At 70.9% G+C, this 456,415-nt stretch carries 388 protein-coding genes and 1 pseudogene (2 of these 389 running past the window's edge); 210 read left to right on the top strand and 179 right to left on the bottom strand.

What is annotated here, in order from left to right:
• On the top strand, positions 1 to 330 hold the final stretch of the coding sequence (locus tag ACIBG8_RS12595) for a maleylpyruvate isomerase family mycothiol-dependent enzyme (protein ID WP_397342799.1). Its footprint begins 369 nt before the window's first position; only the last 330 of its 699 coding nucleotides appear in the window; the start codon falls outside the window, past its left edge; it ends in the stop codon at positions 328 to 330.
• Between the two features lie 73 nt (positions 331 to 403).
• Here ACIBG8_RS12595 and ACIBG8_RS12590 read toward each other — a convergent pair whose 3' ends face one another.
• Both ACIBG8_RS12590 and ACIBG8_RS12585 read right to left on the bottom strand, forming a co-directional pair.
• A complete protein-coding gene (locus ACIBG8_RS12590; protein WP_397342798.1) occupies positions 404 to 1,927 on the bottom strand; it encodes an LCP family protein in 1,524 nt (507 codons plus the stop codon).
• A gap of 134 nt (positions 1,928 to 2,061) precedes the next feature.
• Positions 2,062 to 3,105, bottom strand: a complete 1,044-nt coding sequence (locus ACIBG8_RS12585; protein ID WP_397342797.1) for a neutral zinc metallopeptidase — start codon at positions 3,103 to 3,105, stop codon at positions 2,062 to 2,064.
• Between the two features lie 518 nt (positions 3,106 to 3,623).
• Here ACIBG8_RS12585 and ACIBG8_RS12580 point away from each other — a divergent pair.
• Together ACIBG8_RS12580 and folP are read left to right on the top strand one after the other, a co-directional pair.
• A complete protein-coding gene (locus ACIBG8_RS12580; RefSeq protein WP_397342796.1) occupies positions 3,624 to 4,493 on the top strand; it encodes a LysR family transcriptional regulator in 870 nt (289 codons plus the stop codon).
• A gap of 257 nt (positions 4,494 to 4,750) precedes the next feature.
• Positions 4,751 to 5,587, top strand: coding sequence for a dihydropteroate synthase (folP, locus tag ACIBG8_RS12575; protein WP_397342795.1), 837 nt, complete (start codon positions 4,751 to 4,753; stop codon positions 5,585 to 5,587).
• A gap of 105 nt (positions 5,588 to 5,692) precedes the next feature.
• Here folP and ACIBG8_RS12570 read toward each other — a convergent pair whose 3' ends face one another.
• From ACIBG8_RS12570 to ACIBG8_RS12555, 4 genes are read right to left on the bottom strand one after another with little or no spacing between them, the layout of a single operon-like run.
• On the bottom strand, positions 5,693 to 7,096 hold the full coding sequence (locus tag ACIBG8_RS12570) for a pyridoxal phosphate-dependent decarboxylase family protein (protein WP_397342794.1): 1,404 nt from the start codon (positions 7,094 to 7,096) through the stop codon (positions 5,693 to 5,695).
• Positions 7,093 to 7,707, bottom strand: coding sequence for a TetR/AcrR family transcriptional regulator (locus tag ACIBG8_RS12565; protein WP_397342793.1), 615 nt, complete (start codon positions 7,705 to 7,707; stop codon positions 7,093 to 7,095). The genes ACIBG8_RS12570 and ACIBG8_RS12565 overlap by 4 nt, the downstream gene beginning before the upstream one ends.
• A 45-nt stretch (positions 7,708 to 7,752) precedes the next feature.
• Positions 7,753 to 9,102 carry a sensor histidine kinase gene (locus tag ACIBG8_RS12560; protein ID WP_397342792.1) on the bottom strand — a complete coding sequence of 450 codons (1,350 nt, stop codon included), beginning with the start codon at positions 9,100 to 9,102 and terminating at the stop codon, positions 7,753 to 7,755.
• Positions 9,095 to 9,769, bottom strand: a complete 675-nt coding sequence (locus ACIBG8_RS12555; protein ID WP_397342791.1) for a response regulator transcription factor — start codon at positions 9,767 to 9,769, stop codon at positions 9,095 to 9,097. The genes ACIBG8_RS12560 and ACIBG8_RS12555 overlap by 8 nt, the downstream gene beginning before the upstream one ends.
• Before the next feature lie 118 nt (positions 9,770 to 9,887).
• Between ACIBG8_RS12555 and ACIBG8_RS12550 the strand changes: the two genes are divergently transcribed.
• From ACIBG8_RS12550 to ACIBG8_RS12540, 3 genes are read left to right on the top strand one after another with little or no spacing between them, the layout of a single operon-like run.
• Positions 9,888 to 10,979 carry an outer membrane lipoprotein carrier protein LolA gene (locus tag ACIBG8_RS12550; RefSeq protein ID WP_397342790.1) on the top strand — a complete coding sequence of 364 codons (1,092 nt, stop codon included), beginning with the start codon at positions 9,888 to 9,890 and terminating at the stop codon, positions 10,977 to 10,979.
• Positions 10,976 to 11,926, top strand: a complete 951-nt coding sequence (locus tag ACIBG8_RS12545) for an ATP-binding cassette domain-containing protein (RefSeq protein WP_397342789.1) — start codon at positions 10,976 to 10,978, stop codon at positions 11,924 to 11,926. The genes ACIBG8_RS12550 and ACIBG8_RS12545 overlap by 4 nt, the downstream gene beginning before the upstream one ends.
• On the top strand, positions 11,913 to 12,851 hold the full coding sequence (locus ACIBG8_RS12540; RefSeq protein ID WP_397342788.1) for an ABC transporter permease: 939 nt from the start codon (positions 11,913 to 11,915) through the stop codon (positions 12,849 to 12,851). The genes ACIBG8_RS12545 and ACIBG8_RS12540 overlap by 14 nt, the downstream gene beginning before the upstream one ends.
• A 42-nt stretch (positions 12,852 to 12,893) precedes the next feature.
• Here the strand turns inward: ACIBG8_RS12540 and ACIBG8_RS12535 are convergent, their stop codons facing one another.
• Entirely contained in the window at positions 12,894 to 13,610 is a 717-nt protein-coding gene (locus tag ACIBG8_RS12535; RefSeq protein WP_397342787.1) for a YcnI family protein, read from the bottom strand.
• A gap of 45 nt (positions 13,611 to 13,655) precedes the next feature.
• On the bottom strand, positions 13,656 to 14,186 hold the full coding sequence (locus tag ACIBG8_RS12530) for an MFS transporter (RefSeq protein WP_397342786.1): 531 nt from the start codon (positions 14,184 to 14,186) through the stop codon (positions 13,656 to 13,658).
• Between the two features lie 127 nt (positions 14,187 to 14,313).
• Here ACIBG8_RS12530 and ACIBG8_RS12525 point away from each other — a divergent pair, with 127 nt between their 5' ends.
• The gene (locus tag ACIBG8_RS12525) at positions 14,314 to 14,790 is read left to right on the top strand and encodes a hypothetical protein (RefSeq protein WP_397342785.1); all 477 of its coding nucleotides are present in this window, start codon (positions 14,314 to 14,316) and stop codon (positions 14,788 to 14,790) included.
• Here the strand turns inward: ACIBG8_RS12525 and ACIBG8_RS12520 are convergent.
• The 4 genes from ACIBG8_RS12520 to ACIBG8_RS12505 are packed head-to-tail and all read right to left on the bottom strand — an operon-like array spanning position 14,784 to position 17,517.
• Positions 14,784 to 15,530, bottom strand: a complete 747-nt coding sequence (locus tag ACIBG8_RS12520) for an ATP-binding cassette domain-containing protein (protein WP_397342784.1) — start codon at positions 15,528 to 15,530, stop codon at positions 14,784 to 14,786. The two genes, ACIBG8_RS12525 and ACIBG8_RS12520, sit on opposite strands and share 7 nt — an antisense overlap.
• Positions 15,531 to 15,532: 2 nt before the next feature.
• A complete protein-coding gene (locus ACIBG8_RS12515; RefSeq protein WP_397342783.1) occupies positions 15,533 to 16,321 on the bottom strand; it encodes an ABC transporter permease in 789 nt (262 codons plus the stop codon).
• A complete protein-coding gene (locus tag ACIBG8_RS12510) occupies positions 16,314 to 17,159 on the bottom strand; it encodes an ABC transporter permease (protein ID WP_397342782.1) in 846 nt (281 codons plus the stop codon). Before ACIBG8_RS12510 ends, ACIBG8_RS12515 begins: the two co-directional genes overlap by 8 nt.
• Positions 17,146 to 17,517, bottom strand: coding sequence for a hypothetical protein (locus ACIBG8_RS12505; protein WP_397342781.1), 372 nt, complete (start codon positions 17,515 to 17,517; stop codon positions 17,146 to 17,148). The genes ACIBG8_RS12510 and ACIBG8_RS12505 overlap by 14 nt, the downstream gene beginning before the upstream one ends.
• A gap of 52 nt (positions 17,518 to 17,569) precedes the next feature.
• Here ACIBG8_RS12505 and ACIBG8_RS12500 point away from each other — a divergent pair, with 52 nt between their 5' ends.
• Complete coding sequence (locus ACIBG8_RS12500) at positions 17,570 to 18,529, top strand: alpha/beta hydrolase (RefSeq protein ID WP_397342780.1); 960 nt, start codon at positions 17,570 to 17,572, stop codon at positions 18,527 to 18,529.
• 53 nt (positions 18,530 to 18,582) lie between these two features.
• A complete protein-coding gene (locus tag ACIBG8_RS12495; protein ID WP_397342779.1) occupies positions 18,583 to 19,404 on the top strand; it encodes a siderophore-interacting protein in 822 nt (273 codons plus the stop codon).
• Between the two features lie 70 nt (positions 19,405 to 19,474).
• On the opposite strand, the gene ACIBG8_RS12490 is transcribed toward ACIBG8_RS12495, so the two are convergent.
• On the bottom strand, positions 19,475 to 19,933 hold the full coding sequence (locus tag ACIBG8_RS12490; RefSeq protein ID WP_397342778.1) for a hypothetical protein: 459 nt from the start codon (positions 19,931 to 19,933) through the stop codon (positions 19,475 to 19,477).
• A gap of 82 nt (positions 19,934 to 20,015) precedes the next feature.
• On the opposite strand from ACIBG8_RS12490, the gene ACIBG8_RS12485 reads away from it, so the two are divergent.
• The gene (locus tag ACIBG8_RS12485) at positions 20,016 to 20,567 is read left to right on the top strand and encodes a TetR/AcrR family transcriptional regulator (RefSeq protein WP_397342777.1); all 552 of its coding nucleotides are present in this window, start codon (positions 20,016 to 20,018) and stop codon (positions 20,565 to 20,567) included.
• Here the strand turns inward: ACIBG8_RS12485 and ACIBG8_RS12480 are convergent.
• Both ACIBG8_RS12480 and ACIBG8_RS12475 read right to left on the bottom strand, forming a co-directional pair.
• Positions 20,557 to 21,729 carry a hypothetical protein gene (locus tag ACIBG8_RS12480; RefSeq protein WP_397342776.1) on the bottom strand — a complete coding sequence of 391 codons (1,173 nt, stop codon included), beginning with the start codon at positions 21,727 to 21,729 and terminating at the stop codon, positions 20,557 to 20,559. The two genes, ACIBG8_RS12485 and ACIBG8_RS12480, sit on opposite strands and share 11 nt — an antisense overlap.
• Positions 21,730 to 22,359, bottom strand: a complete 630-nt coding sequence (locus ACIBG8_RS12475; RefSeq protein WP_397342775.1) for a nitroreductase family protein — start codon at positions 22,357 to 22,359, stop codon at positions 21,730 to 21,732.
• 56 nt (positions 22,360 to 22,415) lie between these two features.
• Here ACIBG8_RS12475 and ACIBG8_RS12470 point away from each other — a divergent pair, with 56 nt between their 5' ends.
• A complete protein-coding gene (locus tag ACIBG8_RS12470) occupies positions 22,416 to 22,943 on the top strand; it encodes a dihydrofolate reductase family protein (RefSeq protein ID WP_397342774.1) in 528 nt (175 codons plus the stop codon).
• Between the two features lie 330 nt (positions 22,944 to 23,273).
• On the top strand, positions 23,274 to 24,812 hold the full coding sequence (locus tag ACIBG8_RS12465) for a protein kinase (RefSeq protein ID WP_397342773.1): 1,539 nt from the start codon (positions 23,274 to 23,276) through the stop codon (positions 24,810 to 24,812).
• 82 nt (positions 24,813 to 24,894) lie between these two features.
• Here the strand turns inward: ACIBG8_RS12465 and aceA are convergent, their stop codons facing one another.
• Positions 24,895 to 26,181 carry an isocitrate lyase gene (gene aceA, locus ACIBG8_RS12460; protein WP_397342772.1) on the bottom strand — a complete coding sequence of 429 codons (1,287 nt, stop codon included), beginning with the start codon at positions 26,179 to 26,181 and terminating at the stop codon, positions 24,895 to 24,897.
• 222 nt (positions 26,182 to 26,403) lie between these two features.
• Here aceA and ACIBG8_RS12455 point away from each other — a divergent pair, with 222 nt between their 5' ends.
• A complete protein-coding gene (locus tag ACIBG8_RS12455; RefSeq protein WP_397342771.1) occupies positions 26,404 to 27,651 on the top strand; it encodes a hypothetical protein in 1,248 nt (415 codons plus the stop codon).
• Here the strand turns inward: ACIBG8_RS12455 and ACIBG8_RS12450 are convergent.
• On the bottom strand, positions 27,638 to 30,514 hold the full coding sequence (locus ACIBG8_RS12450; RefSeq protein ID WP_397342770.1) for an ATP-binding protein: 2,877 nt from the start codon (positions 30,512 to 30,514) through the stop codon (positions 27,638 to 27,640). The genes ACIBG8_RS12455 and ACIBG8_RS12450 overlap by 14 nt on opposite strands.
• Positions 30,515 to 30,589: 75 nt before the next feature.
• Between ACIBG8_RS12450 and ACIBG8_RS12445 the strand changes: the two genes are divergently transcribed.
• The 3 genes from ACIBG8_RS12445 (at position 30,590) to ACIBG8_RS12435 (ending at position 34,491) form a co-directional block, all read left to right on the top strand.
• Complete coding sequence (locus ACIBG8_RS12445; RefSeq protein ID WP_397342769.1) at positions 30,590 to 31,858, top strand: FAD-binding oxidoreductase; 1,269 nt, start codon at positions 30,590 to 30,592, stop codon at positions 31,856 to 31,858.
• Between the two features lie 36 nt (positions 31,859 to 31,894).
• Entirely contained in the window at positions 31,895 to 33,367 is a 1,473-nt protein-coding gene (locus ACIBG8_RS12440; RefSeq protein WP_397342768.1) for a helix-turn-helix domain-containing protein, read from the top strand.
• Positions 33,368 to 33,567: 200 nt separating this feature from the next.
• Positions 33,568 to 34,491 (top strand): glucosyl-3-phosphoglycerate synthase, encoded by a 924-nt coding sequence (locus ACIBG8_RS12435; protein WP_397342767.1) that lies wholly within the window; start codon positions 33,568 to 33,570, stop codon positions 34,489 to 34,491.
• A gap of 66 nt (positions 34,492 to 34,557) precedes the next feature.
• On the opposite strand, the gene ACIBG8_RS12430 is transcribed toward ACIBG8_RS12435, so the two are convergent.
• The gene (locus ACIBG8_RS12430) at positions 34,558 to 35,112 is read right to left on the bottom strand and encodes a TetR/AcrR family transcriptional regulator (RefSeq protein WP_397342766.1); all 555 of its coding nucleotides are present in this window, start codon (positions 35,110 to 35,112) and stop codon (positions 34,558 to 34,560) included.
• Between the two features lie 67 nt (positions 35,113 to 35,179).
• On the opposite strand from ACIBG8_RS12430, the gene ACIBG8_RS12425 reads away from it, so the two are divergent.
• Complete coding sequence (locus ACIBG8_RS12425; RefSeq protein ID WP_397342765.1) at positions 35,180 to 36,349, top strand: MFS transporter; 1,170 nt, start codon at positions 35,180 to 35,182, stop codon at positions 36,347 to 36,349.
• 289 nt (positions 36,350 to 36,638) lie between these two features.
• Here the strand turns inward: ACIBG8_RS12425 and ACIBG8_RS12420 are convergent, their stop codons facing one another.
• Positions 36,639 to 37,733, bottom strand: a complete 1,095-nt coding sequence (locus tag ACIBG8_RS12420) for an MCE family protein (protein WP_397342764.1) — start codon at positions 37,731 to 37,733, stop codon at positions 36,639 to 36,641.
• 124 nt (positions 37,734 to 37,857) lie between these two features.
• Here ACIBG8_RS12420 and ACIBG8_RS12415 point away from each other — a divergent pair, with 124 nt between their 5' ends.
• Positions 37,858 to 39,060: an acyl-CoA dehydrogenase family protein gene (locus tag ACIBG8_RS12415; protein ID WP_397342762.1), complete on the top strand. Its 1,203-nt coding sequence runs from the start codon at positions 37,858 to 37,860 to the stop codon at positions 39,058 to 39,060.
• 190 nt (positions 39,061 to 39,250) lie between these two features.
• Here the strand turns inward: ACIBG8_RS12415 and ACIBG8_RS12410 are convergent, their stop codons facing one another.
• Both ACIBG8_RS12410 and ACIBG8_RS12405 read right to left on the bottom strand, forming a co-directional pair.
• Positions 39,251 to 39,925 (bottom strand): hypothetical protein, encoded by a 675-nt coding sequence (locus tag ACIBG8_RS12410; protein ID WP_397342761.1) that lies wholly within the window; start codon positions 39,923 to 39,925, stop codon positions 39,251 to 39,253.
• A 546-nt stretch (positions 39,926 to 40,471) separates the two neighbouring features.
• Complete coding sequence (locus ACIBG8_RS12405) at positions 40,472 to 41,284, bottom strand: cyclase family protein (RefSeq protein WP_397342760.1); 813 nt, start codon at positions 41,282 to 41,284, stop codon at positions 40,472 to 40,474.
• A 399-nt stretch (positions 41,285 to 41,683) separates the two neighbouring features.
• On the opposite strand from ACIBG8_RS12405, the gene ACIBG8_RS12400 reads away from it, so the two are divergent.
• Positions 41,684 to 42,157, top strand: a complete 474-nt coding sequence (locus tag ACIBG8_RS12400) for a hypothetical protein (RefSeq protein WP_397342759.1) — start codon at positions 41,684 to 41,686, stop codon at positions 42,155 to 42,157.
• A gap of 127 nt (positions 42,158 to 42,284) precedes the next feature.
• Here the strand turns inward: ACIBG8_RS12400 and ACIBG8_RS12395 are convergent, their stop codons facing one another.
• Positions 42,285 to 43,079, bottom strand: a complete 795-nt coding sequence (locus ACIBG8_RS12395) for a hypothetical protein (protein WP_397342757.1) — start codon at positions 43,077 to 43,079, stop codon at positions 42,285 to 42,287.
• Between the two features lie 300 nt (positions 43,080 to 43,379).
• Between ACIBG8_RS12395 and ACIBG8_RS12390 the strand changes: the two genes are divergently transcribed.
• The 5 genes from ACIBG8_RS12390 to ACIBG8_RS12370 all read left to right on the top strand — a co-directional run bounded on the left by ACIBG8_RS12390 (position 43,380) and on the right by ACIBG8_RS12370 (position 49,465).
• Positions 43,380 to 44,069: a ferritin-like domain-containing protein gene (locus tag ACIBG8_RS12390; RefSeq protein WP_397342756.1), complete on the top strand. Its 690-nt coding sequence runs from the start codon at positions 43,380 to 43,382 to the stop codon at positions 44,067 to 44,069.
• Positions 44,070 to 45,077: 1,008 nt separating this feature from the next.
• A complete protein-coding gene (locus tag ACIBG8_RS12385) occupies positions 45,078 to 45,992 on the top strand; it encodes a ParB N-terminal domain-containing protein (protein ID WP_397342755.1) in 915 nt (304 codons plus the stop codon).
• The gene (locus ACIBG8_RS12380; RefSeq protein WP_397342754.1) at positions 45,989 to 47,728 is read left to right on the top strand and encodes a non-ribosomal peptide synthetase; all 1,740 of its coding nucleotides are present in this window, start codon (positions 45,989 to 45,991) and stop codon (positions 47,726 to 47,728) included. Before ACIBG8_RS12385 ends, ACIBG8_RS12380 begins: the two co-directional genes overlap by 4 nt.
• Before the next feature lie 142 nt (positions 47,729 to 47,870).
• Positions 47,871 to 48,608 (top strand): ABC transporter permease, encoded by a 738-nt coding sequence (locus tag ACIBG8_RS12375; RefSeq protein WP_397342753.1) that lies wholly within the window; start codon positions 47,871 to 47,873, stop codon positions 48,606 to 48,608.
• 26 nt (positions 48,609 to 48,634) lie between these two features.
• Complete coding sequence (locus ACIBG8_RS12370; protein WP_397342752.1) at positions 48,635 to 49,465, top strand: thioesterase family protein; 831 nt, start codon at positions 48,635 to 48,637, stop codon at positions 49,463 to 49,465.
• Here the strand turns inward: ACIBG8_RS12370 and ACIBG8_RS12365 are convergent.
• From ACIBG8_RS12365 to ACIBG8_RS12355, 3 genes are read right to left on the bottom strand one after another with little or no spacing between them, the layout of a single operon-like run.
• Positions 49,431 to 49,952, bottom strand: coding sequence for a flavoprotein (locus ACIBG8_RS12365; protein WP_397342751.1), 522 nt, complete (start codon positions 49,950 to 49,952; stop codon positions 49,431 to 49,433). The genes ACIBG8_RS12370 and ACIBG8_RS12365 overlap by 35 nt on opposite strands.
• 7 nt (positions 49,953 to 49,959) lie before the next feature.
• Positions 49,960 to 51,414 (bottom strand): 4-hydroxyphenylacetate 3-hydroxylase family protein, encoded by a 1,455-nt coding sequence (locus tag ACIBG8_RS12360; RefSeq protein WP_397342750.1) that lies wholly within the window; start codon positions 51,412 to 51,414, stop codon positions 49,960 to 49,962.
• A 24-nt stretch (positions 51,415 to 51,438) separates the two neighbouring features.
• On the bottom strand, positions 51,439 to 52,371 hold the full coding sequence (locus ACIBG8_RS12355) for a thioesterase family protein (protein ID WP_397342749.1): 933 nt from the start codon (positions 52,369 to 52,371) through the stop codon (positions 51,439 to 51,441).
• 165 nt (positions 52,372 to 52,536) lie between these two features.
• On the opposite strand from ACIBG8_RS12355, the gene ACIBG8_RS12350 reads away from it, so the two are divergent.
• The 7 genes from ACIBG8_RS12350 (at position 52,537) to ACIBG8_RS12320 (ending at position 63,933) form a co-directional block, all read left to right on the top strand.
• Entirely contained in the window at positions 52,537 to 53,427 is an 891-nt protein-coding gene (locus ACIBG8_RS12350) for an ABC transporter ATP-binding protein (protein WP_397342748.1), read from the top strand.
• Positions 53,428 to 53,429: 2 nt separating this feature from the next.
• Entirely contained in the window at positions 53,430 to 54,152 is a 723-nt protein-coding gene (locus ACIBG8_RS12345; protein ID WP_397342747.1) for a tryptophan 2,3-dioxygenase family protein, read from the top strand.
• Positions 54,153 to 54,169: 17 nt separating this feature from the next.
• Positions 54,170 to 54,799, top strand: coding sequence for an O-methyltransferase (locus ACIBG8_RS12340; protein WP_397342746.1), 630 nt, complete (start codon positions 54,170 to 54,172; stop codon positions 54,797 to 54,799).
• A 31-nt stretch (positions 54,800 to 54,830) separates the two neighbouring features.
• Positions 54,831 to 57,158: a lantibiotic dehydratase gene (locus ACIBG8_RS12335; protein WP_397342745.1), complete on the top strand. Its 2,328-nt coding sequence runs from the start codon at positions 54,831 to 54,833 to the stop codon at positions 57,156 to 57,158.
• A gap of 72 nt (positions 57,159 to 57,230) precedes the next feature.
• Positions 57,231 to 61,727: an amino acid adenylation domain-containing protein gene (locus ACIBG8_RS12330; RefSeq protein WP_397342744.1), complete on the top strand. Its 4,497-nt coding sequence runs from the start codon at positions 57,231 to 57,233 to the stop codon at positions 61,725 to 61,727.
• Positions 61,724 to 62,737, top strand: a complete 1,014-nt coding sequence (locus ACIBG8_RS12325; protein WP_397342743.1) for a saccharopine dehydrogenase NADP-binding domain-containing protein — start codon at positions 61,724 to 61,726, stop codon at positions 62,735 to 62,737. The genes ACIBG8_RS12330 and ACIBG8_RS12325 overlap by 4 nt, the downstream gene beginning before the upstream one ends.
• On the top strand, positions 62,734 to 63,933 hold the full coding sequence (locus tag ACIBG8_RS12320) for a cytochrome P450 (RefSeq protein ID WP_397342742.1): 1,200 nt from the start codon (positions 62,734 to 62,736) through the stop codon (positions 63,931 to 63,933). Before ACIBG8_RS12325 ends, ACIBG8_RS12320 begins: the two co-directional genes overlap by 4 nt.
• Here the strand turns inward: ACIBG8_RS12320 and ACIBG8_RS12315 are convergent.
• Positions 63,902 to 65,560, bottom strand: coding sequence for an AMP-binding protein (locus ACIBG8_RS12315; protein WP_397342741.1), 1,659 nt, complete (start codon positions 65,558 to 65,560; stop codon positions 63,902 to 63,904). The genes ACIBG8_RS12320 and ACIBG8_RS12315 overlap by 32 nt on opposite strands.
• Positions 65,561 to 65,695: 135 nt before the next feature.
• Between ACIBG8_RS12315 and ACIBG8_RS12310 the strand changes: the two genes are divergently transcribed.
• Complete coding sequence (locus tag ACIBG8_RS12310) at positions 65,696 to 65,971, top strand: acyl carrier protein (protein WP_397342740.1); 276 nt, start codon at positions 65,696 to 65,698, stop codon at positions 65,969 to 65,971.
• 10 nt (positions 65,972 to 65,981) lie between these two features.
• Here ACIBG8_RS12310 and ACIBG8_RS12305 read toward each other — a convergent pair whose 3' ends face one another.
• Positions 65,982 to 67,019, bottom strand: a complete 1,038-nt coding sequence (locus tag ACIBG8_RS12305) for a phosphotransferase family protein (protein ID WP_397342739.1) — start codon at positions 67,017 to 67,019, stop codon at positions 65,982 to 65,984.
• Complete coding sequence (locus ACIBG8_RS12300) at positions 67,016 to 68,278, bottom strand: cytochrome P450 (protein ID WP_397342738.1); 1,263 nt, start codon at positions 68,276 to 68,278, stop codon at positions 67,016 to 67,018. Before ACIBG8_RS12300 ends, ACIBG8_RS12305 begins: the two co-directional genes overlap by 4 nt.
• Before the next feature lie 131 nt (positions 68,279 to 68,409).
• On the opposite strand from ACIBG8_RS12300, the gene ACIBG8_RS12295 reads away from it, so the two are divergent.
• Together ACIBG8_RS12295 and ACIBG8_RS12290 are read left to right on the top strand one after the other, a co-directional pair.
• Entirely contained in the window at positions 68,410 to 69,195 is a 786-nt protein-coding gene (locus tag ACIBG8_RS12295; RefSeq protein ID WP_397342737.1) for an FAD binding domain-containing protein, read from the top strand.
• Positions 69,188 to 71,992 carry a molybdopterin-dependent oxidoreductase gene (locus ACIBG8_RS12290; RefSeq protein WP_397342736.1) on the top strand — a complete coding sequence of 935 codons (2,805 nt, stop codon included), beginning with the start codon at positions 69,188 to 69,190 and terminating at the stop codon, positions 71,990 to 71,992. Before ACIBG8_RS12295 ends, ACIBG8_RS12290 begins: the two co-directional genes overlap by 8 nt.
• On the opposite strand, the gene ACIBG8_RS12285 is transcribed toward ACIBG8_RS12290, so the two are convergent.
• Positions 71,925 to 73,397, bottom strand: a complete 1,473-nt coding sequence (locus tag ACIBG8_RS12285) for a GMC family oxidoreductase (RefSeq protein WP_397342735.1) — start codon at positions 73,395 to 73,397, stop codon at positions 71,925 to 71,927. The two genes, ACIBG8_RS12290 and ACIBG8_RS12285, sit on opposite strands and share 68 nt — an antisense overlap.
• Positions 73,398 to 73,477: 80 nt before the next feature.
• On the opposite strand from ACIBG8_RS12285, the gene ACIBG8_RS12280 reads away from it, so the two are divergent.
• The 3 genes from ACIBG8_RS12280 (at position 73,478) to ACIBG8_RS12270 (ending at position 76,593) form a co-directional block, all read left to right on the top strand.
• The gene (locus ACIBG8_RS12280; RefSeq protein ID WP_397342734.1) at positions 73,478 to 74,587 is read left to right on the top strand and encodes an XdhC family protein; all 1,110 of its coding nucleotides are present in this window, start codon (positions 73,478 to 73,480) and stop codon (positions 74,585 to 74,587) included.
• Positions 74,588 to 74,660: 73 nt separating this feature from the next.
• Positions 74,661 to 75,392 (top strand): thioesterase II family protein, encoded by a 732-nt coding sequence (locus ACIBG8_RS12275; protein ID WP_397342733.1) that lies wholly within the window; start codon positions 74,661 to 74,663, stop codon positions 75,390 to 75,392.
• Positions 75,385 to 76,593 (top strand): cytochrome P450, encoded by a 1,209-nt coding sequence (locus tag ACIBG8_RS12270; protein ID WP_397342732.1) that lies wholly within the window; start codon positions 75,385 to 75,387, stop codon positions 76,591 to 76,593. Before ACIBG8_RS12275 ends, ACIBG8_RS12270 begins: the two co-directional genes overlap by 8 nt.
• Here the strand turns inward: ACIBG8_RS12270 and ACIBG8_RS12265 are convergent.
• From ACIBG8_RS12265 to ACIBG8_RS12250, 4 genes are read right to left on the bottom strand one after another with little or no spacing between them, the layout of a single operon-like run.
• Positions 76,563 to 77,405, bottom strand: coding sequence for an alpha/beta fold hydrolase (locus ACIBG8_RS12265; RefSeq protein ID WP_397342731.1), 843 nt, complete (start codon positions 77,403 to 77,405; stop codon positions 76,563 to 76,565). The genes ACIBG8_RS12270 and ACIBG8_RS12265 overlap by 31 nt on opposite strands.
• Complete coding sequence (locus ACIBG8_RS12260; RefSeq protein WP_397342730.1) at positions 77,406 to 77,663, bottom strand: acyl carrier protein; 258 nt, start codon at positions 77,661 to 77,663, stop codon at positions 77,406 to 77,408.
• Positions 77,645 to 79,147 (bottom strand): amino acid adenylation domain-containing protein, encoded by a 1,503-nt coding sequence (locus tag ACIBG8_RS12255; RefSeq protein WP_397342729.1) that lies wholly within the window; start codon positions 79,145 to 79,147, stop codon positions 77,645 to 77,647. The genes ACIBG8_RS12260 and ACIBG8_RS12255 overlap by 19 nt, the downstream gene beginning before the upstream one ends.
• Positions 79,144 to 80,280 (bottom strand): acyl-CoA dehydrogenase family protein, encoded by a 1,137-nt coding sequence (locus ACIBG8_RS12250; RefSeq protein ID WP_397342728.1) that lies wholly within the window; start codon positions 80,278 to 80,280, stop codon positions 79,144 to 79,146. Before ACIBG8_RS12250 ends, ACIBG8_RS12255 begins: the two co-directional genes overlap by 4 nt.
• A gap of 150 nt (positions 80,281 to 80,430) precedes the next feature.
• Between ACIBG8_RS12250 and ACIBG8_RS12245 the strand changes: the two genes are divergently transcribed.
• Complete coding sequence (locus tag ACIBG8_RS12245) at positions 80,431 to 81,093, top strand: class I SAM-dependent methyltransferase (RefSeq protein ID WP_397342727.1); 663 nt, start codon at positions 80,431 to 80,433, stop codon at positions 81,091 to 81,093.
• A 13-nt stretch (positions 81,094 to 81,106) separates the two neighbouring features.
• On the top strand, positions 81,107 to 81,466 hold the full coding sequence (locus ACIBG8_RS12240) for a VOC family protein (protein ID WP_397342726.1): 360 nt from the start codon (positions 81,107 to 81,109) through the stop codon (positions 81,464 to 81,466).
• A gap of 176 nt (positions 81,467 to 81,642) precedes the next feature.
• On the opposite strand, the gene ACIBG8_RS12235 is transcribed toward ACIBG8_RS12240, so the two are convergent.
• Genes ACIBG8_RS12235 through ACIBG8_RS12225 form a run of 3 tightly spaced genes read right to left on the bottom strand, consistent with a single transcriptional unit; the run spans position 81,643 to position 85,319 of the window.
• Entirely contained in the window at positions 81,643 to 82,803 is a 1,161-nt protein-coding gene (locus ACIBG8_RS12235; RefSeq protein ID WP_397342725.1) for a cytochrome P450, read from the bottom strand.
• Between the two features lie 24 nt (positions 82,804 to 82,827).
• Positions 82,828 to 84,009 carry a cytochrome P450 gene (locus ACIBG8_RS12230; protein ID WP_397342724.1) on the bottom strand — a complete coding sequence of 394 codons (1,182 nt, stop codon included), beginning with the start codon at positions 84,007 to 84,009 and terminating at the stop codon, positions 82,828 to 82,830.
• Complete coding sequence (locus ACIBG8_RS12225) at positions 84,006 to 85,319, bottom strand: tetratricopeptide repeat protein (RefSeq protein WP_397342723.1); 1,314 nt, start codon at positions 85,317 to 85,319, stop codon at positions 84,006 to 84,008. The genes ACIBG8_RS12230 and ACIBG8_RS12225 overlap by 4 nt, the downstream gene beginning before the upstream one ends.
• A gap of 140 nt (positions 85,320 to 85,459) precedes the next feature.
• Between ACIBG8_RS12225 and ACIBG8_RS12220 the strand changes: the two genes are divergently transcribed.
• The gene (locus tag ACIBG8_RS12220; protein ID WP_397342722.1) at positions 85,460 to 86,536 is read left to right on the top strand and encodes a methyltransferase; all 1,077 of its coding nucleotides are present in this window, start codon (positions 85,460 to 85,462) and stop codon (positions 86,534 to 86,536) included.
• Here the strand turns inward: ACIBG8_RS12220 and ACIBG8_RS12215 are convergent.
• The 7 genes from ACIBG8_RS12215 to ACIBG8_RS12185 form a co-directional block, all read right to left on the bottom strand.
• Positions 86,529 to 88,121: a (2,3-dihydroxybenzoyl)adenylate synthase gene (locus tag ACIBG8_RS12215; protein WP_397342721.1), complete on the bottom strand. Its 1,593-nt coding sequence runs from the start codon at positions 88,119 to 88,121 to the stop codon at positions 86,529 to 86,531. The genes ACIBG8_RS12220 and ACIBG8_RS12215 overlap by 8 nt on opposite strands.
• A 24-nt stretch (positions 88,122 to 88,145) precedes the next feature.
• On the bottom strand, positions 88,146 to 89,297 hold the full coding sequence (locus tag ACIBG8_RS12210; RefSeq protein WP_397342720.1) for a pyridoxal phosphate-dependent aminotransferase: 1,152 nt from the start codon (positions 89,295 to 89,297) through the stop codon (positions 88,146 to 88,148).
• On the bottom strand, positions 89,291 to 90,043 hold the full coding sequence (locus ACIBG8_RS12205; RefSeq protein WP_397342719.1) for an SDR family NAD(P)-dependent oxidoreductase: 753 nt from the start codon (positions 90,041 to 90,043) through the stop codon (positions 89,291 to 89,293). The genes ACIBG8_RS12210 and ACIBG8_RS12205 overlap by 7 nt, the downstream gene beginning before the upstream one ends.
• Positions 90,044 to 90,045: 2 nt before the next feature.
• Positions 90,046 to 93,453: an amino acid adenylation domain-containing protein gene (locus ACIBG8_RS12200; RefSeq protein ID WP_397342718.1), complete on the bottom strand. Its 3,408-nt coding sequence runs from the start codon at positions 93,451 to 93,453 to the stop codon at positions 90,046 to 90,048.
• A gap of 119 nt (positions 93,454 to 93,572) precedes the next feature.
• Complete coding sequence (locus ACIBG8_RS12195; RefSeq protein ID WP_397342717.1) at positions 93,573 to 94,823, bottom strand: condensation domain-containing protein; 1,251 nt, start codon at positions 94,821 to 94,823, stop codon at positions 93,573 to 93,575.
• Positions 94,811 to 96,013, bottom strand: coding sequence for a cytochrome P450 (locus tag ACIBG8_RS12190; protein ID WP_397342716.1), 1,203 nt, complete (start codon positions 96,011 to 96,013; stop codon positions 94,811 to 94,813). Before ACIBG8_RS12190 ends, ACIBG8_RS12195 begins: the two co-directional genes overlap by 13 nt.
• Positions 96,014 to 96,088: 75 nt before the next feature.
• Positions 96,089 to 97,324 (bottom strand): MFS transporter, encoded by a 1,236-nt coding sequence (locus ACIBG8_RS12185; protein ID WP_397342715.1) that lies wholly within the window; start codon positions 97,322 to 97,324, stop codon positions 96,089 to 96,091.
• Between the two features lie 117 nt (positions 97,325 to 97,441).
• Here ACIBG8_RS12185 and ACIBG8_RS12180 point away from each other — a divergent pair, with 117 nt between their 5' ends.
• The 3 genes from ACIBG8_RS12180 to ACIBG8_RS12170 all read left to right on the top strand — a co-directional run bounded on the left by ACIBG8_RS12180 (position 97,442) and on the right by ACIBG8_RS12170 (position 101,899).
• On the top strand, positions 97,442 to 98,776 hold the full coding sequence (locus ACIBG8_RS12180; protein ID WP_397342714.1) for an MFS transporter: 1,335 nt from the start codon (positions 97,442 to 97,444) through the stop codon (positions 98,774 to 98,776).
• A complete protein-coding gene (locus ACIBG8_RS12175) occupies positions 98,773 to 99,594 on the top strand; it encodes a carbohydrate deacetylase (protein ID WP_397342713.1) in 822 nt (273 codons plus the stop codon). The genes ACIBG8_RS12180 and ACIBG8_RS12175 overlap by 4 nt, the downstream gene beginning before the upstream one ends.
• 64 nt (positions 99,595 to 99,658) lie before the next feature.
• Positions 99,659 to 101,899 (top strand): polysaccharide lyase 8 family protein, encoded by a 2,241-nt coding sequence (locus tag ACIBG8_RS12170; protein WP_397342712.1) that lies wholly within the window; start codon positions 99,659 to 99,661, stop codon positions 101,897 to 101,899.
• Positions 101,900 to 101,906: 7 nt separating this feature from the next.
• Here the strand turns inward: ACIBG8_RS12170 and ACIBG8_RS12165 are convergent, their stop codons facing one another.
• From ACIBG8_RS12165 to ACIBG8_RS12155, 3 genes are all read right to left on the bottom strand, one after another.
• Complete coding sequence (locus ACIBG8_RS12165; RefSeq protein WP_397342711.1) at positions 101,907 to 103,649, bottom strand: cellulase family glycosylhydrolase; 1,743 nt, start codon at positions 103,647 to 103,649, stop codon at positions 101,907 to 101,909.
• Positions 103,650 to 103,791: 142 nt separating this feature from the next.
• A complete protein-coding gene (locus tag ACIBG8_RS12160; protein ID WP_397342710.1) occupies positions 103,792 to 105,738 on the bottom strand; it encodes a PKD domain-containing protein in 1,947 nt (648 codons plus the stop codon).
• A 100-nt stretch (positions 105,739 to 105,838) separates the two neighbouring features.
• The gene (locus ACIBG8_RS12155) at positions 105,839 to 106,177 is read right to left on the bottom strand and encodes a cupin domain-containing protein (protein ID WP_397342709.1); all 339 of its coding nucleotides are present in this window, start codon (positions 106,175 to 106,177) and stop codon (positions 105,839 to 105,841) included.
• A gap of 41 nt (positions 106,178 to 106,218) precedes the next feature.
• On the opposite strand from ACIBG8_RS12155, the gene ACIBG8_RS12150 reads away from it, so the two are divergent.
• On the top strand, positions 106,219 to 106,791 hold the full coding sequence (locus ACIBG8_RS12150; RefSeq protein WP_397342708.1) for a TetR/AcrR family transcriptional regulator: 573 nt from the start codon (positions 106,219 to 106,221) through the stop codon (positions 106,789 to 106,791).
• On the opposite strand, the gene ACIBG8_RS12145 is transcribed toward ACIBG8_RS12150, so the two are convergent.
• Genes ACIBG8_RS12145 through ACIBG8_RS12135 form a run of 3 tightly spaced genes read right to left on the bottom strand, consistent with a single transcriptional unit; the run spans position 106,784 to position 109,428 of the window.
• Complete coding sequence (locus ACIBG8_RS12145) at positions 106,784 to 107,494, bottom strand: sulfite exporter TauE/SafE family protein (protein WP_397342707.1); 711 nt, start codon at positions 107,492 to 107,494, stop codon at positions 106,784 to 106,786. The genes ACIBG8_RS12150 and ACIBG8_RS12145 overlap by 8 nt on opposite strands.
• A gap of 12 nt (positions 107,495 to 107,506) precedes the next feature.
• Complete coding sequence (locus ACIBG8_RS12140; RefSeq protein WP_397342706.1) at positions 107,507 to 108,736, bottom strand: hypothetical protein; 1,230 nt, start codon at positions 108,734 to 108,736, stop codon at positions 107,507 to 107,509.
• On the bottom strand, positions 108,733 to 109,428 hold the full coding sequence (locus tag ACIBG8_RS12135; protein ID WP_397342705.1) for an ArsR family transcriptional regulator: 696 nt from the start codon (positions 109,426 to 109,428) through the stop codon (positions 108,733 to 108,735). The genes ACIBG8_RS12140 and ACIBG8_RS12135 overlap by 4 nt, the downstream gene beginning before the upstream one ends.
• A gap of 39 nt (positions 109,429 to 109,467) precedes the next feature.
• Here ACIBG8_RS12135 and ACIBG8_RS12130 point away from each other — a divergent pair, with 39 nt between their 5' ends.
• Both ACIBG8_RS12130 and ACIBG8_RS12125 read left to right on the top strand, forming a co-directional pair.
• A complete protein-coding gene (locus ACIBG8_RS12130; protein ID WP_397342704.1) occupies positions 109,468 to 109,842 on the top strand; it encodes a VOC family protein in 375 nt (124 codons plus the stop codon).
• Between the two features lie 11 nt (positions 109,843 to 109,853).
• Positions 109,854 to 110,222, top strand: a complete 369-nt coding sequence (locus ACIBG8_RS12125; RefSeq protein WP_397342703.1) for a nucleotide pyrophosphohydrolase — start codon at positions 109,854 to 109,856, stop codon at positions 110,220 to 110,222.
• On the opposite strand, the gene ACIBG8_RS12120 is transcribed toward ACIBG8_RS12125, so the two are convergent.
• From ACIBG8_RS12120 to argG, 3 genes are all read right to left on the bottom strand, one after another.
• Complete coding sequence (locus ACIBG8_RS12120; protein WP_397342702.1) at positions 110,219 to 110,698, bottom strand: signal peptidase II; 480 nt, start codon at positions 110,696 to 110,698, stop codon at positions 110,219 to 110,221. The two genes, ACIBG8_RS12125 and ACIBG8_RS12120, sit on opposite strands and share 4 nt — an antisense overlap.
• A 23-nt stretch (positions 110,699 to 110,721) precedes the next feature.
• On the bottom strand, positions 110,722 to 111,975 hold the full coding sequence (locus ACIBG8_RS12115; RefSeq protein WP_397342701.1) for an alpha/beta hydrolase family protein: 1,254 nt from the start codon (positions 111,973 to 111,975) through the stop codon (positions 110,722 to 110,724).
• 72 nt (positions 111,976 to 112,047) lie between these two features.
• Entirely contained in the window at positions 112,048 to 113,496 is a 1,449-nt protein-coding gene (gene argG / locus ACIBG8_RS12110) for an argininosuccinate synthase (protein ID WP_397342700.1), read from the bottom strand.
• 93 nt (positions 113,497 to 113,589) lie between these two features.
• Between argG and ACIBG8_RS12105 the strand changes: the two genes are divergently transcribed.
• From ACIBG8_RS12105 to ACIBG8_RS12095, 3 genes are read left to right on the top strand one after another with little or no spacing between them, the layout of a single operon-like run.
• A complete protein-coding gene (locus ACIBG8_RS12105) occupies positions 113,590 to 113,883 on the top strand; it encodes a hypothetical protein (protein ID WP_397342699.1) in 294 nt (97 codons plus the stop codon).
• 55 nt (positions 113,884 to 113,938) lie between these two features.
• Entirely contained in the window at positions 113,939 to 114,964 is a 1,026-nt protein-coding gene (locus ACIBG8_RS12100; RefSeq protein ID WP_397342698.1) for a PLP-dependent cysteine synthase family protein, read from the top strand.
• Entirely contained in the window at positions 114,961 to 116,151 is a 1,191-nt protein-coding gene (locus ACIBG8_RS12095; RefSeq protein ID WP_397342697.1) for an MDR family MFS transporter, read from the top strand. Before ACIBG8_RS12100 ends, ACIBG8_RS12095 begins: the two co-directional genes overlap by 4 nt.
• Here the strand turns inward: ACIBG8_RS12095 and ACIBG8_RS12090 are convergent.
• Positions 116,080 to 116,835: a methyltransferase domain-containing protein gene (locus ACIBG8_RS12090; RefSeq protein WP_397342696.1), complete on the bottom strand. Its 756-nt coding sequence runs from the start codon at positions 116,833 to 116,835 to the stop codon at positions 116,080 to 116,082. The genes ACIBG8_RS12095 and ACIBG8_RS12090 overlap by 72 nt on opposite strands.
• Positions 116,836 to 116,853: 18 nt before the next feature.
• Positions 116,854 to 117,294 carry a hypothetical protein gene (locus ACIBG8_RS12085; protein WP_397342694.1) on the bottom strand — a complete coding sequence of 147 codons (441 nt, stop codon included), beginning with the start codon at positions 117,292 to 117,294 and terminating at the stop codon, positions 116,854 to 116,856.
• A 130-nt stretch (positions 117,295 to 117,424) separates the two neighbouring features.
• Between ACIBG8_RS12085 and ACIBG8_RS12080 the strand changes: the two genes are divergently transcribed.
• Positions 117,425 to 118,744 (top strand): hypothetical protein, encoded by a 1,320-nt coding sequence (locus ACIBG8_RS12080; RefSeq protein WP_397342693.1) that lies wholly within the window; start codon positions 117,425 to 117,427, stop codon positions 118,742 to 118,744.
• A 42-nt stretch (positions 118,745 to 118,786) separates the two neighbouring features.
• On the top strand, positions 118,787 to 119,794 hold the full coding sequence (locus ACIBG8_RS12075) for an LLM class flavin-dependent oxidoreductase (protein ID WP_397342692.1): 1,008 nt from the start codon (positions 118,787 to 118,789) through the stop codon (positions 119,792 to 119,794).
• A 15-nt stretch (positions 119,795 to 119,809) separates the two neighbouring features.
• Here ACIBG8_RS12075 and ACIBG8_RS12070 read toward each other — a convergent pair whose 3' ends face one another.
• Positions 119,810 to 120,382: a TetR/AcrR family transcriptional regulator gene (locus ACIBG8_RS12070; protein ID WP_397342691.1), complete on the bottom strand. Its 573-nt coding sequence runs from the start codon at positions 120,380 to 120,382 to the stop codon at positions 119,810 to 119,812.
• Between the two features lie 91 nt (positions 120,383 to 120,473).
• On the opposite strand from ACIBG8_RS12070, the gene ACIBG8_RS12065 reads away from it, so the two are divergent.
• Positions 120,474 to 120,827 (top strand): DUF4267 domain-containing protein, encoded by a 354-nt coding sequence (locus tag ACIBG8_RS12065; protein WP_397342690.1) that lies wholly within the window; start codon positions 120,474 to 120,476, stop codon positions 120,825 to 120,827.
• A gap of 95 nt (positions 120,828 to 120,922) precedes the next feature.
• Positions 120,923 to 121,504: a YdeI family protein gene (locus ACIBG8_RS12060; RefSeq protein ID WP_397342689.1), complete on the top strand. Its 582-nt coding sequence runs from the start codon at positions 120,923 to 120,925 to the stop codon at positions 121,502 to 121,504.
• On the opposite strand, the gene ACIBG8_RS12055 is transcribed toward ACIBG8_RS12060, so the two are convergent.
• Positions 121,475 to 123,856, bottom strand: a complete 2,382-nt coding sequence (locus ACIBG8_RS12055) for an RICIN domain-containing protein (protein ID WP_397342688.1) — start codon at positions 123,854 to 123,856, stop codon at positions 121,475 to 121,477. The genes ACIBG8_RS12060 and ACIBG8_RS12055 overlap by 30 nt on opposite strands.
• Before the next feature lie 102 nt (positions 123,857 to 123,958).
• On the opposite strand from ACIBG8_RS12055, the gene ACIBG8_RS12050 reads away from it, so the two are divergent.
• Entirely contained in the window at positions 123,959 to 124,939 is a 981-nt protein-coding gene (locus ACIBG8_RS12050; protein ID WP_397343929.1) for a LacI family DNA-binding transcriptional regulator, read from the top strand.
• Here ACIBG8_RS12050 and ACIBG8_RS12045 read toward each other — a convergent pair.
• A complete protein-coding gene (locus tag ACIBG8_RS12045) occupies positions 124,899 to 125,168 on the bottom strand; it encodes a TetR/AcrR family transcriptional regulator C-terminal domain-containing protein (protein ID WP_397342687.1) in 270 nt (89 codons plus the stop codon). The genes ACIBG8_RS12050 and ACIBG8_RS12045 overlap by 41 nt on opposite strands.
• Positions 125,169 to 125,323: 155 nt before the next feature.
• Here ACIBG8_RS12045 and ACIBG8_RS12040 point away from each other — a divergent pair, with 155 nt between their 5' ends.
• The 9 genes from ACIBG8_RS12040 (at position 125,324) to ACIBG8_RS12000 (ending at position 134,750) form a co-directional block, all read left to right on the top strand.
• Positions 125,324 to 125,650 carry a hypothetical protein gene (locus ACIBG8_RS12040; RefSeq protein ID WP_397342686.1) on the top strand — a complete coding sequence of 109 codons (327 nt, stop codon included), beginning with the start codon at positions 125,324 to 125,326 and terminating at the stop codon, positions 125,648 to 125,650.
• Between the two features lie 337 nt (positions 125,651 to 125,987).
• A complete protein-coding gene (gene glf, locus ACIBG8_RS12035; protein WP_397342685.1) occupies positions 125,988 to 127,103 on the top strand; it encodes a UDP-galactopyranose mutase in 1,116 nt (371 codons plus the stop codon).
• On the top strand, positions 127,100 to 127,990 hold the full coding sequence (locus ACIBG8_RS12030; RefSeq protein ID WP_397342684.1) for a glycosyltransferase family 2 protein: 891 nt from the start codon (positions 127,100 to 127,102) through the stop codon (positions 127,988 to 127,990). Before glf ends, ACIBG8_RS12030 begins: the two co-directional genes overlap by 4 nt.
• Positions 127,987 to 129,183 (top strand): hypothetical protein, encoded by a 1,197-nt coding sequence (locus ACIBG8_RS12025; RefSeq protein ID WP_397342683.1) that lies wholly within the window; start codon positions 127,987 to 127,989, stop codon positions 129,181 to 129,183. The genes ACIBG8_RS12030 and ACIBG8_RS12025 overlap by 4 nt, the downstream gene beginning before the upstream one ends.
• Before the next feature lie 4 nt (positions 129,184 to 129,187).
• Positions 129,188 to 130,963: a carbamoyltransferase gene (locus ACIBG8_RS12020; protein WP_397342682.1), complete on the top strand. Its 1,776-nt coding sequence runs from the start codon at positions 129,188 to 129,190 to the stop codon at positions 130,961 to 130,963.
• On the top strand, positions 130,960 to 131,562 hold the full coding sequence (locus tag ACIBG8_RS12015) for a hypothetical protein (RefSeq protein ID WP_397342681.1): 603 nt from the start codon (positions 130,960 to 130,962) through the stop codon (positions 131,560 to 131,562). The genes ACIBG8_RS12020 and ACIBG8_RS12015 overlap by 4 nt, the downstream gene beginning before the upstream one ends.
• Positions 131,559 to 132,746, top strand: coding sequence for an ATP-grasp domain-containing protein (locus ACIBG8_RS12010; protein ID WP_397342680.1), 1,188 nt, complete (start codon positions 131,559 to 131,561; stop codon positions 132,744 to 132,746). Before ACIBG8_RS12015 ends, ACIBG8_RS12010 begins: the two co-directional genes overlap by 4 nt.
• Positions 132,733 to 133,767, top strand: a complete 1,035-nt coding sequence (locus ACIBG8_RS12005) for a GNAT family N-acetyltransferase (protein WP_397342679.1) — start codon at positions 132,733 to 132,735, stop codon at positions 133,765 to 133,767. Before ACIBG8_RS12010 ends, ACIBG8_RS12005 begins: the two co-directional genes overlap by 14 nt.
• Positions 133,749 to 134,750 carry a class I SAM-dependent methyltransferase gene (locus ACIBG8_RS12000; protein WP_397342678.1) on the top strand — a complete coding sequence of 334 codons (1,002 nt, stop codon included), beginning with the start codon at positions 133,749 to 133,751 and terminating at the stop codon, positions 134,748 to 134,750. Before ACIBG8_RS12005 ends, ACIBG8_RS12000 begins: the two co-directional genes overlap by 19 nt.
• Here the strand turns inward: ACIBG8_RS12000 and ACIBG8_RS11995 are convergent.
• A complete protein-coding gene (locus ACIBG8_RS11995) occupies positions 134,687 to 135,580 on the bottom strand; it encodes a lytic transglycosylase domain-containing protein (RefSeq protein ID WP_397342677.1) in 894 nt (297 codons plus the stop codon). The two genes, ACIBG8_RS12000 and ACIBG8_RS11995, sit on opposite strands and share 64 nt — an antisense overlap.
• A 6-nt stretch (positions 135,581 to 135,586) precedes the next feature.
• Positions 135,587 to 136,153, bottom strand: coding sequence for a carboxymuconolactone decarboxylase family protein (locus ACIBG8_RS11990; RefSeq protein WP_397342676.1), 567 nt, complete (start codon positions 136,151 to 136,153; stop codon positions 135,587 to 135,589).
• Between the two features lie 42 nt (positions 136,154 to 136,195).
• Here ACIBG8_RS11990 and ACIBG8_RS11985 point away from each other — a divergent pair, with 42 nt between their 5' ends.
• From ACIBG8_RS11985 to araA, 19 genes are all read left to right on the top strand, one after another.
• Positions 136,196 to 136,540, top strand: a complete 345-nt coding sequence (locus ACIBG8_RS11985) for a winged helix-turn-helix transcriptional regulator (protein ID WP_397342675.1) — start codon at positions 136,196 to 136,198, stop codon at positions 136,538 to 136,540.
• Positions 136,541 to 136,553: 13 nt separating this feature from the next.
• On the top strand, positions 136,554 to 136,895 hold the full coding sequence (locus ACIBG8_RS11980) for an iron chaperone (protein WP_397342674.1): 342 nt from the start codon (positions 136,554 to 136,556) through the stop codon (positions 136,893 to 136,895).
• 94 nt (positions 136,896 to 136,989) lie between these two features.
• Positions 136,990 to 137,952 (top strand): alpha/beta hydrolase, encoded by a 963-nt coding sequence (locus tag ACIBG8_RS11975; RefSeq protein ID WP_397342673.1) that lies wholly within the window; start codon positions 136,990 to 136,992, stop codon positions 137,950 to 137,952.
• A 41-nt stretch (positions 137,953 to 137,993) separates the two neighbouring features.
• Positions 137,994 to 138,968: a helix-turn-helix domain-containing protein gene (locus ACIBG8_RS11970; RefSeq protein WP_397342672.1), complete on the top strand. Its 975-nt coding sequence runs from the start codon at positions 137,994 to 137,996 to the stop codon at positions 138,966 to 138,968.
• A 316-nt stretch (positions 138,969 to 139,284) separates the two neighbouring features.
• Positions 139,285 to 140,019 (top strand): SAM-dependent methyltransferase, encoded by a 735-nt coding sequence (locus ACIBG8_RS11965; protein ID WP_397342671.1) that lies wholly within the window; start codon positions 139,285 to 139,287, stop codon positions 140,017 to 140,019.
• On the top strand, positions 140,016 to 141,629 hold the full coding sequence (locus ACIBG8_RS11960; protein ID WP_397342670.1) for a DUF885 domain-containing protein: 1,614 nt from the start codon (positions 140,016 to 140,018) through the stop codon (positions 141,627 to 141,629). Before ACIBG8_RS11965 ends, ACIBG8_RS11960 begins: the two co-directional genes overlap by 4 nt.
• 55 nt (positions 141,630 to 141,684) lie before the next feature.
• Positions 141,685 to 143,427, top strand: coding sequence for an ATP-binding cassette domain-containing protein (locus ACIBG8_RS11955; protein WP_397342669.1), 1,743 nt, complete (start codon positions 141,685 to 141,687; stop codon positions 143,425 to 143,427).
• Between the two features lie 10 nt (positions 143,428 to 143,437).
• Entirely contained in the window at positions 143,438 to 143,962 is a 525-nt protein-coding gene (locus ACIBG8_RS11950; protein ID WP_397342668.1) for a hypothetical protein, read from the top strand.
• Positions 143,963 to 144,161: 199 nt separating this feature from the next.
• Positions 144,162 to 145,124, top strand: coding sequence for an ABC transporter substrate-binding protein (locus ACIBG8_RS11945; protein WP_397342667.1), 963 nt, complete (start codon positions 144,162 to 144,164; stop codon positions 145,122 to 145,124).
• 149 nt (positions 145,125 to 145,273) lie between these two features.
• Positions 145,274 to 146,767 carry a sugar ABC transporter ATP-binding protein gene (locus tag ACIBG8_RS11940; protein WP_397342666.1) on the top strand — a complete coding sequence of 498 codons (1,494 nt, stop codon included), beginning with the start codon at positions 145,274 to 145,276 and terminating at the stop codon, positions 146,765 to 146,767.
• Positions 146,764 to 147,729: an ABC transporter permease gene (locus ACIBG8_RS11935; protein ID WP_397342665.1), complete on the top strand. Its 966-nt coding sequence runs from the start codon at positions 146,764 to 146,766 to the stop codon at positions 147,727 to 147,729. Before ACIBG8_RS11940 ends, ACIBG8_RS11935 begins: the two co-directional genes overlap by 4 nt.
• Entirely contained in the window at positions 147,726 to 148,682 is a 957-nt protein-coding gene (gene yjfF, locus ACIBG8_RS11930) for a galactofuranose ABC transporter, permease protein YjfF (RefSeq protein ID WP_397342664.1), read from the top strand. Before ACIBG8_RS11935 ends, yjfF begins: the two co-directional genes overlap by 4 nt.
• A gap of 67 nt (positions 148,683 to 148,749) precedes the next feature.
• Positions 148,750 to 149,850 (top strand): multiple monosaccharide ABC transporter substrate-binding protein, encoded by a 1,101-nt coding sequence (chvE, locus tag ACIBG8_RS11925; RefSeq protein WP_397342662.1) that lies wholly within the window; start codon positions 148,750 to 148,752, stop codon positions 149,848 to 149,850.
• 8 nt (positions 149,851 to 149,858) lie between these two features.
• Positions 149,859 to 151,340, top strand: a complete 1,482-nt coding sequence (gene mmsA, locus ACIBG8_RS11920; protein ID WP_397342661.1) for a multiple monosaccharide ABC transporter ATP-binding protein — start codon at positions 149,859 to 149,861, stop codon at positions 151,338 to 151,340.
• On the top strand, positions 151,337 to 152,554 hold the full coding sequence (gene mmsB, locus ACIBG8_RS11915) for a multiple monosaccharide ABC transporter permease (RefSeq protein ID WP_397342660.1): 1,218 nt from the start codon (positions 151,337 to 151,339) through the stop codon (positions 152,552 to 152,554). The genes mmsA and mmsB overlap by 4 nt, the downstream gene beginning before the upstream one ends.
• 47 nt (positions 152,555 to 152,601) lie before the next feature.
• The gene (locus ACIBG8_RS11910; protein WP_397343928.1) at positions 152,602 to 153,588 is read left to right on the top strand and encodes a LacI family DNA-binding transcriptional regulator; all 987 of its coding nucleotides are present in this window, start codon (positions 152,602 to 152,604) and stop codon (positions 153,586 to 153,588) included.
• A 52-nt stretch (positions 153,589 to 153,640) separates the two neighbouring features.
• Complete coding sequence (locus ACIBG8_RS11905) at positions 153,641 to 155,350, top strand: ribulokinase (protein WP_397343927.1); 1,710 nt, start codon at positions 153,641 to 153,643, stop codon at positions 155,348 to 155,350.
• Positions 155,347 to 155,994: an L-ribulose-5-phosphate 4-epimerase gene (locus ACIBG8_RS11900; protein WP_397342659.1), complete on the top strand. Its 648-nt coding sequence runs from the start codon at positions 155,347 to 155,349 to the stop codon at positions 155,992 to 155,994. The genes ACIBG8_RS11905 and ACIBG8_RS11900 overlap by 4 nt, the downstream gene beginning before the upstream one ends.
• The gene (gene araA, locus ACIBG8_RS11895) at positions 155,991 to 157,445 is read left to right on the top strand and encodes an L-arabinose isomerase (protein ID WP_397342658.1); all 1,455 of its coding nucleotides are present in this window, start codon (positions 155,991 to 155,993) and stop codon (positions 157,443 to 157,445) included. The genes ACIBG8_RS11900 and araA overlap by 4 nt, the downstream gene beginning before the upstream one ends.
• Here araA and ACIBG8_RS11890 read toward each other — a convergent pair.
• The gene (locus ACIBG8_RS11890) at positions 157,440 to 159,773 is read right to left on the bottom strand and encodes a glycoside hydrolase family 6 protein (RefSeq protein ID WP_397342657.1); all 2,334 of its coding nucleotides are present in this window, start codon (positions 159,771 to 159,773) and stop codon (positions 157,440 to 157,442) included. The genes araA and ACIBG8_RS11890 overlap by 6 nt on opposite strands.
• A 258-nt stretch (positions 159,774 to 160,031) precedes the next feature.
• Between ACIBG8_RS11890 and ACIBG8_RS11885 the strand changes: the two genes are divergently transcribed.
• Both ACIBG8_RS11885 and ACIBG8_RS11880 read left to right on the top strand, forming a co-directional pair.
• Complete coding sequence (locus ACIBG8_RS11885) at positions 160,032 to 162,986, top strand: glycoside hydrolase family 48 protein (RefSeq protein ID WP_397342656.1); 2,955 nt, start codon at positions 160,032 to 160,034, stop codon at positions 162,984 to 162,986.
• On the top strand, positions 162,983 to 164,329 hold the full coding sequence (locus ACIBG8_RS11880) for a cellulose binding domain-containing protein (RefSeq protein WP_397342655.1): 1,347 nt from the start codon (positions 162,983 to 162,985) through the stop codon (positions 164,327 to 164,329). Before ACIBG8_RS11885 ends, ACIBG8_RS11880 begins: the two co-directional genes overlap by 4 nt.
• Here ACIBG8_RS11880 and ACIBG8_RS11875 read toward each other — a convergent pair.
• Both ACIBG8_RS11875 and ACIBG8_RS11870 read right to left on the bottom strand, forming a co-directional pair.
• On the bottom strand, positions 164,324 to 165,559 hold the full coding sequence (locus ACIBG8_RS11875; RefSeq protein WP_397342654.1) for a serine/threonine-protein kinase: 1,236 nt from the start codon (positions 165,557 to 165,559) through the stop codon (positions 164,324 to 164,326). The two genes, ACIBG8_RS11880 and ACIBG8_RS11875, sit on opposite strands and share 6 nt — an antisense overlap.
• Positions 165,546 to 166,502, bottom strand: coding sequence for a LacI family DNA-binding transcriptional regulator (locus ACIBG8_RS11870; protein WP_397342653.1), 957 nt, complete (start codon positions 166,500 to 166,502; stop codon positions 165,546 to 165,548). Before ACIBG8_RS11870 ends, ACIBG8_RS11875 begins: the two co-directional genes overlap by 14 nt.
• A gap of 92 nt (positions 166,503 to 166,594) precedes the next feature.
• Here ACIBG8_RS11870 and ACIBG8_RS11865 point away from each other — a divergent pair, with 92 nt between their 5' ends.
• Entirely contained in the window at positions 166,595 to 167,437 is an 843-nt protein-coding gene (locus ACIBG8_RS11865; RefSeq protein WP_397342652.1) for a PHP domain-containing protein, read from the top strand.
• Positions 167,428 to 168,291, top strand: coding sequence for an exodeoxyribonuclease III (locus tag ACIBG8_RS11860; RefSeq protein ID WP_397342651.1), 864 nt, complete (start codon positions 167,428 to 167,430; stop codon positions 168,289 to 168,291). Before ACIBG8_RS11865 ends, ACIBG8_RS11860 begins: the two co-directional genes overlap by 10 nt.
• 33 nt (positions 168,292 to 168,324) lie before the next feature.
• Here ACIBG8_RS11860 and ACIBG8_RS11855 read toward each other — a convergent pair whose 3' ends face one another.
• The 5 genes from ACIBG8_RS11855 to ACIBG8_RS11835 are packed head-to-tail and all read right to left on the bottom strand — an operon-like array spanning position 168,325 to position 171,758.
• Positions 168,325 to 168,504: a hypothetical protein gene (locus ACIBG8_RS11855; RefSeq protein ID WP_397342650.1), complete on the bottom strand. Its 180-nt coding sequence runs from the start codon at positions 168,502 to 168,504 to the stop codon at positions 168,325 to 168,327.
• Between the two features lie 50 nt (positions 168,505 to 168,554).
• On the bottom strand, positions 168,555 to 168,995 hold the full coding sequence (gene lepB, locus ACIBG8_RS11850) for a signal peptidase I (protein ID WP_397342649.1): 441 nt from the start codon (positions 168,993 to 168,995) through the stop codon (positions 168,555 to 168,557).
• Entirely contained in the window at positions 168,992 to 170,782 is a 1,791-nt protein-coding gene (locus tag ACIBG8_RS11845; RefSeq protein ID WP_397342648.1) for an ABC transporter ATP-binding protein, read from the bottom strand. The genes lepB and ACIBG8_RS11845 overlap by 4 nt, the downstream gene beginning before the upstream one ends.
• A complete protein-coding gene (locus tag ACIBG8_RS11840) occupies positions 170,779 to 171,285 on the bottom strand; it encodes a TlpA disulfide reductase family protein (protein WP_397342647.1) in 507 nt (168 codons plus the stop codon). Before ACIBG8_RS11840 ends, ACIBG8_RS11845 begins: the two co-directional genes overlap by 4 nt.
• Positions 171,282 to 171,758, bottom strand: a complete 477-nt coding sequence (locus ACIBG8_RS11835; protein ID WP_397342646.1) for a MauE/DoxX family redox-associated membrane protein — start codon at positions 171,756 to 171,758, stop codon at positions 171,282 to 171,284. Before ACIBG8_RS11835 ends, ACIBG8_RS11840 begins: the two co-directional genes overlap by 4 nt.
• Before the next feature lie 141 nt (positions 171,759 to 171,899).
• On the opposite strand from ACIBG8_RS11835, the gene ACIBG8_RS11830 reads away from it, so the two are divergent.
• Positions 171,900 to 175,106, top strand: coding sequence for a tetratricopeptide repeat protein (locus ACIBG8_RS11830; protein WP_397342644.1), 3,207 nt, complete (start codon positions 171,900 to 171,902; stop codon positions 175,104 to 175,106).
• Entirely contained in the window at positions 175,106 to 175,918 is an 813-nt protein-coding gene (locus ACIBG8_RS11825; protein WP_397342643.1) for a GNAT family N-acetyltransferase, read from the top strand. The genes ACIBG8_RS11830 and ACIBG8_RS11825 overlap by 1 nt, the downstream gene beginning before the upstream one ends.
• Here the strand turns inward: ACIBG8_RS11825 and ACIBG8_RS11820 are convergent.
• From ACIBG8_RS11820 to ACIBG8_RS11800, 5 genes are read right to left on the bottom strand one after another with little or no spacing between them, the layout of a single operon-like run.
• A complete protein-coding gene (locus ACIBG8_RS11820) occupies positions 175,902 to 178,460 on the bottom strand; it encodes a sugar-binding protein (RefSeq protein ID WP_397342642.1) in 2,559 nt (852 codons plus the stop codon). The two genes, ACIBG8_RS11825 and ACIBG8_RS11820, sit on opposite strands and share 17 nt — an antisense overlap.
• A gap of 17 nt (positions 178,461 to 178,477) precedes the next feature.
• Positions 178,478 to 179,251 (bottom strand): carbohydrate ABC transporter permease, encoded by a 774-nt coding sequence (locus ACIBG8_RS11815; protein ID WP_397342641.1) that lies wholly within the window; start codon positions 179,249 to 179,251, stop codon positions 178,478 to 178,480.
• A complete protein-coding gene (locus ACIBG8_RS11810; RefSeq protein ID WP_397342640.1) occupies positions 179,248 to 180,132 on the bottom strand; it encodes a carbohydrate ABC transporter permease in 885 nt (294 codons plus the stop codon). The genes ACIBG8_RS11815 and ACIBG8_RS11810 overlap by 4 nt, the downstream gene beginning before the upstream one ends.
• A complete protein-coding gene (locus tag ACIBG8_RS11805; RefSeq protein WP_397342639.1) occupies positions 180,129 to 181,451 on the bottom strand; it encodes an ABC transporter substrate-binding protein in 1,323 nt (440 codons plus the stop codon). The genes ACIBG8_RS11810 and ACIBG8_RS11805 overlap by 4 nt, the downstream gene beginning before the upstream one ends.
• Complete coding sequence (locus ACIBG8_RS11800; RefSeq protein WP_397342638.1) at positions 181,448 to 182,551, bottom strand: PfkB family carbohydrate kinase; 1,104 nt, start codon at positions 182,549 to 182,551, stop codon at positions 181,448 to 181,450. Before ACIBG8_RS11800 ends, ACIBG8_RS11805 begins: the two co-directional genes overlap by 4 nt.
• 82 nt (positions 182,552 to 182,633) lie before the next feature.
• Here ACIBG8_RS11800 and ACIBG8_RS11795 point away from each other — a divergent pair, with 82 nt between their 5' ends.
• Both ACIBG8_RS11795 and ACIBG8_RS11790 read left to right on the top strand, forming a co-directional pair.
• Positions 182,634 to 183,374, top strand: coding sequence for a DeoR/GlpR family DNA-binding transcription regulator (locus ACIBG8_RS11795; protein ID WP_397342637.1), 741 nt, complete (start codon positions 182,634 to 182,636; stop codon positions 183,372 to 183,374).
• On the top strand, positions 183,371 to 184,720 hold the full coding sequence (locus tag ACIBG8_RS11790; RefSeq protein ID WP_397342636.1) for a 6-phospho-beta-glucosidase: 1,350 nt from the start codon (positions 183,371 to 183,373) through the stop codon (positions 184,718 to 184,720). The genes ACIBG8_RS11795 and ACIBG8_RS11790 overlap by 4 nt, the downstream gene beginning before the upstream one ends.
• On the opposite strand, the gene ACIBG8_RS11785 is transcribed toward ACIBG8_RS11790, so the two are convergent.
• Complete coding sequence (locus tag ACIBG8_RS11785) at positions 184,680 to 185,891, bottom strand: cytochrome P450 (RefSeq protein ID WP_397342635.1); 1,212 nt, start codon at positions 185,889 to 185,891, stop codon at positions 184,680 to 184,682. The two genes, ACIBG8_RS11790 and ACIBG8_RS11785, sit on opposite strands and share 41 nt — an antisense overlap.
• Entirely contained in the window at positions 185,888 to 186,331 is a 444-nt protein-coding gene (locus ACIBG8_RS11780; protein ID WP_397342633.1) for a hypothetical protein, read from the bottom strand. The genes ACIBG8_RS11785 and ACIBG8_RS11780 overlap by 4 nt, the downstream gene beginning before the upstream one ends.
• A 54-nt stretch (positions 186,332 to 186,385) precedes the next feature.
• Between ACIBG8_RS11780 and ACIBG8_RS11775 the strand changes: the two genes are divergently transcribed.
• Positions 186,386 to 187,000 carry a TetR family transcriptional regulator gene (locus ACIBG8_RS11775; protein WP_397342632.1) on the top strand — a complete coding sequence of 205 codons (615 nt, stop codon included), beginning with the start codon at positions 186,386 to 186,388 and terminating at the stop codon, positions 186,998 to 187,000.
• Here ACIBG8_RS11775 and ACIBG8_RS11770 read toward each other — a convergent pair.
• The 7 genes from ACIBG8_RS11770 to ACIBG8_RS11740 all read right to left on the bottom strand — a co-directional run bounded on the left by ACIBG8_RS11770 (position 186,969) and on the right by ACIBG8_RS11740 (position 196,186).
• Positions 186,969 to 189,329, bottom strand: coding sequence for a GH116 family glycosyl-hydrolase (locus ACIBG8_RS11770; protein WP_397342631.1), 2,361 nt, complete (start codon positions 189,327 to 189,329; stop codon positions 186,969 to 186,971). The two genes, ACIBG8_RS11775 and ACIBG8_RS11770, sit on opposite strands and share 32 nt — an antisense overlap.
• Entirely contained in the window at positions 189,326 to 190,135 is an 810-nt protein-coding gene (locus tag ACIBG8_RS11765) for a carbohydrate ABC transporter permease (RefSeq protein WP_397342630.1), read from the bottom strand. The genes ACIBG8_RS11770 and ACIBG8_RS11765 overlap by 4 nt, the downstream gene beginning before the upstream one ends.
• Positions 190,132 to 191,007, bottom strand: coding sequence for a carbohydrate ABC transporter permease (locus tag ACIBG8_RS11760; RefSeq protein WP_397342629.1), 876 nt, complete (start codon positions 191,005 to 191,007; stop codon positions 190,132 to 190,134). Before ACIBG8_RS11760 ends, ACIBG8_RS11765 begins: the two co-directional genes overlap by 4 nt.
• A complete protein-coding gene (locus ACIBG8_RS11755; protein WP_397342628.1) occupies positions 191,004 to 192,311 on the bottom strand; it encodes an ABC transporter substrate-binding protein in 1,308 nt (435 codons plus the stop codon). Before ACIBG8_RS11755 ends, ACIBG8_RS11760 begins: the two co-directional genes overlap by 4 nt.
• 14 nt (positions 192,312 to 192,325) lie before the next feature.
• Positions 192,326 to 193,399: a glycoside hydrolase family 172 protein gene (locus ACIBG8_RS11750; protein WP_397342627.1), complete on the bottom strand. Its 1,074-nt coding sequence runs from the start codon at positions 193,397 to 193,399 to the stop codon at positions 192,326 to 192,328.
• A 147-nt stretch (positions 193,400 to 193,546) separates the two neighbouring features.
• Complete coding sequence (locus tag ACIBG8_RS11745) at positions 193,547 to 195,130, bottom strand: DUF4185 domain-containing protein (protein WP_397342626.1); 1,584 nt, start codon at positions 195,128 to 195,130, stop codon at positions 193,547 to 193,549.
• 75 nt (positions 195,131 to 195,205) lie between these two features.
• Positions 195,206 to 196,186, bottom strand: coding sequence for a LacI family DNA-binding transcriptional regulator (locus ACIBG8_RS11740; protein ID WP_397342625.1), 981 nt, complete (start codon positions 196,184 to 196,186; stop codon positions 195,206 to 195,208).
• A 76-nt stretch (positions 196,187 to 196,262) separates the two neighbouring features.
• On the opposite strand from ACIBG8_RS11740, the gene ACIBG8_RS11735 reads away from it, so the two are divergent.
• Entirely contained in the window at positions 196,263 to 196,865 is a 603-nt protein-coding gene (locus ACIBG8_RS11735) for a phosphotransferase (protein WP_397342624.1), read from the top strand.
• Here the strand turns inward: ACIBG8_RS11735 and ACIBG8_RS11730 are convergent.
• The 10 genes from ACIBG8_RS11730 to ACIBG8_RS11685 all read right to left on the bottom strand — a co-directional run bounded on the left by ACIBG8_RS11730 (position 196,859) and on the right by ACIBG8_RS11685 (position 209,368).
• Positions 196,859 to 197,416, bottom strand: a complete 558-nt coding sequence (locus ACIBG8_RS11730; protein WP_397342623.1) for a DUF4291 domain-containing protein — start codon at positions 197,414 to 197,416, stop codon at positions 196,859 to 196,861. The two genes, ACIBG8_RS11735 and ACIBG8_RS11730, sit on opposite strands and share 7 nt — an antisense overlap.
• 299 nt (positions 197,417 to 197,715) lie before the next feature.
• Positions 197,716 to 199,641 (bottom strand): glycosyl hydrolase family 28-related protein, encoded by a 1,926-nt coding sequence (locus ACIBG8_RS11725; RefSeq protein ID WP_397342622.1) that lies wholly within the window; start codon positions 199,639 to 199,641, stop codon positions 197,716 to 197,718.
• A 112-nt stretch (positions 199,642 to 199,753) separates the two neighbouring features.
• The gene (locus ACIBG8_RS11720; RefSeq protein ID WP_397342621.1) at positions 199,754 to 200,530 is read right to left on the bottom strand and encodes an IclR family transcriptional regulator; all 777 of its coding nucleotides are present in this window, start codon (positions 200,528 to 200,530) and stop codon (positions 199,754 to 199,756) included.
• A gap of 42 nt (positions 200,531 to 200,572) precedes the next feature.
• On the bottom strand, positions 200,573 to 201,871 hold the full coding sequence (locus tag ACIBG8_RS11715) for a family 2B encapsulin nanocompartment shell protein (RefSeq protein ID WP_397342620.1): 1,299 nt from the start codon (positions 201,869 to 201,871) through the stop codon (positions 200,573 to 200,575).
• On the bottom strand, positions 201,868 to 203,919 hold the full coding sequence (locus ACIBG8_RS11710; protein WP_397342619.1) for a germacradienol/geosmin synthase: 2,052 nt from the start codon (positions 203,917 to 203,919) through the stop codon (positions 201,868 to 201,870). Before ACIBG8_RS11710 ends, ACIBG8_RS11715 begins: the two co-directional genes overlap by 4 nt.
• The gene (locus tag ACIBG8_RS11705; protein ID WP_397342618.1) at positions 203,919 to 205,286 is read right to left on the bottom strand and encodes a family 2B encapsulin nanocompartment shell protein; all 1,368 of its coding nucleotides are present in this window, start codon (positions 205,284 to 205,286) and stop codon (positions 203,919 to 203,921) included. The genes ACIBG8_RS11710 and ACIBG8_RS11705 overlap by 1 nt, the downstream gene beginning before the upstream one ends.
• Positions 205,283 to 206,215: a 4-hydroxy-3-methylbut-2-enyl diphosphate reductase gene (locus ACIBG8_RS11700; protein ID WP_397343926.1), complete on the bottom strand. Its 933-nt coding sequence runs from the start codon at positions 206,213 to 206,215 to the stop codon at positions 205,283 to 205,285. The genes ACIBG8_RS11705 and ACIBG8_RS11700 overlap by 4 nt, the downstream gene beginning before the upstream one ends.
• A gap of 8 nt (positions 206,216 to 206,223) precedes the next feature.
• Positions 206,224 to 207,237 carry a polyprenyl synthetase family protein gene (locus ACIBG8_RS11695; protein WP_397342617.1) on the bottom strand — a complete coding sequence of 338 codons (1,014 nt, stop codon included), beginning with the start codon at positions 207,235 to 207,237 and terminating at the stop codon, positions 206,224 to 206,226.
• A 65-nt stretch (positions 207,238 to 207,302) separates the two neighbouring features.
• On the bottom strand, positions 207,303 to 208,751 hold the full coding sequence (locus ACIBG8_RS11690) for an AMP-binding protein (RefSeq protein ID WP_397342616.1): 1,449 nt from the start codon (positions 208,749 to 208,751) through the stop codon (positions 207,303 to 207,305).
• Positions 208,748 to 209,368 carry a TetR/AcrR family transcriptional regulator gene (locus ACIBG8_RS11685; RefSeq protein ID WP_397342615.1) on the bottom strand — a complete coding sequence of 207 codons (621 nt, stop codon included), beginning with the start codon at positions 209,366 to 209,368 and terminating at the stop codon, positions 208,748 to 208,750. The genes ACIBG8_RS11690 and ACIBG8_RS11685 overlap by 4 nt, the downstream gene beginning before the upstream one ends.
• Before the next feature lie 98 nt (positions 209,369 to 209,466).
• Here ACIBG8_RS11685 and ACIBG8_RS11680 point away from each other — a divergent pair, with 98 nt between their 5' ends.
• The 5 genes and pseudogenes from ACIBG8_RS11680 (at position 209,467) to ACIBG8_RS11660 (ending at position 215,781) form a co-directional block, all read left to right on the top strand.
• Positions 209,467 to 211,590 (top strand): DEAD/DEAH box helicase, encoded by a 2,124-nt coding sequence (locus ACIBG8_RS11680; RefSeq protein WP_397342613.1) that lies wholly within the window; start codon positions 209,467 to 209,469, stop codon positions 211,588 to 211,590.
• Between the two features lie 47 nt (positions 211,591 to 211,637).
• Positions 211,638 to 212,141 (top strand): hypothetical protein, encoded by a 504-nt coding sequence (locus ACIBG8_RS11675; protein WP_397342612.1) that lies wholly within the window; start codon positions 211,638 to 211,640, stop codon positions 212,139 to 212,141.
• 18 nt (positions 212,142 to 212,159) lie between these two features.
• Positions 212,160 to 213,020, top strand: coding sequence for a DUF4097 family beta strand repeat-containing protein (locus ACIBG8_RS11670; protein WP_397342611.1), 861 nt, complete (start codon positions 212,160 to 212,162; stop codon positions 213,018 to 213,020).
• Positions 213,021 to 213,608: 588 nt separating this feature from the next.
• A pseudogene (locus ACIBG8_RS11665) lies at positions 213,609 to 214,319 on the top strand (ATP-binding cassette domain-containing protein); the annotation flags it as partial.
• Between the two features lie 661 nt (positions 214,320 to 214,980).
• Positions 214,981 to 215,781: an ABC transporter permease gene (locus ACIBG8_RS11660; RefSeq protein WP_397342610.1), complete on the top strand. Its 801-nt coding sequence runs from the start codon at positions 214,981 to 214,983 to the stop codon at positions 215,779 to 215,781.
• Between the two features lie 226 nt (positions 215,782 to 216,007).
• Here the strand turns inward: ACIBG8_RS11660 and ACIBG8_RS11655 are convergent, their stop codons facing one another.
• Entirely contained in the window at positions 216,008 to 216,829 is an 822-nt protein-coding gene (locus ACIBG8_RS11655; RefSeq protein WP_397342609.1) for an oxidoreductase, read from the bottom strand.
• 35 nt (positions 216,830 to 216,864) lie between these two features.
• A complete protein-coding gene (locus ACIBG8_RS11650; RefSeq protein WP_397342608.1) occupies positions 216,865 to 218,355 on the bottom strand; it encodes a benzoate-CoA ligase family protein in 1,491 nt (496 codons plus the stop codon).
• Positions 218,356 to 218,409: 54 nt separating this feature from the next.
• Here ACIBG8_RS11650 and ACIBG8_RS11645 point away from each other — a divergent pair, with 54 nt between their 5' ends.
• Positions 218,410 to 219,183 carry a PaaX family transcriptional regulator C-terminal domain-containing protein gene (locus ACIBG8_RS11645; protein WP_397342607.1) on the top strand — a complete coding sequence of 258 codons (774 nt, stop codon included), beginning with the start codon at positions 218,410 to 218,412 and terminating at the stop codon, positions 219,181 to 219,183.
• On the opposite strand, the gene boxB is transcribed toward ACIBG8_RS11645, so the two are convergent.
• Genes boxB through ACIBG8_RS11620 form a run of 5 tightly spaced genes read right to left on the bottom strand, consistent with a single transcriptional unit; the run spans position 219,159 to position 226,083 of the window.
• Positions 219,159 to 220,544 (bottom strand): benzoyl-CoA 2,3-epoxidase subunit BoxB, encoded by a 1,386-nt coding sequence (gene boxB / locus ACIBG8_RS11640; protein ID WP_397342606.1) that lies wholly within the window; start codon positions 220,542 to 220,544, stop codon positions 219,159 to 219,161. The two genes, ACIBG8_RS11645 and boxB, sit on opposite strands and share 25 nt — an antisense overlap.
• Positions 220,541 to 222,046: an enoyl-CoA hydratase-related protein gene (locus ACIBG8_RS11635; RefSeq protein WP_397342605.1), complete on the bottom strand. Its 1,506-nt coding sequence runs from the start codon at positions 222,044 to 222,046 to the stop codon at positions 220,541 to 220,543. The genes boxB and ACIBG8_RS11635 overlap by 4 nt, the downstream gene beginning before the upstream one ends.
• A 31-nt stretch (positions 222,047 to 222,077) precedes the next feature.
• Positions 222,078 to 222,332 carry a diol dehydratase small subunit gene (locus ACIBG8_RS11630; RefSeq protein ID WP_397342604.1) on the bottom strand — a complete coding sequence of 85 codons (255 nt, stop codon included), beginning with the start codon at positions 222,330 to 222,332 and terminating at the stop codon, positions 222,078 to 222,080.
• Positions 222,329 to 224,548, bottom strand: a complete 2,220-nt coding sequence (locus ACIBG8_RS11625; protein WP_397342603.1) for a propanediol/glycerol family dehydratase large subunit — start codon at positions 224,546 to 224,548, stop codon at positions 222,329 to 222,331. The genes ACIBG8_RS11630 and ACIBG8_RS11625 overlap by 4 nt, the downstream gene beginning before the upstream one ends.
• Positions 224,545 to 226,083 carry an APC family permease gene (locus ACIBG8_RS11620; protein ID WP_397342602.1) on the bottom strand — a complete coding sequence of 513 codons (1,539 nt, stop codon included), beginning with the start codon at positions 226,081 to 226,083 and terminating at the stop codon, positions 224,545 to 224,547. Before ACIBG8_RS11620 ends, ACIBG8_RS11625 begins: the two co-directional genes overlap by 4 nt.
• A 169-nt stretch (positions 226,084 to 226,252) precedes the next feature.
• Between ACIBG8_RS11620 and ACIBG8_RS11615 the strand changes: the two genes are divergently transcribed.
• The 10 genes from ACIBG8_RS11615 to ACIBG8_RS11570 are packed head-to-tail and all read left to right on the top strand — an operon-like array spanning position 226,253 to position 233,302.
• Complete coding sequence (locus ACIBG8_RS11615) at positions 226,253 to 227,500, top strand: aspartate aminotransferase family protein (protein WP_397342601.1); 1,248 nt, start codon at positions 226,253 to 226,255, stop codon at positions 227,498 to 227,500.
• Entirely contained in the window at positions 227,500 to 228,924 is a 1,425-nt protein-coding gene (locus ACIBG8_RS11610; protein ID WP_397343925.1) for an aldehyde dehydrogenase family protein, read from the top strand. The genes ACIBG8_RS11615 and ACIBG8_RS11610 overlap by 1 nt, the downstream gene beginning before the upstream one ends.
• Complete coding sequence (locus ACIBG8_RS11605) at positions 228,924 to 229,517, top strand: BMC domain-containing protein (RefSeq protein WP_397342600.1); 594 nt, start codon at positions 228,924 to 228,926, stop codon at positions 229,515 to 229,517. The genes ACIBG8_RS11610 and ACIBG8_RS11605 overlap by 1 nt, the downstream gene beginning before the upstream one ends.
• Positions 229,514 to 229,744 carry a hypothetical protein gene (locus ACIBG8_RS11600; protein ID WP_397342599.1) on the top strand — a complete coding sequence of 77 codons (231 nt, stop codon included), beginning with the start codon at positions 229,514 to 229,516 and terminating at the stop codon, positions 229,742 to 229,744. The genes ACIBG8_RS11605 and ACIBG8_RS11600 overlap by 4 nt, the downstream gene beginning before the upstream one ends.
• Positions 229,741 to 229,962, top strand: coding sequence for a EutN/CcmL family microcompartment protein (locus tag ACIBG8_RS11595; RefSeq protein WP_397342598.1), 222 nt, complete (start codon positions 229,741 to 229,743; stop codon positions 229,960 to 229,962). The genes ACIBG8_RS11600 and ACIBG8_RS11595 overlap by 4 nt, the downstream gene beginning before the upstream one ends.
• A gap of 11 nt (positions 229,963 to 229,973) precedes the next feature.
• Complete coding sequence (locus tag ACIBG8_RS11590; protein WP_397342597.1) at positions 229,974 to 230,261, top strand: BMC domain-containing protein; 288 nt, start codon at positions 229,974 to 229,976, stop codon at positions 230,259 to 230,261.
• Positions 230,254 to 230,838, top strand: a complete 585-nt coding sequence (locus ACIBG8_RS11585; protein ID WP_397342596.1) for a microcompartment protein — start codon at positions 230,254 to 230,256, stop codon at positions 230,836 to 230,838. Before ACIBG8_RS11590 ends, ACIBG8_RS11585 begins: the two co-directional genes overlap by 8 nt.
• Positions 230,835 to 231,770, top strand: a complete 936-nt coding sequence (locus tag ACIBG8_RS11580) for a phosphotransferase enzyme family protein (protein ID WP_397342595.1) — start codon at positions 230,835 to 230,837, stop codon at positions 231,768 to 231,770. The genes ACIBG8_RS11585 and ACIBG8_RS11580 overlap by 4 nt, the downstream gene beginning before the upstream one ends.
• Positions 231,771 to 232,523 (top strand): 3-oxoacyl-ACP reductase FabG, encoded by a 753-nt coding sequence (gene fabG, locus ACIBG8_RS11575; protein ID WP_397342594.1) that lies wholly within the window; start codon positions 231,771 to 231,773, stop codon positions 232,521 to 232,523.
• Positions 232,523 to 233,302: a GntR family transcriptional regulator gene (locus tag ACIBG8_RS11570; protein ID WP_397342593.1), complete on the top strand. Its 780-nt coding sequence runs from the start codon at positions 232,523 to 232,525 to the stop codon at positions 233,300 to 233,302. The genes fabG and ACIBG8_RS11570 overlap by 1 nt, the downstream gene beginning before the upstream one ends.
• On the opposite strand, the gene ACIBG8_RS11565 is transcribed toward ACIBG8_RS11570, so the two are convergent.
• The 3 genes from ACIBG8_RS11565 to ACIBG8_RS11555 form a co-directional block, all read right to left on the bottom strand.
• The gene (locus tag ACIBG8_RS11565; RefSeq protein ID WP_397342592.1) at positions 233,283 to 234,428 is read right to left on the bottom strand and encodes an ROK family transcriptional regulator; all 1,146 of its coding nucleotides are present in this window, start codon (positions 234,426 to 234,428) and stop codon (positions 233,283 to 233,285) included. The two genes, ACIBG8_RS11570 and ACIBG8_RS11565, sit on opposite strands and share 20 nt — an antisense overlap.
• Positions 234,429 to 234,498: 70 nt before the next feature.
• On the bottom strand, positions 234,499 to 235,680 hold the full coding sequence (locus ACIBG8_RS11560) for a CHRD domain-containing protein (protein ID WP_397342591.1): 1,182 nt from the start codon (positions 235,678 to 235,680) through the stop codon (positions 234,499 to 234,501).
• Between the two features lie 98 nt (positions 235,681 to 235,778).
• The gene (locus ACIBG8_RS11555) at positions 235,779 to 238,541 is read right to left on the bottom strand and encodes a BTAD domain-containing putative transcriptional regulator (protein WP_397342590.1); all 2,763 of its coding nucleotides are present in this window, start codon (positions 238,539 to 238,541) and stop codon (positions 235,779 to 235,781) included.
• Positions 238,542 to 238,598: 57 nt separating this feature from the next.
• Between ACIBG8_RS11555 and ACIBG8_RS11550 the strand changes: the two genes are divergently transcribed.
• Both ACIBG8_RS11550 and ACIBG8_RS11545 read left to right on the top strand, forming a co-directional pair.
• The gene (locus ACIBG8_RS11550) at positions 238,599 to 239,816 is read left to right on the top strand and encodes an MFS transporter (RefSeq protein ID WP_397342589.1); all 1,218 of its coding nucleotides are present in this window, start codon (positions 238,599 to 238,601) and stop codon (positions 239,814 to 239,816) included.
• Positions 239,813 to 240,463, top strand: coding sequence for a B3/4 domain-containing protein (locus ACIBG8_RS11545; RefSeq protein ID WP_397342588.1), 651 nt, complete (start codon positions 239,813 to 239,815; stop codon positions 240,461 to 240,463). The genes ACIBG8_RS11550 and ACIBG8_RS11545 overlap by 4 nt, the downstream gene beginning before the upstream one ends.
• Before the next feature lie 13 nt (positions 240,464 to 240,476).
• On the opposite strand, the gene ACIBG8_RS11540 is transcribed toward ACIBG8_RS11545, so the two are convergent.
• Together ACIBG8_RS11540 and ACIBG8_RS11535 are read right to left on the bottom strand one after the other, a co-directional pair.
• A complete protein-coding gene (locus ACIBG8_RS11540; protein ID WP_397342587.1) occupies positions 240,477 to 242,660 on the bottom strand; it encodes an ATP-dependent RecD-like DNA helicase in 2,184 nt (727 codons plus the stop codon).
• A 13-nt stretch (positions 242,661 to 242,673) separates the two neighbouring features.
• A complete protein-coding gene (locus ACIBG8_RS11535; RefSeq protein ID WP_397342586.1) occupies positions 242,674 to 243,846 on the bottom strand; it encodes a LacI family DNA-binding transcriptional regulator in 1,173 nt (390 codons plus the stop codon).
• Between the two features lie 230 nt (positions 243,847 to 244,076).
• Here ACIBG8_RS11535 and ACIBG8_RS11530 point away from each other — a divergent pair, with 230 nt between their 5' ends.
• The 8 genes from ACIBG8_RS11530 to ACIBG8_RS11495 are packed head-to-tail and all read left to right on the top strand — an operon-like array spanning position 244,077 to position 254,527.
• Complete coding sequence (locus tag ACIBG8_RS11530; RefSeq protein ID WP_397342585.1) at positions 244,077 to 245,696, top strand: glycoside hydrolase family 13 protein; 1,620 nt, start codon at positions 244,077 to 244,079, stop codon at positions 245,694 to 245,696.
• Positions 245,697 to 245,722: 26 nt separating this feature from the next.
• A complete protein-coding gene (locus tag ACIBG8_RS11525) occupies positions 245,723 to 247,027 on the top strand; it encodes an alpha/beta hydrolase (RefSeq protein ID WP_397342584.1) in 1,305 nt (434 codons plus the stop codon).
• Positions 247,028 to 247,038: 11 nt separating this feature from the next.
• Positions 247,039 to 248,193, top strand: a complete 1,155-nt coding sequence (locus tag ACIBG8_RS11520) for an extracellular solute-binding protein (protein ID WP_397342583.1) — start codon at positions 247,039 to 247,041, stop codon at positions 248,191 to 248,193.
• Entirely contained in the window at positions 248,193 to 249,608 is a 1,416-nt protein-coding gene (locus ACIBG8_RS11515) for an ABC transporter permease subunit (RefSeq protein ID WP_397342582.1), read from the top strand. Before ACIBG8_RS11520 ends, ACIBG8_RS11515 begins: the two co-directional genes overlap by 1 nt.
• Positions 249,608 to 250,432 carry a sugar ABC transporter permease gene (locus tag ACIBG8_RS11510; RefSeq protein ID WP_397342581.1) on the top strand — a complete coding sequence of 275 codons (825 nt, stop codon included), beginning with the start codon at positions 249,608 to 249,610 and terminating at the stop codon, positions 250,430 to 250,432. The genes ACIBG8_RS11515 and ACIBG8_RS11510 overlap by 1 nt, the downstream gene beginning before the upstream one ends.
• Positions 250,433 to 250,443: 11 nt before the next feature.
• Positions 250,444 to 252,285 (top strand): glycoside hydrolase family 15 protein, encoded by a 1,842-nt coding sequence (locus tag ACIBG8_RS11505; RefSeq protein WP_397342580.1) that lies wholly within the window; start codon positions 250,444 to 250,446, stop codon positions 252,283 to 252,285.
• Positions 252,286 to 252,315: 30 nt separating this feature from the next.
• Entirely contained in the window at positions 252,316 to 253,404 is a 1,089-nt protein-coding gene (locus tag ACIBG8_RS11500; protein WP_397342579.1) for an acetamidase/formamidase family protein, read from the top strand.
• A gap of 13 nt (positions 253,405 to 253,417) precedes the next feature.
• Positions 253,418 to 254,527, top strand: a complete 1,110-nt coding sequence (locus ACIBG8_RS11495; protein WP_397342578.1) for a methyltransferase — start codon at positions 253,418 to 253,420, stop codon at positions 254,525 to 254,527.
• Here the strand turns inward: ACIBG8_RS11495 and ACIBG8_RS11490 are convergent.
• The 6 genes from ACIBG8_RS11490 to ACIBG8_RS11465 form a co-directional block, all read right to left on the bottom strand.
• Positions 254,517 to 254,978 carry a hypothetical protein gene (locus tag ACIBG8_RS11490; protein WP_397342577.1) on the bottom strand — a complete coding sequence of 154 codons (462 nt, stop codon included), beginning with the start codon at positions 254,976 to 254,978 and terminating at the stop codon, positions 254,517 to 254,519. The genes ACIBG8_RS11495 and ACIBG8_RS11490 overlap by 11 nt on opposite strands.
• Positions 254,979 to 255,184: 206 nt before the next feature.
• Positions 255,185 to 257,029 (bottom strand): hypothetical protein, encoded by a 1,845-nt coding sequence (locus ACIBG8_RS11485; RefSeq protein WP_397342576.1) that lies wholly within the window; start codon positions 257,027 to 257,029, stop codon positions 255,185 to 255,187.
• Between the two features lie 63 nt (positions 257,030 to 257,092).
• Positions 257,093 to 259,453, bottom strand: coding sequence for an excinuclease ABC subunit UvrA (gene uvrA, locus ACIBG8_RS11480; protein WP_397342575.1), 2,361 nt, complete (start codon positions 259,451 to 259,453; stop codon positions 257,093 to 257,095).
• 5 nt (positions 259,454 to 259,458) lie between these two features.
• Positions 259,459 to 260,925, bottom strand: a complete 1,467-nt coding sequence (locus ACIBG8_RS11475) for an alpha/beta hydrolase (protein WP_397342574.1) — start codon at positions 260,923 to 260,925, stop codon at positions 259,459 to 259,461.
• Between the two features lie 45 nt (positions 260,926 to 260,970).
• Positions 260,971 to 262,611, bottom strand: coding sequence for a cation acetate symporter (locus tag ACIBG8_RS11470; RefSeq protein WP_397342573.1), 1,641 nt, complete (start codon positions 262,609 to 262,611; stop codon positions 260,971 to 260,973).
• On the bottom strand, positions 262,608 to 263,048 hold the full coding sequence (locus tag ACIBG8_RS11465) for a DUF485 domain-containing protein (protein ID WP_397342572.1): 441 nt from the start codon (positions 263,046 to 263,048) through the stop codon (positions 262,608 to 262,610). The genes ACIBG8_RS11470 and ACIBG8_RS11465 overlap by 4 nt, the downstream gene beginning before the upstream one ends.
• A gap of 224 nt (positions 263,049 to 263,272) precedes the next feature.
• Here ACIBG8_RS11465 and ACIBG8_RS11460 point away from each other — a divergent pair, with 224 nt between their 5' ends.
• Complete coding sequence (locus ACIBG8_RS11460; protein ID WP_397342571.1) at positions 263,273 to 263,725, top strand: YdeI/OmpD-associated family protein; 453 nt, start codon at positions 263,273 to 263,275, stop codon at positions 263,723 to 263,725.
• Positions 263,722 to 264,135: a RidA family protein gene (locus tag ACIBG8_RS11455; RefSeq protein ID WP_397342570.1), complete on the top strand. Its 414-nt coding sequence runs from the start codon at positions 263,722 to 263,724 to the stop codon at positions 264,133 to 264,135. The genes ACIBG8_RS11460 and ACIBG8_RS11455 overlap by 4 nt, the downstream gene beginning before the upstream one ends.
• Here the strand turns inward: ACIBG8_RS11455 and ACIBG8_RS11450 are convergent.
• The 3 genes from ACIBG8_RS11450 to ACIBG8_RS11440 all read right to left on the bottom strand — a co-directional run bounded on the left by ACIBG8_RS11450 (position 264,095) and on the right by ACIBG8_RS11440 (position 266,837).
• Complete coding sequence (locus tag ACIBG8_RS11450) at positions 264,095 to 264,619, bottom strand: GNAT family N-acetyltransferase (protein WP_397342569.1); 525 nt, start codon at positions 264,617 to 264,619, stop codon at positions 264,095 to 264,097. The genes ACIBG8_RS11455 and ACIBG8_RS11450 overlap by 41 nt on opposite strands.
• A gap of 98 nt (positions 264,620 to 264,717) precedes the next feature.
• On the bottom strand, positions 264,718 to 265,782 hold the full coding sequence (locus ACIBG8_RS11445; RefSeq protein WP_397342568.1) for a hypothetical protein: 1,065 nt from the start codon (positions 265,780 to 265,782) through the stop codon (positions 264,718 to 264,720).
• The gene (locus ACIBG8_RS11440) at positions 265,779 to 266,837 is read right to left on the bottom strand and encodes a helix-turn-helix domain-containing protein (RefSeq protein WP_397342567.1); all 1,059 of its coding nucleotides are present in this window, start codon (positions 266,835 to 266,837) and stop codon (positions 265,779 to 265,781) included. The genes ACIBG8_RS11445 and ACIBG8_RS11440 overlap by 4 nt, the downstream gene beginning before the upstream one ends.
• 379 nt (positions 266,838 to 267,216) lie before the next feature.
• Between ACIBG8_RS11440 and ACIBG8_RS11435 the strand changes: the two genes are divergently transcribed.
• Complete coding sequence (locus tag ACIBG8_RS11435) at positions 267,217 to 267,450, top strand: hypothetical protein (protein WP_397342566.1); 234 nt, start codon at positions 267,217 to 267,219, stop codon at positions 267,448 to 267,450.
• Between the two features lie 159 nt (positions 267,451 to 267,609).
• Here the strand turns inward: ACIBG8_RS11435 and ACIBG8_RS11430 are convergent, their stop codons facing one another.
• Positions 267,610 to 269,757: a choice-of-anchor J domain-containing protein gene (locus tag ACIBG8_RS11430; RefSeq protein ID WP_397342565.1), complete on the bottom strand. Its 2,148-nt coding sequence runs from the start codon at positions 269,755 to 269,757 to the stop codon at positions 267,610 to 267,612.
• Positions 269,758 to 269,823: 66 nt separating this feature from the next.
• Positions 269,824 to 270,783, bottom strand: a complete 960-nt coding sequence (locus ACIBG8_RS11425) for an MsnO8 family LLM class oxidoreductase (RefSeq protein WP_397342564.1) — start codon at positions 270,781 to 270,783, stop codon at positions 269,824 to 269,826.
• A 25-nt stretch (positions 270,784 to 270,808) separates the two neighbouring features.
• Between ACIBG8_RS11425 and ACIBG8_RS11420 the strand changes: the two genes are divergently transcribed.
• Positions 270,809 to 271,270: an SAM-dependent methyltransferase gene (locus tag ACIBG8_RS11420; RefSeq protein WP_397342563.1), complete on the top strand. Its 462-nt coding sequence runs from the start codon at positions 270,809 to 270,811 to the stop codon at positions 271,268 to 271,270.
• On the opposite strand, the gene ACIBG8_RS11415 is transcribed toward ACIBG8_RS11420, so the two are convergent.
• From ACIBG8_RS11415 to ACIBG8_RS11400, 4 genes are read right to left on the bottom strand one after another with little or no spacing between them, the layout of a single operon-like run.
• Positions 271,254 to 272,906: a DUF885 domain-containing protein gene (locus ACIBG8_RS11415; protein WP_397342562.1), complete on the bottom strand. Its 1,653-nt coding sequence runs from the start codon at positions 272,904 to 272,906 to the stop codon at positions 271,254 to 271,256. The genes ACIBG8_RS11420 and ACIBG8_RS11415 overlap by 17 nt on opposite strands.
• A gap of 37 nt (positions 272,907 to 272,943) precedes the next feature.
• Positions 272,944 to 273,894: an adenylate/guanylate cyclase domain-containing protein gene (locus ACIBG8_RS11410; RefSeq protein WP_397342561.1), complete on the bottom strand. Its 951-nt coding sequence runs from the start codon at positions 273,892 to 273,894 to the stop codon at positions 272,944 to 272,946.
• A 26-nt stretch (positions 273,895 to 273,920) separates the two neighbouring features.
• Positions 273,921 to 274,475 carry a GNAT family N-acetyltransferase gene (locus tag ACIBG8_RS11405; RefSeq protein ID WP_397342560.1) on the bottom strand — a complete coding sequence of 185 codons (555 nt, stop codon included), beginning with the start codon at positions 274,473 to 274,475 and terminating at the stop codon, positions 273,921 to 273,923.
• Positions 274,476 to 274,493: 18 nt separating this feature from the next.
• Positions 274,494 to 275,456, bottom strand: coding sequence for an Lrp/AsnC family transcriptional regulator (locus ACIBG8_RS11400; protein WP_397342559.1), 963 nt, complete (start codon positions 275,454 to 275,456; stop codon positions 274,494 to 274,496).
• Positions 275,457 to 275,543: 87 nt separating this feature from the next.
• On the opposite strand from ACIBG8_RS11400, the gene ACIBG8_RS11395 reads away from it, so the two are divergent.
• Genes ACIBG8_RS11395 through ACIBG8_RS11380 form a run of 4 tightly spaced genes read left to right on the top strand, consistent with a single transcriptional unit; the run spans position 275,544 to position 279,520 of the window.
• Complete coding sequence (locus ACIBG8_RS11395; protein WP_397342558.1) at positions 275,544 to 276,962, top strand: FAD-dependent monooxygenase; 1,419 nt, start codon at positions 275,544 to 275,546, stop codon at positions 276,960 to 276,962.
• A gap of 9 nt (positions 276,963 to 276,971) precedes the next feature.
• Positions 276,972 to 278,225: a serine hydrolase domain-containing protein gene (locus tag ACIBG8_RS11390; RefSeq protein ID WP_397342557.1), complete on the top strand. Its 1,254-nt coding sequence runs from the start codon at positions 276,972 to 276,974 to the stop codon at positions 278,223 to 278,225.
• Positions 278,222 to 278,947, top strand: a complete 726-nt coding sequence (locus ACIBG8_RS11385) for a GNAT family N-acetyltransferase (RefSeq protein ID WP_397342556.1) — start codon at positions 278,222 to 278,224, stop codon at positions 278,945 to 278,947. The genes ACIBG8_RS11390 and ACIBG8_RS11385 overlap by 4 nt, the downstream gene beginning before the upstream one ends.
• A 45-nt stretch (positions 278,948 to 278,992) precedes the next feature.
• Complete coding sequence (locus tag ACIBG8_RS11380; RefSeq protein ID WP_397343924.1) at positions 278,993 to 279,520, top strand: Pycsar system effector family protein; 528 nt, start codon at positions 278,993 to 278,995, stop codon at positions 279,518 to 279,520.
• On the opposite strand, the gene ACIBG8_RS11375 is transcribed toward ACIBG8_RS11380, so the two are convergent.
• The gene (locus ACIBG8_RS11375; RefSeq protein ID WP_397342555.1) at positions 279,510 to 280,889 is read right to left on the bottom strand and encodes a tetratricopeptide repeat protein; all 1,380 of its coding nucleotides are present in this window, start codon (positions 280,887 to 280,889) and stop codon (positions 279,510 to 279,512) included. The genes ACIBG8_RS11380 and ACIBG8_RS11375 overlap by 11 nt on opposite strands.
• A gap of 65 nt (positions 280,890 to 280,954) precedes the next feature.
• On the opposite strand from ACIBG8_RS11375, the gene ACIBG8_RS11370 reads away from it, so the two are divergent.
• The 5 genes from ACIBG8_RS11370 (at position 280,955) to ACIBG8_RS11350 (ending at position 290,168) form a co-directional block, all read left to right on the top strand.
• Positions 280,955 to 281,674, top strand: a complete 720-nt coding sequence (locus ACIBG8_RS11370) for a sugar phosphate isomerase/epimerase family protein (protein ID WP_397342554.1) — start codon at positions 280,955 to 280,957, stop codon at positions 281,672 to 281,674.
• A complete protein-coding gene (locus ACIBG8_RS11365; RefSeq protein WP_397342553.1) occupies positions 281,671 to 282,762 on the top strand; it encodes a Gfo/Idh/MocA family protein in 1,092 nt (363 codons plus the stop codon). Before ACIBG8_RS11370 ends, ACIBG8_RS11365 begins: the two co-directional genes overlap by 4 nt.
• Before the next feature lie 77 nt (positions 282,763 to 282,839).
• On the top strand, positions 282,840 to 286,547 hold the full coding sequence (locus ACIBG8_RS11360; RefSeq protein ID WP_397342552.1) for a hypothetical protein: 3,708 nt from the start codon (positions 282,840 to 282,842) through the stop codon (positions 286,545 to 286,547).
• A gap of 17 nt (positions 286,548 to 286,564) precedes the next feature.
• Positions 286,565 to 288,328 (top strand): pentapeptide repeat-containing protein, encoded by a 1,764-nt coding sequence (locus ACIBG8_RS11355; RefSeq protein ID WP_397342551.1) that lies wholly within the window; start codon positions 286,565 to 286,567, stop codon positions 288,326 to 288,328.
• 154 nt (positions 288,329 to 288,482) lie between these two features.
• Entirely contained in the window at positions 288,483 to 290,168 is a 1,686-nt protein-coding gene (locus ACIBG8_RS11350) for a discoidin domain-containing protein (protein ID WP_397342550.1), read from the top strand.
• A gap of 101 nt (positions 290,169 to 290,269) precedes the next feature.
• Here ACIBG8_RS11350 and ACIBG8_RS11345 read toward each other — a convergent pair whose 3' ends face one another.
• On the bottom strand, positions 290,270 to 291,010 hold the full coding sequence (locus ACIBG8_RS11345; protein ID WP_397342549.1) for an SDR family oxidoreductase: 741 nt from the start codon (positions 291,008 to 291,010) through the stop codon (positions 290,270 to 290,272).
• Positions 291,011 to 291,059: 49 nt separating this feature from the next.
• On the opposite strand from ACIBG8_RS11345, the gene ACIBG8_RS11340 reads away from it, so the two are divergent.
• Positions 291,060 to 291,653, top strand: coding sequence for a TetR/AcrR family transcriptional regulator (locus ACIBG8_RS11340; RefSeq protein ID WP_397342548.1), 594 nt, complete (start codon positions 291,060 to 291,062; stop codon positions 291,651 to 291,653).
• Here ACIBG8_RS11340 and ACIBG8_RS11335 read toward each other — a convergent pair.
• From ACIBG8_RS11335 to ACIBG8_RS11300, 8 genes are all read right to left on the bottom strand, one after another.
• Positions 291,635 to 292,888: an alpha/beta hydrolase gene (locus ACIBG8_RS11335; protein ID WP_397342547.1), complete on the bottom strand. Its 1,254-nt coding sequence runs from the start codon at positions 292,886 to 292,888 to the stop codon at positions 291,635 to 291,637. The two genes, ACIBG8_RS11340 and ACIBG8_RS11335, sit on opposite strands and share 19 nt — an antisense overlap.
• 9 nt (positions 292,889 to 292,897) lie before the next feature.
• The gene (locus ACIBG8_RS11330) at positions 292,898 to 293,734 is read right to left on the bottom strand and encodes an NAD-dependent epimerase/dehydratase family protein (RefSeq protein WP_397342546.1); all 837 of its coding nucleotides are present in this window, start codon (positions 293,732 to 293,734) and stop codon (positions 292,898 to 292,900) included.
• 46 nt (positions 293,735 to 293,780) lie between these two features.
• Entirely contained in the window at positions 293,781 to 295,961 is a 2,181-nt protein-coding gene (locus ACIBG8_RS11325) for an FAD-dependent oxidoreductase (RefSeq protein WP_397342545.1), read from the bottom strand.
• The gene (locus ACIBG8_RS11320) at positions 295,961 to 298,168 is read right to left on the bottom strand and encodes a hypothetical protein (RefSeq protein WP_397342544.1); all 2,208 of its coding nucleotides are present in this window, start codon (positions 298,166 to 298,168) and stop codon (positions 295,961 to 295,963) included. Before ACIBG8_RS11320 ends, ACIBG8_RS11325 begins: the two co-directional genes overlap by 1 nt.
• Positions 298,169 to 298,180: 12 nt before the next feature.
• Positions 298,181 to 299,026 carry a carbohydrate ABC transporter permease gene (locus ACIBG8_RS11315; protein WP_397342543.1) on the bottom strand — a complete coding sequence of 282 codons (846 nt, stop codon included), beginning with the start codon at positions 299,024 to 299,026 and terminating at the stop codon, positions 298,181 to 298,183.
• The gene (locus tag ACIBG8_RS11310; protein WP_397342542.1) at positions 299,023 to 299,859 is read right to left on the bottom strand and encodes a carbohydrate ABC transporter permease; all 837 of its coding nucleotides are present in this window, start codon (positions 299,857 to 299,859) and stop codon (positions 299,023 to 299,025) included. Before ACIBG8_RS11310 ends, ACIBG8_RS11315 begins: the two co-directional genes overlap by 4 nt.
• Before the next feature lie 155 nt (positions 299,860 to 300,014).
• Entirely contained in the window at positions 300,015 to 301,355 is a 1,341-nt protein-coding gene (locus tag ACIBG8_RS11305) for an ABC transporter substrate-binding protein (protein ID WP_397342541.1), read from the bottom strand.
• Positions 301,356 to 301,419: 64 nt separating this feature from the next.
• Positions 301,420 to 302,391, bottom strand: coding sequence for a LacI family DNA-binding transcriptional regulator (locus ACIBG8_RS11300; RefSeq protein WP_397342539.1), 972 nt, complete (start codon positions 302,389 to 302,391; stop codon positions 301,420 to 301,422).
• A gap of 122 nt (positions 302,392 to 302,513) precedes the next feature.
• On the opposite strand from ACIBG8_RS11300, the gene ACIBG8_RS11295 reads away from it, so the two are divergent.
• Entirely contained in the window at positions 302,514 to 303,668 is a 1,155-nt protein-coding gene (locus tag ACIBG8_RS11295) for a mandelate racemase/muconate lactonizing enzyme family protein (protein WP_397342538.1), read from the top strand.
• A gap of 38 nt (positions 303,669 to 303,706) precedes the next feature.
• Positions 303,707 to 304,684, top strand: a complete 978-nt coding sequence (locus tag ACIBG8_RS11290; protein WP_397342537.1) for an acetylxylan esterase — start codon at positions 303,707 to 303,709, stop codon at positions 304,682 to 304,684.
• A gap of 39 nt (positions 304,685 to 304,723) precedes the next feature.
• On the opposite strand, the gene ACIBG8_RS11285 is transcribed toward ACIBG8_RS11290, so the two are convergent.
• The gene (locus ACIBG8_RS11285) at positions 304,724 to 305,005 is read right to left on the bottom strand and encodes a Fe-S cluster assembly protein HesB (RefSeq protein WP_397342536.1); all 282 of its coding nucleotides are present in this window, start codon (positions 305,003 to 305,005) and stop codon (positions 304,724 to 304,726) included.
• A gap of 80 nt (positions 305,006 to 305,085) precedes the next feature.
• On the opposite strand from ACIBG8_RS11285, the gene fxlM reads away from it, so the two are divergent.
• The gene (gene fxlM, locus ACIBG8_RS11280; RefSeq protein WP_397342535.1) at positions 305,086 to 306,231 is read left to right on the top strand and encodes a methyltransferase, FxLD system; all 1,146 of its coding nucleotides are present in this window, start codon (positions 305,086 to 305,088) and stop codon (positions 306,229 to 306,231) included.
• Here fxlM and ACIBG8_RS11275 read toward each other — a convergent pair.
• From ACIBG8_RS11275 to kduI, 3 genes are read right to left on the bottom strand one after another with little or no spacing between them, the layout of a single operon-like run.
• Positions 306,221 to 306,994, bottom strand: coding sequence for an IclR family transcriptional regulator (locus tag ACIBG8_RS11275; protein WP_397342534.1), 774 nt, complete (start codon positions 306,992 to 306,994; stop codon positions 306,221 to 306,223). The two genes, fxlM and ACIBG8_RS11275, sit on opposite strands and share 11 nt — an antisense overlap.
• Before the next feature lie 13 nt (positions 306,995 to 307,007).
• Positions 307,008 to 307,721, bottom strand: a complete 714-nt coding sequence (locus ACIBG8_RS11270) for an SDR family oxidoreductase (RefSeq protein ID WP_397342533.1) — start codon at positions 307,719 to 307,721, stop codon at positions 307,008 to 307,010.
• A gap of 3 nt (positions 307,722 to 307,724) precedes the next feature.
• A complete protein-coding gene (gene kduI, locus ACIBG8_RS11265; protein WP_397342531.1) occupies positions 307,725 to 308,519 on the bottom strand; it encodes a 5-dehydro-4-deoxy-D-glucuronate isomerase in 795 nt (264 codons plus the stop codon).
• A gap of 84 nt (positions 308,520 to 308,603) precedes the next feature.
• Between kduI and ACIBG8_RS11260 the strand changes: the two genes are divergently transcribed.
• The 4 genes from ACIBG8_RS11260 (at position 308,604) to ACIBG8_RS11245 (ending at position 314,509) form a co-directional block, all read left to right on the top strand.
• Entirely contained in the window at positions 308,604 to 310,238 is a 1,635-nt protein-coding gene (locus ACIBG8_RS11260; RefSeq protein ID WP_397342530.1) for an L-lactate permease, read from the top strand.
• Positions 310,239 to 310,889: 651 nt separating this feature from the next.
• Positions 310,890 to 312,410 (top strand): asparagine synthase-related protein, encoded by a 1,521-nt coding sequence (locus ACIBG8_RS11255; RefSeq protein ID WP_397342529.1) that lies wholly within the window; start codon positions 310,890 to 310,892, stop codon positions 312,408 to 312,410.
• 533 nt (positions 312,411 to 312,943) lie between these two features.
• On the top strand, positions 312,944 to 313,591 hold the full coding sequence (locus tag ACIBG8_RS11250; RefSeq protein WP_397342528.1) for a response regulator: 648 nt from the start codon (positions 312,944 to 312,946) through the stop codon (positions 313,589 to 313,591).
• A 447-nt stretch (positions 313,592 to 314,038) separates the two neighbouring features.
• Positions 314,039 to 314,509: a pyridoxamine 5'-phosphate oxidase family protein gene (locus ACIBG8_RS11245; RefSeq protein ID WP_397342527.1), complete on the top strand. Its 471-nt coding sequence runs from the start codon at positions 314,039 to 314,041 to the stop codon at positions 314,507 to 314,509.
• A gap of 573 nt (positions 314,510 to 315,082) precedes the next feature.
• Here ACIBG8_RS11245 and ACIBG8_RS11240 read toward each other — a convergent pair.
• Positions 315,083 to 316,255 (bottom strand): MFS transporter, encoded by a 1,173-nt coding sequence (locus ACIBG8_RS11240; RefSeq protein WP_397342526.1) that lies wholly within the window; start codon positions 316,253 to 316,255, stop codon positions 315,083 to 315,085.
• Positions 316,256 to 316,305: 50 nt separating this feature from the next.
• Here ACIBG8_RS11240 and ACIBG8_RS11235 point away from each other — a divergent pair, with 50 nt between their 5' ends.
• Positions 316,306 to 316,686 carry a MerR family transcriptional regulator gene (locus ACIBG8_RS11235; protein ID WP_397342525.1) on the top strand — a complete coding sequence of 127 codons (381 nt, stop codon included), beginning with the start codon at positions 316,306 to 316,308 and terminating at the stop codon, positions 316,684 to 316,686.
• Between the two features lie 116 nt (positions 316,687 to 316,802).
• On the opposite strand, the gene ACIBG8_RS11230 is transcribed toward ACIBG8_RS11235, so the two are convergent.
• Positions 316,803 to 317,099: an SH3 domain-containing protein gene (locus ACIBG8_RS11230; protein WP_397342524.1), complete on the bottom strand. Its 297-nt coding sequence runs from the start codon at positions 317,097 to 317,099 to the stop codon at positions 316,803 to 316,805.
• Between the two features lie 148 nt (positions 317,100 to 317,247).
• Here ACIBG8_RS11230 and pgi point away from each other — a divergent pair, with 148 nt between their 5' ends.
• From pgi to ACIBG8_RS11200, 6 genes are all read left to right on the top strand, one after another.
• On the top strand, positions 317,248 to 318,864 hold the full coding sequence (gene pgi / locus ACIBG8_RS11225; protein WP_397342523.1) for a glucose-6-phosphate isomerase: 1,617 nt from the start codon (positions 317,248 to 317,250) through the stop codon (positions 318,862 to 318,864).
• Between the two features lie 153 nt (positions 318,865 to 319,017).
• Positions 319,018 to 320,367 carry a hypothetical protein gene (locus ACIBG8_RS11220; RefSeq protein ID WP_397342522.1) on the top strand — a complete coding sequence of 450 codons (1,350 nt, stop codon included), beginning with the start codon at positions 319,018 to 319,020 and terminating at the stop codon, positions 320,365 to 320,367.
• Positions 320,368 to 320,385: 18 nt separating this feature from the next.
• A complete protein-coding gene (locus ACIBG8_RS11215; RefSeq protein ID WP_397342521.1) occupies positions 320,386 to 321,540 on the top strand; it encodes an MFS transporter in 1,155 nt (384 codons plus the stop codon).
• A complete protein-coding gene (locus ACIBG8_RS11210; RefSeq protein ID WP_397342520.1) occupies positions 321,537 to 322,445 on the top strand; it encodes a hypothetical protein in 909 nt (302 codons plus the stop codon). The genes ACIBG8_RS11215 and ACIBG8_RS11210 overlap by 4 nt, the downstream gene beginning before the upstream one ends.
• A 10-nt stretch (positions 322,446 to 322,455) precedes the next feature.
• Complete coding sequence (locus ACIBG8_RS11205; protein WP_397342519.1) at positions 322,456 to 322,863, top strand: DUF1801 domain-containing protein; 408 nt, start codon at positions 322,456 to 322,458, stop codon at positions 322,861 to 322,863.
• 69 nt (positions 322,864 to 322,932) lie between these two features.
• The gene (locus ACIBG8_RS11200; RefSeq protein ID WP_397342518.1) at positions 322,933 to 323,469 is read left to right on the top strand and encodes a hypothetical protein; all 537 of its coding nucleotides are present in this window, start codon (positions 322,933 to 322,935) and stop codon (positions 323,467 to 323,469) included.
• Here the strand turns inward: ACIBG8_RS11200 and ACIBG8_RS11195 are convergent.
• The gene (locus ACIBG8_RS11195) at positions 323,417 to 324,643 is read right to left on the bottom strand and encodes a cytochrome P450 (protein ID WP_397342517.1); all 1,227 of its coding nucleotides are present in this window, start codon (positions 324,641 to 324,643) and stop codon (positions 323,417 to 323,419) included. The genes ACIBG8_RS11200 and ACIBG8_RS11195 overlap by 53 nt on opposite strands.
• Positions 324,640 to 325,329, bottom strand: coding sequence for a TetR/AcrR family transcriptional regulator (locus ACIBG8_RS11190; protein ID WP_397342516.1), 690 nt, complete (start codon positions 325,327 to 325,329; stop codon positions 324,640 to 324,642). Before ACIBG8_RS11190 ends, ACIBG8_RS11195 begins: the two co-directional genes overlap by 4 nt.
• A gap of 377 nt (positions 325,330 to 325,706) precedes the next feature.
• Between ACIBG8_RS11190 and rpoB the strand changes: the two genes are divergently transcribed.
• Complete coding sequence (gene rpoB / locus ACIBG8_RS11185; protein WP_397342515.1) at positions 325,707 to 329,159, top strand: DNA-directed RNA polymerase subunit beta; 3,453 nt, start codon at positions 325,707 to 325,709, stop codon at positions 329,157 to 329,159.
• Between the two features lie 4 nt (positions 329,160 to 329,163).
• Here rpoB and ACIBG8_RS11180 read toward each other — a convergent pair whose 3' ends face one another.
• From ACIBG8_RS11180 to ACIBG8_RS11170, 3 genes are all read right to left on the bottom strand, one after another.
• On the bottom strand, positions 329,164 to 329,769 hold the full coding sequence (locus ACIBG8_RS11180) for an NAD(P)H-binding protein (RefSeq protein ID WP_397342514.1): 606 nt from the start codon (positions 329,767 to 329,769) through the stop codon (positions 329,164 to 329,166).
• 10 nt (positions 329,770 to 329,779) lie between these two features.
• Positions 329,780 to 330,172 (bottom strand): RidA family protein, encoded by a 393-nt coding sequence (locus tag ACIBG8_RS11175; protein ID WP_397342513.1) that lies wholly within the window; start codon positions 330,170 to 330,172, stop codon positions 329,780 to 329,782.
• A 132-nt stretch (positions 330,173 to 330,304) separates the two neighbouring features.
• A complete protein-coding gene (locus tag ACIBG8_RS11170; RefSeq protein WP_397342512.1) occupies positions 330,305 to 330,634 on the bottom strand; it encodes a winged helix-turn-helix transcriptional regulator in 330 nt (109 codons plus the stop codon).
• 96 nt (positions 330,635 to 330,730) lie between these two features.
• Here ACIBG8_RS11170 and ACIBG8_RS11165 point away from each other — a divergent pair, with 96 nt between their 5' ends.
• From ACIBG8_RS11165 to ACIBG8_RS11155, 3 genes are read left to right on the top strand one after another with little or no spacing between them, the layout of a single operon-like run.
• Positions 330,731 to 331,588: an NAD(P)-dependent oxidoreductase gene (locus ACIBG8_RS11165; RefSeq protein ID WP_397342511.1), complete on the top strand. Its 858-nt coding sequence runs from the start codon at positions 330,731 to 330,733 to the stop codon at positions 331,586 to 331,588.
• A 26-nt stretch (positions 331,589 to 331,614) separates the two neighbouring features.
• The gene (locus ACIBG8_RS11160; protein WP_397342510.1) at positions 331,615 to 333,669 is read left to right on the top strand and encodes an alpha-galactosidase; all 2,055 of its coding nucleotides are present in this window, start codon (positions 331,615 to 331,617) and stop codon (positions 333,667 to 333,669) included.
• Positions 333,670 to 333,679: 10 nt separating this feature from the next.
• Positions 333,680 to 334,039, top strand: coding sequence for a spore germination protein GerW family protein (locus ACIBG8_RS11155; RefSeq protein ID WP_397342509.1), 360 nt, complete (start codon positions 333,680 to 333,682; stop codon positions 334,037 to 334,039).
• Here ACIBG8_RS11155 and ACIBG8_RS11150 read toward each other — a convergent pair whose 3' ends face one another.
• Positions 334,040 to 335,167 carry a site-2 protease family protein gene (locus ACIBG8_RS11150; protein WP_397342508.1) on the bottom strand — a complete coding sequence of 376 codons (1,128 nt, stop codon included), beginning with the start codon at positions 335,165 to 335,167 and terminating at the stop codon, positions 334,040 to 334,042.
• A gap of 53 nt (positions 335,168 to 335,220) precedes the next feature.
• On the opposite strand from ACIBG8_RS11150, the gene ACIBG8_RS11145 reads away from it, so the two are divergent.
• Positions 335,221 to 335,844: a LysE family translocator gene (locus tag ACIBG8_RS11145; protein WP_397342507.1), complete on the top strand. Its 624-nt coding sequence runs from the start codon at positions 335,221 to 335,223 to the stop codon at positions 335,842 to 335,844.
• A 457-nt stretch (positions 335,845 to 336,301) separates the two neighbouring features.
• Here the strand turns inward: ACIBG8_RS11145 and ACIBG8_RS11140 are convergent, their stop codons facing one another.
• Positions 336,302 to 337,024 (bottom strand): VIT1/CCC1 transporter family protein, encoded by a 723-nt coding sequence (locus ACIBG8_RS11140; protein ID WP_397342506.1) that lies wholly within the window; start codon positions 337,022 to 337,024, stop codon positions 336,302 to 336,304.
• Positions 337,025 to 337,579: 555 nt separating this feature from the next.
• Between ACIBG8_RS11140 and ACIBG8_RS11135 the strand changes: the two genes are divergently transcribed.
• Both ACIBG8_RS11135 and ACIBG8_RS11130 read left to right on the top strand, forming a co-directional pair.
• Complete coding sequence (locus ACIBG8_RS11135) at positions 337,580 to 337,933, top strand: hypothetical protein (RefSeq protein WP_397342504.1); 354 nt, start codon at positions 337,580 to 337,582, stop codon at positions 337,931 to 337,933.
• Positions 337,934 to 338,195: 262 nt separating this feature from the next.
• Positions 338,196 to 338,888 carry a winged helix-turn-helix domain-containing protein gene (locus ACIBG8_RS11130; RefSeq protein WP_397342503.1) on the top strand — a complete coding sequence of 231 codons (693 nt, stop codon included), beginning with the start codon at positions 338,196 to 338,198 and terminating at the stop codon, positions 338,886 to 338,888.
• 237 nt (positions 338,889 to 339,125) lie between these two features.
• Here ACIBG8_RS11130 and ACIBG8_RS11125 read toward each other — a convergent pair whose 3' ends face one another.
• Positions 339,126 to 339,761, bottom strand: coding sequence for a hypothetical protein (locus ACIBG8_RS11125; RefSeq protein ID WP_397342501.1), 636 nt, complete (start codon positions 339,759 to 339,761; stop codon positions 339,126 to 339,128).
• Positions 339,762 to 339,962: 201 nt separating this feature from the next.
• On the opposite strand from ACIBG8_RS11125, the gene ACIBG8_RS11120 reads away from it, so the two are divergent.
• From ACIBG8_RS11120 to ACIBG8_RS11085, 8 genes are all read left to right on the top strand, one after another.
• Positions 339,963 to 342,854, top strand: a complete 2,892-nt coding sequence (locus ACIBG8_RS11120; protein WP_397342500.1) for a YbhB/YbcL family Raf kinase inhibitor-like protein — start codon at positions 339,963 to 339,965, stop codon at positions 342,852 to 342,854.
• A 119-nt stretch (positions 342,855 to 342,973) separates the two neighbouring features.
• Positions 342,974 to 345,070 (top strand): hypothetical protein, encoded by a 2,097-nt coding sequence (locus ACIBG8_RS11115; protein ID WP_397342498.1) that lies wholly within the window; start codon positions 342,974 to 342,976, stop codon positions 345,068 to 345,070.
• Positions 345,071 to 345,217: 147 nt separating this feature from the next.
• Positions 345,218 to 348,565, top strand: coding sequence for a phosphodiester glycosidase family protein (locus ACIBG8_RS11110; protein WP_397342497.1), 3,348 nt, complete (start codon positions 345,218 to 345,220; stop codon positions 348,563 to 348,565).
• 72 nt (positions 348,566 to 348,637) lie between these two features.
• On the top strand, positions 348,638 to 350,647 hold the full coding sequence (locus ACIBG8_RS11105) for a serine/threonine protein kinase (RefSeq protein WP_397342495.1): 2,010 nt from the start codon (positions 348,638 to 348,640) through the stop codon (positions 350,645 to 350,647).
• 226 nt (positions 350,648 to 350,873) lie between these two features.
• Entirely contained in the window at positions 350,874 to 353,654 is a 2,781-nt protein-coding gene (locus ACIBG8_RS11100) for a glycoside hydrolase family 2 TIM barrel-domain containing protein (protein WP_397342494.1), read from the top strand.
• 41 nt (positions 353,655 to 353,695) lie between these two features.
• Positions 353,696 to 354,433 carry a GNAT family N-acetyltransferase gene (locus ACIBG8_RS11095; RefSeq protein WP_397342493.1) on the top strand — a complete coding sequence of 246 codons (738 nt, stop codon included), beginning with the start codon at positions 353,696 to 353,698 and terminating at the stop codon, positions 354,431 to 354,433.
• A 9-nt stretch (positions 354,434 to 354,442) separates the two neighbouring features.
• Positions 354,443 to 355,645, top strand: coding sequence for a PucR family transcriptional regulator (locus ACIBG8_RS11090; protein ID WP_397342492.1), 1,203 nt, complete (start codon positions 354,443 to 354,445; stop codon positions 355,643 to 355,645).
• 12 nt (positions 355,646 to 355,657) lie between these two features.
• Positions 355,658 to 356,482: a DUF72 domain-containing protein gene (locus ACIBG8_RS11085; protein ID WP_397342491.1), complete on the top strand. Its 825-nt coding sequence runs from the start codon at positions 355,658 to 355,660 to the stop codon at positions 356,480 to 356,482.
• Here the strand turns inward: ACIBG8_RS11085 and ACIBG8_RS11080 are convergent.
• Genes ACIBG8_RS11080 through ACIBG8_RS11070 form a run of 3 tightly spaced genes read right to left on the bottom strand, consistent with a single transcriptional unit; the run spans position 356,479 to position 359,318 of the window.
• Positions 356,479 to 357,324, bottom strand: coding sequence for an SGNH/GDSL hydrolase family protein (locus tag ACIBG8_RS11080; protein ID WP_397342490.1), 846 nt, complete (start codon positions 357,322 to 357,324; stop codon positions 356,479 to 356,481). The genes ACIBG8_RS11085 and ACIBG8_RS11080 overlap by 4 nt on opposite strands.
• Entirely contained in the window at positions 357,321 to 358,187 is an 867-nt protein-coding gene (locus tag ACIBG8_RS11075; protein WP_397342489.1) for a bile acid:sodium symporter family protein, read from the bottom strand. The genes ACIBG8_RS11080 and ACIBG8_RS11075 overlap by 4 nt, the downstream gene beginning before the upstream one ends.
• Before the next feature lie 18 nt (positions 358,188 to 358,205).
• On the bottom strand, positions 358,206 to 359,318 hold the full coding sequence (locus ACIBG8_RS11070) for an alkaline phosphatase PhoX (RefSeq protein WP_397342488.1): 1,113 nt from the start codon (positions 359,316 to 359,318) through the stop codon (positions 358,206 to 358,208).
• Between the two features lie 134 nt (positions 359,319 to 359,452).
• Between ACIBG8_RS11070 and ACIBG8_RS11065 the strand changes: the two genes are divergently transcribed.
• Complete coding sequence (locus ACIBG8_RS11065; RefSeq protein ID WP_397342487.1) at positions 359,453 to 361,231, top strand: hypothetical protein; 1,779 nt, start codon at positions 359,453 to 359,455, stop codon at positions 361,229 to 361,231.
• Between the two features lie 43 nt (positions 361,232 to 361,274).
• On the opposite strand, the gene tuf is transcribed toward ACIBG8_RS11065, so the two are convergent.
• Positions 361,275 to 362,441 (bottom strand): elongation factor Tu, encoded by a 1,167-nt coding sequence (gene tuf, locus ACIBG8_RS11060; RefSeq protein WP_397342486.1) that lies wholly within the window; start codon positions 362,439 to 362,441, stop codon positions 361,275 to 361,277.
• A gap of 307 nt (positions 362,442 to 362,748) precedes the next feature.
• On the opposite strand from tuf, the gene ACIBG8_RS11055 reads away from it, so the two are divergent.
• The 9 genes from ACIBG8_RS11055 (at position 362,749) to ACIBG8_RS11015 (ending at position 374,731) form a co-directional block, all read left to right on the top strand.
• The gene (locus ACIBG8_RS11055; RefSeq protein WP_397342485.1) at positions 362,749 to 364,596 is read left to right on the top strand and encodes a S9 family peptidase; all 1,848 of its coding nucleotides are present in this window, start codon (positions 362,749 to 362,751) and stop codon (positions 364,594 to 364,596) included.
• Positions 364,560 to 365,879, top strand: a complete 1,320-nt coding sequence (locus ACIBG8_RS11050) for a serine hydrolase domain-containing protein (protein WP_397342484.1) — start codon at positions 364,560 to 364,562, stop codon at positions 365,877 to 365,879. Before ACIBG8_RS11055 ends, ACIBG8_RS11050 begins: the two co-directional genes overlap by 37 nt.
• Positions 365,880 to 365,888: 9 nt before the next feature.
• Positions 365,889 to 367,208: a serine hydrolase domain-containing protein gene (locus ACIBG8_RS11045; protein WP_397342483.1), complete on the top strand. Its 1,320-nt coding sequence runs from the start codon at positions 365,889 to 365,891 to the stop codon at positions 367,206 to 367,208.
• Positions 367,201 to 368,040 carry a serine hydrolase gene (locus ACIBG8_RS11040; RefSeq protein WP_397342482.1) on the top strand — a complete coding sequence of 280 codons (840 nt, stop codon included), beginning with the start codon at positions 367,201 to 367,203 and terminating at the stop codon, positions 368,038 to 368,040. Before ACIBG8_RS11045 ends, ACIBG8_RS11040 begins: the two co-directional genes overlap by 8 nt.
• A 29-nt stretch (positions 368,041 to 368,069) precedes the next feature.
• A complete protein-coding gene (locus tag ACIBG8_RS11035) occupies positions 368,070 to 369,653 on the top strand; it encodes a PucR family transcriptional regulator (protein ID WP_397342481.1) in 1,584 nt (527 codons plus the stop codon).
• Between the two features lie 97 nt (positions 369,654 to 369,750).
• Positions 369,751 to 371,328: an ABC transporter substrate-binding protein gene (locus tag ACIBG8_RS11030; protein WP_397342480.1), complete on the top strand. Its 1,578-nt coding sequence runs from the start codon at positions 369,751 to 369,753 to the stop codon at positions 371,326 to 371,328.
• Positions 371,329 to 372,258 (top strand): ABC transporter permease, encoded by a 930-nt coding sequence (locus ACIBG8_RS11025; RefSeq protein ID WP_397342479.1) that lies wholly within the window; start codon positions 371,329 to 371,331, stop codon positions 372,256 to 372,258. It abuts the gene before it with no gap.
• Positions 372,258 to 374,057, top strand: coding sequence for a dipeptide/oligopeptide/nickel ABC transporter permease/ATP-binding protein (locus tag ACIBG8_RS11020; RefSeq protein WP_397342478.1), 1,800 nt, complete (start codon positions 372,258 to 372,260; stop codon positions 374,055 to 374,057). Before ACIBG8_RS11025 ends, ACIBG8_RS11020 begins: the two co-directional genes overlap by 1 nt.
• Entirely contained in the window at positions 374,057 to 374,731 is a 675-nt protein-coding gene (locus tag ACIBG8_RS11015; protein WP_397342477.1) for an ABC transporter ATP-binding protein, read from the top strand. The genes ACIBG8_RS11020 and ACIBG8_RS11015 overlap by 1 nt, the downstream gene beginning before the upstream one ends.
• Here ACIBG8_RS11015 and ACIBG8_RS11010 read toward each other — a convergent pair.
• The 3 genes from ACIBG8_RS11010 to ACIBG8_RS11000 all read right to left on the bottom strand — a co-directional run bounded on the left by ACIBG8_RS11010 (position 374,677) and on the right by ACIBG8_RS11000 (position 377,747).
• Positions 374,677 to 375,477 carry a GNAT family N-acetyltransferase gene (locus ACIBG8_RS11010; RefSeq protein WP_397342476.1) on the bottom strand — a complete coding sequence of 267 codons (801 nt, stop codon included), beginning with the start codon at positions 375,475 to 375,477 and terminating at the stop codon, positions 374,677 to 374,679. The genes ACIBG8_RS11015 and ACIBG8_RS11010 overlap by 55 nt on opposite strands.
• Before the next feature lie 103 nt (positions 375,478 to 375,580).
• Positions 375,581 to 376,681 (bottom strand): o-succinylbenzoate synthase, encoded by a 1,101-nt coding sequence (menC, locus tag ACIBG8_RS11005; RefSeq protein WP_397342475.1) that lies wholly within the window; start codon positions 376,679 to 376,681, stop codon positions 375,581 to 375,583.
• A 616-nt stretch (positions 376,682 to 377,297) separates the two neighbouring features.
• Positions 377,298 to 377,747, bottom strand: a complete 450-nt coding sequence (locus ACIBG8_RS11000) for a Scr1 family TA system antitoxin-like transcriptional regulator (protein WP_397343923.1) — start codon at positions 377,745 to 377,747, stop codon at positions 377,298 to 377,300.
• A gap of 108 nt (positions 377,748 to 377,855) precedes the next feature.
• Here ACIBG8_RS11000 and ACIBG8_RS10995 point away from each other — a divergent pair, with 108 nt between their 5' ends.
• Entirely contained in the window at positions 377,856 to 378,407 is a 552-nt protein-coding gene (locus tag ACIBG8_RS10995) for a dihydrofolate reductase family protein (RefSeq protein ID WP_397342474.1), read from the top strand.
• 38 nt (positions 378,408 to 378,445) lie between these two features.
• On the opposite strand, the gene ACIBG8_RS10990 is transcribed toward ACIBG8_RS10995, so the two are convergent.
• Positions 378,446 to 379,345, bottom strand: a complete 900-nt coding sequence (locus ACIBG8_RS10990) for a LysR family transcriptional regulator (protein WP_397342473.1) — start codon at positions 379,343 to 379,345, stop codon at positions 378,446 to 378,448.
• Positions 379,346 to 379,426: 81 nt separating this feature from the next.
• On the opposite strand from ACIBG8_RS10990, the gene ACIBG8_RS10985 reads away from it, so the two are divergent.
• Both ACIBG8_RS10985 and ACIBG8_RS10980 read left to right on the top strand, forming a co-directional pair.
• Positions 379,427 to 380,239: an LLM class flavin-dependent oxidoreductase gene (locus tag ACIBG8_RS10985; protein ID WP_397342472.1), complete on the top strand. Its 813-nt coding sequence runs from the start codon at positions 379,427 to 379,429 to the stop codon at positions 380,237 to 380,239.
• A 94-nt stretch (positions 380,240 to 380,333) separates the two neighbouring features.
• Positions 380,334 to 380,981: a class I SAM-dependent methyltransferase gene (locus ACIBG8_RS10980; RefSeq protein WP_397342471.1), complete on the top strand. Its 648-nt coding sequence runs from the start codon at positions 380,334 to 380,336 to the stop codon at positions 380,979 to 380,981.
• On the opposite strand, the gene ACIBG8_RS10975 is transcribed toward ACIBG8_RS10980, so the two are convergent.
• Entirely contained in the window at positions 380,978 to 381,964 is a 987-nt protein-coding gene (locus tag ACIBG8_RS10975; protein WP_397342470.1) for a cation diffusion facilitator family transporter, read from the bottom strand. The two genes, ACIBG8_RS10980 and ACIBG8_RS10975, sit on opposite strands and share 4 nt — an antisense overlap.
• Positions 381,965 to 382,001: 37 nt before the next feature.
• Between ACIBG8_RS10975 and ACIBG8_RS10970 the strand changes: the two genes are divergently transcribed.
• On the top strand, positions 382,002 to 382,346 hold the full coding sequence (locus tag ACIBG8_RS10970; RefSeq protein WP_397342469.1) for an ArsR/SmtB family transcription factor: 345 nt from the start codon (positions 382,002 to 382,004) through the stop codon (positions 382,344 to 382,346).
• Here ACIBG8_RS10970 and ACIBG8_RS10965 read toward each other — a convergent pair.
• The 6 genes from ACIBG8_RS10965 to ACIBG8_RS10940 form a co-directional block, all read right to left on the bottom strand.
• Positions 382,343 to 383,296 (bottom strand): M24 family metallopeptidase, encoded by a 954-nt coding sequence (locus ACIBG8_RS10965; RefSeq protein WP_397342468.1) that lies wholly within the window; start codon positions 383,294 to 383,296, stop codon positions 382,343 to 382,345. The two genes, ACIBG8_RS10970 and ACIBG8_RS10965, sit on opposite strands and share 4 nt — an antisense overlap.
• On the bottom strand, positions 383,293 to 384,201 hold the full coding sequence (locus ACIBG8_RS10960) for an ABC transporter ATP-binding protein (protein ID WP_397342467.1): 909 nt from the start codon (positions 384,199 to 384,201) through the stop codon (positions 383,293 to 383,295). Before ACIBG8_RS10960 ends, ACIBG8_RS10965 begins: the two co-directional genes overlap by 4 nt.
• Positions 384,198 to 384,950 carry an ABC transporter ATP-binding protein gene (locus tag ACIBG8_RS10955; RefSeq protein ID WP_397342466.1) on the bottom strand — a complete coding sequence of 251 codons (753 nt, stop codon included), beginning with the start codon at positions 384,948 to 384,950 and terminating at the stop codon, positions 384,198 to 384,200. Before ACIBG8_RS10955 ends, ACIBG8_RS10960 begins: the two co-directional genes overlap by 4 nt.
• A complete protein-coding gene (locus ACIBG8_RS10950) occupies positions 384,947 to 385,810 on the bottom strand; it encodes an ABC transporter permease (protein ID WP_397342465.1) in 864 nt (287 codons plus the stop codon). Before ACIBG8_RS10950 ends, ACIBG8_RS10955 begins: the two co-directional genes overlap by 4 nt.
• On the bottom strand, positions 385,807 to 386,895 hold the full coding sequence (locus ACIBG8_RS10945) for an ABC transporter permease (protein ID WP_397342464.1): 1,089 nt from the start codon (positions 386,893 to 386,895) through the stop codon (positions 385,807 to 385,809). The genes ACIBG8_RS10950 and ACIBG8_RS10945 overlap by 4 nt, the downstream gene beginning before the upstream one ends.
• A 92-nt stretch (positions 386,896 to 386,987) precedes the next feature.
• Positions 386,988 to 388,565: an ABC transporter substrate-binding protein gene (locus tag ACIBG8_RS10940; protein ID WP_397342463.1), complete on the bottom strand. Its 1,578-nt coding sequence runs from the start codon at positions 388,563 to 388,565 to the stop codon at positions 386,988 to 386,990.
• Between the two features lie 109 nt (positions 388,566 to 388,674).
• Here ACIBG8_RS10940 and ACIBG8_RS10935 point away from each other — a divergent pair, with 109 nt between their 5' ends.
• Positions 388,675 to 389,298, top strand: coding sequence for an Lrp/AsnC family transcriptional regulator (locus ACIBG8_RS10935; RefSeq protein ID WP_397342462.1), 624 nt, complete (start codon positions 388,675 to 388,677; stop codon positions 389,296 to 389,298).
• Between the two features lie 4 nt (positions 389,299 to 389,302).
• Here the strand turns inward: ACIBG8_RS10935 and ACIBG8_RS10930 are convergent, their stop codons facing one another.
• From ACIBG8_RS10930 to ACIBG8_RS10920, 3 genes are all read right to left on the bottom strand, one after another.
• Positions 389,303 to 389,776 (bottom strand): hypothetical protein, encoded by a 474-nt coding sequence (locus tag ACIBG8_RS10930; protein WP_397342461.1) that lies wholly within the window; start codon positions 389,774 to 389,776, stop codon positions 389,303 to 389,305.
• 10 nt (positions 389,777 to 389,786) lie between these two features.
• Positions 389,787 to 390,131 carry a hypothetical protein gene (locus tag ACIBG8_RS10925; protein WP_397342460.1) on the bottom strand — a complete coding sequence of 115 codons (345 nt, stop codon included), beginning with the start codon at positions 390,129 to 390,131 and terminating at the stop codon, positions 389,787 to 389,789.
• 86 nt (positions 390,132 to 390,217) lie between these two features.
• Positions 390,218 to 391,723: a glycoside hydrolase family 88 protein gene (locus ACIBG8_RS10920; protein ID WP_397342459.1), complete on the bottom strand. Its 1,506-nt coding sequence runs from the start codon at positions 391,721 to 391,723 to the stop codon at positions 390,218 to 390,220.
• Positions 391,724 to 392,028: 305 nt separating this feature from the next.
• On the opposite strand from ACIBG8_RS10920, the gene ACIBG8_RS10915 reads away from it, so the two are divergent.
• From ACIBG8_RS10915 to ACIBG8_RS10870, 10 genes are all read left to right on the top strand, one after another.
• Entirely contained in the window at positions 392,029 to 394,425 is a 2,397-nt protein-coding gene (locus tag ACIBG8_RS10915) for a PQQ-dependent sugar dehydrogenase (RefSeq protein WP_397342458.1), read from the top strand.
• Positions 394,426 to 394,499: 74 nt separating this feature from the next.
• Positions 394,500 to 396,296 (top strand): glycosyl hydrolase family 28 protein, encoded by a 1,797-nt coding sequence (locus tag ACIBG8_RS10910; protein ID WP_397342457.1) that lies wholly within the window; start codon positions 394,500 to 394,502, stop codon positions 396,294 to 396,296.
• On the top strand, positions 396,293 to 398,920 hold the full coding sequence (locus ACIBG8_RS10905) for a glycosyl hydrolase family 95 catalytic domain-containing protein (RefSeq protein WP_397342456.1): 2,628 nt from the start codon (positions 396,293 to 396,295) through the stop codon (positions 398,918 to 398,920). Before ACIBG8_RS10910 ends, ACIBG8_RS10905 begins: the two co-directional genes overlap by 4 nt.
• A gap of 5 nt (positions 398,921 to 398,925) precedes the next feature.
• Complete coding sequence (locus tag ACIBG8_RS10900) at positions 398,926 to 400,098, top strand: hypothetical protein (protein WP_397342455.1); 1,173 nt, start codon at positions 398,926 to 398,928, stop codon at positions 400,096 to 400,098.
• A complete protein-coding gene (locus ACIBG8_RS10895; RefSeq protein ID WP_397342454.1) occupies positions 400,095 to 401,810 on the top strand; it encodes a glycosyl hydrolase family 28 protein in 1,716 nt (571 codons plus the stop codon). Before ACIBG8_RS10900 ends, ACIBG8_RS10895 begins: the two co-directional genes overlap by 4 nt.
• On the top strand, positions 401,807 to 403,705 hold the full coding sequence (locus ACIBG8_RS10890) for a glycosyl hydrolase family 28 protein (RefSeq protein ID WP_397342453.1): 1,899 nt from the start codon (positions 401,807 to 401,809) through the stop codon (positions 403,703 to 403,705). Before ACIBG8_RS10895 ends, ACIBG8_RS10890 begins: the two co-directional genes overlap by 4 nt.
• A gap of 12 nt (positions 403,706 to 403,717) precedes the next feature.
• Positions 403,718 to 406,180 carry a carbohydrate-binding protein gene (locus tag ACIBG8_RS10885; RefSeq protein WP_397342452.1) on the top strand — a complete coding sequence of 821 codons (2,463 nt, stop codon included), beginning with the start codon at positions 403,718 to 403,720 and terminating at the stop codon, positions 406,178 to 406,180.
• A 32-nt stretch (positions 406,181 to 406,212) separates the two neighbouring features.
• Entirely contained in the window at positions 406,213 to 408,276 is a 2,064-nt protein-coding gene (locus ACIBG8_RS10880; RefSeq protein ID WP_397342451.1) for a carbohydrate-binding protein, read from the top strand.
• Between the two features lie 225 nt (positions 408,277 to 408,501).
• A complete protein-coding gene (locus ACIBG8_RS10875) occupies positions 408,502 to 409,461 on the top strand; it encodes an endonuclease/exonuclease/phosphatase family protein (RefSeq protein WP_397342450.1) in 960 nt (319 codons plus the stop codon).
• A 511-nt stretch (positions 409,462 to 409,972) separates the two neighbouring features.
• Entirely contained in the window at positions 409,973 to 411,031 is a 1,059-nt protein-coding gene (locus ACIBG8_RS10870; protein WP_397342449.1) for an FAD-dependent oxidoreductase, read from the top strand.
• A 353-nt stretch (positions 411,032 to 411,384) separates the two neighbouring features.
• Here ACIBG8_RS10870 and ACIBG8_RS10865 read toward each other — a convergent pair whose 3' ends face one another.
• Positions 411,385 to 412,440, bottom strand: a complete 1,056-nt coding sequence (locus ACIBG8_RS10865; protein WP_397342448.1) for an FAD-dependent oxidoreductase — start codon at positions 412,438 to 412,440, stop codon at positions 411,385 to 411,387.
• Between the two features lie 81 nt (positions 412,441 to 412,521).
• On the opposite strand from ACIBG8_RS10865, the gene ACIBG8_RS10860 reads away from it, so the two are divergent.
• Positions 412,522 to 413,796, top strand: a complete 1,275-nt coding sequence (locus tag ACIBG8_RS10860; protein WP_397342447.1) for an Lrp/AsnC family transcriptional regulator — start codon at positions 412,522 to 412,524, stop codon at positions 413,794 to 413,796.
• Here the strand turns inward: ACIBG8_RS10860 and ACIBG8_RS10855 are convergent.
• A complete protein-coding gene (locus ACIBG8_RS10855; protein ID WP_397342446.1) occupies positions 413,694 to 415,313 on the bottom strand; it encodes an MFS transporter in 1,620 nt (539 codons plus the stop codon). The genes ACIBG8_RS10860 and ACIBG8_RS10855 overlap by 103 nt on opposite strands.
• 53 nt (positions 415,314 to 415,366) lie before the next feature.
• On the opposite strand from ACIBG8_RS10855, the gene ACIBG8_RS10850 reads away from it, so the two are divergent.
• Together ACIBG8_RS10850 and ACIBG8_RS10845 are read left to right on the top strand one after the other, a co-directional pair.
• Positions 415,367 to 418,204 (top strand): ATP-binding protein, encoded by a 2,838-nt coding sequence (locus tag ACIBG8_RS10850; protein ID WP_397342445.1) that lies wholly within the window; start codon positions 415,367 to 415,369, stop codon positions 418,202 to 418,204.
• A 41-nt stretch (positions 418,205 to 418,245) separates the two neighbouring features.
• Positions 418,246 to 418,983, top strand: coding sequence for a type 1 glutamine amidotransferase domain-containing protein (locus ACIBG8_RS10845; RefSeq protein ID WP_397342444.1), 738 nt, complete (start codon positions 418,246 to 418,248; stop codon positions 418,981 to 418,983).
• A gap of 1 nt (position 418,984) precedes the next feature.
• Here ACIBG8_RS10845 and ACIBG8_RS10840 read toward each other — a convergent pair whose 3' ends face one another.
• Positions 418,985 to 419,548 (bottom strand): DUF4396 domain-containing protein, encoded by a 564-nt coding sequence (locus ACIBG8_RS10840; RefSeq protein WP_397342443.1) that lies wholly within the window; start codon positions 419,546 to 419,548, stop codon positions 418,985 to 418,987.
• 147 nt (positions 419,549 to 419,695) lie between these two features.
• On the opposite strand from ACIBG8_RS10840, the gene ACIBG8_RS10835 reads away from it, so the two are divergent.
• The 3 genes from ACIBG8_RS10835 to ACIBG8_RS10825 all read left to right on the top strand — a co-directional run bounded on the left by ACIBG8_RS10835 (position 419,696) and on the right by ACIBG8_RS10825 (position 423,708).
• Positions 419,696 to 421,318, top strand: coding sequence for a protein kinase (locus ACIBG8_RS10835; RefSeq protein ID WP_397342442.1), 1,623 nt, complete (start codon positions 419,696 to 419,698; stop codon positions 421,316 to 421,318).
• 121 nt (positions 421,319 to 421,439) lie between these two features.
• Positions 421,440 to 422,417, top strand: coding sequence for a coiled-coil domain-containing protein (locus ACIBG8_RS10830; RefSeq protein WP_397342441.1), 978 nt, complete (start codon positions 421,440 to 421,442; stop codon positions 422,415 to 422,417).
• A gap of 64 nt (positions 422,418 to 422,481) precedes the next feature.
• The gene (locus ACIBG8_RS10825; protein ID WP_397342440.1) at positions 422,482 to 423,708 is read left to right on the top strand and encodes an MFS transporter; all 1,227 of its coding nucleotides are present in this window, start codon (positions 422,482 to 422,484) and stop codon (positions 423,706 to 423,708) included.
• A gap of 185 nt (positions 423,709 to 423,893) precedes the next feature.
• Here the strand turns inward: ACIBG8_RS10825 and ACIBG8_RS10820 are convergent, their stop codons facing one another.
• Entirely contained in the window at positions 423,894 to 424,913 is a 1,020-nt protein-coding gene (locus ACIBG8_RS10820) for a TIGR03118 family protein (RefSeq protein ID WP_397342439.1), read from the bottom strand.
• Positions 424,914 to 425,045: 132 nt separating this feature from the next.
• Here ACIBG8_RS10820 and ACIBG8_RS10815 point away from each other — a divergent pair, with 132 nt between their 5' ends.
• Genes ACIBG8_RS10815 through ACIBG8_RS10795 form a run of 5 tightly spaced genes read left to right on the top strand, consistent with a single transcriptional unit; the run spans position 425,046 to position 430,452 of the window.
• On the top strand, positions 425,046 to 425,546 hold the full coding sequence (locus ACIBG8_RS10815; RefSeq protein ID WP_397342438.1) for a hypothetical protein: 501 nt from the start codon (positions 425,046 to 425,048) through the stop codon (positions 425,544 to 425,546).
• Positions 425,543 to 426,448: an alpha/beta fold hydrolase gene (locus ACIBG8_RS10810; RefSeq protein ID WP_397342437.1), complete on the top strand. Its 906-nt coding sequence runs from the start codon at positions 425,543 to 425,545 to the stop codon at positions 426,446 to 426,448. The genes ACIBG8_RS10815 and ACIBG8_RS10810 overlap by 4 nt, the downstream gene beginning before the upstream one ends.
• A 39-nt stretch (positions 426,449 to 426,487) precedes the next feature.
• Complete coding sequence (locus ACIBG8_RS10805; protein WP_397342435.1) at positions 426,488 to 427,810, top strand: hypothetical protein; 1,323 nt, start codon at positions 426,488 to 426,490, stop codon at positions 427,808 to 427,810.
• A 31-nt stretch (positions 427,811 to 427,841) separates the two neighbouring features.
• Positions 427,842 to 428,354 (top strand): hypothetical protein, encoded by a 513-nt coding sequence (locus ACIBG8_RS10800; protein WP_397342434.1) that lies wholly within the window; start codon positions 427,842 to 427,844, stop codon positions 428,352 to 428,354.
• A gap of 40 nt (positions 428,355 to 428,394) precedes the next feature.
• Positions 428,395 to 430,452 carry a protein kinase gene (locus ACIBG8_RS10795; RefSeq protein WP_397342433.1) on the top strand — a complete coding sequence of 686 codons (2,058 nt, stop codon included), beginning with the start codon at positions 428,395 to 428,397 and terminating at the stop codon, positions 430,450 to 430,452.
• Here ACIBG8_RS10795 and ACIBG8_RS10790 read toward each other — a convergent pair.
• The 4 genes from ACIBG8_RS10790 to ACIBG8_RS10775 all read right to left on the bottom strand — a co-directional run bounded on the left by ACIBG8_RS10790 (position 430,449) and on the right by ACIBG8_RS10775 (position 434,296).
• Complete coding sequence (locus ACIBG8_RS10790) at positions 430,449 to 431,321, bottom strand: pirin family protein (RefSeq protein WP_397342432.1); 873 nt, start codon at positions 431,319 to 431,321, stop codon at positions 430,449 to 430,451. The genes ACIBG8_RS10795 and ACIBG8_RS10790 overlap by 4 nt on opposite strands.
• A 20-nt stretch (positions 431,322 to 431,341) precedes the next feature.
• Positions 431,342 to 432,184, bottom strand: coding sequence for a class I SAM-dependent methyltransferase (locus tag ACIBG8_RS10785; RefSeq protein WP_397342431.1), 843 nt, complete (start codon positions 432,182 to 432,184; stop codon positions 431,342 to 431,344).
• Between the two features lie 167 nt (positions 432,185 to 432,351).
• Complete coding sequence (locus ACIBG8_RS10780; protein WP_397342430.1) at positions 432,352 to 433,455, bottom strand: MBL fold metallo-hydrolase; 1,104 nt, start codon at positions 433,453 to 433,455, stop codon at positions 432,352 to 432,354.
• A gap of 88 nt (positions 433,456 to 433,543) precedes the next feature.
• Positions 433,544 to 434,296: an SDR family oxidoreductase gene (locus tag ACIBG8_RS10775; RefSeq protein ID WP_397342429.1), complete on the bottom strand. Its 753-nt coding sequence runs from the start codon at positions 434,294 to 434,296 to the stop codon at positions 433,544 to 433,546.
• A gap of 93 nt (positions 434,297 to 434,389) precedes the next feature.
• On the opposite strand from ACIBG8_RS10775, the gene ACIBG8_RS10770 reads away from it, so the two are divergent.
• Complete coding sequence (locus tag ACIBG8_RS10770; protein ID WP_397342428.1) at positions 434,390 to 434,956, top strand: TetR/AcrR family transcriptional regulator; 567 nt, start codon at positions 434,390 to 434,392, stop codon at positions 434,954 to 434,956.
• On the opposite strand, the gene ACIBG8_RS10765 is transcribed toward ACIBG8_RS10770, so the two are convergent.
• Complete coding sequence (locus ACIBG8_RS10765) at positions 434,915 to 435,904, bottom strand: AraC family transcriptional regulator ligand-binding domain-containing protein (RefSeq protein ID WP_397342427.1); 990 nt, start codon at positions 435,902 to 435,904, stop codon at positions 434,915 to 434,917. The genes ACIBG8_RS10770 and ACIBG8_RS10765 overlap by 42 nt on opposite strands.
• A gap of 72 nt (positions 435,905 to 435,976) precedes the next feature.
• Between ACIBG8_RS10765 and ACIBG8_RS10760 the strand changes: the two genes are divergently transcribed.
• A complete protein-coding gene (locus ACIBG8_RS10760; protein WP_397342426.1) occupies positions 435,977 to 437,872 on the top strand; it encodes a GMC family oxidoreductase N-terminal domain-containing protein in 1,896 nt (631 codons plus the stop codon).
• Entirely contained in the window at positions 437,869 to 439,308 is a 1,440-nt protein-coding gene (locus ACIBG8_RS10755) for an aldehyde dehydrogenase family protein (protein ID WP_397342425.1), read from the top strand. Before ACIBG8_RS10760 ends, ACIBG8_RS10755 begins: the two co-directional genes overlap by 4 nt.
• A gap of 7 nt (positions 439,309 to 439,315) precedes the next feature.
• On the opposite strand, the gene ACIBG8_RS10750 is transcribed toward ACIBG8_RS10755, so the two are convergent.
• The 3 genes from ACIBG8_RS10750 to ACIBG8_RS10740 are packed head-to-tail and all read right to left on the bottom strand — an operon-like array spanning position 439,316 to position 442,857.
• The gene (locus tag ACIBG8_RS10750; protein ID WP_397342424.1) at positions 439,316 to 440,722 is read right to left on the bottom strand and encodes a carboxylesterase/lipase family protein; all 1,407 of its coding nucleotides are present in this window, start codon (positions 440,720 to 440,722) and stop codon (positions 439,316 to 439,318) included.
• A gap of 13 nt (positions 440,723 to 440,735) precedes the next feature.
• Complete coding sequence (locus tag ACIBG8_RS10745) at positions 440,736 to 441,428, bottom strand: DUF3152 domain-containing protein (RefSeq protein WP_397342423.1); 693 nt, start codon at positions 441,426 to 441,428, stop codon at positions 440,736 to 440,738.
• A 19-nt stretch (positions 441,429 to 441,447) separates the two neighbouring features.
• Positions 441,448 to 442,857 carry an NAD(P)/FAD-dependent oxidoreductase gene (locus ACIBG8_RS10740; protein ID WP_397342422.1) on the bottom strand — a complete coding sequence of 470 codons (1,410 nt, stop codon included), beginning with the start codon at positions 442,855 to 442,857 and terminating at the stop codon, positions 441,448 to 441,450.
• A 35-nt stretch (positions 442,858 to 442,892) separates the two neighbouring features.
• Here ACIBG8_RS10740 and ACIBG8_RS10735 point away from each other — a divergent pair, with 35 nt between their 5' ends.
• Genes ACIBG8_RS10735 through ACIBG8_RS10720 form a run of 4 tightly spaced genes read left to right on the top strand, consistent with a single transcriptional unit; the run spans position 442,893 to position 445,781 of the window.
• On the top strand, positions 442,893 to 443,972 hold the full coding sequence (locus tag ACIBG8_RS10735; RefSeq protein WP_397342421.1) for a Tm-1-like ATP-binding domain-containing protein: 1,080 nt from the start codon (positions 442,893 to 442,895) through the stop codon (positions 443,970 to 443,972).
• On the top strand, positions 443,945 to 444,562 hold the full coding sequence (locus ACIBG8_RS10730) for a Tm-1-like ATP-binding domain-containing protein (protein WP_397342420.1): 618 nt from the start codon (positions 443,945 to 443,947) through the stop codon (positions 444,560 to 444,562). Before ACIBG8_RS10735 ends, ACIBG8_RS10730 begins: the two co-directional genes overlap by 28 nt.
• A complete protein-coding gene (locus tag ACIBG8_RS10725) occupies positions 444,559 to 445,383 on the top strand; it encodes a phosphoenolpyruvate hydrolase family protein (protein WP_397342419.1) in 825 nt (274 codons plus the stop codon). Before ACIBG8_RS10730 ends, ACIBG8_RS10725 begins: the two co-directional genes overlap by 4 nt.
• Positions 445,380 to 445,781, top strand: a complete 402-nt coding sequence (locus ACIBG8_RS10720) for a cupin domain-containing protein (RefSeq protein WP_397342418.1) — start codon at positions 445,380 to 445,382, stop codon at positions 445,779 to 445,781. Before ACIBG8_RS10725 ends, ACIBG8_RS10720 begins: the two co-directional genes overlap by 4 nt.
• Here the strand turns inward: ACIBG8_RS10720 and ACIBG8_RS10715 are convergent.
• The gene (locus ACIBG8_RS10715; protein WP_397342417.1) at positions 445,778 to 446,287 is read right to left on the bottom strand and encodes a hypothetical protein; all 510 of its coding nucleotides are present in this window, start codon (positions 446,285 to 446,287) and stop codon (positions 445,778 to 445,780) included. The genes ACIBG8_RS10720 and ACIBG8_RS10715 overlap by 4 nt on opposite strands.
• 30 nt (positions 446,288 to 446,317) lie before the next feature.
• Positions 446,318 to 447,148 carry an MBL fold metallo-hydrolase gene (locus ACIBG8_RS10710; protein WP_397342416.1) on the bottom strand — a complete coding sequence of 277 codons (831 nt, stop codon included), beginning with the start codon at positions 447,146 to 447,148 and terminating at the stop codon, positions 446,318 to 446,320.
• A gap of 114 nt (positions 447,149 to 447,262) precedes the next feature.
• Here ACIBG8_RS10710 and ACIBG8_RS10705 point away from each other — a divergent pair, with 114 nt between their 5' ends.
• Positions 447,263 to 448,267, top strand: a complete 1,005-nt coding sequence (locus ACIBG8_RS10705; protein ID WP_397342414.1) for a TetR/AcrR family transcriptional regulator — start codon at positions 447,263 to 447,265, stop codon at positions 448,265 to 448,267.
• Positions 448,268 to 448,610: 343 nt separating this feature from the next.
• Positions 448,611 to 449,591, top strand: a complete 981-nt coding sequence (locus ACIBG8_RS10700; RefSeq protein ID WP_397342413.1) for a serine hydrolase domain-containing protein — start codon at positions 448,611 to 448,613, stop codon at positions 449,589 to 449,591.
• A 354-nt stretch (positions 449,592 to 449,945) separates the two neighbouring features.
• Here the strand turns inward: ACIBG8_RS10700 and ACIBG8_RS10695 are convergent, their stop codons facing one another.
• The 3 genes from ACIBG8_RS10695 to ACIBG8_RS10685 form a co-directional block, all read right to left on the bottom strand.
• Positions 449,946 to 450,377, bottom strand: coding sequence for a type II toxin-antitoxin system PemK/MazF family toxin (locus ACIBG8_RS10695; protein ID WP_397342412.1), 432 nt, complete (start codon positions 450,375 to 450,377; stop codon positions 449,946 to 449,948).
• A gap of 321 nt (positions 450,378 to 450,698) precedes the next feature.
• Entirely contained in the window at positions 450,699 to 451,100 is a 402-nt protein-coding gene (locus ACIBG8_RS10690; protein ID WP_397342411.1) for an SRPBCC domain-containing protein, read from the bottom strand.
• Positions 451,097 to 451,903 carry a helix-turn-helix domain-containing protein gene (locus ACIBG8_RS10685; RefSeq protein ID WP_397342410.1) on the bottom strand — a complete coding sequence of 269 codons (807 nt, stop codon included), beginning with the start codon at positions 451,901 to 451,903 and terminating at the stop codon, positions 451,097 to 451,099. Before ACIBG8_RS10685 ends, ACIBG8_RS10690 begins: the two co-directional genes overlap by 4 nt.
• Positions 451,904 to 451,985: 82 nt before the next feature.
• On the opposite strand from ACIBG8_RS10685, the gene ACIBG8_RS10680 reads away from it, so the two are divergent.
• Complete coding sequence (locus ACIBG8_RS10680) at positions 451,986 to 452,339, top strand: VOC family protein (RefSeq protein WP_397342409.1); 354 nt, start codon at positions 451,986 to 451,988, stop codon at positions 452,337 to 452,339.
• Positions 452,340 to 452,376: 37 nt separating this feature from the next.
• Here ACIBG8_RS10680 and ACIBG8_RS10675 read toward each other — a convergent pair whose 3' ends face one another.
• Complete coding sequence (locus tag ACIBG8_RS10675; RefSeq protein ID WP_397342407.1) at positions 452,377 to 452,832, bottom strand: DUF1772 domain-containing protein; 456 nt, start codon at positions 452,830 to 452,832, stop codon at positions 452,377 to 452,379.
• 105 nt (positions 452,833 to 452,937) lie between these two features.
• On the opposite strand from ACIBG8_RS10675, the gene ACIBG8_RS10670 reads away from it, so the two are divergent.
• Positions 452,938 to 453,846, top strand: a complete 909-nt coding sequence (locus ACIBG8_RS10670) for a hypothetical protein (RefSeq protein ID WP_397342406.1) — start codon at positions 452,938 to 452,940, stop codon at positions 453,844 to 453,846.
• Here ACIBG8_RS10670 and ACIBG8_RS10665 read toward each other — a convergent pair.
• Positions 453,843 to 454,901 carry an epoxide hydrolase family protein gene (locus ACIBG8_RS10665; protein WP_397342405.1) on the bottom strand — a complete coding sequence of 353 codons (1,059 nt, stop codon included), beginning with the start codon at positions 454,899 to 454,901 and terminating at the stop codon, positions 453,843 to 453,845. The genes ACIBG8_RS10670 and ACIBG8_RS10665 overlap by 4 nt on opposite strands.
• Before the next feature lie 50 nt (positions 454,902 to 454,951).
• Here ACIBG8_RS10665 and ACIBG8_RS10660 point away from each other — a divergent pair, with 50 nt between their 5' ends.
• Both ACIBG8_RS10660 and ACIBG8_RS10655 read left to right on the top strand, forming a co-directional pair.
• Complete coding sequence (locus ACIBG8_RS10660; RefSeq protein ID WP_397342404.1) at positions 454,952 to 455,887, top strand: helix-turn-helix transcriptional regulator; 936 nt, start codon at positions 454,952 to 454,954, stop codon at positions 455,885 to 455,887.
• 11 nt (positions 455,888 to 455,898) lie between these two features.
• Positions 455,899 to 456,415, top strand: the 5' portion of a protein-coding gene (locus ACIBG8_RS10655) for an acyl-CoA thioesterase domain-containing protein (protein ID WP_397342403.1). Its footprint extends 248 nt past the window's final position; the window shows 517 of its 765 coding nt (coding positions 1-517); its start codon is at positions 455,899 to 455,901; its stop codon lies beyond the right edge, outside the window.

Genomic DNA, 456,415 nt, shown 5'->3' with positions numbered 1-456,415 from the left:
GAGCAGGCCCTCGGGGGGCCGGGGAGTGCGGTGGGCGATGAGCTGGCGGTGGACGGGGTGGACGAGGTGCTCAGGGTCTGCCTGTACGACATGCCGGTCCCGGCTGGTTGGCAGGGACCGGTGGTCGTGACCGCCGGGGGGAGGAACTGGACCGTGGACACGCATGGCTCCGTGATGCGGGCCGTCGACGGGGTGGTCGACGAGCCTGCCGCCACGTTCTCCGGGTCGCCTGAGCAGGTGTTGCGGTGGTTGTGGGGGAGAGGCGGCACCGTCGAAACGAGCGGCGAGGCAGAGACGTTCCGTCAGCTGCTCAGGGAGTCCACCCAGTAGGTCAATGGGAAGGATCCCGGCGGATCGTGGTGATCAGCCGGGATCCGGGCGGCTCAAGCCGTCAAGAGCGCGGTCAGATGCCGCAGATCTCGTTGAGGGACTTCGCGTTCTTGTTGGTGTTCTGCGTCGGCGTCTGGGTCGGGGTGGCCTCGTGGGTCCTGCTCGGCGTGGCCGAGGGAGAGCCAGGGGAGGCGGTCACGTTGGCGGCCAGCGCCTGCCGTGACGGCTTGGCGGAGTCCGCCAGCGCCTTCGCCGCCGCGCGCCTGATCTTGACCCAGTCCGGCGAGCCCGTGTAGAACTCCGGCGGCACGAACTGCAGGCTGGTGATCTTGGCGCCCTTCACCTTCAGCGCCAGGTTGGCGATGTGCTCCACCAGGTCGGCCGGGATGTTGGTCTGCGCCATCTTCTTGGCGGCCGACGCGATGTGGGTGAAGTTCGCCAGGATCTTCTCCGGCGTCGCCTGCTTGGCGAACGCGGCGATCACGCACCGCTGCCTGGCCATGCGGTGGAAGTCGTCGTCCACCACGCGCGAGCGCCCGTACCAGAGCGCCTCCTCGCCGGTCAGTTTCTGGTACCCGGCCTTGATGGTCCCCGCGGTGCCGTAGTGGCCGCCCCACGGGATGTCCTTCTCGACCTTGATCTTGATGCCGCCGATGGCGTCCACCAGGTCCACGAAGCCGTACATGTTGATCAGCGCGTAGTAGTCGATCTTGAGGCCGAGGGTCTGGCTGATGGCGTCCATGAGGGCGCGCGGCCCCCGGTTCTTGCCGCCCATGATCTCGGGGTGGTCGTTGCCGAACTGCCAGATCTCGTTGAGCAGCCCGCCGTTGGGCAGCTCGGCCATGTAGCCGTTGGGGAAGTGCTTGGACAGCGGCGAGGTGGGCGGGAAGCGCACGTGCTGCAGGTTGCGCGGGAGGCTGAACATGACCGTGTTGCCGGTCTTGGTGTCCACGCTGGCCACCGTCATGCTGTCGGTCCTGACGCCGGTACGGTTGCCCGCCGCGTCACCGCCGATGAGCAGGAAGTTGACCCGCGGCTTGCCGTCCCAGGGATCCTCCTGCTTGATCTCCTTGACCGGCTCGCCCCCGTCGGTGGTGTCACCGCCGGGGCGGAAGATGTCATGGATCGCGCCCCTGGCCGCGGTGAGGGTGGTCGCGCCGACGGCGAAAGGCGCCATCACGCCGACGCAGAGCACGCCGACCAGGATGCCCGAGATGATCTGCTGGGTCTGGTCCAGCCGGTTGGGCCCGAGGGCGACATAGGAGACGATCACCAGCACCGACCAGCACACCGCGCCGATCCAGGCGGCGATGATGAGGGTCAGCAGGGTGTCCTGGCGGGCGAAGGCGCCGGCGCTGCCACGCGTCAGTCCATAGACGAGGGCGCCGAGAAGGACCACGCCGAAGGAGCCGAGAAGGGCGAAACCCGTTCGCCGGTGCCCGGCGCGCAGGTGGGCCATTCCGGGGACCAGGATGGACAGCGCCGTCCAGCCCAGCACCGACCCCAGGTTCAGGGGTTTGGCGAAGCGCGGGCCCTGGGTTGTGCTGCGCCGTTTTCTCCCGCCGGCGGCGGGCTCTCCCCCAGGACGCTTCCTCACACCGGCTCCTTCTTAGGTGTTACCAGGCAAAACACGGGGTTTGCCCCCTGATGACCACAAGATTGCCGTGATTCTAGCCCCCATATAGGGACAACACCGACAAGTGCCCAACCTGAGATGAACGGCCCGTAAAGCTAGGAGGTCGTCGAGGCCGGCGCCAGCCACGTATTGCACTGGTACGACTTGTTCCTGTCGTAGCCCTGCCGGAACCACCGGTAGTTGTTCGTGCGACTCCCGTGGTCACGGGGATATCCGGGCCAGTCGCCCACCTGACCGTAGAAGGAGAACAACGACTGCCGGTTGGACGTGCTGACCGGATAGCTGCCCGCGACGGACCGCATCCACATGCCGCCGAAGCACGTCGCCTGGAGCTCCAATTTTCTGCTCAGCGCCAGCCGTCCGCTCTCGCTGCTGGAGGCCAGGTGCTTCTGCCAGTGCGCGTCCAGGATGCCGGTCAGGTTCTGCACGTGGTGACCGTACTCGTGGGCCATCATGCTGATGATCCCGCCGCTCCAGCTGATGATCTGGCCGTAGCCCATCTGGTTGCCGCTGCCCTTGGCCAGCGCCGAGGTGGAGGCGTAGATCGTGTTGTTGCGCGGGCAGTAGTAGGGCACCATGCTCCCGGCCGACGGGTAGTCGCCGCACGCGCCCCTGCCGCGCTTGGCGGCGATCGCGTAGCCGGGCGGGCTCCAGTCGATGCCCTGCTTCTCCAGGATCTGCTTCCAGCCCTTGTCCATACAGTGGCCGGTCTTGATGATCAGCGCCTTGAGCTGGGCGCCGTTGAAGACGTTCACGTTGCCCGCCGGGCACGCGGTGTTGGGCAGCGCGCCGGACTTGTACATCGTGTTCTCCTTCAGCCCCTTGTTGAGCACCACCTGCTGCGGGGGCTGGTCGACGTCCGGCTGGTCGTCGTTCGTCGGGGTGGGCCTGCGGGTCGGCTTGACCGGGTCGCTCGTCTCGCCGGGGCTGGGGAGGTCGGACGGGGTGTAGGTGGGGAGCGCGATCGGGTTGGCCGGTTCCTCGGTGTGGCTCTTCTTGAGTACGGCGGAGCCGATCACGAGCAGCACGAACAGCGCGGCCATCGTGCCGAGGAGCGCGCCGATCACAGCGACGGCGCCGCCGGACTTCTTGCGCGGCGGCTGCTGCCAGTGCCCGTAGGGCCCGGGGCGCGGCGGCATCGGGGGCGGTGGTGGCGGCGGCGTCCACCCGGGGCCCTGGGGCGGGTACTGCGGCCCCTGCTGGTACGGCCCGCCGTACGGCTGGCCCTGCGGGGGCGGCGGGGGAGGGGCCTGCTGGGGGTACGGCCCCTGCGGGTAAGGGTTCTGCGGCGGGTAGGGGCCCTGGGGGTACGGGTTCTGCGCGGGCGGCCCCTGCGGGTAAGGGGGGCCCTGGGGTGGGTACTGCCCGGCGCCCTGGCGCTGGGGTGGCGGCCAGGGGAGGGAGGGTGGCCGCTGGGGCTGCCCTGGCCCATGGGGCGGTGGTGGATATTGCCCGTTGCCTGCCATCCTGACGCCCCCTCGGCCCCGTTGTCGGTATCGGCCCGACCCTTGCCAGCCTTTGTCGAATTTGGGGCAGAAGCATACTGATTTATCACCCGTCACGGATGTAGCAGTATGCGGTTACAGTCCGAAATCATTCGAGGTGATCTCCGCTATGTTCCGGACCGAGCGGTCGGCGTTGTCCTAGCTTCAGTGACATGAATCTGCAGCAGCTCCGCTACGTGGTCGCGACTGCGGAGCACCGCACCATGACCGACGCGGCCAGATCGCTCTACATCGCGCAGCCTGCGCTTTCACGCGCGATCCGGGATCTGGAGCGAGAGCTCGGCATGACGCTGTTCGCTCGCTCGGGACGCGGTGTCGTCGTCACCGCGCAGGGCCGGCGGGTGGTCAAGCTGGCGAGGGAGGCGCTCGACGCCGTAAGGGAGATCGAGGGCCTGGCCGGCCACGGCGGCACCTCGGAGGCGGAACTCCGCATCGCCTCCACCCCCAACCTGGAGCCCGGACTCGCGGGGCGGCTGCTGCCCGCCTACGCGGCCGAGCATCCAGGTGTCCGCGTGCACATCGTGCGCTGCGACGGCAGGGACGCCGTGGTCAGCGCCATCAGGGACCAGCGGGCCGATCTCGGTCTGACCGACCTGCCGGTGCCCACCGACCTCATCACCCACCCCCTCGAACGACAGGAGATCGTCCTCATCTCACCCCCAGGACTCGACCTGCCCACGCCGGTGCCGATGTCGCGGCTCGACGGCCTGCGGCTGGCTCTCCCCGCTAGGGGCAGCACCAGGCGCAGGGAGCTCGACGCGATGTTCGGCAAGTACGCCGTGACACCCGTCGTGGTGCTCGAGACCGACGAGCGCAACGGCTGGCTCAGTGCCGTGAGGGCTGGGCAGGCGTCGTTGCTCTGGTACCGCGGGATGGCCGAGCAGGCCAGCAGGGCGGGGCTCGTGGTCCGCTCGCTGGAACCCGCCGTCCGCCGCGTCATCGCAGTCGTCCACGCCCGCCGCCGCCTACCTCTGATCGCTCAGGACTTCCTGGCGACCGCGGAAAAGGGCTCCGCAGCCTGATTCCGTCCCGCTCGGGTACCGCGCCACCCGGGCCCGTTTCGAGACTTTCTTGTACGGCAAGCCGCACCACGCGCCACCCGCCGACCGGGACCGGGCTCCTTCCAGGGAGACGCTCACCGAGCGGACGCATGATCCGCCGCAACGGCGTCGCGTGAAGCCGCCGGTTGCGTGCCTCTGCCTCATCGATGAAACCCCGTCGCGGCGACCGCCACTCCTGCGAGATCGCTGCCGAACGCGCCTGCGATACGCTCGCGGTGATGAGCATTCTGCGCTTGGGCGGCCGTGCTTTCGGCCCTGGGGAGTTCGCGGTGATGGCCGTGGTCAACCGTACCCCCGACTCCTTCTACGACAAGGGCGCCACCTACGGGTTCGACGCCGCCCTGGAGGCCGTCGACCGGGCCGTGGCCGGTGGGGCCGACATCGTGGACATCGGGGGCGTCAAGGCGGGTCCAGGCGATCTGGTGGACGCCCGCGAGGAGATCCGGCGCGTCGCCGACCTCGTGGAGGCGGTCCGCGACCGGCACCCCGGCCTGCTCATCAGCGTCGACACGTGGCGGGCAGAGGTCGGCGAGGTGGTGGCGAAGGCGGGCGCGCACCTGCTCAACGACACGTGGGGCGGCGTCGACCCGGAGCTGGCCGAGGTGGCGGCTTCCTACGGCATCGGGCTGGTGTGCGCGCATGCGGGGCGCGTCGAGCCCCGCACGCGGCCGCACCGCATCGCGTACGACGACGTGGTCCAGGACGTCATCGACCTCACCACGGAGCTGGCCGAGAAGGCGGTCGCGGCGGGGGTGGAGCGCGAGTCGATCCTCATCGATCCGGCGCACGACTTCGGCAAGAACACCTTCCACTCCCTGGAGGTGAGCCGCCGCCTGGACGAGATGACGGCGACAGGCTGGCCGGTGCTGGTGGCCGTCTCCAACAAGGACTTCGTGGGGGAGACCCTGGGCGGCCTCCCCGTCGACCAACGACACGCGGGCACGATGGCCACCCTGGCCGTCTCAGCGTGGCAGGGCGCCCGCGTCTTCCGCGTCCACGACCCCGCCTCCGCCCGCACCGCCCTCACCGAAGTCACCCGCCTCAGCAACCGCTGACCCCCACAACCCCCACAACCCCACAACCCCCACAACCCCCACAACCATCGTGGAGGGAAACGAGATCACGGGGGCAAGGGCGCCGGGGGTGGGGGCGCGGAATGGTCAGCTGTAGATCACCGAGAGGAAGCGGACCAGGATCGACTCGCGCACCTTCGCGGGCAGGGCGTCCAGCACCTTGTTGACCACCGCCATCTCCGGCTGGTCCCTGCTGGTCAGATCGATCCCCACCGAAGCCGCCAGCGACGCGAACGTGGCGTCGTCCAGCGCGTCGAGGTCCAGGTCCGCGATCAGCTCCACCAGCCCCTCGGGCAGCACCGCAGGCCCACGCTCCAACGCCGCCGCGGCGGACTCCGCGATCACCTCCAGCATCGCCGACACCCCCGACAACGTCACCCCGGTCACGGTGATGTGCAGGTTCGCGGGAATCCCCGCATAAGACAGCTGCGGCTGGATGAACCACCCCCGCCGACGCGCCTCGTCAGCCAGCACGAACACGTCGATCGTGTCCGACGTGAACGCCACCAGCGACGACGAAGGCTCACCGAGCACCCGCAGCCCGTCGATCGCCCCGATCCCCTCGCGCAGCCGTACGGTCGCCTCCAGGCAGGCCCGCGCCAGCGCGAGGTACCCGTCCCTGCCCAGCGCCCGCATCGTCGCCCACGCCCCACCGAGCGACCCCGCCGACCGCGAGCTCTGCACGGTCGCGTTGATCACCGTGTACCCCGGCCAGGCAGCCGAGGCGAAGTACGCCTTACGCCGCATCGCCGGATCGGCGAACAGCACCACCGACGCCCCCTTCGGCGCGTAGCCGAACTTGTGCAGGTCGCAGGAGATCGACGTCACCCCGGGCACCGACAGGTCGAACGGCGGCACCTCCGCCCCCGCCAGCCGCAACCACGGCAGCAGCCACCCGCCCACGCACGCGTCCACGTGACACGGCACCCCGCGCTCCGCGGCGATCGCCGCCACCTCGGCGACCGGGTCGACGACCCCCTGCGGGTAGGACGGCGCGGACACCACGACCAGGCACGTGCGCTCGTCGATGGCGTTCGCCATCGCCGCCGGGTCCACCTGGAACGTCTTCAGGTCGACCGGCACCGGCACGACCTCGAGTCCCAGGTAGTCGGCCGCCTTGTGGAAGGCGGGATGCGCGGTCACCGGCGCCACGATCGTGCCACCGGGCTTCCGCGCCGTCTTCACGGCGAGCATGACGGACTCGGTGCCGCCGCTGGTGAAGATGCCGTGCCCGCCGCCGAGCAGCTCGGCCACCGCGCCGACGACCTGACGCTCCATCTCCACGATGCTGGGGAAGGCGGTCGGGTCGAGCATGTTGACCTCGAGCATCTCGAGGTAGGCGGCAGCGGCCGCCGCGTGCACGCCGGGCCGCCCGGTGTCGTAGACGTAGGCGGTCACCTTGCCGCCGCGCACGGGCAGGTCGTGCGCGCGCAGCGCGGCCAGCTCGGCGGGCAGGCCCTCGGCGCCGAGGCCGTGCTCGAAGAAGGTCATGGCAGCCCCAGCATCCTCTGCACCATCAGATGGAGGTGCGCGCGGAACCGGCGCACGGCCCGCGCGTCACCGGCGCCCCTGCGGCGCCCCTCGGCGTCCAGCACCCCGCCCCTGGCGAAGCCGTTCACGCACCAGATGACCGACCACAGCGCGTACTCCACGTCCACGTCCCGGTCGATGGGCAGCGCCGACAGCGCCCCGCCGATCGCGTTGACCAGCGGCTGCACGTACTCCTGCTCCAGCGAGGTGATGTCGCCCGCGTCGGACAGCCACCGGTGCATCCACAGCGACGGGATCTCCGGATGCTCCACGCACAGGTCGACGTACCGGTCGAGCAGCCGGTGCAGGGCGGCGGGCGCGTCGGCCGGGGAGGCGGCAGCGAGCGCGGCCGTCGCCTCCTCCAGCGCGGTCCGCTCGGTGTGGTGGGCGCGCTCCATGACGGCCAGGTAGAGCTCGCGCTTGCCGCCCACGTGGTAGTTGACCGTCGCCACGTTGAGCCCTGCGGCGTCGGCGATCTGGCGCGTCGAGGTGCCGTCGTACCCGAGCGCCGCGAAGAGCTGCGTGGCGATCTTGAGGATCGTCTCCGCCTGCTCACTGTCGCGAGTAATCACCCCGGCAGCCTAACAAACGCTTGATGGAGAGAGGGTAAAGCGCCGTCAGCGAACCGGTGGCAACCGCACCACGGCCCGCAGGCCGGGCGCGGCGTCCTCCAGGTGGACGGTGCCGCCGTGCGCGCGCACCGTCTCCCGCACGATCGCCAGGCCGAGCCCGGCCCCGCCCTCGTCGCGGCTGCGCCCGGAGTCGAGGCGGGTGAAGCGGTTGAACACCCGCTCGCGGTCCGCGGGGGAGGGGATGCCCGGCCCGTCGTCGGTGACGGTCAGCACGCCGTCGGCGGTCAGCGCCACCTCCACCTTCGAGGCGGTGTGCCTGACCGCGTTGTCCATGAGGTTGGTCAGCACCCGGCTCAGGTCGAGGGCGTCGCCCCGCACGGTGACCGGGTCGCACGCGGTCAGCCTGGCCTCGCCGTACCGCTCGACCACCTGCCTGACCACCTCGTCCAGGGCCACCGGGTCGCTGCGCGCGGGGGTGCCGCCCCGCTCGTCGAGGCGGGCCAGCGCGAGCAGGTCCTCGGCCAGGCGCGACAGCCGCAGCGTGTCCTCCAGGACGCCTTCGGCCGTCTCGCGCCACTCCTGGCCCTCGGGGTGGCCGAGCGCCACCTCGAGCTGCAGCCTGATGCTGGCCAGCGGGCTGCGCAGCTCGTGCGCCGCGTCGGAGACCAGCGCCCGTTGCCTGCCCTCGGCCTCCTCCAGCCTGGCCAGCATGCTGTTGAGCGTCGTGGCCAGGGAGTGCACCTCGTCGCGCGCCTCGGGCACCGGCAGCCGCCGCGACCTGGCCGTGTGGGTGATCTCGGCGGCGCCCTTGCGCAGCGCGACGATCGGGCGCAACGTCCTGCCGACGATCAGCCAGCTCGCCCCGGCCAGCAGGATCAGCAGCAGCGGCGTGCCCGCCAGCAGCACCCGGCCCGCCACCGTGATGCTCCTGTCGATCTCGTTGATCGGCCGCGCGGCCAGCACGATCTGCCCGTGGTCGGCGCGCATGGCCACCACCCGCAGCGCCCCGTTGATCGCGTACGGCCGGCCGTCCAGGAACTCCGCCTCGCCCGAGGACAGCGCGCGCGCCAGCCGCCGGTCGTTGAGCAGCGGGACGAGCCGATCGGTGCCGTAGGTGACGTGCGTGATGCGCCCGTCCTTGTCCATGACCTGCACGATCGTGCCGTCGTTGGTGGTTACCGGGCTGGTCAGCGTCCCGTTGTCGGCCTTGACCCGCACGGTCTGCGCCTGCAGCCTGACCGACTCGTCCGCGGTGTCGATCAGCGTCTTGGTCAGCACGCTCAGCAGTACGGACGCCGAGATCGCCAGCGCGATGGCCAGCGCGGCCGAGGCGGCGGCGGTGATCCTGAACCGCAGGCTCTTCCTGCGCCACCACGTCAGCGGGGACTCAGCCACCGTCGCCGGCCAGGCGGTATCCGGCGCCGCGCACGGTCTGGAGCGCGTTCCTGCCGAAGGGGGCGTCGATCTTGCGTCGCAGGTAGCCGACGTAGACCTCGACCACGTTGGGGTCGGTGTCGAAGGTGTCCCAGACGTGTTCGAGGATCTCCGACTTCGACACGACCTCGTCGTGCCTGCGCATCAGGTACTCCAGCAGCGCGAACTCGCGCGGCGTCAGCTCGATCGGCGTCTCGCCGCGCGCCACCTTGCGCTTGGCCGGGTCGAGCGACAGGTCGCCGGTCGCCAGCACGGCGGGGCGGCGGCCCGTGTCGCGCCGCAGCAGCGCGCGCAGCCTGGCCACCAGCACCACGTAGGAGAACGGCTTCGTCAGGTAGTCGTCGGCGCCCAGGTCGAGGCCGTCGGCCATGTCGTACTCGCCGTCCTTGGCGGACAACATGAGGATCGGCACCCAGTTCTCCTCGGCGCGCAACTGCTTGCACACGTTGTAGCCGGACAGGCGCGGCAGCATGATGTCGAGCACCACGATGTCGTAGTCGCCGTGCCTGGCCTGGTGCAGGCCGTCCTCGCCGTCGTGGGAGAGGTCGACGGCGAACCCCTCTGCCTGCAACCCCCGCTGGAGGGCCGCGGCCATCCGCCGCTCATCCTCGACGACCAGAACTCTCATAGCCCCCATAGTGCCGTGTCCCGCTGAGTGCACGCTGAGAACGATCTCAGGCGGTCTCAGGTTGACCACAGGACCCGTGACGCAGTCTCTCCCTATCGACATACCGTTAAGGAGTGAGATGCGTAGAGGCAAGTTCGTGAGGTGGGGGGTCCCGATCGCGGCTGTGGTCGTGGTCGGCGCCGCGATCGGCACCGGTCCGGTCATCGCCGCGGTGAGCGGCGACCCGGCACTGCCCGAGCGTACGGCGGCCGAACTGCTGGCCGACGCGAGCGCAGCGGTGCACAACGGCGGCGGGCCCAAGCCGATGTCGGGCACGGTCCTGGAGACCGCCTCGCTCGGCCTGCCGGCGCTGCCGTCCACCGGAGGGGGTGCGGACGCGTCGCCGCTGACCATGCTGTCGGGCTCGCACGAGGTCAAGGTCTGGTACGGCGCGCGGGACAAGATCAGGCTGGCGCTGCCGTCCCAGATGAGCGAGACCAACCTCATCGTCAACGGTGAGCAGGCCTGGTACTGGAACAGTGACGAGAACACCGCCACGAGGGTGAAGTTCGCCCCGGGGGCGGACAAGCAGGACCAGCTGCCGACCCCGTCGGCCTCCGACCTGACGCCGCAGCAGGCGGCGGAGAAGGCGCTGGCGATGGTCGGTGAGTACACGGCGGTGAGCGTCACCAACACCGACGAGGTGGCGGGACGCCCGGTCTACCAGATCGTGCTGGCGCCCAAGGACCCCGGCTCGCTCGTCCAGGACGTCAGGATCGCCGTCGACGGCGAGAACTACGTCCCGCTGCGCGTGCAGGTGTTCGCCAAGGGCTCGGCCGAGGCCGCGTTCGAGGTGAAGTTCACCGAGGTGACCTTCACCCCGCCGGCCGAGGAGAACTTCGCGTTCACCCCGCCCGCCGGAGCCAAGGTGGTCGACAAGACCATCGGCGCCAAGGACGGCGCCGACCGCGAGGAGCGGGCCAAGGAGCTGACGGACGCGGCGAAGGTGGTCGGCGAGGGCTGGACCAGCGTCGCCGTGCTGCCGATGCCGAAGGCCGAGGCCAAGGACGGCGTCGATCCGATCGCCGAGTTCCTGAAGACGGCGACGCCGGTGGAGGGTGGCAAGGTCATCAGGACCAAGCTGCTCACCGCCCTCGTCACCGACGACGGCCGCCTGCTCGTCGGCGCGGTCACCCCTGAGGTTCTCCAGAAGGCGGCGCAGGCGAAGTGAGTACGGTGCTGGAAGTGGGGGCGCCCGGCTGGGCGTCCCCGCCCGCCGGGGACGCGATCGTCACCGAAGGGCTGACCAAGCAGTTCAAGGGCGGCCAGGTCGCCGTGGACGCGCTCGACCTGGCTGTGCCGCGCGGATCCGTGTACGGGTTCCTCGGCCCCAACGGGTCGGGCAAGACCACCACGATCCGCATGCTGCTCGGCCTCATCGCCCCCACCTCCGGCACCTACGAGGTGGTGCCGCTGTCCAGGGTCGGCGCCCTGGTGGAGGGTCCCGCCTTCTACCCCTACCTGTCGGGCGAGGCCAACCTGCTGCGCTTCGACGCGGCCGACGCCACCGCCGAGGGCCGCACGGCCAAGGCGAGGGTCGCGGCCGCGCTGGACCGGGTGGGGCTGTCCGCAGCAGCGGCCAAGCGTTACCGCGCCTACTCGCTGGGCATGCGGCAGCGGCTGGCGATCGCCGCCGCGCTGCTGGGCCCGCGCGAGCTGCTCATCCTCGACGAGCCCACCAACGGGCTCGACCCGCAGGGCACCCGCGAGGTGCGCGCCCTGGTCAGGGACATCGCGGCGGACGGCACCACGGTGTTCGTCTCCTCGCACCTGCTGGCCGAGGTGGAGCAGATGTGCACGCACGCGGCCATCATGCGCACGGGCAGGCTGGTGGCCCAGGGCACGATCGCCTCGCTCAACGGGGGCCAGGCGACGCGCGTCAGGATCGTCACGCCCGACGTGGCCGACGCGGTCAGGGTGCTGGCGACGCTGGGCCTCGACGACGTCCGTGGAACCGCGGACGACGTGACGGCCGAGCTGGGCGGGCACGCGCCGGAGCGGATCAACGCCGCGCTGGTGGCCGAGGGCGTCGCCGTACGCGGGCTGGCCGTCGTACGGCCGAGCCTGGAGGACGTGTTCGTCGGGCTGACGGGAGAGGGTTTCGATGTCGACGGCTGAGGACCTCAGGAGGAGCCCGGGGCTGGTCCCGGTCGCCGAGACGATGCGCACCGCGGAACGCGACGCGCCCGCGCCTCCGGCGTTCCAGCCCGCGCCCGCTCGTGCGGGGGCGTTCTGGCGGTTGCTGCGCTCGGAGATGGGGCTGACGTTCCGCCGCCCGCGCAACCTGGCGATGCTGGGCGTGATCGGGCTCGTGCCGGTCCTCATCGGCGTGGTGGTGCGGCTCATGGGGTCGGACGGCGCGGAAGGGGGAGCGGGCGGGATCATCTCCGCCATGGCGGGCAACGGGCTCGTGCTGGCGTTCGCCTCGCTGTTCATGCTGGTGCCGCTGCTGCTGCCGGTCGTCGTCGCGGTCGTGGCGGGGGACTCGATCGCGGGGGAGGCGGGGGCGGGGACGCTGCGTTACCTGCTGGCCGCGCCCGCCGGGCGGACCCGGCTGCTGGCGGTCAAGTACGCCAACGCGGTCGTGTTCGCGTTCGCCGTCACCTTCGGGGTGGCGGTCGTGGCGCTGATCGTCGGGGCGATCCTGTTCCCGGTCGGGCCGGTGACGCTGCTGTCGGGGACCACGGTGTCCTACGCGGACGGGCTGGTGCGGGTGGCCGTGGCGGCCGGGTACGTGACCGTGGGGATGGCGGCGCTGGCCGCTGTGGCCCTGGCGTTGTCGACCATGACCGAGGTGGCGATCGGGGCGATCGCGGCGACGTTGGTGCTGGTGATCGTCACGACGGTGTTGCGGGCGATCCCGCAGCTCGACTGGCTGGCGCCCTACCTGCTGCCCACCCGCTGGACGGGGTTCGACGGCGCGATGCGCGACCCGATCGCCTGGGGCGACATGACCGGCGGGCTACTGGCCTTCGGGGCCTACATCGGCATCTTCTGCGCGATCGCCTGGGCCCGGTTCACGGGCAAGGACATCACAAGCTAGGGGTACGGCGGGCAGGGCGCGCGCCCTGCCCGCCGCCATCCGTCAGGCGCCGCGCCGCCGCAGGCCCAGGAAGCCGATGATGACGCCGATGACGCCCACCACCAGACCGGCGCCGCCCAGCAGGCGGGCCGTGTTGTCCGAGGTGGAGGCGGACGCCGCGGCGACCGGGGTCACGCTGGGCGCCGCTGCCGCCGGGGTGGCCGAAGCCGTGGCGTGCTCGTCCTCGCCCGTCGGCGGGGTGAGCTTGAGGGTCGGGGCCGGGTGCTCGGCCTCGGTGCCGTCCGTCTTGGGCGGGTCGGCCCACTTGACGACCTCGCCGCCCGAGTAGGTCTGCTCGGTCGGGAAGACCAGCTCGCTGGCGTCCTTGGGCAGCTGCCCCATCGACACCTCGAACTCCTGGAACTCACCCGGGTTGATCTTGCCGCCGGACCACACGACCTTGGTGACGGCCTCGGTGAGGTCGCCGTACTCCGTCTTGACCGGCGTGGCCAGCTTGCCCTCGGTGACCTTGACCTCCCAGCCGGGAACCGGCTTGACCGACACGAAGGCGAGCGGGTGGTCGGCGGGGAAGGTGACCTCGACCTTGGTGGTCGAGGCGTCGTCGCGCTCGTTGGGCACGCGGAAGGCGACCTTGCTGAACCCGCCCTGCTCGGCGCTGCGCGGGTTGATGGTGACATGGGCCAGGGCAGGTACGGCCAGGCCGACGGTGAGCGCGGTCGCCGCGGCGAGCACGGTCGCCGCTCTACGGGTGAACGACATGGGGGAACTCCACTTGAGGTAAAGGGAAAAAGGGGTGTCAGAGGTTCAGGCGGGAAGTGGAGGACCACGCCTGCTGACGATGTGCCTGAGCTCGGTACGGACGACCACCCGGCGCACGGGCGGGGCCGCCGGCCGTACCCACGGGTGGAGAACGGGCAGCGACCAGGGCAGGAGCCGCAGGAACAGGCGGCGCAGCACCGCCCACAACGCGGCCTCGCCGCGCGCCAGCCACCAGCCGGTGACCAGGGTCGCGGTCAGGTGGGCGAGGAACATCCCCATGCCCTCGCTGAGCCCCTGACCGTGGTGGAGCAGCTCCGGGTCCGCCCTGAACGTGGTGCCGAACAGCTCGTGCAGCCCCACCTGGGTGGCGCCGAGCAGCACCATGACGCTCGGAAAGGCGCGTTCCCTGCCGCCCAGCGCGGCGGCGGGCGCCAGCACCAGAAGGACCCCGGCCGCGAGGGTGAGCGGGCCGGGACCCGCGCCTCCGGCGAGGCGGTGCGCGAGCGCGGCGAGGAGCACGCAGACGGCGGAGAAGGCGGCCGCCCGCGCGAGCCGGAAGGGGAGTTCTGCGCGCATGGGTGAGGCATATGTTCTCACGTGGGGCCAACTGCCATAGCGCACAAGGCTGAAGCCGTGCAATGCCTGGTTGTTTTGTGCCCTTTGTCGCTAGGGTCGGTGCCGACCGCTCTGACATGAGGTGAGAATGTTGCGGCACTTCGTTGGCCTGCTCGTCGGACTCGTGGTGACCGGCGCTCTGCTGATCGGTGGCGGATGGGCCGTGCAGCAAGCACTCGGCGGCATCGGCACGACCCCCGTCGTGGGGCAGAAGCTCTGGATCGCGCTGGGCGCGATGGCCGCCGTCGGGCTCGTCGTGGGCCTCGTGGTGGCCGGCCGGGTCTCGCCCCTGGCCACGTTCATCCCTTCCATGGTGTTGCTGGCGTGGACCGTCGTCTACGCGCTCGACATGAACCGCGCGCTGTCGCTCGTCCCGAGCGCGCCGTCGGTGAACCAGCTCGTCCGCGACGTCGGGACGGGCGACAAGACCCTGCTGGCCTCCGGGGTGTGGGCGCTGCTCGGCGTCGCCCTGTTCATCCCCGTGCTCATGCCGTCGAGGTGGTCGCGCAGGCACGACGACCTCGACGACGACTACGAGAGCACCCAGGAGGGCAGCTACTACTGACGGCCCGCCAGGTAGAGGCGGGTCACGACCTCCTCGATGGTCTCGCCGACCGGCGCGGTGGCCATCAGCTCCTCCAGCGTGCCGTCGAACGCCAGGTGGCCGTGGTCGATGAGCATGACGCGGCGGCACAGCCGTTCGATGTCGCCCAGGTCGTGCGTGGTGAGCAGCACCGTCGTGCCCTGCTCGGCGTTCACCTTGCGCAGGAAGTCGCGGATGCTGGCCTTGCTCACCACGTCGAGCCCGATCGTGGGCTCGTCGAGCACCAGGATGTCCGGCCGGTGCAGCAGCGCCGCCGCCAGGTCGCCGCGCATGCGCTGGCCGAGGCTGAGCTGGCGCACCGGCGTCTTCATGAACTCCGACAGGTCGAGCGTCTCGACCAGCTCGGCCAGCCTGGCCTTGAAGTCCTGGCGATCTACTTTGTAAAGGAGCCGGATCAGTTCGAAGCTGTCCTTGAGCGGCAGATCCCACCACAGGGTCGTCCGCTGCCCGAAGACGACGCCGATCCTGCGCGCCAGCGTGGTGCGCTTCCTCGACGGGTCGAGCCCGGCCACCCGGACCTTCCCGCTGGTGGGGGTGAGGATGCCGCAGAGCATCTTGATCGTCGTGGACTTCCCGGCGCCGTTGGGCCCGAGGTAGCCGACGAACTCACCCTTCTCGACGGTGAACGACAGGTCCTGTACGGCGTGCACCACGGTGCGTTTGACCTTGAACGAGCGCCCGGCGCGCTCCAGCTCGATCATTGCTAGCTCCCCGTCGATCGGTAACGTCTGATGCCCTGGCGCCAGGCGAGCGCCGCGAGCAGGGTGAGGGCGACGGCCACGGCCGGTCCGAGGAACCGCGCGAAGGACGGCAGGCCGAACGGGTCGTCCCTGTCCAGCACGTAGAGGCCGGGCTGCCAGTTGATGAAGGCCAGCGGCAGCACGTAGGTCACCCCGCGCACCAGGTCGCGCCCGTAGACGCTGAACGGGTACATGCTGAGCGTCCCGCTGCCGTAGGTGAAGGCGTTGGCCACCTCGGCGGCGTCGGTGAGCAGGAACTGGACGGCGCCGCCGAACGTCCAGAGCGCGGTGAAGATCACCATGCCGCACGCGATCATCAGCGGGACCATCCACAGCCGCTGCCAGGGCAGGTCGAGGGCGGCCAGCGCGTAGACGAGCGCGGCGAGCGCCTGGAGGACGCGGCCGAAGCGGGTGGGCATGAACCGGTCGGTCGCCATCTGGACCCAGGCGCTGACCGGGCGGATGAGCATGGCGTCGAACGTGCCCGCCTTGATGTGCTGGCTGGTCCTGTCGAGGTTGCTGAACAGCATGTCGGCCATGGCGAAGGCGACGCCGGCCGTGCCGTACAGGAAGAGGACCTCCTCGCGGGAGAACCCGCCGAGGGTGGTGGTGTTGGCGAAGATGACGAGGATGGCGGCCAGGTCCATGGCGGCGATGAGGAAGCCGAAGACGATCATGATCGTGAACGACAGCCGGTAGGCGGCCGCGGCCCTGGTCCACGTCCAGGCGAGGAGAAGGTACGTCCTAACCACCCTGGATCACCACCTTGTGCCTGATGAGGCGGGTGCCGACCGCGCCGAGGCCGAGCAGGACGACCGCCCACATGCCCTGGAAGGCCAGCGCGTCCGTCAGGTCCGCCTTGCCCAGGTAGACGTCGGCGGGCACCTGCACGGTCGCCGCCCAGGGAAGCGCCCTGACGAGGTCGCCGAGCCAGCCGGGGAACAGGACGAGCGGGATGACCATGCCGCTGCAGAACATCGACAACATCGTCGAGGCGGTGGCCACGCCCCGGTCGTCGGTCAGCCAGCAGGCCGACAGCGCCACGAGGTAGCGCAGGCCGAAGCTGACGAGCACGCCCATGGCGAAGCTCAGCAGGAACGCCGACCAGGCGGCGACGCCCGGAGGGAACGTGATGCCGAAGAGCAGCGCTCCCAGCACGGTCGGCGGGATGCCGCGCACCAGGAACAGGTATCCGGCCCTGCCCAGGTCCTCGGCCAGCGACCAGAGCTGCAGGGAGGCGGGGCGGACGAGGTCGAGGGCGATGTCGCCGCTGCGGATGCGTTCGGTGACCGACAGGCCGCCGCCGAACAGCTGCATCGGGCCGATGAAGGCCTGGCTGATGAAGCAGAAGGTGACGGCGTCGAGGATGTCGTAGCCGGCCAGGCCTGGCCTGGCGTGCCAGAGGGCGATGAGCACGTAGGCGCGCAGGATGCCGAAGACGCTGTTGGTGAAGGCTCCGGCCAGGGCGGCCCAGACATAGGTGGCGTGTTTGCGGAAGCCGTACCGGACGAGCCGGGCATAGAGAGAAATGGTTTGGCACCTCCGGGGGATGAGCCAAGAATTATCCGGCGGCGCCTCAGCGGTCGGCAACCCGATAAACGAAGCGCAGCCCCGACCAGGTCGCGTCGATGGCGCACACCTTGTTGTCGACCAGCCCCTGGGCCAGGCCGTACTCCCTGATGGGGTTCTCCGACAGGTCGGTCGGCACGCCGCTGGAGCGTTTGGGCCAGCAGACCCACAGGCCGCCGTCCTTGACGAGGCTCGCCTTGGCCGGGGGGAACTGCTCGCGCAGGGTGGCCTCGTCAGGGCAGAAGAGCAGGATCACGTCGTAGGGCCCGCTGGTGTCCGGCTCTATGCCCAGGCCGTCCGGCATCCCGGCGGCCATGACGCGGTGGCCCGGCTTGATGCCGAGCTTGCGTGGCAGCGGCGTGTCCGAGTATCCGGCCATGTGTGGAGCATGTCACACGATATTTCGGGCATGTTTCAGGTGGAGGGTGCACATGCTCGACCAGGACGTCTTCCCCCGTTACCCGCTCAGCTGGCAGGCCCGCGCGCTCACCCGCGTCATGCGCCACACCCTGAAACCCGCCTCCAGCCTCCTCCTGCGCCATCCGCTGGCCGTCGACGCCGTCTCCCGGGTCGGCTCGCTGGCCCGCGCGCCCCTTCCGCGGCACGTCTGCGTCGTGCCGCAACGTTTCTCCGACTGCGGCGGCGAGTGGGTCCGTGCAGGTCAGGGGCTCGACGAGAGCAAGGTGCTGCTCTACTTCCACGGCGGCGGCTACTTCTCCTGCTCGCCCGCCACGCACCGGCCGATCACCTGGCGGCTGTCGGTGGTGGCCAGGCGGCCCGTGCTCGCGCTCGACTACCGCCAGGGGCCCGCGCACGCGCTGGCCGAGTCGCTGGCCGACGCCCTGGACGCCTACGCCTGCCTGCTGGCGCGCGGCTTCTCGCCCGAGGACGTGCTGTTCGCCGGGGACTCGGCCGGCGGGCACCTCACCCTGGCGACGCTGCTCGCGCTGCGCGACAGCGGGCTCCCGCTGCCCGCCGCGGCGATCTGCCTGTCGCCGTGGGCCGACCTGACCGACATCCCGCGCAGGGCCAACCGGTGGCAGGACCCGCTGCTGCCCGCCGCGCGGGTGCGGTGGCTGGCGAGGTTGTGGACCAGCGGGCTGGACCCGCGCGACCCGCTGGTGTCGCCGGTGCTCGGCGACTACACGGGGCTGCCGCCGCTGATGATCGTCACGGGGTCGACGGAGGTGCTGCGCGAGGAGGGGTACCGGGTCGCGGAGCGCGCCCGCGCGTGCGGGGTGCCGGTGACCTACGAGGAGTGGCGGCGTATGCCGCACGTCTTCCCCATCCTGGCCGACGTGGTGCCCGAGGCGCGGCTGGCGTTCCGGCACATGGCGGCCTTCCTGGCCGAGGCGCACGGAATTTCCGGGGAATCAGCAGCGGCGGCGTGACGTTCTTGCGTGTAAGTTAGGCATGCCTAACATTGCGCGTGAGGAGCGGCCGGATGTCGGAGAAGCCCAGAGACCACCACCGCGGCATCGTGCTGCGTACCGAGCGGATCACCCCGCACATGATCCGCATCGTGGCCGGCGGTGACGGGCTGCGCGACTTCGCGACCAGCGGCCTGACCGACCACTACGTCAAGCTCGTCTTCAAGGTGCCGGGCGTCGACTACCCGGAGCCGTTCGAGGTCGCCACCGTGCGGGCCACGATGCCCCGCGACTGCTGGCCCAAGCTGCGCACCTACACCGTGCGCGCCTGGGATCCTGACGCGCTGGAGCTGACGCTCGACTTCGTGCACCACGGCGACAAGGGGCTGGCGGGGCCGTGGGCCGCGCAGGCGCAGCCAGGGGACGAGGTGCTCATGCTCGGCCCCGGTGGCGGTTACGCGCCGTCCCCTTCGGCCGACTGGCACCTGATGGTCGGTGACGAGAGCGCCATCCCGGCGATCGCTGTGGCGCTGGAGTCGCTGCCCGAGGACGCGGTCGTGCGGGCGTTCATCGAGGTCGAGGAGCCTGCTGAGGAGCAGAAGGTCGACTCGCGGGTGACGTGGCTGCACCGCTCGGGCGGGCCGGTCGGCGAGGCGCTCGTGCGTGCCGTACAGGAGGCGTCGTTTCCCGAGGGGGAGGTGCACGCGTTCGTGCACGGGGAGGCGGGGTTCGTGAAGGAGCTGCGCAAGCACCTGCGGGTGGAGCGGGAGATCCCGCTGGAGCGGCTGTCGATCTCCGGCTACTGGCGGCTCGGGGTGGACGACGAGGGGTGGCGCGCGGTCAAGCGCGACTGGAACCGGCAGGTCGAGGAGGAAGAGGCGGCCGCGATCGGCTGATATCCCGCCAACGCCGTTCCCCTTCGCCTTCTCCTCCTGTACCGGGCCCTGACGGGCTCGTCGGGCGGCCTTAACGTGTGTGCGCCAGGCGGTCCGCGGCTTTGGTGAGCACGCCGGGGGCGAGGCGGCGGTGGACCGCGGAGAGCGGGGGCCACACCACGTGCCCGAGAGGCCGGTCGTAGTGCAGCAGGGTCACCAGTGACACCTCGCCGTCCGCGGCCCGCACCACGAGGTTGCAGCTCAGGAACCACGAGGCGGCCTCGAGCCGGATCCACCCGTCGCCACGTCCGCCGATCCGCCATCCGGCCACGGTGTCGGGCGACGGTTCACGGCTGAGCCGGATCTGGAGCAGCCCGCGCCAGATGAACACCTCGCCGGGGTTGGGGACGTCGCCGAACATGGCCCTGGCCCACTCCTCCGGCGTCGCCTCCACGTCCGTGGCGAGGCTGAACCGGTCGGCGTAGTCGATACCGGTCAGCGAGCTGAGCGCGCGATCGGACTCGGGAAGGTTGTCCGTACCCACGATCATGTGCCTGTCTCCGTTCCATGTATACGATGCCGTATAAGAGCAAGGTAGCCCAGTTATACGGTGGCGTATATAGGGAGTTTTCGTGGGAGCGGTTCGCACGACGCGGGAGAAGTGGATCGAGGAGGGGCTGGCGGCGCTGACTGCCCGAGGCCCGGACGCGGTCCGTATCGAGGTGCTGGCCAGGCGGCTCGGCGTCACCAAAGGCGGGTTCTACGGCTACTTCGCCGACCGCGAGGCGCTGCTGGAGGCGATGCTGGACACGTGGGAGCGGGAGAGCGCCGACGACGTGATCGACCGCGTCGAGCGTGAGGGTGGTGACCCGAAGACCAAGATCCAGCGCGCGGGCGTGCTGACTTTCTCCAGCGACCGCCTGCTCCCCATCGACCTCGCCGTCCGCGACTGGGCCCGCCGGGATGCGGCGGTGGCCGAGCGCCTGCGCCGGGTGGACAACCGGCGGATGGCGCTGCTGCGCGAGATGATCGGGACGTTCTGCACCGATCCGGACGAGGTCGAGGCGCGCAGCCTGCTCGCGTTCTGCGTGGCGATCGGACACCACTCCCTGGCCGCCGACCACGAGGGCCGCACCCGCGCCGAGGTCCTGAGCCGCGCCTCCGACCTGCTGCTCAACCGCTAGCCCGCCTGCCCCGCACCCCACCGAGAGCCGCGACCACCACGACGACGACCACCAGCAGCCAGGGGGTTTCGAACGGCACGCGCGGAGGCGGATCCCAGTCGGCGGAGGTGGTCGCGGGCCAGGAGTGCAACAGCCCGATGGCACACCCGGTGAGCCCGCCCAGTGCCGCACCGAAGGCGGTGTGGAGCGGGGCGTGGCGGCGGATGCTGAGCCCGGCGGCGACGGCGAGCAGGAGCATGACGCCGACGAAGTACCACCAGTCCGTCGACGGCTGGAAACCGCGCTCCAGGTAACCGTCCTGGAACTCGGCGGCCGATACCGGCATGGCGATCAGCCGCTCGGGGATCAGCATGAAGCCCAGGTCCCTGACGACCTTGGCGGGGACGAAGACGGCGCTGATCGGGAAATCGGGCAGGTAGACGCGGGTCGCCGGAACGTGGGCCTCGTGGAACCCGGGCTCGGTCTGGGTGAAGTGGTACGGCAGGCGCACCGACGACTCCACCTCATCCGGATTTATCAGGACAGCGGTGTTTTCGTCGTAGGGGGTATCCGCGGTGAGGTAGTGGAGCAGGGTCTCGTCGCCGATGTAGAGCGAGTCGTATCTTCCCGTCCTGAGCTCCATGCCCGCGTCCACCATGCCCGGCCAGACCGGCCGGAGGTCCTGCACGATCGTGGCGCCGGGTAACTTCCGCTGGAGCTCCGCCACCGTGGGAACGCCGTCGGTCGTGGTGACGGTGAGCGCGCCGATCCGGCTCTCCGGTTGGTAGGTGGCCCGGTCCTGGGCGGTCGTGGCGATGTTGACGATCAGCGCGGAGACCGCCATCGCCGTGGCGGCGGCCGTCATCGCGACCGCCGTCGCCGCAGGGCTGGTCGGCGGCCGGGTGGATGGGAGGTTCAGCAACCACGCCACCAGAGGGCCGAAGCTGATGATCAGGAGTCCGGCGCCCACCAGGCTCACCAGCTCCATCATCGCGCCGCCGAAGTCGTCGTAGTGGCCTTCCTCCAGACTCGACGACGCCACGAACCCCAGGATCGCCAGGCCGACGATGGCCAAGGGCGCACCGACGGCCACGTAATGGGCATGAACCTGGGCGAACACCCCCGCCGCGACGGCCACCGAGCCGCAGATGACGATCGCGGCCACGGTTAAGAACAGGTCCACCTACCACCGGTCCAGGTGCATCACGTTCGCCAGGGGCTCGCGCGGGGCCGGGTTGAAGGTGTCGCCGGTGTAATACGCCGTGGGGATGAGGGCCGCCTGGTGGACGCCTTCCGGCAGGCCGAGGATGTCCGCCACCTCCTGCTCGTACGTCAGGTGCAGCGTCGTCCACGCCGTCCCCAACCCCCGTGACCTCGCGGCGAGCATGAAGCTCCAGGCGGCCGGCAGTACCGAGCCCCACAAACCCGCCTGATTGCCCTGCGGCAGCCGTCCCGACCTCAGGCAGGGGATCACCTGCACCGGGACGTCGGCCATCCGCTCGGCCAGGTACTCCACGCTGGCGTGCACCCGCCGCTGCACCTGGTTGCGCTCCGGGTGGTCGGCGAACAGCTTGCCCGCCGCGCCCTCGGACTCGAGATAGGTACGGCACGCCTTCCGATAGACCGCACCGATCGCGGCGCGCTGGGCCGGGTCGGTGATCACCATCCAGTGCCACGACTGCCGGTTCGACCCGCTCGGAGCCTGCAGCGCGATCGTCAGGCACTCCTCGACCAGTTCGAGCGGCACGGGCCGGTCGAGGTCGAGGCGCTTGCGGACGGTGCGGGTGGTGGTGAGCAACTCATCAGGTGTCATAGCCGTCATTTTCCACGGGACCGATGAGTTTCGCGGGAACGGGGGGTCAACCGACCATGAGCAAGGTTCTCTGGCACTTCACCATGTCGCTGGACGGGTTCGTGGCGGGGCCCGACCACTCGATGGGCTGGCTGGCGGGCGTCACGTCCGACCCCGGCCTCATCGAGGAGTACGCCTCGACGACCGGCGCGGTCCTCGGCGGACGCAACGGCTGGGACGCCTACCCCGACGCGAGCACCATTTACGGCGGAGCCTGGCAGGGGCCCCTCTTCGTCCTGACCCACCACCCGGAAGACGCCCAGCCGGCCGAGGGCGTGACGTTCTTGAGCTGCGATGTGGCCGAGGCGGTGCGCATCGGGCTGGAGGCGGCCGGAGGCAAGAACCTCGAGGTCTTCTCGCCCACGATCGGGCGGCAGCTCCTGGAACGCGGGCTGATCGACGAGATCGACCTCCACGTCGCGCCTGTGCTGCTCGGCGACGGGATCCGGCTGTTCGACAACCCTGGCGGCGCGCCCGTACGGCTGGCGCTCCGCGACGGCGACGACCGCTCGGCGACGGTAACCCTGCGCTACCGCCCAGCCTGACCCTGTTCGCCACCTTCGAGCCGGACACGGCTTCGGCTGGGTCACCGACCCCGAGGGCGACCGCATCGAACTCTGGCAACCCAGCTAACCCTCCACGAGCCCCTCCGCCGTGCCGTGAAGACGGGCCTCCAAGGGGGCGCGAGGGCGTGTGATCGAGAGGTCCATGCCGTCACGCGAGGTGTGTAAAACCGCAGGTGTCACACCCCTTACTTACCTTCAAGGATCATTCGCCTTACCTCCGATACCAGCTGTGTAAGACGTGCGGAATTGCCCGTCCCAACCGACCACAGTGTGCTGTGCAGTCCCCACGTCCGGAGAGGCGAGAACTGGATGGCACGAGGTGAGAGCGGCATGCCGCCAGGCGTGCGACCGCTCACGGTGGGCGACCCGGTCATCATCGGCCGATATCTGCTACTCGGCCGTCTCGGCACGGGCGGCATGGGCGTGGTCTACCTTGCGGAACATCCCCAAGGCGGCCTGGTGGCGCTGAAGACGCCGCATGCCGTACACCTGAACGACCCGACCCTGCGCGCCAGGTTCGGGGAGGAGGTGGCCTTCTCGCGGAGGGTCGTCCCGTTCTGCACCGCCGCCGTGCTCGAAGACGGCACGGACCGCGACCGCCCCTACCTGGTCACGGAGTACATTCCGGGCCCCGCCCTGTCCCAGGTGGTCGTGGCGCGCGGTCCCCTGACTCCTGACCTGGCGTACGGCGTGGCGCTCGGGGTGGCCGCCGCGCTCGTCGCGGTGCACGACGCGGGCCTGGTGCACCGGGACCTCAAACCGGGCAACGTCCTGCTGTCCACCCATGGCCCCCGGGTGATCGACTTCGGCATCGCCAGGGACGTCGACACGCACGCGGCGCACACCCAGGCCGGCCAGGTCATGGGCAGCCCCGGCTGGGTGGCGCCGGAGCGGCTGACCGGCAAGACGGCCATGCCCGCCTCGGACGTGTTCTCGTGGGGCTGCCTGGTGGCGTTCGCCGCGACGGGCCTGCACCCGTTCGGCACCGGCGAGACCGACGTGCTGACCAGGCGCATCCTGCTGGAACCCCCGAGGCTGGAGGGCGTGCCCGCGCTGCTGCGCCCCGCCGTGGAGGCGGCGCTGGCCAAGGAGCCCGCCGACCGGCCGATCGCCGCCGACCTGCTGCGCGCCCTGCTGGCGGCGGGCGGCGTGGGCGATCCGTGGGACCTGCGCGAGGCCGTGGGGACCGTACTCCAGGAGATCTGGACGGCCGTGCCGTACCCGCCAGGGGCTGGGAGGGTACGGCTGGCGCCGCCGCCGGGCGAGGAGACGGTCGCGCCGAAGCGCAGGAGCCGGGCCAAGTCGGGCGCGCACCTGTCGCACGCCAGCTTCGCCGCCCTGGCCACGGTGTCGATCGCGGCCCTGACGGTGGTCGCGGCGGGCAGCGGCGACGTCATGCGGGCCGGCGGCGGAGCTTACGCGCCGGGGGAGAACCCGCCCGCGATCCAGCCGTACGGCACGGCCGAGTCCACGATCAGGCCCACGCCGGGCATCTCGGTGGTCACCTCGCCGGGCAGCGTGTCCACGGTGACCGGCAGCCCGACGGTGGTGGTGACGCAGACCAGGACGGTCGGGCCGTCCGGCGAGGTGCAGCCGACGGGCGAGAGGCAGTCGGGTGAGCCGCCCAGGACCAGCCCGCCCGACCAGCCGGGCGACGGCAACGCCGACGACTGCATGAACCCGGCGGGCAAGACGCGCGGCAAGGCGGCCAAGAAGGACTGCCCGCAGCCGTCGTCGAGCATCAGCACGATCCCGCAGGACGGCCCGGGGGAGACGAACACCCCCACCCCGACGCCGACGGTGAGCGTCACGGCGACGACACCCACCTCGACGTCGACGGCTACGTGAGCTTGGCGCCTTCACCTCCGAGAAGCACGCATCACGCGGAAAGGGCCCGCCGGGAACGGCGGGCCCTTCTCGCGCGAGGAGGTCAGTGGGCGAACTGCTCCTCTTCGGTGGAGCCGCGGAGCGCGGTGGTCGAGGAGTCGGGGGCGATGGCGGTGCTGACCAGGTCGAAGTACCCGGTGCCGACCTCGCGCTGGTGCCGCGTGGCGGTGTAGCCGCGCGACTCGGCCGCGAACTCGGCCTCCTGCAGCTCCACGTAGGCGGTCATCCCGTCCTCCGCGTAGCCCTGCGCCAGGTTGAACATCGAGTAGTTCAGCGAGTGGAACCCCGCCAGCGTGATGAACTGGAACTTGTACCCCATGTGCCCCAGTTCCCGCTGGAACTTGGCGATCGTGGAGTCGTCGAGGTGCTTCTTCCAGTTGAACGACGGCGAGCAGTTGTAGGCCAGCATCTGGTCCGGGTACTTCGCCTTGATCGCCTCGGCGAACTCGCGCGCCACGTCGAGGTCCGGCGTCCCGGTCTCCATCCACAGCAGGTCGGAGTGCGGCGCGTAGGCCAGGCCGCGCGCGATGCACGCCTCGACCCCGTTGCGCACCCGGTAGAACCCCTCAGCGGTACGGTCGCCCGTGGTGAACTGCTGGTCGCGGGGGTCCACGTCACTGGTCAGGAGCGTCGCGGCCTGAGCGTCGGTCCGCGCGATGATCAGTGAGGGCACGCCGCACACGTCGGCCGCCAGGCGCGCCGAGTTGAGCGTCTTGATGTGCTGCCCGGTCGGGATGAGGACCTTGCCGCCGAGGTGGCCGCACTTCTTCTCCGAGGCGAGCTGGTCCTCCCAGTGCACGCCCGCGGCACCGGCGGCGATCATGCCCTTCATCAGCTCGAAGGCGTTGAGCACGCCGCCGAACCCGGCCTCGGCGTCCGCCACGATCGGGGCCATCCAGTGCGGGCTGTCGGCAACACCCTCCGACCAGGTGATCTGGTCGGCGCGCATCAGCGCGTTGTTGATGCGGCGCACGACGGCCGGCACCGAGTTGGCCGGGTAAAGCGACTGGTCGGGGTAGGTCTGCGCGCCGAGGTTGGCGTCCGCAGCCACCTGCCAGCCGGACAGGTAGATCGCCTTCAGCCCGGCCTTCACCTGCTGCACGGCCTGGTTGCCGGTCAATGCGCCCAGCGCGTGGACGTAGTCCTCGCTGTGCAGCAGATCCCACAGCCGCTCGGCGCCGAGCCTGGCAAGGGTGTGCTCCTCCTGGACGCTGCCGCGCAGGCGGATGACGTCCTCAGCGCTGTAGGTGCGCTCGACGCCGGTCCATCGGGGGTCGTTCTGCCATTCCTGCCGCAGCTCCTCAGCCGCTCCCTTGAGGCGATCGTTCATTTTTCACTCCTTTGTCGTCCCCTGGGTGCTTGTGCTGAGTCTCTGCCCCAGAATCGCCCTTCGACAGCCTCAAGCGAACAGAAGAACAGCGAAAATTCTCCTTAGTCAAATACTCACAGGTATTCAGTAGAGAAGAAAAGCCAAGTTTTCCCTATGGACTAGACCAATGTGGTGAGACTCCGGTGAGACGTTCGTGGAATCCCAGGTCGGCAGGGTGAAGGCATGAGTCGGACGACGAAGCGCCTGGCCTGCGGGGCCGCGCTGGTGCTTGGACTTACCGCCTGCGGCCCCGTACGGCAGGCCGCCACCCAGGCGCCCGCGCGTCACCCCAAGAGCGCGGAGAAGGAACCGCAGGGCCTGGTCACCGGCCCGAGTTCCAGCGCCCTGCCCGTCGAGGCAAGGAACATCCGCCTGCTCCGCTCCGGCCGGAGCGAGCTCGCCCTGCGCTTCGACCTGTTCAACGGCGCCGCCAAGCGCATCTCCTTCGGCGACCTGGGCCTCGACGACCGCGAGCGGCTCCTCGCCCTCGTCGACCCGCAGCGCGGCACCGCCTACAGCCCCCGCGTCAGCGAGGACACCGACATCGAGCCCGGCCAGTCGGCGCCGCTGACCGCCGTGTTCCCCGCGCCGCCCGAGGACGCCACCGAGCTGCTCGTCGTCGCCGACGGCCTGCTGCCGGTCATGGTCCCGATCGAGGACGGCGACCCCGTTCCCGCCGGCACGGAACGCGAAGGCGAGACGGGAGCGCTGGTGTGCGCCACGACCGGCAGGACGGGCGCGACGTACCGGCTGCCCAGCGACGTGCTGTTCAAGGGCGACGGCGCCACCCTGTCACCCGCCGCGCGCGCCGCGATCGACGCCCTGCGCGAACGTGTCACCTCAACGTCCGGCCAGGTCACCGTGGACGGCCGGCACCTGTCGGAGCAGCGGGCGGCGGCGGTGAACGACGCCCTGCGGGAAAGCCTGGGCGACGACTTCACCTACCGTACGGCAGGCCACGGCGGCCGGGCCCAGAACCGGCGCGTGGACGTCACCGTCGCCTCGGGCGAGAACGCCCTGGGCCGCCGCTCGGACACCACCGACCTGTCGGACGCCGGGCTCGTCGCCGAGGTGGCCTCCGTCCGGCGGCTGGCCGGGTACGTGCTGGCGTCGGTCAAGGTCACCAACCCGACGGCGGCCCCGCTGGCGCTGGACTACGACAACCACTACACCCCCAAGGAGTTGACCACGGGGCAGCTCTCCCTGGCCGGGGAGCAGGCGCGTTACGACGTGTGCGGGTTCGCCGAGCCGACCTACTTCGACTTCGTCGGCACCCTCAGCCAGCGCTTCGCCCCTGGCAAGCTCGGCTCGCTGCCCCCGGACGCCTCGGTGACGCTGTGGGGGCTGTTCCCCGCCCCGGCCACCTCCTCGGTCCAGGTGGAGATCGCCGGTTTCGCCGACACGCTGACGGCCGACATCAGCCCTGGCTGAGCCGTTCCCGGACGTCGGCAAGCAGTCCGGTGTAGCGCGGCCAGCCGAAGCCGCTGGCCGCGTGGGCGGCGGCCGTGGACTCGGCCAGCTCGGCCGCGCCCTCCAGGTCGCCGACCGCCAGCGCCAGGGCGGCGGCCACCGGACGGGCCGCCAGCCACGGCGTGCTGCCCGCCGGGGCCTCGGCGAAGATCGGATCCAGCAACGCCCGCGCCTCCTCGAAGGCGCCCTGGCCGATGAGGAGGTCGGCGAGGTCGATGTTGGCCATGCTGGCGCCCGTCCCGTCGGTCACCGCGTAGTCCACCGCCGCCCGCAGGTGCCGCTCGGCCGCAGCCAGGTCGCCCGTGCACAGCGCGGCCACGCCGCGGGTCTGCTCGTTGAGCGGCAGGATCTGCCGGTCGTCCAGGCGCAGCGCGTAGTGGTCTGAGGCGTCGGCCAGTTCGACGGCCTCGCCGTACCTGCCCATGGCCAGCAGCGCCTGGCCCTCGTTGCTCAGCCCGCGGGCCAGCCCGTGCTCGTCGCCCGCCGCCCGGTCGGCCTCGTTGGCCAGCCGGTATCCGGCCAGCGCCTCAGCGGCGTCGCCGCAGTAGAGGTGGAGGGTGGCGAGCGCGTCGGCGAACGCCGACATCCGCTGGCGGTGCTCCAGCCGTACGGCCAGCTCCTGGCCCGCCAGCAGCGGCGGGAACGCCTCGCGCAGCCGTCCGCGCTCGATCTCCACGATGCCCCGGTAATAGAGCACGGTCATGGTCCGCCGGTCGTCGCCGACCTCGGCGGCCAGCTCGGCCGCGGTCTCCAGCAGCGCCGCAGCCCCCTCGAAGTCGCCGACCATCGTGGTGACGAAACCGTGGGCGCTCAGCGCCTCCAGCCGCTCACCAGGCGTGGCGCCGTCGGCCGAGGCGAGCGCGGCGAAATGCCGCCTGGACTCGCCGTACCAGCCCTTGATCTGCCAGGGGGTGTGCAGCTCCAGCGCCAGCCTGAGCCCGTCGGCCGCGCGCGGCGTGCCCGGCGCCGCCTCCAGCGCGGCGAGCAGGTTGGGCCACTCGGCGAACACCGCGTTCACCGAGTCGGCCGAGGCGAAGTCGTCGTCGGTCGCGCCCCGCACGAACTCCACGCACCACGACAGATGCCGCGCCTGTACGGCTGCGCCCTCGTCAGCTGCCCCGAGCCGGTCGAGCGCGTAGTCGCGCACGGTCTCCAGCAGCAGGAACCGCCGCCCCGCCCCCGTCTCGACCGCCACCAGCGACCGGTCGGCGAGCTCGGCCAGCGCGGGCGCCACGTCCTCCGCCAGCAGCAGCTCGTCGGCGAGCACCTGCTCCGCAGCCTCCAGCGTGAAGCCGCCGCTGAAGACGGAGGCGCGGCGGAGCACCGTGCGCTCGCGCTCGTCCAGCAGGTCGTGGCTCCAGTCGAGCGCGGCTCTCAGGCTGGAGTGCCTGCCGCCCGCGTCACGCCTGCCGCCCACCAGCAGCCGCAGGCGGTCGTTCACCCGCGCCGACAGCTGCGCGACGGTCAGGGCCCTGGTGAGACCGGCGGCCAGCTCGACGCCGAGGGGCAACCGGTCGACGGCCGCGCAGATCGTCGCGACCGCGCCGGGGTCGGCGCCCGCCTGGTCGGGGGCGCACCGCAGCTCGAACAGCTGGGCGGCAGCGGCCGGGCCCAGCGGGCCGACCCGGTGCACCTCCTCGCCCGCGACGAGGAGCGGGCGCTGCGAGGTGGCGAGGACGGTGAGCGTGTACGGCTCGGCCAGCAGGGCGGCCACCAGGTCGGCGACCTCGTCCACGAGGTGCTCCGCGTTGTCGACGACGAGGACGGCGCCGTCGAGCGCGGCCGCGCACCCGGCCACGTCGTCGGCTCCGGCGGCGGCGAGTACGGCGGAGCGCACGGACCCCTCGCTGCGCAGCGGGGCCAGCTCGACCAGCGTCACCGCCCGGCCGCTCGAACGCAGGACCGCGGCGGCCTCGACGGACAGGCGCGACTTCCCGCTGCCTGGGCCGCCGGTCAGGGTGACCAGCCCCGGCCCGCTGAGCCGTTCCACCAGCGCCGCGAGATCAGCTTCGCGCCCCACGAACCCGTCACGCGCGGCGCGTGCGACCGGCTTCGCCGGGGCTGCTGCCTGAGGGGCGGGAAGGAGATCGGGGTCCTGGCGCAGGAGGCGGAGCTCCATCGCCGCAGTCTCCGGGGCCGGGTCGACGCCGAGCTCGTCGGCGAGCTTGCGGCGCAACCGGGCGATCCGGTCGAGCGCGTCCGCCTGCCGTCCGCCCCGGTAGAGGGACAGCGCCAGCAGGCAGCACACCCGCTCGTGCAGCGGGTGCTCGGCCGCCAGCCGTTCCAGCTCCGCCCCCACCTCCGGGCCCGCGCCGAGCGACAGGTCGGCGCTCAGCCGTTCCACCAGCAGGTCCAGCCGCCACGCCTCCAGCCGCTCACCCTCGGCCGCCGCGAACGGGATCGCCCGCAGATCGCCCAGCGAGGGCCCGCGCCACAACCCGGCCGCCTCGACCGCGGCTTCGCGCGCCGCCGGGTGGTCGCCGGACCGCGCCGCCGCGTGCACCCGGTCGGCCGCCGTCCGGGCGGCGGCGAGATCGGAGACGACGGCGTCGAGCGCGTAACCGCCGGGCGTCCTGCGCAACACCGCCCCAGAGGGCAGCGCGGCGCGCATGCGGGAGGCCAGCACGCGCAGCCGTTCCGTAGGCCGGGCCAGCTCCACCTCCCCCCACAGGTCGGCGGCCAGCCGGTTGTCCGGCACCGGCGCGCCGGCGGCCAGCGCCAGCCGTACCAGAAGGGCACGTTCCAGCGGGCGATCCACCCGCACCGCCACGGCTTCCGCACGCACCTCGGCTGGGCCGAGCACGAGCACGTCGAGGGGAGACACCACAGGAGTATCTCAGCGACGGCGGTGAAGCGTCGGTGAGACGGCGGTGCAAGGCGGCGACGTCAGCCTGGAGGCATGATTCTCCTCACGCAGCAGGACCCCGGATACGAGGACGCCAGAGCCCTCCACAACGGGATGATCGACCGCAAACCCGCTGTCATCGCCCGCGTCAGCAGCGTGGCCGACGTGGTCGCCGCGCTCCGCCTGGCCCGCGAGAAGGGCTACGAGGTCAGCGTGCGCGGCGGCGGGCACGGCGTGGCGGGCAAGGCGCTCGGCGGCGACCTGGTGATCGACCTGTCGGCGCTGCGCGCCGTGACCGTCGACGAGCGCAACCGCACCGCCGTCGTGCAGGGCGGGGCGACCTGGAGCGACGTCGACACCGCCACCCAGGCGTACGGCCTGGCCGTACCGGGCGGAAGGGTCAGCCACACCGGCGTGGCCGGGCTCACCCTCGGCGGCGGCGAGGGCTGGCTGTCCGCACTGCACGGGCTGACCTGCGACAACCTGATCGCGGCCGAGCTCGTCGCGGCCGACGGGCGGCACGTGCTCGTCGACGACGCCCGCGAGCTGGAGCTGATGAACGCGTTGCGCGGCGGCGGCGGCAACTTCGGCGTCGTCACCTCCTTCACCTTCCGCCTGCACCCGGTGGGCCCGCTGGTGCTGGGCGGGATGATCGGGTTCCGCGTCTGCGACGCGCCGATGGTGCTGGACACGCTCGACCGGCTGCGCTCGCGCCCCGGGTTCGGGGGAGCGGCGGTGTTCATGACCGCGCCGCCCGCGCCGTTCGTCCCAGGCGACGTGGTCGGGCGGCCGATCCTCGGGGTCGTGCCCGCATACTTCGGCGACCTGGAGGTGGGCTCCCAGGTCATCAGGCCGCTACGGGAGAGCGCGCTGTTCGACGCCTCCGCTGTCATGCCGTACGTCGCGCTGCAGTCGATGCTCGACGAGGGCGCCCCTCCCGGCCTGCGCAACCGGTGGACGGGCGCTTACGTCGAAGGTCTGTCGCCCGGCCTGGTCACCGCCCTGCAGGACCACGCGGTCGCCGCGCCGAGCCCGCTGTCGCAGATCGTCCTGTCGGCCGTCAGCGGCCAGTGGCTGGTCCACCCCATGGCCTGCTGGACGGACCCGGCCGACGACGCCGAGAACATCGCCTGGGTCGACAAGCTGACCGCGGCGATCAACGACCATCCGGTCACCGGCACCTACCTCAACATGGAGGACCCCGACGACGACCGGGTGCGCTGGGCGCTGAGATCGCGTTACGCCGACCTCCAGCGGGTCAAGGCCACATGGGACCCGGACGATGTCTTCCGGCATTGCGCGCATATCAGACTGCCGAGCTAGTAGAAAACGGCCGGTTTTTGCGCTTAGGATTCCGGCATGGCCTCCTTGCTTGGCGAAGAACCGCTGTCTTTGACGCAGGAGCTCGATCTGATCGCCTTCGGGCAGCGGTTGCGTCACCTGCGCAAGCAACGCGGCCTCACCCTGTCCGACCTGGGGGTTCGCGTCCACCGGGCGCCCAGCCAGCTCTCCCTGCTGGAGAACGGCAAGCGCGAACCCAAGCTGTCGCTGCTCAAGTCGCTCGCGGCGGCGCTGAACGTGCCGGTCGAGGAGCTGCTGCGGCGCCAGCCGCCCAACCGGCGCGCCCAGCTGGAGATCGCGCTGGAGGAGGCCCAGCGCGACCCCATCTACTCCGGCCTGGGCCTGCCGCGGCTCAAGGTCTCCGCCCGCGTGCCCAACGACGTGCTCGAACACATCCTTGGCCTGTACGGAGAACTCAGAGCCAGGCAGGCCAGGGGTACGGCGACGCCGGAGGAGGCCAGGGCGGCCAACGCCGAGCTGCGCCGCAAGCAGCGGGAGCTGGGCAACTACTTCCCCGACATCGAGAAGGCGGCGGCCGAGGCGCTGGCCGCCGTCGGCTACCGGACCGGCGCGCTGTCACAGAGCAACGTCCAGGCGCTGGTCACCCACTTCGGCTACACCGTGCACACCGCGCAGGACCTGCCGCGTTCCGTCCGGTCCATCACCGACCTGCGCAACCGGCGCATCTACGTCAAGCACGAGCAGCTCGGCATGCACACCCCCAGGACGATCCTGCTGCAGACGCTCGGGCACCTGGCGCTGCACCACGACAAACCGCGCGACTTCGCCGACTTCCTGCGGCAGCGGACCGAGGCCAACTACTTCGCCGCCGCGGTCCTGGTGCCGGAGAAGACCGCCTCGGCGTACCTCCAGGAGGCCAAGCAGGACAGGGCGCTGTCGGTGGAGGACCTGCGCGACGTGTTCGCCGTCTCCTACGAGATGGCCGCGCACCGCTTCACCAACCTGGCCACGCACCACCTCGACCTCGTGTGCCACTTCGTGCGCAACGACGCCAGCGGGACGATCTACAAGGCCTACGAGAACGACGGGATCGTGTTCCCCGCCGACGAGCAGGGGGCGATCGAGGGGCAGCGCATGTGCCTGCAGTGGTCGGGGCGGCAGGTCTTCACCTCGCCCGACCGGTTCTCGGTGTTCTACCAGTACTCGGACTCGCCGACGGGCACGTATTTCTGCGTCGCGCACGTGGATCCGTCGCGGGAGCGGGACTTCGCGATCACGCTGGGCGTGCCGTTCAGGGAGTCGCGGTGGTTCAGGGGGCGGGAGACGACCTCGCGGACCAAGTCGAACTGCCCGAACGGCGACTGCTGCCGGCGGCCGCCGACGGAGCTGGCGCAGCGGTGGGAGGGGTACGCGTGGCCGTCGGCTCGGGCGAACTCCCACGTGCTGGCGGCGCTGCCGCCCGGGTCGTTTCCTGGCGTGGACGAGGCGGACGTTTACACCTTCCTCGAACGGCACGCGGCAGGCGTCTGACCACCACGAACCCCGCCGCCCGCTCGGCAGGGAGACCCCCCTCATAAGGAGAGAAGCAGAGGGGAGGACCTCCTTTCGGGGGTTCCTCCGAGTTTGCGGGGTTGTTTCTTGGGGGGTGTTCAGCGTTGGGCGGACCTTCCGCCGGTGTCGTTTCCGCGGGGTTTAGGCTGATGGGGTGAGAGCGACGGGGGAGGGGCTGCGTGCTGCCTGACGTGGAGGCATGGCTGCGCAAGCGCACCTCGTCGGCCGCCGACTGGCCCCTGCCGCTGCTGACGGAGGCCAAGGGCGCCACGACGATCAGCGTCGTCCTGCCCGCCCGCGACGAGCGCGCCACCGTCGGCGAGATCGTCGGCGTGCTGCTGGGAGAGCTGCCCGGCCTCGTCGACGAGGTCGTGGTGATCGACTCCCGCTCCACGGACGACACCGCGGCCGTCGCCGCGGCCGCCGGGGCGACCGTACACGCCCAGGACGAGATCCTGCCCGACCTCAAGCCGCTCGACGGCAAGGGCGAGGCGCTGTGGAAGTCGCTGGCCGTGACCTCGGGCGACGTGCTGGTGTTCGTAGACGCCGACATCCGGAAATTTCGGTCTTCCTTCGTGACTGGCCTGCTTGGTCCGCTACTGACGGATCCATCCGTCGCCTACGTCAAGGGCTGCTACGACCGCCCCCTGCGCGACGCGCCCACGGGTGGTGGCCGGGTGACCGAGCTCGTCGCCCGCCCGCTCATCAACCTGCACTGGCCCGAGCTGGCCGGTTTCGTCCAGCCCCTGGCGGGCGAGTACGCCGGACGCCGCTCCGCCCTGACCCGCGTCCCCTTCGTCACCGGTTACGGCGTCGAACTGGGATTGCTGGTGGACCTGCTGGAGCTGGCCGGGCTCGACGCGCTGGCCCAGGTCGACCTGGGTGTGCGCGAGCACTCCCACCAGTCCACCGAGGCGCTGGGCGGGATGGCGGCGCAGATCATGCTGGCGGCCTGGTCGCGCCTGGACCGCCAGGGCAAGATGATCGCGGTGGAGGAGCCAGGGGTACGGCTGTCGCAGTTCCACCGCACCGGCGGCGGCCACCAGGTCCAGACCCGCGACGTCTCCATCGCCGAACGCCCCCCGATGCTCACCCTCCCCTAGAGCCCACCTCCGCCATCCCCTCACCCCCGAGCCCCCTCACAGAGGTCAGGTGGGTTTTGGGTGTCCTTAGTCCTTCCTGACGAGCGCCGCCTCCGCGAAGGCCACGAGGTGCTCGCGCATCTGTTCCCGCCCGACCTCGTCCCCCGCGATCAGCCGGACGAGCTGTGGCATCATCCTGGGGAACAACGCCATCCCGACCAGCGTGAGCATCGTCATCGCCACCTCCTGCGACGGCTCGCGCCCCAACCCGGCGGCCAGCGACTCCGACTTGCGCACGCACCTGGCCCGCCGGTCCGCCTGACCGGGCAGGTCGGCGTCGCGGTAGTGCAACGCCTCCCACATCAGCAGCCGCGTCACATCCGGGTGATCCTGGTGGAAGTCGTACACCTTGCCCGCGTAGTCGACCGGATCGTCGCCCGGCATGGACACGGTCTCGGTCAGCTCCTCCATCGCCTGGCTGACCACGGCGTCGAAGAGCTTGTCCTTGCTCCCGAAGTAGCCGTAGATGCGCTCCTTGTTCACCCCGGCGTTCTGCGCGATCCGGTCCACCCGCGCACCGGCGACGCCGTACGCGGCGAACTCCTCGCGCGCGGCCTTCAGCAGAGCATCCCTCGTCGTCATGGCAGGATTCTACTCCAGCCAACTAGTTGGTTGACATCCAACTAGTTGGTTGGTTACGTTGCCAGGCATGGCTGTTTCTGTGACTACGACCGCCCCCTCCGTCCACTTGGCCAAGACACTCGTCGCCTTCACGCTGACCGCGATCATGTCGAGCGGCCAGCTGTATCTCGTGATCCCGCTGCTGCATGACATGGCAGGTGAATGGGGGACCTCTGCCGCCGGTTTGAGCTGGATGGTCACCGCGTTCGGCGTCGGGTACGCGGCGGGTTTCCTCATCTTCGGTCCACTTTCCGACCGCTACGGGCGTCGCCGGTTGGTCTCCATCGGGCTGCCGCTGGCCGCGCTCGCCACGGCGCTCGTGGCGTTGAGCCCGTCCATGGAGGTGGCGCTCGGGCTGCGCGTGCTGCAGGGCGTGGCGGTCGCGATCTTCCCGCCCGCCGCGCTGTCCTACGTGGCCGAGCGCCTGGACAGCAGGCGGCGCATGGTCGCCATCACGACGATCACCAGCGGGTTCCTGGCCGCTGCGGTGCTGGCGCAGGTGGCGGCGCAGTCGCTGGTCGGGACCCTCGGCTGGAGGGGCCTGTTCCTGGCCTCCGCCGTACTCTTCGCGGCGACCTTTGTCGCCAACCGCGCGATCATGCGCCAGGATCCGCCGGTGCTGGCCGGGGGTTCGCTGGCCACCGTGTACCGCGCCTACCCCGCGTTGCTGCGCAGGCCCGAGCTGGCGCTGCGGTACGTCGGCACGGTGGTCATCCTGGGCTCGTTCGTCGCCGTCTACGCGGGATTGCAGCTCGGCGGCGCGGACAACCTGCTGGCGCTGCGGGCGAGCGGGTTGCCTTCGATGATCGTGATCCCGCTGGTGATGCCGTGGCTGGCCCGCATCCCCGCCACCCGCCGCGCCCTCCTGGCGTTCACCTTGGGCGCTGCTTCACTCGCGCTGGTCGGCCTGACCAGCCCCGGTTCCCTCGGGCTTGGACTGCTGCTGGCGGTGTATGTCGCGACGATCGCCCTGGTGGCACCGTCGATCAACGAGGCGATCGCGGGCCTGGCCGGGCAGGCTCGTGGGGCGGCGGTGGCCCTGTTCACGTTCTCCCTGTTCTTGGGAGCGAGCCTGGGACCGCAGGTGGCGGCGGCCTTCCCGGACTTCTCCACTCTCATGTACGGCCTGGCAGGGGCGCTCCTCCTGGGCGCCATCGCGATCCACACGGCAACCCGCTTCGAACGCCCAGCCCCCTGACCCCACCGAACGGCCCCTGCCCATTCGGACAGCCCCGCTCCCTTCGAGAGGCCAGCCCTTTCCGAGGCTCAGTCCCTCAAGAGGTCCTCACCCTTTCGAGAGGGGCCGTTCAACAGGGCTCCTTCGGGCGATTCCTCCTTCTCCCGGCCCCGTGGCTCGTGCGCCACGGGGCCCTTCCGTCGTCGTGACGGCGGCCGGGATGTGCGGCCGGTGAGCGTCATCCTGGAATGCCCCCAGCCCCGTGCGGCGGATAGGGCATCTCCCCGGCTCCGCCGTACAGAAAAGGTCCTTATGGCCGGATGAGCCCACCCAGCGTGAGATCGGGCGACGTGTCCAGCTCGGCCGAGTTGAGCAGCCCGCCCAAAGGATTGAGCGGTTCGAGCAACGGGGCGCAGTCCCGCGGCGGCACCCCCATCGAATACGCCAGCGAACACACCCACATAGCCAGATCATCCGTCTGCCCGTTGAGGTTGAACCGCACCCGAAACGTCCCAGACTCCGCGTCATACGCGTTGTTCGCGTTGTTCACCGCCAACGGCGCCACATCCACGAACGTCTCGATCGACTTTCGATGCTTCACCAGCAACCGCGTGATCCGAGCAAGCTCCCGCACATTCGCGGCGACCTCACCCCGATTGTCCTCGACAAACCCCGCCACCCGAGTGAGCGTCCCCGACAACCCCTTGAGCGTCGCCCGCAACTCCTCCCGCTCCCCGTTGAGCTGCCCGGACACCTGCCCCAGATCCGTCATGAACCCCCGGATCCGCCCATCGTCCCGAGCCATCACCGCAGTGATCGACGCCAGATTACGCACGGTCTGCGAGAACTCATCCCGATCGTCCGCCAGCGCAGAGGCCGCATCCGACACCCCCCTGAGCGTCACCCCGACACTCTCCCCCTGCCCCCGGAAGGTGTCCGCAGAAACCCCGAGAAGCTCCGAAAGCCCCCCATCCGCATTGGCCCCCTGCGGCCCCAACGCCCGAGCAACCTGATCAAACCCCGCCAAGGCCTCATCAATCTCAACAGGCGATTGAGTGTCGGAGATCGTCCCCCCATCCCCGAGCACAGGACCGTTGGTGTACGGCGGCGCAATCTGCACATACCGATCAGCCACCACCGACCGCGCCACAATCACCGCCCGAGCGTCAACAGGCACCTTCCGGGCAGCGTCATACTCCAGCACCACCCGCACCCGCCCCCCGGCAGGCGCAACACTGACCACCCGCCCCACCCGAACCCCGAGAACCCGCACATCAGAACCGGGATAAAGCCCCACAGCGTGATCAAAGAACGCCGTCACCCTGACGGTGGGCGACGGCCGAAGCACCAGATACCCACCCGCCAACGCGAGGGCGGCAAGCAGGCCAGCGAGCCAGCGATTCATAGACCCTTCCAAAGAGTAGTCAAGATGCTACCGAGAGTGCCTGTCGCGCACTCCCCGATCCCTTCCTTTGACCCTCTACTCACCGGTAGGGTGTTACCACTGGTAACGCTTCTGGGGGTGCGTGATGTTCTGTCCCGAACTCGGCGACGATGTGACCGAGGTCCGCGACTGGGTGCACGCCTTCGCCCGCGACGTCATTCGCCCCGCAGGCGCCGAATGGGACGAACGCGAAGAAACCCCCTGGCCCATCATTCAGGAGGCCGCCAAGATCGGCCTCTACTCCCTCGACTTCTTCGCCACCCAGTGGTTCGAGAAGAGCGGCCTGGCCATCCCGGTCGCCTTCGAGGAGATCTTCTGGGGCGACGCCGGAATCGGCCTCTCGATCGTCGGCACCGGCCTGGCGGCCGCCGCGTTGGCCTCTGGCGGCACCCAGGAACAGATGGGGGAGTGGCTCCCCCAGATGTTCGGCACGGAAAACGACGTCAAACTAGGCGCTTTCTGCGCCTCCGAGCCCGACGCAGGCTCCGACGTAGGCTCCATCCGCACCCGCGCCGTACGCGACGGCTCGGACTGGATCATCAACGGCGTCAAGACCTGGGCCACCAACGGCGGGATAGCCAACGTCCACATCGTGGTCGCCTCAGTAGACCCCGAACTGGGCACGAGAGGCCAAGCCTCTTTCATCATCCCCCCGGGCACCAGAGGCCTCACGATGGGCCAGAAGTTCAAAAAACACGGCATCCGCGCCAGCCACACAGCCGAGGTAGTCCTCGACAACGTCCGAGTCCCCGCATCATGCCTGGTGGGCGGCGAGGAACGACTGACCGCCAGACTCACGAAAGCCAGAAACGGCGAGAAGTCCGGCGAACAATCCGCCATGCGCACTTTCGAAACAACCAGACCCTCAGTAGCCTCAATGGCGGTGGGCATCTCCAGAGCCGCATATGAATACGCCAGGGACTACGCCAGGGAACGCGAACAGTTCGGCCGCAAGATCGGCGAAAACCAAGCAATAGCCTTCCTGCTGGCCGACATGGCCACAAGGGTAGACACAGCCCGCCTTCTAACCTGGCGAGCAGCCTGGATGGCCAGAAACGGCCGCCAGTTCAACCAGGCCGAGGGCTCGATGTCCAAGCTGGTATCAGGCGAAACCGCAGTATGGGTAACAGAACAGGCCATCCAGATCCTCGGCGGCGCCGGCTACACCCGCGACCACCCGGTAGAACGCTTCCACCGAGACGCCAAGATCTACACCATCTTCGAAGGCACCTCGGAGATCCAACGCTTGATCATCGGAAGAGCGGTCACCGGCCTGCCGGTGCGATAACTCTTTCCATACGTCGAAGGCGCCGTATCGGCCGATCATCGCCACGAGTGTTGGATGCTTCGGCCACCGTGTTCGGTTTCTGCGATACCCGTCGTGGTCTGGCGATCGAGAATGCGGCGCGAAGTTGGCGCTGCTTTCGCGTCCTCGGCGGCCACGACCGATTATTGGGCTGCCTGCGGTTCTTCGCTCATCAAAACGGTCGGGCGAGCCCGTGACCGTCCTCCACCTGGTCGTAGATGGCGCGCAGCCACGGCTGGCGTACTTCAGGCAGCCGGGCCAACGTGTGCAGGAACAACCTCCCGTCAGGTCTGAAGGAGCCGAACGGCATCGAAGGCGGAGGATCGTCGCGGTACACCCCGGCAGGTAGCCCGCCCGCTGCGGGAAGCAGTCGCCGGTTGTCGTTGAAGGCCAGGTACGCCCACACATCCATAGGCAGCGCCACCGCCGCGTCGGTGCCGGATCGCCAGATCTCGCCGGTCTGCGGATGCTGAGGGACCAAGAAGATATCGCCCACCTGGGACGCCAACGTCGGCCCCGCCAGAGCCAGACCCTTCTTCGGCAATCCCGATGGAAGCAGTGCGTCGAGGGCCAGGCGGAACATCCTGGCGAGAGGGCCGTCAGAGACGATCACGCGCTCACCTGCCGAGAGGGCCAGTAAGTGGGCCACAGCCACCCCGGCCGCCGCCTCCCACCGCGCACCCCACGCCTCGGACGGTTCCACCAAGAGTGCGCTCAGGTGCTGGTCCAGCGAATCCTCCCAGCTGAGAATCGGACGAGCGGGAGTATCGCTGGGGTGTGCAAGAACAGCACTCGGGTCCATCCAGACCACCTGCCACCGCCCGCAGTCATCGATGAGTGTCGCCACCGCCCGCCCACATGCTGCGCATGCCAGGTTCGGCCCGGCCCGGCCATCCAGCCCGCAACAGCCGCCTTCGCATCGCTCAGGATTCAGGACAGTGCCGCGTACGTCGCCCAACGTGACCCCAACCGCGCCCGAGGGTCCGTCGGGGATGGAGTACACCGGCGCGTACACGCCCCGAGCTTCTGCTTCCTCCGTACCAACCTCATCCCACCGCCGCCATGGAGGCCCGTAGGGCTCGGGATTCACGGTGTACGTTCCAGACTCGAGCAGTGCGGGAAGCAGGTTATAGCCAGCCCGCTGACCAGCGTGCACGGGGAGCGAGACCCGCGACACCGGCGAGGTCAGCGTGGCGTTGCACGCCGCGCAAGCGAACGTCGTGGACGACACCTTCTCGACGGTCCGTTCCTTCCCTACGAGCTTGTTCCGCTTGACGACACCGCCGTTGTGGTGATCAGGCCACTGCGGCCTCGTACTCCGAGGGGCTACGGTAGCCCAGGCTGCTGTGCATCGGAAGCGACCTGTTCGAGCGCGACGCCGGCGTCAGCTCCTTCATTGCCGGGCTCTGGGGATGAGGCCGTAGATCGTCGCGGGGGAGCCGGAGCCCCGCCGGTTGATGACGCCGCCCACCAGGATCCAGGCGCCGCGGGTGGGTAGCTCGCCCAGGTTCGCCAGGTTCTCCAGGCTGATCCGGTGTTCGTGATAGAGGAGCATGGACACGGCATAGGTCTCGTCGGTGCCCAGATCGGGGCCGAAGGTGTCGCTTCCGAGCGCTCCCCGCTCGGCCAACCGGCCCTTGGCGATCAGCCATTTGACGGCGTCAACGCTGAAACCCGGCTGGTGGATGGCGTGTTTGGCATCGAGGTTGGCGTACGCCGCCGTGCCCCACTTGGCTTCCCAGCCGGTCCACAGGATGATCGCCGAGCCGCGCGGGATGGGGCCGTGCTCCTTCTCCCACGCCTTGAGGTCGCCGACGGTCAGCGCGTAGTCGGCGTTGTGCGCGGCCTTGTCGCGGATGTCGATGCGTACGGCAGGCAGGAAGAAGTCGTCGGGGTCCATCTGGTCGGCGAGCACCTGGCCCTGGTTCATGTGACCGGGCGCACCCCAGTGGGTGCCCGTGTGCTCGCCCTCCTTGACGTACTGCAGGTAGTAGCCGTCCTTGGGGATGGTGAACGCGGTCTTGAGCGTGAAGGCGGGGTCGCCGGGGAAGCCGGAGGTCGTGGCGGGGTCGTTGACGTGCGAGAGATTGACGAGGCGCACCTGACGGAAGGGGTGCTCCGACTCGGAGGCGTCCGCGAACACCTTCCCTCCGAGTACCGCTCCCACCATGCCGGTCGCCGCAGAGAACGCTTGCCGTCGTCGCATGTCGGCTCCCCATCCCGTGCTGGAACGAATCCCGTCCAACATCCCAGACACCCCACAACGGGTCCAGATCCTGGTCGCGGTGATGCTTCGAGATGGGGTGCCGCCGCAGGCATAACGCACTCGCCGCTACCAGTCGGCCTGGCTCAGTGGTCTGGACGCGCTGACCCAGGTTCACGGTGGTCGGCTGGCGTCGTACTGGACTTTGCCGGAGAACAGGTCGAGATCAACTACCAGGAGTCCATCGACTGGCTGGAGTGGCGGTCCGACACCAAGGAGGAGGTGACCGACATCGCGGACGGCATGGTTGCGGTCGGCTTCACCTGGGGAGACCGCTAGTTCTGGACACACAACACCCTCGGCGCGAACGGCATGCCCGGCGCCATCGCCTGGGAGCGTGAGATGGACACTGTGGCACTTCAGGCGGCGTTGGATGAGATATTCGACTTCGCCCTGGTCTTCCACGCCTACACCGACTACATGCGCGACTACGAGGCGCTGATCTACATTCCGATCACCCCGACAACGACTGAGCCGGTGAACCTGCGCTACGTCTTCAAGTACTGCGTCGAGGCGCATGTCTCGACAGCGGTGTCTCCGAAGACGTGGCAGACCTCCCTGGACGACTCCCTGCTGGGAGATCCGGAACAGGCGGTGGACGGCTTCGTCTGGGGTGTGCGCTGGCAGAACCTCTACCCCGGCGCGGAGATCATCGTTGACTCGGCCAAGGCGCGCGAGTGGTCTGCTGCCCTTGGTATCGACTTCCACGAGGTACGTATCACCACCGAAGCCCAGGTCCTGAGTCTGGTGTTCTCCGACCTTGAGGTGAGCGAGGTGCCTGTCGGGTATGCGCCGTTCGCGGTCAGTGAGGGCTGACGTCACTCTTTGCGAGCCAGCGGCCGGGTTGGCCCCCGTTGGTGGCCTGCTTTCGGTCTCGTGAGCTCGAGCTGCCGGGCGGCAGCGGCGATCGGTGGAGGTTGTGGCCTTTGTTTGATGCGGTTGCTCAGTTGTCGGCGGCTTGAAGTGCGGTGGCGATGGGTTCGAGCCCTGTGATCAGCTCGTCGAGTTCGTCGGTGTTGAGCACGTCGTACGGCGGGGCCGCCAGCTCATCGGTGAGGTCCTCGATGCGCTCCCTGATCTGGCGGCCGGTGTCGGTGAGCTTGCCGTTGTCGTTCACGAGACCGCGACCGCGCAGCCCGTCGATGACCGCGGCCAGCTGTGCCTTGGGCAGGTGGTGGATTCGGCCGAACTCGTCCGCCCTCATTCCGAGGGAGAGTGCTAGGAGGACATGGGCCTGCGTTCCGCCGATGTTGTGGGTGACCAGGGCGGTGTTGTGGCCGTCGCCGCGGTGTTCTCGCAGTAGCGTCGCCGCGTGCCAGAGCTTGGCGACCGGTTCCTCGGGCACGTCGAGTGCCCTTAGCCCGGCATACAGTGCTCGGCCCTCGGTTGGTGCGCTGGTCGCTGCTCGGGTGGCGAGGTCGGCGATCCGTGCCAGGGTGGGGGAGTCTGCGAGCTCCCCGATCGCCTGCCGCAGGGCGGCGGCGCTGGCTCGCTCGCGTACGGCGATCGCCTCCTGTGGGGTGATCTTGCCCCAGACCCAGGGGATGTGGCGCGCCACCTCGCCGTCGGCGAAGTTGTAGAAGACGGCGTGCACCACCTCGGCCGGTGCCAGTCCGAGTGGTGCGGCCCGGCCAGCGAAGTATCCGTCCCAGTAGTTGCGCATGCCGAGGGCCAGGAACGCCTCGGTCGGCACGTCGGAAAAGGTGACGGTCCCGATCGGCTCGACGAGCTCGAACATACGGTGGACCTTGGCCCGCGGGTGCGACATCGTCGGCATCTCCTGTGGTCGTGACCGCGCCATCGTGGGCGGCCTCCTACCTTGGCTACGAACAACACGGCTCCGATCCGACACCACCTCCAGGATCACTTCGAAGAGTCGGCTCGCCGTACTGCGCGGACGGGCGTGGAAGAGGCTTCCTCCTGCTGCGACGAACCTCATGAGGGCAGATTGGTCGCTGGAAACAGCTCTACGCCGTGTGCACACAACCTCGACATCGCGCACCCGGTTCCTGCATACCGGGCTCCTACCGTGAGGTCCATGCGCGAACTCGTGGATGATCGGGCCTGGTTAGCGGCCTTCGAGGCGGAAAGGGAGAGTCGGCGAGCGTCCGCCGACCCCGACTGGAGCCAGGGCGCCCAGCTCACCCCCGCGCTGATCGCGAGCATCCAACGCTTCCAGGTGGGCGAGGACGGCGATGGCCGGAATCTGATCGACAAGGCTTCCGCAACCGGGGACGCTGTCTACGCTGCGGCAGTCCGGCTGTTCGTCGCCGAGGAGCAGAACCATGCCCGGCTGCTCGCCCGCCTCCTGACCGCCGCCGGGGCCACGACGCTGGCCGGGCACTGGAGCGACACCGTCTTCGTACGGCTGCGCCGCCTCCTGGGTCTGCGCCTGGAGCTGATGGTTCTGATGATCGCCGAGGTGATCGCCCTGCGGTACTACCGCGCGCTGCGGGACGGATCGAGCGACCCCCTCGCCCGCGAGGTCGCGGCGCGCATCCTGGCCGATGAGGAACGCCATGTCCCTTTCCATATCCACCGGCTCCGCCAGGAGCCGCCGGCGCAGCTCCTGACTGTTGGCGCGTGGTGGATTCTCATGCTCGGTACGGTCACCGTGGTCGCCCTCGATCACGGCCGAGCTCTCAAAGCCGTGGACCTGGCACGGTGGCGGTTTCTGCGCGACGTGCTGACGCAGTTCCGGGCCGTTGTCACAGCATCCACCCGGTAGGGCTCTCCACCCGTGCCAGGTAAGGCCGGTCGCTGCGACGGCGCGGCAGGCTGAGCATCTTCCGCAGGCCGCGGCCTCACTGCCCGGCCATGACCTGCAACCCATGGTCGTTTCGGTCGTGGGGGAGGGTTTCGGTTGCGGTTGGCGGGGTGGAGCGGGGTGTGCGCGTCGCACCCGAGATTGACAGCACAATGCCCTTACCGGATCGATTCTTGGGCGAATCTCACCCTTGACGCCCCGGTCGCCGTTATGCCGGGTCGCCTTGTCATGGCATCGGCAAACACTGCCAAGAATGAGTTTCTGGACTGGCCAACATGCATGAGATCGGCAAGAGCGCGATCAGTAGCAGTCGGACCGAATTTGTCTGACAAGATGCGCCGGTCGCGGATCAATCCAATGGTCGTTGATATACGTCACCCAGTGCCGGGCCATATATCACGCCCCAGCCCCCCGGCAAATCGACGGCCGACGGCCAAAGAGGGTGCCGTTCGGAACTCCTCTTGAGATCGTCGAATGGATTGCGCATGAGGCCCCTTCTCGCGGGTAATCAGCCTGGGGCCCTGTGGATCCGGGCGGCCGAGCGCGGGTGATACCCCTGGCCGGTGTGCGGCATGCCCACCCCTCCTCATCGACCGTGACCGTCCGGTCACGCTGCAGAATGTTGCCGATTCATTTGCCCTAACAACACGCTGCGGACACGGGAAAGAAAGCTGACCCGGCGTGCGAGTCAAGCGCTTCAATTAGCACACATTTCAACTATGTCCCTGTCAGAAAGGGTTAACAGTAATCGTTTACCACGCCTTGACGAATTTATGGATTGTGGGATGCTCGTCCGTGTTGAGCGATCATTGTCGCTGATCCAGAACATGCACCCGGTGTTTGAACACATAGGGGGACAGGTTGGCTCTTCCCGACGGACAAGTCCGTTCTCTGCGCGCTACTGCCCACCTATCGGCGCAGCCACACAGTCCCTACGAGGGTCACTTCGAAATCCTGCCGATCGAGAGTGTGCTGCCGGCTGATTCTCCGCGGCTCGACGGCGAGGACGTGGAGCATATCTACTTACTCGCGGAGGCAGAGGACCTCCCGCCGATCCTCGTCCACCGCGCGACGATGCGGGTCATCGACGGCATGCACCGGCTCAAGGCCGCCACGCTCCGCGGTGACGACACGATCAGGGTCGTCTTCCACGACTGCGACGACGCGGACGCGTTCGTCCTGTCGGTGAAGGCGAACATCCAGCACGGCCTGCCGCTTTCGCTCTCCGACCGCAGGGCGGCCGCCGCACGTATCGTCAGGCTCTACCCGCGCTGGTCCGACCGCGCCATCGCCGAGGTGGCCGGGTTGTCGGCCAAGACGGTGGGGGCGATCCGCCGCGAAGCGCCAGCCGCGCTGACCGAGGTGCGCGAGCGGGTCGGCCGCGACGGGCGGGTACGCCCGCTCAACACGGTCGACGGCCGCCGCTACGCCAGCGAACTCATCACCCTTTATCCGGACTCGTCCTCGCGGGAGATCGCGCGTAAGGCAGGCATCTCGCCGAGTACCGTGCGCGACGTCCGCGACCGGCTGCGCAGGGGGGAGAACCCCGTCCCTGAACGGCGGCGCCCCGGCAACCCCAACGAGCAGGTCACGCCGGAGTCCAAGCTGCAGGAGCGGATCAAGAGCCTGCAGTCGTTCGACTGCTGTGACGAGATCCTGCAGAAGCTGAGCAAGGACCCCACGGTCCGCATGACCGACAAGGGGCGCGCCATGCTGCGCTGGCTCAACTCGCAGTGCCAGCAGGTGGAGAAGGGCCGGGAGTTCCTGGCGGACAACGTCCCCGACCACTGTTCGAGCCTCATCGCCGACCTCGCCTGCTCCTTCGCCAACTCGTGGCTCAGCGTCGCCGACGAGATGCGCAGCCGTAGCCAGGGCATGCCGTGACGGCCACGGCCGCGGCCCTGTTCGAGCAGTGCGCCAGCCGTCACGCGACCCAGGCCGCGGTCGAGTACGACGGCATCTCGCTGACCTACCGCGAGCTCAACGCGCGGGCGAACCGGCTGGCCAGGCGGCTGGTCGCCGAAGGGGTCGGCGCCGAGCAGATCGTCGCCGTGGCGCTGCCGCGCTCGTGGGACTGCGTCGTCGCCATCCTGGCGGTGCTCAAGTCCGGTGGCGCCTACCTGCCGCTCGACGTGACCTACCCCAGGGAACGACTCGCCTTCATGATCCGCGACGCGCGCCCAGCGCTGGCCATCACCACCGTGGAGGACGCCCGGCTCCTGGCAGACGAGATCGTCTGCCTCGAGCTCGACCGGCCGGAGACGCGGGCAGCCCTGGCCGGGCTGGGCGCGGGCAACCTCACCGACGCGGAACGGATCACACCGGCGCATCCGTCGCACGCGACGTACGTCATCTACACCTCAGGCTCCACCGGCACCCCGAAGGGCGTCGTGATCACCGGTCAGGGCATGGCCGCGCTGGCCGACACCCAGCGCCGCACGCTGGGCGTCGGGCCGGGCAGCAGAGTCCTCCAGTGGGCCTCGATCAGCTTCGACGCGGCCTTCTGGGACTACTCCTCCGCCCTGTTCTCCGGAGGAACGCTGGTCCTGGCTCCGGCGCGGGGCCCCGACGCGCGGCTGCACGACCTGCTGCGCGACGGCCGCATCTCCCACGCCACCCTCCCGCCCGCCGTGCTGGCGGCGCTCGACGACGACGTGCTGATCGGCGCGACGATCGTGTCCACCGGCGACTCCTGCACCGAGGCGATCGCCAAGCGCTGGTCGCGCGGCAGGACGCTGCTCAACGGCTACGGCCCGACCGAGACGACCGTCGGCGCGACCATCAGCGAGCCGTACGCGGGAGCGGGCGTGCCGATCGGCAGGCCGTTCACCGACACCGTCGTGCACCTGCTCGACGACGACCTCCACCCGGTCGGAGCGGGGGAGATCGGCGAGATCTTCGTGGGCGGCCCCGGGCTGGCGCGCGGCTATCTCGGGCAGCCGGCGCTGACCGCGCAGCGGTTCGTGGCCAGCCCGTTCGAGCCGGGTCAGCGGCTGTATCGCACCGGCGACCTGGCCTCGGTGGCCGAGGACGGCCAGCTCATGTTCCACGGGCGCGCCGACGACCAGGTGAAGATCCGCGGCTTCCGCGTCGAGCCTGGCGAGGTGCAGACGGTCCTGACCCGTCACCCAGGCGTACGGCAGGCGGCGGTGATCGCCAGGGACGACGAGCACCTGGGCAAGCACCTGGTCGCCTACGTCGTCACCGACGGCTGCGACACCGACGTCCTGCGCGAGTACCTGGCGCAGAACGTTCCCGACTACCTGACCCCCGCCGCGATCGTGGAGCTGCCCGACCTTCCCCTCACGCCCAACGGGAAGGTGGACCGCAACGCCCTGCCCGAGCCGCGGCGGCGCGCCGTCCCCGGCCGCGAGGCGCGGTCGGACCACGAGCGGTACCTGTGCGCGGTCGTCGCCGAGCTGCTCGGCGTCGACGAGGTGGGGCCGTCCGACGACCTGTTCGTGCTCGGCGGGCACTCGCTGCTGGCCGCCAAGCTGATCGGGCGGATCAGGAAGGACCGCGGCGTACGGCTGCCGCTCAAGACGCTCTACAAGGCCGGCCGGATCAGCGACATCGCCACCAACCTGGCCGAAGCCGAAGCTCAGAAACTGCCTGACTGAGCGAATTCCTCACTCGCCCGCGAACCAGCGCGAAACGTGCGAGTAAAGGTTCCACGGTTGTGTTTCGCCAGGCTCTGCGGCCAAGGTGGAACCACCTGATCGTACGGCAGCGCACCCCCACGACCCGGCCGTTGAGGAGATCATGAAATCTCGAGCGCTAGTGATCGCGCGCCATGAGGCACGCCTGCTGCGAACCAACCCGTGGATCGTGGTGATCCTCATCATCATCCCCGGCCTGCTGCTGGCCTTCTTCGCCAACGGCATCGTCGGCGGCCCGGCGCGGGCCATCCCCGGCCTCGCGGCGCTGTTCGGCTTCTTCGGCCTGTCCGCCATCGGCCTCGCGTTCTACCGCGACCACGGCTGGATGACCTGGGACCGCCTGCGGGCCAGCGGGACCCGGCCGTTCGCGGTCATCATCGGCAAGCTCACGCCGCTGGCCGTGATGTTCCTGCTGCAGTACATCGTGCTGTTCCCGCTGGGCTGGCTGGCGTTCGGCATGGAGATCCGCGGGAGCCTGCTGGGGCTCGCCCTGGTGACGATCGCCCTGGTCGCCGTCGAGCTCGGCATCGGACTGCTGCTGGCCGTCGTCTGCACCAGCATCGCCCAGCTCAACTCGCTGGTGAGCGTCGGGACGATGCTGCTGGTGGGGATCGCGGGAGCGCTGTCGCCGATCAACACTTTCCCCGGCTGGATCCAGGCGATCGCCCCCGTCTCCCCGGTCTACTGGTCGTTCAAGGGTTTTCACAGCATCCTGGCCGACGGGGCCGGACTGGGTGACGTCATCGTCCCGATCGCCGTCCTGACCGGGATGGCCACCGTCTGCTTCGTGCTGTCGGGGATCTTCTACAAGCACGAGCAGCGCAAGACCTTCTTCGCCTGACGAAGCCGGACGGAAGGACGGAAGACGTGGGAAACCTCGCCGACGACATCGTCGTCAAAGGGGCTGACGGCCGGTACCAGGCCGAGATCTCGGCAGAGTGGGACTTCTGGGGCCCCAACGGGGGTTATGTCGCGGCGCTCGGGCTGCGTGCCGTACAGACGCACAGCGTGCTGCCGCGGCTGGCGTCGATGTCCGCGCACTTCCTGTCCGCCGCCCGGCACGGTCCCATCGACATCGAGCTCACCACGCTCCGCACCTCCAGGCGGGCCGAGTCCGTCCGGGTGACGATGTCGCAGGAGGGCCGCCCGGTCTGCGAGCTTCTCGTCTGGATGGTGGCCAACGGCCTGGTCGGGCTCGTGCACGACCACGTGCGGCGGCCGGACCTGCCCGGACACGAGGAGCTGCTGTCGATCATCGACCTGATGGGCGCCGAGGCGAAGCCGCCGTGGCCGATGTTCCACAACATCGAGTGGAAGCCCTTCCCCTGGCAGCACCCGGGCGCGGAAGACCCGGCGGCGGCCGAGGCGCGGTGGGGCGCCTGGTGGCGTTTCCTGCCGCAGGCCACCTTCGACGACCCCTTCGTCGACGCGGCCCGCGCGGTGATCCTGCTCGACGCCAACACCTGGGCGGCGGCGAGCAAGGGGCGACCGTACGAAATCAGCTACCTGGCGCCGACCGTCGACCTGTCCATACAGTTCCACCACGCGGCGCCGGACTCCGAGTGGCTGCTGGTCGACGGCATGGCCGACATCGCCGACGACGGGCTGGTGTCCGGCCAGAACCGCCTGTGGAGCTCGGACGGCACGCTGATCGCCTCCGGCTTCAGCACCCTGCTCTGCCGGGAGCTCCGTTCATAGACAGCGCGTCCAGCGCCAGGTGCCACGGGAACGCGCCGTTCCCCTCGGGGGTCCGCACGACGTGGACCCCCTCGGCGCGCAGGCTCTCGACAGCGGTCCGGTACGGCACGCGCTTGGCCAGCGCGCCGTTCACCGCGGGCAGGACCACGAGCGGGATCCCCAGGCCGGGAGCCTCGGCCATGACGCCCAGGGCATAGGAGTCGGTGATGCCTTGGGCGAACTTGTTGATCGTGTTGAACGTCGCCGGAGCCACGATGATCGCATTCGCGCGGGGGGACTTCGGCTCGTTCGGCTTGCGGTAGGTGCTCCGCACCGGGCGGCCGGTCTGCTTCTCCAGCGCCGGGACGTCGATGAAGTCCAGGGCCGACGGCGTGGCGACGACCTGGATGATCCACCCCTCGTCCTGGGCGAGCTCCACCAGGCGGCCGGCGTCCACTGCCACGCCGGCCGCGCACATGATCACGTAGAGAACCTTGTCGTCGGGCAACTGTCGCTCACCAGCCGTCGTCAAGACCGTAGGAGGCCAGGAACCCCTCCACCTCGGCCAGTGACTCCTCGTACCCGAAGTTGCGGTACGCGTATCCCTTCGCGACGTAGGGGGCGCCCGCGTAGAACATCTCGTACTGGTGGTGGCGACCGGCGAACTCGCTGCCGATCGCGTCCCATGCCAGCTTGAACAGCTTCACCCGTTCCTGCGCGGGAACGCCGGGGGACTGGACGTACCGGTCCATGTCCGGACGGGTGGCGGGGTTGCGCAGCTCGGCGACCGACGACGGCACCTGCAGCACGCCACCGCCGGTCAGCTCGCGCAGGATGGCGAGCACCCGCGGGTACAGCTCTGACTGCATGGCCATCGCGCCGTAGAGGGAACGCGGCTGGGGCAGCCACAACCCGGCGTCGTCCGGCTGGGCGCCGTACTCCGCCGCGAGCACCGCTGACTCCACGAGGGACACCAGCGCCGCGAGCTCGCCGAGCTTCTCCTGCACGCCGGGGATCCGCTCGACGCCCGTGGCCTGCGCGACCTTGCGCGCGATCCCTGCGAGGAACCGCAGCTTGGCCGCGAACCTGATCTGCGCCTGCGAGTTGCCCAGGATGTGGGCGCCCGTGGCGAAGAACTGGCGTCTCAGGCCGTCGACGTCGCGGCAGACGAAGACCCGTTCCCACGGAACGAACACGTCGGCGAAGACGACCAGCGCGTCCGTCTCGTCGTAGCGGCTGCTGAGGGGGTAGTCGTAGTGGCTGGTGGCGGACGAGGCGTAGGGACGGCGGCAGTACAGCTTGAGACCGGGGGTCGAGATCGGCACCACGAAGCTGATCGCGAAGTCGCGGTCCTCCGGCGTCAGCGGTTTGATGCACGACACGAAGATCTCGTCCGCGACCGCCGCCGCGGTCGCGAGCATCTGGGCACCGCGCACCACGATGCCGTCCTCGCGCTCCTCGGCCACGCCGACCTGGATCAGGTCGCCCTCCCACGCGTGCGCCGTGGTGATCCGGGAGACCTGGGGCGGGATGATGGCGTACGAGACGTAGAGGCTGTCGCGCAGCAACCGCTCGTAATACCTGGTGACGTTCCCCGAGAAGTCGTGCTCCTCGGAGCGGAACGCCTCGGGGTGAGCCGCGAAGCCGGCCAGGAACGAGCCGACGTGATCGGGGCCGCGGCCCACCCAGCCGTGGGAGTGCCGCGCCCAGGTCTCGATCGCCTTGCGCCTCGCCACCAGTTGCTCGTGGCTCTGCGGCATCGAGTAGACGATGTTGGCCAGGCCGCCGGTCTCCCTGGCGTACGCGGTCATCCCGCTCGCCGGGTCGGCGGCGATGTCGTAAAGCTCCGACACCGTCCGCGCGATCGGCGCGAACGCCGGATGCTCGACGACGTTGCGCACGCACTCGCCGTCGACGTAGACCTCGCGCTCGTCCCCGATTGCGGACAGATAATCTGCACCCTTACGCATCGGCTTGTCCCCGGCTCCTCGCCGTCACTCCTCGGTCAGCTCGAACCACGACTTGCCCAGGCGCTCCGAGGTGCTCGGCTCCGAGAAGTCGTGGTAGGTCATCTTGGAGTTGGCGGTGCAGATGAAGTCGCCGTTCTGCGTCCAGAGCCTGGTCTCCGCGCCGAGGATGCCGTCGCCCACGTGGCTGCCGACGGCGTCGGCGAGCAACCAGTCCGCCTCGGGGTGGAAGGTGTGGAAGTCGACGGTGAGGCTCATCGTCGGCGCGATGAACGTCAGCGGCGGGGTGAAGGGGTCGGCGACCGTGGCGAACTGCATCGCCGCGGTGATGATGATGGAACGGCAGGCGTCGACCCACGGGTCCTTCTGCCCCTCGCCGCACGGCATCCGCTGCCAGCCGCGGATGTGCGCGTCGCGCCGCGGCACGTACTTCATCTCCTCCTCGGTGAGGTCCTCGACCCCCGGGTAGTTGTGCGACCCCATCAGTCCCTTGATCATGCGGAACTCGAGGTTCTTCCAGAACGGCTCGTCGCCCATGAGCGCGAGCACGTCGTCGTCGAGGATGGTCGCCTCGCCCTCTTCCGGCGACGGCGCCTCTGGCGCCTCCTGCCAGTTGAGGGTCGGCCCGACGTCGACGCTGGGCGCGGCCGCCACCAGTGCGGTGAGGATGTCCTTGCCGTCCTGCTTCATCTGCACGAGGAACGACGACGCCCGGTCGGTGCTGCGCAACGTCGTCACTTCGAGGTCGGCCGGGCCGACCTTCGCCTCGTTCACGTAGTGGCATGACACGCTGACCGGCCTGGTCATCGTGCTCGACGCGTGGGCCTGGGCCGCACGCAGTGCGATCGACGTCAGGTACCCGCCGACCGGTACCCACATCTTCCAGTCCTCGACGATCTCGCCTCGGTAGGTCCCGTCGCCTGTACGTTCGACCGCGGTTTGCCGCTCCAGATTCGACATACGCGACGTCTACCACGCCCGAAATGCCAGCCAACAGCAGCGTTTTTCGCTCGCGAAGGTGCCGACTGTGGGAATGCCGCAGTTGGTCAGTTCATCGCGAGAGCCAGGAATGGCAGGATGTGCGGGCGCGTGGGGTCGACCCCTACTATCGGCCGGGAGGCCCGTATGAGCGTTGACGATGAATCCGGAGCGGCTGTCCCAGCCCCGGCCCGGCCCGCGGCGCGGGTACGCGGACTGAGGAAGACCTACGACGGCGTGATCGCGCTCAAAGGCCTCGACCTCGATGTCCCTCCGGGCTCGGTGGTCGGCCTGATCGGGCCGAACGGCGCGGGCAAGACGACCGCCGTGCGGTGCATGGCCAACCTGCTGAAGCCGGACTCCGGCGAGGTGGACATCGCGCCCAGCAGGATCCCGGGCCGCTCGCCCGTGGCGATCGCCGCGCAGGAGATCGAGCTGTACCCGGGGTTGTCCGTCACGACGAACCTGACCTTCTTCGGGCACCTGGCGGGCGTCGACACCGCCGAGGAGGTGCTCGCCGAGCTGGCGACGGAGCTGGAGCTCGGCCCGCTGCTCGGCAAGCTGCCCAAGGACCTGTCGATCGGGCAGCAGCGGATGGTCCACGTGGCCGCCGCCCTGATGGCGATGCCCGACCTGCTCCTGCTGGACGAGCCCACGGCCGCCCTCGACGTCGGCTCCCGCGAGCTGCTGTTCGCCGCCATAGCGCGGCGCCGCGAGGCGGGCGTGGGCGTGCTGCTGTCCAGCCACCAGCTGCAGGAGGTCGAGGCCACCTGCGACTCGGTCGTCATGGTCAACCACGGCGAGGTCATCGCGGCGGGCGACGTCGAGGACCTGGTCGGCAAGCACGGGGGCGGCCAGATCGAGCTGACCGTGGACGGCACGCAGCAGGTCATCGAGGGCGACGACATCGCAGCCGCGATCGCCCAGGTGACGGCCGGCGGCGGCCGGTTGGAGGCCGTGAACGTCATCAGGCCATCCCTGGAGACGGTGTTCATCAACCTCACCGGGATGCGCAGCATGGACGTCGAGGCGTCCTGACGGTGGCTGGATACCACGAGTACCTCGAACTCGACCAGCTGCTCAGCTTGCAGCGCACCCGTACCAAGCACACGGCGACCGAACTGCCCTTCATCGTGGTGCACCAGGTCAGCGAGCTGTGGTTCAAGCTCATCATCGAAGACATCCAGGGCGCGGTGGAGGCCCTCGGCGCGAGCGACGTGGACACGGCCCTGCTCCGGCTGCGCCGCGTCCACGAGGTGGAACGGCTGCTGATCGACCAGTTCGTGCTGATCGACCAGTTACCTCCGGGCGGCTTCGGTGCCCTCCGCCTCGTTCTGGGTACGGCTTCCGCGGCCGAGTCGCGGCAGTTCGCCGTGATCGAGCGGATCTCGTCCAGGCCGCCCGGCGCTCCGGCCACCGACCAGGCGGAGGACCTTTGGTCGGCGCTCTGCGCGCAGGTCAGGAGCGACGGCCACGACATGCCGGTCGACGACACCGCCGAGGCCCGCGCCCGGCGGGAGCGCACCCTGCTGGAGATCTACCGGCAGGCCGGTCCCACGTTCGCGCTCTGCGAGGCGCTGCTCGACCACGACCAGGCGTTCTGCATCTGGCGGCAGCGGCACGCCCTCGCCGCCGCCCGGCAGATCGGCGACGCCCCAGGCACCCTCGGCACGGCCGGCGTCACGTACCTGGAGCAGCGCATCAGCCGCAGGTTCTACCCCGACCTCTGGTCGATCCGGCCAGACCTCCAGTTCTCCGGCTGAATCAGAGGCGACGTGTCATGATCGTCCGACCCAAGATCGAGCTGTACGCGGAAGAGCACACCAGCCCGCCGTCACCGCTCCTCGCCAGGGTGGCCGCGGCCACCCGATCGACGATGGACCGGCCCGAGATGATGATCGGCCCGGTCGAAGGCGCCCTGCTCGCGATGCTGGTGGCGATGGTACGGCCGCGCCGCATCCTGGAGATCGGCACGTTCACCGGCTACTCGGCGCTGGCCATGGCCGAGGCGATGCCCGCCGAGTGCGGGATCGTGACCCTGGAGGCCGACGCCCGCATCGCCGGGATCGCCCGCGACAACTTCGCCGCCTCGCCGTACGCCGACCGGATCGAGGTGCGGGAGGGGCCGGCGCTCAAGACCCTCCCCGAGCTGGACGAGCGATTCGAGCTGGTCTTCCTCGACGCGGACCGGCCGTCCTACATCAGCTACCTCGACGCCGTGCTTCCCCTGCTCGGCGAGCGAGGGTTCATCGTGGTCGACAACGCGCTGCAGTTCGCCATCACCCCGGACCCTGAGGAGGCGGCGGCCGTCCACGCCTTCAACGCGCACGTGGCGGGCCGGGCCGACCTCGTCCAGGTGCTGCTGACGATCCGCGCGGGCGTGACCGTGATCCGCCGTTCCGGCCCCTGAGAAAACAACCCGGTGATGACTGGAGCCCCCCATGAACGACGCGGCCGCCGAACCGCTCTCCCGCCTCAACGCCCCCGGACACAAGGCGGCGTCGCTGCCGCCGGGAACGTTCCTGCCCCTGCCAGGGGGGTTCGCCGTGCTCTCGCACGGCGTTCTCCGCAGCGCCGGGTTCCCGATCGGTGACCTGCTCGAACTCGGCGACGCCGAGTACGCGGCGGCCGTGGACCGCTGGCTGGAGGATGCGGGCGACGGCCTGGACGCGGTGGTCGAGCGGGCCGGCGCGCGGCAGGCAGAGCTGCTGCGCCGCATCGCCCGGCGCAACGACTTCCTGGAGGCCATCACCTGGCACAACCCGGACCTCGTCGAGCCGATGATCATCAAGCTCGGGCTGTCGGGCGCCGACGCCACGAACAACCACCGGCTGCGCAAGCGCCAGCGGCTCGTGGCCAACTACTGGACCCGCTACTGCGCCAAGAACGAGTCGATCGGCTTCTTCGGCCCGGTGAGCTGGTTCGACCTGCGGTCGAGCGGGGAGCCGCTGAGCATGCGGCCGGGTCAGGCGCTGATCAGCCGGGGCCTGCTCTACCTGGAGCCGTGGGCCGTCGACACGCTGGCGGCCACCCTGTCCCAGGATCCAGAGGTGCGCCCCTGGATCGCTCCACGCCTCCACCCCACCGTCCACGTCTCCAGCGGGCACGCCAGGACCATGGCGGGACCCGTCGAGCTGTCCGCCGATGAGGCCGGGCTGATCGCCCTCGTGGACGGCGAGCGGTCCGCGCTGGCGATCGCCGAGGCGTTCGGCTCCGACCCGGCCGAGGTGTACCTGCAGCTGGAGACCCTGGCCGCCAAGGGCCTCGTGCTCTGGGACCTGGAGCCGCCGCTGGTGCACAACGCCGAGCGCGAGCTGCGCAGGCGCCTGGACGCCATCGGCGACGCCAAGGTCCGCGAGCGGGCGGCCGAGAAGCTCGACCGGCTCGAAGGGGCGCGGGACGCGCTCGCCGCCTATCGCGACCCGGCCGACCTGCTCACCCTCTACCGGCGCCTGGAGCAGGAGTTCACCGCGCTGACCGGGGTCGATCCGATGCGCCGCCCCGGCCAGGCCTACGGCGGCCGCCGCCTGGCCTACCTGGAGTGCGATCGCGACGTGGAGCTGTCGTTCGGGCCCCAGGTGCTGGAGTCCTGCGCCGTGCCGCTGTCGCTGCTGCTGCGCAGCGCCCGCTGGTTCGCCGGCGAGGCGGCGCGGCGGGTGCGTGCCGTGTTCACCGAGGCGTTCGACGCGCTGGGCGCTGAGAGCGTCGGCCTGGCCGAGCTGGTGTTCTCCTGCGCCGACAAGGTGTTCACGCCGGGCGACCGCCCGGTCGACCACCTGGCCAAGGAGTTCGTGGCCCGCTGGCGCGAGATCCTCGACCTGGACACCGGCGCGCACGTGGTGACGCGCTCCAGCGACGAGATCGGCGGCCAGGTCGAGGCGGCCTTCCCCGGCGAGGCCCCGAGCTGGGGGTTCGCCCACGCCCACAGCGTGGACCTGCTCATCGCGGCCCGCGACGCCGAGGCGTTCGCGCGCGGCGAGTTCCAGCCCGTGATCGGCGAGCTCCACGTCGGATACCTCCCCCTCGAGCTGCCCGTCTTCGCCTGGGGGCACCCCGACCTCGACGAGCTGCGCACCCTGCTGGCGACGGCAGTCCCCGACGACCGGGTGCTGCTCAGCCCGGTCAAGGACTATCCGCGGGTGGCCGCGCGGATCTACCCGTGGCTCAACGACGCCCGCGAGACGTGGCTGTGCGTGTCCCCGTTCCCGCCGCGCGGGACCGACCGGCTGCTCCCGCTGTGCGGGCTGGAGGCCAGGCGCGACGGCGACCGGCTGGTCGCCGGGATGCCGGGCGGCGACCGGTGGTTCGACATCGTCGACATGCACGGCACCTGGCTGATGTACGAGTTCATGGACGTGTTCAAGCAGGTGGTCCGTGGCTTCGGCCACACGCCGAGGGTGGTCGTGGACAACACGGTGATCTTCCGCGAGACCTGGTCGTTCCGGGTCGCCGACCTCGACTGGATCTCCGTACGCGGCGACGCCGAGCACTTCGTCGCGGCCAGGCGCTGGCGGCGCGAGCGCGGGCTGCCCGAGATCGTGTTCGCCGGCGTCAGCTCGGAGACCAAGCCGGTGTACGTCGACTTCCGCAGCGAGGTGCAGGTCGCCAACCTCGCCAGGATGCTGCGGGCCGACGGGGCGAACCAGGAGGCGTCGGTGACCTTCTCCGAGATGCTGCCCACGCCCGAGCAGACGTGGCTGGCCGACGCCGAGGGGAACCACTACACCGCCGAGCTGCGCCTGCAGTTCGTGGACCGCACGACCGACTGAGCGTTTTCCCCACTCGAACACCGACTGAGACGCGTTCTACAGTGCACACCGGACACGTGAGGAGGGAGGGGTGTGAGCGAGATCAGCTCATCCACACACCCCGCCGAACTGGTCGACCGGCTCGAAGCGGTCGGTGTCCAGCTCTGGGCGGAAGCCGGCGAACTGAGGTTCCGCGCCCCGCGAGGAGTGCTGACCGACGAGGACAAGGCGGAGCTGCGGCAGCACAGAGCCACGCTGCTGGAGTACCTGAGCCAGGACGTGGGCCCGAGCCTGCTCGTGCCGGACCCGGCCCGTGCGGGCGAGCCCTTCCCGCTCACCGACATGCAGACCGCCTACCTGCTGGGCCGCAGCGACGGCCTCGACTACGGCGGCGTGGGCTGCCAGGTCTACCTCGAAGCCGACCTCGACGGCGTCGACCCGGCACGGCTGTCCGACGCCTGGCGGCACCTCGTCGAACGCCACCCGATGTTGCGCGCGGTCGTCGACGAGCGCGGGTACCAGCAGGTCCTGCCCAGCGTCCCGCACGTCGAGATCCCGGTGTGCGACGACCCGTCCGGGGTCCGCGAGGAGATGTGCGACCGCTCCTACGAGCCGGGCTCCTGGCCGATGTTCGACGTCAGGCTGTCGCTGACGCCGCAGCGCTCGGTGCTGCACCTGTCCTTCGACCTGCTGATCGCCGACTTCATGAGCGTCCAGCTGCTGCTGGACGAGCTGCACCAGCTCTGCCGTACCCCGGCCGAACCGCTGCCCGAGCTGGACCTCACCTTCCGCGACTACCTCGCCGCGCAGGCCCGGCTCGCCGACCGGCGCGGCTACCGGCGCGCGCGCGACTACTGGTGGGCCAGGATCGACGACCTCCCGCAGGCGCCGAAGCTGCCCACGCTGGCCGACCCGCGTAAGCGCGGGCACGCCCGCTTCCACCGCTGGCAGGCCAGGCTGGACCCCGCGCAGTGGCAGCGGCTGCGCGACCTGACCGCGAGCCGCGGGCTGACGCCCTCGGGCGTCGTGCTGGCCGCCTACGCGGAGACGATCGCCCGCTGGTCGTCGAAGGACGGCTTCACCCTCGCGGTGACCATGCTCAACCGGCTGCCGGTGCACCCGCAGGCCGACCGGATCGTCGGCGACTTCTCCTCCGTGGACCTCCTGGAGGTACGGCCGGGCCCGGCGGACTCCTTCACCGAGGCGGCGCGCGCTCTGCAGGCGCAGCTCTGGATGGACCTGGACCACCTGGCCTGCTCCGGCGTCGAGGTGCTGCGCGAGCTCGGCGCCCGCAGGGGACGGACCGAGGCGCTGATGCCGATCGTGTTCACCAGCGCCCTCGCGCTCGACGGGGAACCGGCGTTCTGGCGGGACGCCACGCTGGTGCACGGCCTCACCCAGACCCCGCAGGTGTGGATCGACTGCCAGACGCTGGTCGCCGACGGCGCGCTGCTCGTCAACTGGGACGTCCGCGAGGGGATCTTCCCCGACGGGCTCGTCGACGACATGTTCGCCGCCTTCGAAGCCCTGCTCCACGGCCTGGCCGACGGCGAGGAGCGCTGGGAGCGGCCGGTGCTCGTGCCGCTGCCGGACGACCAGGCCGAGCGCCGCCGGGCGGCGAACGCGACCGACGTGCCCGACCTGCCCGCGCACCGGTGGCTGCACGAGCCCCTGGTCTGCCAGGCGCTCAGGACCCCCGACCGGCCGGCGGTGGCCGGATCGTGGGGGAGCCTGAGCTACGCCGAGGTGCTGCGCTGGGCCGCGGGCCTGGCCGTCGAGCTGGAGCGCGCGGGCGCCCGCGCGGACACGCCGATCGCGGTCATCGCCGACCGCGGCCCCGACCAGCTCGTCGGCGTGCTCGGCATCCTGCTGGCCGGCTCGCCGTACCTGCCGATCGACACCAACCAGCCGGAGGCGCGGCGCGACAGGATGCTGGCCGACGCCGGTGTGACGATCGTGGTCACCCAGGAACACCTGCGCGCGGGGGCGTCCTGGCCCGACGGGCTGACCCTCGTGGCCGCCGACGAGACCGGCGCCCTCGCGGCGGATGCGGACCTCATCGCGTTCTGCCGCGACGCGCTCGCCAAGCCCGTGCCCGACCTCGCGTACGTCATCTACACCTCCGGCTCCACCGGCTCGCCCAAGGGCGTGCGCATCAGCCATCGCAGCGCGCTCAACACCGTGGAGGACATGAACCGGCGCTTCGGCGTCGGCCAGGACGACGGGGTCCTCGGGCTGGCCAACCTCGGCTTCGACCTGTCGGTCTACGACCTGTTCGGCCCGCTCGCCGCCGGCGGCTGCCTCGTCGTGCCCGACCACGACCGGCGCGGCCTGCCGGAGCACTGGGCGGACCTGGTGAACACCCACCGGGTGACGTTGTGGAACTCGGTGCCCGCCCACCTGCAGATGATGGCCGACTACCTGTCCGCCACCGAGGCGGAGATCCCGTCGCTGCGCCTGGCGTTCCTGTCCGGCGACTGGATCCCCGTCAGCCTGCCCGACCGGATCCGCCGCCTCGTGCCCGGCCTCCAGCTCATCAGCCTCGGCGGGGCGACGGAAGGGTCGATCTGGTCGATCCACTACCCGATCACCGCCGTCGAGGAGGGCTGGCGCAGCATCCCGTACGGCAAGCCGCTGGCCAACCAGCAGATGCACGTCCTGGACCGGCGCTGGCAGTCGTGCCCCGACGGGGTGACCGGCGAGATCTTCATCGGCGGCGCGGGCGTCGCCGACGGCTACCTCGACCCCGAGCTCACCGCCGAGCGGTTCGTCGTGCATCCGCGCACCGGCGACCGGCTCTACAGGACCGGCGACCTCGGACGCTACCTGCCCGACGGGAACATCGAGTTCCTGGGCCGCGAGGACGACCAGGTCAAGATCCGCGGCCATCGCATCGAGCTGGCCGAGGTCGAGGCGGCGCTGGCCGCCGACCCGCAGGTCGGCAACGCGGCCGTGATCGTGGGCGACGCCAGGGACCGGCGGCTGGTCGCGTTCGTGCAACCGGCGGCAGAGGCCAGGGGCGCGGGCGAGCTCGCGTCCGCGGTGACCGGGACGGCCACCGCGACAGCCGACGCCGGAGCGGAGGGCGTCGACCGCGCCGAGTACGTCTCCTACCTGCGCCGCCTGGACGAGCTGGCGCTGCTGTGCATGCTGCACACCTTCCAGCGCGACGGCCTGTTCCAGGACCTGGGCCAGACGCACTCGCTGGCCCAGATCGTCGCCGCCACCCAGGCGCCCAAGGCGCACCACCGGGTGGTGCGGCGCTTCGTCCGGGTGCTGGCCGACCACGGCCTGCTCATCGAGGAGGGGACGGGCCGCTACCGCGCGGCGCTCCGCGTCGAGCCGTCCGCCATCGCGGCGGGCTGGCGCGAGGTGGACGAGCTGGTCGCCCGGCTCGACCCGGGCTCGGCCAAGGTGCACGAGTACTTCAAGGCGTCCACGGAGAGCCTGCCCGAGGTGCTCAGGAGCGAGGGCGGCGACGCCGTACAGCTGCTGTTCCCCGAGGGCCGGGTGGACATCGGCGAGTCCCTGTACAACGTGACCCTCTTCAACCGCTGGGCCAACGAGGTGCTCACCTCGGCCGTCACGGCGGTCGCCGCGGGCGCGCCCGGCCCGCTGCGCGTCCTGGAGATCGGCGCTGGCGTCGGCGGCACCAGCATGGACGTCATCCCGGCCCTGGCCGAGTTCGACGTGGAGTACACCTTCACCGACCTGTCGCAGTTCTTCCTCAACCGGGCCAAGGAGACCTTCGGCGGCTATCCCTGGGTCCGCTACGCGATCCTCGACATCAACACCGACTTCCGCGCCCAGGGGTTCGCGCCCAACTCCTTCGACGTCGTCGTCCTCGGCGACGTGTTCCACGCGACCAGGCACGTCGGCGAGAGCATCGCGGCGGTGCGCGAGCTCCTGGCCCCCGGGGGCTGGCTGCTGTTCGCGGAGATGACCCGCGACCACTACCAGATCATGACCTCGATGGAGCTGCTGCTCGGCGGGGGAGAGGACTTCGCCGACATGCGGCGCGGCCGGGACCAGACGTTCGTCTCGCACCGGGACTGGCAGGAGCTGCTCGGCGACGACCTGGTGTTCGCCATCCCTGGGGAGGACGACGCCTTCACCGCGATCGGGCTGTACGTCTACGGCTGCCAGGTCAAGACCGACCGGGCGCCGCTGCGCCCGCAGCAGGTCACCGAGGCGGTGGCCGGGCGGCTGCCGCCCGCGATGGTGCCCAGCCTGGTGCAGATCCTGGACCGGCTGCCCACCACGGCCACCGGGAAGGTCGACAGGGAGCGGTTGCGCGCCCTGATCCCCAAGCAGGCCGCGGTCGCCGACTCCTCTGCCGACGAACCGGCCGACGACCTCGAGCGGCGCATAGCCGCGCTGCTCTGCGAGGTGCTCGACCTGCCCGCCGTGGGCCGCTCCCAGGGCTTCTACGAGCTCGGCGGCGACTCCCTGCTCGCCTCGCAGGCGGCGGCACTGCTGGTCGAGCAGGTGCCCGAGGCCAAGCCGCTGTCGTTCAATACGTTGCTCCGCGTCCTGCTGGAGGGCCCGTCCGTCATGGCGCTGGCCGCGCACCTGCGCGACGGGCCATGACCGCGATCGGGGTCGTCGGCGGGTACGGTTCCGTCGGCCGCGCCACCGTGGCCCAGCTTCTGGCCTGGGGGCTGGGGCCGGTCGTGGTCGCCGGCCGGGATCCGGCGCGTGCCGACGTCGTGCTCGACGCGGACGACCAGGACGGGCTCGACCGCCTCTGCGCGTCGGTGAAGCTGGTCGTCAACTGCACCGGAGCGCCGCACGAGAGCAGGGCGCCGGTGGCCGAGGCGGCGGCGCGGGCCGGTGTGCCCTACATCGACCCCGACGGGGACGAGCCGCTCCACGAGCTGCTGGCGGGCGGCTCCCACGCCGTGCCCGTCGTCCTGTCGGCGGGCATGCTGCCCGGACTGAGCTCCCTGCTGCCCCGGCTGCTGGTGACGGAACCGGGCGAGCGGCTGGTCTGCTACGCCGGTGGCCAGGACCTGTTCACGGTCGCCGCGGCGGCCGACTACCTGTCCACCGTGGACAGGTCGGCCGGGCGCACGTTCGCCGTGTGGCGGGACGGGGCCAGGGTGGAGCGGGCCGGTGTCCCGGCCATCGAGGGCGACGTCCCGCACTTCTCGGAACCGGCGAGCGGCGTGCCGTTCCTCAGCGCCGAGATGGAGCGGCTCGCCCGCCGCCTCGACCTGGCCGAGCTCGTGTTCTACTCCGTCTTCCCCGGCAGGCGGCTGCGTGCGGCCCTGGTGGCCGCCGAGGTGGACCCGGCGGCCGTGGTCAGGGCCAGCGAGCTGGACGCCTTCGGACGGTCGCGGTACCAGCGCCTCGTGTTCGAGGTGCGCGGCGGGCCGACGATGGTCCTGACCGGCCGCGGTTCGAGCGAGCTGACCGGGGCGACGGCGGCGATGGCGGCGCTGGCCGTCCTCGACGGCGCGGTCGCGCCTGGCCTGCACTACGCGGCCGACGTGCTCGATCCGGCGTGGGCGCGCGAGCGCCTGCTCGACACGGACGCCGTGACCGGGCTCCGGGTCGTCGCGGCCGACGCGCTGGAGCCCGAGGAGGGCACGATATGACCGTCACCTTGCCACCGAAGTACGACGCGGTGGAGTTCGCGGCCGTCGACGACCCCTACCCCGCCTACCGCCGCCTCCGCGAGACCGGCCCGCTGTGCAGGGGTGGACCGGCGCAGTGGGTGGTGACCAGGTACGCCGACGTGGCCCCGCTGGTCGGCGACGAGCGGCTCGGCGCCGAGTTCGACCGCGACTACCACCGGATCGCCCTCGGCGACGGGCCACTGGCCGACTTCTTCGGGCACGTCATGCTGAACCGCGATCCGCCCGCGCACACCGTGCTGCGCCGCCTGCTCGGCCCAGAGTTCACCACCCCGGCGGTCCGGCGGCGGCGGGTCCGCATCGACGCCATGGTCGCCGACCTGCTCGCGGTGGCTGTCGAGAAGGGCCGCTTCGACGCGGTGGAGGATCTGGCCGACAAGCTGCCGATCCGGGTGCTGGCCGAGTTCGTGGGGCTGGAGGCCGCCGACATCGACGCGATCCGCCCGCGGGCCAGGACGCTGTCGCAGGCCTTCGCGACCTACCTCGCAGAAGCCGAGCGGGCCGAGACCGTCGAGGCGCTGCTGTGGATGCGGGAGATGGTCGGCGCCCTGTTCGAGGCGAAGGGGCGGCCTGCGGGCGACGACCTGATCTCCCGGCTGCGCGAGGTCGACCCGGCCGTGGCGGAACGGCAGGCCCTGATCGACAACGTGGTGTTCCTCCTGTTCGCCGGGTTCGCCACCACGACCGACCTGCTGGCGAACGGCTGCGCCGCGCTCGCTGCGCACCCCGAGCAGCTCGCGATCCTGCACCGTGACCCCGACCTGGTCCCCAGGGCCGTCGAGGAGATGCTCAGGTTCGACGCCCCCGTCCAGGTGAAGAGCAGGCTCGTGCACCAGCCGATCGAGATCGGCGGCCGGACGATCCGGGCCGGGCGGGTGCTCGTCCTGCACCTCGGCTCGGCCAACCACGACGAGGCCCGCTTCGAGCGGCCCGCCGACTTCGACGTGACGCGGCATCCCAACCCGCACCTCAGCTTCGGCGGCGGCGGGATCCACCTGTGCCTCGGCGCGGCGCTGGCCAGGGCCGAGGCGGCGTCGGCTTTCACGTTCCTCGCCCGGCGCTTCGCGCGCATGGAGTCCGGCGGGCCCGCCGTACGCAGGCACACGCCGAACTTCCGCTCCTACCTCAGCCTGCCGCTTCTGGTGTCGCCGCCGTGACGGGCGTCCCGTCGAGCTCTCCGGCCGCGTAGGCGGCCCACATCACGGCGCGCTTGGGCTTGCCGCTGGTCGTGCGCGCGATCGAGCGGCGCGGGACGTCGAGGACCACGTTCGAGGCGTGCTCCGTCATGCGCCGCAGCGTCTCGGCCGCCGCCGCGGCCCACTCGGGGGTGGGCCGTTCGAGGAGGACCACGCCGGTCGCGCCCGCCGCGGACGAGCCGAGCAGCACGGCCGCGCGCAGTCGCGGCACCCCGGCCTCGACCAGCGCGCTCTCGACGTCCTCCGCGAAGACCGTTCGGCCGCGCACCTTCATGGAGTCGCCGAGGCGGCCGATGACGAACAGCTGCCCGCCGTCCAGGAAGCCCGCGTCGCCGGTCCACAGCGTCCCGTCGCGCCACCGCGTGAGGCCCGTGGAGCCGTCGTCGGTGGGGCCCGTCGAGCCGTCGCGCCTGAAGTAGCCCTCGGCCGTCGAGGTGCCGCTGACCACGATCTGGCCCACGTGCCTGTCCGGCAGCGGCTCGCCGGCCTCGTCCACGACCGCGACACCGACGCCGACCAGGGCGCGCCCGCACCCGACCACCTGCGGCACGTTCTCGCCCGCCGAGGTCACCGGCTCGCCGAGCCGTACCTCCTGCGGCACCACGGGCACCGTGGTGACCTCCTCGCGCAGCGCCAGCCCGGTGACGGCCAGGGTCGCCTCGGCCAGGCCGTACGCGGGAAGGAGGGCGCGCCGGCGGAACCCGGCCGGGGCCATCAGCGCGGCGAACCGGTCGAGCACGTCGGCGTCGATGCGCTCCGCGCCGACGATGAGGGCGCGCCAGGCGGAGAAGTCGAACCCGGCGAGGGCCTCCGGCTTCACCCGGCGCAGGATGTACTCGGGGCCGAAGGGCGGCATCGCGGTCATCGTGGCGCCGTGCGCGCCGAAGCAGGCCAGGTAGCGCGCCGGGTCGCGGATGAACTCGGCGGGCTCCAGCAGCCACAGGTCGCGCTGGTTGGTGACCGGCGTCAGCAGGCACCCGATGAGGCCCATGTCGTGGTGCACCGGCAGCCACGACGCCGTCGCGTCGCCCTCGCCCATCTCCAGCCAGGCGCCGATGGCGGCCACGTTCGCCGCGAGGGCGGAGACCGGCACCCGCACGCCCTTGACCCGCCCGCTCGACCCCGAGGTGAACTGCAGCAGCGCCGCGCTCGCCTGCGGGCCCTCGCCTTCCCCGCCCAGCGCGGCGAGCTCGGCCGCCGTGCTCACCTGGCCCTTGAAGTCCAGCCGCTCCACGAGGTCGGCCGCCGTGGACACCAGGGCGGGCCGCGCGACCTCCAGGATCGCCTGGAGGTGCCTGGCGTACAGCGTGGTGTTCTGGAAGAGGTACGGCGGAGCCACCGGGCAGGGGATCGCCCCGGCCAGCATCACGCCGTAGAGCGTCGCGACGAAGTCGGGCCCGGTGGGCTCGACGATGACGACGCGGTCGTCGTGCCCGACGCCGGAGGAGACCAGCCCGCCGGCGATCCGGCGCGCGTCCGCTGCGAGGTCGGCGTAGGTGCGCAGCTCCCGTTCGGCGCCGCGGAGGAACCGGATGCCCAGGTGCGCGGCCGGCTCGTCGATCCAGGAGATGAGCGGGTTGGCAGTCACGTCGGGCACCCCTTCTTGGCCGTTAGGGGCAGGATGTCGGATCAACACCGGTTGAGGCATCATGTGCGCTAACCGGTCCGCTGTCGCAGGGGCATGCCGGGGCCGGCCGAGGATGAGAACGGTGGCGAAGACTGAATGAGCAGCGAAGCCAGAGCCGACCAAGACGTTCGCACGAGAATCCGATCGATCATCCTGCAGGTGGCGCCGAACCCCGAGGGAGTCAGGGCGACCGAGACCAGGCTGGTCGAGGACCTCGGCTACCACTCGCTCGCGCTGCTCGAACTGGGCTTCACCATGGAGGACGAGTTCGATCTTCCGCCGCTCGACCAGTCCCAGGTGCAGCACATCACCACGGTCGAGGAGGTAGAGGACCTGGTGCTCGACCTGATGCAGGCGAACGCCGGGGGCTGAACCCCCCGCGTCAGCGCAGGAACGAGGCCGAGCCCAGATCGATGGCGTGCGTGCCGTGCCTGTTCGCCATGGTGACGAACAGGTCGTCGCCGCGATCGGTCCTGACCACCAGCATGGAGGCGACGATGCAGGTGAGCAGGCCGCCGAAGGCGTACCTGCGGTAGTCGCGCCAGCAGTCGTCGAAGGACAGCAGGACGCCGTGGCCCTCCAGGGAGCGGACGTACCTGCGCACCACGGCCCGCTCGACCGCCCGCCGCCGCGCGACGTCGAGGCTGCCACCGAGGAAGTAGGCGAGATCGGTGGCCGCCGGCTCGTGGGCGGCGGTCTGCCAGTCCAGCACGGTGATCCGGTCCCTGCCGATGGCGAGGTTGTCCGCGCGGAAGTCGCCGTGGACCACTGTCCGCGGGCCTGGACGGTCGCGCAGGTAGCGCTCGACCCTCGGCACGAAGAACTCGACGAGGTCGAGGACCCGGGCGTCCAGCCGGTCGCCGAACCGGCGCACGAACCGGGGGCGGATCTTCTGGACCAGGGAGGCCATCCAGGCCGCGTCCTGCCCGTCGTGGCGCGGCAGCCAGGCCAGGGAGTCCAGCGCCGGGTCGCCCCACATCGCGCCGTGCAGCGCGGCGAGCTCGTCCACCGCGCGGTCCACCACGCCGGGGTCGCACCCGGCCACCTGGTCGGCGACGGGGTCGTCGCCGACGTCCTCCAGGAGCAGGGTGAACGCGCGGGTCTCGGCGTCGTAGCAGGACAGGTAGCAGCGGGGGCTGCGCACCGGGAGCCTCGGCGCGAGGTGCTCGTAGAAACAGGCCTCGATCTCGTAGGCGCGGGTCACCTGCGCCGCCGTACGGCTGCCGGGAGAGGCGGAGGCGAGCTTGGCCACGCAGGTCGCCGGACCCGCGCCAGGGAGCCGGTAGTCCAGGCGCAGCCGGTAGGTGTCGGCCATCTGGCCCGTGCCCACCGGGGTGGCGGTCACGGCCGTCACGTGGGCGGAGAGGGCTGCCGAGCACCACTCGGGCGTCAGCTCCCCGATGGAACGCAGCGCTCTCACAGGGTGAGAGGGAGCTCGTAGAGCCCGCGCAGGCCCGCTGCGGGCTTCCACTTCAATCGGCTCGCGTCGCCGCGGAAGGCGGGGAAGCGCTCCAGGAGCCGCGACAGCGCCGCCGCCCCCTCGACGCGCCCGAGCCAGGGCCCGGCGCAGTAGTGGGAGCCGAGGGCGAAGCCGAGATGCCGGTTGTCGGCGCGGGTCACGTCTAGCCTGCGCGGGTCGGCGAACTGGGCGGGGTCGTTGTTCGCCGCCCCGATGAGCACGGTGATCGCCCTTCCCGCGGGCACCCGCACGCCGCCGACCTCGAGGTCCTCCGTGGCGATGCGCCACGCCGCCTGGATCGGCGACTCGAACCTGACGAACTCCTCGATCGCCGTCGGCATCAGGCCGGGTTCGCCGGTCAGCAGCTTGCGCTGCTCGGGGAACTTCAGCAGGCAGGCCACGGCGTTCCCGATGAGGTTGGTGATCACCTCGTGCCCGGCGATCATGAGCATCATGATCAGGACGCGGAGCTGCACGTCGTCGAACTCGCCCGCGTCGTGGTGCTCCAGCAGCCGGGTGATCAGGTCGTCGCCCGGCTCGGCGCGCTTGCGGCGCAACGTCTCGGCGACGTAGGGGTCGAACTGGTGGAAGGCCGCGTTCATCCGGGTGATCCCGGCGCCCTTGATCATGGGGTCGACCAGCACGAGATAGCTGTCCGACCACTCCTGGAGCTCGCGCGCGTCCTGCGGCGGGAACCCGAGCAGCTCGGCGACGACGAGGATCGGCAGCTTGGCCGCGAAGTCCCCGATCACGTCGAACTCCCCGCGCGCCGCCGCCTCGTCGAGCAGCCTGTCGATCCAGAACTCCATCCGGGGGAGGAGCGCGGTGACCCGCCGCTTGCCGAAGTCGTGCGCCATCGCCTTGCGCATGAGCTGGTGCACCTCGTCGGGCACGGCTCCCAGCGTGTTGTCGAGCGCGTTCGCCTCCTCCTCGGTGAAGCGGGCGAGGCGGAAGAACATGCGGCTGCGCAGGGACGTGTCGAGCCTGCGGTTGCTGGTGTAGCGGCGGTCGAGGAGGGCTTCAGCGGCCAGCTCGTGGCTGCTGATCACGTAGGAGCCGGTCACCCTGCTGTGGTAGACCGGGGCGGCGGCGCGCAGCCGGTCGAGCTGCCGGTAGGGGTCCTGGATGTAGTCGGGGTCGTACGGGTTGTACCGGCCGGCGAACGGGCCCATCGGTAGCCGCCACCGCCGGTCCACCGCACGTTGCGCAAGTCCGAGCACAGGACGGTCCTTCCTCGGCGGTGACTCCGCGTAAAGGATGGCCGCGCGCCGCGTCAGGCGGCAAACGTCCTTCTTGACCGCCTTTTTCGGCGGCGGCTAACGTCCGAGACGATCTGGGAGGCGGTCACGACGTGAAACCTGCCCCATTCGCTTACCACGCCCCCACCAGCACCGAGGCAGCCGTCGCGCTGCTCGCGGAGCACGGCGGCCAGGCCAGGCTCCTCGCCGGCGGGCAGGCGCTGATGCCGCTGATGGCGAGCCGGAGGGTACGCAGCAGGCACCTGATCGACCTGAACCGGGTGCCCGAGCTGAGCCGGACGGACGGGCGGCGGATCGGCGCGCTGACCCGGCTGCGCGAGCTGGAGAGCCACCCGGTGATACCGCTTCTCGCCCAGGCGGCGGCGCTGGCCGGGCCGGTCCAGGTGCGCAACCGCGCCACGCTGGGCGGCGCGCTGGCGCACGCCGACCCGGCGGCCGAGCTGCCCGCGGTGGCGGTCGCGCTGGGCGCGCGGGTGGAGCTGCACGGGTCAGCGGTGCGCAGCCTGCCGGTCGAGGACTTCCTCCTCGGCCCGCACCGGACCGCGATGGACGCCACGGAGGTGCTCGCCGCCGTCGAGTTCCCCCCGACCGACGCGGCGTTCGCCATCGAGAAGGTCTCCACCAGGCCCGGTCTCGCGCTGGCCGGAGCCGTGGTGGTCCTCGGCGGCGACGGCTGCAGGATCGTGCTGTTCGGCGTCGCGCCGACGCCGGTGCGCCCGGCGGAGGCCGAGGCGGCGCTGGCCCGAGGGGCTTCTCCGGACGAGGTCGCGGACGCGGCCGTGGCAGTGCTGGACCCGCACACCCCCCGGCGCCTCCTGGCCCGCGGCGCGGTGGCGCGGGCCGTGGCGACGGTACGGGACAAGGTGAGGCATGGCTGAGCGCATGACCGTCGAGCTGACCCTGAACGGCAGGCCGGTCCGAGCCGAGACGGCGCCGCGCACGACGCTGGCCGACTTCCTGCGCGAGGAGTGCGGGCTCACCGCCACCAACCTGGGGTGCGAGGAGGGCGTCTGCGGGGCGTGCACGGTCTCGATGGACGGCGCCACGGTCCTGTCCTGCCTGGTGCTCGCGGTCCAGGCGGCCGGTACGGAGATCCGTACCGCGGAGGGTCTCACCGCCGGGTCACCCCTGGCCGAGGCGCTGCACGCCGAGCACGGCATCCAGTGCGGGTTCTGCACCCCGGGCATCCTGATGCGGGGCACGGAACTGCTCGCCGAGCAGGCCGCCCCGAGCGAGGGGGAGATCCGCGCCGGGCTGTGCGGCAACCTGTGCCGCTGCACCGGCTACGCGACCATCGTCAAGGCGGTGACGCGCGCGGCCTCGGCCGACCCGCAGGAGCTGGAGGACGCGGCTGCCCCGCGACGGCGGGAGGACGAGCACCTGCTCGCCGGGCGCGGCGAGTTCGTCAACGACACCTCACCTCCCGGGACGCTGCACGTCGCCTTCCTGCGCAGCGCCGTCGCGTCCGGCAGGATCGCCCGCGTGGAAACCCGCGCGGCGCTGGCGCTCGACGGCGTCGTCGCCGTGTTCACCGCAGGCGACCTGAACCCGCACGCGGGCTCGATGCTGCCGACGCCCCTGCTGGGCGCAGACGACCCGCCCCTGCGCCCGCTGGCGGGGGAGCGGGTGCACTTCGCCGGGGAGCCCCTCGCCCTGGTCGTGGCGCGCGACCGCTACGTCGCCGAGGACGCGGTGGACCTGATCGAGGTCGAGATCGAGGCGGAGCCCCCTGTTCTCGACCCGGAGGCGGCGGCCGACGGGTCGGCGGGCCTCGTGTACCCGGAGACGGCGTCGAACCTGTGCCAGGAGATGGCCTCGCCGATCCGGCCCAAGCTGCGCAGCGCCCTGGAGGACGCCCCGCACGTCGTGCACGTCACCTCCTGCCAGCAGCGGCAGGCCAACGCGCCGCTGGAGACGCGTGGCGTGGTGGCCTCCTACGACCCCGGCGCCGGGGAGCTGGTGGCGTCCATGTCGACGCAGAACCCGCACGAGGCGAAGCTGGCGATCTCCCGGGTGACGGGCCTGGACGCGGAGCAGGTGCGGGTGACCGCCCGCGACGTGGGCGGCAGCTTCGGGCTGAAGGTGTGGACCGGCCGCGACGAGCTGACCGTGGTCCTCGCCGCGCGCGTGCTGGGCCGTACGCTCAAGTGGATCGAGACCCGGCGGGAGAACCTGACCGCGTCCGGGCACGCCAGGATGGACACCGGCGCGGCGACCTTCGCGCTGGACCGGGAAGGACGTTTCCTCGGCACCTACCTCGACCACCTGGAGGACACCGGCGCGTACCCGACCGGCGTGGTCGCCAAGGCGGGCCCGTTCGTCGGCATGGTGTTCACCGGCCCCTACCGGGTGCCCCTGCACGCCTTCCGCTTCCGCTCGGTTCGCACCAACACCGGCCCGCGCGGGGCGTACCGGGGGCCGTGGGCGTTCGCCACGGTCGCCCGCGAGCAGATGGTTGACGAGGTGGCCCGCGCGGTCGGGCTGGACCCGCTGGAGCTGCGCAGGCGCAACGTCCTCACCGCCGACGAGCTGCCCTACACCATGCCGACGCGGCTGACCCTGGACCACGTGACCCCGGCCGAGACGCTGGAGGAGGTCGCGCGCGAGCTCGACTACCCGGAGCTGCGGCGACGCCAGCGCAGGCTGCTGGAGGAGGAGGGCCGCCTGGTCGGCATCGGGCTCGCGATGGGCCTGGAACCCTCCAGCATCGGCACGATGCAGCCCATCGACCGCGACACCGCGCGGCTGCGGGTCGAACAGGATGGCACGGTCACCGCGTTCCTCGCGACCGGCGCCGGCGGCCAGGGCGTCGAGACGACCATGGCCCAGGTGGTGGCCGCCGAGCTCGGCCTCGACCTGGGCGAGGTCAGGGTGGTGCAGGGCGACACCGGGGCCACGCCGTACGGCAGGGGCACGGGGGCGAGCGGCACCGCGGTGATCACCGGCAGCGCCTGCCGGGCGGCCGCCGCAGAGCTGCTGGTGACGGCGAAGCAGCTCGCGGCCGACCTGCTGGGCGTTCCCGCCGACCGGGTCGAGTCGCGCGGGGGAGTCCTCGTGGACGGGGCGAACCCGGGCGTCGCGCTGTCCTGGGCCGAGCTGGCCAAGGCGGCGGCCGCGCAGGGGTTCGGCACGGCGCAGGGGACGCTCGAGGCCTTCGGCCACTACAAGGCGCCCGCGATGACCTGGTCCAACTCCTGCCACGGCTGCCTGGTCGAGGTCGACCGCGACCTCGGGCTGGTGCGGATCGAGCGGTACGTCGTCGCCGAGGACTGCGGCAAGATCATCAACGCGAAGGTCGTCGAGGGGCAGATCGCGGGCGGGGTGCTGCAGGGCATCGGCGGCGCGCTGCTGGAGGAGGTGCGCTACGACGAGCGGGGCAGGCCGCTGACGCTGGGGCTGGCGGACTACGTCCTGCCGTCCGCGACCGGGTCGCCCGTGATCGACTTCCTGCACATCGAGACGCCGTCGCCGACGCCCGGCGGACACAAGGGCATGGGCCAGGGCGGGGCCGCGGGCGCGCTGGCGTGCGTGTTCAACGCGGTCGCCGACGCGCTGGCGCTGGTGGGCGCGCGGGTGGACAGGACGCCGCTGGACCCGGAGCGGATCCTCACCGCGCTCGCGGCAGCCGGTCCCGTATCGCGGCGGCCAGCCGTTCCGCCACCATCACCGTCGTGAGGTAGGGCGGCACGCCGCACGGGGCGGGCAGCACCGAGGCGTCGGCGACCCACAGCCCGTCGACCCCGAGGACGCGCCCCTCCTCGTCCACCACGTCGCCCATCCGGCAGGTGCCGGAGGCGTGGTAGAGCGTCCTGCAGTTCTCCCGCAGCCACCGGGCGAGGTCGCCGCCGGGGCGCTCCGGGCGCTCCGCGACGACGGCGCGGAAGGCGGGGTGGCCGAGGAGTTCGAAGGCGTGCCGTACGGCTTCGCCCAGCCGGTCCAGGTCCTCGGGCTCGGTGAGCAGGCGGAGGTCGAGCGCCGGGTCGTCGGCGGGGTCCGTGCCGCGCAGCCGTACGCTGCCGGTGGACGAGGGCCGCATGAGCGAGACCATGAGCCCGCCGGACGCGGGGCCGACGGTGCGGTCCATCGGGAGGAACTGGCTCGAACCCATCCGCAGCAGGCAGGCGCCGGACTCGGATCCCGGTGAGTGCGCCGCCAGCCGGACGTCCAGCAGGATCGCGGGGTGGTCGCTCAGCCCCGCGCCGACGCCGGGCAGCGGTGAGACGACCTCGATGCCCAGCGCGCCGAGGTCGGCTTCCGGGCCGATCCCGGACCGCAGCAGGATGGCGGGGGAGTACACCGCGCCAGCGCACAACACGACGGCCGGTGCGGACACCACCTCGCGGCGCCCCTCGCCGACCAGCTCGACGCCGCACACCCGGCCTGCGGAGAACAGCACCCGCGCCACCGCGTGCCCCCCGGCGACACGCAACCGGTCCCTGGCCGGTTCGAGATAGCTGTCGTTGCTGGAGGCCCGCACGCCGTCCCGGCGATGCCACGCGGACGGCGAGATCCCGGTGCTGCCCTCCGCGTTCAGGTCGGGATGCTCCGGGTGACCGAGGTCCAGCGCGGCCGCGTGGAGTGCCCCGCTGACCGGCCCCCACCGGTCAGCGGGCGTCCGGGAGACCGGCACGGGCCCGCTCGCACCGTGGCCGGGCCGGTCGCCGAAGTCCAGGTCCCGCTCCAGGCCCACGAACGCGGGCAGGACGGCGGGCCAGGACCAGGACGCGAGCCCCCACGCGTCGAAGTCCTCCCGCGTCCCGCGCACCGCGAGCTGACCGTTGATCGCCGAGCTCCCGCCGACGCCCCGCCCGCACACGTAGGGGCGCGGCGGCTGCTCGTCGGTGAGCCGGGCCATCAGGGTGGGCCAGCGCAGCGAACGCACCGCCAGCGCCCGGCCGACGTCGGTGCCGCGCACCGCCTTCGGGGTGTCCGCGCTGCGGTAGTCAGGCCCCGCCTCGACCAGCAGCACGTCCGCCGAGCCCGAAGCGGAGAGCCGGGCGGCCACCACGGCCCCGGCCGCGCCCGCCCCCACTACCACGACGTCGGCGGTTCGCTGAACCGCGCGGTCCCCGGCTGGCACGGTGCTCATCATGGCGCTTCTGAGCCGCCCCGACCACACTGATCGTGGTAGCGAGCACTTGCTGCGCGAAGGAACCCATCATGCGAGACATCCTCGGCCCGATTCTCGACTGGTACGACAGCGGTAAGACCTTCGGACTGGCGACGGTCGTCCACACGTTCCGCAGCGCACCCCGGCAGCCCGGCGCGGCGATGGCGGTCTCGGAGCAGGACGAGGTCATCGGCAGCGTCTCCGGAGGATGCGTGGAGGGCGCGGTCTTCGAGGCCGCCAAGGAGGTCATGGAGACCGGACACCCCTCCTACGAGGAGTACGGCTTCAGCGACGACGACGCGTTCGCCGTCGGCCTCACCTGCGGCGGGATCCTGCACGTGTACGTCGAGCAGGTCAACAGGCGGACCTTCCCCGAGCTGCGCGAGGTCGCCGACTCCATCGGCGCGCACGAGCCCGTCGCCGTGGCGACCGTCGTCAACGGCGACGGCAAGCTGGGCGCGCGGCGGGTGATCTGGGGCGACCGCGCCTCGGGCACGCTCGGCACGCCGGGACTCGACTACGCGATCGACGACGACGCCAAGGGCATGCTCGCCCAGGGACTCACCGGCCAGCGCCACTACGGGCTCGACGGGCAGCGGCGGATGGACGAGGTCTCGGTCTTCGTCCAGTCCTTCGCGCCGCCGCCGCGCATGCTGGTGTTCGGCGCCATCGACTTCGCCGCGGCCGTCGCCAGGGTCGGCAAGTTCCTCGGCTACCACGTGACGGTGTGCGACGCCCGCCCGATCTTCGCCACGCCCAAGCGGTTCCCCGACGCGGACGAGGTGGTGGTGCGGTGGCCGCACGACCACCTCCAGGAGGTCACCGTCGACGAGCGGACCGCGATCTGCGTCCTCACCCACGACCCGAAGTTCGACGTGCCGCTGCTCCAGGTCGCGCTCCAGACCCCGGCCGGCTACATCGGCGTCATGGGCAGCAGGCGCACCCACGACGACCGCCTCGCCAGGCTGAGGGAGGCGGGGGTGGAGGAGGAGCAGCTGGCCCGCCTGCACTCACCCATCGGCCTCGACCTGCACGCGCGGACCCCCGAGGAGACGGCGGTGTCCATCGCCGCCGAGCTCATCCAGGTGCGCTGGGGCGGCACCGGCCAGTCGCTGTCGCGGACGGAGGGGCGCATCCACGGTCCGGCGGCGAGCGAGTGAGGAAAACCCTCAGTCAGGCACGGGTGGCCGCGCGGCCGTTGTGGAGGGCGGCCGTTCCTGCTGGAATGCGACCGTGAACTACGGCAGCCTGAGGCCACTGGGCGAGGCGTCCCGGCGGGCCACGTGGCTGGTCTGCTGCCCGCATGCCGGAGGCACGGCCGCGTTCTTCAAGGACTGGCCGCGCCGGTTCCCGCCCGCGATCCAGGTCGTGCCGGTGCAGTACCCCGGGCACGGCGACCGGCTCGACGAGCCGCCCGTGAACGACGTGCACGAGCTGAGCGCCATGGTCGCCGCCGAGGTGTCCGCGCGGCCCGAGCTGATCCTGTTCGGCCACAGCCTGGGCGCCGCCGTGGCGTTCGAGCTGGCCGTACGGCTGGCAGAAGCGGGGACGCCACCGCGCGCCCTGCTGATCTCCGCCAGGGGCGCGCCGAACCACGAGCGGGTCAAGCCGCCCCCCACCGACGAGGCGATCTGGCAGGAGATGACCCGCCTCGGCGGCACCCCGCCCGAGATCGCCGCCAGCCCTGACTGGCGCGAGCTGCTGGCCCCGCAGCTGCGCGCCGACTTCCACGCCGACGCCACCTACGTGCCCAGCCGCACCCGCCTGCCCTGCCCCGTCACGGTGATGGCGGGCGAGGACGACGCGGACGTGTCGCGCGCCTCGATCGACGCCTGGGAGAAGTACACCGAGGCGGAGTTCACCGTGCGGGTGTTCCCCGGCGGGCACTTCTACCTCGCCGACCACGTCACCGACATCGCTGCCGAGGTCGTGCGGCACGCCACCTTCGAGGCCTCCCGTGATTGACACCGCCGGCCTGACCCTCAGCGAGCTGGGGGAGATCGACCTCCTCGATCCCAGCACCTTCGTCGACTACGACCTGACCGCGCTGTGGCGCACGATGCGCCACGAGGCGCCGGTGTACCGGCACCCGCGCGGCTTCTGGGCGCTGACCCGCTACGAGGACGTCGTCGCCGTCTACAAGGACCCAGCCAGGTTCGGCTCCGACGGCGGCAACGTGCTCTCCACGCTGACCGCGGGCGGCGACTCCGCCGCCGGCTACATGCTGGCCGTGACCGACGGCCCGAGCCACCGGCGCATGCGGGCGGCCCTGGTCGACGCGCTGCGGCCGCGGGTGATGAGCGCCCTGGCCGAGCGGCTCAGGGCCCGCGCGCTGGAGCTGGTGCGCGGCGTGACCCACGGCGAGCCGTTCGACTTCGCCGCCGAGGTCGCCGAGCGCCTGTCGATGGGCACGATCTGCGACCTGATGGGCGTGCCGGCAGGCGACCGCGCCCAGCTCCTGGAGTGGAACAAGGAGGCGCTGAGCTCGGACACGCGCGAGGCCACCGAGGAGAACGCGCAGCTGGCCCGAGCCGAGATCCTGACCTACCTGACCGAGCTGGTCGAGGACCGACGCGACGGCGCCGGGACCGACGTGGTGAGCGAGCTGATCGCGCACCGGCCGGACGACGGGAAGCCGCTGACCGACGAGGAGATCGTCTACAACTGCTACAGCCTGCTCATCGGCGGCGACGAGTCGAGCCGCATGTCGGCGAGCTGCGGGGTGCTCGCCTTCTGCGGGCTGCCCGAGGAGTGGCGCCGCTTCCGCTCCGGCGAGGTGGGCGTCGACACGACGGTCGAGGAGGTCCTGCGCTGGACCACCCCGGCGATGCACGTCGGACGGCGGGCCACGCGGGCGGTCGACCTCCGGGGGCAGCGGATCGAGGCAGGCGACATCGTGACGCTGTGGAACGTCTCCGCCAACCGCGACGAGACGGTCTTCGAGGCGCCCGACACCTTCGACCCGGCGCGGGAGCCCAACCGCCACCTCGCGTTCGGGTACGGACCACACTTCTGCGTCGGCGCCCAGCTCGGCAGGCTCGAACTCGGGATCCTGCTGGAGGCGCTGCGGTCCACGGTCGGCGAGATGAAGCTCGTCCGCGAGCCGCAGCGGGTCTACTCGAACTTCCTGTTCGGCTACAGCACGCTGCCCGTGGCGTTCTCCTGACCGAACGCGGTCACCAGGCGCATGAAGGTCTCGTGGTCGCCCCGGTGGATCTCGTGCCCGCACCCGGCGACGTCGTGCGCGTCCGCGTGGCCGGGCAGGTACTTCAGCGCGAGCTGCCAGTCTGCGTCGCTCAGCATGCCGCCCCGGCGCGGATTGCCGCGCAGGAACAGCGCGGGCTGCTCCAGCCGGGCCAGGAGAGGCAGGAGCGGGCCCGCGGCCTCGCCGTCCTCGATCGTGCTGAGGTAGACGTCGGGATCGGTGGTGTAGACGTTCTCCAGCAGGCTCCTGCGGTCGGCGGCGTGCCAGTCGCGGCACACCAGGTCCACCCACTTCTCGGCGTACTCGCGCGGGCCGCGCATCAGCCGCAGGAAGTCCTGCACGACCGGCTGGGAGCGGGTGGAGGCCATGTCGGGCGGCAGCTCCTCCAGGACGAGCCCGCCGAGGGCAGGGGGCACCCGGCCGCCTAAGGCGCCCGTCGCCAGGGCGAGCGCGATCGCCGCGCCCCAGCAGTGCCCGATCAGCAGGGGGGCGCGCAGGCGCAGGGCCTCGATGAAGTCGTGCAGGTCGGCAGCCACCTCGGGCAGGCCGTACGAGCCGGCGGGCGGTTTGACGCTGGCTCCGTTGCCGCGCAGGTCGAGGGCGAGCACGTCCAGACCGGCCGCGCTCAGCGCCGGTGCGACCCTGGACCACGTCGCCCAGGTGCCGCCGTTGCCGTGGATCAGGATCGCGCTGGGCGCCTCCCGTGCCCATCTGCGGTAGTGGAACCGGCCGGCGGCCAGCTCCACGTAGTGGGAACTCCCCTCGGCGGTCACTTACGGCAGGCCGTTCGAGCGGACGAGTTCGGCGATGCTGCGGATGTCGTGGAAGTTCGTCGCATTGAGCTGCTCCGGCGGGATCGGTGAACCAAGCTCGTCCTGGATGAAGGCCACGAGCCTGGCCGTCTTGAACGAATCGAGAACGCCCCACGCGAGCAGCGGCGTGTCGTCGCTCAGCTCGCCCGCTGGATCACCATCGAGAAACTGGGTGCGGATGAACACGAGTAGATCGGACACTATCTGGTCGTCGGCCACCTTGCCTCCCTTCCTGCTCCCTCCCCGCCTGCGGGGTTGTGATCGGCCCCCCGGCCGAGCGCGGCCCGGTCGACCTTCCCGTTCCCGGTGCGGGGGAGTTCGGTGACCAGATGGATCCGGTCGGCGATCATGTACGGCGGGAGCCGTTCCGCGCTGTGCCGCTTCAGCGCCAGCAGCCCGGGGGCGCGGCCGCTCACCGGCACCACGAACGCCTCCAGCCGCGCGTCCGGCCCCTCGCCGACCACGACGACCGCGGCCTCGTCCACGTCGGCGTGGGCGGCCAGCGCGGACTCCACGTCGCCCAGCTCCACCCGGTGGCCGCGCACCTTCACCATGAGGTCGCGGCGGCCGACGTAGTCGAAGACGCCCTCATCGAGCACCCTGACGACGTCGCCGGTGGGGTAGGGGCCGCGCTGCGGCTCGCGTCCCCAGTAGCCGAGCATCACGCTCGGTCCCTCGACCCACAGCTCGCCCTCCTCACCGGGAAGCGCGCGGCCGCCGTCGGGCCTGACGGCCCGGAGCGTGTCGCCGCTCGCCGCCGCCCCGATGGGCGCGGGGCGGTCGCGTTCCAGGTCGGCCGGGGTGACCTCGTGGTGGGCGCACACGTTCGTCTCGGTCGGTCCGTACAGGTTGAGCAGCCGCGCGCGGGTCCACGCGGCCAGGCGGCGCACGTGGGTGATGGGGAACGGCTCCCCGGCGAACAGCAGGGCGCGCAGGGCTCCCGGCGCGGGCCGGTCCAGCAGGCCGCCCTCGCGGATCATCAGGGTCAGCGCGGAGGGCACCGAGTACCACACGCTGATCCGCTCCTCGTGCAGCAGCTCGACCAGGCGCTTGGGGGAGTAGGCCAACTCGGCGGGGACCAGGTGCACCAGGGCGCCGCTGGCGAACGCGGCGTACAGGTCGAGGACCGACAGGTCGAAGGACAGGCCGGCGTGGTTGGCGAACCGGTCGTCCGGCGTGGCTCCCAGCTCGGCTGCCGCCCAGTCCACGAACGCCAGGGCGTTGCGATGGCTGATGCACACGCCCTTCGGCACGCCGGTGGAGCCCGAGGTGTAGAGGATGAACGCCAGATCGTCGCCGGAGACCGCCGCGTCCACCGGGCCGTCGCCCTCCGGGAGCGGCGCGGCGACATCGAGGCGCTCGCCCTCAAGGAGCGGCAGCCGGGGCTCGTCCGCGCACACCAGACGAGCGGCGCAGTCGCGGGTCACCGCGGCGCAGCGCGCCACCGGAGCGGCCGGGTCCACCGGGACGTAGGCGGCGCCCAGCCGCAGGACGGCCTGCATGGCGGCCACCACATCCGGCGACTTCTCCGCCCAGATGACCACCCGATCGCCCCGCCCCACGCCCACAGCGCGCATCCTGGCGGCCAGGGCGTCGGCCCGGCGGTCGAGGTCGGCGTAACGCATCACGACTCCCGCCCCGGACACGGCGGGCCGCTCCGGGTGCCGCGCCGCCGCGTCGATGGCGAGCCGGTGCAGGCTCATAGCCCGGCCCCGTTGGCGATGATCTCCCGCTGGATGTCGCTGGTCCCGGAGAAGATGACGCTGGGCATCGAGTCGCGCAGCTGCGCCTCGCTCCCGGCGCCCGCGAGGTAACCGGGGCCGCCGAAGATCTGGAGGGCGTCCAGGCTGTTGGCCACCGCCGCCTCGGACACCGCGAGCTTGGACAGCGCGGTCGCCTGGGTGTCCGGCCTGCCCTGGTCCAGGAGCCAGCAGGCCCGGTAGAGGAGAAGCCTGGCCGACTCCATCCGCTGGATCATCGTGGCGATCCGGTGCGAGACCGCCTGGAAGGAGCCGATGGAGCGGCCGAACTGCCGCCGTCGCCTGGCGTGGGCCACGCAGTCGTCGACCTGGCGGCGCATCTGGCCCAGGTAGATGGCGAACAGGCAGGTACGCTCCCACGTCATCGAGTGCTTGAAGATCGCGCTGCCCTGCCCCTCAGCGCCGAGCCGGTAGCGCGCGGGCACCCGGCAGCCGGAGAACTCCACCCGGCCGGCCGGGCAGGCGTGCAGGCCCATCTTGGTGAACGGCTCGCCGACCTTGATGCCGGGAAGCTGCCTGGGCACCGCCAGCGCGGTCTGGCCCAGGAAGCCGGCGTCCCTGTCGGAGGTGCCGTAGACGACGAACACGTCGGCGGCCGAGGCGTTGCTGACGAAGGACTTCGCGCCGTCCAGCACGTAGTCGCCGCCGTCGCGGACGATCGTGGTCGCCAGCGTCCCGACGTCGGAGCCCGCCCCGTCCTCGGTCATCGCGTTGGCCGCGACCAGCTCGCCCCCGGCCATGCCGGGCAGCAGCTCGGCGCGCGCCTGGTCGGTGGCGTAGTCGAGCACGGGTACGGCGCAGGCCAGCAGGTGAGCGCTGGCCGCGAAGGCCAGGCCGGTGTCCGCGCCGCCCTCGGTGAAGGCCTCCAGGCACAGCGCGGTGTCCAGGGCGCCCAGGCCGCCGCCGCCGTACTCGGACGGCAGGCACAGGCCCGTCATGCCGAGCCGGGCGGCCTCCAGCCACTCGGCGCGGGAGAACGGCACGCGCGGTTCCGCGAGGCTCGAAACCTGCCTGCGGACACCCGCGAGCACTTCCTCACGGCGCCTGCGCTGTGCTTCGCTGAGGTCGAAATCCATGCTTGCACCATCTCGTCCGGGGCGAAGAAGGGCACGGTGGCCGACAAGACGTTGGCAATGTGACACAGAGGCGTGCCCCTGTATACCTGGGTGGGATCAGCCGCGACGTGCCATGATTGTTTCCAGGATCGGGTTCAAAGGAGGGCGAGGTTGTCCGAGCATTCGAGAACCCCAGCTGAAGATCCTTTCGGTGGGCGGACTCCGACGAGACACGAGCGGGAGTCCGGAGAGCCGTGGGACGCCTCCTACCACGACGGCCCCGCGCCCTGGGACATCGGCCGGCCGCAGCCGGCGATCGTCCGGCTGGCCGCCGAGGGCGGGATCACCGGAACGGTGCTCGACGCGGGCTGCGGGAGCGGCGACAACGCGCTCCACGTCGCCTCGCTGGGCCTGGAGGTCCTGGGCGTGGACGTGGCCGAGACGGCCCTGCGGCGGGCCAGGGACAAGGCGGCCGAGCGCGGGATCGCGGCCGAGTTCGCCGTGGCCGACGCGCTGCACCTGGAGACCCTGGGCCGCCGCTTCGACACGGTGCTGGACTGCGGGCTCTTCCACGCCCTCGACGAGGACGAGCGGGCCCAGTACGTCACCGGCCTGGCGTCGGTGACCGCGTCAGGCGGGCTCCTCTACGTGATGTGCTTCAGCGACCAGAGCCACGAGGGCCGCGAGCCGGGCCCGCACCCCGTGAGCGAGCAGGAGCTGAGATCGGCGTTCAGCCACGGGTGGGACGTCAGCGCGGTCGAGCCGATCCTCATCCCGAACAGGATGCAACCCGACGGTGCGCCGGGCTGGCTCGCCACCATCAAACGCACCTAGGAGGGTTTTCACGATGGCAACCTCAGAGCACCGGCCGACCGTGATCCCGAGGATCATCACCGGCGACCCGGCGGGACTCGTCGGGTTCCTCAAGGAGGTGTTCGGCGCGGAGGGCGAGATCCAGGGCGAGCGGCCGGTGGAGCTGCGCCTGGGCGACTCGATCGTCATGGTCAGCGACGGTGGGGGAGTGCACCCCGAGACACCGGCCTTCATCATGGTCTACGTCGACGACACCGACGCGGCGTTCGCCCGCGCGGTGGAGCTCGGCGCAACGGCGCGGGAGAAGCCCGAGGACATGCCGTGGGGCGACCGGCGGGCGACCGTACGGGACGGCTGGGGCAACACCTGGCAGATCTCCACATCCGGGTCCTAGACCACCGGACAGCGACCACAACCCCCGGGAGAGGATCACTCCTCGTGGGGGAGGTCATTCCGTCAGAAGGCCTGGGTCGCCTAACGGAACGGGTCTTCTCTCCGGGGCATTTTGGAGCATGACCTTCCGCATGATCCCTCCCCCCTCATGAGGGGGGAGGGGGGTGCTCTCTGGGGTTACGGCTGGAAGGTGACCGGGAGCGAGGCGAAGCTGCGCACGGTCGTCGTGGGGAGCCGCATCGGCGTCCCCACCAGCCGCAGCGGTGACGGCGCGTCGTGCAGCGCGCGGGCCAGCTCCCCGAGCGCCAGCTGCCCGAACAACGACCCCAGGCACGAGTGCGGACCCCACCCGAAGGACAGGTGACGGTTGGGCGCGCGGTCGAGCACGAGCTCCTGCGGCCGGGGGAACTGCGCCGGGTCGCGGTTCGCCGCACCCAGCACCACGAAGACCGGGTCACCCTCCTTGATCGTGACCCCGCGCACCTCGGTCTCCCGCTTGGCGACCCTGCTCGTGGCCTGCGACGGCCCGTCCATGCGCAGGAACTCCTCGATCCCCGTGCCCAGCAGGCGCGGGTCGCGGAGCTGTTCGAAGACGTCGGGCCGCTGCATGAGCAGGTAGGCGAAGCTGCCGGACGAGGCGAAGATCGTCCCGAAGCTGCCGATGAACAGCAGGCCGATGAGGTTCTTGACGACGCCCATGTGGACGCCCATCTCGGCGGCCCGGTTCTTGAGCGTCAGGACAGTGCCGTGTGTTTCCGGCGCGTCGAGCCACCCGTCGATGAGGCCGCCGAACGCCTCCTTCACCCGGCGCTCCGCGTCCGGGTCGTCCCCTCCGAGGTCGGCGTCGAACTTGCGCGCCATGCCCTCGACGATCGTCTTGAAGACCTGGGGGTCGGGCTCGGTGACACCGAGGAACTCGGCCGTGATCGTGCCGGAGAGCCGCGCGCCCACCTCGAACATCCAGTCGAACGACTCCCTCGACGCGAGGCCCTCGAGGATCTGGTCGATGCTCGCCCGGACGCTGCTGCCGATCTGCCCGAGGTCCTGGGCGTGGATCGAGCCGGTGACGAGCCGCCGCAGCTCGCTCACCGCCTTGGAGTCGAGGGCCTGGACGCTCTCCCCGGACTCGGTGGAGACCTCGCTGACCCTGCGGGGGTCGCGGACGAACCGCTCGGAGTCCATGAGGATCTCCCGGCAGTCGTCGTAGCGGGTGACGACCCAGGCGCCCACCTTCTCATCCCAGAAGACGGGGTGCTTCTCCTGGAGCTCCGCGTACACGGGGTAGGGGTTCTCCAGCATGGCCTGGCTGAGCGGCTCGAAATCCGGGGCGGAGCTCATGGGAGTGGCCTGCCTTTCTGGGTGTCAGCGGACGGTGATCCGTACCTGTGTCGGGCCGCGCCGGTTCAGCAGGCTGTTCCACGTCGGCTCTTCGACGAGTTCGAGGCGCGGGAAGCGGCGGACCATCCGGCCGAAGGTGAGCTGGCCGTGCATGCGGGCGAGCGCCGAGCCGAAGCACGTGTGGATGCCGCGGGCGAACGAGAGGTGCTCGTTGGCGCGCTCCCGCCGCAGGTCGAGCTCGTCGGCGGTCGGTCCCCACCGGTCCTGGTCGTGGTTGGCCGAGGCGAGGGACAGGACCATGGCCGTCCCCGCCTCGATGGTCTTGCCGTGCAGCTCGATGTCCTGCAGCGGGTAGCGCCCGGTGAGCTGGAGGGGCGCCTCGTAACGCAGCATCTCCTCCACGGCGTTGCGGTCGAGCGAGGGGTCGGCGCGCAGCTCGGCGGCCTGCTCCGGGTTGCGCGCGAGCGCCAGCACCCCGTAGGTGAGCAGGCTCCCCGTCGGCTCGGGGGCGGAGACGTTGAGCAGGATGACGTGGCTGATGAGCTCGTCGTCGTCGAACGGGTCGGTGTCGGTCAGCAGCCTGGACAGCACGTCGTCACCCGGGTGGGCGCGCTTGTGGGCGCACACCTCCTGGAGCCAGTCCCGCATCTCGTCCCTGGAGCGCACGATCGCCAGGGTGACCTCGGGGCTCGCCACCGGCTCCGTGAGGTTGACGATGTCGGAGACCCAGGCGTGCACCTGGTCGTGGTCCGCAGGAGGCATCCCGAGCAGCTCGTAGATGGCCTGGAACGGGACCTGCGAGGCGACGTCGGCGACGAAGTCCCCCTCGCCCTTGTCGTCGAGCGCGTCGAGCCGCTCGTCGATGAGCTCGGCCAGGCGGGGGCGGTACGCCTCGATGCGGGCCGGACTCAGCCCGTGCGACAGCAGCCTGCGCCACCTCGTGTGCTCGGGCGGGTCCCTGAAGAGGATGACGGGGAAGTCGTCGTACGACAGGTCCTGCTCCGGGCCGCGCCTGAGGTTGCGGTGGTCGACGCTGAACCGGTCCCTGTCGTGCAGGATGGCGTCCACGTCGGCGTAGCGCGTGAGGAGCCACACGCCGTCGGCCGCGGCGATCTGGTGGCAGGGGTCCTCCTCGCGCAGCGCCTTGAAGAACGGGTAGGGGTTCGCGGCGAACGCCGGGTCGAAGGGGTCGTAGACGGCCGTCATCGTGCGTTCCCTGCCTTGTCGGCGTTGCGCGGCAGACCCGCCGCCGCCAGGTCGTCGGTACGTCGGGCGACCTCAGCCTGCGAATGGATGCGGTCGAGCGAGGGGATCAGCTCCTTCGCGATCTCGGCGGTGATGTCCGGGTTGATGCGCAGGATCTGCTGGGCCAGCTCCTGGGCGTACTTCTTGTCGCCCTCGCGCTGGTGGTGGGCGGCGAGGCCGATCCTGACGAGGATGTTGTCGTCGTTCTCCCGCCTGACCTTCTCCAGCAGCTCGATCGCCTCGGCCCGCCGGCCGGCGCCCATGTTGATGTAGGCGAGCGCCATCAGCAGCCCGTGCGGCGGGAAGGGGTCGAGGCGCAGCGCCCTGCGGATGGAACGGCTCGCCTCCAGGCGCTGGTGCCCCATGGTGAGCGCGACGCCGCGCATCGCGTGCGGCCAGGTGATGCACGGGTCGGCGGCGATCGAGCGGTCCTCGTGCTTGACCGCCTCACGCCAGTTGCCCCTGACGAGCTGGACGACGCCGAGGATGCCGTGGCCCACCCCGGAGTCCGGGTCGAGCTCCACCCCCTTGGAGGCGAGCTCCCAGGCCCGGTCCAGGAGGCTGTCGTCGAGGCTCCAGCCCTGGGTGTGCTCCTGGGTGTAGGTCCCGGCGAGCAGGCCGTAGGCGCTGGCGAGCTCGGGGTCCTCGTCGATGGCCCCCTGGAACAGGGCGCGCGCGGCGAGCAGGTCCTTATGGTGAAGCTGACGCATGTGGTAGTAGCCGCGCCACACCGCCTCGACGGAGCGGATCTTGGTCGGCGGCCTGGTCAGCCGGTCCAGCTCGGCCGACTCCAGCTCGAAGCCGACCGCCCCGAGGATCCGTTCCACGATCTCGACCTGTACGGCGTGCATGTCCGTGAGCCCGCACTCGAACGAGGCCGACCAGAGCGTGGTGCCCGGAGCGGCCTCGATGAGCTCGGCGTCGATGCTGAGCTCGTCGCCGCTGCGCGCCACCGACCCGCGCAGGATGTAGCGGACCCCCAGCTCCTTGCCGATCTGGGTGGGGTCGGGCTTGGTGCCCTTCAGCGAGAAGGCGCTGTCGGCCGAGATGACGAACACGGCGTTGCTGCTGCGCGCGATGTTGTTGGTCAGTGCCTGCGTCACGCCGTCGGTGAGGTACTCGTCGTCGGCGCTCGCCGTCTCGAACGGCAGGACGACGATGGACGGTCCCTTGTCGGGCAGAGGCGGGTTCTTGGGCGGTTTGCTGATCCCCAGGGCGTCGATCACGAGGCCGCGAAGGTATGGGCGGAAGTCCCACCACATTCTGGTCATGAGCTCACCCTCAGTCGTCGGGGAAAGAAGCTCTTCCGCGTGGCTTTCTCCGCCTTATGGTTATCGCGGCCGCTTCTCCCGCCACAACAGCGGTGGATTACGCGCGCGAGCGGACGGCTTGCTCCCCGCCGTGCGTTCGTATGAGGATCGCGTCCATCCCAGCGGAGGAGATCGACATGCAGGACGAGGTCAGCACAGCCGGCCGGCCCCACATCGACATCACATCGGTCCGTCGGCTGTCGGAACTGGCCGACTACGTCGTGCCCTTCGCGATCAGGGCAGTGTGCAGCCTGGGCGTGGCCGATCACCTGATCGACGGGCCGCTGCCGGTCCCCGACCTCGCCAAGCGCTGCAACGCCGAGCCCGTGGCGCTGCAGCGCGCCCTGCGCGCCCTGGCGGGCAAGGGCATCTTCACCGAGTGCGAGCCGGGCGTCTTCGGCCTGACCGCGCTGGCCCAGCCGCTGCGCAGCGACCACCCCGTCTCGCTGGGCGACGCCTACCCGCTGCTCCCCGGCGACCTGCAGGCCTGGGCCCACTTCGACTACACCCTGCGCACCGGGCTGTCATCGTTCGAGTACGTCCACGGGATGGGCTACTGGGAGTACATGGCCGAGCATCCCGAGGAGAGCAAGCGGTTCGACGGCTCGCAGGCCGCGGGCACCCGCATGGAGGTGCGGACCGTGCTGTCGGCCTACGACTCGTGGGCGGGACTCACGTCGGTGGTCGACCTCGGCGGCGGCAACGGGACGTTCCTCATCGGCATGCTCAGCCGCCTGCGCCACATGCGCGGCACGCTGTTCGACCAGCCGCACGTCGTGGCCGGCGCGCCCGCGCTGCTGAGCGCGGCCGGGCTGACCGAGCGCATCGCCGTCAAGGGCGGCAGCTTCTTCGACGACGAGATCCCGCCCGGCGCCGACGCCTACCTGCTCAAGCGCGTGCTGTGGTCCTGGACCGACGACCACGCCCACACGCTGCTCACCCGCGTGCGCGCGGCCATGCGCGACGACAGCAGGCTGCTCGTGCACGAGCCGGTCGCCTTCCCCGGTGACACCGACGAGGTCGGCAAGGCCTACGACCTCATCCTGCTGGCGATGGGCGGCGGCTGCGCGCGCACCGAGGAGCAGTTGCGCGCCTTGTTCGGCGGCGCCGGGCTGCGCATCAACAGGGTGATCCCGACGCCGATGTTCCCGCTGGTCGAGGTCCTTCCCGTCACCTGAGGAAGTCGGCGCGCAGGCGCTGCTTGTCGATCTTCCCGACGGTGGTGCGCGGCAGGGCGGCCACGGCCACGACCCGGTCGGGAAGCTTGTACGGGGCCACGCCGTGCGCGGTCAGGAACTCGCGCACCTCGGGCAGCGGGGGAGCCTGGCCGTCGCACACGGCGAAGACGCACGGGACCTCGCCCATCAGCTCGTGTGGCACCCCGACCACGACCACCTGGCGGAACGCCGGGTGCAGGCCGAGGACGTCCTCCAGCTCGGCCGCGACGATCTTCTCGCCGCCCTTGTTGATGACGTCCTTCAACCGGCCCTCGACGACCATGTCGCCGTCCTTGGTGATCCGGACCAGGTCGCCCGTCCGCAGGAAGCCGTCGGCGGTGAACGCCACCGAGTTGACGTCATCGGCCTGGTAGTAGCCCCTGATGGTGTACGGCCCGCGGGTCAGCAGCTCACCCACCTCGCCCGGCGCGACCTCGGCGTCGGTGTCGTCGACCACCCTGATCTCGTCGGCCGCCGCCAGGGGGCGGCCCTGCGTGCCGACCACGACGTCGAAGGGGTCGTCGAGGCGGGTGTAGGTGAGCAGCCCCTCCGCCATGCCGAACCAGTGCGTCAGCCGCGCGCCCATCTCGGTCATGATGCTGCCGGCCAGCTCCTGCGACATGTGCGCGCTGCCGACCTGGATCACCAGCCCGGACATGTCGACGTCGAAGAACTCCCTGGCCTCCCGCCACACCTGGACCATCGGCGGCATCAGCGTCGTCAGCGTCACCCGCTCGGTCTCCAGCAGGTCGAAGACGACGTCGGGGCTGGGGTTGCGGGGCAGGACGACCTTGCCGCCGACCGCCAGCGTACCCAGCAGGCCGGGGCAGCCGAGCGCCGCGTTGTGCGCGATGGGCAGCGAGGCCAGGTAGCAGCCGTGCTCGTCCGTCGCGGTCGCCTCGGCGGTGGCGCGGAGCTGGTAGGCGTAGTCGTCGTGGGTGCGCGGGATCAGCTTGGGCAGCCCGGTGGTGCCGCCGGACAGCAGGAAGAACGCGACGTCCGACGGGTCGGGTCCGGTCAGGGGCACCGGCTCGGCCAGCACGTCGTCGAAGCCGAGGAACTCGGCCGGCTCACCGACCACGATGACGTGCCGTACCGAAGGGACCTCCTTCTGCACCTCGCGCGCGAGGTCGGTGTAGGCGAACCCCTGGTACTCGTCGGCGACGACGAGGCCGACCGCTCCCGAGTGCTCGGCCAGGTAGCCGATCTCCTTGCGCCGGTGGCCGGGCAGCCCGTACACCGGGATCGCGCCCAGCCGGTAGCAGCCGACGCTGACGCTGACGAAGGCGGCGAGGTTCGGGAGCTGGACGACGATCCGGTCGCCGCGCCCGATGCCGAGCCCCGCCAGCCCGGCGGCGAACCTGTCCGCCTGGCGGTCGAGCTCGGCGTAGGACCAGCGCCGGTCGTCGGGATCGACGACGGCGACGCGGCCGCTCTCGCCCCAGGGCCGGAGCAGGTCGCCCAGCACCTCGCCGCGCCAGTAGCCCTCGGCCCGGTAGCGGTCGGCGAACTCCGCCGGATATCCGGCCACACCGCGCATCGACATCTCCGTTCCCTTCGGTAGGTCGTCCTACAGGTACGCCGTGAGCCGACGGACGCCGTCGAGCGTGGACTCCCGCTCCGCGCACAGCGTCAGCCGTACCAGCCGGTCAGCCGTCGGATGCCCCTCGGGCAGGAAGCCGCGGCCGGGGGCGATGCCGACGTCGATGTCGGCCAGCACCTGCTTGCTGAACAGGTACGTGTCGCCGGTGAAGGCGCCCAGGTCGACCAGGACGTACCAGCCGCCCGCCGGAGCCAGGTGCACCAGCTTGTCCCCGAGCAGGTCCACCACCGCGTCCCTGGTCCCGCGCACGTACGCGTGGTGCTCGGTGAGGTGGGCCGTCGCCCCGAGCGCGGCCAGCCCGGCGTACTGCACCGGCGTGCTCGGCGCCACCAGGGTCGCCTCCTGGACCCGGGTCAGCAGCGCGGCGCGGTCGTCGTTGGGCGCGGTGGCGTAGCCGAGCCGGCAGCCGGTCATCGAGTGGCCCTTGGAGAAGGTATGCACCGAGAAGACCACCCGGTCCTCCGGCGGCAGCTCCAGGTCGAGGTTGGCCATCCTGCAGGGCTCGCCGTCGAACACGAAGTCCTCGTAGGCCTCGTCGCTGATGACCAGCACCCTCCTGCGTACCGCCCACGCGTGGACCTCGCGGAGCTCCGCCTCGGTCCAGACCTGTCCCGACGGGTTGCCCGGCGAGTTCACCAGGATGGCCACCACGCGGTCGCTCGCGCAGGCGTCCAGGGCCTCGGTGACGGAGCGGCCGTCGCCGAAGGGGGCGAACCGGGTCGTCATGCCGGTCATCGTCACCTGCTGGAAGTGCATCGGCCAGTGCAGCTCCGACAGGATCACCTCGCCGCCGTCCACGGCGATCGACTGCAGGATCGCGCTGATCGCCTGGCACGAGCCGGGGGTGACGAAGACGCGGTCGGGCGATGGCTTCCCGTTGTCCTCCAGCCGCTCGGCGAGCGCCTCGTGCAGCGCGCCCAGCCCGCGCGCGCCCAGGTAGGCGGTGTGGCCGTCGCGCAGCGCCCGGCAGTAGCCCTCGACCGCCTCCTCGGGCATCCGGATGTACGGCTCGCCCACGTGCAGGGCGGTGACCGGACGCGGGTGCGCGCCGACGAGCCGGTGGATCTCGTGGAGGCAGGACAGCGGGATGTTCCTGCTCCTCTCCGTTCCGGTCAGCATGAGCGGCCTCCGTCCACGACGAGCAGCGTGCCGGTCATCCAGGATCCGGCCGGGCCGAGCAGCATCCGGATCCAGGGGACCACGTCCTCCGGCCGGCCCATTCTCCCCAGAGGGGTGGTGCGGATCATTTCCTCTCTCAACCTCCTGGTCGCGCTCTCGTCCAAGCCGAGGTCCTCGTACATCTCGGTGTCGATGGCTCCGGGCAGCACCGCGTTGACCCGGATCTCGGGCGCCAGCTCGCGGGCCAGGCTCCTGGTCAGGTGGTGCAGGGCCGCCTTGCTGGCGCCGTAGAAGGCCCGGTCGGGTACGGCCAGCAGCCCGCCGATCGAGCCCACGTTGACCACGGAGCCGCGGGCGTCGCGCAGCAGCGGCGCGGCCTCGCGGATCAGCGCCGCCGGACCTGCCACGTTCGTCATGAAGAGCTGGACGAAGGTCTCGATCCCCACGTCCTCCAGGGGGCCGAACCTGGCCAGGCCCGCGTTGTTGACGAGCATGTCGATACCGGAGAAACGCTCGCGCGCCAGGGCCACGACGCGCGCCGCTGCGCCGGGATCGGACAGGTCGGCGGGCACGGCCAGGACGTCGTCCGGCGCCGCGCCCGCCTCGACGCACTGCTCGCGGGTGGCGTCGAGCCGCCGCGCCCGCCGCCCGACGAGAACGAGGGCGTTCTTGTCGGCGGCGAGGCTGACGGCCAGGCAGCGGCCGAGGCCGGACCCCGCACCGGTCACGACGGCGACCGCTCCCATGGTCAGATCCCGCCCTCTTCGAACGCGTCGTCCAGTTCCCGCGCGGCGTCCACGACGGCGGCCAGCTCGGCGACCGTGGGGGCGGAGAACAGCTGGCGCAGCGTCACGGAAGCGCCGAGCCGCGTACGCAGCGACTCCTGCATCCTGGTCGCCTGGAGGCTGTCGCCGCCGAGGCCGAAGAACGAGTCGCGGCGCCCGATCTCCGGCAGGTCGAGCACCTCCGCCCAGATCGCGGCCAGCGCCTGCTCGGTCGGTCCCTCGGGCGGTTCGCGGCGCTTCGTGGCGGTGTAGGACCGCCCGACCAGGTCGGCCAGGTAGCGCCGGTCCACCTTGCCCGTGCCGGTGAGCGGCAGCTCGGCCAGCGTCACGATCTCGTCGGGAACCATGTACGGGGGGAGCACGTCGGCGAGCGCCCGCCGCGCGGCGTCCGCGTCCGTGCCGACCACCGCCGCGGCGATCCTGCGGTACGGCGAGCCGACCGCGAACGCGACCGCCCGCTCGACGTGCGGCAGCCGGACCAGGGCCGCCTCGATCTCGCCGAGCTCGATCCGGTGCCCGCCGACCTTCACCTGGTCGTCGGCGCGCCCGAGGAACTCCACCATCCCGTCGGGGAGGTAGCGGGCCAGGTCCCCGGTGCGGTACCACCGCTCGCCGCCGTCGTGGACGAACACCGAAGCGGTCAGCTCGGGAGCGCCGCGATAGCCGCGCGCCACCCCGGAACCGCCGATCCACAGCTCGCCCGGCACCCAGTCCGGCCGGTCCCTGCCGTGCCTGTCGGTGACGCGGAAACGCTGGGCACGCAGCGGATATCCGTACGGCACCGCGTTGAACTCCGGCCGGAGCTCCTCCACTTCGAGCAGGTTGGACCAGATCGCCGCCTCGGTGGCCCCGCCCAGCGCCGCGAAGCGCACGCCGGGGCGCAGCGCCTTGACCTGTCCAGGCAGGTCGGCGCTCACCCAGTCGCCGGACACCATGACGACGTGGGGCACGTCCTCGGGTCCCGACAGCCCGCCACCGGCCAGGAACATCTCCAGCAGGGCGGGAACGGAGTTCCACACCGTGACCCCGTGCCGCCGCACCAGCCGTCCCCAGCTCCGCGCCTCCTTCCTGTCCAGCTCGTCCACCAGGACCACGGCGCCGCCCGCCGACAGCAGCCCGAAGACGTCGTAGACCGACAGGTCGAAGTCCAGGGCGGACAGCGCGAGCACCCGGTCGCGGTCGCCGATGCGGAAGTGGTCGTTGACCGCCATGACGGTGTTCATCGCCGCCCGGTGGGTGATCTCCACCCCCTTCGGCTCGCCCGTGGATCCGGAGGTGAAGATGATGTAGGCCAGCCGCTCGTCGATGGACTTCACGTCGTCGCGCGCGATCGGCTCGTAGTGCGCGAGCTGGCGCACGTCGAAGACCGGCAGCGAGCCCGGCCAGTCCAGCCGCACGATCTCCTCGCCGACGCACAGGACGCCGCCGACCCCTGCGGTCTGGTACATCCGTTCCCGCCGCGCGGACGGCTGGTCCACCCCGACCGGGACGTAGGCGGCCCCGGCGGCGAGCACGCCCAGGACCGCGGCGATCTGCCAGGGCCCCTTCGCCGCGGTCACCGCGACCGTGTCGCCGGGGGAGATGCCCACCGAGTGCAGGCCGCCGGCGATCCGCAGGGCCTGGTCGGCCAGCTCGCCGTAGGTGAGCTCGCCGGACTCGCCCCAGGCCAGGGCCGTCCTGCACGGGTGCTTGGCGGCCCGGTCGAAGAACCGGTCGTGCAGCAGGCCCAGCGACTTGGCCGCGCCCGTCGCGTTGACCCGCGCCCGCACCTCCGCCTGTTCCTGCGGCAGCCGTACGGCCAGCGGCTCGTGCCAGGAGGCAGCCTCGGTGAGCGAGGTCAGAGCCTCCTCGTAGGCGGTGGTCAGCGCGTCGACCAGGCCGTCGGGGAAGACGCCGTTGGAGACGTCCCAGTTGACCAGCAGCCCGCCGTCGCCGCTCTCGATCACCTGCTGGTCCAGCCAGACCTGCGGCGTCTCGGACGAGGTCCACACCGGCGTGCCGAAGCGTTCGCGCACCTCGGGGCCGAACAGCTCGCCCATGCCGATGACGCTGGTGAACACCACGGGGGCGCGCGGCCAGTTGCTGCGCTGGCCGCGGGCCAGGTCGCGCAGCACCTCGACGCCCGAGTGCGCGGCGTGGGTGAGGTCGGCGCGCAGCTGGGCCTGCACGGCGTGGGCCCGCTCGGCGAACGTCGCGGGTTCCGCGGCGTCGATGGCGAGGAGCGTGATGTTGGTGAAGTCGCCGACGATCATGGGGACGTCGTCGTGCAGCTCGCGGCGGCCGAAGGTGGGCAGGTTCAGCAGGAACCTGGGCTCGGCGCACCAGCGGCTCAGCACCTCGGCGTACACGGTGCAGAACACCACGGGCAGCGTCAGCGACTCGGCCTGGGCGCGGGCGGTCACGCGGGCCACCTGCTCGGCCGTGAGCCGCTGGTAGTAGCGGGTGACGCCCCGGTGCTCGCGCAGCCCCGCGCCCTCGGTGAGCGGCAGCAGGGGCGGTCCCGGCAGGTCGGCCAGCCTGCCGCGCCAGTACTCCCCGGCGGCGTGGGCTGCCTCCGCGTCCTCGGACTCCGGCTCGTCGGCGAGGTACTGGGCGAACGAGTAGCCCAGCGGCCTCAGCCCGGCGTCCGGCTCCGCGTACAGGGCGGCGAGGTCGGCCAGCAGGACCTGGTAGCTCTGCGCGTCCGCCACCAGCATCGCGATGCCGACGTGCAGCCGGGTGCGCCCCTCGTCCAGCAGCGTGAGCTGGACGTCGAAGACGTCGGCGCGCTCGATGTCGAACCGGCGGTGGGACAGCTCCGTGCGCAGCCTCGCCAGTCCTTCCCCGGCGTCCGCGCCCCGCAGGTCGTGGACCGTCAGCCCCGGCCACGGGCTGCGCTCCAGCACCTGCTGGCGGCCGTTGGGGGTGAACCGGGCGCGGAGCATGCCGTGTCGGGCCAGCAGCGCCCGCACGGCCGCCTCCAGCCGGTCGGGTTCGACGCCCGAGCCGTCGAACTCCGCGTAGAAGTGCGCGGTGACCCCGCCGAGCGGCTGGCCGTCCTGCCCGCCGATCCAGTACGCCTGCTGCATCGGGGCGAGCGCGTGCTCGGCGTTCTCGTCCACGGGCGGGCGCCGGGCAGGAGGGGCTTGGCTGGCCGGTCGGTGGTCGGAGTCGGGCAGCAGCGCGAGCCAGCTCGCGAGGGTCGGCTCCTCGGCCAGGCGCTCGAACGTCACCTTCGCGCCCGCCCGGCGGAAGAGGTTCGCCACGCGCATGACCGCTATGGACTCCAGGCCGAGCGAGAGCAGGTCCTGGTGCTCGCCGAGGTCGTCCGGGCCGATCCCCAGCAGTCCCGCCACGGCCTCCCGCAGTTCGGCCGGTCCGAATACGCTCATGAGGTCGTGTCCCTTCCTTGGGGGGAGGGCTCGTGTAGGTGCGATGACACACCGACGCAGGTCACGGCGACAACTGGGGCTGCTCGCCCGGTCAACTGCGGACATTCCGCCATTGGGCATCACCTCGAGGTGACGGCCTTGGCCGTGGCGATGTAGTCGCCGACCAGCCTGGCCGCTAGGTGGTCGTCGAGCCGGGCGCTGTTGTAACAGAGCACCACCCGCTGCTCGCCGTACTGCGGATAGATTTGGAACTCGCACTCGAACCGGCTGGCGAGCCGGTCGACGACGACGATCTCGGCGTCCGCCCCGGCCACGCGCAGGTTCCCCGGCAGCTCGGGCACGACCTGGAACATGACGTCGTCGGCCCGCCGCCCTGGCTCGGTGAGCGTGCCGCCGCTGAGGAGCTGGTAGGGGAGCCGCTGGTGCACGAAGGCGCCCATCGCCGTGTCGTGTGTACGGCGCAGCAGCTCGCCGAAGTCGTCGGCTGAACCGACGTGCGTGCGCAGCACGGTCATGTTCGCCATCAGCCCGACGGTGTCGCGCAGCTCGACGCGGGTCCTGTTGGACAGGAACGAGGCGACGGCCAGGTCGTCGTCGCCGGTGATCCCGCGCAGGACCAGGTAGTAGAGGGCGAGCAGCGCCGAGGCGAGGGTCGTGTGGCGGTTGCGGGCGATCTGCTCCAGGGCGGTCACCGTGGGCGCGTCGATCGTGCCGGTGGCGCTGGCGCTGACCCATTCCGCCGGCTTGGCGTCCCTCAGCGGGAGCCGCGGCACCCGGGCGTCACGCAGGTGGTCCGTCCAGTACGTCTGGTCCTCGCGCATCTCGGGACCGGCCAGCCACTCCTCCTGCCACTGGCAGAACCGGGCGTACTGCCAGCGCACCTTGGGGAGCGGCGGGCCGCCGCCGGTGAGTGACTGCAGGTCGCGCACGACGAGCGCGCACGAGCTGCCGTCGGTCACCGCGTGGTTGAGGTTGACGCAGAGGCAGTGGTCGTCGTCGGCGAGCCGGAAGAGCGTCATCCGCGCCGGCCACCGGCTCGCGTCCACCGGCACCCGCACCTCGCCCGCGATCGCCTCGCCCAGTCCGCGGTCCGGGTCGTCGGAGGTGAGGTCCGTACGGCCCAGCCGTACCGGGCGCGGCTCGTGCACGAGCTGGGTCAGCCGGGCGCCCCTTCCCTTGAAGGTCGTGCGCAGGCTCTCGTGCCGCTCGGTCAGCGCCGACAGCCCGTCCTCCAGGCGCGCCTCGTCGAGCGGCCCGCGCAGGCGCAGCACGATCGGGCAGTTGGCCGCGCCGTCCTGGCCTCTGAACTGCTCCAGCACCCACAGCAGCCGCTGGGCCACCGAGGCGGGGAGCTGCCTCACCTCGGCCATATCGTCACCGGCTGGGCGGCGAATCCGCGCAGGACCAGGCTGTTCCTGCGCACGGACGGCCCTCTGGGCGCGATGCCGCCGCTCACCTCGATCAGCGCCTTGAGCGCGGCCACCAGCTCCGCCTTGGCCAGGCCCGCGCCCAGGCACCGGTGGTGCCCGTGGCCGAAGGCCAGGTGCGGGTTCGGCGAGCGGTCGAGGTCGAAGGTGTTCCCGTCGGCGAACGCCTCGTCGTCGCGGTTGGCCGAGCCGAACAGCACCAGCAGCCTGGCGCCGGCGGGAAGCGCGACCCCGCCCAGCCGGTCCTCCGTCACGGTGGCGCGCCACAGCCCCTGCACCGAGGTGTCGAAGCGCAGCGACTCCTCCACCACGGCCTCGGCGAGGTCGGGGTCGGCCCAGAGGCGCTCCATGACCTCGGGGTGGCGGAACAGGATGTCGATGATGTTGGTGAACAGGTTGGCCGTCGTCTCGATCCCCGCGACCAGCAGGAAGGCGCAGAACGCCAGCACCTCGTGGCTGGACAGCCCCGCCTCGTCGGTCGCCGCCACCGCGCTGAGCAGGTCGTCGCCGGGATCCTGCTTGCGCCGGCGGATCTCGGAGTAGAAGTAGCGGAACATGTCGTAGCCGCGCCCCAGGCGGAACTCGGGGGAGCCGATCAGGTCGAGATCGTCGGTGATCACGGCCGCCCACTGCATGAACTCCTCGCGCACCTCGGCGTCCACGCCGAGCAGGTCGGCCAGGACGAGCACGGCCAGCGGGGAGGCGAAGTCGCGGTACATGTCGGGCTCGGGGTTGGCCAGCAGCCCGGCCACCAGGCCCCTGGCCACCTCCTCGATCTTCGGCGTCAGCTTGGCGACCGCCGAGCGCGAGAAGGGCGCGAGCACCGCGCGCCGCAGCCTCGTGTGTTCCGGGGGGTCGGTCGCGATCAGGACCCTGACGCCGGGGGCGCCGATCCGGTAGTCCACGGAACGAGGAGAGTGCTCGCCAGGGTCCGCGCCCATGCCCAGCCTGCTGGAGAAGCGCGCCGGATCGCTGAGCACCTCGACGACGTCGGCGTGCCTGGTGACCAGCCACAGATCATGGTCGGGCAGGTGGGAGACGGGGGCCTGTTCCCGCAACAGCCGGTACCCCGGATAGGGGTCGGCCGCGGTCGACGGATGATCCGGGTCGAAAGGACGGTGAGGCACCTCCATGCCGCCCGAGCATGTCGGGTCGCGCCCGGCTAGTCGAGGGCGCCCTCTTGCCCAGGGGCGGCGGCCCCCGCATGATCAGACCCGACCGGCGGTTTCCGGCTCGTCGTGGGTGATGTGCATGAGCTGGCGCCACAGCGCCACCACGAAGACGGCGGAGCCGGCGAAGGCGAACCAGAAGGGGGCGGTCACGCCGTAGTGGCTGGCGAGCGCCCCGCCGATCAGTGAACCGCCGACCAGGCCGCCGAACACGCAGAGGGTGTTGACGCTGCCCACCCGGCCCTGCAGCTCGGCGGGTACGGCCCGCTGGCGGACGGTGACCGAGGTGGTGCCCCAGATGAAGGCGTGCGCGCCGAACAGCAGGAAGATCACCGAGGCCACCCACGCGGAGGTGGTGAGCGCGAGGCCGAGGTGGGTGAGGGTCTCGAGGATCAGCCCGACGCGCATGATCACCCCGAGGCTGAACCGCCGGGTGATCGCCCCGTAGAGGGCGGTGCCGATGAGCCCGCCGACCGCGCTGATCGTGGTGAGCAGGCCGAAGCCGATCGAGCCGAGGTCGAGCCGCTCCAGGCTGTAGAGGACCAGCACCGACCAGGCGGCGCCGAAGGTGATGTTGAAGATCAGGATGGTGAGGGCGAGGGTCCGCACGGCGGCGTGCCGGATCGTCCAGCGGAACCCTTCCTTGAGGTCCTGCCACAGGCCCGCGGTGGCCGCGCCGTTCTCCCTGCCGTGCGGCGGCAGCTTGATCCTGGAGATCATCACGAGCCCGGCGGCGACGAGCACGAGCTGCCCGGCGAAGGGCCAGGTCGCCCCCGCGGTGAAGAGGAACGCGCCCAGGGGCGGCCCGGCGAGCTGGTTGAGGGTGAGGAAACCGGTCTGCAGCCGGGCGTTGGCGACCGTGAGATCGTCGCGGGCGACCAGCATCGGGGTGAGCGTCGAGGTGGTGTTGTCGGCGAACACCTCGGTGATCCCGATCAGCGCCAGCGCGATCAGGGCGCTGGTCACCGTCACGGTTCCGGTCGCGATCATGGTGACCAGCCCGGCCAGGACGCAGAGCCGTACGGCATTGGCCACCAGGACGATGCGCCGCCGGTCCAGCCGGTCGGACAGCACGCCCGCGTAGAGGCCGAAGGCCAGCGGTGGCGCCCAGCCGATGAGCGCCGCCAGCGAGATCAGGAACGGGTCGCGGGTCAGCGACGCGAGAAGCAACGGCGCCGCCGCCAGCGCCACGCCGTCGCCGAAGTTGGTCACCCAGCTCGACCCCAGCAGCCAACGGAAAGATGACCCCAGCCGCTCGGGCACGAATCGCCCCATTACCCTCCGCATCACAAGCGGAGAACTTTACGGCCCCTCCGCTACCAGCAGCAACGCATTTTCGGTTTAAGTAGAGATGTCTTGACATGTGAGGGTGTGCGGCTCAACGATTCAGCTGTGTCCCAGCTCGACGCACCCCCGAGGCGCACCCCCGCGTGGCGCTATGCCATCGGGATGTTCGGCACGTCGATCCCGATCAACATGATCAAGGGATCGATGATCCTCTTCTACGTCGACATCCTCGGGCTCGACGTCCGGGCCTACGGCGTGGTCATGGTGATCTACGCGGTCATCGACGCGCTCGACAACCCGCTGCTCGGCCACCTCTCCGACCGCACCAGGAGCAGGTTCGGCCGTAGGCGGCCCTGGCTGCTCGTCGGCGCGCCCCTGCTGGCCGCCTGCATGATCGCGTTCTTCTCCGCGCCGACCTCGCTGCAGGGCATGGGCCTGGTGCTGTGGTTCGCGGTGTTCGCGATCCTGTGCGAGGCGTTCGACTCGATGCTCAACGCCAACTACGGCGCGCTGCTGCCCGAGCTGTTCCCGCAGGAGCGCGACCGGGCCGTCGCCAACAGCCTGCGCCAGGGCTTCCAGCTCGTGGCGCTGGTGATCTCGCTGGCGATCACCCCGGTGCTCACGACCAAGGTGTTCGGCACCGAGCACTCCACCCAGGGCTTCCAGATCACCGCGATCATCTACGGCGCGATCGCCCTGGTCGTCATCGCCTTCATGGCGCTCAGCGCGCACGAGAACCCGCGCTACTCCACCCGCGAGCGCACGCCGCTGCTGCCCAGCATCTGGTCGATCGTGCGCAACCCGGTGTTCTGGACGGTCGGGCTCACCGGCGCCTGCTACGGCATCGCCATGGCGCTCGTCCTGTCCGGCGTCCAGCTCTACGTTCGTTACTCGCTCGGGCTCCCGGTCGGCAACGCGCTCTACCTCCAGGGCATCGTCATCCTCATCTCGGCCGGCGCGCTCGCGGTGTGGACGCGCGTGGTCGCCCGCAAGGGCGCGCTGTGGACCTGGCGGCTGGCCTTCCCCGTCCTCGCGGCCGGTTTCGCCGCGCTGTTCTTCGCGACCAACCTCGTCACCGCGATCGCCGCGGGGGTGGTCCTCGGGGCCGGGTGGTCGGGCATGCTGGCGACCAACGACCTCATCGTGGCCCGCGTGCTGGACGCCGACGCCACGCACAACGGCGAGCACAGGGAAGGGCTCTTCCTGTCCGCCTTCGGCTTCTTCACCCGGCTGAACGGGATCGTGACCGGGCTCGCGCTCACCTCGCTGGGCGTGTTCTTCGGCTACAACTCGGGCAACGACCCGGGCGCCGACCCCGGGCTGGCCTTCCGCGTGTACCTGTGCGTCTACCCGTTCGTGCTGACGGCGGTCGGCGCGGTCGCGGCGCGCTTCATCTCCGTTCCGGTCGAGACACCCCCTGAGGCGGTCGAGCCCGTATGACCCGTCGCGTGGTGATCACGGCCGACGACCTCGGCAGGGACGGCGGGACCTCGGAGGTCATCGCCGCGCTCGTCGCCGAGGGACACGTCTCGGCCACGACGCTCATCTGCGTCGCACCGGCGGCCGAGCAGGCAGCCAAGCAGGTGGGCGTCCTCCCGAGGCTGCACGTCACGCTCACGAGCGAGGGCGGGCTCCCGCGCTGGCGGCCGTTGGCGCGTACGGCCAGCCTCGCCGACCAGGACGGGACGCTCAGCGACGACCCGATGGTGCTCGGCGCGCGCGGCGAGAGCGCCGATGTCATCCGGGAGGCCGACGCGCAGCTCGGCTGGATGCGCGACCACGGCGTCCCGCCGCAGGCTGCCGACTCCCACGCGGGCACCCTGTACGGCCTGCACGGCCGATCGTGGCTCGCCGAGGCGCTCCAGTGGTGCGCGCGGAACGGTCTCGCCTTCCGGCTGCCGCGCGACGCGGAGCCGTACATCGGCGGGCCGCTCCCACCGGCCCTCGCCTCGGCGCACGAGCAGGCCGTCGCGCTCGCGGACTCGCTCGGCGTGGCGATCCCGCAGACGATCGCGACCAACCGGCGCACCGCCCAGGACCTGGGCTCCTACGAACAGCTGCGCGAGGACTACCTGCGGCGGCTCGCGGCCCTTCCCGAGGGCGTGAGCGAGCTGTTCCTGCACCCCGGGCCGGACGGCGTCGTGCGCGTCTGGGAGGCGCGGATGCTGCGCGACCCGGTGTGGCACAGGGCCCTGGAGCGTGAGGGTGTGGAAGTCGTCGGGGGCTGGTGGGGCACAATGGAGGATAAATCCTCTTAAAGGCGGCCCTTCCTTCATGACTGACCCGATCTCCCGGCGTACTGCCTTGCTGGGAGCAGCAGCCATGACCGGTCTCGCGCTCGCGGGCACCCCCGCCGAGGCGGAAGGTGCTTTCGGTACGGCACGGCAGCGCTGGGTCGACATGATGGCGGCCGACCCCTCCCGGGTGGACGGCTCGGCCAACGCCGTCTGGCGCAAGCTGCGCCCCGACCCCCGCCGCCCCAGCCTCTGGCCGGACCTCCCGCTCGGCAACCCCGCGACGGGGAACTTCAACCGCTCCTACAACCGCATGCGCACCCTGGCGCTGGGCTGGGCGACGCCGGGCACCCGCATGTACCGGGACCCGGCGGTCGCCGAGGGCGCGGTCAGTGCCCTCGACTTCCTCCACAGGCACGCCTACAACGAGCGCCTCGACCGCCGGGGCAGCAACTGGTTCTGGTGGGAGATCGGGGTGCCCAGGTCGCTGACCGACACCTGCGCCCTGCTGTTCGACGCGATCCCCGACGGCCGCCTGACGCGCTGGCTGCGGCCCCTGTGGCGCTGGTGCCCGGACGCCGACCGCCGCATCAGCCACCACGGGGTGGTCGAGACCGGAGCGAACCGGGCGGGCAAGGCCATGGCGGTGGCGATGCACGGCGTGCTCACCGGCGACTCGCGGTTGATCAAGCGGGCCAGGGACGGCATCTCCGACCGCAAGGGGCACGGACGGCGCAGCCTGCTGCGCCTGACCAGGGGGCCGGGCGACGGTTTCTACCGCGACGGCTCGTTCATCCAGCACGACGTGTTCGCCTACACCGGCAGCTACGGCGTCGACTACCTGGACAGCGTCGCGAAGCTGATCACTCTGCTCGCCGGGTCGCCCTGGCGGATCACCGACCCGGACCTGGAGAACGTCTTCGACATCGTGGACCGTTCTTTCGTCCCGGTCATCTTCGACGGGCTGATGATGGACGGCCTGCGCGGCCGCCAGATCAGCGTGCAGGGGCACCGCGACCACACCTCGGGCCAGCGGGCGATCGAGGCCATTCTCAACCTGCTGCCCGCCGCGCCCGCGGGTCACGCCGACCGGTGGCGGCCGCTGGTGAAGGGCTGGCTGACCCGCAACCCGGCGCTCGTGCCACCGCCCGCCGCCGCGCCGCTCATGGCCGACCCCCTGGTGGCGGCCGGTCCGCGCACGGTCGGGACGTACGTCTTCGCCGGGATGGACCGCGTGGTGCACCGCCGCCCCACCTGGGCGTACACGATCTCCATGAGCTCCGAGCGCATCGCTGCCGCCGAGGGGATGAACCTGGAGAACCTGCACGGGTGGCACACCGGCGACGGCATGACCTACCTCTACACCGAGGACCTGACCCACTGGAACGACGAGCTGTGGCCGACCATCGACCCGTACCGCCTGCCCGGGACGACCGTCGACCGGCGGCGGCGCGCCGAACTCCCGCACGGCGCCCGCTACCGCCCGCCCGACGGCTGGGCGGGCGGCGTCGCCTTGGACAACCGCTACGGCGTGGCCGCGATGCGCCTAAACGCCGAAAAATCACCTCTTCGTGCGAAGAAGGCGTGGTTCCTGCTCGACGACGCCGTGATCGCCCTGGGTGCGGGCATCTCGGCGTCCGAGGGCCGCCGGATCGAGACCGTGGTGGAGAACCGCAACACCCACGGGACGCATCCGCCCCTCGACCGGGGCGACGGCTGGGTGCATCTGTCCGGAGTGGCCGGATACGTGCTCCTTGACGGCGCCCGCCCGAAGGTGCTGCGCGAGAAGCGCACCGGGAGGTGGCGCGACATCGACCGCGGCGCGACCACCGGCGGCGACCGGCAGCGCCACACCAGGCACTACACGACGATCCTGCTCGACCACGGCAAGAACCCCTCGGGCGCCCGCTACGCCTACGCCGTCCTCCCCGGCGCTGACGCCGCCTCCACCGCCGCCTTCGCCGCCGATCCGCAGGCCGAGGTGCTGGCCAACAGCTCGGCCGTGCAGGCCGTACGGTCCGGAGACCTCCTGGCCGCGGTCTTCTGGCGGGGCGGCTCGGTGGACGGCGTCTCGGCCGACGGCCCGTGCGCGCTGCTTCTCCGGCAGTGCGGCGCGCGGGTACGGCTGGCCGTCTCCGACCCGACCAGGACCGGGGGCGAGGTGCGCATCACGCTGCCCTGGCCGGTGCGCGCCATCGACCGCGCCGGCCGTACGGTGAGCCTGCGCAAGCGCACGCTCACCGTGGACGTCGGCAGGCGCGGCCGCACCCACACCGCCACCCTCTGGCTGCCGCCGGCCCCGGGCGGCGGCCGGGACCTGCCCGCGTGAGGGCTCGTCAGGGGTTGCGCGTGAGCAGATGTGCCTTGAACGCCTCGCCATAGGTGCTGGTGGGGGTGCCGTTCCAGTCGGTGATGAGGTCGTTGCCCGAGCCGGAGCAGGCGCCCCACGGGTTCCACGTCCACGCCAGGTAGCCGACGTCGTGCGCGTCCGCCCAGGTCATCACCTGGTCGATGTAGTCGTGGGCGCAGGTGTTCTGGCCGATCTCACCGGCGACCACCGGCACCTGGGCGGCGACCGTGCCGATCTGGCTGTCCCAGCAGGCGACGGTGACGCAGGCGTTGAAGTTGTAGGTGTGCCAGGCAGCCATGAGGTTGCCCGCCGGGTCGGACGGCTTGTAGGTCAGCCACTGGCTGAGGTCGTTGGTCCAGGTGAGGCCCGCGACCATGATCACGTTGGTGGCGCCGGTGGCGCGGACCGCGTTGACGAGGCTCTGCATTCCCGCGACCTGGTAACCGATTCCGGTGCACGTGCCGCCGTCGCGCAGGCAGGTCCACGCGGCCGTGGCGTCCGACCAGTTGTTGGCCGCGTCCGGGTAGGGCTCGTTGAACAGGTCGAACACGACGGCGTTATTGCCCTTGAACATCGTGGCCACCTGGGTCCAGAACGCCGGCGCGTACCGCGCGTCCGGCATCGGCTTCTGGCAGGTCGCCTTGACGTCGGAGCAGCCCGCGCCCGGCCCGGTGTACTGGCCGTAGTTCCAGTGCATCTCCACGATCGGGGTGATCCCGTTGGCCACGAGCAGGTTCACGTAGTCCTTGACCGACTGCTGGTAGGCCGCGCTGCTCGGGCCGGTCGCGGGCACGCTGTCGGTGCCGAGCCAGCACTCCTCGTTCAGCGGCAGCCGTACGGCGTGGACGTTCCACGTCTTCATCGCGTCGACGGCCGCCTGGTCCGTCGGGCCGTCCCACACGCCCTTGTCCTGGAAGCAGGCGAACTCGCCGCCGGAGCGGTTGACGCCCAGGAGCCGGTACGTGCTGCCGGTGGAGGTGAGCAGGTGGTTGCCGGACACGTGCAGGGCGGGGGCCGGGCCGCCGCCGCCGTCGCCGGTGACCTTCACCGTGATGGGGGTCGTGGTGGTGCTCGCGCCCGCGTTGTCGACCGCGCGCGCACTGAGCGGGTAGGTGTTCGCGCCGACGCCGGTCCAGTCGAAGGTGTACGGCGCGCTGGTGTCCGTGCCGACCACCGTGCTGCCGTTGAGGAACTCGACCTTGCTGACCGTTCCGTCCTGGTCGGTCGCGGTGGCCGCGAAGGTGATCGTGGCGGGGGCGGTGAAGGTGGCTCCCGCGGCCGGGCTGGTCAGGCTGACCGTGGGGGGTTTGTTTCCGGTTCCGGTGCAGGCGACCCCGTTGAGCGCGAAGTCGGCCGGGCGCGGGAACGGGGTCGCCGACTGGGTCCAGTCGCCCTGCAGGCCGACGGTGGCGTTGGTCTGCCCAGCCGCGATGGAGCCGTTCCAGCCGCTGTCGGTGGCGGTGATCGCGGTGGTTCCCGTGTAGGTGGCGTTCCAGCCGCCCGTGCGGGTCTGGCCGCTCGGCATGGTGAACGTCAGGGTCCAGTGGCTGATCGGGTCACCGAGGTTGGTGATCGCGAGGGTGGTGTTGAAGCCGCCGGACGTGGGTGACGACTGCCAGGTGTTCAGGTTCTGGTAGGCCACCGAGCAGCCTGTGGCGGTCCCCGCCGAGGCGGGGACCGCCACCGTGGCCCAAGCAGCCACCATCATGCACACTGCGAACAAGCGCATACAGTCTCCCCGTTCCGAGGTTCAGCGTGACCGACGTGCATGAAACTCGTGAACGTGGGGCGTCAAGTCAATCTTCGGCTGCTCGGCCTTTCACCGGCACCTTGGTGACCAGGGATGCTTGGGCACGGGTGGCATGGAACTTTCAGTTGTGGACGGTGATCGACCCCGTCCTGATCTCCGGCGGGTCGGCGGCGTCCAGGTCGTAGCTCGCGCCCGCGCGGTTGTCGTGGACGACTGTTCCGTCCGGATACGCGCCGTCGGACAGCTTCCACACCACGACCCGCAGGTTGCCGGGATCGTCCACCGCGTAGGCGACGAAGCCGTAGCCCGTCTCGCCGTTCACCTCGGCGGCGCCCTTCGCGGCCGCCTTGCCGTACCCGGTCACCACCAGCCACTCCAGCTCCGTCGAGCGCACCGACAGGTCGCCTGAGGAGTAGGTGACCTTCCCGTTGAGTCGCTCGTGCGGGAGGTACTTGGGGTTGAGGGTGAAGTGGCCGTCGGCGGTGTTGCCGCCGCCGGTCACGAAGCCCGCGTCCGGGTCGTAGACGATCACCAGGACCGTGGCGCTGTCACTGCCGCCGTCGTCGTCGGTGACCTGCACCTTGAGTGTGTACATGCCCGCGTGCGCGAACGTGTGGGACCGGTCGCAGGAGCCGCTTCCGGCGAAGGAGTCGGTCGTGCCGTCGTCCCACGTGATCGCGCAGGTGTGGGTGTCGGCTCCGGCGTCGGTGAACGGCGCGGCGACGGGCACCGCCGTACCGGCGCGGAAGACCTGCCACGGCTTGGGGCCGTTCAGGGTCAGCTTCGGCGGGGTGTTGGCGACGGTCACCTCGGTGGAGTCGCTCACCGGCGGGTTGACGCCGTCGTCCGCGGTCAGCGTCACCTCGAACACGCCGTTGTCGGTGCAGGTGAAGGTCGTCACCGGCCGGTTCCGCGTCCCGAACGAACAGGTGGCCGAGCCTTCGAGAGTGCGGTAGGACCAGCTCACGGCTGGGGCGGTGGCTCCGTCGTCTGAGGCGGCGCCGCGCAGCGTGAGGACTCCGCCCTCGTCGCCCGCGACCGACGGGCCCGCGTACACCACCGGCGGGCGGTTGGCGGGGGGCTCGCCGCCACCGCCGCCCGGGTCGGCCGGGTTCTCGGGGACCGTGACGTCGGCCCAGAGCGGGATGTGGTCGGAGTACTTGGAGGAGGTGGCGTCGGCGCTGTGCACGGTGACGTTCAGCGGCACGAACAGGTAGTCGATCTTCTGGCCGGTCAGCCCCTTGTGCGTGGTCTCACCCGAGCGGCACACCACGTGGTACGGGATCGGGAACCCGCTGATCGGGTCCCAGGTCCAGCTGTCGTAGCCCTCCTTGACGTCGTTGCCGCAGGGGGAGTCGACCTCCTTGAACTCCCCGTGCGCGCCGTGCTCGTAGCCGGGGGCGTAGAAGTTGTCGGACACCGCCGACAGCGGGTCGTCGTTCGTGTCGCCGCCGAGCAGGCGCGTGTAGCCCGCGTACGTCGTGCGCAGGATGTCCGCGGCCCTGGCCGCCTCGTTGCGGCGGTCGCCCAGGTCACCCGAGGACAGGTGGACGGAGCAGATCACGATCTTGCGTGCCTGCGAGGCGACGCAGAGCATCTCGCGATGCTCCTTGTCGCGCGGCGTGCCCAGGTCGTAGGCGACGGGCGCGGTGTCGACGCCGAAGTCCTTGCGGTAGAGGACGGCGTTGACCTGGTCGCCCTTGGGGTTGTCCCGCTCGTGGTAGCAGCGGATCGGGTGGTCGTCCGTACCGCCGTTGATGGCGTCGTAGGCGACCTCGTAGTCGGGCAGCTTCTCGCGCAGCCGCTCCATCCAGTCGCGGCAGCCTTCCTGGATGGTGACGAAGGCGAGCTTGGAGCCGCGGGTCTGGACGCTGGTCACGAGCGCGTCAGGCGCCTCCATGCCGTGCGTGCCCCATTTGTCGTTACCGCCGGCGATGTTGAACTGCCCGATGATGTAGTCGGTGGCGGCGGCTTGTGCGGGTGGTGCGGTGAGGGTTAGTGCGGTGGCTCCGGTGAACGCGGCCAGAAGGCCGCCGAATAACCGGCGGCGCAGGGTCGAACGCATCATGATCACCCCGTGGTGTCGACAGTGTTTCCCCGGGGCCGATGCTTCCACTCAGGTCCTGACTTGTATTGATATTTCCTGACAAAAACCCCCAAGCAAATGATCAGGCGGGGCCAAGGGCGGCGGCCGTCGGGCTTGAGGGGGGTGGTTCCTTGAGTTCGACGAAGATGGCGTGGGAGTCGGTGTCGCCGATGTTCTTTCCGGCGTGTTCCTGGGCGTCCAGCCATCTGGCCTGGCCGGGTTCCAGTTTCACCTCTACCTGGCGTCCGTTCGCGGTCAGGAGGCGGGTGAAGGAGGCCAGGGTGATCATCACGCTGTCCGGGTGGCTGTGGGGGGAGGTCGCGTCACCGGGCCGGTCCTGGTAGCGGAGGACGCGGACGCGGTCGTTCTCGAAGAGCACGGTGTACAGATCGGGGTTGGTCAGTGCGGGGTCGTGGCTCATGGGATCCCCTTCCTATATGGTACTACGGTACCATGATGGGTATGTCGGTACCATATGAGTTGACCGGGCGGCATCGGCAGAAAGGGCGGACTCGGCAGGCGCTGGTGGAGGCTGCCACGAGGCTGCTGGCTGAGGGGGCGGAGCCTACGGTTGAGGATGCGGCCGTCAGGGCGGGGATCTCGCGCACCACTGCCTATCGGTACTTTCCCAACCAGCGGGCCTTGCTGACTGCTGCTCATCCGCAGATCGAGCACGTATCGCTGCTGCCGTCCGATGCGCCGGGCGATCCCAAGGAGCGGCTGGATCTTGTTATGAGGGCCTTCGTTCGGCTCACGCTTGAGTGGGAGCCCCAGTTGCGCGCCTCGCTGCGGCTTTCCTTGGAACCGGGTGCCGAGCAGCCGCTGTTGCGGGGTGGGCGGGCGATCGGCTGGATCGAGGATGCGTTGTCCCCGCTCGCCCCTGGTGTGGATGTTCATCGGCTGGCCATAGCCATTCGGTCGGCCACGGGCATCGAGGCGCTGATCTGGCTCACCGACATCGCCGGGCTCACGCGGGAGGAGGCGGCCGAGACCATGTGCTGGTCGGCTCAGGCCATGCTCGCCGCGGCTACCTGATCAGCAGGAGGAGGCCGGACAGGACGAGGCCGATCTCCACCAGGACGACGAACACGGGCGCCGGCAGCCGGTCGACGATCTTCTTGCCCATCCAGGCGCCGATGGTCGCCGCCGGGGCCAGGGCCAGCCCGATGGCTGCCGTGGCCGGGGTCAGGAGCGCCGCCGCACCGAAGACGACGAGCTTGGTCAGGTGCATCACCGCCGCCGCTGCCGCCTCGGTGCCGATGTAGGCGCCCGCGACCAGCCCGCGTGCCAGGAAGAACGGCGCCACCAGCGGGCCGACAGAACCGAGCAGCGCCGAGCCGAATCCGGAGGCGGCTCCCACGGCGGCGAACGCCCTGTCGTCCAGGCGTACGGCGCGCGGACGCCATCGCCGCCAGACGACCATCGCCAGCAGGAACGCGCCGATGAGCTTGGTGAGCACCGGCAACGAGGTCGAGGCCAGCAGCAGCCCGCCGACCACGGCGGCCGGGATCGCGCCCAGGGCGAAGACGCCGACCAGGCGGCGGTCGACCTCTGCCCGGTTGAACCACACCCGGCTGCCGTTCCCCGCCAGTTGCGCGACGGTCAGGACGGCTATCGCGTCGCGCGGTCCGAGGACGGAGACGAAGACGGGTAACAGCAGCACCCCGCCCCCGAACCCGGCCACAGCGGACAGTACGGCGGTGCCGTACGTGGCAAGCACCAGCAGAACTGTCTCCATGAGAAGGCCCATTCAAGGAGAGAGGCACGGGTGGCCCGTCTGGGGGATCCAGGCGGTGGTCGTCGAGGCGAGGGTGCGGCCGATGCCGTCCACCCGCGTGTCGAAATGCATCATGTCCCCGCTGCCCCGCCGCCCACCCCCCAGGTCCACCCCGCCCCACGCCAGGCCCGCGTGGTCGCGCAGCGCGATCACCAGGTCGCGGCCCAGCGACAGGAACCCCTCCTCCGGAGGCGAGTGATGGACGAAGTCCCCTCTGGGGGAGGTGCGGACGAGCGCCTGGCGGTCCCGGTGGATGACGGACCGCCAGCGTACGACCGCCTCGTCCACGGACTCGCCGGGCAACACCCGGGCGCCCTGGACCGCGGCTCGCAACCGGTCCTGGTCTCCGGCGAGGCGGAAATACGCGGCGAACTCCTCGCTGCGGCGGTGCACCTCGTCCCAGATCTGGCCCGTCGTCCGCCCCGGGTCCGCGCCGAGCGAGGAGAAATAGGCGGACGAACTCGCATAAGGCAGAGCAGCGCCGGACATCAGCTCCGCCGCGTGTTTCATGGCCCGCCAGCTCGCCGCGCTCACCACCCAGGGGTTGCCGGTGTAGGCGATGTCGAGGGCCAGGCCGAGCGTGTGCATGCTGGTGGTCATGCTCCTGGGACGGGCGCCGCGATGCGGTTCCGTCAGGCCGAGCGCGGCCGGGGTCAGTCCCGTGAGGGCGAGGAGGTGCCGCTCGGCCAGGCGCAGCCTGCGCACCAGGAGGACGTGCAGGCCGCCTCCGGTGCGCTGGCCGAGCACCGCCGGGTCGACGATGTGGTCGAACCAGGTCGCGGCGGTGAACTCCGTGGTGGTCCGTACGGCCTGGCTGTGGCGGTTGAGTCGCCGCTGCGCCAGCGGGTTCGCGGCGTCCGGGTGGCGCAGCCCGGCCCTGGCGATCAGGCCGAGGCTGTCCAGCGTCGAGGCGCCCGCCCTGCCGTCGTGGTGGCGTTCGTCGCGGTAACACTTGGTCTGGAACTGGCGGACGCACTCGGCGAGCACCAGGTCAGCGGAGCCGCGCACGACGGCACGGACGGCGTCGACGTCGACGTAGGCGCCGAGCGCCGCCTGGATCTCGCCCAAGGACACACCCGATATTTCGGGATGCGTGCGGGAGTTCCACTTGGCGGCGCTGTCCGACAGCAGCGGCCGCACGATCCTGGCCCGCTCGGCGGGCGGGAACGGCGGGACCGCCGCCGCCCGGTCGACGGCGGTCACCCCGCCGCCTCGATGGCGTGGAGCAGGAACCTGATCCGGGTCTCCAGCTCCTCGGCGGTACGGACGAACGCTGGATGGTCGTCCGGCTCCGGGATGCTCCAGTGCACCTCGGCGTCAGGGCACACCTCGCGTACCCGGTCACACAGGCTGATCACGTAGTCGAAGCGCTCGCCCGCGAACTCGCTGAAATGCTTGGAACGGTTCCCCGCGATGTCGACCCCGCGCTCCCGCATCACCCGCACCGCGAGGGGATGCACCGGCTTCGGATGGCTGCCCGCGCTGGCCGCCTCGACCCCCAACCGGCCGAGGATCGCCTCGGCCATCTGGGACCTGGAGCTGTTGCCCGTGCACAGGAACAACACCCGTACGGCACGCAAAGCAGGTTCGCCGGGCGGCGCCAGCCGCAGCCCGGGATGGAGCGCCGCCCCGGACTCGGCGAGCCGCTCGCCGCAGGCGGCCAGGTCGAGGCTGTAGTAGGTGTCGCGCCCGTCGGCCGAGCTGCGCCGCGTCGTCACCAGCCCCCCGGCGCGCAGCTGCCCCAGGTGGTAGGAGGTCAGGCTCTGCCGCTCGCCGACCAGGGCGGTCAGCTCCCGCACCTGCCGATCGCTCCGCGCCAGCTCGCGCAACAGCAGCCACCGCACCGGATGCCCGGCCAGCCGCAGGAACCCGGGTGGAGCGACAGTCGACGACATGGGACAAGATTACATCAAACCGGTTTGATAGAATGAGCTATGGCCACACAGGATGATCTCGCCAGCGTCCGCTACCTCGTCGACGACGTGGCGGCGGCCATCGACTTCTACACCGTCCACCTGGGCTTCGAGGTGCGCACCAACGCCGCCCCCGCCTTCGCCGACGTCGTGCGCGGGCCGTTGCGGCTGCTGCTCTCCGGCCCTGCCAGCTCCGGCGCCCGCGCCACCCCCAAGGACACCGCGGCGGGCCGCAACCGCATCCACCTCGTCGTCAAGGACCTCGACGCCGAGATCGACCGGCTCCGGGCAGCGGGCCTGCCGTTCGCCAGCGATCTCGTCTCCGGTCCCGGCGGCCGCCAGATCCTCCTCACCGACCCGGCGGGCAACCTCGTGGAACTCTTCGAACCCCGGTAAGGTCACGGGGCGTGACGACGGAACTCGATCGGCTCGCCGTACGGTTGCGGGAGTTCGCGAAAGCCAGGGACTGGGAGCAGTTCCACACCCCGAAGAACCTGGCGATGGCGCTCACCGGCGAGGTCGGTGAGCTGGTCGCCGAGTTCCAGTGGCTCACCACCGCCGAGTCGCAGGACCTCGACCCCGAGACGCTCGCCCGGGTGCGCAGCGAGATGGGCGACGTGCTGCTCTATCTCGTACGGCTGGCGGACACGACCGGCGTCGACCTGGTCGAGGCCGCGAACGCCAAGCTCGACGAGAACGAGCGCCGCTACGACCCCGACTCCTACCGGGGCTCAGCACGCAAGGCCCCGCCGCTCCCCGGTACACGGTCATCCTAAAGAGCGGGTTTGACCTCGCCCAGCGGAACGTTGCGCAGGCTGAGCAGGACGAGCACGGCGCAGCTGCCGGTGAGCGCGATGTCGGCCACGTTGCCGACGAACAGGCCGCCGTAGTCGATGAAGTCCACGACGTGCCCGCGCGCGAAGCCGGGCTCGCGGAAGAGCCGGTCGAGCAGGTGCGAGGTCGCGCCGCCGAGCAGCCCGCCCAGCACGACGGTCCACGCGGGCGAGCGCAGCCGCCGCGCCGCGTACAGGATGCCGGCCACGACCCCGGCGGCGACCAGCGTGAACACCCACGTGGCCCCGGTCCCGATGGAGAAGGCGGCGCCCGGGTTGTACAGCAGCCGCAGGCTGAGCAGCCCCGGTATCACCTCGACGACCTTGCCGCCGGCGAGCGCCGACGTCGCCCAGGCCTTCGAGGCCTGGTCGACCAGGAGGACCACCGCGGCCAGCCCGACCATCCAGGAATAAAGCACCCTTGTGACCATGTCCGCAGAGCTTAGTACGGCCTGCCGTACAGAGCCGCGCCGAGAAAGGCGGCGGTCTGCTCCACCGTGATCCGCACCCCCTCGGTACGGCCCAGCGAGCCGACCAGCCCCGGCAGGGGCGGCAGGTAGAGCGGCGCGTCGGTGAAGGTGAGGTGCGCCGTCCCCGGCACGGTGACCAGCCGCGTCTTCCCCGTGCTCAGGGCGAGCACCTGCCTGAGCCGCGGCAGGTAGCCGGGGTTCTCGCCCGGCGCCAGCTCGTGGGTGAGGGCGAGCACCGGCTGGTGGAAGGGCCCCGGCGCGGGGTCGTGCGGGTAGCCGTCCAGGTCGACCACGGCGTCGAACCTGGAGTCGAGGCGGGCCGCCTGCAGCGCGGCGCTCCCGCCGATCGAGTGCCCGGTCACCGCGACCCGCTCGAGGTCCAGGCTCCCGGCCAGGCGCGAGCGGCCGAGCTCGGTGAGGGCGAAGCTGAGGTCGGCCGCCCTGGCCGTCGACCACCCGGCCGCCAGCCGCCGGTCGGCCGCGTCGTCGCCGGTGGACCTGACCCGCGTGCGCACGATCGAGCCGTCGGCGAGGACGACGGCGGCCGAGTCGTGGAGGTGGTCGAGGGCGGCGACGACGTAGCCGCGGCTGGCCAGCTCCTCCGCCCAGGCGGTGTTCTGGGAGCGCACCCCGCCGAGCCCGGGGGAGAACAGCACCACCGCGAACCGGCCCGCGTCCACCGGCGCGCCGGTCACCGCGTGCGTCCTGGCCCGGGGGAGCTCGTCGAGCAGGAAACCGGGCACGCCGAGGTAGTCGGCGACCGCGCCGGTGACCTCCCGCTGGACGTACTGCGCTCCCGGAGCCGGGCTCTTCCGTGCTGGGTACCAGATCTGCGCCACCACGATGCGGTCCTTGCCGGACCACTGCATGACCGTCGTCCCGACCGCGTGCGGCCCGGTCGGCTCAGGAAACTCGGGGAGCGGCAGCGCCCACGCCGCGCCGCCTCCCGCGGCGACCAGACCCAGGCAGGCCAGCGACCCGGGCAGCGCGAGCCACCACTTCGCCCGCCACGCCGTACGGCCGGGCCGCAGAAGGGGCGGGACGGCGAACGCCAGCGCGACGGCCCCGCCCGCCAGGATCGGCGCCACCTGCCAGCGGTACCCGACCGTCACCGCGCCCACAACCAGCGCCACGACCGCGACCACGGTCACCGGAAGGCGGGCTCCGGCGGGCAACCAACGCACCAGGACCAGAGCGACGGCGGCGACCAAGACCACTATCATCATGGCCCCCACTGTCGGGCACGGGCGCGGCGCGGGGGATCGGCCGAACGTCCGTACCCGAGTGCTACCTGGGTCCTAGTCGGTGCCGAACTCCATCGCGGCCCGGTCGAGCAGCTCGTCGTCGCCGGAGACCTCGCCACGCGAGGCGATCGCCTCGGCGCCGCCCTGCGGCATCGCGCCGATCAGCCCGGTCGAGGCCGCCTGAGCAGCGCCGATGAGGGCGGGGTGGTGGTGTCCGACCATGCCGAGGCTGGCGTACTGCTCCAGCTTCGCCCGCGAGTCCGCGATGTCGAGGTTGCGCATCGTGAGCTGGCCGATCCGGTCCACCGGGCCGAACGCCGAGTCCTCCGTACGCTCCATCGACAGCTTGTCCGGGTGGTAGCTGAACGCCGGGCCCGTGGTGTCGAGGATCGAGTAGTCCTCGCCGCGCCGCAGCCGCAGCGTCACCTCGCCGATGACCGCCGTGCCGACCCAGCGCTGCAGCGACTCGCGCAGCATCAGCGCCTGCGGGTCGAGCCAGCGCCCCTCGTACATGAGCCGGCCGAGCCTGCGCCCCTGGTCGTGGTAGCTGGCCAGGGTGTCCTCGTTGTGGATCGCGTTCACCAGCCGCTCGTAGGCGGCGTGCAGCAGCGCCATGCCCGGCGCCTCGTAGATGCCGCGGCTCTTGGCCTCGATCACCCGGTTCTCGATCTGGTCGGACATGCCCATGCCGTGCCGCCCGCCAATGGCGTTGGCCGCCATCACCAGGTCGACCGGGCTGGCGTACTCCTTGCCGTTGATCGACACCGGGCGGCCCTGGTCGAAGCCGATGGTGACGTCCTCGGTGTCGATCTCGACCGACGGGTCCCAGAACCGCACGCCCATGATCGGGTCGACGGTCTCGATGCCGGTGTCGAGGTGCTCGAGCGTCTTGGCCTCGTGGGTGGCGCCCCAGATGTTGGCGTCCGTGGAGTAGGCCTTCTCGGTGCTGTCCCGGTACGGCAGGCCGTGCGCGAGCAGCCACTCCGACATCTCCTTGCGCCCGCCGAGCTCGTGCACGAAGTCGGCGTCGAGCCACGGCTTGTAGATGCGCAGGTGCGGGTTGGCCAGCAGGCCGTAGCGGTAGAACCGCTCGATGTCGTTGCCCTTGAACGTCGAGCCGTCGCCCCAGATCTGCACGCCGTCCTCGAGCATCGCCCTGACCAGCAGGGTGCCGGTCACGGCGCGGCCGAGCGGGGTGGTGTTGAAGTAGGCGCGGCCGCCGGAGCGGATGTGGAAGGCGCCGCAGGCGAGCGCGGCCAGGCCTTCCTCGACGAGCGCGGCGCGGCAGTCGACCAGGCGCGCGAGCTCGGCGCCGTAGGCCAGCGCGCGGCTGGGGACCGAGGCGATGTCCGGCTCGTCGTACTGGCCGATGTCGGCGGTGTAGGTGCAGGGGACGGCGCCCTTGGCGCGCATCCACGCGACGGCTACCGAGGTATCGAGGCCGCCGGAGAAGGCGATGCCGACGCGCTCGCCGGAGGGCAGGGAGGTGAGGACCTTGGACACAAGAAGGGATTATGCACTGCAACGCATGTTCATGCAATGCGGTTGGCCTGTCGCTGCCTGCGCGGACACGCTCGGTGAGCTAGCGTGTGCTCTATGTCAGTGACGCTCCGGGCCGCGCTCGCGCTGCTCGCCGTCCTGCACGTGCTGCTGTGCCAGTTCGGCCCGCACGACGGCCATCCGCCCGCCGCCGCAGGTCACAGCCACATCGACACCTGCGACAGCCCTGCCGTCCAGTCCGCGCCCGACCCTGATCTGCCCCAGCCGGTCAGCGCGCGGATGCCCGCCGCGCAGCCGTACGACGCACTTCCAGCGCCCGCCCGCCAGGACGCTCCGCCCCGTGCGGGGAAACCCGATCTGCTCACCGTCGTGTGCGTGTCACGGGTGTAGTGCGCCGCTCACCAGCGACGACACATCCGTACATCTGCGCATTTGGCGAGGCAAAGTGAAGATCACCAATCTGGTGGGCAACACCCCCGTGCTCTGGGTGCCCGAGCTGTGGGGCGACGGGGAACGCGGCTTCTGGGCGAAGCTCGAAGGGCGCAACCCGGGCGGGATCAAGGACAGGCCGGGGCTGTACATGGTCGCCCAGGCCAGGTGCCGCCGGGTCCTGCGGCCGGGATCGACGATCATCGAGTCGACCAGCGGCACCCTCGGCCTGGGGCTGGCGCTGGCCGGGATCGTCTACCGGCACCCGGTCGTGCTGGTCAGCGACCCCGGCATGGAGCCGTCGATGCACCGGCTGCTGGGCGCCTACGGAGCCAGGGTCGAGACGGTCACCGAGCCGCACCCGGTCGGCGGCTGGCAGGAGGCGCGGCGCGAACGGGTGCGCGCGCTCATGGCCGAGCACCCGGGCTCCTACTGCCCCGACCAGTACCACAACCCCGACAACGTCAGCGCCTACGACGGCCTCGCCAGGGAGCTCGCCGACCAGCTCGGCCAGGTCGACGTGCTGGTCTGCAGCGTCGGCACCGGCGGCCACAGCGCGGGCGTCCACCGCACGCTGCGGCGGCTGTGCCCCGGCGTACGGCTGGTCGGCGTCGACACGGTCGGCTCCACGATCTTCGGCCAGCCCGCCCGCGCCCGCCTGATGCGCGGGCTGGGCAGCAGCATCCACCCGCGCAACGTCGCCCACGACAGCTTCAGCGAGGTGCACTGGGTCGCCCCGGCCGAGGCGGTGTGGGCGGCGCGCCGCCTGGCGGCCGGACACTACGCGACCGGCGGGTGGAGCGTGGGCGCGGTCGCCCTGGTCGCCTCCTGGCTGGCCAGGACCCAGCCGCTCGGCACGCGGATCGCGGCCATCTTCCCCGACGGGCCGCAACGCTACGCCGACACCGTCTTCAACGACGCCTACTGCGCCGGGCACGGCCTCCTCGACGGCAAACCCGAGCCAGAGCCCGACGAGATTCGGCACCCGGCCGAGCGCGAGGTCACCCGCTGGACCAGGTGCGGCACGGTCGTCGCGCCATGACGCCGATCCGGCTCCTGATGGTGAACCAGCTGACCATCAACATCGGCTTCTACATGCTCATGCCGTACCTCGCCAACCACCTGTCCGGCGACCTCGGGCTGGCCGTCTGGGTGGTCGGGCTGATCCTCGGCGTGCGCAACCTCAGCCAGCAGGGCATGTTCCTGGTCGGCGGCAGCCTGGCCGACCGGTTCGGCTACAAGCCGATGATCATGGCCGGGCTCGTCCTGCGGACCGCCGGGTTCGCCCTGCTGGGGCTGTCGGAGTCGGTGCCCGTCCTGCTCGTCGCGTCCGCGCTGACCGGCCTGGCCGGCGCGCTGTTCAACCCGGCCGCCCGCGCCTACCTCGCGCTGGAGGCGGGCGAGCACAGGGTGGAGGTGTTCGCCAGGTTCAACGTGTTCTACCAGGCGGGCATCCTCATCGGGCCGCTGGTCGGGCTGGCCCTGCGGGCGGCGGCGTTCCAGGTGCTGTGCCTGGTCGCCGCCGGCCTGTTCGCCGTCCTGGCGCTGGCCCAGGCGCGGGCGCTGCCCGCCAGGCGCGGCCCCAACGACCGGACCATCCTGTACGGCTGGCGCCAGGTCCTGCGCAACCGCACGTTCCTGCTGTTCTCGCTGGCGATGATCGGCTCCTACGTCCTCAACTTCCAGGTGTACCTGGGCCTGCCGATCGAGGCGCGGCGCGCGTCGGGCGGCGAGGCGGGCGTCACGCTGCTGTTCGTGCTGTCCGGCGGCCTGTCGGTGCTGGGCCAGGTACGGCTGGCGGCCTGGGCCAAGGCCAGGTGGAGCGCCCGGCAGGCCATCACCCGGGGGATGCTCCTCATGGGAGCGGCGTTCCTGCCGCTGGCCGTACCCCTGGACCTGGGGCTCGCGCCGGTGCTGGCCACCACCGCGCTGCTGACCGTCGCCACCATGATCGTGTATCCGTTCGAGATGGCGACGATCACCACGCTGGGCGGCGAGCGCCTGGTCGGCACGTTCTACGGCTTCTACAGCACGGTGTCGGGGATCGGCATCGCGCTGGGGAACCTGCTCGTCGGCGCCTCGCTCGACGCGGGCGGGACGCTGGTGTGGTGGGGGCTGGCCGCCGTCGGGCTGGCCGGTGCGGCAGCCGTACGGATGCTACGGCTGGAGCCCGGGGGCGGTGCCCGCCGCGACGAAGATCGGCACGGCGAGGAACATCAGGTCCGCTGAGGCGCGCTCCCTCTGCTCGGCCGTCCAGGCGTCGTGCTGCTCGCGGGTGATCGCGCCCGCGGCCAGCGCGGCGCTCGCCAGGCCGGTCAGCAGGGGGAGCATGCCGGTGCCGGTGAAGATCCCGGTGTGCGCCTCGGCGGTCACGTCCTGGAAACCGGCCTCCAGCAGGAGGTTGCGATGGCCGCGGGCGGCGCGGGGGCTGGGGACCTGTGCGGCCCTGGTGCGCACGATGGTCCTGGTGAGCTCGGCGTCCTCGGCCTCGATGACGAAACCGTCCCAGTCCTGACCCGCCAGGACGATCCGCCCGCCGGGAGCGAGCACCCTCCTGGCCTCCTTGACCGCGCGGCCCGTGTCGGGCAGGTCGTGGAGGACCTTGTCGGCGCGGTATCCGGCCAGCTCGCCGTCTTCGAAGGGCAGGTGGAAGGCGTCGCCCAGCCGGAAGTCGAGCTCGGGCCACCGCTCGCGGGCGACGCCGATCATCTGCTCGCTGAGGTCCACCCCCACGGCCTTCAGTCCTCGCCCGGCCAGCTCGGTGACGGCCCGTCCCGCGCCGCACCCCACGTCGGCGACGGTGGCGCCGGGAGCGAGGGCGAGCAGGTCGTAGGTCCTGGCCCGCAGGGTGACGGCGGCGGGGACCAGGTCGGCGGCGTCGAGCAGCTCGATCAGTTCAGTGGTTTCGCGCATGCCCTCCACCATGCGACTTCATGTCGACATGAAGTCAAATTCGCCCGTGTCCAGCGCCATGGCGATCTCCGGCCACTCCATGAGCGCCTCGCGCACCACCGGGTCGGTCGACATCAGGAACGCCAGATGCTGGACGGCGTGGGCCACCACGTGGTCCACCTCGATCCGCTCGGGCGCCGGGGCGTCCGGCGCGGGACCTCTGGCGATCTCCAGGGTGCTCAGCGGGGTCGCGGGCAGGCCGGGCTCCGGGTCGGGGCAGACCGCGTAGGTCAGCACCACCTGGCCCTCGGGGCGGTAGCGCCAGCTCGTGGAGTGCAGGACGCCGGGGACGGCGCCCGCGGTCCTGCGTGCCGCGTCGTCCGGGCTCTCGCCGTGGGACGGGACGGCGGTGGCCCTCCGGTAGGACCAGCGGCCGTCGAGGTCGGCCCGCAGCGTCAGCACCTCGACCGATACGTTCACGTGTCGCCTTTCTTGACTGCGACAAGTATGCAGGAGCGGCCCCAATGCAGGTGTCGACTTGCTGTGGCGCGCCGTCCGTGTATCGCTGGAATCGAACACCTTGACGCACGACGGAAGGGCAAAAGGGATCATGCCTGGGACACTGGTGCTGATGGGGTCGGGCGAGACCAGCCCGACCATGGTCGAGGTCCACCGCGCCGCCGTACGGCAGCTTGGCGCACGGCCGCGCGCCGTGCTGCTCGACACCCCGTACGCCTTCCAGGAGAACGCGGCCGACATCTCCGCGCGGGCCAGGCGGTACTTCGCCAGGAGCGTCGGCCTGGAGGTGGCGGTGGGGGTGGACATCGTGGGGGCCGACTGGGTGTTCTCCGGTCCTGGGAGCCCGACGTTCGCGCTGGACCGGTGGACGTCGACCTCGGCGGGCGGCGACCTGCGCGCCCGGGTGAGGGCGCGCGCTGGGGTGACCGTCCTCGCCTCGGCCGCAGCCTGTACGGCGGGCCTGGCGACCGTGCCCGTCTACGAGATCTACAAGGTCGGGGCGGAGCCGCACTGGCGGGAGGGGCTCGACCTGCTCGGCGTGCTCGGGCTGCGGGTCGTCGTGATCCCGCACTACGACAACGCCGAGGGGGGCACGCACGACACCCGGTTCTGCTACCTGGGGGAGCGACGGCTGGCTCGCATGGAGGAGGAGCTGCCGCCGGACGCGGCCGTGCTGGGGATCGACGAGCACACCGCGCTGGTCGTCGACCTGGTGAGCGGGGAGGTCCTGGTGTCCGGGCGGGGATGGGTGACGGTGCGGCGGCGGGGGGCGCAGACGGTCCTTCCGGCCGGGGCGCGCTCGACGGTCGCGTCCCTGGCCTCGACGATCGTGGAGCTGGGCTCGTCGCGCGTGGCGCTGAGCTCGTCGGGCGCGGGGTCAGACGCGGGGTCGGGCGTGCCGGGCGTGTCGGGCGTGTCGGGCGGGGAGCATGGCGGGGGCGGGGGCGGGGGCTCAGGTGTGGGCGACGGCGCCTTGGCCGCTTCGTCCGCCTCATCCACGTCTGTCGGTCCTTTCGCGGGCCGGACGGCGGGTCCGGCGACGCTGGCGGAGACGGCGCGGGACTGCGTGGGGCGCTTCGAGAAGGCGCTCGCCGCGCAGGACCCGGCGTCGGCGGCGCTGGCGGTGCTCGACCTGGAGGAGGAGGTCACCAGGTGGTCGGCGGACACCGAGGAGGACGCCGGTGGGGTCGACGAGGCACGCGAGATCCTGCGCCACCAGATCGCCCAACTCGGCGGGCAGCGGCGGGACGAGGGGCTGGGCAAGGTCGTCGAGGCGCTGCTGTCCCTGCGCGGCGAGCTCCGCCGTACGGGGGAGTATGGCGCGGCGGACGGCATCAGGGCGGCCCTGCACGTGGGCGGCGTGTGCGTCGAGGACACCCCGGACGGCACCCGCTGGGAACCCTGCCCGTAAGACGCCTTGCCGCTAAAAGGTCAGACTATTACGGTTGCCCTCATGAGGATCACCTACGGTCCGTGGGGCGAGACGCTGGCTGAGCTGGCCGAGGCCGCCAGCGCGGCCGAGCGGGCCGGTGCGGAGGTCGTGTGGGTGCCCGAGCTGCACCGCAGCGCCACCGTCACGGCGGCGGCCGTGGCAGGGGCGGTGAACGGCGCGCACGTGGGGACCGCGATCGCGCTCGCCTTCGCCCGCAGCCCCATGATCACCGCCCTTGAGGCGCTCGACCTCGACGAGCTCACCGGCGGCAGGTTCATCCTCGGCCTCGGCACCGGCGCCCGCAGGCTGAACGAGAACTGGCACAACGCCCGCTGGGAACGTCCCCTGGCGCAGCTCGCCGAGACCGTCGACGTGATCAGGACCATCGTCGCCAAGGCGCACACGGGCGAGCCGCTGGAGTACGACGGCGCGTGGCAGAGGCTCAGCGTGCGCGGCTTCCGCCGGCCATACGAGCCCGTACGGACCGCGATCCCCATCTACCTGGCCGCCGTCGGGCCGCAGCTCACCAGGCTCACCGGCAGGATCGCCGACGGCTGGATCTCGCACGAGCTGTCCTCGCCGTCCTACCTGCGCGAGCGCGTGCTGCCCGACCTGACCGAGGGCCTGCAGCGGTCCGGCCGTTCCAGGAAGGGGTTCGACGTCGTCGTCTCCGCCTGCTGCTCCATCGACCAGGACCCCACGCTCGCCCGGCAACGCGCCGAAGGCGTGCTCGCCTTCTACGCCTCCGTCGCCACCTACAAGGACTTCTTCGCCTTCCACGGCCTGGCCGAGGAGCACGCGGCCGTGGTCGCCGCGTTCCGCGCGGGGGAGCGGCCCGCCGTACCCCACCGTATGGTCGAACCGCTGGTGCTGGCCGGAACGCCCGACCAGGTCGCCGAGCGCCTGGCCGCCTACGAGGGGCTGGCCGACACCGTCAAGCTCACCCCCGCGGTGTACGGCAACGCCCCCGAGGACATCCGCAGCAACCAGGCCCGCATCATCGACCTCATCAGGGGGCTGGACCTCTAGGCGGCCGGTAGCCGTCTAGCTGGAGAAGCGTCTGATCAGTACGGCCAGCCGCAGCTCGTGCTCCTCCCGGCGCAACCGGCCGTTGCGCATCAGCGTGACCAGCCCGTGCAGCGACGCCCAGAAGGTCTCGGTGAGCGTCTCCAGCTGGTCGTCCCCCGCCAGTGGCCGCACGGTCTCGAGGATCTCCCCGAACGCCGCCTGCAGCTCGGCCGGCGCCTCGGGGGTGGCGAACGGCAGGGGCACGGCGAGGGTGAAGATCGCGTCGTAGAGCGCGGGACGCTGCTCGGCGAACGCGGCGTAAGCCGTACCGACGTCCGCCAGAGCCTGGCGCGGGTCCCCGGCGGATGTGCGGGCCGTGCGCAGCTCGGCGGCCAGGTCGGCGCACCCCTGGACGGCGACCGCCGCCATGATCGCGTCCTTGCCCGAGAAGTGGCTGTAGAGCACCGGCTGGCTGTACTCGATCTCCGCGGCCAGCCGCCGCGTGGTCACCGCGTCCCACCCCTCGGCCTCGGCCAGGTCACGCGCGGTCGTGACGATCAACCGCTCCCGCTCAGCCCGCTCGCGCTCCCGGCGCGTCTGGATCGACATGAAGCAATCCTAGCAGTGCTAGCGGACCTGCCATAGCTATGCTACTGTCGCTCTTGTTCCTAGCAGCGCTAGATTTTCTGGAGATCCCCCAATGATCGCTTACGGCCTTGCCATCGTGCTCAACCTCTTCGTCGTCTACATGGGCGCCCAGTTCTTCCTGCGTCCCGAGGCCGCCGTCGCCGGGTACGGCGTGCCCTCGAAGCAGAGCGTCTACGTGACCATCAAGGGCCTGCGCGACCTCAGCTACGGCATCCTCGGCCTCGCGCTGATCGCCTTCGCCGACGCCCGCGCCGTGGCGATCTTCATGCTCGTCGTGGCCATCAACCCCCTCGGCGACACGCTCATCGTGCTCCGCAACGGCGGCACCAAGGCCACGGCGTTCGGCATCCACTTCTCCACCGCCGTGATCGTCCTCATCGACGCGGTCCTGCTGTTCCTGGTGTGAAGGAGCCACTGATCGGAGGTGGGGCGCCGGGCGCGCCCGCGGCGCGGACCCCCTGTTCTCACGGCGCCGGGCGGGTGGGCGATAGCCTGGCGCCCGTGGAAGAGCTCGGCGGTGTGGAGATCATGGCCTTCGCGGACGGTCCCGCGTTCGAGAAGTGGCTGGCCGCCCACCACGCGCGCCAGGAAGGCGTGTGGATCAAGGTGGGCAAGAAGAAGTCGGGCATCCCGTCGGTCACCGAGGACGAGCTGGTCGACATCGGGCTCTGCTACGGCTGGGTCTCCGGCCAGCGCCGCTCCCTCGACGAGCAGTACTACCTGCAGAAATACGTCCCGCGCCGCCCGAAGAGCCTGTGGTCGCAGGTGAACGTGGACAAGGTCGCGGCGCTCACCGCGGCCGGGCGCATGCGCGAGCCCGGCCTGGCCGAGGTGCGCAGGGCGCAGGCGGACGGCCGGTGGGCCGCCGCCTACGAGTCGCAGCGGACGGCGGCCGTCCCGCCCGATCTCGCCGCCGCCCTCGACGCGAACCCGGAGGCCGGGAAGGCGTTCGAGGCGCTGGACAAGACCGGGCGTTACCAGGTGATCCTGCCCCTGCTCCAGGCACTCAGCCCGGAGGCCAGGCAGGCCCGCCTGGAGCGGGCCGTACTGGCTCTAGCTGATCGCCCACCGCTGGAGGGCTGAGCCGGAGTCCGCCTGCTGCGTCACCAGCGCGCCGTTCGCGGTGGACGCGGTGGTCAGCAGGAGGCCGCTCTTCTGCGAGGCGACCTTGTAGCCGCCGGAGACCGCCGTCACCACCCACCGCTGGTTGCTCGCGCCGGTGCAGGTCCACTGGATGATCTGCGCACCGGCCGAGACCGAGCCGCCGTTGACGTCCATGCAGAGGTGCGACTCGCCGTTGACGATCTGGTAGGAGCCGTCGGCCTGCTGGGTGAACGTCCACGTCTGGTTCGGTCCGCCGTTGGGCGCCCAGGTGACGAACTGCGTGCCCGGCGTCGTGGAGTGGTTCGGGTCGTCGAGCGCCATGCCCGAGGCCAGCATGGTGTGGGTGCCGTTGAGCGCCGGGCCGACCGTCCACGAGAACGACGCCGTGCCGCTCGCCGTACCCGAGGACGCGGTGACCTGGACGGTGGACGTTCCCGTCGCCGTCGGAGTGCCGGTGATCAGGCCGGAGGCGCTGATCGACAGGCCTGCGGGCAGCCCGGTGGCCGTGAAGGTGAGCGGCTTGCCCAGCGAGTCCGTCGCGCTGACCTGCAGCGACACGGCCGTGCCGACGGTACCGGCCTGCGTGCCCGGGTTGGCGACGGTGACGGTCTCGGTGCCCGGAGTGCCGGTCGCGGTGAACGTCAGCGTCTGCTCGGCAGCAGTACGGCTGCCGCCGACGGGGTTGCCCGTGGTGTTGGTCCAGTGCCGCACCGGGGTCGTCTCGGCCAGCCGCGCCGCGTCGGACGACAGGCCGAGCACCAGCCCGCTGTACCGGTTGACCAGGCGGAACGAGCCGCCCGACGGGATGACGAACCACTGCTGGCCCACGGCGGAGCCCGCGGTGACGGTCGGCTTGGCGCCCCAGGCGCGGCCGGAGGTGACGGCGGAGTCGACGCCGAGCGCCTGGCCGGTGGAGGCGTTGGTGATCCGGTAGGAGCCGTCGCCGTTGCTCGCGAACTGCCACGCCTCCAGCGCCGACCCGGTCGGCGACGGGACCGACGTGGTCGCCGAGCCGGACTGCGCGAGCACCCGCCCGTCCCCGCTGGCGATCCTGTACGTCTTCGCCGGATCGACGGGCGGCGCGGCGGGGGCGGTTGAACCGATGGTCACGTTGGCGTACTCGCCCGAGGAGTGCGCGCAGGCGATCGAGCAGTAGGAGCGGAACGACTTGCCGACGATCGTGGAGCTCGTCTTGTTCGCGCTGTCGACGAACCACCGGTACCAGGAGCCCGAGGTGTAGCTGCCCGAGTCGCCGATCAGGTACCACTTCTGGGTGGACAGGTCGTCGGTGACGTAGAACCTCTGCGGGGCCGTACCCGAGACGACCTCAGGCTCGCCCAGGTAGAGGCCCAGGTAGGCGTTGTAGGTGATGTTCATGATGAACAGGTCGGACTTCGGCGGCAGCTTGCCCGCCGCGACCTGCTGGTCCACCGTGCCGGTGTTGGCCGGGCTGTAGTCGGACCCGACCGGGGTGAACCCGCCGGGAACCAGGTTGCTCTCTTTGCCGCCGACGCCCGGCTGCGAGAACGAGCCGTTGTAGAACTTCGTCCATGAGGCCATTTTTCCGGACATGGGGGCTCTCGCCACGTGCGCCAGGCCGCCGTTGCTCCCGCCGACCCCGCCCTTCGGGATGATCCGCGAGCCGTAGTAGACGTAGAAGTATCCCGAGGCGGTGTCCACGTACAGGCGCGGGTCACCGTCCCCGTAGTCGTAGGTCTGGTTCGGGAACGCGGCTGTGTCGTTGCGCTTGGTGCTGTACGGCGAGGTGATGGCGTGGCCCTTGATCGTCCACACCTTGCCCTGGTTCGTGGAGACCGCGTAGTCGAGCGAGTCGTAGTGCAGCCCGTCGCCGAACGGCTGCGGCGTGAACTCGTTGTGCACCAGGCCGTACCAGTCGCCGGTGTCCGGATCGACCCAGACGCCGACCAGGTCGCAGAAGTTCTTCTGCGAGTACCCCGAGCCGCCGCCCGCCGACGTCGCCTCCACGCCGGTGGGGCTGTTGTTGCAGCGCCACGTCGTGTCGTTGTTCCTGTCGTTGGAGTTGGCCGGGTTCACCGCGTTGCTGATCGCGGTGGAACGGCTGGCGCTGTCGAAGCTCGTGCCGGTGTAGAAGTCCCAGTAGCGGGGGTCGTTCTGGCCGTACAGCGCGGCGGACTGCTGGAAGTAGAACGTGCCGTCCTTGTCGATGTAGGCGCTGGCCGGGGTGTCGGTCGGGTAGGCGTAGGACGCCGTGGAGCCGATCGTGATCGTGTACGTGGCTGCCGGTGGGGTCGCCGTGACGAGACCGAGCGTCAGCAGCACGGCGGCGAACACCTTGGGGGGTAATAACACGGGTGCTCCTTCCAGATGAGGATCGCAGCCGCACAGTACGTCTCATTTGACCGGTAAAACAAGCATAAACCGCGACTCCGTATGATGCGGGGTGTGGTGACGATGCGGGACGTGGCAGAACGCGCCGGCGTGACGAAGCAGACGGTGTCCAACGTGGTGACCGGACGGGTGCCCGTACGGCCGGACACGGAGGCGAGGGTCAGGACGGCGATCGCCGAACTCGGCTACACCCCCAACCTGGTGGCCAGGTCGCTGGCGACCGGCACCACGATGACCGTCGGCCTGTTCGTGCCCACGGTGGCCAGCTCGTTCTACTCGGCGGTGGTGGAGGAGGTGGAGAACGTGCTGGAGGAGCACGGCTACCACCTGCTGCTGTGCACCACGCGCCAGGACGGCGAGCGGGCCAGGCGGCACCTGGCCGGGCTGACCAGCAGGCTCGTCGACGCCTTACTCATCGCCGGCGACCAGGACCTCATCGACCACCTGCCCCTGCTGACCGACGCGCGTTTCCCGGTCGCGCTGTGCGCGTGGGAGACGGAGGCGCCGGACACGCTGCCGGTGGTGACGATCGACTACGAGCAGGCGGGGCAGCTCGCGGGGGAGCACCTGCGCTCCCTGGGCCACACCCGCGTCGCCGTACTCGCCAGCCTGCCCGCGCACGCGCGGCGCCTGGACGGCTTCCGCCGCGCCCTGCCCGGCGCCCAGGTCTTCGCCTCCCCGTCACCCACGGCCGACGGCGGCTTCACCGCCGCGAACGCCGCGCTGGCCGCCGACCCGGAGATCACCGCGTTCTTCGCCACCCACGACATCCTGGCCCTGGGCGCGCTGGAGGCGGCCAGGCTGGCCGGGCGCTCGGTACCCGGCGACCTGTCGGTGGTGGGGCACGACGACATCGCCGAGGTACGGCACACGCACCCGGCGCTGACCACGGTCGCGATCCCGAGCAGGGAGATGGCGCGCCAGGCGGCGACCCTGCTCCTGCACGCGATAGCCGACGGCCGCCCACCACACGGCACCCTGCACCTGCTCCAGCCCAGCCTGATCATCCGCAGCAGCACAGGTAGGCGCGGCTCCACAGGGTGACGCCCTCGTCGACGATGCGGTCGATCTCGGCGTCGTCCAGGGGGTTCAGGCCGTAGTGGGAGCGGTCGACCGCCTCGTTGAGCACCAGCATGACGAGCTGCCGGGCGGCCAGCCCCGGATCGGCCACGGTCGGCGCGCGCTCCGCGATCTCCCTGGTCAGTGACGCCTCGAAGGCCCGGTGCGGGCCTTCCCGTTCGGGGCGATCATGCTTGACCTGGGAGAGGACCACGACCTCTACGCGCTCCCCGTGCCGCAGCGCAGGCCGGAGGAGATCCTCGAAGGGCGCCCGCCGGAGAGGGCGGCGAGCTGGACATCCCAGGACCGGTCGGGCGGATCAGGCCGGGCAGCTTCACCAGGACCGGGACCGGCTGCTTCGGTTACGGCGTGCTCCGTCCTGGCGTGTTCCGGGTCGGGGTCTACGGGTGGGGGCAGCCGCCGGCCGAGGACCGCGAGTCGGTGCCGTTCGAGGAGCTGCGCGACGCCGTCACCCGGGTGCTCGGCGCCGAGCTGCCGATGAGCGCGCCGCCGTCCGCGCAGGGCATGGTCAAGGGCAGCGTGAACTCCCGTGGGCGCCCGAGGGGTTGCTCGACACCTACGAGAGCGAGCGGCGGCCGGTGGGGGGCGGGTCATCACGCACAGTCGCGCCCAGACCGCGCTGCTGTCGCCGGGGCGGAACGTCGCCGCGCTGCGGCACCCGCTTCGCCACCCTGATGCGCGCCGGGCGTCCCGTCCTGCTGGGGCGGCCGCGCCGTGGGCGGACCGGGTGGACATCGCGCCGGCGGACATCACTCCCACGCTGGTGCGCCCCGACGGATACGGGCGCCGGGGGCCTGCCTGAGGCGCTCCGCGTCTGGTTCGGAACCCCATAGCGTCACAAAAGCGTGACAACTACTTATATAAGACTTTCAACTAGTGATACTTGGCGAGGATCCCAGCGATAAACAGTCAGACGGGACTCGAGCCGCACGGGGGCGGAGCGAGCGAGCACTCATTGCGGCCGCCTGCTCGACCAGCAGTTCCCGGCCGGATCGACTCCCGAAGGACGGCCGTGGAGATTGACCTCGTCATTGCCGGCGCCGGGCTCTTCGGCCTCACCGTGGCCGAGCGCGCGGCACGCGACCTGGGTTTACGCGTGCTCGTGGCCGAGCGCCGCGAGCACCTCGGCGGCAACGCCCACAGCGAGTTCGAGCCGTCCACCGGCATAGAGGTGCACCGGTACGGCACGCACATCTTCCACACCTCCAACGACCGCGTGTGGGAGTACGTCAACCGCTTCACCCGCTTCACCGGGTACCGGCACCGGGTCAGATCGGTCTTCAAGGGGCGCGTCTACTCCCTGCCCATCAACCTGGGCACCATCTGCGAGTACTTCGGCCGCGTCATGACCCCGCGCCAGGCCCGCACCCTCGTCGCGGAGCTGGCGGGGGAGTTCCCCGATCCGGCGAACCTGGAGGAGAAGGCGATCTCGCTGGTGGGGCGGCCGCTGTACGAGGCGCTCATCCGGGGCTACACGGCCAAGCAGTGGCAGACCGCGCCGCAGGACCTGCCGCCGGAGATCATCACCCGGTTGCCGGTGCGCTACACCTTCGACGACCGCTACTTCGACGACACCCACCAGGGCCTCCCGGCCGACGGTTACGCAGCGTGGCTGGAGCGCATGGCCGACCATCCCCGCATCGAGGTGCGGCTGGGCACCGACTTCTTCGACCTGGGCGCGCCCGGCGCCGTCCCCGTCGTCTATACCGGGCCGATCGACCGCTACTTCGGGTACGCCGAGGGCGCGCTGACCTGGCGGACGCTGGACTACGAGGTCGAGGTGGTGGACACGGGGGACTTCCAGGGGACCGCGGTGATGAACTACGCCGACGAGGACGTGCCGTACACCCGGGTGCACGAGTTCCGCCACCTGCATCCCGAGCGCGCGTATCCGCCGGACAGGACCGTCATCATGCGCGAGTACTCCCGCTTCGCCGTCGCGGGCGACGAGCCGTACTACCCGGTCGGCACGGCGGCCGACCGATTACGCCTCCAGCGCTACAGGGAACTGGCCAGGGCCGAGAAAGGCGTGTTCTTCGGCGGCAGGCTCGGCACCTACAAGTACCTCGACATGCACGCGGCCATCGCCTCAGCCCTGACCCTCGTCGAGAACCGGATCCGCCCGTGAGCCTTTCCGTCGTCATCCCCTGCTTCAACGAGGCGGACAACATCCCCCACGTCTACGCCGAGGTGGTGGCCGAGTTCGGCGAGCACGACCTCGAGCTGGTCTTCGTGGACGACGGCAGCACCGACGGCACGCTGGAGGCGCTCAAGAAGCTCGCCGAGAGCGACCCGCGCGTGCAGTACATCTCCTTCACCCGCAACTTCGGCTTCGAGGCCGCCTTCTCGGCCGGATACCTGTACGCCGGGCGCGACTGGATCCTGCACCTGGACGCCGACCAGCAGTTCCCCGCCGCCGAGGGGCGCAGGCTGTTCGAGGTGGCCCAGGAGGGGTACGACGCGGTGTTCGGCGTCCGCGTCGACCGCGACGACCCGTGGGTACGGCGGGCCGGGTCGGCCGCCTTCCACGCCTTGTCCAGGTGGCTGCGGATCGAGGTGCCCAGGGGCGCCACCGCGTTCCGGCTGGTGCGCGCGTCGCTGGCGCGCACGATCGTCGAGCTGGAGCTGGGCACGCCGTACTTCCTGGCCACGGTGCCCCGGCTGACGAACAGGTACACCACCGTCCCCGTGACACATCGCGGGCGCACGCGCGGCAGCTCGAAGGTGAACGTGTTGTGGCTCGCCCGGCACGCCCTCGACCTGTACGTCAGCGTCGGGCGGCGGCTGACGAGCGCGGCGGCGGGCCTGTCCACGGCCGCCGCCGTCGTGGCGCTGCTGTGCGCGATCGTCAGCCCAGCAGGCCGTACGGTGCCGTTCCTGCTGGCGGCCGTGGTGCTGGCCGTGCAGGGCTTCACCGTGCGGTACCTCGTCTCCATCGCGGCTGGCCAGGCGCGGCCGCGGCTGTTCTACGTGCGGGAGGCGACGCTGCCGATCAGAGAGGCGGACCGTCTGTGAGCGTGGTGGAGGTCGCGCTCCCGAGGCCCCTGCTGGTCCTGCGGCTGCTGCTGGGCAGGGGCGCTTTCCGCGCCGGGGTGCAGGTGACCGCGCTGGCCCTGGTGACGGTGTGGGACGGGCGCGCCTTCAGCCTCTACGCGGGGGCGGTCGGGCAGTGCGCGTGGTTGCTGCTGGTGAGCGACGCTCCCGAGAAGGCGGCGCTGAAGACGCTGCCGCGCACCCCGCGGCTCGGCCCTTCCGTGGTACGGCTGTCGCTGGCGATGTCGGCCGCACCGGCGCTCGCCCTTGTGACGGCTGTCCTGGTCGCGGCCTTTGTCGCGCCGCGTGCCGCGCTCACGGCCTACCTCGCCGCCGGAGCCTGGTCGGCGTGCACCGGGGTGCTGATGACGGTGTCGGGGCTGCACCGGGCGCGGGGGCGGCCGATCTGGGACACGGTCGCGTTCGGCGCGAGCGGCGCCGTGGTGCTGGCCGCCACGGTGGCCACCGTGGTGACCGGCTGGGCGCCGCAGGTGCACCTGCTGCTGGTGCTGGCCGGGACGGTCGCGGTGACCCTGGGCGCGATCGCCGCCCTGCCCCGCACGTGGGTACGGCCCGCGCCCCGCCGCCGCCTCCTGGGAAAGCTGGTCCGCCTGACCCTGCTGCTCGGCGCGGCCGACCTGTTCGACGCGTTGTGCTTCGCCCTGGCGTACCTGGTGCTGACCCTCTCCGGGCAGGCCGACCAGAGCGGCGTGCTCTACCTGGCGCTGCTCGGCCCGATCGCGATCTGCCAGGTGGTCGTCTACCTGCTGCGGGTGGCCCAGCCGGCCACCTCGCACCGGCTGCGCGGCACCAGGGGGCGCGAGGGCCGCGCGCACGCCGTCCGGCTGCTGCGGCGCGCCGAGATCATGGGCGCGCCGCTGGTGGTGCTGGTGGTGGCGATGGCGGGCCTGCCGTACCCGGTCGGTCTCGTCGTCATGGCGGCCGTCGTCGTGACGCTCTTCCTGACCGTGATGTACGCCGGGTACCTGGTGGAGAACACCACCAACGACGTGCTCACCGTGACCGCCTCAGGCGCGCTCGTCGGCCTGGTCGCCACCGGCCTGCTGGCCGCGCTGCTCGTCCCCCTGGAGGGCGCGGCGGGGGCCATGGCCGCGCTCGCCCTGGCCATCCCGATCAAGGCTCATGTCATGCGGCGCAAGCTGACCACGGAGTGACGACATGTACGTACTGGGCATCTCGCGGGTGCACGACTCGGCGGCCGCGCTCGTCCGCGACGGGGAGATCGTCGCGTTCGCCGAGGAGGAGCGGTTCACCCGGCGCAAACACGACGGCGGGTTCCCCGGCAGGGCGATCGCCTACTGCCTGGAGCAGGCGGGCATCGGGCTCGGGGAGGTGGACCACGTCGCCTTCTACTGGCAGCGCTGGCGCGAGGCCGCCCACGCGGCGAAGGTCTTCGCCCGCTACTTCCCCGGCACGCTGGAGGTGTTCCGCAACGAGCAGTCCGCCGGGCTCGTGGACACCATCAAGCACGGCGACGGCGCCAAGATGGACGACTTCCACGTCGGCGGCGCCGTCCTGGCGCACATCAAGCGCACCTACACCCTCACCGCCGACATCAAGGCCGCCGTGGGGCACACCGGCGACACCAGGTTCAAGGTGCACCTCGTCGACCACCACCGCTCGCACGCCGCCAGCGCCTACTACGTCAGCCCGTTCGACAGCGCAGCCGTCCTCACCCTGGACGGCATCGGCAGCGACGGGACCAGCACCTGCCTGGCCGTCGCCGACGGCGACCGGATCAGGGACCTGAAACGCATCCGCTACCCGCACTCGCTGGGCGCCCTCTACGCGATCGTCACCGGCTACCTCGGCTTCCACCCCACGATCGACGAGGGCAAGGTCATGGGGCTCGCGCCGTACGGCACGGACGCCTACGTCGACCGGTTCGCCGACCTCGTGCACCTCACCCCGGGCGGCTTCGAGCTCGACCTCAGCTGGTTCAAGCACCACGTGAACGGCAGGCACCAGGTGTCGGCGAAGTTCCTCGACGCCTTCGGACCGCCCAGGCCCAAGACGAAGGTCACCAAGGACAACCCCGTCCCGCAGCACTACAGGGACGTCGCCTACGCGCTGCAGGCCACCCTGGAGCGGGCCGGTCTGCACCTGGCGACGTGGCTGCAGGAGCAGACCGGCGAGACCAGGCTCGCCGTGGCCGGTGGCGTGGCGCTGAACTCGGTGATGAACGGCCGCATCCTCCTGGAGACCGGCTTCGAGGAGTTCTTCGCCCAACCCGCCGCCGCCGACGACGGCGCCTCACTGGGCGCCGCCCTCGCCGTCAGCGTCGGCCGGTACGGCAGGCCCAGGCCCACCGGCGGCTACATGTTCACCGGCCCGGAGTTCACCGAGGACCGCATGGAGAAGGCGCTGCGCGACGCGGGCGTGGAGTACGAGCGCATGGACGACATCGCCGGACACACCGCGCAGCGGATCGCCGACGGCCTGATCGTCGGCTGGTTCCAGGGCCGGATGGAGTGCGGCCCGCGCGCCCTGGGCAACCGGTCGCTGCTGGCCGACTCGCGCGACCCTTCGTCGAAGGCGCGCATGAACGAGAAGGTCAAGCACCGCGAGCCGTTCCGGCCGTTCGCGCCGTCCTGCCTGGAGGAGCGGTCGGGCGAGTACTTCGCCAGCGACCACCCGTCGCCGGTGATGCTGCTCGTGTTCGACGTGCTCGAACACCGCCGCTCCGCCGTACCGGCCATCACCCACGTGGACGGCTCGGCCCGCGTGCAGACGGTCAGCCGCGCCGACAACCCGCTCTACCACGATCTGATCTCCCGCTTCGACGCGCTGACCGGGGTGCCGATGCTGGTCAACACCTCGTTCAACGACAACGACGAGCCCATCGTGTGCACGCCGGAGGACGCGGTCGCCTGCTATCTCAAGACCGACGTGGACGCCCTGGCGATGGGCCCGTTCTGGGCGCGCAAACGATGAGGGAACGGTGGCTCTGGCTGGCGCCCGGCCTCCCCGCCGCCGTGCTGGCCGTACTCATCCTCTATGTGCTGCCGCCCCAGCAGACGCTGGGCAACGTGCTCGACTGGGCGTTCCGGCTGAGCCCGTTCGTGCTCGGCGTGGTGACGGTCGCGCTGCTGCCGCGCTGGCGCTTCGGCCCGGGGCTGCTGCTGGCCGCGGTGGTGTTCTACATGGGGTTCCTGGACACCGGGATGGTGGTGCGGATCCTGCGGTTCTCCGCCGGGCGCGGCCAGTTCGAGGCCATCTACCAATGGAGCCTGCTGACGGTCACGTTCGTCGTGCTGTTCGGCCTGCTCGCCTACCGGATGGCGGGCGCGGCCACCGCTTCCGTGCTCAGGTCCGGGATCGCCGCGGTCCTCGTGGTCATCTCCGGGCTGAACGACCTGACCTTCTGGGCGCTCTACGACTGGCCGAACGGGCGGCCCGCGCGGCTGGACTGGGCCTCGCACATCATCGTCTTCGTCGGCGGGCCGCCCACGGTCGCCACCGCCGTCGTGTTCGCGGCGGTCCACCTCGTGCTGGCCGTCGCGGTGCTCCTCGCCCCTTGGAGAACGGTATGAGATCCCTGCTGATCCTGGGCGCCGCCGACGGCGCGCTGTCCACCTACCGGGCGGCCGCCGCGATGGGCTACCGGACGATCGCCGTCGACCGGTCGGCGACGGCGCCCGGCGTCGCGCTCGCCGACGAGTACCTGCCGGTCAGCACCAGGGACGCGGGCGCGATCCTGGCCGCGCTCGACGGCCGCACCGACGTGGCCGGGGTGCTCAGCCCCTCCAGCGACGTCGCGGTGCCCGCGCTGCGCGAGGTGGCCGACGCGCTCGGCCTGCCGTCCCGGCTGTCGCGCACGGCCGCGCGGGCCTCGGTGGACAAGTGGGTGCTGCGCGGCATCCTCGACGACCTGGGCGTCTCGTCCTACCCGTGGATGAAGGGCGAGGACCCCTCCGAGGTGGCGGCGCGCGCCCGCACGCTGCGCTACCCCGTGGTGGTCAAACCCGCAGACGCGCAGAGCGGGCGCGGCGTGACCAGGTGCGCCGCGCCCGGCGACGTCCTGGCCGCCGCGCACGAGGCGCACCGGCGCTCCTACAGCGGCGTGATCATGGTCGAGGAGGAGATCCCCGGCGTCCTCTACAACGGCGAATGCGTCGTCGACAACGGCCGCGTGGTGTTCACGGCGATGAGCAGGCAGACGGTCAGCCCCGACTTCCTGACGACGAGCCGCCGGATGCCCGCGGGGCTGCCCAGCGGGGTGGAGCACACCACCAGGTCGATCATCGACAAGGTGTGCAGCCGCCTGGAGTACCGGCGCGGGCCGCTCAACCTCGACCTCATCGTCACCCCGGACGGCGAGCCGTACGTCATCGAGCTGGGCCTGCGCACCGGCGGCAACGGCACGGACGACATGGTGCGCCACTGCTTCGGCGTCGACCCGGTCAGGGCCGCCGTCCTCGCCGCCGTCGGCAAACCCGTCGAGCTGGCCCCGCACCCGCCGCGCCCGGTCCTGTGGCAGGTGCTGACCGCGCCGCGCGCCGGTGAGCTGGTCGCGATCTCCGGCGAGGAACGCGCCAGGGCCATCCCCGAGGTCGCCGAGCTGGTCCTGCTCGCACGGCCAGGGCAGCGGGTGCGGGCCTACCAGGACGTGTCCGACCGGCTCGGCTGGTTCGTCGTGCACGCGGCGACGGTCGAGGGGCTGCGCGAGGCCGCCGACCAGGCGGCCGCGACCCTGCGGTTCGATGTACGCGGTTGACCTCCTGCCCTCGATCGAGGGCGTGACGGCGGGGGAGTGGGACGCGCTCGCCGGGGACGTGCCCTTCGCCGGGCACCGCTGGCTGCGCCTGGCCGAGGCGACGCTGGCCGACCACCGGCCCAGGTACCTGCTCCTGCGCCGCGACGGCAGGCTGGTGGCCGCCGCGGTGTGCTCGATCGAACGGCGGCTGCAGAACACCGCGCTCGACGCCCGCTTCGGGAGGCTGACGCGCTGGCGGCCGTTCCTGCACGTCGCGCTCCCGCTGACGGCCACGCCAGGACTGCTGGGCTCCGACCTGTTCGGCGAGATCCACGCGCTGGTCAGGCGGGAACGGCTGCTGTTCTGCATCGTCGACCACCTTCCCTCCGGCGGGGCCGTGCCGCCGGGCTTCGTCCGGATGGCCTGGCTGCCCGACACCCGGCTCGACCTGCGCTGGGCCTCGTTCGACGACTACCTGGCCTGGCTGCCCGGCAGGCGGCGCAGGGAGATCGGGCGCACGCAGCGGCGAGCCGTACGGGAAGGGATCGTCGTTCTCCCCCTGGCCCCGGACACGCCCGCCCTGGACCGGCTCGTGGCCGACGTGACCCGGCGGCACGGCGGGACCAGGCACTTCAGACCTGGCCTGTTCGCGACGGCCGCCTCGGCTCTGGGCAGCGACTTCACCCTTCTGGGCGCACTTCTGGACGGCGAACCGGTCGGGTGCGTCGCGCTCCTGCGCAGTGGCGACGACCTCGCGGTGCGGTGGCTCGGCCGCGACTACGCGCGCACGGCGGGCACGAGCGTCTACCACGCGATCCTGACCGCCTGCGTGCGACACGCCATTGCCTCCGGCGCGCGACGGCTGTCGTTCGGCGCGGCGGCCTACGAGACGAAGAAGCAGCTCGGGGTGGCTCTGGAGCCGCGCATCCGGTTGTTCGCCGCACGCAGCGCGGCGGTCACCCGGCTGATGGGCCGGTTCAGCCACCGTTTCGACCCTCCGCAGCTCCCTGAGAGGAACACCGCGTGTATCTCCCATCCCTGAGCCTGGACGAGTACCAGCGGGTCGTCTCGACCGTCCATCCGCAGTTGCACGCCGTGCTCGACTTCCAGCGTCCCGGCGCCCGCGAGGCGCTGGACGTGCTCGCCGTGACCAGCAGCGAGTTCGACTCCGACGACGGCGGGCGGGGCGACTCCTACCGCCGCGCCCAGCAGGACGCCCTCGTCAGGTGGACGGGCATCAGCGCGCTGCTGCGGCTGCTCGTGCCCGACCCGTCGTCGCAGGCGCCGCTGGTGCTCGACGTGCTCGGCGGCGACGGGACGCTCGCCCGTGCGGTGGGCGGCCTCGAGAGCAAACCCGTCGTCATCACCGGCGACCTGTCCGGGCAGATGGTCGACCGGGCGCTGGCCCAGGGACTGCCCGCCGTACGGCAGGCCGCCCATTTCCTCTTCCTGCGTGACGCTTCGATGGACGGGGTGCTCCTGGCGTACGGCACGCATCACATCGCCCCCGCGCAGCGTCCCGCGGCCGTGGCCGAGGCGGTGCGGGTGACGCGGCCTGGCGGGCGGATCGTGCTGCACGACTTCGACGAGTCGAGCCCGATGGCGGGGTTCTTCGCCGAGGTGGTGCACCCGCACGCGGCCGGTGGGCATGCCTACAGCCACTTCACCCGGGCCGAGCTCGCCGGTCTGTTCCGTGACGCGGGGCTGCCGGTGCGGGTGATGGACCTGTACGACCCGCTGATCGTGCGGGCTTCGACGGCTGACGAAGCCAAAGCCCGCATGTGCCGATATATCGGTGACATGTACGGCGTCAGCCGTCATCTCGCCCGGCAGGATGACCCCTGGCGGGTCCTGGAGCGGTACTTCGACCACAGCGCCCTGGGGGCCACGCGGCCCGTGGTGTACCCCGAGGGCGGGCTGTTCGTCGCCGAGGTGCCCAGGACCGCGATCGTCGCCGTGGCTCAGCGCGGGCCGGTGAGCCGGACGTCGCCCTTCGTGGACAGCACGAACACCTGCCAGTTGTAGTAGGCGTAGAAGCTGCGCGGGTCCCGCTTGATCTGCCTGGCGTGCGCCAGCACGGCGTCCACGTACCGGTCGTCGTGGTTGTAGGCGAACACCGCCCGCCGGTAGTTGCCCGGCGCGCCCGACGCCTTGAGGTAGTTGGCCGCAGCCATCACCGCGTCGCGGGCGTTCTGCACGTCGCCGCCCATGCCGTACTGCTTCCACGTGCCCGGCATGAACTGCATCGGGCCCTGCGCGCCGGTCGAGCTCGCCGACCTGACGCGGCCGAACTTCGTCTCCACCAGCATGATCGCCGCGAGCACCTCCCACTCGACGCCGAACCGCTTCTCCGCGGCGACCATGTGGCCGCGCAGCTGCCTGGCCGGGGGTGGCTCGGCCAGGCGCATCTTCCTGCGGCGCTCGGCGCTGATCGGGCGGGCCATGGACAGGAGCTTGCCGATGGCGGTCACGTTGTCGCGCGCCTCGGCGGCCAGGCGTTTGGGCAGCAGGCGGATGGTGGCGTCGGCCAGGGTCCTGCTGCGGGCCATGGCGCGGTAGATGCGCTGCTGGTGCAGGGCGTACAGGACGAGGTCCTGGGGCGGCTGGCCGGTGGTCCAGCCGTCGATCGCCGTCATGAGGGCGGTGGTGGTCGACTTGAGCGCCTTGGCCAGCTCGGTGGGATCGGTGCTGATGCGTACGCCGGGGGCGGGTGCGGGGGTTGAGGTGGCGGACGGCTGAGCGGTTTCTCCGGCGGCTTTGGCGGCGCTGGTGTTTTTTGTGGCGCTGCCGGTCGCGGCACCGCAGCCTGCGACTCCGAGACTGAGGACGAGGACTGCGGAGGCGAGGCGGCTCATGACAAGTCACCGTATCGTCGTCGCGAACCCCTTCGTGCCCGGTTCGTCAGGGAGCCGGAGAACCCGCGCCACGTACGACACCGCGTGGTACCACCCGCACACCAGCAGCAGATCGATCGCCCCCTCCTCCCCGACCGCCCGGACGAGCTCCGCCCACAGCTCGTCGGACAGGTCGTCCCCGTCGTACAGCGCGTCCACCGCCCGCAGGACCGCTCGGTCGGCCGGATCCTCCCAGCACGGGTCGTCCGGACCACCCGACGCGAGCGAGGCGACCTGCGCCGAGTCCAGCCCGACCTTCCCGGCGAAGACCGCGACGTGCACCCCGAACTCGTACCCCGCCCCACAGCGAGCCGTCGTCCTGTCGATGACCAGCTCGCGCTGGCGCAACGTCATTGCCGACCGCCTGGACAGGTAGTAGCTCCCCCACCCGTGCACGGCCCGCGCCCGCTCCGGCCGCCTGGCCAGAACCCCGAACAACGCGATCGGCGGCCCAAGAGCCTCCAGGGCCGCGGCGGTCTCAGCATCGTAGGGCGGCTCCACGGGATCCAGCCGCTGCTTTGAAAATCGAGGCATACAAGGGAAGGTAGCATGGGTGCTTCGAAAAAAGGAGCGCTCATGTCGGCACCACTTCCCGGCCGTCCCGTACGCGGCTCGGCCAGCGGCCGTCCCGTGATGGCCCTGCTCGACCTGCTCGGCCGCCGGTGGGCGTTGCGCGTGTTGTGGGAGCTGGCCCAGCAGCCACCCCCCACGTTCCGCGAACTGCAGCGCCGCTGCGACGGCATCTCATCCAGCGTCCTGGCCGACCGCCTGGCCGAACTGACCGAGGCCCGCATAGTCGACCGCGCCGAAACCGGCTACCGCCTCACCGAGGAGGGTGCTGAGCTGTGCAAGGACGTGATGCGCCTGGAACGCTGGGCGAATCGATGGGCGGAACGTGGTAGTCCCGAGACCGCTGGCTGAGCAAACTCCAGACATGAACGAAGCAGTCCGCGCCTACATCGACGCCATAGACCCAGCCCACCGCCCGCTGTTCGACCGCCTCCGCAACCTGATCCTCGAAGCCCACCCGGAGGCCGAGGAGACCATCTCCTACGAGATGCCGACCTACAAGGTCGCCAAACGCCGCCTTTACCTGGGCGCCTGGAAGCACGGCGTCTCCTTGTACGGCTGGCAGGAGGGCCGAGACGGCGGCTTCACCACAAGACACCCGGAACTGAGGACCGGCAAGGGCACCCTCCAACTCCGCCCAGAAGACGCCGCCACGATCCCCGACGAGGAATTCCACGCGCTGGCGCAAGCCGCCCTCAACCCCTGACTGTCGGTCGCTCCCTGACGGCACCCGCCAAGTGGCGGGTAGGGTCCGGCGGGTGGCGCTCGAACCTGGGTGGGGGGTGGTTGACGATGGGGGCATGAGCACACCACCGCCGTTCGATCCCGAGCTCGCCGCCGCGCTGGATCTGCTGAGCGAGTACGTTCCGCCCGCCTTCACCCTCGACATGCTGCCCGCGCTGCGCCAAGGGGCGTCGATCATGGAGTCGCCCAGCATCGCCGAGCTTGGGCGCAATGGGGCGCTTGTTGTTGAGGAGCGTACGGTGCCGGGGCCTGAGGGGGCGCCGGATGTTTCGCTGCTCATCGCGCGTCCGGCTGATGTGCCCGGGGTGCTGCCTGCGATCTACTACACGCACGGTGGGGGGATGATTCTCGGGGACAACCGGGTCGGGCTCGACCAGCTGCTTGACTGGGCGGTGGAGCTTGGGCTCGTCGTCGTGTCCGTTGAATATCGGCTGGCTCCCGAACATCCGCATCCCGCGCCGGTCGAGGACTGCTACGCGGGTCTGGAATGGACCGCCAAGAACGCGGCCGAGCTCGGCGTCGATCCTGGCCGGATCCTGGTCGCAGGGTCCAGCGCCGGTGGCGGGCTCGCGGCCGCGCTCGCGCTGCTCGCCCGCGACCGTGGCGGGCCCGCGCTGATCGGGCAGATGCTCATCTGCCCGATGCTCGACGACCGCAACGACAGCGGCTCCGCCGTACAGATGGCCGGGCTCGGGGTCTGGGACCGTACCTCCAACAACACCGGCTGGACGGCGCTGCTCGGCGAGCAGCGCGGCGGGCCCGACGTGTCGCCCTACGCGGCGCCCGCCCGCGCGAGCGATCTGTCCGGGTTGCCGCCCGCCTTCATCGACGTCGGGTCGGCCGAGACGTTCCGTGACGAGGACGTCGCCTACGCCTCGGGCATCTGGGCGGCGGGCGGGCAGGCGGAGCTGCATGTCTGGCCTGGCGGTTTCCATGGGTTCGACGGGTTCGCCCCGCAGGCGGCGCTCTCGCAGGACGCGAGGGCGGCTCGGCGGCGCTGGCTCGAACGCCTGCTCTGACCGATGGCGGAAGGGCGCGGCGCTGAGGCAGGATGGGCCTGGTGAAGGACCTGGTCGGACGCCTGTCGGCGCTGGACCCTGATGCGGGGGCCGCGCTGCAGGTGATCGCGTACTTCGACCGGCTCGTCGAGGCCAGGGCGGGGCTCGAGGCGATCGTGCGTGGCGCAGCCGTACTGGCCGGGTGTCCTGCCCGGCTGGTGGACGGCGAGCGCCACGTGCGGGTGCGGGTCAGGGCGGACGGCCGGCGGGTGGAGCTGGACGGCGAGCCCGACCCCGCGTGGCCGAGTGCCGACGTGCCCGGCGGGGCGGCGGTGTTGTGGCTGGAGCGGGACGGGCTGGGCGGGCCCGTGCACGCCATGGTCCTGGAGCGGGCGGCGGTGGCGGCGCGCGACGTGCTCGACCGTACGCGCGGGCGGGCTCCTGCGGGGGACGACCCGGCGCTGGTGGAACTGCTGCTCGACGCCTCTGCTCCGGCCCAGTCGCGGTTGCGGGCGGCTCGGCGGTTGCGGGTGGACGGCCTGGCGAGGGCGGTGGCGCGCGAGGGCGCGGACCCGCTGATCGTCCCTGGCGACCGGCGCGCGCCGGACAAGGGCGGGCGTATGGGGGTTGGGCCGGTGGTGGCGGTGCTGGACCTGCCCGAGTCGTGGGATCTGGCGCGTACGGCGTTGCGGTTCGCGGCGGAGGGCGTTGAGCGGGATCCGGGGCCTCGGGTCGTGTACGCCGAGGAGCTGGGTGGGCTGGTCACGCTTGCCGCGGCGGTCGGGCCCGGCAGCGTTCCCGGGCCTGACGTGCGGGCGCTCGACGACATGGCGGCGTGGATGCTGGGCACGTTGCACGCGATCGCGTTCGCGCCGAGCTTGCGGGCTGCGGCCGGGGAGTTGACCGTGCACCATTCGACGCTGCAGGACCGGCTCACGCATGCGGAGCACCTTCTCGGGTGGACCGTGCGCGATCCCGCCGGACGGCTCCGCCTCCAGCTCGCCCTCCTCCTCCGCCGCCTCCACCGCCACCCCTGAAAAGCCACCCCAGGGGTGGTGTGGGGGTAAGGATCCCCAAGGAGGCACCCCGAGGGAGGCGACCCCAGGGAGGGCCGCAGGGAGGTGCAGCGCTGGAGGGGTGGCTCGCACGTAGGGATGCCGCAACGGGCGGTGGCCCAAGGGGTGGCCCGCCAAATGGTGACCCGCCCGGCGTGCTCCGCCCAGTGGTGGTCCGCCCGGGGTGGCCCACTATGGGGTGGTCCTTTGCGGGTGGTCCGCCAAAGGGGCGATCCCCTGGAGGTGGTGGCTGGGGAGGGTGGGTGGGGGTAAAGGGGCAGGTGAGAGGATGTGGGCGATGAACCGTGAACTGCAGTCCATGATCGCCCACGCCAACCACCCGATCCAGTCGCCCCTGGGCGACGAAGCAGTAGGCCACCTCCTCGACCACGCACTCACCGACCACGCCCGCGTGCTGGATCTCGGCTGTGGCGCAGGGGAGTGGTTGTTGCGCGCCCTCACCGCCCGCCCCGCCGTACGCGCCGAGGGCGTCGACGTGTCGAAGGCCGCCCTCGACCGCGCCGCCACCGCCGCAGCGGACCGCGGCGTCGACGACAGGCTGACCCTGCACCACCAGGGGGCCGAGGGCTTCACCTCGGCCGAGCCGTTCGACGTCGTCCTGAGCGTCGGCGCCACCCACGTCTTCGGCGGCCTCGTCAACACGCTGGAGGTCGCGCGCAAGCACCTCGCCCCCGGCGGACGCGTGGTGATCGGCGACGGGTTCTGGGAGCGCGAGCCGACCCCCGAGGCCATCGAGATGCTCGGCGACCTCGAAGACCTCGCCACCACCCACGACCAGGTGGTCGCCGCCGGATGGACGCCCGTCTTCGGGCACGTGTCCACCAGGCAGGAGCTCGACGCCTACGAATGGGCCTGCTGGGGCACGCTGGCGACCTGGGCGCTCGACCACCCCGACGACCCGGACAGCGCCGACGCCCTGAGCATCGCCGCCACCCGCCGCGTCGAATGGCTGCACTCCTACCGATCGTCGTTCGGCTTCCTCACGATGGTCCTGCGAGAATCTGGCAAATGACGCCAATTTTCCGTTTGTGCGACGAGCACATCACCAGGACCGCCGCGCTGGACCCGGTCGGCGCCGTCTACATGGGCCTCACCGGTGACTTCGGCGCAGCCACCGACTACAGCCCCGACGGCTTCGCCGCCAGAGCCGGGCTGCTCGCCGACACGCTGTCCCGCCTCGCCGCCCTCGAACCGGAGAACGACCGCGACAGGAAGGCCGCCGCGCACCTGCGCGAACGGCTGGAGGCCGAGGCCGCCTGGCACGAGCTGGGCGAGCACTACACCGACGTGCGCGGCCCGTTCGGCCTGGTGAACGGCGTCAGGGACAGCATCGACCTCCTGCCGCGCGCCGGCGACGACCAGTGGCGCGAGGTCGCCGCCCACCTGGCGGCCATCCCGCAGATGCTGACCGGCTGGCGGGCCACGCTGGAGGAGGGTTCCGCGCGCGGCCTGGTGTCCGCGCGCCGGCAGGCGAGCGAGGCGGCCGTCGCCGCCGACGCCTACGTCGGCACCCACGACGCGCTCCTGGCGGAGTACGGCGAGGGCCCCGTGAAGGGCGACCTCACCAAGGCCGTGGCGCAGGCGCACGAGGCCTACGCCCAGACGGCCCGCTACCTCCGCGAGGACTACGCGCCGCGCGGCACCGAGCACGACGGCGTCGGCGCCGAGCGCTACGCGGTGGCCGCCAGGCTCATGCTGGGCGCGGACCTGGACCCCGTGGACGCCTACGCGTGGGGGTGGGAGGAGCTGGCCAGGATCGAGGCCGAGATGGTCAGGGAGGCCGCGGCCATCCTGCCCGGCGCGAGCGTCGACGAGGTGATCGAGCACCTGGACGCCACCCACTACGTCGACGGCCCTGACGCCTACCTGGCGTGGCTCAAGGAGCAGCACGAGCGGGCCGTCGCCGAGCTGAACGGCGTGCACTTCGACATCCCCGAGCCGCTGCGCTCCGTCGACGTCACCCTGGCGCACGGCTCGACCGCCGGTGCTCCGTACTACACCGCGCCCAGCGAGGACCTGTCGAGGCCAGGCCGTACCTGGTGGCCGCTGGGCGGGCGGGACAGGTTCGCCACGTGGAGCGAGCTGACCACGGTCTTCCACGAGGGCGTGCCCGGCCACCACCTGCAGCTCGGCGCGGTCGCCGTGGCGGGGGACAAGCTGTCGCGGTTCGCCAAGTTCTCCTGGGTGGGCGGGCACGGCGAGGGCTGGGCGCTCTACGCCGAACGGCTGGCCGACGAGCTGGGCTGGCACAGCGACCCGGCCACGAGGCTCGGCATGCTGGCCGGTTCCGCGCTGCGGGCCGCCCGCGTCGTCATCGACATCGGCGTGCACCTGGACCTCCCGCTGCCCGACGGGTCGAAGTGGACCTTCGAGAAGGCGTGCGCCTTCCTGCGCGAGCGCGGCCGCGCCGAGGCGCACACCGTGCACGCCGAGATCGTGCGTTATTTCGGCTGGCCGGCGCAGGCCATCTGCTACAAGCTCGGCGAGCGCGCCTGGCTGGAGGCGCGGGCGGAGGCGTCCCGCAAACCCGGCTTCGACCTGCGGCGCTGGCACACCGCCGCGCTCGACCTCGGACCGATCGGCCTGGCCACGATGCGCGAGGCGCTGACGGACCTGGCGTAAGCAAAACATAAGCAAAACGCGGAAGGCTCGCCGGTAAAGGCGGCGTTGGCTGCCTGTGAGCAACTCCCTGACGATGACGCCGGTCCTGCCCGCCCTCAGTGTCCGTTCCGCGACGGTCGAGGTGGGCAGGCGGGTGTTGCTGGAGCAGGTCAGCTTCGACCTGCCCGAGGGCAGGCTGCTCGCGGTCGTCGGCCCGTCAGGGGCGGGCAAGACGACGCTCCTGCGGGCGCTGTCGGGGCGGCTCAAGCCCTCGGCGGGTACGGTCACCGTCGGCGGACGGCCCGCCGCCGAGCTGCGCGACACGGTCGGCATGGTGCCGCAGGACGACATCCTGCACCGGCAGCTGACCGTCGGCAGGGCGCTCGACTACGCGGCCAGGCTGCGGCTGCCCGCCGGGGTGGACCGGGCCTCGCGCATCTCCGGGGCGCTGGACCAGCTCGGGCTGGCACCGGTGGCCGGGCAGCGCGTCTCCACGCTGTCCGGCGGGCAGCGCAAGCGGGTCAACGTCGCCCTCGAACTGCTCACCGACCCTGCCGTGCTCTTCCTCGACGAGCCCACGTCGGGGCTGGACCCGGCGCTGGACCGCGACGTCATGGTCCACCTGCGCGAGCTCACCTCGACCGGACGCACCGTGGTCGTCACCACCCACAACGTGCTGCACCTGGACGTGGCGGACTACGTGCTCGCGCTGGCGCCGGGTGGGCGGCTCGCGTACTTCGGCCCGCCGGACGGCCTGCTGGACGCCTTCGCCGCGACCACGTACGCCCAGGTCTTCGACCGGCTCGGCTGGTGGGACATCACCCACACCCCCACATCGGGGGAGAACGTTTCCGGTGGGACCGAGCGGCGGTCGCGTGAAGCGCCTATGACAGAGCTCTTCGGAGAACTCGCGACGGGCGGCCCTGCCGACGGGTCGGCGTCGGGCGCGTCAGTGGCAGGTGTTTCCGGGCGGCCTACCCCGAGTGGGCCTGCTGTCGTAGGCGGGCGGCCCGGGTGGTTGCGGCAGGTGGGGGTGCTGGCGGCGCGTGCGGTGCGGGTGGTCGCGGCCGATCCGGCGCTGGCCGCCTTCCTGGCCGCGCTCCCCGTCGCGCTCGCCCTCCTGGCGAAAGCCGTACCAGGCGCGGACGGCCTGGCCGCCCCCACGGGCACCCCGACCCAGGAAGCCCAGCAACTCCTCGTGATCCTCATCGTCGGCGCCTGCTTCATGGGTACGGCCAGCGCCGTCAGAGAGCTCGTCGGCGAGCGCCGGATCTACCTGCGCGAGGCCCACGCGGGCCTGCGCCCCTCCGCCTACCTGGCGAGCAAGCTGCTCGTCCTGGCCCCGATCACGGCAGCGCAGTCGGCCGCGGTGGTCGTCCTCACGCTGGCCGGACGGCAGGCGCCGGACAAGGCCCTCCTGCTGGGCAACGGCACGCTGGAACTGGCCGCCGTGGTCTTCGCCGTCGCCTACGCCTCCGCCTGCCTGGGCCTGCTGATCTCCGCGCTGGTCTCGACCGAGGCCCAGGCGATGCCCGTCCTGGTGGTGGCCGTGATGACGCAGCTCGTGCTGTGCGGCGGCATGTTCGCGCTGACCGGCAGGGCAGGCTACGAGGAGGCGGCGCTGCTGTCGCCGTCGAGGTGGGCGTACGCGGCGGCCGCCGGGTCGGTCGACCTGCGGTCGTTCATGGCGCTGCCCCTGGACGAGCCGCTGTGGGAGCACTCTAGGGCCGCGTTCGTCACCGCGATGGCCGCGCTGGCCGGGGCGGCCGCCTGGCTGTCCGGAGCCGCCTACCTCGCCCTCGCCCGCCGCGCCCGCTAGGAGACCAGCAGTGAAGAGCACCACGATCGTGGCCACCGTGCTGGCCGTCACCGCCGCGACCGCCGTGACCGGCGCCGTCGCAGCAGGCCGCACCGAGCCCCCCGCAAACGTGGCAGCAAAAGCCGATAAATCATCTCAAAAGCCCGCCAATACGCTTAAGGCGGGCAGGCCGTACAAGGCGGGAAAGCTGGACCTCATGGTGACCCAGGTCGAGCACACCAGGCGCGTCACCAGCGGAACGAGAACCTGGACCTCGGACACCGGCTTCGTCGTGGTCTGGGTCCTCTCCGCCAACCGCGGCAGGCAGCCAGAAGTGAACTACCAGGCGGCCAGCGGCGGCCTGCTCACCACCACCGACGGCCACACCTACGGCCCAGCCACCCGCGACGGCCGCTTCCTCACCCCCGAGGGCAGCGAGGCCGTCGGCGTCAGACCCGGCAGCAGCGCGCTCAACGGCGTGGTGTTCGAGGTGCCGCAGGGCAAGACCGCCCAGAGTGTCCAGCTCACGCCCGACCTCCCCGGGCTGCCGGTCTGAACGGCCCTGCGGGGTGATGTTAACGCTAACACAAGGTCAGGCGTCAAGAGGTGGCTGTGTAACCGGACCGTAATCCGGCGAGGCCTTGACGACATCTGTTGTTAGCGTTCACAGTCTAGGCCATGCGATTGGGGGAGTCGCAGCGTTTCGACCAGTGGAGTAGTTGATGTTAGCGATAACACGAGAAAGGACCCCCCACGTGTTGAAGAGGATCTCGGTGCTAGTGGTGGCCGCGCTGACCCTGGCCGCCTGCGGCTCCGGTGGCGGGAGCGGCGGCGGCGACGGCTCGATCACGATGGGCTTCTCCCAGGTGGGCGCGGAGAGCGGCTGGCGCACCGCCAACACCAAGTCCGTCCAGGACTCCGCCAAGAAGGCCGGAGTCACCCTGAAGTTCTCCGACGCCCAGCAGAAGCAGGAGAACCAGATCAAGGCCATCCGCTCCTACATCCAGCAGAAGGTGGACGTCATCGCCTTCTCGCCGGTCGTGGAGTCCGGCTGGGACACCGTGCTCAAGGAGGCCAAGGACGCCAAGATCCCGGTCATCCTCACCGACAGGGCCGTCGACTCCAAGGACACCAGCCTCTACCGGACCTTCCTCGGCTCCGACTTCGTGGAGGAGGGCCGCAAGGCGGGCAAGTGGCTCGTCGACGCCTTCAAGTCGTCGACCGACCCGGTGAACATCGTCGAACTGCAGGGCACCACCGGCTCCGCCCCGGCCAACGACCGCAAGGCCGGGTTCGCCGAGGAGATCGCCAAGGACCCCAAGTTCAAGGTGATCGCCTCGCAGACCGGTGACTTCACCAGGGCCAAGGGCAAGGAGGTCATGGAGGCCTTCCTGAAGTCCAACCCGGACATCGACGTGCTCTTCGCGCACAACGACGACATGGGGCTCGGCGCGATCGAGGCGATCGAGGGCGCGGGCAAGGTGCCGGGCAAGGACATCCAGATCATCACGATCGACGCGGTCAAGGACGGCATGCAGGCCCTGGCCGACGGAAAGATCAACTACATCGTCGAGTGCTCGCCGCTGCTCGGCCCGCAGCTCATGGACCTGGCCAAGAAGGTACTCAAGGGCGAGCAGATCCCCACGCGGGTCGTGACGGAAGAGACCACGTTCACGCAGGAACAGGCCAAGGCCGCCCTGTCCAGCCGCCAGTACTGAGAGCACCCCTCGAGAGCGGTTCTGAGGGGTACGGCAGGCCGACGGACGCCCACCCGCCGCACGGGGTCGGCGTCCGTCCAGGGGCACGGCAGGGAAGCGGGCGTGGCGGGCCGCCGCTACGCCGCCATGGATAAAGGAGAGGAGCGAGCGTGATCCTGCAGATGCGGGGGATCGGGAAGCGGTTCCCGGGCGTGATGGCGCTCGACGGCGTGGACTTCCGGCTGTTCCCCGGCGAGGTGCACGCGCTGATGGGTGAGAACGGCGCGGGAAAGTCCACCCTCATCAAGGTGCTGACCGGCGTCCACACCATCGACGCGGGAACCATCGAACTGGCCGGGCAGCCGGTCGCGTTCGCCGGGCCGCTGGAGGCGCAGCGGGCCGGAGTCAGCACCGTCTACCAGGAGGTCAACCTCTGCGCGAACCTCTCGGTGGCCGAGAACGTGTTCATCGGCCGCGAGCCGCGCACCATGGGCCGCATCGACTGGAAGCGCATGCGGGCCAGGGCGACCGAGCTGCTCAAGAGCCTCGACCTCGACCTGGACGTCTCGGCCCCGCTGGCCGGCTACTCGCTGGCCGTCCAGCAGATGGTCGCCATCGCCCGCGCGATCGACATCGACGCCCGGGTGCTCATCCTCGACGAGCCCACCTCCAGCCTGGACGCCGGCGAGGTCGAGCAGCTGTTCACGGTGATGCGCCGCCTCAAGGCCCAGGGCATCGCCATCCTCTTCGTCTCCCACTTTCTCGACCAGATCTACGAAATTTCGGACCGTATGACGATCCTTCGCAACGGAAAGCTGGTCGGTGAACACCTGACCAGCGAGCTCAGCCAGGTCGAGCTCGTCGCCAAGATGATCGGCCAGGACCTCGCCGAGCTGGAGAAGCTGCACGGCGAGGCCAGGCCGTTCGACCGCCCGCTCGTCGAGGCCAGGGAGCTCGGCCGCTCGGGCGCCGTCGAACCGTTCACCCTCACGATCCACGAGGGCGAGGTCGTCGGGCTCGCCGGACTCCTCGGCTCCGGCCGTACCGAGACCGCCAGGCTGCTCTTCGGCGCCGACCACGCCACCGGCGGCGAGGTCGCGGTCGGCGGCGCGCCCGCCGCGCTGCGCAACCCGCGCGCCGCCATGGGCCACGGCATCGCCTTCTGCTCGGAGAACCGCAAGCGCGACGGCCTGATCCCCGAGCTGACGGTCAGGGAGAACATCGTCCTGGCCCTGCAGGCCACCCGCGGCTGGACCAGGCCGATCCCGCGCGACCAGCAGGACGAGCTCGTCCAGCGCTACGTCAAGGCGCTCAAGATCAGCCCGGCCGACCCCGAGCACCTGGTCGGCAACCTCAGCGGCGGCAACCAGCAGAAGGTCGTCCTGGCCAGGTGGCTGATCCTGGAGCCGCGCCTGCTCATCCTCGACGAGCCCACCCGCGGCATCGACGTCGGCGCCAAGGCCGAGATCCAGCGGCTGGTCGCCGAGCTGTCCGGCGGCGGGATGGCGGTGCTGTTCATCTCGGCCGAGCTGGAGGAGGTGCTCCGGCTCAGCCACCGCGTCTGCGTGCTGCGCGACCGGCGCCTCGTCGCCCAGCTGCCCAACGACGACGAGCTGACCACGGAGGTCCTCATGGAGACCATCGCGAGCGGGGGCGCCAGGTGAGGCGCCTGCTGTGGCCGCTGGCCGTCCTGGCCGTGCTGCTCGCCGTCAACGTGATCTTCACGCCGCACTTCCTGTCGGTCCAGGTGCGCGACGGCCACCTGTACGGGAGCCTGATCGACATCCTGCGCTTCGGCGCTCCGCTGATCCTGGTGGCGCTGGGCATGACGCTGGTCATCGCGACCGGCGGCATCGACCTGTCCGTCGGGTCCGTGGTGGCGATCTCGGGGGCGCTGGCCTGCCTGCAGATCAGCCAGGACGCGGGGCTGGTCACCGCCGTCGCGCTGGCGCTGGGGCTGTCGGTGCTGCTCGGCGCGTGGAACGGGTTCCTGGTCGGCGCGGTCGGCATCCAGCCGATCATCGCGACGCTGATCCTCATGGTGGCCGGGCGCGGGCTGGCCCAGCTCATCACCGACGGGCAGATCATCACTGTCAACAGCCCGTCCTACAAGCTCATCGGCGGCGGCTACTGGCTGACCGTGCCGTTCTCCATCCTGATCGTGCTGGTCGTGCTGGCCGTCACCGCTTTCCTGACCCGCAGGCTCGCGCTGGGCATGCTCATCGAGGCGGTCGGCGGCAACGCGGAGGCCAGCAGGCTGGCCGGGATCAGGGCGCGCGGCATCATCGTGGTCGTCTACACCTTCGCCGCGCTGTGCGCCGGGGTCGCCGGGCTGATGGTCAGCTCCAACGTCTCCAGCGCCGACGGCAACAACGCGGGGCTCTGGATCGAGCTCGACGCGATCCTCGCCGTGGTCATCGGCGGCACGGCGCTGTCGGGCGGGCGGTTCTCGCTCGGCGGGACCGTCCTGGGAGCGCTGATCATCCAGACGCTGACCACGACCGTCTACTCGGTCGGGGTGCCGCCGGAGACGACGCTGCTGTTCAAGGCGCTGGTGGTGACGGCGGTCTGCCTGATCCAGTCGCCCGCCTTCCGCGCCAAGGTCTTCAGGCAGGTGACCGCATGACCCGTCGATACCTCCCGGTGCTCGTCACCGCGGGACTGTTCGTGGCGATGTTCGTCGCTGGCGGGGTCCGCTACCCGGGGTTCGCCAGCGGGCAGGTGGTGCTCAACGTCTTCGTCGACAACGCCTTCCTGCTCGTCGTCGCGGTCGGCATGACGTTCGTGATCCTGGCGGGCGGCATCGACCTGTCGGTCGGTTCCGTGGTGGCGCTGTCGACGATGATCTCGGCGAGCCTCATGGCCGGGCCGGGCTGGCCACCGTACGCGGTGATCCCGCTGGTCCTGCTGGTGGGCTCCGCGCTCGGTGCGGTGATGGGCTACATCGTGCACGCCTTCGCCATCCAGCCGTTCATCGTCACGCTCGCCGGGATGTTCCTGGCCCGTGGCCTCTGCTACACGATCGGCACCGAGTCGATCCCGATCACCGACCCGGCCTTCACCGCGTTCGCGCAGACCAAGGTCGAGCTGGGCGGCGGCCTGTGGGTCTCGCCGAGCGTCGTCATCGCGGTCCTGGTCGTGCTGGCCGGCGCCTACGTGCTGCACTACACGCGGCTGGGCCGTTCCGTGTACGCCACGGGCGGCAGCGAGCAGTCCGCGCTGCTCATGGGGCTGCCCGTGGGCCGCACGAAGATCGCGGTCTACACGATCAGCGGCTTCTGCTCGGCGCTCGGCGGGGTGCTGCTGTCCTTCTACATGCTCTCCGGGTACGGCCTGCACGCCGTCGGCATGGAGCTCGACGCCATCGCGGCGGTCGTCATCGGCGGCACGCTGCTCACCGGCGGCTCCGGGTTCCTGTTCGGCACGGTGCTCGGGGTGCTGGTACTCGGGCTGATCCAGACGGTCATCAGCTTCGAGGGGACGCTCAGCTCCTGGTGGACCAAGATCTTCATCGGTCTCCTGCTGTTCGTCTTCATCGTGCTGCAGCGACTCTTCGCGCTCTCACCGAAGGCGCGCTGAACATGCCTTGACATGACATTTGTTAGCGATAACAATGGCGAAATTCGGATAGTTAGGTATATAAAGCATGAAACTGTGGCAAATCTCTGGCGTGGCGGTCCTCGCCCTCGCGCTGACAGCCTGCGGATCGAGCCAGAAGACCGTCGACGCGCAGCCCTCGGCCGGCGCGTCGTCAGGCGCCGCCAACGTGCTGGTCGGCGTCACCATGCCGACGCGGTCGTCCGAGCGCTGGATCCACGACGGCGACAACGTCAAGGCGCAGCTGGAGAAGCTCGGCTACCAGGTCGACCTGCAGTACGCCGAGGACGACATCCCCACGCAGGCCAACCAGATCGAGAACCAGATCACCAAGGGCGCCAAGCTGCTCATCGTCGCGGCGATCGACGGCACCGCGCTCACCTCGCAGCTCCAGACGGCGGCCGACAACAAGATCCCGGTCATCTCCTACGACCGGCTGATCCGCAACAGCCCGAACGTCGACTACTACGCGACCTTCGACAACTTCAAGGTCGGCGTCCAGCAGGCCACCTCGCTGCTGAAGGGCCTGGAGGCCAAGAAGGGCCCGTACAACGTCGAGCTGTTCGGCGGCTCGCCCGACGACAACAACGCCACCTTCTTCTGGAACGGCGCCATGTCGGTCCTCGATCCGAAGATCAAGGACGGCACGGTGAAGGTCGTGTCCGGGCAGACCGACTTCAAGACCGCCGCGACCCTGCGCTGGAAGGCCGAGACCGCCCAGAAGCGCATGGAGGACCTCCTCACCCGCTACTACGGCGGCGGCAAGAAGGTCGACGGCGTCCTGTCGCCCTACGACGGCCTGTCCATCGGCATCCTGTCCGCGCTCAAGAGCAGCGGCTACGGCACGAGCGGCCAGCCGTACCCCGTCGTCACCGGCCAGGACGCCGAGCTCGCCTCGATCAAGTCGATCGTCGCCGACGAGCAGTACTCCACGATCTTCAAGGACACCCGCAAGCTGGCCGAGCAGACCGTCAAGATGGCCGACGCCGTCCTGAAGGGCGGCAAGCCCGAGGTGAACAACACCAAGGACTACGACAACGGCACCAAGGTCGTGCCGTCCTACCTGCTCGAGTCGGTCATCGTCGACAAGACGAACTACCAGCAGGAGATCATCGACGCCGGTTACTACAAGGCGGACCAGATCAAGTGATTCTCCAGATGACGGGGATCGGCAAGGCGTTCCCCGGGGTGAAGGCGCTTCAGGACGTCAACCTGTCGGTACGGCGGGGCGAGATCCACGCCATCTGCGGCGAGAACGGCGCGGGCAAGTCGACCCTGATGAAGGTCCTGTCGGGCGTCTACCCGCACGGCGACTACGAGGGCGAGATCCGCTTCGACGGCCAGGTGTGCGCCTTCCGCGGCATCCGCGACAGCGAGCACGCCGGGATCGTCATCATCCACCAGGAGCTCGCCCTGAGCCCTCAGCTGTCGGTCGCGGAGAACATCTTCCTCGGCAACGAGCGGGCCAGGCGCGGCTTCATCGACTGGAACCGCACCAACTTCGAGGCCGGCGAGCTGATGAGGCGCGTCGGCCTGGCGGAGAACCCGGTCACGCAGGTCGCCGAGCTCGGCGTGGGCAAGCAGCAGCTCGTCGAGATCGCCAAGGCGCTCGCCAAGGACGTCAAGCTGCTCATCCTCGACGAGCCCACGGCCGCGCTCAACGACGACGACTCGGCGCACCTGCTCGACCTCATGCGCGGCCTGCGCGACGAGGGCATCACCTGCGTGATCATCTCGCACAAGCTCAACGAGGTGATCGAGATCGCCGACACCGTCACGATCCTGCGCGACGGCCGCACGATCGAGACGCTGTCGTCCGGCGAGCTCAGCGAGGGCCGCATCATCTCCGGGATGGTCGGCCGCGCCCTGGACAACCGCTTCCCGCCGCACGAGCCGGCGATCGGCGAGGAGGTGCTGCGCATCGAGGACTGGACGGTCTGGCACCAGGGGCGCACGGTCGTCGACGCGGCGAACCTGTCGCTGCGCAGGGGCGAGATCGTCGGGCTCGCGGGACTCATGGGCGCCGGCCGTACCGAGCTGGCCATGAGCGTGTTCGGCCGCTCCTACGGCACGCACGTGACCGGCCGGATCTTCAAGGACGGCGCGCCCATCGAGGTGCGCACCGTCCAGGACGCCGTCAGGCACGGCATCGCCTACGCCACCGAGGACCGCAAGCGCTACGGGCTCAACCTCATCGACGACGTCAAGCACAACATCTCGGCGGCCTCGCTGAAGGGCGTCTGGGTCGACGAGGGCGAGGAGTACCGGGTCGCGGCCGCCTTCCGCCGCGACATGAACATCAAGGCGCCCAGCGTGTCGAGCGTGGTGGGCAAGCTCAGCGGCGGCAACCAGCAGAAGGTCGTGCTGTCCAAGTGGATCCTCACCGAGCCCGACGTGCTGATCCTCGACGAGCCGACCCGCGGCATCGACGTCGGCGCGAAGTACGAGATCTACACCATCGTCAACCGGCTGGCCGCCGAGGGCAGGGCGGTCCTGGTGATCTCCTCCGAGCTGCCCGAGCTGCTCGGCCTCTGCGACCGCATCTACACCCTCGCCGAGGGCCGCATCACCGGCGAGGTCCCGCGCGCTGAAGCCACCCAGGAGGGCCTGATGCATCTCATGACCAAGGGAACGACATGACCATCACCCAGGCGAGGCCGACGGAGACGCGGCAGGCGCGCGGCCTGAAGATCAACCTGCGCTCCAGCGGCATCTACATCGCCTTCGCGCTGATCGTCGCGTTGTTCTCGATGCTGACCGACGGCGCGCTGCTGCAGCCGCAGAACATCTCCAACATCATCGTCCAGAACTCCTACGTGCTCATCCTGGCGATCGGCATGATCCTCGTCATCATCGCCGGGCACATCGACCTGTCGGTCGGCTCGGTGGTGGCGGTCACCGGTGCGCTGTCCGCCGTGCTCATGGTCGACATGGGGCTGCCCTGGCCGATCGCGCTGCTGGTCACCCTGGTGGCCGGGGCGGCCATCGGCGCCTGGCAGGGCTACTGGGTCGCCTACTTCGGCATCCCGGCGTTCATCGTGACGCTGGCCGGGATGTTGCTGTTCCGCGCGCTCACCCTGACCGTGCTGGGCAACCAGGGCATCGGCCCGTTCCCCGACGCGGTCCGCACGCTGGCCAACGGGTTCACCGACGGCTACCTGGGCAACATCGGGCTCGGCCCGCTCGGCGGGGCCGACCTGTTCAGCCTGCTCGTCGGCGTGGTCGCGGTCGCGGGTATGGTGGCGGCGCAGTGGCGGACCAGGTCGGCCAGAGCAGGGTACGGCCAGGCCGTCGACCCGCTGCCGCTCTTCGCGCTCAAGCTCGCAGCAGGCGCGGCGCTGATCCTGTTCCTGGTGGTGCAGCTCGCCAGGTTCAAGAACCTGCCCTGGGTGCTGGTGCTGCTGGCGCTCCTGGTGATCGGCTACTCGGTGATGGCCAACAGGACGGTCTTCGGCAGGCGGGTCTACGCCATCGGCGGGAACCTGCAGGCGGCGGTGCTGTCCGGGGTGAAGGTCAAGTCGGTCGTCTTCTGGATCTTCGTCAACATGGGCGTGCTGTCGGCCGTCGCGGGCGTCATCTTCGCCGGGCGGCTCAACCAGGCGGGGCCCACGGCGGGCAGCAGCTTCGAGCTGGACGCCATCGCCGCGGCCTTCATCGGGGGCGCCGCCGTACAAGGTGGGGTGGGAAAGGTCGCCGGGGCCATCACCGGCGGGCTTATCATGGCGGTGATCAACAATGGCATGTCCCTGATCGGCTCACCCAGCGAACGGGTCATGCTGGTCAAGGGGGCCGTCCTGCTGGCTGCCGTCGCCTTCGACGTGTGGACCAAACGCCGGGCGGGTGGATCACGTTGATCACGAGAGGAGAGACCGTGAGTTCGACGAGGCGCCGGCCGCCGGTGATGTCCGACGTGGCCAGGCTCGCCGGAGTGTCGCACCAGACGGTCTCCCGCGTGCTCAACGACCATCCCAACGTGCGGCCGGAGACCCGCACCCGCGTGCTGGAAGCGATCGACACGCTCGGCTACCGGCGCAACCTGGTCGCCCGCGCGCTGGTCACCAGCCGCACGAGGATGCTCGGCGTGGTCAGCTTCGACACCACCCTGTACGGCCCGGCCAGCACGATCTACGGCATCGAGCAGGCGGCCAGGACGGCCGGCTACTTCGTCAGCATCGTCAGCCTCAAGTCCATCGACGCCGACAGCGTCCGCGACGCCATCGGCTACCTGGCAGAGCAGGGCGTGGACGGCGTGGTCGTGGTCGCGCCGCAGCGCTCGGCTGCCCGCGCCCTGGAGACCCTGCCGCAGGGCATGCCGGCCGTCGCCGTCGAGGGCACGCACCGCGCCGACGTGTCCGTGGTCTGCATCGACCAGATCGAGGGCGCCAGGCTCGCCACCCGCCACCTGCTCGACCTGGGCCACGAGACCGTCTGGCACATCAGCGGGCCGTCCGACTGGCTGGAGGCCGAGGGCCGCATGGACGGCTGGCGCGCCGTGCTGGAGGACGCCAACCGCGAGGTGCCCGAGCCGCTGCCCGGCGACTGGAGCCCGCGCTCCGGTTACCTGGCGGGCAAGCGGCTGGCCGAGATCGGCGGCGTCACCGCGGTCTTCGCGGCCAACGACCAGATGGCGCTGGGCGCGCTGCGCGCCTTCACCGAGGCGGGGCTGAAGGTGCCCGAGCAGATCAGCATCGTCGGCTTCGACGACATCCCCGAGTCCGAGTTCTTCTCGCCGCCGCTGACCACGGTCAGGCAGGACTTCGACGCGGTCGGCAGGCACAGCATCGAGGTGCTGCTGCGGCAGATCGACGCGTCGGGTCCCGGCGTCTACGAGCGGCTGGTCGTACGGCCGAGCTTCGTCGTCAGGTCGAGCACCGCTCCCGCCTCCTGAGAACTTCCCGTCTCCCGTCCCCCTGGAGTCTATTGTGAACGCTAACAAGCATGTGGTCGGCGTCGACTTCGGCACGCTGTCCGGCCGCGCCGTCGTGGTGCGGGTGAGCGACGGCGCCGAGGTGGGCAGCGCCGTCCACGCCTATACGCACGGGGTCATGGAGACCGCGCTGCCGACCGGCGAGCGGCTGGGGCCCGACTGGGCGCTGCAGTCGCCGCAGGACTGGATCGACGTGCTCCGCATCGCCGTACCCGCCGCGCTGGCGGACGCGGGGGTGGCGCCGTCGTCGGTGATCGGGCTGGGCACCGACTTCACGGCCTGCACGGTCTTGCCCGCGACGTCTTCCGGGACGCCGTTGTGTGTCGAGACGCCCCGGGTCCCGCACGCGTGGCCGAAGCTCTGGAAGCACCACGCGGCGCAGCCGCACGCGGACCGCATCAACGCGCTGGCGTCCTCGCGGGGGGAGTCGTGGCTGGCGCGGTACGGGGGGAAGATCTCCTCGGAGTGGGAGTTCGCCAAGGCGCTGCAGGTGCTGGAGGAGGCGCCCGAGGTGTACGGCAGGGCCGCCCGCTGGATCGAGGCGGCCGACTGGATCGTGTGGCAGCTCACCGGCGTGGAGTCCCGCAACACCTGCACCGCCGGTTATAAAGGCATTTTTCAGGACGGCACCTACCCCTCGCCGGACTTCCTCGCCGCCCTCAACCCGGCCTTCGCCGACTTCACCACGAAACTCCTCCCTTCTGAGGGAGAGACCCTCTCGGGAGGGGAGACCCCCTTTGAGGGAGAGGTTTCCGCCGGAGGGGAGGTCTCTTCGTCGGGGGAGAGGGGTCTTGATCCCTTGGGTGGGTCCCCAAGGGTTGTGAGTCTTGCTCCTCTGGGCGGGCTGGCGGGAAGGCTCACCGCCGAGGCGGCCGCGTGGACGACCCTTCCCGAAGGCATCGCGATCTGCACCGGCAACGTCGACGCGCACGTCACCGCCGCAGCCGCCGACGCCGTGCGGCCGGGACAGATGGTGGCGATCATGGGCACCTCCACCTGCCACGTCATGCCCAGCGACCGCCTGGCCGAGGTCCCCGGGATGTGCGGGGTGGTCAAGGACGGCATCGTCCCCGGCCTCTGGGGCTACGAGGCGGGCCAGTCGGCCGTCGGCGACATCTTCGCCTGGTACGTCTCCACCCTGGGTGTTAACGCTCACGAGGAGCTCACCGCGCTCGCCGAGCGGCAGAAGGTCGGCGAGCACGGCCTGGTCGCCCTCGACTGGTTCGGCGGCAACCGCTCCGTCCTCGTCGACCACAACCTGTCCGGCGTGATCGTCGGCCAGACCCTCGCCACCAAGCCCGAGGACGTCTACCGCGCCCTCATCGAGTCCACCGCCTACGGCGCCCGGATGATCGTCGAGACCTTCGAGAAGGCCGGCGTCCCGGTCGAGGAGTTCGTCGTCGCCGGTGGCCTGCTGAAGAACCGTTTCCTCATGCAGGTCTACGCCGACGTCCTGCGCCGCCCCCTGTCGGTGATCGGCTCCGACCAGGGCCCCGCGCTCGGCTCCGCCATCCACGCGGCCGTCGCCGCCGGCGCCTACCCCGACATCCAGCGCGCCGCCGCCGCGATGGGCAAGCGCACCGAGGCCGCCTACCTGCCCGACGAGGCCAGGGCCGACGCCTACGACCGGCTCTACACGCAGTACCAGATCCTGCACGACACCTTCGGCGACGGCCGCATGCTGCACACCCTGCGCGCCATCAGGAACGAGGCCGCCGCATGAGGAAGACCGTCTGCGACCTGCACGCCGAGCTGGTACGCAACAACCTGGTCGCCTGGACGGCAGGCAACGTCTCCGGCCGCGTCCCCGGCGAGGACCTGTTCGTCATCAAGCCCTCGGGTGTCTCCTACGACGACCTCACCCCGGAGAACATGGTCGTCTGCGACCTCGACGGCAACCTGGTCGAGGGCGAGCACGCCCCCTCCAGCGACACCGCGGCGCACGCCTACGTCTACCGGCACCTGCCCGAGGTGGGCGGCGTCGTGCACACCCACTCCACCTACGCCTCGGCCTGGGCGGCCCGCGACGAGCCGATCCCGTGCGTCCTGACCGCCATGGCCGACGAGTTCGGCGGTGAGATCCCGGTCGGGCCGTTCGCGCTGATCGGCGACGACTCCATCGGGCAGGGCATCGTGGCCACGCTGAAGGGGCACCGTTCGCCCGCCGTACTCATGCGCAACCACGGCGTCTTCACCATCGGCAAGGACCCCAGGGCCGCGGTCAAGGCGGCGGTGATGTGCGAGGACGTCGCCCGCACCGTGCATGTGGCCCGCCAGCTTGGCCGGCCGCTGGAGCTGGACAAGAACGACATCGACCGGTTGTACGACCGCTACCAGAACGTCTATGGACAGAGGAGCCCACGGTGACGATTTGGTTTCTGACCGGCAGCCAGGGGCTGTACGGCGAGGACACGCTGGCCCAGGTCGCCGAGCAGTCCCGGCACATCGCCGAGCGGCTCCCCGTGGACGTGGCGTGGCAGCCCGTCCTCACCGACGCGGCGGCGATCAGGCGGGTGATGCTCGCCGCCAACGCCGACGACACCTGCACGGGCGTGATCGCCTGGATGCACACCTTCTCCCCGGCCAAGATGTGGATCGCCGGGCTCGACGCCCTGCGCAAGCCGCTGCTGCACCTGCACACCCAGGCCAACGTCGAGCTGCCGTGGGCGAGCATCGACATGGACTTCATGAACCTCAACCAGGCCGCGCACGGCGACCGCGAGTTCGGGTTCGTGCAGACCAGGCTCGGCGTGCCGCGCAAGACCGTCGCGGGCCACGTCGGCGACCCGTACACGGCCGCCCGCATCCAGGCCTGGGCGCGCGCGGCCAAGGGGATGGCCGAGCTGCGCACGATGAAGCTGGCCAGGTTCGGCGACAACATGCGCGACGTGGCGGTGACCGAGGGCGACAAGGTGGAGGCGCAGCTCCGCTTCGGCGTCTCGGTGAACACCTACGGCGTCAACGACCTGGTCGAAGCCGTGGACGCCGCCTCGGAGGCGGACGTGACCGAGCTCGTGCAGGTGTACGGCGACGCCTACAAGCTCGCCCCCGAGCTACTGGGCGAGCGCCACGAGTCGCTGCGCTACGCCGCCAGGATCGAGCTGGGCCTGCGGCACTTCCTGGAGGCGGGCGGCTTCACCGCGTTCACCACGAACTTCGAGGACCTCGGCGGGCTGCGGCAACTGCCCGGCCTGGCCGTACAACGCCTGATGGCCGACGGCTACGGGTTCGGCGGCGAGGGCGACTGGAAGACCGCGGTGCTCCTGCGCACGCTCAAGGCGATGGCGCCGGGCGGCACGAGCTTCATGGAGGACTACACCTACGACCTGACCTCGGGCGGCGAGCTCATCCTGGGCGCCCACATGCTGGAGGTGTGCCCGTCGATCGCGGCGGCGACGCCGTCGTGCGAGATCCACCCGCTCGGCATCGGCGGCAGGGAGGACCCGGTGCGGCTGGTGTTCGACGCCGAGCCCGGTCCGGCCGTGGTGGTCGGGCTGGCCGACCTGGGGGACAGGTTCCGGCTGGTGGCCAACGAGATCGACGTGGTCGCCCCGCCGCAGCCGCTGCCGAACCTCCCGGTGGCCAGGGCGGTCTGGCGGCCGCGCCCCGACCTGCGCACCTCGGCCGAGGCCTGGCTCACCGCCGGCGCCCCGCACCACACGGTGCTGTCCAGCGCGGTGGGGACGGAGGAACTGGCCGACCTGGCCGAGATGCTCGGCGTCGAGTTGCTGCTCATCGACGCGAACACCACGACCAGGCAGTTCACCAAGGAGATGCGGTGGAACCAGGCCTACTACCGCCTGGCCAAGGGGCTATGACACGGCCGGGTAGGCGTTCTGCAGGAGCTGCCTGAACTGGGCGGAGAACCACTTGCCCGAGAGCGGGGCGTCGGGCAGGGCTCCGCTCAGGCTGTGGCCGTTGCGCTCGTTGCCCGTGTAGGTGGGGTCGCACATCCGGTCGAAGCCCTTGCCCTCGTCGTTCGGGATCTCCTTGCTCGCCCCGTCGGACTCGCCGGGCGGCTTGACCCAGACGTAGGCGTCGATCCCGGTGGCCGGTGTGGCCCTGGGCCGCTCGCCGAGCCCTGCGCCGCTCTGGTTGCACCAGTTGCCGGGGTGGATCCGGCGGTCGACCCTGGACTCGTTGACGAAGGTGTCCAGCACCGTCGAGGTGCTGGGCGCCGTGGGCCTGGCCGTACCGCCCCAGCCGTTGCGCGAGGTGTCGATGAGCATGCCGATGTTCGGCGAGAAGCCCTCCTGGACGAGCCTGTTGCGGAAGGCCTGCGCGAAGGACAGCTCGTCGACGTAGAAGTTCCAGTCGACCCACTTGGACTGGCGCACCGTGGTGCCGTTGACCGTGGAGTTGATGGTGAAGTACGGCTCGACCAGGGCCGAGTAGTTGGCGGTGTTGGTGATGAAGCCGTCCACGCTGGCGTAGTCGGCGGTGGTGGCGAGCGCGGTCTCACCCATCACGTCGGCGGTCGGGCCGAAGTTGGTGTCCCACCCGATCCAGCCGTGGTGGGCGGCGTCGAGGTAGGTGTAGACGTTCTGGATCGCGTGCAGCTTGTCCAGCGCGTACGCGATGCCCTGCACGTAGGCGCCGCTGCTCTTGGCCTCGGCGCACTTGGCCACGTTCAGGTTGGTGACCAGGTTGGGCAGCGAGTCGATCTCGACGATCGTGACGATCCGCAGGTTCGCGTACTGCGGGTCGTCCAGGATGTCGGCGAGCGGCGTGATGTATTCGTTCTTGTAGCGGTTGAGCCCGTCCTGCGCGATGAGCAGCTCGCCGTTGGACGCCAGGGCCGAGCAGTCGCGGTTGGGCAGGTTGTAGACGACGAACTGCACGGTCAGCGGAGCGGTCCCGTTGGCCGCGTCCTGCCTGACGGCCTCGTCCAGGTGTGCGCGCACGCCCATGGAGGACGACGAGCCCGCGATGGCCGCGATCCTGTCGACCCAGATCGCCGTCGAGGTGCTGGCCACGGCCGCGCCGCCAGGCTCGGCCGCCGCCTTGGAGGACCATTCGGGGTTCACGTACCCGGTCGCGCCCGCGTAGGGGTTGTCCACGTGCGGGCCGGGGTTCGACCCGTCGTTGTCGGCCTCGGTGGCGGTGACGGTCTTGGCCGTGAGCCCGGCCGAGGAGACGGTGAAGGTACGGGTGCCGCCGGTGGTGTCGCTGTCCTCCGCGGCGGCGATGGTGACGTTCTGGGCGGTGTTCCAGTTCGCCGGGGTGAAGGTGAGCGAGCCGCCCGAGGACACGGTCAGGTCGGCGTCGCCGCTGCCCGCTGCGGAGGTGACGGTGACGTTGGCCGTGGGGGCGGTGGCGAGCTTGACGCCGTAGGTGGCCGTTCCACCCTCGGGCACGGTCACCGACGCGGGTGTTACGACGAGCGCCTGCTCCTGGGAGCTGTCGTCGTCGATCTCCGTGGCGTTGACGGTCGCCGCGGTGACGCCCGCGCCGCCGACGCTGAAGGCGGCGGTGCCCGCCGTGGTGTCGGCGTCCTGGGCTGCCGCCAGGGTGACGGTCTGGGCGGTGTTCCAGTTGGACGGGGTGAAGGTGAGCGAGCCGCCCGACGACACGGTCAGGTCGGCGTCACCGTTGGTCCTGGTGGTGGCGACGGTGACGTTCGCCGTGGGGGCTGACGACAGCTTCGCTGTGAAGGTGCTCGTGCCGCCCTCGGCGACGGTGACCGAGCTGGCCGAGGTGACGACCGACGGCGTCGGGGTCACGCCGCCGCAGGTCACGCCGTTGACGCTGAAGGACGTCGGGCTGGGGTTGGCGACGGACCAGGTGCCGTTGAAGCCGATGCTGGTCGAGGCGCCGGTCGCCAGGTTGGCGTTCCAGTCCAGGTTCTTGCCGGTGACGTGGGTGCCCGACTGGCTCCACGTGGCGCTCCAGCCGGTCGGCGTGTAGGCCTGCGTGGTGGAGGGGAAGTCGAAGGCCAGCGTCCAGCCGTTGATCGGGTCGCCGAGGTTCTTCAGCGTGATTCCGGCGGTGAACCCGCCCTGGCCCGGGCTGGTGGTCCAGGTGTTGGCGGTGTAGGTGACGTCGCAGGCGACCGCCGCGTGCGCGGCCGGGACTTGAACCGCGACCACGCCTAAGGCCGCCATGCAGACGGCTGAGGCGGTCACGGCCCATCTGGGGAGTCTCACGAACGATCATCTCCGTGGCTAAGGGGGTGGGAGCGCTCCCATCGTGCGGTCGTTCTCACCGCCTGTACAGAGCGGGTGTGCGGAACGGCGTGAAACGCGGCGTCGCGCCTGAAAGTTTCACAACAGCGTTGCGCTTCGACTTGCACTAAGCCTGAAATGTCCGGGTAACCGCACTGACTCGTGGTTGACACGACCCTTACTGGCCGGACAATCCAGGTTGGGAGCGCTCCCATCGCTCCATGGAGACTGGAGAGATCCTTGACTCGAAGATCTGTCATCCCCTTGGCCCTGGGCCTGGTGCTGGTCGCCGGGTCTCTCGCGACGGCCGTGCCCGCCAGCGCCGCCGTCGCGTGCGACGTGACCTACACGACCAACGACTGGACCACCAGCCCCGGCCAGGGCGGCTTCACCGCGGCCGTCACGGTCAAGAACCTCGGCGACCCCATCAACGGCTGGACGCTGGGGTTCGCCTTCCCGCAGGCGAGCCAGCAGCTCACCCCTCCAGGCTGGTCGGCCACCTGGGCGCAGAGCGGCCAGAACGTAACCGCGAAGAACCTCGACTGGAACGGCTCGCTCGGCACGGGCGCCTCGACGAACATCGGCTTCAACGGCGCCTGGTCGGGCTCGAACCCCAAGCCCACCGCCTTCACCCTCAACGGCGTGACCTGCGGCGGCGTGACCCCGACGCCGTCCGTTGTCACCTCGGCCGGCTCGGTCACCGTCGCGGAGGGCGGGACGAGCACCTTCACCGCGAAGCTGTCGTCAGCCCCCACGGCGAACGTCACGGTGACGACCGCCCGCACCAGTGGTGACGCCGACCTGACCGTGTCGTCGGGCGGCTCGCTCACCTTCACCCCGTCGAACTGGAACACCGCCCAGACCGTCACCCTGGCGGCAGCCCAGGACGCCGACACCACGGCGGGCACCGCCGCCTTCAGCGTCGGCGGCACCGGCGTGACGGGAGCGACGGTCAACGCGACGGAGGTCGACGACGACACCGTCCAGGAGCAGGCGCTCGTCGTGTCTCCTGTGTCCGTGACCGTGCCCGAGGGTGGAACGGCCACCTACGGCGTCAAGCTCGCCATCGCGCCCAGCGCGAACGTCACCGTCACCTCCGCAGCGGGTAGCGGCGACGCTGACCTGACCATCGGCTCCGGTGGGACGCTCACCTTCACCCCGGCCAACTGGAACACCGCGCAGAACGTGACGATCGCCGCGGCGGAGGACAGCGACACCACCGGCGGCAGCCGTACCTTCACCGTCTCCTCGACCGGGCTCACGGCCAAGACCGTCACCGCCACCGAGGCCGACAACGACATCCCGGGCGGTGACAACGAGTACGTCAAGCGGTTCACCGAGCTCTACAACGAGCTGCACGACCCGGCCAACGGCTACTTCTCGCCGGACGGCGTGCCGTACCACTCGGTCGAGACCTTCATGGTCGAGGCGCCCGACCAGGGGCACGAGACCACCTCGGAGGCCTACAGCTACTACCTGTGGCTGGAAGCCGTCTACGGGCAGGTCACCGGCGACTGGACGAAGTTCAACACGGCCTGGGCCTCGATGGAGAAGTACATCATCCCCAGCACGGCCGACCAGCCGACGAACTCGTTCTACAACGCGAGCAAGCCCGCGACATACGCCGCCGAGTGGAACGAGATCAACAAGTACCCGACGCAGATCGACGGCAGCGTCTCGGTCGGCTCCGACCCGATCGCGGGCGAGCTGAAGACCGCCTACGGCACCGGCGACATCTACGGCATGCACTGGCTGCTCGACGTCGACAACACCTACGGCTTCGGCCGCTGCGGCGACGGCGTCACCAAGCCCGCCTACATCAACACCTACCAGCGCGGCCCGGAGGAGTCGGTCTTCGAGACGATCCCGCAGCCGTCCTGCGACACCTTCAAGCACGGCGGGCCCAACGGCTACCTGGACCTGTTCATCAAGGACGGCTCCTACGCCAAGCAGTGGAAGTACACCAACGCCCCCGACGCCGACGCGCGCGCCGTGCAGGCCGCCTACTGGGCGCAGACGTGGGCCAAGGCGCAGGGCAAGGAGGGCCAGATCGCCCCGACCGTGGCCAAGGCCGCCAAGATGGGCGACTACCTGCGTTACGCCATGTACGACAAGTACTTCAAGAAGCCGGGCTGCACCTCCACCTCGTGCGCGCCGGGCACCGGCAAGGACAGCTCCAACTACCTGATGTCCTGGTACTACGCGTGGGGCGGCGCCTCAGACCCCAACGCGGGCTGGGCCTGGCGCATCGGCGCCAGCCACGACCACTCCGGCTACCAGAACCCCCTGGCCGCCTGGGCGCTGTCGAACGTGGCCGAGCTCAAGCCGAAGAGCGCCACCGGCGTCCAGGACTGGAGCACCAGCCTGACCAGGCAGCTGCAGTTCTACAGCTGGCTGCAGTCGGCGGAAGGCGCCATCGCGGGTGGCGCGACCAACAGCTGGGAGGGGCACTACGCGGCGCCGCCGACGACGTTGCCGAAGTTCCACGGCCTGACCTACGACTGGCAGCCCGTCTACCACGACCCGCCGTCCAACCAGTGGTTCGGCTTCCAGGCCTGGACGATGGAGCGGGTGGCCGAGCTCTACCACGCCACCGGCAACGCCGACGCGAAGGCGCTGCTCGACAAGTGGGTGCCCTGGGCGATGGCCAACACCGACATCACCGCCACCGACTACCAGATCCCCTCGACGCTGCACTGGAGCGGCCAGCCCAGCGGCGACTTCTCCGCGGCGACCGGCATGCCGCCGGCCAACCCCGGCCTGCACGTGACGGTCGTCGACAAGACGTCCGACGTGGGCGTCGCCGGCGCGTACGCCAAGGTGCTCATGTACTACGCGGCCCGCTCCGGCAACACCGCCGCCAAGAACATGGCCAAGGCGCTGCTCGACGGCGTCTGGAAGCACCGCGACGCCAAGGGCGTGTCCGTGCCCGAGACCAAGACCGACTACGGCCGGCTCAACGACGCGGTCTACGTGCCCGCCGGGTGGAGCGGCAAGATGCCCAACGGCGACCCGATCAACTCCAGCTCCACGTTCATGTCCATCAGGTCCTTCTACAAGAACGACCCCGACTGGCCCAAGGTCGACGCCTACCTCAAGGGCACCGGCCCGGCCCCGACGTTCAACTACCACCGCTTCTGGGCCCAGACCGACGTCGCCGTCGCGCTGGCCGAGTACGGGAGGTTGTTCCCGTGAGGTTCCTGCTCGCCATGCTGCTCACGCTGGGGCTGCTCGCCGTCCCGGCACAGGCCGCGCCCGTGATCTGCGAGAAGTACGGCACCGCCGAGGCGCAGGGCTACGTGGTGCAGAACAACGTGTGGGGCGCGTCGACGGCGCAGTGCGTCGACGTCGACCAGGGCGGCGGGTTCACCGTCACCTCGGCCGCGCACAACCTGCCGCCCAACGGGGCGCCGGCCGCCTACCCGTCCATCTACGCCGGATGCCACTACGCCCTCTGCTCGACCGTGGGCGGGCTGCCGGTCCGGGCGGACTCGGCCGGGTTCGGGAACCTCAGGACCAGCGTGTCCATGACGTACCCGGACAGCGGGATCTGGGACGCCGCCTACGACATCTGGTTCGATCCGACGCCGCGCACCGACGGGCAGAACACCGGCGCCGAGATCATGGTGTGGCTGAACAAGCGCGGCTCCATCCAGCCGGTGGGGTCGCAGGTCGGCACCGTCTCGCTGGCCGGGGGCACGTGGCAGGTGTGGTTCGGCAACGTCGGCTGGAACGTCGTCTCCTACGTGCGCACCTCGCCCGCCTCGTCGATCGGGTTCGCGATCGACACGTTCTACGCGGACGCGGTCTCTCGCGGGTACGGCCAGCGGTCGTGGTACCTGACCAGCGTGCAGGCCGGATTCGAGCCGTGGACCGGGGGAGCGGGGCTGGCTGCCCGCTCCTTCACGTTCACCAGCTCGGGCGGCGGCGACACCACGCCGCCGACCACCCCCACCGGGCTGACCGCCTCGGGGGTCACCGCCACCGGGGCCGTCCTGTCCTGGGGCGCCGCCTCCGATACCGGGGGCAGCGGGCTGGCCGGGTACGACGTGCTGCGCGCCGTGGGTAGTGGGGCGTTCGCCAAGGTTGCCGAGGTGAGCGGCGTGTCCTACACCGACAGCGGGCTGACCCCGTCGACCGCCTACCGGTACCAGGTGCGGGCGCGGGACGGCGCGGGCAACCTGTCGCCGGTGTCGTCCACGGTCTCCGTGACCACGCTCGGCGGTGGTGGTGGCGGCTGCACGGTCGCCGCGACCGTGCAGAGCCAGTGGGACACCGGGTACGTCGTGCAGCCCGCCACGGTGACCAACACCGGGTCGTCGCCGCTCAACGGGTGGACGTCCACCTTCACCCTGCCCGCAGGGCAGGCGGTCACCGGGTGGTGGGGCGCGGCGCTGACGGTGAGCGGGTCCACGGTCACGGCGCGCAACCTGTCCTACAACGGGACCCTGCAGCCGCAGGGATCCACCGCGTTCGGCTTCCAGGTGTCGCGGTCCTCCGGCGACTCCCGGGTGCCGTCCGGGTTCACGTGCTCATAGGGCGCGGCTGATCTGGGTGAGGCGGTGGCGGAGGTCGGTCTGGCAGCGGGGAGCCAGCCGGCCTTCGCGCCGCCGGTCGTCGAGCTTGCGCCACAGGTGGTCGACGTTTCCGGCCCGCACGGCGCCGTCGAGGACCTGGCGGAGGTCGAGAGCCACGTCCGCCGGTGTGCCCGCGCAGGACGCGCCGCGGTCGAGAGCCTGGTGGAAGGCGTCGACGGCCGTCTCCAACGTCGGTTGTACGGCGAGCACCCCTTCCGTCCACCCCAGGACGGCGGACGGCCTCGAGGTCGCCTGCGCCGAGGGAAGGCTCGCGTGGGGCGACGGGGTGCTGGGTGCGGGGTGATCCTTCGTGACCCCCCACCAGGCCAGCGCGCCGACCACGGCCGCGCCCACGACCCAGCGCCCGTGTGACCTGCCCACCCAGGGGAGGCGGCGCGGGGCCAGGGCGGTCGTGAGCTCTTCTGCGATCCTCTCCGCCGAGGGGCGGGCCGCGGGGTCGGGGGACAGGCAGTCGGCGCACACCCTAGCCACCGCCCGCGGCACCCCCGCCAACCTCGGCGGCGCCCCCGTACGGCGGGCCGACTCGACCTGCTCCCACGTGGTCTCCGGGTACGGCACCCGCCCGGTCACCATCTCGAACAGCAACACGCCCAGCGCGTAACAGTCCACGGTCGGATGCACCGCCACCCCGGCCAGCCGCTCGGGCGCCACGTACGGCGGCGTCCCGTAGTCGTCAGGCGCCGACCCCTCGGCCGCCGCGATCCCGAAGTCGAGCAGCTTCGGCCCGTCCCCGGTGAGCAGCACGTTGTCCGCCGTCACGTCCCGGTGCACGAGCCCGCGCGCGTGCAGCTCGCCCAGCGCCCCGGCCAGCCGTACGACGATCGTGGCCGCCTCCCGCCACGGCAGCGCGCCCTCGGCGACCCGCTCGGCGAGCGGCTGCCCGTCGAACAGCCGCGTGACCACGTACCCGACGACGCGCCCGCCTGGCGTGACGGTCTCGCCGCAGTCGTAGACCTCGACCAGGTCGGGATGGGTGAGCCGGGCCGCCGCCCGCGCCTCGCTGCGCACACGCGCCCGGTCGCGCAGCACCTTGACCGCGACCATCCGCTGCAGCGACTGGTCGAACGCCCGCCAGATGACCGACATCCCGCCCGTGGCCAGCGGCTCGAGAAGCAGGTAGCGCCGAGCCAGCACCTCCCCCCTCCCCGAGCCGAGGTCAGGCGGTGTCACGGATCACCAGCTCCACCGGGAGCATCGCGTCGTCGCCTCCAGCCAGTAAGAGGCGGGCCGCGACCCTGCCCAGCTCCTCCACCGGCTGCCGCACGGTCGTCAGTGACGGGGTGGTGCGGCGGGCGACGGCCGCGTCGTCGAAGCCGATCACCGCCACGTCGTCAGGCACCCGCCTCCCCGCACGCCGCAACGCCTGCAGGGCGCCGGCCGCCATCAGGTCGGAGGCCGCGAACACCGCGTCCAGGCCGGGGCAGCGGCGCAGCAGCCACTGCGCCGCATGGGTGCCGGAGGCGGCGCTGAAGTCCCCGTACGCCACGGGCACGTCGGCGATCCCGGCCGCGCGAGCCGTACGGATGAGGCCGCCGAGCCGGTCGCGCGAGGCGGGCAGGTCGGCGGGACCGCCGATGGCGGCGATCGCGGTGCGGCCGGACAGCAGCAGGTGCTCGGCCGCCTGCCTGCCGCCGTCCACGTTGTCGACGTCGGCGAACGGCAGCGCCACGCCGTCCGGCGGCCGCCCGACCATCCGCACCCGCGCTCCGGACGTGCAGAGCCGTACGGCCAGCGGATGGTTCTCGCGCGCCCCGATCACCAGCAGCGGCCCGGACAGCGGCGGCTGCGTGGCCCCGCCGGGCGCGATCGTGACCATCGTGAGGTGGGTGCCGTGCTCGGCCAGGACGGAGTTCACCGCGGGGAGCAGCCGGGCGTAGAAGGGGTCGGCGAACAGGCGCGGCAGGTGGTCGCACACCACGGCCGTGACCCCGGCGACGCTCTCGGCCCGGTGCGGCGCGCGGTGCCGGACGTATCCCATCCGGGACATCGCGTCGTGGACCTGCCTGCGGGCGGACGTGCTCACCCGGACAGAGCCGGTGAGTACTCGGGAGGCGGTGGCCTGGGAGACCCCTGCGGCGGCCGCGACCTGCGCCAGCGTGGGCGGATCTGACATGGGTGCACCTCGCCGACGAATCTTCGGGAGCGCTCCCAAGCTACCAATGTTTCCCCCGCGTTAACAGGGCCCGCATGCGCCATCATGAGCGGGTGCGTATCGACCTACACAGCCACAGCGACGCCTCCGACGGCACCCGTCCCCCGGCCGAGGTGGTCGCCCGCGCGAAGGCTGCGGGCCTCGACGTCCTGGCGCTCACCGACCACGACACCACGGCGGGCCACCGGGCGGCGGCCGCCGCGCTGGACGGGCTCACCCTCGTGCCCGGCATGGAGCTGTCGTGCAGGCGCGACGGCATGAGCATCCACCTGCTGGTCTACCTGTTCGACCCGGAGGACGAGGCGCTCGCCGCCGAGTGCGCGCTGGTCAGGGAGGCCCGCGACGGCCGCGCGTCGGCGATGGTGGAACGGCTGGCCGAGCTGGGCGTGCCGATCACGCTGGAGCAGGTCGCCGCCATCGCCACCGGGGGCGTCATCGGCCGCCCGCACATCGCCCGCGCCCTCGCCGACCTGGGCGTCGTGGCCGATCCCGCCGACGCCTTCACCCCCGAGTGGATCGGCTCCGGCGGGCGCGCCCACGTGCGCCGCTACGCTCCCGACCCGGCCCACGCCGTACGGCTGGCCAGGGCGGCCGGCGGCGCCGCCGTCCTCGCCCACCCCAGGCGCGGCGACGTCCTGCCCGACGCGTGGATCGCCGAGCTGGCTGCCGAGGGCCTGACCGGCGTCGAGGTCGACCACCCCATGCAGGACGCGGCCGACCGGGCGCACCTGCGCGCCCTGGCCGCCGACCTCGACCTGCTCGTCACCGGCTCCAGCGACGACCACGGCGCGCTGACCGGCGACCGCCTCGGCTGCGAGACCACCGACCCGGCCGTCTACGAGCGCCTCGTCGCCGCGGCCACGGGCGCTGCGGTTATTGTGGGCGGGTGCGGATAGCGACCTGGAACGTCAACTCCGTCAAGCAGCGGGTGCCGCGGCTGCTGCCGTGGCTCGACCAGCGGCAGCCCGACGTGGTCTGCCTGCAGGAGACCAAGCTCGCCGACCACGCCTTCACCGAGCTGCTCGGCGGCGAGCTGGCCGAGCGCGGCTACGCGTTCGCCCTCAGCGGCGAGGTGCAGTGGAACGGCGTGGCCATCCTGTCCAAGGTGGGCCTCGACGACGTGGTGACCGGGCTGAAGGACGGCCCGGGGTTCCCCCGTCCCGAGGCGCGGGCCGTCGCCGCTACCTGCGGGGGCGTGCGGGTGCACTCGGTCTACGTGCCGAACGGCCGCACCCCTGACTCCGACCACTACGCCTACAAGCTGGCCTGGCTGGCCGCCCTGCGCGACGTGGTCGCCGCCGGTCCAGAGGACGTGGTGGTGTGCGGCGACGTCAACATCGCCCCGGCCGACGCCGACGTCTTCGACCCGGACGCCTACGTCGGCCAGACCCACGTCACCGCGCCGGAGCGCGCGGCCCTGGCCGAGCTGCAGGCGCTCGGGCTGCACGACGTGATGCGCGAGCGCTGGCCGTCCGAGCGGGTGTTCACCTACTGGGACTACCGGGCCGGGATGTTCCACAAGGACCTCGGCATGCGCATCGACCTGATCCTCGCCTCCGGCCCGGTGGCCGGGCGGGTGCGGGCCAGCTGGGTGGATCGGCACGCGCGCAAGGGCACGGGCCCCAGCGACCACGCCCCGGTCATCGCCGACCTGGACGAGGCGCCTGACGGCGACATCGGCCCCGTCGTCCCGCCGCCGTCCGCCCCCGCCGCCAAGCGCGGCACCACCAGGCTTCCCCAGGCTCCCTGACCACGGCGCCGCCGTGGCCAGGGAGTTCGCGGTTTAGTACCAGGGGCAGGGGTTGTTGCACGCGGTGTAGTCGACCGTGCAGTCGGAGCGGAAGAAGATCCGCTTGTAGTAGCTGCCCCCGCAGTGGTCGCACCAGTTGGTCGGGGTGCATCCCGCGCTGGCGGTGGCCTGGGGCAGGACGCTGGACAGCATCCGCTCGGCGAGCTTGATCATGGCTGTTCTCCTTTTCCTCGCGTGCCCCGGCGAGACGCCGGGGACGTTTCTCACCGCCCGGCGGAGCGCCGGGGCGGAGCCGTGGGGAGGTGCCGGACGACCACGCCCAGCAGGGGGCGCGCCGGCACGTAGCCGACCCTGCGTGAGTCGAGGCTGAGCACCTGGTTGTCGCCGAGCACGACCATCTGGCCGTCAGGGACGACGGGGGAGGGGTGTGCGGCGAGCGCCGGAACGTCGGCCAGCGGCACCGGATCGCCGGGCACGGCGACCACCCGCTTGACCATCCACTCCGTGCCGAGCTCGCCTGCGGCGGGCAGCACCACGAGCCGCCCTCGGTGCGTGGCGCGCAGCCTCGTACGGAGCACCAGCAGCCGGTCGCCGTGCTGGAGCGTGGGCTCCATGCTCCGGCCGGACACCGTCACGGTCGTGAAGCGCGACCGCAGCGCGAGCAGCGTGAGCACGACGCCGGCGAGCGCCCCCAGCGCGATCACCGGGCACCCGCCGGCAGGTAGCCGCTGGACTGCACCGCGAACAGCGAGGCGTACCGGCCGCCCGAGGCGACGAGCGCCGCGTGGCTGCCCTGCTCGGCCACCCGCCCGTCGGACAGGACGGCGATCACGTCGGCGTCGCGCACCGCGCCGAGCCGGTGGGAGATCAGCAGGGTGGTGCGCCCGCGCCGGTGCTCGCGCAGGATCGTGTGCACCTCGTGCTCGGCCTCGGGGTCGAGGCCAGAGCTGGGCTCGTCGAGGATCATCAGGTCGGGCCGGTCGCGCAGCAGCCCCCTGGCCAGCGCGACGCGCTGCCACTGCCCGCCGGACAGCAGCACCCCTTCCTGCTCCTCCTCGCCCGCTGCCCCGCGCACGAACATCCTGGTCAGCAGGGTGTCGTAGCCATGCGGCAGCGCCTCGACGAGCTCGGTGGCGCGTGCACGGGCCGCCGCGTCGTGGATCCTGGCGCGGGAGGCGGTCAGGTCGCCGACGGCGATGTTCTCAGCCGCGGTCAGGTCGTAGGTGGCGAAGTCCTGGAAGACCGCGCCGATCCTGGCGCGCAACGCGGCCGGGTCGAGGTCGCGCAGGTCGGCGCCGTCCCACAGGATCGCCCCCCGGGTCGGGTCGTAGAACCGGCACAGCAGCTTGACCAGGGTGGACTTGCCCGCGCCGTTGACGCCGACCAGCGCCAGGGACCGGCCGAAGGGGATGTGGAGCGAGACGCCGCGCAGCACCCACGGCTGCTCAGGGCCGTAGCGGAACCACACGTCCCGCAGCTCGATGCCGGTGCGCAGCGGGGGGACGGGCTCGGTGGAGAGGGGCAGGTCCGGGGGTGTGGTCCGTACGGACTGGTAGTGGTCGAAGAGGAGCAGCGCCTGGTGCGCGGTGGCGAAGCCGCGCACGGCCCCGGCCAGCCCCGCCTGCGTGCCGGCGACCGCCGCGACGAACACCGACAGGTCGCCCACTGAGGCGCGCCCGGCCACCGCCTCGCCGACGATCCACACCAGCCCCGCCCCGCCGATCGCGGCGGCCAGCAGCGCCTGCCCGCCGTGCCCGCGCAGCTGCCGCACCCCGACGAGGCGCTGCGCGGAGTTGATCGCCCGCAGCTCGGTCAGCATCCGGCCGCGGAAGTGGTCGCCCAGCCCGAACAGGCGGATCTCCTTGGCGACGTGCGGCATGCTCAGCAGCCGGGCGAAGAACATCTCCCTGCGCTGCCCGTGCCCGATCCGCCACATCACGTCCGCCTCCTCCCTGCTGAGCCGCAGGTGCACGCGGAGCAGCGGCAGCGCGGCCAGCGCGACCACGGCGGCGACGACCGGGCTGACCCGCACGAGCGTGACGAGGAAGCCGCCGAGCATGATGGCGGCCTGCGCGAGCCCGAGCCCGCTGCTCACCACCCGGCCGGGACCCGACCTGCCCGCCTGCTCGGCCAGGTGCAGCCGGTCCTGGAACGCCGGGTCCTCCAGCCTGGACAGGCCGGGCAGCCGGTTGACCGCCGCGTAGAGCCGGTCGCGGGCCAGCAGCCCGACCCGGCGCTCGCCCTCCGTCTCGGCGAAGCCCATGAGGTGCGGCGCGACCCCGGCCAGCGCGGCCAGCGCCAGCAGCACGACGACGTACGGCAGCAGCCCGCCCGAGCCCGCTGCCACCCCGTCGAGGACGAGCTTGGTGTACCAGGCGGTGAGCACCGGGGCCACCCCGGCCACCAGGGTCAGCGCGACCTGCGTCACCAGAGCCCAGCGGCAGGCCGCCCAGGCCAGGGCCACTGCCGCGCCGACGGCCCGCGGGTTCACACGTACTCCGCCGCCGGCAGGTCGCTCACCTCGACGCCCGCGCCCCTGACCGCCCCCTCGCCGTCCAGCAGGTAGAAGGCGGGCAGACCGCGCACTCCGAAGGCCCGCCACACCGGCCCCTCGGGCTCCTCCACGATCACCCGAGCCGAGGGCCCGACCTCGGTGGCGAGCTCGGCCACCTCCTCGCGCGTCCCGGCCAGGACGGCGAGCAGCGGCTGCCCGCTGCGCGCGGCGTAGGCGAGCAGGTCGGGCAGGCGGTCGTGGCACAACGAGCACGCGGGGCTCAGGAAGGCGACCAGCCGGAAGTCCCCCGTCCGTACGGCGGAGCCGTCCAGCGCGGTGGCTTCGAAGGGCTCTGGAGTCGTGCCGGGCGGCAGAACCGGCATCTTGATCTGCCGCTCCCGCACCTCCTGCGCCTGCCCCCGCAGCCTGGACAGCACGGCCAGCACGAGCAGCAGGTTCACCAGGCCGAGCACGGTGGAGAAGATGGTCAGATACGTCATCGGAACACGCTCCTGAGATCGTCGAGCCTGATGAGCAGCACCGCCACCACGGCCCCGGTGAGCCAGGCGGCAGGAGCCACGGAGTCCGCGGCGGCCAGGCCGAGCACGCCCGCGCAGGTCAGCGCGGCGTTGCGGGCGAGGTGAACCGGCCCCAGCGGCTGGGCTGTGGCGCCGAAGCACAGGCACGGCGCCTTGACCCCGCGGGCGACGGTCACGGCGACCCCCGCCGTGAGCACCGCGCTCACCGCGGCAGCCGCGGCGAAGCCGTACCTGCCGGGCAGGAGGAGCAGCAGGACGGCGGCGGCTTCGGCGGTGAGGATCCCGGCGGCCGCCCACGTGCGCCACCGCGAGCCGACCAGCCGCGCCTCCACCAGTGACCGGGCGAATCCGGGCAGGTCACGGGCCTTGCCGTAGACGGCCGCCGCGAACACCACCACCAGCGCCGCGCGGCACGTGGCCGAGAGGAACTCCATGCCGCGGACGCTAGACAACGCGGCCCTTCAAATTACTGGAAAGATTATTAACTATTTGGCAGGATGGCCCGATCGGGCAAGACGCCGCGCTCAGGGGCTGGCCTGGCGGCGCAACCGGCAGAATTCGCGGCAGGAACGCATATGAACTCCGGAGGCGAGGCGCTCAGGCGCCGGCGGTTGGCGGCGGGATGGAGCCAGCACACGCTGGCCACCAGGGCGGGCGTCGCCGTGCGCACCCTGCGCGACATCGAGCGCGGGCGGGTGGCCCGCCCCCACCGCGCCTCGCTCGACCGGCTGGTCGCCGCGCTGCCGCTGCGCGAGGTCGACCGGGCCGAGCTGCTGGCCGCCTTCGAGGCGGACGAGCCCGTGCAGGTCGCGGTCCTCGGCCCCCTGTCCGTACGGCGCGGCCAGGTCGAGGTCGACGTGGGCGCCGCGATGCCCAGGGCGCTGCTCGGCCTGCTCGCCCTGCGCTCCGGCGTGGCCGTCGGCACCGAGGAGATCGTCGACGTGCTGTGGGAGGACCGCCCGCCGCGCACCAGTGACAACCTCATCCAGGTCTACGCCACCCGCCTGCGGGCGAGCCTGGGCGCGCAGACGATCAGGCGCACGCCGGGCGGCTACCTGCTGGCCCTCGACGGCGACGCCCTCGACCTGGCGGTCTTCGACCGGCTGAGCGCGGCGGGGGAGTATCTGGAAGCGCTCGCACTCTGGCGCGGCCCGGTGCTCGCAGGTTCGCCCAGCCGCCTGCGCGACCACCCGGTAGCCGTGGCCACCGCGCGCCGCCGCATCGAGGCGGCGCTCGCGTTCGCCGCCGCCTGCGAGGACGGCGGCCGGGCCGCGGCCGCCCTATGGCCGGTGGTGCAGGACGAGCCGCTGCACGAGGGGCTGGCCGCCCGGCTCATGACGGCGCTGGCCGCACACGGCGAGCAGGCCACCGCTCTGCGGCTCTACGCGGCGACGCGCTCCAGGCTGGCCGAGGAGCTCGGCATCGAGCCGGGAGCCGAGCTGCGCCGGGCGCGCGAGCGCATCGTGAACCGGCCGCCCGAGGTGCCGGTCGCCGCCAGCGCGCGGGCGACAGCCGTACCCGCCCAGCTGCCCGCCGGGATGGCGACCTTCACCGGAAGGACCGCCTCGCTGCGCCGCCTCGACCGGCTGCTGTCCGGGCGCGGCGAGACCACGGACATCGCGGTGATCACCGGAACGGCCGGGGTCGGGAAGACGGCGCTGGCCGTGCACTGGGCGCAGCGGGCCCTCGACCGCTTCCCGGACGGGCAGCTCTACGTGAACCTGCGCGGCTACGCGGCCGCCAGGCCGCTGACGCCGCTCGACGCGCTGTCGCGGTTCCTGCACGCGCTCGGCGTGCCGCCCGAGCAGGTGCCAACCGACCAGGACGAGGCCGCAGCCCTCTACCGCACGATGCTGGCGGGCAAGCGGGTGCTGGTCCTGCTCGACAACGCGGCGGACGCCGGACAGCTGCGCCCCCTGCTGCCCGGCGGGGCGGGCTCGGCCGCGCTGATCACCAGCAGGGACGCGCTGGCCGGGCTGGTCGCCCGCGACGGGGCGCGGGTGCTGCCGCTCACCGCGATGACCGCGCACGAGTCACGCCACCTGCTCACCCGGCTGCTCGGCCAGGCCAGGGTCAGGGCCGAGCCCACCGCCGTGCTCGACCTGGCCGCGCTCTGCGCGCACCTGCCGCTCGCCCTGCGCATCGCGGCCGCCAACCTGCTCGGCGGGCCGGGCACCGTCGGCGCCTACGCGGAACGGCTGCGCGCGGGCAACAGGCTCGACGCGCTGCAGGTGCCCGGCGACGCCGAGTCCGCCGTGCGCACCGCGTTCCAGCTCTCCTACGCGGCTTTGCCGTCCCCGGCGCGGCGGCTGTTCCGCCTGCTCGGGCTCATCCCCGGCCCGGACATCGGGGTGCCAGGCATGGCCGCGCTCCTGGGCGCCGAGCCGGGCGCCGCCGCCGAGCTGGCCGCCGTGCTGCGCTCGGCCAACCTGCTGGACGAGCCGGTGCCCGGCCGGTTCGCCCAGCACGACCTGCTGCGGCTGTGCGCCGCCGAGTACGCCGACGGCGAGCGCGGCGAGCTGGTCCGCCTGCACCTCCACTACCTGGACACGGCGGACGCCGCGGCCCGCACCCTCTACCCGCAGTTCCTGCGCCTGGACCCGCCGCGCTCCGACGCGCTGTTCCCCGACCCCACCACCGCCTCCACCTGGCTCGACACCGAGCTGCCCAACCTCATGGCCGCCGTCACCCACACCGCCGAGCACGGGCCGCGCGAGCTGGCCTGGAAGCTGGCCGACGTCATGCGCGGCTACTTCTTCCTGCGCCACTGCGTGGCCGAGTGGCGCACCATCGGCGAGAGCGCCCTGGGCGCGGCGCAGCGGGAGGGCAGCGAGCGGGCGCAGGCGGCGCTGCTGCTCAGCCTGGCCGGGCTGCACGGCTTCCAGGGCAGGCAGCAGCAGGCGATCGAGCACTACCAGCGGGCCATGCGGCTGTCGGAGCGCTCCGGCTGGCGCGACGGGCTGGTCGCCGCCATGGGCAACGCCGGGGTCACCTACGCCGACCTCGGAATGCTGGCCGAGGCGGTCGACCACCTCAAGGGCGCGCTCAAGCTCAACGAGGAGCTGGAGCGCGCCCCCGCGCAGACCGTCAACCTGGGCAACCTCGGCTGCCTCTACCTGGAGATGGGCCGCCTGCACGACGCGACCAGGTGCGTCACGCAGGCGCTGAAGATCTGCAGGGACCTCGAGCACCCGGGCAGCGAGGCCAACAACCTGGCCGTGCTCGGCGAGGTGCAGCACGGCCTCGGCCGCCTGCCCGAGGCCCGCGAGACCCTGCGCAAGGCGCTCGACCTGCACCGGGAGGTCGGCAACCGGGGCAACGAGGCGGACACCCTGCGCAACCTGGCCGCCGTCGAACGCGACGAGGGACGGCTCGCCCTGGCGCTGGAGCTGGCCACGGCCGCGCTCGACGCCTCGCAGCAGACCGGGCACCGGCGGCTGGTCGCCGACACCCTCATCACGCTCGGCCTGATCCACCTGCGGCTGGGCGCGGTCGACGCCGCGCTCGACCACTGCACGCGGGCGCTGGACCTGGCCAGGGCGGCGGGCAACCGCTACCCGGAGACCAAGGCGCTGCTCGGGCTGGCCGCCTGCGCGTCGGCTCGTGGCGACCACGAGGTGGCGGTACGGCACGCGGAGCTGGCGCTGGCGACGGCGCGCGCGGCCGGGTACCGGCTGCACGAGGGGCTGGCGCTCCAGCTCCTCGGGGAGGCGCACGCCGCTCACCAGGTGTTCGACGGACTTGGGTTGGAGGCGCCGGCCGTACAGAATGCCTACTTGTGATGACTATCCGCCGCCTTGGCCCCGATGAACTGCCCGCCTGCCAGAAGCTCGAACAGGACCGTGACTGGGGGACGGACGCGGCCAAGTGGCAGCTGATGTTCGACGCGGGCGAGGTGTACGGCGTGGACGCGCCCGACGGCGACGGGCTGGCCGCGTGCGTGGTGCTCAGCGTGTACGGCGAGGAGCTGGCCGCGGTCGGCATGATGCTGGTCGCCACCAGGTACGGCAGGCAGGGCCTGGGCACGCTACTGATGCGCCACGCCCTCGACCGGGCAGGCAGCAGGGTGGTCGAGCTCACCGCGACCCGGTTCGGGAGGCCGGTGTACGAGCGGCTCGGGTTCACGGTGACCGGCGGGCTGACCGTCATGACCGGCCCGCTGCCCGGCTCGACCGCCCCCGGCGTACGGCGGGCGACACGGGACGACCACGCCGCCATCCTGGCCATGGACGCGGCGGCCACCGGCGCCGACCGGAGCATCCTCCTGACCGCGTTGCTGGCGAGGGCGGAGAGCGTGGTGCTCGCCGACGACGGGTTCGCGATCGCCTGGAACCCGGGGGAGTCGCGGGTGATCGGCCCGGTCGTCGCCCCCAATGAAGTCGTCGCACGCGATCTGATCCTCGCCGCGGCCGACGGCGCCGACCGCGACGTGCGGCTGGACGTGCTCGATGCGCACGCAGGGCTGCGTCCGTGGCTCAATGATCTAGGGGTGTCCGGCGGCGACAACGTGCTCGCCACCATGGTCCACGGCGCGGCCACCCACCCGGGTGACCGCACCGCCTACGCGGCTCCGCTGCTCATCTCCATGGGGTGAATTGAACCGCCTGGGTGCCTCCGTTGTTGTCGCGCCATCCCGCCAGCAACACCGGGCGCTCACCCAGCGTGCGGGTCAGGGGTACGGTCACCGTCGTCAGGCCGCGGCGGGCGACGGTGACGACCTTGGTGCCAGCCGTGCCCTGGGCGTCGCGGACGAACAGGTGAGCCTCACCGGCCGTGCGGGTCAGCAGCGTCACCTTCACCCCGCCCTGCCCCGGCACGGCCGAGACGACGTGTGTGCCCGTCGCCGCGGGCCCACCGGCCAGGGGCAGCCCCAGCCGCGCCGCCTGCTCCAGCGACTGCGGCGAGTCCAGGCTGGACAGCGCCGTGTCCGGGATCACCGGGTCAGGCGCGGGCCGCGTCACCGGCTGGTAGCCGGGCAGTGTCGCCACCCCCCACCGGTACGGGTCGCCCTGCACCCCGCCCCACGTCGACCACCCGATCCGGGTCTGACCGGTCTTGTCCTGGGTGTCGGAGTCGTAGACCAGGATGTTCAGCCCCATGTGCGCAGGATCCACCGAGCCGGGCAGCTCCGACATCGGGATGGCGACCTCCACCGTGTACCCGCCGGGCGACACCACGGACGCCACCTTCATCCCGGACGCGCCCTGGTGGTTGTCGGCGTCGCGCAGCGCGCACGGCGGACCCTCGGCGGTCACCGGGAGCACCGCGCCCTTGAACGTGGTCGAGGTGTTCTCCGACCCGCCGCGCGGGTCGACGGCGATCTCGACGGAGTCGGTGCGCCAGTGCCGCTTGCAGTCCGCCGTGGCCAGTTTGGTGCCCTGCACGTCGTCCTTCACGTTGACCAGCACGTAGAGGGCGTCGTCCTGCCAGGCGAGCTTGGCCGTGGCCGAGCAGTCGGCGGTGGAGGAGCAGGCCGTGCCCTCCCACAGCCGGGAGATGTCCAGCGCCGGGCCTGGGAAGTCGTCCACCCCGTCGACCTTGGGCGCGGCCTTGGGAATGGCGGTCGTCGGCACGAGTTCCAGCGCGGGCCTGTTCACATGGGAGCCGTCCGAGCTCGTCGTGGTGATCGTGTAGGCGTAGTCGCCGCCCTCGTTGGAGGTCTTCAGCGCCGGGTCGGAGTTGGTGACGGTGAACGGCACCGCCGCCGTCGTCCCCGGCGCCAGGCCGCTGTAGGGCGCCTCGGTCCTGTCGGCGGTGAACCCGGTGGGCAGGTCCAGCCGTACGGTGCCCGACTGCGGGGTGGTGGCCGAGTTGGTGACGGCGACGTCGATCGTGCGCGTGCCGCCGGACGGCAGCGTGAGCACGGGTGTGACGATGCCGCGCAGCTGCGGGATCGCCCACTTCTCGTACTGCGCGACCTGCGGCAGCAACTGCTGCGTCCCGCGTACGGCGGGCCCTGCCTCGACCACCCGGTCGGTGTAGCCGGTGCCGCGTTCCGTGCTCAGCGCGGCGGACAGGCGCGCCCGACCGGCCGCGCCGGCGGCGGGGGTCACGGTGAAGGCAGCGGTGCGTTCGCGGCCCGGCGTCACCCTGCCCAGGTCGCCGGACCCGCTGACCTGCCATCCGGCGGGGACACCCAGCTTGGCCGAGGCGCGGCCGAGCGGTTCACCCGCGGCCAGGCGCACGGTCGCGGTGAACGGCACGCCGGGCCGTACGTCGAACGTGCTGGTCGTGAGGGACAGTTGCGTGCCCAGAGGGACCGTGCCCGGCGCCCTGACCAGCGCGCCGTCCAGGATCGCGGTCGGCGCGGCGGCGGCAGGGGTGCCGGGAGCGGGGAACGGCACGCGGGAGTCGACCAGCGTGAAGTAGTCGCAGCCCAGCTTGGCCGGATCCGCCGGCACGTCGGGGAACCCGGCCCAGCCCTGCGAGGCGTACATGTGCTGCGCGTCCCGCTCGATCGCCGCCCACGTCCTGCCCTGGGCAGACGGGCGTCCACTCCACACGCCGGAGAACCCGGCCGGCACGGCGGAGCACTCGGGTCCGGGCTTCTGCGCCACCCCGCGCGCCCCGCCCAGCAGCAGCTTCGACGGCGCGAACGGCTTGAGCCCCTGCTCGGGGAACGCCTTCGGGTCGCCGGCCGCGTAGAACGCCTCGACGGTCAGCCGCGCCGCCTGCTGGTGGTTGCCGTGGTTGCCCGGCGAGGGCGCCGGATCCATCGTCATCAGCACCTCCGGCTTGGTCTGCCGGATGATCCGCACCACCTTCTCCAGGGCGTCCCTGCCCCAGATCTGGTCGGTCAGCGGCGCGCTCACCGTGTAGTAGAAGTCGACCTCGTCGAGGTTGAACACCTCGCCGACGCCCGCCTTACCGACGGCCGAGCGCTCCTCGGCCTCCCTGATCAGGCCGAGCGCGGGGCCCTCCTCGGGGCCGACGGCGTTGCCGCCGCCCTCGCCGCGGGTGACGGTGACGACGCCGCTGCGCACGCCGTGATCCTCCTTCCACTGCCCCAGCGTGGACAGCGTGAAGGCCTCGTCGTCGGGGTGCGCGCCGACGAACAGGACGTCGAGGTCGGCTGGGGCGGGAGCTGTTGTGAGGGGGAGGAGTTGGAGCAGTCCGGCCAGGAGCAGCACACGCATGGAACCTCCGAGGGGGTTTACTCGCGGACCGCCCCTTGGAGCAGCCCGCGGATGAAATGGCGCTGGAGGAACAAGTAGAAAATCACCACCGGGGTGGCCACGATGACCGACCCGGCGGCGAGCAGGGCGAAACTCGAGGTGTGCTGGCCGGAGAAGAAGGCCAGCCCCAGCGGAGCCGTACGCAGCGACTCGCGGGTCACCATGATCAGCGGGATGAGGAACTCGTTCCACGTCCACATGAAGACCAGCACCGTCAGCGTGACGATCGCCGGCCGCGCGGGCGGCACGAGCACCTGCCACAGGGTGCGCCACACCGACGCACCGTCGATGCGCGCCGCCTCGACGATGGCCCGCGAGGAGGCGCGGAAGTAGGCGCGCATCCAGAACGTGCCGAACGCCACCGACAGCGCCACCTGCGGCATCGCGACCGCCCAGAACGTGTCGGTCAGGCCGAGCGTGCGCAGGTCGAAGTAGAGGGGTACGGCCACGGCCTCGCTCGGCATCATGATCCCGAGCAGGAACAGGTAGAACAGCACCGACTGGCCGCGGAAGCGCATCGTGCCGAACGCGTAACCGCTCATGATCGACAGCACCACGCTCACGACCACGACGAACGCCGACACCAGCACGCTGGTGCGCAGGTAGGTGGAGAACTGCCCGATCTCCCACGCCTGCACGTAGTTCTCCGGCCCGCCCGCCCCCACCAGGATCGACAGGACCGGGAAAAGCGCAAAAATCCCGAAAAATCCAAGGATGGCGTAGTTGGCGGCTCGCTCGGCCCGGGAGATCATGACGCTCCTCTGTCCGCGAACCGGTTGATCACGAACGAGATCGCGAAGATCACCACGGTCAGCGTCACCCCGATCGCGGCGGCCGACCCGACCTGCCCGAGCCCGAACGCCCGGTGGTACACCTCGTACGACGGCACCGACGTCGAGTCGCCAGGCCCGCCCCGCGTGGTGATGTACACCAGGTCGAACGTGCGCAGCGCCGCGATCACCGTCAGCGTCAGCGCCACGGCGACCTCCCCGCGCACCGAGGGCAGCGTCACGGCGAAGAACTCCCTGACCGCCCCCGCCCCGTCCAGCCGCGCCGCCTCGTACAGGGCGAGCGGGACGCGGCTCATCCCGGCCAGCAGCAACACCGTCACCAGCCCGGTCTCGAACCACGTCCCCACCACCCCGACGGCGGGCAGCGCGAAGGCGTAGTCGCCCAGCCACCCGCGCGTCAGCGACTCCAGCCCCAGCGCGCCGAGCACCGAGTTGAGCGTCCCGTCCGGCGCGTAGACCTGACGCCAGGCGACCGCCACCACGACCATGGCCACCACCTGCGGCAGGAACACCACCGTGCGGAAGAACCCGAGCCCGCGCACCTTGGCGTGGTTGAGCACGGCCGCCAATACCAGCCCGATCGCCACCGGCAGCAGCGCGAAGAACGCGATGAGCACCAGCGCGTGCCAGAACGCCGCCCGCAGCCCCTCGTCGGCGACGATCGCCGCGTAGTTGCCCAGCCCGGCCCACCTGCCCAGCGACAGCCCGTCCCACTCGAACAGCGACAGGTGGACGGCCCGGCCGATCGGATACAGCAGGAACGCCGCGTAGACCAAGAAGGCGGGCAGGATGAACAGGTAGGCGACCCGGCGCGGCTCACCGGGCGGTCGGGCCGAGATCATCCGTTGGCGTCCGAGAAGGTCTTGTAGTCCTTCTCCAGCGTGCCGAGGAACTCCTTCGGCGACTGCTTCTTCGCCAGCAGGTCCTGCAGCGCGGCGCCGAGCGTGTCGGCGAACGTCGGGGTGGCGTAGTCGAGGTAGGGGAGCAGCCCGTCCTTCTCGGTGATCGCGGCGAACGCGGTGAACATGTCCTTCTGCGGCCCCTCGGCCACCTGCTGCTGGGCGGTGTCCGCGATCGGCAGCAGCCCGTTGTCCGTGAGCGTCTTCATGGCGTCGGGGCTGGTGATGAAGTCGATGTAGGCGGCTGCCGCGTCCGGGTTGGGGCTCTTGGCGGTGATCGCGAACGGCAGGCCGGTGCCTCCCGTGGCCGCCTCGCCCGGCGGCAGCATGAACCCGAGGTCCTGCTTCATCACCTTGGCCAGGTCGGCGATCAGCCACGAGCCGCCGATGAGGAAGACCCCCTCGCCCTTGCCGAACGCCTGCCAGGCCGGGTCGTAGCCCTGCCCGTTGAAGCCCTTGTTGAAGTAGCCCTTGTCCACCCAGCTCACGAGCTGCTCGGCCGCCTTGGTGTTCTCCGGCGTGTTCCACGACGCGCCCTTGCGGCCGAAGCCCAGCGCGGCGATCTGCTCCTTGGGCACGACGCCGCCCTGCACGGTGCCGAACACGTGGATGGCCGGCCACTTGTCGAGGTTGCCGAGCTGCATCGGCACCTCGCCCGCCGCCTTCGCCTTGGCCAGGGCCGCCTCGAACTCCTCCCACGTCTTCGGCGGCTGCAGCCCGAGCTTGGCCAGCTTGGCCTTGTTGTACAGGATGCCGACGACCTCGCCGACCTGGGGCAGGCCGTACAGGCTGCCCTGGCCGAAGATCTTGCCGTCGGGGGTGTAGCTGACGTACTGCAGCACGGACTGCGGGTAGCGCTTCTTCCAGCCGTACTTGTCGGCGTAGGCGTCGAGCGGCACTAACTGGCCCGCCTTCACGAACGCGCCCATCTGCGGGCGGCCGTTGTTGGCCTGGACCACGTCGGGCGGCTCGTTGCCGCTGAGCGCCAGGCGCAGCGTGGTGTTGAGGTCGTCGAAGGAGCGCGAGACGCGCTTGAGCGTGATGTTGGGAAACTTCGTCTCGAAGGCGGTGTTGAGGGCCTTCATCTGGGCGCCCTGGCCGCCGCGCACCTCCTGGTCCCAGACGGTCAGGGTCACCGGCTTGTCGGTGGGCACCGCGCTGGGCTTGGCCGCGGGTGCGGCGGACGGCGGCGCCGACGAGCCGGGCGCGCAGGCGGCGACGGTGATGGCCAGCAGCCCGGCGGCCAGGACGGCACGCTTCATCGGTTCACTCCTTCTGTGGGTCCCAGGTCTGCATGCCGGGCGATCGTGGCGGCTGCCCGCCGTACGGCGCCGACGGGGGAGGTGGGGACGAGCCGGTCGAGGAAGGCGTAACGGCGGGCGAGGGCCACGCCGTACGCGCTGCTCCTGTCGCCCTCGCGGGCCTCGTGCCACCAGTCGGCGATGTCGCCCCAGCCGGGCGCCGCGAGCGAGCCGCCGAACTGCTGGACCGCCAGCGCCGCGCACAGCCCGGCGAAGGCCAGCCGGTCGTTCAGCGGCCAGCCGCAGAGCGTGCCGAGCACGATGCCCGCGCCGAAGACGTCGCCCGCGCCGGTCGGGTCGAGCGCGTTCACCCTGGGAGCGGGCACGAACGCCTCCTCGCCGGTCGTCGAGTCGATGGCCATCGCGCCGTTGGCGCCGTCGGTGACCACGGCGAGCGGCACCCGGTCGGCGATCGCGTAGAGGGCGTCGCGCGGATGGTCGGTGCCGGTGTAGGCCATGGCCTCGACCGCGTTGGGCAGGAAGGCGTGGCAGAGGGAGAGCTGGTTGAGCAGGTCGGGCGACCAGGCGCCCGAGGGGTCCCAGCCCACGTCGGCGAAGAGCAGCGAGCCGTCGCGGTGCGCCAGCTCGGCCCAGCCGAGGTCGTGGTCCGCGCCGAGCGAGACGATGACCGCCCTGGAGCGGGGCGGGACGCCGATCATCTGGGCGGCGGGCATCGGGGCTGGATGGCCGTGGGTCACCATGCTGCGGTCGCGGTCGACGGCCATGGACACGGTGACCGGCGAGTGCCAGTGCTCGAACCGCCGCGACCTGGACAGGTCGACAGACTCCTGTTCGGCCAGCGTGCGCCAGCAGAAGTCGCCGTAGTCGTCGTCGCCGAACGCGGCGGCCAGCGACGTGCGCAGGCCCAGGCGGCTGGTGGCGATGGCCAGGTTGGCGATGCCGCCGGGCCCCGACCCCATGCCGTCCGCCCACACCTCGGTGCCCGCTGCGGGCATCGCGGCCAGGCCGGTGAAGACGATGTCGAGGAACACGGTCCCGGCGAGAAAGACGTCGAACTGCGGGCCTTCTGACGTTCGCTGGTGCGCGAGTGGATCGTACACGTGGAAAATCTTGCACGTATATGCGCGTACTTCAAGGTCCTGTGCTCACATCTGCGCGAAAATGGCTGATACGATGCCGATCGTGCTTCAGCACCTTCGGCATGCGGAGATCATGCGCAGGGTCCGCCAGTCCGGCGCCACCAGCGTCCGTGATCTGGCCAGGCAGCTCGGCGTCAGCCCGTCGACCATCCGCCGCGACCTCGAGGTGCTCGACCGCGACGGCACGCTGCGCCGCGTGCGCGGCGGCGCCCTCGTCGACGCCGACACCGACCGGCCCTTCGCCGAGGTCGCCGTGGTCGACGAGGGGGACAAGGAGGCCGTCGCGCGGCGCGCGGCCGAGCTCGTCAACGACGGCGACGTGGTGCTGCTCGACATCGGCACGACCACGATGCGGCTGGCCGCCCACCTGCGCGGCAGGCGGGTCACCGTGGTCACCTCCAGCCTCGCCGTCCTCGACGTGCTGCGCGACGACACCGTCTCCGAGCTGCTGCTGCTCGGCGGCATGGTCAGGCGCGCCTACCACTCGCTGGTCGGCATGCTGACCGAGGCGACGCTGAGCCAGGTGTGCGCCGACCGGCTGTTCCTCGGCGCCAGCGGCGTGCGGCGGGACGGGCAGATCGTCGACACCACGCTCGCCGAGGTGCCGCTGAAGCGCGCCATGATCGCGGCGGCCGGGCAGGTCGTGCTGCTGGTCGACCGGCACAAGTTCCCCGGCACCGGCGCTCTGCGGGTGTGCGGGCCGGACGACGTCGACGTGGTCGTCACCAATCCGGGCGCCGACGAGGCGACCCTGGGCAACTACGCGGAGGTGCTGCTCGCATGAGGCTGGCCGTTCTCGGCGGCGGGGGTTTCAGGGTCCCGCTCGTGTACGGCGCGCTCCTGCGCGAATCGCTCGTCGACGAGGTCGTGCTGCACGACGTGTCGAAGGAGCGGCTGGACGCTATCGGGCACGTCCTGGCCCAGCAGGCGGCGGGCCATCCCGCGCCGCCCAGGGTCGAGACCACCACCGACCTCGACACGGCGCTGCGCGGCGCCGACTTCGTGTTCTCCGCCATCCGCGTCGGCGGCCTGGCCGGGCGCGTCGCCGACGAGCGGGTCGCCCTGGAGCTGGGCGTGCTCGGCCAGGAGACCACCGGGCCGGGCGGCATCGCGTTCGGCCTGCGTACCATCCCGGTCGCCGTGCGCGTGGCCGAGCGGGTGGCCGCCCTGGCGCCGAACGCGTGGGTGATCAACTTCACCAATCCCGCCGGAATGATCACCGAGGCCATGCGCGGCGTGCTCGGCGACCGCGTCATCGGCATCTGCGACTCCCCGATCGGCCTGATCAGGCGGGCCGCCCTCGCCCTCGGCCTCGACCCGGCCAGGGTCTCGCCCGACTACGTGGGCCTCAACCACCTGGGCTGGCTGCGCGGCCTGCGCCACGACGGCCACGACGTGCTGCCCGACCTGCTGGCCGACGACGCCGCGCTGGACCGGGTGGAGGAGACGCGCATCTTCGGCGCCGACTGGGTGCGCACGCTCGGCGCGCTGCCCAACGAGTACCTGCACTACTACTACTTCACCCGCGAGTCCATCGCCGCGATCGGCGCGCGCACCCGCGGCGAGTCGCTGCTCGGTCAGCAGGACACCTTCTACGCCACCGTACGGCGAAGCCCGTCCGACGCCCTGCCCGCCTGGGAGAAGGCGCGCAGGGAACGCGACGAGAGCTACATGGCCGAGGCCCGCACCGGCGAGCGCGACGAGGCCGACCTGGCGGCCGGCGGGTACGAGGGCATCGCGCTCGCCCTCATGGCCGCCCTATCCAGCGGCGAGCCCACCACGATGATCCTCGACGTCGGCAACGGCTCCGCCGTACCAGGACTGCCGGCCGAGGCGGTCGTCGAGGTGCCCTGCGTCGTGGACGCCTCGGGCGTCAGGCCGCTGGCCACGCGCCCGCTCGACGGCCGTTTCCTCGGCCTCGTGCAGCAGGTCAAGGCCGTCGAGCAGGCCACGATCCGCGCCGCGCTCGACGGCTCCAGCGACAGAGCCGTCGAGGCGTTCGCCATGCACCCGCTCGTGGACTCGGTCGGCGTGGCCCGCCGCCTGCTGGACGGCTACCGCGCCCGCATCCCCGCCCTGGACGAGGTGTTCACACGGACACGGGCAGCTTCGCCGGGCCGCGCAGGTTGATGCGGCCGTTCCACTCCACCTGGCCGTCGAGCGATAGGCCGGGGAAGCGGGTCACCAGGCGCTCGATCGCCACCTTGCCCTCCAGCCTGGCCAGCGACGCGCCCAGGCAGTGGTGCGGCCCCGAGCTGAACGACACGTGCTGGCGGGCGTTCTCCCGGTCCAGGCGCAGCAGGTCGGCGTCCGGGCCGAACGCCTTCTCGTCCCTGTTGGCCGAGGCCAGGACGGCCACGACGAACGCGCCGGCCGGGATCACCTTGCCGCCCACCGCGTAGGGCTCCAGCGTGATCCGCCTGGTCTGCTGCACCGGGCTGTCGTAGCGCAGGAACTCCTCCACCGCGTTGCCCGCCAGGTCCGGCCGCTCCCTGAGCAGCGCGAGCTGGTCCGGGTGGCGCAGCAACGCGAGCGTGCCGTTGGCGATGAGGTTCACCGTCGTCTCGTGCCCGGCCACGTAGAGGAGCACGACCTGGGCGATGAGCTCCTCGTCGGTGAGCTTGTCGCCCGCCTCCTCGGCCGCGATCAGCGCGGTCAGCAGGTCGTCGGCGGGGTTGGCGCGCTTCCAGGCGAGCTGCGCCCTGATGATCTCGGTCATCTCGTCGCGCGCCGAGATGATCGCCTGGATCGTCTCCTCGTCGACGACCGCTTCGAGGGACTTCACCAGCGTGCCGCTCAGCTCCCTGACCCGGGTGTGGTCGGTGGGCGCCATGCCGAGCATCTTCGAGATCACCGCGAACGGCAGCGGGAAGGCCAGCGTGTCGACCAGGTCGGCGCACCGCGCGCCGGCCAGCTCGTCGAGCGCGGCATCGACCAGCGCGGTGATCTCCGGCTCCAGCGCGGCCACCTTGCGCGGGGTGAACACCTTGGACACCAGCGAGCGCAGCCGCGTGTGGTCGGGCGGGTCGCGCTCCAGCATCGACAGCCGCAGCGTGTTGAGGCCACCACCGGCGTCCAGGCTCTCGTACTGGTCGCGGACCGGGCCGTCGCCCATGAGGCTCTCGTTGACCGACAGGCCGGAGCGCAGCAGGTCCGTGACGTCGTCGTAGTCGCTCAGCAGCCAGAAGCCGAACGGGTGCTCGTGCACCGGATCCTTGTCGCGCAGGGCGCGGTAGGCCGGGTAGGGGTCGTCGGTGAAGCCGGGCTCGAAGGGGTTGAACAGCAGCTCCGGTTCGCTCATCTTGTGCCTCCCAGGCTCGCGGTGACGAGGGTTCTCCAGCAACGCCTGCTCTGCCGGTGCTCCACCGGCGCGATCGGGTCCAGCCGCACTCCCGTGGCGGCCAGCAGCCTGCGCCTGTGGCGGTCTTCTGGCTCGGCCAGCGCCGGGTACCCGGCGTAGGCGTTCAGGACGCGCCGATGCTCCGGCATCGCGGCCGCCACCTCCTGCCACAGCCGCACCAGGGCGCCGTGCAGGTCGGCCGGCCACTCTTCGAGCACCCCGTCCAGCCGGGCGTCGAAGGCGCGAAACCAGCGCAGCTGCACCTCCTGCAGGAAACCGGCCCAACCGCCGAACTCGGCCTCGATCTCCGCCGCTAACCGGTCGGGCCGTCCTGACCTGGCGAACTCGTCCAGGACGGCATGGAGCAACTCGTGGCGGCGGTGCGTTCGTTCCCACGACATCGCGTACCTACTCTGTGTTGGAAACATACACTATGTATGTCGTATACTTCGGGCATGTCACCTGTCAAGAGCCGGCGCGAGCAGTACTCGCAGGCGACCAGGGCCGCCCTGCTCGACGCGGCCACGGTCCGGTTCGCCCAGCACGGTTTCGCCGGAACGGCCCTGGAGGACGTCGCGACCGACATCCAGGCCACCCGCGGCGCGGTGTACCACCACTTCGCGAACAAGACCGCGCTGTTCGAGGCGGTGTTCGACGCGCTGGAGACCGAGATGATGCAGGAGATCATCGAGGTGACGGCCGTCGCGGGCAGCGCGTGGCAGGCGGCGCTGGCGGGCGTGGAGAGCTTCCTCAACCGCTGCTGCGACCCCGTCTACGGGCGCGTGGTGTGGCAGGAGGCCCCCATCGCGATGGGCTGGAAGCGGTGGAAGGAGTGCGAGGAGCAGTACGCCTACGGGCTGATCGAGGGCATGATCAGGGCCCTCATCGACAGCGGCGACCTGCGGAGGATGCCGGTCGAGCCGATGGCCCGCATCACCTTCCACATCCTCGGCGCTGCGGGCATGGCGATGGCCGACGCGGCGGACGAGGACAAGCTGCGCACGAAGGCCGAATACTCCGACGCCATCCTCTACATGCTCACGAGCGTGCGGCAGCACCCACGATCCTGACCGGCAGCTCGCCGGACACCGCGACGAGGCGGGTGCCCGCTCCGTCGCGGACCAGGTGGCCCCAGCCGGTCGGCAACACCAGCGGCCAGCGCCCGTGCCCGCGCTCCGCCACGGTCAGGACGCCGGTCCGCTGGTCCCAGGTGGCGCCCGACATGGCCTGCAGCACCGACCATCCGGCCATGGCGCGCACGTAGTGGTCGCCGCACTCGATCTGGTTGTAGGGGTTCCTGCGGCTGCCGTCGTACCGCGCCCACAACCCGCCGAGGACGGCGTGCGCCTCCTCCTCCAGCCCCTCCCACAGGCAGTGCGCCGCCACCTGGTACTCGCTGCCCGTCCACACCTCGTCGCAGTAGCGGGTCGGTACGGCGGGCCGCCCGCCCCGCGGCCACGTGCACATGAGCAGCCCGGTGTCGCCGCCGTCGGCGAAGACCCGGTAGGGGTGGTCGAAGCCGTCGAACCCGGTGCGCAGGTTGTGCCGCACGACCGCGCGCAGCGCCGACCTGACGTGGTCGGGCGGCAGCAGGTGGCCGAGGTCGAGCTGGTGCGCCAACCACTGGCCGATGAGCTGGTCGGCCAGGCAGCCCGTGGCCCACTGGTAGTCGGGGGACTCGGGTTGCTGTTCGAAGTACTCGCCGTTGAACAGTTCCGCGTCGTAGAGCGCGCTGCCCTTCCTGAACAGCTCGCCCCAGGCTGGATCCCCGGTCAGCTCCTCTGTCGCGCGCAGCGCCGCCAGCCACAACGTGCCCATGAACGGGTTGAGGCCGTTGAGGTCGATGTCGTGGGTGGACGGCTGGACGCCGCGCAGAACCCCGGTGCCCTCCGGATCCCACTTTTTCGCGATATATGCCATTAGGCGGCGCACGTCGTGGTGGTCCGGTGAGCCTTGGCGTACCTCTCGGTAGGTCTTCAGTACGGTGCCCAGCATGCCGTCCAGCGCGGGCTCCTCCGGCCCGCCGATCGGCTGGTCCCACAGCTGGCGCAGGTACGTCGGGGCGATCACCCGGTGCGGGATGTAGCCCTCAGGGGCCTGCATGACGCCGAACTCGGTGGACCGCATGCTGCGCTCCAAGGTCGGGAACAGCGCGGCGACCGCCTGGACGTAGTTCCACACGTGCGTGCAGTTGAGCGGGCACGAACCGCCCACGTCGCCCGACCACATGCCGGTCGAGGCGCCGAGCACCCCCTCGAAGCCGAAGAACGCGCCGTCGGCCGCCTGGAAGCACGACGGGCTGCGCAGGATCGACGCCTGCGCCGCCAGGTGCGTGACGGCCTCCCGGCTGAGCGTGCTGTCGCGCAGCGTGTCCGCCCAGCTCAGCGAGTCGTCGCGGAGCTCGGTCCAGTCCCGCCTGACCGTGTCGGCCACGTCCACGGCGTCGGCGAAGCGGGTGGCGTAGGCGTTGCCCAGCCAGAACCGCGTCTGGCCCCACTGCGGCTGCGGCGGCCCGAACTGCACGAAGTCGGCGTACCTGTTGGGGAAGTACCAGGTCAGCGCCACCCGCACCTGGGCGGTCCGCCCCGGTTCGAGGCTGAGCGGGGCTATCAGCCCGCCGTCGCACGTCTGGCCGGGCGCGCTGGGCGCGCCGTGGCTCCAGCCGTACGGCCTGGCGAAGATCGGCCGCGAGCGCAGGAACCCCAGGAACTGGTCGGGGTGCGTCCACGACGGCAGCGCCCACGCGCCGGGCGCGTCCACGGTCAGCACCGCCTGGCCCGCACCCGGCGCGGCGGGATCGGCCGACGGGTTCTCCATGACCAGCGAGGTCCACCCCGGCTCCCGCCGTACCCGGTTGGTGTTGCCGCCGTAGCCCAGGGCGCGCACCCCGTCGATCGGCGTGGTCCCGTCGTGGCCGACCGGGTTCTGCGCGGACGCCGCCAGCCACACGTGCACCGGCACCGGGCCAGGGTTGGTGATCGTGAAGGTGAACATCGCCGCCGGCAGCGAGCTGCGCTCCACGTCGAGCGGGATGAGCGGGTTGAACGCCTCCATGCCCACCTCGACCGGCAGCCGCGCGTCGCGGTAGGTCAGGTTCGCGAAGGGATAGAGGCCGTCGAAGGTCACCGACTCCACGCCCGGCAGCTCGCGCTGCCACGCCGGAACGTGGTCGTCGGTGACCAGCGGCGTGCCCGTCGGCTCGGCCGCCGGGCCCTGCAGGACGACGAGCGTGTCGAGCGGCGGCTCCACCCGGCTCACCCGCAGTGCGAAGAAGGTGTGCGGCAGGTCGCCGAGATGGTTGCCGGAGTTCTGCAGCTGCCACTGGCGCAGCCCGCCGTCCGCGCAGATCGCGACCGTGCCCGTCCCGATGCCGCCCAGCGGCATGGCGATGTGACTCATTTCAACCCCGTGATGCGGATTCCGGCGATGATCTGCCGCTGGAAGATCAGGAACAACGCGATGACCGGCAGCGCCGCCAGCGTGGAACCGGCCATCAGCAGGGCCAGCTCAGAGGTCCGTTCTGAACGGAACGTCGCCAGATACTGCTGCACCTGGAACAGGTCGGGGTCGGTGATCGTCAGCACCGGCCAGACGTAGGCGTTCCAGAACGCCAGGAACGAGGTGGCGCCCACGACCACGAACGCCCCGCGCGACAGCGGCACGAAGATGTGGCGGAAGATCCGCCACGGCCCCGCCCCGTCGAGCTGGGCCGCCTCCTCCAGCGCGACCGGGATGCCCAGGTAGTACTGGCGCAGGAAGAACACCTGCAGCCCCGACGCCGCGCCGGGGATGACCAGCACCGCCATCGAGTCGAGCATGCCGAGCTGGGTGACCACGATGAACGAGGTCAGCATGATCGCGATGCCGGGGACGAACATCGTGCCCACCACGATCACCCACAACACCCGCTTGAAGGCGAAGTCGAGCCGCGCGAACACGTACGCGCCCAGCGCGTTGACCACCAGGCTCAACGCGGCGAACATCAGCGCCCCGGCGAAGGTGACCGCCAGCGAGCGCAGGAACGCCTCGTCGGCCAGCATCCGCTCGTAGTTGTCCCACTGCCACATCTCGGGGAAGAACTGGAACGGTGTTGCCACCACCTCGGTCTTCGCCTTGAACCCGGCGATCACCATCCACGCCAGCGGGAACACCGACGCGAACACGAAGAAAAGGGCCAGCACGTACTTCGCCAGACGCCCGATCATCCGTCCACCGCCTTCTCCGATCGCACCAGCCGGAAGATCACCGCGGACACCGCGCCGAGCACCACGAACAGCAGCAGCGCTGCGGCGATCGAGTAGCCGATGTACACGTCGTTGGTGAAGTGGCGGAGGATGAACAGGTTGGGCAGCGTCGTGGAGTCGAGCGGACCGCCGCTGCCGTTGGACATCACCAGCGGCAGCACCAGGAACTGCAGCGACGCGGCGAACCCGGTGACCAGCAGGTAGAGGATGATGTTGCGCATCAGCGGCACCGTGATGCGGTACATCTTGGTGAACGGCCCGGCCCCGTCCAGTGACGCGCACTCGTAGTAGGCCTCGGGGATGTCGAGCAGCCCGGCCAGCATGATCAGCGAGGCCACCCCCGTCCCGATCCAGATGGCGGGGACGGCGACGGACGGCAGCGCCGTACCCGTCTCGCCCAGCCAGGCGACGTCGGTGTGCAGGAACCAGTTCAGCAGGCCGCCCCGGTAGGTGTAGATCAGCGCGAACACGATGCCCGCGATCACCTCGGAGATCACCGCGGGCAGGTAGATGGTCACCTTGAGCATCCCGGCCATGCGCCTGCTGGACGCCTTCACCAGGTTGGCGAAGACGAAGGCGATCAGCACCTGGACGGGCACCACCATCGCGGAGAAGAGCAGGCCGCGGCCCACCGACGAGACGAACTCGGCGTCGGTGAGCACGTTGACGTAGTTGTCCAGCCCCACGAACACGGCGGGCTCGTAGAAGCTCCACGTGAAGAAGCTGATCGAGACGGCGTGCACGAGCGGCCAGATGACGAAGACTCCGAGCAGGGCCAGGAGCGGCGCCAGCATCACCAGCGCCACCCTGGTGTCCTTGTGCCTCCTGATCACCCTGTGCCCTGCCCTGCCAGGTTGTTCTTGGCGATCACATCCTTGATCTCGGCGTCCGCAGCCTTGAGCGCCGCGTCGATGTCCTTGCCCTGCAGCGCCTTCTCGATCGCCTTGCCGAAGGCCAGGCTGATGGCGAAGTCGTAGGTCGGCTCGGGCTTGGCGTAGGCGACGATCCTGTCCTCGATGGTCTTGCTCCACACGTTCTCCGCCGCGGCCGGGTCGCTCTTCACCGCGTCGGCCACGACCGCGCGCGGCGAGTACTTCGAGAACTTCGTCGTCTTGAAGAAGTCGACCAGCAGCGTCGTGTCACCGGCCAGCAGCCAGCTCACGAAGTCGGCCGCCGCCTTGGCCTGCTTCGACTTGGCGTCGACGGCCAGGGTCCAGCCGCCCAGCGTGGCGGTCGGCTTGGTGGCGTCGCCGTCGAAGGACGGCAGGGGAGCGGCGCCGATGTCGGGCACCATCTTCGGGTAGTCGGACAGCAGCACGCTGGCCGCCCACGAGCCGCACACCATCATCGCCGCCTTGCCCTGGCCCATCGGGTTGGCGTCCGCGTACGCGCCGAGCGCCTGCTTGGGCATGATGCCCTGCTGGAACAGGGTCTGGTAGACCTGCAGCAACTGCTTGTACTTCGGGTCGCTGGCCTGCGGGGTGCCCCAGTCGTCGCTGATCGGCAGGTGCCCGGCGGCGTTCCACTGCAGCCCCCACGTCGACCACGCCATGTCGACCGCCACCCCGGCCGTGACCACGCCGGACACGTCCTTGGTGGTCAGCTTCTTGCCGTAGTCGATGAGCTCGGCCCAGGTCGCGGGCGGCCTGTTCGGGTCGAGGCCCGCCTTGGTGAAGAGGTCTTTGCGGTAGAACAGCACAGCGGACGGCTCGACCAGCATCGGGTAGGCGTACGCCTGGCTCTTGTACTTCACCGAGTCGAGCACGGGCTTCTGCAGCCCCGCCCACTTGTCGGCGGGGATCAGCGGGTCGAGCGCCTGGATCTGCCCGGTGCGGGCAAAAGCGGGGACCTTGTTGTAGTTGAGGGTGTACACGTCGGGCGCCTTGCCCGCCGCCTGGGCCGCCTTCATCTTCTGGTCCCACACGTCGGCCGGGACGATCTGGTGCTTGAGCACCACCTTGTCCTGCGCCTTGTTGTAGGCGGCGACGGCCTTCTTGTACCAGGCGTCCTCCTGGTCGGTGAACTTCTGCTGCCACAGGATGATCTCGGTCTTCCCGGCCTGGCCCGCCGGGCCGCGTGGCGTGCCCCCGCACCCCGCGATCAGAACCAGTACGCTCACGAGCGCGATGAGTCGCATGACTCCTCCGTTGGTTAGAGCATGGGCAGCCGCGCGCCCACGGGCGGCAGGCTGAAGGGTTTGTGGGGCAGTTCCTGGTACCAGTAGGCGACCGACGACAGGTCGTCGCTGCGGTGGTTGTTGTGCCCGTGCTCGATCGTCACCCTGATCGAGGTCGTGAAGGGGACGGGGTCCTCGACGTGGAAGCGGTACATGGAGATCTGGCCGCCCCAGTTCTCCCCGCCGGCCAGCGTGATCCCGTGATAGGGGGCGTGGTACGGCTGGCTGGGGCACCAGGCGGTGTTGAAGTAGTCCTCGGTGCCCGTGCCGTGCAGGCTCGGCGGGAACGCCTCGCCGTCGATGAAGATCATGTCGTCGCCCTCGCCGTACCAGTTCCAGTCGGCGGTGTGGCGCAGGTTGGTGACGTTGAAGACGCAGCCCACGTAGTGGCCGCGCCCCTCGGCCTCCAGGATCACGTAGTTGCCCGCGCCGTCGAGGTTCTGGCCGCCGAACAGGAAGTCGGAGTTGCTCAGCTCGCCCTGGTCGATGCCGTCGGCAGGGCACTCGCGCCGCCACTGCGCGTGGAAGCGCCCCAGACCCTCGCCGAGCTCGTCGAAGGCGTCGTAGTCGATGTAGTAGTAGAACCACAGCACCTCGGACTCGCACTCGCTGGTCAGCTCGAAGCGGGCGCGCGAGGCGAAGGGCATGTGGAACCAGCTGTTGAAGGCCTTGCCGTCCTGCGGGCTCATCTGCAGCGGGGCCGAGACCATGTTGGCCGTACGGCCGTGCCCGACGCCGAAGAAGTCGCCGAGCGGGACGAGCACGCTGGGGTGTTCGTTGTCGTCCCAGAAGACGCGCAGCACCAGCTTGCGCAGGAAGTCGCGGTCGCCGGTCTCCGGGGTTCCCGGGTCGCGGGGGGCGACGGTCATCCAGATGTGGTTGATCGAACCGGCCCCGGTGAGGTCGGCGAGGGTGACCATCTCGCCGGGGCCGATGGTGATCCGGTCGTCGTTGCCGCCCGACCTGTCCCAGCTCGACGCGCGGCGGCGGCGGTGCGAGCGGAGCCGAGGCAGGTCGCGCAGGCTGCTGCCGTAAGGGCCATAGGTCACGATCAGCTCTCCCGGGGTGTGCGAGAAATCGATTGCTGACGTCGTACTCCTGTCCGGGCTGAGCCGTCAAGAGCGTGATTTTTCGTGATTTGCTCTGATAGGGCGGTGACCTGGGGCTGGGCCGTACGGCGGGCTGGAAAACGATTCCTAGGAACGGACCACCGCGACGTCGTCCACCTGGAGCCACATGTCGCCGTTGTCGGTCCAGATGCCCGCGAACACCTCGACCGAGGTGCGGTTGCCGCTGTTGAAGGCGACGGTGAACCGGGTCCACTGGCCCACCGCGTGGAAGTTGACCTCGGCGAACGGCGGGCCGCCCGGGGTGCGGGCGCCGAAGAAGCCGTTGTCGCTGTTGGCCGAGGTGCGCAGCCAGCCGGTCAGCCGGTAGTTCGTGTTGCGGGCGACCGTGATCACCTGGTGCAGGTCGTGCCAGCCGCTGTTGTAGCGCACGAAGCCGTTGCGGTCGGCGGTGAAGCTCCACGTGTCGTGGTCGATGCCGCCGTTGCCGGTCACCGCCCACGGGGTGGAGACCGTGCCGGTGGTCTGGCGCTCGAAGCTCGGGTCCTGGACGAGGTTGGGGTTGGCGATCGTGGCGTCCGGGTTGAGGGAGATCTTGATCAGGTAGACGTTGTAGGGCGTCCACTCCGACATCGTCAGGTACAGGTCGGAGCCGGAGGACCAGGGGTGCATGAAGCCGCCGTACAGGCCCGGGTAGTCGGCGAAGCTCGCCACCACGCTGGGTGCGCTCCACGGGCCCTGGGGGACGGAGGCCGAGCGCAGGACGATGTCGCTGCCCATCAGGTACGTCATCAGCCACTTGCCGGTGTATGCGTTGAACTGCACGGACAGCTCGGAGACGGGGGCGGCCACGATGGAGGCGGCGGTGGTGCCCCAGGTACTGCCGGTCCAGTAGCGGTAGGCGCTCTTGTCGAGCACCTGCTGTTCCGGGACCCGCGCCACGTGGGCGGCGCCGTTGCGTCCGTTGGGCGTGCCGTACAGGTAGACGTATCCGCCTCTTCTCACCATCGCGGCCATCTGGAACGGGTCGGTGCCGCTCGGGTTGTCCCAGCGGGGGCCGCCGGCGGTGGTCCAGTTCTGGCCGTTGTCGTCGGAGTAGGCGATGGAGGCGTAGTTGGTGTCCCACTCGCCGGGCGGGCCCCAGTGGCGTACGGACATGTAGGCCAGGTACTGGCGGTTGCCGACGGAGACGCCCGCGGTGGGGATCACGGTGATCTCGTCGTTGTCGATCTTGCGGCTGGGGATGAGTTGCTTGGCGTGGCCCGGGGTGTCGGTGGCGGCGCTCTGGAAGGAGATGCCGTCGGCGAGGTTGGTGTCGTTGCTGCGGAGGAGTACCTGGCTGCGCCAGTCGTCGCCGTTGGCGCCCGGTGGGGCCCAGGAGGCGCCGAAGGTGTCACCGAAGGCGGTGAGGACCTGGTTGGAGCCGTTGTCCCACATGATGCCGAGGTCGGTGGCTTTGACGTTCCAGGTGGTGTCGGTGGCGCTGGTGGAGCCGGGGCCGGTGACCTTGCCGACGACGATGGCGGGGGACTTGGCAGAGGTCATGACACCCACACCGGCATCGGTCGTGTTGGCCGCGTCGGTCGTGCTGTCCGCGTTGACTGCGTTGGCCGCGTTGGCCGCGTTGGTCGAGTTCGCTGCGGCGTTGCCGTTCGCCGCTGCTGTCGAGACGAGAAGCAGGGGAGCGAGAAGGAACAGGGCCCGAAATTTCATCTTCTGGGCACCTCTCGATGAGAGAAATCGATTTCTCGCATTGTGCGCGGGCACGGCCGACCCGTCAACGGACCGTCAGGCCAGAGAGGCCGACAACACCACGTGCCTGGCGGGGAACTGCTCCCCGGCAACCCGGCGCAGCAGCAGCTCAGCTGCCTGCCGCCCGATCTCGTAGGTGGGCTGCGAGATCAGCGTGATCTCGTCACTGAGCCCGAGAGTCCAGCTCATGTCATCAAAAGCGGCAAGCTTGATGTCGCCCGGATACCCGAGCCCATGCTCACGCAGAGCCGTGGCCGCCCCAAGCGTCATGAGATTGTTCGACACGAACAACGCGTCGGGCCGCGGCCGCAACGCAAGCAATGCATGAGCGGCAGCCCGCCCGCCCTCGATCCGATAATCCCCCCGGACGACAAGCTCATTCCGATAAGCCAGCCCCGAAGCCTTGAGCCCATGCTTGTATCCGGCAAGCCGATCCACCGACGTGGTGACCTCGGCGGGCCCCGCGATGAACCCGATCCTGCGACACCCCTGGTCGACCAGGCGCAACACCGCTTCCTGCGCGGCCCGCACGTTGTTGACGCCGACCCGATCCACCTTGGCCGTCTGCAGCCGCCGGTCCACGGTGACGACCGGAATCCCCCGCTCGGAGAGAAGCGCGATGGAGGTACGAGAAGTGGAGGCAGGCGAAAGAATAACCCCCGCCATATTCTCGGCGACGGCCACCTCTATATACCGCTGCTCCTTGCCAAGATCCTCATCGGTATTGGCAAGCACGACAGAATAGCCAGCCTTGCTCGCCGCGTCCTCCGCTCCTCTGACCATGGAGGTGAAAAACGGATTGGTGATATCCGAGATGATCACCCCGAGAACCGTGGTGGCCCGGGTCCGCAGAAACCTGGCCTGGCTGTTGGGCCGATACCCAAGCCGGCCAACCGCGTCAAGCACCCGCACCCGCAGCTCTTCGGCCACGGTGGGGCCATGATTGAGCACCCGGGAGACAGTGGCAGGGGACACCCCGGCCAGGCCGGCGACATCCTTGATCGTGATCCTCGACACCAGCACCTCCGCGCCACAGCCTAGCGGAAATCGATTTCCACCTCGACGCCCTGCGACACGGAGGGATCATGGGATCATGATGCGTGAGAGTGTCGCGGGGTTGTTGGGGGAGTCTCTCGTCTCCTGGGAGCGGATACGCAGCGGCGATCACACCGTCGTCCACCGCGCCAGAACCGTTGCCGGTGCGGTCGTGTACGTGAAGCAGGGCCCCGAGGTGGCTGCGGAGCGCGACCGGCTGGCGTGGCTAGCCACGCGCGTAGCCGTACCCCAGGTCCTGGCTTGGAGCGACGGTTACCTGATCACGAGCGAGCTGCCCGGCAACGACCTGACCCACCGCCTGGCCTGTCCGGAGACCGTCGTACGGCTACTCGCCGGTGCGTTGCGCGGGTTGCATGCCGTGGATGCCCAGGACTGCCCCTTCGGTGACCCGAAGCCCGGCGCCGTCCTCACCCATGGCGACGCCTGCCTGCCCAATTTCGTCACCTCTGCCGACCGGTTCACCGGCTACCTCGACGTCGGGGCCGCGGGGCTGGCCGACCGGGACGTCGACCTGGCGGCCGCGTTGTGGAGTCTGCACTTCAACTTCGGCGACGACCGCCACGCGCGCGCATTTGTCAACGCCTACGGTCTGCCGGAGCTGACGGACAAGGACCTCGTGCGGCTGAGGGAGAGCTACTGAGCACCGACTGCCCGCGCGAGCGCGTCCGGCAGGGGGTAGGCGCGTTCGGCGGGCAGCGCTGGGGTGATGTCCGCGCCCGATCGGAGCTGCGCGTGGAGGGTGTGGACCTGCGGGGTGATGTCGGTGATCGACAGGGTCCACTCGTCGAGGTAGCGGTCCACTGCCTCCCCTGACAAGCCGATCTGGATCGAGCGGTACGGCAGGGCGTTGTGGTGTGTGTCGCGCTCCGGGTCCCATTGAACGCGTACCGGGTAGTTCTCCTTGCCCTCCACGCCGTGGCTCAAGCAGGAGTGGGCGAGCGCCCACTCGAAGCCTTCGCGGGTCAGGGAGATGGCCAGCACCCGGGTCTGGCCGGGCTTGGTGGCGTAGCCGCTGCGGTACATCATCCAGAGGAACGACGGCTTGATCCACGTCATCCGGGCTCGTTTGAACGGCTCGACGAACCTTTGGGCGGCGACGGCTGGGGCGGCTATGTCCGGGTCGTAGGCCTGGTAGACGGTGATGGCCTCCTCGGTGTATCCGGCGCGGATCTGCCGGTAGGGGATCTTCATACCGATCAGCGTGCCGGGCCAGGCGCGCCGTACGCAACGCGTTAACCCGCGATCCGGTGAGTGCGCGGGCCAAGGGTGGGCCCCTCGCCAAGCGTGGGTGACCAACCTCTCGTCAGTTGGCGGGGTTGCCCTGCCAACTGACGAGGGGCTGGTCGTTTCAGGGCGGTGGTGGTCCTTGTCGGCTGGGTGAAAGGGGAGGTTGTTCTTGGGGTTGGGCTGGCCGCCGGCCGGCGAGGCCGGGCTGGCTGCCAGCAGGGGTGGCCGGGTGGGCGGCCGCCGGGCGAGGCTGGGTGGGGCTTCTACCAGGTGGAGGGGGGTGGTGGGGGTACCACGGGTGGGCGGTCGTCGCAGGTGATGGTGTTGGGGAGCATCCACGGGGCCAGCCAACCGTCGTTACCGCCCCCGTCGGCCAGGGAGAACTCCGAGCCTGTGGCGGGGAAGTTGAAGGAGCCGCAGTTGTTCACCCCCACCGCGCCCACGTTCCGTGCGTCGACGTTTTCGAAGGAGGCTGACCCTTTCACCCGGGCGCTCACCACGGAGGTGCCTGTGCCGTCCACGCGGATGTCCTTGAAGTGGACTCCGTTGATGGAATACAGGTCCTTCACGGGCCACTCGCTCACCAGCATGATCGCGTTGTAGCCGTTGTCCAGGTAATGGTCGCCGGTCACCCGGATGTCGGCGTCGATGCTGCGTTCCAGCGCGTAGAACCAGATCGCGCCCAGGCCGATCTTCCAGTTCAGTTCGAAGGTTCCGGCCCTGACGGTGGTGTTGCTGGAAAGGGTCAGTTTGCCGGTGAACGGTTCGGCGGCGAAGCGGGAGCCTACCTGGATCCCGCTCCCCTCACGCACCGGGTCGGCGATGAGGTTCCCCGACACCGTGTTGTCGGCTCCGCCGTACACGGCTATGCCGTTGGCCAGGGTCGGTGACTGCACGGTGTTGTGGTCGAAGACGTTGCCCGAGTCGGGGAGCTTTTCCGACCACATCGCCAGCCCGTCATCGCCGGTGTTTCTGATGAAATTTCCGGACACGGTGGAGGCTGTTACTCCGGTGTGGAAGTTCAGGGCGTCGGCGATCTGGTCCACCACGATGGAGTCCGTGACGCGCAACCCCGACATCGGGCCGTCGAACCACAGGCCGACCTTGGTGTGATGGATGTACAACCCCGAGATCGTCGACGCGCTCATCGCCCCGCCGACCCCGTTCACCTGGTCGGTGTCGATCCGCTCCCGCACGTCCCCCTCGATCGCGAACCCGGACAGGTGCACGTTACGGCTGTTCACCCCGTAGAAGCCGACCCCCGTGTGGACCGACCCGTCCGGAGCCGGGGGATCGAGCGCCACCGACCGCCCCTTGATGATCGTGTACCAGTTGCCCGCGCCCTCGATCGTCACGTCGTCCACGATGATGTGCCGGTTGACCTGGAAAACACCCGGCGGAACGTAGACCGGCACCCGCTTGGAGCGCGCGAAGGCGATCGCCCGGTCGAACGCGGGAGCCGAGTCGCGCCGCCCCAGCGGGTCAGCCCCGAACGCCAGGACGTTCGCGGCGGCCACCCGCACGTGCGGCGGCCCGACCAGCTCGGAGTCCAGCAGGTCGATGACCGTCCAGGCCGCGTTGCTCGAAGCCGGTACGGCCAGCCGTACCGTCGAGCCCGCGCGGTAGGTCTTGCCGAGCCACATCCGCTGCTCGTCGTAGAAGTGCATCGGGCGGAACGGCTTGGGGAACGACGCACCCGCGCCGGGCACGCAGGAGCACTCGGTGACCCACCAGTCCGGGTGCAGCAGGTCGGCCTGCGGGTCGTTGGTGAACGGGTACTGGTTGTAGAGCCACGAGTACTGCGAGGTGAGCGTCATCCTGCGCCCGTTCACGTCGAGCGGCGCCGTGATGCCGCCCCCGCCTGGCGCGTCGGGAATGCTGTAGCGCACGGTGACCGCGTTCGCCGCGGCGGGCAGCGTGAACTCCACGTACTGCCCAGGCGCCAGCCGTACGGCCCGCCGCCCCGAGGCCTCGGCGGGCAGCGTGTAGGCGGTGCGGTCGGGGCCGATGACCGTGCCGTTGGTGACGGCGTTCTCCGCCTCCTGCTCCAGGAACCGCACGTTCGCGCCCCGTCCGGCGACGAGTGACGGGTCGAGGGCGGCGCGGGTCACCACGGGCCCGGCGGAGGGGAGGGCCGCCGCTCCGGTGAGCGCGAGTCCGACGGCTAACAGAGCTCTGGTGAGGAACATCGCACGCTCACTTCTCGAAGGGGGTGAGGTGACATTAAGACTTTCTCACTGGCTTGTCCATAAATTTCGCCAGACTGCAGAATTTTTGCGTCCACGACGGTGCTCGTCCTGCCTACTCTCCCGGCGGAGCCTTGAGATGCTGGCCGAGGGTGTCGCTGGCCTGGCGGGCGGCCAGGGCCACGGCGGGGCCCAGGCGGGACAGCGGCGTGCCGCGCACGGGTGAGGCGACGCCGATCGCCATCCGGCACTCGCCCCCGGGCCCGAACACCGGCGCTGCCGCGCACATCAGCCCCTCGTCGAACTCCTCCTGCGCGTAGGCCACCCCCTCGTTCCTGATCAGCGCCAGCTCCCGCTCGAGCACGGCCCGCCGCGTGATCGTGCGCCTGGCCAGCTGCGGCAGCGGCCCCGAGCCCAGCATGTCCCGCTGCAGCCCGGGGTCGAAGGCGAGCAGCACCTTGCCGATCGCCGTGCAGTGCAACGGCGCGGTGTCCACCCCGTCGGAACGGGACGCGGTGCGGTTGTGCCCGTAGATCCGCTCGGTGTAGCGCACCGCGAGGCCCTGCGGAACCCCCACGTTGACCGTCTGCCGCGTCGACTCGTACAGCGACAGCACGTGTGGCAGCACGTCGCGCCGGTGGCCGCGCATCCGCGACTGGTAGGTCGCCATCAGCGCGGCCAGGTGCCCGCCCAGCTCGTAGCCGCCGTCCGTGCTCCTGATGAGCCCGCCGTCCCGCAGGATGGCGAGCAGCCGGTAGGCGGTGGTCCTCGGCAGCCCGGTGAGCTTCCTGATCCGGGCCATGTCGAGCGGCGGCCCGGTCAGGCACATGAGGATCTCGATGCCCCGTTCGAGGCTGCCGAGCGCGTCGTGGGGAAGGGAGGTGTGCGACACGACCGAGGATTACCCTCCGCTTCGGGCGCGCACACCTGGTAGTCAGCCCACCTCCACGCTCTCCAGCACCCCCAGCGCGTCCGGGACCAGGACGGCTGCCGAGTGGTAGGCCGTGACCACGTACGACGTGATCGCCCGCGAGCTGATCCCGCCGAACCTGACGGACACACCCGGCTCGTACTCGTCGGGCAGCCCGGTACGGCGCAGCCCGACCACCCCCTGCTTGTCCTCCCCGGTCCGCATCGCCAGGATCGAGGTCAGCCCGCGGTCGCTGACCGGGATCTTGTCGCACGGCAGGATCGGCACCCCGCGCCACGTCATCACCCGCGAACCGCCGAACTCGGCGATGCCCGGGTAGACGCGCCTGTTCGTGCACTGGCGGCCGAGAGCGGCTACGGCCAGCGGGTGGGCGAAGAAGAAGTGCGTGTTGCGCCGCCTGCTCAGCAGCTCGTCCATGTCCTCGGGGGTGGGCGGGCCCTCGCGGGTGTGGATGCGCTGCTTGAGGTCGGCGTTGTGCAGCAGGCCGAAGTCGCGGTTGTTGACCAGCTCGTGCTCCTGCCGCTCGCGCACCGCCTCCACGGTGAGCCTGATCTGCTGCTCGGTCTGGTTCATCGGGTCGTTGTACAGGTCGGCCACCCGGGTGTGCACGCGCAGCATGGTCTGGGCGACGCTCAGCTCGTACTCGCGCGGCGCCGCGTCGTAGTCGACGAACGTGCCGGGCAGCGCGACCTCGCCCCGGTGCCCGGCGGCCAGGGCGATGGCGGCCTCGCCGTACTTGTTGCTCGGGCCGCCGGACGGCCTGGCCAGGTGCTCGCGCAGCTCGGGGGAGAGCTCGGCCCTCAGCAGGACGAGCACGATGCAGGAGGTGACCGCCCGCGCGGGCGGCGCCGGGCTGCCCAGGTCGCCCAGGTGGTCGCCGTCGGCCAGCACCGCCATCACCCGCTCGCCGCCGTACTCACCGGCGCCGATGCGGGCGATCTTGCCATGCGCGACCAGCACGATCTCGCCGCCCGGCACCTCCTGCCCAGCCTCCAGGTCGTGCTGGACGAACTGGGCGGCCAGCGGCCCCAGATCGCCCTCGAAGCCGCGCAGCGACGGCAGCTCGCACAGCTCGCCCGGGATCACCCTCACCAGCGCCCCGGTGTTGGTGAAGGTCACCCGCCCGTCGCCCACCGTGTACGTCAGGCGCCGGTTGACCCGGTACGCGCCGCCGGTGACCTCCAGCCACGGCAACGCGCGCAGCAGGTGGCGAGGGGTGATCTCGCGCATCTGCGGCGGCGTCTTGGTGACGGTCGCCAGTTGCCGCGCCGCCGCGGTGCCGAGGCTCAGCGCGCTGTTCATGAGGCGCTCCGCAGGATCGTCATGCACTGCCTGCCGGTCCAGGTGGGTTCCAGATCGGTGTAGCGGCGGCATTCGCGGTGCCAGCGCAGGATGCCCGCCATCCAGTCCTCCAGCTCCTTCACGTACTCGGCCACGGCCTCGTCGCACCCCTTCAGGTCGTTGTCCCTGATGTGGACGAACTGCTCGACCCTGGCGGTCATCAGCCTGTTGACGATCTCCATCGCCTCCTGCGCCGGGCAGTCGAAGAAGGCCGACAGCACCAGCACCGCGTTGTGCACCTCGCCCTCGAACTCGATCTCCTTGCGGTAGGAGAACAGGTCGTTGGTCATGCACGCGAAGTCCTGCGCCGCGTGCGCCAGGCCCAGCAGCTCCCTGCTCTGGAACCTCTCCTGCGGGATGTCGCGGTGCGGGTTGAGCTGGCACAGCGCCATCGTCAGCTCGGAGCCGAAGGTCCTGCGGCGCAGCTCGATGTAGTCCACCGGGTCGGTGACCCGGTGCTGCACGTGGTTGGCCAGCTCGGGGATCCAGCTGTCCAGCATGTCGTCGACGGCCGCCCTGAAGCGGACCCTCGACGCCATCGGCATCGGCCCGGCCGTACGCGCCCACAGCTCGGCCAGCGCGCTCTCCAGCCCGGGGGCCGGTGGGAGCGGGCAGACCAGGTCGAGCGGCATGAACTCCTTCAGCCGCAGGTTGGCTGCCCTGGCCGCGGCCAGGCCGGGGACCGTGCCGTAGGTCTGCGGGTAGAAGTCGTCGCCGTAGGTGCCCCACGCCAGCCAGTCGGCCGACAGGCACATCTCCTCGGCCGTGCCGTCCGGGTCGAGCCCCGACGAGCACAGCGCGAAGTCGTACCCGACCAGCTTCTCCTCGGTCCAGACGCCCTCGAAGAAGCCGTGCCTGCGGCAGAACTCCACGTTCGCCGCCCTGGCCTCCTCCAGGTGCGGGTTGCTGCCGACGCTGAACGGCATGCAGATCTCGGGCAGCTTGACCGTCACCTCCTCGTAGTAGGGATGCGGCCTGGTCACCGTCTTCAGATGGGCCGTGGTGACGTTCATCCCCAAGGCGTTGGTCTTCGTACGGCCGGCCTTGGTGTACCGGCTGGACGCCGAGTGCCAGGCGTGCCCGCCCGCCTGCCAGTCCTGCAGCCCCTTGACGTACAGCAGCACCTGCTCCTGCTCGTGCGGCAGCACCCCCTCGTCGAGGAACAGTCCGGGCAGCTCGGTCAGCGCCGTGTGCTCGAACTGGTGCAGCCGCGAGGTCAGCAGGTCGTTGGTGATCTCCACCGCGCGCGGGGTGTCGCACGCGAAGAACCGCTCGCAGACCAGCACGCAGTTCGACAGCTCACCCTCCCGCGCCACCTCACGCTCGTAGGAGAACAGGTCGTTGCGCAGGTGCACGGCGTCGGCGAACGACTCGGTCAGCACCTTGATCGGCCTGGTGGGGGTGAGCCTGGCGGGCAGTTCGGCGCCCACCGCGTGCTCGACCAGGCACGCCGACCAGGGGGCGCCGCCGACCTTGCGGCGCTCCTCGATGTACTCGATGGGGTTGGAGACCTGGCCGTCCTGGATGTGGAACAGCTCCCACATCGACTCCTGCATCAGCTCGCTGGTGACCTTGGTGAACCGTTCCCGCCACTTCTCCGACATGGCCGGAACGGTGCGGTCCCACAGGTCCTTCAGTCCCGTCTCGCACGGGTTGGTCGGCTCCGGCGGGTCGTCGGTCATGAACTCGTCGAGCCGGTCCAGGTACGCCTGGGCGCCCTCCAGGTCCTTGCTGCGCTTGAAGGTCTCCAGGAAGTGGTCGTCGAAGAAGAACACCCACACGTACCAGTCGGTGATCAGGTCGAGCTCGTCGCTCGCGCAGTCGGGGTGGGTGTAGGCGCACATCAGGCCGTAGTCGTGCGCCTCCAGGTCCTCGACGGTCCACACGTCCGGGTCGTCGAACATGCCCATCAGCGCAGCCCACTCCCTGGTGTGGGCGCGGGCGGACTCCAGGTGCGGGTTCATCCTGGGCGGATACGGCAGGTAGAAGTCGGGAAGCTCGTAGGCCATCAGCCGACCTCGACACTCTCCAGGATGCCCAGAGCGTCGGGCACCAGGACGGCTGCCGAGTAGTAGGTCGTCACCAGGTAGGAGGTGATCGCCTTCTCGCTGATGCCCATGAACCGCACCGACAGTCCGGGCTCGTACTCGTCGACCAGGCCGGAGCGGAACAGGCCGATGACGCCCTGGTTCTTCTCCCCGACCCGCATCACCATCATCGAGCTGAGGCCCTTGTCGGAGACCGGGATCTTGTTGCACGGCAACATCGGCACGCCGCGCCACGACGCGGCCTTCTGCCCGTTGATCTCCACGTTGGGCGGGTAGATGCCGCGCTTGCTGCACTCGCGGCCGAACGCGGCCAGCGCCTTGGGGTGGGCCAGGATGACCGCCGGGTCCTTCCACACGGTGGCCAGCAGGTCGTCCATGTCGTCCGGGGTGGGCGGGCCGGTGCGGGTGTGGATGCGCTGCTTGAGGTCGGCGTTGTGCAGCAGGCCGAAGTCGCGGTTGTTGACCATCTCGTCCTCCTGCCGCTCGCGCAGGGCGTGGATGGTCAGGCGCAGCTGCTGCTCCGTCTGGTTCATCGGCTCGTTGTACAGGTCGGCGACGCGGGTGTGGACCTGCAGGATCGTCTGGGCGACGCTCAGCTCGTACTCGCGCGGCGCCGCGTCGTAGTCGACGAACGTGCCGGGCAGGGTCGCCTCGCCGACGTGGCCGGCGCTGAGCGCGATCTCGGCCTCGCCGTACGGGTTCTGGGCTTGGTCGGGGTTGTCCCAGTGGGCAGAGACGTGGGTGCCGACCTCCGGCGCCTGGGTGGTGAACTCGTCGTAGACGTCGCGCGACAGCGTCAGCACGGTGCAGGCGGTGGCCGACTTCACGGTGAAGTCCCACACCGCCAGGGGGCCGCCGAGCGCCTGGTCGCCGAGGTGGTCGCCGTCGGCGAGCACGCCCAGCGTGGCCTCGCCGCCGTAGGCGCCCGCCCCGATCTTGCTGACCTTGCCGTGCGCGAGCAGGATCACGTGGTCCACGGGCGTGCCCGCCTCCACGATCACCTGACCGGGCTCGTACTCGCGCTGGGTGAACAGCCCGGCCAGCGCGGTCAGCGCGTCCGGATCGTCGAAGCCGCGCAGCGGCGCCAGCTCGCACAGCTCGCCGGGGATGACCCGGATCTGCGCCCCGGTGTTGGTGAAGGTCACCCGGCCGTCGCCGACGGTGTAGGTCAGGCGCCGGTTGACCCGGTAGGCGCCGCCTATGGCCTCCACCCACGGGAGCACCTTCAGCAGATGCCTGGAGGTGATCTCCTGCATCTGCGGAGCGGTCTTGGTCGTCGTCGCGAGATTGCGTGCGGCCTTGGTACCGAGGCTGGTCAAATCTGTCACAGCACACCACCTATCTGTCGCAGTTCGTGAGGCAGGGAGAACGTGAGGGTCTCTTCGGCCAGGGTGACGGTCTCGACCTGGGTGAAGCCGCGCTCGGCCAGCCAGCCGAGCAGCCCGGTCACCAGGTGGTCGGGAACGGAGGCGCCCGAGCTGACGCCGATCGTCTCGACCCCGGCCAGCCACTGCTCCTGGACCTGCGCGGCGTGGTCCACGAGGTGTCCTGCGGCGGCTCCGGCGCCGAGCGCGACCTCCACCAGCCGCCGGGAGTTGGAGGAGTTGGGGGAGCCGACGACCAGGACCAGGTCGCAGCCGGGAGCGATGGCGGCAATGGCCTCCTGCCTGTTCTGGCTGGCGTAGCAGATGTCGTCGCTCGGCGGGTCGGCGAGCAGGGGGAAACGTTCGCGGATGCGCGCGACGGCGCCGAGGGTCTCGTCCACCGACAGCGTCGTCTGCGACAGCCAGCCCACCGGGCGCTCGCCGTCGAGCCGCAGCTCCTCGGGGTGAGCCGGATCGACCAGGTGGATGTGCTCGGGCGCCTCGCCGAGCGTGCCCTCGACCTCCTCGTGGTCGGCGTGGCCGATGAGGACGATGTCGTAGCCCGCCTCGGCGAACCGCACCGCCTCCTTGTGCACCTTGGTGACCAGCGGGCAGGTCGCGTCGACCGTTCTCAGCCCTCGTACGGCGGCGCCGTCCTTGACCGCGGGGGAGACCCCGTGCGCCGAGAAGATCACCAGCGCCCCGTCGGGAACCTCGTCCAGCTCCTCGACGAAGATCGCCCCACGCCTGGTGAGGTCGCCCACGACGAAGGTGTTGTGCACGATCTGCTTGCGCACGTACACCGGCGGGCCGTGGCGGCGCAGCGCCTCCTCGACCGTGCGGATGGCGCGTTCCACGCCCGCGCAGTAGCCGCGCGGGGCGGCCAGGAGCACCCGCCCCATCAGGAGGCTCGCCGGGCGAGCCGGTCGGCGATGTGGGTGAGCGCCTGGTGCGCCTCCGGGTGGATCGTGGCGCGGTCCAGCTCGTCGAGCGCGGTGCCGAGCAGCAGCTCGATCGCGGCCTCCACGCCGGCCAGCGCGCCGGTGTCGACGATGATCTGCCGGAGGCCGTCCGCCTGCTCGGGGGTGAGGCCCTGGTTGCCGAGGCCGCTGTCGAGCAGGTGGAGCTGCGCCTGCGAGGCGTTGGCCCTGGTCTGCGCGACGAGCACGGTCTGCTTGCCCTCGCGCAGGTCGTCGAGCACCGGCTTGCCGGTGACCGCCGGGTCGCCGAACACGCCCAGCACGTCGTCGCGGAGCTGGAACGCCTCGCCCAGCGGCACGCCGAACCTGGAATAGGCGGCCAGCGTCGCCGCGTCGGCCCCGGCCAGCGCGCCGCCGATCTGCAGCGGGCGCTCCACGGTGTACTTGGCGGTCTTGTAGCGGATGATCAGCCGCGCCCTGTCCTCGCCGGGGTGGGCGAGGATGTCGAGGTACTGGCCCGAGATGACCTCGGTCTTCAGCTGCTGGAACAGCTCGCGCACGTGCGGGTCGCCGGTGGCCTCGGACAGCAGCTCGTCGGCCCACGCCTGGCTGAGGACGCCCAGCAGGATCGCGCTGGCCACGCCCAGCTCGCGGTGCAGCGTCGGGCGTCCGCGCCGCAGGTCGCTGCCGTCCATGATGTCGTCGTGGATGAGCAGGCCCGCGTGGTAGAGCTCGATGGCCGCCCCCGCCATGACGGCCCGGCGGCCCTCGGCGTCGCCGCCCGCGCCGCGCCAGCCCCAGTAGCACAGCAGCGGGCGGATCCGCTTGCCGCCGTCGACGACGAACTCGCGCAGGAGGCGGAATCCGTCCTCCACCCCCGGCTCGGCGACGGGCAGCGGATGGCTGTCGATGAAGCCTGCTAGCAGGGTGTCGATGCGATGTCGTACGCCGTCGGCGACTATGGCTGATGGGTCACGCACAAGCTCCGCTGTCATATCCGGCTCCCTCTTCCGAGATCGGAATCTAACGCGAAGTTAGTCAGGGAACACGGAAAGTGAAATCATCCGTTCCGATAATCGGGACTGCGCAGGTCACAGGCTCCCTCTCGGGAGGTGGACAGCAGGTGCTTGGCGATGCGCTCCGACGGGGTCATCGGAAACTCGTCGACAAACTCCACGAACCTGGGCACTTTGAACGGCGCCAGCCGTTCGCGGACGAACGCTGCCAATTCGCTCGCCTCCACCGGCTCGGTGACCTGAACGACCGCCTTGACCTCCTCCCCGAGCAGGTCGTCCGGCACGGCGACGACGGCGGCCGAGCGGACCGCGGGGTGCTCGGCCAGCACGGACTCCACCTCGGCCGCGGCGATGTTCTCGCTGCCGCGCCTGATGACGTCCTTGATCCTTCCGGTCAGGTGCAGGTGGCCGCGCTCGTCGCGGAAGCCGAGGTCGCCCATCCGGTACCAGCCGTCGTCGAACGGCGACGCCGCGGCGCCCCAGTAGCCCAGCATGGAAGGACGGCCGCGCACCACGATCTCGCCGACCTCGCCGTCGGGCACCGGCAGGCCGTCCTCGCCGACCACCTTCACCTCCTTGCCGCGCACCGGGGTGCCCATCCCGCCGGTGCCGACGCAGGCCAGGTCGCCGGGGTCGGCGGTCGTGATCGCGCCCATCTCGGTGCTCCCGTACGCCTCGCGCCACGGCGCGCCCCAGCGCTCCTCGATCGCGGCGTGCAGGCTCGGCGTGATGCCCGAGCACAGCACGAGCCTGACCTTGTGGTCGCGGTCGGCGACCGGGTCGGGCGGCTGCTTGAGCAGCAGCAGCGGCATGGTGCCGAGCACGTAGAAGAAGGTGACGCCGTGCTCGCGGACCAGCGGCCAGAAGCCCGAGGCGGAGAAGCGCTCCGCGATGACCAGGGGGATGCCCTTCTGCAGGCACAGCACGGTGTTCCACTGCGGGTCCATGTAGTAGAACGGCTGCACGGTCAGGTCGACGTCGTCCTCGCGTACGGCTGCCGCCTCGCCGGACAGCTCGGCCAGGTCCAGCCAGTAGCCGTGGGTCAGCATGCACCCCTTGGGCAGGCCCGTCGTGCCCGAGGTGTACTGCAGGTTGAGCAGGTCGTCCCTGTCCAGGTCCGGCAGGTCGAAGTGGTCGCTCACCGTTTCGTCCTGGAAGACCTCGGCGGCGTCGCCGATCGCCAGGACCGCCCCTGAGTCGCGCATCACGTGGGCCAGGTCGGCGCTGCCGTAGGACGGGTTGATCGGCACGATCACCGCGCCCACCTTGGCGATCGCCAGCCACGCCACCGGGAACGCGATGCCGTTGGGCAGCATCACCGCCACCCGGTCGCCCCGCCGTACCCCTCGGGCGGTCAGGACGTTGGCCAGCCGGTTGGTGAGCCGCTCCACCTCGGCGACGGTCACCGACCCGGTCCCGAACCTGAACAGCTCCTTCTCACCGGCCTCCGCCGCGCGCCGGCGCAGGAGGTGGCCGAGGCTGCGGTCGCTCATGCCCTGGTCGTCCCCTCGAACATGGCGACCAGCTCGGCCGAGCAGGCGGCCAGGTCGACGGCGCTCTCGTCGAAGACCCACTGCAGCATGACGCCGTCGATCGCGCCCTGGATCGTGGTGGCCAGGGTGGAGGTGTCGAAGGCGCGGAAGCAGCCCTCGCTCTGGCCCAGGCGCAGGATGCTCTGCACGTGGCGGCGGCAGGGGTCGTACATCGTGGCGTTGAAGCGCCGCTTGGCCTGCGGCGAGCCGAAGCTGCCCCAGATGTCGACGAGCGCCACGAAGTTGGCCCGGTGGGCCGCCATGAACGCGAAGCTCGACTCGATGAAGGCGCGCAGCTTGGCCTGCGCGCCCTCGGCCCGGTCGACGTGGTCCTTGATGTACCGGTTGGTGTCGGTGAACAGGGCGGTCACGACCTGCTCGATGAGCTCGTCGCGGCCGTCGAAGTGGTAGGAGATCACACCCCGGCTGACGCCCGCTTCGGCGGCGATCCTGGACAGCGACGCGTGGGCGAGCCCGTGCCCGGCGATGGTGGAGATGGCGCCCTGGACGATCTGCCTACGGCGAAACTGCTCCACGATGGAGACTTTTGTACCGAGCTGCTGAACTTTGGGACTCATGGTCAGAATTCAAACCGTACGGTCCACATTCGGCAAGCCGGGTTTTCCCTCGACTTCGGAGGCCGGGTTTCGTCGGTCGCCTTCGATAGCCTCGGGCGATGGTGACGATGGCCGAGTTCACGTCGCGGCGGGCCAGGGGTCTGTGCCGCGACGCGGAGCGCCTGCTGGGCGACGCCCGCGCGCTGCTCGGCGAGCTCGACGCCGTCCGCCGCGAGGTGGGGCGGGCGCTCGGCGCCGTGCGCGAGCAGGCCGCGCGCCGCGAGCTGGCCTCGATCCCGGTCGCGCGGCTCAAGGACGTGACCGGCGGGCGGCTGCGGCTCGGCACGCTGGAGAAGTCCGGCTACACCACCGTGGGGCAGGTGCTCGAGGCCTCGCCGTACACCCTGCAACTGCTGCCGGGCATCGGCGCGCGGACGGCGGGGCAGGTGCACGCGGCGGCCGAGCAGCTCGCGCAGGCGGCGGCCGAGGCGGCGAGCGTCAGGATCGACGTCGACGACCGCGACGACGCCACCACCGCGCTGGTGATCGCGCTGCACCGGCTCGTCGCGGTCGGGCCCGACCTGCCCAAGGCGGAAGAGGTCGCGCGCGGGCTCGTGGAGCGGCTGGAGCCGCTGCTGGCCGAGGCGCGCCCGGCGCGCAACCCGCTGCGGATGGCGCTCACCCTTCCCGGCAGCAAACAGCGTGCGCGCGTGGCGCTGGCCGCCTTGGAGTCGTCGCTCGACGGCGCGGGTGCCACCCGGCTGCTGCTCGCCCAGGTCACGACCGACCTGCTCCGGCCGCCGGTCGGCGACATCGAGGCGTGGGCCGACTTCGAGACCCGCTCGGCCGACTACTACGGCCTGGTCGTCGACCCCGTCCCCGCCGACCGGGGCGCGCTGCCGGAAGACCTCGTGGCGCGGGTCGAGGCGCAGGAGCTCGACGACACGCACCGGCGGGTGTCGCTGCGCGGCTACCAGTCCTTCGGCGCCAGGTTCGCCCTCGCTCAGCGCCGGGTGATCGTCGGCGACGAGATGGGGCTGGGCAAGTCGATCGAGGCCATCGCGGCGCTGGCGCACCTGCGTTCGCTCGGCGCGGAGCGGTTCCTGGTGGTCTGCCCGACCAGCGTGCTCATCAACTGGGTGCGGGAGATCTCGGCGCGCAGCACGCTGCTCGCCGTACCCCTGCACGGTCCCGACCGCACGCGCGCGCTCCAGGAGTGGGTACGGCGGGGCGGGGTCGCCGTCGCGACGCTCGACAGCCTGCACCGGCTGGAGGTGCCGCCGTCGGTGGAGGTCGCGATGCTCGTCGTCGACGAGGCCCACTACGTGAAGAACCCGGCGGCGCAGCGGTCCAAGGCGGTGGCCGCGTGGTGCCGGAGGGTGGAGCGGGTGCTGTTCCTGACCGGCACGCCGATGGAGAACCGGGTGGAGGAGTTCCGCGCCCTGGTCTCCTACCTGCAGCCGTCGCTGGCCGCCGAGCTGCGCGGAAGCGACATGGCGGCCGCGTTCCGCAAGGCCGTCGCGCCCGCCTACCTGCGGCGCAACACCCAGGACGTGCTGACGGAGCTGCCCGACCGGGTCGAGGCCGACGAGTGGGTGGAGTTCACCGGCGACGACGTCACCGCCTACCGGCGCGCCGTCGCGGCGGGCAACTTCATGGCGATGCGCCGCGCCGGGTTCGCCGTGCCCGCCAACTCGGCCAAGCTCAAACGGCTGCTCGAACTCGTCGAGGACGCGCGGGTCAACGGGCTCAAGGTGATCGTGTTCTCCTACTTCCGCGACGTGCTCGCCGGGGTCGGCGAGGCCCTGGGGGGCACCGCGCACGGGCCCATCTCGGGTTCCCTGCCCGCGGCGCGCAGGCAGGAGGTGGTCGACGCGTTCACCGGGGCGAGCGGGCACGCGGTGCTGCTCGGGCAGGTGCAGGCGGGCGGGGTGGGGCTCAACCTGCAGGCCGCGTCCGTCGTCATCCTGTGCGAGCCGCAGGTCAAGCCGAGCATGGAGGCGCAGGCGGTGGCGCGGGCGCACCGCATGGGGCAGGTGCGCAAGGTGCAGGTGCACCGGCTGCTCGCCGTCGACACGGTCGACCAGCGGCTGCTCGACATCCTCGGCGCCAAGGAGCGGCTCTTCGACTCCTATGCGCGGCGCAGCGACCTGGCGGAGTCGTCGTCGGCCGCCGTGGACGTGTCGGAACAGGCACTGGCCAGGCAGATCATCGAGGAGGAGCAGCGGCGGCTGGCCTTATGACACCATCGTGACTTGCTATGGCACCATCGTGGTGTCATAGTGGTGCCATGGATCTCGCGCCGTATGTTGACTACCTCCGCCGCGAGCTGGCCGTGGCGGCGGAGGCCGGGGGTGACGAAGCCCGCGCGCTCGGCGAGCGGCTCGTCGCGCCGCTGGAGGCCGCCATGCGGCTGGCCCTCCTGGAGGCGCTGTCGGCCGCGGCCGACGAGATCACCCGTGATCTCGCGCCGGGCTCCGTCGACGTACGGCTGCGTGGGCGCGACCCGTCCTTCGTGGTCACGTCACCACCGGCCGCCTCGTCCGGCGGGGCTTTTCCGGGCGCCGCGGCACCCGCCTCCGCCTCGGCCTCCCCTGATGAGGGAGGCACCACCAGGGTCGCGTTGCGGGTGCCCGACCATCTCAAACCGCGCATCGACGAGGCGGCGAACCGGGAGGGGCTGTCGGTCAACGCCTGGCTCGTCCGGGCGGCCACCGCGGCGCTCGACCCCTCCGCCGGGGGGCGTCAGCGCGAACCCGTCGTCGGCAGCCGCTACACCGGCTGGGTCCGCTAGCAACCGCCAGGAGGACACGTGCCAACCTTTGACACCCCGGAGCCGATCGTCGCCACGCTCGACCTCGGCTACGGCAGGGTGACGATCAACGCGGGCGAGCGCGCCGACACCGTCGTCAGCGTACGGCCCACTGACGGGACCAACGACACCGACATCCGCGCGGCGGCCGAGACCCGGATCGACTACGCCAACGGGCGGCTCAGCGTGCGGGTGCCCAAGAGCACCGGGATGCGGTGGCTGTTCGGGTGGGGGGCCTCCGTGGACGTGACGGTCGACCTGCCCGCCGGGTCCCGGATCTCCGCCGACGCTTCCGCCGAGATCCGGTGCCGGGGGAGGGTCGGTGAGGCGCGGCTGCATACCGCGATGGGCGACATCCAGATCGAGGAGGCGGGACGGTTGCGGCTGTCCACCGGTGACGGCGACATCACCGTGGGGTCCGCCGGGCCGTCCGAGGTCACGACCGCCAACGGCACCATCAGGCTCGGCTCGGTCGACGGGGCGGCGGTGGTGAAGACGTCGAACGGCTCCATCGAGATCGCCTCGGTGTCAGGAGATGTCCGCATAAACACGGCGTCCGGCGACATCGACGTCCATCGCGCGCTGGCGGGGGTGGGCGCGAAGACCGCCCACGGCAGCGTACGGGTGGGCGAGGTGGCGCGGGGGGCCGTGGTGCTGGAGACGGCGTCGGGGGAGGTGGAGGTGGGCGTCCGGGTCGGTAGTGCGGCGTGGCTGGACGTGGACTCGTCGTACGGGACGGTGCTGGTGGCGTTGGACGCGGCGGAGGGTCCGGGCGAGTCCGACGAGGCCGTCGAGGTCCGCGCCCGCACCCATTACGGCAACATCCGCATCCACCGCTCCCACCCCCCAACCGCCACCTAACCCCCCACCCCCAACACCCCCCACACCCTCCACCCCCAACTGCCACCCCACCCCCTGACCCCAACCGCCACCCCACCCCCTGACCCCACCCCCTGACCCCACCCCCTGACCCCACCCCCTGACCCCACCCCCTGATCCAGCCTCCGACCCAGCCCCGACGGCGACGGCGAGCGGTCCCCTGGCGCGCCTGGCTCCTATCCCCGCTGGGCGTCCTCCGGCGACACCCAGCCCCCCGACCCAGCCCCCCGACCCAGCCCCCGGACCCAGCCCCCGGACCCGGGCCCTCGACCCGCCCCCCGGGCCCTCGATCCCCACCGTTTGCCCTGTGGCTTGTTTGGTGTGCCCGCTAGCCGGTCGCCATCGGGGTGGGGATGCCCCATGCCCGTCCGGCCTGCGACGTCGGCAAGAGCAACCCCAGCCAGGCGCGGCGGGGTGTGAAGGCCGCCCCGGCCGGTCGTGAGAAGCGTCGGGGCGGGTGCGCGAGAGCGGCCCCTGTGGCCCCACAGCGCGAGTGCGAAGACGAACCCGACCCAAGCGTGGAGGCGCTTCTCCATGCCCTGCGACACCCACCGATGAGAGAAGGGCTCAATGTCAGACGCGATTGTGGCCGAAGGACTGGTCAAGAAGTACGGCGACGTCGTCGCACTGGACGGGATGGAGCTCACCGTCCCGGAAGGCACCGTGTTCGGCCTCCTGGGCCCCAACGGCGCGGGCAAGACCACCACCGTCAGGGTCCTCACCACCCTCCTCGCCCCCGACGCAGGACACGCCACCGTCGCCGGCTACGACGTCGTCACCCAGGCGGACGCCCTGCGCTCCCACATCGGCGTCTCCGGCCAGTACGCAGCAGTCGACGACCACCTGACCGGGTTCGAGAACCTCGAAATGGTCGGCCGCCTCTACCACCTCGGCGCCCGCCGCAGCCGCCTGCGCGCCCGTGAGCTGCTCGAACGCTTCGACCTCGCCGAAGCCGCCGACCGCCCGTTGAAGGGATACTCGGGCGGGATGCGGCGCAGGATCGACCTCGCCGGTGCGCTGGTCGCCGACCCGCCGGTGCTCTTCCTCGACGAACCCACCACCGGCCTCGACCCGCGCGCCCGCATGGCGTTGTGGGACGTCATCGCCGAGCTGGTCGCGGGCGGCACGACGTTGCTGCTCACCACCCAGTACATGGAGGAGGCCGACCGCCTGGCCGACCGGATCGCGGTGGTCGACCACGGCCGGGTGATCGCGCTCGGCACGGCCGACGAGCTCAAGCGCCGCGTGGGCAACGAGCGGATCGAGGTCACGGTGTCGGACGCGGAGACCGCGGTGCGCGTGCTCACCCCGCTCGCGGCGGGCGAGGTCCAGGTCGTCACGGCAGATGTACGGCCCGACGGCGCGAACACGCCGAGAGCCGGACATGCCGCTGGAGGCGGGAGAAGCGCGGGTGCCCCGCGGGTCGCCGCCACGCACGGGCCCGCCGACCCGCGAGACGCCGTAGGGGGAGCGGCCGACGGACGCGCTGGTTCGGCCGGTGGGCGAGTTGACCCGCGAGGAGCTGCCGACGGGCGCGTCGACCCGCGTGGCCTCGCCGGGGGAGCGGCCGATGGGCGCGCCGACTCACGGGGAGGGGTACGTGGGCGGTCGGCTGTGGTGACCGTACCCGTTGTCAATGGAGCGGGGGCGCTGGCGGATGCGCTGGTCAGGCTCGCTGAGGCGGGTGTGACCGTGTCCGACGCCGGGCTGCGCAGGCCGACCCTGGACGACGTCTTCCTCACCCTGACCGGTCACACCTCGGAGGCGGGCGAATGACCCGCCCGTCCCGCACCTCACGAAAACGGCGCGTCCTGCACCACGGGAGAGGCGGTCGAGTGGCGCGCCCGCCCCGCACCCGCGGGGGAGGAGGGCGGATGACGCGCCCGTCCCGCCTCGCGGGAACACGGAGAGACCCCAGTTGGCATCCCTTGAAGGAGAGTTCATGAACGCCGTCCAGGTCGCGATCAGTGACGGGCTCACGATCGCCAAGCGCAACGCCATCAAGATCAAGCGCACGCCCGACCTGCTGGGCGGCGTGACGTTGTTCCCGATCGTGTTCGTGCTCCTGTTCGCCTACGTCTTCGGCAGCATGATCGACATTCCCGGAATGTCGTACACCGAGTTCATGATCCCCGGTGTCTTCGTCCAGACCGTGGTGATGAGCGCTCAGATCACCGGCTACACCCTGGTCCAGGACCTGCAGAAGGGGATCTTCGACCGGTTCAGGACGTTGCCGATGGCGCGCTCCGCCGTACTCACCGGACAGACCTTCAGTGACCTCCTCATGAACGCCGGCAGCCTCGTCGTCATGGCGATCATGGGCCTGGTCGTCGGCTGGCGGGTGCACTCCTCGCCCGGCGAGGTCGCCCTCGGGTTCCTGATGCTGCTGTTCTTCGCCTACGCCTTCTCGTGGGTGACGGCGACGGTCGCGTTGCTGCTGCGTACGCCGGAGGTCTTCAACAACGTCGCGACGCTGGTCACCTTCCCGCTGGTGTTCCTCTCGAACGCCTTCGTGGACAGCGCCCGGCTGCCCGGCCCGCTGCGGGTGGTCGCCGAGTGGAACCCGGTGTCGACGATCACGCAGGCGGCGCGGGAGCTGTTCGGCAACACCAACCCTGCGCTCCCGGTCCCGGACGCCTGGCCGTTGCAGCACGCTGTGCCGGTGTCGCTGGGGTGGTCGGTGCTGATCCTGGTGGTGTTCGCCCCGCTGGCGACCCGCCGCTACAAGCGCACCGTCAGCTAACAGCCCGGCGTGGCCGTCTCGTACACCGTGACGTCCGCGGTGCCGCCGAAGCGTCCGGTGGCGACGCGCGTCGTTCGGGCTGAACGCCACGCTCATCTGGACGCCCTGGTAACCGATGGCGAGGTCCCCCTCTCCCCAGGTCGGGGTGGCGCCCAGGTCGGGACCACGCCCTCTCGTCAGCAGCGCATTGAGGTCGGCGTGGACGAGCTGGTGGCGACCCGGCGACTCAGGACCGGCGGTTGAGCAGGCGGTCGAGGACGCGGTCGGGGACCAGCTTGTCGATCAGCAGCAACGGCCTGGCCAGGTAGCCGACCGGGTAGCGGACCTTCGGCCTGGACGACTCCACCGCGGTCCTGATCGTCCTGGCGACCAGGCGCGGGTCGGAGGCCTTGCTTCCCTCGCCGAACGCCTTCTCCGCCTGCCCGGCCATCGTCTCGGCCAGTTTGCGGTACGGTCCCCGTCCGGAAACGCGCCGGAGATAGCCGGGCGTCGAGTCCTGGAACGCGGTCTTGACGATCCCGGGCTGCACGATCACCACGCGGACGCCGAACCTGGCGACCTCCTGGCGCAGCGAGTCGGAGTAGGCCTCCAGGGCGTGCTTGGAGGCGTGGTACCAGGCGCCGAGCGCCATGGACAGCTCGCCGCCGACGGAGGAGACGTTGACGATCGTGCCGGAACGCTGTCCGCGCATGCCGGGGAGGACGAGCTGGATCAGGCGGGCGGCGCCGAAGAGGTTGACCTCGAACTCGTGGCGGGCGTCGTCGATGGGGACCTCCTCGGCTGCGCCGTACAGGCCGATGCCCGCGTTGTTGACGAGCACGTCTATGCGGCCGTGCTTGTCGAGGACGGTGTTGACGGCCTCGGTGAGGGAGGCCTCGCTGGTGACGTCCATGTCCAGGGGGTGGGCTCCGGCGGCGCGCAGGTCCAGCATCCGCTCGATCCGCCTGGCGCCGCCGTAGACGGTGTGGCCGGAGTGGAGGAGCTCCAGGGCGGTGGCGTGCCCGATGCCCGACGACGCCCCGGTGACCAGGCAGATCTTTCTCTCCATAGGCCACTCATTTCCGGAAACTCCGCCTTCAGTCCCTATGGAGGGGATTTACGGAGGAGGGTGGCGGCGAGGTCGCGGACCTCTATGCGGCGGATCTTGCCGGTTGCCGTCTTGGGGAGGGAGTCCACCACCAGCACCTCCCGAGGCCGCTTGAAGGCGGCCAAACCCTCCCGGCAGAAGAGGATCAGCGCGGCCGGATCCACGGTCTGGCCGGACGCGGCGACCACGCAGGCGACCGGCCGCTCCAGGCCGTCGCCGGAGATGTACGGCACGACCGCGCACTCCGCCACCGAGGGGTGCTCGATGAGGCGCGCCTCCACCTCGTTCGGCGACACCCAGATCCCACCAGCTTTGATCATGTCGTTGGAGCGGCCCAGACAGGTGAAGAAGCCGTCGGCCGAGCGCACGTACGTGTCGCCGGTCCGCAGCCACTCGCCGAGGAAGACCTGCCGCGTGGCGGCGGTGCGGCACCAGTAACCGGTGGCGATCGAGTCGCCGCGCACCAGCAGGTGGCCGGGCTCCCCGTCGGGCACGTCGGTCGCGTCCTCGCCGACCAGCTTCGCCTCGTAGCCGGGAACGGGCGTGCCGGAGGTCCCCGGGCGCACGGCTCCCGGGCGGTTGGAGATGAAGATGTGCAGCGCCTCGGTGGAGCCGATGCCGTCGATGACGTCCACGCCGTACCTCGTGGTGAAGCGGCGGTAGATCTCGGCGGGTAACGCCTCGCCCGCCGACACGGCCAGCCGTACCGAGGAGAAGGCCTCGGCGGGGACGCCGGCGTTCAGGAGGGCGGCGTAGAACGTCGGGCCGCCGAAGAACAGCGTCGGGCGGTCGGCGGCCAGCCGTTCCGCGACCCCGGCTGGGGTGGGCCGCGCGGGGTCGAGGACGGCGGTGGCTCCGGCGGACAGGGGGAAGAACAGCGAGTTGCCGAGGCCGTAGGCGAAGAACAGCTTGGCGGCCGAGAAGCACCGGTCGGTCGCGGTGACGCCCAGGACCTGGGCCGCGTAGGTCTCGCAGACCTGGCGGACGCTCCTGTGGCGGTGCATGGCGGCCTTGGGGGTCCCGGTGGTGCCGGAGGTGTAGAGCCAGAGCGCCGGCGAGTCCTCCCAGGTGTCGTACGGCGGAGCCGTACCCCCGTGGGCCTGCAGCGCCTCCCACGCGGAGTCCCCCGTCACGATCCCCGGCGCGGCGAGGTCGGCGAATTCCGGGGTGGCCACGACCAGGCGGGCGCGGGAGTCCCTGATCAGCTCGCCCAGCTCGCCACCCGTGTACATCGTGGACAGGGGAACCGCGACCGCGCCCATGCGCATCGCCGCGAGGATCATGACCACCGTCTCCGGCCGGTCGGACATCACCAGCGCGACCCGCTCCTCCGGCCGCACCCCCATCGCGACCAGCCCCGTCGCCACCCGGGCGACCTGCGCGCGGAGTTCGGCGTACGTGAGCGACCCGGCGGGCCCGGTGACGGCGACCTGCGAGTCACTACCCGAGGCGAGAAGGTAGGTGCTGGCGTTGAACGCGACGGCCATGGCCCATCTTCTACACCAAGGATAAGCAACGTCAATGACTTGTAGTATGAGATCATGAGTGCCCGATCCCTGCTGATGACCGTGCTGGGCGAGTTCGTGCTCCCGTCGGGCGAACCCGCCTGGACCTCGGACCTCCTGGCGGTGCTCAACGGGTCGGGTGTGGAGGAGAAGTCGGCCAGGCAGGCGCTGTCCCGCATGGCCGCCGACGGCTGGATCGCCGCCGAACGCGAGGGCCGCCGCGTCCGCTGGCGCCTCACCGACCAGGGCCGCACGATGCTGAGCGAGGGCGCGCAGCGCATCTACTCCTTCGGCCGCGAGCGCACCAGGTGGGACGGCCGCTGGCTCACCGTCCTGGCCACCGTTCCGGAGAGCAGGCGCGAGCTGCGCCACCGGTTGCGCACCCGGCTGACCTGGGCCGGGTTCGGCAGCCCGACGCCCGGCGTGTGGGTGAGCCCGCACGCCTCGCGCGAGGCTGAGGCCAAGCAGATCGTCGAGGGCCTGGGCGTGGACGCGTTCTCGTTCTGCGGGCCGTACGCCGGGATCGGGTCGGAGCGCACGCTGGTCGAGCAGGCCTGGCACCTGGGCGAGGTGGCGGCGGGCTACGAGCGGTTCATCGCCGACTTCGCCGGGCTCAGGCCTGGCCCGGACGAGGTGCTGCAGGCGCAGATCAGGCTCGTGCACGAGTGGCGGCGCTTCCCGATGCTGGACCCGCAGCTCCCGCTGGAGCTGCTGCCGCCGCAGTGGATCGGCCTGCGCGCCGCCAACGTCTTCGCCGACCTGCACCGCGTCTGGCACGCCCAGGCTCAGGAGAGGTGGACGTACTCGTAGTCCAGCGGCTGCCCGTTGATGCCGCTGCGCGGCGGGGCGAGCCAGGCGGCGATCTTGCCGGGCGCGTAGACGGGCCGCATCAGCGAGCGCACGAAGGCCTTGTCTGCGGCGGTCGGCAGCCAGTCCCCGGCAGACGAACACACCTCACCCGACGGTGAGACGATATTTCCGGCGTATGCGCCGACGTGGCGGTTGAAGCCTTCGTGGGGGAGGTGCAGCACACCGACCCCGTCCAGGATGCGGTTCCATCGGGCCACCCCGCCCCGGCAGTCCGCGATGTACTGCTCGCGCAGGTCGTTGTTGAGCGCGGTGAGAGCGGGCACCTCCACCGAACCCAGCCGCCCGGACACGACCCGCGGCACCACGGCGGAAGCCTCGGCGAGCACATGGTCGTCCTCGCGCCGATCCTCCCGCCACCGCCCCTTGAGCCCGCTGGTGTAGTAGTTGGCCGCGTTCGTGGACGTCTCCCCGCCGAACAGGTCGAGGCTCACGCTGTAGTGGAAGTTGATGTACTTCTGGATGATCTCCAGCGGTATCCCGCCATGTTTGCCGACCTGGTCGGTGTCGTGGGTACGCATCAGCGCAGCCGTACGCTCCACCACCCGGTCGACCCCCGTGGTCCCCACCATCATGTGGTGGGCCTCCTCCTTCAGCATGAACTCGCACGTACGGCTGAGCGGATCGAACGCCGACTCCTTCAACGTCCCCAACTGGTACTTGCCATCGCGGTCGGTGAAATACGTGAACATGAAGAACGACAGCCAGTCGGGCGTCTCCTCGTTGAACGCCCCCAGGATGCGCGGCGAGTCCTCGCTGCCCGAGTTGCGGAGCAGCAGCCCCTCCGCCTCGTCCCGCCCCGCCCGCCCGAAGTAGGCGTGCAGCAGGTACACCATCGCCCACAGGTGCCGCCCCTCCTCGACGTTCACCTGGAACAGGTTGCGCAGGTCGTACAGCGACGGCGCGGTCAGCCCGAGCCTGCGCTGCTGCTCCACGGAGGCGGGCTCCGTGTCGCCCTGGATGACGATGAGCCGCTGCAGGTCGGCGCGGAACTCGCCGGGCACCTGCTGCCACACCGGCTCCCCCCGGTGCGCGCCGAACCCGATGCGCCGGTCGGGGGCGGGCGAGGCCAGGAAGATGCCCCACCGGTAGTCCGGCACCGCCACGTGCCCGAAGTGCGCCCACCCCTCCTTGCCCACGTCGACCGCGGTACGCAGGTAGACGTCGCGGGTCGGCAGCGCCGGGCCCATCTCGCCCCACCACTGCAGGAACCGCGGCTGCCACGACTCCAGCGCCCGCTGCAGCCGCCGGTCGCCCGCGAGGTCCACGTTGTTCGGTATGCGCTCGGTGTAGTCGATGCTCACACGCGCCTCCTGTCGAAGACCGGGCGCCGCCCCGTCCCGTAGCTGCCCAGGGCCTGCGCGGCGTTGGGCCGTTGGAAGATCCAGTTCTGCCAGGCGCTGAGCCTGCCGAAGATCTTGGTTTCGAGCGTCTCCGGTCCGGCGAACCGCAGGCTGGCCTCCATGCCGGTCAGCGCGTCGGGGCTCATCGCGGCGCGTTCCTCCAGCGCGATGCGCACCTCGTCGTCCCAGTCGAGGTCGTCGGGGGCGAAGGTGACCAGCCCCAGCTCCAGCGCCTCGGACGCCTTGAGCGAAAGGCCGGGAGCGAGCTCTCCGGGAAGGTTCGGATAGAAGCGGGTGGCCAGCCGGGAGAGGCCATTCGCCATCGGATAAAGGCCGAAATTTCCGGCAGAAAGGCTGATGGCCGTCCCGTCGGCGTCGAGCATGAACTGCAGGTCGCAGGCCAGGGCCAGCTCCAGCAACGGCCCGGAGAAGCAGCTGCCCGGCTCGATGAGCGCCACCAGGCTGCGGCTGGTGACGTCGAGCCGCTTGAGCGTGCGCTTGAAGTAGTGGCGCACCTCGTTGCCCAGCCAGTCGCCGGGCGGATCCTCGACCGGATCCCCCGTGGTCCTGATCACCCAGGTGCCCGGTTCCGGCTCGTTCGTCCGCAGGCGCAGGATGAGGTCGTCCAGCTCCCTGGTGAGCTGGAGCAGCCCGCGCGAGCCGTCCACGGTGATCGTGACGTACTGCTCGCCGACCTCGGCACGCACCGCCGAGTAGGTGTAACCGTCGGGTTCGAGCGGGTCCAGGGAGACCCCGGCCGCGGCCCTGGCCGGGCCCGCAAAAGAAAGAGCTGCCTGCCGTACGACGGAGTCGAACCTGCTGGGCGGCGCCACCTCGTCCACCAGCCCCCACTCCAGCGCCGTCCGCCCGCGCACGCCCTCGCTCCGGGTGGCGAACACCCCGGCCAGGTCGCGCCGCACCCCGCGCTTGTCGACCAGCCGGGTCAGCCCGCCCGTGCCCGGCAGTACGGCCAGCAGGGGCACCTCGGGCAGCGACACCGCCGTCGAGCCGTCGTCGACCAGGATGATCCGCTCGCACGCCAGCGCCAGCTCGTACCCGCCGCCCGCCGCCGTGCCGTTCACCGCGGCCAGGTAGGTCTGCCCCGAGTGGAGGGTGGCGTCCTCGATGGCGTTGCGGGTCTCGTTGGTGAACTTGCAGAAGTTCACCTTCCAGCCGTGCTCGGCCTGGGCCAGCATGCGGATGTTCGCCCCGGCGCAGAACACCCGGTCCAGCCCGCCCGTGAGGATCACCGCGCGGACCTCGGGGTGCTCGAAGCGCAGCCGCTGGACCGCGTCGTACAGCTCGATGTCCACGCCGAGGTCGTAGGAGTTGAGCTTGAGCTCGTAGCCGGGGCTCAGCCCGCCGTTCTCGTCGACGCGCAGGACGATGCGGGCGATCGGGCCGTCGAACTCCAGCCGCAGATGGCGGTAGCGATCGGGACGGGTCTCGAAGCTGACAGCCATCCCTCATTGTCAACACCCGAATTGCGTAGCGTCAAGAATATGTAGCCTCTCGAACGAGGGCGGCGGTGCGCGGGCAGCCGCGCGCCTCCAGCCAGTCGGCGAGCGCGGCGAGCTCGTCGGGCTTCGACCTTCCCGGACGCAGCGCCTCGTAGACGCGCAGCACGTCGTCGTCGGACAGCGTCGCCAGCTCGGCGGCCCGGCGGAAGTTGTCGGCGAGCTGCGGGTTGCCGTGCTCGTCCGCGACGTCGGCCTGGTAGCGCAGCGTCTCGGGGCTGATCCTGGTCATCGGCTCAGTTCCTCCGGCCCCGCGCCCGTGCAGTGGCCGCGCTCGATGGCGACCAGCGCGACGACCTGGGTGTGGTAGCGGGCCTCGATGGCCTCGTCGGTGTACGGATTACGGGCCGGGGCGGGCGTCAGGCCGCGGGCGTGGCGTGCGGCGTTGGCGCCGAGCAGGCGGTAGTCGGCTGGGGCGAGGGCGGGGGCCACGGAGTAGAGCTCCAGGTTGGCGAGGGGCGCGAGGTCGCGGCGGTGGATGAGCGCGGTGCCCTTGCCCTGCAGCCCGATCCCGATCCCCGACCCGGACAGCCGCGCTGCGGCCAGGCCGATCTGGCCGAGGTCGAGCGTGTCGTTGAACCGCACGATCCGTCCGGTGCAGCCCTCGTCGGCCAGCCCGGCGAGGAGCTCGTCGAGCACGTCGAGCACGAGTTGCCCGGACATGGTGAGCCAGATGTCGCGCCCCGTGGCGGGGGAGACCCCGATGACCACGTCACGCGGATCCGTGCCCGGCCCCGCAGGACCGACGACGCGCAGGGGAGTGGCCGGGCGGCGGGCGAGTTGGGCGGTGCGGAAGTCCTCGACCGACCGGGCCTGCCGGATCGCGTCGATCTCCGCCTGCCTGGCCGGGGTGGGCTCGTAGCCGGTCCCGGGACCCGCGTAGTCGTTGGGGTCAGTCACCGCCGACAGCACCCGCATCTCCTCGTCGAAGATCGCCGCAGGCTGCAGGTGGTCGCCGACCAGCCGCGCCTCCAGCATCGCCCGCAGCCGCCCGGCCTCCATCCCGAAGCCGGTCTCCAGCAGCCCCCTGACCACGTCGTCCATGGTCAGCCCCATCGCCCGGATCTTGCCGGCGGCCTCGACCGCCGCCGACCCGTCCGACGAAGGAAGATCCTTCGACCCGGCCGCGTCAACAGCCGCCTCCACCTCGGCGTCTGTAAACGCATAAAGCCCGAAATATCCATACACGCTCTGCACGGCCCGTGCCGCCCGCCTACGCAACTGCTCCAACCCCGAAGCAGTACGCAGCCCCGCGTCCACCCCCCAGTCCCGCTGCATCACCAGGAAGTCGTCGACGTCCTCGGCGTTCCACTGCGACGGCCCGAACATGTTGTCGTACCGCTGGATCGACCCGAACCCGGAACACACGTAGTCGGACCCGGCCAGCAGGATCGGCAACGTCCGCGACGTCCGCCGCACGTCGGACTCCGACATCAACGCGTCGTTCCCCGAGCAGGACTCCAGCCCCCGCGCCATCACCATGACGTTCTCCGCCATCAGCTCGCGCACCCCACCGGGCACCGCCCCGGCCACGCTCGCGCCGTCGATGCCGCCGTTCTGCACCCCCTGCGCCCCCATCGCCTTGGCCAGCGACACGCACCGCGACTCCAGGTAGAGCATCGAACGCCGCTCGGGCTCACCCATGAGCACCTCGGCCCCCGCCCCGCTGGTGACCCGCATCTTGATCCCCCGCGAGGCGTAGGCGGAGGTCAGGAACGCCTTCGACCACGGCGTGTCGTCCCCGTCGGTGAACGCCTGCGAGGTCCCGTACAGCGAGATCGTCTCGGCGTAGGAGACGAAGCCGCGCATGCCCAGCTCCAGCTCCATCGCCTCCTCCACCGAGCACTGCACCAGCACCCCGGCGGCGCCGCTCGCCGACCCGATGCTGACCGCGACCGCGTTCGACCACGCGTCGGCCAGCACCGGCACGGTCGTTTCCAGCTCGCGGAACCCGAACGCGGCGGCCGTCGCCGCGTCGGCCGCCAGCAGCAGCGGGTCGTCGAGCCGGTTGGTCACGTGCGCCTGGTTGGCCGGGGTGCGCCGCACCCGCAGCTTCGTCATCGCCATCGTCAGCTCCGCCGGGCGCAGCAGCGCGATGACCCTGGCCATCTTCGCCGGAGTCAGCCCGGCGCTCAGCCGTACCACCTCCTGGCGGGGAACGGACGGATCCACCATCAGCCGCGCCAGGTCCACGTCGGACAGCGCCATCGCCTCCCCGGCCACCGCGAGATCGAGCCCGTGCGCCGCGATGAACCGGTCGATGGAGTCGAACCGCTCGGCAGGCACCCCGTCCATCTCGGCGACACGCCCGTCGACCACGGTCAGCGAGGGTTCAGGGTCGTACGGCGAGCGGAAGGCCACCAGGCCGAGCGCGGGATCGGGTACGGCGAAGCCGTCGAGGTTGACCCGCTGGGCGTCCATGAACCGCACCCGGCCGATGGGCCTCATCGTTCGTGCGCCTCCTCCAGGATCGTGCGTCCGATCAGGGCGTACCGCTCAGGGCTGCGCCATCGCAGGACCAGCCCGATGACCAGCCCGATCAGGAAGATCCCCACGATCAGGTAGGGGATCGCGGTGAACACCGGGCTGCTCGCCGCCGCACCGGCGGCGAACTCGATGTTGCTGAACAGCAGGAACACCACGTACCCCATGCCGAGCGCGCCGATGATCGGCGAGACCAGCGTGCGCCACCAGTGCTTCGTCTCCGGATGGTGGCCCCTGACGTGGAAGTAGAAGATCACCGCGATCGAGCAGATCGTCTGCACGATCAGCAACATCGCGGTCCCCAGCAGCGCCATCAGCCCGTACAGGAAGAAGTAGGCGACGTCGGGGGCGAGCTTGGTCGGCTGCTGCAGCGCGAAGAAGCCCACGGTGATGAGCAGCGTGATCACCGACTGGACGATCGAGGCGACGTGCGGCGAGCCGTGCGAGGCGTGGGTCGCGCCGAAGGACCGCTTGAGCCCTGCCGACCCCTCGCGGCCCATCGCGTAGATGTAGCGGGAGGCGGCGTTGTGGAAGGCCAGCGCGCACGCGAACGACCCGGCCACCGCGAGGATCAGGTAGAGGCTCTTGGCCCAGCCGCCGAGGAAGGACTCGGTGATGCCGTACCACAGGTCGAAGGCGTTGCCGGTGCTGCCACGGGCGACGGCGATCGCCTGCGCCTTGCCGTTGGCCGCCACGCAGAGCCAGGAGATGATCGTGTAGAAGACGCCCAGGCCGATGACCGCGATCATGGTGGCCTTGGGGACGATCTTGCGCGGGTTGCGCGACTCCTCGCCGTACACCGCCGTGGTCTCGAAGCCGACCCACGACCAGAACGCGAAGAACAGCCCGATCGCGGCGCTGCCCGCGATCCCCGCTGCCGCGTCGTCGGCCACGGACTGGAAGGCGGTCGCCGGGTTGAGCGCCTCGGGCAGCAGGCCGTCCGGGCCGCCGCCCTGGAGCAGGATCGACAGGCCCAGCAGGGTCAGGATGGTGATCTCGGAGATGAGGAAGACGCCGAGCAGCTTGCCCGACAGGGCGATGTTGCGGTAGCCGAGGACGCTGATGATCACGATCGCGGCCACCGCGTACCAGATCCAGCTCAGAGCAGGCCCGCCGAACCCCTCGACCGCGTTCTTGGCGAAGGAGGCGAAGATGCCGATGAGCGAGGCCTCGAAGACGATGTAGGCGACGGTCGCCATCAGCCCGGAGATCATGCCCCAGAGCTGGCCCAGCCCGTGCGAGATGAAGCCGTAGAACGTGCCTGTGGCGGTGATGTGCCTGGCCATCGCGGTGTAGCCGACCGCGAAGATGCTCAGTACGACGGTGGCGAAGCCGAACGCCATGGCCACGCCGATCCCGTCGCCGTAGCCGACGGCGATGGGGACGTTGCCGGTCATCGCGGTGATCGGGGCCGCGTTGGCCACGGCCATGAACAGGACGGCGAACAATCCCACGGCTCCCGGCTTGAGCCTGTGGACCTTCTCCTCGGTTGTGCTCACGGGTCCTCCTTTGTGGCAGGCCCCCGAGGTCGTCACGCGAATGCTGACATTTATTGGTAGTCAAGTTCAATGGCCTGTTTCTTACGCTTTGTTACGATCTCTTGACGGCTTTGGTTGGACCGTATACATCTCGGACGTAGACCTCATCGCGAACCGTTAGGGCGTTTCCATGCTCGACTTCGCATTTGAGTCCAAGGCCGACATGCTGGCCAAGTCCAAGGAATACTGGAACCCGGGTAAGACCCAGTTCTGGGAGGACTCCGGCATTCCCCTGGTCATCGACCGGCGGGAGGGGTACTTCCTCTACGACGTCACCGGCAAGCGCCTCATCGACGTGCACCTCAACGGCGGCACCTACAACCTCGGCCACCGCAACCCCGAGGTGGTCTCCGCCGTACGGCACGCTATGGACCGTTTCGACATCGGCAACCACCATTTCCCCTCCCTGGCCCGCACGGCGCTCGCCGAACGGCTCATCAGGACCGCACCGCCGGGCCTCAGCAAGGTGATCTACGCCAGCGGCGGCGGCGAGGCCATCGACATCGCGCTCAAGACCGCCCGCCACACCACGGGCAGGCGCAGGATCGTCTCGGTGATCAAGGCCTACCACGGGCACACGGGCCTGGCCGTCGGCACCGGCGACGACCGCTTCTCGCGGCTCTTTCTGTCCGACCGGCCCTCCGAGTTCACCCACGTGCCGTTCAACTCGCTGGAGGCGATGGCCGAGGCGCTCGCGCCCGGCGACGTCGCGTGCGTGATCATGGAGACGATCCCGGCGACGTACGGTTTCCCGCTGCCCGACCCGGGTTACCTGGAGGGCGTCAAGAAGCTGTGCGAGCGGTACGGCACGCTGTACATCGCCGACGAGGTGCAGACCGGGCTGATGCGTACCGGCGAGTTGTGGGGGATCACCAAGCACGGCATCGCCCCGGACATCCTGGTCACCGGCAAGGGCCTGTCCGGCGGCGTCTACCCCATCGCGGCCGTGCTGGTCAGCGAGCGCTGCGCCGGATGGCTGACCGAGGACGGCTTCGCCCACATGGCGTCGTTCGGCGGCGCCGAACTGGGCTGCGTGGCCGCGATGACGACGCTGGAGATCTGCAACCGGCCCTCGACACGGTCGATGGTGCACTACATCAGCGCCGAGATCGGGCGCGGGCTGGCCCGCATCATGGCGGACAACGCCGGATGGTTCACCGGGATCCGGCAGAACGGCCTGGTCATCGGGCTCGAGTTCGACCATCCCGAGGGGGCCAAGCTGGTGATGCGCAGCCTCTACGAGCACGGGATCTGGGCGATCTTCTCGACGCTGGACCCGAAGGTGCTGCAGTACAAGCCGGGCCTCCTCCTCGATCCCGGGCTGGTGGAGGAGATCCTGGACCGCACCGCGCACGCGGTCGCCCTGGCGCGGCCGTGATGCTCGACCACGCCCGCTGGGCCGCCCGCGCCTACGCCACGTACTCGAAGGACGCCGTGGACCGGATCGTGGCCGCGGTCGCCAGGACCGCCGCCGACCATGCCGCGAAATATGCGGAATGGGCGGTCAGGGAGACCGGGCTCGGCGTCGCCGAGCACAAGGTCGTCAAGAACCTGGCCTGCTCGACCGGGCTGCCGCCGTCGGACCACGTCTCTCCCCGCGTCGACGCCTCAGGAAAGATCGTTTCTGTGCCCCGGCCCGCCGGGGTGGTGCTGGCGCTCACGCCGTCCACGAACCCGGTCGCCACGGTCTACTTCAAGGTCCTGCTCGCGCTGATGACCCGCAACGCGATCGTGGTCAGCCCGCACCCGCTGGCCAGGGAGTGCTGCGCCGACGCCGCGCGGCTGCTCGGCGAGGCTGCGGTGGCCGCCGGGGCTCCGGACGGGGTGGTGCAGGTGGTGACCGAGCCGACGATCCCGCTGATCGAGTCGCTGATGGGTGACGTGGATCTGGTCCTGGCGACCGGCGGGCCTGACGTGGTCCGGGCCTCCTACCGGTCCGGCACGCCCGCGCTCGGGGTCGGGCCGGGGAACGTGCCCGTGCTGGTGGACCGTACGGCGTCGGTGGAGGAAGCGGCGCGGGAGATCGCGGACAGCAAGAGCTTCGACCACTCCATCCTGTGCACCAACGAGTCCGTGCTGATCGTCGAGGACGCGGTGCACGACCGCCTGGTCGCCGCGCTCGCCCGGCACGGCGCACACCTCGTGGACCCCGACGGGCTGCGGGTCGCGGTGGGGGAGCGGGGCAACATCGGGCAGAGCGCCGCCTCGATCGCGGAGCGGGCCGGGCTGCGGGTGCCGCCGGGCACGCGGGTGCTGCTCGCGCCGTTCGACCTGGTGGTGCCCGAGGAGCCGCTGGCGCGGGAGAAGCTCATGCCGGTGCTCGGGCTGGTGCGGGTGCCGTCCCTGGCGGCCGGGATCCGGGCGGCGCGGGCGGTGCTGCGGATCTCGGGCGCGGGGCACTCGGCGGCGATCCACAGCACCGACCCAGCGGCCGTCCTGGAGTACGGCGCCGCCGTACCCGCGCTGAGGGTCGTGGTGAACACGGGCAGCAGCCTGGGCAGCGCGGGCATCACGACCGGGCTGGCCGCGTCGATGACCATCGGCACCGGGTACATGGGCGGCTCGTCCGTGGGCGAGAACCTCACCCCGGGCCACCTGGTCAACTGGACCCGCGTCGCCTACCCGGCCGACGCCCCCTTTCCCGACTTTTCGGGAGAGGACCCCTGGGCGGCCGTGCAGGGAGCGACCCCGCCGTACCCCCAAGCCTCCAACAGCCTGCGAGCCCCCGCGCGGGACACGGCGCTGCGGGAAGAAATACGGCGGCTGATCCTCGAAGAGCTGCAAGCCCTGCGAGGCCGCTGATGGCCGAGCTGCGTTCGTTCATCTTCATCGACCGCCTCCAGCCGCAGACCCTCTGCCACCTCGGCACCTGGGTGCGCGGCACACCCCCGCGCCTCGGCGTCGCCGCCCAGATCGTCGAGGTCGCACCGGGCCTCGACGTCGAGCCCCTCACCGACATCGCCCTCAAGCACGCCGACGTCCGCGCCGGAATCCTGCTGGTCGAGCGCCAGTACGGCTACCTGGAGTTCCACGGCCAGACCGCCCAGGTCCGCGCCGCGGCGGAAGCCGTACTCGACGCCCTGGACACCACACCGGCCAGCGCGGAACGCCCCGAGGTGCTGGCCGCGAAGGTGGTGCCGCGGCTCGACGGCCAGCACGCCTTCCTCATCAACCGCAACAAGCTCGGCTCCATGGCCCTGCCGGGAGAGTCGCTGTTCGTGCTGGAGTGCAGGCCCGCCTCCTACGCCGTCCTCGCGGTCAACGAGGCCGAGAAGCGGGCCGAGATCAAGGTCGTCGACTACCGCATGACGGGCGCCACCGGCCGGGTCTACCTCTCCGGAGGAGAGTCCGACGTACGGCAGGCGGCGGAGGCCGCCTTGGAGGCGCTGTCGTGAACACCGAGGAGCTGCGCGCCCTGATCCGCGAGGTGCTGCACGAGGTGCTGGCCGAGGAGAAGCCCGTGCACCGCGTCGAGCGGGGCGCGGTCACCGAGCGGCACGTGGCTGCCGCGGCGAGCGCGGGCGCGACGCTCGTCCTGGGGGCGGGAGCCGTACTCACCCCGCTGGCCAGGGACCGGATCCGGGCCACGGGAATCACCGTGGAGAGGGAGGCCAAGCCATGATCCGCGCGACCGTGGTCGGCAGCGTGTGGGCCACCAAGCGGCTCGTCGGCGTCCCGTCGGGCGCCTTCCTGGAGGTCGAGACGGACAGCGGCGCCCGGCTGGTCGCCTACGACGTGCTCGGCAGCGGCCCCGGCGAGCAGGTGCTCATCGTCCAGGGCTCCGTCGCGTCGTCCTACTTCCAGGGCATCGACGCACTGATCATCGGCTCCATCGACTGAAGGGGACTCCAATGGCGAACAACGCGATCGGCCTCATCGAGACCAAGGGCTACGTGGCCGCGCTGGCCGCCGCCGACGCCATGGTCAAGGCGGCCAACGTCACCATCGTCGGGCGCGAGCAGGTCGGCGCAGGACTCGTCGCCGTCACCGTGATCGGCGACGTCGGCGCGGTCAAGGCGGCCACCGAGGCGGGCGCCGAGACGGCCTCAGCCGTGGGCGAGCTGGTGTCCGTGCACGTCATCCCGCGCCCGCACGCCGACCTGACCCGCGCCTTCCCCGTCGCGGCAGAGCATGACTGAACTGCGGGTCCACCTGCTCGTCGAGGACCTGCAGCCGCAGTTCGCCGCCTACCTCGCGACCCCCGTCAGGGCCCGCGGCTACCCTCCGGCGCAGGGCCAGCACGCCCTCTTCGTCGAGGTCGCGCCCGGCCTGGCCATCGAGCGCGTCACCGACCTGGCGCTCAGGTCCGTTCCCGGGGTGGAGCCCGGGCTGCTGTTCGTCGAGCGGCAGTTCGGCGTGCTGGAGGTGCACTCGTCCGACCTGGAGGAGGTACGGCGGGCAGGACGCGCGATCCTCGACGCGCTGGGTCCTGGAGGGCTGTCCCCGCAGGTGCTGTACCAGGACGTCATCGAGGACCTCACCGACCAGCACGCCGTGATCGTCAACAGGAACCGGCAGGCGTCGATGGTCCTGCCCGGCCAGACGCTGCTCGTGCACGAGATGACCCCGGCGTTGTTCGCCGCCCAGGCGGCCAACGAGGCGGAGAAGGCCGCGCCGTCCATCACAATCGTGGACGTGCAGATGATCGGCGCGGCGGGCCGCCTCTACCTGAGCGGCACCACCGGCGACATACTCAAGGCGCGGGAGGCTCTATGAACGATCAGGCGGTACGGCTCGCGCTACCGCGTTACGCCCTGTCGCCCCGGGCCACGGCCACGCTGATCAACGTCTCCGAGAACACCACCTACCTGGTCGAGGACGGCGGCGCCGCGACGATCCTGCGGGTGCACCGCCCCGGCTACCACGCGGTCGAGTCGATCAGGTCGGAGCTGGCGTGGCTGACGGCGCTGCGCGAGGAGGCGGGCATCAGCACCCCGCGGGTGGTCCCGGCGACCGACGGCTCGCTCGTGGTCGAGGGGCCGCGCAACTGCGTCATGTTCGAGTACCTGCCGGGCACGGAACCGCCGGAGCACCGCCTGGTCGAGGACTTCGAGGAGCTCGGCGCGATCACCGCGCGCATGCACCTGCACGCCCGCGCGTGGCGCCGCCCGCCCGGCTTCACCCGCTTCACCTGGGACTACGACGCCGCCTTCGGCGCCGAGGCGCGCTGGGGCCGCTGGCAGGACGGTCCTGGCGTCGGCCACGCCGAACGCGAGATCCTCGGCCGCCTGGACAAGACGCTGCACACCCGCCTGTCCCGCTACGGCACGGACCGCGAGCGGTTCGGGCTGATCCACGCCGACCTGCGCCTGGCCAACCTGCTGACCGACGGCCGGCGCACCAGCGTGATCGACTTCGACGACTGCGGCTTCGGCTGGTACCTCTACGACCTCGGCGCCGCACTCAGCTTCATCGAGCATTACCCGCAGGTCCCCGCCATGATCGAGGCGTGGACGCGCGGCTACAGGACCGTGTGCGACCTGCCCGCCGAGGACGAGCGGGAGATCTGGACGTTCGTGATGTTCCGCCGGCTGCTCCTGGTGGCCTGGATCGGCTCCCACTCCACTGTCGACGTCGCCAGGGAGCTCGGCGCCGGATACACCCAGGGCAGCTGCGAGCTGGCCGAGCGCTATCTGGGAGGGCTGTAGATGTTCACGTCGCTGGCCGGGCGCTCGGTCGTGGTCACCGGGGGCACCAAGGGGATCGGAAGGGGCATCGCGGCGGTCTTCGCCCGCGAGGGCGCCCGCGTGCTGGTCACCGGGCGGCACCCGGTCGACGGCCTGCCTCCAGGCGTGGCGTTCGCCGCGGGGGACGTCGCCGACGCGGAGTCCTGCGAGCGGATCGCCGACCTGGCGGTCTCGCTGCACGGCGGCATCGACGTGTTGTGCGCCAACGCCGGGATCTTCCCCGACAAGCGGCTGGAGGACATGACCGCGGCCGACATCGACGAGGTGCTCGGCACCAACCTCAAGGGCACGATGCTGGCGGTCAAGGCCTGCCTGCCCGCCCTCACCGCCTCCGGCAGGGGCCGCGTCATCCTCACCTCGTCGATCACCGGGCCCGTCACCGGCTTCCCCGGCTGGACCCACTACGGCGCCAGCAAGGCGGGCCAGCTCGGCTTCATGCGGACGGCGGCCATGGAGCTCGCGCCGCGCGGCATCACCGTCAACGCCGTCCTGCCGGGCAACATCCTCACCGAGGGCCTGGCCGACCTGGGCGAGGACTACCTGCGCGGCATGGAGGCCGCCATCCCGCTGCGCCGCCTGGGCACCGTCGAGGACATCGGGCACGCCTGCCTGTTCCTGGCCGCCGAGGAGGCGGGCTACATCACCGGGCACTCCCTCGTCGTCGACGGCGGCCAGGTGCTGCCGGAGTCGCAGGACGCGCTGGGCCAGATGTAGTGGGCGACGTCTCGCAGGCCAGGCGCGAGCTCCTCGCCATGATCGCCTCCGGCGCGCTGCAGCCGGGGGCGCGGCTCGGGGGCGAGCGGGAGCTGGCCGTACGGCTGCGCGTGAGCCGGACGACGTTGCGCCAGGCGCTGGCGTCGCTGGAGGAGGCGGGAGCCGTACGGCGGGTGCCGGGCAGGGGCGGCGGGACGTTCGTCAGCCACCCCATGGTCGAACGGGACCTGTCCACGGTCGTCGGGGTGCCCGCGCTGCTGCGCGACCAGGGCTTCACGGCAGGGTCGCGCGTGGTGAGCGCTGCGCTGACCCCGGCCGGCGAGCTGACGGCCGCCGCGCTGGGGCTGGACACCGGGGCGCTGGTGGCCGAGATCGTCCGCATCCGGCTGGCCGACGGCGTGCCGCTGTCGCTGGAGCGCGCCCGCCTGCCAGCTGCGTTGTTCCCCGGACTGCTGGAGCTTCCCCTCGGCGGCTCGCTCTACGAGCTGCTGGAGGTCAGGTACGGCGTGCGCCCGGCTGAGGCGATCGAGCGCATCGAGGCGGTGGTGTGCGCGCCAGAGGAGAGCGCGGTGCTCGACCTGCCCTCCGGAACCCCGGCGCTGGCGATCACCCGCACGGCCTTCGACACGTCCGGCCGCCCCTTCGAGTACTCCCGCGACCTGTTCCGCGCCGATCGCACGAGAGTGCTGGTCCGCATCCCCGGCGCCGTGGGCACGGCAGAGTCCGCGCGGGCCAACGGCCGTCTCATCACCCTGCCCGTCACGGAGAACGGGGTGTGATCCGTTCCTCCAGCGAGAACAACCGCGCCTCAGCCGTGTCCAGCGCGATGCGCAGAGCGCCGGTCACCGTGGCCTCCTCGCCGAGCCCCGACGCGCGGACCTCGGGCAGGTTCAGGCAGCGCGGCTCCAGGAACCGGGTCAGCGCCGGGACGAACAGGTCCTCGGCAGCCGCCACCGCCCCGCCCACGAGCAGCCTGCGCGGGTCGTAGGCCAGCGTGATCGCCGCCAGACCCGGCGCGATCAGCGCGGCGAACCGGTCGACCTCGCCCAGCGCCGCCGCGTCCCCGGCCCTGGCTGCCTGGATGATCCTGGCCGCCTCGTCCCCGTGCGTGGTCCCGGTGACCCCGGCGAAACTCAGCGGGTGGTCGCGTACCCGCTCCCAGCCCAGCTCCCCGATCCACCCGAACTCCCCGGCCGCGCCGTTGTAGCCCCGGTAGAGGCGGCCGTCGATCACGATGGCCGCCGAGGTGCTGCGGCCCACGCTGACCCAGACCAGGTCGTCCACCCCGACGGCCGCGCCGCGCCAGCGTTCCGCCATGACGGACAGGTTGATGTCGTTCTCCACCACGACCGGGCAGCCGACCAGGTCGCGCAGCTCGGCGGCCAGGTCGAGGTCGCTCCACTCGGGCAGGACCCGGCAGAGCGACACGACCCCGTCGTCCCGCACCAGACCGGGCGTGCCGACCGCCATCGCCAGCAACCCGGCCCCGGCCTGAGCCGAGGCCGCGCTGACGGCGGTGCGGGTGGCCGCGAGCCTGGAGGCCCGCGAGTCGGTACGGCTGGCACGTTCCCGGTGCCGCGCCACCACCTGACCGTCCAGGTCGGCGATCTCCACCGCGACCTGGTGCGCCCCGATGTCGACCGCCATGACCCGGCCGGCCTCGGCGAGGAAGCGGAACGTCCGCGCCGGCCGTCCCATCCGCCCCGCGTGCTCGGGCGGCACCTCCAGCACCCAGCCGTCGGCCGTCAGCCCGTCGAGCACGGCCTCGCCGGTCGAGCGGGACAGCCCGGTCAGTTCGAGCACGCGGCTGATGGTCAGCGCGCCCTGGCCGTGCATGGCACGCAACGTCGCCACCTCGTTGAGGCGGCGCATCAGGGCGGGATCTGCGGTCCTGGGGGTTGGCATGGAGCCCTTCACCGATCATTGTCCGACTTATCACGGACCCTAACCGAAGTGAGGGACTCCATGCCATCGATCAGCCGAGGAACAGGTAGTCGGCCTTGTACGGCGACGAGGCGCGGTCACCGTCGGTGCAGGGACCGGCGGGCGCGACGCCGCGCTGGGTGTTGAGCCGCAGCACCTGCGTGGCCTGCGACAGCAGCCCGGTCGCCGCCCCCGACTGGCTCACCTCCAGCACCAGCTCGGGGATGTTGCCCGTGCCGTTGGGGAACCGGCCGAAGACCGAGGACACCTGCACCGAGCTGTGGTCGGCCGCCACCCACTGCGGCGGGCCCGTCACCGGCTGGACGAAGCTGTGGTCGATGCCGAACTTCAGCTTCGCGGTCACGCCGAACTGGCCGAAGGCGTTGTTTGCGCAGATGTAGATCTGCGATCCGAGCAGCACCTCGGCGCTGAACGAGCGCGGGTGGGTGAACGGCGCGCCCGACACCGTGGCCTGGACGGCGCCGCCCGGAGCCTCCAGGCTCGCCCGCTGCCCGTCGAGCTGCCGCACCGGCCGCGCCTTGCCGGAGATGCCGGTCAGGTTGGCCGGCAGCCCGGTCTTGGTGGTGAACAGCTCGGTCCTGGAGTAGGCCCCGTCGCTGACCGTGCCGGCGGTGGGCGCCTGGACGCCCTGCCAGGTGATCGTGTAGTCGAGCGCCGAGCTCGACGGGCGCAACCACCAGGTCGCGCTCCGCGTCCCGGTCGCCTCGGCAGAGAAGGTCGCCTGGTCGGCGCCCTGCAGCACGCCGCGCAGGTCCACCTTCCTGCTCACCTGGTGGAACTGCCCGCGCGCCGCCCCGCTGGGAAACGCGGAGTTGTGCAGGTCGGCGTAGAAGCCGGTGGGATCGGCCGCCAGCGCCGACAGCACCGCCGGGTCGGCGGTCGCGGTGCCGGACACGCCGAGCGCGTTCGCCGGGAGCTGCCCGTCGACCAGGTCGAGCTTGACCTCCCCGTTGACGCCCTTGGCGCCGAGATGGATGTCGGCCAGCTTCGGCGCGTCCAGCTTGTCCCAGCGGATGGCGAACGACACCTGGTCGCCGGCGACCCTGAGCGCGACGGTCGCGCTGCCGTCCGGGTCGCCTGCCGTACCCACCTCGTTGGCGCCGCGGAGGCCGGCGACGAGGAAGACCTCGCCGTCGGCGCTCGCCTGCGCGGGAGGGACTAACGCCAGTCCGAGCAGCCCGGCTGCGAGGACGGCGAAGGCACGAGAAAGCATGATGAGAACCCCTTTTCCGGCCGTGGTACGGCACGGCCCCAGTGCTCCCACCCTCGCCGCGGCACCGACTTGCACTACAGGTCCGGTGCCCGCCCGCTTTACCGGAACAGCGGTCCTGCCAGCTCCTTGGCCTGCCTCCTGGCCAGGTCGGCCGCCTCGTGGTCGCCCGCGGCGGCGCAGGCGTCGGCGAGCGCCGACAGCGTCTTGGCCTCGTAGTACGGCATGCGGGTCGTCCGGTAGAGGGCGAGCGCCTCGCGCAGCCGTTCCACCGCGCCCTGCGCGTCGCCCTCGGCCAGCGCCAGGACGCCCAGCTCGGCCACCGCCTCGGCGGCGCACCACTGGTTGTGGTTGGTCGCCCTGATCACCTCGAGCACCTCCTCCAGGAGCCCGCGGGCGCGCGGGTCGCCCTGGGCGATGTAGACGGCGCCGAGCGTGATGTCCAGGTGCGCCTCGTTGAGGGTGTCGCCGGTGCCGCGCAGCAGCTCCTTGCCCGCCAGCAGGTGGCGTTCCGCCTCGTCGAGGTCGCCCGACGCGGTGCAGGCCAGGCCGAGCCCGCGCAGGGCGATCGCGCGCTGCCTGATCATCCCGGCCCCTGCCGCCAGGTCCCGCATGCGCAGGAACAGCTCGACCGCCTCGCCGGTGCGTTCCCGGTAGACGCTGATCAGGCCGAGCTCCCACAGCGCGGCCACCTCGGCCGGGCCGAAGCCGTGCCGCTCGGCCAGCGCCAGGCACTCGCGCAGGGCGGCCGTGCCCTCCTCGACCTCGGCGCGCATGCGGTGCATCTGGCCGATGAGCATGAGGGCGTCGGCCTCGCCGCGCGCGTGCCCGAGCCCGGCGAAGATCTCGCGCGCCCGACCGGCCACCTGGACGCCCTCCACCTGCTGCGGCCCCCTGATCAGGTACCCGGCCAGCCCGCGCAGCGCGACCGCCTCGCCCAGCGGGTCGCCCGCCTCCCTGCAGGCCTCCAGCGTCATCCGGTGGGTCTGCTCCCAGTCGTCGAAGTGGTTCCTGAAGTCGAGGTAACCGGCGAACGCCGCGCACAGCCGCCACGCGAGCCCGGCCAGCCCGGACTCGCAGGCCAGCGCGATCGCCGCCACCAGCGCGGCGCGCTCGGCGTCGAACCAGGCCAGGGCGTCCTCCACCGGCTCGACGTGGCGGCGTTCCGTGACCGGCTCCATGCCGTGGGACGGCAGGCCGGCGTCGGCGCGTTCCGCGTGTTCGAGCCAGGCGCCGAGCGCCCTCTCCAGCGCGGCCCGCCGTACGCCGGGGGAGAGGTCGTGCTCCGCCGCGTAGAGACGGGTCAGGTCGTGGAAGTGGTAGCGGTCCTCGGCGACCTCGTCGAGCAGCCGCGCGTCGACCAGCTCCTCGACGACGCCCGGCGGGCAGACGGCGTGCGCGGCGAAGGCCGGGATCCAGGGCTGGTCGAGCAGGGCGAGCAGCGGGAACGCGGCCCTGGCGTCCCTGCTCAGCCCCTCGCGGCTCAGGGCCAGGCTGGCCCGCACCTCCAGGTCGCCCACCGCCAGCTCGCTGAGCCTGCGCCGCTCGTCGCTCAGCAGGACGGCGAAGCGCGACAACGACCACAGCGGCCGGGCGGCGAGCCTGGCCGCCGCGATGCGCACCGCCAGCGGCAGCCGCCCGCACAACCGGACGATCTCGGCGGCCGCCTCCGGCTCCGCGCGCACCCGCGCGGCGCCCGCGATCCCGGCCAGCAGGTCCACCGCCCATTCCGGCTCGAACACCTCGATCTCGGCGTGGCGCGCCCCTTCCAGCCCGGACAGCCGCCTGCGGCTGGTGACCAGCACGGCGCATCCGGCGTTGCCCGGGACCAGTGGCCTGACCTGGCCCTCGTCGGCCGCGTCGTCCAGCACGACCAGCACGCGGCGGCCCGACAGCCGGGAGCGGAACAGCGCGGCCCGCTCCTCCACGCCGTCGGGGATCGCCGTGCCCTCCACGCCCAGCGCACGCAGGAACCTGGCCAGCACCCGGCCGGGCGGGGCGCCCTTGAGCGAGGCGAACAGCTGCCCGTCGGGAAAGTCCGTCCGGTGCGCCACGTGGACGGCGAGGGCGCTCTTGCCCACGCCAGGCCGCCCGCTGATCGCCAGCAGCCCGCCCCTGCGCAGGTCGTCGACCAGCCCGGCGACCTCCGCGTCGCGGCCGGTGAAGTCGGCGATGTCGAGCGGCAGCTCGCCCGGCACGGTCTCCTCGGACAGGATCATGCGTTCCAGCTCGCGCAGCTCCGTCCCGGGCTCGATGCCCAGTTCGGCCACCAGGAGGGCGCGCGTCTCGCTGTAGACCTGCAGCGCGGCTGCCTGCCTGCCCGACCGGTACAGGGCCAGCATGAGCTGGGCGCGGAACCGCTCGCGGAGCGGGTGCGCCGTCACCAGCGCGGTCAGCTCGGGGACGGCCCTGGCGTGCTCGCCCGCCGCCAGCTCGGCCTCCATGTGCAGCTCGTGTACGGCCAGCCGCCGCTCCTCCAGGCGTTGCCGCTCGCCGTACAGGAAGTCGAACCCGTCGAGAGCGGGGCCGCGCCACAACGCCAGGGCCTCCTTGAGCTTCCCGTCCGCGACCAGCTCCTCGAAGCGCTCCACGTCCAGCTCGCCCGGCCGTACCACGACCGCGTAACCAGGCGGAACCCGCACGATCCGGTCGTCGCCGATCGCGCGTCGGACCTGATGCACGTAGGTCCGCACGTTGTATGCGGCCGACGGCGGCGGCGAGCCGTCCCACAGCGCGTCGGCCAGCCGGTCGACGGAGACCGGCGCGCCGGGCTCGCACAGCAGCATCGCCAGCAACGCGCGCGCCTTCGGCGGGAGCGGGCCGGAGGGGCGCACCTCCAGAGCCCCCAGGATCCCGAACTCCATACAGGGCAGTATGCGGCCTCTATACCTTCTGTACGGCGTTGAAGAAGCGTGGGCGACATGGACCTTCGCCTCGTGCAGCGCAGAACGCTCCGCGTCCTCATCGTCTCCCAGATCGTCGGCACCATCGTCATGGGCATCCTCGGCCCGGTGCTGCCGCTGCTCGCCGAGCAGATGACCGGCTCGCAAACCCTCGCGGGCCTGTCCCAGGCGCTGATTACCTGCGGGGCGATGGTCTTCAGCATCGTCCTGGCCCGCCTCGCCGTACGGCACGGCCGTCGCGTCGGCATCGCGACCGGCTCGCTGCTCAGCGCGACCGGCATCCTGCTGATCGTGCCCGGTTACCTGGGCGGCGACTTCCCGCTCGTCCTGCTCGGCTCGCTGCTGGCCGGGGGCGGCATCGCGGCCGGGCTGCAGACCAGGTTCGCCGCCACCGACCTGGCCGAGAAGCCGGGGCGGGCGCTCGGCGTGCTGCAGTGGGCCTCGCTGGCCGGAGGGGTGTCGGGGCCGCTGCTCATCCCGTTCGCCGACCGGCTGATCCCCGGGCTGCCGCCGATGACCGGGCTGTTCATCGTCATCGCCGCGCTCCTCGTGCTCGGCGCCACCGTCGTGGCCGCCGGGCTGCGGCCAGACCCGCTGCACCTGGCGGGGACGCCGGAGCGCACCTCGATCAGGAAGGCGCTGGCGACGGTCCGCTCGATCCCGGCGGCGCGGCGCGGGCTGGTGGCGATGGTGACCACGCACGCGGTGATGATCTCGCTCATGAACATGGCGGGCATCCACCTGCACCACCACGGGGCCGACCTGGCCGCGATCGGCGTGGTGATCAGCGCCCACGTGGCGGCCATGTTCCTGCCTGGGCCGCTGGTGGGGTACCTCGCCGACCGGTTCGGTGCCGAGCGGCTGCTCGCCGCCGGGCTGATCATCCAGCTCGGGTCGGCCGTCGTTCTGCAGGCCGGCGACGGGCCCGTGGTGGTGGGGGCCGGGCTCGTACTCCTCGGTGCGGGCTGGTCGGCGGGGTTCATCGCCGGGTCCACGCTGCTGACGACCGCGGTGCCGGTCGGGCGGCGGGCGATGGCGCAGGGGGCGTCCGACTTCGTCATGCAGCTCACGGCGGCGGGCGGGGCGCTGCTCGCGGGGACCGTGGTGTCGTTGTTCGGCTACCAGGGGTTGGCGAGGGTGGTGGCGGTCATCCTGCTCGTGGTGATTGGTCTGCTCGGGGGGCGCATCATTGGACTTGTTCGGAGGACCATCGGGTCGGCAGGATCGCGGGTATGAGATTTTCGCACGCTCCTGAGATCTGGGCCGACTTTCCCACGCTGGCTGCCGGGGTGGTCCACGCCCGGTATACGTCGGTCGCCGACCGGGTGGACTTCTACACGGCACGCGCTTTTCAGGGACCTGAGGCCGAGTTGCCGGAGATCCAGGCGTGGCGGCGGGCGTTCTCGCAGATGGGGTTGAAGCCGACGCAGTACCGGTGCGCTTCTGAGTCGTTGTTGCGGCGGCTGCGTAAGGAGGGGGTGTTGCCTCGGGTGCACCCCTTGGTGGACCTGTGCAACGCGATCTCGGTGGCTTTCGCGATCCCGGTGGCGGCGATCGACGTGTCTCGGGTGGCGGGGTCCCTGGAGGTGCGGTACGCCAAGGGGGACGAGACGTACCAGACTTTTGGTGGCTCGCTGGAGAACCCGGCCCCTGGTGAGGTGATCTTCGCCGACGAGAAGGGGCAGGCGCACGCGCGCCGGTGGACCAACCGGCAGAGCGGGTTGTCGGCGGTGAGTGGCAGCACGTCGGAGGTGCTCATCATCGCCGAGGGCCTGCACGCAGGGGCTGCGTCCGACGTGCGCCGCCTGGTGGACACCGTGGTCTCCGAACTGGGCGGCACCGCAACAGTCCTCAGCGCCGACGCCCCGGCATTCGACTGGTGATCGCCCCGGCGGGTCAGGGGGTGAGGGTGTGGAGCAGGCGGTGGGCTAGTTGGGTGTTGCGGCGGTGGCCCACGCGCTGCACCGCCGTCTGCAACGCCTCCCGCTGCCCCACCAGCACCACCCACGCCCGAGCCCGCGTCACCAACGTGTACAGCAGCCGCCGACGCAGCATGATGCCCCCCGCCTCCGCCACCACCGGGGCCACCACGAACGGGTACTCGCTGCCCTGCGCCCGGTGCACGCTGATCGCGTACGCGTGGGTCAGCTCGTCCAGCTCCGAGAACCCGTACGACACCTCCACCCCGTCATCCGTACGCACCGACAGCCGCCTCTCCTCCTGCACCACCTCGGTCACCACCCCCGTCTCCCCGTTGAACACCCCTTTGTCGTAGTTGTTGCGGATAGGCATCACCCGGTCCCCGACCCGGAACACCACCGGCCCCGCCCAGCACTCCGCCACCCCGTCGCGCGCCGGGTTCAGCCGCTCCTGCAGCATCCGCCCCAACGCCAGCGTCCCCGTGTCGCCCCGCCGCATCGTCCCCAGCACCTGCACCTGCTCGGGCGTCACCCCCTGCTTGGCCGGGATCGCCTCCGTCGCCAGCCGCACCACCCGCGAGGCCACCCGCGTGGGATCGTCGACCTCCTCGAACCAGAACCCACCCCCACCCGGCAGAACGGGCATCGACCCCGTCCTGATCAGGTGCGCGGCGCGGATGATGCCGCTGTCGGCCGCCTGGCGGAAGACGTGGGTGAGCCGCATCCGCGGCACCTCCTCCACCGCCAGCAGGTCCGCGAGCACGCTCCCCGGCCCGATGCTCGGCAACTGGTCGCTGTCGCCGACCAGCAGCAGGTGCGACCCCGACGGGATCGCCGAGCACAGCCGGGTGGCCAGCGCGAGGTCGAGCATCGACGCCTCGTCGACCACCACCAGGTCCGCCTGCACCGGCGTGCGGTCGAACAGCACGTCGGGGTCGGGCGTGTGGCCGAGCATGCGGTGCACGGTCATGGCGGGCTGCCCGGTCAGCTCGGACAGCCGCTTGGCCGCCTTGCCGGTGGGCGCGGCGAGGGTGACGGTGCCGCCCATCGCGCGTACGGTCGCCGCGATCGCCTTCACCGTGTGGCTCTTCCCGCAGCCGGGGCCGCCGGTGAGGATCGAGACCGTGCTGGTCAGCGCCATGTTGACGGCGGCGAGCTGGTCGTCGTGCAGCGACGCGTCCTCCTTGAACGGCCGCATCGGCAACGTCGAGCGCGCCCCGGACAGCCTGGCCACCTGCGCGGCCAGCGCCACCTCGCGGCTGTGCAGCTCCTTGGTGTAGACAACGGTGTGACCCGAGTCGTCGGCCTCGACGACCACCCTGCGCTCTGCGGTCAGCGCGTCCACCCCGCGCCGTACGACATCAGGGCCCTGCTCCAGCAGCTCGCCGGCCAGGGTGACCAGGGCGGTCACGGTCAGGTGGCAGTGCCCGTGCCTGGCGGCGGCCGTCTCCAGGGTGTCGAGGATGCCCGCGCCGATGCGTTGCGGGCTGTTCTCCGGTACGCCGGAGCGCAGCGCGATGCGGTCGGCCGTGGCGAAGGCGATGCCCCGCACCTGGCCGATCAGCTTGTACGGATCACCGCTCAGGACCTCGCGGGACGTCGAGCCGAAGACCTGGTAGATCTTGGCGGCGAGGAGCGGGCTGACGCCATAGCCCTGCAGCACGACCATGAGGTCGGCGATGTCCTTCTGCTCGCGCCACGCCTCGACGATCTGCGCCTGCCGTACGGGGCCGATGTTGATGACCTCGACCAGGCGCTCGGGGGCGGCGTCGATGACCTTGAGCGCGGTGTCGCCGAAGTGGCTGACGATCGCGTGCGCCAGGCGCGGGCCGATGCCGCGGATCAGACCTGAGCCGAGGTAGAGCTGGATGGCGTGGACGGTGGCGGGGATGACGCGCTCGCAGGAGGTGACGGTGAAGCGGGGGCCGTGGCGCGCATGCTCGCCCCATTCGCCGGTGAGCTCCACGGTCTCACCCGGCTGCACCCCGGCGAGCGCCCGCCCAACAGCCACAAAACTCCGCACCCCCCGCCCCGCATGCACCTCCGCCCCACCCTCGCGGTCGTCAGCCGTCGGGAAGCCGGGCACGCCCTCGGCGCTCATGCGCGCGACGGTGTACTCGTCTTCCCTGACGTATACGAGCTGCTCGACGGAGGCCTCCACGACAGGAATCCAATCAGCCGCGACCGACAGAACGCCCGGAGATCCCGCCACCACGATGGTCCTCGGTGGCGGGGCGGGTCGGGCGGGCCTCGGTGGTGGGCCAAGCGGGGCGGGGCTCGGGGGAGTGGGTGGGAAGGGGGGCTGGGGCGAGGGTGGGGTCCGGGGAGAGGGTGGGGTTGGGGGGAGGGGTGGGGCTGGGGGCGTGGGCGGTGGAGGCGCGGACGACCAGGCGTGGAGCGAAGACGTGGTCCACGTGCGGTGCGTGGAAGCCCTGCAACCGCTGCCCCAACGCCTGCGCCACCGCCGTAGCCATCTGCTCCACCGGCTGCTGCACCGTCGTCAACGCCGGGTCCCCGTGCGCCGCCAGATACGAGTCGTCATAACCGATCACCGAAACATCCCCAGGCACCGACAACCCAGCCTGCCGTACCGCCGCGACCGCCCCCAGCGCCATCAGGTCGCTCCCGCAGATGATCGCCGTCGCCCCCGTCTCGAGCAGCCGGCGGGCAGCCGCGTGCCCCCCGGTCAGCGAGTAGTCCGACTCGACGTAGAACGCGTCATGAACCGCGCCGAAAGAGCGCCGCATCTCCCGCCAATACCCCGTCAGCCGGTTGTGGGAGGGACGCAGGTAGCCCTGCCCTCCAGCCAGCCCGATGCGGGTGTGCCCCAGCTCCCTCAGGTGCGACACCGCCATCGCCGCGCCCAGCGCCTCGTCGGTGCTGACGGTCGAGACCGGCAGGTCGTCCACGCGCCCGCCGACCAGCACCATGGGGATGCGCTGCTGGTGGAGCTGCCAGTAGAAGCCGTGGTCCGCCGCCGGATTGGCATGACGTCCCGAGATGAGCACGAGGCCCTGGATGCCCCGCCGTACCAGGGCGGAGATGTAGTCGAGCTCGGTCGGCCCCTTGGCCGTCGAGCTGCCGATCAGCGCCGTGACGCCCTGCGCGCCGAGCTTGGCCTCGATCGCCCCGGCGAGCAGCGGAAAGACCGGGTTGTCCAGCTCCGGAACGATGATCCCGACGAACGGCTCCACGGTCGGGGCGATCAGCCCGTGCTCTCGCATACCCTGCAGGACTCTGGCCCTGAGCTCCTCGGACACGCCTGGCCTGTCGTTGAGCACCCTGCTCACCGTCGCGGCGCTCACCCCCACGCGGGCGGCGATCATGCGGACGGACGGACGTGTCACGAGCGGCCCTTCGAGAAAAGACTGAAACATGTTGCGAGGTGTTGCGAGCCCATTTGCGCTGTTCCTAGGGTCCAAGGAGACGAAGGAGCAGTAACAGCATGGGCTATCGAGAAACACTCTGCAACACGGTGGCGCACCACGACGGCTCGCCCCTGTACGTCACGAACCCGTCGCCACAAGAGGGCGATCACGTGACCGTATATATCCGGACAAAAGATCATATAAAGGCCGTGTACGCCCGCACGGCGCCCGACGGCGAGCCCCGTTTCACCGAAGCCACCGTGGATCGCCGGACGCCGGAAGAGATCTGGTGGCGCTGCACGATCAGCATGGTGAACCCCGTGTGCAACTACCGTTTCCTCCTGCACACGGCCGAAGGCCCGCTGTGGTTGACGGCGGCCGGTCTGTCCCGCCTGGACGTGCCGGACACCACCGACTTCCTCCTGACCACCTACCCCGGCCCGCCGAAGTGGGCGGCCGACGCGGTGATCTACCAGATCTTCCCCGACCGCTTCGCCCGCTCGGGCCGCGTCACCGCCCAGGACCCGGAGTGGGTACGGCGAGCCGACTGGGACGACCCCATCCCCTGGGGCCAGGACGGCGCGCTGCAGCAGATCTACGGCGGCGACCTCTGGGGCGTCACCGAGCACCTCGACCACCTGGCCGACCTCGGCGCGAACCTGATCTACCTGACCCCGTTCTTCCCCGCCCGCTCCAACCACCGCTACGACGCCACCACCTTCGCCCACGTCGACCCGCTCCTGGGCGGCGACGAGGCGCTCGCCGCCCTCAGCGCGGAGGCGCGTAGAAGGGGCATGCGGGTCATCGGCGACATCACCCTCAACCACTCGGGCGACGGCCACGAGTGGTTCCAGAGCGACCGCGACGACTTCTACTACGTGGACGGCGACGACTACGCCACGTTCGCCGGAGTCAAGACGCTGCCCAAGTTCGACCACCGCTCCCCGGAACTGCGCCGCCGCCTCTACGACGGCCCTGACTCGGTGATCGCCCGCTACCTGGAGCACCTGGACGGCTGGCGCGTCGACGTCGCCCAGTCGGCAGGACGCCACGGCGCGATCGAACTGAACGACGAGGCGGCCAGGCTCACCAGGGCCACGATGGCGGGCCATGACGCGTTGTTGCTGGCCGAGCACCAGTTCGACGCCTCACGAGCGCTGCGCGGCGACGGCTGGCACGGCACCATGTCCTACGCCGGTTTCGCCAGGCCCGTCTGGTCGTGGCTGGCGAAGGAACGTTCCACCGAGTTCTGGGGCGTTCCCGGCCCCATCCCGCAGTACGGCGGAGCCGACATGGCCGAGGTGATGCGGCGTTTCTCCGCACTCATCCCGTGGCGCGCGTTCACCCACAACCTGACGTTGCTCGACTCGCACGACACCGCCAGGTTCCGCTCGGTCGCCGGACGCGACCACCAGCACCTCGGCGCAGCCCTCCTGTTCACCCTGCCCGGCCTGCCGATGATCTTCGCGGGTGACGAGGTCGGCGTGGAGGGCGTGCACCTGGAGGACGGCCGTCGCCCCTTCCCCTGGGACCGCGCCCGCTGGGACGAGGGCACCTACGCGGTCTACCGGCAGCTGGTACGGCTGCGCCGCGAGCACGAGGCGCTCGGCACCGGCGGCCTGCGCTGGCTGCACACCGGCCCCGACGTCGTCGTCTACGAGCGCGCCACCCCGGGCGAGACCCTGATCGTCCAGGTCAGCAGGTCATCACACGAGCCGATGAAGGCCGCGAAGGCCGCAGCCAGCCTCACCGGCGGCCCCGACCTGACCCCAGGCGCCCCCATGCCGGGCGACGGCCCCGCCTTCCACGTCTGGGAGCTCGAAGCATGACCTGGAAGCCAGAGGGAGCGAGAAGCATGATCGACGTACTGAGCGGCGTGCGCTCGGAACATCTGGGCAACACGCGTGACGTCTTCGTCTACACCCCGCAGCCACTGACGGCCGGGCCGTACCCGGTCGTGTATCTCCAGGACGGCCAGCACGTGTTCGCCGGAGCGGGCCTGGAGCCGAGCTGGCGGCTGGACGAGACGCTCGACCGGCTGATCGCCGACGGTGTCCTGCCGCCGCTGGTCGCCGTCGGCGTGTCCAACGCAGGAGACGAGCGCGGCGCCGAGTACTCGCACGTCGCCCCCTACCCTCGCGACCCGCGCGGCCGTTTCGTCGGCGAGCTGTACGAACGGTTCCTCGTCGAGGAGCTCATGCCGCTGGTCCGCGAGAGGTACCCGACGACGGACGACCCGGCCCTGACGGCGGTGATGGGTTCGTCGATGGGCGGCCTGGTGAGCTACCACCTGGCCTTCCGGCGTCCCGACGTGTTCGGCCTGGCCGCGGTCATGTCGCCGTTCCTCGTCTTCGTGGACCCGGAGACCCTGGAGGAGACGCCCGTCCACCGGCATTTCTCCCGTAAGGGGCCGGGCCGGGTGTGGGTCGACATCGGCGGCATGGAGGGACTGATCACCGCCCACCACGCCAGAGCCCTGGTCGACGAGCTGCTCGCGCTCGGCTACACCCCTGACGACGAGCTGCGCTACCGCCACGACCCCGGCGCGCCCCACCACGAGAGCGCCTGGCAGGAGCGCGCCGCCAGCGCCCTCCTGCACCTCTTCGGTACGGAAGGTCCCGCGGTACGGCGAGCGGACGGCCAGACGGACACGACGGTCGCCGTGGGCCAGACGGTCGACCTGGCGCCCGCCGTCGTCAGGGCGGACGGCTGCACCTACTCGGCGCTCTCCGCGGATCTTTCGTGGGCCCCGGAACACCTGCTGAAACCGGCGGGCGCGGCGCGGGCGACCGCTTTGACGCCCGGCACCGCACAGGTGACCGCCACCATAGGACAGGTCCTTGAGGTGGGGGATACGCACGTCACCGTCGAAGCAGGCGACCCCACGGCGACCCTCGACGTCACCGTCGTCACCGCGCCCGACATTTCCGACACCGTCTATTTCTCCGGCCTTGTCACCACCCGGCAAGCCCCAGGCATCCACCACGGCACCTGGAACCTCCCCCGGGGTCTCGGACTGAACGGCACCGTGGGCAGAGGCTGGCGCTGCGACGGGCTCGACGCCGACGGACAACCCATCAGAAACCCCTTCAGGCACGACCGGGACCGCCGCCTCGTCGTCAGGGTCGACGCCTGGACCGACCCCCACTCAGGATCATGAGGAGCACCCCCATGCGCCCCACCCTCGCCTGCCTGGCCCTCCTCGTAGCAGGATGTGCGGCCCAGACCCCGAACCCTCCCGAACAGGTCACCCTCACCATCTGGGCCGACGACAGCCGAGCCAAACCCCTGACCGACCTGGCCAAGGCCTTCGAACGCGAACGCGGCGTCAAGGTGGCCGTCGTCCAGAAGGGCATGGGCGGCCTGCGCGACGACTTCGTCTCCCAGGCCCCCACCGGCCAGGGCCCTGACGTGATCGTCGGCCCGCACGACTGGCTCGGCAAGCTCGTCCAGAACGGCGTCCTCGCCCCGCTGGACCTGGGCTCCCGCGCGGACCGCTTCCAGCCGGCCGCCGTCGCCGCGATGACCTACCAGGGCCAGGTGTACGGCCTGCCGTACGCCATCGAGAGCGTCGCCCTCCTGCGCAACCCCAAGCTCGCCCCGGAGCGGCCGAAGACGTTCGACGACCTCGTGGCCACCGGCGCCAAGCTCGTCAAGGACGGTGAAGCCGACTTCCCCGTCGGCCTCCCGGTCGACCCCAAGGCGGGCTCGCCGTACCACCTGTATCCCCTGATGACCTCGTTCGGCTCCGCCGTCTTCAAGGGCGGCACGCTCGCCATCGACGACGAGGGCGGCCTGAAGTTCGCCGCCTACCTGCGGAAACTGGCCAAGGACAAGGTGGTGTCCACCTCACTCAGCGGCGAGATCGCCACCAGCGCCTTCCGCAAGGGCAGGACCCCCTACCTGATCACCGGCCCCTGGGACGCGCCGGCGCTGAAGGGCGTGCCGTACGAGGTCGAGCCCGTGCCGAGCGCAGGGCAGGACCCGGCCAGGCCGTTCGTCGGCGTGCAGGGGTTCTACGTGAGCGCCAAGACGGCCAACCCCATCCTGGCCAGTGACTTCGTCCTCAACTACCTGTCCACCCAGCAGGCGCAGCAGGCCCTGCACGCGACCGGCGGCCGCCCGCCCGCGATGACGTCGGTCCCCGACACGACCGGGTTCGCCGAGGCGGCGAGCGGGGGCGAGCCCGCGCCGAACGTCCCGGAGATGGACGCCGTCTGGGGCGACTGGGGCCTGTCGCAGCTCGCGATCATCACGGGCGACGAAAACCCGGCCGAGCTGACCAGGGACGCGGCCGACCGGATCCGCGCCAAGATCGGCGCCTGATGCGCGCCAAGCTCCTCCTGCTCGCCGTGGTCGACGCCGTCGCCGTCTACGGCCTGGTCGCGCTCGCCACGCAGCGGCAGTGGTGGGCCGCGGCGGCGATGCTGGCGGCCACGGCCGCGATCAACGTCATCTACCTCGGGAAGAAGCGTGTCCCGGCCAAGTACCTGGCCCCCGGCGTCGTCCTGCTGCTCGTCTACCAGGTCTACGTCGTCCTCTACACCGGCTACGCCGCCTTCACCAACTACGGCGACGGCCACAACGCCACCAAACAGGACGCGATCGCCGCCATCCTCGCGGCGGCGGAGACCCGCGTGCCCGGCGCGCCGTCCGAACCGGTCCGCGTCGTGGAGAAGGACGGACGGCTCAGCCTGATGACCGGAGAGGAAAAAGCCGGAGAGGGGACGGGTGGCTGGCGGCCGCTCACCTACGCCGAGATCCTCCAGCGCCAGACGGAGATCACCGCGCTGCGCGTCGAGGTGCCTGGCAAGGGCGTGCTCCGTACCTCGGACGCCGTGACGGCGGCGCTCTACCGCTCCCGCCTCACCTACGACGCGAGGACCGACACGATCACCGACGGGAAAACGGTCTACCGCGACGACGGCCACGGTAGGTTCGCGTCCAACACGGGCGCCACCCTGAGCCCCGGCTGGAAGGTCTTCGTCGGCCTGGAAAACTTCCAAAAAATCCTGACAAATCCGGAGATTAGGGGGCCGTTTCTCGGCGTCCTCGTCTGGACGTTCGCCTTCGCCGGGCTGTCGGTCGCGTTCACCTTCGCCATCGGCCTGGGCCTCGCCCTCGTGCTCGGCGGCAGGCGCATGCGCTTCTACCGGCCCCTGATCGTCCTGCCGTACGCCTTTCCCGCCTTCATGTCGGCCATCCTGTGGCAGGGCCTGCTCAACACCGACCACGGCTACGTCAACGCCGTCCTGCTCGGCGGCGCGCACATCCCGTGGCTGACCGACCCATGGCTGGCCAAGGCGGCGGTTCTCGCGGTCAACGTCTGGATCGGCTTCCCCTACATGTTCCTCATCTGCTCCGGCGCGCTGCAGGCCATCCCGCCCCAGCTCACCGAGGCCGCCCAGATCGACGGCGCGGGCCGGTGGCGGGTGCTGCGCGCGGTCAAGCTGCCCATGCTGCTCGCCTCGACCGCGCCCGTGCTGGTCGCCACGTTCGCGTTCAGCTTCAATAACTTCAACGTCATCTACATGCTGACCGGCGGCGGCCCGCGCGACCCGGGGGCGCCCGTCGAGGTCGGCTCCACCGACCTGCTCATCTCGCTGGTCTACAAGCTCGCCTTCGGCGGCAGCGCCAGGAACTACGGGCTGGCCTGCGCGGTGTCCATCCTCATCTTCGCCGTCATCGCGGCGATCTCGCTGGCCGGCTTCCGCCGGGCCCGCAGGCTGGAGGCCACCTGATGCGCCACCTCATCGGGATCGCGGCCGTGGCCGTCGCGGTGTTCCCGCTCCTGTTCGTCGTGTCCGCCTCGGTCAACCCGAGCGGCACGCTCACCGGCTCCAACGAGCTCTTCGCCGAGGTGACCGGCGCGCACTACGCGCAGCTGTTCGGCGACCCGCTGCGGCCCTTCGGCGCCTGGTTCGCCAACTCGATGCTCATCGGCCTGGTCACCGCCGCCGGGTCGGTGTTCCTGGGCGCGTGCGCCGCGTACGCCTTCTCCAGATTCCGCTTCCGTGGCAGGCGCGCCGGGCTGACCGGGCTGGTGTTCGTGCAGCTCTTCCCGCAGGTGCTCGCCTACGTGGCGATCTTCCTGCTGCTGACCGCGCTCAAGGACGTGTTCCCGCCGATCGGACTGGGCAGCAGGCTCGGCCTGGTCATGGTCTACCTGGGCGGCGCGCTCGGCGTGAACACCTACCTGATGAAGGGCTTCTTCGACACCGTGCCGAAGGAGCTGGACGAGTCGGCGCAGATCGACGGCGCCACCCACGCGCAGGTCTTCTTCCGGGTACTGCTGCCGCTGGTCGCGCCGATCCTCGTGGTGGTGGCGCTGTTCTCCTTCGTGGCCACGCTCAACGACTTCGTCATCGCCGGGCTCGTCCTCACCGAGCCGGGCCAGCAGACGCTCGCCGTCGGCCTCTACCAGCTCGTGTCCTACCAGCTCGGGCAGAACTGGGGCCTGTTCGCCGCCGGCGCCCTGCTCGGGGCGCTGCCGGTGCTCGTGCTCTTCCAGTTCCTGCAGCGTTTCATCGTCGGCGGTTTGACCAGCGGGGCGGTCAAGGGCTGAAATTGGGGAGTATGTCATTCCCGCCGATCGGCGAATACGGATTCCTGTCCGACTGTGAGGTCACCGCGCTGGTCGCGGCGAGCGGCAACGTCGAGTGGCTCTGCCTGCCACGCCTCGACTCACCGAGCGTGTTCGGCGCCGTCCTCGACCGCGGCGCGGGCGGCTTCCGGCTCGGTCCAGCCGACCAGCGGGTGCCCGCCGCCCGCCGCTACATCCCGGGCACCATGGTGCTGGAGACGAGCTGGGGCACGCCGACCGGCTGGGTGATCGTCCGCGACCTGCTGCTCATCGGCCCGTGGCACCACAACGGCGAGCCGAACCCGCTGCAGCGCCGCGCGCCGACCGACTACGACGCCGAGCACGTGCTGCTGCGTACCGTGCGCTGCGTCAGCGGGGAGGTGCAGATCACCCTGGAGTGCGAGCCGGTCTTCGAGTACGGCACGCGCGCCGCCCACTGGGAGCACACCGAGCGCGGCTACCACCAGGGCGTCGCCACCGCCGACGGCGTCGACCTGGAGCTCACCCTCACCACCGACATGCGGCTCGGCTTCGAGGCGGGCAAGGCCACCGCGCGCACCCTGCTCAAGGAGGGGCAGACTCGCTTCTGCGCGCTCTCGTGGAGCAAGCACGCCCCGCCGTACAGCTTCGAAGAGGCCTACGACAAGCTCGTCTGGACCGCGCACCACTGGCAGCACTGGCTGGCCAGGGGCGACTTCCCCGACCACCCCTGGCGCGCCTACCTGGAGCGCAGCGCCCTCACCCTCAAGGGCCTCACCTACGCCCCCACCGGCGCGCTCGTCGCGGCAGCCACCACCTCGCTGCCCGAGACGCCGGGCGGCGAGCGCAACTGGGACTACCGCTACAGCTGGATCCGCGACTCGACCTTCGCCCTGTGGGGCCTGTACACGCTCGGCTTCGACTGGGAGGCCGACGACTTCTTCTGGTTCATCGCCGACGTCGCCGAGCGCGACCACGACCTGCAGATCATGTACGGCGTGGGCGGCGAGCGCGACCTCGCCGAGGAGACGCTCGACCACCTGTACGGCTACGACGGCGCGACACCGGTCCGCATCGGCAACGGCGCCTACACCCACCGCCAGAACGACGTGTGGGGCGCCATCCTCGACTCCTTCTACCTCCACATCAAGTCCCGCGACCGGCTCGACACCCGCACCTGGACGATCATCAAGCGGCTCGTCGAGTCGGCCATCGCCAACTGGGGAGAACCCGACCGCGGCATCTGGGAGGTGCGCGGCGAGCCGCAGCACTTCACCTCCTCCAAGGTCATGTGCTGGGTCGCCACCGACCGCGGCGCCCGCCTGGCCAGGCTGCGCGAGGAGCCTGAGCTGGCCGCGCGCTGGCAGGCCGTCGCCGACGAGATCCACGCCGACGTGCTGGCCAACGGGGTGACCGAGAAGGGCGTCTTCACCCAGCACTACGGCACCGACGCGCTCGACGCCTCGCTGCTGCTCATCCCGCTCGTCCGGTTCCTGCCGCCGGAGGACGCGCGGGTGAAGGCGACCGTCAACGCCATCGCCGAGAACCTCACCGTCGACGACCTGGTGCTGCGCTACCTGACCAAGGAGACCGACGACGGGCTCGACGGCGAGGAGGGCAGCTTCACCATCTGCTCGTTCTGGCTGGTGTCGGCGCTCGTCGAGATCGGGGAGCTGGGCCGGGCCAGGCGGCTGTGCGAGAAGCTGCTGTCGTTCGCCAGCCCCCTCGGTCTGTACGCCGAGGAGATCAACCCGGCCAACGGCCGCCACCTGGGCAACTTCCCCCAGGCGTTCACCCACCTGGCGCTGATCAACGCGGTGATCCACATCATCAGGGCGGAGCAGGAGCCGCATTGACAGCCCAGGGGAGCGGGCGGATCGTGGCCCATGGCCGTACACGAGATACGCATCGACAGGGCAGCCACCCTGGCCGAGGAGCCGGCGAAGGGCCACAACCGCTGGCACCCCGACATCCCGCCCGTCCTGCGCTGCCAGCCGGGCGACGAGGTCGTCATGGAGACGCGCGACGCCTTCGACGGGCAGATGGGGCCGCACGCCACGCTCAAGTCCGTCGAGGCCCCTGACCTGGGCGTCGTGCACCCGCTGACCGGGCCCGTCTACGTCGAGGGGGCTCGGCCCGGCGACCTGCTCGAGATCGAGATCCTGGAGGTGGTCCCGGACACCTACGGCTACACCGTCCAGGTGCCCGGCTTCGGCTTCCTGCGTGACGCGTTCCCCGAGCCGTTCATGGTGCGGTGGCGGCTCGACGACGGCTTCGCCACCTCCAGGGACCTGCCGGGCGTGCGGATCCCGGCGGCGCCGTTCATGGGGACCATCGGGTTGTCGCCGGGACACCAGTCGATGGCCAGGATCACGGCGCGCGAGCAGGCCTCGCTGGAGCGCGGCGGGTTCGTGCTGCCGCCGTCCGCGGACGGGGCGGTGCCGCGCGACCCGGGCATCGCCGTACACGGGCTGCGCACGGTCCCGCCCAGGGAGCAGGCGGGCAACGTCGACATCAAGCAGCTCACCGCCGGGACGAAGCTGATCGTCCCGGTCGACACGCCCGGCGCGCTGTTCTCCGCCGGCGACGCGCACTACGCCCAGGGGGACGGGGAGGCGTGCGGGACGGCCATCGAGATGAGCGCGACGCTCCGGGTCCGCTTCGCCGTACTCGAGAACGAGGCGGGGATCACCGGGCCGCGGTTCGTCGTGCCCCGGCGAGCCGAGCCTGAGCGGTCCTACTACGCAACGACCGGCATGTCGGTCAGCCGCGACGGCGAGGTGTCGGCCGAGGACCTCACGCTGGCCGCGCGCAACGCCCTGCTGTCCATGATCGACCACCTGGGGGAGCGGGGGTGGACCAGGCAGCAGGCGTACGCCCTGTGCTCGGTCGCCGTCGACCTCAAGGTGAGCCAGCTCGTCGACGTGCCGAACCTGCTGGTGTCGGCGTTCCTGCCGCTGGACATCTTCGACTAGCCTTGAAGGTCTGATGAACCTCGACCTGACGCGTTTTCCCGAAGATCCACGTGACCTGCTCCGCGCCTGGGACGCGTCGGACGACTACCTCCTGGCGCACCTGGAGGAGGTGGGGGTTTCCGGCGAGGTCGTGATCGTCGGCGACCGGTGGGGCGCGCTGACGACGGCGCTCGCCGCGCACCGGCCGGTGCAGATCACCGACTCCTTCCTCACCCAGGAGGCGACCCGCGCCAACCTCAAGCGCAACGGCGTCGCGGAGGACGCGGTGCGGCTGCTGACCACGCAGGACGCGCCGCCGTCGCGGATCGACGTGCTGCTGGTGCGGGTGCCGAAGAACCTGGGGCTGCTGGAGGACCAGCTGCACCGGCTCGCGCCCGCCATCCACGAGGGCACGCTCGTCGTGGGCACCGGGATGGTCACCGAGATCCACACCTCGACGCTGAAGCTGTTCGAGAAGATCATCGGGCCGACGAAGACGTCTCTGGCGGTGAGGAAGGCGCGGCTGATCTTCGCCACGCCCGATCTGTCGCTGCCCAGGGTGCCCAGCCCGTGGCCGTTGCGGTACGCCCTGGAGGACGGCGTCGGCGCCGTGTCGGGTTTGACGGTCACCAACCACTCGGGCATCTTCTGCGCCGACCGCCTCGACATGGGGACGCGGTTCCTGCTCCAGAACATGCCCCACAGCAGCGGTAGGGAGCGCGTCGCCGACCTGGGATGCGGCAACGGCGTGGTCGGCCTGGCGGTCGCGCTGGCCAACCCGGACGCCGAGGTGCTGTTCACCGACGAGTCCTACCAGGCGGTGGCCTCCGCCAGGGAGACCTTCCACGACAACGCCGGTACGGCTGCGCGGTTCGAGATCGCCGACGGGCTGTCGTGGGTGGAGCCGGGCAGCGTCGACCTGGTGCTCAACAACCCGCCTTTCCACACGCACAAGCAGACGTCGGACGCGGTGGCGTGGCGCATGTTCACGGGGTCACGGACGGCGCTGCGCAAGGGCGGCGAGCTGTGGGTGATCGGCAACCGGCATCTGGGTTACCACCTGAAGCTGCGCCGCCTCTTCGGCAACTGCGACGTGATGACCAGCGACCCCAAGTTCGTCATCCTCCGCGCCGTCAAACGCTGACACCGGCCGGGCGCAGTCGCACCAGGAGCTCACCGGTCAGGTTGAGCCCGATCATGAGCCCCATCACCGCCAACGGGCCGATGCGCGCCGACCACACGTCGGCCGGTGCGCCGCCGGAGACGGCGACGGCCGTGACGATGCCGGCCAGCCCGATGGCGGTGCTGCACACGCGCGAGCAGTGCTCGCCGCTGACGCTCCTGACCAGCTTGGCGATGATCCAGGCCAGGACCACGCACACGGCGTAGACGCCGAGGCTGCCGCGCGGGTCGACGGGCCCGACGGCGCCCAGGACGGTGCGCCCCGCCCCGACGAGCGGGATGGTGTACACAGTGGCGAGCCAGGACGGCCGGCCGCCGCTGAACTGCGGGGCGCTGCCGTCCTGGTTGCGTACACCGGGAATGTCTATCGCCCACCGCACGGCGGCAGTACGGTGGAAGTTGGAGAACGGCATGATGCCTCCTAGCAGGCAATGCCGAGATCTGGCCGACCGCAGATCGAGCCAGATCCCCGTCTTCATGGCCGGCCCCTCTTCTGCCCGCACGGCGGCAGGGGGGCCGCTGACGTTTCCAATCTCCATGACGCCGTGCGAGAACGCCAGTGCGGCCGGAAGGCCGTCTTGGCAGCTCACAACGGTTCGCTATGGCGCGAGCCGTACTGTTATGCCGTCACAACGGACCGTTGTGCCGCACAAACCAGCGGGCGCACCGTGCCGTCGGGCGCGAAGCGGAAGCCGAGCGTCCAGGCGGCGAAACGCCTGGTCACCTCGTCAGGGTGGTCGAGCAGCCGGCGCAGCAGCTCCTGCGACAGATCCTCCACGTCCGGCCGCTCGCGATCGCGGGCGGTGACGGTCAGCAGGTAGGCGGCCGCCCTGGCGACCGGGTACCGGTCGGGTTGCCTGGTCTGCGGGCTGACCACCAGGGCGCGCAGGAAGTCGCTGATGCCCGCCCTGATGCTGAGCGCCGCCTGGGGTGCGTGCTTGGCGCCGAACCTCGCGCCGAAGCAGTCGCCGATGGCGAACATCACCACGTGCATCTCGGTGATCTGGGCCCGAGTGGGCTCGTGCGAGCTCATCAGGTTGGCGTACGCCTCGGCGAAGGCGTCGGTGAGGATGTGCGCCACGTTCAGGTCCCTGTGCTGCAGGAAGCCGAGGGCGAACAGGGCGCGGATGCGCAGCCACACCTCGTTCTTCTCCTGCTTGAGCACATACTGCAGCGCCCGCGCCACCGGCTCGATCAGCCCGCCGGCCACCAGCGTGTCGATCGCCTGGCGGCGGTAGACGCCCGCGTTCTGCATCAACGCGTGCTCGAACAGCGTCGCGGTGCCCTGGACCAGGTGCTTGGGCACGCCGCGGCCCAGCAGATCGGCCGCGTCCGCGACCACCTTGCGCCACGGCTCGCTGGTGGCTGGCCACTCGTTGCACACCGGGATGTCGCGGTAGAGGACGTGCTCCAGGGTCGCCGCGATCCAGTGCAGCCCGCCCGCGGCGTCCGGACGGTAGCCGTCCTGCCTGAACGTCGCGATCAACCGGCGCAGCTCCGCCTCGACCTCGTCACGGTCCGGAGTCCTGCACTCGCCGTCGAACGTGCGCTGCCACAACCCCATCGCCGCGGTCCCCCGCTCGCGGATCGTCGCCTCGCCGTTCCACGCCCTGGCGAGCAGGAACTCCTTCACCCAGTCGTCCGGTCCGGGCGGCGACCAGTCACGAGGGACGGCGATGGCCAGCTCGAGGTCGAGCGAGCGGCCGGGATAGATGCTGTTGGCGCGCAGCTCCTCGCCGAAGTTGACCAGCAGGATGTAGATCCACGGCCGCAGCTTCTCGGCCAGCCGCGAGTCCATCGGGGTGAGCTGGACCAGCTTGGTGATCGCCCGCCACACCCGGAAGCCGATCGGCAGCCTCAGCAGCGCCTCCTCCAGCTGCTTGCTGGTCGACTCGAAGGAGTATTTCGCCAGGCTGCCGACGAGCACGAGCGCGTCGATGTTGCGCGGCGTGGGTGGCGCTGTGCCGATGTGGATCAGCCGCTCGACCAGGTCGGGAAGCTGGTCCTTGTAGCGGCCGCGCAGCAGCCTGACCCGGCCGGGCTCCTTGTCCACTGCCAGGAACATCGACAGCAGCGCGGAGGACTGGATTAGCACCTCGAACTTCCTGTCGGAGATCTCCTGCAGCATCTCCCAGGTCCAGCCGGGCGGGGTGGCGGCCACCGGGGCGATCCTGCCCTCCAGGCCGCGCAGCCGGGTGCCGAGCGAGCTCAGCCGCCCCGTGTAGTCCATGTCGGGGGCGAGCGCGACGATCGACTGGTCGAGTTTCTCGAGCTTGTCGGCCGTCAGGGTCTGGCTGCCGTTGAGGCAGTTGGAGAGGTTTCCTGTCCCGATGCCGGTGGCGCGGGCGACCACGTTCTGCGGGATGTTCATCTCGTCGAGGCGGATGAGCTGGGCGGCGGCAGCGTAGCGGATGAGCTCGTCCGGTCGGCTGATGTCGACGATGCGCTGCTCCGTGCGCCGCATTCTGTGACGGTAACCCGGCTGTTGTGTGCTTCCCAGTGATTGTTGTGTTTCGCACCGTGAACGTTATAGAGCCGCGGCAAGGTAGGGGCCGGTCACCGGACTGTTCGCGGCGACGTCCGAGGGTGGGCCAGCGGCGACGATACGGCCTCCGGCGTCCCCTGCGCCGGGGCCCATGTCGATGACCCAGTCGGCCCCCGCGACCACCGCCATATCGTGCTCCACCAGCACCACCGTGTCCCCGGCCGCCACCAGGCCGCGTAGCTGCCCCATCAGCAGCTCCACGTCCGCCGGATGCAGCCCCGTCGTCGGCTCGTCCAGGACGTACATCGTGTTGCCCCGCCGTACCCGCTGCAGCTCCCTGGCCAGCTTGATGCGCTGCGCCTCCCCGCCGGACAACGTCGTCGCGGGCTGCCCCAGGCGCAGATAGCCGAGCCCCACCTCCGCGAGCACGGCAAGACTGCGCGCCGCAGCCGGGACGTCGGCGAGCACCGGCACCGCCTGCTCCACCGTCAGGTCGAGCACGTCCGCGATCGACCGCCCGTCCACGGTCACCGCGAGCGTCTCCGCGTTGTAGCGCGCCCCATGACAGACCGGGCAAGGCGCGGAGGCACCCGGCAGGAACACCATCTCGATGGAGATCACCCCCTCGCCCTGGCAGTTCTCGCACCGCCCGCCCTGCACGTTGAACGAGAACCGCCCCGCGTCATAACCCAGCCGCCGAGCCTCGGGCGTCGCCGCGAACACCTTGCGCACCGCGTCGAACAGCCCGGTGTACGTGGCCAGGTTGGAGCGCGGCGTGCGCCCGATGGGCTGCTGGTCCACCCGCACCAGCCGGTCCACCCCCTCCAGCCCCTTGACCGTGACCCCGTCGCCGTTCCCCTCGACGACGTCCGCGAGCACCTGGCTGACCAGCGTCGACTTCCCCGACCCCGACACCCCGGTGACCGCCGTCAGCGCCCCGAGGGGAAAGCCGACCTCCAGGTCGCGCAGGTTGTGCCGGGTCACCCCGCTCAGTTCCAGCCAGCCGTACGGCTCGCCGCCCCCTTCCGCGACGCGCGCGGGAGAGAACAGGTAACGCCGGGTCGCCGACTCGGCGACGGCGGCCAGCCCGTCCACGGGCCCGCTGTAGAGGACGCGTCCCCCACGCTCGCCCGCCCCGGGCCCCACGTCCACGATCCACTCGGCCTCGCGCATGACGTCCAGGTTGTGCTCCACCACGAACAGCGAGTTCCCCGCCGCCCGGAGCCGGCGAAGCGCCGCCAGCAGCGCCTGCGTGTCCGCCGGATGCAGCCCGGCAGACGGCTCGTCCAGCACGTACAGCACCCCGAACAGCCCGGACCGCAGCTGCGTCGCCAGCCGCAGCCGCTGCAACTCGCCGGACGACAACGTCGTCGTCGACCGGTCCGTGCTCAGGTACCCGAGCCCGAGCTCGGCCATCGTGGCCACCCGCCCCCTGATGTTGTCCACCAGCGACCGGGCCGCCTGCGCGTGCACCTCGTCCAGGTCGGCGGGCACGTCGAGGACGTCGGCCAGCGCCGCCATCGGCAGCGCCGCCATCTGCGTGATGTCGCGCCCCGCGAACAGCACCGCCAGCGCCTCGGGGCGCAACCGCCTCCCGCCGCACACCGGGCACGGCGAGGTCACCAGGTGCCGCTCGGCCTTGGCGCGCAGCGACGCGCTCTTGGTCGTGGCGTAGGTGTGCAGCACGTACCGCTTCGCGCTGGCATAGGTGCCCTGGTAGGGCCGCTGGATACGCGCCGCCTCGCGCACCGGGTGCACGGTCACGACCGGCTGCTCGTCGGTCATGAGGATCCACTCGCGCCGCTCGGCGGGCAGCTCCGACCAGGGCACGTCCACGTCGACGCCCAGCTCGCTCAGGATGTCGCGGTAGTTCTTGCCCTGCCACGCCCCTGGCCAGGCGGCGACGGCGCCCTCCCTGATGGTCAGCGACGGGTCGGGGACCAGGCTTTCCTCGCTGACCGTGTGCACCTGCCCCAGACCGTGGCACTCCGGGCAGGCCCCTGCGGGCGTGTTGGGGGAGAAGGCGTCGGAGTCGAGCCGCGCCGCGCCCGGCGGGTAGGCGCCGGCGCGGGAGTAGAGCATGCGCAACACGTTGGAGAGCTGGGTGACCGTACCGACAGAGGAGCGGACGCTGCCGCCGCCGCGCGCCTGCTGCAATGCCACGGCGGGCGGAAGCCCGGTGATGTCGCCCACCTTCGGCGCCCCCACCTGGTCGATCAGCCGCCGCGCGTAGGGGCTGACCGACTCCAGGTAGCGCCGCTGGGCCTCGGCGTAGATGGTGCCGAAGGCCAGCGACGACTTGCCCGAGCCGGACACCCCGCTGAACACCACGATGCTGTCGCGGGGCGCTGCCACGTCCACGTGTTTCAGGTTGTGCTCGCGGGCGTCGCTGACGATGATCACCCAGGTCAGCCTACCTTGGGGCAGCTGATGTCCTCCGCCGGCGCGCTCTGGCCGATCAGGTAGGCGTCGACCAGCCGGTCCACGCAGGTGGAGTTGGTCTTGTACGCGGTGTGCCCGTCGCCGTCGTAGCTGATCAGCACCCCGGCGTCGAGCTGCTTGGCCAGTGCCTGAGCCCAGGCGTACGGCGTGGCCGGGTCACGCAGCGTGCCCACCACGACGATCGGCCCTGAACCCTTGGCGCGCAGCGGCTTGTCGGTGCCCTTCGACCTGACCGGCCAGTACGCGCACGGCATCACGCCACCGGCGACGTACGGCCCGAAGTGCGGTGCCTTCTTGACCGCCTTGGCCACCTTCCTCGCGTACGCCTCGGGCGAGGCGGGGTAGGACCGGTCGAGGCAGTTGATCGCGGTGTTGGCGTCGTTCTGGTTGGAGAAGGAGCCGTCGGGGTCGCGCTCGAAGTAGATGTCGGCGATGCGCAGCAGGATCGTGCCGTCGCCCTTGAACCCGTTGGCCAGCGCCTGGCGCAGCACCGGCCACGCCGCGTGGTCGTACAGCGGGGTCAGCACCCCGGTGATCACGATCGACTCGTTGATCCTCCTGCTGTCCTGGGTGTTGCGCAGCGGCTTGGTGTCGGCCGCCTTCAGCAGCTTGGCCAGCTCGGCGTAGGCGGACTTCACGGTGCGCCCGGTGAAGGGGCAGTCGCCGGCGGCGAAGCAGTCCTTGGCGAACGCCTCGAACGCCGTCTCGAAGCCGCGCGCCTGCACGCCGTTCATCGTGATGAACGGCAGCGTCGGGTCGACGGCGCCGTCGAGGACGAGGGCGCGCACCTTCTTCGGGAAAAGGTCGGCGTAGGTGGCGCCGAGGTAAGTGCCGTACGACTTGCCCAGGTACGTCAGGCCCTTGTCGCCGAGCGCGGCGCGCAGGACGTCCATGTCGCGCGCGGCGTCCTCGGTGCCGACGTGCGCCAGGAGCTTGCCCGCCTTGGCCTGGCAGGCCTGGCCGTACAGCTTGCTGGCATCCTTCAGCTCCCTGACCTCCGCCTTGGTGTCGGGCGTGGAGTCGACGGCCATGTAGGCGTCGAGCTGCTTGCCGGACAGGCAGCGCACCGGCGTCGAGTCGCCCACGCCGCGCGGGTCGAAGCCCACGATGTCGAACCGCTGGCGCACCCCGTCGGTCACGACCGACTTGGCGGACTTCGCGTACTGCACACCGGACCCGCCGGGACCGCCCGGGTTGAGGACGAGCGAGCCGATCCTGTTCCTGCCGCTCGCCGGCAACCTGATCACGCTGATCGTGATCTTCTCCTTGCCCGGACGCGCGTAGTCGAGCGGCACGCTCAGCTTCGCGCACTGGAAACCGCCGCCGCAGTCGGACCAGGCGAGCTTCTGGTGGTAGAAGGACTGCAAGGGCGAGGACTGGCCCGGGGACACCAGGAGACCCGCGCTCAGAAGGAGGGACGTCAGCATGTGCATGAAGCCATTCAACCGGTCCGAGGTTGCGATCGCCTTTACAGCCGCTTATCTCTCCGCCTCGTGCGAGCCGGTGCCGGTCAGGGACCGTACGGCCAGCTCGTCGTAACGCTCCTGGTCGGCGACCTCGGTGCTGAGCAGCGTGGCCAGGACAGCGCACAGGAAGCCGAACGGGATCGACACCAGCCCGGGGTTCTCCATCGGGAACCAGTGGAAGTCCACCCCGGCGGGGAACAGCGACAGGCTCTTGTGCGTGACCGGGTCGATCTTGCCCGACACCACGGGCGAGAAGATGACCAACAGCAACGACCCCGCCAGCCCGCCGTAGATGCCCGCCACGACCCCGGCGGAGTTGAACCGCTTCCAGAACAGCGACAACATGATCGCCGGCAGGTTCGCCGAGGCGGCCATCGCGAATGCAAGTGCGACGAGGAACGCGACGTTCTGGTGGCGGGCCACGACGGCCAGCACGATCGCGAAGAACCCGATGACGAACGCCGACAGCCGGGCGACCCCCACCTCCTGCGACTCGCGCGGCCTGCCGAACATCAGCACGTGGCCGAAGAAGTCGTGCGCCATCGACGTCGATGAGGCCATGACCAGACCGGACACCACCGCCAGGATCGTGGCGAAAGCGACCGCGCCGATGAACGCCAGCAGCAGGTCGCCCCCGACCGGCCCGCCCACATACGTGCCCAGCACGTGGGCGAGCTGCAGCGCCGCCGTGTTGCCCGTGGGGTCCTGCGCGGTGATCGCGTCGCGGCCGACCAGCGCGGTGGCGCCGAAGCCGAGCGCCAGCGTCATCAGGTAGAAGACGCCGACCAGGCCGATCGCCCAGTTGACGCTCGTGCGCGCCGCGCGGGCGTCGGGCACCGTGAAGAAGCGGCTCACGATGTGCGGCAGGCCCGCCGTACCCAGAACCAGGGCCAGGGCCAGGCTGATGAAGTCGAGCTTGTTGACCAGGGTCTTGAACGGATCACCGGCCACCTCCTTGCCGAACCTGCTGCCCGGCTGCAGGAAGTTCGCCGAGCCGCTGCGGTGCGCCGCGGTGCCGAGCAGGTCGCTGAGGTTGAAGCCGAACCGGCCGAGCACCAGCACGGTCAGCACGATCGTGCCGAACATCAGCAGGACGGCCTTGATGATCTGCACCCAGGTGGTGCCCTTCATCCCGCCGAACATCACGTAGAAGATCATCATCGCGCCGACGGCGATGATCGTGACGGTCTTGGCCGCGTCGGTGGAGACGCCGAGCAGCAGCGACACCAGCGCCCCTGCGCCGACCATCTGCGCCAGCAGGTAGAACACCGACACCGTGACCGTCGAGATCACCGCGGCGGTGCGGACCTTGGGCTGGCGCTTGACCCGGTAGGACAGCACGTCGGCCATGGTGAAGCGGCCCGCGTTGCGCATCAGCTCGACCAGCAGCAGCGTCAGCAACCATGCGACGAGGAAGCCGATGGAGTAGAGGAACCCGTCATAGCCCGACAGCGCGATGATGCCCGCGATGCCGAGGAAGGACGCGGCCGACATGTAGTCGCCCGCCAGGGCCAGGCCGTTCTGCGGGCCGGAGAAGGTGCGGCCGCCGGCGTAGAAGTCGACGGCGCTCTTGGTGTTGGCCCTGGCCCAGAACGTGATGCCGAGCGTGATGGCGATGAACAGGGTGAACAGCCCGAACGTCAGCGCGCTCATCGCCTGCCTCCCCGCTGGTGCCTCGGACGCCGGTGCGCCGGCGGGGTCCAGTTCTCGATGCGGCGGCGCTCGGCCAGGACGTCCTCCATGCGGTCGAACTCGGCCTGCCGCAGCTCGGCCTCGTCGCGGAGCTGGGTGGCGAGTGGGTCGATCATGGTCTTGGAGTAGCGCGTGTAGCGCCAGGCGAGCACGAAGGTGGAGACGAACTGCAGGACGCCCAGCAGGAGGGCCATGTTGATGTTGCCGAACGCCGGGCGGGCCATGAAGTCGCGGGCGAAGGCGGACAGGGAGATGTACAGCAGGTACCAGCCCAGGAACGAGCCGATCACCCCTATCGCGAGCCGGCGGAACCGCTTCTGTAAGAGCCGGAACCGCCGGTCGTTGGCCATCGCCGCGTAGTGCCCGCGCGCGACGGTCTCCCCCCTCCGATGCTGCATCGGCCCTCTCCCCAACCCTTGTGACCCTCTGTGGCGGCCCAACTCCACAGTGGTACGACGATATGCGGAGGGTTCCCAGTTTTTCTGGGAAACGAGATAAAGGCGGCAGGTCAGGAGGGAAAGTCAACCCCAGAAGACCCAGGGGTCAACTCCGTCACCACATTTCCGGACAGAACGGCGAGCCAGGGCTGCGTGGTGATCGCCAACGCGGATACCGTAGTCGAATGAGGTTCCGCACCACGATCGAACTCGGCGGTAAGACGGCGACCGGCTTCCAGGTGCCCCCCGACGTGGTGGAGGCGCTGGGCCAGGGCAAGCGCCCGCCCGTCCTGGTGACCGTCGGTCCGCACACCTACCGCAGCACCGTCGCCGCGTACGGCGAGCTGTTCATGCTGCCCCTCAGCGCCGAGAACCGCGCGGCGGCCGGGGTGGCCGCCGGGGACGAGGTGGAGGTCACCCTGGAACTCGACACCGAGCCGCGCTCGGTCGACGTGCCCGACGACCTCGCCCAGGCCTTCGAGGGCTCCCCTGAGGCGGCCGCGTTCTTCGGCACGCTGTCGTACAGCAACCAGCGGGCCTACGTGGGCTGGGTGGAGAGCGCCAAGAAGGAGGAGACCCGCACCAAGCGGGTCGCCGCCGCCGTGGAACGACTGGAAGAAGGCAAGATCCGCCCGTGATCACCAGAGTCAACCCCCCAGAGCTGCACCAGACCCCCGGCTACGCGCACGTCACCATCGTCGAGGCCGGCCGTACCGCGCACCTGGCCGGCCAGTGCCCGCTGGACGCCTCGGGAAAGGTCGTCAACGGCCTGGACGCCCAGGTGGACCAGGTGATCGCCAACGCGATGACCGCCCTGGAGGCCGTGGGGGCGAAGCCCGACCAGGTCGTCCGCTCGGTGATCTACGTCGTGAGCTCCCAGACCCCGGTCCTGGCGGCCGTGTGGACCCGTCTGAACGCCTCGCCGCTCGGACCGGCGTTCACGACGGCGAGCACGTTGCTGGGGGTGGCGCAGCTCGGCTTCACCGGGCAGCTCGTCGAACTGGACCTCACCGCCGCCCTCCCACCTCGGCCCGCCGAAGCTCCTTGACGAACACCCGGCACCGCTCCGCCTCCCTGAGCACGACGCCGTCCGGCCCGTAGACGTCCCTGCTCGTCCAGATCGGCGGATACGGCCATTCGACGTATCCCAGGCGGTGGTAGAAGCGGTGCACCCGCTCGTTGTCCGGCGCCACGCCCAGGGCGACCCGCGTGTGGCCGCGCGCGACCAGGCACTGCTCCGCCGTACCCACCAGGAGGGTGCCGATGCACGCGCCACGGTGTCCTGGCGCGACCTCCAGGTGGGTCAGCAGCGGGACGCCGGGCAGGCGGTCGCGCAGCTCAGGCTCCTCGGCCGAGCCGAGCCAGAGGTAGACGTCGCCGACGGGGATGAAGGCGTCCCAGGCCACGAGCAGGACACCGTGCCCGTCGCGCTGCCTGGCCAGCTGGTCGGCGAAGTAGTGCTCCTGCCCGAGAGAATCAGCCAGAGCGGGCAGATCGGGGTCGAAAGCCTGACGAATGCGGACATGACGCATAACACTTACGATCGATGCGCCGCTCGGTATGTCACAAGCTGACAACGCCAACTCTGTCAGATATCGCTGAATGGGCGGTGCGGGATTGGTGAAAAGTGTCAGAGCAGCCGTTTGAGTGCCGCTGGGACGCCCAATTCCGCCGGCAGATCAAGGACGAAAGTCCGCCACGTCTCCCGGTCGTTCCTCCACGCATGCAGATAGCTCACGCAGAGCTCCGGGGTGATCCTGGTGAGCTGCTCCAGCGAGGCGTCCAGCGCCTGCCCCATCCGCGCCTTGGTGTCGTGCGGCAGGTAGAGGTCGGCGACGCGGTCGACGATGTCCTTGATGAAGCGGTGGCGCCGGTCGAGGAAGTCGGCCCAGTGCCGCTCGTCGGCGTGCGCGACGGTCTTCCCCTCGTCCAGGAGCCAGTAGATGCCCTCGGCGAGCACGTCGCCGAACTCCTCGCTCCTGGCCCGCTCCGGCGTGCCGTACGGGTCGTGCTCCTGCTGGACCGCGACGCCGGTCACGGCCAGCTGGGCGAGACCCTTGTCGTCGAGGAGCCAGAACCAGTCCTCGTTGTAGACGTTGGGGAAGAAGGAGATCTCCCTGGTCGTCTCGACCGCTATCGCACCACCGCTGATGAAGGACTCCTGCGGGCCGCCGACCGCGCGGTAGGCGTGGCAGACGACCGAGTTGTCGGGGAAGCCGCCCACCGACAGGCCCACCGCCCGGTACTGGCCCAGCAGGCCGGCCGCTCTGCGCAGGTCGTCCGCGCCCCTGATCAGGATGTCGTCGTCCAGGTAGACGATCCGCCGCCAGCCGAGCATCCGCGCCAGCGCCAGCGCCAGGTTCCGCTTGGCCGCCAGGTCGGTCGTCCGCTGGAACGGCGTGCCCGCCAGCATCTGCGACGTCTCGAACACGGGCAGCCCGAGGTCCCCGGGGGAGACGTCGATCTCGATCAGGCGATCGCCTTCTGACCGCAGCTTGGTGAGCTCACCGCTGCACAGGGCCAGCAGCCTGCAGCGCAGCTCCTTCGCGAGCTTCCTCGCGTGGTCCAGGGCGGAGGCCGCGTGCACGGTGGGCACGACGATGGCGTCGATGCGGGCGTCGCTCAGCGGGGCGTCGGGGACCCAGAGCAGGTGCCGGTGCGTCGCGTGGTGGTTGAGTGGGTTGATGGGGATCATGGGTGGGCAGGCGGCCACTCGTGCAGCCTTGTCTCCTCTTCCGTCCAGTCGGGCGTCACGACGATTCCGTTCTCGATGGGCACCCTGGTCAGGACGCCGAAGGCCTTCTCCTCGCCGAAGCGGTCGCGGAGGAACTCGGCGTTCCTGTCCCTGAAGTTCTTGTCGGTCAGGGCACGGACCGCGCCGAGGACGCCCCTGCCGTACATCGCGTTGCAGATGGAGACCGTGCGCTTGTGGTTGTAGGGGTTGGGGCCCCGGTAGAAGAGCGCGACGTCCTCCTGCAGCTCTCCGTCCTCGACGCGGGGGAAGTGGCGCTCGCCGCCGATCTCGAAATACTGGCCGTCGTCGCCCTCCCAGTCGGCCACCTGCTCGATCGGCAGGGCGATGCGGGCCAGGACGTTGCGGGTGACCAGGTTCCAGTCGATGCCGCCGAGCAGGACCAGGTGGCTGGTGTAGTCGTCGGAGACCAGCCGCTGGGCGACCCGCAGCCGCACCTCGGACTGCGGGTTGGCGGCGCGGATGTGGCCGTGCAGCTCGAAGAGCGCGTCGAGGTCCGCGTAGGTGTACAGCTCGATGAAGTCGGGATCGTCAGGCTTGGCGTACGGCATGCGGTCGCGCATCTCGGCCGGCAGCTGGGCGCAGATCAGCGTCACCGGCTTGCCGTCGTGGAAGCGCCACGGGTTGTCGCCGAACGGGTCGGGCACGGTCACGCCGCCGGAGTTGACGTGCCCGAGGGCCGCGGCGCGCAGGCTGAGCAGCTCGGTCCTGAGCCGGTCGTAGTGGGCGCGCTCGTCCTGCGAGAGGTCGGTGAGCAGCCGTAGCCGCCCGGCGTGGTGCGAGCGCCTGGTCGCGAACAACCGCGCGTAGTCGTCGAGCCGTTTGGTGGGCGGGAGGGCGGGGTTGCGCTCGGACTCCCAGCTGGACACGCTCGGCACCTTGACCCCGAGCGCCTCGCCGACCATGGGCTGGGTGATCGGCAGGTCGGGCCAGTGCTCGGAGCGGAAGGAGCGCAGCCGACGGGCGAGAATATGTCCTGGATCGTCCAATGGCACCATGTTGACATCCTTCATCTGAACTTCAGTTTTTCAATTAACTTCGACTGATGCCCAGAAGTGAGCAGGAAAACGCCTGGCAGTGCCACAGGAATGGCCGGACAGCCCCGATAAAGGCTTCATTCTAAGGCTCCTGAACCGCTTCTGCGCATCGATTAATCAGACTCGTGGCGGGGAATCCTCATTCATGAGTCCAATGTAGCTCTGCTGAAGTTCAGGTAAAGGTATGGAGCCAAAATGAAGACAGCGAGAGGGCCGCCGGGGGAACCGAGGACGCGGGCAGGCACCCCACCCCCATCCAACGCTCTGGGTCGGCGCAAACACGATCACCAGAGCACCGGTACATGCCCCATCGGCGCGTCAACACCCCCAGGGATTCACCATGATCACCTTGCTCGTGCACCAGGTGACGGAGGACGGGCTGGCCGCCACGCGCGGCGTGCTCTACCTGGCCGCTCTCGTCTCCGTCTGGGCCATCGCCTTCGCCCTGCGCTATCTCGCCAAGGCGGCGTCCGCCCTCTTCAAGGTCCTGCTCATCATGATCGCCGTCACCGCCCTCGGCACGGCCGCGATCGCGATCATCGCCCAAGTGGCCCTCGCCATCGGACAGGCCTGAACAAGTCGAGATGGGCGCAACGCGGCGCCCATCTCCACGGACCAATGGGCAGGCACCCCCGGGTCGGCGCAAACGATCACCAGGAGTGCCCGCACGGTCAAGGCCCCATCGGCGCGTCGACACCGGGAACCTCTACGACCACACTAGACGTGCGAAGGGTCAGGTCAAGGGGCCTCCGCCCGGCTGGGTGACGCCGTTGACCACCAGGGAGTACGGAGCGTACTGGTTGACCTGCTCCGTCGGGTCGTCGTAGGCCACCACCGCCACCACCTTCTGGAACGGCGCCATGACCAGCAGCTCCAGCCGGTTCAACCGGATCGTGTCGCGCCCGTTCGACTCCACCTGCAGAGCCACCGAGTGCTTCTCGTCCAGCCCGATGAGCTTGACGTTCCAGTTCGCGACCGGCGTCGGGTAGATCTCGCTCGGCGAGTCGAACGGGTCGAGCGACGAGCCGTCGCTCACCGCCGTCGCGCCGACCGTGACGTCGTCGATCTTCCAGCCGCCCTCGTTGACCCCGCCGTCGCTGACGTAGCGGAAGCCGAGGAGGATCTGCTGCCCGGCGTAGGCGGCCAGGCTGTAGGTGTGCGGCTCGAACCCGGTCGTGGTGCCGCCGACGGCCGGGCCGAGCGGCCCCGTCGTCGTCCTGTCGCCCGCGATCGCGGTGTAGGTCTTGCCGCCGTCGGTGGAGACGATGACGTAGCCGTAGTCGTACCCGGCCTCAGCGCCGTACTTGGCCAGGAAGCGCAGCGTCGGGTCGGTGGAGGGTACGGTCACCCGGGCCACGGCCGCGACGTTGAGGTTGCTGGCGTTGCCCGACCACAGCACCGGGTTGCCCGCGCGGTCGGGGTCGTCGGAGACGACGGTCCAGGCCAGCGGGATCGGTGGCAGCGTCTTGGCCCCGGTGAACGCCAGCGTGCGCAGGTCGCGCCCCTTGACGGTCAGCGGGACGTAGTCGGCGCCGTTGGGCGCGGCACCGGCGTAGTCGTACAGCCTGGGGTTGGCCAGGTTCAGCGTCGAGCGCAGGCTCGGCGTCGTCACCCGCTTCTTGGGCACCCCGATCGTCACGCCGTTCTCCACGATCTTGTCCAGCAGGACCATCGACTGGAAGTCGTGGATCACCGAGTACAGGCTCGTCGAGCCGAGCGCCGCCTTGAGGCTGGCCAGGCCCTGCAGGGCGCCGTCGCGGTGCAACGTGGACATGAAGGCGGTGCCGTACCTGTCGTACAGGAACAACATCATCGAGAAGGCGTTGCCGTAGTCGGCCAGGACCGCGTTGGCGTCGCCCTCACCCCACAACGTCAGCGAGTTCTGCGGCCCGCCGCAGTCGCGCGGGTTGGTGTTGTACGGCGTGGCCACGATCCCGAAGCCGGTGAAGCAGTACAGGTGGCTGTCGGCGCCGCGGTCGAAGACCGTCGCCTTGGAGTTGGTGTATCCGGTGAGGGCGGCGGCGAAGTCGGACAGGCCCTCGTTGATCCAGTTCGTCTCGAGCGGGTCGGTGTAGTAGTGCAGCAGGTGCTGCCACTCGTGCGCGAAGACACCCTCGTAGAGGCGCGGCCTGGCCGGGCGGCTGGTGCAGATGTCGGCCGTCGGCTCGTCCGGCGGGCTGGCGCCGGTGCGGTGCGCCCAGTCGAAGGCGTCGATCGTCATCACGTTGCGGTCGAACAGCTCGTTGAACTGCGCGGAGAAGAATCCGGCGATGTAGGTGGGCGCGGCGGGGAAGGTGAAGTAGTTGTCGTCCCTGACGTTGTCGACCAGGGTGACCGTCCTGTCACCGGCGCCGGTGTAGACGCCGCCGTTGCCGTTGGCGTCCGGCGGGATCTGCGAGTGGCTGCCGTCCCGGTCGGGCGGCGTGCTGAAGGTCGCGGTCTCCTTCGGGAACATGTTGCTGTCGAACTCGGTCACCAGGCTGTTGACCTGGGCGTCGGTGACGGCCGTCGAGTTGGCGGGACGGCAGTCGCCGGCCGGGAAGGCCAGGTCGTTGGCGACCCACACCTCGATCTTCGCGCCGACCGCGCGCAACGTGTAGTCCTTGCGGTAGAGCCTGCCGTTGAAGTCGTCCAGGCCGAGCCACTGGCGTACGGTGCCGACCGGCGGAGTGTCGGCGGCGAGCGCCTTGGCGCCCTGCTTCGGCGTGTACTTCGCGGCGGTCTTGACCGGCTTGCCGTCCAGCGTGAAGTCCTTGCGCGCGAGCTCACGGACGTCGCTGGGCGCCGGTGCGGCAACCGCCCGCGCCGCGGCTGCCGGTGCGGTGAGGAAGGGCAGGACGAGCAGGGTGGCTGCTAATCCGATGATGCGTTTGCTTGCCATGGAACCCCCTGGGGCCGTGCATGACAGAACGGGACACCATGTGCGTACCTATGAAATGTCGCGCGATCAAGGCGCTGAGTTGCCAACAAACGTGGGGTTGATTAGCTGTCTGTAGGACTCCAGACGTTCGTCCAGGTCAAAGGTGTTCATGGTGACCAGTACCTCGTCGGCGCCGGTGAGGTCGACGAGTGACCGGAGGGCCAGATCAACCTCCTCCTTCGTCCCGCTGATGTGGCCCTTCAGAGACTCCTCGAACAGCGCTCGCTCGCGTCCGGTCATCTCCATCGCCAGGACCTCCTCGGCGGGCCGGAGCGGCGGGAAGAACCCGCGGGTCCGCGAATGGGCGGTCGCCCACGCCTCGGGCACGTGCAGCCGCGAGGAGCCGACCGCGACATTCGCCGCCACCACCACGTACGGCGCGGCCGTCCAGGAAGAAGGGCGGAACGCCGCGCGGTAGGTCTCCACGCCCTCCCGCACCCGGGGCCCGCCGATCACCAGCGGCAGCCCGTGCACGGCCGCCACGGCCGCGCCCGCGCCGACCGCCAGCATGAACACCTCGGGCCGCGACCCTTCCGCCGCGTGCGCGTGCACGCCCTGAAGGCCGCCGTCGAAGTAGCCGAGCAACTCCGTCAGCCGGTCGTTGAAGTCGTCGGCGTCCTCGACCCCGAGGGCTTTCCTGATGCCGCCGGTGAACCCGAGCGAGCGGCCCAGCCCCATGTCGATCCGCCCGGGGTGGAGCGCACCGAGCACCCCGAACTGCTCGGCCACCACCAGCGGCCGGTGGTTCGGCAACATCACCCCGCCGGTGCCCACCCTGATCCGCGAGGTGGCGGCGGCGATCGCCGCCGCCAGCACGGTCGGCGCCGCGCCCGCGACGCCGGGCACGCTGTGGTGCTCCGCCACCCAGAACCGGTGGTAGCCGAGCTCCTCCGCCTGGCGGGCGAAGCGCACGGTGTCGCGCAGGGCCTGCGCCGGGCTCTGGCCCTGCCGTACGAGGGAACGATCGAGAATCGACAAGCGCGTCACCCTTCGTGCAACCTAGGGTGGCCTCATGGCGATTCCCGCACGTCTGTCGTGGGCGGTCGAGGTCCTCCAGCCGCGGCCGGGGGAGCAGATCCTGGAGCTGGGCTGCGGGAACGGCGTCGCCGTACAGCTCGTCTGCGACAGCGGCGCGACGGTCACGGCCGTCGACCGGTCCGCCACCGCGATCGCGGCGGCCACGGCGCGCAACGCCGGTCGGGCGCGCCTGATCCACGGCACCCTGGCCGACGTGGACGGCGTCTACGACAAGGTGTTCGCCGTCAACGTCAACCTGTTCTGGGTACGGTCACCAGCCCCTGAGCTGCGCCTCCTCGACGACCTGCTGGCGCGGGACGGCGAGCTCTACCTGTTCTACGAGCCGCCGGCGGACAGGCCGCTCGGCGAGAAGGTCGGCGCCGTTCTCGCCGAGCACGGCTACCAGGTGGCGGTCACGTCGAGACCGCCCCTGGTGTGCGTCAGAGGGCGTCGATGATCTCTTCGAGGGTGTCGAGCGGCACGGAACCGTTCGCCAGCACCGCGTCGTGGAAGGTCTTGATGTCGACCCGCCCCTCGACCCGCTCGCGCAGCTCCTGGATGCGGAGCCGGCCGATCATGTAGGCCAGCGCCTGACCCGGCCACGCGATGTAGCGGTCGATCTCGCTGACCACGTTGACCTCGGAGGCCGCGCTGTTGGCCAGCATGAACTCCACCGCCCTGGTGCGCGACCAGCCGAAGTGGTGCATGCCGGTGTCGACGACCAGGCGGCAGGCACGCCAGGCGTCGAAGGAGAGCATGCCCAGGCGGGTCAGGTCGCCGCTGTACAGGCCCATCTCGTCGGCCAGCCGCTCGGTGTACAGGCCCCAGCCCTCGCCGTGCGCCGTCACGTAGCCGAAGCGCCGGAAGTCGGGCAGCTCGCTGCGCGTCTGGGCGAGCGCGAGCTGCAGGTGGTGGCCGGGAACGCTCTCGTGGAAGGCGAGCGCCTCGTACTCGAACCTGGCGCGCGAGGGCGGCTCGTAGGTGTTGATCCAGTGGATGCCCGGCCGCGAGCCGTCCGCGGTCGGCGGCGTGTAGTAGGCCAGCACCGAGTCCTTCGCCGCGACCTCGGGGATCTCCCTGACCTCGCACGGCGCGATCTCGTACGGCAGGAACCAGTCGCCCAGCGCCGCCTCGGCCCGCGCCAGCGCCTCGGTGGCGCTGTGCACGATCTGCTCGGCGCTCTCGAACCGCAGCGACAGGTCCTCGCGCAGCGCGGCCATCACCTGGTCGGGGTCGGAGATGCCCAGCGCGCGCCCGCCGACCTCGGCGAACTCCTTGCGCAGCTCGGCCAGCACGTCGAGGCCGATCTGGTGGATCTCCTCCGCCGTCAGGTCGGTGGTCGTGTGGTGCCTGGCGGCGGCCAGGTAACCCTCGCGGCCGCCGGGCACGTGGCAGATGCCGACGTGCTCGTCGTCGCGGCTCACCGGTAGGAACTCCTCCTGGAACGCCGTGCGCCAGCGCTCCAGGGCGGGCCGCACCTGGGTCGCGACGATCTCCGCCGCCTCGGCGCGCCACGAGTCCACGTCCACGCCCTGCGGCGTCGGCTGCACCAGCGGGTCGAGCGACGGGTCGAGCGCCAGGTAGCCGTCGAGCTGGGTGATGGCCTGGCGCAGGCCGCGCTCGGTCTGGTGGCGGCCCTCGCGCCCCGCCTCGCGGTAACGCTCCAGGTGGGCGTCGAAGTAACCGCCCAGCTTGCGCAGGCGCGACAGGTAGTCGGCCGCGCGCTCCGGCGTGGTGAGCGCGGTGGCGGGCATCAGGCTGAGGATCCCCGTGTGCACGCCCGCCACGGAGGCGGTGACGGCGACGTCGCCCAGCGCGGCCTTCCTGGTGGCCCGCTCGTCGCGGATCAGGCGGCGCAACATCGAGTAGGTGATGCGGTCCTGGCCTTCGAGCGCGGCCGGGTCGATGGCGTCGAGGTCGCGCTCGGTGGCGTCGAGCTCGGCCGCGCGCCGGACGTCGGCGGCCGGGCTGGGGTCGCCGACCTGGTCGTCGTAGCCGGGCACGCCGAACTCCGTCGCCATGAACGGGTCGTCGGCCAGCTGCTGCTCGAAGTAGCGCTCGGAGATCTTCGCGAGGTCGTCGTTGACCGTCATGCCTGCCTCTGTTGTCGTCCTTTGTGGTGTTAAAAGCCTATCTATGTACGGTGAACGGTACGAGTTCACCCAATCCGCGCACAGTGAGCCGGTCGACGGGCGTCAGCGTGAACGCCGGGTCGCTCGCCAGGTCCTTGGCCATCGCCGGGTCGGCCAGGATCGTGCCGGGATGCGCGAGCGCGGTGAGCCTGCTGGCCAGGTTCACCGTGGTGCCGAACACGTCGCCCATGCGCCCGATCACCGGGCCGATCGCCAGGCCCACCCGCAGCTCGGGCATGCCCTTCACCCGGGCGTGCGCGGCCAGGAGCCGCAACGCGATCTCGGCCGCCGTGTGCGCCTTCTCGGCGACGAACAGCACCGAGTCGCCGAGCGTCTTGACCACCCGGCCGCCGGTGGAGGTGACCACGTCGGCGGAGCGGCCCTCGAACCCCTCGACCAGGGCGGCCAGCTCCTTCTCGGTGATCTGCCTGCTCAGCCGGGTGAACCCGACGAGATCGGCGAACCCGACGGCCAGCCGTACGGCCATCTTGTCCTGGTCGACCATGCGGCCCGCCGCCGCGGCGAGCTGGCGGCGCCAGGCGTAGACGAGCAGCTGCTCCAGGTCGGGCACCACCCGGTCGGCGCGCCTGCGCCACGCGGCCGGTCGCTCCCTGAGCGGGACCCCGGCCTGGTCGAGCGTCTCGGCGCCGAGCTCGGCCTGCGACTCGGCCAGGCGCGCCGTGGCCCGGCCGAGGGACCTGGCGACGAGCAGGACGTGGTCCTCGTCGTAGACCCCGTCGCTGACCAGGCCCAGCAGGGTCTTGAGCGCGATGACGTCGGAGTCGGTGAACTCCACGGCGTCGTCGGCCACGTTGGCGAAGCCGAGGGCTCGCCAGTAGCGGCGGGCCCGGTAGACGGGCACGCCTGCCATCTCCGCCACCTGGTGGCTGGTGTAATGGCGGTGCTCCCGCAGGAACGCCTCCGCCAGGTCGTCGACCCCATCGGCCATGGACCGCAACATAACACCCGGAGGGGTCAATCCCGGGAGAGCCAGTCGCTTCTGTCGAGCGCGTACTCGACGTCGCCGTGCTCGTCGCCCTCGATGTGGTCGGGCCACTCCTCGAAGAACGTGCGGACGTACCGCAGGCCCGCCTTCTCCATGACCCGTCGCGAGCCGGTGTGGACGGCCATCGTGTGCGCGTAGACGCGGTCGGCGCCCAGCTCGGCGAAGGCGTAGTCGATCAGCGCGCGCGAGCCCTCGACGGCGTATCCCCGGCCCCAGGCCGCCTTGACCAGCCGGTATCCGAGCTCGGGGCCCTCGTCGGGGCGGTCCCTGTTCGGGCGCAGGTGGAACCAGCCGATGAAGCCGCTCTCCGCCTCGGCCATCCAGAACCCGTAGCCGGTCGGGGCGGCCGCGTAACGCAGGAAGGCGGGCAGGACATCGCCGACGATCTCCTCGCGCGGGGTGGGGCGGCCGCCGTTGATGAAGTGCATGACGTCGGGATCGCTGTCCAGCTCGACGAGCAGGTCGGCGTCGGTCTCGGCGGGGGCGCGCAGCACCAGGCGGGCTGTCTCGATCGTTGGGAGCACACGAGCACGGTAACGCGCTCACCTGGTTCTCGCCCACGACGCGGCGTACTTGACGGCGCGCAGGACGGGCGCGGTCTCCAGGTGGTGGATGCCGTCGAGCGGGGCCACGTCGGTGGTCAGGTAGTCGTACAGGGCGGTGGCGTCGGCGCAGGACAGGCTCACGCACAGCCCGGCAGCGCCGGTGGTGGCCGCGACGAACGCCGTCTGCCTGTGCCCGGCCAGCGCCTCGCCGACCTGCCGCAGCCGGGCGGGGGAGACGGTGAGCCACATGATCGCGCGCAGCCCGACTCCGAACAGGCGGTCGTCGAAGTCGACGTCGAAGTACAGAGTGCCGGACTCGCGCAGGACGGCCATACGGTGCCGTACGGCGGGCGCGGTGAGCCCCGAGGCGGCGGCGAGGTCGCCGATCGTGGCGCGGGCGTCACGGGCGAGTACGGCCAGCAGCCGCAGGTCCGCCTCGGTCGGCACGACCGGTGGTCCCTTGGCGGCCGGAGCCCGGTCGGTCAGGCGGCGCACCTGGTCGGGGGTCAGGGCCGAGCTCTTGCCGAGCAGGCTCCGCGGCCCGCCGTAGAACAGGTGCAGGATGCGGTGCGCCTCGACGGAGAGCACGCGCGGGGTCCTGGGCAACCGTTCGAGCAGGTCCTCGTCGCGGGCGCGCACCCCGCAGAAGATCTCGGTGCCGCCGGAGGTGAGGTACACCCAGGAGGTGTCGTCGCGGCGGGCCAGCGACTCGGCGACCGTCCCCTCGGCCCCCGGCGCGCAGCGGACGCGCAGGAACCAGGGGGTCTGCCCGTCCAGGATCGGCGCGGTCTGCCCGGCGACGCGGAGCGCGCCGGTGGCGCGGAGCTTGGCGTAGCGGCGCGCGACCGTCTGGTCGGAGACGCCGAGCACGTCACCGATCCTGCTGTACGGCGCGCGGGCGTCGATCTGGAGCGCGTGGCAGATCTGACGGTCCAGCAGCTCATCCTTGTCGGATTTCACAGCCCTCGGCCTTCTGTCTCACGAAAAATGCCGAAAATGGACCTTGTAGTGGGACGTGGTGCTCCGCTGCGGGTCACCGTACAACCCATGACCTTGACCAGAGAAGTCGTCATCGCCGGAGCCGGGCCCACCGGCCTGATGCTCGCCGCCGAGCTGCGGCTCGCCGGGATCGACGTGCTCGTCATCGAGCGCGACACGGCCCCGAGCAGGAACTCGCGCGCCTTCGGCCTGCTGCCGCGCACGCTGGAGGTGTGGGAGCAGCGCGGGATCGCCGACCGGTTCCAGGGCAGGATGCTGCCGCACGCCGACCTGGCGGCGGACATGGTGGACCTCGACTTCACCAGGCTCGACACCCGGTTCGGGCAGATGATCCTCGCCCAGGAGCAGACCGAGCTGATCCTGCGCGCGTGGCTGGACGAGCTGGGCGGCGAGATCCTCGGCGGCCACGAGGTGCGCGGATTCACCCAGGACTCCGATGGCGTCACCATCTCGGTGTCCGGCCACGAGGACGTGCGCGCCGCCTACCTCGTCGGCTGCGACGGCGCCAGGAGCGCGGTGCGGGAGGCGGCGGGCATCGCCTTCGACGGCGAGTACACCCGCGCCGGGTTCGTCATGGCCGACCTGGAGAACCCCGGGGACCTGGGCAGGCTGCCGCGTTACGAGCGGGGCGAGGGCGGGCTGCTCATCCTGCTGCCCATCGCCAGGGACACCGTGCGCGCGGTGGTCCACGCGTACGGCACGGCCGAGGCGCCGTCGTGGGAGGAGGCGCGGGAGCTGTTCGACCTGCCCAGGGGCGAGCCGGTGTGGGTCAGCACCTTCGGCAACACCGCCAGGCAGGCGGCGTCCTACCGGCGTGGCCGGGTCCTGCTGGCCGGGGACGCGGCGCACGTGCACCTTCCCGCCGGTGGGCAGGGGCTGAACCTGGGCATCCAGGACGCGGCCAACCTCGGGTGGAAGCTCGCCGCTCAGGTCAGGGGGTGGGCGCCGGACGGGCTGCTGGACACCTACGAGGGCGAGCGGCACCCGGTGGCCGAGCGGGTGCTGCTGAACACCAAGGCGCAGTTCGCGCTCATGCTCGGCGGGCCAGAGGTGAGCGCGTTGCGCACCCTGCTGGGCGAGCTGCTGGCCTTCCCCGACGTCAACAGGCACCTGGCCGGGCAGGTGGGCGGCACGGCGATCGCCTACGCGCCCGGCGCGCATCCGCTGGTCGGGACGCGACTGCCGGGCCTGCGGCTCTCCCCGGCGCGCGGACTGCTGATGGCCGGGGCCGACGGTCCGTGGTCGGCGGACGGGTGGACCGACCGCGTGGACACGGCGCGCGGGGAGGGTCTCGGGTTCGACTGCGCGCTGGTGCGGCCGGACGGGCACGTCGCCTGGGCGGCGTCCGGCGATCCCGACCTCGCCGGGCTGGCGGCCGCGCTGGGCGCCTGGTTCGGCGGTCCCACCCAAGGAAGGGTCCCGTCTTGGTTCGGCGCGACGAAGAACGCGGGCCGTACGGGACCCTAGCGTGCCAGCATGAAGACGCGGCTGGCAGAACTGATCGAGCGGCTCCGGGTGCCTGGAGCCTCCCTGGCGTACTGGCACGGCGGTGAGACGCACGTCGAGGTCGCCGGGGTGCTCAACCGGGACACCGGGGTCGCGGTCACGCCGGACTCGGTGTTCCAGTTCGGCTCGGTGACCAAGGTCTGGACGACCGCGCAGATCATGCTCCTCGCCGAGCAGGGCCGCCTCACCCTGGACACCCCGGTCGCCGACCTGATTCCGGCGATCGGCGGCGGCGTCACGGTCAGGCAGCTGCTCTGCCACACCAGCGGCATCGACGGCGACTTCTTCCACGACACAGGGCGCGGCGACGACTGCCTGGAGCGGTACGTCGCGGACGTGGCGGAACGCGAGCGGATCCACGAGCCGGGCGCGGTGCACTCCTACAGCAACTCCGGGTTCGTCATCGCGGGCCGCATCGTGGAGTTGCTGACCGGGAAGACGTGGGACGCGGCGCTGCGCGAGCAGATCGTCGAGCCCTTGGGGCTGACCAGGACCGTGACGCTGCCCGAGGACGTCCTGCGCTTCCGCTCCGCCATCGGCCACCCGGACGGGCCGCCGTCCCCGGTCTGGGGCCTGATGCGGTCCTTGGGCCCGGCCGGGCTGATCTGCTCCACGCCGAGCGACATGGTGGCCTTCGGCCGTTCCTTCCTGGAGGGGACCCTGCTCTGCCTGGGCGGCGTCACCGCGATGGCCAGCAGGCAGATCGCGTTGCCGGACACCGCGCACGGCACGCACTGGGGGCTCGGCTGGACCCTGGACACCTGGCAGGGCGAGGACGTGTGGATGCACGGCGGCAACACGATCGGCCAGTCGTCCATGCTCTGGGTCGTGCCGTCGACCGGGACGGTGGTGGCGCTGGTGTCCAACGGTGGTGACGAGAGCACCCTGGCGCACACGGTGGCGGGCGAGCTGTTCCCGGAGCTGACCGGCCTCACCCCGCCCGCTCCGCCGCTGCCGACGTGGGCGCTGACCGACCTGACGGCTTTCGAGGGGGTGTACGAGCGCACCGGCGTCCGCATGACGATCAGCGGCACGAGCCTCACGTACGAGCACCTGGGGGACCTGGCGGGGCGGCTGGAGTTCGAGCTGGCAGCGGAGAGCGAGACGAGCGCGCTGGCCAGGAAGGTGGGGGAGGAGTCGTGGCACCGGGTGGTGTTCGCCAGCATGCCGGACGGCCGGCCGTACGCGTATTTCGCGGCCCGCTCGACCCCGAAGCTGCCATGATCACCGAACTGACGGAGGTCGCCGACCACCACCGGGCAGCCGAGCTGATCACCAAGATCTGGGGCATCCCGCTCCTCGACCCCGGGCTCATCAGGACGATCGCCCACGTGGGCGGTTACGTGGCGGGCGCCCGCTGCGGCGACGACCTGACCGGCATCTCGATCGGCTTCTTCGCTGCGGACGGCCACCTGCACTCCCACATCACCGGCGTCCTGCCGGACGCCCGCGGCGGCCTGGGTTACGCCCTGAAGCAGCACCAGCGAGAGTGGGCCCTGGCCCGCGGCGTCCAGGAGGTGTCCTGGACCTTCGACCCCTTGGTCCGCCGCAACGCGTATCTGAACTTCCACAAACTAGGCGCCCGCGCAGCCGCCTACGTCCCCGACTTCTACGGCAGGATGCGCGACACCATCAACGCGGGCGGCGACACCGACCGCCTGTACGTCACCTGGCACCTGACCCCCCCGACGCCACAGCCCCTCCCGGATTCCCCGCCGACAATCCTGGTATCGGCGGACGGCACCCGCACAACAACCCACCCCAGGAACCACGACCACGTCGCGATAGCCACGCCGATGGACATCGAAACCCTCCGCACCGAGTCCCCAGCCCAGGCCCAGCAGTGGCGCGAAGCCGTACGCGACGCCCTGACCACCGCGCTGTCCACCGGCCACGAGATCACCGACGTCACCCGAGACGGCTGGTACCACCTCCACCGCCCCTAGACGGCGAATATGCGAGATCGTAGAGGGGTGCGGTGGTTGGCGAAGATGATGGCGGGTCCTGAGGATCGAGAGCAGCGGGTGCACGCGCACGCGGTTCACCTGCTCGCCCAGGCCCGGGAGGAGCTCAACAAGGCGGATACCAAGGCGCAGGTCCTTCTCGGGGTCGTGGGGATCGGGGTCAGTGCGGTCGCCGGGGGACTGCTGGCGGGGAGCTGGTCGCCGTTCGAGTTGAGTCCCTGGGTGCAGTGGGGGTGGTGGCTGGGGGCGGTCGCGGCGCTCGCTTCGCTGGTCTGCCTGGCTGGGGCGGTTTATCCGCGGACGGCCCGGTTGCCTGGTGCGCCGCCTCGGGGGATCGCGTACTTCGCCGATGTTGAGCGTTATGCGACGGCTGAGGCGGTGGCTGTGGTTCTGCGGGAGCCGGCCAACCTTGATCTGCTCCGGCTGGCGGAGCAGATCAAGCAGATCAGCAGCATCGTTGTGCGGAAATATCGGCTTATCAAGTGGGGGTTTTGGTTACTGCTGGCGGCGATTGTTTGTTGTCTGGTGCCGGTTGTGGTTCAGCTCATGCTTTGAGCAGGTCTGCTGCGCGGGCTCGGGACACCGCCGCCGCACCGCTGTCACCCAGGCGGTCGGCCAGAGCGCTCTGCTTCAGCCAGTTGTACGGACTGCACGGGCGCACGTTGATGCGCTCGCTGACCAGCACCCGCGCCAGCTCAGGACGCCCCGACCGCAGCGCCGCCTCCAGGAGCGTCTTCTGCACGGCGTCGCGCTGCGCGTGGCTGCCGCCGAACTCGTTGACGCGGTGCCTGATCGGGTAGAGCAGGTCCACCACCCGGTCGTGGTCCTGCCTGCCGTACGCCACCAACGCCTGGCAGACGGGCAACCCGACGCGCGCCGTCATCAGGTGGTTCGTCGTCGTGTGCGCGCCGTTGAGATACGCCTCGCGGGAGGCGATGAGCTTCTCCGCCTCCGCGAGCCGCCCAGCGCCCACGTACGACATCACGGCGTGCATGTCGTTGAAGGCGTAGAACGGCACGTTCATCTTGGGTTCCCACGCGTCGGCCAGCGCCGCCCACCGCTCGGCGCGCACGTCGCCCTCCAGGTACAACCGCCACAACAGCGCGGCCGCGTCCAGCAGCTCCATCGCCGTCGAGCTCCCCGCCAGCACCGAGTCGTACACCTCGATCGCCCTGGCGTCGTCACCGGCCTCCAGCGCGTACAGCGAGTAGTGCCACCACGTGTGCACGTTGAAGAACGTCCCCGCCGACCAGTCGGGCAGCCGGTCGTCCAGGTACGTCAGGCCATCGCGGAACCTGCCCTGCATCTCGTAGGTGTGCACCACGGCGTGGATGCCCCACACGTCACGCGGGTTCAGCTCCACCGCCTGGAGCCCCACCTGCTCCGACCGGTCATAGTGCCCCGCCTCCTCCAGCCCGAACGCGTACATGCCGAGCAGGTGCCCGTAATGCCGGTCGTCCTCGCGCCACGCCGACAGCGCGCCGCCGATCCGGTCGCGCAGGTTGCGGGCGTCGCCGGTGAAGAAGTCGATCTGGTGGCCCACCAGCAGGGCCAGCGCGTCACGCGGATACTCCTCGGCGATCCGCCCGAGCAGCGCCCCGCACGCGAGGAAGTCGCCGTCGAGCAGCCGCTGCACCGCCTCCACGTGGGCCCGCTCGCGCGGCAGCAGGTCCGGCGCCGCCGTACGGAAAGCAGCGAACCGCTCGCGCGCCGCGCGGGCGTCGTCCGGCTCGGTGGTCAGCAACCCCAGGTAGGCGGCGAGCACGTGGCCCATCGCGAAACGCGGGTCCTCGGTCAGCGCCGCGCCGGACGACGCGTCGCACTCGGCCCTGAAGTGCAGCAACTCATCAATGGCGCGGTCATAGTGGTCCAGCGCCGCCTGCGTCGTGGCGCCGACGGCCAATCCGTGTTCGTCAAAAAGCATTGTTCAGTCTCACATGGCAGGAATCATTCTTTCCAGGGACAAAAGCCTTGACTAGCGTCTGAGGCATGAGGCCACTCGCTGTGCAGTTGTACACCCTGAGAGACCAAACGGACCTGCGAGACACCCTGCAGCGCCTCGCCGCCCTGGGATACCAGGCGGTCGAGCCGTTCAACCTGCTCAACGACCCGGCGGGCTTCCGTGCCCTCCTGGACGAGACGGGGCTGGCCGTGCACTCCGCGCACGCGCCCCTGCTGGGCGACGCCGCCCGGCGCGACGAGGCGGCCAAGGCGCTGGAGATCATCGGCCTCGACACCGCCGTCGTCCCGTTCCTCTCCCCGGACGAGTTCGCCGACCTGCCCAGAACGGCCGCCGCGCTGAACGACGCCGCGGCCTGGGGCGCGGAGCACGGCATCAGGGTCGGCTACCACAACCACGCCTGGGAGCTCGACCTCGTGGACGGCAGGCACGCCCTGGAGGTGCTCGTCGACCAGCTGGACCCGTCGGTGTTCCTGGAGGTCGACGTCTACTGGGCGCACGTCGGCGGGGCGGACGTGCCCGCGTTGCTGGGCAGGCTGGGGGAGCGGGTGAAGTTCCTGCACGTCAAGGACGGGCCCGGCACGCCGTCCGAGGCGATGACGGCGGTGGGCTCGGGAACGCTGAACATCCCGGAGATCCTCGCCGCCGCGCCCGAGGCCATGAGGATCGTCGAGCTGGACCGCTGCGACACCGACATGTGGGACGCCGTCGCCGACTCCATCGCCTACCTGCGCGAGGTGGACGCGTGACGGGGATCGCGATCGTCGGTTGCGGGACCATCAGCCACGCCTACCTGCGCAACCTGACCACCTTCCCCGACCTGAAGGTGGTCGGTTGCGCCGACCTCGACGTGGCCCGTGCCAAGGAGGTCGCGGCCGAGCACGGCGTGCCCGTCGCGGGCACCGTCGCGCAGGTGATCAACCATCCGGACGTCGAGCTCGTGGTGAACCTCACCATCCCCGCCGCGCACATCACGGTCGCCACCCAGGTGATCGAGGCGGGCAAGCACGTCTACAACGAGAAGCCCCTGGCCCTGGACCCGGCAGAGGGCAGGAACCTGCTGGCCCAGGCCGAGGCGAAGGGGGTGCGGGTCGGGTGCGCGCCCGACACGTTCCTCGGGGCCGGGCTGCAGACCGTCCAGCGCGCCGTCGCCGATGGGCTGATCGGCACGCCCGGATCGGCGATCACGCTCCTTCAGGGGCCGGGGCCGGAGAGCTGGCACCCCAGCCCGCAGTTCTACTTCCAGCTCGGCGGCGGGCCGCTGTTCGACATGGGGCCGTACTACCTGACCGCGCTCGCCGTCCTGTTCGGCCCGGTCAGCCGGGTGGCGGCCAACGGCAGCAGGGCGCACGCCAGCCGCACCGTCGGGCGCGGCCCGCTGGCCGGGACGGTGTTCGACGTGGAGGTGCTCACGCACGTCAGCGCGCTGCTGGAGTTCGCCGGCGGGCAGAGCGCGACGTGCGTGTTCAGCTTCGACTCGCCGCTGCCGCGCCACGACTTCCTGGAGGTGACGGGCACGGAGGCGACCCTGGCGGCCCCCGACCCCAACCGTTTCACCGGCCCTGTACGGCTGCGCCGCGCCGGATCCGGCGAGTGGGAGGAGCTGGAGGCGTCGGGCACCACGGTCGGGCGCGGCATCGGCGTGCTCGACATGGTCAGGTCCATCCGCGCCGGGCAGCCGCACCGGGCGTCGGGGGAGATGGCGCTGCACGTGGTGGACGTGATGTCGGCCATCCTGCGGTCGGCCGAGGAGGGGTCGTTCGTGCCCGTCTCGTCGACGTTCACGGTGCCGCAGCCGCTGGAGGAAGGTTGGGACCCCACGTCAGGTGAAGGTTGACGGTGAGTGCGGATCTCTGGTCGGGTTGTTCCGTATGTTGCTGATGGGATGATTCGATCGGGTTCGGGGGATAGGTCATGCGGCGTGTGTGGTGCGCGCTGTTCTTCCTGTCCCTTCTCACCGCCCTCCCGGTTCCCGCGGCTGCTGCCGCAGTCCCTGAGATCGCCTTTCCCGCGCCCGCCCGCGTGGAGGTGCCGGTCGGCCCGTCGCTCGCCGCGGCGAAGCCGTCGCCTCCGGCGCCCGTTCGCGGGCCGGAGGTCACCGTCCCGGCCGGGTCCGGGCTGGCGGACCAGGTGGCGGAGGAGGCGGCCGATCGGCTGAGGGCGGCCGGTCTCCCGGACGGCCGCCCCTCCGTGCGCGGCCTGCTGCCCTCGACGGACGGCGCGGCCGTGCTGGAGCTGCCCCGGCTCGTCGCGGCCACGGGTCTGACGTACCGGTTGTGCGCGCGGAGCTCGGAGCGGCCGGTCGCGTGCTCGATCGCGCTGCCTCTGGCGGTGCCGGCGACCGCCGACGTGACCGGGGACGGGCGGCCCGACCTGGTCGCCTCCCTCGCCCCGGCGTCCACGAAGAGCGTCGCGTTCACCGTCAGGCGGCTGGCGGACCACGTGCGGGCGCAGGTGTGGGCCGAGTACGAGCTGCCGGGCTCCGGGGTGTTGTCGGCCGGGCTGGATGGGCGCGGGTCCGACCTGTCTCGCCGTACACGGGCGGTCTTCACCGCCGCGGACGGCAAGGTCACCGTGGACGTGCGCCACACGGAGCCCGGCCGGGCCTCGACCACCTTCGCCTCGCTGAACGGCACGCTGGTGTCGTTGCGCCAGTCGCCGGTCCCCGCCAGGTTCACCGCGGCCGCGAGCCTGTCCGCCGGTCGCGTCGACGTCACCACCTCGGGCCCCACCTCTCTGGACGCCCTCCTGGTCACCCGGACCCAGTTCACCGGGCTCAGGCTGGCCGGGCTGCGCGCCGGGGCGCGGGTCCAGGCGGGCGGTGGGGCCGTCTCCTTCAGCGGTACGGTCACCCGGGCGGAAGTGCACCGGTACGGCTACCGCGACGGCGTCCTGCGCCAGGCCACCGACGTGGAGGTGGACAGGGCGCCCGCCACGGTGCGCGTCGCCTACGCGCGGCAGGCGCTCACCGTCGACTCCACAGGGAGGCGGGCTTCGGCCGCCCGGGTGCGCATGCTCTCCGGCGGGACGGTCGTGCGCGCCGACCTGTCGGGCGTGCCGTCGCGGGTCAGGCTGCGGCACGACCTGGTCGCGCATCGGGTCACGTACACGGCCAGCTCGGCGATCGGTGCGTTCGCGGCGATCCTGCAGCGGGGCGGGGGCGCGATCGCCACGCCTTCCGGCGCGCACATCACGATGATCAAGAAGGGAGATCAGGCCGGGGTCTCGGTGCGGTTGGGCGGGCTGTCGGGGTTCGACGTCACGTACGGCTCGGCGCCGCACGCGCTCCTGCGGCTGGACGGCGGCGAGCCCTTCCTGGGGGCCGCCAGCATCGACGGCGTCCACGTGGCGCGTCTGGAGCTGTCCAACACCCCGGCCACGGCCGAGGTGTCCCTGAACCCCGCCGAGGGGACCGCTCAATACCGCGCCGCCGGTGTCATCGACCACCTCAGGGCCGCCTATGCGAACACCCGGTCGGGGCTGTCGGTGGACGGCGCGCTGGACGGCATCCGCTCCACGGTCACCGCCTCGTGGCGCCTGGGCGCCCCCACGACCGTCGAAGCCCACACCACCGCCCCCCTCCACCGCCTGTCCCTGCGCGCCACCACCGCCGCGGACAACGCCGCGAGTGCCGCGGTCGCGGGTCTGCGCGGGCGGCTCAAGCTCGCCGTCGAGCAGAACAAGCTCACCTGGACGGCCGACCACCCGGTGGCCAGGCTCGACGCCCGCGCCACCGCCCCGATCGACGGCCGCACCCTCACCGCCGCCGCCCGCGTCATCGGTGTCCCCGCCCGCTTCGAGGCGACCTGGGGCCAGGACGGCTACCGCTTCACGGGCGCCTCGGGCCCGCTGGGCGACGCCCACCTCGCGATGACCAACCACGACGGCGCCACCGCCCCAACAGGCCCCCACCTCGCCGCCCACTACGACGCCAAGACCGGCGACCTCGACGCCAGCGCCCGCGTCCGCGGCCTCCGCACCGTGGCGTTCACCCCAGCCAGTGGCGGGTTCGGCGTCGAGGTGCGAGCGGCCAGGCAGAAACTCGCCCTCGACGGCGACCTCCGGCTGGCCACCGGAGAAAGGGCCGGGATCCTGGGCAGGCTCGGCCCGCTCCCCGGCCGCCTCACCGTCTCCTCGGCAGGCGGCCCCCTCACCTACACGGCCGACGCCCCGATCGACCTCACCGCCCGCCTCTGGCTCGGCAAGGCCCCCGACCAGGTACGCGAGGCCCCCGGCGTCCAACACGGCCTGTCCGTGGTCCACGACGACAACGGCGTGCGCGCCTACGCCGACCTGACCGGCCTGCCCACCGCCATCACCGTCGACCCGGCCGCCAAGACGTTCACCTTCGCCGGATACCACCCCAGGACCCGCGCCCTGCACCTCTTCCTCGACAGCAAGGCCGTCAGGGCGGAAGCCACACTCACCGGCCTCCCCTCCAAGGTCACCAAGCTCGCCCTCGGCCCTTTCGACGCCACGGGAGCCGCCTACCGCGTCGAACCCGCGACCACCCTCGGCTCGCTGCGCGTCAGAGCCCAGACCGGGCAGACCAGGGGCGAGGTGGCGATCAGCCCCGTCCCCGCCACCCTGAACGTCTCCAGCGCGTACGGCAGGCGCACCAGCATCAGGGTCGCCAACTCCACCCCCGTGGACCGCCTCAGCGCCACCGTCACCACCCCGGCGGGCACCGGCTCCGTCCGCCTGACCGGCATCCCCGCCACCTTCGGCATCGACGTCGACGCACCGCCCGAGGGCGGCATGGGCCTTCCCGCCCTCACCTACAACGGCGCGTCCAGCACCCTCGACGGCTCGTTCCAGGCCGACCCCGGTCTCCTAACCACCGTGCGCGGCGCCGCGCTGAGCTTCACCGACCTCGGCGCGCACACCACGATCGCCGTCCGCCCCGACCTGTCCGTCGAGGTCGCCTCCCGCCCCGCCACCGGACGCCTGGAGGTCCACGCCGGTCTGGACATAGCCCCGGTCCCCAGGCAGCGCGTCGCCTTCAGCAAGGAGCTGCCCTACACGGGCGGCCTCGTCGGCTACCAGATGAGCGGCGACTTCGCCCTCGGCGCGAGCCGCATCGGCGACCTGGCGCTGGCCGTACGGGACCTGAGCTGGCTGCGGGTCAGGCCGGGCAAGGTCCCGCTCGGGCTGAAGGCCGCGCCCGCCCTCGGCTTCGTCTCCCCGGGCTTCGAAGGCGCGTACGGCACGCTCACCCTGAAGGCGAGCGCCGTCGACCTCAACCCGGACGTCAGGCTCGGCGTCAAGGTCAGCAGGAAGGTCGGCCCCGAGGTGTTCAGCGAGTCCGTGCGCCTGGGCCACGCGGACTCGTTGCGTATGCGCCGCTACGACCAGCAGCTGCGCGTCCTCAGCGCCCGGCAGGCCATCATGGCGGGCGACCTGCCGGTGGCCTGCGTGACGCTGGGCACCCGGCCCGGCCTGGTCTCCGCGCGCGGCGAGAACGCGGTCACCCTGCGCGGGAAGGACGGGCCGCAGCTGGTCTCCCTGCTCGATCCCGGCGGTCAGGCGCCCGGTTACGCGCTGGATGTCCTGGCGCATCTCATGTCGCCGTTCCCCGGCGCGGACTGGTCGGTTTCCGGGGTTAAATCGGGTGCCTGCTGAGCGGTACGTTGTGTCGCATGTGGCCCGTCCTGGTGCTCGCCCTCACGTTGTCGCCCGCCGTACAGACCCAAGCACAGCCCGCCGTACAGAAGACCCAAGCACAGCCCGGCTGCGCGACGGGGCCGCGCCTCAGCGCGCGGCAGGCGGCCGCCACCACCGACCTGCGCTGCGCGAACCTGCGCGGAGCCGACCTCGACGGGCTCGACCTGTCGCACCGCGACCTCAGGAGGGCCGACCTCACCGGCGCCTCGCTGAAGGAGGCGAACCTGTCCGGCGCGAACCTCTCCGGAGCCGTGCTGGCCAAGGCGGACCTGAGCGAGGCCAACCTGGCCCAGTCCGACGCCCGCGGCGCTGACCTGCGCAAGGCGACCCTCGACGACGCCCTCTTCTACTACGCCCACCTGGAACGTGCCGACCTGCGCGGCGTCAGTGCGCCGAGGATCAAGCTCTACCAGTCGCAGCTCGACGGCGCAAAGCTCGCCGGAGCCGACCTGAGCGACGCCGACGTCTACTACGCCGACGGACGCGGCGCCGACTTCAGCGAGGTGAAGGCGCCGGGCATCCAGCTCTACAACGCCACCCTCATCGGCGCCGCCTTCCGCGGCGCCGACCTGTCCAAGGCCAGGCTCGACTCGACCAGGCTCGGCAAGGCCGTCTTCGACGGAGCCGTCCTGACCGAGGCGAACCTGCGCGCCGCCGAGCTGACCGGCGCCCGCTTCGCCGGGGCCGACGTCTCCGGCGTGGACATGAGCGAGGCGTCCGGCGTCGACCTGACGGGCAGCGCCGGGATGCCCAAGAACCTGCCCGGCGCCTGCGGCGAGGGCACGGCATACGACTTCTCCGGGCGCGACCTGACCGCGGTCGAGGACTTCCCCGACGACCTGCGGTGCGCCAACCTGTCCGGGGCCAAGCTCGACGGCGCCGACCTGTCCAGCGTGAAGCTCGACCGGGCCGACCTGCACGGCGCCTCGCTCAGGGGCGCCAGGCTGCGTTACGCGAAGGGCGCGAACCTCACCGGCGCCGACCTGTCGAAGGGGGAGCTGTCCAGCGTCGAGCTGTCCGGCGCGAAGCTCGCGGGGGCGAAGCTTGACCGGGCCTCCCTGTCCTCGGCCCACCTCGACGGCGCCGACCTGACCGGCGCTGTGCTGACGGGCGCGCGGCTGTCCAGCGCGGACGTGTCGGGGGCCAAGCTCGGCCGCGCCGACCTGCGCGACATCGACGCCACGAGCCTGCACGGCGACCAGGCCGACTTCACCGCCGCCCGGCTGGACGCCGCCGACCTCAGCAGCGCCGACCTGCGCGGGGCGGTGTTCCGCGACGCCGTCCTCACCGGCGCCGACCTGGGCAGCGCCGAGCTGCGCGGCGCGGACTTCACCCGCGCCGAGGTGACCGACCTGGACGTCGAGTGGGCCAAGGACGCCGACCTGGCGGGCTCGACCAGCCGCCTCGGGGCCGGATGGATCGTGTTCTGGAGCATCGCGGGCCTGATCGGGCTGGCCGTCCTCATCCCGGTGGCGCGCGGGATGGCCAGGGGGCGACGCAGGGCCAAGGCGCGGCGCGCGTCGGAGGTGGGCCGCCTCACCAAGGAGATCGCCCAGCTCGGCGAGGACATCGACATGATCGACCGCGACCTCCCGCCGGGCGCGGACGAGCGCGCCAGCGAGCACTGGCGCGCGGCGCTCGACGCCTACGACGCGGCCCGCCGGGCGCTCGAGGAGGGCGAGCTGGAGGAGGCTGCCAGGCAGTTGCTGAGCGGCCAGCGCGCGATGAACCTGCTATGAAAGTTAGGAACCTTTCCTAACTTCATTGACAGGGGCAGGAACCGGTTGCCAGGATGCGATTAAACGGCTTGGCGCGGCGTCCAGCCGGACGTGACGCGCTCAGCGAGAGCTGCCCCGGCCGTGTGTGACCCCGTCTCACCCCCCGGGATGTTCTATGCCTAAAGTCCTGTTACCTCTCATCCTGCTGGCCGGATTGCTGGTCTCAGCCTCACCCGCCCAGGCCGCGGAAACCCTGCTCTCGCAGGGCAAACCGGCTACCGCCTCCTCCACGGAGAGCTCCTCGTACGGCGCGGCCAACGCCGTCGACGGGAGCGCCACCACCCGCTGGGCCTCGGCCGAGGGCAGCGACCCGCAGTGGCTCCGGGTCGACCTCGGCGCCACCTACACGATCTCCCGCGTCAGCCTGAGCTGGGAGGCCGCGTACGGCAAGGCCTACCAGATCCAGGTCTCGCCGGACGGCACCACCTGGACCACGATCGCCTCCACCACCACAGGTGACGGCGGCACCGACGAGCTGACCGGCCTGACCGGCTCCGGCCGCTACGTCCGCATGAACGGCACCGCCAGAGGCACCTCCTACGGCTACTCGCTGTTCGAGATGCAGGTGTACGGCGACACCGGCGGCGGCAACCCGCCCACCGGCCCCGACTACCAGGCTGAGGACGCCGTCCTGAGCCAGGCGATCATCGACACCAAGCACGCCGGGTACACCGGCACCGGCTTCGTCGACTACGTCAACGTCGCAGGCAGCTACGTCGAGTGGACGGTCACCGCGGCAGCGGCGGGCAACCACCAGCTCGCCTTCCGCTTCGCCAACGGCACGACGACGGCCCGCCCGGTCGGCGTCACCGTGAACGGCGGAGCCGCCACAGCGATGACCTTCGCACCGACCGGCGCGTGGACCACCTGGACCACGGAGACGATCACCGTCGCGCTGAACGCGGGGACCAACAAGATCCGCGCCACGGCCACCGGAGCCGCGGGCGGTCCCAACGTGGACAAGCTCACCGTGACGGCCGGGGGCGACCCGCCCGGCGGCGGCGCGTTCGTCGTGGCGGCTGCCGGTGACATCGCCGAGCAGTGCACGGCGTCGTCCAGCTCCTGCGTGCACCCCAAGACGGCGGCGCAGGTGACGGCGATCAACCCGCAGTTCGTGATCACCATGGGCGACAACCAGTACGACGACGCCCGGCTGCAGGACTTCACCGCGTACTACGACAAGACGTGGGGCAAGTTCAAGGCCAAGACCAAGCCCGTTCCCGGCAACCACGAGACGTACGACCCGGCCGGGTCGCTGGCGGGGTACAAGTCGTACTTCGGGGCCATCGCCTACCCGAACGGCAAGCCGTACTACAGCTACGACCAGGGTCAGTGGCACTTCGTGGCGCTGGACTCGAACAGCTTCAACGACACCACGCAGATCAACTGGCTGAAGGCTGATCTGGCGGCCAACTCCAAGCGGTGCATCGCCGCTTACTGGCATCACCCGCTGTTCTCCTCGGGTGAGCACGGCAACGACCCGGTCAGCCGGCCGGTGTGGCAGATCCTGTACGACAAGGGCGCCGATCTGGTGCTCAACGGGCACGATCACCACTACGAGCGGTTCGGTCCGCAGAGCCCGACGGCTCAGGCTGACCCGAACGGGATCGTGGAGGTGCTCGGTGGCATGGGCGGCGCTTCGCCGTACGCGATCGAGAACGTGCAGCCGAACAGCCAGAAGCGGCTCACGAACACGTTCGGGGTGCTGAAGCTGGCGCTGACGGACACGACCTTCTCGTGGCAGCTCATCGGCGTCGACGGCGCCGTGAAGGACACGAGCCCCACGTACACCTGTCACTAACCCCAATGCCCTGAACCCCACCTCCGTGACTGCGGGGGTGGGGTTCAGGTGTTTCCGGCCGTTCAGATGACCCTTCTTTTGAAGACGCCCCCGAAAGGGGTCTAGGTGCGGGGGCCTAGGTGGACGCCGCCGCTGGCGTCCAGGGTCTGGGCGGTGACCCATCGGGCCTCGTCGGAGGCGAGGAAGGCGACCACGTCCGCCACGTCCTCGGCCCGGCCCACCCGGTTCAGTGCCGTGTTGCTCGCGAAGTAGGCGCTCGCCTCCGGGGTGAAGAGCGCGGCGTTGGCGGCGGTCATGGTCGCGCCGGGAGCCACGACGTTCACCGTGATGCCGCGGGCGCCGAGCGACTGGGCCAGCGTGAGGCTCATCGTCTCCAGTGCGCCCTTCGTCATGGCGAAGGAGGTCTGGGTGGGATACGCCATGCGGGTGGCGACCGTGGAGATGCTGATGATCCGCCCGCCGTCCGGCATCAACGGAAGTAACCGCTGGATGAGGAAATATGGGGCTTTGACGTTGACGGCGAAGAGGCGGTCGAACTGCTCGGGGGTGTCGGTCTCGATGGGACCGGCGGGCTGGGCGGCGGCGTTGTTGACGAGGATGTCCACCTTCCGCTCGGCCAGGGCGGTCACCAGCGCGTCCACGCCCGCCATGGAGCCGAGGTCGGCCCGCACCGCGAACGCACGGTCGCCGATCCCGGCGACCGTCTCGGTCGCCTCCGCCTCGCTCGTGCTGTAGTGCACCGCCACGCGCGCGCCGTCCGCTGCGAGGCGTTCGGCGATGGCCCTGCCGATGCCGCGCGAGGCGCCCGTCACCAGAGCGGTCTTGCCGATGAGTCGTGTCATGGAGCCCTCCGAAAGTGTTAGTCACTACCACTCTGGTACTGTCTACCACATGACGAGCCTGCGCGACCGGCGCCGCATGGAGACCAGGCGGGCGATCCAGGCGCACGCCATCCGCCTCTTCCGCGACCAGGGCTACGACGCGACGACCGTGGCCGGGGTGGCCGAGGCGGCGGGTGTCTCCCCGATGACCGTGTACCGGCATTTCGCCACCAAAGAGGACCTGGTGTTGTACGACGAGTACGACCAGGTGACGGCGGACGCGGTGGCGGCGCGGCCCGAGGGGGAGCCGCTGAACGAGCGGATCGGGCGGGCGCTCGTCGCGATGGCGGAGGCGGCGGTGACGGCGGAGAAGGCGATGTTGCTGGCGCGGCTCAGCCTGATGATCTCCGTACCGGCGCTGCGTGCCCATCACCTGGACAGCATGTACGCCACCCAGTCCGCGATCGTCGCCGCGCTCTGCGGGCCGTCACCCGATCCCGAGGAGGAATTCCGCGTCCGCGCCACGGCGGGCGCGTGCCTGGGCGCCACCCACGTCGCCCTGGTCCGCTGGGCCGACGGCGACGGCCGCGAAGACCTGCCCATCCTGCTGCGCCAGTCCCTCGGCTTCGTCTTCGAACCGGAGGATCAGGGCGGGCCGAGGTAGCCGGGTGGGGGCGTGTCGCCGGTATAGGTGGCGAGCGTCCCGCCGGACAGGAAGGCCCTGACCGTCGCCAGGTACGGCCCGGCCTGGTCCCGGTAGGCGTCGTGCCCGGCCCCGCGCACCATCACCAGTCGCGCGCCGGGCACGGCCCTGCGGTAGTCCACCGCCGACGACCACGGCAGGTAGTCGCACGCCCCCTTGATCACCAGCGCGGGCACCTGCACGGCCGCCAGCCGCTGCCGCACCGACAACCCCGGCGGCACGTGCGCGAGGTTCGTGTAACCACCCGCCCCAGCAGCCAGCGGCGGCACCCGCGCGCCAGGGCAGTGCAGCGCGGCCGCGGAAAGCTCCTCCTGCCGGTCGAACCGCGCGTCCATCTCCGCGTCCCCGACGAGGGCGTGCGCCGACGCGGGATCCACCCGTAAGAGCGTGGCCGCCGCCAGCGCGCGCGGCTGCAGCAGCGACAGCGCCAGCCGTACCCGCTGCCCCGCCTCCAGCCGCGACACCAGCGCCGTCGCCGGGGTCGGGCCCAGGCTCGACGGCGAGGAGAAGACCACCTGGGCCACGTTCTCCGGGTGCTCGGCCAGGTAGGCGGCCGCGACCTGGGCCCCGTCGGAGTGCCCGATGAGGATCAGCCGCTCGGCGCCGACAGCCTGCCGTACGGCGTCGAGGTCGGCCACGTCGCGCGCCAGACCGTAGCCGCTGGGGTCGGCCAGCCGCTGCGAGCGGCCGGCGCCGAGCCGGTCGTACACGTAGACGTCGTAGCCGACCTTGGCCAGCGGGCCGACGGCGGCGACGGCGCCCGCGAGGTCGGCGCGGCCGTGCAGGAACACCACCGGCGGCGAAGTGCCCGGCTTGCGCGGCGCGGCACGCACGTAGGCGAGCCTGGAGCCGGTCGGCAGGTCCCAGAACCGCTGCCCGGCCACCGGCGGCGGCGCGCCGGCCTGGAGCGGGGTGACCGCGGCGACGGTGACCTGCCACACGACGAGCCCCTCGACGGCCAGCAGCGCGGCCGCGCGCAACGCCCGCCACCAGCGCCCGACCGGCCGGGGCACGCACAGCAGCAGCCCGAGGAACAGGATCGCGGCGAACACCGCCAGCCCTGCCGTCCTGAACACGGCAGGCTCCTGGCCGACCATGGCGGAACCGGCGAGCGCCGCCAGGCCCAGCACCGGGGCCAGCAGCACCACCACCACGCCGATCAGCAGGCGCCGCACCCGCCTCGCGATGGACCGCACACCGCGAACCTACCGGGGAATGGAATATTCAGGTATGAATCCCAGCATGTCGGTGGCAACCGTCAGGTCGATCGGCACGGTCCTGCCTGGCATCGGGCGGCGCAGCTCGGTCCGCGGGTGGAAGCGCCGCATCAGCTCCTCCGTCGGCAGCGCCGCCATCGTCTCCGGCGCGGCCACCAGCACCGGATGCACGCCGGGCCGGGAGACGTCGAGCGCCAGCACGCAGGCGCGGGCCGCGTCGCGCGTCTCCAGGTAGGCCCACAGGCCCCTGGCGTTCACGCTCGGGTCCGCCGCGCACCTGGCGGCCGTCTCCAGCAGCCGCTCGTCGAAGCCGCCCACGAACGGCAGCCGCACCGACACCACGCTCATCCCGTGCCGCCGGGCCATCGCCCCGGCCGTCACCTCGTCGACGAGCTTGGACAGCGCGTACGGATCCTCCGCCTGCGACGGCAGCGCGGCGTCGATGGGCGCGTAGGCGGGATGCAGCTCCCCGGCGGCGAACGGGATCCCGCTGGCCGCCTGGGACCCGGCGATGCACACCCGCCTGACCCCGGCGCGGCCCGCCTGCTCCAGGACGGTGAACGTGGACTGCGTGTTGACCGCGAACACCCGCTCGGCCGGTTCGTGCTCGGGGGTGGGGATCGCGGCCAGGTGGATGACGGCGTCCGCGCCCTCGAGCGCGGCCGCGACCGCGCGCGGGTCGCTCGCGTCGCCGGTGACGACCAGGTCGGCGGGCAGGTCGCCCGGGTCGTCCAGGACGAGCGCGTTGACCGGGCCGCGGGCGCTCAGCAGCTCCAGCGTGGCCCGCCCGATGCGCCCGGCCGCCCCGGTGACGAGGACCCTCACAGCGCGGCCCGTCCGATGCGCCCGGCTGCCCGGGTGACGAGGACCCTCATGAGGCGCGCACCGAGATCACGCGGGCGTGCTGGTCGCCGTTGGTCGCCTCCACGACGATCCGCAGCCCGTCGGCCGCCGTCGGCGTCTCCAGGACGTGCACGTTGCGCCTGCGCCGGTTGCCTGTCACCGAGGAGACCCGCGTCCACGCGCCCGCCTGCCGTACCTCCACGTGGTAGTCGCGCAGCAGCGTGGGGATCACCTCGAACGGGGTGCGGTGGTGGTGCAGGTTGATCAGGTCCTCGTTGACGTCGTCGTCGGCGATCACCTCGACGCGGCCGATCGTCACCTCGTGCGGCCAGGCCAGCTCCAGGGTGGCTGGGACGGTGGCCGACACCCACATGTGCGGGCCCGCGTAGGGGCGCTGGTAGCCGTCCAGGACCTTGCCTGGGGCGAACGCGCCGGTCGGCCCTGTTTCCAGGCAGAAGGTACGGCGGAGCAGCCCGGAGTCGGTCCACTCGCGCAGCCGCTGCCCCTGGGTGTTCTTCAGCCTGGTGAGACAGAGGACGCCGGGCGTGGGCTGGTCGGCCACGTGCAGGGAGACGTCCCGGTTGGCCTTGACGATGAGGAAGGCGTTGCGCGGGGTGTCGGGGCGCCAGTCGATGGCGAGGTCGATCCACTGCTTCTCGCCGCCGGTCACTGTGACCTCGTGGGTGGACACGAGCTCGCGGGGCACGTAGTTCTGGCCCAGCACCGGGTCGTGCAGCTCGACCGTGAGCGTCGTGTCGGCGTCGGCGTCGAGGAGCAGGCGGACGTCGGTGAGTGAGGGGTCGGCGGGGAGGACGATCCCGGCATCGGCCGCGAGCGGCCACCGGTCGGCCGACACATGGGTCGCCAACCCGGAAAGGGTGCTCGATGCCGTCGCGGTGGCCGTACGGGCCAGGTCGTCCGGGTCGTCCAGGGGGAGGCCGATCAGGGAGGCGTCCTCGCGCAGCAACGTGCGCTGCAGGTTGGCGACCGGCAGGTCGCGCGGCCGGGCGCCGAGCGCGACGCTCAGCGCGGCGGCCGTCCCCGCCGCCTGCCCGATGGTCGCGCACGTCGCCATCACCCGCGTCGAGCCGAACGCCACGTGCGAGGCCGAGATGTTGCGCCCGGCCATGAGCAGGTTGGGCACGTTCGCCGAGTACAGCGAGCGGTAGGGGATGTGGTAGATCCCGTCGGCGTACTGCTGCTTGGCGCCGTCTTCCCTGGCGTACATGCCCTGCGGCGGGTGCAGGTCGATGGACCAGCCGCCGAACGCCACCCGGTCCTCGAACGGCGTCTGCCCGAGCACGTCGTGCTGGGTGAGCACGTAGTCGCCCAGGAACCTGCGGTACTCGCGCTTGCCCGGCAGCGCGCCCACCCACTCCAGCGTCATGTTCTCCGCGTCGAACCGCCCCGAGTTCTTGATGTGGTCCCAGATGCCGTAGATGACCGACCACAGCTCGTCGCGGATGCCGTCGTTGTCGTGCACGGTGTCGAGCTCGCCGCCGAACTCGATCCACCAGTAAGCGCAGCCGTTGTCGCCCGCCTTGATGATGCGGCGCTCGGGGATCGAGGTGGTCGTGATGTCCTTGGCGAAGCTCGGCGGCACGTAGCGGACCGGCTCGCCCGCGTCCTTCGTGTAGAACAGCAGGGTGCTGCCGAGGGTGATGTCGTCGGGCACGTCGGGCGCCCACGGCTCGCCGTACTCCTCGCGGCCCTCGCGCCCGATCCGGTAGTCGGCCCCGGCCAGGTAGCCGACGAGGCCGTCGCCGGTGCAGTCGAGGAACATGTCCGACTCGAAGGTGATGAGCCGCTCTGACCCCATCATCCAGCCGGTGACAGAGTCAATTTTCTCATCATTTATCTGGACATGGCGGACGTCGGTGTTGAGGAACACCGAGACGTTCGGCTCGGCGCGCACCGCGTCCAGGACCGTGGTGTCCCAGAAGTAGGGGTTGCCGTGCGGGTTGCGGTACTGGTTCTCGACGAACAGCTCGCCCATGATGCCGCCCTCGCGGGCGTGGTGGTTCTTGCCGTGCCCGGTCGCGCCGCACACCCAGACCCGCACCTCGCTGCTGGAGTTGCCGCCCAGCACGGGCCGGTTGTTGACCAGGGCGACCGTACGGCCCAGCCGGGCGGCGGCGATCGCCGCGCAGACCCCGGCCAGCCCGCCACCAACTACCGTTATGTCACGCTTGATGGTCTCTTGTCGCATTATGCCAATCCATAGTAGATGCGGGGCGCGCCGTCCAGCTTGAGCGTCACCTGGCCGTTCTGCGCGGCGATCCACCGCTCGTGGCCGATGCAGTCCACCTCGTGGACGTTGGCGCCCTTGGCCGGGAGGGTGAGGAGGGTCTTGGTCGGCCAGTGGTCGACCCAGGCCTCCTTGTGCGGGTGGTAGGCGTCGGTCCCGTGGTCCTGGTGCTGGATGTAGCCGTCCTTGCGGCTCCACAGGATCGAGAACCTGTCGAACAGCAGGCCCTTGAGGTCGGGGTCGGGGAAGGTCAGCCACCTGACGAAGGTGGCGCCCTCCAGGGTCCTGGTGGCGTTCGCGTAGGCCAGGAGCGACGCCTTCGCGCTGGTGTCGCGGTTCATCAGGCCGTAGTGGTACTCGTGGTTGGCCGGGTCGGCCACCTGCGGCTGGTGGATGATGCTGTCGTGGGGCTGGTACCAGTTCACCCCGTCCACCCCCTCCGACATCGCCAGGGCGAGGGTGAGCAGCACGTTCTCCGCCGCGTGCCGGTGGCTGTCGTTCCACCACCTGTTGGGCCTGGTGCACGCGTAGGCCTCGGTGAGCCACAGCTCCTTGGCCCCGCCGTACTCGTCGAGCGTCCTGCGGGCCTCCCTGAGCGCGCCCAGGAAGTTCCAGTAGGAGCCCGAGTCGCCCACCACCCACTCCTCGCGCGGCGGCGCGTAGTCGGGGGTGAAGTTGCCGCGGCCGGGGTGGAAGGCGAAGGCGTCGATCAGGTCCCAGCCGCCCTCGGCCTTGAAGCTTTCCGTCCACTTCCAGTCCATGCCGCCCAGGCCGCAGTTCATCACCTTGATGCCGGAGCCCTGCAGCCGGTCGCGGATCGGGCGCAGGCCGTCGCGGATGTACTCCTTGGCGCGCAGCCCCTGCATCCAGGGGTTGTTGAGCTCGTTGCCGACCTCGAAGTAGCGGGCGCCTGCCGCCTTGGCCACGCCGGTCTGCTTGTCCGCCCACGCGTCGATGTCGGCCTGGGCGCCGTTGAACAGGACGCCGCCGAGCTGCACGTTGTGCGGGATGCCGAGCCCGTCGAGCTCGGCGGGGGACAGGCCGTCGCCGCCGTCGTAGGAGATGCGGACCGTCTTCACGCCCAGCTTCTGCAGCAGGCCGCCGACCGTGGCCCGGTCGGGGACCATCAGCCAGGAGTAGTTGGCGATGCCGAACCTGCCCTCGGGCTTGTAGGCGTGCGCCTTGAGCGTGGCCATGTTCGTCCTGGAGAACGCCTCACCGGCGCTGACCTCGGTGAAGACGATGTCCTGCGGGGCGCCCTGGACGGTGAACGCCTCGTCCCACACCGCGCCGGGCGCCAGCGTCCTGGTCAGGGTGCCTCTGGCGACCTTGGTGCCGCTGAAGTCGCGGGCCCACCACACCAGGTCGAGCGTGCGCGCCACCGGGGTGCCGTTGACGACCTGGGCCCTGAGCTGCATCGCGGCGGCCTGGCCGTACAGACCGAAGGGCTGGTCGCTCCAGGCGTCCACGCCCAGGACCCCGGCCCCGCGGGCGGCCAGGTCGGCCGTCCTGCCCGCGCCGAACACCAGGGCGGCGTCGGTGACGTTGCCCGCGTTGCCCGGGGCGTGCAGCCAGGTGGCGTTGGTGAGCTTGCGCGTGGTCGCGCCCACCCAGAAGGACGCGGTGGTGTCCGTCCAGGTCTCCTGGTAGAGGGCGCCCGTGTTGACCTCGTACGGCACGCCGCCGCCGGGGTCGCGCACCCAGGTGGCGATGGGGGCGAACCCCTCGGGGGCCGAGGGGTTGAGCACGGTCCTGGAGAACATGAAGCCGGACGGGGTCAGGGTGGTGCTGCCGGTGACCGTCCAGCGCAGCCCGACCCTTCTCGGGCTCACCGTGAACACCCCGGTGACCTTCACCTGCTGGGCTGAGGCGGACATGGTGTAGTCGACGCGGATCGCCGGGCTGCCGTTGTCCGTGGTCAGCGTGGCCTTGCCGCCGAAGGTGCGCTGCTGGCCGACGACGCTGTCCTTGAACATGAAGTGGCTGATCCGGACGCGGTCGGCGGCGGCGTCCTTGATCAGGATGCTCCCGTCGGCCTCACCGACGACCGTGATCCCGCCCGCCTCGATGGAGACCTGGTCGGCCGTCGTCCGCGCCTGGGCGGCTGTGGGGGCTAAGGCCACCCCCGCCGCGACCGCCTGTATCGCCGTACGTCGAGAAACGTTCATGAGGGGTGCCTTTCAGCCTTTGACGCCGGTGAAGCCGAGCCCGGCGACGATGTGCTTCTGGAAGACCAGGAAGACCAGCACCGGCGGGGCGAGCGCCATCGCCATGGCGGCGATCAGCTCGTCCTGCGGCGCCTGCTGCGCCAGGTTGGCCAGCGCGACGCTGATGGGCTGCCGTTCCGGGTCGGTGATGGCCACCAGCGGCCAGATGAAGTCCTTCCAGCTGTGCATCACGGCCAGCAGACTGATCACCGCCAGGATCGGCCGGCTCATCGGCAGCACGATCCTGGTGAGCAGCTGCCACGTCGTGGCCCCGTCCACCCGCGCCGCCGCGAACAGCTCGGCGGGCAGCGCGTCGAAGAACCGCTTGGCGAGCAGCACGGTGAACGCCGAAGCGCCGGACGGCAGCCAGATCGACCAGTACGAGTCGACCAGCCCCAGGTCGATGACGGTGAGGAACAGGCTCGTCATCGACACCGTGTACGGGACGAACATCGTGGCCAGGATCGCGCCGTAGACGTAGCGGCCGAACCGCGGGCGCAGCACTGACAGCGCGAACCCCGCCGTGACCGACACGAACAGCTGCACCGCCCACGACCCGGCCACCACCTGCAGCGTGTTGAGCAGGTAGTGCCCGATGCCGAGATCGGCCCAGGCGGTGGCGAAGTTCTCCGGGCGCGGGTCGGACGGCCAGAGGGTGAGCGGCTTGGCGATGAGGTCCGTGGCGGGCGACATGGCGCCCTTGACGGTCATGTAGATCGGCCCGAGCCCGATGACGACCAGCAGGAGCAGCGTGAGCCCCTGGATGCCGCGCAGCGCCGCCCTGACGGCCGGTCGCCGCGCCTCGACGTCGGAGATCATGAGGCGCTCCAGCTGCGGGTGGCCCGCAGGTAGACGGCGGACAGCAGGGCCAGGACGATCGCCAGCAGGAACGACAGCGCGGCCGCCTTGCCGTAGTCGCCGTCCTGGAACGCGTAGCGGAAGATCAGCAGCAGGACGGTCAGCGTGGAGTTCTCCGGGCCGCCGCCGGTGAAGACGTAGGGCTCGGTGAAGACCTGCATGGTGCCGATGAGCTGCATGAGCAGCAGCAGCCCGATGACGGGGCGGAGCTGGGGGAGGGTGATGCGCCAGAAGCGGGTCCAGATGGACGCGCCGTCCATCTGGGCCGCCTCTAAGAGCTCGGTGGGGACGCCGGCGATGGCGGCCAGATAGATGAGTACGGCGCCGCCCATGCCCGCCCAGGTGGACTGGAGGACGAGGCTGACCATGGCGGTGTCCGGCGAGTCGAGCCAGGGAAACGGACCCAGGCCGACGCCCTTCAGGAGCTCGTTGAACAGCCCGTGGCCGGGGTCGTAGAACCACTTCCAGAGCAGGATCGCCACGACCGGCGGCACCACGACGGGCAGGTAGACGAGGAACCGGTAGACCCCCGCGCCTTTGCGCACGGTGGACATCACGGTGGCGAGCAGCAGCGGGGCCGGGAACCCGATGACCAGCGCGAGACCGACGAACAGGAGGGTGTTGACGACGGCCCGGGTGAGGAGGGGGTCCTGGAAGAGCGTCCCGAAGTTCTCGAGGCCGACCCAGACGGCGGGGTCCACGAGGTTGGTGCGCTGGAAGGAGATGAGCAGACCGCGCACGATCGGCCACCAGGAGAACACCCCGAACACGAGCAGCGCGGGCAGGAGAAACACCAGCGCCGTAACCGCATTCCGCCCCAACCACCCAGAAGGCCCTTTACCCGCCCGCGGCGGCTCTCCAGGCGCCGCGTCGGCGGGAGAGGGTACGGCGGAGCCCGGCGCCCCCGCACCGCGCCCAGCAACCAGTGCGTCGGCGGGGTGGGACGTGGTCACTGGCGGGCCGCGGCGAGTTTGGCGTTGACGTCCGTCTCCGCCTTGGCCAGCAACGCGTCCACCGAAGCCGCCCTGTCCGTCAGCACCGCCTGCACCACCGTGTCCAGCACCGCGTACACCTGCTGCGCCTGCACAGGCGGCTCAGGCCGCAGCGTCAACGACGGCGTCCCCTCCAGCCAAGGCCGGAAATGCTCCAGCTTCACGTTCACATAAGGCGCCACAGCCGCATCGATCCTGGCCTGCTGCGCAGCGGAGAACATCGGCAACGTGGGCACCCCCACCGCCGACTTCGGATCGGCCGCCAGCCCCTTGGCCCGAGCAGCCGCCGCAGCGGGGTCGTACTGCGGCTGCGCGTAGGCGAACAACAACCACTTCACCGCAGCCGCGGCCTTGGGGGCAGACACCGACTTGGGCACCAGGTACACGTCCCCACCGGTGAGCGTCGCGTTCCCGCCCGCCTGCGGCAGCGCCCCGATCCCGAACGCGTCGGTGTCCTCCATCCCGTACGTCATCTTCGCCAGCCGGTAGGTCCCCGGCGTTCCCATGTACATCCCGATCTCACCGGCCGCGAACCGCTTGATCACGTCGTTCTGGTCGTTCAGCTGGGAGTCGCCCATGGAGTCGTCCGTCCACCGCATCTCCTTCAGCAACCCGAGCGCCTTCTTCACCGGCTCCGAGTTGAACGCGGCCGCCTTGTCGGTGGAGATGTCGCCCCCGTGCGCGTAGGCCAGCATGGTGAGCTGCCACCCGCCCTGGTTGCCCTTCGACTCGTGCACGAACCCGGCCTTGCCCGTCTTCGCGGCGATCGCCTTGGCCGCCGCGCGCACCTCGTCCCACGTCCTGGGCGGCCGGTCGGGGTCGAGTCCGGCCTTGGCGAACAGGTCCCGGTTGTAGACGAGGCCCTGCGCGAAGGGCGCCTGCGGCACGCCGTACACCTCGCCGGAGGAGTCGCTGAGCGGCCGCAGCACCTGCGGGTTGAACTCCTTGTAGTGCGCCCAAGCCGCCAGCGACCTGGTCAGCGGCTGCACCTGCTTGCGCGCGATGAGCCCCTGCGGCTCGGTCAGCGGGACCTTGATGACCTCCTCGACGCGGCCCCCGGCGAGCTTGGCCGAGAACGTCAGCGGGTCGAACACCGACGTGGACCCCTGCACCCTGATGCCGGGGTTCAGCTTCTCGAACTCGGCGACCATCGCGGTGAACTGCGCCAGGCCGGGCTTGTCCGTCGCGGGCGGCATGCCCTGGACCCGGATCACCACGTCGCCGGACTCGCCGGAGGTCGGGGATCCGCACGCGGCCAGCAGGACCGCGCAGCCGAGCAGGGCGGTGATGTGTTTCATGGGGGTACTCCTGCGCACGTCGAGATGGCGGTACGGCGCGGCCGTACCAGCGGGGGTGAAGGGGTTAGGAGGGGGCCGGGCCGGTGGAGGCGCGGGGGATCAGGCGCGAGCCGATCTCGACGACCCTGCCCTCGCTCCTGACGCCGATCGTGTCGATGAGCAGGTCGGCGGCCAGGGTGGCGGTCTCGTCGGCGGAGATCCTGATCGTGGTGAGTGACGGGGTGGAGGTGGCGGCGAGCAGCGTGTCGTCTATGCCGATCACGCTCACCTGCGAGGGGACGCCCACGCCGAGCTTGGCGAGCTGGTGCAGCACGCCGAGCGCGACGAGGTCGTTGTGGGCCAGCACCGCGGTCGCCTCGCCCGCTGCGACCAGCGTGGCCGCGTGCACGCCCGTCTCGAAGCGCGGCTCGTAGGGGCCGAGCTCGCTCAGCGACACCCCGTGCGACTCGAAGGCCGCCCTGATGGACTTGCCGCGCGAGGACTCGGCGGGCGAGCCGTTGACGAACACGCACCGGGTGTGGCCGTAGGCCTTCAGGTGCTCGGCGGCCTGCGCGATGCCCGCAGACAGCGAGATGCGCAGCTGGGCGACGCCGTCGACCTGCCGGTTGACCAGGACGATCGGCATCTCGGCCGCCAGCTCGCGCAGCCGTTCCTCCGGCAGCGTCGACGCCCACAGGATGAGGCCGTCGACCTGCTTGGACACCGCGGCGATCGTCTCCAGCTCGTCGAACTCGCGCTCGTCGGTGTCGGCGGTCAGCACGGTATAGCCGAGCCGCCTGGCCCGCGCCTGCATCGCCTTGATGATCGGCGGGAAGAACGGGTTGGCGATGTCGGGGATGATGAGCCCGAGCGAACCCGTACGGCCGCCGCGCAGGGATCGCGCGGCCGGGTTGGGCGAGTAGCCGAGCCTGGCGGCGACCTCCTGGATGCGCCGCAACGTCTGCGGCTGCACCTGGTCGGGCGCGGTGAAGGCGCGGGAAACCGTGGAGACGGAGACGCCCGCCTCGCTCGCCACCTGCTTGATGGTCACTGCCATGCGAAAGATCGTTGCAAACGTTCCCGGAAGCGTCAAGAGTGTTTCGTGCAGGAAAACACTGTCTTTCCAAGAGCTATCGAGGCTGTCATGATTTGGCACTGAGAATTTGCGGGATCGTTTTCATGAGGAGTCAGATGAAGATCACCGGCTGGGAGCTGCTCACCCTGCCCGACGGCGCCGACAGCATGATGTTGCTGGTCATCGACACAGACGAGGGCCTGCACGGCATCGGCGAGGTGGGCATCAGGTCCAGGCAGAAGGCCGTGGCCGGGGGCATCGAGCACCTGGGCGAGCTCATCGTGGGCGAGGATCCGTCCAGGATCGAGCACCTGTGGCAGGTCATGTTCCGGCGCGGCTTCTTTCCCGCCGACCGCCTGCTGGGGGCCGCGATCGCCGCCGTCGACGTGGCACTGTGGGACATCCGCGGCAAAGCGCTCGGCGTCCCCGTCTACGAGCTGCTCGGCGGGCGGGTGCGCGACCACGTGGAGGCCTACACCCACCTGGGCGACGACTACCACGACGTGGAGGCGTTCCTTGACCGGGCGCGGGAGAAGGTCGAGGAGGGGTGGCGCTACCTGCGCTTCGCGGTGCCGCACACCGCGGACGGCGTGCTCGACCAGCGCGCCTCCATGCGGGGCGGCATCGACCTGTTCCACCGGCTGCGCGACGCCCTGGGCGACGAGGTGGAGCTCATCCTCGACGTGCACACCAGGTTCGACCCGCCGCAGGCCGTCACGCTGTGCAGGGAGATCGAGGCGGCCAGGCCGTACTTCGTGGAGGACCCGCTGCGCTGCGAGGGCCTCGACGCCTACCGCTCGCTCCGATCCCGTACGGCGGTGCCGCTCGCGGCCGGCGAGCAGTTCGGCTCCAAGTGGGAGTTCCAGCGCCTGGTCGAACCCGACCTCATCGACTACGCCCGCATCGACGTGGCCGTCGCCTCCGGGCTGACCGAGGCCAGGAAGATCGCCGCGATGTGCGAGGCGCACTACATCAAGCTCGCCACCCACAACCCGCTCGGCCCGGTGACGGCCGCCTCGTCGCTGCACCTCAACCTGGCCACCTCCAACGTCGCGATCCAGGAGCACCAGGCCCAGCCGGGCCCGGTGCTCGACGCGCTGTTCACGGCGCGCCCGACGATCGCGGCCAGTCGGGTCGAGCTGCCCGACCTGCCGGGGCTCGGCGTGGACATCGACAGGGCGGAGGCCCGGCGCTACCAGGCCCTCACCACCGAACGGCCGCATCTTCGGACCCGGGATGGCGCTTTCACCAACTGGTGAGGTGAAATATCAGGACCCTCTACAGCTTGGAGATCGCTGTGCCTCTGTTCGACCTCCCCCTTGAGCAGCTCCGTGACTACCTGCCCGAGCGGGACGAACCCGCCGACTTCGATGCGTTCTGGGCCAGGACGCTCGCCGAGGCGGCCGAGCACGACCTGGCGCCCGTGTTCACCCCCTACGACCTCCCGATGGCCGGGGTGGACATCTACGACACCTCGTTCGCCGGTTGGGGCGGTGACCGGATCAACGGCTGGCTGATCGTGCCGCGCGGCGCGTCCGGCCCGCTGCCCGCCGTGGTGCAGTACATCGGCTACAGCGGCGGCCGCGGCCTGCCGCACAGCTTCCTGACCTGGCCGTCGGCCGGTTACGTGACGCTGGTGGTGGACACGCGCGGGCAGGGCGCGGCGAGCCTGAACCACCCGGGCGCCACCCCGGACCCGCACACGGGCGAAGCGCCGCACGCGCCGGGCATGATGACCAGGGGCATCCTCGACCCGGACACCTACTACTACCGCAGGGTCTTCACCGACGCCGTGCGCGCGATCGAGGTGGCGGCCGGGCACCCGGCCGTCGACCCCGACGCCATCGTGGTGGCCGGTGGCAGCCAGGGCGGCGGCATCGCCCAGGCGGCCGCCGCGCTGCGCCCGGGGGTGAAGGCGGCGCTGATCGACGTGCCGTACCTCACGCACTTCAGGCGGGCCGTGGAGATCACCGGGAGTGATCCGTACCAGGAGATCGTCAGGTTCCTCGCGGGGCTGCGCGGGACGGCGGACCAGGTGTTCCGCACGCTGTCGTACTTCGACGGGGTCAACTTCGCCGCGCGCGGCCAGGTGCCCGCGTTGTACTCGGTGGCGCTGATGGACGACATCTGCCCGCCGTCGACGGTGTTCGCCGCCTACAACCACTGGCAGGGGCCCAAGGAGATCACCGTCTGGCCGTGGAACAACCACGAGGGCGGCGGGCCGTACCAGGTCGAGGAGCAGGTGCGGTACCTGGCCAAGCTGCTGTCGGCATGACGAGGGGGCCCGTACGGCGGCGCCGTACGGGCCCCGCTCTCACTTCTCGGTGACGACGAAGGCCACTCCGCCCCTGTCGTCGGTGCCCGCGTCCAGCGCCTTGTCGTCCAGGGCGCCGGCCGCGGCCGCGTCGAGGTAGACCCGGGCGCCCTGCGCCTCGATCACCTCGTCCGTCGGCTCTGGCTGGGTGGTCAGTGACAACACGAGCGAGCCGGAACCGTTCTCCTGGGAGGCGATCCGGACCCCGGTGTTCTCCGGTTCTGGGGTGGACGCGGTCAGGTCACGGATGGCCTGCACCGCGTTGGGTGTCAGGGTGAGCACGAGGCTCCTCCTCACGATCGGCGTACACGAGTTGCCAACCCTCCCCGTTCTCGCGCCGCCCAACCCTTTAATATTCGGGAGTGACCCTGCACGGGCTGGTGGAACGGCTGCGCGAGCGCGGCGGCATCGGTGAGCGGGTCCTGGAGGCGTTCGCGTCGGTCCCCAGGGAGCTGTTCCTGCCCGGCGTGCCGCTGGAGCAGGTCTACGACGACGAGGCGATCGTCACCAAACGCGACGCGTACGGCGTGCCGACCAGCTCCTCCTCCCAGCCCGCGATCATGGCGATCATGCTGGAGCAGCTCGGCCTCGAACCGGGCATGCGCGTCCTGGAGGTCGGGGCGGGCACCGGCTACAACGCCGCCCTCATGTCCCACCTGGTCGGGCCGACCGGCGAGGTGGTCAGCGTCGATCTGGACGCCGACCTCGTCGAGGCCGCCGCCGACCACCTCGCCGCCGCGGGCGCCGAGGGGGTGCGGCTGGTGTGCGGCGACGGCGCCGCGGGATACGCGGCGGACGCTCCGTACGACCGGATGATCGCGACGGTCGGCGTCTGGGACCTCGCGCCCGCCTGGCTGGAGCAGCTCGCGCCGGGCGGCCGCCTGGTCGTGCCGCTCGACCTGCGCGGCGTGCAGGTCAGCGTCGCCATGGAACGCGCGGACGGCCACTGGACGAGCACGTCGGTGGTGCCGTGCGGGTTCATGCGGATGCGCGGCTCGCTGGCCGGGCCCGAGGTCGTCAGGACGCTCGACGTGAACCCGTCGCTGCTGCTCTTCCTGGCCGAGCCGCGCGAGGTCGGCGACGTCCTGGACGCGCTCGACGGGCCGGTGTCCACGATGTCGCTGCCGTTCCGGCTGGACCAGCGGACCTTCGCCGCCGCGCTCAGCCTGTGGCTGGCCACGCACGACGACCGCTGGTGCACGCTGACCGAGGCGGGGGAGGGGCGGCTCCACGGGCCGCCGGTGCAGTCGCCCGGGTTCAGCATGACGGCCGGGCTGGCCTGCGACGGCAGCCTCGCGCTGCTGTCCACGAGCGACGCGCGCGGGTACGGCCCGGCCGGATCCGAGCTCGCCGAGGAGCTGGTAACGCAGGTTGTGAAGTGGGACGAAGCGGGACGTCCGACGACCGAGCAGCTCCGCATCGACGCCCACCCCGGTCTGGTGATCTCCGAAGGGCCGGCCATCGTCAAGCGGCACACCACGATCGTCCTGACCTGGCTCAGCGGGTGAGCAGCTCCACCGGCGCGCCCAGCGTCCGCGACACGTCGCGCGCCGTGTCCGCCACCAGCGGCCCCAGCTCCTCGGCGTCCGCCATCGACAGCTCGTGGGTCAGCGTCGAGATGCTCACCCCGGCCACCACGTGCCCGGTGTGGTCGAACACCGCTGCGCCGACGCAGCGGATGCCCGCCTCGTTCTCCTCGTCGTCGACGGCGAACCCGCGCCGGCGCACCTCGCCCAGGTGACGCAGCAGCGCCGCCTGGGTGGTGATCGTGGCCGGCGTCCTGCCGGTCAGCCCGGTGCGGGCGGTGATGCCCCTGACCACGTCGTCCGGCATCGCGGCCAGCATCGCCTTGCCGATCGCACTCGTGTGCAGCCACAGGCTCATCCCGACCCGTGAGGGCATCTGGTACGGCTTGCGCCCTTCGAGCTTGGCGGCGTAGACGGCCTCGTCGCCGTTGAGCACCGCGAAGTGCACGGTGTAGCCCGTCTGGTCGTGCAGCCGCTGCAGCACCGGAGAGGCCTGCCGTACCGGGTCGAAGCGGTTGAGCATGCGGCCGGCCAGGGTGAGGATCTTGGGCCCCGGCTGGTAGCCGCCGGTGCCGTCGGGGTTGGCGAACCCGTGCTCGGCCAGCGACTGCAGGATGCGGTGCGTGGTCGACTTCGGCAGGCCGGTCGCGCTGGCGATCTTGGTGAGGCTCTCGTGCTCGGCCAGCGCCTCCAGCACCCACAGGGCCTTGTCGATGGCGCTGCTGGGGCGGGCTTCCTCGGACACGGGATCAGCATACTCAGCGCGCCAGCCAGCCGCCGTCGACGACCAGGACGTGCCCGGTCACGTAGTCGGCGGCGGGGGAGGCCAGGAACACCGCAGCGCCCTCCAGGTCCTCCGGCCTGCCCCACCGGCCGGCCGGGATGCGGTCGCGGATCTGGGCCTCGCGCACCTCGTCCTCCTGCAGCGCCCGGGTGACGTCGGTGCTGATGTAGCCGGGCGCTATGGCGTTGACCTGGGCGCCGCGCGGCGCCCACTCGTTGGACAACGCCCTGGTCAGGCCCACGACCGCGTGCTTGGCCGCGGCGTAGGAGGCCACGTGCACGCCGCCCTGGAACGACAGCAGCGACGCGATCGAGATCACCTTGGTCGTGCCGCGCTCCAGCATCGCCTGGCTGAGCACGTACACGGCGTCCAGGTTGACCGCCATGACCGCGCGCCAGTCGTCGAACGAGGTGGACTCGCGCCTGATCGTGCCCGCGTTGTTGACCAGGATGTCCACATCCAGGTTGTTGACTGCCGGGGGGATCTCTTCCGTGCGTGCCAGGTCGAGGACCAGCTTGTCCACCTGCGCGCCGTGCCGCTTGACAGCGCGCTCGGTCTCGTCCAGGTCGTCGCGGTGTCCGTGCAGGACCAGGTCGGCGCCCGCCCTGGCCAGCCCGACCGCGATCGCCCGCCCGATGCCCGCCCGCGCCCCGGTGACCAGGGCCGTCTTGCCCGCCAGCGAGAACATGCCTCACCGCATCTCGGTGACGGCGACCTGGTCCATGTCGTCGAACGCCTGGTTCTCCCCGGCCATGGCCCACACGAAGGAGTAGCTGCGGGTGCCGAACCCGCAGTGCACCGACCAGCTCGGCGAGATGACCGCCTGGCCGTCGGCGACCACCAGGTTGCGCGTCTCGTCGGGACGGCCCATGAGGTGGATGACCCGCTCGCCTGGGGGCAGGTCGAAGTAGAGGTAGACCTCGGTGCGGCGGTCGTGGGTGTGGCACGGCATGGTGTTCCACATGCTGCCGGGCTCCAGCACGGTCACGCCCATCACGAGCTGGCAGCTGCGGAAGCCGTACCGGTGGATCGTGCGGTCGTTGGAGCCCTCCGCGCTGCCCAGCCTCAGCGGCTCGACGTCCTTCAGCCTCCTCAGCGTCGTCGGGTGGGTGGTGTGCGCGGGGGCGGAGACGAGGTAGAACGTGCCGCGCTCGAAGGTCACCTCGCGCGCTCCCATGCCGACGTAGAGGCCGTCCTTGTTGTCCATCTCGTACGGCACGCCGTCCACGGTCACCGTGCCCGTGTCGCCGATGTTGACCACGCCGAGCTCGCGCCTTTGCAGGAAATGCTCCGACCTTAGAGGGTCCTCGGTTTCGAGTTTGGTGGCTTTCGCGGGTTTTGTTCCGGCCACCACCATGCGGTCGTGATGCGTGTAGACAGCGGTGATGTGCGGTCCGAACAGGTCTTCAACGAGGTAGCGGCTCCTTAACTCGGTGGTGTCGAAAGATCGGATCTGCTCGGGCGAGGTGGCATGCCGGATCTCCATGTCTTCCCTCCGGTTGTGAAGCGTCCTACGATCCTAGACACGGAACGCCGTTCTATCCAATGGAACCCCCCACAGAGGTGTGCGGTGTACAAACAAGACTTCGACCCCACGGGCAATCTCCTGCTCTCCGCGATCCTGGCGGCCCTCCCGCTGCTGACCGTCCTGGTGCTGCTGGGCGCCTTCAAGTGGAAGGCGCACTGGGCCGGGATCTCCGGCCTCGTCGTCGGCCTGCTCATCGCCGTCCTGCCCTTCGCGTACGGCATGCCGGTGCTCATGGCGCTCGACTCGGCCGTGTACGGCGCGGCCAGGGCCGTCCTGCTGATCCTGTGGATCACCTTCAACGCCATCTGGATCTACAAGATGACCGAGAAGAGCGGCCACTTCGCCGTGCTGCGCCGGGCCTTCCAGGGCATCAGCGACGACAAGCGCATCACCGCGATCGTCATCGCGTTCTCCTTCGGGGCGCTCATCGAGGCGCTGGCCGGGGGCGGGTCGCCGATCGCGATCTGCGCGGTCATGCTGATCGCGCTCGGCTTCGAGCCGATGCGGGCGGCGCTCATCGCGCTGATCGCGAACACGGCGCCGGTCGCGTTCGGCGGCATGGGCAACCCGATCACGGTGCTCGGCGACGTGCTCAAGACGGCGCCCGATCCGTTCGGGGCCATGGCGGGGCGGCAGGTGGCGTTCATCGCACTGTTCATCCCGTTCGTCATCGTGTTCATCGCGGACGGGCGGCGGGGGCTGCGGCAGGCCTGGCCCGCTGCGCTGGTGGCAGGGGTGAGCTTCGGGGCCACGCAGCTGGTGTTCTCGCAGTTCAACTACAAGCTGACCGACATCGCGGCGGCGCTGGTTTCCGCTGGGGTGCTGATCGGGTTCGGGAAGCTGTGGAAGCCTCGGGAGACGGTCACGTTGACGCCGGTCGCGGGTGGGTCGGTGGACGATCCCGCTTTCGTGCGCACGCATGGGCGGCCGGGCGGGGACACGTCCCGGGACAAGATCGCGGCGTTCTCGCCTTACGTGATCATCATCGCGTTGTTCTCGGTGGCGCAGATCCCGGCGGTCAACGCTTGGTTGAAGACGTTCACGGTCAAGCCGGTGTGGCCGGGGATGTCGCTGGTCAGTCCTGCGGGTAAGGCCGTTCCTGTGCTGTACGAACTCAACTGGGCAGTGCATCCAGGGACATTGCTCTTCATTTCCGGACTTATCACGATGTTGGTGCTGGGTATCAGCCCCGGCTCCGCCGTACAGACATATGGGGCCACGATCCGTCAGTTCGGGTGGGCGATCGTGACGATCCTCGCGGTGTTCGCCCTGGCTTTCGTGATGCAGTTCTCCGGCCAGATCCAGACGCTGGGCCTGTTCCTGGCGGGCGCGGGGGCGTTGTTCGCCTTCCTCTCCCCGATAGTCGGCTGGTTCGGAGTAGCCATCACAGGTACGGACGCAGGCTCGAACGCCCTGTTCGCCGCATTGCAGACAACAGCCGCAGGCAAGCTCGGCATCGCCCCAGAACTCTTCGGCGCTGCCAACAGCTCGGGCGGCGTGATGGGCAAGATGATCTCCCCCCAGAACCTGGCCATCGGAACGGCGGCGGTGGGCCTGGTGGGTGAGGAGGGCACCCTCTTCCGCAAGGTCATCGCCTGGAGCCTCGTCCTGCTCCTGGCCCTGTGCATCCTGGTCTTCCTGCAATCCACCCCAGTCCTGAGCTGGATGATCCCCTAACCCCACCCCCTCACCCATCCGACCCCGCCCCCACCCCCTCAGCCACCCGACCCCGCCCCGCCTCCTCATCCACCTGACCCCGCTCTACCCCCCTCAGCCACCCGACCCCGCCCCGCCTCCTCATCCACCTGACCCCGCTCTACCCCCCTCATCCACTTGACCCCGCTCCACCCCTGACCCCGCCGCCTACCCGACCCCAACCCTCACCACCCACCCGATCCCACCCGACGCTCAACCCCGCCCTAAGCCCCGCTCCCCGACCCCGCCCTAACCCCTAACCGCCACCCACCGGACCATCAGCCCCGCCCCAACGCCACGCCCGCCGACGCCACGCCCGCCAACCCCACGCCCAACTCCTAGCTCGCCCCAACCCCATCGCCCACGCGACCCCCTGCCCCAACCCCCAGCCCTCGCGCCAACCCCCAAGGGGTCTCGACCCCCGGGACCTCCACCCCTCCAGGAGGTCCCGCGACCCTCGCACCCCCAAGGCTCCACCACCCACCGGCCCCCTGACCTGGCATATCGCTCGAAAGGATGACGACACCGCTTCACCCCCTCGGCCACTATCGGACACCCAGTCCGAGATCGGGGGATCGCATGAGGGTGTTCGTAGCGGTGGCGGCAAAAGGCAGAGCAGACGTCAGACACGCCGTGAAGGAAGCGCGCGACGCCGCACGCGCCGCCTTCCCCGTCCCCTGGGACACCGTCACCCCAGGCGAATGGCGCGCCCCGGAAGACAGGAGCGCCCTGCTCGCCTGGTCCAACGAGGGCGCTGACGCGCTCGGCCTGCGCGGGGGCGGGGCCGAGGGCGTCAGCGGGGCCGCCACCTTCAAGGCGTCCCCCGACGGGATAGAGGCGGCCACCTCGCTGATCCCCGCCGACCCCGTCTACTACGCCGAAACCGACGAACTCCACGTCATAGGCAACCGGGCGCTCCTGGTCCACCTGGTCGCGAACGGCCGCGTCGAGTACGACGTGCTCGCCCTCCAGTCGATGGCCAGACAGGGCTACTTCCTGTCCGAAGAAACCCCTTTCACCGGCGTCCGCGCCCTACCACCCAACTCGACCCTGGAGGTGAGCCACGGCATCAGCCGCCTCACCACGAGGGACCTCCCGCACGGCGACAGCCGTACCGGCGTGGACGACCTGGCCTCAGCCCTGCTGAACGCCCTGACCCCGCTCCGTTCCACCCAGGAGCCCGTACGGCTGACGCTGACCGGCGGCAGGGACAGCCGGTTGATCGCGGCCATGCTCCACGCGGCGGACATCCCCTTCACCGCCACCACCTACGGCACCGACCGCGACCCCGACGTCGTGATCGCCCGCAGGATCGCCAAGCAGCTGGGCGTCGACCACCAGGTGATCTCCCAGGCCCGCGAGGGTCAGGTGACCGTAACCCACCCCCTCGACAGGGCAAGGGACATCGTGCGCGTCTGCGAAGGCATGACCTCCGCCTACGAGAACGTCGTGCCGTACGCCCCCTTCACCGCCAAGCCCACCATGGGCGGCCAGGCAGGCGAGATCCTGCGCGGCGGCTACCTCTCCGGGATGGCCTCCATCGCGAGCCCGGCCGTCACCCGCAAGGTGAACACCCTGTTCCAGGGCTCATCCGCGCTCTTCACCGCGGAGGCGAACGAGCACGCGGCCTCCCTGGCCGCCCCCTGGCAGAGCGACAACCCCCGCATCCTGGACCACCTGTACGTCCGCTACCGAACGGGCCGCTGGCACGCCGCCGCAAGGACAGGCGCCCTACGCCGAGGCACCCAGGTCCAGCCCTACCTCGACGCCGCGGTAGCCAGGATCGCCCTGGCCACCGACCCGGAGTGGCGCTGGTCGGAACGCCCGGTCCACGACCTCATCGCCCACTTCTCCCCGCGGTTGGCCCGCATCCCGCTGCAGGGCAAGCCCTGGCGCTTCACCAAACACCGCTGGTGGCACCGCAAGCCCACACCAGACGCCCCCGTATGGAACTGGCGCCACGACGCCGCCGACCACCTGTACGGCACCGTACGGAACTCGGAACCGCTGGCCCGCATCGTCCACATGGACCGCCTCCCCGACGCCAGCCCCACCACCCTGTGGCACCTCTACACCGTCGCCGTCCTCCTCTCAGAAGACCTCACCACCCCACCCCAGCCAGGCGGCCCACCGATGACCTTCCACAAGCAGTGAGCCCCACCCGCGCCCCTTCCACAAGAAGCGAGCTCCCGCCCGCGCCTTTTCCGCGAGAGGCGAGCTCCCGCCCGCGCCTTTTCCGCGAGAGGCGAGCTCCCGCCCGCGCCTTTTCCGCGAGAGGCGAGCTCCCGCCCGCGCCTTTTCCGCGAGAGGCGACCTCCCGCCTGCGCCTTCCGCGAGAGGCGACCTCCCGCCTGCGCCTTCCGCGAGAGGCGACCTCCCGCCCGCGCCCCCTCCGCGAGAAGTGAGCCCCACGCTCGCCCGGCCATTCACAACTTGCGACCGCCGCAGGGTCGTGTCCACGTTGTCGCCATTCCGCTCAACGAAACCCTCACTACCGCCGCCCGCGCCGAGTGGGACCGTCGCAGGGGGTCGCGTCCACATCGTTGCCCTGCCGCCCGAGCCCTGCCGCCCGAGCCCTGCCGCCCGAGCCCTGCCGCCCGAGCCGTGCCGCCCGAGCCGGGCGGGGCCGCCAATGCGGCCTCCACCCTCCCCAACCGGGCATACCCCCGGATGAGCTTTGATGAGGTGTGACCATCAACGTCCTTATCGCCGACGACCAGCCCGTCGTGTTGCGCGGGTTCTCCGCGGTGATCGGCGCCCAGCCCGACATCGACGTGGTCGCCACCGCCGTGGACGGCGCGGACGCGGTACGGCAGGCCAGGCTGACGCACCCGGACATCGCCCTGCTCGACATCCGCATGCCGGAAATGAACGGCATCGAGGCAGCCAGGCGCATCCTCCAGACCGAGTCGACCAGGGTCATCATGATCACCACCTTCGACCTGGACGACTACGTCTACGACGCCCTGGCCGCCGGCGCCAGCGGGTTCCTGCTGAAGGACGTGCGGGCGATGGACCTGGTGTCGGCTGTGCGTACGGTGGCCCGAGGGGACGCGCTGCTGGCCCCGGCGGTGACGAGGCGTCTGATCGCCGAGTTCGCGCGGCAGCGCCGTCCGCGTCCGGTGGAGCACGAGTCGCTCACGCCGCGCGAGCTGGAAGTGCTCCGCATGCTCGCCCGCGGCCAGTCGAACGCGGAGATCGCCGCCGAACTGGTGGTGAGCGAGCACACCGTGAAGACGCACGTGGCCCGCCTGCTGTCCAAGCTCGGCCTGCGCGATCGCACCCAGGCCGTCATCCACGCCTACGAAACCGGCCTCATCACCCCCGGCACCTGACCCCGCGCCCTCCGCACTCCGCACTCCGCACTCCGCACTCCGCACTCCGCACTCCGCACTCCGCACTCCGCACTCCGCACTCCGCACTCCGCACTCCGCACTCCGCCAAGTCCGAGGCGTGTTTCTGGTGCCAGGTCCGAGATGTCAACCCCCTCGTCCCTTAACGCTGCTAAGCGTCGGGATCGGCCCGTTCCTTAACGCTGCTAAGCGCCAGGGTCCCCGGCCCTTAACGCCGCTAAGCGCCAGGGTCCCCGGCCCTTAACGCTGCTAAGGGCTCCTAACGGGATGACCTCTCTCCCCTCACAGGGAGAGAAGCAGAGGTGGGAGGGTCTCCTCTCCGAAGGGTTCTGGGTGCTCACTGCTAGGAGCTCTATGCGTCAGGCGAAAAGGGGCGCGCCACGGAGGTCGTTCTAGCCGACAGGGGCGGACGTTTGGTTGGATCGCCGCATGACTCCGTTACCCGGGCGGCCGCTGGCGCCCTCCGCCTATGCCTTCTCCGACGACCCTTCGCGGTGGTTGTCCTGGGACGACGTCGAGGTGCGGCTCGGTGAGGCGCGTTACTACTGGCTGGCGTCGGCGAGCGCTGACGGTGTGCCGCATGCGACGCCGGTGATGGGAGTCTGGGTGGATCTGGCGCTGTACGTCGAGGGGCTGGAGACGGCGCGGTGGGCGCGCAACCTTGCCGCCAACCCGAGGGTGACGGCACACCTGGAGAGTGCGGAGAACGTGGTCATCGTCGACGCTGTCGCGGAGAAGCCGGTGATGTCGGGGCATGAGGGCATCGTGGGGGCTTGGGCAAGCAAGTACGGCAGGCCGCTCCCTGCGGCGGTGCTGGGGGATCTGTTCCGGCTGCGGCCCTCGGTGGTCAGGGCGTGGAGCAGCACGTCGCTCAAGGACGGCACGCGCTTCACCTTCTGACCGCTGGTCTTCACGGCCCGCCCCGCTGCTCTTCGCGGCAAAGGTAGGGGCGAGTTTGCCCAGATGGGGGAACAATGCGGGCCTATCCGCGCGGTGAGACCGGGCCGGTGGGTGCGGCCCTCCGGCCGCGTGAGCCGGTGGGTTCCTCCGGGCGGGCGGCGGTGTGGCGCGAAGGCCGGGCGGTGGGGCGGTGGGAGGTGGCCTGGGAAGTCGGGCGGTTAGGTGGCGCGGAGGTCGGGCGCTGGGGCGGTGGCGCGGCGGGAGGTCGGGCGGGGTTAGGCAGCGTGGAGGTCGGGCGGTGAGGTGGCGCGAAGGGGGCTGGTGGGCGGGGTGAGGTGGCGCGGGGGTCGGGCGCTAAGGCGCTAAGGCGCTAAGGCGCTAAGGCGCTAAGGCGGTGGGGTGGTGGGGTGGTGGGGGTGGGACGGGGGTGAGGTCGGGCGGGGACGCGGGGAGGCGGGGGCGCAGCGACGCGGGGACGCGGGGGTCGGGCGGTGGGTGGGGTGAGGTCGGGCGGGCGCGGGGGCGTGGGCGGTTGAGTGGGGTGAGGTCGGGGGGGTGGGGGTGAGGGGGAGGTTAGGTGGTGGGGCGGGTGTGGGGGTAGGCGGAGTGGGTGGTGGTGACGGTCAGGAGGGCCGCCGCCAGCAAGGGGAGGGCGGTCCAGGGGAGGGCTGCGGGGCCTGCGCCTTCCAGGACCAGGCCGCCGACCAGTGAGCCTGCGGCGATCCCGAGGTTGTAGACGGTTGTCTGCATGGCCGTCGCCACGTCCGCGTTGCCAGGCCCGGCCGCGTCGACCAGGGCGGTCTGGAGCAAGGTCGGGATGCCGCCGAAGGCCAGCCCCCAGATGGCGATCGCTCCCAGCAATACGGCGGGCCGGCCGGTGGACAGGGGGAGGGCCAGGAGCGCTGCGGCCACCAGGGCGAGGGCGCTCAGCAGGGTGGCGCGGAGGTGGCGGTCCACCAGGGTGCCTACCAGCCAGACTCCCGCCACTGTCGCGATGCCGAAGACCAGCAAGACCAAGCCCGTACGGCCGAAGCCGGTGTATGTGGTGAAAGGGGCGAGGTAGGTGTACATGGACTGGTGGCCGAGCAACACGGCCGCGGTGACGGCCAGGGCGACCGCTATGCCGGGCAGTTTCGCCACGCGGACCAAAGGCGTGCGTGCTTCGGCTGGTTCGCCCGGGAAGTCGGGGACGCGGGCCACGACCCATCCCACCAGCAGCAACGCCAGCACCGACAACACCCAGAACGCGGCACGCCAGCCGAACGCCCCGGCCAGTGCCGTACCGGCGGGGATGCCCAGGCACAGCGCCACCGTGATGCCCGCCGAGACGATGGCGATCGCCCGGCCGCGGTGGGTGACCGGGACCATCCTGGCCGCGTAGCCGACCAGCATGCCCCACATCGTCCCCCCGACCACCCCGGACAGGAGGCGCGCCGCAAAAGTCAGCGGGTACCAGGACGAAGCGGCCGTCACCGCGTTCAGCAGGGCGAAACCGACCAGCACCACGATCAGCACCGGACGGCGCGGCAGCCCGCGCAACGCGGCGGTGACGGGGATCGCGACCACCACGGCCGCCGCGGCGTACGCCGTGACCAGGAAGCCCACCTGGCCCTGGGACACGTCCAGGGCGGCGCTCATCCGGGGGAGCAGGCCGGCGGGCAGCAGTTCCGTCATCACGGCGGTGAACGCGGCCGTGGCCAGGGCGAGCAGGGCGGTCAGCGGGAATGTCGAGGTGGTCGTCGGCATGCGACCATGGTGAAACCCTCACATCAGTGTGAAGGCAAACGAGGGGGAGCATGCGGATCGGCGAGCTGTCGCGGCGCACCGGGATACCGGCGCGGATGCTGCGATATTACGAGGAGCAGGGGTTGTTGCAGCCTGCCAGGGCGGCGAACGGGTACCGGGCGTATGACGAGGCGGACCTGTTCCGGGCGCAGCAGGTGCGGGGGTTGCTGGATTCGGGGCTGACGACGGAGATCATCCGGGCGATCCTGCCGTTTCTCAGCCGTCCTGACCAGATCCACCTTCATCCGGACTGCGTGACGGCGGAGGCGGCGGCGATGTTGCGGGGGGAGGTGGATCGGATCCAGGCGCGGATCGACTGCCTGTCGCGCAACCGGGACGCGCTCCAGGCGTATCTGGCGGTTGTGCAACCGGCGAAGAGCGCGGCAGAGTGACCGGTGTGACGCCCGCCTGAATACGCGTCATGCCTGCCCGCGGCGGTGGCCGTGTTGCTGCCGGTCAGGCCGTGGGGGCTGCGCATGCCCCTGCTGCTGCAGATCATCCGCGTCCGCTAGTAGCCCACCTCCTCCAGGTAAGGCGCATAGGACCAGCCCTGGCAGCCGCTGGGCCCCCAGACGCGGGTCCAGTTGCCGTGGCTGTAGCAAGCGCCCTCCACCGTGTCCAGATACGCCACAGAATCGATGGGTTCGTATTGGGTACCCGGGCCTGAGCGGACCCACAAGCCGGCCGGATAAGGCGGTTGCACGATGTACACGCAACCCCCAGAGGACGATTCCACCTGCGCGGCCGGGCACGAGCCGAGGGCGAGCGTGCATGCCGTGGCGATCCCGAGCGTGAAGCCGAACATGCTGACCTCCCTAGAGGCCCCCGCCGACCTGGGCGTTTTGTCCCAGTTTAGACGGATAAGTCGTGTTCGGAAACCTGCAACGCAACGCCTGGAACAGTGACACAGTTCTTCCGGTTGGGTAAGGCGATATTGGATAACAGGAGGAACTGTGGACATCACCCAGAGCCAGGAATGGGCCGGCCTGGCAAAACATCATGAGGACATCGAAGGCAGAACGCTGCGCGAGCTGTTCGCCGACGATCCCGGCCGCGCCCAGCGCATGAGCCTGACCGCGGGCGACCTCTACCTTGACTACTCCAAGCACCGCGCCACCCAGGACACCCTCGACCTCCTCCTGGCCCTCGCCGAGAAGGCGGGCCTGCGCGAGCGCATCGACGCCATGTTCGCCGGCGAGCACATCAACGTCAGCGAGGACCGCGCCGTGCTGCACACCGCGCTGCGCCTGCCGTACGACGCCGAACTGGTCGTCGACGGGCAGAACGTGGTCAGCGACGTGCACGCCGTCCTGGACAAGATGAGTGACTTCGCCGACCGGGTGCGCGCCAAGGAGTGGCGCGGCGCGACCGGCGAGCCGATCGCCACGGTGGTGAACATCGGCATCGGCGGCTCCGACCTGGGCCCGGCCATGGCGTACGAGGCGCTGCGCGACTACGCGGACGCAGGGATCGCGGCCAGGTTCGTCTCCAACATCGACCCGGCCGACATCACCGGCGCCCTGAAGGACCTCGACCCGGCCACCACCCTCTTCGTGGTCAGCTCGAAGACCTTCACCACCCTGGAGACGCTGACCAACGCCAAGGTGGCCCGCGAGTGGCTGGTCGCGAAGCTGGGCGAGGCGGCCGTCGAGAAGCACTTCGTGGCGGTCTCCACCAACGCGGAGAAGGTCGCCGAGTTCGGCATCGACACCGCGAACATGTTCGGCTTCTGGGACTGGGTAGGCGGCCGCTACTCCTACGACGGCGCGATCGGCCTGTCGCTGATGATCGCGATCGGGCCGAACGGCTTCCGCGAGATGCTGGACGGCTTCCACACCATCGACGAGCACTTCCGCACCGCGCCCTTCACGGCCAACATGCCGGTCCTGCTCGGCCTGCTCGGCGTCTGGTACAACGACTTCTTCGGCGCCCAGACGCGCGCGGTCCTGCCGTACAGCCAGAGACTGCACCGCTTCCCCGCCTACCTCCAGCAGCTCACCATGGAGTCCAACGGCAAGTCGGTCCAGGCGGACGGCACGCCGGTCGCCACGCAGACCGGTGAGATCTTCTGGGGCGAGCCGGGCACCAACGGCCAGCACGCCTTCTACCAGCTGCTGCACCAGGGCACCCGCCTCGTGCCCGCCGACTTCATCGGCTTCGCCGAGCCGTTCGAGGACCGGGCGGACATGCACGACCTGCTGACGGCGAACCTGCTGGCGCAGACGTCCGCCCTGGCGTTCGGCAAGACCGCCGAGGAGATCGCAGCCGAGGGCGCGCCCGCGCACGTCGTGCCGCACAAGGTGATGCCGGGCAACCGCCCCACCTCCACGATCCTGGCGCCCAAGCTCACTCCGAGCACCCTCGGCCAGCTCGTCGCCCTGTACGAGCACCTGGTCTTCGTCGAGGGAACGATCTGGGGCATCGACTCCTTCGACCAGTGGGGCGTCGAGCTGGGCAAGAAGATGGCGATGGATCTGGTGCCCGCGCTCACCAGCGACGACGCCACTTTCCCCGACGCCTCGACTGAACAGCTGGTGAAGAAGTACCGCCAGATCAGGGGAAGGAGTTAGGAAAGCTTCCTAACTCCATTGACGCCACGCGGAGCCGCTTGCCAGGATGCGAGGTGAGCGGCTTGGCGCGGCGCCTCCCGAGGCGTGACGCGCTCAGCGAACGACCTGCCCCGGCCGCGCATGGACCTGTCACGCCCTCGTTGGAGCCCCGCCGTGCGCACACCCCTCGTATTACTGTCCCTCCTGGCCGTGCTGGGCGGATCGTCCGTCGCGTACGGCGCGACCCCCGATGACCCGTACGGCGTGACCGACCCCCTGGAGCACTCCTCCAAGAAGGCGATCGGCGAGAAGGAAGCGCTCGCCCACCCGGAGAAGCTGATCACGCTGGCCGGCGGCCTGCAGGCCCGCGTGGTCAACAGCCGCCTGCCCCTCTACGTCGACCAGGGCGCGCTGTGGCCCTCGGACGACAAGCCCGAGTGGCTCATCTCCTGCAACGAGTACGAGCCCGACCACCCCGGCCTGCTCCGCATCAACCTGGCGACCGGCAAGTACGAGACCATCCTCACCGGCACCGGCAACTGCGACCCCATCCGCCGCACCGCCTGGGGCTCGCTGATCTTCGGCGAGGAGTGGGGCGGCGGCAAGGAGGGCGGCAGGCTCTACGAGCTGACCGACCCCCTCCACACCACCGGCGTCAAGCTCGACCGCGACAAGGGCACCTTCTCCGGCGGCACCGGGGCGAAGAACTTCGCGATCCGCGCCGACGTCGGCCGCCTGTCGTACGAGGGCATCGCCGTCCTGCCCAACGGCGTCATGTACTACTCCGACGAGAGCAGGCCGGAGAAGGGCAGGCCCGGAGGCGCGATCTTCAAGTTCGTCCCGGACAAGCCGTACAAGGCAGGTCAGAAGGGCTCCCCCCTGGCCCATGGCCGCGTGTACGGCCTGCGCCTGGGCAAGCACGAGGGCGGCCGTGACTACGGCCAGGGCACCCAGTACGGGCAGGGCGCGTGGGTCCCGGTCCGCGACAGGACCGACCCGGACCTCACCGGAGCCACCGCCGAGCAGCACCTGACCGGCTACTACCGGCCCGAGGACATGGACCTCGACACAAGCGGCGGCAAGGTCCGTATCTGCGTGAGCGAGACCGGCAACGAGGACGAGGCCCAGTTCTGGGGCACGGTCGTCTGCGTCACCGACGGCACCGTGGCGCAGTCGGCGGGCAACGGCGCGACGCCGATGGCGCAGCCGTTCATCCTCGGCAACCCCGAGCTCAACATGCCCGACAACCTCGCCTACCAGCCGCACCGCGGCAACTGGATCGTGCACGAGGACGGCGACACCGACAGCGACCTGCAGGGCTTCCACGGCAACGACCTGTGGTCGTGCCAGCCCGACGGCGCCGACCCCGACCTGCAGAGCGACGGGTGCGTCCGGTTCGCCACGATGAACGACGGCAGCCCCACCGGTGGCATCTTCGACGCGACGGGCACCCACTTCTACTTCGTCAACCAGTGGAACAGCACCGGATACGGGGTGCTGTACGAGATCACCGGGTGGCAATAGGCCGTGTATGTCTCCACTGTGAAGTTTCCCAGGCTGACCGCCGCCGTCCCGGCCAACGTGCTGGCGCTCGGGGTGGTCAGCCTGGTCACCGACATCTCCTCCGAGATGGTGACCGCCGTCCTGCCGTTCTACCTCGTGCTCGTCCTGGGCCTCAGCCCGCTGGCGTTCGGGCTGGTCGACGGCCTCTACTTCGGCGTCACCGCCCTCGTACGGCTGGCCGCAGGCCACGCGGCCGACCGGTGGCAGCGGCGCAAGCTGGTCGCCGGGATCGGCTACGGCCTGTCCGCGGTGTGCAAGCTCGGCCTGCTGGCCGCAGGGTCGTCGGTCGGGCTGCTCGGCGCCGCCGTGGCTGTCGACAGGACAGGCAAGGGCCTGCGCACCGCGCCGCGCGACGCGCTGATCTCCCTCAGCGCCGCGCCCGGTGCGCTCGGGCAGGCGTTCGGCGTGCACCGGGCGATGGACACGGTCGGCGCGTTCCTCGGCCCGCTGGCCGCGTTCGCGGTGCTCGGGCTGACCGGCGGGTACGACGTGGTGTTCGTCGTCAGCTTCGCCGTCGCCGTCCTCGGCGTGCTCATGCTCGTCCTGTACGTCAAGGACCGGCGCGAGCCGGTGCCCGCGGGGAAGGTGATCTCCTTCGGGCTGCTGCGGGACGCGGCGTTCCGCAAGGTGTGCCTGCTGGCGGGCGCGCTCGGGCTGGTGACGGTCAGCGACGCGTTCGTCTACCTGCTGCTGCAGAAGAGCGCGGGCCTCGCGCCCGAGTACTTCCCGCTGCTGCCGCTCGGCACGGCGGCCGTCTACCTGGTGCTGGCCGTACCCCTCGGCAAGCTGGCCGACAAGGTAGGCCGGATCCCGGTCTTCCTCGGCGGCCACGTGGCTCTCGTGGCGGTCTACGGGCTGCTGGTGGGGTCAGGGCCGGTGCTCGCCGTCCTGGCCCTGTTCGGGGTGTTCTACGCGGCCACCGACGGCGTCCTCATGGCGGCCGCCGGGCCGCTGCTGCCCGCCTCGCTGAAGACCAGCGGGCTGGCGCTCCTGCAGACCGGGCAGGCCGTGGCCAGGATGATCTCCTCGATCCTGTACGGCGCGGCCTGGACCGCCTTCGGCCCCACCCCTGGCCTCATCGCCATGGGCGCGGGCATCCTCGGCTGCCTCGCCTTCTGGAAGGTGCTCCGATGAGACGCGCGTTGATCCTCCTGGTCGCCCTGCTCGTGCTGGGGGGTGGGGCGGCTGCCTACGCGGTGTGGGCGCGGCCCTCGCCCGCGGCCGTCGTCACGACGTCCATGGATCTGTCGAAGAAGGGCCAGCTCCTGGTCAGGGACACGGCGTCAGGCGTCGTGCGCGGCAGCCGTACCCGCTGTGAACGGTTCTCGGCCGCGGCGGGCACGGGTGTCTGCCTGGTCACCGAGCCGGGCACCCCCGTGCCCAAGACCTACGCCCTCGTCCTCGACAGGACCATGAAGGAGACGCGCCGGATCAGGATCGCCGGGATCCCCAGCCGGGCCAGGGTCTCCGCCAGCGGCCGGATGATCTCCTGGACCGTCTTCGTCACCGGCGACTCCTACAACAAGGGCGGCTTCTCCACCTGGACCGGCATCCTGGACAACCAGTCCGGCTACGCGGTGACCAACATGGAGGAGATCCAGCTCTTCAAGGACGGCAAGCGCTACCACGCGGCCGACGTCAACTACTGGGGCGTCACCTTCGCCGCCGACGACAACCGCTTCTACGCCACCGTCTCGACCGGCGGCAAGACGTACCTGGTGCAGGGCGACTACGGGAAGTGGGAGGCGCGGGTGCTGCGCGAGAACGCCGAGTGCCCGTCCCTGGCGCCGGACGGGACGCGGCTGGTGTTCAAGAAGCGCATGCCCGGCGGCGCGTGGCGGCTGCACGGGCTCGACCTGGCCACCATGAAGGAGACGCCGCTGGCCGAGACGGCCAACATCGACGACCAGGCCGCCTGGCTCGACGCGAACACGGTCATGTACGCCAAGGGCCCCGACGTGTGGGCGGTCCCCGCCGACGGAACCGGCGCACCCCGCCTCGTGACGAGAGGAGCCTCCTCGCCGACCGCGCTCTCGTAATCTGGGGCGCATGGAACAGAGCGCCGCCTCCGTCGAGGAGTTCTTCGCATCCGTGCCCGACGAGGGGCGGCGCGCGGACGCGCGAGAGCTGGCGAAGCTGATGAGCGACGTCACCGGCGAGCCCGCGGCCATGTGGGGGAGCGGGATCGTCGGGTTCGGCTCCTACCACTACGTCTACGACAGCGGCCACTCCGGCGCCGCGCCCCTGGTCGGGTTCGCGCCGCGTAAGCAGCACCTGGTCGTCTACCTCGTCGGCGGGTTCGAGGACCGGTACGGCAACGCCCTGGAACGCCTCGGACCGCACAAGGCGGGCAAGGGCTGCCTCTACCTCAAGCGCCTGTCCGGCGTTGACGTCGGCGTGCTGCGCGAGCTGGTCGAGCGCACCGCCCGCGTGCACCGCGGAGCCGGCGGACCCTGAGCCTCCCGGGGGCGGCGATCAGGGACTTCACCGATGTGGCGCGGCCCGCCGAGCGGCACAGTGGAGAGCATGCACCTCTCCTTCACCGCCGCGCCCGCCGCGCTCCTGGGCGGCTGGCTGCTGATGCGCCCGATCGACGGCGACTTCGTGCCCGGCTTCTGGTGGACGGCCGCGCACGCGGCCTGGCTGGCCGCGTTCGCGCTGTTCGGCGTGATGCTGGTCGAGCTGCGGCGAAGAGGTGGCCATCCGGCGCTGGTCTGGGCCGCCATGGCGGGGGCGGCGGCCAACGCCGTCCAGCTCGGCCTCGACCTGGGGTCGTGGTTCCCCCCAGGTCCAGGCGTCGTGCTCCTCGACCTCACCGCGCACCTGTTCTACGTGGCGCTCGCCGCGCTGGCGATCACCATGGCGGCCGGCCGGGCGGTGACGCCGATCAGCGCCGGGCTGGTCACGGTCGGCGTCGCCGTACTCGAACTGGCCACGCTCACGGTCGGCGGCAACTCGCCGCTGGTGGCCGTGGGCATGTCGGTGCTGTGGCTCGGCAGCCAGCTGCTGATCAGGGATTCAGCAGGACAGGTAGCCTTGCCAGACGCCACGAGGCGGGCATGAACTCCCGTTCCAGCTTCTCCGCGGGTACGGCGAGGGCCAGGCGCGGGAAGCGCCGCAGCAGCGCCCCGATCGCGACCTCCCCCTCCTGCCTGGCCAGCGCCGCTCCCAGGCAGTAGTGCAGCCCGTAGCCGAACCCGACGTGCACCTCGCGCCGCCCGTCGCTCTCGCGGGTGACGTCGAGCCGGTCGGGGTCGTCGAACCTGCGCGGGTCGTAGTTGGCCGACACCAGCATCGCCATCACCGCCTCGCCGCGCCGCACGGTCTGCCCGCCGAGCTCCACGTCCTCGGCCGCGTACCTGACCCTGGTGCCGTGCACCGGCCCGCACCAGCGCATCAGCTCGTGCACCGCGACCGGCATCAGCCCCGGATCGGCGCGCAGCAGGTCGAGCTGGTCGGGGTGGGTGAGCAGGGCGGCCGTGCCGTTGCCGATGAGGTGCGCGGTCGTCTCGTGCCCGGCCAGGACGAGCGTCAGCACCATCGTGACCATCTCGGTGTCGGTGAGGCGGTCGCCGTCCTCGTCGTGCGCCCTGATCAGCCCGGACAGCAGGTCGCCGCCGGGCTCCTCCCTGCGCCTTTCGATGAGGTCCTGGATCGAGGCCACCATCCGCCGCAGCGGCTCGGCCATCGCGCCCGGCGTCATCGACACCAGCGCCCTGCCCCAGTCGCGCCACAGCGGGCGCTCCTCCTCGGGAATGCCGACCAGCTCGCAGATGACGGTGATCGGCAACGGGTAGGCGAAGTGCTCGATCAGGTCGACCTCGTCCGGCAGGCCGTCCAGCAGCCGCTCGGTGATCTCCTCCACGCGGGGACGCAGCTCGGACACCCGGCGCACGGTGAAGGCGCGCGAGACCAGGCGGCGCAGCCGGATGTGGTCGTCGCCGTCGGCGTCCAGGACGCTGTCGAGGACGTACTGCGCGTAGTCGGCGGGGATGCCGCGCGCCTCGATGAGCTTCTCGCGGATGTTGCCCACGTCCATGCCGGGGACGTGGGCGGAGTTGTTGACGAAGCGCCGGTCGCCCAGCACCGTCTTGACGTCGTCGTACCTGGTGACCAGCCAGATCGGCCCGGGTACGCCGGGAAAGGCGGCCTCCACGACGGGCCCCTGCTCGCGCAGGCGGTTGAACGCGGTGAAGGGGTCGGCCATCAGCTCGGGGTCGAACAGGTTGACTGTCATGGGATCTCCTGTTTCAGCCGTTCCAGCAGACTTCGGTACAGGTCGGCCACCAGGGGTGCGGCGGCCCTGAGACGCTCCTCGTCCGGGGGTGGCTCGAACCCGGAGCGGATGACGTGGGCGAGCATGTCGGCGTTGGCCTCCAAGGTCCCGCCCCAGGTGGGGAGCATCGGCTCGATCGTCAGGAAGCCGGTGATGATCGCCGCGTAGGCGTGCAGCTGCGTGGCGACCGGCCGGTCATCGGCCACCAGCCCGTGCTCGCGCAGGATGCGGAACGACTCGCCGATCGTGCGCTCCCGGTGTTCCAGCACCTCCTTGGACGTCTGTTCCGCGATCTTCGCCAGGACTCCCAGCGTGTCCCTGTCGCTGAGCAGTACGGCACGCAGCACCGGATCGGCGTGCACCGCCAGGAAGACCGACCTGGCCATGCCGCTGGGCAGCGCGGCGGCCGGGTCCGCCGCGACGTCGTCCAGGAACCGCTCGGCCCACCGGCTCTGCGAGCGCATCACCACGGCGAGGAAGAGCTGCTCCTTGGTGGCGAAGTGCAGGTAGACGGTGCCCTTGCCGATGGCGGCGCGCTTGGCGACCTCGTCGATCGTGACGCGCCGGTAGCCCCAGGACACCAGGAGCTCGGCCGCCGCGTCGAGGATGCGGCTCGCCCTCGTGACTGGATCGCGAAAACTGGTCATCGAGTCAAAGGTAGGCCTGCCCCGCCGTACAAGCAAGAGCACGAGCCGAACGACCGGATCGTCGTCACCGGGCGCAGGGTATGGTCGGTGGTGGAGTCATGGGATGGTGAACTCCTCGTCGTGGGAGCGCCGGGTAAGGGCGCGAGTTACCCTCAGGGTGCCGGAACGGGTTAGGGTCAGAATTGACGAACGCACTCCGGGCATGGCACACTAGGAACTGCATAGGGATTGACACTCATAGTAGATGTGGACACACGTTTGCTATTTGAGTTATGCTGCTCTCTCGCGCGCCTTCTTCGGCAACCCTCTTTACCGCGAGAGAGTGTCCGGCGCGCGTGCGTGTTTGGTCCGCCCGCGAGCCTTCGGAAGGACATCTGTTGGCAGCCTCCGCTGTTCCCGCTGGTCCGCATCGTGTCTCTTTTTCGCGTATTCACGAGCCACTTGAAGTTCCCGACCTTCTCGCTCTCCAGACCGAGTCGTTCGACTGGCTGCTCGGGAACGAGCGATGGAAGTCCAGAGTCGAGGCGGCACAGCAAGCCGGTCGCAAGGACGTCCCCGCCCAGTCGGGCCTCGAAGAGATCTTCGAGGAGATCAGCCCGATCGAGGACTTCTCAGGAACGATGTCGCTGTCGTTCCGCGATCACCGCTTCGAGCCGCCGAAATACTCGGTCGACGAGTGCAAAGACCGTGACATGACCTTCTCCGCCCCGATGTTCGTGCGGGCGGAGTTCATCAACAACACCACTGGCGAGATCAAGAGCCAGACGGTGTTCATGGGCGAGTTCCCGCTCATGACGCCGAAGGGCACGTTCGTCGTCAACGGCACAGAGCGTGTCGTGGTCTCGCAGCTGGTGCGTTCTCCCGGCGTCTACTTCAACCGCGAGATCGAGAAGACCTCGGACAAGGACGTGTTCGACTGCCGCATCATCCCGTCCAGGGGTGCGTGGCTGGAGTTCGAGATCGACAAGCGCGACACCGTGAGCGTGCGCCTCGACCGCAAGCGCAAGCAGCCGGTCACCGTGCTGCTCAAGGCGCTCGGCTGGACGCCCGACCGGATCCTGGAGCGGTTCGGCCAGTTCGAGTCGATGCGCGCCACCCTGGAGAAGGACCACACGGCCGGCCAGGACGACGCGCTGCTCGACATCTACCGCAAGCTGCGCCCGGGCGAGCCGCCGACCAAGGAGTCGGCGCAGACCCTGCTCGAGAACATGTACTTCAACCCCAAGCGCTACGACCTCGCCAAGGTCGGCCGCTACAAGATCAACAAGAAGCTCGGGGTCGAGTCGGAGATCACGCAGGGCACGCTCACCGAGGACGACATCGTCGCGACGATCGAGTACCTCGTGCGCCTGCACGCCGGTGAGGACCTGATGCAGGGCACGGGCGAGCGTGAGGTCGTCGTCGAGACCGACGACATCGACCACTTCGGCAACCGCCGCCTGCGCAACGTCGGCGAGCTCATCCAGAACCAGCTCCGCCTGGGCCTGGCCCGCATGGAGCGCGTCGTCCGCGAGCGGATGACCACGCAGGACGTCGAGGCGATCACGCCGCAGACCCTGATCAACACCCGCCCCGTGGTGGCGTCGATCAAGGAGTTCTTCGGCACCTCGCAGCTGTCGCAGTTCATGGACCAGATCAACCCGCTGGCCGGGCTCACCCACCGTCGCCGCATGTCGGCGCTCGGCCCGGGTGGTCTGTCCCGCGAGCGGGCCGGGTTCGAGGTCCGAGACGTGCACCCGTCCCACTACGGACGCATGTGCCCGATCGAGACGCCCGAAGGCCCGAACATCGGCCTCATCGGCTACATGGCGTGCTTCGCCAGGCTCAACGCCTTCGGCTTCGTCGAGACGCCCTACCGCAAGGTCGTCGACGGCCGGGTGACCGAGCAGATCGACTACCTCACCGCCGACGACGAGGACCGCTACGTCATCGCGCAGGGCAACTCCCAGCTCCAGGCGGACGGCAGCTTCGCCGAGAGCAGGCTGCAGGTCCGGCGTAAGGGCGGCGAGTTCGAGTACGTCCGGGCCGGCGAGGTCGACTACATGGACGTGTCGCCGCGCCAGATGGTGTCGGTCGCCACCGCGATGATCCCCTTCCTGGAGCACGACGACGCCAACCGCGCCCTCATGGGCGCGAACATGCAGAAGCAGTCGGTGCCGCTGCTGCGGAGCGAGGCGCCGCTGGTCGGAACGGGCATGGAATACCGTGCCGCGACCGACGCGGGCGACGTCATCAGCGCAGAGAAGGCGGGTGTGGTCGAGGAGGTCTCCGCCGACTACGTCACCGTCATGAACGACGACGGCACCCGCACCACCTACCGGGTGGCCAAGTTCAAGCGCTCCAACCAGGGCACGAGCTTCAACCAGAAGCCGATCGTGGCCGAGGGCGACCGCGTCGAGGTCAACCAGGTCATCGCCGACGGCCCGTGCACCGACCAGGGCGAGATGGCCCTGGGCAAGAACCTCCTCGTGGCGTTCATGCCGTGGGAGGGGCTCAACTACGAAGACGCGATCATCCTGTCCCAGCGGATCGTGCAGGACGACGTGCTGTCGTCCATCCACATCGACGAGCACGAGCTCGACGCCCGTGACACGAAGCTGGGTCCCGAGGAGATCACCCGAGACCTGCCGAACGCCTCGGAGGAGGCGCTGGCCGACCTCGACGAGCGCGGCATCATCCGCATCGGCGCCGACGTCCAGCCCGGCGACATCCTCGTCGGCAAGGTCACGCCCAAGGGCGAGACCGAGCTGACCCCCGAGGAGCGGCTGCTGCGCGCGATCTTCGGCGAGAAGGCCCGCGAGGTCCGCGACACCTCGATGAAGGTGCCGCACGGCGAGACCGGCAAGGTCATCGGCGTGCGGGTGTTCTCCCGCGAGCAGGGCGACGAGCTCCCGCCGGGGGTCAACGAGCTGGTCCGGGTGCACATCGCGCAGAAGCGCAAGATCACCGAGGGCGACAAGCTCGCCGGCCGCCACGGCAACAAGGGCGTCATCTCCAAGATCCTCCCGGTCGAGGACATGCCGTTCATGGAGGACGGCACGCCGGTCGACATCATCCTCAACCCGCTGGGCGTGCCCGGCCGGATGAACGTCGGCCAGGTGCTGGAGACCCACCTCGGGTGGATCGCCGCCCGCGGCTGGGACATCACCGGCGTCCAGGAGGAGTGGGCGGAGCGGCTGCGCGACAAGGGCTACGGCCAGATCGCGCCGCGCACCAACCTGGCCACCCCGGTCTTCGACGGGGCGAACGAGGAGGAGGTCGTCGGCCTCCTCGGCAACACGCTGGACCGCCAGGTGAAGCCGGGCGGCAAGGCGCGGTTGTTCGACGGCCGTTCCGGTGAGCCGTTCCCGTACCCGATCGCGGTCGGTTACATCTACATCCTCAAGCTTTTGCACCTGGTCGACGACAAGATCCACGCGCGGTCGACCGGTCCATACTCGATGATCACGCAGCAGCCCCTGGGCGGTAAGGCCCAGTTCGGCGGCCAGCGGTTCGGCGAGATGGAGGTGTGGGCGCTCGAAGCGTACGGCGCGGCCCACGCCCTGCAGGAGCTTCTGACGATCAAGTCCGACGACGTGCTCGGCCGCGTGAAGGTCTACGAGGCCATCGTCAAGGGCGAGAACATCCCGGAATCCGGCATCCCGGAGTCGTTCAAGGTCCTCGTGAAGGAAATGCAGTCGCTGTGCCTGAACGTCGAGGTGCTCTCCAGCGACGGCACGTCCATCGAGATGCGCGACACCGACGAGGACGTCTTCAGGGCCGCTGAAGAGCTCGGCATCGACCTGTCACGGCGCCCCAACGAGGGCACCATGACGGTCGACGAGATCTGATCCGTCACATGTCCGGCTGGAGCGCTGCGAAAGCGGCGTTCCAGCCGGTGACGGGCGCGGCCTGCGTGCCGTACAGCTCGGTGGTCTTTCCGCGGGCGGCCGGGTTGAGCAGGGCCTGGACGCAGACCTCTGCCACCGTCTCCCTGCTCACCCGGCCGTCGCCGGTGTCGCCCTGCGCGAGCGTCACCCCGCCGACCGGGCCGCTGGTGAGCCAGCTCGGCCGCACGATCGTGTACGGCAGGCCGCTCGCGCGCACCGCCTCCTCGCCTCTGGCGCGCCACTCGATGATGGGGGCCATGTCGGGGTGTTCGGCGGCGCGGGTGATGTAGATCTGCGTCACCAACACCAGGTGGGTGCCCGGGGCGGCGGCGGCGACCACGTTGCGCACGCCGTCGAAGTGCACGGCGCGGGCGCTGCGGGAGTCGGTTCCCGACTCGACGGCGATGACGATGCCGTCCATCCCGGCGGCCGCCTTGGCGACGGCCTCCGGATCTTCGATCGATCCGGTCGTCCTCCGGCTCAGGACTGTGGCCGTGTGGCCCCTGCTCGTCAGACCGGCCACCACGTGGCCGCCTACGCGGCCGCTTCCACCGATAACAAGAATGTCCATAATGTCGTGATCATACGACTGCGATCGCGTCGACCTCGATGAGGTAGCCCGGTGCTGCCAGCGTCTCGACGCCGACCAGGGTGTCGGTGGGTTTGTGGTCGCCGAACAGCTCCCTTCTGGCGGTCTCGATGACGGGCAGGAACTCCCTGCGGTGGCCGACGACGTAGATCGTGATCTTGGTCACCTGGTCGGGGCGGGCGCTGGCGGCGGTGAGGGCGCGGCCGAGGTTGGCGAACACCTGGCGGGCCTGCTGGGCCAGGTCGCCGGGGTGGACCAGATTGCCGTCGGGGTCGTCGGACATCTGCCCGGCCACGAACACGAGCCGCGCGCCGGTGGCGAAGATGACGTGGCTGTAGGTCTCCGGGTTGTCGAGGCCGTCGGGCTGAACGATCTCCAGTGCCATGCGACTCCCCTTTCGCGCTCCCGGGTGATCAAGCCTACGACTTCTTCCAGGGAGTCCTCTTCCCTCCCTCAGAGGGGTCTCTCTCCTGGAGAGGGGGGGTGGTGAGGGGGAGGGAGGGCGCGGCGCGAGGCCTCACTCGGCGCCCATCAGCGCGCGGCCCCACGCGCCCAACGGAGCAAGGGCGGTGTTGAGTGAGGTGCCGAGCGGGGTCAGCGAGTACTCGACGTGCGGCGGCACCTCGTCGAACACCTCACGATGCACGATCCCGTCCCCCTCCAGCTCCCGCAGCTGCGCCGCGAGGACCTTCTCCGTCACCCCCGGGACCATCCGGCGCAGCTCGCCGAACCGGCAGGGCTGCGCGTCCAGCGCCCACAGGATGAGCACCTTCCACTTGCCGCCGATCACGTCCATCGCCGCGTCGATGCCGCAGACGTGCGCTCCCGGCCTGCGCGCGAGCCCCATCGCCCACCCCTCCCGCCTGGTCGCTTACCCCGAGGTGAGCACCCACTCCAAAGTGCGTACTTGATCGTTTCGGGGCCTCCCGAAAGTCTAGTCGCCATGACGGAACACACTTCGATGACCCTGTTGGGACTTGGCGCGATGGGCTCGGCGCTCGGCCGGGCGTGGCTGGCGGCGGGCCGGCCGCTGACGGTCTGGAACCGTACGCCGGGAAGAACGCTGGAAGGAGCCGAGGTCGCCGCGAGCGCCGCTGAGGCGGTGGCCGGGGCGCGCCTCGTGGTGGTGTGCCTGCTGGACGACGCGTCCGTAGGCGCGGCCCTGGACGGGGTGGATCTGGCGGGCAAGGACGTGGTGAACCTCACCACCAGCACCCCCGACCAGGCCCGCGCCAGGGCGGCCTGGGCGGAGGCACGGGGCGCCCGGTTCCTGGACGGCGGGATCATGGCGGTCCCGCCCATGATCGGCGCTCCGGAGACGGGCGCCTTCATCCTTTACAGCGGGTCTGGCGACCTGCTCGAGCAGCACCGCGACGTGCTCGGCGTGCCCGCTGGAGTGGTGTACGTCGGGGCCGATCCCGGCTACGCGGCGCTGCACGACGTCGCGTTGCTGAGCGCGATGACCGGCATGTTCGCCGGGGTGTCGCACGCGTTCGCGCTGCTGCGCGGCACCGACGTGGCGCCGCGGGACTTCGCCCCGCTGCTGGCCTCGTGGCTGACCGCGATGTCCGGCTCGGTGTACGGCGTGGCCGACCAGCTGGAGACCGGCGACTACACCAAGGGCGTGGCGTCCAACCTGGCGATGATGGTCGAGGGCAACGCCACGCTGCTGCGTACGGCCGAGGAGCAGGGGGTGAGCACCGAGCTCCTGACCCCGTTCATGGCGTTGATGGAGCGCCGGCTGGCCGACGGCCACGCCGATGAGGGCACCACGGGGGTGATCGACCTTCTCGCCCGCTGACCCTGCTTTGTGCTCTTATGTCGTACATGTCGATCATCCCCATCCCCGGGCACGAGAACGCGTGGGCGGCCGTCACCCCCCACACCTCCTACGTCTTCAGCGTCGAGCAGGGTGAGGAAGCGCGGGTCGTCCAGTGGTACTGGGGCCCGCGCCTGCCGGAAGCGGCCCTGGGCGAGGTGATCAGGCCGCGCGTGCTCGGCATCGTCACCGGCTTCCTCGACCCGGGCGACATCGACGAGATGCTCCCCGTGGACGGCGGCCGCCGCTGGGGCGTGCCGTCGCTGCAGGCCGTGTACGAGGGTGGGGTGCGCAGCGTCGAGCTGGCCTTCGACGGCGCCGAGCTGACCGGCGACACCATCGTGATCACCCTGCGCGACGTCCCCTACGGGCTCACCGTCCGGATGCACCTGCGCGTCCACGGCGACAGCGACGTCATCGAGCGCGCCGTCACCGTCACCAACGACGCGGACACCCCCACCACTGTGCAGAGGCTCGACTCGGGCAGCTGGGTCATCCCGCGCCAGGCCGGGCACCGCTACCTCGGCGCTGCCGGCGGCTGGGCGGCGGAGACGAACGTCCACGGGGGCGAGCTGCCCGTCGGTGAGACCACGTTCACCAGCAGGACCGGCACCACCTCGCACAAGGCCAACCCGTGGATCATGCTCGGTGCCGCCACCGAGACGCACGGCCAGGTCTGGACCGTCGCCCTGGCCTGGAGCGGCTCGTGGCGCCTGACCGCGCAACGCCGCCCCGAGGGCGACCTCGCCGTGACCACCGGCTTCGGTCACGAGGGTCCCGCCTGGCGGCTCGCCCCCGGCGAGTCGTTGCGCACGCCAGAAGCCCTCGGACTTTTCACCGACGGCGGGTACGGCGAAGCCTCCAGGGCGTGGCACGACTACGCCAGGAACCACGTGCTCAGCCACCCGGACGAGACCAGGCCGGTCCTCTACAACTCGTGGGAGGCCACCGCGTTCGACGTCACCGAGGAGGGCCAGCTCGACCTGGCCAGGAGGGCGGCTGCCCTCGGCGCCGAGCTGTTCGTCGTCGACGACGGCTGGTTCGGGTCGCGTACGGACGACAGGAAGGGGCTGGGTGACTGGTGGCCGAACCCCGAACGTTTCCCCGACGGCCTCACCAGGCTGTTCGACGGCGTCCGCGCGCTCGGCATGCAGGCCGGACTCTGGGTGGAGCCCGAAATGGTCAATCCCGACAGCGACCTGTACCGCAAGAACCCCGACTGGGTGCTGCACTACCCGCAGCGCCGCCGCGACACCATGCGCCACCAGTTGGTCCTCAACTTCGCCCGCTCCGACGTGCAGACCTGGGCGGTCGGCTGGCTCGACGCGCTCGTGCGCGACTACGGCCTGGCCTACCTCAAGTGGGACATGAACCGCAGCTTCAGCCAGGCGGGCCCCGACGACCTGGTGTGGATCGAGCACACCCGCGGCGTCTACGCCGTCATGGACGAGGTGCGCAGGCGCAACCCGGAGGTGCGCATCGAGTCTTGCTCGGGTGGCGGCGGGCGCGTCGACTTCGGGATGCTCCGCCGTACGGACCAGGTGTGGACCTCGGACAACACCGACGCCGACGACCGGCAGGCGATCCAGCACGGCTACTCGATGCTCTACCCGGCCGGCGCGATGTCGTGCTGGGTGACCGACAGCCCCAACCCGATCACCGGGCGGCGGGTGCCGCTGCGCTACCGCTTCCACGTCGCGATGGCCGGGGTGCTGGGCGTCGGCGGCGACCTGACCGAGTGGACCGAGGACGAGCTGCGCGAGGCCGCCGGGCACATCGCCGCCTACAAGGAGGTGCGCGAGACCGTCCAGCACGGGCGGCTGCACCGGCTGGACCGCGCGGTCCAGTACTCGCTGGGCGACCAGGTCGTCGTCCTGGCCTACGACCGCGACACCCCGTCGGCCCGCAGGGTACGGCTGGCCGGGCTCGACCCCGACGCCGTCTACGTGGCCGGGGACGGCGAGCGCAGGCACGGCCAGACCCTCATGGCGTACGGCCTGCCGTTCCCCAAGGGACCCGCCGGGTACCGGAGCGAGCTGTTCGTCCTTCGCCGCACGGTCTAGCGTGAAAGCCATGAACATCATGGAGCTGCTGGAGCAGACGAAGGACCAGGCGACGGTCGGGCGGGTCTTCGGCGAGCCCATCACCAGGGGAGATGTGACGATCATCCCGGTCGCCAAGGTCGCGCAGGGCGGCGGCGGTGGCATGGGCACGTCGAAGGACAAGGAGTTCGAGGGCGGCGGCGGGAGCGGCGGCGGGTTCGGCATCGCCGCCAAGCCGGCGGGCATCTACGTCGTCAAGGACGGCGAGGTGCACTGGAAACCCGCCGTCGACGTCAACCGCATCGTCATCGGCGGCCAGATCGTCGGCGTCATCCTGCTGCTCACCATCAGGGCGGCGATCAAGGTGATCGCCAGGAGGAAGCGCAAGTAGTCAGCCGTTGCGCAGGTCGGCCCCCTGGTTCTGGCGCAGGTCCCCGGTCTGGATGGCCCTGCTGATGTCGCTGGGGGAGACGATCCCCACCAGGCGGCCGTCGCCGTCGAGCACCACGGCGCGGCCGTCGGCGCAGCCGTTCATCCTGGGCAGCAGGTCGAGGAGCGGCTCGCCGGGCCCGGCCTGCGGCAACTCGTCCGGCGGGCAGGCGATCTCGGTCAGCGACGTGGTGGCGTGCCTGCTCTGCTCCAGGGCGCGGATGCGGTTGAGCGTCACCAGCCCGTGGAACCGCCCCTGCGCGTCGACCAGCGGGTAGGCCGACATCGGGTAACGCAGGACGACCCGGCCGATGAAGGAGAACACGCTCTCGTACGGCTCGGCCGTCACGAGGTCGCCGGACATGACGTCGGCCACGCGCAGCCCGTGCAGCTTCGTCTGCGACTCCTCGGCGGCTGCCGCGTTCACCAGGAACAGGCCGAGAACGGCCAGCCACAGCCCCTGGAAGCCGAGCCCGACCACGACCTGCAGGATCCCGAACGCGATGAGCAGGTAGCCGAACACCCGCCCGGCCCTTGCCGCGGTGACGGCGGCGAACACGCGGTCGCCGCGCCACGCCCACAGCGCGGCGCGCAGCACCCGGCCGCCGTCCAGCGGGGCGGCGGGCACCAGGTTGAACACCGCCAGCAGGAGGTTCGCGCCGCCCAGGTACAGCAGCGTGGCGCCGACCAGCCCGGGGAGCGGCAGCGACACGACCGAGAACACGACGCCGAGGGCCACGCTCGTGAGTGGCCCGGCGGCGGCGATCCGCAGGTCGGCGCCCGGCGTGCGGGGCTCGCCGCGCAGCTCGGCCACGCCGCCCAGCAGCCACAGCGTGATCCCGGCCACCTCGACGCCCTCCCGCCTGGCGACGAGGGCGTGCGCCAGCTCGTGGGCGAGCAGCGAGGCCATGAACAGCACCGCTGCCACGACGCCCGCCAGCAGGTAGGCCGAGGTGTGCGAGCCGGGGTAGTCGGCGGGGAAGCGGCCGAACGCCAGGCCGAACACCAGGATGGCGACGATGACCAGGACGGTGAGGTCGAGCCCGACGGGGATGCCGCGCACGCGGCCCAGCCGGATGGACGGGCGCATGATGCCTCCCGAGGGGGTGTCTGCCCGTCCGTATACCCCGCTAGCCTCCCGCTATGACGACATTCGCGGAGATCGCGGCTTTTGGTGGTGTGGTGATGGTGGGGGCGATGTCTCCCGGGCCTGACTTCGCTGTGGTGGTGCGGCGGTCGGCGGTCTCGGGCCGAGGGTACGGCATGGCGGCGGCCGCGGGGATCGCGGTGGGGGTGTTCTGCTGGGTGGTGGCGGCGGCGACCGGGATCGCGGCGCTGCTGGCGGCTTCGGCGGTGGCGTTCACGGTGGTGAAGGTGGTCGGGGCGGTGTATCTCGGGTACCTGGGGGTGAGGGCGTTGCTCGCGGCTCGGCGCGGGGGTGCGGTGGAGGTGGACGTGCCTTCGCGGGGTCAGCGCAGCTCGTGGGCGGCGTTCGGTGAGGGGTTGCTGACGAACGTGCTCAACCCCAAGGCGGCGCTGTTCTTCGTGGCGCTGGTGCCGCAGTTCGTGACGTCGTCGGTGTCGGTGCTGACGTTGTCGGGGATCGCGGTGGTGTTGACGGTGGTGTGGTTCGTGACCGTGGCCAACCTGGTGAGCGCGCTGCGCAGGGTCTTCGCGCGGCCCGCCGTACGCAGGGGTATGGACGGGCTGACGGGTGCGGTACTCATCGGTCTCGGCGTCAAACTGGCCCTGAGCAACGCTAAGTAAGACCCGCCCTTGGCAACGCCAAGCACCCACAATTCGCCCCGGGCACCGCAACGCTCGTGCAGCTCGCCTGAGCACGCAAAGCGCGCGCCTTCGCCGCGGGCACCGCAACGCTCGTGCAACTCACCCTGAGCACGCAAAGCGCGCGTTCGCCCCAGGCACCGCAACGCTCGTGCGGCTCGCCTTGAGACCGGCCTTGGTAACGCTGGCAGAGGTCTTTGAGAACGCTAAGAGGGCCTCACCGAATGCCCCCGCCCAGGGAGGGCCGAGAACCCCGGCGGGGAGACCCTCCCCTCTCCCTGTGCGAGGGGGAGAGGTCGCGCAGAAGGTTGTTGCTCCCCCTCCCTCAAGAACGGAGAGGTTGTGCGGGTTCGTTGGTCTTCTCCCTCACGAAGAGGGGCGGCGCGTTGTTCTGCCGGGAGTGCTAGAAGAGGGGCGGCAGGTTGTTCTGCCGAGCGGGCTAGCTGAGGCTGACGCCGAGGAGGTGGCCCAGGCCGAAGGTGACGCAGGCCGCCGCGGTGCCCAGCGCGAGTTGCCGCAGGCCGCCCAGCCACCACGGCCGCGCCGTCATCCTCGCCACCACCGCCCCGAACGTGAACAGCCCGACGAGGCTCAACACCGTCGCCACCACCATCGCCGACGCCCCGAACAGGAACGGCAGCAACGGCACCAGCGCCCCAGCCGCGAACGCGCAGAACGACGAGATCGCGGCCACGTAAGGCGAAGGCAGGTCGTCAGGGTCGACGCCGAGCTCCTCGCGCACGTGCACGCGCAACGCCCGCTCCGGGTCAGCGGACAGCCGCTCGGCCACCTTGGCCGCCAGCGCGGCGTCCAGACCGCGGGCGCGGTAGAGAGCGGCGAGCTCCTCGCGCTCACCGTCCGGGTTGCGGGCCAGCTCGCGGCGCTCCACGGCGATCTCGGCGCGCATCAGCTCGGTCTGGGACCGTACCGACGTGTACTCGCCAGCCGCCATCGAACACGCCCCCGCCGCCAGCCCGGCGAACCCGGCCAGCAGGGCGCCCTTGCCCGCGCCCGCCGCCCCCACCACGCCTGCGATCAGCGCGAAGTTGGAGACCAGGCCGTCCATCGCGCCGAACACCGCGGGGCGCAGCCAGCCGCCGGTGACGTCCCGGTGACTGTGGTGCTTCTCGGCGGAGTAGGGGGTGGCGAGATCGACGGACATGCAGCCTCCTGTTGGTGACACCTTGTCATGAAATTTAGCGGCATAGAACGCTAGTTCGCAACGAAGGAGAGGCTTGCCTGACCAGGCCGGGAACCCAAAAGAAGGGGAGGCTTGCCTGATTCGGTACGGAGAACCAAGGGGAGGCTCGTCCGGCCGGGGGCTCAGTACGGAGAACTAAGGGGACGGGCCCAGTAGGTAAAGAGACAGGGTTCCCGAAGGGCTACCACACCCGTGCACGGGAACGCCTGTCTCCACTGAGTGGGCGGCTCCGCGAAAGAGGCGCACGTCAGCACCCAGGACACTAGGTGACCGTCGGCCGTCGGGACCCTGTCAGCTGACAGGGTTGACGCATTCTTTGCCGCCAAGGGGTTGTGGCAGAAGGTAAAGCAAGATAGGCAACACGGCGCTTCACAGGCTACTGTTTCCCTACCTTCACGCACGGGACTACCACCCGGTCGCTTGCGAAGCGTCCGGCCCGGGTGAGGATGCGGCTCCGCGAACGAGGAGGCAGTGTGGCGTCCGTCATTCCCATGAGCGAGTCCCCGCGAGGCGGCGGTGGGCACGCGTGGTGAGCAGGCGAGCCCGAGCAGTGGAGGGTCCAGGGGCGGCGCCGCCAAGCGGGTGGCCGTCGCGGGGGCCGTGGCCGCCGCTCCCGCCGGGTCGGCCGTGCTCGCGTTCCGCCTCTACGAAGCCGGTGCGATCGACGGCGGCACGGCGATCGTCACCGTGGTCGTCATGACGCTGGGCACGGCGGTGGTCGCCGGAGCCGTCAAGATCGCCGCGTACATCCCCCGCTACATGCGCGAGCGCACGATCCGCGACACGACGCGCAAGCTCAACTCGAAGGACGCGATCCGGGCGCTCGAAGTCCTGTGCGAAGGCGCCACAGAGCCGGACGAGTCCCAGTGAGCCGGACAAGCCACGACGACCCAAGCCTGCCGCGAGGAGTCGGACGGGCGGGACTAACCGTGATGAGTCGCGAGGAGCGGGACGGGCCGGGGCGAACGGGGAGAGTCACGATAGGCCGGATGAGTCCCGATGGGCGGGACGGGCCGGGGCGAGCAGGGCGAGTCGGGATAAGCCGGATAGGTCGCGGTGAGCGGGATGGGCTGGGGCGAGTGGGACGAGTCCCCGTGGGCCGGATGGGTCGCGACGGGCGGGACGGGGTGCGATGAGGACTGTGCTCGTCCAGATGGAGGGGACCTCGCAGTCCTGGGCGCTGGGGCCGGGGGAGACGCTCAGCTTCGGCAGGGGTGACGTCGACGTGGTGCTCGGCGACGCCGGAGTGAGCCGCCAGGCGGGGCGCATCCACGCCATGAACGACTTCTGGATGCTCACCAACCACAGCCCGGCGAGCACGTACGTCGTGGAGAACCCGGAAGGGGGCGGCGAGTTCGTCAAGATCGCGCCGGGCCGCATGGAGGCGCCGATCCCCTTCGAGTTCGCCAGGGTCGTCATCCCGGCCGCGGCCGGGACCGTCTCGTTCCTGGTCTTCGCGCCGGAACACCACTACGCCCACCCGCCGGGCGTGGTGACCGGCGCGGCCGAGACGCAGACGACCTTTCCCATGGACCCGACGGCGAAGTACTTCCTCGTCCTGGTCGCCCTGTGCGAGCCCAGGCTGCGCGATCCGTCCACGCCGGTCATCCCGCCGCTGCCCGACGTGGCCCGGCGGACGGGGCTGAGCAGGAGCGCCGTGGGGTTCCACATCGAGTACCTGGCCAGCCAGAAGCTCAGGGTGAAGTCGCCCGGCGGGGACGCGGCGGACAAGGCTGACTGGCAGCGGGCGGCCCTGGTGAGCGTGGCGCTCCGGTTCGACCTGGTGCGTGAGGAGCACCTGAGGCTTCTCGACGCGCCCGGCTAGCCCGACCAGGAGCGCCTGACGCCCCTCGCCTTGAGGGCGCCCAGAAACCTCGGAGAGGGACATTTCCGTCTCTGGCCCGCTCATCGTGAAGGGCCCTCCGGGTGGGGCTCCCCCTCCGGGTGGGGCTCCCCCCCGGGGGAGGGGGCCGTCCGGGGAGGGGCTGTCTGGGTGAGGGGGCCCTCCGGGTGAGGGGAGGGATCGTGGGGGAGGTCCTTCTGTCGGGAGTTCCAGCGCGGGCTAGGCGGTTGTGGCCATCTCCGCCGGAGCGGGTGAGGTGGCGGTCAGGGCGGTGACGTCGTCGATGGCCGCGCGGAGCAGCCCGTGCAGCACCTCCTCGTTGTCGGTGATGCACGCCTGCACGATCCCGATCACCGACAACTGCACCGCGTTGGGCGCCGCATACCTGCGGAACCCCTTCTCGGTGATCCGCGCCGCCCGGCTGAACTTGCGCGCCTGCGCCGCCGCCAGCGGCACCTGCTCCATCGCCGCCGCACTCATGGCCGACAGCGTCCCGCCCGCCCGCCCCTCAAGACGGGCCAGCATCTCCTCGGCCGCCAGGATGGAGACCGCCAGCGCGAGCTGCCGTTCCGCCGCGGCCACCGGCAGCGCGGTCGTCGCGCAACGCAGCGCGATCGTCGCGTCGATCCTGAGGTCGTCGCCGGTGAGCCCGATGATGGACGGCACCAGCCGTACCAGCCTGCCGCGCTCGGCGTCGCCGGTGTTGTCGTTGACGAGCCTGGCCAGCGCGGCCAGCAGCGGATGGGTGCAGGCCGGGTGGTCGCTCCACCGCTCCCCGGCCAGGTAGGAGGCCAGCTCCATGAAGCAGGCTCCCTTGCGGGGGTTGCGGTGCCTGCCCTTGGAGAGTACCGGCATGTGATCAAAGTGAGAGTCCACGGATGCTCCACTGCTTCACGCGATCGCCTGTGCATTCAGTCTGCGCCGTCGGCGAGCCGTACGCCAGTGATGGGATGTTTCGCTTGACACGGCCACCTGACGAGTGGTCCCATCAACACAAAGTTAGGAAAGCTTCCTAACATCCCTCGCGGTCTTTCCCCCCAAGACGCTGGAGGATTGATGAGAATCCACCTGGCCGCAGCACTGGTGGCCGGTTTATGCCTGAGTGTCCTGAGCGCTCTCCCCGCTCAGGCCGCACCGACCCGCTATGAAGCCGAGAACGCCACGATAAATCAGGGCGCGGTGGAAGCCAACCACACCGGATACTCCGGCACCGGTTTCGTCAACGGCGACAACGTGGCGGGCAGCTACACCGAGTTCACCGTGAACGCGGCATCGGCGGGCACGGCGACCATCGCCATCCGCTACGCCAACGGCACCACGTCCAACCGCCCATCGGATGTCTCGGTCAACGGCAGCGTCGTTTCCGCCGCGCGCGCCTTCAACCCGACGACCAACTGGGACACCTGGGCCACGAGCACGCTGACGGCCCCCGTCAACGCGGGCGCCAACAAGGTCCGCCTGACCGCGTCGAGCGCGGGCGGCAACCCCAACCTGGACTTCCTCGACGTCGAGGTGGCCGCGCCGTCCAGCGACTACCAGGCAGAGAACGCCGTGATCAGCCAGGGTACGGTCGCCACGAACCACACCGGCTACACCGGGACGGGCTTCGTCGACTACACCAACATCGCGGGCTCCTACGTCGAGTTCACCGTCAACGCCACCACGGCGGGCAACTACGCCCTGGTGATCCGCTACGCCAACGGCACGACCGTCGACCGCCCGATGGACGTGTCCGTCAACGGCACGGTGACGAGTGCGGGCGTTTCCTTCCCGGCCACCGCGAACTGGGACACCTGGGCGGACAAGACCGTGCAGGCCGCGCTCATCGCGGGCGCCAACAAGGTACGGCTGACCGCCACCACCGCCAACGGCGGCCCCAACCTCGACAAGCTCAGCGCCTCCGCGCCCAGCGACACCGAGGCGCCGACCACGCCCGCGAACCTGCGCGTCGTCGGCGAGGTCAAGCCCTACTCGGTCGACCTGGCCTGGGACGCCTCCACCGACAACGTGGGCGTCGTGCAGTACAAGATCCACAACGGCGGCAACGTGATCATGACGGTGGGCGGCAACATCACCGCCATCACCGTGCCGGGCCTGACGCCCAACACCGGTTACGTGCTCAGCGTCCTGGCCTACGACCAGGCGGGCAACGCCTCGCAGGGCAGCAACAACGTCTCCATCACCACCCCGCCCAGCGACGACACCCAGGCGCCCAGCGTCCCGGCCAACCTGCGCGCCGGCAACGTCGGTTCGAGCAGCGTCACCCTCCTGTGGGACGCCTCCACCGACAACATCGGCGTCACCGGCTACAACGTCTACAAGGACGGCGTGAAGTTCGCCACCGTGCCCGACCTGACGGCCACCGCGGACGGCCTGACCGCCAACACCAGCTACTCCTTCGAGGTGGAGGCGTTCGACGCCAACGGCAACGTCTCGGCGCGCAGCACCGCCCTGCCGGTCAGGACGTCGAGCACGGCGATCGGCGGCGACCCGGTCTACGACAAGGACATCAACACCGCCTACGACCTGCCCTGGGGCATCGCGTTCCTGCCCGACGGCAGCGCCCTGGTGGCCGAGCGCGACCGCTTCGAGATCACCCGCCTGACCGCGAGCGGCACCAGGACCGTGGTCGGCAAGGTCACCGAGGCCGTCACCACCGTCGGCGAGGGCGGCCTGCTCGGCCTGGCCGTATCGCCCAACTTCGCCACCGACCACTACGTCTACGCCTACTACACCTCCTCCAGCGACAACCGGGTGGCCCGCTTCAAGTTCGAGAACAACGCGATCGGCGCCCGCGAACCCATCGTCACCGGCATCTCCAAGAACAAGTTCCACAACGGCGGCCGGATCAAGTTCGGTCCGGACGGCATGCTGTACATCACCGTCGGCGACGGCCAGACCGGCAGCAGGGCGCAGGACCTCAACTCGCTCAACGGCAAGATCCTGCGCGTCACCCCGACGGGCGCAGGAGCGCCGGGCAACCCGTTCCCGAGCGCGCCGCGCGTCTACAGCCTCGGCCACCGCAACCCGCAGGGCATCGCCTGGGACTCCCAGGGCAGGCTGTGGGAGTCGGAGTTCGGCGACGCCACGTGGGACGAGCTGAACCTCATCCAGCCGGGCAAGAACTACGGCTGGCCCAACTGTGAGGGCAGGTGCAGCAACACCGCCTACGTCAACCCGGTCCAGCAGTGGGACGTCGCCTCGGCCTCGCCGAGCGGACTGGAGATCGTCAACGACTGGATCTACATGGCGGCCGTGCGCGGCCAGCGCCTGTGGGTCATGAAGATCACCGGTAGCACCACCGACACTCCGCGCGCCTTCTTCAACGGCCGCTGGGGACGGCTGCGCACCGTCGTCAAGACCCCCGACGGCGGCCTCTGGCTCACCTCCACCAACAACGACAAGGACGGCGGCACGCCGACCGTGCTCAACAACGTGATCGTCCGGCTCAAGTTCGCCGGAGCTCCGTTCGGGCTGACCAGTACGGCGTTCGCCAACAACGGCACGATTCCCACCAAGTACACCTGCGCGCAGGACGGGGTGTCCGGCAACGACATCTCACCCCCGCTGGCCTGGACGGCCTCAGCCGGTGCGCAGAGCTACGCGATGACGCTCATCGACACCGCCAACAGCGGAAAGCACTGGGCGATCTGGGACATCCCGGCGAGCAAGCTGTCGCTGCCGGAAGGCCTCGGCCTCGGCTACGACGTGCCGAACCAGTCCCCGGCCAAGCAGAAGGCGATGGGCACGGGCAACAAGGCGCTGCAGTACTTCGGGCCCTGCCCGGGCGGCTCGACCCACAAGTACGAGTTCACGCTCTACGCCCTCGACACCGCCACGCTGCCCGGCGTGACGTCCGCCTCGACCGTGGCCCAGGTGGAGACCGCCATCCTGGCCCACGACCTGGCCAGCACCAAGCTGGCGGGAAACTCCAACGCCGGCACCTGACAGAACCGCGAACGGCCCCTCACCTCACGCATTAGCGTGGGTGAGGGGTCGTTTTGTGCGATACGGTTCGAGGCATTTGCCGCGTCTGTCGTTGATCGTTGGTTGTGGGGAGTCGGCAGTTGAGGTTGGTCCTGTTCGTCATGATGCTGGCGGCTGCCCTCGCGGGCGCCGCTCCCGCCCAAGCCGCGACGGCTGAGGAGCGGGTGGCGCTCATCGGGGTGCCCGGGCTGATGTGGTCCGACGTGGACCAGGCGGCCACGCCCAACCTGTGGCGGCTGGCGGGGGAAAGCGGGCTCGGCTCGGTCTCCGTCAAGACCGTCGGCACCACCGCCTGCCCCTACGACGCCTGGCTGACCGTCTCCTCGGGCGTGCGCTCGGCGATGGGCCAGCGGTGCGGCCTCGCGCCGCCGCCGGTCAAGAGCGGCGAGGGCGCCACCGTGGCGGAGTTCGCGACCCTGCACGGCCAGCGTGACGGGAAGTACGCGGGCACGCTCGGCACGGCCCTGCACGGGGCGGGCAAGTGCACGGCGGCGGTCGGGGCCGGTGCGGCGATGGCCCTGGCCGACACGTACGGCAAGGTCGACCTGTACGCGGACACCATCGAGCAGCTCGGCGACTGGTCGCGCTGCCAGGTGCTGGCCGCCGACATCGACACGCTGGTCAAGCCGTACCTCGACGCCCGGGGCAAGGTGGCGCAGGTGCCGGAGCAGATCTCCGCCGCCCAGCGGGCGGCATTGGTCAAGCAGGTGGACGCGCAGGTGGGCGAGGTCCTCGGCCACCTGCCCGGTGGCACCCAGGTGCTGCTGGCCGGGCTCGGCGACCACGGGTCCATGCCGCACCTGCGTACGCTCATGTGGAAGTCGGCCGGCGCCCAGGGCACCTACCTCGGCTCCACCTCCACCCGGCGGGCCGACATCGTCATCCTGCCCGACCTCACCCCCATGATCCTCAACGCGGTCGGCGTGCGGCCGCCGGACACCGTGGTCGGCGTGCAGTTCCGGCAGGGCGAACACGACGGGGTCGACGCGGCCGCCGCGCACCTGCGCCGCTCGGACCTGACCGGCACGACCGTACGGAGCACGACCGGCTACTTCTTCACCGGCTTCGCCATCTGCCAGGTCGCCTTCTACGGCATCACCTTCTTCCTGCTGTCGCGGCGCAGGAGGCTGGGCGGCATCGGGGTCGCGGCGCTGGCCGTGGCGTCGATCCCGGTCTCCACGTACCTGGTGAACCTGCTGCCGTGGGTGCGGTTCGGGTCGCCGACGGTAGCGCTCGTGGGCGGGGTGCTGGTGATCGCGGCGGCCATCCTGGCGCTCGCGACGCTCGGGCCGTGGCGGCGCCATCCCCTCGGTCCGCCTGCCGTCGTGGCGGGGATCACCGGGGCGACGCTGCTCGCCGACCTGCTGACCGGGACGACGCTGCAGTTCAACAGCCTCATGGGTTACACGGCCGTGGTCGGCGGGCGTTATTACGGCCTGGCCAACATCCCGTTCGCGTTGCTCGCCACGGCGGTGCTCATGGTGACGGCGATCGTCGCCGACCACCTCGTGCGGGTCGGGCGGCGGACGGCTGCGGTGTGGCTGGTCGCGGGGCTCGGGCTGGTGGCGATGCTGCTGGCGGGGTTCCCTGGGATCGGGAGCGACTTCGGCGGGGTGATCGCGTTCGTGCCGGGGATCGCGGTGACGGCGCTGCTGGTGGCGGGCAAGCGGGTGTCCGTGGTCAAGCTGCTGCTGTTCTGCGTCGCGGGCGGGGTCACGGTCAGCGTCATCGCGGTCCTCGACCACCTGCGGCCTGTGACCTCCCAGACGCACCTGGGCCGCTTCGTGGGTCAGGTGCTGGACGGGACGTTCATGCCGATGATCGGGCGCAAGCTCGGCGCGATGCTGAGCACGATGTTGTCGCCGAACCTCATGCCGATCGTGATCGCCGGGATCGTGTTCCTGGTCTACGCGGTCCTGCGGCCGGGGAAGGCGAGCGTGGGGGCGCTGCCGGAGGCGTTCGCGAAGGCGCCGATGCTGAAGGCCGGGCTGATCGGCGCGCTGGTCAGCGGCGTGGTGGGCATGCTGGTCAACGACTCGGGCACGGCCGTCCTCTCAATGGCTGTATCCCTGGCCGCCCCCTTGGTGCTGTACGCCGGAGTCCGCGGCCTGGCAGAGCACACCGAGACGGAGAACCCCGCAGAACCACCCCTCGAACCCGCCACCGTCCCCGCCTGACCACCCCCCACCCCCAAACATCTCCACACCTAAGCCCCAACACCCCAACATCTTGTTGGGGTGTTGGGGACATTGGATCCATGAAATTTTCTTTTAGTCCATCGTTAGGTCTTGAAAGTTGTAACCAGAGGGCGATTGAGTTCGGTCGTGCAGACCCTCCACATCGCTCTAGCGGGCGTGCTCGCGTTAACCCCACCTGCCCCCGTTGAGGACGCGCCGGACGCGTCGTCCTACCCCGCCGCTTCCACGCTGCTTGTTGCCCCCGGTGCCAAGCAGCTGGAGACGGCCAAGAAGACCAGGCCGGTGGCGCCGGGCGTCACCCTCACCTCCTTCGACCGCTACGACGCGGCGGGCTGGCTGCGCGCCGACGCGCTGTCCGCCGACCTGAGCGGCGTCAAGGCCGGATACCTCTCCTCAGGCGAGGTCTCCAAGGACGAACCCCTCTCCGGCCCAGCCAAGCGGGCCCACGCGGTGGCGGCGGTCAACGGCGACTTCTTCGACATCAACCGCTCCGGCGCCCCCCTCGGCACGGGCGTCAAGGACGGCACGCTCATGCAGTCCGCGACCGCCGGATGGGACAAGGCGGTCGCCATCACCCCCGAAGGCGTCGGCCGCGTGGTGAGCATGGCCTTCGACGGCAGCGTCACCGCCAACGGCGGGCCGCCGCTCGCGCTCACCCAGTTCAACCAGATCGTCCAGCAGAACGGCATCGCCCTGTTCACCCCGCTCTGGGGTTCCTACAACCGGGCACGCGCCGTAGAGGGTGCCGCCAGGGTGACCGAGGTCGTCGCCGTCGACGCCAAGGTGACCGAGGTACGGACCACAGCCGGCACCGGCCCGATTCCCGCGGGCACCACGATCCTGCTCGGCCGCGACACCGGCGCGGACGCCCTGGCCGCGCTCAAGCCCGGCGACGTCCTCGACGTGAAATACCAGCCCAAGGCGTCGGACGGCAAGGCCGTCGACACCGCGGTCAGCGGCAGCTACGTCCTGGTCAAGGACGGCGCCGTGCAGAACTCCGCCGACCCGGCCGCGCACCCGCGCACCGCCGTCGGCTTCTCCGCCGACGGCAGGAAGATGTTCCTGCTGACCGTCGACGGCCGCCAGGTCGACAGCCGCGGCGTCACGCTCAACGAGCTGGCCGCGATGATGGTCGAGCTCGGCGCCGCCAACGCGCTGAACCTCGACGGCGGCGGCTCCTCCACGATGCTCGCCCGCGAGCCGGGCTCGGCCGACGTGCAGGTGGAGAACGCCCCGTCCGACGGCGGCGAGCGCCCGGTCCCCAACGGCCTGGCTCTCTACGCCCCCGAGGGCAGCGGCAAGCTCAAGGGCTTCTGGCTCGAGACCGCCACCGACCCGGCCAAGGCGCCCGGCGTCGGCCCCGTCTCCGGCGGGCGTCCCGAGCGCGTCTTCCCCGGCCTGTCCCGCAGGCTGACCGCCGCCGGATACGACGAGACGTACGGCCCGGCCTCCGGCGCCCCGATCTGGCGCTCCAGCCCGGCGGTGCACGGCGTCGTGGACGGCAAGTCCGTCTTCCACGCCCTCGTCCCCGGCCAGACCACCGTCACCGCGGCCCGCGGCGCGGCCAAGGGCACGATCGGGCTCACCGTACTCCAGCCGCTGACCCGCCTCGGCGCGACGGCCGACAAGGTCAGCCTGTCCGGCCAGGACGGCACCGGCACGTTCGGCGTCGTCGGCTACGACCGCAACGGCAACTCCGCGCCCATCGAGCCGGCGGACGTGAAGCTGAGCTACGACGGGGCGTTGTTCGAGGTCACCCCGACCGAGCAGGGCTTCTTCACCGTGAAGGCCAAGCAGGCTTCCGGCTCCGGCCTGATCACCGCGAAGGTGGGAGGGGCCAGCGTCGCCGTACCCGTCGTCATCGGGTTCGTCGAGACGCCCGTCGCCGACTTCGAGAACGCCGCGTCCTGGACGTTCGCCGCCGCCCGCGCCACCGGCTCGCTGTCGGCCGCGCCCGGCCAGAGCGGCGGCGGGCTGAAGCTGGCCTACGACTTCACCCAGTCGACCGCCACCCGCGCCGCCTACGCCTCGCCGCCGCAACAGCTCGTGGTGCCCGGCCAGCCGCAGGCGTTCGGACTGTGGATCAACTCCACCGGCAAGGGGGAGTGGCCGAGCCTGGAGTTCTACGACGCCCAGGGGCAGTCGCAGATCCTGCGCGGGCCGTACATGACCTGGACGGGCTGGAAGTTCGTCGAGTTCACCGTGCCGCCCGGCGTCAGCTACCCGCTCAAGCTGCGGCGCTTCTACGTGGCCGAGACCAGGGCGGACACGAAGTACACCAACGAGATCCTCATCGACGGGCTCGTCGCCAAGGTGCCGCCGTCCATCGAGACGCCGCCCGCGCAGAAGGTGGCCGACCCGGTCGTGCGGGCGAGCGTCGACGGCCAGCAGTGGCGCTTCGCCGTCATGTCGGACGCGCAGTTCGTCGCCCGCGACCCCGGCAGCGACATCGTGAAGAACGCCCGCCGTACGCTCCAGGAGATCAAGGCGGCCAAGCCCGACTTCCTGCTCATCAACGGCGACCTCGTGGACGAGGCGTCGCCGGAGGACTTCGCGCTGGCCAAGCGGATCCTCGACGAGGAGCTCAAGGGCGAGCTGCCCTACCACTACATCCCCGGCAACCACGAGGTGATGGGCGGGAAGATCGACAACTTCCGCGCGGTGTTCGGCGACACCTACGGCACCTTCGACCACAAGGGCACCAGGTTCGTCACCCTCGACACCTCCAGGCTGAACCTGCGCGGCGGCGGCTTCGAACAGGTCGCGCTGCTCAAGGACCAGCTCGACGCCGCGGCCAAGGACGCCGCCGTCGGATCCGTCGCGGTGCTGTTCCACGTGCCGCCGCGCGACCCCACGCCCGGCAAGGGCAGCCAGCTCGGCGACCGCAAGGAGGCGGCGCTGGTCGAGGGGTGGCTGGCCGACTTCCAGCGCGAGACGGGCAAGGGCGCCGCCTACATCGGGGCGCACGTCGGCACCTTCCACGCCTCCCGGGTGGACGCCGTGCCGTACGTCATCAACGGCAACTCGGGCAAGAACCCGGCCACGGCCGCCGACGACGGCGGGTTCACCGGCTGGTCGCTGTGGGGCGTCGACCCGGTGTCGGCGCGCGAGGCCGAGCACGTGCGGCGCAACTGGTTCGTCGACGCGCCGACCTGGATCGGGACGCAGATCAGGCCGCACGTCGACGAGCTGACCCTGACCGCTCCGGCGTCCGTCGCGGTGGGTTCGTCGGCCAAGGTCGCGGCCGAGCTCAAGCAGGGCACGCGGGTCGTCCCGGCCGCCTACCCGGTCTCGGCGCAGTGGTCCGGTTCGTCCAACGTGCACGTCGGTTCCCGCTCCGGCGCCAAGCCGTGGGACGTCGCCGTGCTCGACCCGGCCACCGGCACGCTGACCGCGCTCCGCAAGGGGCAGATCACCGTCGCGGTCACCGTCAGCGGCGTGAAGAAGGAGGCGGCCGTCGAGCTGACCCGCTGAGCCGTGCGATTCCCGCCGCCTTCGGGCGGCGGGAATGTGCGGAAAAGCAAAGGAGTCGTAAATAATCTTCCCATGTCACTGCGCGCCGAGGACCCCGCGAACATCGGCGAGTACGTCCTGCGCGGGCGCCTCGGGCAGGGTGGTCAGGGCGCCGTCTACCTCGGCGCCGGGCCTGGCGGGGAGCTCGTCGCGATCAAGTGGCTGCACCCCCATCTGACCGACGACACGGTCGCCGCCGAGCGCTTCGCCCGCGAGGCCGCCGTCGCCCTGCGCGTCGCTCCCTTCTGTACGGCCAAGCTGATCGCGACCGGTGTCCAGAGCGGGCGACCGTACCTGGTCAGCGAGTACGTGGACGGGCCCTCGCTGCACCACGTGGTCAGGGAGCAGGGGCCGCGCACCGGGGCGTCGCTGCACCGGCTGGCCATCGGGACGGCGACCGCGCTGGCGGCGATCCACCAGGCGGGGGTGGTGCACCGGGACTTCAGCCCGTCGAACGTGCTGCTGGCCTCGGACGGGCCGCGGGTGATCGATTTCGGGATCGCGCGGGCGCTGGAGGGGACGTCCACGATCACGTCCACGCCCATGGGGACGCCCGCTTACATGGCGCCCGAGCAGATCATGGGGGCCGGGGTGGGGCCCGCGACGGACATGTTCGCGTGGGCCAGCACGATCGTGTTCGCGGCCAGCGGGAACGCGCCGTTCGTGGCGCCTTCTGTGCCTGCGGTGATCAACCGGGTGCTGAACACGGAGGCGGACCTGTCGGTGCTGGACGGGGACCTGCGGGAGCTCGTGGCGGCCTGCCTGTCGAAGAACCCGGGGGTACGGCCCACGGCGGAGCAGGTCCTCATGCGCCTCCTCCGCACCCCGGTCCAGCCCTCCTCGCAGCCTTTCCAGCGGCCCCTATCGCAGCCCCAGACCTCGTGGCCGAGCCCGGCAGGCCCGTCCACGCCGCCGACCCACCCCCAGCACCACACCGGGCAGGCGCAGGGCGCGTCCTTGGGGCAGTCGCCGGCCGGGGGTTCCTCTGGTGGGGCGCGGCGGGGGTGGGTGATCGCGGCGGTGGCGGCGCTGGTGGCCGTCAGCCTGACCGCGCTCGCCGTGGTGCTCACCCTGCGCGGCGGCACCGACACGGCCACCACCGCCTCGCCCAGCCACACCGCCCCCACCGCGCGCACGCCGTCCGCTTCGCCGTCCAGGACGGAGAAGCCCGTCAAGACCGTGCTGCCGGACGCCAGGGCCACCCTCTACGAACGGCCGTCCGACCCGGTCGTGCTCACCGCCTACTCCTTCGAGAAGGACAAGTGGGTCGACCACGCCCGAGCCTCGCTGACCGGGTCGTTCAAGGCGTACCCCAACCACATGGACGCCAGGCTCTCCCCGGACGGCCGCTACCTGGCCACCAGGACCAAGACCTACACCGCGGCCCAACGGGACAGCATCCAGCTCACCGACCACGAGACCGGCGACGTGACCGTGGTGGAGACCGCCAAGGAGCCGCTGCAGTCGGTGGTGGAGGTGTGGTCGCGCGACAGCACCAAGCTGCTGCTCAACGTCGGGCGCAACATCAGCGGCAAGTGGCACACCAGCGGCTACGCCGTGATCACCGTCGGCCGGAAGGACGCCAGGCTGGTCACGTTGAAGGGACTGCCGCGCGACACGGACTTCGGCTTCGACCCGGCCGGGACCGGGATCGTCGCGCTGAGCAGCTCGGCGTCGCGCCAGACGATGCGCTTCTACGACCTGGACGGCAGGCAGAGGCGGACGCTCGCGAACGTGGGGGGCGGGTACGCCAAGGACCTGTTCTCGCCGTCTGGCCGGTTGTTCGCGACGGACTGCCCGGGGATGTCGAGCAGCGACCACTGCGTCTTCGACGCCACGTCCGGGGGCGAGCAGGCCAGGTTCGCCTCGTCGTGCGACTACCAGGAGGGGTGGTACGACGAGAAGCACCTGCTGTGCTGGGGCGAGGACAGCAAGCAGTTCGTCGTCGTCGACTTCGAGGGCAACGTGGTGCGCGTCCTCGCCGACGTCCCGACCGGCGTAGGCGACCACCTGACCTTCTACTGGGCCCACCGCACCCCCTGACCCCGCCGGGCAAGGGGGCCAAGGTGTTGAGGTGTGTTGGTTGTCGTCCACGGCCGCGCGGGCGCGGATCCTCGCACGGGGGGACCGTGGGCGCAGGAGGATTGCCCTCCATGGGGGCCCTCTGTGTGTGAGGGGGTGTTTCGGTGGTTGAGATCGTGCTTTCAGGAGTGGGGGTCTGCGTGGCATCCTCCTGAGGTGATGCCGTGATGACAAAGGATGATTTTTGATGCTTTTTGAGGGTTTCTCTCCCGGCTCTGGTCGCCTGGCCCCGCGGGCCGCGCTCGCCTCCGATGCGCCGTCCGTCGATCTCAACGGCACCTGGCGCTTCCGGCTCGCCCCTCCAGGAACGACCGAGGCCGTCGAAGACCCCCTCTATGACGACGCGGCCTGGGACGACATCCCGGTGCCCTCCCACTGGCCGCTCCAGGGGTACGGCGAGCCCATCTACACCAACGTGTCCTTCCCGTTCCCCATCGACCCCCCGCACGTCCCCGACGACAACCCCGTGGGTGAGTACCGCCGCACCTTCGACCTCCCCGAGGGCTGGCAGGGCGGGCGGTTGCGCTTCGAGGGTGTCGACTCCTTCGCCCAGGCCTGGCTCAACGGCCACGAGCTCGGCTGGTGGACCGGCAGCCGCCTCCCCGCCGAGTTCGACGCCACGCCGTACCTCCGGCCGGGCAGGAACGTGCTGGCCGTCCGCGTGCACCAGTGGTCGGCCGCCAGCTACCTCGAAGATCAGGACATGTGGTGGCTCCCCGGCATCTTCCGCGACGTCACCCTCACCCGGTCCAGCGCCGACGTCTTCGTCCACGCGTCCTACGAGAACGGCATGGGCACGCTGAGCTTCGAGGGCGCGGGCAGGCTGACCGTCGAGGAGCTGGGCCTCGACCTGAACGAGGGCGAGACGGCCGAGGTCCGGGTCGAACCGTGGTCGGCCGAGGAGCCCAGGCTGTACGACGCGGTGTTCACGACCGCCACCGAGTCCGTACGGCTGCGCGTAGGCTTCCGCACCGTCGGCTGGCAGGACGGCGTGCTCACAGCCAACGGCAAGCCCCTGCTGCTCAAGGGCGTCAACAGGCACGAGTTCCACCCGGACCACGGCAGGGCCGTGCCGTACGAGACGATGGTCGAGGACGTGCTGCTCATGAAGCGGCACAACGTCAACGCCGTCCGCACCAGCCACTACCCGCCGCACCCCGCCTTCCTCGACCTGTGCGACGAGTACGGCCTGTGGGTGATCGACGAGTGTGACCTGGAAACCCATGGTTTCGGGCAGATCGACTGGCGCGGCAACCCCTCCGACGACCCGCGCTGGGAGGCGGCGCTGCTCGACCGCATGGAACGCATGGTCGAACGCGACAAGAACCACCCGAGCATCATCATGTGGTCACTCGGCAACGAGGCGGGCGTCGGCCGCAACCTGGCGGCCATGGCGACATGGGCGCGCGAGCGGGACGCCTCCCGCCCGATCCACTACGAGGGCGACCTGACCTGCGCCTACACCGACGTGTACAGCCGCATGTATGCCCACCCCGACGAGGTGGAGCTGATCGGGCGCCGCGAGGAGGAGCCGCTGGACGACCCGGAGCTCGACGCCCGGCGCAGGGGCCTGCCGTTCCTGCTGTGCGAGTACGCGCACGCGATGGGCAACGGGCCCGGCGGGCTGTCCGACTACCAGGCGCTGTTCGAGCGGCACCCGCGCCTGGCGGGCGGGTTCATCTGGGAGTGGATCGACCACGGCATCACCCACCCGGAGTTCGGCTACGCCTACGGCGGCGACTTCGGCGAGCCGGTGCACGACGGCAACTTCGTCGTCGACGGGCTCGTCTTCCCCGACCGCACCCCCTCGCCCGGCCTGCTGGACCTGAAGGCGGTCTACCAGCCGGTCGGATTCGCGGCCGCCGACGGCGTCCTGACCGTGCGCAACGGCTACGACCACCGCGACCTGTCGCACCTGCGCTTCCTGGTGACCAGGGAGGTGGAGGGCGTGGCCGGCGAGGCGGTCGAGCTGGACGTACCGGCTGGGGGCGGCGAGGTGAAGCTGCCGCCGACGGCGGCGGGCGACGGCGAGACGTGGCTGACGGTCCGCGCCGTCCTGGCCGCCGACCAGCCCTGGGCCCCTGAGGGCCACGAGGTGGCCTGGGGCCAGGCACGGCTCACCCCCGAGGCCGGACAACCCCACGCGAAAGCAACCACCGTTGTACGGCGTGGCGGCACGAAGGGCGAGTTCTCGCTGGGCGAGGCGGTCTTCGACGGGCTCACCGGGCGGCTCACCCGCCTGTTCGGCCTGGATGTCGACGGCCCCAGGCTGGACGTGTGGCGCGCGCCCACCGACAACGACAAGGGCGCCGGGCTCGACTGGCACTGGCGCATGATGGGCCTGCAGCGCCTCACCCACCGCACCGACGCCGTCGACCGCGCCGGCGGCCGGGTCACGGTGCACGGCCGGGTGGCGCCCGCCGCCTCCGACCTCGGCCTGCGCACCACGTTCGCCTGGGAGGAGGTCGAGGGCGGCGGCCTCGCCCTGACCCTGCACGTCGTGCCCGAGGGGGAGTGGAAGCACCCGATCCCGCGCCTCGGCCTGGCCTTCACCCTGCCGGACACGCCCGGCGAGGTGACCTGGTTCGGCCGCGGCCCCGGCGAGGCGTACCTCGACACGGGCGCGGCGGCCAGGGTCGGCCGGTGGTCCATGGAGGTGGACGACATGCAGACGCCGTACATCTTCCCCCAGGAGAACGGTCACCGCGCCGACGTGCGGTGGGCGGAGCTCGCCGGGCTGCGGGTGGAGGGCGCGCCGACCTTCGGGCTGACCGTCAGGCGCTGGACGAGCGCCGCCCTGGACCGGGCCAGGCACCTCCCGGACCTGCGGCCGGACGGCAACGTGCACCTGACGCTGGACGCCGCCCAGCACGGCATCGGCACCGCGTCCTGCGGCCCGGCCGCCCTCCCGCAGTACGAGCTGCACGCGAAGGAGACCACCCTCCGCCTCACCTTCCGCCGCGCATAGGAGCCGCTTGACAGCCGTTACGTCACGAGTCGGCGGCGATCGTGCCACGCGGGGAGGTGCTGCCGGTCGCGGGCGAGGATGATCGGATGTGGCCGCCCGCCCCCGCACGCGCGGGAGCCGGCGGCCCGCCGTACGGCAGCGGTCCTGAGCCCCTGAGCGGCGGCATGTCGATCAGGAGGGCAGCAGTGGCGATCAGGCCGTATGTGCCGGGCGACGAGCCGGCGCTCTACGAGGTGTGCCTGCGCACCGGCGCGGACGGCGGCGACGCGTCGGGCCTCTACAGCGACCGGCGCCTGCTCGGCGAGGTCTTCGTCGGCCCCTACCTGGCGCTGCAGCCCGACCTGGCGTTCGTGCTCGACGACGGGAGCGGCGCCGAGGGCTACGTGCTCGGCGCGCTCGACACGCGCGCCTTCGAGCTGGCCTGCGAACGCCTGTGGTGGCCTGGCCTGCGCGAGGCGCGCCCGCTGGAGTCCGTGCCCGAGGGCGCGCCGGAGCGGTGGCTGGCCGAGTGGATCCACCGGCCGCGCCCCGCGCCCGAGGAGGTGCTGGAGGCGTTCCCCTCGCACCTGCACATCGACCTGGCCCCGCGCTGGCAGGGCAAGGGGTGGGGGAGCCGCATGCTCGCCACCCTGTTCGACGCGCTGGCCGCCCGCGGGTCGCGCGGCGTGCACCTGGGGGTGTCGCTGGCCAACACCAAGGCCGTCGCGTTCTACCGCAAGCTGGGCTTCGAGGACCTGATCGAGGGCGGGGGCGCGGTGTTCATGGGCCGCCCGCTTTGATGTGAGAAAGTGGCAAGTGTGCTCATCCTGGCCGGATGTCCCGTGCACGAGCTGCTCGACCGCCAGGCGACCAGCCTGGCCAGGCAGCTCGTCCGCATGTTCGTCGAGGAGATCCCCATCTACCGGCGGCTGCCGGACGAGGAGCTCGACGGCGACATCACCCGCATCACCGAGCACAACCTGCGGATGATCAGCGGCATGTTCCGCGACCGCCGCCCGCCCACGGCCGCCGAGCTGGCCCCGCTGCGCGCCTCGGCCGCCCGCCGCGCCCAGGAGCGCGTGCCGCTGGAGGCGTTACTCGCCGCCTACCACCTGGGCGCCCGCTGGGTCTGGGACCGGCTCGTCGCCCGCGCCTCGCCGGCCGACTTCGAGGCGATGCTCGACATGAACCGCCTCGTCCTCCTCTACACCGAGGCGGTCACCTCGGCGGTCTGCACCGCCTACCTGGAGGAGCGCGAGGGCATGCTCTCCCAGGAGCAGCACGCCATGCACGCCACGGTGTCCGCCCTGCTCGGCGGCGACCACACGGCCCTGGCAGCGGTACGGCTGGCGCCGCGCTACCTGGTGCTGGCCATCGCGGTCGGCGCGCACCCCGACGAGAAGCAGGACGAGCCAGGCGGATCCATCGCGGCCCGCCGCAAGCTCCACCGCATCAGGGCGGCCGTGCAGCGGCACGCCACCGAGCAGGTCCTGTCGGTCCTGGACGCCACCGGCGGCCTCGTCCTCATCCCGCTCAACGCGGGCGAGCCGTCGCTGGCCGAGGTGACGTCGGCCATGGCGCGCGCGGCGGGCGCGCCGATCTGGGTGGCGGCCGAGGCGGGACCGGCCGACCGGGTTCCCGCCGCAGCGAAGGTCGCCGAGGAGGTGCTGGAGGTGGCGCGCGTCTTCGGCCGACCGCCGGGCGGCTACCGGCTGGCCGACGTGCTGCTGGAGTACCAGCTCACCCGGCCGAGCGAGGCGACCGCGCGGCTGGCCGGGCTGCTCGACCCGCTGCTCGACAACCCCGACCTGCTGCGGACGCTGAAGGTCTACCTCGACTCAGGCCTCGACCGCCGCCGTACGGCTGAGCTGCTCCACGTGCACCCCAACACGGTCGACTACCGGCTGCGGCGCGCCGTCACCCTGACCGGGCTCGACCCAGCCGACCCGGCGCAGCTGCAGCGCATCGGCGCCGCCCTGGCCGCGCGGCGGCACCAGGCCCACCTTCGGTAGGGTTCTACGATCATGAAGTTGGATGTCGGATGTGCGATGTGGACGCACAAGGCGTGGCCGGGCCACGCGCTGCCGCCGGACGAGCGGCTGCGTTCCTACGCGTCGTGGTGCACGGCGGTGGAGGGCAACACGACCTTCTACGCCATCCCGGCCAGGGGCACGGCGGAGATGTGGGCGCGCCAGGTCGGGCCCGGCTTCCACTTCGTGCTCAAGGTGCCGAAGGCGGTCACCCACGACAAGCGGCTGGCCGGGGTGGAGGCGGAGATGCGCGCCTTCCTCGACGCGATAGAACCCCTCGGGCAGCAGACGTTGTGGGTGCAGCTTCCCGGGTCCTTCGGGCCGGGTGACGTGGGGGCGCTGACGTCGTTCCTGCGGCGGCTGCCCGCCGGATACCGGCGCGCCGTCGAGGTGCGGGACCGGGCGTTCTTCGAGCGGCCGCAGGCGCTGGAGGCCGCGCTCGCGGCAGTGGGCGCCGAGTGGGTGCCGTTCGACACCGTGACGCTCTTCGCGAGCCGCCCGACCAGCGACGCCGAGCGCGACGCCTGGACGAAGAAGCCCAGGGTGCCGCGCAGGACGACGGCCATGACCGACCGCCCCATCGTCCGCTACCTGGGCAGGGACTCGGTCGAGGCGACCGTCGAGGGCTGGCGCCCCTGGGTGGCGCAGACCGTCGAGTGGCTGCGCGAGGGCCGCACCCCGACGGTCTTCATCCACACCCCGGACAACGCCGAGGCCCTCGGCCTGGCCCGCCGCTTCCACGACGACGTGCGCGCCGAGCTGCCGGGGCTCGAGCCCCTCCCGGAGCCCGAGCCCGACGATCAGCCGACGCTGTTCTAGCCGCCGGAGACGGCCGCGATGACGGCTACGGAGAAGCCGCGCATGCCCCTGGCGTTCGGGTGGAAGGGGGCGGCGGGGTTGGCCGGGACGTACGGCTCGATCCACCGCGTGCCCGACGAGGTGCACGGGTCGTGGCCCACGCTCGGTGTCTGCAGGTCGATGAAGCCGACCCCGGCCGCCGACGCCTGCTCGGCCAGCATCTGGTTGAAGTACTGCAACGTCGCCCTGATGTAGTTGGCGTCCGCCTTGATGATCGGAACCCGCGGGTAGCAGCCGTTCGGCGGGGCGTAGGTGCCGTAGCCAACAACAAAGATCCTCGCCTGCGGGGAGCGCGCCCGGATGTCGGCCACCAGCTGCGTCAGCTTCGGACGCAACGCGTCCGTCTTCAGCCGCCAGGTGTCCTGCCCGTTCTCCATGTAGTCGTCGTTGCACGCGTCGCCGACCGGCGGCGGCAGCAGGTTGAGGCAGTCCTCGATGAACCCGGTCAGCCCCACGTCGTTGGCCCCGATCTGTACGGTGACCAGCGTCGTGTCCGCGCTGAGCGCGTCCAGCTGCGGCGCCACCGAGCCCAGGTCGGTGTTCTGCGGGGAGTACATGTCCTTGGTGTCCGCCCCGGAGCAGGTCACGTCGCGGAACGTGGCCGCGCCGATGGCGGAGGCCGTGAGATGGGCGTAGTTGTGGTCGGAACGCCAGCACCCCAGGTCGGGCACCACCTGGTTCGGGATCAGCGGCCCGGAGGCCGCCGAGTCGCCGAGCGCGACGTAGACGGGCCCGGCCGAGGCGTGGACGGGCGTGGCGAACGCGATCAGCAGCGCGACCGCGGCCAGCAGGGGACGGATCATACGGTGCTCCTCTCGGCTACCGCCGTACGGGATCTGAGCAGGAAGCCGGCCCCCGCGGCCGTGAAGAACATCAGCACGCCGTAGGTGGCCGACGGGACGGCCATCTGGGTGTTGTTCAGCAGCAGCGTCGCCACCGTGATGGACAGGGTGGCGTTGTGGATCCCGATCTCGAAGCAGGAGGCGACCGCCTGGCCGCGCCCTACCTTGGCCAGCAGCGGCACGAAGTAGCCGACCGACAGGCTGATCACGCTGAAGACCAGGCAGATCAGCCCGACGCTGGCGATGTAGTCGCCGAGGTTGTCCTTCTCCTTGACCAGCGTCGCCACGATCACCAGGAACAGGATGACCCCAGAGATGATCTTGACGGGCTTCTCCGCGCGCAGCGCGAACGCCGTGGCGAACCTCCGTACGGCCATGCCGATCGCGACCGGCACCAGCACGATCGCGACGACCTTGGCGCTCTCGCCGAACTGCAGGCCGAGCGTGCCGCTGCCGCCGAACCAGCCGATGGCCAGGTTGGTCAGCAGGGGCAGCGTGGCGACGGCGAGCACCGAGTTGATCGCGGTGAGCGTGACGTTCAGCGCGACGTCGCCGCCGAACAGGTGGCTGTACAGGTTGGCCGTGGTGCCGCCGGGCGAGGCGGCCAGCAACATCATGCCGACGGCCAGCGCGGGCGGCAGCCCGAACAGCAGCACCAGGCCGAGGCAGACGGCGGGAAGGACGACGATCTGGCAGGCCAGCGCGATGAGCGTGGCCTTGGGGTAGGCGACGACCCGCCGGAAGTCGGCCACGGTGAGCGACAGCCCGAGGCCGAACATGATGATCGCGAGCGCGGCGGGCAGGAGGGTAGCGGCAAGAGCCATGTGGGGGGTGCTCCGGTGTTAGTGACGGAAGGGTCCGGTGACTTCGTAGGTGATGCCGCCGGTGCCCGCCTTCTCGCCGCTGGTTCCCCGCTGCGAGGAGAAGTACAGCCGCGAGCCGTCCGGGGTGAAGGCGGGCCCGGTGATCTCGGAGGACGACTGGCCGTCGAGGCGCATGACGGGCGCGACGACGCGGTCCGGGGTGATGATGTTGATCTCCATGTTGCCGCCGTCCTCGGCGACGTACAGGTCGCCGCCGGGGACGCCGGTGATGTTGTCGACGCCGTCCAGCGAGCCGCCGCCGTCGTAGATCGAGGTGATCGTCTGCGCGGCGACGGAGTACGCCCACACCTTGCGGTCGCCCTTGGCGGTGAAGTAGCAGACCCCGGCGGAGTAGTGGCAGCCCTCGCCGCCGTTGAAGTGCCTGGCCGAGCTCACCTGCTGCCTGGTCTGCTTCGCGAAGACCCCGGGCGTCGGGTCGGGTACGGCCCGCCAGACGTTGTCGGTGCAGAACACGTCGAGTCGCCCGCTGGACAGGTCGCCCCAGACGGCGGGGACGAAGCGGTAGAAGCAGCCGTCCGACTCGTCCTCGGTGAGGTAGACGACCCGGTTGTCGGGGTCGCAGGCGGCGGCCTCGTGCTTGAACTTGCCCATCGCCGGGCGCTGCTGCGCGCCGCGCGTGCCGTACGGGTCGGTCTCGTAGACCTTGCCGCGGAAGATCTCCTCGCACGACAGCCACGTGTTCCACGGCGTGCGGCCGCCCGCGCAGTTGAGGTTGGTGCCGGACAGGATCCGGTAGGCGTCGGTGACGCTCCCGTCGGCCGAGAAGCGGAGCGCCGAGGCGCCGCCGACCAGCGGGACCTCGGAGTTGGAGACGTAGATCCAGCCGGTGCCGTCGGCGAAGCACGCGCCGCCGTCCGGGGCGGGGTGCCACAGGACGCGGCCGACGCTCCGCCCCGACCTGGCCACGACGCGGCTGCGGAATCCGGCGGGAAGGGCGACGCCGTTGGCGTCCGGCGCCAGCAAGGGACCGTAGGGGCTTTCTCCGGCTGTCAAGGCATTGGCCGCGTCCTGCCACAGGGCGCCCGACAGGGCGACGGCGGACACGGAGGTGAGGAAGGTACGGCGCTGCATGCCCAAACCATGGGCCGCGGCGTCCGATCTGTGAATTGGACAGCCGAGTAAATCTGACGTGTCAAACCTGTGACCCGTCACAAACCTCACCCCAGGCGTTGACGTGCGGTCCGGTGGGCCGTGAGGATCACGGCGTGCGTGTCCTCCTCGCAGTAGCGCTCGCCGTCACCTTCGTGACCGGCGCCACCACCACGCCGACGCGGGGCGAGGGCCTGCTGCCCTTCCCCAACGACACCCTCACCGTCGCCGACCCGTCCACGGCCACCGGCCGCCGCCTGGCGCTCCCACCTGACCTGATGCCGGTCAACGCGCGCGGCGTCCCCGTGGACCCGGCGCAGTGGAACACCGCCGACGGGTTCTCGCCCGGCTCGATGATCCTGGCCAGGGTGCCCGGCCTCGACCTGGGCAGGACCGGCGCCGCGCCGGTCACCGACATCGGCAGGTCGCTGGAGCGCGACGCGCCCATCACGCTGACCGACACGTGGACGGGGGAGCGCTGGCCGTACTGGGCGGAACTGGACGCCAACGCACCGGCCGACCGTCAGGCGCTGATCGTGCGCCCGGCGCGCAACCTCACTGAGGGCCACACCTACGCCGTCGTCCTGCGCCACCTCAAGAACGCGGCGGGCGAGGAGCTCACCCCGCCCGAGCCGTGGCGGTTCACCGTCGCCAGCGCGCGCGGCCTGGCCGGGCGGGCGCTGAAGATGCGCGACGACGCGCTGGGCAAGCTGGGGAGCGCCGCGCCGCCGTTCACCGTCACCGCGGTCACCGACTTCACCCCCGAGCAGGACCCGAGGATCGCGCGGCGGGTGGAGGGCACGCTGACCGTGCCCAGCTACCTCGACCAGCGCGGCGGCCCTCCGGGGTCGGGGCTCAACCTCGGTCCCGACGGGCTGCCCGCGCAGTTACCGGGCAACGAGCAGGTGGCGCCGTTCCGCTGCGAGATCCCGCGCCGGGCCTTCGAGCGTCCCGTGCGGGCCGCGCTCTACGGGCACGGGCTGCTCGGCAGGCAGTCCGAGGTGGGCGCGTCCAACGTCAAGACGATGGCGCAGGAACACGCCTTCGCCTTCTGCGCCACCAAGTGGATCGGGATGGCCGACGAGGACATCCCGACCGTGGTGGACGTCTTCTCCGAGATGTCGAAATTTCATACCATCCCGGATCGGGGGCAGCAGGGGCTGCTCAACACCATGTTCCTGGGCCGGGCGATGGTCACCGGGTTCGTCCGGAATCCGGCGTTCCAGACCGCGACCGGCAGGCCGCTCATCGACGCCCGGCACGGCGTCGTCTACGACGGCAACAGCCAGGGCGGCATCATGGGCGGCGCGCTCCTGGCCCTGTCCAAGGACATCAGGCGCGGCGTGCTCGGCGTGACGGGCATGAACTACAGCCTGCTGTTCAACCGCAGCTCCGACGCCGGGCCGTTCCAGCAGGTGCTCGACGCCGCCTACCCGGACAAGCTGGAGCAGCAGATCCTGCTGGCGCTCATGCAGATCCTGTGGGACAGGGGCGAGGCCAACGGCTACGCCGCGCACATGACCGGTGATCCGTACCCGGGAACGCCCAGCCACCAGGTGCTCATGCACGTCGCGTACGGTGACCACCAGGTGACCACGGCCAGCGCCGACGTCGAGGCGCGCACGATCGGCGCCAGGCTGCTGGTGCCCGCGCGCGGCGTCTACTGGGGGATCAAACCGGCCCGCGGCCCGCTGTGGCCGGGCTCTGCCATGGTCGTGTGGGACAGCGGCACCCCCGACCCGCCCGCCACCAACACCCCGCCCACCCAGGGCGAGGACCCGCACGAGGACCCGCGCAGGACCCCGGCGGCGCAACTCCAGAAGTCGATCTTCCTCAAGAGCGGCCTCGTGGTCGACGTCTGCTCTGGCTCGCCCTGCAAGAGCGACCCACGCTGAACGCCGGGGCCCTGTTCACGGAACAGGGCCCCGGCGCTCGTGGTCAGGCGTGCACGGCCGTGACCGTGCCCGCGCCGACCGTCAGCCCGCCCTCGCGGATCGCGAAGCCGAGCCCGTCCTCCAGCGCGACCGCCTTGCCCAGCTCGACCCGCACGTCGACGGTCTCGCCCGGCAGGGCGGCGGCGTCGAGGTCGATCCGGCCGGGCACGTCGGTCGTCCGCAGGTAGAACTGCGGCCGGTACCCGTCGCCGACGGGCTTGCGCCGCCCGCCCTCTTCCGGCGTGAGCAGGTAGATGCGAGCGGTGAAGGACCGCAGGGCGCGCTGGCTGCCAGGGGCGGCCAGCACCATGCCGCGCCTGACCTGGTCGCGGCGGACCCCGCGCAGCAGGACGGCGGCGTTGTCGCCGGCCTCGCCGCGCTCCATCGTCTTGCCGAACGTCTCCACCCCGGTCACGACCGCGGTGAACCCGTCGCCGAACCCGACGACCTCGACCGTGTCCCCGACCTTCACCTGGCCGCGCTCGATCGCCCCGGTGACGACCGTGCCCCGCCCGGTGACGGTGAGCACGTTCTCCACCGGCATGAGGAACGGCGCGTCCACGTACCGCACGGGTACGGGGATGTGGTCGTCCACCGCCTGGAGCAGCGCCTCGACCGACGCCGTCCAGACCGGGTCGCCTTCCAGGGCCTTCAGGCCCGAGACCCGGACCATCGGGACGTCGGTGAAGCCGTGCTCGGCCAGGAGGTCGGCCAGCTCCAGCTCGACGAGGTCGGCGAGCTCCGGGTCGGCGCCGTCGGCCTTGTTGACAGCGACGACCAGGTGCTCGACACCCACCCGCTTGGCGAGCAGCACGTGCTCGCGCGTCTGCGGCATGATGCCGTCGAGCGCGGACACGACGAGGATGGCGCCGTCCAGCTGGGCGGCCCCGGTGATCATGTTCTTCACGTAGTCGGCGTGACCGGGCATGTCGACGTGCGCGTAGTGGCGGGTGGCCGTCTCGTACTCGACGTGCGAGATGTTGATCGTGATGCCCCGCTGCGCCTCCTCTGGCGTGCGGTCGATCCGCTCGAACGGCGTGTACGTCGCCCCGCCCCGCTCGCTGAGCACCTTGGTGATCGCGGCGGTCAGCGTGGTCTTGCCGTGGTCGACGTGTCCCATCGTGCCGATGTTGAGGTGCGGCTTGTTGCGCACGTAGGCCTGCTTGGCCATGGTTCCTTTTCCTTCGAGTCCTGTTCGTGTGCGTGACCCGTCGCGGGTCTCCAACCTCCCCCCGCCGGGTCACTTTCAGGACTTACGGGAAGAGGTCAACGCTCCAGGCCGCCGAAGAAGGCACGCCCGCGAGCGCCCGCGGCGGCGGGCGTCGTCAGCGATGCGTGCAGGAACATGAGCGTCATAGTGACTGATGTAGCGTCAGAGGGGCAACGGATTATTCCCTTTGGCCGCTCGCACAAGGTCGTAGAAGCTCTTCGTCCTTCCGGATGAAGAGGACCGCAGCTCGCTGGCTTAGCGTTCGACCATGCGCCGCCTCTCCCTGGACGATCTGTACGGCCTGGCCGTACCCGGTGACCCCCAACTGCGCCCCGACGGGTCAGCGGTCGCCTACACCCTGACCAGAGCCGACCGTGAGTCGGACGCCAACGTCACCGAGATCTGGCTCGCCGCGCCGGGCGCCGCCCCGCGCAGGCTCGGGGCCGGATCGGCGCCGCGCTGGTCGCCCGACGGCCGCACGCTGGCCTTCGTGCGCGCCGCGGACGGGCCGCCGCAGATCCACCTGCTGCCCATGGACGGCGGCGAGTCCCGCGTCCTCACCTCGGCCAAGCTCGGCGCCGGAGCGCCCGTGTGGTCGCCTGACGGCACGCGCATCGCCTACGCCGGGCCGTACGGCGAGCTGAACCCGGACGCGCCGATCGTCATCGACACCCTGGAGTACAAGGCGGACGGGGCAGGGCTGCTGCGCGGCCTCACCACGCACCTGTTCGTCGTCGACGCGGAGGACGGCACGTCGGCGCAGGTCACGAAGGGCGACTTCCACGCCGGGGCGCCCACCTGGTCGCCCGAGGGCGATCTGCTGGCGTTCACCGCCGCCATGGACGCCGACCGCGACCTGGTCGTCGGCGGCGGGCTCTACCTGGTCGAGGCCAAGGAGGACGGCGCGTTCGAACGCGTCGGCCGCTCCGAGGTGATCTGCACCGGGGCGTGGTGGCTCGGCGAGCAGCTGATCGTGTCGGCCTTCCGCGACGTGCCCGAGGGCCACACCCGCCTGTTCGTCGTCCAGGACGACGACTTCGTCGAGGTGGAGACCGGCCTCGACCGCAACGTGATGGTCGGCGCCCCCGGCTACCCCGGCGCCAACCCGGTCATGGACGGCGACGACCTGCTCTTCGCCGCCCGCGACCGCGGCTTCACCCACCTGTACCGGCTGGCGCCCGGCGGCGTCGCCCAGAAGATCGTCGGCGGCGACGCGAACGTGTCGGGCGCCAGCCTGGCCCACGGCCGCCTCGCCTACGTGGCGGCCACCCCGCGCAGCTCGGGCGACGTCTACCTGGACGGCGACGCGCTCACCGAGCACGCCCTCGACGGGGTGGCGCTGTTCGAGGCGCGCAGCCGTACCTTCACCGCCCCTGACGGGACGCCGGTCGAGGGGTTCGTCCTGCGCGACGAGACGCTGACCGGGCCAGGCCCGCTGCTGCTCGACATCCACGGCGGCCCGCACAACGCCTGGAGCCCCGTCTTCGACGGCGTCCACCTCTACCACCAGCTCCTCGCCGCCCGGGGATGGACCGTGCTGACGCTCAACCCGCGCGCCAGCGACGGGTACGGCGAGGCCTTCTACACCGCCACCGCGGGCGCCTGGGGGCTCTCCGACGAGGACGACTTCCTCACCCCGCTCGACGTGCTCGTCGAGGAGGGCGTCGCCGACCCGGACCGCCTGGCCGTCACCGGCTACAGCTACGGCGGCTACATGACCTGCTGGCTCACCGGCAGGACCGACCGCTTCGCCGCCGCCGTCCCCGGCGGCGTCGTCACCGACCTGCGCAGCATGATCGGCACCGCCGACCTCGGGCTCTACCTGAGCAAGCACGAGATCAGGGGCGAGCACGTCGAGCAGTCGCCGATCACCAACGTCGGCAACGTCGTCACCCCGACCCTGATCCTGCACGGCGACAGCGACGACCGCTGCCCGGTCGGCCAGGCAGAGCAGTGGTTCGAGGCGCTGCGCGAGCGCAGGGTGCCGGTCCGCCTGGTCCGCTACCCCGGCGGCTCGCACCTGTTCATCCTCAACGGACGTCCCTCACACCGGTTCGACTACAACGAAAGGATCCTCGCGTGGCTGGAGCAATGGGTCAGCGGCTCGCAGAACTGATCGCCAAATACGAGGTCCCGGGCGCCGCGCTCGCCTACTTCCACCAGGGCGAACTGCACGAGTTCGCGGCCGGCGTCCTCAACGCCGACACCGGCGTCGAGGCGACCACCGACTCCCTCTTCCAGATCGGGTCGGTCTCCAAGGTCTGGACGGCCACGCTGCTCATGCAGCAGGTGGAACGCGGCAGGCTCACCCTCGACACCCCGGTCGCCGACCTGCTGCCCGGCTTCAAGGTGGCCGACGCCGAGGTCACCAAGACCGTCACCGTGCGGCACCTGCTCTCGCACACCAGCGGCATCGACGGCGACCTGTTCCTCGACACCGGGCGCGGCGACGACTGCGTCGAGAAGTACGTCGAGGCCTGCGCCGACCTGGCGCAGAACCACCCGCTGGGCGTCACGCAGTCCTACTGCAACTCCGGGTTCGTCATCGCCGGCCGCATCCTGGAGGTGCTGGAGGGCAAGACCTGGGACGCGGTCCTGCGCGAGAACATCTGCGAGCCGCTCGGCCTGACCCACACCTGGACGCTGCCCGAGGACGTGCTGCGCTTCAACGCCGCCATGGGCCATGAGGAAGGCAAGACCGTCCCGGTGTGGGGGCTCATGCGCGCGGTCGGTCCCGCCGGGCTCATCTGCGCCCGCCCGCGCGACGTGGTCGCGTTCGGCCGCGCCCACCTGGCGGAGCTCGAGGGCGGCCTGCTGGAGAACCCGCAGGCCATGTGGGAGCCGCAGGTCGACATCCCCAACCCGCACACCCTGGGCAAGCAGTGGGGCGTCGGCTGGATCCTCGACGAGTGGTCGGGCCAGAAGGTCATCTCGCACGGCGGCAACACCATCGGCCAGCACGCCATGCTCTGGGTGGTCCCGGGCACCGGCACCGTCGTGGCAGTGAGCGCCAACGGCGGCCACAGCGGCGCCTTCACCCACGCCGTGGCCACCGAGCTGTTCGCCGAGCTCGACGGCCTGGACGTGCCGCCCGTGCTCGGCCCGCCCGCCACGCCCGTCGAGGTCGACGTCGAGCGGTACACCGGGGTGTACGAGCGCGTCGGCGCCCGCATGACCTTCCGCGCCGAGGACGGCGCGCTGCACGTGCTCATCGAGGCCACCGGGGCGCTCGCCGCGCTCCAGGAGCCGTTCGAGATCCCCCTGGTCGCCGTGGACGAGACCACCTTCGTCGGCCGCCGCGAGGGTGAGCCCGACTGGAACTCGGCCGTGTTCTACCAGCTCGCCGACGGCTCGCCGTACGTGCACTTCGGTGTGCGCGCCACCCCCAAGATCGCCTGAGGAGACCCCATGGACCTGCAGAAACGCCTCGACGAGGCGGCGAAGGCGCACGACATCCCCGGCGCCACGCTCGCCGTGTGGTCGGACGGCAGGCTGTACGAGGCGGCCACCGGCGTCGTCAACCGCAACACCGGCGTGGAGACCGACACCGACAGCGTGTTCCAGGTCGGCTCCACCACCAAGGTGTGGACCGCCGCGCTGATCATGCAGCTGGCCGAGGAGGGGCTGCTCGACCTCGACAAGGAGATCGGCGAGTACCTCCCGCAGTTCGCCCTGGCCTACGACGCGCAGATCACCGTCAGGCACCTGCTGACGCACACCGGCGGCTTCGACGGCGACCTGTTCGAGGACACCGGGCGCGGCGACGACAGCCTGGAGAAGTTCGTCGCCTTCCTGCACGGAGCGGGCAAGGTCCACGAACCGGGCGAGCTGTTCTCCTACTGCAACGCCGGCTACGTGGTGCTCGGCGCCATCGTCGCCAAGCTGCGCGGCACCACGTGGGAGCAGGCGATGCAGGAGCGCCTGTTCACCCCGCTCGGCGTCACGCACGCCGCGCTGCTGGCCGAGGAGGCCGTGCTCTTCCGCGCGGCGGCCGGCCACATCGGGCCGGACAACGTCGTCTACCCCAAGTGGCAGATGCCCCGCTCCAACGCCCCGGCCGGGTCGACGTTGTGCCTGGCCCCGCGCGAGCTGGTGAAGTTCGGCCGCATGTTCGCCGCGGGCGGAGTGGCCGAGGACGGCACCCGCGTGCTGTCGGAGGAGTCCGTCGCCGCGATGCGCTCCCCACAGGTGCCGGTGCCCGGCGTGCCCGGGTTGATGGCGGCCAACTGGGGGCTCGGGTTCGAGCTGTTCGGCTGGGGCGCCTACGGACACGACGGCGGCACCCCCGGCCAGAGCACCTTCTGGCGCGTCTCGGACGACGGGACGTTCGCCATCGCGGCCAGCATCAACGGCGGCAGCTTCATGGGCCTGCTCACCGACCTGCTGCTGCCGCTGCTGCGTGAGGGCGGGCGCAGCGTCCCCGACCTGCCGACGCCGCCCGAGCACCCGCAGGCCGTCGACGTCTCGCCGTACCTCGGCCGCTACGCGGGCCCGCAGCTCGCCTACGAGGTGACCGAGGCCGGCGGCGGGCTGCAGATCGCCCTGATCCCCGGCGCGTTCATGGCCAGCATGGGACAGGAGGCCACCAGCGCCAGGTACGTCCACCTGAGCGATGACTCCTTCATCGCCGCCGAGCTCCAGGACGGCAGGTACGACACCGCCTCGTTCATCGTCAGGGACGGCGTCGCCACCCACCTGCACAACGGCAGGGCGGTAGCGCGTGCGTGAGATCTTCGACGCGGCGGGCGTGCGCGGCTTCGTGCACGCCCGCGACGTGGACGGCGACGCCGAGATCGGCCTCGACCCCGACGGCCCCGTCGTCCTCGCCTCGGTCTTCAAGCTGCCGATCCTGCTGGAGTACGCCAGGCAGGCGGCGGCCGGCGAGCTGGATCGCACCGAGCGGCTCACCGTCACCGCCGAGGACAAGGACGGCGGCATCGGCACCTCGGGCTGCGCCGACGACGTCTCGCTGACGCTGCGCGACCTGGCCCACTTCATGATGTCGATGAGCGACAACGCCGCCACCGACGTGCTGCTGCGCCGGGTCGGGCTCGACCACGTCAACGCCACGCTGGAGGACCTGGGGCTCAAGCGCACCCACCTGATCGGCGGCTGCTCGACGCTGTTCCAGTCGGTGTTCGACGAGCTCGGCACGATGGAGATCGAAGGCATCGCCGAGGAGCGGATCAGGGCGCTGGCCGTACGCGATCCGGCGAGGACCACGTCGGGCACGCCCCGCGAGATCACCACCCTGCTCAGCCTCATCTGGCGCGACGAGGCGGGACCCGCCGAGGCGTGCGCCGAGGTGCGCGACATCATGAGCAGGCAGATCTGGCCGCACCGCCTCTCCTCGGGCTTCCCCGACGAGGTGAAGGTGTCGGCCAAGACCGGCACCCTGTGGGGTGTGCGCAACGAGGCGGGCGTCGTGGAGTACCCCGACGGCAAGCGTTACGCCGTCGCGGTGTTCCTCCACGGCGACAACCTGGCCTTCCGCATTCCCGAGGCGGACGCGGCGATCGGCAAGGCCGCGCGCCTCGCTGTCGGACACCTGCGGGACTGATGTCGGTTTACGTCGATTATCGTGAGCGGATGAACAGTCGTCCGCGCGCCAGCCTGGAGCGGATCCTGTTCGACCTGGGCACGACGGTTCTCGACGTGGCCGCATCGCCCGGCCGGCTGGACGCCGAGGTGACCGGGGTGCACATCTACGACCCGCTCGACGAGCTGCTCGTGCCGCCGGGCGGGTTGCTGCTGGCCGTCGGCGTGCACGACGCCACCGCCATCTGCGACCTGCTCGACAACGCCCGCGAGGCGGCCGGGATCGTCGTCAAGCTGCCCGTCGACGTCGACGAGCAGGTACGCAGCAGGGTCCTGGAGACCGGCGTGGCCGTGCTCGGCCTGACCAGGGCGGCCTCGTGGTCGCAGGTCGCCGCCCTGCTGCGTTCCATGCTGGCCGAGGCCGACCTGACCGAGCCGGGGGACGGGCCGCAGGGCGACCTGTTCTCCCTGGCCAACGCCGTGTGCGCGCTCATCGACGCGCCCATCACCATCGAGGACAGGTCGGCGCGCGTGCTGGCCTTCTCCGGCCGCCAGGACGAGGCCGACCCCGGGCGGGTCGAGACCGTGCTCGGCCGCCAGGTGCCCGAGCGCTACCAGCGCATGCTCGACGAGCGCGGCTTCTTCAAGAAGCTCTACCAGAGCCGCGAGCCCGTCTACATGGAGCTCGACGGCGACAGCATCAACCGGGTGGCCATCGCGGTGCGTTCGGGCGACGAGATCCTCGGCTCCATCTGGGTGGCCGTGCGCGAGCCGCTCACCCCGCAGCGCGAGCAGGCGCTGGTCGACGCCGCCAAGATCGTCGCCCTGCAGCTCCTGCGCGAGCGCGCCGGAGCCGACACCCAGCGGCGGCTGCGCGCCGACCTGCTCTCGACCGTCCTGGCCGGTGGCGCGGAGGCGGCGGAGGCGGCTGGACGGCTCGGCATCGCCACGGAACGCCTCTGCGTCCTAGCCGCCCAGCTCACCGAGACGGACGCCACCGACCCGGCGCGCGGCGAGAGCGACAGGCAGCGCTTCTGCGACGCCCTCGCCCTGCACGTCGGCGCCATCCATCCCAAGGCGGCCGCCGCCATGGTCGGCTCGGTGGCCTACGCCGTCCTGCCGCTGCACTCGGGCGGCGACGAGGAGGCGCGGGCCGTCAAGGTCGCCGAGTCGTTCCTGAGCCGGGTCGGGCCGCGGCACGCGGCCAACATCGGCGTCGGCCGCCTGGCGGCCAACCTCTCCCAGGTCGCCAGGGCCCGCGCGGACGCCGACCGGGCCCTGCGGGTGCTGCGCGTGCGCGGCCTCACCGGTCAGGTCGCCGGATACACCGCCGTGCACTTCGAATCGCTGCTGCTCCAGGTCGCCGACGTCGTCGCCGCCGAGGAGCAGTCGCCCACCGGCCCCTACGAGCGGCTCCTGGCGCACGACGCCGAGCACGGCAGCGAGCTCGTCGCCACCCTGCGGGCCTACCTCGACGCGTTCGGCGACGTCAACGTGGCCTGCGCCCAGGTCCACGTGCACGCCAACACCTTCAGGTACCGGCTCAAGCGGCTCACCGAGATCAGCGGTCTGGACCTCACCGACCCCGACGCGCGACTCACCGTGATGCTGCAGATGCGGATCTTCGGGCGCTAGCACGAGGCCACCTCCGCTTTTCGTGAAGGGCAACGAAGAAGGCGGGGCCGCGAGGGGCGAGTGTTGTGCATCACCCCCACGCTCTCCTGGAGTTCCCATGAAGAAGACAGCGGTGCTCGCCGCGTTGGCCCTGCTAGCGGCCGCCTGCGGCAGTGGCGGCGGTACGGCGGGCGCGCCGGGCAAGACGAACGCGAGCGGCACGTTCACCGCCGCGATCAGCTCGGACCCCGGGATCCTCGACCCGGCCATGGGCGTCCTCTCGGTCACCAACACGGTGCTCTCGGTCGCCTACGACACCCTGGTCGCCTCCGACGCGGAGGGCACGATCATCCCGGGCCTGGCCGAGAAGTGGGACGTCAAGCCGGACAACGTCACCTTCACCCTGCGCAAGGACGTCACCTGCTCCGACGGCGCCAAGCTCACCCCGTCCGACGTGGCGGAGAACGTCAACCACATCGCCGACCCGGCCACCAAGTCGCCCATCTACGGCGTGCTCGTCCCCGCCGGAATGAAGGCCAAGGCGGACGACGCCGCGGGCACCGTGACGCTGTCGACCCCCGAGCCGTTCAGCTTCATCCTCGAGAGCGCCAGGCTGCTGTTCATCGTCTGCGGCAAGGCCGTCAAGGACCGTTCGCTGATCGCCCACGCCAGCTCCGGCACCGGCCCGTACACGCTCACCGAGGCCGTCCCCAGCGACCACTACACCTTCAAGGCGCGCAGGGACTACGCCTGGGGCCCCAAGGGCGGCACCGGCAAGGACATCCCCGAGACGGTCGTGCTGAAGGTCGTCCCCAACGAGCAGACCGCGGCCAACATGCTGGTCGCCGGAACGCTGAACACCGCCACCTTCTACGGGCCCGACCGCACCCGCATGGAGGCCAACCCCCAGCTCGGCAAGATCATCGACCCGGCGGGCAACGGCCAGTTCTTCTACCACCAGGGCGAGGACCGGCCCACCCGTGACGTGGCCGTGCGCAAGGCGCTCACCCAGGCCCTCGACCTGAAGGAGCTGGGCGGCATCGCCTCCAGCGGGACCGGCGGCCCGGCCACCGGCCTGGTGCTCAACCCGCGCCCCTGCAAGGGCGACACCGTCGCGGGCCACGTGCCCTCCTACGACCCGGCGGCCGCCACAGCCGCGCTGGACGCGGCCGGGTGGAAGGTCGGAGCCGACGGCATCAGGGAGAAGGGCGGCAAGAAGCTGACCCTGCGCTACCTCTACGCCACCACCAAGGGTCCTGGCATCGGCGCGGCGGCCGAGTACACCGCGGCGGCCTGGAAGAAGATCGGCGTCGACGTCAAGCTCAACGGTGTCATCGACACCAAGCTGTCGGAGTCGCTCATGGCCACCCAGGACTGGGACGTCGTGTGGCTGCCCATCGGCGTCACCCTGCCCTCGCAGCTCGTCGGGTTCCTGTCCGGCCCCGCCGCTCCCAAGGGCGCCAACTTCGCGCACCTGAACAACGCCAAGTACCAGGAGCTGGTCGGCAAGGCCGCGCTGGTGCCCGGCGCGGAGGGCTGCAAGATGTGGCTGGAGTCGGAGTCCGCGCTGTTCGAGAACGCCGACCTCGTCCCCGTCGTGGAGACCAACACCCTCACCTCCACCAGGGGCGTCACCTTCGAGTGGCTCGGCGGCCTGTTCTCCGCCTCGTCGATCCGTCTCACCCAGGGAAGCTGAATGAGCGTTCGGCGCCTCGTGCGCTTCGTCGTGTCGCTGGCGGTGCTGCTCGTGGCGTCGTTCGCGATGATCCACCTCATTCCCGGCGACCCCGTGCGGGCCTCGCTCGGCCCGGCCGCTCCGGTCGAGCTGGTCAACATCCGCAAGGCCGCGCTCGGGCTGGACAAGCCCATCCTGGAACAGTTCTTCACCTACATCGGCCACGTCTTCCAGGGCAACTTCGGTACCTCGTTCCTCACCGGCGAGCCGGTCGGCGAGGTCATCGCCGCCCGGCTGCCCAACACCCTCGGGCTGGCGCTGCTGGCCACCGCGGTGGCCCTGCTGATCGCGGTGCCGATCGGGATGTGGGCTGCGGTCCGTACGGAGAACGGCAAGAACCGGGGCACCGAGATCACCTTCAGCTCGGTCACCGGCACGGCCGTCGCCATCCCCGAGTTCCTCTACTCGATCGCCCTGGTCGCGGTCTTCGCCATCGGGCTCGGCCTGTTCCCACCGGCGGGCAAGGACGGCGTGATCTCCTACGTCCTGCCCATCGCGGCGCTGGCCATCGGCCCGATCGCGATGATCTCCCGCATCTCCCGGGTGGAGACGCTGCGCGCGCTCGGCACCGACTACGTGCGGCTGGCCAGGTCGAAGCGGCTGCCGAGCGCCCGGCTGCACCTGCGCCACGTGCTGCCCAACACGCTGACCGCGACGCTCACCGTCGGCGGGCTGCTGCTCACCTCGCTGATCGCGGGCAGCGTGCTGGTGGAGTACGTGTTCGCCTGGCCGGGCCTCGGCATGAAGATCGTCGAGTCGATCACGCAGAAGGACTATCCCGTCGCCCAGGCCGTCATCCTCGTCTACGGCGCGATCGTGCTCATCGTGAACCTCGCCGTCGACCTGATCCTGGGCGCGCTGGACCCCACCTCCAAGATCAAGGAAAACTGATGCGCATCCGCACCCCCGCCGCGATCGCCGGCGCCGTGCTGGTCACGCTCATGGTGATCCTGGCCGTCATCGGGCCGGTCATCTGGGGGGACACGGCCGACAAGATCGACGCGGCGGCCATACTGAAGGGCGCCTCGGACGCCCACCCGCTCGGCACCGACAACCTGGGCCGCGACGTGCTGGCCAGGGTCCTGGTCGCCGGGCGGTTCTCCCTGCTGCTCGCGCTGGCGGCCACGTCCATCGGCGCGGTCGTGGGCACGGTGCTCGGCGCGCTGCCGTCCGTGCTGCCCCCTCGGGGCGCGAGGTTCGTCACCGGCGCGGTCAACGCGCTGGTGGCCTTCCCCGGCCTGCTGCTGGCCATGTTCACCGCGGTCATCGCCGGGCTCGGGGCCAAGGGCGCGGTGCTCGGCATCGGCGTCGCCATCGCGCCGAGCTTCGCTCGTCTCACCCAGACGCTCTCCGCCACCGTGGCGGGGGCCGACTACGTCTCGGCCGCCCGCATGCTGGGCGTCTCCCGTACCCGGATCCTGACCAGGCACGTGCTGCCCAACATCGCCGAGCCGCTCATCCTCAACATCACCCAGGCGCTCGGCGGGGCGCTGCTCGGCCTGGCCGGGATGTCGTTCCTCGGGCTCGGCGTGCAGCCGCCCGCCTACGACTGGGGGCGGTTGCTGTTCGACGGGTTCGGCAGGATCTACGTCACGCCCGAGGTCGCGATCGGGCCGGCGATCGCGGTGGCGCTGGCCGGGATCGGCTTCAACCTCCTGGGGGACGCGCTGGCCAAGGCGGCGTCCCGCTCCGCCGTACACGGGCGGCGGGTCGTCCCCGTCGCTCCTGCCGCGCCCGGCGAGGCGGATCCCGAGGCGGTGCTGGAGGTCAGGGATCTGACCGTCACCTTCCCCGGCGGGGTCACGCCCGTGCGCGGGGTGTCGCTGACCGTCCTTCCCGGGCAGATCGTCGGCCTGGTGGGGGAGTCGGGCAGCGGCAAGAGCCTCACCGCCTCGGCGATCGGCGGGCTCGTGCCCTATCCGGGGGTGGTGACGTCGGGACGGCTCGCGCTCGGCGGCCGGGACATTGCTGAAATGTCGGATAAGGAGATTGGAACTGCGCTGGCCATGGTCTTTCAGGACCCCATGACCTCGCTCAACCCCGCGCTGCGGGTCGGCGGGCAGCTCGCCGAGGTGGCCGTCGTGCACCAGGGCGCCACGCGCGCCGAGGCTTCCTCACGAGCCGTCGACCGGCTCGGTCACGTGCATCTGCCCAAGCCCGCGCAGGTCGCCAGGCAGCACCCGCACGAGCTGTCCGGCGGCATGCGGCAGCGCGCCGTCATCGCCATGGGCCTCATGGGCACCCCCAGGCTCGTCATCGCCGACGAGCCCACCACCGCGCTCGACGTGACCGTGCAGCGGCAGATCCTCAAGCTGCTGCGCGAGGTCACCGACGAGACCAACGCGGCGGCGCTGTTCATCTCCCACGACATCGCCGTCGTGGGCGAGCTGTGCGACCAGGTCGTCGTCATGTACGCGGGCCGCGTCGTCGAGGAACTGCCGGTCGAGAAGCTCGCCACCGGCGCGGCGCACCCCTACACGCGGGCGCTGATCGACTCGCTGCCCGACATGGACACCGACAGGTCGCTGCCGCTGGCCAGCATCCCCGGCCGCCAGCCCGCGCCCTCGGACGTGGGCACCGGCTGCGCCTTCGCCGACCGCTGCGGGCTGGCCACGCCGCGCTGCTCCGCCGAGCTTCCCCCACTGGAGTCGTACGGCAAGGCGCACCAGGTCGCCTGCTGGGAGGTCTGATGATCATCGAGAACCTGACGGTGCGGTTCGGCTCGTTCACCGCGGTCGACAACATCACCCTCGAAGTGCCGCCGGGCTCCATCGTGGGGCTCGTCGGCGAGTCGGGGTCGGGCAAGTCGTCGGTCGCCAGGGCCGTCAGCGGCCTCGTGCCGCACACCGGGACGATCACCGGCGCCACGCGCATCCAGATGGTGTTCCAGGACCCCTACGCCTCGCTGGACCCGCGCATGAAGGTCGGCGCGTCCATCGCGGAGGGGTGTGGCAAGGCGGACGTCGAGCGGCTGCTCGGCCTCGTCTCGCTGCCGCCCGAGATCGCCTCGCGCTACCCGCGCGAGCTGTCGGGCGGGATGCGGCAGCGGGTGGCCATCGCCAGGGCGCTCGGCGCCTCACCCGACCTGCTGGTCGCCGACGAGATCACCAGCGCCCTGGACGTGTCCGTCCAGGGGTCGGTGCTGAACCTCGTGCGCAGGCTGCGGGACGAGCTGGGGCTGTCGATGTTGTTCATCTCGCACAACCTGGCCGTGGTGCGGTACGTCTCGGACGTGGTGGCGGTGCTGCACCAGGGGCGGATCGTGGAGCTGGGGCCGACCGAGGAGGTCGTGGGCGCTCCCGCCCACGACTACACGCGCTCGCTCCTCGAAGCAGTCCCCAGGCTGGGACGCTCCACCACGTAGAAGGCCTTGCCGTGGAAGGCGGTCACCTGACCGCCCTCCGCGAGCAGGCCGCCCAGCACCTCGCGCACGGCCAGCCGCCACGCCTTCGCGGCCCCCGGGTCCACCGTGCGCATCGCCTCGATGTTCTCCGGTACCGCCACCAGCAGCGTGCGGGCCTGGGTGGCGCAGACGACGGGACGCCCGTCCTCGTCGGCCAGCGCGACCTCCGCGTCCACGGGAAGCGGTCTCTGGTACGGCTCACGCCGTACGAGAGACTCCACGTGCGGCGCGGACAGCGGCCAGGAGGCCAGTACCCGGTCGGACTCGTCGCCCTGGTTGATGGCGTCGGCCATGACGCCGTAGAAGCCCGGCAGGTACTCCTGCGGGCGGGCGCCCAGCTTGGCCAGGTTGAAATGGGCGTTCCTGCGGACCAGCGGGTCGTACGTCCACGTGACGCGGTCCAGGCCGCGCTCCAGCGCCCAGCGGCGCTGGTGCAGCTTCAGCTCGAACCCGATGCCGTGGCCCGCGGTCGCGCCGGTGATGTGGGAGTGCAGGGTGCTCCGGGACGAGAAGAACCCGACGGAGGCGCCGACCATCCGGCCGGCGCCGTCGAAAGCACCCGCGACGTAGTTGCCCGCGTGGGACATCGCCCGCATCAGCTCGACCGTGATCGGCCTGCTGTCCGGGTCGAAGTGCCAGATCTCCTCGAACAGGTCCATGACCTGCCCGAACTCCGCGATCCCGTGGAGTTCCCTGATCGCGATCAACGTACCGGCCCTCCGAGTGCTCAGGTGTCACGGCGACGCTATGCCACCGTGAGGGCGGCTGAAATCGTGCCGCACACCCAAGAGAGCCGGGCTGTTCGTGGGATCAGACAGTGATCCACTCCGTGGAGGTGGTGACCTCCTCGAGGATCTCCTTCACCGGCTCCACGCCGATGCCCGGACCCTGCGGAACGTTCAGGTGACCGTCCTCCAGCTCGAACGGGGCCGTGATGTCCGTCTTGTAGTAACGGCTGGACCCGCTGGTGTCGCCGGGCAGGGTGAAACCGGGCAGGGCGGCCAGCGCCACGTTCGCCGCGCGGCCCAGGCCCGTCTCCAGCATGCCGCCGCACCACACCGCGATGCCGTGCGCGCGGCACAGGTCGTGGATGCGGCGCGCCTCCAGGTAACCGCCGACGCGGCCCGGCTTGATGTTGATGATCGAACACGAGCCCAGCGAGATCGCCGCCGCCGCGTGCTCGGCCGACTCGATCGACTCGTCGAGGCAGATCGGCGTGGTGAGCTGCTTGGCGAGCTGGGCGTGCTGGACCAGGTCGTCGTTGGCGAGCGGCTGCTCGATCAGCAGCAGGCCGAACTCGTCCAGCCTGGCGAGCTGGCGGGCGTCCACGAGGGTGTAGGCGGCGTTGGCGTCCACCTGCAGCAGGACGTCGTCGCCGAACCGCTCCCGCACCGCCCTGACCGGCGCCACGTCCCAGCCGGGCTCGATCTTCAACTTGATCCGGACGTAGCCCTCGTCGATGTACCCCTCGACCGCATCGAGCAGTTCCTTGATCGAATCCATGATGCCAACGGAGACACCACACGGCACCCGGTCCACCGCCGCGCCCAGGAACCGGCCGAACGACTCACCGCTGGCCTTGAGCTGGGCGTCGAGGATCGCCGTCTCCACGGCGGCCTTCGCCATGCGGTGCCCCTTGATCGGCTCCAGCGCCCTGGCGACGCCGAGGGCGTCGACCTCGTTGGGGAGGGCGGGCAGGAGGAAGCGTTGGATGACCTGGGCTGCCTCGTCGACGTACTCGGAGGAGTAGAGCGGCTCCGACATCGCCACACACTCACCCCAGCCCTCGGCGTCGGGGGTGACGACGCGGACCAGGAGGACGTCGCGTTTGGTCTCGGTGCCGAACGAGGTGCGGAACGGTGCCACCAGGGGCATCGCGATCCGGCGCAGTTCCACTCCAGTGATCTTCATCATCTCTCCACAGCGGGACATCGGGTGTACGGGGGCCGTTCCCTGATCAGTAGGGCGCAACCTTTTCAGTGACGGTATGCCACGAGGGTTTTCCGCGAATGGTGCGGAACACTCAAATTCCCCCCACTTTTCGTGCCCCCACGTCACAGACCTCCCCCTCAGTCGGGCGGCCCCCGAGGAGTTGAACCCTCCCCAGGATGCGGGGGCGCACAGCAAGGGCCTTCGCGCTCCGCGCTCCGGACTGGCCTTATCGGGGGGCCGAGCCCCCCAAGGCCCCCAGCCGTGCGGCCTCCCGGAACCCCGGGGTGTCGAGCCGCTCCCTCGGGTTGACCCAGGTGTCTGTCCTTTGACAGCTCGGTAATTGACGGCTCGCAAACCATCTTCTGGTGCGCCGACTCCACTGGGGGTTCCGCTCGCTACGACGTTGCCCGCACCCCACATTGCCCGCCGTTGCAGAACGAGATTTCACCTCGCTGAACAACCGTCGCCCGCATGGCCGCGATCACCCCATGGGCAGTGCGCGAGGTGGAGGGGAAGAATTCGTTGACGCAGCCCCGTCTCCTCCCTCCCGGGAGGAGCGGGGGGCACCGGACGAGGTTTGGTGCCCCATGCTCGATCAGCCGTCGAGCTCGGCGAGGGCGTCGGTGATGAGTTTCCGCGCGCCCTTCCCGAACACTGCGAGAGCGGAGAGGTCCTTGAACACCTCGGCGTATCGTGCGATCTCGTGGGGGCGGGTCACCGTCAGATGGCCGGACACCAACTCCACGGTCACCTCTGCTTCGTCGAACATGAAGAACATCTCCTGAGGCCACAACCCATGACGTTCTACCTTGAACGGGATGATGCCCAACGACACCGCAGGCAGTGTGGTCGCGGTGAGCAGGTGTCCGAGTTGGCCGGCCATCGCCTCGATGTCGCTGATGCGTGAGCGCAGGACGGATTCCTCCAAGACCACTGCGATGCGTCGGTGTCCTTCGTGAATGACGTGCTGCTTGTCGACTCTCACCTGTACGGCCTCGTCAACGTCATCGGGTAGCCCGTAGCGGCTCATGAAGCTCGACAGCAGCTCAGCGACATATGACTACTCACAGTTTCCAGGGTGACGCCGTGTCGAAAGGGTTGTCGTGGCTCCGACCATCTGGTGAGAGTGTTCGACGAGCCTGGGAGGCTGGAGATGAGCAAGGTCGTGCTGGATGTGTCGGTTTCGCTGGACGGGTTCACGGCCGGTCCGAACGTCCGTCAGGCGGAGCCCATGGGTGATGGCGGCGAGCGGCTGCACATGTGGATGGCGGACGATGAGCAGGTGCGTCAGGAGGTGGACGCGAGCGTCGGCGCCACGATCATCGGGCGGCGCACGTTCGACCTCGGCCTGGAGCCCTGGGGAGGCACGCCATGGCCGGGGGTGCCGGGCTTCGTGGTCACCCATCGGACCAGGGAGGACCTGGTCGGCGACAACGGGGGCACGTTCGCCTTCGACGGGCTCGAGGCCGCGGTACGGCGGGCCAAGGCGGCGGCCGGGGACAAGGCCGTCCTCGTGCTGGGGGCGGACGTCGCCCGTCAGCTGCTCGGGAAGGGGCTGCTCGACGAGCTGTGGATCCATCTCGTCCCGATCCTGCTCGGCGGCGGGACACCGCTGTTCGACGGCGAGCTGGCCGAGCTGGTCCCGGACGGGAAGCCGATCACGGGCGCGGCGACCCACCTGCGCTTCCGCATAGCCACGCCATAAAGCGCCGCGTCATAAAGCGGCCGCGCCGCAGAGATGCCTCACCCGGGTGCTGATGAGAGCTCCGCCGCCGCCTCGATGGCGAGCTCGATGGCCCGGCCCGCGAGCGGCGACTGGTTGTGTCCCGCCCGCCAGTGCAGGTAGATCTCCCGCGGCGGCAGGCCAGGCCGGAGCTCGTGGACCCGGAGCCGGTCGTCGGACTGCACGTCGGCGCCGCGGATGGCCAGCCACGGCAGCACCACCGACCCCAGACCCGCCCGGACCATCGACAGCAGGGTGTCGTTGACCGCTGAGCGGAACACGACCTGCGGCCGGGCCCCGCTGCGGGCGATCGCCTCCTCCATCGTGGTCTGGTCGCAGATCAGCGGCCAGGCCACCATGGGCGCGCCGTCGAGCCGTTCCAGCGGCACCGGGCCGTCGGGGAAGGCACCGGGCCCCGCCACCAGGAGGTACGGGTCGTCGAGCAGCTTGAGGCTCTCGACGTCGCCGCCGATGAGGCCGTCGTAGAAGATCAGGTCGAGGTCGCCGATCTCCGGCTGGTCCGGTTCCTCCTCCGACAGCCTGATGTCGCAGCCCGGGTGCTCCTCGCGCAGCCGCCGGATGACCGACGGCAGGATCACGTTGGACACGCTCTGGAAGGTGCCGATGTCGATCCGGCCGTCGCCCGCCTTGAACCGGTCCACCGCTTCGGCCAGCGCCTCCGCCTGCGCCAGCAGCTCGCGGCCCTGGCCGAGGACCACCGCGCCGAGCGGCGTGAGCCGTACCGCCTTGGGACCGCCCGGCCGGTCGAACACCAGCCCGCCGACGGCCCGCTCCAGCGCCGCGATCTGCTGGCTCACCGTCGACTGGGTGTATCCGAGGCGGGCCGCCGCCCGCCCGAACGAGCCCTCCTCGGCGATGGCGGCCATCGCCGCCAGGTGGCGCAGCTCGATGTCGATCATGCGATCCATCTTAATAAACGATCGAGTCGATCGTAAATCATCGTTTTTCACGATTGATGGTGTCGGCCTAGCGTGCCGGATATGAAGAAACTACAGTCGGCGCTCTGGCTGCCGCTCTTCGAGGAACTCGCCGAGCCGCGCGCGGTCGCGCGCCTGGCCGCCGAGGCGGAGGAGGCCGGGTGGGACGGCTTCTTCGTGTGGGACCAGCTGTCCTGGCGGGCGCCGGTCAAGCACGTCGCCGACCCGTGGATCACGCTGGCCGCCGTCGCGGCCGCGACCGAGCGGGTACGGCTCGGCACGATGGTGACGCCGCTGGCCCGCCGGCGCCCGGCCAAGGTCGCGCGGGAGAGCGCGACGCTCGACCGGCTCAGTGACGGCCGCCTCATCCTCGGGGTCGGCCTCGGCAGCGACCGGTTCGGCGGCGAGTTCTCCAAGACCGGCGAGGAGGTCGACGACCGGCTGCGCGGGCAGATGCTCGACGAGTCCCTGGAGATCCTGGCCGCCGCCTGGTCCGGCGAGCCGGTGCGCCACCACGGCGAGCACTTCACCGTCGACGACGTCGCCTTCCTGCCGCGGCCGGTCCAGCGGCCGGGCGTGCCGGTGTGGGCCGCCGGGTTCCCCGGCAACAAGAAGCCGGTGCGCAGGGCGGCCCGGCTGGACGGCTTCTTCCCTGCCAACCTCGAGCACCCGGACCAGCTCGCCGAGGTCGTCGCCGCCCTCACCGAGCTGCGCGAGGGCGACATGGCGTCCTACGACCTGGCCATCGCCCTGCCGCTCGGCGCCGACCCCGAGCCCTACGCGAAGGCCGGGGCGACGTGGTGGCTGCCCGAGATCGACCCTGGGGTCCGGCTCGACACCGTGCGCGACGTGATCCGCGAGGGCCCGGCGGCGTGAGGAACCCGGACGGTTCGCCGCTCGTGTCCCGTACGGCACAGCCGGGCCGTACTGCTTGTTGACCCCGCTCAAAGCCCGGACACACCATGCGACCATGGGCATAGGAAAGCTCCTCCACCACCACACGGAGTCCAGCGACGGTGGCGGCACGATCGACCACCCGCGCACGTACGAGGCCATCGCCTCGCTCCTCCTGCTCGGCGCCCGGCGCCGGTACTTCACCCGCCTCGCCGCCCTCAGCGGCGCGCGGCAGGACGACCGGGTCCTGGACGTCGGCTGCGGCACCGGCTACCTCACCAGGATCCTGGCCACCCGGGCGGGACGCGTCACGGGCGTCGACCTGTCTTCCGCGATGATCGGATACGCCCGCCGCCGCGCGCCCGCGAACTGCGACTACGTCGTGGGCGAAGGGCAGGCGCTCGACCTGCCGGACGCCTCCTTCGACGTCGTCGTCTCCAGCCTCGCCGTCCACCACATCCCGTCAGGCGCCCGCGCCGCCGCGATCCGCGAGATGTTCCGCGTGCTGCGCCCCGGCGGGCGGCTGATGATCGCCGAGTTCCGCCCGCCGACCGGACACGTGTCCGCCCGCGTGGTCGGCATGATCACCGGGCCCGCCATGCTCGAGAACCTGCGCGACCAGATCCTCCGCCTGCTCGCCGACGCCGGGTTCCGCTTCAGGGACGAGGGCCGCGTGGGCCCGGTGCTCACCTACCTGCGAGCCGTACGGCCAGACGCGGACTAGCGGTGGCTCGTGAGGATGGCGTGGTGGTCGACGTGGTGCGGGCCGTCGGGGTCGGCGTGGACGGTGGCCGAGCGCAGGCGCGGCAGGTCGTGGATGAGCCGGTGCTCCGCCGCCACCGCCACGGCGTGCGCGTCCAGCAGTGACAGCTCGTGGCTCACCACGATGTCGACCTCGGCGTGCAGCGCGTGACCGACCCAGCGCAGCCGTACGGAACCCGCTCCCAGCACCCCGGGCACGTGCCCCAGGATGTGCTCGGCGCGGTCGACCAGTTCGGGGTCCACGGCGTCCATCAGCCGGTGGTAGATCTCCCGCGCCGCGTCCTTGAGGACGAAGCAGATGGCGACCGTGATGAGCAGCCCGACGATCGGGTCGGCCAGCGGGAAGCCCAGCGCGGCCCCGCCCGCGCCGAGGAGGACGGCGAGCGAGGTGAAGCCGTCGGTCCTGGCGTGCAGCCCGTCGGCGACGAGCGCGGCTGAGCCGATCTCGCGGCCGACCCTGATCCGGTAGCGGGCCACCCCCTCGTTGCCCAGGAAACCGATGATCCCGGCCGCGGCCACCCAGCCGAGGGCCTGCACGTCCTCCGGGTTGATCAGCCGCCTGATCGCCTCGTACCCGGCGAAGGCGGCGGAGCCCGCGATGAGCACGACGATGACGATCCCGGCGAGGTCCTCGGCCCTGCCGTACCCGTAGGTGAACCGCCGGGTGGCGGCGCGGCGGCCGAGGGAGAACGCGATGGCCAGCGGGACGGCCGTCAGGGCGTCGGCGAAGTTGTGCAGGGTGTCGCCCAGCAGCGCGACAGAGCCGGAGAACGCGACGACCACCGCCTGGAGCGCGGCGGTGAGGGTGAGGACGGCGAAGGAGATCGCCAGCACCCGCATGCCCCTGGCGCTGGACTCCAGCGCGGCGTCGGTCTTGTCGGCGCTGTCGTGGCTGTGGGGCGTCAGCGCGTGCTTGAGCTTCGAGATCGACATGGTGTTCCTCACTTGCCGACGATCGCCTGTACCGGCAGTATATGTAGTCATGTACGCACGCGACAACGTCTCAGGTGCGAACCCGACGCGGGAGCAACTCGACGCGGCCGTGGACGCGTTCCGGATGCTGAGCGACGGGACCAGGCTGCGGCTGATGTGGCTGCTGTCGTCGGGCGAGTACGACGTCGGCTCCCTCGCCGAGTCGCTCGACGTCGCCCGCCCGTCCGTCTCCCAGCACCTGGCCAAGCTCCGGCTGGCCGGACTGGTGCGGACGCGCAGGGAGGGCCGCCGCGTCCTCTACCGGGCCCGCGACGCGCACGTGCGTTCGCTGATCTCCGAGGCGCTCTTCCACGCCGACCACGAGGTCTCCGGGATCCCCCGGCACGAGGACTAGGCGTCCAGGATGGGGAGGGCCGCAGGCGGCGGGGTGAGGGCGGCCGCCAGGCTGGAGGTGCAGGCCACGACCCCGGCCAGGCGGGCGCCGAACAGGTCGGGGAGGTGGATCGCCGGCTCCAGCACCAGGGTCATGCCCGGCCGCAGCACGGTGGCGTCGGAGACGGGCTCGTGGGCGCCCAGGCCGATGCCGCGGCCGGTCAGGGGTGCCGCGAAGGGGCCGTAGCCGCTGCCGTCGATCACCGCGGCCGCCGCGGCGGACACCGCTCCCACGGTGACGCCCGGCCGTACGGCGGACAGGGCGGCCCGGTGGGCGGCGAGCACCACCGAGTACATCGCCTCGTAGTCCTCGGGCGGCTCGGCCACGGCGTACACGCGCGCCACCTCGGCGCAGTAACCGTCCCACCTTCCCAGGACGGACACCTGGACGGCGTCGCCGGGGTTGATGACCCGATCGGACGGCTGGTGGGCGGGCAGTGAGGTGTGCGATCCGGCCGAGACGCGCACGGACAGCGCCTCCTCGCACCCCGTCTCGGCCAGCGCCACCCGCAGCCGCACGGCCATGTCCCGCTCCGTCCGGCCGAACCAGGGCTGCGCCAGCACCAGGTCCAGGGCCGCGCCCGCCGCGCCGCCCGCGCGGGCCAGGGCGGTCAGCTCGCGCGCCTCCTTGACCTGGCGAAGCGAGGCCAGTACGGCAGAGGCCGGGACGAGTTCGGCGTCGATGCGTAACGCGAACAGCTCGGCCACCCGCATCTCGGGATCGACCCCGACCCGCCGCGCGCTCGACGGCACGACCGGGTCCGCCGTCTCCACGGGACGCCCGGAAAGCGTCACCACGAGGTAGGCGTCGCCCCGGCCGCCGAGGAAGCGGAAGTCGGGGGAGGGGCGAAGCACCAGGGCGTCGATCCCCTCCCGCCGCATCGCCGCCCGCACGGCCTCCAGGGGGATCACCGCGGGGCGTGGAGCCAGCAGGCCACCGGGCCGAAGTCGGGCTCCCGCGTGGTGCAGATGTCCATCACCTGCGGGCAGCGCGGGTTGAACCGGCACCCCGGCGGCGGCGACGCCGGATCGGGCACGTCGCCGGGCAGCTCGGCAGGCAGGACGCCCAGCCCGTCGGGCGACGGGATGGCGGCGAGCAGCGCCCGGGTGTAGGGGTGTTCGGGGTCCGCCCACACCTCGGACGTGCGGCCCACCTCGACGATCTTGCCGAGGTACATCACCGCGATCCGGTCGGCGATGAGCCGCACCACCGACAGGTCGTGGCTGATGAACAGCAGCCCGGCCCCCGACGACACCGCCAGGTCCCGCATGAGCGTCGCCACCTGCGACTGCGCCGACGCGTCCAGCGCCGAGATCGGCTCGTCGCCGATCAGCAGCCGTGGCTGCGCCGCCAGCGCGCGGGCGATCGCGATGCGCTGGCGCTGCCCGCCGGAGAACTCGTGCGGGTGCCTGGAGGCGAAGTCGCGCGGCAGCCCGACCCGTTCCAGCAGGTCGGCCGGGCTCGTCCGGGTGTCGCCCGAGACGCGCAGGCCGTCGGCGATCTGGTCGCCGACGCGACGGCGCGGGTTGAGCGAGGCGTACGGGTCCTGGAACACCATCTGGATGCCGGTCAGCGTCCTGCGCCGCAGCCCGAGCGGCGTGACGGGCTGCCCGTCGAAGGTGATCGCGCCCTTGGCCGCGGAGTTGAGCCCGCAGACCGCGCGCGCCAGCGTCGACTTGCCGCACCCTGACTCGCCGACGAGCCCGACGACCTCGCCCGCCGCCACGGTCAGGCTCGCCCCCGCCACCGCCGTGACCGCCGGCCGCCCCGGGGTGCGGTGCTCGACGACCAGGTCGTCGATCGTGAGCAGCGTCATGGCAGCGCCTCCAGCAGCGACTGGGTGTACGGATGGTCCGGTTCGCGCAGCACCTTGGCGCGCGGGCCGGTCTCCACGACCAGGCCGTCCTTCATCACGCTGACCTCGTCGGCGATCGCCGACATCACGCCCAGGTCGTGGGTGACCAGCAGGACGGCCAGGCCGAGCTCGTCGCACAGCCCGCGCAGCAGCCGCAGCACCCCGGCCTGCACGGTCACGTCGAGCGCCGTGGTCGGCTCGTCGGCGATGAGCACCTTGGGGGAGCAGGCCAGCGCGATCGCGATGGCCACGCGCTGCCGCATCCCGCCGGAGAACTGGTGCGGGTAGCGCCCGAAGGCCTCCGCGGCGCCGGGAATGCGGACCTTCTCCAGCAGCTCGATCGCGCGGGCCTTCGCCTCGCCCTTCGAAAGCCCCAGGTGGTGGCGCATGTGCTCGGTCAGCTGCCTGCCGACGGTCAGCATCGGGTGCAGGCTGGTCGCCGGATCCTGGAAGACCATGGCGACCTCGCCGCCGCGCACCTTGTTGAGCTCCTTGGCAGGCAGGGTGAGCAGGTCGCGGCCCTGGAAGGTGATCGAGCCCGTGGCCGTCGAGCCGTGCGGCAGCAGCCCGAGCACGGCCAGGCCGGTCATGGTCTTGCCTGAGCCGGACTCCCCGGCCAGCCCGTGCACCTGGCCCTCGTGCAGCTCCAGCGAGACGCCGTTGAGCACCTTCTTGCCGAGGATGTCCACTTTCAGATCGCTGATCTTCACAGTGCGCGCTCCTTGATGGCGCGAGCCGTACGGGGATCCAGAGCGTCGCGCAGCGTGTCACCGAGGAAGTTGAAGGCCAGCACCACCGTCAGGATCGCCAGACCCGGGAACGTCGCCACCCACCAGCTGTCGAACACCTCGACGCCCGAGGCGACCATCGCCCCCCACTCCGGCGACGGCGGCTTCGCGCCGAGCCCGAGGAACGACAGGCCGGACAGCAGCAGCAGCGCCGTGCCGATGTCGAGTGTGGCCAGCACCAGCACCGGGCCGGTGACGTTCGGCAGCACGTCGACGCGGAGCGAGCGCCACACCGAGAAGCCGAGCAGCCTGCCGCTCAGCACGAACTCCCTGGTGCGTACCCCGAGCACGAGCCCGCGGGTGACGCGGGCGTAGGCGGGCCAGGCCACCACGAGGACGGCCAGCACCGCGTTGCCCAGGCTCGCGCCGAGTGCGGCGGCCACCACCATGGCCAGGATGATCGTGGGGAAGGCGAAGACCAGGTCGGCCAGGCGCATGATGCCCTCGTCCACCCAGCGCCCGAAGTATCCGGCGCACGCGCCGAGCAGGCCGCCCACCAGCAGGCTCAGCGCGACCAGCAGCAGCGTCAGCGGGATCGACACCCGCGCGCCGTACATGACCCTGCTCAGGATGTCGCGGCCGAGCTGGTCCGTACCGAACCAGTGGCCCGGACCGGGCGGCGCGAGCCGGGGCAGCTCCTGCGCCAGGGGGTCGTGCGGCGCGAGCAGAGGGGCGGCGATCGCGATGACCAGCCACGCGAGCGCGATGACGCCGCCGACGACGGCCAGCGGCTGACGCCACGCGGCGGGCAACCGCCGCCGCGCCAGGGGATCCCGCTTCACTGGAGCCTCACTCGGGGGTCGATGACGCCGTAGAGCACGTCGACGACGAGGTTGATGACCAGGTAGACCACGCCGACGACGAGGCCGACGCCCATGACGGCGGGCAGGTCGAGGGTCGTGGCGCTCTTGTAGGCGTACTGACCGACGCCCGGCCAGGCGAAGATCGCCTCCACCAGGACCGTGCCCGACAGCAGCGAGCCGAACGCCAGACCCGCCACCGTGATGATCGGCACCAGCGCCGAGCGCAGCACGTAACGGAAGAGGATGGTACGGCCGGGCAGCCCCTTGGCGCGGGCCGCGCGCACGTAGTCGTGGCCCAGCACCTCCAGCACCGCGCTCCTGGTGAAGCGGGTCAGCAGGCCGATCGTGTAGAGCGCCAGGACCAGCGCTGGGGTGACCAGGTGGCCCGCGGCGCTGGTGAAGATGTCCCACCGCCCGGCCAGCAGGGCGTCGACCGTGTGCAGGCCGGTCACGGCGGGCGGCGCGCCCAGCGCGGCGTCCACGCGGCCGCTGCCGGGCGTGATCTGCAGGCGGTAGAAGAACACGTAGAACGCGACCAGGGCCAGCCAGAACGTGGGCACCGAGATGCCGATGAGGCTGAGCACGCGCAGGACGTGGTCGGACAGGCGGTCCCTGCGCAGGGCGGCGATCACGCCGAACGCCACGCCCAGCACCAGCGACACCACGATCGCCGCTCCGGCCAGCTCCAGCGTGGCGGGGACCGCCTCGGCCAGGTCCTGGCTGACGGGGCGGTGGCTCTGCTGGCTGGTGCCGAGGTCGCCCTGGAGGATGCCGCCGAGGTGGATCAGGTACTGCTGGGGGAGCGGCTGGTCCAGGCCGTGCTCGCTGCGCCACTGCGCGACGATCGCCGGGTCGCCCAGGGCCCGCTGGCCGAGGTTGGCGGCGACCGGGTCGCCGGGGACCAGGTTGGTGAGCACGAACGTCACCAGCGTGATGCCCCAGGCGAGCAGGACGGCTATGAGGATGCGCTTGAGCAGGAAGCGAGCCAGCGGATGCCTTCCGGTACGGCTCCGCCTGGCCGTACCCACCGACCCCGGACCCCCACTACCGGAAACCCCTTCCACGGGGAGGACCCCCTCCTTTGAGGGGACTTCACCGGGTGTGGGTCTTTCCGGGTCGGGGTGTGGGTCGTGGGGGTCCGGGGTGGGTGGCATGGCTACTTGCTGCCGAGGTCTGCGACGTCGACGGTCCACACCGGGTGGTAGGCCAGGCCGGTCACCGAAGCCGCGGTCACGATGTTCTGGCTCGGCTGGATCAGCGGGATGAACGGCCCGCTCGCGTTGAGCTGCGTCTGCACGTCGGCGTACGCCTGCTTGCGCGCGTCGTCGCCCACCGCCGTGGCCGCCTTCTCACCCGCCGCCTCGATCTCCTTGGCCGCACCGGCCTTCCACCCGGCACGCAGGCCCACCGTCTTGCCGGGCAGGAACGCCAGGTAGTCGCTCGGGTCCGGGTAGTCAGGACCCCAGTACCAAAGCCCCAACTCCTCCTTGCCGTTGCGGTAGTTGTCCAGCGCCGTGGTGATCGGCGCGGGCGCCAGGTCGACGGTGATGCCGACCTCCTTGAGGTTCGCCTGGATCCGCTCGGCCAGCGGCTGGAACGACAGCCCGTTGACCGTCAGCTCGCTCGGGTACTCCAGCTTCACCGTCGGGTTAGCCAGCCCGCTGGCCGCCAGCGCCGCCTTGGCGCCCTCGACGTCCCGCTTGACCGCCTGGTCCGCGGGCAGCGCGCCGAGCAGCTGCGACGGGATGACGCCCGGCGCCTGCGCCGAGCCCTCACCGGCCAGCTCCAGCAGCCCCGCGTAGTCGACGCCCTTGCGCACGGCCTCGACGAACTTCGGGTTCGTGGTGGTCTTGCTGACGCCGGAGTCCTGGTTGGCCAGCAGGAAGATCACGTTCGCCGACGCGGTCTTCTGCACGACCTGGCCGCCGGAGATGCCCTTGACCTGGTCGCCGGACAGGTTCAGCGCCACCTGGCTGTCGCCGCGCTGGACGTTCAGCTTCTGCGTGGCCGCCTCGACGTTGCGCACGACGACCTTGTCGTAGGCGGGCTTGGTGCCGTAGTACTTCGGGTTGGCCTTCAGCACGACCTGGGTGCTCACGTTGAACGACTCGATCGTGTACGGCCCGGAGCCGGCGCTCGCCGAGTTCAGGTACTGCTCGGCCTTGTCCTGCGCGTCGGCCGTCGCGCCGTGCTCCTTGGCGACCTTGCTGTTGAGGATGCCGAGCGCGGGGTTGGGCAGGATGTACGGCAGCGCCGGGTTGGCGCTCTTCGACGTCATCGTGATCGTCGACTCGTCGGTCTTGGCCGTCTCCACGCCGTCGAGCAGGAAGGACGGGTTGCCCTTCAGGTCGCGCACCCGGTTGAGGGAGAAGACGACGTCGTCGGCGGTGATCGGGGAGCCGTCGCTGAACGTCGCGCCCTTGCGCAGCTTCAGCGTGAGGACCTTGCCGTCCTGGGACAGCTCGTACGACTCGGCCAGCGCAGGCAGCGGCTTGGTCACGTCGGCGCCGTCGAAGGTCAGCAGCGTCTCGTAGACCGCCTTGCCGATGAACAGGCCGGTCGGCTCGTAGGTGCGTCCTGGGTCGGCCGTCTTGAGGTCGAAGGACGTGTCGACGACGAGGGTCTTGGCGCCCTGCGCGGCCGGAGCCGAGCCGGTGCCGCCGCCGCTCGAGCAGGCGGCTAGGGCGAGTGCGCCGGCGAGCAGAACTGCCGCCGTCTGCGAGCGGGTCGCCATGGTGTGTCCTCCAGATGGACGGTTAGCCGAGGGATGTCGAGGATTGTGCGGCAGAATGTCCAGCCTCTGTCGTTCGGCAGAGACATCTGGTGAGCGATATGTTGCCCCGATGAGTGAAATTTCCAGAAATGGTGGGAGTGGTGGCGGCACACCTGGACGTATCGGCATCGGTCTTGAGCTGGACGCGACGCATCTGAAGATCCTCGAGGTCCTGCGGGAGAACGGCCGCATCTCGGTCGCCGCGCTGGCGGAACGGGTGGGGATCTCCCGCGCCAACGCCTACACCCGGTTCGAGGCGCTGCGCGCCGACGGCACGGTCAAGCGCTTCACCGCCGAGATCGACCACGTCCGCGCCGGGCTCGGCATCACGGCGCTGATCTTCGTGACGGTGCGCCAGCAGATGTGGAAGCAGTTCAGGGCGCAGCTCGCGCAGATGCCCGAGGTGGAGTACTGCGCGATCACCACCGGGCAGCACGACGCGATGATCCAGGTGCGGATGGCCGACGTGGCCGCCGTGCACGCCATGGTCACCGAGCGGCTGGCCAACATCCCGGCCGTCAAGGCCACCGAGACGGTGTTCATCCTGGACGAGGTGCTGAAACGCCCCTACATCCTGCCCAGCGACCGCCCGGTCCGCCGCAGCCCGGCGCCGGAGCCGTCGGAGGTGCCCCTGGGCAAGATGCGCTTCGTCGGCGCCGCCGAGGGCCGCGCCGCGCTCCGCAAGGAGGGGTGAGGACTCAGGCCCAGTACGGCTGGGCGCGCAGGGAGGCGGCGACCACGGCGGCACCGTCCACCTGGACGGACGCCTCAGGGATCCCGAACTTCGGCCACTCCACACCGAACGTGAAGGGTGCGGGCGGCGGCAGCGGCGACAGCCACAGGCTCCACTGCCCGGTCATGCTGCGGTCGTCGGCCGAGGTGCCGCCGCCGAGGTGCAGGAGCGACCCGTTCACCCGGTCGCGCCCGTAGGTCGCCGCCCGCGTCCCGTCGGGGTAGACGACGTGGAAGAGCGCCTCGTCCTGCGGGTCGGGCGGGAACATGTCCAGCCCGGACGCGCGGGCCGCCACCTCCACCAGCAGCACGACGCCGCCGGGAAAGGCCGTCGCCGAGTGCAGCGCCATGAAGACGGTGCGCGTGCGGACGACGACCAGCTCCACGGGCACGACCCCGCCGAGGACATCCGTCGGCGGGAACGGGGGTGAGGGCCTCATATCGTCCAAACTACGCCGGGAGCACCTCCGCGCAGATGCTCGTGTGCAGGACGTCGTCGCCGTCGAACTGGAACTCCTCCACCAGGCGCAGCAGGCCGTCCTCGCCGGTCTCGATGCGGCTGGTGCTCTGGCCGCCCGCCGTACCGCCTGCCTTGAGCGCGTGCACGTAGGTGATGGTCAGGACCTCGCCGGAGCGGGTGCCGACGAACCGGCCGTGGGTGACGGTGTCGCCGTGGTAGCTGCCCCAGACGACCCCGTCGGCCTCGGAGTAGTCGAACGTGGTGGGCCCGTCGGGGTCCACCACGCTCGCGGTCGAGCTCACCATCACGAATCTGCGGTCGTTGAGAAGGTTCACGCCGACCAGCGTGCCGACATGTCTCGACAAATGCCCCCGAGCCTGGACATATCGTCACGATCAAATCCGGAAAAGTCCGGAAATGTCTAACGGCGGAGCTGCTCGTTCATGATGAGGAACGCGCCGAGGCCGTGGAAGTCGTTGACCGGCCTGGCGCGGCCGAAGTAGTAGCTGAGGACGTCGTCCACGTTGGTGCCCTCGGAGATGTCGACGATGTTCGTGCGCCCGTCGGAGCCCAGCGACACCTTCGCCAGCACGCCCTGGTACCCCCGATCCGCGTTGACCTGGTAAGACGCGTCCACGTACCCCTTCTCGACGGACTTGTCGATCGTGTAGGTGTACATCGCCGAGCACGAGGTCTCCGTCCAGTTCGAGGTGTTCGTCCCTTCGGTCACCACCTGGAACCAGCGCCCGGACGCCGGGTCCTGGAAGGAGGCGTAGGCGGGCACGAGCGTGCGCAGCATGTCGATCAGCGCGGCCCGCCTGGGGTGGTTGGCGGGCAGGATGTCCAGGATGTCGACGGTCGCCATGCCGAACCAGCCGATCGCGCGGCACCACGAGATGCCGTTGGTGTTGCCCAGCGCGGGCTTCACCCACGAGGCCGTCAGCCCGCCCGGCTCGTCGTAGGCGTGGTAGAGCAGGCCGTTGGTGCGCCTGAGGTGGCTGAAGTAGACCTCCAGCTGCTTGGCCGGTTCCGTCTGGGTGAAGGAGTCGGACTGCACCCAAGCGCCGTAACGGGCCAGGAACGGGTTGACCATGAAGACGCCGTCGGCCCAGAGCTGCCCCTGGCGCGAGTCCGAGGTGGAGTGCCACCACCCGCCGTCGGAGGTGCGCGGGTAGGTGTTGAGCCGCGTCCTGATCTTGGCGGCGGCCGTGCGGTAGCGGGTCTGGCCGGTCTCCTTGTAGAGGGCGAGCAGCACGTTGCCCGCCTGCATGCTGTCGAGGTTGTTGAAGGAGTTGGAGATGTTCCCGCTCGCGTCGACGAAGCGGTCGGCCCAGGCCTTGATGTAGTTCAGGTAGCGGGCGTCGTGGGTGCGCTGCCAGACGAGGTACTGACCCCACAGGTAGAGGCCGGTCGTGTAGCCCCAGCCGCCCAGCGTGGTCGGGGTGGCGCGGGCCATGGTCGACTCGACCACGGCGACGGACCAGTCGGTCTGCGTCGTGCCGTCGTCGACGGACAGGGAGTCGACGTTGGGCCCGCCGTTGGCGGTGGTGGCGGTCGCGGTGACCGTGTTGGTCCCGGCGTTGAGCGTCGCGGCCAGCGTGGCGGTCCGCCAGGTGGTCCAGGCGCCGGTGCCGGGGAAGTCGACGGTGGTGGCCGCGCCGTTCACCGAGATCGACAGCGGGCGGTTGGCCGTCGTGCCGTTGGCGTAGCGCACGACGAGGGTGACGGGGCGCTCCTCGGTGGAGGAGATCGTCCACTGCACCGACGATCCAGCGACGTTGTCGTAGTTGACGAAGCCGGTCCCGGTGTAGCCGGCGTGGTTGGACTCGACCACGCCCTGCACGATGGTGGCGTTCTCCGCCTCGTACAGGACGCTCGACTGTGCCATGAGGCTCATGGCGAGGGCCGCTGCGGCGATTCGGGACAAGACTGGCTCCTCACGCTCAGGTGAGACATCCCATGTCTCACCACGGCAGATGGCGGGGGGTGATCCTCTCCGTGACCCCAAAACAGTGAGATCGCAGAGCAGAGATCCAATCTTTCGCGAGGGTTATCTGATCTAACTCCTATCCCACTGGAGAATTCTCCACAAGAGGTCGGATGTGTGAGTTAGGAAGGTTTCCTAAGGATTGGACCGCTCCAAAGCCTCCAACGTGTTGACGGCTGTGACTTTTTGTGGGAACACGGTGCAAAGCTCCAATCTTTCGCGAGATTCCCCCCAAGGAGCATCCGATGAACTTACGCGCCGTCGCCTGCGCCCTCGCGCTGGCCGGAGGGACGTTGACAGCCGTGGCCGCGCCGGCGGCGGCCGCACCCACCCGCTACGAGGCGGAGAACGCCACCATCGTGCAGGGCGCGGTGGAGTCCAACCACACCGGCTATTCGGGCACGGGCTTCGTGAACGGCGACAACGTCGCGGGCCCGTACGTGGAGTGGACGGTCAACGCCGCCACAGCGGGCACCGCCACCCTGTCCCTCCGCTACGCCAACGGCACCACTGGCAACCGCCCGGCCGACATCACCGTCAACGGCACGCTCGTCGCCGACGACCGGGTCTTCAACCCCACAGCGAACTGGGACACCTGGGCCACCAGCACGCTGACGGCCCCCGTGGTCGCGGGCGCGAACAAGATCCGAGCCACCGCGGTGAGCGCGGGCGGCAACCCCAACTGGGACTACCTGGACGCCGAGGTCGCCCCGGGCGGCGACTTCACCGACTACCAGGCCGAGGACGCCACGATCTCGCAGGGCATCGTCGACACCAAGCACGCCGGTTACACCGGCTCTGGCTTCGTCGACTACACCAACGTGGCCGGCTCCTACGTGGAGTTCGCGGTGAGCGCGGCCACCACCGGGCAGCAGGCGCTGACCTTCCGCTTCGCCAACGGCACCACCACCGACCGGCCGATGACGATCGCGGTCAACGGCACGGCCGTCTCGACGACGAGCTTCCCCGGCACGGGCGCGTGGACCACCTGGCAGGAGATCACCGTCAACGCCGCCCTGACCGCGGGCGGCAACACCGTCAGGGCCACGGCCACCACCGCGAACGGCGGGCCGAACCTGGACCGGCTGCGCGTCACCGGCCCTGGGGACACCGAGAAGCCCACCTCGCCCGGCCAGCCGTCCTGCAGCCAGATCACCCACAACAGCCTCAGGCTCGACTGGGGACCGTCGACCGACAACATCGGCGTCGTCGCCTACGACATCTTCCACCAGGGCACCCAGATCGCCACCGCGCCCGCGCCGCCGTACACCCTGACCGGGCTGAACTCCGACTTCAACTACCAGATCTCGGTCTTCGCCCGCGACGCCTCGGGCAACGTGTCGCTCAGCAGCCCGGAGGTGAGCTGCAGGACCCTGCCCGCGCCGCCGGACAACCCGCCGACCGCGCCGGGCAAGCCCGCGATCAGCGGCGTGCAGCCCACCCAGGCCACCGCCACCTGGGCCGCCTCGACCGACGACAACGGGGTGAGCGCCTACCTGATCTACGACCAGAACAACGTGCTCCTGCACACCGTCGCGACCACCACGGCCACGGTGCCGCTGGAGTGCAACAAGACCTACCAGCTGCACGTCGTCGCCCGCGACACCGCCAGCCAGCTGTCCCCGTCGAGCCCCGCCTCCGACTCCTTCACCACCGGCTCGTGCGGCACCGTCCCGCAGGCGCCGAGCACCATCGCCGGTGGCTGGGACGTGCCCTGGGACATCTCCTGGGCGCCGGACGGCACCTACGCCCTGGTCACCGAGCGCGACACCTTCAAGGTCTTCAAGGTGACGCCGTCCGGCACCAAGACGCAGGTCGGCACCGTGCCCAACGTGCAGACCACCGACGGCGAGGGCGGCCTCATGGGCCTGGACTTCTCGCCCACCTGGAACGGCACGACCGACCAGGAGGTGTTCTTCATGCACACCGCCTCGGAGGGAAACCGCGTGGCGAAGATGAACTTCAACGGCACCGCGCTGTCCGGCTACGCCTCGATCCTCCAGGGCATCAACAAGAACCGCTACCACAACGGCGGCCGCATCAGGTTCGGCCCCGACGGCTACCTGTACGTCACCACCGGCGACGCCCAGCAGTCCAGCAACGCCCCCAACCTCAACTCGCTCAACGGCAAGATCCTGCGCATCACCAAGACCGGAGCGGCAGCGCCGGGCAACCCGTTCGGCACACGCGTCTACAGCTACGGTCACCGCAACCCGCAGGGCATCGCCTGGGACTCGGCCGGCCGCCTGTGGGAGTCGGAGCTGGGCAACTCCTCGCGCGACGAGCTCAACCTGATCCAGCCGGGCAAGAACTACGGCTGGCCCACCTGCGAGGGCACCTGCAGCGTCTCCGGCATGACGAACCCCAAGTACACCTGGAGCGTCTCTGAGGCCTCGCCCAGCGGCATCGCCATCGTCAACAACACGATCTTCATGGCGGCGCTGCGCGGCCAGCGGCTGTGGCGCATCGTCCTCAACGGCGAGAACGTCTCGACCGTCAACTCCTACTTCAACTCCACCTACGGCAGGCTCCGCGCGGTGGAGAAGGTGCCGAACGCGAGCGCCATCTGGTTCGGCTCCACCAACTCCGACAACAACGGCAGCGGCGCCGCCGACGTGATCCGCCGCTCGAACATCCAGTAACCCCCAGCTCTCACCCGGCGGCCGTCTTCCGCTCGGCCGCCGGGTGAGCCACCCCCCGACTGGAGCTCCCCCCGATGACTCCCTCCAGGCGAGACCTGCTCCTGGGCGCTCTCGCCGCGCCCGTCGTCGCCGGTCTCGGCGGTACGGCCGCGCGCGGCTCCGCCGTACAGGCCGCTGATCCGTGGGACCAGGTGCCCACGATCCTGGCCAGGATCGTGCCGCCCACCTTCCCCGACCGGACGTTCAGCATCGCCGACTACGGCGCCAAACCCGACAACACCACCGACTGCACGCCCGCCTTCCGCAACGCCATCGCCGCCTGCAACGCCGCGGGCGGCGGCACCGTGCTGGTGCCCGGCACGGGCAAGTTCCGCACCGGGCAGATCCACCTGCTGTCGAACGTGCGCCTGCACGTGGAGGCGGGCGGCACGATCCGCTTCCGCTCCGACGCGGGCTCGTTCCTGCCGAACGTGTTCACCCGCTGGCAGGGCATCGAGTGCTACAACTACTCGCCGTTCATCTACGCGCGCGGCCAGACCAACATCGCGCTGACCGGGACCGGCACCATCGACGGCAACGCGGCGGCCGGGCCGTGGTTCGGCTTCGACTCCCAGCGCGACCCGGACTGGCAGCGGCTGCAGCAGATGGCCGTGGACGGCGTGCCGGTCGAGCAGCGGCAGTTCGGCGACGGGCACTTCCTCAAGCCGAGCATGATCCAGCTCTACTCGTGCACGAACCTGCTCATCGAGGACCTGGATCTACGCAACCCGGCGATGTGGACCCTGCACCCCGTTTTATCCCGAAATATCACTGTACGGCGGGTCAAGATCTACAGCCGGGGCGCGATGGTCGACGGCGTCGACCCCGAGTGCTGCGCCGACGTGCTCATCGAGGGCTGCTCCTTCGACACCGGCGACGACGGCACCGTCATCAAGTCGGGCCGCGACACCGACGGCCGCCGCGTCGGCGTGGCGTCGGAGAACATCGTGATCAGGAACAACAAGTACTACGGCCGGTGGGGCGCGATCACCGTCGGCAGCGAGATGTCCGGCGGCGTGCGCAACGTCTTCGCCGAGAACAACCAGATCTTCCCCGGCAGCTCCTACAAGTCGTTCTACGCGCTCTACCTGAAGACCAACAACCGGCGCGGCGGCGTCGTGGACGGCGTGCACGTGCGCAACCTGACCGGCGGGCCGTGCGACAGGGGCGGGTTCTACGTCGACATGAACTACAGCCTGACCGGGCCGGGCAACGGGCCGATCGTCAACCCGGTGATCCAGAACATCACCGTGCAGGGGCTGAACATCGCCGACTCGCCGTTCGCCATCAAGCTGTCGGGGTCGTCGGCGAGCCACATCAAGAACGTGACGATCTCCAACAGCACGTTCACCTCGATCGACACCCCGGCGCCGCAGATCTCCAACGCCGACAACGTGACGCTCGCCAACGTCCGGATCAACGGCGTCCTGTACGGCACGCCGCCCACGGCCACCCGGTACGAGGCGGAGAACGCGCAGATCACCCAGGGCGTCGTGGAGTCCAACCACGCGGGCTACTCCGGGACGGGGTTCGTCAACTACGACAACGTGAGCGGTTCTTCTGTGCAGTTCGCGGTGAATGTCCCGGCTGCGGGGACCGCCACTCTGGCCTTCCGCTTCGCCAACGGCACGACCACGAACCGCCCGATGGACATCGTCGTGAACGACGTCGTGATCGCGGCGGCCAAGCCGTTCAACGGCACCGGCGCCTGGACGACCTGGCAGACCACCACGGTCTCCGCCCAGCTCCTCGCGGGCGCGAACACCATCAAGGCCACCGCCACGACGGTCAACGGCGGTCCCAACCTCGACTACCTGGAGGTCCAGGCATGACCGTTTCGCGACGGGTGGTACTCGGGTCCGCTTTCGGCGGCCTCGCCGTGAGTGCTTTTCCCCTGCAAGCAAGGGCAAGGGCGGCGGGGTGGGCGCTCGACAACCGGATGACCACCGACGCCCAATGGTCGGACTTCCTGAAAAAGCAGGACCTGCTCTGGGCCCGCATGCCGACCGTCTGGCACGAGGGCCCCTTCCTCGGCGACGGCCTGCTCGGCAGCATGGTCTACAAGGAGCCCAGCGCCAACAAGGTCCGCTTCACCGTCCAGCACGGCCGTGTCCAGGACCACCGCCCCACTTACGGCAGCGGCTTCGGCACCTGCCGCCTCCCCGTCGGCCACCTCACCCTCGACCCCGTCGGCACCATCACCGCCGTCGACTGGCGGCTGAGCCTGTGGGACGCCGAGCTCACCGGCACCATCGTCACCACGGCGGGAAGGATCACCTTCACCGCCTTCATCCACGACGAGCTGTTCGTGGCCGACGCCACGGTGACCGGCACCGAGCAGGTCCGCTGGACCTTCCATCCCGAGGCCGCCAACAGCCCGCGCGAGGCGAGCGAGGCGCCGCCGTCCGGCTACACCCACAACCCCACCTGGACCACCAAGACCACCGGCGACGTCAAGCAGGTCCTCCAGGCGCTGGTGGGCGGCGGCCAGACGGCGACCGCCTACCGCCAGACGGGCAACCGGCTGAACCTGTCAGTGGCCCACAGCTTCCCCTCGACGAGCGCCGCCGCCACGACCAGCCTGCAGAAGGTCCAGAACGCGCAGCCGTACGACCAGCTGAGAACCGCCCACCAGGCCTGGTGGCACGCCTTCTACCGCAAGAGCTTCGTCTCCATCCCCGACCAGCGGCTGCAGAGCTTCCACTGGATCCAGCTCTACAAGGTCGCCAGCGCCACCCGCGCGGGCGGCCCGGTGATGGCGACGACCGGGCCGTGGCTGGAGCCCACCCCGTGGCCGGGCGTGTGGTGGAACCTCAACGTGCAGCTGGAGTACTGGCTGATCCACGGCTCCAACCACCTGGAGCTCGACTCGGTCACCAGCACGCTCGACCAGAACCGGGCCCAGCTCACCGCCAACGTCGGCAGCGCCTACCGCGCCGACTCCAGCGGGGTGGGGCGCAGCTCCGACATGTTCGCCACCCGCAGCGTCGGCACGCCGGGCAGCGGGGCCGAGGTGGGCGACCTGACGTGGGCGCTGCACAACGTGTGGCTGTCCTACCGGCACACCATGGACGACAACCTGCTGCGCGACGTGCTGTTCCCGCTGCTCAGGCGGGCGATCAACTACTACCTGCACTTCCTGGCGAGCGGCTCGGACGGCAAGCTGCACCTGCCCTCGACGCTGTCGCCCGAGTATCCGGTGGTGCCGCCGCAGGACACCACCTACGACCTCGCGCTGATCAGGTGGGGCTGCCAGACGCTCATCGACGCCGCCGCGCGGCTCGGCATCGACGACCCGCTGAAGACGAAGTGGCAGAACACCCTCAGCACGCTCACGCCGTACCCGACAGACACCAACGGGTACATGATCGGCGGCAGCACGCCGTACGCGCAGTCGCACCGCCACTACTCCCACCTGCTCCAGATCTACCCCCTGTATCTCGTCAACTGGGACCAGACGGCCAACAGGACGCTCATCGAGAAGTCGATCGTGCGCTGGCACGCGCTGACCGGCGCGCACCGCGGTTACAGCTACACCGGCGCGGGATCCATGTACGCGATGATGGGCCGCGGCGACACCGCCCTGTCGTACCTGCTGAAGTTCTTCGATCCCACGACGAGCTTCCCGTGCCGCGCCAACACCCACTACACCGAGGCGGGCCCGGTCATCGAGACGCCGCTGAGCGCCTCGCAGACCATCCACGACCTGCTCTGCCAGAGCTGGGGCGGCGTCGTGCGGATCTTCCCCGCCGTCCCGTCCGCGTGGGCCGACGTCACGCTGCACGACTTCCTGACGCAGGGCGCGTTCCTGGTCAGCGCGGTACGGCAGGCGGGCGCGACCCGGTTCGTCCGGGTCAGGTCCCTGGCCGGTGAGCCGCTCAAGCTCAAGCACGGCCTCGCCGGCACGGTCACCGCCACGCTCGACGACGGCAGCCCCGCGGCGGTTACCGACCTCGGCGGCGGTGTCCTGCAGATCACCCTGCCCAAGGACAGGGAGGTCCTCCTGTACGGCGGAGCCGCCCCCAGCCTGGTCATCGCGCCGGTGACCGCGTCCCAGCCGGGCGCGCCGTGGGGCCTGCCGGGGACGCCGGGCCGCTACGAGGCGGAGAACGCCCAGATCACCCAGGGCGCGGTGGAGTCCAACCACGCGGGCTTCTCCGGCACCGGCTTCGTCAACTTCGACAACGTGGCGGGCAGCGCCATCGAGTTCACCGTCGAGGGCCCGGCGACCGGCCTGACGTTCGGCTTCGCCAACGGCACCACGGCCAACCGGCCCATGGCCGTCTCCGTCGACGGCGGCGCTGCCACGACGCTCGACTTCCCCGGCACCGGCGCGTGGACCACCTGGACCACCAGGACGCTCAGCGCCTCGCTCGCCGCGGGCACGCACACGGTCAAGCTCACCGCCACCACCGCCAACGGCGGTCCCAACCTCGACTATCTCGACCTCGGATAAGGATCATGGACCTTTCACGCCGCCAGTTCGGCGCCCTGATGGGGGGAGCCGCCTTCGCCCCCTTGCTGCCTTCCACCGCAGCCGCCGCTGCCGCGGCCACGCTGCTGCCCGCCGGGATGGCCTGGAAGCAGATGTGGTCGGCCACCAACGACATGGGCGCATGGGAGACCGTCGAGGACGACAGGGCCGACTCCCACCCGGCCGGTCAGCCGCACATCTTCGGCGAGAGCGACCACTTCCGCTTCAACATGCACATGGTCGACCGCGACAGCATGACCGACCGGCAGCGCCAGGAGGTGACGGGCAACCGCACGTCCTCCTCGTCCTACCTGGAGTGGAAGACGGGGGAGCTGTGGCGGGTGACGTACTCGATGTACATCCCGTCCACCCTCAAGGCCACCACGACCTTCACCCACATCTTCCAGACCAAGATGCCGGGCACCGGGTCCCTGCCGATCACGGTCACCTCGCTGCGCCGGGTCGACGGCGCGCAGACCATCGAGCACAAGGTGTTCCAGCAGGACGTCACCGTCGGCAGCACGAGCCTGACGCCGCTGCAGAACAAGTGGATCGACATCGACTACGAGATCAGGATCGGCTCCTCCGGCGGGGTGCGGTGGGTGCTGCGCGACGGCGCGACGGCCGTGGTCGACGCCACGAGGACGGGCGTGAACACCTTCCTCGGCGACCGGGTGCGGCCCAAGTGGGGGATCTACCGCTCGCTGGGCGACACCTCGGGCTCGCTGCAGGACTGCCACCTGCTGCTGGGCAACCTGCGCTCCTACAAGGCCGTCGCCGCCTCCGCCGTGCGGTACGAGGCGGAGAGCGCGGTCATCTCCCAGGGCGTCGTCGAGTCCAACCACAGCGGCTACAGCGGCACCGGGTTCGTCAACGGCGACAACGTCGCCGGCGGCTACACCGAGTGGACGGTGAACGGCGTCGCCGGGCCCGCCACGCTGCGCATCCGCTACGCCAACGGCACCACGGCCGGCCGTACGGCCTCGATCGCGGTCAACGGCGCGGCCGTCGCCCACACGTTCGGCACCACGGCGAACTGGGACACCTGGGCGACCGCCACCCTGCAGACCACCCTCGTCGCCGGGGCCAACAAGGTCCGGGTGACCGGCACGGGCTCTGGCGGCAACCCCAACCTGGACTACCTGGAGGTCGTGCAATGAGAAGGCGCGAGTTCCTGCGTGCGGCAGCTCTGGCCGCCGTGATGCCCATGGTGTCCTTTTCCTCGTCACCCTGGGACGAACTGCCCGCCATCCTGGCCCGCATCGTCCCGCCGACCTTCCCCGACCAGGCGTTCAGCATCACCGACTACGGCGCGGTCGGCGACAACTCCACCGACTGCACCGCGGCGTTCAAGAACGCCATCGCCGCCTGCAACGCGGCGGGCGGCGGCCGGGTGGTCGTCCCGCCCGGCACCTTCCGCACCGGCAAGATCCACCTGCTGTCGAACGTCAACCTCCAGGTGAACGGCACGATCAGGTTCCGCACCGACCCCGGCTCCTACCTGCCGAACGTCTTCACCAGGTGGGAGGGCATCGAGTGCTACAACTACTCGCCCTTCATCTACGCCAACGGCCAGACCAACCTCGCCATCACCGGCACGGGCACCATCGACGGCAACGCCCCGGCGGGCGACTGGGCGTCGTGGGGCGGCGGCGGCGCCGACCGCGACCAGCTCCGCTCCTGGGGCGCCGGCGACTACCCGGTCGCCCAGCGCCAGTTCGGCAGCGGCCACAAGCTGCGCCCCAACATGATCGGCCTCTACAACTGCACGAACATCCTCGTCGAGGGCGTCAACCTGCGTAACCCGGCCATGTGGACGCTGCACCCGGTCTACTGCGCCAACGTCACCGTCAGGAACGTCACCTTCTACTCCACCAACTCCCAGGGCGACGGCTGCGACCCCGACTCCTGCACCGACGTGCTCATCACCGGCTGCAAGTTCAACACCAACGACGACTGCGTCCCCATCAAGTCGGGCCGCGACCGCGACGGCCGCCGCGTGAACAAGCCGTCGCAGAACATCGTGATCCAGAACTGCAAGTTCAGCGGCCGGTGGGGCGGCGTCACCGTCGGCAGCGAGATGTCCGGCGGCGTGCGCAACGTCTTCGCCGAGGACTGCGAGTGCAACGCGGCCGACTTCCCCGGCCGCTACCCGGTCAAGTACGCGTTGTACGTCAAGACCAGCTTCAACAGGGGCGGCTTCGTCGACGGCGTGCACCTGCGCCGCATCTCCGGGCGCAACCTGGAGCGCAGCGCCCTGTACATCACGCTCAACTACGAGACGAGCGGCTCGCTGCCGCCCGTCGTGCAGAACTTCACGGCGGACGCCCTGACGATCAGCGGCGCCGTACAGGCCTGGAACCTGGACGGCCGCTCCACCGACCACATCAAGAACGTGACGATCTCCAACAGCGTCTTCACCGGCATCACCACGCCCACCCCCACGGCGTCCTACGTCGACAACCTCGTGGTCACCAACGTCTCGATCAACGGCAGCGGCGGCTCGTCCGTCAAGTACGAGGCCGAGAACGCCGTCATCGCGCAGGGCGTCGTCGAGTCCAACCACGCGGGCTACTCCGGCACCGGGTTCGTCAACGGTGACAACGTGATCGGCGCCTACGTCGAGTGGACCGTGACCGGCCCCGGCGCGCTGAAGGTCCGCTCCGCCAACGGCACCACCACCAACCGGCCCATGGCGCTCTCCGTGGACGGCGGCGCGGCCACGACCGTCAACTTCCCGGGCACCGGCGCCTGGACCACCTGGACCACGACCTCGCTCGGCACCCTGACCGCCGGTTCGCACACCGTCCGGCTCACCTCGACCACCGCCAACGGCGGGCCGAACCTCGACTACGTGGAGGTAGCACCATGATCCGCCTGCTGGTCGCCCTCGCGCTGGTGATCCCCGGCTTGCAGACCACCATGGCCGCCGAGTTCAACGTCCGCGACTACGGCGCGGTCGGCAACGGCAGCACCAACGACGACGACGCCATCGACCGCGCCATCAACGCCGCCAGCGCGGCGCCGGGCGGCGTCGTGGTGTTCCCCTCAGGCACGTACCGCTCCAGGACCATCCACCTGAAGTCGAACATCACCCTGCGCCTGGACAGCGGCGCCACCATCAAGGCCGCCTCCAGCGGCATGGACGCGCCGGAGTCCAACTCCTACGACTCCTACCAGGACTACGGCCACAGCCACTTCCACAACGCCCTCATGTGGGGCACCGGCCTGACCAACGTCACCATCACCGGTTCAGGGACGATCGACGGCGACCACAACCTCATCACCGGCAACCCGTCCAGCGGCCAGGCCGACAAGGCGCTGTCGATCACCGAGTGCTCGAACCTCACCCTGTCCGGCGTCACGTTCAGGCACGGCGGCCACTTCGCCGCGCTGATCAACGGCTGCCACGACATCGTCATCGACAACCTCAAGACGATCAACGACGACACCGGGGTGCGCGACGGCATCAACCTGATCAACAGCTGGAACGTCACCGTCACCAACTCCCGCATCGAGGCCAGCGACGACGCCCTGGTGTTCAAGAGCGACTTCGCCCTCGGCCACACCTACACCACCCAGAACGTCCGGGTCAGCGACACCACTGTCTACTCGCACGAGAACAACGCGCTGCAGTTCGGCTCCGAGACCTGCGGCAACTTCCGCGACCTGCGCTTCGACCGGATCACCGTGCTCGGCGCGGGCAAGGCGGGGATCGGCATCGTCTCCATGGACGGCGCGATCATCGAGGACGTCCACTACACCGACGTCACGCTCACCAAGACCACCACGCCGATCTTCATGAAGATCGGCGAGCGCAAACGCTGCCCGGGTTCGCCACCGGCCGGTCGGATCAGGAACATCCACCTGACCAACGTCACCGGCAGCAACCTGACCGCCCCCGAGCCTTCGAGCACGACCGGCGGGTCCGAGCTGACCAGCACGATCACCGGCACGCCCGCCGTCGACATCGGCCCCGACCTGGTCCTCGACGGCGTGAACCTCAAGGTCCCCGGCGGCCACCCCGCCTCGGACGCGACGAAGGTGCCCGGCGAGTTCCTCACCACCTACCCGCCGCGCGACTACGGCACCAGGCCCTCCTTCGGGTACTGGGCCCGCCACGTGCAGGGCCTGACCATCAACGGGGAGCTGCGCTTCGACGCCAACGACAACCGCCCGGCCGTCATCACCGACGACGGCTCGAACGTCTCCCTGAACCTCGTCGCCCAGCGCGGTTCGAGCAGCCCCTACGACGTAGGGGTAAGCGGCATTTCCGGATATGTCGTAGCAGGCACCAACACAACCGGCGGCGCGCTGCGGGTCAAGGCGACGAACTCCTCCGGAAACCCCGTCCTGCTGTACGGCGAGGCGGAAGCGGGCGCGATCACCGCGCCCATGCAGGTCGTCGCCGATGCCACAGCGTCCGGCGGCTCCTACGTCACCGTCGCCTCAGGCAACAACAGCAAGACCACCGCACCTGCCACCGGCCACGACACGCTCACCTTCACCGTCCCCGAGTCCGGAACCTACGCGGTGTGGGCCAAGGTGATCGCCGCCAACGACGGCGACGACTCCTTCTGGGTCCGCGTCGACGGCGGCGCCTGGACCAACTGGAACGGCATCCCCCTCGGCACGTCCTGGCACTGGGCCAAGACCCCGCTCTCCGTCAACCTCACCGCGGGCACCCACACCGTGACCTTCGCCTACCGCGAGGACGGCGCACGTCTCGACCAGGTCGCCCTGTCCAACGGCCCCACTCCCGCATAAGGAGCACGTGCAATGTCCCGTACGGCCCGCGTCGCCGTCCTCGCTCTCCTGTTGTCCCTGCTGACGGCGCTTCCCGCCCAGGCCGACCTGCAGCACCCGCGCCAGGCCTTCCTCCGCGGCTCGATCTCGGGGCTGTTCCTGCACTGGGGCGAGCGCACCTCGCCGCAGCACACCAGCTGCTCCCAGTGGGAGGCCGACGTCATCAGCGGCGGCTGGACCCCCACCTACTGGGTGAACGAGGCCAAGAAGCTGCACGCGCAGTACATCGTGCTGGCCACGTTCCACAGCAGGCTCGGCTACGCCAGGCCGTACCCGTCAGCGATCCCGGGCTCGTGCAAGACGAGCCGCGACTTCCTCGGCGAGCTCATCGACGCCGCCGACGCGCAGGGGCTGAAGGTCATCCACTACATGACCGACGACCCGCAGTGGCACAACGAGGGCCTCAGCTCCGGCTCGTGGCTCAACTCCAGCGCCTTCTCGTCCTACGTCGGGCACACGGTCGACCTGACCACCCGCGACGGCTTCGGCGAGTTCAGCTACCTGCAGTTCTTCGAGCAGATGCAGCGCTACCCGAAGCTCGCCGGGTTCTGGATCGACAACGACAACGCCTACTGGGAGCGCAACAACCTCTACGCCAAGATCTACCAGCAGCGCCCCGACATGACGATCTCCAACAACAACGAAGACACGCCGATCATGGACATGATCAGCAACGAGCAGAAGACCGGCATGACGCCGTCCTACGACTACCCGCAGGCGGTCTACACGGCGGCCCCGCGGCTCATCGAGGCCGACTTCAAGCTGCCCTCGTCCGGCCCCTGGTGGTACGGCGGCAGCGACTCCACCATCGACTACAAGCTCACCCTCGGCCGGCTGATCACCAACGCGGGCTCGTCGGTGAAGGCGCTGATGGCCGAGACCGCGATGGTCAACGGCAAGTTCCCGGCCCAGCAGGTCGCCTTCAACAACTTCGCGCAGACCTACCTCGACCCGATCTGGGAGTCGCTCAACGGCACCGAGGGCGGTGGCTACATGTACGGCGGGCTCAAGCCGGGCTTCTGGAACAACGGCGCGCACGGCGTCACCACGATCGCCAAGAACGACCCCAACCGCCACTACATCCACGTGGTCACCCCGCCGACGGGCAGCACGCTGTCGGTGCGCGACAACGGCTACACGATCTCCTCGGTGACGAACCTGCGCACCGGCGCGCCCGTCACCTTCACCCAGTCGGGCGGCACGCTCACGCTGAGCGGCGTCTCCTCCTGGGACCAGTACGACACGGTCTTCAAGGTCGTCTCCAGCGGCCGGACCGGCATCTACACCGGGGTCGCCACCTCGCCCTCGGCTGCCGGTGACGGCAACTACCTCACCTACGGGGAGACCTCCTCGGTGACCTTCGACCTCGGTTCCGCGAAGAAGATCCAGTACCTGGGCTTCAACCAGCGCGAGGACTCCACCGTCTACCCGTCGTCCGGCTCGGCGCGCATCTCCGGCTACCAGGTGCACGTCAGCAACGACGGTTCGTCGTGGGGGAGCGCGGTCAAGACGGGCACCGTACCCAACGCCAGAGGGGTGCAGGTCATCGACCTCAGCCCCGTCACCGCCCGCTACGTCCGCCTGACCAAGACCGGAACGCACGGCGTCGATCGCTGGCGGGTCGAGGAGGCGTGGGTCGGCGGCTCCTACCCGGGCGGTACGGTCACCCCGCCGGGACGCTACGAGGCCGAGGACGGCACGATCTCGCAGGGCGTCTTCGAGAACAGCCACACCGGCTACAGCGGCACCGGCTACGTCAACGGCGACAACGTCGCGGGCTCCTACCTGCAGTGGGCGTTCACCGCACCCGCGGCGGGCACCGCGACGGTCAAGCTCCGCTACAGCAACGGGACCACCACCAACCGGCCGTCCGCGATCGCGGCCAACGGCACGACGGTGTACGGCTCGCGCGACTACGCGAGCACCGGCACCTGGGACAGCTGGGCCACCGACACCTTCACCGTCCCGGTCAACGCGGGCAGCAACACCCTGCGCGCCACGGCCACGACGGCCAACGGCAACCCGAACATCGACTACGTCGACGTCACCTTCGGCGGGTCGCCGGCCACGGACTACCAGGCGGAGGACGGGGTGATCTCGCAGGGGGCCGCCGAGTCCAACCACGCCGGATACACCGGGACGGGCTTCGTCAACTACGACAACGTGGTCGGTAGTTACGTCGAGTTCACGGTGACCGGGCCAGGCACGCTGACGTTCCGGTACGCCAACGGCACCACCGCGGGCCGTCCGATGGACGTCACGGTCAACGGGGTCCTCGTCGCCGACGAGCTCGCCTTCGACCCCACCGCCAACTGGGACACGTGGGCGACGCAGACGCTCGCCGTACCCCTGAGCGCCGGGACCAACGTCGTGCGGGCCACCGCCACGACGGCGGGCGGCGGCCCCAACCTCGACAAGATCACTCTCGGCTCGTGAAAGGCATTGGCATGGCTCGATGGTGGGTGGTGATGGCTTTGATCGCGGCTTCCCTGGTGGGGGCCCCGGCTGCGGAGGCATCGGACAACGGGCTGTCGATCCGTCCCGCTATGGGGTGGAGCAGCTGGAGCTGGGTGCGTCGCTGGCCGGACGAGGCCAAGATGAAGGCGCAGGCCGACGCGCTGGTGAGCAGCGGGCTGGCCGCGCACGGTTACGTCTACATCAACCTCGACGACTTCTACCAGAAGTGCGACGCCAACGGCTTCATGGTCGACGGGTTCGGCCGGTGGGCGGTCGACAGCGCCAAGTTCCCGTCGGGGATCAAGGCGCTGGCCGACTACGTGCACGCCAAGGGGCTGAAGTTCGGCTTCTACGTCACGCCCGGCATCGCCAAGAACGCCGTCACGGCCAACAAGCCGATCGAGGGCACCTCCTACCACGCGCAGGACATCGCGGACACGACGCAGACGCACAAGAACTACAACTGCAAGAACATGTACCGGCTGAAGTACAGCCACCCGGGCGCGCAGGCGTTCATCAACTCCTGGGCCAACCAGATGGCGTCGTGGGGCGTCGACTACCTCAAGATCGACGGCGTGGACGCCACGACCGTCGCCGACGTCGAGGCCTGGGACAAGGCGCTGCGCCAGACCGGCAGGCCGATCAACTTCGCCCTGTCCAACAACCTGCCCATCGCGCAGGCCACCACCTGGAAGCGCCTCGCCAACAGCTGGCGCACCCAGGGCGACGTCGAGTGCTACTGCGGCCCGGGACCCAACGGCAGCGGCTACCCGCTGACCACCTGGGCCAAGGTCACCAGCCGCTTCACCTCCGCCGCCGACTGGCAGCCGTACGCGGGGCCCGGCGGCTGGAACGACCTCGACTCCCTGCAGATCGGCAACGGCGACCAGGTCGGGCTCACCGCCGACCAGCGGCGCTCGCACATGACGCTGTGGGCGATGGCCGCCTCGCCGCTGCTGCTCGGCACCGACCTCACCGCGCTGACCTCGGTGGACCTGGCGATGCTCACCAACGACCGGCTCATCGCGGTCAACCAGGACGGCGTGGCCGCCAGGCGCATCGTGAACAGCGGCGTCAACCAGGTGTGGAGCAAGCGGGAAGCCTCGGGGGAATACGTCGTCGCGCTGTTCAACACCGGCACCTCGGGCAACTCCACGGTGAGTGTCACCTGGTCGCAGGTCGGTTTCACCGGCGCGGCCGAGGTCACCAACCTGTGGTCGGGGGCCTCCGAGGGGACCGTCTCCTCCGGCTACAGCGCCACCCTGCGTCCAGGTGAAACCCGCCTGATCAGGGCCAAGCCCGTCTCGGTCTCGGGAAACCGGCACGAGGCGGAGGACGCGGCCATCACCCAGGGCGCCGTCGAGTCCAACCACCTCGGGTACTCGGGGGCCGGGTTCGTGAACTTCGACAACGTCGTGGGCAGCGGCCTCACCTGGACCTTCACCGCCCCCTCAGCCGGTACGGCGGCGCTGACCCTCCGCTACGCCAACGGGACCACGACGAACCGGCCCATGTCGGTCAGCGTCAACGGGTCGGCGCCGGTCACGCGTGACTTCAACGGGACGGCCAACTGGGACACCTGGGCGGACTCCACGCTCACCGTGCCGCTCAACGCCGGGACCAACACCGTCACCCTGACGGCGACCACGGCTTCCGGCGGGCCGAACCTGGACTACCTGGACGTTGCCGTTGCTTCTCCTGAGTACCAGGCGGAGAACGGAGTGATCTCGCAGGGCGTCGTGGAGTCCAACCACGCCGGATTCACCGGGACCGGGTTCGTGAACTACGACAACGTGGTGGGTTCCTCCGTGGAGTTCACCGTGAACGCGGCGGCGGCCGGGACCAAGCCGGTGACCATCCGCTACGCCAACGGCACCACCATCGGGCGGCCGATGGACGTGGTCGTCAACGGCGTCACCGTCGCCTCCGCGCAGCCCTTCGACCCGACGGGCGCCTGGACGACCTGGGTGGAGTCCACGGTGCAGGTTCCGCTGAACGCGGGCGCCAACACCATCCGCCTGACCGCCACCACCGCCAACGGCGGCCCCAACCTGGACCGCATCACCGTCCCCTGACCTCCCTCCAGGCGGGGCCTCTCACGGGCCCCGCCCCTTACGGCCCCGCTTCTTACGGCCTCCACCTCCTACGGCCCCCGCCTCTTACGGCGTCCACCTTCTACGACCCCCGCCTCTTACGGCCTCCACCTCCTACGGCTCTCGCCTGTTACGGGCCCCTGCTCCTCCGGGCGGGTCTGATGGGGACCTCATAATTTCTTAAGGTTCACTGGCAACAATCGAACGGTGACCATCACCGTCGTCGCAGAACGCCCTCCCGGCACCCGGCGCAAACGCCGCTGGGTGTCGTGGACGTTGGCCGGGTTCTTCGTGGCCTGGGCGATTGTGCGGCTGTTCGGGATCGAGGTGGGCAGCCTCGTCACCCAGCTGATGACCCTCACCCCGTACGGCGCGGCGGGCGCGCTGGTGGTGGCGCTGCTGGTGTGGCGACGCAACCGCCCCGCCGCGATCGCCGCACTGGTGGCGTGCGCCGTGCTCGCCGTACTGGTGCTGCCCAGAGCCACCGGGGTCCCGGTAGGCCAGGGCAAGCCGTTCCGCGTGTTGTCCCTGAACATGTTCGGGAGAGCAGACCCCGACACCGTCGTAGCGCTGGTCCGGAAATACCACCCCGACGTCCTGAGCGCCCTGGAACTCACCCCAGCCCAGGTCGACCGCCTGGACGCGGCAGGCTTGAAGGACCTGATGCCGTACCGCGTGCTGGAACCCGACTACGGCGCAACCGGCAGCGGCCTTTACGCCGCCCTCCCCATGACCCCGTTGACCGGCCTTTTCACCCCCATAGGCCACAACATGCCCGCAGCCACGGTCACCCTGCCCGACGGCCGCCCCGTCCAGGTGGTAGCCGTCCACCCGAACCCACCGCTGGGCTCGATGACGTCCGAATGGAACGCCTCTCTGGCCGCGTTGCCGTCCGCGTCGAAGGACGTGTTGCGCGTGCTGGCAGGCGACTTCAACGCCAGCCTGGACCACCGCGCGTTCCGCGACCTCTTGTCCCGCGGCTACCTCGACGCAGCGGACCGCGCAGGCAAGGCACTGACCCCCACCTGGCCCAACGGCCGACGCCTGCCCCCCATGATCACCATCGACCACATCCTGGCCGACTCCCGCGCAGGGGTGGCCAGCGTAGAGATCCTCGACGTCCCCGGCACCGACCACCGCGCCATATACACCGACCTCCGCCTCTAACCCCACCCCACCCGAGCGCCCCTCCACCCCAACGCTCACTCCACCCGAGCGTCCACTCCACCCGAGCGCCCTCACCCCACGCGAGGTCCTCATGCGAGGCCCCACACCGGGCCCCGACGCCGGAGGGCCGAGACCCGCTCCACCCAGCGCCAACCCACCGCCGGGCTCGCGCGCAACCCCCGGCGCCCCACCCCGCGACCCCCACTCCCCGTTGGGCGTCCAAAGCTCCACGCCCAACGCTCAACAGCCCGCGCCCAACGCCCCACGCGCCAGGCCCTCGCGCCAGGCCCTCGCGCCAGGCCCCACGCCCCTGTCCTGGCGCCGGGGCCCGCGCCCGCTGCACCGCGTCGCCCCGCGCCGTGCTCCGTCCCCCGCGCCTGCGCGCCCCGGGGGGCCTCACGTGCGACGAGGTGGCCGCCCCTCGGGGCTCTCGCGGGCCGTACCGCCGCTTGGCGGCGCGCACTCCCTGGGGTGGGAAGAAGCGGGGTGGGTGGTGGGGTTGGTAGGGGGTGTGAACGAGATCGACGTCGTCGTCATCGGCGCGGGGCAGGCAGGACTGTCCAGCGCCTACCACCTGCGCAGGACCGGCCTCGACACCCTCGTGCTCGACGCCGAGCAGGGTGCGGGTGGCGCATGGCGGCACCGTTCGCCGACGCTCGACATGGCCCGCGTGCACGGCATCTTCGACCTCCCCGGCGTCAAACGCGAGCCCGACGCGGAAGACCTCATGAGGCCCGCCGCCGAGGTGGTTCCCGCCTACTACGGGGCCTACGAGCGGGAGACCGGTCTGCCCATCCTGCGACCCGTCAAGGTGACCTCGGTGGCGGACGGTGATGACGGCAGGCTCGTGGTGACGTCCGACGCGGGGGAGTGGGCGGCCAGGGCGGCCGTCAACGCCACCGGCACCTGGACCCGCCCCTACTGGCCCTACTACCCGGGCGCGGCCGGTTTCCGCGGCACCCAGCTGCATTACGCCTCCTACGCCGGGCCTGCGCCGTACACCGGAAAGCGGGTCGTCGTGGTCGGCGGCGGCGCGTCGGCGATCCACGTGCTGTCGGAACTCGCCGACGTCGGCGCGGAGACGTTCTGGGTGACGCGGCGGCCGCCGGTGTTCCGCAGCGACGACTTCGGCGAGGACGCCCGCAGGCACGCGGTCGCCCTCGTCGAGGAACGCGTCCGCGCGGGCCTGCCGCCGCAGAGCGTCGTCAGCGTGACGGGCCTGGGCATGAGCACGATCGTCCGGGAGGCGATGGCGAAGGGGGTGATGGACCGGTTGCCGATGTTCTCGAGGATCGAGCCGTACGGTGTGACCTGGGCGGACGGGCGTTACGAGGCGGTGGACACGATCGTGTGGGCCACCGGCTTCCGCTCGGCCCTGGACCATCTGGCCCCGCTCCACCTGCGCGAACCCGGTGGCGGCATCAAGGTGGACGGCACCCACGTGATCAAGGAACCCCGATTGCACCTGGTCGGCTACGGCCCGTCGGCAAGCACCGTAGGCGCCAACCGCGCCGGCCGCGCGGCCGCCCACTCCATCCAAACCCTCCTCACCTCCCAACCCGCCGCCTGACCACCCATGGGGCTTCCCGATTCCGTCGCCTGACCAGCTATGCGGCTTCCACCACCGCTCCTGGTTCTCGCCGCGTGGAGAACTGCCCGCCACACGCCCTGGCGACCCACACAGGGAGGACCCCCACACGACACCACAGGGGGAGGGCCTCATAGGGGAGCGCCTACGGAGAGGACCACACACGAGGAGGCGCGCCACGCGACGGGGGTCCACGAGGCGGGGCTTAGCGGTCACACGAGGGGACCTGCGCGGCGTGGGCCCGTCGGGTTCTGGAGGCACGTACAGGTGGGCTCCCGCCGGAGGGGTCCCGCGGGAAGGCACTTTCGCCACGTGAGTGTCCCGCACAGTGGGTGTCACGTTGGGAGGGGGTTCTGGCCGAGGAACCTGGTGCCCAGGGCGGCTGAGGTGTGGACGGCGGTGAAGGCGTAGTCGGTCATCGACTTCTCGTAGGCGTGGATCGCCGCCAGAGGAGAGGCACCTGTGGTGAGGGCGGCTGTCAGGGTGGCGGCGTCGCGTAAGGCGGTGTTGGCGCCGACGCCGCCCGCCGGGCTCATCGCGTGGATGGCGTCGCCCAGCAGGGTCACCCTGGAGGTTGGCCACGGGGCCACTGGTACGCAAGTGCGTAGGGGCACGGGGAAGATCTCTTGCCAGCGGGCGATCATGTCGCGTACCTGGGGGTGCCATGTGGAGACTCGGTCCATCACTGCGGATCGCAGGGCGTTCTGGGGCATGTGGTGGAGGTCGGCGCCGAGGTCCGTGGTGCGGGTGCTGAAGGAGCAGGTCAGGTAGTCGCGGGTCGCGCCCAGGCCCACCACGCGGTGCTCCGGGCCGGTGATGGCGGTGAAGATGTTGGAGAACTTGTCGTCGGTGGACAGGGGGAGCTTGCCGTACAGCTGCACCAGGCCGGTGTCGGTTATGCGGGCGTGGGGGAGGTGTTGGTGGCGGACTGCTGAGTTGATGCCGTCGGCGCCTATCAGGATGTCGCCGCTCGCTGTGGTGCCGTCGGTGAAGTGGGCGGTCACGCCGTACGGGTGCGTATGGAAGGTGGTCAGGCGCTTGCCGTAGGTGATGAGGGGTTTGACGGGGGACAGGAGGGTTTGGCGGAGTTCCGTGCGGTCGACGGAGAGGTGTCTGCCGGGGTGCTCCATTACGTCCAGTGGGTTGAGTTGGGTGTCCAGGTGGACGAAGCGGGGCTTGGGGACGCGTGCGGTCGCTTCGAAGGTTTTCCAGGTTTCCGGGGGCAGGGTGGTTGTGAGGGCGTTTATGCCGTCGTCGTTCAGGTGCAGGCGGTAGCCCTGGGGGCGTGGACTCTGCGTGGCTTCGTGGATGCTCACGTCGAAACCGGCGTTATGTAGGCCGTTGGCGAGGCACAAGCCGCCGATCCCGGCTCCTATGACGATCACTTTCATGTGCTCAGGATTGATCGGGCATGGTCTGTTCCGTCTGTCAGAGCGACCCAAGCGGTGGTTAGTGGCGTGAGACAGTGAGATGTGGCTAATTCCGGCGTTCTGGATGGTGTTGATCTCGCTCTCGTGCATGCCTTGCACATTGACGGGCGGGCGCCGTTCAGTCGGATCGCGGAGGTGCTCGACGTCTCCGAGCACACCGTCGCGCGGCGGTACCGGAGGCTGCGGGCGGAGGGGGTGCTGCGGGTCGTCGGGGTGCTGGACGGGACGCGGGCCGGGGGTACGGCGTGGGCGGTCCGGCTCACCTGCACTCCGGACGCCGCGATGCCGGTGGCTGAGGCGCTCGCTCGGCGGGCGGACACGGTCTGGGTGCGGCTGCTGTCCGGTGGGACGGAGATCGCGTGTGGCATCACCGGCGGCGAGAGTGACGACGTGCTGCTGCGCAAACTGCCACGCACACCCCGCATCGTCGCGATGTCCGCACACGAGACGCTGCACCTGTACGCGGGATGGCGCAGCCGGGCGACCGCTCTCACCGAAGCCCAGACCCGGCAACTAACCGCACCCTCGGGGGTGGGGGTGAGCTCTGGGCAGAGCGTTGCCGCCTCGGGCGGGGACACTGAGCGGGGGGTTGCCGCCCCGGGCAAGGGGACGAGCGGGGGCGACGGGCGGGGGGTTGCCGCTCTGGACGGGGGGCCCGAGCGGGAGGGGGCCGCCCCTGGCAAGGGTCCGGGTGGTGGCTCCGAGCGGCGCGTTGCCCCCCTGGGCAGGGGTTCGAGCGGTGGTGCCGAGCAAAGCGCTGACGCCCCGGATGGGGGCGCCGAGCGAGGTGTGTCCACCTCACGTGAAGGCTCCGGGCGGGGCGTTGCCGTCCCGCGTGGGAGGGGGGATGCGGGCCAACGGGGTGAGGTGGAGGTTGGGCCGGGGGATTTGGCTATGGTGCGCGTTCTCGCGGGTGATGGCCGGGCTGGGCATGCGGAGCTGGCTGAGGCCGCCGGGTGGTCGCAGTCCACCGTACGGCGGCGCATGGAAGTGCTGCGCGCCACCGGAGTCCTGAGGTTCGACGTCGAAGTGCCGCCCAGCGCCCTCGGGTACCGCGCCGAGGCGTGGCTCTGGATGAAGGTGCGCCCCTCCCACCTGGCCGCCGTAGGGGCCGCGCTCGCCGAGCACCCCGAGGTGGACGTGGCCGCGGCCACCACCGGCCCCTCCAACCTCATGGTCGGCGTCACCTGCGTCGACACCCGCGACCTCTACCGCTACCTCACCGAGCGCGTCGCCCCCCTGGAAGGCGTGCGCGAGCTGGAGACCTCACCCGTGGTCCGTACACTCAAACGCGCGGGAAAGTGGTGGCCCAGGTAGGTACGGGACTCCGAGGCGAGCGACCGCACCCGCTCCAGGTGAGCCGAGTCCGCCAGGATCGCCCGCTCAGCCAGCCGCTCGTACTCCGCCCGCGACGCGATGACGAACGCCTCCCGCTGCAGCCCGGCGTCGTCCAGGCTGCCGTAGAGCCCCCACTGCATCGCGCCGTCGCGCCGCCGTATGGTCCTGATCGGCCGCATGGCCGCGAGGAAGGCGGCCAGGTCGGACGAGGCAACCCGGTAGTCGACGGTGACGAGCACCGGGCCGTCGGCCGGGTCGAGGCGCGCGTCGAGGTTCGGCAGGTCCAGGTGCAGCGGGGCGGTGTCGACGCCCTCCGCCACGGTCAGCCGTACCCGGGTGGCCAGCAGGATGTTGACCAGCAGGCCCACAGCCGCGGCGAGCATCACCACGCGGAGCCCGGCGAGCGAGGCGACCAGCCCCCACCCGGCTGCGCCCGCGGCCATCGCCAGGGCGAAGGCGAGCTGGTAGACGGCCAGCCCCCGGCCGCGCACCCAGTCGGGCAGCACGGACTGGGCGGCGATGTTCAGCGTCGACATGGTCGTCATCCCGGCCAGCCCGGCGCACACGAGGACGGCGAGCGCCGGGCCCACCGCGGTGAGCTGGGAGAGCGTCGCGAACGCCGCGGCGTACCCGAGCATGGCGACCATCACCAGGCGCTCGTGGTCGAAGCGCCCGCGCAACCTGGGCAGCAGCAGGGTCCCGGCCAGCCCGCCCACCCCGAGCGCGCCGAGCATCAGCCCGTACTGCGCCGCCGACGCGCCGAGCTGGACCCGGCTGATCTGGGCCAGCAGGGCGGGAAGCGCCGTGAAGCACAGCGCGTAGGCGACCGCGCGGCCCAGGACCACGCGCAGCGCCGGAGCGTTGCGCACGTACCTGGCTCCGGCGCGGACGGCTCCCAGCAGGTGCTCCGGCGGCATCGCCGCGATCGGCCGCTCGCGCCGCCAGGCGGCGGCGACCACGATCACCGCCAGGAACGAGACCGCGTTCACCAGGAACGCGGGCCCCGGCCCCGCGACGGCCACGAGCACGCCGCCGAGCGCCGGGCCGACCGCCTGCGACAGCGTGAAGGAGGTCGCCCCCAGCCCGACCGCCGCGGGGAGCTGCTCGCGGGGCACCAGCTCGGCGACCACGGCCTGCATGACGGGCGTGGCGAGGGTGCCGCTGGTCGCCAGGAGCAGGGTGAGGACCAGCAGGAGCGTCGGCGTCATCGCCCCGGCCAGCGACACGACGCCGAGGACGGCGGCGACCACGGCCTGGCCCGCCTGGGTGACGATGATCAGCAGCCTGCGGTCGACCACGTCGGCCAGCGCGCCTGCGGGCAGGGCGAGCAGGAAGGCCGGCACCGAGGTGACGGTGAGCAGCAGGGCCACGGGTGCCGCAGAGTGGGTCAAGGTGGTCATCTGCCAACCGGCGGCCACCAGATGGACCCAGCTCCCGATCGTGGAAAGGAGGCCCGCCACCCAGAACGCCCGGAAAATTGGTGATTTCACTTGCATGGGGAGAATGTGGCAAGACCCCATGACGTTTCGATGACGAACCAGGAGCTTGGATGCAGTTCGGTGTTCTCGGCCCGCTCCTGGTACAGGACGGGGCGGCCGCGGTCGTGGTGTCCGCGCCGCGCCAGCGGGTCCTGCTCGCCGCGCTGCTGCTGCGTCCCAACGAGGTAGTCGCCGTGGACGAGCTGGCCGAGCTCATGGGGGAGGGCACGCCCCGCCCGACGGTCGTCAACTACATGATGCGGCTGCGCCGGGCCCTGGGCGAGCAGGTCGCCGCGCGGATCGTCACCGCCCCTCCCGGCTACCTGATCGAGGTGCGCGAGGGCGAGCTGGACCTCTGGCAGGCTCTGGAGCTCCAGGAACGGGCCAGGACCGAGACGGCGGAGCGGGCCAGGGAGCTCCTGCGCCAGGCGCTCGCGCTGTGGCGCGGCCGCCCGCTGCTCGACGTCCCCTCGGACGCGCTCCAGCGTGACGAGGGCGGCAGGCTGGCCGAGCTGCGGCTGCTCCTCCTGGCCGAGCGCCTGGAGGCCGACCTGCGGGCGGGCCACGCGGCCGAGGTGGTCGGCGAGCTCCAGCAGCTCGTCCTCGCCCAGCCGCTCAGCGAACGGTTCCAGGCCCAGCTCATGCGGGCGCTACGGCAGAGCGGACGGCGGAGCGAGGCGCTCGCCGTCTACGACCGGGCCAGGCGGGCGCTCGCCGAGGAGCTCGGCGTGGACCCGGGAGCCGAACTGCGCCGGTTGCACCAGCAGCTCCTGAGCGCGGAAGAGGCTCCGGTACGGCCGGGCCAGCTGCCCGCGGGGCCCACCGGCTTCGTCGGGCGCGCCACGCTGCTGAGGGAGCTGGACGGGCTGTCCCGGCGTGGCGTGGTCGTGCTCGCAGGACCGGCGGGCGTGGGCAAGTCGGCGCTGGCCGTCCGGTGGGCGTGGCAGGCGCGCCAGGACTTTCCCGACGGGCAGCTGCACGTCGCCTTCACCGGCTCGGCCGAGCCGATCGGCGCGCTGGCCAGGTTCCTGCGGGCGCTGGGCGTGCCTGCGGACCTGCTCCCGGCCGAGGTGGAGGAGGCGGCCGGGATGTACCGCAGCCTGCTGGCCGACCGGCGCACCCTGGTGATCCTCGACAACGCGGCGAGCGCCGAGCAGGTGCGGCCGCTGTTGCCGGGAGGCGCGGGCAACCTGGTTCTGGTCACCAGCCGCGACCGGCTCAGCGGGCTCATCGCCCGCGACGGCGCGGTCAGGCTGGAGCTGGCCGTACTCGAACAGGAGGAAGCCCGGACGTTGCTGGCCGGAATCATCGGGGAACGGCGGGTCCAGGACGAACCGGCGCCGGCCGCCGAGCTCGCCGAGCTGTGCGGGCGGCTGCCCCTGGCGCTGCGCATCGCCGCGGCCCACCTCGCCGACCAGCCGGAACGCAAGATCGGCGACTACGTGGCCGAACTGCGCGGCGGCGACCTGCTGGCCGCGCTGGAGATCGACGGGGACGAGCAGGCGTCGGTCAGGGCCGCGTTCGCCGTGTCGCACCGGCGGCTCGCGGACCCGCAGCGCAGGCTGTTCAGGCTGCTGGCGCTGGTGCCCGGCCCCGACTTCACCGCCGGCGCGGCCGCCGCGCTCCTCGACGCCCGGCCGCAGGAGGCGTCCAGGCTGCTGGACGGCCTGGTGGGGGCGCACCTGCTGGACCGGTCGCCGTCCGGCCGCTACGCCTTCCACGACCTGGTCGGCCTCTACGCGCGGTCGCAGCCGGGCGAGCCTGGCGACGCAGAGGCGCGCGAGCGGCTGCTGAGGTGGTACGCCGGGAGCGCGGACGCCGCAGCCAGGGCGCTGTTTCCCACCGCGCTCCGCTCCGGGCCACCGTACGGCAAGCACGCGGTGCCCGGCTTCCTCGACGACGAGCTGGCCAACCTGCGCGCGGCGGCCGAGAGCGACGGACCGACGGCCGTGCTGCTCGCCGAGGCGCTGTCCCAATATTTCTGGCTACGCCGCGACAAGGTCGACGCGTTCCCCGTCTACGACGCCGCAATGCGGGCCGCGCCCGATCCCCGGGCTGAGGTGCTCATCCGCGTCGGGCTGGCCAGGGCGAGCGCCCTGTGCCCCGGCCATGCCGCGCAAGCCGTACGGCAGGCTGAACGGGCCGAGGCGCTCGCCGCCGGCATCGACTGGCCGGAGGGCAGGGCGCACGCGCTCAACACGCTGGGCTACGTCGCCGTCCACGTGGGCGACCTGGACAAGGCCAGGCAGCTGTACGGCGTCGCCCTCGACGCCAGCGACGACCCGGCGTCGGTCCCCGGGCTGCTGGCGAACCTGGGCAGCGTCGAGCTCCGCGGCGGGCGCCTGGCAGAGAGCCTGGCCCACCTGGAAGACGCGCTGGCCAGAGCCAGGGACGCGGGGGTTCCGGCCCTGGAGGCCTCCTGCCTCAACCGGCTGGCCGTCGCCAGGTTCTACCTCGACGACCACGAGGGCGCGAGGCGGGACGCCGACACCGCGCTGGAGCTGAACGCGCGGGCGGGACGCGCCGACGGCGAGGCGATGTCGCTGGCGATCCTGTCCAGGCTGGCCGGGACGCCCGAGGAGGCGTGGGAGTACGCGAGCAGGGCGGCGGCGCGCGGCGGCGAGTCCGGCGAACCGTTCACCGCGACCGTGGTGCGCAACGTGCTCGCCGCCGCCCATTACCGCCTGGGCGAGTACGGCGAGGCCGAGGCGCTCTACCGGGACGTGCTGGCGTCGGGCGGCCTCTACCAGCAGGTGGAGGCGCGGATCGGGCTGGCGGAGGTCTACGCCGCGCTGGGCGAGCACGGGCGAGCGGCGGAGCAGGCCGAGGAGGCCCGGCGCTCGTCGCGCGCGGCAGGGTTCCGGCTGTTCGAGCGCGAGGCCCTCGACCTGCTGGCGCGAGGTCACTGAGACGTCATCGGCGCGTCATCAGGCCCGAGCAGGGTGGCGGCATGACAGCTGACCTCGATGTGATCAACCCCAGGCGAATCCTGATCGTGGCGCCCAACGCGGGCGTCAACCCGCGCACCGGCTGGCCCGTCGGTTTCTGGTGGTCCGAACTGACCCATCCCTACTGGGAGTTCATGGAGCGCGGGTACGAGGTGGAGCTCGCCAGCCCCTCGGGCGGCGCGCTGGTGGCCGACCCGTGGAGCGACCCCAGGGACAGCACGGGCTACTCCGAGGAGGACCTGATCAGCCTCGGCTTCATCAACTCCCCACGGCACCTCGCCCTGGTGGAGAACACCAGGCCGCTGGCCGAGGTGGACGTCGCCGACCACGACGCCGTCCTGTTCGTCGGGGGACAGAGCCCGATGATCACCTTCATCGACGACCAGCGGGTCCACGACCTGGCCGTCGCCTTCCACCAGGCGGGCAAGGTCACCGCCGTCGTCTGCCACGCCACGTGCATCCTGCTCAGGGCCACGCTGCCCGGTGGCGAGCTGCTGGTGACCGGCAAGACCTGGACCGGGTTCGCCAACAGCGAGGAGGACTACGCCGACGCCTACGGCGGCCAGACCATCCAGCCGTTCAGGATCGAGGACGAGGCACGCAAGCTGCCGGGGACCAACTTCGTGGTCAACTCGCGCTTCCGCCCGTACGCCGTGCGGGACGGGCTGCTCATCACCGGACAGCAGCAGTACTCGGGGGCCGCTGCTGCCCGCCTGATGATCGAGGCGCTGGGCAGGTAGCTCAGTGGTAGGCGTGGACCACGGCGTGGCCCTTGCCCTTGCCGATGATCCACTTGTTGATCGGGGTGGTCACCAGGAAGGCCAGGAGCAGGGCGAACGCCAGGGCGCCCCAGAACAGGGCGGTGTCGAGTCCGGCGTCCATGGCGCCGGGGACGACCATCATCACGCCGTTGTCCACGATCTCCATGAAGATGATCGAGACGGTGTCCGCGGCGAGCGCCACCTTCAGGGCCTCCTTGAAGCCGACTCCGGCCTTGAGGACGCCGCGCATCGTGAGGGCGTAGCCGAAGACGAACGCCAGGGCGATGGCCAGCACCAGGGTGGGCAGGTTGGACCAGCCGAGGGCGGTGCCGATCACCATGCCGAGCACTTCACCGATGGCGCAGCCGGTGAGGCAGTGGGCGGTCGCCTGCGCGGCCATCTTCCAGGAGACGGGGCCCGCGCTGTGGGCGGCATGGGAACCGTGCGCATCGTGAGCGCCAGGGGCCGCGTGGCCTGCGTGGTCTGCGTGGCCCGCGTGGGGGTGTTCGCCGTGGCCCTGGTGGTCGTCGTGCGTTGCCATCATTGTCCAATCCACTTATTCCGCGCTTCTGAGGGCCACGGTATACCCCTATGGGGTGTGGAGGGCAAATCGCCCCCTGATCTCGACACGCGGTCCGACCTCGCGTTAATGTCCGGAAATATGGATCTTTAGCGGCAGGAGGCGTCCGCCATGGAGGTTCCGGGCTACACCGAGATCCGGGAGCTCGGCCACGGCGGCTCCGGGCACGTGATGCTCGCCGTACACGGTCCCGACCAGCGCCGCGTGGCCATCAAGCACCTGTCGGAGCGCCTGCGCGCCGACGCCGCCTTCCGCAGCCGCTTCCGCGCGGAGGCCACGCTCATCGCCGAGCTCGACAGCCCGCACATCGCCAGGCTTCTCGAGTACGCCGAGGGCGCGGACGACGCCGTGATCGTCATGGAGCTGGTCGACGGCGTCACCCTGCGTCGGCTGCTCAGGGATCAGGGGGCCACGGGGCCCGAGGCCGCGCTGGCCGTACTCAAAGGGGCTCTGCTCGGCCTGGCCGAGGCGCACCGGGCCGGGGTCGTGCACCGGGACTTCAAGCCGGAGAACGTGATCGTCACCGCTGAGGGCGGCAGCAAGCTGGTCGACTTCGGCGTCGCCGCGCGCGCCGGGGAACCGGGCGTGCCGGCGGGGACGCCCGCCTACATGGCGCCCGAGCAGTGGAACGACGCGCCCGCCAGCCCGGCGACCGACGTCTATGCCGCCACGGTGGTGTTCTTCGAGTGCCTCACCGGGCACCGGCCGTTCCTGGGTGGCAACGACGCGGCTCTGGCCTATCAGCATCAGCACGCGGAGCCGCCGCTGGGGAACGTGGCGGAGCCGGTGCGTGGGCTGGTCGCGCTGGGGCTGGCCAAGGATCCCGCAGACCGGCCCGCTTCTGCCGGGGCGTTCCTGGAGGAGCTGGAGCGTACGGCGCGCGAGGCGTATGGCGCCGGGTGGGAGGAGGTCGGGCGGGTGGCGCTCGGCGCCGGGGCCGTGGCGGGGCTGGGCGTGTTGGGGCTGGTGCGTCCCTCGTCCGGGCAGCCGTACGCGCAGGGGGCGACGAGCCTGGGGCAGACGACGGTGGGGAAGCTGGCGCTGACGACGGGGCTGGCGGTGGTGACGGCTGCGGCTGTGGTGGGGACGTTCACGATCTGGCGCGACCCGCCGCCGCAGTCCGTCGGCGCCGCGCCGCCGTCCCACAGCAGCACCACTCCCGCCGGAACCCCCAGCCCGTCCGTGTCACCCACTGCCTTACCCACGGCCTCACCCTCGGACGTCGTCCCCACCGGCCTCGTCCCCACGGACGGCCCCGCCCTGACCACCACACCCCCGGACCCGACGCCGACCAGCGAGAACCCGGACCCGACCAGCAGCCCCCACCCGACCAGGACACCCACCTCACCGGCGGCCACCCCACCGCCGACCACCCCGCCCGCGACCGCGCGCCCCACCGCGACGGCCGCCGAGCCCACCACCCGCCCCGAGCCGACCACCGCACCCCCACCGACCGCCGCGCCCACTGCCCAGCCCACCCAGAAGCAGCCGACACCACTGCTGTCCGTCGAGGTCAGGGTTTCGGTGGGCCTTCCAGGCGACGGCGACCTCCTGGACGCCGACATCGGGCTGGACATCACCACGGGCCTCCTCGGCCTGGCAGTCCTCCCGCTTCCTGTTCTCCTGCGCCGCCGCAAGACCCCACGCCCTGGCAGTGGCCAGGTGGCGAGGGCTCGCGGGGCGGTGGGACCGGAATGGGGAGGGAAGGGTGACCGGAAAGGAGGGGAGGGGTGATCGGGATAGCGAGATGACCTGATTGCGCGCCCGCCGACCCCATCCTCTACTATCGTCCATCGGACAGAGGGCGCCCCCGGCCTGACCCGGTTTCGCCCTGCCATTCGGGCGAAGGAGAAGTGTGGCGGCTGCGTCATCCGCCGTTCTGCGAACCCTGGTCGCGACGTTGACCCTCCTGGCTCTCCTGGCGCCCCCCGCGCAAGCAGATCCCAAGCCGTCGCTCAAGCAGCTGAAGAAAGACCTCAGCCGGCTCCAGACCCGCTCAGACAAGATGATCACCGAGTACTACACCGCCAGAATCGACCTCCAGAAGGCCGACAAGGCGGAGAAAGCCGCGCGAGAGAAGGCCAAAGCCGCCCAGCAGGTGTTCGACCGTGAGTCGATGCAGCTCAGGATGATGGCCGTGGCGCAGTACATGGACGACGACCACGGCGCGATAGCCGCCCTGTCCGGCCCCCGCGACCCCGCGACCGTGATGGGCAAGCTGGCCTTCATCCAGCACCTCGCCGACGAGCAGAACGCCAGGCTGTCCGGGTTCGCCCAGGTGCTGGACACCTGGAAGAAGGCCCAGGCGGAGGCGGCCGCGCGCGAGACGGAGCTCCGTACCCGCGTCGCCGACCTCGAGAAGAGCAAGAAGAAGGCAGAGAAGCTGATCGAGCAGATCAGGGACAAGATCGACCTCGCCCACAAGGCGCCCGGCTTCCGCAGGTCGGACGGCACGTGGGTGCCCGAGCTGCCGGGCGGCGAGGAGAACATCACCCCCCGGATGCGCCTGGTCAAGACGCTGATCGCGGAGCGGTTCGGCACCGGTCCCGGCATCGGCTGCTACCGCTCGATCCAGGACGGCGGCGAGCACCCCCTGGGCAGGGCGTGCGACTTCATGCTCAGCAGGGGCGGCGCGATGCCGTCAGCGGTGGAGGTGGCGCGCGGCTACCGCATCGCGGAATGGGCGATCAAGAACGCCAAGCGCCTGGGGATCATGTACGTGATCTACCGCCAGCGGATCTGGCACGTACGGCGGGGCGCCTGGCGCACGATGTCCGACCGCGGCGGAACCACGGCGAACCACTACGACCACCCGCACATTTCCGTGTACTAGAAGAAACGTCTGAGGCTTCCCGCGCGATCGATGTAGCAGAATCCCATTCGGGAAGGGAAGCCCCATGCTGCACAACGAAACGGGTAGAAGCCCCCTCCAGGTACGGCTCCTCGGATTTCTGCTCGTCGGCAACGCGGCCATGTTCGCCCTCTACTCGGGCGTGGGCGTCCTCCTCGCTCTCCAGGTCGAGGCGCTCGACCCGGCGGGCAAGGTCGCGGACCTCGGCCTCATCGCCGGGATCAGCGCCGTCTTCGCCACCGTCGCCAACCCGATCGGCGGCGCGCTGTCCGACCGCACCCACACCAGGTTCGGCAGGCGCAACCCGTGGCTCATCGGCGGCGCGCTGGCCGCGCTGGGGTCGATGGCGCTGCTGTCCGGGGCGGGCAGCGTCCTCATGCTGGGCATCGGCTGGTGCGTGGGGCAGGCGATGACGAACTTCTACCTCGCCGCCCTCACCGCCGTGGTGCCTGACCGGGTTCCGGCCGACCGGCGCGGCGCCGCCTCGGCCGTGGCCGCGGTGTCGATCTCGGTCGGCGCGATCGCGGGCACCCAGATCGCCGCCCGGTTCGCCGGGAACCTCCAGGGTGGCTACCTGGTGTTCGGCGCGATCGTCGTGGCGGCAGCCGTACTCGTCGTGAGCTTCACCAGGGATCCGCGCCCGGGGGAGTACGTGGTCGCGGCCAAGGCGCCGTTCCTGCCCGCGCTCCTGTCGGCGCTGCGGCACCGCGACTTCCTGTGGGTGTTCCTGGGCCGGGCCATGATCATCCTGGGGTACTTCATGGTGCTGGCCTACCTGCTCTACATCGTCAAGGACTACATCGGGCTGCCGCCCGGCCTGGCGGCGGCCGACGCGGTGGCGCGGGTGACGTTGCTGTCGACCGGCTGCGCCATCGTGGCCGCGCTCGTCGGCGGGGCGCTGTCGGACCGGCTCGACAGGCGCAAGGCGTTCGTGGTGGTCGCGGGGGTGGTGAGCGCGCTGTCGCTGATGATCCCCATCCTGGTGCCGAGTTGGACGGGCGTGCTGATCTACGCGGCCATCCACGGGACGGCGTTCGGGATCTACGGCGCCGTCGACATCGCGCTGGCCACGCTCGTGCTGCCGAGCCAGGGGGACGTGGCCAGGGACATGGGCGTGCTCAACGTCGCGGCGGCCGGGCCGCAGATCGCGGCGCCCTTCGTCGCGTCGCTGGTGATCACGGTCGGTGGCGGTTACCCGCCGCTGTTCGTCGCCGCCACCGTGGTCTCCCTGATCGGGGCGCTCGCCGTACTCCCGATCAAGTCCGTGCGATAGCCGTACGCAGCAGAGCCCGGCCTCCCTCGGAGACCCCAAGTGCAAGAGCTTCCGGAGAAGGGGCACTCACATCTCCTTGCGAAAGGAGAGATTTGCGCGGGAGGTCTTTCTGCTGGGCGCTCTAAGGCTCCAAGAGAACCCGGCCGGTCGCGGGCGCCCCCCGCGACCGGCCAAGGCCCCCGATCTCAGGAAGCCGGGCGGATCAGGCCGAGCAGCCCGTGCTGCTCGTCGTCGATCCCGGCGGCGAACCACAACGCGTCCCGCCCGCCGTTCGCCTGCGTGCCGGGCAGCAGGCCCCACAACCCCTCGATCTCCAGCGCCGCCCCGCCCTGCTTGCGCAGCGGCCCGAGGAAGCGCCCGTGCCGGTCGAAGGCGTTGATGCGCCCGTCGCCGAAGTTGCCCACGAGCAGCGCCCCGGCGAACGTCCCGAAACCGGCCGGCGCGACCGTGATCGCCCACGGCGCGTTGAGCGGCCCGCGGGAGACGAACCGCCGCAGGAACCGCCCGCTGGAGGAGAACTGCGTGACGAACCCGTTGCCGGGCCCGGCGACCTCCTCGTCGCGGTCGTCGTTCTGCAGGGCGTACGCGACGAACACCGAGCCGCCGACCACGGCCACGTTGAACGGCGCGTACCCGCCGGGCAGCCCGCGGTCGCGGAAGGCGCCGTGCGTGCGCAGCCGCCTGAAGTGCGAGTCGAACACGTCGACCCGCGCGTGGAAGAAGTCGGCCGCCAGCAGGAAGCGCCCGCGCAGCAGCGCGAGGCCCTTAAAACTGGCGTCGTGCACCCGCGCCTTCACGATGGCCCGGGTGGCGTCCGCGGCCGGGTTCCACCCGGCGATCGTGCCGCTCTCGGTGGCGAACATGAACAGCGCCGGATGCCGCCCGTCCAGGCGGAAGCGTGGTCCGGGGTTGAACACCTGCCCGGTCGGCCCGCCCGCCACGACGACCTCCAGGGGTTCCTTCCTGACGGCGTCGGAGTAGACGGTGGAGACGTCGGCGTCGGCGTCGGAGACCCACAGGCGGGGCCCCATGGACATGCCCCACGGGTTGACGAGGTGCTTGTCGGTGATGGCCGCCCTGCCGGGGATGTCCGAGACCAGGTCGACCTCGGTGAACCGGGTGACCCGCTGCGCGGCCTGCGCGGGCGCGGTGGTGGTGAGGGTGGCCCCGACCAGGGCCACAGCGCACAGGAGCCGGATGATCATCAGGCCTCCTAGGGGAATGAGGGTGCGCGCTTACGTAGGCATCACGAGGCGCGGGCGCCCGAGGTTCAGACGGATCATTGCCGGGAGCTTGGGGCCGGGCGATACTAGAACTTCATTCGGTAGAGGGGAATCATGCGCGCCGCCGTCAGACCAGGACAGATCGCCGTCACCGAGCTGCCCCACGTCGGCGGGCCCGGCGGGCTCGACCCTCATAAGGACGTCGTCTTCGGCCACGAGTTCAGCGCCGAACTCGTCGCGCACGGCCCGCAGACCGGGCGGACACTGCCGCTGGGCACCACGGTCTGCGCGGTGCCCCTGGTGTTCGGCCCGGAGAGCGTCGGCTACTCCCAGCGGTTCCCCGACGACGCCATCGCGCAGATCGCTCGGCTCCAGGAGAAGTCCGGCGGCTTCGGTACCTACCTGCTGATGGGTCACGAGGGGGCGGACACCGCGCAGACCCGCAGGTCGTACGAGCTGTTCGCCCGTTACGTCGCCCCGCACTTCCAGGGCAGCGCCGCCACGCTGACCGGCAGCCGCGACTGGGCCGCCGCCAACCGCGGCACGTTCATCGGCGAGGCGGGGGCGGCCGTCATGTCGGCCATGCAGCGCCACGAGGAGGAGAAGAAGGCATGAAGCTCCGCTACACATCCCAGGGCGACGGCCCGCTCGTCGTGTTCTGCCACGGCTTCCCCGAGTTGTCCTACTCGTGGCGCCACCAGCTTCCCGCCGTGGCCGCGGCGGGCTACCGGGCCGTGGCCCCCGACCAGCGCGGATACGGCCTGAGCCCCATCCCCTCAGCGATCGAGGACTACGACATCGTCCAGCTCACCGACGACCTCCTCGAACTGCTCGACGACCTCGGCGAGGAGCGGGCCGCCTTCGTCGGGCACGACTGGGGGTCGCTCGTCGTCTGGTCGCTCGCCCTGCGCGCCCCCGAGCGGGTGGCCGGGGTGGCGGCGCTCAGCGTGCTGTTCCAGCGCCGCGGCCAGATGTCGCCACTGGCCGCGATCAGGAAGGCTTTTCCCTGGTTCTACATGCTCTATTTCCAGGAGCCCGGTGTAGCCGACGCCGACCTGGGCCGCGACCCGGCCACGACGCTGCGCCGCATGATGGGATCCCTCACGTCAGGCGACCCGACCGCACTGGTGGGCGAGGACGACGGCCGAGGCTTCGTCGAACGCCTCCCCGAGCCGGGTGGGTTGCCCGGGTGGCTCACCCAGGACGACCTCGACCATTACGTGGAAGCCTTCACCAGGACCGGCTTCACGGGCGGCATCAACTGGTACCGCAACATCGACCGCAACTGGGACCTCATGGCCGATTACGACGGCGCCAGGATCACGGTCCCCGCCCTCTTCATCGGCGGCACCGCCGACCCCACCCTCCGGACGGAGCGGGTTGCCAAGCTGGCCGAGTGGGTCCCCGACCTACGCGGAGCTGTCCTGCTGGAGGGCGCCGGCCACTGGATCCAGCAGGAACGCCCAGACGAGGTGAACGCCGCCCTTCTCACGTTTTTGAAGGACATTTCCTGGTAACCTGCGGGCTCCTCCCCCCGCAAGATCAGGAACAGCCCCTTGCCCCGCGCCTACGCCCTGTTCTGGTGGCTCACCGCCGCCGGCTGGACGATGTGGACCCTCGCGGACTCCACCCTGTCCGCGCTGATCCCGTCGACGTCGTCGCGGCTCATCTTCTGCGACATGGCCGACCGGACGCCGGAATGGGCGCTCCCGGTGGAGGACTTCCTGTGGCTGGCACGGCCGGTGGTCGAGCTGGCCACGCCGGTCCTGCTGCTCCTGCTCGCCTGGGCGGCCACCCGCATGCACGCCCTCTGGTCGGCGGCGGCCGGGACAGGCCTGGTCGCGTTCGGCTACGTCGCGGTGCAGGGGGTCTCCTGGCTCAGCCCGCTGCCCGAGGACGCCACCTGCGGCGTCGACCCCGACACTCTCGGCACGATGAGCATGGCCGCGATGGCGTGGACGTTCCTGCCCGCCGCCCTCATCCTGCTCGCCGCGCGGGCCCAGATCGGCCCGTTCCCCTGGCGGGCCGTCGGCGCCATCGCTCTGACCGCCGCACTCGTCGCGGGCGTAGTGCTGGCGGTACGGCTGGCGCCCGAGGCCCCCGCCGGGCAGACCGCAGCGCAGGACGGCACGCCCCGCTATGCGCTGGTGCTGTCGGGACGCAGGATCGTGGTCGCCGACCTCCAGACGGGCGGAGACGCGGGCACGGTACCGACCGCCGACCCGCGGCTCTACAACTACCGCGCCGTGGCCCGTGACGTCGCTCCCGGCCACTACCTGGCCGCGGCCAGCACGCACGGCACGCAGGCGCTCGACGGCGGCGACGCCCGTTCGCGCATCTACCGCGTCACCGTCGCCGGGAACGGTGATGCTGCCGTGGGCGAGCGGGTCGGCCCCGAGTTCAAGGGGGTCGTCACGGAGCTGGCAGCGGCTGAGGACGGCACGATCGCCTACACGAGGGTGACGGGAGACTTCGAAGCCAACCGCATCGAGACCATCGTCGGCGTGGTCGGCGGGCGGGAGTGGAGCCTGGGTGACAAGCAAGGGCTCGAGGGGGAGAAGCCAGGCGTGCGCTGGTCCGGCCCCACGGCCCAAGAGCCACCGGACACTCGCGAGCTGGTCGCCTACGGCGAGCAGAGCCTGCGCGTCCACACGCGGGGCGGCAGGCCGCGCGGGCCGATCGCCCTGGATCCGTCGGGCCGGTACCTGCTGACGGCGCGGGTCATCACGGACGACTCGTCGTACGAGCTGGTCAGGATCGATCTCGGGGCTCCGGGAAAGCCCAGCGCCGCGCCGTGGTCCCCCGAGGTGACCATGGGCGACCTGCCCGAGAAGGTGGTCTGGGCGGCCGAGCGGGACGTCTCCGGACTGGCGTGGTGAACCGTGGGCAGATCGTCTCCGTGCCTAGGGAATGAGAAGACTCCTGATCCCCGCGGCGCTCCTGCTCGCCGCCGGGTGCGGGGGCGGCACGGGCGGCACCACCACCCCCGCCTACCCGGCGCCCGCGAGCTCCAAGACCGCCACGGACGAGGGCTACGGCCGCTCGACCACCAAGCCCCCCGCGGGCGCCGCCGTGAAGCTGGCGGACTCCAAGCTGGGCAAGATCATCGTCAACGGCGACGGCATGACGCTGTACCTGTTCGAGAAGGACAAGAACGGCACACCTGCCTGCTACGACAAATGCGCCGAGGAATGGGCGCCCTACGTGACCCAGGGGGAGCCCACCGCAGCGGACGGGGCGGACGCGAGCCTGCTGAAGACCGTCAAACGCACCGACGGTACGCTGCAGGTCGTCTACGGTGCCTGGCCCCTCTACACCTACGAGGACGACAAGAAGCCCGGCGACGTGACGGGCAACGACAAGGACGAGTTCGGCGGCGAGTGGTACGCGCTCGGCGCGGATGGAAAGCAGGCGGAACACTGAGTGCAAGCCTTCTGCAAGGAACAATGAGCATAATTCCGTCATGCCGTCGATAGCTGAGCTTAGAGCTGGAGACCCCGCCCATCTCGCCGGTTACGAGCTACGCGGCCGGTTGGGCGAGGGCGGGCAGGGCGTCGTCTACCTGGGCGCCGACGCGAGCGGCGGGCTCGTGGCCATCAAGTGGCTGCGCCCCCACCTGGCAGGTGACGCCGTCGCTGCGGAGCGCTTCGCCCGCGAGGCCGCCGTGGCCACGCGGGTCGCGCCGTTCTGCACCGCGCGCATGCTCGCGACCGGCGTGCACGACGAGCGCCCCTACATCGTCAGCGAGTACGTCGAGGGCCCCTCGCTGCAGCAGGTCGTGCTGAACGAGGGGCCGTTCACCGCCGCCAAGCTGCACCGGCTCGCCATCGGCACGATCACCGCGCTGGCCGCCATCCACCAGGCGGGCATCGTGCACCGCGACTTCAGCCCCAACAACGTGCTGCTGGCCAACGAGGGCCCGCGCGTCATCGACTTCGGCATCTCCCGCGCCCTCGACGCCACCACGACCATCACCTCGGCGCCCGTGGGCACGCCCGCGTACATGGCGCCTGAGCAGGTGCTCGGCCACCAGGTCGGGCCGCCGGCCGACCTGTTCTCGTGGGCGAGCATCGTCGTGTTCGCCGCCACGGGCAACGGCCCGTTCGCCGCCGAGTCGGTGCCCGCGGTGATCAACCGGGTGATGAACAGCGAGCCCGACCTGTCGGCGCTGCACGGCCCGCTGAGGGACACGGTGGCCGCGTGCCTGTCCAAGGACCCCGCCAGGCGGCCGACGGCGGAGCAGGTCATCATGCGGCTCCTGCAGCACCCCGAGGTGCGTGAGGCGGCCCCGCCCACGACGCCCTACCCGCCGCGCCAGCCGTACCCCCAGGTCCCGCCCCAGCCGGTCCACCACCAGCAGCCGGTCTACCAGCAGCCTCAGCCGATCTACCAGCAGCAGCAGCAACCCGTCTGGGCGCCCCCGGCGCCGCGTAAGAGCGGGAGCAAAGGGTTCGTGATCGCCGGGATCGCGGCCGCCGTGGCGGTCATCGCGACGATCTCCGTCGTCGTGGTCGCGCTCGCCAACCGCCCGACGACCACCATCACCACGACGTCCGGCACGGTCACCCCGAAGCCGACGACGACCAAGCTGGCCGGGAAGGCGGTCCCCACGACCGGCCTCAGCTCGGTCAAGCTGCCCGACACCGACGTGACGATCTACGAGAACCCCGCCGACGCGGTCAAGCTCACCACGTACACGGTGTGGAACGCCAAGCTCAAGGCCTGGGTCTACTACACCAGGGACTCGCTGAACGGCGCCTTCAAGAAGTACGCCAACCACTGGGAGAGCATGCTCTCCCCGGACGGCCGCTACCTGGTCAAGCGGGGCAAGAAGTTCACCGGCGACGGCTACGACAGCGTCGAGATCACCGACAAGGTGACCAGCGAGACGTTCACCGTCAAGACCTCGCGCCAGCCGCTGAGCGCCTACATCTCCGCCTGGTCCCGCGACAGCCGCCGCGTGCTGCTGAACGTCGGCAACCCGACCGACGACGGCTGGCAGTCGACCGGCTTCGCGATCGTGGACGTGGCGGCCAAGCAGTCCACGGTCTCGTCGCTGCGCGAGGGCTCGCTGCGCGACATCCACTACGGCTTCAGCGACGACGGCGCCGGTGTGGTGGCCGTGTCGTCCACCACCAAGCAGCAGGCGATCCGCCTGTTCGACAAGGACGGCACGAGGCTGCGCCGCATCCCGAACGTGGGCTCAGGGCTCGCCGGGTTCTTCTTCTCGCCGTCCGGCGACCGCTTCCTGACCAACTGCCCGGGGCTCGGGAAGAACACCCACTGCATCTACGACTCGCAGACCGGCAACGAGCTGCGGCGGTTCGAGTCGTCCTGCTCCGGCGGCTCCACCTGGTACGACGAGCAGCACCTGGTCTGCTGGGTGCGCCCAGAGGAGGGCGGCGACCGCCAGCAGATCCAGGTGATCGACTTCGCCGGGCAGAAGGTGCGGCTGCTGGCCGACGTGCCGGTCAACGGCGAGAACCTCGAGGTCTACTACACCTTCACCGGCCGGGGCTAGCGGGGCTTCAAAGGGGTCGTCGGCAGGCCGGGCGCGGGCAACGGCGCCCCGTCGAAGCCGACGACCTGGCCGAAGCCGGAGCCGTCCATCCACGCGCGGCGGAAGGCGACGATCTCCTCGTGGCTCCTGCCGACGAAGTTCCACCACATGACGAGCTGCTCGCCGAACGGTTCCCCGCCGATGAGCAGCACCCGGCCGCGTCCGGAGACCGTCAGCGTACGGTGACCGGGACCGAAGTAGTGCAGGCTGCCCGGATCGTCGAAGAACAGCAGCCCGTGCTCCCACGACTCCTCGACCGGCACCTCCACCTGCCCGTCCACGGTGAGCTCCGCCGCGACGAGAGGGCTGTAGGCGGCAGCCGGTGAGGTCACGCCGCCCAGCGACCCCATGATCACCGTGGCGCCCTCGAAGACCGGCAGGTCCGCGTGGTGCTCGAAGTGCGGCGCCTGGTGGCGGTGCGCCTCGGGAAGGGCCACCCAGAGCTGCGCGCCGTGCAGGACCGTCTCCCGCGACTCCTCCGAGTGGCTGATCCCCGCTCCGGCCGTCATCAGGTTGAGCTGGCCCGGCCGTACCACCTGAAGGCTTCCCACGCTGTCGCGGTGCAGCACCTCGCCCTCGATGAGCCAGCTCACCGTCTGCAGCCCGGTGTGCGGATGCGGCGGCACCCGCATGGCGGCCACCTCGGGCCCGTAGGCGTCGACGAAGCACCAGGGCCCGATCATGCGGCGACGGCGGCTGGGCAGCGTGCGGGTGACGTTCATCCCTCTGGGCCCGCCCAGCGCCACGGTGTGCCCGGTCAGGATCTCCGCGCCCGGCGCCGCCTGCCCCTCGCAGACGATCTCGGCCGGGCTCTGTTCAAGATTGCTCACTCTGAGACTGTACGGCTCCGCTAGGAGCGGCCGACGATGCGGCGGGTCCACCTGAGGGCTCGCCGTACGACAGGACCGCCCGCGCGCAGGTCGGCGGCGGTCTTCTTGAGCTCGGCCGACGTCCGCTTCAGCTCGGCGGCGACCTTGCGCAGCTCCGCCACGTCCGAGGCGGCCTTCTTCTTCCTGACGTTCACCCGCACCAGCGGGCGGGCGTCCAGCTCGTCCACGGTGTGCCACATGTCCTCGGCCGTGGAGAGCCACGCCAGCAGCCGCGCCTGGTACCCGGCGGCGTCGCCCCACGTGGCGTACAGCTTCTGGGTGCTCACGCAGATCGGCGCCAGCCCCAGGTTCGCCACCGCCTCCCACACCGCCAGGGACACCCCCGGCGTGTGCTCGCTGCGGTAGTCGTCGAAGACCACCACCCCGTCCTCGCCGAGCACGGTCCTGGCGGACAGGACGTCCTCGCGGACGTGCGCGTACAGGTGCGAGGCGTCCACGTGCACGAACCTGCACGAATCCGGCTTCACGTGCGCCAGGATCTCCGACGTCGGCCCGTGCACCACGTCCGGCAGCGCGTCGTGGAAGGCGAGGTAGTTCTCCTCGAAGCGCCGCCGCGTCAGCGTGGAGTAGGACCGGCTCGTCTCGGCGTCGTTGGCCGCGTCCGGCGCGTCGGACTCGAACAGGTCGCACACGGTGAACCGCTCGCCCCGGCGCAGGTGGCGGCCGATGAGAACGGCGCTCTTGCCCATGTACACGCCGAGCTCCAGCAGGTCGCCCGGCCGCTCGTCGGAGAGGAACCAGTCGAACAGGCGCTGGTCGGCAGGCCAGAACCAGCCGGGGATCTGCTCGAGAGAGGGTGGCATGCCGGGACGCTAACAGCGCGAAACCCGGCAAACCAGCGTGTTTGGCGACTGTCCGTCAGCTCGACAGGGTCCCGTAACCCGCCGCCTCGCGGCGACGTAGTTTGTCAGCGTCCCATCCACCCCAGCCCTCACCCCCGAAGGGGACAATGGATTGCCCCGAAGGGGCCCTAGACCGAAGGTCTAGACCACCACCCGTCCACGGCCGGCGCGTCGCCCACGTCGACGCCCTCGCCGGGCCGCGGCACCACGATCTTCACGTCCCGCGACCTGGCCTCGCGCCAGAGCCGGTCCACCGGCTCCGACCACGGGTGCAGCGCCAGCGTGAACGTCGCCCAGTGCACCGGGAGCAGCAGCGACCCGCCCAGGTCGAGGTGGGCGTTGACCGCCTCCTCCGGGTTCATGTGGATGTCCGGCCACGCAGGGCTGTAGGCGCCGATCGGCATCAGCGTCAGGTCGAACGGCCCGTGCGCTGCGCCGATGCCCTTGTAGCCCTCGAAGTAACCGGAGTCGCCCGCGTAGAACACCCGCTTGCTCTCCCCGGCGACCACCCACGACCCCCACAGGGTGTCGTTGCGCGTCAGCGACCGGCCGGAGAAGTGCCTGGCTGCCGTCGCGGTGAACCGCAGCCCGCCGACGACGGCCTCCTCGTCCCAGTCCAGCTCGATGATCCGGTACAGCGGCACGCCCCACCGCTCCAGGTGCGCCCCGATGCCCAGCGGCACGAGGAAAGGCGCCTTCTGCGTCCTGGTCAGCGTCTGTACGGTGGCCCGGTCCAGATGGTCGTAGTGGTCGTGCGAGATGGCGATGGCGTCGACCTCGGGCAGGTCGGCCAGGTCGACCGGCACCGGGTGGTGTCGCTTCGGCCCGGCGAACCGCGCGGGCGACGGCCTGTTGCCCCACACGGGGTCGAACAGCACCCGCCTGCCCTCGATCTCGACCAGGGTGGAGGCGTGGCCGTACCAGACGACGCCCAGCCCGGTCGCGGACAGCCCGGTCGCTGGCGGCACCCGGAGCGGGACCAGGCCGTTGGGCCTGCGCGACTCGCGGTCCTTGGCCATCTCGCGCAGCAGCCCCGGCGACGGCACCCCGGTGGCCGTCGGCTCCGGCATGGGGTTGTAGAACACCCCGTCCTTGAACTGCGGCGAGCGCCGCATCCTGGCGGCCCGGTCGGGGCTCGACTTCAGGGGGCGGACCCCCAGCTCGGCCGGGACGTCGCGGAGCGCCCAGCCCGCGGCACCCAGCGCCGCCACACCCACCAATGCCCGTTTCACGTTCACACTCCAGAAGGTTGGCTCTTCACCGTCAACTGCCGGACACGCCGCCCGTGTTCCCGGATTCGACGATATATCGCGATAGGCCTCACACCGTCTTGACGGTGCCCGCGTCGATGAGGAAGTCGGCGCCGTTGACGCTGGCCGCCTGCGGCGAGGCCAGGTAGGTCACCAGCGCGGCCACCTCCTCCGGCTCGACGAACCTGCCCGTGGCCATGCCCGTCATCGCGGGCAGCTGCGCCAGGAGCTGGTCGAGCGGCACGCCTAGCGAGGCGGCGAGCCCGGCGCCATATCCGTTCTGGTCCTCCCACATCGCGGTACGCACCAGCCCGGGGGAGACGGTGTTCACCCGCACGCCCTGCGGCCCGAACTCCTCGGCCAGGGCCTTGCCCAGCGCGGTCAGCGCCGCCTTGGCCGTCGTGTACGGGGTGGGCCCGCTCTGCGGCATCCGGGCGCCGATGGACGACACGTTGACGATCGCCCCGCCGCCCGACAGGAGTGCGGGCAGTGCGGCCCTGGTGGTCCGTACGGTGGCCAGGAAGTTGAGGTCGAGCGTCGAAGCCCACATGGCGTCGTCGAAGGCGAGGAAACCGCCGGAGGCCGCGCCGTCGCCGCCGCCCACGTTGTTCACCAGGATGTCGAGCCCGCCCAGCTCCTCCAGCGCCCGCTCCACCAGCTCAGCGGGCCCGGTCGGCGTCGACAGGTCGACGGCGAGGTCGCCCGTACGCGACGCGGCCACGACCTTGACCCCCTCGGCCCGCAGCGCCTCCACGACGGCCAGTCCGATGCCCCTGCTGGCGCCGGTCACGATCGCGGTCTTTCCCTCGAGTCGCATCTCCATGGCAAAATCCTTCCTAAGTGCGTCACTGCTGACACGAGGAACATACTACTTGCATCATTCATGTTGCAAGTAGTCGTGGATAGGATGGGGAGCATGAAAGTCAGGGCGCAGCGGTCGGACGCCGAGCGGACCGTGCGGACGATCCTGGAGGCCGCCGAGCGCGTGCTGAGCAGGAACCCGTCGGCGGGCATGGAACAGATCGCCGAGGCTGCAGGCGTCGCGCGCACCACCGTGCACCGGCGCTTCGCCTCCCGCGACGCGCTGGTCGGCGCCATGACCGCGTGGGCGACCAGGCAGTTCGCCGAGGCCGTCGCGGCGGCCGACCCCGACGAGACACCGCCGCTGGTCGCGCTCTACCAGGTGACGGCCAACGTGCTCCGGGTGAAGATCGACTGGCAGTTCGCCATGAGCAGAGCCGCCGTGGACGACGACCCCGAGGTCGCCCGTGTGCACGCCGACGTGCACGAGCAGTGCGACCGGCTGTTCCGCCGCGCCCAGGCGGGCGGGCTGATCAGGGCCGACGTCGACGTCGACTGGGCCAGGCGGGTCTACTACGCCCTCATCCACGAGGCCGCGCAGGACACTGAGGTCAACGCGGCCAGGGTGGTCGACACGCTCCTAGGCGGAATCGGCGCGGGAACCCGCCCACTGGGTGGGTGAGGACCCCGTCCAGCGGGTGAAGGCGTGCGTGAACGCGGCCGTCTCCGAATAGCCGAGCCGCCGCGCCGTCGCCTCCACCGTCATGCCCACCCGCAGATACTGCTCGGCCAGCGACCGCCTGACCTCCTCCACCAGCGACCGGTAGCCGCACCCCTCGGCCGCCAGCCTGCGGCGCAGCGAGCGCGCCGAGGTGTGCAGGGCCGTCGCCGCCTGGTCGATCGACGGCATGCTCGCCGGGTCGCGCATGAGCAGCTCGCGCACGTCCGCCGAGCCGCCGGGCACCCGGCGGCGGCGCGCCGACAGCTCCACGCACCGCTGCACCGCGACCGCGTGCATGGCCACGTCCGCCTGCGGCAGCGGCAGGTCGGCCAGGTCCTCGCGGTAGACGATCCGGCTCGCCGCCTGCTCCCACAGCACCGGCGCGCCCACGACCCGCGCGACGTGATCCGCGTACGGCGGGCGGTCCAGCGCCAGCTCGACCCGCTCCACCGGGGTCGAGCTGACGAACAGCTCCCAGGCGAACGAGGTGGTGGCCACGATGTCGCGCCAGAGCAGGAACTCCCTGACGTCCTCCGGCAGGTGCGTGTGGTCGAAGGTCAGCACCGCCCGGCGCGGGTCCACGCTCACCTCGCAGAAGCCGAACGTCAGGCCCAGGTGCTGCGGTCCGAACGTGATGGCCCGGCGCAGCGTCGGGCTGGTCGCGATGGCCCAGCCCCACACGCCGTGGCTGCCCAGGTGGTAGCGCAGCCCGGCGGCCAGGCCGAGGCTCGCGGAACCCGGGACTCCGGCGGTGAGCGCACGGACCACCTGCAGTTCCTGGCCGACCGTGACCATCCCGTCCTCGGGCGCGACGCCCGTGGAGGCGAGCAGGTCCAGCCCGTACTCCTCGCCGAGCCTGGCCATGATGAGCGCGCTGGTCGAAGCACGGGTAGCGGACAAATCGACCATTGGCCGAAAGTATCAAATGCCTGGCCGGGTAACTACTGGGTTACCTCGTGCGCACACTCCTAACGTCAGGCCATGAGCCTGACTGACGTCCAGCGCGACGTCCTGCGCGCTGTGGTCGACACCGTCGTGCCGTCCCTGGAACGGGACGACGACCCCACCGGCTTCTGGGCCACTCCGGGCAGCGCGTTGCGCGCCGAGGCGGCCATCGAGGAGGTGCTGCTCCAGGCCGACCCCGTGCAACTGGCCGGGCTCCAGCAGCTCCTCGACGCGCTGGCCCAGGTCGGCTTCCGGCACGGGTCGCTCGCCGTACGCGAATCGCTGCTCGGTACGGTCGCCGCCATGTCGCCCGAGGCGGGCGTCGGCGTGGCCACCCTGCGCGCCGCCTCGGCGCTGTTCTCCTACTCGCTGGTCGACGAGGGCGGGCGCAACCCGTTCTGGACGGTCGCCGGGTTCCCGGGACCGCAGGCCGAGCCCACCGGGCCCATCGACGCGCCGCTCCCCGTCGAGCGGCTCACCCAGGACATGGCCGCGGACGCCGTCGTGGTCGGCTCAGGCGCGGGCGGCGGGGTAATCGCCGCCGAGCTCGCCCAGGCCGGGTACCGGGTCGTGATGCTTGAGGCGGGGGAGTACTACCACGAGGGGCACTTCACCCAGCAGGAGCGCTGGGCGACGGAGAACATGCTCTACCGGGGCGGCATCGCCTCCACCGTGGACGGCAACGCCGCGCTGCTGGCCGGGCACACGCTCGGCGGCGGCACCACGATCAACTGGCAGAACTGGATCAGGCCGCGCCCCCACGTCGTCGCCGAATGGGGACTGGACGCCGAGGAGTGGGACAGGCACATCGCCGCGGTCAGCGCCCGGGTGAAGGCCAATGCCGACTGCTCCGATCTCAACGGACCCCACCAGCGGATGACCGAGGCGGCCGCCAAGCTCGGCTGGTCGCACCACCGCACGACGCGCAACGTCGACCCGGCGCGCTACGACGCGAAGATCGCCGGTTACACCCAGTTCGGCGACCAGGGCGCCTCCAAGCAGGGCACCTCGGCCACCTACCTGCGCGACGCCGTCTCCGCCGGTGCGCGGATCATGACAGGGGCCGTGGTCACGCGCGTGCTCGCTGAGAACGGCAGGGCCTCCGGTGTTGAGGTCGAGGGCGGTTTCACGGTCAAGGCGCCCATCGTGGTCCTGGCGGCGGGCGCGCTGGAGACCCCGGCCATCCTGCTGCGCAGCGGTATCGGCGGCCCGGCCGCCGGTCTGAACCTGCGGCTGCACCCGTCCTCCGGCATGTTCGGCGTCTACACCGAGGAGCAGGACCCGTGGTGGGGGCCGCCGCAGTCGGCCGTCGTCGACGAGTTCGCCGACCTGGGCGACGGCTACGGGTACCTGGTCGAGGGGTCGCACTACTTCACCGGCATCTTCGCCCACCAGTTCACCGCCCAGGCGCGCACCGGGCGGGCGCACAAGGCGGCGATGGCCGAGCTCAACAGGACCGGCGACTTCCTGTTCGTGCTGCGCGAGCGCGGCGGCGGCCGGGTCGCGCTCGACGCGAACGGGCAGGCGGAACACCACTACGCGCTCGACGACCCGGCCGACGTCGCCGCCTTCCGGCACGCGCTCGGGACGCTGGCGCGGCTGCACGAGGCGGCGGGAGCCGTACGGATCAGAAGCGGGGCGCGCCACCTGCGGCCCTGGGAACGCGGGCAGGACCTCGAGGCCTGGATCGCCGCGCACGGCGCGGCGCCGATCGGGGCCGGAGGCATCGGGATCGGCTCCGCCCACCAGATGGGTACGGCCCGCATGGGCGCCGACCCCGCCACCTCCGTCGCCGGACCCGACGGGCAGCTGCACGACACGCGCGGCGTGTGGATCGGCGACACCAGCGCCTTCCCCAGCGCGTCCGGCAGCAACCCGATGCTCAGCTGCATGGCACTCGCGCACCGCACCGCCGAGAGGATCGCCCGATGAGGACCCCCGTAGAGAGCCGCCACGCGCACTGGATCGGCGGCGCCTGGGTGCCCGCCTCGGGCGCCATCGAGGTCACCGACTCGCACACCGAGGAGGTCATCGCGACCGTCCCCTCGGGCACGGCTGCAGACGTGGACCTGGCCGTCGCCGCCGCGCGCCGGGCGTTCGAGAGCTGGAGCGCCACCACGTTCAAGGAGCGGGCCGAGATCCTGCGCGCCGTGGCCGACGGGATGCACGCGCGGCAGGCCGAGCTGGCGACGCTGATCAGCCGCGAGGTCGGCACGCCGTACATGCTGTCCAACCTCATCCAGACCGGCCTGCCGAACATCTCCTTCGCCTCTCAAGCCGAGATCCTTGACACGTTTTCTGCGGAGACGCGGCTGGGCAATTCGGTCATCGCGCGGGAACCCGTCGGGGTGGTCGGGGCGATCACGCCGTGGAACTACCCGCTGCACCAGATCGCCGCCAAGCTCGCTCCCGCGCTGGCCGCCGGGTGCACGGTGGTGCTCAAGCCGAGTGAGGTCGCGCCGCTCAACGCCTACGTGCTCATGGAGATCATGCACGAGGCGGGGGTGCCCGCCGGGGTGGTCAACCTGGTCAGCGGCGTCGGCCCGGTCGTCGGCGAGGCCATCGCCGCGCACCCGGACGTCGACATGGTGACCTTCACCGGCTCGACCGTCGCCGGTCGCCGCGTCGCCTCGGTCGCGGCTGCCACGGTCAAGCGGGTGGCGCTCGAACTCGGCGGCAAGTCGCCGCTCGTCGTGCTGCCGGACGCAGACCTGGGCAACGCCGTCCTGCGCGGCATCACCGGCTGCTACATCAACTCGGGCCAGACGTGCTCGGCGCTCACCAGGCTCGTCGTGCCTTTGTCGAGAGTTGCGGAAGCCGAGGAGCTGGCCGGGACGTTCGCCGCCTTCGCTGTCGTGGGCGACCCGCTCGACCCGGCCACCCAGCTCGGGCCGCTGGTGTCGGCGCTGCAGCGCGACCGGGTGCGCGGCCACATCACCCGCGCGCTCGACGAGGGCGCCAGGCTGCTCACCGGCGGCGTGGAGCCGCCGTTCGAGACGGGGTTCTACGTGGCGCCCACGGTGCTCGGCGGGGTGACGTCCGACATGGCGGTCGCGCAGGAGGAGGTGTTCGGGCCGGTGCTCGTCGTGCAGTCCTACGACGACAGCGGCTCGGCGGCCGAGCAGGACTCGGCCGCCGTCGCCGTGGCCAACGCCACCGTGTACGGCCTGGCCGCCGGGGTGTTCGGCGGCGACGCCGACCGGGCCCTGGCCGTGGCGCGGCGGATCAGGGCGGGGCAGGTCGAGGTCAACGGCGGCACGTTCAACCCGGTCGCGCCGTTCGGCGGCTACAAGCAGAGCGGCATCGGGCGCGAGCTCGGGCGGCACGGGTTCGAGGAGTACCTGGAAACGAAGGCGATCCAGCTTTAGTCGTATTTCACAGAACGGGGAACCCGGGCGCTGACCACAGCGCCCGGGAGGCGGCCTCAGGGTCGGAGACGTCCTTGGGCTCGACGTCGAACAGGTGCGTGATGGCGGCCACCGGTTCGTAGACGGGCCAGCCGGGGTTCCCGGTGGCGGCGAAGCGGGTCCAGGCCCTACGGATTTGCACGGAAATTTCAGGACCCTCGGGGGCGCCGTGCGTGAGGAGCTGGCCCATCATGCCGTCCAGCGTTCCGAACGTCAGCGGCACGTCCAGCCCGTGGCAGGCCCCCAGCGCCGGGGCGTCCCAGGTCAGCTCGTAGGCGAACGTCGGCCCCGTGTGCAGGTCGGCCAGCGTCGCGCTCGGCATCCTGAACAGCCAGTCGCCCAGCAGCAGCTCGTAGAGCTGGTCGTTGTCCGCCTGCGGGTGGGCCGTGCGGTAGACGACGTCGGCGCCGGGCGGAGCCAGCTCCTTCAGCGCCAGCGCCAGGTCGCCCGGCTTGCCGCTCATCATGGTGAAGAGCCGGAACTCGTCCCTGTTGAACCCGACGATCACGTCCACGTCGCTGCTCGCGCCGTCGGCCAGCGCGTTCCACGGCGTGTCCGGCAGCACCACGCCGTCCACGACGGGCGAGAACGGCGTCGGCGTGAACGCCAGCGGCCCCCACTCCGCGTGCGCGCCGTCCATCGCCGCCCGGAACTCCTCCACCCGCTCCACCAGCTCCAGCGGTTCCAGCTCGTAGGGCGAGGCCCCGCCCAGGATGGCGGCGCTGACCCGCGCGGCGTACGCCGGCGAGAAGAACGTGCCGGGGACGCTCTGCAGGATCGCCCGCCGGAACAGCCCCGCCGCGCTCGGCATCGCCAGCAGCGCAGCGATCGACCCGGCGCCCGCCGACTCGCCGAACACCGTCACGTTGCCCGGGTCCCCGCCGAACGCCCCGACGTTGTCGCGCACCCAGCGCAACGCGGCCACCTGGTCGAGCAGCCCGCGGTTCGGCGGCGCGCCCTCGACGTGACCGAACCCCTCGAAGCCGACCCGGTAGTTGACGGTGACCACCACGACGCCCTCGGCGGCCAGCAGCGTGCCGTCGTACTCGGGCACGTCGGTGGAGCCGGTGATGTAGGCGCCGCCGTAGATCCAGACCATGACCGGCAGGCCCGCACCGTCCTTGTCCGGGGTCCAGACGTTGAGCGTCAGGCAGTCGAGCCCGCCCGCCGGATCCCAGGCGGGCGCGCCGCCCGGCATCGCCGGCTGCGGTGGTCGCGGGCCGAACGCGGTGGCCTCGAACACCCCGTCCCACGGCTCGACCGGCGCGGGAGCCGCCAGCCTGAGCGGCCCGAAAGGGGTCTTCGCGTAAGGGATGCCCTTGAAGACGGTGTCGTTGTCCAGTCCGCTGACTCTGCCCGTGGTCGTGGCGATCATAAAACCAGTGTGGTCAGCGCTCGGCCGCTTGGACAGGCCCGCTTCCGTTCAACGGAAAGGGCCACGGGTTGGGGCGGCAGCTCTCCAGCGACTTCGACTGCTGCACCATGACCGGCGCGCGCCGTCCCCTGCCTGGGCAGTAGGCGTGGTGGTGGCCCAGGCCGTGGCCGACCTCGTGGCTGATCACGTAGTCGCGGTAGGCGGCCAGGCGGCCGTGGTACTGCGGCACGCCCTTGGCCCAGCGCACGGCGTTGATCACCGAGCGGGAGCCGTTCCAGCAGGAAAGCTCACCGCCGGTGCGCAGCGGCAGGCAGAGACGGTCGGTGGTGTGGGGGCTGGTGAGCGCGACCCGCACCTGGACGGAACCGTGGTCGACGCGCTGGAACCTGGCCCAGCCGCGCGGGTCGTTGAGCGTGTCGTGCACCTGGCGGGCGAAGTCCTGGCCCTTGAAGGGGAGTCCGCGCTCGACCTCGACCAGATACCGCACCACCTGCCCGCGCCCTTTCCTGGGGGCCTGTTTGCCCGGGACGACGGCGAAGGTCCCTTTTCCTCTGTACGGCACGCGCTTGGTCCGCAGGCTTGCCGCCTTCTTCACGGCCACCCGGATCTGGGGCGGGGTGGGTTCCGGGGCTGACGCTGCCGGTGCCGAGGGTGCCGAACAGGCGGTCACCGTCAGGACGAGGGCCCCCAGGATGGCCGTGCGCACGAGAGACTCCCCAAGTCGATCACGGTGGGGAGGAGGTGATCATACCGTAGGGGGCGAGGTCCAGCGGGGGAGTCTCACCGATCGCGAGACACGCGGCCAGCAGGCCCGCATAGGGCCCAGCCGTCAGCCCGTAGGCACTGAGCCCCGTCGCCACGATCACCTTCGGCGCAACCTCGGCGATCACGGGCCGCTCCTCCCCATAGGCTGCCCTGCCGCCGGTGAACTCAGCCTCCCCATCCCCGACCCCCGGCCCTTCCCGACCCACCTGCTCCTGCCGTGCCCCCGGCCTATCCCCACCCACCTGCTCCTGCCTCGCCATGGGGTCATCCCCACCCACCTGCGTGGCGGCCAAGCCCACGCCGACCCTCCCACCTGCCGTGTATACCGGACGGAGGCCCACCCGGGTCTCCACCACCGTCGCGTCCCTGAGCCCCGGCGCGACCAGCATCCCGGAGGCCAGCACCTCCTCCAGCCCGCCAACGGTCACCCGGGCGTCGAACCCCACATCCTCGACCGTCGCCCCGACCACCACCCGCGATCCGGGAAACCCCAGCAGGTACGGCCCGCGCTGCGGCAACACGATCGGCCAGGACCCGGTGTCCCGCCCAGGCAGCTCCACATGCACGATCTGCCCCCGCCGCGCCGTAACCGCCGCCCCCAACCCCGGCCACACCCCACCCGACCAGGCCCCAGCCGCCACCAACACCACATCCCCCGACACCTCACGCCACCCCTCACCCAAGGTGCCGCCGGGCACCCCCTCACGCAAAGCGCCGCCGGGCAACCCCTCACCTGAGGTGCCGCTGGGCGCCCCATTGCCCGGGATACCGCCGGGTGCCCCGTCACGTCCCTCAGCGTCGCGCGCTACACCTGGGGCTGGGGTTGGCGATGTCACGATGACGGTGCCGTCGGCTGACACGGTGGCTGTGCCGTACACGAGCTCTGCCCCACCCGCCACAGCGGCCGTCAGCAGCGCGTCGCGGAGCCGCCTACCGTTGACGCGCGCGGCGCCCGGCACGAAAAGGCCCGCCAGCGACGGGTCCAGGGCAGGAAACAGGTCCACGGGCCGGGTGACTCGGCGGACTTCGCCCATCTCGGGAGCCCCGGCGTACCGCTCGGCAAGGAGGGCCTCCACCGGGTCCAGCTCCACAGGGTCCTCGGCCACCAGCAGCGCCCCCACCCGCGCATACCCCGAGTCCCCGCCCAGCAACTCCACCAGCGACGGGTAGTGCCGCGCCCCGCCACAGGACAGCTGATACCACGCGGAAGAGTCCGCATGATCCACCCACGGGCACACGATGCCCGCCCCCGCGTCCGTAGCCCGCCCGCTCAACCCCGCGTCCACGACGACCACCGACACACCACGACGAGTCAGATGAAAAGCCGCGGCTGCGCCGACGATCCCGCCACCGATCACGACAACGCGCATTCCTCAATGATCGCAGCCTGGTTAGGTTGGAGGATATGGCAGTCGTACTCATCGGCACACTGGACACCAAGGGCCAGGAATACGCCTGGCTCCGCGACAGACTGCAGGACCTGGGCTGCGACGTGATCGTGATCGACGCCGGAACCGGCCCCCCGCCCCCACCCTTCGCCACCGGCCCCGGCGGCACGCTCAGGCCTGCCGGACCCGGCGACGTACCCCCGCCTCTCTTCTCCGCCGGATCTGGCGATGTGCCCTCGCGCCTCGTGCCCGCAGCGCCAGGGGAGGGGCTCGCGGTTCCCGGGACGGGCGGGGCGGCCGACGAGGAGGCGCGCCTGGCCGAGGTGGCCCGTACGGCCGGGGTGGACGTGATCGGTAACGCCCGGGTCGCCGAGGCGGGCGGCGCCGACCTGGCCACCCTCCGCGCCGCAGCCGACCGAGGGGCAGCGGTCACCACGATGGGCGAGGGCGCCGCAGCAGTCCTAGCCGAGCTGCACGCGCAGGGCCAGGTGGACGCGGTGCTCGCCGTGGGCGGGAGCGGCGGCTCGTCGATCGCCGCGCGAGCCGTACGGGACCTCCCCATCGGCGTGCCCAAGGTGATCGTCTCCACGATGGCGTCAGGAGACGTGTCCCCGTATGTCGGCGCCAAGGACGTGACGCTGATGTACAGCGTCGTCGACATCGCAGGGATCAACCGCGTCTCCCGCCTCATCCTCGGCAACGCGGCCGCGGCCGCCGCAGGGATGGCCAGAGCACGGACCCAACCAGTGGCCATGGAACCACTGGGCGCCTCAAGGCCATCAAGGACCGCCGACCCCCTGGCCGCGAAAGGCTCCGGAGCCACAGGAACTTCCCGGGCGGAGGCGGCCGCCGCCGGAATGGGCGCAGCCTCGGGGGTTTCCGGGGCGGGCACGGGTCCGCTGACGGCGAGGCCCTCCGCTGCGGGCGCGGATCCGTTGGGAGCGAGGCCCTCCCCAATGAGTGCTGCCTCGGGGGGTCCGGGGCGGGCGCGCTCCCTGATCCGCTGGGGGCCAGGGATTCCGCTCTCCGCGCAGAGGGTGCGGATGATCGGCCGCTGGTCGCGGCGTCGATGTTCGGCGTCACCACCCCCGCCGTAGACGCAGCCCGCGAACGGCTCACCGAGCTGGGCTACGAGGTGCTCGTCTTCCACGCCACCGGCTCCGGCGGCCGCGCCCTCGAAGGCCTGGTCGAGAGCGGCCTAGTCGTCGGCGTCCTCGACCTCACCACCACCGAACTCGCCGACGACCTCGTCGGCGGCGTCCTCTCCGCAGGCCCGTCAAGACTCACCGCCGCCGGACGGCGAGGCGTCCCCCAGGTCGTCGCCCCCGGCGCGCTCGACATGGTCAACTTCGGCCCTGACATCCCGGAACGCTTCGAAGGACGCACGATCTACGTCCACAACCCGACCGTCACCCTCATGCGCACCACCCCGGCGGAGATGGCCGAGCTGGGCCACCGCATCACCGCCAAACTCCGCCAGGCCACCGGCCCGACCGCCCTGTTCGTCCCGCTACGCGGCGTCTCCGCCCTGGACGCGGACGGCATGCCGTTCCACGACCCCAAGGCCGACCAGGCCTGCTTCGACGCCATGCCCGACGCGGAGCAGCTCGACCTGCACATCAACGACCCCGCGTTCGGCCGCGCGATGGCCGACCGCCTGCACGCACTCATCGGGGGCGCCTCATGAACCGGCAAACCGTGCTCGAACGGCTCCGCCGTACCGTCTCCTCGGGAAAGCCGGTGATCGGCGCCGGGGCGGGTACCGGCCTGTCGGCCAAATGCGCGGAGGCCGGGGGCGTCGACCTGATCATCATCTACAACTCCGGACGCTACCGTATGGCCGGGCGCGGCTCCCTGGCCGGGCTGCTGCCGTACGGCGACGCCAACCAGATCGTCGTCGAGATGGCGTCCGAGGTGCTGCCGGTCGTGCGGGACACGCCGGTGCTGGCCGGGGTGTGCGGCACCGACCCGTTCCGGATCATGCCCCGCTTCCTCGACCAGCTCAGGGACATGGGGTTCGCCGGGGTGCAGAACTTCCCGACCGTCGGCCTGTACGACGGGGTGTTCCGCCAGAACCTCGAAGAGACCGGCATGGGCTTCGACCTGGAGGTCGAGATGGTACGGCTGGCGCACGAGCGCGACCTCGTGACCGCCCCGTACGTCTTCGACCCCGACCAGGCGGTCGCCATGGCGCAGGCGGGCGCCGACGTGCTGGTCCCGCACGTCGGGCTCACCACCAAGGGCTCCATCGGCGCGGGGACCGCGCTCACGCTGGACGAGGCGGTGGCCCGGGTGCAGGCGATGCGCGACGCGGCGGCAGCCGTTCGGCCGGACATCCTGGTCCTGTGCCACGGCGGGCCGATCGCGGAACCGGCGGACGCGGCCTATGTCCTGTCGAGGACCAAGGGCGTGGTCGGTTTCTTCGGCGCGTCGTCGGTGGAGCGGCTGCCCACCGAGCAGGCTATTACCGCGCAGGTCGCGGCGTTCAAGAATCTGGAGGTCGGATGAACCCGGACGACGTAGGCACGATGACCTTTGACTGGGGGTCCATCAAGTGGTTCGTCACCCCGAACCGGTTCCCCGGGGCGGGCAGCACGCTGGGTGAGGTGATCGTCAACCCGGGGCGCGGCCACGCCAGGCACAACCACCCGCACGCGGAGGAGATCATCTACGTGATCTCGGGCGAGGCCGAGCAGATGGTCGACGACGGCGAGCCGTTCGTGATCAGGGAGGGCGACACGGTCTACATCCCGACGGGCGCCTACCACTCGACCTTCAACCGCACGTGGCGCCCGCTCCGCCTCATCGTCACCTACACCCCGGGCGGTGAGGAGAAGGCCCTGGAGGCCGCCCCCGACTACCACTTCCACCCTCCGGCGACCATTCCAGAATGGACCCAGGCCTAGTAGAGCGAGGGCAACACCCGGGCCACAGCTTCGTGGAGCCTGATCTGCAGGGGCTCCAGCCGTACGCTGGCGGCCCGGGCTGATTCCTGGCTCTCCGCCCAGATGGACTCGCCTGCGACGGTTCGCAGTTCGGTGGCGAGGGAGCGCAGCTCCTCGTCGAACACCCGCGCCCGTGACGACTCCAGCCTCAGCACCGCCGCCGACCACCCGGCGGCGGTGGGCGTCTCCCACTGCCGCGCCGGCCACTGCCCGGTGTCCTTCGCGACGGCGACCATCCGGTCCAGCTCGGCGTAGGCGGACTGGATCATGTCGGAAACGGCCGACTGGAGCGCGAGGACGCTGTCCCGCTGGAAGACGTCCTTGGCCAGCTTGCGCTCGCGCTCGTACTGCATTTCGCGGTTGGCCGTCTCCTGGCGTACCGTCAGCCGCTCCTTGTAGATGGTCAAGATCGCCGTGGTGAGCGAGCCGATGACCACGCCGACGAAACCGAAAAGCGCCTCAGTCACGCTGGACTATCGGCATCAGGCTGGGGCGGGTTACCCGGCTGCGTAGAAGGCGTGTACGGCGAGGCCGATCATCTCGGCGTTGTCCCAGGTGGGCCAGCGGTCATGGGCCGATCCGGCGACCGCGGCCGCCGCCTCGTCCGCCGGGGTACCGGCTGTGCGCAGCCGTTCGCTCTCGGCACGCACGTAGTCGAGGTAGTCGCGGACCGCGCGCAGGCCCTGGGCGTCCGTCAGCTCGCCGTGTCCCGGCACGACCACCTCGGGACCCAGCGCCATCAGCTCGTCCAGCACCCCGATCCACCGCCTGGGATCGACGTCCACGTCGTGCGGCGGGAAATAGGGCGCGATGGGGAACATGCGGGTCTCGAACAGGTCGCCGGTGAACAGCACCCGGTCGTCGACCAGCACCGTCTGGTCCCCGGCGGAGTGCGCCGGTCCGACCGTACGCAGGACCACGTGCCGTCCGCCGAGATCGAGCTCGGCATCGCCGTCGTAGACCAGGTCCGGCTCGACCAGTTCGACCCCTTCCAGCTCTGCCGCGATCGAGGGCCCGAGCCAGCGGAACATGTCGACATATCCCACCCCTTTACGGCGCAGCTCGTCACGCTGGGCGCGATTGGCGATGATCGTGGCCACCCCCTTGAACGCGGATGCGCCGAACCCGTGCTCCGGATGGAAGTGCGTAGTGGTCAGGAAGAGCGGTTTGCCGTCGGCGAGCCGCCTGGCCCGCTCCAGCACATACGCACCATTACGCGGCCCGATGCCGGTGTCGACAACCAGCACCGCCCGCGTTCCTACAACGATGCCCACATTGGGGACGATCGGCACGCGGTTGTCGGGAATGACGTATACACCGTCGGACACCTGGACAGGCTCGCCACGCACAACCGGGGATTCCATCACATCAAGACCTCTCCATCTGATCAGTGTTCAGATGGAAGGCTACCACCCCATCTGAACACTGTTAAGATATCCGTCGTGGCCTATCACCATGGAGACCTGCGCGGGGCGCTGCTCGACGCCGCCGAGGCGCTCGTGCGGGAGCGCGGGGTCGAGGGCTGGTCGTTGCGCGAGGCATCGGCACGCGTCGGCGTCAGCCCGAGCGCCGCGTACCACCATTTCGCCTCCCGCGACGCTCTGGTCGCCGCCCTCGCCGGCCGCGTCCTGACCACATTGGGCGAACGTCTACGCCAGGCAGCCAACACGGCATCCAGCGACCCCGCGTCCAGCGACCCCGCGTCCAGCGACCCCGCGTCCCGCGACACGGCGCCCGTCGCGGCGGACCCCCGAGATGCGGTGCCCCGGGGTGCGGTGTCCTTGGAGGCGGCGTCTGCGAGGGCAGCATCCGTCGACATGACGCCTGGGGATGCGCCCCGCGACACGGCGCCCCGCGACACGGCGCGCGGGGATGCAGCATCCGGCGAAGCGGCGTCAGCCGCCACGGCGTTCCGCGTGACGACATCCCGGGATGCGGAGGTCGGCGACACGGCGGCCAACGACACGGCGGCCAACGACACGGCCTCTAGCGATATGGCGCTCGGGGAGGCGGCGTTCGTTGAGGCGGCGTCTGGCGACGTGGTGTCCGGTGGCGTGGTGTCGGGTGATCGGCAACGGCGTCTGGTCGCCTTCGGGAAGCAATACGTGTGGTGGGCCGTTGAGGATCCGGCGGTCGCCCGCCTTGTCTTCGGTGCCGGGCCGGAGACCTTCGTGTCGCCGCACCCCCACGACGTGCTGGTCGACGAGATCGACCGCCTGGGGCTCCCGCCGGGGGCGGACTTCGCCATCTGGGCGACCGTACACGGGCTGGCGGTCCTGGTCATCGACGGGCTGGTCCACTTCGACGACCACGAGGCAGTGGGCCGCGAGGCGGAACGGCTGGTCCGCGCCGTCCTCACCGGCCTCGCCGCCGAGACGCCCCCACCCACACCCTGGCCGACCCCAAGAACCGCCCAAACGGAACGCCAGAGGAGCGACCCCCGCTGACTCCGAGACTCGCCGCACCTGCACACCCACCGCCGGAGCGCATCACGTCGCCTGACCGATGGGCATCCGCCGCTTCTGGGGGGCATCACGTCGCCTGGCCATCAGCCATCCCTCGGACACCCGTCGCCTGGCCATCACCCATCCCCTGGACATCCGTCGCCCGGGGCGATCACGTCGGGCGGGCCTGATCTCCAGCCACCTGCACCTCGCCCGATTTCGCGCCATCGCTGGTGAGGGAGTGGAACGCCAAGGACGCCCAAGCGGTCGTCCACGTTCGTCAGGCTCGTGTGCGGCGCCAATAAATAGGTTCGGGATCAGGGCATGCCTGGGTTAATCTGCGCCAATGCCATACGAGGACGTAGAAAAGGTCGCCGAAGACACCGGTTTCTCCGGCGTGGTCCAGATCGACCGGGCCGGTGAGATCGAGTACGCGAAGGCCTACGGCCTGGCCAACCGCACCTACCAGGTGCCCAACACCGTGGACACCAGGTTCGGCATCGCCAGTGGCGGCAAAGCGTTCACCGCGCTCGCCGTACTCTCCCTGATCAGCGACGGCGCGCTGGAGATGGGCACCACCGCCAGGTCCCTGCTCGGCAAGGACCTCCCGCTCATCGCCGACGACGTGACCGTCGAGCACCTGCTCAGCCACACCTCCGGCATCGGTGACTACCTCGACGAAGAGGTGGACATGGACATCACCGACTACGTCATCGGCGCCGCACACAAGCTGACCACCACCGAGGCGTTCCTGCCGCTGCTGGACGGCTATCCCACCAAGTTCCCGGCCGGTGAGCGGTTCGGTTACTGCAACGGGGGATACGTGGTGCTCGCCCTGCTGGCGGAGAGGGCCAGCGGCGTCGGCTACCACGACCTGGTCCGTGACCGCGTGCTCCGTCCGGCGGGGATGACCAGGACGGACTTCCTCCGCTCCGACGAACTGCCCGCCGACGCGGCCGTCGGGTACCTGCCGCTGGACGGCGTGGACCGCTCGAACGTCTTCCACCTGCCCGTGCTGGCGACGGGGGACGGCGGCATCCACACGACGGCGGGCGACATCTCCACCTTCTGGCGGGCGTTTTACGCAGGGGGCATCGTGGCGTCCGTGCAAGAGGCGGTACGGCCACGCCATGCCGTACCTGAGAACTCCATGCGTTACGGCCTGGGGTTCTGGCTGAAGGAGACCGGTGACACGGCGGTGCTGGTCGGGTGGGACGCGGGGGCGTCGTTCAAGTCCACCCACGACCCGCACACCGGCACGACCCGCACGGTGCTCTCGAACACGTCCCCGGGCGCCTGGCCCATCGCCCGCGCCCTGAATCTCTGAGGACCCAGGGGCGCTGAACCCCTGAAAGAGCACATTCGCACTGCTCCTGGGCCCCGAACGGTCAGCGCGACATCGCCTCGCGTTCGGCACTGCGCATCTGGTGACGCGGGCAGGGGCAGGGGCAGGGGCAGGGGCAGGGGCATGAGGCGCGAGGTCCGCGCAGGAGTGCGAGCCCAAGGTCCGCGCAGGAGTGCGGGCGTGAGGTGAGGCGCATGCGCGGAGGCGCGGGGCGCATGCGTGGAGGCACAGGGCGCGCGTGTTGAGGGCACGCCTGTTGATGACGCACGCCATAGGGCGCACGTATAGGTCGTGCCGATGGGGTATGCGAAGAGGCTGGTGTGGGGGTTGGGCGGGTTAGCCGTCGGCGGCCCAGCCGTGGGTGGTGCGGAGGCGGGCGGCTACGCGGGCGAACTGGGCGCGGGGGAGTATGGCGCCCTCCCGCCGCAGGTCGTCCTCGTCCAGTACGAACACGCGGTCCAGGCGTAGGTATGACACGCGGCCGTCGTGGTCCCAGGAGCCCAGTTCCAGCCACTCCGGGCCGTCGTCGCCTCGGCTGGAGAGCATCATGCCCAGCAGGCTGCGGCCGTGGCGGCCCACCACCAGCAGGGGGCGGTCCTTGCCCTGTTCGGGGTTCTCTTCGTAGGGCACCCAGGCCCATACGATCTCCCCGGGATCGGCCAGGCCGTCCAGGTCGGGGGAGTAGGCCAGTGATGCGGCCCTGTCGACAGAATAGATTTCCCGCACAGCGCCACGCGCTGGACGCGGATCCGCTCCGAGATCGCCCATCCTCGGGAGGGTAGCACTCTTAACGGGACGGATGATCTTATTTGGCCGTTTGCGGTCGCGCGGCCTCGTCGGGGCGGCTTTGCGTGGCCACGGGGCGGGCTGCGGCGTGTGAAGGTTGTGGATGTCCCCGGGGTGAAGGTCGTCTGCTGCGGGGAGGCTGAAGGGCAGCGCGAGGGCAGGGACCTCCGGATGTCCTGCGAAGTATGGGCTGGTCATCAGGGGGACAGCCGGATCCCCAGCTAGGGCGGGGCGTCACAAGGGGCGATGCGAGGGCTGGCTGGGCGTCGCGAGGCGCGACCGGATGTCTGCGAGGGGTGGGGGTCAAGGGGACAGGTGGCGGCGGAGGTTGGTGAGGTGGACGCGCCAGCCCGCGCGGTGGTCGGCGGCGAGGGAGTCGGGGAACGCGTCCCAGCCAGACTCGGTGATCCGTACCAGCGTCTCGTGGCCCAGGTCGTGCAGGGAGATCGACACGTGGGTGATCGTTGGCCAGCGCTCGTCTGACCACGAAAAGCGCAAGTGCTCGCCGGGCGAGACGGCGGTGACGCGGCCGGTGGTCAGCATGGGGGTGCCGTTGTCGTCGGTCCAGCGCTCCTCGAGCTTCCCGCCCGGCACCGGGTCGAGGTCGAAGTCGTGCCACCACTCGGCGCGGTCGTCAGGGTCGGTGAGGGCCTGCCACACCCGTTCGCGTGACACGGGTATGGTGACCGATTCGTCGACGTTCATGGCGCTGCCCTTCCAGGCGGATCGGTGAGGAGGCGGCGGAGGGCTGCGGGGGTGTGGCCCAGGTGGTGGCGGACGGTGCGGGTCAGGTGGGCCTGGTCGGCGAAGCCCAGGTCGGCGGCCAGAGTGGCCAGGTGGGGTTCGCCCGCCTCCAGGCGGTCCATGGCTCTGCCGACCCTGACCCGGTTGCGGTAGTAGGTGAGGGACACGCCCAGCCGCCGGGTGAAGGCGCGGCTCAGGTGGTAGGGGGAGACGCCCAGCAGGTCGGACAGAGGGATCAGGGCGTCGGCCGCCGGGTGGGCGGTGGTGATCAGCTCACGGGCCGCCGCCACGGCGTCGGCGCCAGGGTGATCGAGGGGCTCGGGGCCGGAGGAGGTCAGAGCGGTGCCCAGCAGGGTGAAGAGGTCTTCCACCACGGCGTAGTCGTGGTCGGGCGCGCGGGAGGTCGCCAGCAGGCGCCGGTGGGCGAGGTCGAGCCTGGCGTCGACGTACACGGTCTGCCGGCGCCTCGCCGTACCGGCCAGGCTGCGCCACCGCGCCGGAGAGAGGCTGATCGAGGTACACACGTCGCCGCCCGCCGGGTGCGCGAAGCGCTCCTCCTCACCCGGCCGTCCCAGGTAGGCCAGCGTCGGGTCCAGGTCGGCGCGCCGCCCGTCGGCCATCCGGCGGAAGCGGCCGCGCCGCACCAGCACCACGCGGTAGTGGTCGCCCACCTCGGTCCCGGACCATCCGCGATGGTCGTCGGCACACGTCACGGCATGTACGGAGAACCCGTCGCCATCGGCGACCTCGACTGCTGAACGCATGAGCAGGACGGTACGCGGGAGGTACGACAATCCCGCAAGGATGTTCAAGACCGTGCCGCGACCGGGTTGCCACGCTGGGTCCATGACAACGTTCACGATTTCCAGTGTCGTCATCGACTGCGCCGACCCGCTCGCGCTGGCCGCCTTCTACGCCAAGGTGGTCGGGGGCGAGGTCACCGGCAGCGACCCCGACTTCGCCACCGTCGGCGGCGGGGCGGTGCCGCTGGCGTTCCAGCGCGTCGACGGATACACCGCCCCGCGCTGGCCGGACGACGCCAAGCACGCCCACCTCGACCTCGCCGTCGACGACGTCGACGCGGCGGTCAAGGAGCTGGAGGCGCTGGGCGCCACCCGGCCCGAGTACCAGCCGGGCGGGGGCGACTGGGTCGTCCTCACCGACCCGGAGGGCCACCCCTTCTGCGTGGCGGCAGGCTAGGAACAGCTGACGGAAGGTCTCCCTGAAGGAGAGAGAGTCAGAGGACGCGCAGGGCCCAGATGAAGGCGCAGAACGACCCCGTGGCCGCCACGGCGCGCACGATGTTCCAGGCCACCCACTTGGCCTCGAACGCCGCGCGCGCCGCCGCCACGTCGGCGTGCCCCGCCTTCGCCAGCGCGTCGTTCAAAGGCACGTTCACCGCGACCGTGACCCCGAACATCACCAGGTAGAGCAGGCACCCCACGATGACCCAGAGCCGCCCGGGGCTGGACCAGTGGAACGCGACCGCCGCCAGCGTGAAGACCACCCCGCCCATGAAAATGACCATGAACAGCGGGTTCACGATCGCGACGTTGATCTTCTGCATGGCTTCGACCAGCGTCCGCGAGGTGCTCTGCCGCAGCCCCGGCATCACCGAGTACGCGAACCCGGCGAACAGCCCGGCCATCAGCCCCGCGCTGAGAGTGGAAAGGATCAAGGCAAGCGTCTTCATGAGGGCCAACACTGACCCAGCGGAAGACCGTCCGCCAGCTCACGTTGCTGCACCCAAACCCGCCGATCTCTGCAGCAACCTGCAGAGATCGGTAGATTTCCCGCTATGAGTTTGGAAGCCCTCGGCATCTCGCCGCGCGACGAGATGGTCTACCGCTTCTTCCTGCGCAACCCCGGCGCCGACCCGGCGGACGCCGACCGCGCCGTGGTCGAGCGGCTCCTGGCGCTGCGCCTCCTGGAGCTCGGCCCCGACCGCAGCATCACCGCGACCGGCCCCCAGGCCGCCATGGACCGCCTCATCGAGCGCCGCCTGGACGAGGTCAGCGGTGAGCTGCGCCGCGTCACCCACGCCCTGCCGTCCCTGCTGGCCGAGCAGACCGGCGGCGAGCCCGTCGAGCTGGTCGAGCGCATCGAGGGCCTGGAGGCCACCCAGCAACGCATCTGGCAGATGTCAGCGGACTCCAAGGACATCCTGGCCATCCACCCGTCCAGGACCGAGGTGGACGAGAGGGTGCGCGAGCAGGCCCTGGCGGCGCTGAAGGCAGGGGCACGCCTCCGATCAATCGTGCACCGAAATACCCTGAAAAATCCGGACGTGGCGACGTACTTCCGCGAGATGCACCGCGCCGGTGACCGCCACCGGGTGATCGACGAACCGATCCAGCGGATGCTCATCTTCGACAGGGAGACCGCCTTCGTCCCGATAGAGCCCGGCAACTCGGCAGCGGGCGCCCTGATGATCCGCCAGCCCGGCATCGTCGTCACCATGATCGAGCTGTTCGAGCACGCCTGGCGCCGCGCCGTCGACCTCGAACCGGACGCGACCGAGCCCAGCGCCGTGGAGCGCCGGGTGCTCGACCTGCTCGACCGCCTGGGCAAGGACGAGGTGGCCGCCAGGGCGATGGGCGTGTCCGTGCGCACGTTCCGCGGCTACGTCGCCGACCTCATGTCCAGGCTCGGCGCGGCCAACCGCTTCCAGATCGGCGCCCGAGCCAAGGAGCGCGGCTGGATCTAGAGCGAGGAGAAGAAGGCCCTGATGTCGTCGGCGAGCAGCGACGGAGCCTGCAGCGCCGCGTAGTGGCCGCCCTCGGCGGGCTCCGACCAGTGCACCACGTTGTGGGCCTGCTCGGCATGGGGCCGCACCGAGCTGTCGCCGGGGAAGGCCGCCACCCCGGTGGGCGTCGCGTTGTACGGAGCGTCCCAGCCGGCCTCCCGGTAGAGCCGCGCGGAGGACCCCGCGGTGCCCGTGAACCAGTAAAGGCTGACATTGGTGAGGATGTCGTCGACGGAGACCCCGCCGACATCGGTACCCCACGAGGCGAACGCGTCCAGGTTCCACCCCAGCAGCCCAGAGGGCGAGTCGTTCAGCGCGTAGGCGAGCGTCTGCGGCCTGGTCGACTGGATCGAGGCGTACCCGTGGAACTCGGACCGCCACCGCTCGATCCCGGCCGCCCGCTCCTTCTCGGCGGCCGTGAGCTCGACATCGCCCGCGCCAAAGGTGATCAGGGCGTTGACGTGCACCCCCACGACCCGCGAAGGATCCAGCCTGGCGACGGAAGGGGCGATGATCGAGCCGAAGTCGCCACCCTGCGTGCCGTACCGCTCGTAGCCCAGCGCGGCCATCAGCGACACCCACGTGGCCGCGACCCGCGAGGTGCCCCAGCCGGTCGACGAGGTGGGCCCGGAGAAGGTGAACCCGGGGATCGACGGGATGACGAGGTGGAAGTCGCGCAGATACGGCACCAGCCGCGAGAAGTCGGCGAACGAGCTCGGCCACCCGTGCGTGAGCAGCAGCGGCAGCGCGTCCGGATTCTCCGAGCGCACGTGCGCGAAATGCACCCGCTGCCCGTCGATCACGGTCGTGAACTGCGGCAGCTCATTGAGCCTCGCCTCGTGCTCGCGCCAGGAGTAGCCGTCCGCCCAGTACGCGGCCATCGAGCGGACCTCGCCGAGCGGCGTGCCGTACGACCAGCCCACCCCGTCCAGCTCGTCGGGCCAGCGAGTACGGCGCAGCCGTACGGCAAGGTCGTCCAGGTCGTCCTGCGGAATGGCGATCGTGAAGGGATCCATGAACCCCACGCTAGGCAGCAATGCGGTCGGAAACGGGCCACAATGGGAGCGTGCTGAACACCTCGGCCCGGCTGCTGCGCCTGCTGTCCCTGCTGCAGGCCAGGCGTGACTGGCCCAGCGCCGACCTGGCCGAACGCCTCGGCGTGGCCAAGCGGACCGTGCGCCGCGACGTCGACCGGCTGCGCGGCCTCGGCTACCCCGTGCACTCCACGCCGGGCGTCGCGGGCGGCTACCGGCTGGGCGCGGGAGCCCAGTTGCCGCCGCTGCTGCTGGACGACGACGAGGCCGTGGCGGTCGCCGTCGGCCTGCGCACGGCGGCAGGAGGTACGGTCACCGGCATCGAGGAGACCTCCCTGCGCGCCCTGGCCAAGCTGGAGCAGGTCCTGCCCGACCGGCTGCGCCGCCGGGTGAACGCCCTGCAGACCTACACCGTCCCCGTCGGCGCCGACGGGCCCACGGTGAGCGCCGAGGTGCTGACCCGCATCGCCGCCGCCTGCCGCGACCGTGAGCAGTTCCGCTTCGACTACACCGGGCACGACGGCGCCGCCACCGCGCGCAAGGTGGAGCCGCACGCGCTGGTCAGCATGGGACGCCGCTGGTATCTCGTCGGCTGGGACGTCGACCGGCGCGACTGGCGCACCTTCCGCGCCGACCGGGTCGCGCCGCGCACCCCGAACGGCCCGCGCTTCGAGCCGCGCGACCCGCCGGACGGCGACGTCGCCGCCTACGTGCGGCGCGGCGTGTCGGCCGACGTGTGGCCGATCACCGCCCGCGTCCTGCTCAAGGCGCCCATGGAGGCGTTGGAGGGCCTGACCTCCGGCACCCTCGAAGCACTGACGCCGGAACAGACCATGCTGACCCTCCGCGGCGACAGCCTGCGCCTCATCGGCATGGTCGTCGCCATGCTCGACGTCGACTTCGAGGTCGTCGAACCGGAGGAGCTGAAGCTGCACCTGCGGCGTATCGGCGAACGCCTGGTGAACTAGAATCTCGTTCTGTGACAGCCTTCTTCGCCCTCAAGCAGGACGAGTTCGTCCCCGCCCCGCACGCGCGCAGCCCCTGGTCGCCCGACATGCTGCACGGCCGCCTGCTGGGCGGGCTGGCGGCGCGGGCCATCGAGGCGGACTCCGGCGAGGGCCTCGTGCCCGCCAGGCTGACCGTGGACCTGTTCAGGAACAGCCCCCTGCTGCCGCTGGCCGTGGAGACCGTACGGGTCAGGGACGGGCGCAGGATCCGGGTCGTCGACGCCGTCATCTCCTCCGAGCAGGGCCCGGTGGCCAGGGCCAGCGGCGTGTTCCTGCGCGCCGGCGAGCAGCCGGAGGGCGCGCACCAGGACACCCCCGCCTGGGACGAAACCCCGCCGACCAAGGACCCGGAGCCGTCGGGGGACTGGGAGCCGCCCTTCCACCTGTGGCGGCTGACCGACTGGCAGGAAACAGGACCGAGGCGGGCGTGGATGCGCGAGCGCCACCTCCTCGTGGACGACGAGCCGCTCAGCCCGTTCGTCCGCGCCG

It is taken from the genome of Nonomuraea sp. NPDC050556 (genome assembly GCF_044457355.1).
Taxonomy (GTDB): domain Bacteria; phylum Actinomycetota; class Actinomycetes; order Streptosporangiales; family Streptosporangiaceae; genus Nonomuraea.
The sequence above is the reverse complement of the archived record's forward strand: the minus strand, read 5'-3'. Positions and strand labels throughout refer to the sequence as shown.

What these genes read in the sequence shown, in the direction of transcription:
- ACIBG8_RS12585 (WP_397342797.1), bottom strand. Translation starts at nt 3,105, where the DNA reads ATGCCGCCGCGCCCCGGGCCCTACGGGCACTGGCAGCAGCCGCCGCGC.
- ACIBG8_RS12580 (WP_397342796.1), top strand. Translation starts at nt 3,624, where the DNA reads ATGAATCTGCAGCAGCTCCGCTACGTGGTCGCGACTGCGGAGCACCGC.
- folP (WP_397342795.1), top strand. Translation starts at nt 4,751, where the DNA reads ATGAGCATTCTGCGCTTGGGCGGCCGTGCTTTCGGCCCTGGGGAGTTC.
- ACIBG8_RS12570 (WP_397342794.1), bottom strand. Translation starts at nt 7,096, where the DNA reads ATGACCTTCTTCGAGCACGGCCTCGGCGCCGAGGGCCTGCCCGCCGAG.
- ACIBG8_RS12555 (WP_397342791.1), bottom strand. Translation starts at nt 9,769, where the DNA reads ATGAGAGTTCTGGTCGTCGAGGATGAGCGGCGGATGGCCGCGGCCCTC.
- ACIBG8_RS12550 (WP_397342790.1), top strand. Translation starts at nt 9,888, where the DNA reads ATGCGTAGAGGCAAGTTCGTGAGGTGGGGGGTCCCGATCGCGGCTGTG.
- ACIBG8_RS12540 (WP_397342788.1), top strand. Translation starts at nt 11,913, where the DNA reads ATGTCGACGGCTGAGGACCTCAGGAGGAGCCCGGGGCTGGTCCCGGTC.
- ACIBG8_RS12535 (WP_397342787.1), bottom strand. Translation starts at nt 13,610, where the DNA reads ATGTCGTTCACCCGTAGAGCGGCGACCGTGCTCGCCGCGGCGACCGCG.
- ACIBG8_RS12530 (WP_397342786.1), bottom strand. Translation starts at nt 14,186, where the DNA reads ATGCGCGCAGAACTCCCCTTCCGGCTCGCGCGGGCGGCCGCCTTCTCC.
- ACIBG8_RS12525 (WP_397342785.1), top strand. Translation starts at nt 14,314, where the DNA reads ATGTTGCGGCACTTCGTTGGCCTGCTCGTCGGACTCGTGGTGACCGGC.
- ACIBG8_RS12520 (WP_397342784.1), bottom strand. Translation starts at nt 15,530, where the DNA reads ATGATCGAGCTGGAGCGCGCCGGGCGCTCGTTCAAGGTCAAACGCACC.
- ACIBG8_RS12505 (WP_397342781.1), bottom strand. Translation starts at nt 17,517, where the DNA reads ATGGCCGGATACTCGGACACGCCGCTGCCACGCAAGCTCGGCATCAAG.
- ACIBG8_RS12500 (WP_397342780.1), top strand. Translation starts at nt 17,570, where the DNA reads ATGCTCGACCAGGACGTCTTCCCCCGTTACCCGCTCAGCTGGCAGGCC.
- ACIBG8_RS12495 (WP_397342779.1), top strand. Translation starts at nt 18,583, where the DNA reads ATGTCGGAGAAGCCCAGAGACCACCACCGCGGCATCGTGCTGCGTACC.
- ACIBG8_RS12490 (WP_397342778.1), bottom strand. Translation starts at nt 19,933, where the DNA reads ATGATCGTGGGTACGGACAACCTTCCCGAGTCCGATCGCGCGCTCAGC.
- ACIBG8_RS12475 (WP_397342775.1), bottom strand. Translation starts at nt 22,359, where the DNA reads ATGACACCTGATGAGTTGCTCACCACCACCCGCACCGTCCGCAAGCGC.
- ACIBG8_RS12470 (WP_397342774.1), top strand. Translation starts at nt 22,416, where the DNA reads ATGAGCAAGGTTCTCTGGCACTTCACCATGTCGCTGGACGGGTTCGTG.
- ACIBG8_RS12465 (WP_397342773.1), top strand. Translation starts at nt 23,274, where the DNA reads ATGGCACGAGGTGAGAGCGGCATGCCGCCAGGCGTGCGACCGCTCACG.
- aceA (WP_397342772.1), bottom strand. Translation starts at nt 26,181, where the DNA reads ATGAACGATCGCCTCAAGGGAGCGGCTGAGGAGCTGCGGCAGGAATGG.
- ACIBG8_RS12455 (WP_397342771.1), top strand. Translation starts at nt 26,404, where the DNA reads ATGAGTCGGACGACGAAGCGCCTGGCCTGCGGGGCCGCGCTGGTGCTT.
- ACIBG8_RS12445 (WP_397342769.1), top strand. Translation starts at nt 30,590, where the DNA reads ATGATTCTCCTCACGCAGCAGGACCCCGGATACGAGGACGCCAGAGCC.
- ACIBG8_RS12440 (WP_397342768.1), top strand. Translation starts at nt 31,895, where the DNA reads ATGGCCTCCTTGCTTGGCGAAGAACCGCTGTCTTTGACGCAGGAGCTC.
- ACIBG8_RS12430 (WP_397342766.1), bottom strand. Translation starts at nt 35,112, where the DNA reads ATGACGACGAGGGATGCTCTGCTGAAGGCCGCGCGCGAGGAGTTCGCC.
- ACIBG8_RS12425 (WP_397342765.1), top strand. Translation starts at nt 35,180, where the DNA reads ATGGCTGTTTCTGTGACTACGACCGCCCCCTCCGTCCACTTGGCCAAG.
- ACIBG8_RS12420 (WP_397342764.1), bottom strand. Translation starts at nt 37,733, where the DNA reads ATGAATCGCTGGCTCGCTGGCCTGCTTGCCGCCCTCGCGTTGGCGGGT.
- ACIBG8_RS12415 (WP_397342762.1), top strand. Translation starts at nt 37,858, where the DNA reads ATGTTCTGTCCCGAACTCGGCGACGATGTGACCGAGGTCCGCGACTGG.
- ACIBG8_RS12405 (WP_397342760.1), bottom strand. Translation starts at nt 41,284, where the DNA reads ATGCGACGACGGCAAGCGTTCTCTGCGGCGACCGGCATGGTGGGAGCG.
- ACIBG8_RS12400 (WP_397342759.1), top strand. Translation starts at nt 41,684, where the DNA reads ATGGACACTGTGGCACTTCAGGCGGCGTTGGATGAGATATTCGACTTC.
- ACIBG8_RS12395 (WP_397342757.1), bottom strand. Translation starts at nt 43,079, where the DNA reads ATGTTCGAGCTCGTCGAGCCGATCGGGACCGTCACCTTTTCCGACGTG.
- ACIBG8_RS12390 (WP_397342756.1), top strand. Translation starts at nt 43,380, where the DNA reads ATGCGCGAACTCGTGGATGATCGGGCCTGGTTAGCGGCCTTCGAGGCG.
- ACIBG8_RS12375 (WP_397342753.1), top strand. Translation starts at nt 47,871, where the DNA reads ATGAAATCTCGAGCGCTAGTGATCGCGCGCCATGAGGCACGCCTGCTG.
- ACIBG8_RS12360 (WP_397342750.1), bottom strand. Translation starts at nt 51,414, where the DNA reads ATGCGTAAGGGTGCAGATTATCTGTCCGCAATCGGGGACGAGCGCGAG.
- ACIBG8_RS12355 (WP_397342749.1), bottom strand. Translation starts at nt 52,371, where the DNA reads ATGTCGAATCTGGAGCGGCAAACCGCGGTCGAACGTACAGGCGACGGG.
- ACIBG8_RS12350 (WP_397342748.1), top strand. Translation starts at nt 52,537, where the DNA reads ATGAGCGTTGACGATGAATCCGGAGCGGCTGTCCCAGCCCCGGCCCGG.
- ACIBG8_RS12340 (WP_397342746.1), top strand. Translation starts at nt 54,170, where the DNA reads ATGATCGTCCGACCCAAGATCGAGCTGTACGCGGAAGAGCACACCAGC.
- ACIBG8_RS12335 (WP_397342745.1), top strand. Translation starts at nt 54,831, where the DNA reads ATGAACGACGCGGCCGCCGAACCGCTCTCCCGCCTCAACGCCCCCGGA.
- ACIBG8_RS12325 (WP_397342743.1), top strand. Translation starts at nt 61,724, where the DNA reads ATGACCGCGATCGGGGTCGTCGGCGGGTACGGTTCCGTCGGCCGCGCC.
- ACIBG8_RS12320 (WP_397342742.1), top strand. Translation starts at nt 62,734, where the DNA reads ATGACCGTCACCTTGCCACCGAAGTACGACGCGGTGGAGTTCGCGGCC.
- ACIBG8_RS12310 (WP_397342740.1), top strand. Translation starts at nt 65,696, where the DNA reads ATGAGCAGCGAAGCCAGAGCCGACCAAGACGTTCGCACGAGAATCCGA.
- ACIBG8_RS12290 (WP_397342736.1), top strand. Translation starts at nt 69,188, where the DNA reads ATGGCTGAGCGCATGACCGTCGAGCTGACCCTGAACGGCAGGCCGGTC.
- ACIBG8_RS12280 (WP_397342734.1), top strand. Translation starts at nt 73,478, where the DNA reads ATGCGAGACATCCTCGGCCCGATTCTCGACTGGTACGACAGCGGTAAG.
- ACIBG8_RS12255 (WP_397342729.1), bottom strand. Translation starts at nt 79,147, where the DNA reads ATGAGCCTGCACCGGCTCGCCATCGACGCGGCGGCGCGGCACCCGGAG.
- ACIBG8_RS12250 (WP_397342728.1), bottom strand. Translation starts at nt 80,280, where the DNA reads ATGGATTTCGACCTCAGCGAAGCACAGCGCAGGCGCCGTGAGGAAGTG.
- ACIBG8_RS12240 (WP_397342726.1), top strand. Translation starts at nt 81,107, where the DNA reads ATGGCAACCTCAGAGCACCGGCCGACCGTGATCCCGAGGATCATCACC.
- ACIBG8_RS12235 (WP_397342725.1), bottom strand. Translation starts at nt 82,803, where the DNA reads ATGAGCTCCGCCCCGGATTTCGAGCCGCTCAGCCAGGCCATGCTGGAG.
- ACIBG8_RS12230 (WP_397342724.1), bottom strand. Translation starts at nt 84,009, where the DNA reads ATGACGGCCGTCTACGACCCCTTCGACCCGGCGTTCGCCGCGAACCCC.
- ACIBG8_RS12225 (WP_397342723.1), bottom strand. Translation starts at nt 85,319, where the DNA reads ATGACCAGAATGTGGTGGGACTTCCGCCCATACCTTCGCGGCCTCGTG.
- ACIBG8_RS12220 (WP_397342722.1), top strand. Translation starts at nt 85,460, where the DNA reads ATGAGGATCGCGTCCATCCCAGCGGAGGAGATCGACATGCAGGACGAG.
- ACIBG8_RS12215 (WP_397342721.1), bottom strand. Translation starts at nt 88,121, where the DNA reads ATGTCGATGCGCGGTGTGGCCGGATATCCGGCGGAGTTCGCCGACCGC.
- ACIBG8_RS12210 (WP_397342720.1), bottom strand. Translation starts at nt 89,297, where the DNA reads ATGCTGACCGGAACGGAGAGGAGCAGGAACATCCCGCTGTCCTGCCTC.
- ACIBG8_RS12205 (WP_397342719.1), bottom strand. Translation starts at nt 90,043, where the DNA reads ATGGGAGCGGTCGCCGTCGTGACCGGTGCGGGGTCCGGCCTCGGCCGC.
- ACIBG8_RS12200 (WP_397342718.1), bottom strand. Translation starts at nt 93,453, where the DNA reads ATGAGCGTATTCGGACCGGCCGAACTGCGGGAGGCCGTGGCGGGACTG.
- ACIBG8_RS12195 (WP_397342717.1), bottom strand. Translation starts at nt 94,823, where the DNA reads ATGGCCGAGGTGAGGCAGCTCCCCGCCTCGGTGGCCCAGCGGCTGCTG.
- ACIBG8_RS12190 (WP_397342716.1), bottom strand. Translation starts at nt 96,013, where the DNA reads ATGGAGGTGCCTCACCGTCCTTTCGACCCGGATCATCCGTCGACCGCG.
- ACIBG8_RS12185 (WP_397342715.1), bottom strand. Translation starts at nt 97,324, where the DNA reads ATGGGGCGATTCGTGCCCGAGCGGCTGGGGTCATCTTTCCGTTGGCTG.
- ACIBG8_RS12175 (WP_397342713.1), top strand. Translation starts at nt 98,773, where the DNA reads ATGACCCGTCGCGTGGTGATCACGGCCGACGACCTCGGCAGGGACGGC.
- ACIBG8_RS12170 (WP_397342712.1), top strand. Translation starts at nt 99,659, where the DNA reads ATGACCGGTCTCGCGCTCGCGGGCACCCCCGCCGAGGCGGAAGGTGCT.
- ACIBG8_RS12165 (WP_397342711.1), bottom strand. Translation starts at nt 103,649, where the DNA reads ATGCGCTTGTTCGCAGTGTGCATGATGGTGGCTGCTTGGGCCACGGTG.
- ACIBG8_RS12160 (WP_397342710.1), bottom strand. Translation starts at nt 105,738, where the DNA reads ATGATGCGTTCGACCCTGCGCCGCCGGTTATTCGGCGGCCTTCTGGCC.
- ACIBG8_RS12155 (WP_397342709.1), bottom strand. Translation starts at nt 106,177, where the DNA reads ATGAGCCACGACCCCGCACTGACCAACCCCGATCTGTACACCGTGCTC.
- ACIBG8_RS12150 (WP_397342708.1), top strand. Translation starts at nt 106,219, where the DNA reads ATGTCGGTACCATATGAGTTGACCGGGCGGCATCGGCAGAAAGGGCGG.
- ACIBG8_RS12145 (WP_397342707.1), bottom strand. Translation starts at nt 107,494, where the DNA reads ATGGAGACAGTTCTGCTGGTGCTTGCCACGTACGGCACCGCCGTACTG.
- ACIBG8_RS12135 (WP_397342705.1), bottom strand. Translation starts at nt 109,428, where the DNA reads ATGTCGTCGACTGTCGCTCCACCCGGGTTCCTGCGGCTGGCCGGGCAT.
- ACIBG8_RS12130 (WP_397342704.1), top strand. Translation starts at nt 109,468, where the DNA reads ATGGCCACACAGGATGATCTCGCCAGCGTCCGCTACCTCGTCGACGAC.
- ACIBG8_RS12115 (WP_397342701.1), bottom strand. Translation starts at nt 111,975, where the DNA reads ATGATGATAGTGGTCTTGGTCGCCGCCGTCGCTCTGGTCCTGGTGCGT.
- ACIBG8_RS12105 (WP_397342699.1), top strand. Translation starts at nt 113,590, where the DNA reads ATGTCAGTGACGCTCCGGGCCGCGCTCGCGCTGCTCGCCGTCCTGCAC.
- ACIBG8_RS12095 (WP_397342697.1), top strand. Translation starts at nt 114,961, where the DNA reads ATGACGCCGATCCGGCTCCTGATGGTGAACCAGCTGACCATCAACATC.
- ACIBG8_RS12090 (WP_397342696.1), bottom strand. Translation starts at nt 116,835, where the DNA reads ATGCGCGAAACCACTGAACTGATCGAGCTGCTCGACGCCGCCGACCTG.
- ACIBG8_RS12080 (WP_397342693.1), top strand. Translation starts at nt 117,425, where the DNA reads ATGCCTGGGACACTGGTGCTGATGGGGTCGGGCGAGACCAGCCCGACC.
- ACIBG8_RS12075 (WP_397342692.1), top strand. Translation starts at nt 118,787, where the DNA reads ATGAGGATCACCTACGGTCCGTGGGGCGAGACGCTGGCTGAGCTGGCC.
- ACIBG8_RS12070 (WP_397342691.1), bottom strand. Translation starts at nt 120,382, where the DNA reads ATGTCGATCCAGACGCGCCGGGAGCGCGAGCGGGCTGAGCGGGAGCGG.
- ACIBG8_RS12065 (WP_397342690.1), top strand. Translation starts at nt 120,474, where the DNA reads ATGATCGCTTACGGCCTTGCCATCGTGCTCAACCTCTTCGTCGTCTAC.
- ACIBG8_RS12050 (WP_397343929.1), top strand. Translation starts at nt 123,959, where the DNA reads ATGCGGGACGTGGCAGAACGCGCCGGCGTGACGAAGCAGACGGTGTCC.
- ACIBG8_RS12020 (WP_397342682.1), top strand. Translation starts at nt 129,188, where the DNA reads ATGTACGTACTGGGCATCTCGCGGGTGCACGACTCGGCGGCCGCGCTC.
- ACIBG8_RS12015 (WP_397342681.1), top strand. Translation starts at nt 130,960, where the DNA reads ATGAGGGAACGGTGGCTCTGGCTGGCGCCCGGCCTCCCCGCCGCCGTG.
- ACIBG8_RS12010 (WP_397342680.1), top strand. Translation starts at nt 131,559, where the DNA reads ATGAGATCCCTGCTGATCCTGGGCGCCGCCGACGGCGCGCTGTCCACC.
- ACIBG8_RS12005 (WP_397342679.1), top strand. Translation starts at nt 132,733, where the DNA reads ATGTACGCGGTTGACCTCCTGCCCTCGATCGAGGGCGTGACGGCGGGG.
- ACIBG8_RS11995 (WP_397342677.1), bottom strand. Translation starts at nt 135,580, where the DNA reads ATGAGCCGCCTCGCCTCCGCAGTCCTCGTCCTCAGTCTCGGAGTCGCA.
- ACIBG8_RS11990 (WP_397342676.1), bottom strand. Translation starts at nt 136,153, where the DNA reads ATGCCTCGATTTTCAAAGCAGCGGCTGGATCCCGTGGAGCCGCCCTAC.
- ACIBG8_RS11985 (WP_397342675.1), top strand. Translation starts at nt 136,196, where the DNA reads ATGTCGGCACCACTTCCCGGCCGTCCCGTACGCGGCTCGGCCAGCGGC.
- ACIBG8_RS11980 (WP_397342674.1), top strand. Translation starts at nt 136,554, where the DNA reads ATGAACGAAGCAGTCCGCGCCTACATCGACGCCATAGACCCAGCCCAC.
- ACIBG8_RS11975 (WP_397342673.1), top strand. Translation starts at nt 136,990, where the DNA reads ATGAGCACACCACCGCCGTTCGATCCCGAGCTCGCCGCCGCGCTGGAT.
- ACIBG8_RS11965 (WP_397342671.1), top strand. Translation starts at nt 139,285, where the DNA reads ATGAACCGTGAACTGCAGTCCATGATCGCCCACGCCAACCACCCGATC.
- ACIBG8_RS11960 (WP_397342670.1), top strand. Translation starts at nt 140,016, where the DNA reads ATGACGCCAATTTTCCGTTTGTGCGACGAGCACATCACCAGGACCGCC.
- yjfF (WP_397342664.1), top strand. Translation starts at nt 147,726, where the DNA reads ATGACCCGTCGATACCTCCCGGTGCTCGTCACCGCGGGACTGTTCGTG.
- chvE (WP_397342662.1), top strand. Translation starts at nt 148,750, where the DNA reads ATGAAACTGTGGCAAATCTCTGGCGTGGCGGTCCTCGCCCTCGCGCTG.
- mmsA (WP_397342661.1), top strand. Translation starts at nt 149,859, where the DNA reads ATGACGGGGATCGGCAAGGCGTTCCCCGGGGTGAAGGCGCTTCAGGAC.
- mmsB (WP_397342660.1), top strand. Translation starts at nt 151,337, where the DNA reads ATGACCATCACCCAGGCGAGGCCGACGGAGACGCGGCAGGCGCGCGGC.
- ACIBG8_RS11910 (WP_397343928.1), top strand. Translation starts at nt 152,602, where the DNA reads ATGTCCGACGTGGCCAGGCTCGCCGGAGTGTCGCACCAGACGGTCTCC.
- ACIBG8_RS11900 (WP_397342659.1), top strand. Translation starts at nt 155,347, where the DNA reads ATGAGGAAGACCGTCTGCGACCTGCACGCCGAGCTGGTACGCAACAAC.
- ACIBG8_RS11870 (WP_397342653.1), bottom strand. Translation starts at nt 166,502, where the DNA reads ATGTCAGATCCGCCCACGCTGGCGCAGGTCGCGGCCGCCGCAGGGGTC.
- ACIBG8_RS11855 (WP_397342650.1), bottom strand. Translation starts at nt 168,504, where the DNA reads ATGATCAAGCTCGCCGAGCGGATGCTGTCCAGCGTCCTGCCCCAGGCC.
- ACIBG8_RS11840 (WP_397342647.1), bottom strand. Translation starts at nt 171,285, where the DNA reads ATGACGTATCTGACCATCTTCTCCACCGTGCTCGGCCTGGTGAACCTG.
- ACIBG8_RS11835 (WP_397342646.1), bottom strand. Translation starts at nt 171,758, where the DNA reads ATGGAGTTCCTCTCGGCCACGTGCCGCGCGGCGCTGGTGGTGGTGTTC.
- ACIBG8_RS11830 (WP_397342644.1), top strand. Translation starts at nt 171,900, where the DNA reads ATGAACTCCGGAGGCGAGGCGCTCAGGCGCCGGCGGTTGGCGGCGGGA.
- ACIBG8_RS11825 (WP_397342643.1), top strand. Translation starts at nt 175,106, where the DNA reads ATGACTATCCGCCGCCTTGGCCCCGATGAACTGCCCGCCTGCCAGAAG.
- ACIBG8_RS11820 (WP_397342642.1), bottom strand. Translation starts at nt 178,460, where the DNA reads ATGCGTGTGCTGCTCCTGGCCGGACTGCTCCAACTCCTCCCCCTCACA.
- ACIBG8_RS11815 (WP_397342641.1), bottom strand. Translation starts at nt 179,251, where the DNA reads ATGATCTCCCGGGCCGAGCGAGCCGCCAACTACGCCATCCTTGGATTT.
- ACIBG8_RS11810 (WP_397342640.1), bottom strand. Translation starts at nt 180,132, where the DNA reads ATGATCTCGGCCCGACCGCCCGGTGAGCCGCGCCGGGTCGCCTACCTG.
- ACIBG8_RS11805 (WP_397342639.1), bottom strand. Translation starts at nt 181,451, where the DNA reads ATGAAGCGTGCCGTCCTGGCCGCCGGGCTGCTGGCCATCACCGTCGCC.
- ACIBG8_RS11790 (WP_397342636.1), top strand. Translation starts at nt 183,371, where the DNA reads ATGAGGCTGGCCGTTCTCGGCGGCGGGGGTTTCAGGGTCCCGCTCGTG.
- ACIBG8_RS11785 (WP_397342635.1), bottom strand. Translation starts at nt 185,891, where the DNA reads ATGAGCGAACCGGAGCTGCTGTTCAACCCCTTCGAGCCCGGCTTCACC.
- ACIBG8_RS11780 (WP_397342633.1), bottom strand. Translation starts at nt 186,331, where the DNA reads ATGTCGTGGGAACGAACGCACCGCCGCCACGAGTTGCTCCATGCCGTC.
- ACIBG8_RS11775 (WP_397342632.1), top strand. Translation starts at nt 186,386, where the DNA reads ATGTCACCTGTCAAGAGCCGGCGCGAGCAGTACTCGCAGGCGACCAGG.
- ACIBG8_RS11770 (WP_397342631.1), bottom strand. Translation starts at nt 189,329, where the DNA reads ATGAGTCACATCGCCATGCCGCTGGGCGGCATCGGGACGGGCACGGTC.
- ACIBG8_RS11765 (WP_397342630.1), bottom strand. Translation starts at nt 190,135, where the DNA reads ATGATCGGGCGTCTGGCGAAGTACGTGCTGGCCCTTTTCTTCGTGTTC.
- ACIBG8_RS11755 (WP_397342628.1), bottom strand. Translation starts at nt 192,311, where the DNA reads ATGCGACTCATCGCGCTCGTGAGCGTACTGGTTCTGATCGCGGGGTGC.
- ACIBG8_RS11745 (WP_397342626.1), bottom strand. Translation starts at nt 195,130, where the DNA reads ATGAAATTTCGGGCCCTGTTCCTTCTCGCTCCCCTGCTTCTCGTCTCG.
- ACIBG8_RS11735 (WP_397342624.1), top strand. Translation starts at nt 196,263, where the DNA reads ATGATGCGTGAGAGTGTCGCGGGGTTGTTGGGGGAGTCTCTCGTCTCC.
- ACIBG8_RS11730 (WP_397342623.1), bottom strand. Translation starts at nt 197,416, where the DNA reads ATGAAGATCCCCTACCGGCAGATCCGCGCCGGATACACCGAGGAGGCC.
- ACIBG8_RS11725 (WP_397342622.1), bottom strand. Translation starts at nt 199,641, where the DNA reads ATGTTCCTCACCAGAGCTCTGTTAGCCGTCGGACTCGCGCTCACCGGA.
- ACIBG8_RS11715 (WP_397342620.1), bottom strand. Translation starts at nt 201,871, where the DNA reads ATGAACAGCGCGCTGAGCCTCGGCACCGCGGCGGCGCGGCAACTGGCG.
- ACIBG8_RS11710 (WP_397342619.1), bottom strand. Translation starts at nt 203,919, where the DNA reads ATGGCCTACGAGCTTCCCGACTTCTACCTGCCGTATCCGCCCAGGATG.
- ACIBG8_RS11695 (WP_397342617.1), bottom strand. Translation starts at nt 207,237, where the DNA reads ATGACAGCGGAGCTTGTGCGTGACCCATCAGCCATAGTCGCCGACGGC.
- ACIBG8_RS11690 (WP_397342616.1), bottom strand. Translation starts at nt 208,751, where the DNA reads ATGAGCGACCGCAGCCTCGGCCACCTCCTGCGCCGGCGCGCGGCGGAG.
- ACIBG8_RS11685 (WP_397342615.1), bottom strand. Translation starts at nt 209,368, where the DNA reads ATGAGTCCCAAAGTTCAGCAGCTCGGTACAAAAGTCTCCATCGTGGAG.
- ACIBG8_RS11680 (WP_397342613.1), top strand. Translation starts at nt 209,467, where the DNA reads ATGGTGACGATGGCCGAGTTCACGTCGCGGCGGGCCAGGGGTCTGTGC.
- ACIBG8_RS11675 (WP_397342612.1), top strand. Translation starts at nt 211,638, where the DNA reads ATGGATCTCGCGCCGTATGTTGACTACCTCCGCCGCGAGCTGGCCGTG.
- ACIBG8_RS11660 (WP_397342610.1), top strand. Translation starts at nt 214,981, where the DNA reads ATGAACGCCGTCCAGGTCGCGATCAGTGACGGGCTCACGATCGCCAAG.
- ACIBG8_RS11655 (WP_397342609.1), bottom strand. Translation starts at nt 216,829, where the DNA reads ATGGAGAGAAAGATCTGCCTGGTCACCGGGGCGTCGTCGGGCATCGGG.
- ACIBG8_RS11650 (WP_397342608.1), bottom strand. Translation starts at nt 218,355, where the DNA reads ATGGCCGTCGCGTTCAACGCCAGCACCTACCTTCTCGCCTCGGGTAGT.
- ACIBG8_RS11645 (WP_397342607.1), top strand. Translation starts at nt 218,410, where the DNA reads ATGAGTGCCCGATCCCTGCTGATGACCGTGCTGGGCGAGTTCGTGCTC.
- ACIBG8_RS11635 (WP_397342605.1), bottom strand. Translation starts at nt 222,046, where the DNA reads ATGGCTGTCAGCTTCGAGACCCGTCCCGATCGCTACCGCCATCTGCGG.
- ACIBG8_RS11630 (WP_397342604.1), bottom strand. Translation starts at nt 222,332, where the DNA reads ATGACCAGGATCAGCCCCGAGACGCTGCGCTACCAGGCCGACGTCGCG.
- ACIBG8_RS11625 (WP_397342603.1), bottom strand. Translation starts at nt 224,548, where the DNA reads ATGAGGCCCATCGGCCGGGTGCGGTTCATGGACGCCCAGCGGGTCAAC.
- ACIBG8_RS11615 (WP_397342601.1), top strand. Translation starts at nt 226,253, where the DNA reads ATGCTCGACTTCGCATTTGAGTCCAAGGCCGACATGCTGGCCAAGTCC.
- ACIBG8_RS11610 (WP_397343925.1), top strand. Translation starts at nt 227,500, where the DNA reads ATGCTCGACCACGCCCGCTGGGCCGCCCGCGCCTACGCCACGTACTCG.
- ACIBG8_RS11605 (WP_397342600.1), top strand. Translation starts at nt 228,924, where the DNA reads ATGGCCGAGCTGCGTTCGTTCATCTTCATCGACCGCCTCCAGCCGCAG.
- ACIBG8_RS11595 (WP_397342598.1), top strand. Translation starts at nt 229,741, where the DNA reads ATGATCCGCGCGACCGTGGTCGGCAGCGTGTGGGCCACCAAGCGGCTC.
- ACIBG8_RS11590 (WP_397342597.1), top strand. Translation starts at nt 229,974, where the DNA reads ATGGCGAACAACGCGATCGGCCTCATCGAGACCAAGGGCTACGTGGCC.
- ACIBG8_RS11585 (WP_397342596.1), top strand. Translation starts at nt 230,254, where the DNA reads ATGACTGAACTGCGGGTCCACCTGCTCGTCGAGGACCTGCAGCCGCAG.
- ACIBG8_RS11580 (WP_397342595.1), top strand. Translation starts at nt 230,835, where the DNA reads ATGAACGATCAGGCGGTACGGCTCGCGCTACCGCGTTACGCCCTGTCG.
- fabG (WP_397342594.1), top strand. Translation starts at nt 231,771, where the DNA reads ATGTTCACGTCGCTGGCCGGGCGCTCGGTCGTGGTCACCGGGGGCACC.
- ACIBG8_RS11565 (WP_397342592.1), bottom strand. Translation starts at nt 234,428, where the DNA reads ATGCCAACCCCCAGGACCGCAGATCCCGCCCTGATGCGCCGCCTCAAC.
- ACIBG8_RS11560 (WP_397342591.1), bottom strand. Translation starts at nt 235,680, where the DNA reads ATGCTTTCTCGTGCCTTCGCCGTCCTCGCAGCCGGGCTGCTCGGACTG.
- ACIBG8_RS11555 (WP_397342590.1), bottom strand. Translation starts at nt 238,541, where the DNA reads ATGGAGTTCGGGATCCTGGGGGCTCTGGAGGTGCGCCCCTCCGGCCCG.
- ACIBG8_RS11550 (WP_397342589.1), top strand. Translation starts at nt 238,599, where the DNA reads ATGGACCTTCGCCTCGTGCAGCGCAGAACGCTCCGCGTCCTCATCGTC.
- ACIBG8_RS11545 (WP_397342588.1), top strand. Translation starts at nt 239,813, where the DNA reads ATGAGATTTTCGCACGCTCCTGAGATCTGGGCCGACTTTCCCACGCTG.
- ACIBG8_RS11525 (WP_397342584.1), top strand. Translation starts at nt 245,723, where the DNA reads ATGATCGACGTACTGAGCGGCGTGCGCTCGGAACATCTGGGCAACACG.
- ACIBG8_RS11520 (WP_397342583.1), top strand. Translation starts at nt 247,039, where the DNA reads ATGCGCCCCACCCTCGCCTGCCTGGCCCTCCTCGTAGCAGGATGTGCG.
- ACIBG8_RS11515 (WP_397342582.1), top strand. Translation starts at nt 248,193, where the DNA reads ATGCGCGCCAAGCTCCTCCTGCTCGCCGTGGTCGACGCCGTCGCCGTC.
- ACIBG8_RS11510 (WP_397342581.1), top strand. Translation starts at nt 249,608, where the DNA reads ATGCGCCACCTCATCGGGATCGCGGCCGTGGCCGTCGCGGTGTTCCCG.
- ACIBG8_RS11505 (WP_397342580.1), top strand. Translation starts at nt 250,444, where the DNA reads ATGTCATTCCCGCCGATCGGCGAATACGGATTCCTGTCCGACTGTGAG.
- ACIBG8_RS11500 (WP_397342579.1), top strand. Translation starts at nt 252,316, where the DNA reads ATGGCCGTACACGAGATACGCATCGACAGGGCAGCCACCCTGGCCGAG.
- ACIBG8_RS11495 (WP_397342578.1), top strand. Translation starts at nt 253,418, where the DNA reads ATGAACCTCGACCTGACGCGTTTTCCCGAAGATCCACGTGACCTGCTC.
- ACIBG8_RS11490 (WP_397342577.1), bottom strand. Translation starts at nt 254,978, where the DNA reads ATGCCGTTCTCCAACTTCCACCGTACTGCCGCCGTGCGGTGGGCGATA.
- ACIBG8_RS11485 (WP_397342576.1), bottom strand. Translation starts at nt 257,029, where the DNA reads ATGCGGCGCACGGAGCAGCGCATCGTCGACATCAGCCGACCGGACGAG.
- ACIBG8_RS11475 (WP_397342574.1), bottom strand. Translation starts at nt 260,925, where the DNA reads ATGCACATGCTGACGTCCCTCCTTCTGAGCGCGGGTCTCCTGGTGTCC.
- ACIBG8_RS11470 (WP_397342573.1), bottom strand. Translation starts at nt 262,611, where the DNA reads ATGAGCGCGCTGACGTTCGGGCTGTTCACCCTGTTCATCGCCATCACG.
- ACIBG8_RS11465 (WP_397342572.1), bottom strand. Translation starts at nt 263,048, where the DNA reads ATGCAGCATCGGAGGGGGGAGACCGTCGCGCGCGGGCACTACGCGGCG.
- ACIBG8_RS11460 (WP_397342571.1), top strand. Translation starts at nt 263,273, where the DNA reads ATGAGGTTCCGCACCACGATCGAACTCGGCGGTAAGACGGCGACCGGC.
- ACIBG8_RS11450 (WP_397342569.1), bottom strand. Translation starts at nt 264,619, where the DNA reads ATGCGTCATGTCCGCATTCGTCAGGCTTTCGACCCCGATCTGCCCGCT.
- ACIBG8_RS11445 (WP_397342568.1), bottom strand. Translation starts at nt 265,782, where the DNA reads ATGATCCCCATCAACCCACTCAACCACCACGCGACGCACCGGCACCTG.
- ACIBG8_RS11440 (WP_397342567.1), bottom strand. Translation starts at nt 266,837, where the DNA reads ATGGTGCCATTGGACGATCCAGGACATATTCTCGCCCGTCGGCTGCGC.
- ACIBG8_RS11435 (WP_397342566.1), top strand. Translation starts at nt 267,217, where the DNA reads ATGATCACCTTGCTCGTGCACCAGGTGACGGAGGACGGGCTGGCCGCC.
- ACIBG8_RS11430 (WP_397342565.1), bottom strand. Translation starts at nt 269,757, where the DNA reads ATGGCAAGCAAACGCATCATCGGATTAGCAGCCACCCTGCTCGTCCTG.
- ACIBG8_RS11420 (WP_397342563.1), top strand. Translation starts at nt 270,809, where the DNA reads ATGGCGATTCCCGCACGTCTGTCGTGGGCGGTCGAGGTCCTCCAGCCG.
- ACIBG8_RS11415 (WP_397342562.1), bottom strand. Translation starts at nt 272,906, where the DNA reads ATGACGGTCAACGACGACCTCGCGAAGATCTCCGAGCGCTACTTCGAG.
- ACIBG8_RS11410 (WP_397342561.1), bottom strand. Translation starts at nt 273,894, where the DNA reads ATGGCCGATGGGGTCGACGACCTGGCGGAGGCGTTCCTGCGGGAGCAC.
- ACIBG8_RS11395 (WP_397342558.1), top strand. Translation starts at nt 275,544, where the DNA reads ATGACCTTGACCAGAGAAGTCGTCATCGCCGGAGCCGGGCCCACCGGC.
- ACIBG8_RS11390 (WP_397342557.1), top strand. Translation starts at nt 276,972, where the DNA reads ATGAAGACGCGGCTGGCAGAACTGATCGAGCGGCTCCGGGTGCCTGGA.
- ACIBG8_RS11385 (WP_397342556.1), top strand. Translation starts at nt 278,222, where the DNA reads ATGATCACCGAACTGACGGAGGTCGCCGACCACCACCGGGCAGCCGAG.
- ACIBG8_RS11380 (WP_397343924.1), top strand. Translation starts at nt 278,993, where the DNA reads ATGATGGCGGGTCCTGAGGATCGAGAGCAGCGGGTGCACGCGCACGCG.
- ACIBG8_RS11375 (WP_397342555.1), bottom strand. Translation starts at nt 280,889, where the DNA reads ATGCTTTTTGACGAACACGGATTGGCCGTCGGCGCCACGACGCAGGCG.
- ACIBG8_RS11370 (WP_397342554.1), top strand. Translation starts at nt 280,955, where the DNA reads ATGAGGCCACTCGCTGTGCAGTTGTACACCCTGAGAGACCAAACGGAC.
- ACIBG8_RS11360 (WP_397342552.1), top strand. Translation starts at nt 282,840, where the DNA reads ATGCGGCGTGTGTGGTGCGCGCTGTTCTTCCTGTCCCTTCTCACCGCC.
- ACIBG8_RS11355 (WP_397342551.1), top strand. Translation starts at nt 286,565, where the DNA reads ATGTGGCCCGTCCTGGTGCTCGCCCTCACGTTGTCGCCCGCCGTACAG.
- ACIBG8_RS11350 (WP_397342550.1), top strand. Translation starts at nt 288,483, where the DNA reads ATGCCTAAAGTCCTGTTACCTCTCATCCTGCTGGCCGGATTGCTGGTC.
- ACIBG8_RS11345 (WP_397342549.1), bottom strand. Translation starts at nt 291,010, where the DNA reads ATGACACGACTCATCGGCAAGACCGCTCTGGTGACGGGCGCCTCGCGC.
- ACIBG8_RS11340 (WP_397342548.1), top strand. Translation starts at nt 291,060, where the DNA reads ATGACGAGCCTGCGCGACCGGCGCCGCATGGAGACCAGGCGGGCGATC.
- ACIBG8_RS11325 (WP_397342545.1), bottom strand. Translation starts at nt 295,961, where the DNA reads ATGCGACAAGAGACCATCAAGCGTGACATAACGGTAGTTGGTGGCGGG.
- ACIBG8_RS11320 (WP_397342544.1), bottom strand. Translation starts at nt 298,168, where the DNA reads ATGAACGTTTCTCGACGTACGGCGATACAGGCGGTCGCGGCGGGGGTG.
- ACIBG8_RS11315 (WP_397342543.1), bottom strand. Translation starts at nt 299,026, where the DNA reads ATGATCTCCGACGTCGAGGCGCGGCGACCGGCCGTCAGGGCGGCGCTG.
- ACIBG8_RS11305 (WP_397342541.1), bottom strand. Translation starts at nt 301,355, where the DNA reads ATGAAACACATCACCGCCCTGCTCGGCTGCGCGGTCCTGCTGGCCGCG.
- ACIBG8_RS11300 (WP_397342539.1), bottom strand. Translation starts at nt 302,391, where the DNA reads ATGGCAGTGACCATCAAGCAGGTGGCGAGCGAGGCGGGCGTCTCCGTC.
- ACIBG8_RS11295 (WP_397342538.1), top strand. Translation starts at nt 302,514, where the DNA reads ATGAGGAGTCAGATGAAGATCACCGGCTGGGAGCTGCTCACCCTGCCC.
- ACIBG8_RS11270 (WP_397342533.1), bottom strand. Translation starts at nt 307,721, where the DNA reads ATGTTCTCGCTGGCGGGCAAGACGGCCCTGGTCACCGGGGCGCGGGCG.
- kduI (WP_397342531.1), bottom strand. Translation starts at nt 308,519, where the DNA reads ATGGAGATCCGGCATGCCACCTCGCCCGAGCAGATCCGATCTTTCGAC.
- ACIBG8_RS11245 (WP_397342527.1), top strand. Translation starts at nt 314,039, where the DNA reads ATGACTCCGTTACCCGGGCGGCCGCTGGCGCCCTCCGCCTATGCCTTC.
- ACIBG8_RS11240 (WP_397342526.1), bottom strand. Translation starts at nt 316,255, where the DNA reads ATGCCGACGACCACCTCGACATTCCCGCTGACCGCCCTGCTCGCCCTG.
- ACIBG8_RS11235 (WP_397342525.1), top strand. Translation starts at nt 316,306, where the DNA reads ATGCGGATCGGCGAGCTGTCGCGGCGCACCGGGATACCGGCGCGGATG.
- ACIBG8_RS11230 (WP_397342524.1), bottom strand. Translation starts at nt 317,099, where the DNA reads ATGTTCGGCTTCACGCTCGGGATCGCCACGGCATGCACGCTCGCCCTC.
- ACIBG8_RS11210 (WP_397342520.1), top strand. Translation starts at nt 321,537, where the DNA reads ATGAGACGCGCGTTGATCCTCCTGGTCGCCCTGCTCGTGCTGGGGGGT.
- ACIBG8_RS11205 (WP_397342519.1), top strand. Translation starts at nt 322,456, where the DNA reads ATGGAACAGAGCGCCGCCTCCGTCGAGGAGTTCTTCGCATCCGTGCCC.
- ACIBG8_RS11200 (WP_397342518.1), top strand. Translation starts at nt 322,933, where the DNA reads ATGCACCTCTCCTTCACCGCCGCGCCCGCCGCGCTCCTGGGCGGCTGG.
- ACIBG8_RS11195 (WP_397342517.1), bottom strand. Translation starts at nt 324,643, where the DNA reads ATGACAGTCAACCTGTTCGACCCCGAGCTGATGGCCGACCCCTTCACC.
- ACIBG8_RS11190 (WP_397342516.1), bottom strand. Translation starts at nt 325,329, where the DNA reads ATGACCAGTTTTCGCGATCCAGTCACGAGGGCGAGCCGCATCCTCGAC.
- ACIBG8_RS11180 (WP_397342514.1), bottom strand. Translation starts at nt 329,769, where the DNA reads ATGGACATTCTTGTTATCGGTGGAAGCGGCCGCGTAGGCGGCCACGTG.
- ACIBG8_RS11175 (WP_397342513.1), bottom strand. Translation starts at nt 330,172, where the DNA reads ATGGCACTGGAGATCGTTCAGCCCGACGGCCTCGACAACCCGGAGACC.
- ACIBG8_RS11170 (WP_397342512.1), bottom strand. Translation starts at nt 330,634, where the DNA reads ATGGGGCTCGCGCGCAGGCCGGGAGCGCACGTCTGCGGCATCGACGCG.
- ACIBG8_RS11165 (WP_397342511.1), top strand. Translation starts at nt 330,731, where the DNA reads ATGACGGAACACACTTCGATGACCCTGTTGGGACTTGGCGCGATGGGC.
- ACIBG8_RS11160 (WP_397342510.1), top strand. Translation starts at nt 331,615, where the DNA reads ATGTCGATCATCCCCATCCCCGGGCACGAGAACGCGTGGGCGGCCGTC.
- ACIBG8_RS11155 (WP_397342509.1), top strand. Translation starts at nt 333,680, where the DNA reads ATGAACATCATGGAGCTGCTGGAGCAGACGAAGGACCAGGCGACGGTC.
- ACIBG8_RS11150 (WP_397342508.1), bottom strand. Translation starts at nt 335,167, where the DNA reads ATGCGCCCGTCCATCCGGCTGGGCCGCGTGCGCGGCATCCCCGTCGGG.
- ACIBG8_RS11145 (WP_397342507.1), top strand. Translation starts at nt 335,221, where the DNA reads ATGACGACATTCGCGGAGATCGCGGCTTTTGGTGGTGTGGTGATGGTG.
- ACIBG8_RS11140 (WP_397342506.1), bottom strand. Translation starts at nt 337,024, where the DNA reads ATGTCCGTCGATCTCGCCACCCCCTACTCCGCCGAGAAGCACCACAGT.
- ACIBG8_RS11130 (WP_397342503.1), top strand. Translation starts at nt 338,196, where the DNA reads ATGAGGACTGTGCTCGTCCAGATGGAGGGGACCTCGCAGTCCTGGGCG.
- ACIBG8_RS11125 (WP_397342501.1), bottom strand. Translation starts at nt 339,761, where the DNA reads ATGCCGGTACTCTCCAAGGGCAGGCACCGCAACCCCCGCAAGGGAGCC.
- ACIBG8_RS11120 (WP_397342500.1), top strand. Translation starts at nt 339,963, where the DNA reads ATGAGAATCCACCTGGCCGCAGCACTGGTGGCCGGTTTATGCCTGAGT.
- ACIBG8_RS11105 (WP_397342495.1), top strand. Translation starts at nt 348,638, where the DNA reads ATGTCACTGCGCGCCGAGGACCCCGCGAACATCGGCGAGTACGTCCTG.
- ACIBG8_RS11100 (WP_397342494.1), top strand. Translation starts at nt 350,874, where the DNA reads ATGCTTTTTGAGGGTTTCTCTCCCGGCTCTGGTCGCCTGGCCCCGCGG.
- ACIBG8_RS11085 (WP_397342491.1), top strand. Translation starts at nt 355,658, where the DNA reads ATGAAGTTGGATGTCGGATGTGCGATGTGGACGCACAAGGCGTGGCCG.
- ACIBG8_RS11080 (WP_397342490.1), bottom strand. Translation starts at nt 357,324, where the DNA reads ATGATCCGTCCCCTGCTGGCCGCGGTCGCGCTGCTGATCGCGTTCGCC.
- ACIBG8_RS11075 (WP_397342489.1), bottom strand. Translation starts at nt 358,187, where the DNA reads ATGGCTCTTGCCGCTACCCTCCTGCCCGCCGCGCTCGCGATCATCATG.
- ACIBG8_RS11070 (WP_397342488.1), bottom strand. Translation starts at nt 359,318, where the DNA reads ATGCAGCGCCGTACCTTCCTCACCTCCGTGTCCGCCGTCGCCCTGTCG.
- tuf (WP_397342486.1), bottom strand. Translation starts at nt 362,441, where the DNA reads ATGGCCAAGCAGGCCTACGTGCGCAACAAGCCGCACCTCAACATCGGC.
- ACIBG8_RS11055 (WP_397342485.1), top strand. Translation starts at nt 362,749, where the DNA reads ATGCGCCGCCTCTCCCTGGACGATCTGTACGGCCTGGCCGTACCCGGT.
- ACIBG8_RS11045 (WP_397342483.1), top strand. Translation starts at nt 365,889, where the DNA reads ATGGACCTGCAGAAACGCCTCGACGAGGCGGCGAAGGCGCACGACATC.
- ACIBG8_RS11035 (WP_397342481.1), top strand. Translation starts at nt 368,070, where the DNA reads ATGAACAGTCGTCCGCGCGCCAGCCTGGAGCGGATCCTGTTCGACCTG.
- ACIBG8_RS11030 (WP_397342480.1), top strand. Translation starts at nt 369,751, where the DNA reads ATGAAGAAGACAGCGGTGCTCGCCGCGTTGGCCCTGCTAGCGGCCGCC.
- ACIBG8_RS11025 (WP_397342479.1), top strand. Translation starts at nt 371,329, where the DNA reads ATGAGCGTTCGGCGCCTCGTGCGCTTCGTCGTGTCGCTGGCGGTGCTG.
- ACIBG8_RS11020 (WP_397342478.1), top strand. Translation starts at nt 372,258, where the DNA reads ATGCGCATCCGCACCCCCGCCGCGATCGCCGGCGCCGTGCTGGTCACG.
- ACIBG8_RS11015 (WP_397342477.1), top strand. Translation starts at nt 374,057, where the DNA reads ATGATCATCGAGAACCTGACGGTGCGGTTCGGCTCGTTCACCGCGGTC.
- menC (WP_397342475.1), bottom strand. Translation starts at nt 376,681, where the DNA reads ATGAAGATCACTGGAGTGGAACTGCGCCGGATCGCGATGCCCCTGGTG.
- ACIBG8_RS10995 (WP_397342474.1), top strand. Translation starts at nt 377,856, where the DNA reads ATGAGCAAGGTCGTGCTGGATGTGTCGGTTTCGCTGGACGGGTTCACG.
- ACIBG8_RS10990 (WP_397342473.1), bottom strand. Translation starts at nt 379,345, where the DNA reads ATGATCGACATCGAGCTGCGCCACCTGGCGGCGATGGCCGCCATCGCC.
- ACIBG8_RS10985 (WP_397342472.1), top strand. Translation starts at nt 379,427, where the DNA reads ATGAAGAAACTACAGTCGGCGCTCTGGCTGCCGCTCTTCGAGGAACTC.
- ACIBG8_RS10980 (WP_397342471.1), top strand. Translation starts at nt 380,334, where the DNA reads ATGGGCATAGGAAAGCTCCTCCACCACCACACGGAGTCCAGCGACGGT.
- ACIBG8_RS10970 (WP_397342469.1), top strand. Translation starts at nt 382,002, where the DNA reads ATGTACGCACGCGACAACGTCTCAGGTGCGAACCCGACGCGGGAGCAA.
- ACIBG8_RS10960 (WP_397342467.1), bottom strand. Translation starts at nt 384,201, where the DNA reads ATGACGCTGCTCACGATCGACGACCTGGTCGTCGAGCACCGCACCCCG.
- ACIBG8_RS10940 (WP_397342463.1), bottom strand. Translation starts at nt 388,565, where the DNA reads ATGGCGACCCGCTCGCAGACGGCGGCAGTTCTGCTCGCCGGCGCACTC.
- ACIBG8_RS10935 (WP_397342462.1), top strand. Translation starts at nt 388,675, where the DNA reads ATGAGTGAAATTTCCAGAAATGGTGGGAGTGGTGGCGGCACACCTGGA.
- ACIBG8_RS10930 (WP_397342461.1), bottom strand. Translation starts at nt 389,776, where the DNA reads ATGAGGCCCTCACCCCCGTTCCCGCCGACGGATGTCCTCGGCGGGGTC.
- ACIBG8_RS10915 (WP_397342458.1), top strand. Translation starts at nt 392,029, where the DNA reads ATGAACTTACGCGCCGTCGCCTGCGCCCTCGCGCTGGCCGGAGGGACG.
- ACIBG8_RS10910 (WP_397342457.1), top strand. Translation starts at nt 394,500, where the DNA reads ATGACTCCCTCCAGGCGAGACCTGCTCCTGGGCGCTCTCGCCGCGCCC.
- ACIBG8_RS10905 (WP_397342456.1), top strand. Translation starts at nt 396,293, where the DNA reads ATGACCGTTTCGCGACGGGTGGTACTCGGGTCCGCTTTCGGCGGCCTC.
- ACIBG8_RS10900 (WP_397342455.1), top strand. Translation starts at nt 398,926, where the DNA reads ATGGACCTTTCACGCCGCCAGTTCGGCGCCCTGATGGGGGGAGCCGCC.
- ACIBG8_RS10895 (WP_397342454.1), top strand. Translation starts at nt 400,095, where the DNA reads ATGAGAAGGCGCGAGTTCCTGCGTGCGGCAGCTCTGGCCGCCGTGATG.
- ACIBG8_RS10890 (WP_397342453.1), top strand. Translation starts at nt 401,807, where the DNA reads ATGATCCGCCTGCTGGTCGCCCTCGCGCTGGTGATCCCCGGCTTGCAG.
- ACIBG8_RS10885 (WP_397342452.1), top strand. Translation starts at nt 403,718, where the DNA reads ATGTCCCGTACGGCCCGCGTCGCCGTCCTCGCTCTCCTGTTGTCCCTG.
- ACIBG8_RS10880 (WP_397342451.1), top strand. Translation starts at nt 406,213, where the DNA reads ATGGCTTTGATCGCGGCTTCCCTGGTGGGGGCCCCGGCTGCGGAGGCA.
- ACIBG8_RS10865 (WP_397342448.1), bottom strand. Translation starts at nt 412,440, where the DNA reads ATGAAAGTGATCGTCATAGGAGCCGGGATCGGCGGCTTGTGCCTCGCC.
- ACIBG8_RS10855 (WP_397342446.1), bottom strand. Translation starts at nt 415,313, where the DNA reads ATGCAAGTGAAATCACCAATTTTCCGGGCGTTCTGGGTGGCGGGCCTC.
- ACIBG8_RS10850 (WP_397342445.1), top strand. Translation starts at nt 415,367, where the DNA reads ATGCAGTTCGGTGTTCTCGGCCCGCTCCTGGTACAGGACGGGGCGGCC.
- ACIBG8_RS10845 (WP_397342444.1), top strand. Translation starts at nt 418,246, where the DNA reads ATGACAGCTGACCTCGATGTGATCAACCCCAGGCGAATCCTGATCGTG.
- ACIBG8_RS10840 (WP_397342443.1), bottom strand. Translation starts at nt 419,548, where the DNA reads ATGATGGCAACGCACGACGACCACCAGGGCCACGGCGAACACCCCCAC.
- ACIBG8_RS10835 (WP_397342442.1), top strand. Translation starts at nt 419,696, where the DNA reads ATGGAGGTTCCGGGCTACACCGAGATCCGGGAGCTCGGCCACGGCGGC.
- ACIBG8_RS10825 (WP_397342440.1), top strand. Translation starts at nt 422,482, where the DNA reads ATGCTGCACAACGAAACGGGTAGAAGCCCCCTCCAGGTACGGCTCCTC.
- ACIBG8_RS10820 (WP_397342439.1), bottom strand. Translation starts at nt 424,913, where the DNA reads ATGATCATCCGGCTCCTGTGCGCTGTGGCCCTGGTCGGGGCCACCCTC.
- ACIBG8_RS10815 (WP_397342438.1), top strand. Translation starts at nt 425,046, where the DNA reads ATGCGCGCCGCCGTCAGACCAGGACAGATCGCCGTCACCGAGCTGCCC.
- ACIBG8_RS10810 (WP_397342437.1), top strand. Translation starts at nt 425,543, where the DNA reads ATGAAGCTCCGCTACACATCCCAGGGCGACGGCCCGCTCGTCGTGTTC.
- ACIBG8_RS10800 (WP_397342434.1), top strand. Translation starts at nt 427,842, where the DNA reads ATGAGAAGACTCCTGATCCCCGCGGCGCTCCTGCTCGCCGCCGGGTGC.
- ACIBG8_RS10795 (WP_397342433.1), top strand. Translation starts at nt 428,395, where the DNA reads ATGCCGTCGATAGCTGAGCTTAGAGCTGGAGACCCCGCCCATCTCGCC.
- ACIBG8_RS10785 (WP_397342431.1), bottom strand. Translation starts at nt 432,184, where the DNA reads ATGCCACCCTCTCTCGAGCAGATCCCCGGCTGGTTCTGGCCTGCCGAC.
- ACIBG8_RS10775 (WP_397342429.1), bottom strand. Translation starts at nt 434,296, where the DNA reads ATGGAGATGCGACTCGAGGGAAAGACCGCGATCGTGACCGGCGCCAGC.
- ACIBG8_RS10770 (WP_397342428.1), top strand. Translation starts at nt 434,390, where the DNA reads ATGAAAGTCAGGGCGCAGCGGTCGGACGCCGAGCGGACCGTGCGGACG.
- ACIBG8_RS10765 (WP_397342427.1), bottom strand. Translation starts at nt 435,904, where the DNA reads ATGGTCGATTTGTCCGCTACCCGTGCTTCGACCAGCGCGCTCATCATG.
- ACIBG8_RS10760 (WP_397342426.1), top strand. Translation starts at nt 435,977, where the DNA reads ATGAGCCTGACTGACGTCCAGCGCGACGTCCTGCGCGCTGTGGTCGAC.
- ACIBG8_RS10755 (WP_397342425.1), top strand. Translation starts at nt 437,869, where the DNA reads ATGAGGACCCCCGTAGAGAGCCGCCACGCGCACTGGATCGGCGGCGCC.
- ACIBG8_RS10750 (WP_397342424.1), bottom strand. Translation starts at nt 440,722, where the DNA reads ATGATCGCCACGACCACGGGCAGAGTCAGCGGACTGGACAACGACACC.
- ACIBG8_RS10740 (WP_397342422.1), bottom strand. Translation starts at nt 442,857, where the DNA reads ATGCGCGTTGTCGTGATCGGTGGCGGGATCGTCGGCGCAGCCGCGGCT.
- ACIBG8_RS10735 (WP_397342421.1), top strand. Translation starts at nt 442,893, where the DNA reads ATGGCAGTCGTACTCATCGGCACACTGGACACCAAGGGCCAGGAATAC.
- ACIBG8_RS10730 (WP_397342420.1), top strand. Translation starts at nt 443,945, where the DNA reads ATGTTCGGCGTCACCACCCCCGCCGTAGACGCAGCCCGCGAACGGCTC.
- ACIBG8_RS10725 (WP_397342419.1), top strand. Translation starts at nt 444,559, where the DNA reads ATGAACCGGCAAACCGTGCTCGAACGGCTCCGCCGTACCGTCTCCTCG.
- ACIBG8_RS10720 (WP_397342418.1), top strand. Translation starts at nt 445,380, where the DNA reads ATGAACCCGGACGACGTAGGCACGATGACCTTTGACTGGGGGTCCATC.
- ACIBG8_RS10700 (WP_397342413.1), top strand. Translation starts at nt 448,611, where the DNA reads ATGCCATACGAGGACGTAGAAAAGGTCGCCGAAGACACCGGTTTCTCC.
- ACIBG8_RS10695 (WP_397342412.1), bottom strand. Translation starts at nt 450,377, where the DNA reads ATGGGCGATCTCGGAGCGGATCCGCGTCCAGCGCGTGGCGCTGTGCGG.
- ACIBG8_RS10690 (WP_397342411.1), bottom strand. Translation starts at nt 451,100, where the DNA reads ATGAACGTCGACGAATCGGTCACCATACCCGTGTCACGCGAACGGGTG.
- ACIBG8_RS10685 (WP_397342410.1), bottom strand. Translation starts at nt 451,903, where the DNA reads ATGCGTTCAGCAGTCGAGGTCGCCGATGGCGACGGGTTCTCCGTACAT.
- ACIBG8_RS10680 (WP_397342409.1), top strand. Translation starts at nt 451,986, where the DNA reads ATGACAACGTTCACGATTTCCAGTGTCGTCATCGACTGCGCCGACCCG.
- ACIBG8_RS10675 (WP_397342407.1), bottom strand. Translation starts at nt 452,832, where the DNA reads ATGAAGACGCTTGCCTTGATCCTTTCCACTCTCAGCGCGGGGCTGATG.
- ACIBG8_RS10670 (WP_397342406.1), top strand. Translation starts at nt 452,938, where the DNA reads ATGAGTTTGGAAGCCCTCGGCATCTCGCCGCGCGACGAGATGGTCTAC.
- ACIBG8_RS10665 (WP_397342405.1), bottom strand. Translation starts at nt 454,901, where the DNA reads ATGGATCCCTTCACGATCGCCATTCCGCAGGACGACCTGGACGACCTT.